At 54.5% G+C, this 456,143-nt stretch carries 430 protein-coding genes, 6 tRNA genes and 5 pseudogenes (1 of these 441 only partly in view); 209 read left to right on the top strand and 232 right to left on the bottom strand.

Annotated elements, in window-relative coordinates:
* Both AAC622_RS04710 and AAC622_RS04715 read left to right on the top strand, forming a co-directional pair.
* Positions 1-230 carry the 3' portion of a ribokinase gene (locus AAC622_RS04710; protein ID WP_340260579.1) on the top strand. It extends 691 nt beyond the left edge of the window, so only the last 230 of its 921 coding nucleotides appear in the window; its start codon lies off the left edge, out of view; its stop codon occupies positions 228-230.
* A gap of 69 nt (positions 231-299) precedes the next feature.
* Positions 300-1,307, top strand: coding sequence for a LacI family DNA-binding transcriptional regulator (locus AAC622_RS04715; protein ID WP_340260580.1), 1,008 nt, complete (start codon positions 300-302; stop codon positions 1,305-1,307).
* On the opposite strand, the gene AAC622_RS04720 is transcribed toward AAC622_RS04715, so the two are convergent.
* From AAC622_RS04720 to AAC622_RS04730, 3 genes are read right to left on the bottom strand one after another with little or no spacing between them, the layout of a single operon-like run.
* Positions 1,297-2,433: a Gfo/Idh/MocA family protein gene (locus tag AAC622_RS04720; protein WP_340260581.1), complete on the bottom strand. Its 1,137-nt coding sequence runs from the start codon at positions 2,431-2,433 to the stop codon at positions 1,297-1,299. The two genes, AAC622_RS04715 and AAC622_RS04720, sit on opposite strands and share 11 nt — an antisense overlap.
* 18 nt (positions 2,434-2,451) lie before the next feature.
* Positions 2,452-3,342 (bottom strand): sugar phosphate isomerase/epimerase family protein, encoded by an 891-nt coding sequence (locus AAC622_RS04725; protein WP_340260582.1) that lies wholly within the window; start codon positions 3,340-3,342, stop codon positions 2,452-2,454.
* A gap of 18 nt (positions 3,343-3,360) precedes the next feature.
* Complete coding sequence (locus AAC622_RS04730; RefSeq protein WP_340260583.1) at positions 3,361-4,464, bottom strand: Gfo/Idh/MocA family protein; 1,104 nt, start codon at positions 4,462-4,464, stop codon at positions 3,361-3,363.
* Between the two features lie 116 nt (positions 4,465-4,580).
* Between AAC622_RS04730 and AAC622_RS04735 the strand changes: the two genes are divergently transcribed.
* The 3 genes from AAC622_RS04735 to AAC622_RS04745 are packed head-to-tail and all read left to right on the top strand — an operon-like array spanning position 4,581 to position 7,252.
* Positions 4,581-5,558 (top strand): PfkB family carbohydrate kinase, encoded by a 978-nt coding sequence (locus AAC622_RS04735; RefSeq protein WP_340260584.1) that lies wholly within the window; start codon positions 4,581-4,583, stop codon positions 5,556-5,558.
* Positions 5,559-5,570: 12 nt separating this feature from the next.
* Entirely contained in the window at positions 5,571-6,428 is an 858-nt protein-coding gene (locus AAC622_RS04740) for a 5-deoxy-glucuronate isomerase (protein WP_340260585.1), read from the top strand.
* The gene (locus AAC622_RS04745; RefSeq protein ID WP_340260586.1) at positions 6,425-7,252 is read left to right on the top strand and encodes a class II fructose-bisphosphate aldolase; all 828 of its coding nucleotides are present in this window, start codon (positions 6,425-6,427) and stop codon (positions 7,250-7,252) included. The genes AAC622_RS04740 and AAC622_RS04745 overlap by 4 nt, the downstream gene beginning before the upstream one ends.
* Here the strand turns inward: AAC622_RS04745 and AAC622_RS04750 are convergent.
* Positions 7,249-8,319 (bottom strand): fatty acid desaturase, encoded by a 1,071-nt coding sequence (locus tag AAC622_RS04750; RefSeq protein WP_445322597.1) that lies wholly within the window; start codon positions 8,317-8,319, stop codon positions 7,249-7,251. The two genes, AAC622_RS04745 and AAC622_RS04750, sit on opposite strands and share 4 nt — an antisense overlap.
* A 154-nt stretch (positions 8,320-8,473) precedes the next feature.
* Here AAC622_RS04750 and AAC622_RS04755 point away from each other — a divergent pair, with 154 nt between their 5' ends.
* Positions 8,474-9,244 carry an SDR family NAD(P)-dependent oxidoreductase gene (locus tag AAC622_RS04755; RefSeq protein ID WP_340260590.1) on the top strand — a complete coding sequence of 257 codons (771 nt, stop codon included), beginning with the start codon at positions 8,474-8,476 and terminating at the stop codon, positions 9,242-9,244.
* Between the two features lie 30 nt (positions 9,245-9,274).
* Here AAC622_RS04755 and AAC622_RS04760 read toward each other — a convergent pair whose 3' ends face one another.
* Genes AAC622_RS04760 through AAC622_RS04785 form a run of 6 tightly spaced genes read right to left on the bottom strand, consistent with a single transcriptional unit; the run spans position 9,275 to position 15,244 of the window.
* Complete coding sequence (locus AAC622_RS04760) at positions 9,275-9,475, bottom strand: hypothetical protein (RefSeq protein WP_340260591.1); 201 nt, start codon at positions 9,473-9,475, stop codon at positions 9,275-9,277.
* A 3-nt stretch (positions 9,476-9,478) separates the two neighbouring features.
* Positions 9,479-11,392 (bottom strand): bifunctional 5-dehydro-2-deoxygluconokinase/5-dehydro-2-deoxyphosphogluconate aldolase, encoded by a 1,914-nt coding sequence (locus tag AAC622_RS04765; RefSeq protein ID WP_340260592.1) that lies wholly within the window; start codon positions 11,390-11,392, stop codon positions 9,479-9,481.
* A gap of 28 nt (positions 11,393-11,420) precedes the next feature.
* On the bottom strand, positions 11,421-12,347 hold the full coding sequence (locus AAC622_RS04770; protein WP_340260594.1) for a MurR/RpiR family transcriptional regulator: 927 nt from the start codon (positions 12,345-12,347) through the stop codon (positions 11,421-11,423).
* On the bottom strand, positions 12,329-13,450 hold the full coding sequence (locus tag AAC622_RS04775) for a Gfo/Idh/MocA family protein (protein WP_340260595.1): 1,122 nt from the start codon (positions 13,448-13,450) through the stop codon (positions 12,329-12,331). Before AAC622_RS04775 ends, AAC622_RS04770 begins: the two co-directional genes overlap by 19 nt.
* Complete coding sequence (locus AAC622_RS04780) at positions 13,440-14,423, bottom strand: hydroxyacid dehydrogenase (RefSeq protein ID WP_340260597.1); 984 nt, start codon at positions 14,421-14,423, stop codon at positions 13,440-13,442. Before AAC622_RS04780 ends, AAC622_RS04775 begins: the two co-directional genes overlap by 11 nt.
* On the bottom strand, positions 14,423-15,244 hold the full coding sequence (locus AAC622_RS04785; RefSeq protein WP_340260598.1) for an HpcH/HpaI aldolase family protein: 822 nt from the start codon (positions 15,242-15,244) through the stop codon (positions 14,423-14,425). The genes AAC622_RS04780 and AAC622_RS04785 overlap by 1 nt, the downstream gene beginning before the upstream one ends.
* Before the next feature lie 188 nt (positions 15,245-15,432).
* Between AAC622_RS04785 and iolD the strand changes: the two genes are divergently transcribed.
* From iolD to AAC622_RS04815, 6 genes are all read left to right on the top strand, one after another.
* Entirely contained in the window at positions 15,433-17,310 is a 1,878-nt protein-coding gene (gene iolD, locus AAC622_RS04790; protein ID WP_340260599.1) for a 3D-(3,5/4)-trihydroxycyclohexane-1,2-dione acylhydrolase (decyclizing), read from the top strand.
* A gap of 5 nt (positions 17,311-17,315) precedes the next feature.
* A complete protein-coding gene (gene iolE, locus AAC622_RS04795) occupies positions 17,316-18,212 on the top strand; it encodes a myo-inosose-2 dehydratase (protein ID WP_340260600.1) in 897 nt (298 codons plus the stop codon).
* Between the two features lie 136 nt (positions 18,213-18,348).
* Complete coding sequence (locus AAC622_RS04800; RefSeq protein WP_340260601.1) at positions 18,349-19,164, top strand: SDR family oxidoreductase; 816 nt, start codon at positions 18,349-18,351, stop codon at positions 19,162-19,164.
* 101 nt (positions 19,165-19,265) lie between these two features.
* On the top strand, positions 19,266-20,177 hold the full coding sequence (locus AAC622_RS04805) for a sugar ABC transporter substrate-binding protein (protein ID WP_340251093.1): 912 nt from the start codon (positions 19,266-19,268) through the stop codon (positions 20,175-20,177).
* An 86-nt stretch (positions 20,178-20,263) separates the two neighbouring features.
* Positions 20,264-21,376 carry an ABC transporter permease gene (locus tag AAC622_RS04810; protein WP_340251095.1) on the top strand — a complete coding sequence of 371 codons (1,113 nt, stop codon included), beginning with the start codon at positions 20,264-20,266 and terminating at the stop codon, positions 21,374-21,376.
* A gap of 2 nt (positions 21,377-21,378) precedes the next feature.
* Positions 21,379-22,149: an ATP-binding cassette domain-containing protein gene (locus AAC622_RS04815; protein WP_340260603.1), complete on the top strand. Its 771-nt coding sequence runs from the start codon at positions 21,379-21,381 to the stop codon at positions 22,147-22,149.
* Here AAC622_RS04815 and AAC622_RS04820 read toward each other — a convergent pair.
* The 7 genes from AAC622_RS04820 to AAC622_RS04850 all read right to left on the bottom strand — a co-directional run bounded on the left by AAC622_RS04820 (position 22,146) and on the right by AAC622_RS04850 (position 30,895).
* The gene (locus AAC622_RS04820) at positions 22,146-22,781 is read right to left on the bottom strand and encodes an ATP-binding cassette domain-containing protein (protein WP_340260605.1); all 636 of its coding nucleotides are present in this window, start codon (positions 22,779-22,781) and stop codon (positions 22,146-22,148) included. The genes AAC622_RS04815 and AAC622_RS04820 overlap by 4 nt on opposite strands.
* A complete protein-coding gene (locus tag AAC622_RS04825) occupies positions 22,778-24,448 on the bottom strand; it encodes an ABC transporter permease (RefSeq protein WP_340260606.1) in 1,671 nt (556 codons plus the stop codon). Before AAC622_RS04825 ends, AAC622_RS04820 begins: the two co-directional genes overlap by 4 nt.
* On the bottom strand, positions 24,448-25,635 hold the full coding sequence (locus tag AAC622_RS04830; protein WP_340260608.1) for an ABC transporter substrate-binding protein: 1,188 nt from the start codon (positions 25,633-25,635) through the stop codon (positions 24,448-24,450). The genes AAC622_RS04825 and AAC622_RS04830 overlap by 1 nt, the downstream gene beginning before the upstream one ends.
* A gap of 12 nt (positions 25,636-25,647) precedes the next feature.
* Positions 25,648-26,265, bottom strand: coding sequence for a CDP-alcohol phosphatidyltransferase family protein (locus AAC622_RS04835; protein WP_340260610.1), 618 nt, complete (start codon positions 26,263-26,265; stop codon positions 25,648-25,650).
* On the bottom strand, positions 26,262-28,415 hold the full coding sequence (locus AAC622_RS04840; RefSeq protein ID WP_340260611.1) for an FAD-dependent oxidoreductase: 2,154 nt from the start codon (positions 28,413-28,415) through the stop codon (positions 26,262-26,264). Before AAC622_RS04840 ends, AAC622_RS04835 begins: the two co-directional genes overlap by 4 nt.
* Positions 28,416-28,519: 104 nt before the next feature.
* A complete protein-coding gene (locus AAC622_RS04845) occupies positions 28,520-29,392 on the bottom strand; it encodes a universal stress protein (RefSeq protein ID WP_340260613.1) in 873 nt (290 codons plus the stop codon).
* A gap of 12 nt (positions 29,393-29,404) precedes the next feature.
* Positions 29,405-30,895 carry a SulP family inorganic anion transporter gene (locus tag AAC622_RS04850; RefSeq protein WP_340260614.1) on the bottom strand — a complete coding sequence of 497 codons (1,491 nt, stop codon included), beginning with the start codon at positions 30,893-30,895 and terminating at the stop codon, positions 29,405-29,407.
* A gap of 190 nt (positions 30,896-31,085) precedes the next feature.
* On the opposite strand from AAC622_RS04850, the gene AAC622_RS04855 reads away from it, so the two are divergent.
* A complete protein-coding gene (locus AAC622_RS04855) occupies positions 31,086-31,634 on the top strand; it encodes a GNAT family N-acetyltransferase (RefSeq protein WP_340260615.1) in 549 nt (182 codons plus the stop codon).
* 25 nt (positions 31,635-31,659) lie between these two features.
* A complete protein-coding gene (gene dusA, locus AAC622_RS04860; RefSeq protein ID WP_340260616.1) occupies positions 31,660-32,652 on the top strand; it encodes a tRNA dihydrouridine(20/20a) synthase DusA in 993 nt (330 codons plus the stop codon).
* Here the strand turns inward: dusA and AAC622_RS04865 are convergent.
* Genes AAC622_RS04865 through ccmI form a run of 3 tightly spaced genes read right to left on the bottom strand, consistent with a single transcriptional unit; the run spans position 32,649 to position 34,629 of the window.
* Positions 32,649-32,879, bottom strand: coding sequence for a DUF1289 domain-containing protein (locus AAC622_RS04865; RefSeq protein ID WP_340260617.1), 231 nt, complete (start codon positions 32,877-32,879; stop codon positions 32,649-32,651). The two genes, dusA and AAC622_RS04865, sit on opposite strands and share 4 nt — an antisense overlap.
* A gap of 14 nt (positions 32,880-32,893) precedes the next feature.
* On the bottom strand, positions 32,894-33,385 hold the full coding sequence (gene ruvX, locus AAC622_RS04870) for a Holliday junction resolvase RuvX (RefSeq protein ID WP_340260618.1): 492 nt from the start codon (positions 33,383-33,385) through the stop codon (positions 32,894-32,896).
* A complete protein-coding gene (gene ccmI / locus AAC622_RS04875; RefSeq protein WP_340260619.1) occupies positions 33,382-34,629 on the bottom strand; it encodes a c-type cytochrome biogenesis protein CcmI in 1,248 nt (415 codons plus the stop codon). Before ccmI ends, ruvX begins: the two co-directional genes overlap by 4 nt.
* A gap of 241 nt (positions 34,630-34,870) precedes the next feature.
* Here ccmI and AAC622_RS04880 point away from each other — a divergent pair, with 241 nt between their 5' ends.
* The 6 genes from AAC622_RS04880 (at position 34,871) to rarD (ending at position 41,758) form a co-directional block, all read left to right on the top strand.
* Positions 34,871-36,115 carry a sarcosine oxidase subunit beta family protein gene (locus tag AAC622_RS04880; protein WP_317654692.1) on the top strand — a complete coding sequence of 415 codons (1,245 nt, stop codon included), beginning with the start codon at positions 34,871-34,873 and terminating at the stop codon, positions 36,113-36,115.
* Between the two features lie 43 nt (positions 36,116-36,158).
* A complete protein-coding gene (locus AAC622_RS04885; protein ID WP_317654691.1) occupies positions 36,159-36,479 on the top strand; it encodes a sarcosine oxidase subunit delta in 321 nt (106 codons plus the stop codon).
* On the top strand, positions 36,476-39,478 hold the full coding sequence (locus AAC622_RS04890) for a sarcosine oxidase subunit alpha family protein (protein ID WP_340260621.1): 3,003 nt from the start codon (positions 36,476-36,478) through the stop codon (positions 39,476-39,478). Before AAC622_RS04885 ends, AAC622_RS04890 begins: the two co-directional genes overlap by 4 nt.
* Positions 39,471-40,028, top strand: a complete 558-nt coding sequence (locus AAC622_RS04895) for a sarcosine oxidase subunit gamma (RefSeq protein WP_340260622.1) — start codon at positions 39,471-39,473, stop codon at positions 40,026-40,028. Before AAC622_RS04890 ends, AAC622_RS04895 begins: the two co-directional genes overlap by 8 nt.
* An 80-nt stretch (positions 40,029-40,108) precedes the next feature.
* Positions 40,109-40,711 carry a superoxide dismutase gene (locus AAC622_RS04900; RefSeq protein ID WP_340251125.1) on the top strand — a complete coding sequence of 201 codons (603 nt, stop codon included), beginning with the start codon at positions 40,109-40,111 and terminating at the stop codon, positions 40,709-40,711.
* Between the two features lie 174 nt (positions 40,712-40,885).
* Complete coding sequence (gene rarD / locus AAC622_RS04905; RefSeq protein ID WP_340260623.1) at positions 40,886-41,758, top strand: EamA family transporter RarD; 873 nt, start codon at positions 40,886-40,888, stop codon at positions 41,756-41,758.
* On the opposite strand, the gene AAC622_RS04910 is transcribed toward rarD, so the two are convergent.
* Complete coding sequence (locus AAC622_RS04910) at positions 41,743-42,297, bottom strand: LOG family protein (protein ID WP_340251129.1); 555 nt, start codon at positions 42,295-42,297, stop codon at positions 41,743-41,745. The genes rarD and AAC622_RS04910 overlap by 16 nt on opposite strands.
* A 210-nt stretch (positions 42,298-42,507) precedes the next feature.
* On the opposite strand from AAC622_RS04910, the gene AAC622_RS04915 reads away from it, so the two are divergent.
* Positions 42,508-43,836, top strand: a complete 1,329-nt coding sequence (locus tag AAC622_RS04915) for a LysM peptidoglycan-binding domain-containing protein (protein WP_340260624.1) — start codon at positions 42,508-42,510, stop codon at positions 43,834-43,836.
* A gap of 157 nt (positions 43,837-43,993) precedes the next feature.
* Positions 43,994-45,769, top strand: a complete 1,776-nt coding sequence (locus AAC622_RS04920; RefSeq protein ID WP_340261437.1) for an ABCB family ABC transporter ATP-binding protein/permease — start codon at positions 43,994-43,996, stop codon at positions 45,767-45,769.
* 15 nt (positions 45,770-45,784) lie between these two features.
* Here the strand turns inward: AAC622_RS04920 and AAC622_RS04925 are convergent, their stop codons facing one another.
* Entirely contained in the window at positions 45,785-49,480 is a 3,696-nt protein-coding gene (locus AAC622_RS04925; protein WP_340260626.1) for an efflux RND transporter permease subunit, read from the bottom strand.
* A complete protein-coding gene (locus tag AAC622_RS04930) occupies positions 49,477-50,664 on the bottom strand; it encodes an efflux RND transporter periplasmic adaptor subunit (RefSeq protein WP_340260628.1) in 1,188 nt (395 codons plus the stop codon). The genes AAC622_RS04925 and AAC622_RS04930 overlap by 4 nt, the downstream gene beginning before the upstream one ends.
* Positions 50,665-50,958: 294 nt before the next feature.
* Here AAC622_RS04930 and AAC622_RS04935 point away from each other — a divergent pair, with 294 nt between their 5' ends.
* Both AAC622_RS04935 and AAC622_RS04940 read left to right on the top strand, forming a co-directional pair.
* Positions 50,959-51,630: a hypothetical protein gene (locus AAC622_RS04935; protein ID WP_340260629.1), complete on the top strand. Its 672-nt coding sequence runs from the start codon at positions 50,959-50,961 to the stop codon at positions 51,628-51,630.
* Between the two features lie 13 nt (positions 51,631-51,643).
* Positions 51,644-53,008, top strand: coding sequence for a PQQ-like beta-propeller repeat protein (locus AAC622_RS04940; RefSeq protein WP_340260630.1), 1,365 nt, complete (start codon positions 51,644-51,646; stop codon positions 53,006-53,008).
* A gap of 75 nt (positions 53,009-53,083) precedes the next feature.
* Here the strand turns inward: AAC622_RS04940 and AAC622_RS04945 are convergent, their stop codons facing one another.
* The 3 genes from AAC622_RS04945 to AAC622_RS04955 form a co-directional block, all read right to left on the bottom strand.
* A complete protein-coding gene (locus tag AAC622_RS04945; protein ID WP_340260632.1) occupies positions 53,084-55,504 on the bottom strand; it encodes a GcvT family protein in 2,421 nt (806 codons plus the stop codon).
* A gap of 131 nt (positions 55,505-55,635) precedes the next feature.
* Entirely contained in the window at positions 55,636-56,415 is a 780-nt protein-coding gene (xth, locus tag AAC622_RS04950; RefSeq protein WP_340260633.1) for an exodeoxyribonuclease III, read from the bottom strand.
* Positions 56,416-56,441: 26 nt separating this feature from the next.
* The gene (locus AAC622_RS04955) at positions 56,442-56,780 is read right to left on the bottom strand and encodes a HesB/IscA family protein (RefSeq protein WP_317655788.1); all 339 of its coding nucleotides are present in this window, start codon (positions 56,778-56,780) and stop codon (positions 56,442-56,444) included.
* A 94-nt stretch (positions 56,781-56,874) separates the two neighbouring features.
* On the opposite strand from AAC622_RS04955, the gene AAC622_RS04960 reads away from it, so the two are divergent.
* The 7 genes from AAC622_RS04960 (at position 56,875) to AAC622_RS04990 (ending at position 63,942) form a co-directional block, all read left to right on the top strand.
* On the top strand, positions 56,875-58,038 hold the full coding sequence (locus AAC622_RS04960) for a deoxyguanosinetriphosphate triphosphohydrolase (RefSeq protein ID WP_340260634.1): 1,164 nt from the start codon (positions 56,875-56,877) through the stop codon (positions 58,036-58,038).
* A 71-nt stretch (positions 58,039-58,109) separates the two neighbouring features.
* Positions 58,110-59,837: an arginine--tRNA ligase gene (gene argS, locus AAC622_RS04965; RefSeq protein ID WP_340260635.1), complete on the top strand. Its 1,728-nt coding sequence runs from the start codon at positions 58,110-58,112 to the stop codon at positions 59,835-59,837.
* Between the two features lie 188 nt (positions 59,838-60,025).
* Entirely contained in the window at positions 60,026-61,090 is a 1,065-nt protein-coding gene (locus AAC622_RS04970; protein ID WP_340260636.1) for an SPOR domain-containing protein, read from the top strand.
* 12 nt (positions 61,091-61,102) lie between these two features.
* The gene (locus AAC622_RS04975; protein WP_340260637.1) at positions 61,103-62,116 is read left to right on the top strand and encodes a glycoside hydrolase family 3 N-terminal domain-containing protein; all 1,014 of its coding nucleotides are present in this window, start codon (positions 61,103-61,105) and stop codon (positions 62,114-62,116) included.
* Positions 62,113-62,943, top strand: a complete 831-nt coding sequence (locus AAC622_RS04980; RefSeq protein ID WP_340260638.1) for a segregation and condensation protein A — start codon at positions 62,113-62,115, stop codon at positions 62,941-62,943. The genes AAC622_RS04975 and AAC622_RS04980 overlap by 4 nt, the downstream gene beginning before the upstream one ends.
* Positions 62,940-63,677 carry an SMC-Scp complex subunit ScpB gene (scpB, locus tag AAC622_RS04985; protein WP_340260639.1) on the top strand — a complete coding sequence of 246 codons (738 nt, stop codon included), beginning with the start codon at positions 62,940-62,942 and terminating at the stop codon, positions 63,675-63,677. The genes AAC622_RS04980 and scpB overlap by 4 nt, the downstream gene beginning before the upstream one ends.
* Before the next feature lie 82 nt (positions 63,678-63,759).
* Complete coding sequence (locus tag AAC622_RS04990; protein ID WP_340260641.1) at positions 63,760-63,942, top strand: hypothetical protein; 183 nt, start codon at positions 63,760-63,762, stop codon at positions 63,940-63,942.
* Between the two features lie 51 nt (positions 63,943-63,993).
* Here the strand turns inward: AAC622_RS04990 and glnA are convergent, their stop codons facing one another.
* The 3 genes from glnA to AAC622_RS05005 form a co-directional block, all read right to left on the bottom strand.
* Entirely contained in the window at positions 63,994-65,400 is a 1,407-nt protein-coding gene (gene glnA, locus AAC622_RS04995; RefSeq protein ID WP_340260642.1) for a type I glutamate--ammonia ligase, read from the bottom strand.
* A 77-nt stretch (positions 65,401-65,477) separates the two neighbouring features.
* Positions 65,478-65,816, bottom strand: a complete 339-nt coding sequence (locus tag AAC622_RS05000; protein WP_317654668.1) for a P-II family nitrogen regulator — start codon at positions 65,814-65,816, stop codon at positions 65,478-65,480.
* A complete protein-coding gene (locus AAC622_RS05005) occupies positions 65,813-66,343 on the bottom strand; it encodes a hypothetical protein (RefSeq protein ID WP_340260643.1) in 531 nt (176 codons plus the stop codon). Before AAC622_RS05005 ends, AAC622_RS05000 begins: the two co-directional genes overlap by 4 nt.
* Positions 66,344-66,527: 184 nt before the next feature.
* Here AAC622_RS05005 and AAC622_RS05010 point away from each other — a divergent pair.
* Positions 66,528-66,612 (top strand) — tRNA-Leu (locus AAC622_RS05010).
* 394 nt (positions 66,613-67,006) lie between these two features.
* On the opposite strand, the gene AAC622_RS05015 is transcribed toward AAC622_RS05010, so the two are convergent.
* A complete protein-coding gene (locus AAC622_RS05015) occupies positions 67,007-67,438 on the bottom strand; it encodes a c-type cytochrome (protein WP_340260645.1) in 432 nt (143 codons plus the stop codon).
* Between the two features lie 200 nt (positions 67,439-67,638).
* Between AAC622_RS05015 and AAC622_RS05020 the strand changes: the two genes are divergently transcribed.
* The 4 genes from AAC622_RS05020 (at position 67,639) to AAC622_RS05035 (ending at position 72,562) form a co-directional block, all read left to right on the top strand.
* Positions 67,639-69,168, top strand: a complete 1,530-nt coding sequence (locus AAC622_RS05020; protein WP_340260646.1) for an aldehyde dehydrogenase (NADP(+)) — start codon at positions 67,639-67,641, stop codon at positions 69,166-69,168.
* 9 nt (positions 69,169-69,177) lie between these two features.
* Positions 69,178-70,035, top strand: coding sequence for an SMP-30/gluconolactonase/LRE family protein (locus AAC622_RS05025; RefSeq protein WP_340260648.1), 858 nt, complete (start codon positions 69,178-69,180; stop codon positions 70,033-70,035).
* A 141-nt stretch (positions 70,036-70,176) separates the two neighbouring features.
* Complete coding sequence (tig, locus tag AAC622_RS05030) at positions 70,177-71,502, top strand: trigger factor (RefSeq protein WP_340260649.1); 1,326 nt, start codon at positions 70,177-70,179, stop codon at positions 71,500-71,502.
* A gap of 169 nt (positions 71,503-71,671) precedes the next feature.
* Positions 71,672-72,562, top strand: a complete 891-nt coding sequence (locus tag AAC622_RS05035) for a hypothetical protein (RefSeq protein WP_340260651.1) — start codon at positions 71,672-71,674, stop codon at positions 72,560-72,562.
* 80 nt (positions 72,563-72,642) lie between these two features.
* Here the strand turns inward: AAC622_RS05035 and rplI are convergent, their stop codons facing one another.
* From rplI to rpsF, 3 genes are read right to left on the bottom strand one after another with little or no spacing between them, the layout of a single operon-like run.
* Positions 72,643-73,269 (bottom strand): 50S ribosomal protein L9, encoded by a 627-nt coding sequence (rplI, locus tag AAC622_RS05040; protein ID WP_340260652.1) that lies wholly within the window; start codon positions 73,267-73,269, stop codon positions 72,643-72,645.
* A gap of 12 nt (positions 73,270-73,281) precedes the next feature.
* Positions 73,282-73,509, bottom strand: coding sequence for a 30S ribosomal protein S18 (gene rpsR, locus AAC622_RS05045; RefSeq protein ID WP_213675305.1), 228 nt, complete (start codon positions 73,507-73,509; stop codon positions 73,282-73,284).
* Between the two features lie 20 nt (positions 73,510-73,529).
* Positions 73,530-73,883: a 30S ribosomal protein S6 gene (rpsF, locus tag AAC622_RS05050; protein ID WP_340242711.1), complete on the bottom strand. Its 354-nt coding sequence runs from the start codon at positions 73,881-73,883 to the stop codon at positions 73,530-73,532.
* A 247-nt stretch (positions 73,884-74,130) separates the two neighbouring features.
* Here rpsF and fabD point away from each other — a divergent pair, with 247 nt between their 5' ends.
* The 5 genes from fabD to mltG all read left to right on the top strand — a co-directional run bounded on the left by fabD (position 74,131) and on the right by mltG (position 78,875).
* Positions 74,131-75,063: an ACP S-malonyltransferase gene (gene fabD / locus AAC622_RS05055; protein ID WP_340260653.1), complete on the top strand. Its 933-nt coding sequence runs from the start codon at positions 74,131-74,133 to the stop codon at positions 75,061-75,063.
* 11 nt (positions 75,064-75,074) lie between these two features.
* Positions 75,075-75,812, top strand: a complete 738-nt coding sequence (gene fabG / locus AAC622_RS05060) for a 3-oxoacyl-[acyl-carrier-protein] reductase (protein WP_340260654.1) — start codon at positions 75,075-75,077, stop codon at positions 75,810-75,812.
* 213 nt (positions 75,813-76,025) lie between these two features.
* Entirely contained in the window at positions 76,026-76,259 is a 234-nt protein-coding gene (locus AAC622_RS05065) for an acyl carrier protein (protein ID WP_317654652.1), read from the top strand.
* Between the two features lie 189 nt (positions 76,260-76,448).
* Complete coding sequence (fabF, locus tag AAC622_RS05070) at positions 76,449-77,705, top strand: beta-ketoacyl-ACP synthase II (RefSeq protein WP_340260655.1); 1,257 nt, start codon at positions 76,449-76,451, stop codon at positions 77,703-77,705.
* Positions 77,706-77,708: 3 nt separating this feature from the next.
* A complete protein-coding gene (gene mltG / locus AAC622_RS05075) occupies positions 77,709-78,875 on the top strand; it encodes an endolytic transglycosylase MltG (RefSeq protein WP_340260657.1) in 1,167 nt (388 codons plus the stop codon).
* Here the strand turns inward: mltG and AAC622_RS12425 are convergent.
* A pseudogene (locus tag AAC622_RS12425) lies at positions 78,872-79,003 on the bottom strand (V4R domain-containing protein); the annotation flags it as partial. The gene mltG and the pseudogene AAC622_RS12425 sit on opposite strands and share 4 nt — an antisense overlap.
* 47 nt (positions 79,004-79,050) lie before the next feature.
* Here AAC622_RS12425 and AAC622_RS05080 point away from each other — a divergent pair.
* Positions 79,051-79,293 (top strand): hypothetical protein, encoded by a 243-nt coding sequence (locus AAC622_RS05080; RefSeq protein ID WP_340260658.1) that lies wholly within the window; start codon positions 79,051-79,053, stop codon positions 79,291-79,293.
* Between the two features lie 89 nt (positions 79,294-79,382).
* Entirely contained in the window at positions 79,383-80,198 is an 816-nt protein-coding gene (cysE, locus tag AAC622_RS05085; protein WP_340260659.1) for a serine O-acetyltransferase, read from the top strand.
* A 36-nt stretch (positions 80,199-80,234) separates the two neighbouring features.
* Here the strand turns inward: cysE and typA are convergent, their stop codons facing one another.
* Positions 80,235-82,052, bottom strand: coding sequence for a translational GTPase TypA (typA, locus tag AAC622_RS05090; RefSeq protein ID WP_340260660.1), 1,818 nt, complete (start codon positions 82,050-82,052; stop codon positions 80,235-80,237).
* Between the two features lie 107 nt (positions 82,053-82,159).
* Positions 82,160-82,249: transfer RNA gene (locus tag AAC622_RS05095), tRNA-Ser, on the bottom strand.
* A 323-nt stretch (positions 82,250-82,572) separates the two neighbouring features.
* On the opposite strand from AAC622_RS05095, the gene rplU reads away from it, so the two are divergent.
* The 7 genes from rplU to AAC622_RS05130 all read left to right on the top strand — a co-directional run bounded on the left by rplU (position 82,573) and on the right by AAC622_RS05130 (position 88,819).
* Positions 82,573-83,208: a 50S ribosomal protein L21 gene (rplU, locus tag AAC622_RS05100; protein WP_340260661.1), complete on the top strand. Its 636-nt coding sequence runs from the start codon at positions 82,573-82,575 to the stop codon at positions 83,206-83,208.
* Positions 83,209-83,220: 12 nt separating this feature from the next.
* The gene (rpmA, locus tag AAC622_RS05105; protein WP_317654644.1) at positions 83,221-83,490 is read left to right on the top strand and encodes a 50S ribosomal protein L27; all 270 of its coding nucleotides are present in this window, start codon (positions 83,221-83,223) and stop codon (positions 83,488-83,490) included.
* 97 nt (positions 83,491-83,587) lie between these two features.
* On the top strand, positions 83,588-84,127 hold the full coding sequence (locus tag AAC622_RS05110) for a GNAT family N-acetyltransferase (RefSeq protein WP_340260662.1): 540 nt from the start codon (positions 83,588-83,590) through the stop codon (positions 84,125-84,127).
* A gap of 71 nt (positions 84,128-84,198) precedes the next feature.
* Positions 84,199-85,239, top strand: coding sequence for a GTPase ObgE (obgE, locus tag AAC622_RS05115; protein ID WP_340260663.1), 1,041 nt, complete (start codon positions 84,199-84,201; stop codon positions 85,237-85,239).
* A gap of 17 nt (positions 85,240-85,256) precedes the next feature.
* Complete coding sequence (proB, locus tag AAC622_RS05120) at positions 85,257-86,363, top strand: glutamate 5-kinase (protein WP_340261440.1); 1,107 nt, start codon at positions 85,257-85,259, stop codon at positions 86,361-86,363.
* Positions 86,364-86,402: 39 nt separating this feature from the next.
* Positions 86,403-87,638, top strand: a complete 1,236-nt coding sequence (locus AAC622_RS05125) for a glutamate-5-semialdehyde dehydrogenase (RefSeq protein WP_340261442.1) — start codon at positions 86,403-86,405, stop codon at positions 87,636-87,638.
* On the top strand, positions 87,635-88,819 hold the full coding sequence (locus tag AAC622_RS05130; protein WP_445322598.1) for a trans-sulfuration enzyme family protein: 1,185 nt from the start codon (positions 87,635-87,637) through the stop codon (positions 88,817-88,819). Before AAC622_RS05125 ends, AAC622_RS05130 begins: the two co-directional genes overlap by 4 nt.
* Here the strand turns inward: AAC622_RS05130 and AAC622_RS05135 are convergent.
* A complete protein-coding gene (locus AAC622_RS05135) occupies positions 88,816-89,202 on the bottom strand; it encodes a hypothetical protein (protein WP_340260665.1) in 387 nt (128 codons plus the stop codon). The genes AAC622_RS05130 and AAC622_RS05135 overlap by 4 nt on opposite strands.
* 189 nt (positions 89,203-89,391) lie before the next feature.
* On the opposite strand from AAC622_RS05135, the gene AAC622_RS05140 reads away from it, so the two are divergent.
* The 8 genes from AAC622_RS05140 (at position 89,392) to AAC622_RS05175 (ending at position 97,838) form a co-directional block, all read left to right on the top strand.
* Entirely contained in the window at positions 89,392-90,447 is a 1,056-nt protein-coding gene (locus AAC622_RS05140) for an ATP-binding protein (protein WP_340260667.1), read from the top strand.
* 209 nt (positions 90,448-90,656) lie between these two features.
* Positions 90,657-91,676, top strand: a complete 1,020-nt coding sequence (locus tag AAC622_RS05145) for a PstS family phosphate ABC transporter substrate-binding protein (protein ID WP_340260668.1) — start codon at positions 90,657-90,659, stop codon at positions 91,674-91,676.
* A 96-nt stretch (positions 91,677-91,772) separates the two neighbouring features.
* The gene (gene pstC, locus AAC622_RS05150) at positions 91,773-93,341 is read left to right on the top strand and encodes a phosphate ABC transporter permease subunit PstC (protein WP_340260669.1); all 1,569 of its coding nucleotides are present in this window, start codon (positions 91,773-91,775) and stop codon (positions 93,339-93,341) included.
* Positions 93,341-95,110, top strand: coding sequence for a phosphate ABC transporter permease PstA (gene pstA / locus AAC622_RS05155; RefSeq protein WP_340260670.1), 1,770 nt, complete (start codon positions 93,341-93,343; stop codon positions 95,108-95,110). The genes pstC and pstA overlap by 1 nt, the downstream gene beginning before the upstream one ends.
* A 3-nt stretch (positions 95,111-95,113) precedes the next feature.
* On the top strand, positions 95,114-95,923 hold the full coding sequence (gene pstB, locus AAC622_RS05160; protein ID WP_445322599.1) for a phosphate ABC transporter ATP-binding protein PstB: 810 nt from the start codon (positions 95,114-95,116) through the stop codon (positions 95,921-95,923).
* A gap of 22 nt (positions 95,924-95,945) precedes the next feature.
* Entirely contained in the window at positions 95,946-96,659 is a 714-nt protein-coding gene (gene phoU, locus AAC622_RS05165) for a phosphate signaling complex protein PhoU (protein WP_340260672.1), read from the top strand.
* A 23-nt stretch (positions 96,660-96,682) separates the two neighbouring features.
* Positions 96,683-97,369 (top strand): phosphate regulon transcriptional regulator PhoB, encoded by a 687-nt coding sequence (gene phoB / locus AAC622_RS05170; protein ID WP_340260674.1) that lies wholly within the window; start codon positions 96,683-96,685, stop codon positions 97,367-97,369.
* A gap of 193 nt (positions 97,370-97,562) precedes the next feature.
* On the top strand, positions 97,563-97,838 hold the full coding sequence (locus tag AAC622_RS05175; protein WP_340260675.1) for an autoinducer binding domain-containing protein: 276 nt from the start codon (positions 97,563-97,565) through the stop codon (positions 97,836-97,838).
* Between the two features lie 57 nt (positions 97,839-97,895).
* On the opposite strand, the gene AAC622_RS05180 is transcribed toward AAC622_RS05175, so the two are convergent.
* Positions 97,896-98,069 carry a hypothetical protein gene (locus tag AAC622_RS05180; protein ID WP_340261519.1) on the bottom strand — a complete coding sequence of 58 codons (174 nt, stop codon included), beginning with the start codon at positions 98,067-98,069 and terminating at the stop codon, positions 97,896-97,898.
* On the opposite strand from AAC622_RS05180, the gene AAC622_RS05185 reads away from it, so the two are divergent.
* Positions 98,004-98,312: a sigma factor-like helix-turn-helix DNA-binding protein gene (locus AAC622_RS05185; RefSeq protein ID WP_340260677.1), complete on the top strand. Its 309-nt coding sequence runs from the start codon at positions 98,004-98,006 to the stop codon at positions 98,310-98,312. The two genes, AAC622_RS05180 and AAC622_RS05185, sit on opposite strands and share 66 nt — an antisense overlap.
* A 310-nt stretch (positions 98,313-98,622) precedes the next feature.
* Here the strand turns inward: AAC622_RS05185 and tsf are convergent, their stop codons facing one another.
* The gene (tsf, locus tag AAC622_RS05190) at positions 98,623-99,498 is read right to left on the bottom strand and encodes a translation elongation factor Ts (protein ID WP_340260678.1); all 876 of its coding nucleotides are present in this window, start codon (positions 99,496-99,498) and stop codon (positions 98,623-98,625) included.
* Positions 99,499-99,607: 109 nt separating this feature from the next.
* Complete coding sequence (gene rpsB / locus AAC622_RS05195; RefSeq protein ID WP_340242730.1) at positions 99,608-100,399, bottom strand: 30S ribosomal protein S2; 792 nt, start codon at positions 100,397-100,399, stop codon at positions 99,608-99,610.
* A 220-nt stretch (positions 100,400-100,619) separates the two neighbouring features.
* Here rpsB and AAC622_RS05200 point away from each other — a divergent pair, with 220 nt between their 5' ends.
* From AAC622_RS05200 to AAC622_RS05210, 3 genes are all read left to right on the top strand, one after another.
* Complete coding sequence (locus AAC622_RS05200; protein ID WP_340260679.1) at positions 100,620-101,510, top strand: PfkB family carbohydrate kinase; 891 nt, start codon at positions 100,620-100,622, stop codon at positions 101,508-101,510.
* A gap of 2 nt (positions 101,511-101,512) precedes the next feature.
* Complete coding sequence (locus tag AAC622_RS05205) at positions 101,513-102,424, top strand: pseudouridine-5'-phosphate glycosidase (RefSeq protein WP_340260680.1); 912 nt, start codon at positions 101,513-101,515, stop codon at positions 102,422-102,424.
* A 94-nt stretch (positions 102,425-102,518) separates the two neighbouring features.
* Positions 102,519-103,232 carry a DUF502 domain-containing protein gene (locus tag AAC622_RS05210; protein ID WP_340242733.1) on the top strand — a complete coding sequence of 238 codons (714 nt, stop codon included), beginning with the start codon at positions 102,519-102,521 and terminating at the stop codon, positions 103,230-103,232.
* A 59-nt stretch (positions 103,233-103,291) separates the two neighbouring features.
* On the opposite strand, the gene AAC622_RS05215 is transcribed toward AAC622_RS05210, so the two are convergent.
* Positions 103,292-105,103, bottom strand: coding sequence for an extracellular solute-binding protein (locus AAC622_RS05215; RefSeq protein WP_340260681.1), 1,812 nt, complete (start codon positions 105,101-105,103; stop codon positions 103,292-103,294).
* Between the two features lie 256 nt (positions 105,104-105,359).
* On the opposite strand from AAC622_RS05215, the gene AAC622_RS05220 reads away from it, so the two are divergent.
* From AAC622_RS05220 to AAC622_RS05230, 3 genes are read left to right on the top strand one after another with little or no spacing between them, the layout of a single operon-like run.
* Positions 105,360-106,145, top strand: a complete 786-nt coding sequence (locus tag AAC622_RS05220) for a 3-hydroxybutyrate dehydrogenase (RefSeq protein WP_340260682.1) — start codon at positions 105,360-105,362, stop codon at positions 106,143-106,145.
* Positions 106,142-106,795, top strand: a complete 654-nt coding sequence (locus tag AAC622_RS05225; protein WP_317654626.1) for a DsbA family oxidoreductase — start codon at positions 106,142-106,144, stop codon at positions 106,793-106,795. The genes AAC622_RS05220 and AAC622_RS05225 overlap by 4 nt, the downstream gene beginning before the upstream one ends.
* Entirely contained in the window at positions 106,792-108,003 is a 1,212-nt protein-coding gene (locus AAC622_RS05230; RefSeq protein WP_340260683.1) for a multidrug effflux MFS transporter, read from the top strand. Before AAC622_RS05225 ends, AAC622_RS05230 begins: the two co-directional genes overlap by 4 nt.
* Here the strand turns inward: AAC622_RS05230 and mfd are convergent.
* On the bottom strand, positions 108,000-111,455 hold the full coding sequence (mfd, locus tag AAC622_RS05235) for a transcription-repair coupling factor (RefSeq protein ID WP_340260684.1): 3,456 nt from the start codon (positions 111,453-111,455) through the stop codon (positions 108,000-108,002). The genes AAC622_RS05230 and mfd overlap by 4 nt on opposite strands.
* Positions 111,456-111,502: 47 nt before the next feature.
* Positions 111,503-112,015, bottom strand: coding sequence for a hypothetical protein (locus tag AAC622_RS05240; protein WP_340260685.1), 513 nt, complete (start codon positions 112,013-112,015; stop codon positions 111,503-111,505).
* 118 nt (positions 112,016-112,133) lie between these two features.
* On the opposite strand from AAC622_RS05240, the gene hemB reads away from it, so the two are divergent.
* The 3 genes from hemB (at position 112,134) to AAC622_RS05255 (ending at position 116,320) form a co-directional block, all read left to right on the top strand.
* Positions 112,134-113,132: a porphobilinogen synthase gene (gene hemB, locus AAC622_RS05245; protein ID WP_340261448.1), complete on the top strand. Its 999-nt coding sequence runs from the start codon at positions 112,134-112,136 to the stop codon at positions 113,130-113,132.
* A 114-nt stretch (positions 113,133-113,246) separates the two neighbouring features.
* Positions 113,247-113,834, top strand: a complete 588-nt coding sequence (locus tag AAC622_RS05250; protein ID WP_340260687.1) for a lipid-binding SYLF domain-containing protein — start codon at positions 113,247-113,249, stop codon at positions 113,832-113,834.
* Between the two features lie 11 nt (positions 113,835-113,845).
* On the top strand, positions 113,846-116,320 hold the full coding sequence (locus tag AAC622_RS05255; protein WP_340260688.1) for a penicillin acylase family protein: 2,475 nt from the start codon (positions 113,846-113,848) through the stop codon (positions 116,318-116,320).
* Here the strand turns inward: AAC622_RS05255 and hflX are convergent.
* From hflX to dusB, 9 genes are all read right to left on the bottom strand, one after another.
* A complete protein-coding gene (gene hflX, locus AAC622_RS05260) occupies positions 116,317-117,567 on the bottom strand; it encodes a GTPase HflX (protein WP_340261450.1) in 1,251 nt (416 codons plus the stop codon). The genes AAC622_RS05255 and hflX overlap by 4 nt on opposite strands.
* Before the next feature lie 44 nt (positions 117,568-117,611).
* Positions 117,612-117,845: an RNA chaperone Hfq gene (gene hfq / locus AAC622_RS05265; RefSeq protein WP_317654620.1), complete on the bottom strand. Its 234-nt coding sequence runs from the start codon at positions 117,843-117,845 to the stop codon at positions 117,612-117,614.
* Between the two features lie 132 nt (positions 117,846-117,977).
* On the bottom strand, positions 117,978-119,486 hold the full coding sequence (locus AAC622_RS05270) for a TrkH family potassium uptake protein (RefSeq protein ID WP_340260689.1): 1,509 nt from the start codon (positions 119,484-119,486) through the stop codon (positions 117,978-117,980).
* 47 nt (positions 119,487-119,533) lie between these two features.
* Positions 119,534-120,910, bottom strand: a complete 1,377-nt coding sequence (trkA, locus tag AAC622_RS05275) for a Trk system potassium transporter TrkA (RefSeq protein WP_340260690.1) — start codon at positions 120,908-120,910, stop codon at positions 119,534-119,536.
* 108 nt (positions 120,911-121,018) lie between these two features.
* Entirely contained in the window at positions 121,019-122,407 is a 1,389-nt protein-coding gene (gene ntrX, locus AAC622_RS05280; protein WP_340260691.1) for a nitrogen assimilation response regulator NtrX, read from the bottom strand.
* Positions 122,408-122,420: 13 nt separating this feature from the next.
* Positions 122,421-124,748: a sensor histidine kinase NtrY-like gene (locus AAC622_RS05285; RefSeq protein WP_340260693.1), complete on the bottom strand. Its 2,328-nt coding sequence runs from the start codon at positions 124,746-124,748 to the stop codon at positions 122,421-122,423.
* A 21-nt stretch (positions 124,749-124,769) separates the two neighbouring features.
* On the bottom strand, positions 124,770-126,164 hold the full coding sequence (locus AAC622_RS05290; RefSeq protein WP_340260694.1) for a response regulator: 1,395 nt from the start codon (positions 126,162-126,164) through the stop codon (positions 124,770-124,772).
* Between the two features lie 15 nt (positions 126,165-126,179).
* Complete coding sequence (locus AAC622_RS05295) at positions 126,180-127,247, bottom strand: two-component system sensor histidine kinase NtrB (protein ID WP_340260695.1); 1,068 nt, start codon at positions 127,245-127,247, stop codon at positions 126,180-126,182.
* Positions 127,244-128,248 carry a tRNA dihydrouridine synthase DusB gene (gene dusB, locus AAC622_RS05300; RefSeq protein WP_340260696.1) on the bottom strand — a complete coding sequence of 335 codons (1,005 nt, stop codon included), beginning with the start codon at positions 128,246-128,248 and terminating at the stop codon, positions 127,244-127,246. The genes AAC622_RS05295 and dusB overlap by 4 nt, the downstream gene beginning before the upstream one ends.
* 192 nt (positions 128,249-128,440) lie before the next feature.
* Here dusB and AAC622_RS05305 point away from each other — a divergent pair, with 192 nt between their 5' ends.
* The 4 genes from AAC622_RS05305 to AAC622_RS05320 all read left to right on the top strand — a co-directional run bounded on the left by AAC622_RS05305 (position 128,441) and on the right by AAC622_RS05320 (position 131,923).
* Positions 128,441-129,640, top strand: a complete 1,200-nt coding sequence (locus AAC622_RS05305; RefSeq protein WP_340260698.1) for a bifunctional 2-C-methyl-D-erythritol 4-phosphate cytidylyltransferase/2-C-methyl-D-erythritol 2,4-cyclodiphosphate synthase — start codon at positions 128,441-128,443, stop codon at positions 129,638-129,640.
* The gene (locus tag AAC622_RS05310) at positions 129,637-130,125 is read left to right on the top strand and encodes a phosphatidylglycerophosphatase A family protein (protein WP_340260699.1); all 489 of its coding nucleotides are present in this window, start codon (positions 129,637-129,639) and stop codon (positions 130,123-130,125) included. Before AAC622_RS05305 ends, AAC622_RS05310 begins: the two co-directional genes overlap by 4 nt.
* Positions 130,113-130,592, top strand: a complete 480-nt coding sequence (locus AAC622_RS05315; protein WP_340260700.1) for a CinA family protein — start codon at positions 130,113-130,115, stop codon at positions 130,590-130,592. The genes AAC622_RS05310 and AAC622_RS05315 overlap by 13 nt, the downstream gene beginning before the upstream one ends.
* A 149-nt stretch (positions 130,593-130,741) precedes the next feature.
* Positions 130,742-131,923 (top strand): ammonium transporter, encoded by a 1,182-nt coding sequence (locus tag AAC622_RS05320; RefSeq protein WP_340260702.1) that lies wholly within the window; start codon positions 130,742-130,744, stop codon positions 131,921-131,923.
* 48 nt (positions 131,924-131,971) lie between these two features.
* Here the strand turns inward: AAC622_RS05320 and AAC622_RS05325 are convergent, their stop codons facing one another.
* Entirely contained in the window at positions 131,972-132,424 is a 453-nt protein-coding gene (locus tag AAC622_RS05325) for a type II toxin-antitoxin system RatA family toxin (RefSeq protein ID WP_340260703.1), read from the bottom strand.
* A 78-nt stretch (positions 132,425-132,502) separates the two neighbouring features.
* Here AAC622_RS05325 and hpt point away from each other — a divergent pair, with 78 nt between their 5' ends.
* The 4 genes from hpt (at position 132,503) to AAC622_RS05345 (ending at position 134,829) form a co-directional block, all read left to right on the top strand.
* Entirely contained in the window at positions 132,503-133,039 is a 537-nt protein-coding gene (hpt, locus tag AAC622_RS05330) for a hypoxanthine phosphoribosyltransferase (RefSeq protein ID WP_340251307.1), read from the top strand.
* 65 nt (positions 133,040-133,104) lie between these two features.
* Positions 133,105-133,266, top strand: coding sequence for a hypothetical protein (locus AAC622_RS05335; protein ID WP_340260705.1), 162 nt, complete (start codon positions 133,105-133,107; stop codon positions 133,264-133,266).
* A 185-nt stretch (positions 133,267-133,451) separates the two neighbouring features.
* Positions 133,452-133,919: a c-type cytochrome gene (locus tag AAC622_RS05340; protein ID WP_340260706.1), complete on the top strand. Its 468-nt coding sequence runs from the start codon at positions 133,452-133,454 to the stop codon at positions 133,917-133,919.
* Positions 133,897-134,829 carry a cytochrome c gene (locus tag AAC622_RS05345; RefSeq protein WP_340260707.1) on the top strand — a complete coding sequence of 311 codons (933 nt, stop codon included), beginning with the start codon at positions 133,897-133,899 and terminating at the stop codon, positions 134,827-134,829. The genes AAC622_RS05340 and AAC622_RS05345 overlap by 23 nt, the downstream gene beginning before the upstream one ends.
* Here the strand turns inward: AAC622_RS05345 and lipA are convergent.
* Together lipA and AAC622_RS05355 are read right to left on the bottom strand one after the other, a co-directional pair.
* Positions 134,826-135,776, bottom strand: coding sequence for a lipoyl synthase (gene lipA / locus AAC622_RS05350; RefSeq protein ID WP_340260708.1), 951 nt, complete (start codon positions 135,774-135,776; stop codon positions 134,826-134,828). The two genes, AAC622_RS05345 and lipA, sit on opposite strands and share 4 nt — an antisense overlap.
* 76 nt (positions 135,777-135,852) lie before the next feature.
* Positions 135,853-137,016 (bottom strand): annotated as a pseudogene (locus tag AAC622_RS05355) (DUF6456 domain-containing protein).
* Positions 137,017-137,206: 190 nt separating this feature from the next.
* Between AAC622_RS05355 and AAC622_RS05360 the strand changes: the two are divergent.
* On the top strand, positions 137,207-137,557 hold the full coding sequence (locus AAC622_RS05360; protein WP_340260709.1) for a DUF6477 family protein: 351 nt from the start codon (positions 137,207-137,209) through the stop codon (positions 137,555-137,557).
* Here AAC622_RS05360 and AAC622_RS05365 read toward each other — a convergent pair.
* Positions 137,512-139,059, bottom strand: a complete 1,548-nt coding sequence (locus AAC622_RS05365; protein WP_340260710.1) for a trimethylamine methyltransferase family protein — start codon at positions 139,057-139,059, stop codon at positions 137,512-137,514. The two genes, AAC622_RS05360 and AAC622_RS05365, sit on opposite strands and share 46 nt — an antisense overlap.
* Before the next feature lie 173 nt (positions 139,060-139,232).
* Between AAC622_RS05365 and guaA the strand changes: the two genes are divergently transcribed.
* Together guaA and AAC622_RS05375 are read left to right on the top strand one after the other, a co-directional pair.
* Positions 139,233-140,816 (top strand): glutamine-hydrolyzing GMP synthase, encoded by a 1,584-nt coding sequence (guaA, locus tag AAC622_RS05370; protein ID WP_340260711.1) that lies wholly within the window; start codon positions 139,233-139,235, stop codon positions 140,814-140,816.
* Between the two features lie 6 nt (positions 140,817-140,822).
* Positions 140,823-141,152 carry a hypothetical protein gene (locus tag AAC622_RS05375; protein WP_340260712.1) on the top strand — a complete coding sequence of 110 codons (330 nt, stop codon included), beginning with the start codon at positions 140,823-140,825 and terminating at the stop codon, positions 141,150-141,152.
* A gap of 8 nt (positions 141,153-141,160) precedes the next feature.
* Here the strand turns inward: AAC622_RS05375 and ccmE are convergent, their stop codons facing one another.
* From ccmE to speB, 5 genes are read right to left on the bottom strand one after another with little or no spacing between them, the layout of a single operon-like run.
* Positions 141,161-141,604: a cytochrome c maturation protein CcmE gene (ccmE, locus tag AAC622_RS05380; protein WP_340251321.1), complete on the bottom strand. Its 444-nt coding sequence runs from the start codon at positions 141,602-141,604 to the stop codon at positions 141,161-141,163.
* A gap of 39 nt (positions 141,605-141,643) precedes the next feature.
* Complete coding sequence (argC, locus tag AAC622_RS05385) at positions 141,644-142,672, bottom strand: N-acetyl-gamma-glutamyl-phosphate reductase (RefSeq protein WP_340260713.1); 1,029 nt, start codon at positions 142,670-142,672, stop codon at positions 141,644-141,646.
* A gap of 10 nt (positions 142,673-142,682) precedes the next feature.
* Positions 142,683-143,510 carry a glutamate racemase gene (locus tag AAC622_RS05390; RefSeq protein WP_340260715.1) on the bottom strand — a complete coding sequence of 276 codons (828 nt, stop codon included), beginning with the start codon at positions 143,508-143,510 and terminating at the stop codon, positions 142,683-142,685.
* Complete coding sequence (locus AAC622_RS05395) at positions 143,491-144,429, bottom strand: lysophospholipid acyltransferase family protein (RefSeq protein ID WP_340260716.1); 939 nt, start codon at positions 144,427-144,429, stop codon at positions 143,491-143,493. The genes AAC622_RS05390 and AAC622_RS05395 overlap by 20 nt, the downstream gene beginning before the upstream one ends.
* A complete protein-coding gene (speB, locus tag AAC622_RS05400) occupies positions 144,426-145,397 on the bottom strand; it encodes an agmatinase (protein ID WP_340260717.1) in 972 nt (323 codons plus the stop codon). Before speB ends, AAC622_RS05395 begins: the two co-directional genes overlap by 4 nt.
* A 136-nt stretch (positions 145,398-145,533) precedes the next feature.
* On the opposite strand from speB, the gene AAC622_RS05405 reads away from it, so the two are divergent.
* The 13 genes and pseudogenes from AAC622_RS05405 (at position 145,534) to grxD (ending at position 156,835) form a co-directional block, all read left to right on the top strand.
* A complete protein-coding gene (locus tag AAC622_RS05405) occupies positions 145,534-146,061 on the top strand; it encodes a flavin reductase family protein (protein ID WP_340260718.1) in 528 nt (175 codons plus the stop codon).
* A gap of 11 nt (positions 146,062-146,072) precedes the next feature.
* Entirely contained in the window at positions 146,073-146,885 is an 813-nt protein-coding gene (gene mazG / locus AAC622_RS05410; protein WP_340260719.1) for a nucleoside triphosphate pyrophosphohydrolase, read from the top strand.
* 87 nt (positions 146,886-146,972) lie between these two features.
* Positions 146,973-147,869, top strand: a complete 897-nt coding sequence (locus AAC622_RS05415; RefSeq protein ID WP_340260720.1) for a DMT family transporter — start codon at positions 146,973-146,975, stop codon at positions 147,867-147,869.
* Positions 147,870-147,962: 93 nt separating this feature from the next.
* Positions 147,963-148,211: a hypothetical protein gene (locus tag AAC622_RS05420; protein ID WP_340260721.1), complete on the top strand. Its 249-nt coding sequence runs from the start codon at positions 147,963-147,965 to the stop codon at positions 148,209-148,211.
* 9 nt (positions 148,212-148,220) lie between these two features.
* The gene (locus AAC622_RS05425) at positions 148,221-148,874 is read left to right on the top strand and encodes an outer membrane protein transport protein (protein ID WP_340260722.1); all 654 of its coding nucleotides are present in this window, start codon (positions 148,221-148,223) and stop codon (positions 148,872-148,874) included.
* Between the two features lie 314 nt (positions 148,875-149,188).
* Entirely contained in the window at positions 149,189-150,061 is an 873-nt protein-coding gene (locus AAC622_RS05430; RefSeq protein ID WP_340261452.1) for an ATPase, read from the top strand.
* 34 nt (positions 150,062-150,095) lie between these two features.
* Positions 150,096-151,043 carry a homoserine O-succinyltransferase gene (locus AAC622_RS05435; RefSeq protein ID WP_340260724.1) on the top strand — a complete coding sequence of 316 codons (948 nt, stop codon included), beginning with the start codon at positions 150,096-150,098 and terminating at the stop codon, positions 151,041-151,043.
* Between the two features lie 57 nt (positions 151,044-151,100).
* A pseudogene (ppk2, locus tag AAC622_RS05440) lies at positions 151,101-151,991 on the top strand (polyphosphate kinase 2).
* Positions 151,984-152,598 carry a TetR/AcrR family transcriptional regulator gene (locus tag AAC622_RS05445; RefSeq protein ID WP_340260725.1) on the top strand — a complete coding sequence of 205 codons (615 nt, stop codon included), beginning with the start codon at positions 151,984-151,986 and terminating at the stop codon, positions 152,596-152,598. Before ppk2 ends, AAC622_RS05445 begins: the two are co-directional and overlap by 8 nt.
* Positions 152,599-152,740: 142 nt before the next feature.
* Positions 152,741-153,643 (top strand): LysR family transcriptional regulator, encoded by a 903-nt coding sequence (locus AAC622_RS05450; protein ID WP_340260726.1) that lies wholly within the window; start codon positions 152,741-152,743, stop codon positions 153,641-153,643.
* Between the two features lie 329 nt (positions 153,644-153,972).
* The gene (purL, locus tag AAC622_RS05455) at positions 153,973-156,135 is read left to right on the top strand and encodes a phosphoribosylformylglycinamidine synthase subunit PurL (protein ID WP_340260727.1); all 2,163 of its coding nucleotides are present in this window, start codon (positions 153,973-153,975) and stop codon (positions 156,133-156,135) included.
* A gap of 90 nt (positions 156,136-156,225) precedes the next feature.
* Positions 156,226-156,462 (top strand): BolA/IbaG family iron-sulfur metabolism protein, encoded by a 237-nt coding sequence (locus AAC622_RS05460; protein ID WP_340242769.1) that lies wholly within the window; start codon positions 156,226-156,228, stop codon positions 156,460-156,462.
* 13 nt (positions 156,463-156,475) lie between these two features.
* Positions 156,476-156,835: a Grx4 family monothiol glutaredoxin gene (gene grxD, locus AAC622_RS05465; RefSeq protein WP_340260728.1), complete on the top strand. Its 360-nt coding sequence runs from the start codon at positions 156,476-156,478 to the stop codon at positions 156,833-156,835.
* A 55-nt stretch (positions 156,836-156,890) separates the two neighbouring features.
* On the opposite strand, the gene der is transcribed toward grxD, so the two are convergent.
* Positions 156,891-158,351: a ribosome biogenesis GTPase Der gene (gene der / locus AAC622_RS05470; RefSeq protein ID WP_340242770.1), complete on the bottom strand. Its 1,461-nt coding sequence runs from the start codon at positions 158,349-158,351 to the stop codon at positions 156,891-156,893.
* Positions 158,352-158,432: 81 nt separating this feature from the next.
* The gene (locus AAC622_RS05475) at positions 158,433-158,927 is read right to left on the bottom strand and encodes a YaiI/YqxD family protein (RefSeq protein WP_340260729.1); all 495 of its coding nucleotides are present in this window, start codon (positions 158,925-158,927) and stop codon (positions 158,433-158,435) included.
* A 256-nt stretch (positions 158,928-159,183) separates the two neighbouring features.
* Between AAC622_RS05475 and AAC622_RS05480 the strand changes: the two genes are divergently transcribed.
* The 5 genes from AAC622_RS05480 to AAC622_RS05500 all read left to right on the top strand — a co-directional run bounded on the left by AAC622_RS05480 (position 159,184) and on the right by AAC622_RS05500 (position 164,263).
* A complete protein-coding gene (locus AAC622_RS05480) occupies positions 159,184-160,368 on the top strand; it encodes an ABC transporter substrate-binding protein (RefSeq protein ID WP_340260730.1) in 1,185 nt (394 codons plus the stop codon).
* Between the two features lie 75 nt (positions 160,369-160,443).
* A complete protein-coding gene (locus AAC622_RS05485; RefSeq protein WP_340260731.1) occupies positions 160,444-161,226 on the top strand; it encodes an ABC transporter ATP-binding protein in 783 nt (260 codons plus the stop codon).
* Complete coding sequence (locus AAC622_RS05490) at positions 161,223-161,942, top strand: ABC transporter ATP-binding protein (protein ID WP_317654578.1); 720 nt, start codon at positions 161,223-161,225, stop codon at positions 161,940-161,942. The genes AAC622_RS05485 and AAC622_RS05490 overlap by 4 nt, the downstream gene beginning before the upstream one ends.
* A 3-nt stretch (positions 161,943-161,945) precedes the next feature.
* Positions 161,946-162,956, top strand: a complete 1,011-nt coding sequence (locus tag AAC622_RS05495; RefSeq protein ID WP_340260732.1) for a branched-chain amino acid ABC transporter permease — start codon at positions 161,946-161,948, stop codon at positions 162,954-162,956.
* Positions 162,953-164,263, top strand: a complete 1,311-nt coding sequence (locus AAC622_RS05500; RefSeq protein ID WP_340260733.1) for a branched-chain amino acid ABC transporter permease — start codon at positions 162,953-162,955, stop codon at positions 164,261-164,263. Before AAC622_RS05495 ends, AAC622_RS05500 begins: the two co-directional genes overlap by 4 nt.
* 63 nt (positions 164,264-164,326) lie before the next feature.
* Here the strand turns inward: AAC622_RS05500 and AAC622_RS05505 are convergent, their stop codons facing one another.
* The 8 genes from AAC622_RS05505 to pyrH all read right to left on the bottom strand — a co-directional run bounded on the left by AAC622_RS05505 (position 164,327) and on the right by pyrH (position 173,004).
* Positions 164,327-164,920 (bottom strand): OmpH family outer membrane protein, encoded by a 594-nt coding sequence (locus tag AAC622_RS05505; RefSeq protein ID WP_340260734.1) that lies wholly within the window; start codon positions 164,918-164,920, stop codon positions 164,327-164,329.
* Positions 164,920-167,226 carry an outer membrane protein assembly factor BamA gene (gene bamA, locus AAC622_RS05510; protein ID WP_340260735.1) on the bottom strand — a complete coding sequence of 769 codons (2,307 nt, stop codon included), beginning with the start codon at positions 167,224-167,226 and terminating at the stop codon, positions 164,920-164,922. Before bamA ends, AAC622_RS05505 begins: the two co-directional genes overlap by 1 nt.
* Positions 167,227-167,575: 349 nt before the next feature.
* The gene (rseP, locus tag AAC622_RS05515) at positions 167,576-168,907 is read right to left on the bottom strand and encodes an RIP metalloprotease RseP (RefSeq protein ID WP_340260737.1); all 1,332 of its coding nucleotides are present in this window, start codon (positions 168,905-168,907) and stop codon (positions 167,576-167,578) included.
* 15 nt (positions 168,908-168,922) lie between these two features.
* Positions 168,923-170,101: a 1-deoxy-D-xylulose-5-phosphate reductoisomerase gene (dxr, locus tag AAC622_RS05520; protein WP_340260739.1), complete on the bottom strand. Its 1,179-nt coding sequence runs from the start codon at positions 170,099-170,101 to the stop codon at positions 168,923-168,925.
* A gap of 15 nt (positions 170,102-170,116) precedes the next feature.
* A complete protein-coding gene (locus AAC622_RS05525; RefSeq protein WP_340260740.1) occupies positions 170,117-170,905 on the bottom strand; it encodes a phosphatidate cytidylyltransferase in 789 nt (262 codons plus the stop codon).
* Complete coding sequence (locus AAC622_RS05530) at positions 170,902-171,612, bottom strand: isoprenyl transferase (protein ID WP_340260742.1); 711 nt, start codon at positions 171,610-171,612, stop codon at positions 170,902-170,904. Before AAC622_RS05530 ends, AAC622_RS05525 begins: the two co-directional genes overlap by 4 nt.
* Before the next feature lie 24 nt (positions 171,613-171,636).
* The gene (gene frr / locus AAC622_RS05535; RefSeq protein WP_340242782.1) at positions 171,637-172,203 is read right to left on the bottom strand and encodes a ribosome recycling factor; all 567 of its coding nucleotides are present in this window, start codon (positions 172,201-172,203) and stop codon (positions 171,637-171,639) included.
* A 69-nt stretch (positions 172,204-172,272) separates the two neighbouring features.
* Positions 172,273-173,004, bottom strand: coding sequence for a UMP kinase (gene pyrH / locus AAC622_RS05540; RefSeq protein WP_340261454.1), 732 nt, complete (start codon positions 173,002-173,004; stop codon positions 172,273-172,275).
* Positions 173,005-173,220: 216 nt separating this feature from the next.
* On the opposite strand from pyrH, the gene miaA reads away from it, so the two are divergent.
* Both miaA and AAC622_RS05550 read left to right on the top strand, forming a co-directional pair.
* Entirely contained in the window at positions 173,221-174,096 is an 876-nt protein-coding gene (gene miaA / locus AAC622_RS05545) for a tRNA (adenosine(37)-N6)-dimethylallyltransferase MiaA (protein ID WP_340260744.1), read from the top strand.
* A 52-nt stretch (positions 174,097-174,148) separates the two neighbouring features.
* Positions 174,149-175,024 carry a helix-turn-helix domain-containing protein gene (locus tag AAC622_RS05550; RefSeq protein ID WP_340260746.1) on the top strand — a complete coding sequence of 292 codons (876 nt, stop codon included), beginning with the start codon at positions 174,149-174,151 and terminating at the stop codon, positions 175,022-175,024.
* Positions 175,025-175,036: 12 nt separating this feature from the next.
* Here AAC622_RS05550 and AAC622_RS05555 read toward each other — a convergent pair whose 3' ends face one another.
* The 9 genes and pseudogenes from AAC622_RS05555 to pdxH all read right to left on the bottom strand — a co-directional run bounded on the left by AAC622_RS05555 (position 175,037) and on the right by pdxH (position 184,620).
* Positions 175,037-176,059, bottom strand: coding sequence for a quaternary amine ABC transporter ATP-binding protein (locus tag AAC622_RS05555; protein ID WP_340260747.1), 1,023 nt, complete (start codon positions 176,057-176,059; stop codon positions 175,037-175,039).
* Positions 176,056-176,946 carry an ABC transporter permease gene (locus AAC622_RS05560; RefSeq protein ID WP_340251395.1) on the bottom strand — a complete coding sequence of 297 codons (891 nt, stop codon included), beginning with the start codon at positions 176,944-176,946 and terminating at the stop codon, positions 176,056-176,058. The genes AAC622_RS05555 and AAC622_RS05560 overlap by 4 nt, the downstream gene beginning before the upstream one ends.
* Positions 176,947-177,030: 84 nt before the next feature.
* Positions 177,031-178,044 (bottom strand): glycine betaine ABC transporter substrate-binding protein, encoded by a 1,014-nt coding sequence (locus AAC622_RS05565; protein WP_340260748.1) that lies wholly within the window; start codon positions 178,042-178,044, stop codon positions 177,031-177,033.
* Positions 178,045-178,461: 417 nt separating this feature from the next.
* Positions 178,462-182,121 (bottom strand): vitamin B12-dependent ribonucleotide reductase, encoded by a 3,660-nt coding sequence (locus AAC622_RS05570; RefSeq protein ID WP_340260749.1) that lies wholly within the window; start codon positions 182,119-182,121, stop codon positions 178,462-178,464.
* A 546-nt stretch (positions 182,122-182,667) separates the two neighbouring features.
* Positions 182,668-182,744 (bottom strand) — tRNA-Pro (locus AAC622_RS05575).
* Between the two features lie 54 nt (positions 182,745-182,798).
* Positions 182,799-183,287 carry a DUF192 domain-containing protein gene (locus AAC622_RS05580; protein WP_340261456.1) on the bottom strand — a complete coding sequence of 163 codons (489 nt, stop codon included), beginning with the start codon at positions 183,285-183,287 and terminating at the stop codon, positions 182,799-182,801.
* Positions 183,262-183,471 (bottom strand): cold-shock protein, encoded by a 210-nt coding sequence (locus AAC622_RS05585; protein ID WP_340261458.1) that lies wholly within the window; start codon positions 183,469-183,471, stop codon positions 183,262-183,264. The genes AAC622_RS05580 and AAC622_RS05585 overlap by 26 nt, the downstream gene beginning before the upstream one ends.
* Positions 183,472-183,623: 152 nt before the next feature.
* Positions 183,624-183,788 (bottom strand): annotated as a pseudogene (locus AAC622_RS05590) (cold-shock protein); the annotation flags it as partial.
* A 220-nt stretch (positions 183,789-184,008) separates the two neighbouring features.
* Positions 184,009-184,620: a pyridoxamine 5'-phosphate oxidase gene (pdxH, locus tag AAC622_RS05595; protein WP_340260750.1), complete on the bottom strand. Its 612-nt coding sequence runs from the start codon at positions 184,618-184,620 to the stop codon at positions 184,009-184,011.
* 153 nt (positions 184,621-184,773) lie between these two features.
* Here pdxH and fabI point away from each other — a divergent pair, with 153 nt between their 5' ends.
* The 3 genes from fabI to gpt are packed head-to-tail and all read left to right on the top strand — an operon-like array spanning position 184,774 to position 186,755.
* Positions 184,774-185,589 (top strand): enoyl-ACP reductase FabI, encoded by an 816-nt coding sequence (fabI, locus tag AAC622_RS05600; protein WP_340260751.1) that lies wholly within the window; start codon positions 184,774-184,776, stop codon positions 185,587-185,589.
* Between the two features lie 7 nt (positions 185,590-185,596).
* On the top strand, positions 185,597-186,217 hold the full coding sequence (locus AAC622_RS05605; RefSeq protein ID WP_340260753.1) for a LysE family translocator: 621 nt from the start codon (positions 185,597-185,599) through the stop codon (positions 186,215-186,217).
* Positions 186,218-186,236: 19 nt separating this feature from the next.
* On the top strand, positions 186,237-186,755 hold the full coding sequence (gene gpt / locus AAC622_RS05610) for a xanthine phosphoribosyltransferase (RefSeq protein ID WP_317654549.1): 519 nt from the start codon (positions 186,237-186,239) through the stop codon (positions 186,753-186,755).
* Here the strand turns inward: gpt and aroB are convergent.
* Positions 186,752-187,867 carry a 3-dehydroquinate synthase gene (aroB, locus tag AAC622_RS05615; protein WP_340260755.1) on the bottom strand — a complete coding sequence of 372 codons (1,116 nt, stop codon included), beginning with the start codon at positions 187,865-187,867 and terminating at the stop codon, positions 186,752-186,754. The two genes, gpt and aroB, sit on opposite strands and share 4 nt — an antisense overlap.
* Positions 187,864-188,445, bottom strand: coding sequence for a shikimate kinase (locus tag AAC622_RS05620; protein WP_445322600.1), 582 nt, complete (start codon positions 188,443-188,445; stop codon positions 187,864-187,866). The genes aroB and AAC622_RS05620 overlap by 4 nt, the downstream gene beginning before the upstream one ends.
* Before the next feature lie 168 nt (positions 188,446-188,613).
* On the opposite strand from AAC622_RS05620, the gene AAC622_RS05625 reads away from it, so the two are divergent.
* From AAC622_RS05625 to AAC622_RS05645, 5 genes are read left to right on the top strand one after another with little or no spacing between them, the layout of a single operon-like run.
* Entirely contained in the window at positions 188,614-188,748 is a 135-nt protein-coding gene (locus AAC622_RS05625) for a hypothetical protein (protein ID WP_317654546.1), read from the top strand.
* Between the two features lie 6 nt (positions 188,749-188,754).
* Positions 188,755-190,305 carry a hypothetical protein gene (locus tag AAC622_RS05630; RefSeq protein ID WP_340260759.1) on the top strand — a complete coding sequence of 517 codons (1,551 nt, stop codon included), beginning with the start codon at positions 188,755-188,757 and terminating at the stop codon, positions 190,303-190,305.
* 12 nt (positions 190,306-190,317) lie between these two features.
* Complete coding sequence (locus tag AAC622_RS05635) at positions 190,318-191,268, top strand: tyrosine recombinase (RefSeq protein WP_340260761.1); 951 nt, start codon at positions 190,318-190,320, stop codon at positions 191,266-191,268.
* Between the two features lie 8 nt (positions 191,269-191,276).
* Positions 191,277-192,578 (top strand): HlyC/CorC family transporter, encoded by a 1,302-nt coding sequence (locus tag AAC622_RS05640; RefSeq protein WP_317654541.1) that lies wholly within the window; start codon positions 191,277-191,279, stop codon positions 192,576-192,578.
* A 28-nt stretch (positions 192,579-192,606) separates the two neighbouring features.
* Entirely contained in the window at positions 192,607-193,179 is a 573-nt protein-coding gene (locus AAC622_RS05645) for a nucleotidyltransferase family protein (RefSeq protein WP_340261460.1), read from the top strand.
* On the opposite strand, the gene AAC622_RS05650 is transcribed toward AAC622_RS05645, so the two are convergent.
* Positions 193,176-193,832 carry a Hint domain-containing protein gene (locus tag AAC622_RS05650; RefSeq protein WP_340260762.1) on the bottom strand — a complete coding sequence of 219 codons (657 nt, stop codon included), beginning with the start codon at positions 193,830-193,832 and terminating at the stop codon, positions 193,176-193,178. The genes AAC622_RS05645 and AAC622_RS05650 overlap by 4 nt on opposite strands.
* A gap of 616 nt (positions 193,833-194,448) precedes the next feature.
* Here AAC622_RS05650 and AAC622_RS05655 point away from each other — a divergent pair.
* Positions 194,449-195,135, top strand: a complete 687-nt coding sequence (locus AAC622_RS05655) for a haloacid dehalogenase type II (RefSeq protein ID WP_340260763.1) — start codon at positions 194,449-194,451, stop codon at positions 195,133-195,135.
* Between the two features lie 15 nt (positions 195,136-195,150).
* Here the strand turns inward: AAC622_RS05655 and AAC622_RS05660 are convergent.
* From AAC622_RS05660 to AAC622_RS05680, 5 genes are all read right to left on the bottom strand, one after another.
* Positions 195,151-195,235 (bottom strand) — tRNA-Leu (locus AAC622_RS05660).
* 37 nt (positions 195,236-195,272) lie between these two features.
* A complete protein-coding gene (locus tag AAC622_RS05665) occupies positions 195,273-196,112 on the bottom strand; it encodes a YdcF family protein (RefSeq protein WP_340260765.1) in 840 nt (279 codons plus the stop codon).
* Between the two features lie 9 nt (positions 196,113-196,121).
* Positions 196,122-196,706 carry an HNH endonuclease gene (locus AAC622_RS05670; RefSeq protein ID WP_340260767.1) on the bottom strand — a complete coding sequence of 195 codons (585 nt, stop codon included), beginning with the start codon at positions 196,704-196,706 and terminating at the stop codon, positions 196,122-196,124.
* 187 nt (positions 196,707-196,893) lie between these two features.
* Positions 196,894-197,565 carry an alpha/beta hydrolase gene (locus AAC622_RS05675; protein WP_340260768.1) on the bottom strand — a complete coding sequence of 224 codons (672 nt, stop codon included), beginning with the start codon at positions 197,563-197,565 and terminating at the stop codon, positions 196,894-196,896.
* A complete protein-coding gene (locus AAC622_RS05680; RefSeq protein ID WP_340260769.1) occupies positions 197,562-198,188 on the bottom strand; it encodes a DNA-3-methyladenine glycosylase family protein in 627 nt (208 codons plus the stop codon). Before AAC622_RS05680 ends, AAC622_RS05675 begins: the two co-directional genes overlap by 4 nt.
* 100 nt (positions 198,189-198,288) lie before the next feature.
* On the opposite strand from AAC622_RS05680, the gene AAC622_RS05685 reads away from it, so the two are divergent.
* Positions 198,289-199,506 carry an MFS transporter gene (locus AAC622_RS05685; protein ID WP_340260770.1) on the top strand — a complete coding sequence of 406 codons (1,218 nt, stop codon included), beginning with the start codon at positions 198,289-198,291 and terminating at the stop codon, positions 199,504-199,506.
* Between the two features lie 2 nt (positions 199,507-199,508).
* Here AAC622_RS05685 and AAC622_RS05690 read toward each other — a convergent pair whose 3' ends face one another.
* The 3 genes from AAC622_RS05690 to cysS form a co-directional block, all read right to left on the bottom strand.
* Positions 199,509-200,285: a squalene/phytoene synthase family protein gene (locus AAC622_RS05690; RefSeq protein ID WP_340260771.1), complete on the bottom strand. Its 777-nt coding sequence runs from the start codon at positions 200,283-200,285 to the stop codon at positions 199,509-199,511.
* Positions 200,282-201,904 (bottom strand): citramalate synthase, encoded by a 1,623-nt coding sequence (gene cimA, locus AAC622_RS05695; RefSeq protein ID WP_340260772.1) that lies wholly within the window; start codon positions 201,902-201,904, stop codon positions 200,282-200,284. Before cimA ends, AAC622_RS05690 begins: the two co-directional genes overlap by 4 nt.
* Before the next feature lie 88 nt (positions 201,905-201,992).
* Positions 201,993-203,360 (bottom strand): cysteine--tRNA ligase, encoded by a 1,368-nt coding sequence (gene cysS, locus AAC622_RS05700; RefSeq protein WP_340260773.1) that lies wholly within the window; start codon positions 203,358-203,360, stop codon positions 201,993-201,995.
* 194 nt (positions 203,361-203,554) lie between these two features.
* Between cysS and AAC622_RS05705 the strand changes: the two genes are divergently transcribed.
* Positions 203,555-203,923, top strand: coding sequence for an MmcQ/YjbR family DNA-binding protein (locus AAC622_RS05705; protein WP_340260774.1), 369 nt, complete (start codon positions 203,555-203,557; stop codon positions 203,921-203,923).
* Here AAC622_RS05705 and eda read toward each other — a convergent pair.
* From eda to AAC622_RS05740, 7 genes are all read right to left on the bottom strand, one after another.
* Positions 203,920-204,561, bottom strand: a complete 642-nt coding sequence (gene eda / locus AAC622_RS05710) for a bifunctional 4-hydroxy-2-oxoglutarate aldolase/2-dehydro-3-deoxy-phosphogluconate aldolase (protein WP_340260775.1) — start codon at positions 204,559-204,561, stop codon at positions 203,920-203,922. The genes AAC622_RS05705 and eda overlap by 4 nt on opposite strands.
* 18 nt (positions 204,562-204,579) lie before the next feature.
* The gene (edd, locus tag AAC622_RS05715) at positions 204,580-206,385 is read right to left on the bottom strand and encodes a phosphogluconate dehydratase (protein WP_340260776.1); all 1,806 of its coding nucleotides are present in this window, start codon (positions 206,383-206,385) and stop codon (positions 204,580-204,582) included.
* Between the two features lie 71 nt (positions 206,386-206,456).
* A complete protein-coding gene (locus AAC622_RS05720; protein ID WP_340260777.1) occupies positions 206,457-207,590 on the bottom strand; it encodes an ABC transporter ATP-binding protein in 1,134 nt (377 codons plus the stop codon).
* Between the two features lie 34 nt (positions 207,591-207,624).
* Positions 207,625-209,277 carry an alpha-amylase family glycosyl hydrolase gene (locus tag AAC622_RS05725; protein ID WP_340260778.1) on the bottom strand — a complete coding sequence of 551 codons (1,653 nt, stop codon included), beginning with the start codon at positions 209,275-209,277 and terminating at the stop codon, positions 207,625-207,627.
* Positions 209,278-209,286: 9 nt separating this feature from the next.
* The gene (locus AAC622_RS05730) at positions 209,287-210,465 is read right to left on the bottom strand and encodes a carbohydrate ABC transporter permease (RefSeq protein ID WP_340260780.1); all 1,179 of its coding nucleotides are present in this window, start codon (positions 210,463-210,465) and stop codon (positions 209,287-209,289) included.
* A complete protein-coding gene (locus AAC622_RS05735; RefSeq protein WP_317654513.1) occupies positions 210,465-211,466 on the bottom strand; it encodes a carbohydrate ABC transporter permease in 1,002 nt (333 codons plus the stop codon). Before AAC622_RS05735 ends, AAC622_RS05730 begins: the two co-directional genes overlap by 1 nt.
* Before the next feature lie 92 nt (positions 211,467-211,558).
* Positions 211,559-212,920, bottom strand: coding sequence for an ABC transporter substrate-binding protein (locus AAC622_RS05740; RefSeq protein ID WP_340251466.1), 1,362 nt, complete (start codon positions 212,918-212,920; stop codon positions 211,559-211,561).
* 337 nt (positions 212,921-213,257) lie between these two features.
* Between AAC622_RS05740 and AAC622_RS05745 the strand changes: the two genes are divergently transcribed.
* From AAC622_RS05745 to AAC622_RS05755, 3 genes are read left to right on the top strand one after another with little or no spacing between them, the layout of a single operon-like run.
* A complete protein-coding gene (locus tag AAC622_RS05745) occupies positions 213,258-214,277 on the top strand; it encodes a substrate-binding domain-containing protein (protein ID WP_340260781.1) in 1,020 nt (339 codons plus the stop codon).
* A 60-nt stretch (positions 214,278-214,337) separates the two neighbouring features.
* Positions 214,338-215,666 carry a GH1 family beta-glucosidase gene (locus AAC622_RS05750; RefSeq protein ID WP_340260782.1) on the top strand — a complete coding sequence of 443 codons (1,329 nt, stop codon included), beginning with the start codon at positions 214,338-214,340 and terminating at the stop codon, positions 215,664-215,666.
* A gap of 15 nt (positions 215,667-215,681) precedes the next feature.
* Complete coding sequence (locus AAC622_RS05755; RefSeq protein ID WP_340260783.1) at positions 215,682-216,632, top strand: glucokinase; 951 nt, start codon at positions 215,682-215,684, stop codon at positions 216,630-216,632.
* Here the strand turns inward: AAC622_RS05755 and AAC622_RS05760 are convergent.
* Positions 216,629-217,102, bottom strand: a complete 474-nt coding sequence (locus AAC622_RS05760) for an Lrp/AsnC family transcriptional regulator (RefSeq protein WP_340260784.1) — start codon at positions 217,100-217,102, stop codon at positions 216,629-216,631. The genes AAC622_RS05755 and AAC622_RS05760 overlap by 4 nt on opposite strands.
* 119 nt (positions 217,103-217,221) lie before the next feature.
* Between AAC622_RS05760 and putA the strand changes: the two genes are divergently transcribed.
* On the top strand, positions 217,222-220,704 hold the full coding sequence (putA, locus tag AAC622_RS05765) for a bifunctional proline dehydrogenase/L-glutamate gamma-semialdehyde dehydrogenase PutA (RefSeq protein ID WP_340260785.1): 3,483 nt from the start codon (positions 217,222-217,224) through the stop codon (positions 220,702-220,704).
* Here the strand turns inward: putA and AAC622_RS05770 are convergent.
* The 5 genes from AAC622_RS05770 to AAC622_RS05790 form a co-directional block, all read right to left on the bottom strand.
* Entirely contained in the window at positions 220,701-221,426 is a 726-nt protein-coding gene (locus AAC622_RS05770) for a VIT1/CCC1 transporter family protein (RefSeq protein ID WP_340260786.1), read from the bottom strand. The two genes, putA and AAC622_RS05770, sit on opposite strands and share 4 nt — an antisense overlap.
* On the bottom strand, positions 221,419-222,834 hold the full coding sequence (locus AAC622_RS05775) for an FAD-binding oxidoreductase (RefSeq protein WP_340260788.1): 1,416 nt from the start codon (positions 222,832-222,834) through the stop codon (positions 221,419-221,421). The genes AAC622_RS05770 and AAC622_RS05775 overlap by 8 nt, the downstream gene beginning before the upstream one ends.
* Positions 222,835-222,913: 79 nt before the next feature.
* Positions 222,914-224,392 carry a carboxypeptidase M32 gene (locus AAC622_RS05780; protein WP_340260789.1) on the bottom strand — a complete coding sequence of 493 codons (1,479 nt, stop codon included), beginning with the start codon at positions 224,390-224,392 and terminating at the stop codon, positions 222,914-222,916.
* On the bottom strand, positions 224,389-225,546 hold the full coding sequence (gene ctaA, locus AAC622_RS05785; protein ID WP_340260790.1) for a heme A synthase: 1,158 nt from the start codon (positions 225,544-225,546) through the stop codon (positions 224,389-224,391). Before ctaA ends, AAC622_RS05780 begins: the two co-directional genes overlap by 4 nt.
* A gap of 83 nt (positions 225,547-225,629) precedes the next feature.
* Complete coding sequence (locus AAC622_RS05790; RefSeq protein ID WP_340260791.1) at positions 225,630-226,397, bottom strand: RNA methyltransferase; 768 nt, start codon at positions 226,395-226,397, stop codon at positions 225,630-225,632.
* A 100-nt stretch (positions 226,398-226,497) separates the two neighbouring features.
* Between AAC622_RS05790 and AAC622_RS05795 the strand changes: the two genes are divergently transcribed.
* Positions 226,498-227,118, top strand: coding sequence for a thiamine phosphate synthase (locus tag AAC622_RS05795; RefSeq protein ID WP_340260792.1), 621 nt, complete (start codon positions 226,498-226,500; stop codon positions 227,116-227,118).
* Here AAC622_RS05795 and AAC622_RS05800 read toward each other — a convergent pair.
* The 3 genes from AAC622_RS05800 to AAC622_RS05810 all read right to left on the bottom strand — a co-directional run bounded on the left by AAC622_RS05800 (position 227,090) and on the right by AAC622_RS05810 (position 229,062).
* On the bottom strand, positions 227,090-227,938 hold the full coding sequence (locus tag AAC622_RS05800) for a lysophospholipid acyltransferase family protein (RefSeq protein ID WP_340260793.1): 849 nt from the start codon (positions 227,936-227,938) through the stop codon (positions 227,090-227,092). The two genes, AAC622_RS05795 and AAC622_RS05800, sit on opposite strands and share 29 nt — an antisense overlap.
* A 4-nt stretch (positions 227,939-227,942) precedes the next feature.
* The gene (locus tag AAC622_RS05805) at positions 227,943-228,716 is read right to left on the bottom strand and encodes a GNAT family N-acetyltransferase (protein WP_340260794.1); all 774 of its coding nucleotides are present in this window, start codon (positions 228,714-228,716) and stop codon (positions 227,943-227,945) included.
* A gap of 160 nt (positions 228,717-228,876) precedes the next feature.
* A complete protein-coding gene (locus AAC622_RS05810; RefSeq protein ID WP_317654491.1) occupies positions 228,877-229,062 on the bottom strand; it encodes a DUF3553 domain-containing protein in 186 nt (61 codons plus the stop codon).
* A 14-nt stretch (positions 229,063-229,076) separates the two neighbouring features.
* Between AAC622_RS05810 and AAC622_RS05815 the strand changes: the two genes are divergently transcribed.
* A complete protein-coding gene (locus AAC622_RS05815; protein ID WP_340260796.1) occupies positions 229,077-229,706 on the top strand; it encodes a histidine phosphotransferase family protein in 630 nt (209 codons plus the stop codon).
* Here the strand turns inward: AAC622_RS05815 and AAC622_RS05820 are convergent.
* Both AAC622_RS05820 and gmk read right to left on the bottom strand, forming a co-directional pair.
* Positions 229,701-230,219, bottom strand: a complete 519-nt coding sequence (locus AAC622_RS05820; protein WP_340260797.1) for a gamma carbonic anhydrase family protein — start codon at positions 230,217-230,219, stop codon at positions 229,701-229,703. The genes AAC622_RS05815 and AAC622_RS05820 overlap by 6 nt on opposite strands.
* Complete coding sequence (gmk, locus tag AAC622_RS05825) at positions 230,216-230,893, bottom strand: guanylate kinase (protein ID WP_340260798.1); 678 nt, start codon at positions 230,891-230,893, stop codon at positions 230,216-230,218. Before gmk ends, AAC622_RS05820 begins: the two co-directional genes overlap by 4 nt.
* A 238-nt stretch (positions 230,894-231,131) precedes the next feature.
* Here gmk and AAC622_RS05830 point away from each other — a divergent pair, with 238 nt between their 5' ends.
* Together AAC622_RS05830 and AAC622_RS05835 are read left to right on the top strand one after the other, a co-directional pair.
* Positions 231,132-231,272 (top strand): hypothetical protein, encoded by a 141-nt coding sequence (locus AAC622_RS05830; protein ID WP_340260799.1) that lies wholly within the window; start codon positions 231,132-231,134, stop codon positions 231,270-231,272.
* 6 nt (positions 231,273-231,278) lie between these two features.
* A complete protein-coding gene (locus tag AAC622_RS05835) occupies positions 231,279-231,764 on the top strand; it encodes a PAS domain-containing protein (RefSeq protein WP_340261462.1) in 486 nt (161 codons plus the stop codon).
* A gap of 20 nt (positions 231,765-231,784) precedes the next feature.
* Here AAC622_RS05835 and AAC622_RS05840 read toward each other — a convergent pair whose 3' ends face one another.
* Positions 231,785-233,170: a class II 3-deoxy-7-phosphoheptulonate synthase gene (locus AAC622_RS05840; protein WP_340260800.1), complete on the bottom strand. Its 1,386-nt coding sequence runs from the start codon at positions 233,168-233,170 to the stop codon at positions 231,785-231,787.
* Between the two features lie 225 nt (positions 233,171-233,395).
* Between AAC622_RS05840 and AAC622_RS05845 the strand changes: the two genes are divergently transcribed.
* Positions 233,396-234,394 (top strand): GlxA family transcriptional regulator, encoded by a 999-nt coding sequence (locus AAC622_RS05845; protein ID WP_340260802.1) that lies wholly within the window; start codon positions 233,396-233,398, stop codon positions 234,392-234,394.
* Positions 234,395-234,397: 3 nt separating this feature from the next.
* On the opposite strand, the gene AAC622_RS05850 is transcribed toward AAC622_RS05845, so the two are convergent.
* Together AAC622_RS05850 and AAC622_RS05855 are read right to left on the bottom strand one after the other, a co-directional pair.
* A complete protein-coding gene (locus AAC622_RS05850; RefSeq protein ID WP_340260804.1) occupies positions 234,398-234,664 on the bottom strand; it encodes a hypothetical protein in 267 nt (88 codons plus the stop codon).
* A 39-nt stretch (positions 234,665-234,703) separates the two neighbouring features.
* Complete coding sequence (locus tag AAC622_RS05855) at positions 234,704-237,517, bottom strand: bifunctional [glutamine synthetase] adenylyltransferase/[glutamine synthetase]-adenylyl-L-tyrosine phosphorylase (RefSeq protein ID WP_340260805.1); 2,814 nt, start codon at positions 237,515-237,517, stop codon at positions 234,704-234,706.
* 59 nt (positions 237,518-237,576) lie between these two features.
* Here AAC622_RS05855 and AAC622_RS05860 point away from each other — a divergent pair, with 59 nt between their 5' ends.
* The 3 genes from AAC622_RS05860 to speE all read left to right on the top strand — a co-directional run bounded on the left by AAC622_RS05860 (position 237,577) and on the right by speE (position 239,642).
* Entirely contained in the window at positions 237,577-238,050 is a 474-nt protein-coding gene (locus AAC622_RS05860) for a YbaK/EbsC family protein (protein WP_340260807.1), read from the top strand.
* A 159-nt stretch (positions 238,051-238,209) separates the two neighbouring features.
* Positions 238,210-238,710 (top strand): adenosylmethionine decarboxylase, encoded by a 501-nt coding sequence (gene speD / locus AAC622_RS05865; RefSeq protein WP_340260808.1) that lies wholly within the window; start codon positions 238,210-238,212, stop codon positions 238,708-238,710.
* Positions 238,711-238,778: 68 nt separating this feature from the next.
* A complete protein-coding gene (gene speE, locus AAC622_RS05870) occupies positions 238,779-239,642 on the top strand; it encodes a polyamine aminopropyltransferase (protein WP_340260809.1) in 864 nt (287 codons plus the stop codon).
* A 4-nt stretch (positions 239,643-239,646) separates the two neighbouring features.
* Here speE and ispG read toward each other — a convergent pair whose 3' ends face one another.
* The 3 genes from ispG to hemA form a co-directional block, all read right to left on the bottom strand.
* On the bottom strand, positions 239,647-240,774 hold the full coding sequence (ispG, locus tag AAC622_RS05875) for a flavodoxin-dependent (E)-4-hydroxy-3-methylbut-2-enyl-diphosphate synthase (RefSeq protein ID WP_340260810.1): 1,128 nt from the start codon (positions 240,772-240,774) through the stop codon (positions 239,647-239,649).
* Between the two features lie 113 nt (positions 240,775-240,887).
* A complete protein-coding gene (locus AAC622_RS05880; protein ID WP_340260812.1) occupies positions 240,888-242,141 on the bottom strand; it encodes a helix-turn-helix domain-containing protein in 1,254 nt (417 codons plus the stop codon).
* 151 nt (positions 242,142-242,292) lie between these two features.
* Entirely contained in the window at positions 242,293-243,516 is a 1,224-nt protein-coding gene (gene hemA, locus AAC622_RS05885; protein WP_340260815.1) for a 5-aminolevulinate synthase, read from the bottom strand.
* Positions 243,517-243,787: 271 nt separating this feature from the next.
* Here hemA and parE point away from each other — a divergent pair, with 271 nt between their 5' ends.
* The gene (parE, locus tag AAC622_RS05890) at positions 243,788-245,749 is read left to right on the top strand and encodes a DNA topoisomerase IV subunit B (protein ID WP_340260816.1); all 1,962 of its coding nucleotides are present in this window, start codon (positions 243,788-243,790) and stop codon (positions 245,747-245,749) included.
* 30 nt (positions 245,750-245,779) lie between these two features.
* Here parE and AAC622_RS05895 read toward each other — a convergent pair whose 3' ends face one another.
* The 5 genes from AAC622_RS05895 to AAC622_RS05915 form a co-directional block, all read right to left on the bottom strand.
* Complete coding sequence (locus AAC622_RS05895) at positions 245,780-247,609, bottom strand: ABC-F family ATP-binding cassette domain-containing protein (protein ID WP_340260817.1); 1,830 nt, start codon at positions 247,607-247,609, stop codon at positions 245,780-245,782.
* A 51-nt stretch (positions 247,610-247,660) separates the two neighbouring features.
* A complete protein-coding gene (locus tag AAC622_RS05900; RefSeq protein WP_340260818.1) occupies positions 247,661-248,212 on the bottom strand; it encodes a peptidylprolyl isomerase in 552 nt (183 codons plus the stop codon).
* On the bottom strand, positions 248,205-248,711 hold the full coding sequence (locus AAC622_RS05905; protein WP_340260819.1) for a peptidylprolyl isomerase: 507 nt from the start codon (positions 248,709-248,711) through the stop codon (positions 248,205-248,207). The genes AAC622_RS05900 and AAC622_RS05905 overlap by 8 nt, the downstream gene beginning before the upstream one ends.
* 43 nt (positions 248,712-248,754) lie before the next feature.
* Positions 248,755-249,249, bottom strand: a complete 495-nt coding sequence (coaD, locus tag AAC622_RS05910; RefSeq protein ID WP_340261464.1) for a pantetheine-phosphate adenylyltransferase — start codon at positions 249,247-249,249, stop codon at positions 248,755-248,757.
* Positions 249,250-249,325: 76 nt separating this feature from the next.
* Positions 249,326-250,213: a LysR family transcriptional regulator gene (locus AAC622_RS05915; RefSeq protein WP_340260821.1), complete on the bottom strand. Its 888-nt coding sequence runs from the start codon at positions 250,211-250,213 to the stop codon at positions 249,326-249,328.
* Positions 250,214-250,329: 116 nt separating this feature from the next.
* Here AAC622_RS05915 and AAC622_RS05920 point away from each other — a divergent pair, with 116 nt between their 5' ends.
* The 6 genes from AAC622_RS05920 to AAC622_RS05945 all read left to right on the top strand — a co-directional run bounded on the left by AAC622_RS05920 (position 250,330) and on the right by AAC622_RS05945 (position 255,835).
* The gene (locus AAC622_RS05920; RefSeq protein WP_340260823.1) at positions 250,330-251,829 is read left to right on the top strand and encodes a CoA-acylating methylmalonate-semialdehyde dehydrogenase; all 1,500 of its coding nucleotides are present in this window, start codon (positions 250,330-250,332) and stop codon (positions 251,827-251,829) included.
* Between the two features lie 84 nt (positions 251,830-251,913).
* Entirely contained in the window at positions 251,914-252,963 is a 1,050-nt protein-coding gene (locus AAC622_RS05925; RefSeq protein ID WP_340260825.1) for an enoyl-CoA hydratase/isomerase family protein, read from the top strand.
* A gap of 21 nt (positions 252,964-252,984) precedes the next feature.
* Positions 252,985-253,860 carry a 3-hydroxyisobutyrate dehydrogenase gene (gene mmsB / locus AAC622_RS05930; RefSeq protein ID WP_340260826.1) on the top strand — a complete coding sequence of 292 codons (876 nt, stop codon included), beginning with the start codon at positions 252,985-252,987 and terminating at the stop codon, positions 253,858-253,860.
* A gap of 130 nt (positions 253,861-253,990) precedes the next feature.
* Entirely contained in the window at positions 253,991-254,374 is a 384-nt protein-coding gene (locus AAC622_RS05935; protein WP_445322616.1) for a DUF2852 domain-containing protein, read from the top strand.
* A gap of 90 nt (positions 254,375-254,464) precedes the next feature.
* Positions 254,465-254,896, top strand: a complete 432-nt coding sequence (locus AAC622_RS05940; RefSeq protein ID WP_340260829.1) for an RDD family protein — start codon at positions 254,465-254,467, stop codon at positions 254,894-254,896.
* 90 nt (positions 254,897-254,986) lie between these two features.
* Positions 254,987-255,835, top strand: a complete 849-nt coding sequence (locus AAC622_RS05945) for an arginyltransferase (protein ID WP_340260830.1) — start codon at positions 254,987-254,989, stop codon at positions 255,833-255,835.
* A gap of 92 nt (positions 255,836-255,927) precedes the next feature.
* Here the strand turns inward: AAC622_RS05945 and AAC622_RS05950 are convergent, their stop codons facing one another.
* The 3 genes from AAC622_RS05950 to AAC622_RS05960 all read right to left on the bottom strand — a co-directional run bounded on the left by AAC622_RS05950 (position 255,928) and on the right by AAC622_RS05960 (position 260,478).
* Positions 255,928-258,285: a TRAP transporter large permease gene (locus AAC622_RS05950; protein ID WP_340251555.1), complete on the bottom strand. Its 2,358-nt coding sequence runs from the start codon at positions 258,283-258,285 to the stop codon at positions 255,928-255,930.
* A gap of 37 nt (positions 258,286-258,322) precedes the next feature.
* Complete coding sequence (locus AAC622_RS05955; protein WP_340251558.1) at positions 258,323-259,222, bottom strand: TRAP transporter small permease subunit; 900 nt, start codon at positions 259,220-259,222, stop codon at positions 258,323-258,325.
* Between the two features lie 170 nt (positions 259,223-259,392).
* Positions 259,393-260,478 carry a TRAP transporter substrate-binding protein gene (locus AAC622_RS05960; protein ID WP_340260832.1) on the bottom strand — a complete coding sequence of 362 codons (1,086 nt, stop codon included), beginning with the start codon at positions 260,476-260,478 and terminating at the stop codon, positions 259,393-259,395.
* Positions 260,479-261,183: 705 nt separating this feature from the next.
* Between AAC622_RS05960 and AAC622_RS05965 the strand changes: the two genes are divergently transcribed.
* The 4 genes from AAC622_RS05965 (at position 261,184) to AAC622_RS05980 (ending at position 265,011) form a co-directional block, all read left to right on the top strand.
* Positions 261,184-262,938 carry an acetolactate synthase 3 large subunit gene (locus AAC622_RS05965; RefSeq protein WP_340260833.1) on the top strand — a complete coding sequence of 585 codons (1,755 nt, stop codon included), beginning with the start codon at positions 261,184-261,186 and terminating at the stop codon, positions 262,936-262,938.
* Positions 262,939-262,953: 15 nt separating this feature from the next.
* On the top strand, positions 262,954-263,514 hold the full coding sequence (gene ilvN / locus AAC622_RS05970) for an acetolactate synthase small subunit (protein ID WP_317654445.1): 561 nt from the start codon (positions 262,954-262,956) through the stop codon (positions 263,512-263,514).
* Between the two features lie 118 nt (positions 263,515-263,632).
* A complete protein-coding gene (locus AAC622_RS05975) occupies positions 263,633-264,787 on the top strand; it encodes an aromatic ring-hydroxylating oxygenase subunit alpha (RefSeq protein WP_340260834.1) in 1,155 nt (384 codons plus the stop codon).
* Complete coding sequence (locus AAC622_RS05980) at positions 264,784-265,011, top strand: hypothetical protein (RefSeq protein ID WP_340260835.1); 228 nt, start codon at positions 264,784-264,786, stop codon at positions 265,009-265,011. The genes AAC622_RS05975 and AAC622_RS05980 overlap by 4 nt, the downstream gene beginning before the upstream one ends.
* A 4-nt stretch (positions 265,012-265,015) precedes the next feature.
* On the opposite strand, the gene AAC622_RS05985 is transcribed toward AAC622_RS05980, so the two are convergent.
* The gene (locus AAC622_RS05985) at positions 265,016-265,531 is read right to left on the bottom strand and encodes a lytic transglycosylase domain-containing protein (RefSeq protein ID WP_317655778.1); all 516 of its coding nucleotides are present in this window, start codon (positions 265,529-265,531) and stop codon (positions 265,016-265,018) included.
* 230 nt (positions 265,532-265,761) lie between these two features.
* On the opposite strand from AAC622_RS05985, the gene ssb reads away from it, so the two are divergent.
* The 3 genes from ssb to trpE all read left to right on the top strand — a co-directional run bounded on the left by ssb (position 265,762) and on the right by trpE (position 269,796).
* Entirely contained in the window at positions 265,762-266,274 is a 513-nt protein-coding gene (gene ssb / locus AAC622_RS05990; protein WP_317654442.1) for a single-stranded DNA-binding protein, read from the top strand.
* Between the two features lie 131 nt (positions 266,275-266,405).
* Complete coding sequence (locus AAC622_RS05995) at positions 266,406-268,262, top strand: SurA N-terminal domain-containing protein (protein ID WP_340260836.1); 1,857 nt, start codon at positions 266,406-266,408, stop codon at positions 268,260-268,262.
* A 10-nt stretch (positions 268,263-268,272) separates the two neighbouring features.
* Positions 268,273-269,796 carry an anthranilate synthase component I gene (gene trpE, locus AAC622_RS06000; protein ID WP_340260837.1) on the top strand — a complete coding sequence of 508 codons (1,524 nt, stop codon included), beginning with the start codon at positions 268,273-268,275 and terminating at the stop codon, positions 269,794-269,796.
* Between the two features lie 10 nt (positions 269,797-269,806).
* Here trpE and AAC622_RS06005 read toward each other — a convergent pair whose 3' ends face one another.
* A complete protein-coding gene (locus AAC622_RS06005) occupies positions 269,807-270,817 on the bottom strand; it encodes a divergent polysaccharide deacetylase family protein (protein ID WP_340260838.1) in 1,011 nt (336 codons plus the stop codon).
* Positions 270,818-270,933: 116 nt separating this feature from the next.
* Here AAC622_RS06005 and AAC622_RS06010 point away from each other — a divergent pair, with 116 nt between their 5' ends.
* The 6 genes from AAC622_RS06010 to lexA all read left to right on the top strand — a co-directional run bounded on the left by AAC622_RS06010 (position 270,934) and on the right by lexA (position 275,848).
* Positions 270,934-271,521, top strand: coding sequence for an anthranilate synthase component II (locus AAC622_RS06010; protein WP_340260839.1), 588 nt, complete (start codon positions 270,934-270,936; stop codon positions 271,519-271,521).
* Positions 271,518-272,534 (top strand): anthranilate phosphoribosyltransferase, encoded by a 1,017-nt coding sequence (gene trpD / locus AAC622_RS06015; RefSeq protein WP_340260840.1) that lies wholly within the window; start codon positions 271,518-271,520, stop codon positions 272,532-272,534. Before AAC622_RS06010 ends, trpD begins: the two co-directional genes overlap by 4 nt.
* Positions 272,535-272,547: 13 nt before the next feature.
* The gene (trpC, locus tag AAC622_RS06020) at positions 272,548-273,360 is read left to right on the top strand and encodes an indole-3-glycerol phosphate synthase TrpC (RefSeq protein ID WP_340260841.1); all 813 of its coding nucleotides are present in this window, start codon (positions 272,548-272,550) and stop codon (positions 273,358-273,360) included.
* 7 nt (positions 273,361-273,367) lie between these two features.
* Positions 273,368-273,850, top strand: coding sequence for a cyclic pyranopterin monophosphate synthase MoaC (moaC, locus tag AAC622_RS06025; RefSeq protein WP_317654433.1), 483 nt, complete (start codon positions 273,368-273,370; stop codon positions 273,848-273,850).
* Entirely contained in the window at positions 273,847-275,034 is a 1,188-nt protein-coding gene (locus AAC622_RS06030) for a molybdopterin molybdotransferase MoeA (protein ID WP_340260842.1), read from the top strand. Before moaC ends, AAC622_RS06030 begins: the two co-directional genes overlap by 4 nt.
* 106 nt (positions 275,035-275,140) lie before the next feature.
* Positions 275,141-275,848, top strand: coding sequence for a transcriptional repressor LexA (gene lexA / locus AAC622_RS06035; protein ID WP_340260844.1), 708 nt, complete (start codon positions 275,141-275,143; stop codon positions 275,846-275,848).
* A gap of 190 nt (positions 275,849-276,038) precedes the next feature.
* On the opposite strand, the gene AAC622_RS06040 is transcribed toward lexA, so the two are convergent.
* The gene (locus AAC622_RS06040) at positions 276,039-276,611 is read right to left on the bottom strand and encodes a hypothetical protein (protein WP_340260846.1); all 573 of its coding nucleotides are present in this window, start codon (positions 276,609-276,611) and stop codon (positions 276,039-276,041) included.
* A 114-nt stretch (positions 276,612-276,725) separates the two neighbouring features.
* On the opposite strand from AAC622_RS06040, the gene gltX reads away from it, so the two are divergent.
* Together gltX and gltA are read left to right on the top strand one after the other, a co-directional pair.
* Positions 276,726-278,132, top strand: coding sequence for a glutamate--tRNA ligase (gene gltX / locus AAC622_RS06045; RefSeq protein ID WP_340260848.1), 1,407 nt, complete (start codon positions 276,726-276,728; stop codon positions 278,130-278,132).
* Between the two features lie 104 nt (positions 278,133-278,236).
* Entirely contained in the window at positions 278,237-279,529 is a 1,293-nt protein-coding gene (gene gltA, locus AAC622_RS06050; RefSeq protein WP_317654426.1) for a citrate synthase, read from the top strand.
* 76 nt (positions 279,530-279,605) lie between these two features.
* Here gltA and AAC622_RS06055 read toward each other — a convergent pair whose 3' ends face one another.
* The 3 genes from AAC622_RS06055 to recA form a co-directional block, all read right to left on the bottom strand.
* A complete protein-coding gene (locus AAC622_RS06055; RefSeq protein ID WP_340260850.1) occupies positions 279,606-279,896 on the bottom strand; it encodes a DUF1330 domain-containing protein in 291 nt (96 codons plus the stop codon).
* A 1-nt stretch (position 279,897) separates the two neighbouring features.
* Positions 279,898-282,564, bottom strand: coding sequence for an alanine--tRNA ligase (gene alaS / locus AAC622_RS06060; protein WP_340260852.1), 2,667 nt, complete (start codon positions 282,562-282,564; stop codon positions 279,898-279,900).
* 179 nt (positions 282,565-282,743) lie between these two features.
* Positions 282,744-283,814, bottom strand: coding sequence for a recombinase RecA (gene recA, locus AAC622_RS06065; protein WP_317654423.1), 1,071 nt, complete (start codon positions 283,812-283,814; stop codon positions 282,744-282,746).
* A gap of 208 nt (positions 283,815-284,022) precedes the next feature.
* On the opposite strand from recA, the gene AAC622_RS06070 reads away from it, so the two are divergent.
* The gene (locus tag AAC622_RS06070) at positions 284,023-284,373 is read left to right on the top strand and encodes a hypothetical protein (protein WP_340260854.1); all 351 of its coding nucleotides are present in this window, start codon (positions 284,023-284,025) and stop codon (positions 284,371-284,373) included.
* A 244-nt stretch (positions 284,374-284,617) separates the two neighbouring features.
* On the opposite strand, the gene AAC622_RS06075 is transcribed toward AAC622_RS06070, so the two are convergent.
* From AAC622_RS06075 to AAC622_RS06085, 3 genes are all read right to left on the bottom strand, one after another.
* Positions 284,618-285,787: an RsmB/NOP family class I SAM-dependent RNA methyltransferase gene (locus AAC622_RS06075; RefSeq protein WP_340260856.1), complete on the bottom strand. Its 1,170-nt coding sequence runs from the start codon at positions 285,785-285,787 to the stop codon at positions 284,618-284,620.
* 9 nt (positions 285,788-285,796) lie between these two features.
* The gene (guaB, locus tag AAC622_RS06080) at positions 285,797-287,251 is read right to left on the bottom strand and encodes an IMP dehydrogenase (RefSeq protein ID WP_317655777.1); all 1,455 of its coding nucleotides are present in this window, start codon (positions 287,249-287,251) and stop codon (positions 285,797-285,799) included.
* A gap of 87 nt (positions 287,252-287,338) precedes the next feature.
* Positions 287,339-288,055, bottom strand: a complete 717-nt coding sequence (locus AAC622_RS06085; RefSeq protein WP_317654418.1) for an RlmE family RNA methyltransferase — start codon at positions 288,053-288,055, stop codon at positions 287,339-287,341.
* Between the two features lie 166 nt (positions 288,056-288,221).
* On the opposite strand from AAC622_RS06085, the gene AAC622_RS06090 reads away from it, so the two are divergent.
* Both AAC622_RS06090 and AAC622_RS06095 read left to right on the top strand, forming a co-directional pair.
* On the top strand, positions 288,222-289,160 hold the full coding sequence (locus AAC622_RS06090) for a nucleoside hydrolase (RefSeq protein WP_340260859.1): 939 nt from the start codon (positions 288,222-288,224) through the stop codon (positions 289,158-289,160).
* Positions 289,157-290,614: a protein adenylyltransferase SelO gene (locus AAC622_RS06095; RefSeq protein WP_340260861.1), complete on the top strand. Its 1,458-nt coding sequence runs from the start codon at positions 289,157-289,159 to the stop codon at positions 290,612-290,614. Before AAC622_RS06090 ends, AAC622_RS06095 begins: the two co-directional genes overlap by 4 nt.
* Here the strand turns inward: AAC622_RS06095 and AAC622_RS06100 are convergent.
* Entirely contained in the window at positions 290,611-291,507 is an 897-nt protein-coding gene (locus AAC622_RS06100) for a DMT family transporter (protein WP_340260863.1), read from the bottom strand. The two genes, AAC622_RS06095 and AAC622_RS06100, sit on opposite strands and share 4 nt — an antisense overlap.
* 149 nt (positions 291,508-291,656) lie before the next feature.
* Between AAC622_RS06100 and AAC622_RS06105 the strand changes: the two genes are divergently transcribed.
* The 4 genes from AAC622_RS06105 to AAC622_RS06120 all read left to right on the top strand — a co-directional run bounded on the left by AAC622_RS06105 (position 291,657) and on the right by AAC622_RS06120 (position 294,782).
* The gene (locus AAC622_RS06105) at positions 291,657-292,034 is read left to right on the top strand and encodes a Fur family transcriptional regulator (RefSeq protein ID WP_445322542.1); all 378 of its coding nucleotides are present in this window, start codon (positions 291,657-291,659) and stop codon (positions 292,032-292,034) included.
* A gap of 84 nt (positions 292,035-292,118) precedes the next feature.
* Positions 292,119-293,027, top strand: coding sequence for a DMT family transporter (locus AAC622_RS06110; RefSeq protein ID WP_340260867.1), 909 nt, complete (start codon positions 292,119-292,121; stop codon positions 293,025-293,027).
* Between the two features lie 45 nt (positions 293,028-293,072).
* On the top strand, positions 293,073-294,347 hold the full coding sequence (gene eno, locus AAC622_RS06115; protein ID WP_340260869.1) for a phosphopyruvate hydratase: 1,275 nt from the start codon (positions 293,073-293,075) through the stop codon (positions 294,345-294,347).
* Between the two features lie 3 nt (positions 294,348-294,350).
* Positions 294,351-294,782, top strand: a complete 432-nt coding sequence (locus tag AAC622_RS06120) for a cupin domain-containing protein (protein ID WP_340260871.1) — start codon at positions 294,351-294,353, stop codon at positions 294,780-294,782.
* On the opposite strand, the gene AAC622_RS06125 is transcribed toward AAC622_RS06120, so the two are convergent.
* The gene (locus AAC622_RS06125; protein ID WP_340260873.1) at positions 294,779-295,885 is read right to left on the bottom strand and encodes an anhydro-N-acetylmuramic acid kinase; all 1,107 of its coding nucleotides are present in this window, start codon (positions 295,883-295,885) and stop codon (positions 294,779-294,781) included. The genes AAC622_RS06120 and AAC622_RS06125 overlap by 4 nt on opposite strands.
* Before the next feature lie 76 nt (positions 295,886-295,961).
* Between AAC622_RS06125 and tyrS the strand changes: the two genes are divergently transcribed.
* Together tyrS and AAC622_RS06135 are read left to right on the top strand one after the other, a co-directional pair.
* On the top strand, positions 295,962-297,212 hold the full coding sequence (tyrS, locus tag AAC622_RS06130; protein WP_340260875.1) for a tyrosine--tRNA ligase: 1,251 nt from the start codon (positions 295,962-295,964) through the stop codon (positions 297,210-297,212).
* Between the two features lie 43 nt (positions 297,213-297,255).
* Positions 297,256-298,161, top strand: coding sequence for a hypothetical protein (locus AAC622_RS06135; protein ID WP_340260877.1), 906 nt, complete (start codon positions 297,256-297,258; stop codon positions 298,159-298,161).
* Here AAC622_RS06135 and AAC622_RS06140 read toward each other — a convergent pair.
* On the bottom strand, positions 298,105-298,842 hold the full coding sequence (locus AAC622_RS06140; RefSeq protein WP_340260879.1) for a GNAT family N-acetyltransferase: 738 nt from the start codon (positions 298,840-298,842) through the stop codon (positions 298,105-298,107). The genes AAC622_RS06135 and AAC622_RS06140 overlap by 57 nt on opposite strands.
* 28 nt (positions 298,843-298,870) lie before the next feature.
* Positions 298,871-299,365: an outer membrane protein assembly factor BamE gene (locus AAC622_RS06145; protein ID WP_340260881.1), complete on the bottom strand. Its 495-nt coding sequence runs from the start codon at positions 299,363-299,365 to the stop codon at positions 298,871-298,873.
* Between the two features lie 171 nt (positions 299,366-299,536).
* Between AAC622_RS06145 and AAC622_RS06150 the strand changes: the two genes are divergently transcribed.
* The 8 genes from AAC622_RS06150 (at position 299,537) to AAC622_RS06185 (ending at position 305,053) form a co-directional block, all read left to right on the top strand.
* Positions 299,537-300,187: a YceD family protein gene (locus AAC622_RS06150; protein WP_340260883.1), complete on the top strand. Its 651-nt coding sequence runs from the start codon at positions 299,537-299,539 to the stop codon at positions 300,185-300,187.
* Between the two features lie 268 nt (positions 300,188-300,455).
* Entirely contained in the window at positions 300,456-300,662 is a 207-nt protein-coding gene (gene rpmF, locus AAC622_RS06155; RefSeq protein WP_317654399.1) for a 50S ribosomal protein L32, read from the top strand.
* Positions 300,663-300,701: 39 nt separating this feature from the next.
* Positions 300,702-301,799, top strand: a complete 1,098-nt coding sequence (plsX, locus tag AAC622_RS06160) for a phosphate acyltransferase PlsX (RefSeq protein ID WP_340260885.1) — start codon at positions 300,702-300,704, stop codon at positions 301,797-301,799.
* Positions 301,796-302,770, top strand: a complete 975-nt coding sequence (locus AAC622_RS06165; protein ID WP_340260887.1) for a beta-ketoacyl-ACP synthase III — start codon at positions 301,796-301,798, stop codon at positions 302,768-302,770. Before plsX ends, AAC622_RS06165 begins: the two co-directional genes overlap by 4 nt.
* Positions 302,771-302,888: 118 nt before the next feature.
* The gene (ihfA, locus tag AAC622_RS06170) at positions 302,889-303,194 is read left to right on the top strand and encodes an integration host factor subunit alpha (protein ID WP_340260889.1); all 306 of its coding nucleotides are present in this window, start codon (positions 302,889-302,891) and stop codon (positions 303,192-303,194) included.
* 12 nt (positions 303,195-303,206) lie between these two features.
* Positions 303,207-303,752: a MerR family transcriptional regulator gene (locus tag AAC622_RS06175; protein ID WP_340260891.1), complete on the top strand. Its 546-nt coding sequence runs from the start codon at positions 303,207-303,209 to the stop codon at positions 303,750-303,752.
* Between the two features lie 73 nt (positions 303,753-303,825).
* A tRNA-Pro gene (locus tag AAC622_RS06180) sits at positions 303,826-303,902 on the top strand.
* Between the two features lie 74 nt (positions 303,903-303,976).
* On the top strand, positions 303,977-305,053 hold the full coding sequence (locus AAC622_RS06185; protein WP_340260893.1) for a 2'-deoxycytidine 5'-triphosphate deaminase: 1,077 nt from the start codon (positions 303,977-303,979) through the stop codon (positions 305,051-305,053).
* Between the two features lie 3 nt (positions 305,054-305,056).
* Here AAC622_RS06185 and AAC622_RS06190 read toward each other — a convergent pair whose 3' ends face one another.
* Complete coding sequence (locus tag AAC622_RS06190) at positions 305,057-305,881, bottom strand: heme-dependent oxidative N-demethylase family protein (protein ID WP_340260895.1); 825 nt, start codon at positions 305,879-305,881, stop codon at positions 305,057-305,059.
* Positions 305,878-306,357: an Lrp/AsnC family transcriptional regulator gene (locus AAC622_RS06195; protein WP_340260896.1), complete on the bottom strand. Its 480-nt coding sequence runs from the start codon at positions 306,355-306,357 to the stop codon at positions 305,878-305,880. The genes AAC622_RS06190 and AAC622_RS06195 overlap by 4 nt, the downstream gene beginning before the upstream one ends.
* Positions 306,358-306,495: 138 nt before the next feature.
* Between AAC622_RS06195 and cysG the strand changes: the two genes are divergently transcribed.
* The 7 genes from cysG to infC all read left to right on the top strand — a co-directional run bounded on the left by cysG (position 306,496) and on the right by infC (position 312,526).
* A complete protein-coding gene (gene cysG / locus AAC622_RS06200; protein ID WP_340261466.1) occupies positions 306,496-307,893 on the top strand; it encodes a siroheme synthase CysG in 1,398 nt (465 codons plus the stop codon).
* The gene (locus tag AAC622_RS06205) at positions 307,890-308,192 is read left to right on the top strand and encodes a DUF2849 domain-containing protein (protein WP_340260897.1); all 303 of its coding nucleotides are present in this window, start codon (positions 307,890-307,892) and stop codon (positions 308,190-308,192) included. Before cysG ends, AAC622_RS06205 begins: the two co-directional genes overlap by 4 nt.
* A gap of 5 nt (positions 308,193-308,197) precedes the next feature.
* Complete coding sequence (locus AAC622_RS06210) at positions 308,198-309,856, top strand: nitrite/sulfite reductase (protein ID WP_340260898.1); 1,659 nt, start codon at positions 308,198-308,200, stop codon at positions 309,854-309,856.
* Positions 309,843-310,583: a phosphoadenylyl-sulfate reductase gene (locus AAC622_RS06215; protein WP_340260900.1), complete on the top strand. Its 741-nt coding sequence runs from the start codon at positions 309,843-309,845 to the stop codon at positions 310,581-310,583. The genes AAC622_RS06210 and AAC622_RS06215 overlap by 14 nt, the downstream gene beginning before the upstream one ends.
* Before the next feature lie 11 nt (positions 310,584-310,594).
* Entirely contained in the window at positions 310,595-310,984 is a 390-nt protein-coding gene (locus AAC622_RS06220; protein ID WP_340260901.1) for a DUF934 domain-containing protein, read from the top strand.
* Between the two features lie 42 nt (positions 310,985-311,026).
* On the top strand, positions 311,027-311,890 hold the full coding sequence (locus AAC622_RS06225; protein WP_340260902.1) for a ferredoxin--NADP reductase: 864 nt from the start codon (positions 311,027-311,029) through the stop codon (positions 311,888-311,890).
* Between the two features lie 93 nt (positions 311,891-311,983).
* Positions 311,984-312,526, top strand: a complete 543-nt coding sequence (gene infC / locus AAC622_RS06230; protein ID WP_411567085.1) for a translation initiation factor IF-3 — start codon at positions 311,984-311,986, stop codon at positions 312,524-312,526.
* 84 nt (positions 312,527-312,610) lie between these two features.
* On the opposite strand, the gene AAC622_RS06235 is transcribed toward infC, so the two are convergent.
* The 7 genes from AAC622_RS06235 to AAC622_RS06265 form a co-directional block, all read right to left on the bottom strand.
* Entirely contained in the window at positions 312,611-313,399 is a 789-nt protein-coding gene (locus AAC622_RS06235; RefSeq protein WP_340260903.1) for an FAD binding domain-containing protein, read from the bottom strand.
* 87 nt (positions 313,400-313,486) lie between these two features.
* A complete protein-coding gene (locus tag AAC622_RS06240) occupies positions 313,487-315,862 on the bottom strand; it encodes a xanthine dehydrogenase family protein molybdopterin-binding subunit (protein WP_340260904.1) in 2,376 nt (791 codons plus the stop codon).
* A 102-nt stretch (positions 315,863-315,964) separates the two neighbouring features.
* Positions 315,965-316,450: a (2Fe-2S)-binding protein gene (locus tag AAC622_RS06245; RefSeq protein ID WP_317654378.1), complete on the bottom strand. Its 486-nt coding sequence runs from the start codon at positions 316,448-316,450 to the stop codon at positions 315,965-315,967.
* A 113-nt stretch (positions 316,451-316,563) separates the two neighbouring features.
* Complete coding sequence (locus AAC622_RS06250) at positions 316,564-317,565, bottom strand: molybdopterin-binding protein (protein ID WP_340260905.1); 1,002 nt, start codon at positions 317,563-317,565, stop codon at positions 316,564-316,566.
* Positions 317,562-318,539, bottom strand: a complete 978-nt coding sequence (locus tag AAC622_RS06255; RefSeq protein ID WP_340261469.1) for an XdhC family protein — start codon at positions 318,537-318,539, stop codon at positions 317,562-317,564. The genes AAC622_RS06250 and AAC622_RS06255 overlap by 4 nt, the downstream gene beginning before the upstream one ends.
* Positions 318,540-318,560: 21 nt before the next feature.
* Positions 318,561-319,829, bottom strand: a complete 1,269-nt coding sequence (locus AAC622_RS06260) for a vWA domain-containing protein (protein WP_340260907.1) — start codon at positions 319,827-319,829, stop codon at positions 318,561-318,563.
* Positions 319,830-319,835: 6 nt separating this feature from the next.
* Positions 319,836-320,759, bottom strand: coding sequence for an AAA family ATPase (locus AAC622_RS06265; RefSeq protein ID WP_340260909.1), 924 nt, complete (start codon positions 320,757-320,759; stop codon positions 319,836-319,838).
* Positions 320,760-320,971: 212 nt separating this feature from the next.
* Here AAC622_RS06265 and pyrC point away from each other — a divergent pair, with 212 nt between their 5' ends.
* From pyrC to purF, 9 genes are all read left to right on the top strand, one after another.
* Positions 320,972-322,018 (top strand): dihydroorotase, encoded by a 1,047-nt coding sequence (gene pyrC, locus AAC622_RS06270; protein ID WP_340260910.1) that lies wholly within the window; start codon positions 320,972-320,974, stop codon positions 322,016-322,018.
* 12 nt (positions 322,019-322,030) lie between these two features.
* Positions 322,031-322,711, top strand: a complete 681-nt coding sequence (locus AAC622_RS06275; RefSeq protein ID WP_340260911.1) for an orotate phosphoribosyltransferase — start codon at positions 322,031-322,033, stop codon at positions 322,709-322,711.
* Between the two features lie 243 nt (positions 322,712-322,954).
* Positions 322,955-324,481 carry a replicative DNA helicase gene (locus tag AAC622_RS06280; RefSeq protein WP_317654371.1) on the top strand — a complete coding sequence of 509 codons (1,527 nt, stop codon included), beginning with the start codon at positions 322,955-322,957 and terminating at the stop codon, positions 324,479-324,481.
* Between the two features lie 90 nt (positions 324,482-324,571).
* Entirely contained in the window at positions 324,572-325,621 is a 1,050-nt protein-coding gene (alr, locus tag AAC622_RS06285; protein WP_340260913.1) for an alanine racemase, read from the top strand.
* A 2-nt stretch (positions 325,622-325,623) separates the two neighbouring features.
* Complete coding sequence (locus AAC622_RS06290) at positions 325,624-326,412, top strand: MlaE family ABC transporter permease (protein ID WP_340260915.1); 789 nt, start codon at positions 325,624-325,626, stop codon at positions 326,410-326,412.
* Complete coding sequence (locus AAC622_RS06295) at positions 326,409-327,155, top strand: ABC transporter ATP-binding protein (protein WP_340260917.1); 747 nt, start codon at positions 326,409-326,411, stop codon at positions 327,153-327,155. The genes AAC622_RS06290 and AAC622_RS06295 overlap by 4 nt, the downstream gene beginning before the upstream one ends.
* 49 nt (positions 327,156-327,204) lie before the next feature.
* The gene (radA, locus tag AAC622_RS06300) at positions 327,205-328,572 is read left to right on the top strand and encodes a DNA repair protein RadA (RefSeq protein ID WP_340260919.1); all 1,368 of its coding nucleotides are present in this window, start codon (positions 327,205-327,207) and stop codon (positions 328,570-328,572) included.
* 26 nt (positions 328,573-328,598) lie between these two features.
* A complete protein-coding gene (locus AAC622_RS06305; RefSeq protein WP_340260920.1) occupies positions 328,599-329,207 on the top strand; it encodes a CvpA family protein in 609 nt (202 codons plus the stop codon).
* A gap of 173 nt (positions 329,208-329,380) precedes the next feature.
* Positions 329,381-330,886, top strand: coding sequence for an amidophosphoribosyltransferase (purF, locus tag AAC622_RS06310; protein WP_340260921.1), 1,506 nt, complete (start codon positions 329,381-329,383; stop codon positions 330,884-330,886).
* A gap of 70 nt (positions 330,887-330,956) precedes the next feature.
* Here the strand turns inward: purF and AAC622_RS06315 are convergent, their stop codons facing one another.
* Positions 330,957-331,529 carry a biotin transporter BioY gene (locus AAC622_RS06315; RefSeq protein WP_340260923.1) on the bottom strand — a complete coding sequence of 191 codons (573 nt, stop codon included), beginning with the start codon at positions 331,527-331,529 and terminating at the stop codon, positions 330,957-330,959.
* A 166-nt stretch (positions 331,530-331,695) separates the two neighbouring features.
* On the opposite strand from AAC622_RS06315, the gene AAC622_RS06320 reads away from it, so the two are divergent.
* Positions 331,696-332,358: an SDR family NAD(P)-dependent oxidoreductase gene (locus AAC622_RS06320; protein ID WP_340260925.1), complete on the top strand. Its 663-nt coding sequence runs from the start codon at positions 331,696-331,698 to the stop codon at positions 332,356-332,358.
* Positions 332,359-332,372: 14 nt separating this feature from the next.
* Here AAC622_RS06320 and AAC622_RS06325 read toward each other — a convergent pair whose 3' ends face one another.
* Together AAC622_RS06325 and AAC622_RS06330 are read right to left on the bottom strand one after the other, a co-directional pair.
* Positions 332,373-332,876 carry a cell division protein ZapA gene (locus AAC622_RS06325; protein WP_340260926.1) on the bottom strand — a complete coding sequence of 168 codons (504 nt, stop codon included), beginning with the start codon at positions 332,874-332,876 and terminating at the stop codon, positions 332,373-332,375.
* Positions 332,876-333,610, bottom strand: coding sequence for a hypothetical protein (locus tag AAC622_RS06330; protein WP_340260927.1), 735 nt, complete (start codon positions 333,608-333,610; stop codon positions 332,876-332,878). Before AAC622_RS06330 ends, AAC622_RS06325 begins: the two co-directional genes overlap by 1 nt.
* A 291-nt stretch (positions 333,611-333,901) precedes the next feature.
* Between AAC622_RS06330 and tkt the strand changes: the two genes are divergently transcribed.
* Positions 333,902-335,917, top strand: coding sequence for a transketolase (tkt, locus tag AAC622_RS06335; RefSeq protein WP_340260928.1), 2,016 nt, complete (start codon positions 333,902-333,904; stop codon positions 335,915-335,917).
* A 41-nt stretch (positions 335,918-335,958) separates the two neighbouring features.
* On the opposite strand, the gene AAC622_RS06340 is transcribed toward tkt, so the two are convergent.
* A complete protein-coding gene (locus AAC622_RS06340) occupies positions 335,959-336,903 on the bottom strand; it encodes a DUF808 domain-containing protein (RefSeq protein ID WP_340260929.1) in 945 nt (314 codons plus the stop codon).
* A gap of 187 nt (positions 336,904-337,090) precedes the next feature.
* Between AAC622_RS06340 and gap (AAC622_RS06345) the strand changes: the two genes are divergently transcribed.
* The 9 genes from gap (AAC622_RS06345) (at position 337,091) to AAC622_RS06385 (ending at position 347,185) form a co-directional block, all read left to right on the top strand.
* Positions 337,091-338,095: a type I glyceraldehyde-3-phosphate dehydrogenase gene (gap, locus tag AAC622_RS06345; protein ID WP_340260930.1), complete on the top strand. Its 1,005-nt coding sequence runs from the start codon at positions 337,091-337,093 to the stop codon at positions 338,093-338,095.
* Between the two features lie 479 nt (positions 338,096-338,574).
* The gene (gene gap, locus AAC622_RS06350) at positions 338,575-339,576 is read left to right on the top strand and encodes a type I glyceraldehyde-3-phosphate dehydrogenase (protein ID WP_340260931.1); all 1,002 of its coding nucleotides are present in this window, start codon (positions 338,575-338,577) and stop codon (positions 339,574-339,576) included.
* 111 nt (positions 339,577-339,687) lie between these two features.
* On the top strand, positions 339,688-340,866 hold the full coding sequence (locus AAC622_RS06355) for a phosphoglycerate kinase (protein ID WP_340260933.1): 1,179 nt from the start codon (positions 339,688-339,690) through the stop codon (positions 340,864-340,866).
* 146 nt (positions 340,867-341,012) lie between these two features.
* Positions 341,013-341,312: an FtsB family cell division protein gene (locus tag AAC622_RS06360; protein ID WP_340251712.1), complete on the top strand. Its 300-nt coding sequence runs from the start codon at positions 341,013-341,015 to the stop codon at positions 341,310-341,312.
* A gap of 98 nt (positions 341,313-341,410) precedes the next feature.
* The gene (locus AAC622_RS06365) at positions 341,411-342,541 is read left to right on the top strand and encodes an S-(hydroxymethyl)glutathione dehydrogenase/class III alcohol dehydrogenase (RefSeq protein ID WP_340260935.1); all 1,131 of its coding nucleotides are present in this window, start codon (positions 341,411-341,413) and stop codon (positions 342,539-342,541) included.
* Complete coding sequence (gene fghA / locus AAC622_RS06370; protein ID WP_340260936.1) at positions 342,541-343,365, top strand: S-formylglutathione hydrolase; 825 nt, start codon at positions 342,541-342,543, stop codon at positions 343,363-343,365. Before AAC622_RS06365 ends, fghA begins: the two co-directional genes overlap by 1 nt.
* A 120-nt stretch (positions 343,366-343,485) precedes the next feature.
* Positions 343,486-344,505: a pyruvate dehydrogenase (acetyl-transferring) E1 component subunit alpha gene (gene pdhA / locus AAC622_RS06375; RefSeq protein ID WP_340260937.1), complete on the top strand. Its 1,020-nt coding sequence runs from the start codon at positions 343,486-343,488 to the stop codon at positions 344,503-344,505.
* Between the two features lie 21 nt (positions 344,506-344,526).
* Positions 344,527-345,891 (top strand): pyruvate dehydrogenase complex E1 component subunit beta, encoded by a 1,365-nt coding sequence (locus AAC622_RS06380; RefSeq protein WP_340260938.1) that lies wholly within the window; start codon positions 344,527-344,529, stop codon positions 345,889-345,891.
* 13 nt (positions 345,892-345,904) lie between these two features.
* Positions 345,905-347,185 (top strand): pyruvate dehydrogenase complex dihydrolipoamide acetyltransferase, encoded by a 1,281-nt coding sequence (locus AAC622_RS06385; RefSeq protein ID WP_340260940.1) that lies wholly within the window; start codon positions 345,905-345,907, stop codon positions 347,183-347,185.
* Between the two features lie 53 nt (positions 347,186-347,238).
* On the opposite strand, the gene AAC622_RS06390 is transcribed toward AAC622_RS06385, so the two are convergent.
* The 3 genes from AAC622_RS06390 to AAC622_RS06400 form a co-directional block, all read right to left on the bottom strand.
* The gene (locus AAC622_RS06390) at positions 347,239-347,775 is read right to left on the bottom strand and encodes a pseudouridine synthase (RefSeq protein ID WP_340260942.1); all 537 of its coding nucleotides are present in this window, start codon (positions 347,773-347,775) and stop codon (positions 347,239-347,241) included.
* 56 nt (positions 347,776-347,831) lie between these two features.
* On the bottom strand, positions 347,832-350,645 hold the full coding sequence (gene polA, locus AAC622_RS06395) for a DNA polymerase I (protein ID WP_340260943.1): 2,814 nt from the start codon (positions 350,643-350,645) through the stop codon (positions 347,832-347,834).
* Positions 350,646-350,726: 81 nt separating this feature from the next.
* Positions 350,727-350,912, bottom strand: a complete 186-nt coding sequence (locus AAC622_RS06400) for a zinc-finger domain-containing protein (protein WP_340251735.1) — start codon at positions 350,910-350,912, stop codon at positions 350,727-350,729.
* Positions 350,913-351,041: 129 nt separating this feature from the next.
* Between AAC622_RS06400 and AAC622_RS06405 the strand changes: the two genes are divergently transcribed.
* The gene (locus AAC622_RS06405; protein ID WP_340251738.1) at positions 351,042-351,977 is read left to right on the top strand and encodes an ABC transporter ATP-binding protein; all 936 of its coding nucleotides are present in this window, start codon (positions 351,042-351,044) and stop codon (positions 351,975-351,977) included.
* On the opposite strand, the gene AAC622_RS06410 is transcribed toward AAC622_RS06405, so the two are convergent.
* From AAC622_RS06410 to nth, 4 genes are read right to left on the bottom strand one after another with little or no spacing between them, the layout of a single operon-like run.
* A complete protein-coding gene (locus AAC622_RS06410) occupies positions 351,969-352,355 on the bottom strand; it encodes a histidine triad nucleotide-binding protein (protein WP_340251741.1) in 387 nt (128 codons plus the stop codon). The two genes, AAC622_RS06405 and AAC622_RS06410, sit on opposite strands and share 9 nt — an antisense overlap.
* A 38-nt stretch (positions 352,356-352,393) precedes the next feature.
* Positions 352,394-352,546 carry a DUF5928 domain-containing protein gene (locus AAC622_RS06415; protein WP_340260945.1) on the bottom strand — a complete coding sequence of 51 codons (153 nt, stop codon included), beginning with the start codon at positions 352,544-352,546 and terminating at the stop codon, positions 352,394-352,396.
* 46 nt (positions 352,547-352,592) lie between these two features.
* On the bottom strand, positions 352,593-353,588 hold the full coding sequence (locus AAC622_RS06420; protein WP_340260946.1) for an adenosine kinase: 996 nt from the start codon (positions 353,586-353,588) through the stop codon (positions 352,593-352,595).
* On the bottom strand, positions 353,585-354,229 hold the full coding sequence (nth, locus tag AAC622_RS06425) for an endonuclease III (RefSeq protein ID WP_340261472.1): 645 nt from the start codon (positions 354,227-354,229) through the stop codon (positions 353,585-353,587). The genes AAC622_RS06420 and nth overlap by 4 nt, the downstream gene beginning before the upstream one ends.
* 137 nt (positions 354,230-354,366) lie before the next feature.
* Here nth and AAC622_RS06430 point away from each other — a divergent pair, with 137 nt between their 5' ends.
* The 5 genes from AAC622_RS06430 (at position 354,367) to AAC622_RS06450 (ending at position 358,899) form a co-directional block, all read left to right on the top strand.
* Positions 354,367-355,215, top strand: a complete 849-nt coding sequence (locus AAC622_RS06430; protein ID WP_340260947.1) for a methylated-DNA--[protein]-cysteine S-methyltransferase — start codon at positions 354,367-354,369, stop codon at positions 355,213-355,215.
* Positions 355,216-355,336: 121 nt separating this feature from the next.
* Positions 355,337-356,011, top strand: coding sequence for an OmpA family protein (locus AAC622_RS06435; RefSeq protein WP_340260948.1), 675 nt, complete (start codon positions 355,337-355,339; stop codon positions 356,009-356,011).
* A 67-nt stretch (positions 356,012-356,078) separates the two neighbouring features.
* A complete protein-coding gene (locus AAC622_RS06440) occupies positions 356,079-356,846 on the top strand; it encodes a FadR/GntR family transcriptional regulator (protein WP_340260949.1) in 768 nt (255 codons plus the stop codon).
* Positions 356,830-357,645: a 3-oxoadipate enol-lactonase gene (gene pcaD, locus AAC622_RS06445; protein WP_340260951.1), complete on the top strand. Its 816-nt coding sequence runs from the start codon at positions 356,830-356,832 to the stop codon at positions 357,643-357,645. The genes AAC622_RS06440 and pcaD overlap by 17 nt, the downstream gene beginning before the upstream one ends.
* Positions 357,646-357,681: 36 nt before the next feature.
* Complete coding sequence (locus tag AAC622_RS06450; RefSeq protein ID WP_340260952.1) at positions 357,682-358,899, top strand: TCR/Tet family MFS transporter; 1,218 nt, start codon at positions 357,682-357,684, stop codon at positions 358,897-358,899.
* Here the strand turns inward: AAC622_RS06450 and AAC622_RS06455 are convergent.
* Both AAC622_RS06455 and AAC622_RS06460 read right to left on the bottom strand, forming a co-directional pair.
* Positions 358,888-359,859, bottom strand: a complete 972-nt coding sequence (locus tag AAC622_RS06455) for a threonine ammonia-lyase (protein WP_340260953.1) — start codon at positions 359,857-359,859, stop codon at positions 358,888-358,890. The genes AAC622_RS06450 and AAC622_RS06455 overlap by 12 nt on opposite strands.
* Positions 359,856-360,698 carry an alpha/beta fold hydrolase gene (locus tag AAC622_RS06460; RefSeq protein ID WP_340260954.1) on the bottom strand — a complete coding sequence of 281 codons (843 nt, stop codon included), beginning with the start codon at positions 360,696-360,698 and terminating at the stop codon, positions 359,856-359,858. Before AAC622_RS06460 ends, AAC622_RS06455 begins: the two co-directional genes overlap by 4 nt.
* 193 nt (positions 360,699-360,891) lie before the next feature.
* On the opposite strand from AAC622_RS06460, the gene AAC622_RS06465 reads away from it, so the two are divergent.
* On the top strand, positions 360,892-361,320 hold the full coding sequence (locus tag AAC622_RS06465) for an FKBP-type peptidyl-prolyl cis-trans isomerase (RefSeq protein WP_317654331.1): 429 nt from the start codon (positions 360,892-360,894) through the stop codon (positions 361,318-361,320).
* Between the two features lie 139 nt (positions 361,321-361,459).
* Here AAC622_RS06465 and AAC622_RS06470 read toward each other — a convergent pair whose 3' ends face one another.
* Genes AAC622_RS06470 through fabA form a run of 3 tightly spaced genes read right to left on the bottom strand, consistent with a single transcriptional unit; the run spans position 361,460 to position 364,030 of the window.
* Positions 361,460-362,248 carry an enoyl-ACP reductase FabI gene (locus tag AAC622_RS06470; RefSeq protein WP_340260956.1) on the bottom strand — a complete coding sequence of 263 codons (789 nt, stop codon included), beginning with the start codon at positions 362,246-362,248 and terminating at the stop codon, positions 361,460-361,462.
* A gap of 6 nt (positions 362,249-362,254) precedes the next feature.
* The gene (gene fabB, locus AAC622_RS06475) at positions 362,255-363,484 is read right to left on the bottom strand and encodes a beta-ketoacyl-ACP synthase I (protein ID WP_340260958.1); all 1,230 of its coding nucleotides are present in this window, start codon (positions 363,482-363,484) and stop codon (positions 362,255-362,257) included.
* Positions 363,485-363,520: 36 nt separating this feature from the next.
* Positions 363,521-364,030 carry a bifunctional 3-hydroxydecanoyl-ACP dehydratase/trans-2-decenoyl-ACP isomerase gene (gene fabA, locus AAC622_RS06480; protein WP_340260959.1) on the bottom strand — a complete coding sequence of 170 codons (510 nt, stop codon included), beginning with the start codon at positions 364,028-364,030 and terminating at the stop codon, positions 363,521-363,523.
* 255 nt (positions 364,031-364,285) lie between these two features.
* Here fabA and irrA point away from each other — a divergent pair, with 255 nt between their 5' ends.
* Complete coding sequence (irrA, locus tag AAC622_RS06485; protein ID WP_340261475.1) at positions 364,286-364,720, top strand: iron response transcriptional regulator IrrA; 435 nt, start codon at positions 364,286-364,288, stop codon at positions 364,718-364,720.
* 26 nt (positions 364,721-364,746) lie between these two features.
* On the opposite strand, the gene AAC622_RS06490 is transcribed toward irrA, so the two are convergent.
* The 6 genes from AAC622_RS06490 to AAC622_RS06515 form a co-directional block, all read right to left on the bottom strand.
* On the bottom strand, positions 364,747-366,462 hold the full coding sequence (locus AAC622_RS06490; RefSeq protein WP_340260961.1) for a SulP family inorganic anion transporter: 1,716 nt from the start codon (positions 366,460-366,462) through the stop codon (positions 364,747-364,749).
* Between the two features lie 105 nt (positions 366,463-366,567).
* Positions 366,568-368,241 (bottom strand): TIGR01244 family sulfur transferase, encoded by a 1,674-nt coding sequence (locus AAC622_RS06495; protein WP_340260962.1) that lies wholly within the window; start codon positions 368,239-368,241, stop codon positions 366,568-366,570.
* 53 nt (positions 368,242-368,294) lie between these two features.
* The gene (locus AAC622_RS06500; protein WP_340260964.1) at positions 368,295-369,179 is read right to left on the bottom strand and encodes an MBL fold metallo-hydrolase; all 885 of its coding nucleotides are present in this window, start codon (positions 369,177-369,179) and stop codon (positions 368,295-368,297) included.
* A 30-nt stretch (positions 369,180-369,209) separates the two neighbouring features.
* Positions 369,210-369,662 (bottom strand): DUF6691 family protein, encoded by a 453-nt coding sequence (locus tag AAC622_RS06505; RefSeq protein ID WP_340260965.1) that lies wholly within the window; start codon positions 369,660-369,662, stop codon positions 369,210-369,212.
* 4 nt (positions 369,663-369,666) lie between these two features.
* On the bottom strand, positions 369,667-370,098 hold the full coding sequence (locus AAC622_RS06510; protein ID WP_340260967.1) for a YeeE/YedE family protein: 432 nt from the start codon (positions 370,096-370,098) through the stop codon (positions 369,667-369,669).
* A 176-nt stretch (positions 370,099-370,274) separates the two neighbouring features.
* Entirely contained in the window at positions 370,275-370,952 is a 678-nt protein-coding gene (locus AAC622_RS06515; RefSeq protein WP_340260969.1) for a Crp/Fnr family transcriptional regulator, read from the bottom strand.
* Positions 370,953-371,294: 342 nt separating this feature from the next.
* Between AAC622_RS06515 and AAC622_RS06520 the strand changes: the two genes are divergently transcribed.
* Positions 371,295-372,287 (top strand): TAXI family TRAP transporter solute-binding subunit, encoded by a 993-nt coding sequence (locus AAC622_RS06520; RefSeq protein ID WP_340260970.1) that lies wholly within the window; start codon positions 371,295-371,297, stop codon positions 372,285-372,287.
* Between the two features lie 85 nt (positions 372,288-372,372).
* Positions 372,373-374,715, top strand: coding sequence for a TRAP transporter permease (locus tag AAC622_RS06525; protein WP_340260971.1), 2,343 nt, complete (start codon positions 372,373-372,375; stop codon positions 374,713-374,715).
* 37 nt (positions 374,716-374,752) lie between these two features.
* Here AAC622_RS06525 and AAC622_RS06530 read toward each other — a convergent pair whose 3' ends face one another.
* Both AAC622_RS06530 and AAC622_RS06535 read right to left on the bottom strand, forming a co-directional pair.
* Entirely contained in the window at positions 374,753-375,259 is a 507-nt protein-coding gene (locus AAC622_RS06530) for a transcriptional activator RfaH (protein ID WP_340260972.1), read from the bottom strand.
* A 69-nt stretch (positions 375,260-375,328) separates the two neighbouring features.
* Positions 375,329-377,752 (bottom strand): LPS-assembly protein LptD, encoded by a 2,424-nt coding sequence (locus AAC622_RS06535; RefSeq protein WP_340260973.1) that lies wholly within the window; start codon positions 377,750-377,752, stop codon positions 375,329-375,331.
* Between the two features lie 60 nt (positions 377,753-377,812).
* Between AAC622_RS06535 and AAC622_RS06540 the strand changes: the two genes are divergently transcribed.
* Complete coding sequence (locus AAC622_RS06540) at positions 377,813-378,646, top strand: FkbM family methyltransferase (RefSeq protein ID WP_340260974.1); 834 nt, start codon at positions 377,813-377,815, stop codon at positions 378,644-378,646.
* A complete protein-coding gene (locus AAC622_RS12430; protein WP_445322601.1) occupies positions 378,643-378,867 on the top strand; it encodes a Wzz/FepE/Etk N-terminal domain-containing protein in 225 nt (74 codons plus the stop codon). The genes AAC622_RS06540 and AAC622_RS12430 overlap by 4 nt, the downstream gene beginning before the upstream one ends.
* On the opposite strand, the gene AAC622_RS06545 is transcribed toward AAC622_RS12430, so the two are convergent.
* Genes AAC622_RS06545 through AAC622_RS06570 form a run of 6 tightly spaced genes read right to left on the bottom strand, consistent with a single transcriptional unit; the run spans position 378,803 to position 384,293 of the window.
* On the bottom strand, positions 378,803-379,348 hold the full coding sequence (locus AAC622_RS06545; RefSeq protein WP_340260975.1) for a dTDP-4-dehydrorhamnose 3,5-epimerase family protein: 546 nt from the start codon (positions 379,346-379,348) through the stop codon (positions 378,803-378,805). The genes AAC622_RS12430 and AAC622_RS06545 overlap by 65 nt on opposite strands.
* The gene (locus AAC622_RS06550; RefSeq protein WP_340260976.1) at positions 379,326-380,252 is read right to left on the bottom strand and encodes an NAD(P)-dependent oxidoreductase; all 927 of its coding nucleotides are present in this window, start codon (positions 380,250-380,252) and stop codon (positions 379,326-379,328) included. Before AAC622_RS06550 ends, AAC622_RS06545 begins: the two co-directional genes overlap by 23 nt.
* Positions 380,236-381,324 carry a CDP-glucose 4,6-dehydratase gene (rfbG, locus tag AAC622_RS06555; protein ID WP_340260977.1) on the bottom strand — a complete coding sequence of 363 codons (1,089 nt, stop codon included), beginning with the start codon at positions 381,322-381,324 and terminating at the stop codon, positions 380,236-380,238. Before rfbG ends, AAC622_RS06550 begins: the two co-directional genes overlap by 17 nt.
* Positions 381,315-382,082 carry a glucose-1-phosphate cytidylyltransferase gene (gene rfbF, locus AAC622_RS06560; protein ID WP_340260979.1) on the bottom strand — a complete coding sequence of 256 codons (768 nt, stop codon included), beginning with the start codon at positions 382,080-382,082 and terminating at the stop codon, positions 381,315-381,317. Before rfbF ends, rfbG begins: the two co-directional genes overlap by 10 nt.
* Positions 382,079-383,392: a lipopolysaccharide biosynthesis protein RfbH gene (rfbH, locus tag AAC622_RS06565; protein ID WP_340260980.1), complete on the bottom strand. Its 1,314-nt coding sequence runs from the start codon at positions 383,390-383,392 to the stop codon at positions 382,079-382,081. The genes rfbF and rfbH overlap by 4 nt, the downstream gene beginning before the upstream one ends.
* Before the next feature lie 7 nt (positions 383,393-383,399).
* Positions 383,400-384,293, bottom strand: a complete 894-nt coding sequence (locus AAC622_RS06570) for a hypothetical protein (RefSeq protein WP_340260981.1) — start codon at positions 384,291-384,293, stop codon at positions 383,400-383,402.
* Between the two features lie 184 nt (positions 384,294-384,477).
* On the opposite strand from AAC622_RS06570, the gene AAC622_RS06575 reads away from it, so the two are divergent.
* Positions 384,478-385,755 (top strand): Wzz/FepE/Etk N-terminal domain-containing protein, encoded by a 1,278-nt coding sequence (locus tag AAC622_RS06575; RefSeq protein ID WP_340260982.1) that lies wholly within the window; start codon positions 384,478-384,480, stop codon positions 385,753-385,755.
* Between the two features lie 198 nt (positions 385,756-385,953).
* Here the strand turns inward: AAC622_RS06575 and AAC622_RS06580 are convergent, their stop codons facing one another.
* The 30 genes and pseudogenes from AAC622_RS06580 to AAC622_RS06725 form a co-directional block, all read right to left on the bottom strand.
* Complete coding sequence (locus AAC622_RS06580; protein WP_340260984.1) at positions 385,954-387,033, bottom strand: MraY family glycosyltransferase; 1,080 nt, start codon at positions 387,031-387,033, stop codon at positions 385,954-385,956.
* Between the two features lie 184 nt (positions 387,034-387,217).
* Complete coding sequence (galU, locus tag AAC622_RS06585) at positions 387,218-388,033, bottom strand: UTP--glucose-1-phosphate uridylyltransferase GalU (protein ID WP_340260986.1); 816 nt, start codon at positions 388,031-388,033, stop codon at positions 387,218-387,220.
* 94 nt (positions 388,034-388,127) lie between these two features.
* The gene (locus AAC622_RS06590; protein ID WP_340260987.1) at positions 388,128-388,517 is read right to left on the bottom strand and encodes a type II toxin-antitoxin system death-on-curing family toxin; all 390 of its coding nucleotides are present in this window, start codon (positions 388,515-388,517) and stop codon (positions 388,128-388,130) included.
* Positions 388,514-388,738, bottom strand: a complete 225-nt coding sequence (locus tag AAC622_RS06595) for an AbrB/MazE/SpoVT family DNA-binding domain-containing protein (protein WP_340260988.1) — start codon at positions 388,736-388,738, stop codon at positions 388,514-388,516. The genes AAC622_RS06590 and AAC622_RS06595 overlap by 4 nt, the downstream gene beginning before the upstream one ends.
* 210 nt (positions 388,739-388,948) lie before the next feature.
* Entirely contained in the window at positions 388,949-389,992 is a 1,044-nt protein-coding gene (galE, locus tag AAC622_RS06600) for a UDP-glucose 4-epimerase GalE (protein WP_340260989.1), read from the bottom strand.
* 19 nt (positions 389,993-390,011) lie between these two features.
* The gene (locus tag AAC622_RS06605) at positions 390,012-391,298 is read right to left on the bottom strand and encodes an O-antigen ligase family protein (RefSeq protein ID WP_340260990.1); all 1,287 of its coding nucleotides are present in this window, start codon (positions 391,296-391,298) and stop codon (positions 390,012-390,014) included.
* Between the two features lie 585 nt (positions 391,299-391,883).
* Entirely contained in the window at positions 391,884-393,326 is a 1,443-nt protein-coding gene (locus AAC622_RS06610) for a mannose-1-phosphate guanylyltransferase/mannose-6-phosphate isomerase (protein ID WP_340260991.1), read from the bottom strand.
* A 241-nt stretch (positions 393,327-393,567) separates the two neighbouring features.
* The gene (locus AAC622_RS06615) at positions 393,568-394,992 is read right to left on the bottom strand and encodes a Rieske (2Fe-2S) protein (protein WP_340260993.1); all 1,425 of its coding nucleotides are present in this window, start codon (positions 394,990-394,992) and stop codon (positions 393,568-393,570) included.
* A gap of 177 nt (positions 394,993-395,169) precedes the next feature.
* A pseudogene (locus tag AAC622_RS06620) lies at positions 395,170-395,376 on the bottom strand (adenylyl-sulfate kinase); the annotation flags it as partial.
* A gap of 34 nt (positions 395,377-395,410) precedes the next feature.
* On the bottom strand, positions 395,411-396,076 hold the full coding sequence (locus AAC622_RS06625; RefSeq protein ID WP_340260994.1) for a hypothetical protein: 666 nt from the start codon (positions 396,074-396,076) through the stop codon (positions 395,411-395,413).
* Between the two features lie 14 nt (positions 396,077-396,090).
* On the bottom strand, positions 396,091-396,786 hold the full coding sequence (locus AAC622_RS06630; protein WP_340260995.1) for a hypothetical protein: 696 nt from the start codon (positions 396,784-396,786) through the stop codon (positions 396,091-396,093).
* Entirely contained in the window at positions 396,786-397,787 is a 1,002-nt protein-coding gene (locus AAC622_RS06635; protein ID WP_340260996.1) for a hypothetical protein, read from the bottom strand. The genes AAC622_RS06630 and AAC622_RS06635 overlap by 1 nt, the downstream gene beginning before the upstream one ends.
* Before the next feature lie 51 nt (positions 397,788-397,838).
* Complete coding sequence (locus AAC622_RS06640) at positions 397,839-398,978, bottom strand: hypothetical protein (RefSeq protein WP_340260997.1); 1,140 nt, start codon at positions 398,976-398,978, stop codon at positions 397,839-397,841.
* On the bottom strand, positions 398,972-400,183 hold the full coding sequence (locus AAC622_RS06645; protein ID WP_340260998.1) for a hypothetical protein: 1,212 nt from the start codon (positions 400,181-400,183) through the stop codon (positions 398,972-398,974). The genes AAC622_RS06640 and AAC622_RS06645 overlap by 7 nt, the downstream gene beginning before the upstream one ends.
* Positions 400,180-400,887, bottom strand: a complete 708-nt coding sequence (locus AAC622_RS06650; protein WP_340260999.1) for a polysaccharide deacetylase family protein — start codon at positions 400,885-400,887, stop codon at positions 400,180-400,182. The genes AAC622_RS06645 and AAC622_RS06650 overlap by 4 nt, the downstream gene beginning before the upstream one ends.
* 7 nt (positions 400,888-400,894) lie before the next feature.
* Positions 400,895-401,629: a class I SAM-dependent methyltransferase gene (locus AAC622_RS06655; RefSeq protein ID WP_340261001.1), complete on the bottom strand. Its 735-nt coding sequence runs from the start codon at positions 401,627-401,629 to the stop codon at positions 400,895-400,897.
* Complete coding sequence (locus AAC622_RS06660; protein WP_340261003.1) at positions 401,616-402,614, bottom strand: glycosyltransferase family 4 protein; 999 nt, start codon at positions 402,612-402,614, stop codon at positions 401,616-401,618. Before AAC622_RS06660 ends, AAC622_RS06655 begins: the two co-directional genes overlap by 14 nt.
* 79 nt (positions 402,615-402,693) lie before the next feature.
* Complete coding sequence (locus tag AAC622_RS06665; RefSeq protein ID WP_340261004.1) at positions 402,694-403,956, bottom strand: hypothetical protein; 1,263 nt, start codon at positions 403,954-403,956, stop codon at positions 402,694-402,696.
* The gene (locus AAC622_RS06670; protein WP_340261006.1) at positions 403,953-404,957 is read right to left on the bottom strand and encodes an NAD-dependent epimerase/dehydratase family protein; all 1,005 of its coding nucleotides are present in this window, start codon (positions 404,955-404,957) and stop codon (positions 403,953-403,955) included. The genes AAC622_RS06665 and AAC622_RS06670 overlap by 4 nt, the downstream gene beginning before the upstream one ends.
* Position 404,958: 1 nt before the next feature.
* The gene (locus AAC622_RS06675; RefSeq protein WP_340261008.1) at positions 404,959-406,014 is read right to left on the bottom strand and encodes a hypothetical protein; all 1,056 of its coding nucleotides are present in this window, start codon (positions 406,012-406,014) and stop codon (positions 404,959-404,961) included.
* Entirely contained in the window at positions 406,001-406,789 is a 789-nt protein-coding gene (locus AAC622_RS06680; protein ID WP_340261010.1) for a hypothetical protein, read from the bottom strand. Before AAC622_RS06680 ends, AAC622_RS06675 begins: the two co-directional genes overlap by 14 nt.
* A complete protein-coding gene (locus AAC622_RS06685; protein WP_340261012.1) occupies positions 406,786-407,877 on the bottom strand; it encodes a glycosyltransferase in 1,092 nt (363 codons plus the stop codon). Before AAC622_RS06685 ends, AAC622_RS06680 begins: the two co-directional genes overlap by 4 nt.
* Entirely contained in the window at positions 407,867-408,628 is a 762-nt protein-coding gene (locus tag AAC622_RS06690; protein ID WP_340261013.1) for a glycosyltransferase, read from the bottom strand. Before AAC622_RS06690 ends, AAC622_RS06685 begins: the two co-directional genes overlap by 11 nt.
* A 379-nt stretch (positions 408,629-409,007) precedes the next feature.
* Entirely contained in the window at positions 409,008-410,066 is a 1,059-nt protein-coding gene (locus tag AAC622_RS06695) for a glycosyltransferase (protein WP_340261478.1), read from the bottom strand.
* A complete protein-coding gene (locus tag AAC622_RS06700) occupies positions 410,066-411,145 on the bottom strand; it encodes a glycosyltransferase (RefSeq protein ID WP_340261014.1) in 1,080 nt (359 codons plus the stop codon). Before AAC622_RS06700 ends, AAC622_RS06695 begins: the two co-directional genes overlap by 1 nt.
* 2 nt (positions 411,146-411,147) lie before the next feature.
* Positions 411,148-412,365, bottom strand: coding sequence for a glycosyltransferase family 4 protein (locus tag AAC622_RS06705; protein WP_340261016.1), 1,218 nt, complete (start codon positions 412,363-412,365; stop codon positions 411,148-411,150).
* Positions 412,350-413,243 carry an NAD-dependent epimerase/dehydratase family protein gene (locus tag AAC622_RS06710; protein ID WP_340261018.1) on the bottom strand — a complete coding sequence of 298 codons (894 nt, stop codon included), beginning with the start codon at positions 413,241-413,243 and terminating at the stop codon, positions 412,350-412,352. The genes AAC622_RS06705 and AAC622_RS06710 overlap by 16 nt, the downstream gene beginning before the upstream one ends.
* Positions 413,244-413,339: 96 nt before the next feature.
* Positions 413,340-414,611 (bottom strand): nucleotide sugar dehydrogenase, encoded by a 1,272-nt coding sequence (locus AAC622_RS06715; RefSeq protein ID WP_340261019.1) that lies wholly within the window; start codon positions 414,609-414,611, stop codon positions 413,340-413,342.
* 289 nt (positions 414,612-414,900) lie between these two features.
* Positions 414,901-415,839, bottom strand: coding sequence for a nucleotide sugar dehydrogenase (locus AAC622_RS06720; protein ID WP_445322602.1), 939 nt, complete (start codon positions 415,837-415,839; stop codon positions 414,901-414,903).
* 112 nt (positions 415,840-415,951) lie between these two features.
* The gene (locus AAC622_RS06725) at positions 415,952-416,299 is read right to left on the bottom strand and encodes a MarR family EPS-associated transcriptional regulator (protein ID WP_340261020.1); all 348 of its coding nucleotides are present in this window, start codon (positions 416,297-416,299) and stop codon (positions 415,952-415,954) included.
* Positions 416,300-416,655: 356 nt separating this feature from the next.
* Between AAC622_RS06725 and AAC622_RS06730 the strand changes: the two genes are divergently transcribed.
* A complete protein-coding gene (locus AAC622_RS06730) occupies positions 416,656-417,021 on the top strand; it encodes a hypothetical protein (protein ID WP_340261021.1) in 366 nt (121 codons plus the stop codon).
* Between the two features lie 101 nt (positions 417,022-417,122).
* Here the strand turns inward: AAC622_RS06730 and AAC622_RS06735 are convergent, their stop codons facing one another.
* The 9 genes from AAC622_RS06735 to AAC622_RS06775 all read right to left on the bottom strand — a co-directional run bounded on the left by AAC622_RS06735 (position 417,123) and on the right by AAC622_RS06775 (position 427,191).
* On the bottom strand, positions 417,123-417,908 hold the full coding sequence (locus tag AAC622_RS06735) for a glycosyltransferase (protein WP_340261481.1): 786 nt from the start codon (positions 417,906-417,908) through the stop codon (positions 417,123-417,125).
* Between the two features lie 1,079 nt (positions 417,909-418,987).
* A complete protein-coding gene (locus tag AAC622_RS06740) occupies positions 418,988-421,192 on the bottom strand; it encodes an NADP-dependent isocitrate dehydrogenase (protein WP_340261022.1) in 2,205 nt (734 codons plus the stop codon).
* Between the two features lie 101 nt (positions 421,193-421,293).
* Positions 421,294-422,226, bottom strand: coding sequence for an AEC family transporter (locus AAC622_RS06745; RefSeq protein ID WP_340261023.1), 933 nt, complete (start codon positions 422,224-422,226; stop codon positions 421,294-421,296).
* A gap of 3 nt (positions 422,227-422,229) precedes the next feature.
* The gene (locus tag AAC622_RS06750; protein ID WP_340261024.1) at positions 422,230-423,027 is read right to left on the bottom strand and encodes an MBL fold metallo-hydrolase; all 798 of its coding nucleotides are present in this window, start codon (positions 423,025-423,027) and stop codon (positions 422,230-422,232) included.
* A 4-nt stretch (positions 423,028-423,031) separates the two neighbouring features.
* Complete coding sequence (locus tag AAC622_RS06755; RefSeq protein ID WP_340261025.1) at positions 423,032-423,862, bottom strand: TatD family hydrolase; 831 nt, start codon at positions 423,860-423,862, stop codon at positions 423,032-423,034.
* 65 nt (positions 423,863-423,927) lie between these two features.
* Positions 423,928-425,055, bottom strand: a complete 1,128-nt coding sequence (locus tag AAC622_RS06760; protein ID WP_340261026.1) for a DNA polymerase III subunit delta' — start codon at positions 425,053-425,055, stop codon at positions 423,928-423,930.
* Entirely contained in the window at positions 425,052-425,681 is a 630-nt protein-coding gene (tmk, locus tag AAC622_RS06765; protein ID WP_340261027.1) for a dTMP kinase, read from the bottom strand. Before tmk ends, AAC622_RS06760 begins: the two co-directional genes overlap by 4 nt.
* Positions 425,682-426,887 (bottom strand): D-alanyl-D-alanine carboxypeptidase family protein, encoded by a 1,206-nt coding sequence (locus tag AAC622_RS06770; protein WP_445322603.1) that lies wholly within the window; start codon positions 426,885-426,887, stop codon positions 425,682-425,684.
* A 40-nt stretch (positions 426,888-426,927) separates the two neighbouring features.
* Positions 426,928-427,191 (bottom strand): SPOR domain-containing protein, encoded by a 264-nt coding sequence (locus tag AAC622_RS06775; RefSeq protein ID WP_340261029.1) that lies wholly within the window; start codon positions 427,189-427,191, stop codon positions 426,928-426,930.
* Between the two features lie 117 nt (positions 427,192-427,308).
* On the opposite strand from AAC622_RS06775, the gene AAC622_RS06780 reads away from it, so the two are divergent.
* The 4 genes from AAC622_RS06780 to AAC622_RS06795 all read left to right on the top strand — a co-directional run bounded on the left by AAC622_RS06780 (position 427,309) and on the right by AAC622_RS06795 (position 429,195).
* A tRNA-Ser gene (locus AAC622_RS06780) sits at positions 427,309-427,399 on the top strand.
* A 287-nt stretch (positions 427,400-427,686) separates the two neighbouring features.
* Positions 427,687-428,403: a hypothetical protein gene (locus AAC622_RS06785; protein WP_340261031.1), complete on the top strand. Its 717-nt coding sequence runs from the start codon at positions 427,687-427,689 to the stop codon at positions 428,401-428,403.
* Between the two features lie 114 nt (positions 428,404-428,517).
* The gene (locus tag AAC622_RS06790; RefSeq protein WP_340261032.1) at positions 428,518-428,685 is read left to right on the top strand and encodes a helix-turn-helix transcriptional regulator; all 168 of its coding nucleotides are present in this window, start codon (positions 428,518-428,520) and stop codon (positions 428,683-428,685) included.
* 42 nt (positions 428,686-428,727) lie between these two features.
* On the top strand, positions 428,728-429,195 hold the full coding sequence (locus AAC622_RS06795) for a hypothetical protein (RefSeq protein WP_340261033.1): 468 nt from the start codon (positions 428,728-428,730) through the stop codon (positions 429,193-429,195).
* Positions 429,196-429,494: 299 nt separating this feature from the next.
* Here AAC622_RS06795 and AAC622_RS06800 read toward each other — a convergent pair whose 3' ends face one another.
* From AAC622_RS06800 to AAC622_RS06845, 10 genes are all read right to left on the bottom strand, one after another.
* Positions 429,495-429,851 (bottom strand): hypothetical protein, encoded by a 357-nt coding sequence (locus AAC622_RS06800; RefSeq protein ID WP_340261034.1) that lies wholly within the window; start codon positions 429,849-429,851, stop codon positions 429,495-429,497.
* A 7-nt stretch (positions 429,852-429,858) separates the two neighbouring features.
* On the bottom strand, positions 429,859-430,317 hold the full coding sequence (locus tag AAC622_RS06805; protein WP_340261035.1) for a hypothetical protein: 459 nt from the start codon (positions 430,315-430,317) through the stop codon (positions 429,859-429,861).
* A gap of 37 nt (positions 430,318-430,354) precedes the next feature.
* Positions 430,355-431,176: a hypothetical protein gene (locus AAC622_RS06810; protein WP_340261036.1), complete on the bottom strand. Its 822-nt coding sequence runs from the start codon at positions 431,174-431,176 to the stop codon at positions 430,355-430,357.
* Between the two features lie 26 nt (positions 431,177-431,202).
* On the bottom strand, positions 431,203-432,372 hold the full coding sequence (locus tag AAC622_RS06815; RefSeq protein WP_340261037.1) for a lysozyme inhibitor LprI family protein: 1,170 nt from the start codon (positions 432,370-432,372) through the stop codon (positions 431,203-431,205).
* A 61-nt stretch (positions 432,373-432,433) separates the two neighbouring features.
* Positions 432,434-433,225, bottom strand: coding sequence for a lysozyme inhibitor LprI family protein (locus tag AAC622_RS06820; protein ID WP_340261038.1), 792 nt, complete (start codon positions 433,223-433,225; stop codon positions 432,434-432,436).
* A gap of 1 nt (position 433,226) precedes the next feature.
* Positions 433,227-434,237 carry a lysozyme inhibitor LprI family protein gene (locus AAC622_RS06825; protein WP_340261039.1) on the bottom strand — a complete coding sequence of 337 codons (1,011 nt, stop codon included), beginning with the start codon at positions 434,235-434,237 and terminating at the stop codon, positions 433,227-433,229.
* 26 nt (positions 434,238-434,263) lie between these two features.
* Positions 434,264-435,037: a lysozyme inhibitor LprI family protein gene (locus tag AAC622_RS06830; protein ID WP_340261041.1), complete on the bottom strand. Its 774-nt coding sequence runs from the start codon at positions 435,035-435,037 to the stop codon at positions 434,264-434,266.
* A 3-nt stretch (positions 435,038-435,040) separates the two neighbouring features.
* On the bottom strand, positions 435,041-436,816 hold the full coding sequence (locus tag AAC622_RS06835) for a lysozyme inhibitor LprI family protein (RefSeq protein ID WP_340261042.1): 1,776 nt from the start codon (positions 436,814-436,816) through the stop codon (positions 435,041-435,043).
* Between the two features lie 111 nt (positions 436,817-436,927).
* Complete coding sequence (locus AAC622_RS06840; protein WP_340261044.1) at positions 436,928-437,377, bottom strand: hypothetical protein; 450 nt, start codon at positions 437,375-437,377, stop codon at positions 436,928-436,930.
* Entirely contained in the window at positions 437,307-442,703 is a 5,397-nt protein-coding gene (locus AAC622_RS06845) for a DUF4011 domain-containing protein (RefSeq protein WP_340261046.1), read from the bottom strand. Before AAC622_RS06845 ends, AAC622_RS06840 begins: the two co-directional genes overlap by 71 nt.
* A gap of 158 nt (positions 442,704-442,861) precedes the next feature.
* Here AAC622_RS06845 and AAC622_RS06850 point away from each other — a divergent pair, with 158 nt between their 5' ends.
* Together AAC622_RS06850 and AAC622_RS06855 are read left to right on the top strand one after the other, a co-directional pair.
* Positions 442,862-443,986: a hypothetical protein gene (locus tag AAC622_RS06850; RefSeq protein WP_340261047.1), complete on the top strand. Its 1,125-nt coding sequence runs from the start codon at positions 442,862-442,864 to the stop codon at positions 443,984-443,986.
* 77 nt (positions 443,987-444,063) lie between these two features.
* Positions 444,064-444,948: a hypothetical protein gene (locus tag AAC622_RS06855; protein WP_340261048.1), complete on the top strand. Its 885-nt coding sequence runs from the start codon at positions 444,064-444,066 to the stop codon at positions 444,946-444,948.
* A gap of 204 nt (positions 444,949-445,152) precedes the next feature.
* Here AAC622_RS06855 and AAC622_RS06860 read toward each other — a convergent pair whose 3' ends face one another.
* The 8 genes from AAC622_RS06860 to AAC622_RS06895 form a co-directional block, all read right to left on the bottom strand.
* Positions 445,153-446,292 (bottom strand): DUF4424 family protein, encoded by a 1,140-nt coding sequence (locus tag AAC622_RS06860; protein ID WP_340261049.1) that lies wholly within the window; start codon positions 446,290-446,292, stop codon positions 445,153-445,155.
* Between the two features lies 1 nt (position 446,293).
* Complete coding sequence (locus AAC622_RS06865; protein ID WP_340261051.1) at positions 446,294-446,959, bottom strand: hypothetical protein; 666 nt, start codon at positions 446,957-446,959, stop codon at positions 446,294-446,296.
* The gene (locus AAC622_RS06870) at positions 446,953-447,414 is read right to left on the bottom strand and encodes a hypothetical protein (protein ID WP_340261053.1); all 462 of its coding nucleotides are present in this window, start codon (positions 447,412-447,414) and stop codon (positions 446,953-446,955) included. The genes AAC622_RS06865 and AAC622_RS06870 overlap by 7 nt, the downstream gene beginning before the upstream one ends.
* Positions 447,415-447,472: 58 nt before the next feature.
* Entirely contained in the window at positions 447,473-447,715 is a 243-nt protein-coding gene (locus AAC622_RS06875; protein WP_340261055.1) for a hypothetical protein, read from the bottom strand.
* 198 nt (positions 447,716-447,913) lie between these two features.
* Positions 447,914-450,772: a type I restriction endonuclease subunit R gene (locus AAC622_RS06880; RefSeq protein WP_340261056.1), complete on the bottom strand. Its 2,859-nt coding sequence runs from the start codon at positions 450,770-450,772 to the stop codon at positions 447,914-447,916.
* Between the two features lie 11 nt (positions 450,773-450,783).
* Positions 450,784-451,962, bottom strand: a complete 1,179-nt coding sequence (locus tag AAC622_RS06885; protein ID WP_340261057.1) for a restriction endonuclease subunit S — start codon at positions 451,960-451,962, stop codon at positions 450,784-450,786.
* On the bottom strand, positions 451,959-453,512 hold the full coding sequence (locus tag AAC622_RS06890) for a type I restriction-modification system subunit M (RefSeq protein ID WP_340261058.1): 1,554 nt from the start codon (positions 453,510-453,512) through the stop codon (positions 451,959-451,961). The genes AAC622_RS06885 and AAC622_RS06890 overlap by 4 nt, the downstream gene beginning before the upstream one ends.
* Before the next feature lie 364 nt (positions 453,513-453,876).
* Entirely contained in the window at positions 453,877-455,115 is a 1,239-nt protein-coding gene (locus AAC622_RS06895; protein WP_340261059.1) for a tyrosine-type recombinase/integrase, read from the bottom strand.
* Between the two features lie 360 nt (positions 455,116-455,475).
* Here AAC622_RS06895 and AAC622_RS06900 point away from each other — a divergent pair, with 360 nt between their 5' ends.
* Entirely contained in the window at positions 455,476-455,661 is a 186-nt protein-coding gene (locus tag AAC622_RS06900; RefSeq protein WP_340261060.1) for a hypothetical protein, read from the top strand.
* Positions 455,662-456,143: the final 482 nt, after the last annotated feature.

Below are 456,143 nucleotides of genomic sequence, written 5' to 3' on the forward strand. Positions count from 1 at the left end.
ATGGCCAGCAAACCCTGCACCAACCCGCCTTTAACTGCGGCGCGGTGGTCGAGACAACGGGCGCGGGGGATGCGTTCAATGGCGGCTTTGCTGTGGCGCTTGCCGAAGGGCAGGGGATCGAGGCCGCGTTGCGCTTTGCGTGCGCGACTGCAAGCCTGTCTGTCACCCGCCAAGGCACGGCCCCCGCAATGCCAACCCGCCCCGAGATTAAGGCGGTCGTGTCCTCGTAAGTCGCGCTTTGTGATTGCCGCGCTTCCCCGCTTTGGGTCATAGTCAAACGCGGAGAGGGGACGGGTTTGATGCGCAAGGCGAAAATCACGCTTAGGGATGTTGCGGCAAAGGCGGGGGCTTCACCCTCTGCCGTGTCGCGCGCCTTTACCGATGGTGCATCTGTTTCGCCTGCGATGCGCGCGCGGGTCGAGGCGGCCGCCGCGGCCCTTGGCTATCGTCCAAACGCCTTGGCCTCATCCCTGACCACTGGACGCAGTAAGCTGATTGGCTTGGTTGCAAATAATTTCCATAACCCTGTCTTTCTCGAGATTTTCGATCAGTTCACTCGTGGCTTACAGCAGATGGGGTTACGGCCACTTTTGGTTAATCTCAGCGATGTGAGCGATATTGAACAAGCCGCCGCAATGCTGCGGCAATATTCGGTCGATGGGGTGGTGGTGGCCTCATCCACCTTGCCCGCTGGTTTGGTTGAGCAATTCTATGAAGAGGGCGTTCCTGTGGTTCACGCCTTTGGTCGCCATGATCCGCAGGCGCGGGTCAATGTGGTGGGCATTGATAACCACGCTGCAGGCCGTTTGGCGGGCGAGACATTAATCGCGCGCGGCTACCGCGAGATCGGGTTTCTAGGCGGGCCAGGAGGGGCCACCTCAACCCAAGATCGTTTGGTGGGTTTCCGCGCGGCCCTTGCAGAGGCAGGGCTGACCTGCCGCGCGCGCTTTGTGCCCGCCTATCGGTTTGAGGCGGGGCAGGCGGCTATGTCCGCCGAACTGTCTGCGGGGCCTGCTGAGGTTTATTTTTGTGGCGATGATATTCTATCGATCGGCGCCATGGCCGCGATTGGCGCGGCACGTCTAGGCTGCCCTGATGATATTGGCATATTGGGGCTGAATGATATGGCAATGGCCGCGTGGCCCAATATTCGCCTCACCACGATTGCGCAGCCGATTGAGGCGATTGTGGGGGCTGCGTTGTCGCTTGTCGTGCGCCTGAGTGAATACCCCAGCCCGCAGGCTGAGGCACAGATGTTTCCTTGTCATTTGGTCGAACGCGCCAGTTTGCGTGCGCTTAACCCCTGAACATGGGCGGGCGGGCCTCCTGCCACGCGCCGTGATCCTTGGCTGAGGCCACCGCCGCATAAACAGCCGCCAGCGAGCGACATCCATCTTCTGCCGATGGCAACCCATCACGGGCCTGACCACGAATGGCATCGGCCAGATCGCAGTAAATATTGGCCACAGCCAAGGGAAACCCTTCGGGATGTGCAATGGCGACACGGCTGAGCCGCGTGGCCTCGTCATGCAACCCCCCTTCGCCCTTTTCGATGATCTCCGTGCGCCCGCCTGTGCGGGTATAGATCAATTGATTGGGCTGCTCAGACGCCCATCTTAAGCCGCCTTTTTCGCCAAAGACCTGAATGTCGAACCCGTGTTGGCGGCCAATCGCAACCGAAGATGTCCAGAGCCGCCCGACAGTGCCCTTGGACATACGGAAATTCACCATCGCGTCATCTTCGAGCACGCGCGATGAAATTGTTGAGGCGAAGTCAGCGGACAACGTGGTGACGTGATCATCACAAATAAACCCTGCCATATGCAGCGCATGGATTCCACAATCAGCAAACTGCCCAGAAACACCCGCCATCGCAGGGTCATAGCGCCACCGCACCCGTGGGTTATCGGCATCTTCCGCATCGCCGTGATGGCCATGGCTGAAATTGGTGACGACCAACCGAATGTTGCCCAATTCGCCCGCGCGCACCATGGCACGCGCCTGACGGATCATCGGATAGGCGGAATAGCAATAATTCACCGCGCAAATTCGGCCATTGGCGCGGGCGATTTTTACGATTTCTTCGCCTTCTTCGACTGTCACCGTCATGGGCTTTTCGCAAAGCACATTAAAGCCCGCTTCAAGAAAGGCTTTGGTGATTTCAAAATGCGTGGAATTTGGCGTGGCCACAGTCACGAGATCAACGCGATCCTCGCGGGCGCTTTCCCCTGCCAACATCTCGCGCCAATCGCCATAGGCGCGATCAGCGACAATTCCCAGACGCTGTGCATAGGCGCGACCCACATCTGCGCGGTGATCCAAAGCGCCTGCCACAAAGTCAAAATGCCCATCCGCCTGTGCGCCTAAGCGATGCGCAGGGCCGATCTGGCTGCCTTCGCCACCACCGATAAGACCCCATTTTAGTTTTGTCATGATTTGATCTCTTTTCGCTTAAAAACCAATGGATTGCAGATAGGCGCGGTTGGCGTGTGCGTCATCAATAGGGCGCACATCTAGGGTTGGATCGCAATCTTGCTCGACTGTGCACCAGCCTGCAAAATTTGCATCCAAAAGAACCTTGCGCACCGCCTCAAAATCTACATCGCCTTGGCCGAGGTTGCAGAAAATCCCCTGTCCGCAGGCCTTATAAAACCCTGTGCGATTGGCAATCACATCTGCCTTAACCTTGGGGTCTATATCTTTGAAATGCATGTAGGAAATGCGGCTGACATATTTTTGCATGAAGGCCACAGGATCAAACCCCGCATAGGAGTGATGGCCCGTGTCAAAGCAGATTTTCAAAAGGCCCTCATCAACCTCATCAAGCAGGCGGATCAATTCAGGTTCAAAATCCATAAATCCTGCCGCATGGGCGTGGATGCCAACCGTGAGGCCATAGTCTTCGGCGCCAATTCGCGCGCTTTCTACAATGCGGTCGCGAAAGCCAGTCCATTCGGCCTTATCCATCTGCACCGCCTCATCAGCGCGGCCCGCAGTAGGGGCGCGGCGCGGTGAGATACTGTCGATAATCACCAGATGCTCGGCCCCATGTGCCTTGAGGGCGCGGGCGGTGCGATGCGTGGCATCGAGCACATCCTCCCATGCGTCAGGGTCGTGATAGGGGCGGAAAATCACGCCGCCAATCAAGGTGAGGCCAAATTCATCAAGCGCCTCGCCCAAAATTGCTGGATCTTCGGGCATAAAGCCAACAGGCCCCAGTTCAATCCCGCGATAGCCCGCCTCAGCGCAATCCTGCAGGACTTTGCGCCATGTTGGATTGCGGGGATCATTTGCAAATTCAACACCCCAAGAGCAGGGCGCATTGCCGATTTCGATTGTCATAATGGGTTATGCCCTCGTTTAAACAGATGAAATATCGCACCACGCGCCTTGATCGCTTGAGGCGATTACGGCGGCAATCACGCGGTTCACATCGTGACCATCACGGAAGGTGGGCCAAATCGCCTCTCTCGTTTCAATCGCGCGCAGAAAATCACGGGCTTCGATGATGATTTGGTCTTGATAGCCCGTCCCATGACCTGGCCCTTGGCAAAAGGGCATATAATCAGGATGCGCAGGCCCCGTTAAAATTTTGCGAAAGCCGCGCGTGGCTTCTGGCCCTGTCATCTCATAGAGCCAGAGCGCGTTTTGATCTTCCTGATCAAATCGAATGGCGCCTTTGGTGCCTGTGATCTCGTAAGCATAGCCCATTTTGCGGCCAGTCGCGATGCGCGAAGCATAGATTTGCCCCATGGCCCCGTTTTCAAAGCGACACATGAACTGCGCATGGTCGTCATTGGTCACCACGCCCTCGGGACGTGATCTGTGGACGGTTTCATAAACCCCCATGACCGATGCAATGGGCCCCATCAGTGCAAGGCTTGCGTTGATGATATGCGGGGCCAGATCCCCCATTGTGCCATTGGCCATTCCCGAAGTGCGCCAATTTGCGGGCAGGTTTGGATCGGCCAAAAAATCTTCGGTATGTTCGCCGCGAAACCATGTGATTTGGCCAATTGCCCCTTGTGCAATCAGCGCGCGGGCATATTGGCTGGCAGGGGTGCGGATATAGTTGAAACCAACCATATTGGCGACACCTGCGGTCTCAGCCGCAACGACCATAGCCTGACTTTCGGCCAAAGAAGCGCCAAGGGGTTTTTCGCATAAAACAGGTTTTTTCGCCGCGAATGCGGCAAGCGCGATGTCATGATGTGTGGTTTGGGGCGAGGCGATGATGATTGCCTCCACCTTTGGATCATGGACCAAAACGCGCCAATCATCGGTCGCGCGGGCAAAACCATATGCGGCGCGATAGGTTTCTGCGCTTTTTGTGCTGCTCGCGCAGACCATTTCCAAACGGGGCCGCAGCATGGTGTTGAACACAGCACCAACGGCGGACATGGCCACGGCATGAGCCTTGCCCATATAGCCGCCTCCGATAATACCTATCCCAATTTCTGACATGGCGGCCCCTTCGTGAAATGCACTTGCAAGCGGTTGCAAAAGAAGTAGCTTTGAACGCATAGTCATGCAAGCACGATTGCAGTGCAAGCAAGGTCACGAATGAGGGGCGGGGGCCAGTGTCCGAATTATCTGCGCAATTACACAATGGGATCGCAAAAGGCAGTTTCGTGGTTTTGGGCCGCGCGGGCATGGATCTCTATGCCGATCCGATTGGGGTAAAGGCCGAATTCGGCGAAAATTTTCGGGCAGATCTTGGCGGGTCTTCAGCGAATATTTGTGCAGGCCTCTGTAAATTGGGGATGCAAGCCGCGCTTGTGACCTCGCTGAGCGATGACACGGTGGGGCGGTTTATCCGTAATAAGCTGATCCAGTATGGCGTGGATGTGGAGTACATCCGCACTCTAGCGGGGGAATACCGCTCCTCCTTGGCGGTTTATGAATCGGTGATGGAGGATTTTCAGGTCTGCATCTATCGCAACAATGCAGTCGATTTTCAGGTCACGCCTGAGGATGTTGCCGATATTGACTATGGCTGCTTTGGCGCGCTCGTCACCGCAGGCACGGTTTTCGCAGCGGAACCTTCGCGCAGCGCCACCTTTGCCGCTTTTGATTTGGCGAAAAAAGCGGGTGTGCCGATTATATTTGATATTGATTATCGGCCCTATTCTTGGCCCTCGCCAGACGTTGCAGCCGATGTTCTGACCCGTGCGGCAGACGCATCGGCGATGATTGTCGGCAATGATGAGGAATTCGGATTTATGGCAGGCGCCTATGAGCGCGGTCTTGACGCGGCACGGGGCTTGGCCGCGCGCGGCAAATTGGTGATTTACAAAATGGGGGCCGAAGGCGCGATCACTATGACGGGGGATCAGGAACTTCGCACAGGCACCTATCCCGCTACGCCGCTTAAGCCTGTTGGGGCGGGTGATAGTTTTATGGCGGCAACTCTTGCGGCCTTGGCCAATGGTGCAAGCCTTGCCGATGCCGTGGATCAAGGTGCCGCAGCGGCGGCCATCACCGTCTCGCATCCAGGTTGTGCGGGGGCCATGCCCGACCGCGCGACCCTATCCCAATTCATCGAAATTCATCAGTAAAGGAGGGGCCCGATGCATATCCCACCCCATGACAACCAAAATAAACCCATCGTTGACGTAGATCACGACTTAGTGCCGCTGAATTATTTCAACATCTTAAAGCTGAAAAAAGGCGAGGTGTTTGACTATCAAGTTGCTGGATATGAGACTTGCATCGTGCCTGCTACGGGCAGTGTCGATGTGGATGTCGATGGCGCGTCCTATCCCAGCCTTGGCAATCGCGGGGCCGATGTTTGGGATGGCGAACCCGAGGGGGTTTATGTTCCCGTGGGCGCGCGGGTGCGGATCACATGTGTGAGTGACACGACTGAAACCTTCATTGCGGGGGCCAAATATGACAAAGTTTTGGAGCCGTTTGATGTGCGCGAAGCGGAATTGGATGTGATCCAATACGGATCGGATGACACCAAAACGCATCGTAAGATCAAACATATCCTCGGCACAAAATACGCGGATAAGGTTGGGCGGCTTTTGGTGTCGGAATTGTTCACTGTAGGGGCAGGGGGCTGGTCAGGCTTTCCCAGCCACAAACATGACACGGATCGAACCGATGACGCGGGCGAGATCATCGAAACCCGTCATGATGAAACCTATAATTTCCGCTTCCGCCCCAATTACGGGTCGGGTGTGCAAATGTTGCAGCGGGTCGATAATGAGGTGGGCGAAGCCTATCACATCATGGATGGCTCGACCATTTTGCTCGATAGCGGCTATCACCCTTGCGCCGCGCTGCCGGGCTATGAGATGTATTACTTCACCATTCTAGGCGGCCTGAGCCAACGCTCGCTCAAACAATATTTCCAACCAACTCATGCCGAACAGATCCGTACGATTCCAGGCATTTTGGATATGGTGGCCAAGTTTAAATGACCCGCGCGACCCTCACCGATGTCCTGACGCCCGCCTTAGCCCAAGGTTATGCGGTGGCAGGCGTGGTCTGTTTGGGGTGGGAAGACGCGCGCGCATACACACGCGCCGCGGAATTAGAGGGGCTGCCCATTATTTTGCAGGCGGGCCCAGGCGCGCGGGCGCATATGCCGATTTCGATTTGGGGGGTGATGTTTGGCGAATTGGCCGAAAGCGTTTCAGTGCCCGTGGTCAGCCATTTGGATCACGGCACGTCACTTGAGGAGTGCGCCGCAGCAATAGCAGCAGGGTTTTCCTCGGTGATGTTTGACGGCTCGGCGCTGCCCCTGTCGCTAAACATTGCCCGCACCGCCGAAATCGCAGAGATGGCCCATGCGGCAGGTGTCTCTTGTGAAGGTGAAATTGGGTATGTCGGCTATGCGGATGGGGCAAAATCGCGGGGCACAGACCCTGAGGAGGCTGCCCGATTTGCCCAAGAGACGGGCATAGATGCAATGGCGATTTCCATCGGGAATGTGCATTTGCAACAAGAAAAGCACCACGGTCTGGATCGCAACAGCCTTGCCGCGATTGAGGCGCTTTGTGACATTCCACTGGTTATTCATGGCGGCTCAGGCGTGCCTGTGCGAGAGCGTCAAGATTTGGCGCGCATGTCTAAGATTTGTAAATTCAACATCGGAACCGAATTGCGCATGGGGTTTGGTGCGGCCTTGTCCCATGTGATGTCAGAGCAGCCCGCCGAATTTGATCGTATCAAAATCCTTGGCCAAACCGAGGAAGCCTTGGTCGCGCTGACCCGCCCCGTTTTGCGCGCGCTGAAACCCTAAACCTCCAGATCGTGCAGATGCGCCTGATAGGGTTTTGCGGTCGGGGGTAAGGTTTTCTCAATCCGATATTCGGGGTCACTCAACTGCATTTTCAGCGCATGCGCCACCTCGCGCAGCCCATCGACAAAGCCACGATTTGCAGGCGGCAGATCATGTTTGATCGCCTCATGCAGGGCGGGCAGATTGTGATAGGGCACCATGGGGAACATATGATGTTCGATATGGTAATTCATGTTCCAATAGATGAAACGGCTGATGGGGTTCATGTAAACGCTACGGGAATTGAGGCGGTGATCCAGTACGTTATCGGCCATGCCCGTATGCTGTAGTAAGCCCGTCATGATCAGATGCCATGACCCCAAGACGGCAGGGCCAACCCCCACCAACATCAACGGCAAGATCGACCCCGTGATCGGCACCAATGCCAAAACCACGGTGCAGATCGCAAGCCAAATCTGCGCAATCACCTGCGCCTTTTTCCAATAGCGGTCAGGGGTGAAACTGCGTTCTTCTTTGTTCAGCCCATAAAGGGCGTGGCGGAACGTGGCCTTGAACCCATCCCATGTATGGCTGCCAATAAAGAGCCATAGAACCCTAAATATTTGCGGTGGGCGCATGGTGATAATTTCGGGATCACGGCCCACGATGATCGTGTCGGTGTGGTGGCGGGAATGGCTCCATCGCCACAAGACAGGATTACGGAACAGCATGAAGCAAGCGATGTGATAGACCACGGCATTCATCCAAGGGGTCAAGAACGCCGTGCGATGACCTGCCTCGTGCCAGCGGCTATCTGCGCCTGCGGTGTAAAATGTGGCATAGATCACCCAAAATGGCGCTGACCACCATGACCCCCACAGCATGATCCCGCCCGTGGCAGAGGCGATCAAGACAGCGAAATAAAGGATCGTGTCACGAATGGCAGGCCCATCTTTGCGCTGCATCAGGCGGCGCATATCCTCGCGCTGGATATCCGAGTGATACCACTGCGCAGCAGCCAGACCCTTTTCCTCTGCCTCGACCGCAGACGCGCCAAGCAGGCTGTAATCTCGGGTGATCTTGTTCACGGGCATCCTCCCTTATGCACGCCTTTACAGATGCAACCATTGCCACTCATTTCTGTCAATCCTTTCCACGATTAACCGCTTTGCGCCTTGCCGCCCAAAGGGGCAGCGGTTAGGTTTTGCGCGAAAAGAGGCATTGCCAAAGGAGGGGCAACCCATGGGTCAGATTGATCAATCACAATTCGCCATGTATCCGAGCCTAAAGGATAAATCCGTCTTTGTTACGGGCGGTGCATCTGGGATTGGCGCGGAAATCGTCAAGGCTTTTGCGGTGCAAGGCAGCCGCGTTGGTTTTGTCGATATTGATGCCAAAGGCGGTGCGGCCTTGGCCGCCGAATTGGGCGATACTGTGCATTTCGAGCAATGTGACCTGCGCGATATTTCTGCATTGCGAACAGCCTTCAAATCATTGGCTGAGGCCTGCGGGCCCGCACATGTTTTGGTGAATAACGCTGCCCGTGATGATCGTCATGACTGGCGGACAGTCGAACCCGATTATTGGGACGAGCGATATGCAACGAACCTGCGTCATATGTTTTTCGCCATTCAGGCCGTAGCGCCCGCGATGATTGAGGCGGGTGGTGGCTCGATCATCAATTTTGGGTCCAACTCTTGGATGCAGGCCAGTGGCGATATGCCCGCCTATACCAGTTCTAAATCGGCCGTGCACGGCCTGACCCGCACAATGGCGCGCGATTTGGGGGATCATCGCATTCGGGTGAATACGGTCGTTCCGGGCTGGGTGATGACAGAGCGGCAAAAACAGCTTTGGGTGACGCCTGCGGCCTTGAAAGAGGCGCTCGATCGTCAATGTCTGCCCGATGAGATCGAACCCGTTTATCTCGCGCGGATGGTTTTGTTCTTGGCCTCTGACGATGCGGCCATGTGCACCGCAAATAATTACATGGTCGAGGCTGGATCAATCTAAGCGACCAAGGGGGCGGCAGATTTGCCGCCCTTATTCCTGGCTTGGGACATCTTCCCACAGGACAAAGAAATTCCACCCGCAATAGATCGTGATGGCTGCGATGAATGCGGCCCACCCATAGGTTTGGTTCCAAATCTCTACCCCTGTCCAGAAGCAGAGAAATATGATCAAGGCCACCCGCCGCCACAGCGGGTTGAAAATGGGATCAGCAAGGGTTTTATGCGCGGCCATATCTCACCCTTTTCGAGCCTGATCCCACAGCGCTGACAAGCTGCGGTAGCGATCTGCCATTTGCGAAATTGCCTGCGCATCGCTGATTTGCCCCGTAAGCCACGCGCGGGCTGCATCGCCAAAAATTGTGCGCCCCACTGCAAACCCTTTGACCAAGGGCTGACGGGCGGCGAAGGCGAAACTTGCGGCCAAATCATCGACGGGGGCATCAAGGCCCAAAACCAAAATCCCCCGCGTATGTGCATCGTTTGCCGTGATTGTTTGGGTCACAGCCCCCCAAGAGGCGTCATCGGCAAAGGGCTCCAATTTCCACCAATCGGGAAAGATGCCTGCATCATAAAAGCGTTGGATCACGGCGGGGGTGGTTGTCTGATCCACTGCGCCGCGTTTTGAGGGGATCACCTCAAGCAAGAATTCCAACCCATTGCGGCGGGTCGCCGCAAAGAGGCGGCTGACGGTGTCGATCTGGTTTTGCCACAGCGCAGCGTCATCTTGGGGATGGCAAAAGCACAGGCATTTCACCACATGATTGCGCGGCCACTCCTTAAGAACGCCGAAATCAGGGCCAAGTTCAGGTTCAAGCACCAAAGGGCAGGAGCCCGGCCATTCCACAGGGCGGCCAATCCAAAGCGGGCTGTCAGAGGCCGCCTGTAAGGCAGAGCGACCCAATCGGTTGTCGCATAAAATGCCATATCTCGCCCGATCATCCGCCACAACGCGCGCCGCTTGGAGGCATAGCTCTTTGAACGCATCAATTTTGGCGGGGTTTGCCCCGTCCATCTCTTCAAGTTGCATACGATGGTCAAACGCAAAGATGTGCATATCGGGCAAATCTGGCCCCCGATTGGTGGCCCAATGAACCTGCTCTAACGGCCCATCATTGCGCAAGTCGGGCCGCGTGATCCCGCGTGCGAGGAAGAATTGTAGCTCCTCCCATGACGGGTAGGCGGGGGTGCAGCCATGACGAGACACCGCAAATGCGCCGCAGGCATTGGCGTATTTTAGCGCGGTCGCCCAATCAATCTGATCCGCGGGGCAATCAAGCCACCCTTTGATAAGGCCCGACATAAACCCGTCCCCCGCGCCAAGCACGTTGAATACCTCAATCGGAAAACCCTGACCTGCGATCCCGTCATCAAGGCTTGCAGGGATCTCGCCTGTGATTGCCACGGCCCCTGCGGCCCCACGTTTGCACACCAATGTGGCACCGCTGACCGCGCGCACGGCCCGAAGCGCCGTCAGCGTATCGGTGCTGCCGCCTGCAATGTGAAATTCTTCCTCCGTGCCCACGATAAGGTCAAAGAGATGCAAGGTTGATTGCAGTTTGGCCGTAACGGCTGCGCTTTCCACAAAGCGGCTTTCGCCATCGCCATGCCCTGCCACGCCCCAGAGGTTCGGGCGATAATCAATATCAAGGGCGGTGCGGGCACCCCCCTCGCGGGCTAAGCGCAAGGCTTTCAATACTGCGGCTTCGGTCTGCGGGTGGCTGAGATGCGTGCCTGTTGCCACGACTGCGCGGGCGCGCGCGATATAGGCGGGGTCTATATCGTCTTCGCACAGCCCCATATCGGCGCAATTCTCGCGATAAAAAATCAAGGGAAAGCGTTCTTGATCACGGATCCCCAACAGCACCAATGCGGTCAGGCGATCAGGATCGACTTTGATGCCCTCGATATTGACCCCTTCGCGGGTCAGTTCTTCGCGAATAAAGCGCCCCATATGCTCATCACCCACACCCGTGATAAGGCCAGATTTCAGCCCCAAACGCGCTGTGCCTGCGGCCATATTGGTAGGCGAGCCGCCAATATATTTGTCAAAGCTGCGCATATCCTCCAAGCGGCCACCGATTTGGGCGCCATAAAGGTCAACCGAAGCGCGGCCAATTGTGATGACATCAAGGTCTTTTTTTACGCTCATTGCGGATCTTTCCTTTGGAAGTCGGTGTTCAAGTGTCTTTTTGGGTCACATGGGGGATCAGCGGTGCCTCCGCCCCCTTTTGTAGGCGCGCCGCTGTCGCCACCACCAAAGCCTGCGCCACGCACATAGGCGCGGCCAAGGAGCGCGAGAGGCTTTGCTGATATTCGGGCACGGCAAACAGGATCTTTGCCGATTTTGCGAGGGGCGATAGGGTCGTGTCGGAAATGGCAATCACATCATGCCCCGCCGAGGCGGCCTGATCGACAATCTGCACAACCTCATTGGCGTAGTAGCGAAAGGATACAGCAAACAGCACGTCCCGCGGCCCCATACTGCGCGCCATATGGGTGGCAAGGCCGCCGCTGGCATCCAGAAGGATGCAGCGTTTGCCAATCATGGTCAGCAGATAGCGCATGAGCAAAACCACGGGCGAAGATCGATTTTGTCCGACCAAATAAATGGTTTCGGCCCGCTCCATCAGCTTGGCGGCGGCGGCCATATCAAGGCCTGAAATCTCATCAACCAGACCTTCGAGCGAAGCAATGTCTTGCACGATCATCTCGCGCAGGAATCCGATTTCCGAGATATCATCGCGCGCGGCCATCCCATCACGCAAGGATTGCACGCGCGCCCCAAATCCAGGCGCAGCCGTCTCTAGGCGTTGTTGGAATAGGGCCTGCACATCCCGAAACCCTTTATACCCCAAGGACTGCGCAAAGCGCACGAAACTCGAGGCATGCACCCCGCAGCTTTCGGCAATCGCATTGACCGAGCGCACCGCCACATCATTTGGGTTCTGCGTCAGATAGAGCGCGATGGCCTGATAGGTGTTGCTCATCGCACTGTGACGTTCATGGATCAGGCGGATGAACCCCTCATAGGTATCAGGCGGCGGGGTATCGGTGAGGGGGGTGTTGTGATCCATCACGCCCCCGATCAGACTGTCGCGATCCACGCCTCGGATTTGGCCGAGGCTTGAATGGTTTCAACCAGATATTGAATGCGCAACCCCGCACGGAAGTTAAAGGGTTCAGGCGCGCGATCTGCGATGGCATCAAGATAGCCTGCGATCTCAATCGCCTTGAGGTCGTTAAAGCCAATCTGATGGCCCGGTGCCACACAGAATTGCCCATAGGGCGGGTGATCTGGGCTGGCCTCGATTTTGCGAAACCCCTGACGGCCTGTTGCGTCATCGGTGTTGTAGAAATGCAGTTCGTTGAACCGCTCGCCCGTAAAGATGAGTGCGCCCTTGCTGCCATAGACCTCGAAATCATGCTGCATCTTGCGACCCGTGGCGACCCAATTGGCCTCAATTGAGCCCGTTGCGCCATTTTTAAACCGCAAAAAGGCGCGCCCGACATCATCGACCTCAATTTTGCGGGTGGATCCAGTGGCATCCTTGCGGTGGTCAATCATGGTGACGCAATCCCCCATAACGCGGGTGATGGGCCCCAACAGATATTCTGCCGTGGCCAAGGCATGGCTGCCAATATCGGCCAAGGCCCCACCGCCCGCAGGGTCATGACGGAAGGAATAGGGCGCGTTTGCATCACGCATATAATCCTCGGCATGCACGCCGCGATAGCTGCGAATGTCACCCAATTCGCCGCCAGCAATCATCTCGCGGGCAAGCGCCATGATAGGGTTGCACAGGTAATTGAAACCAACTTGGGTTTTGATCCCTGACGCCTCTGCCGCCATGGCCATCTCCTCTGCGTCACGCGCCAAGGGGGCCAAGGGCTTTTCGCAATAGACATGCTTGCCCGCCGCAATCGCTGCCATGGCCATTTCTTTGTGCAACGCATTTGGCGCGGTGATATCGACCACATCTATATCGGGGTTTTCGATCAAATCCTGCCACCGATCTGTGGCATGGGCAAAGCCAAACCCTGCCGCCGCGGCCTGCGCCCCCGCAAGCGTGACATCGGCCAGCGTGTGTAATTCCACCTCATAGGGCAAATCAAACACTCGCGCGGCGGTGGCAAAGCCAAACACATGCGCTTTGCCCATAAAGCCCGATCCAATCAAGCCGATGCGAAGTTTCGGTTTAGCTGCCATTGATTGCCTCGTGATTGACAATGAGCGCAGGATTAATCCTGCCTGTGATAAAGTTCAGCGCGTTTTCCACACAGGCGCAGGCCATACGTTCAGCCGCCTCATTGGACAGCCCGCCAATATGGGGCGACAGGATCACCCGCGGATTCGAGAAAAGTGGGTTATCAAGGGCAGGGGGTTCGGATTGGAACACATCCAACCCTGCCGCGGCCACCGTGCCATCCTTGAGCGCAGCCAACAGGGCCGCCTCATCGACAACGCCACCGCGCGCCGTGTTGCAGATCACTACACCGCGTTTCATTTGCGCAAAGGCGGCGCGATCCAACAGCGCGCCTTTGGCGGCGGGGATATGCACCGAAATGAAATCAGCCTCAGCCAAGGCTGCGGATAAATCTGTCACTTCTTGCGCGGTCCCCTCGGGCCATGCGCCCATTTGGGAAAGATAGGGGTCATAGGCGGATATATGCATGCCAAACCCATCGGCCATTTTCGCCAAACGCCGTCCGATGCGGCCATAGCCGATGATCAAGAGGCGTTTGTTATACACTTCGCGCGCGCGCAAAAGATTACGCCAGTTCCAATCGAACCCTTCGCTACCACGTGTGGCGAAATGCGCTTCTAGCGCCTGTTTCGCCCCTGCAAGCATCATCATCATGGCCTGCTCGGCCACGGAGATAGAATTCACATCCCCCACAATGGCCAAGCCAATCCCGCGGGCAGATAATGCATTTACATCCACCGCGTCATATCCCACGCCGTGGCGCGAGACGATTTTCAGGTCTGGTGCAGTTGCAATCATCTCAGCCGTCAGGGGTTGTGTGCGCAGCACAAGCGCATCGGCCTGCGGCAGATAGGGCAGATAGGCCGTAGGTGCGGGATCGGTTACATAGATGACATCCACGCCCTGCGTTTTAAGCCGCTCTAGCAGCGCCTCACCCGTTGGATGAAGCGCCCCTGCAACCAAGAGCCGTGTCATCAATAGCCCCCTTTGCCAGCACCCGTGCTGTCCGAACCACCGGCGCGGCCCACAACCTCATGCCAGCCTGTGACCGCCGCGCGGGCTGATTGCGCCAAAAAGCGCACATCGCCCCCAACAGTGGTGAGGCGATAGCCCCACTCAATGGCGCGGGCAGCATAGGCGGGGCTGCCACAATGCAGGCAGGCGGCGATTTTGTTCATGCGACATACGGCGGCGATTTCCTTAATCATCGCGATCATCTCGGGTTCTTCGCGGTCAAATCCTGGGGGCAAACGCCCCGCTTGGGTGCCGAGGGTCAAATCAGCAGGGCCTACATAAATACCGTCTAGGCCAGGGGTCGCTGCGATCTCCTCAAGATGTTCCATGCCTGCCGCGGTTTCGATCATGGCAATGGCCAGAACCTGCGCATTCGCGTCTTTGACGTTGTAACTGGGGTCAGCAATCACCGCGCGGGTCGGGCCATAGCTGCGCTGCCCATGCGGGGGGTAGCGCAGATAGCTGACGAATTCTTCTGCTTCGGCGCGAGAATTGACCATGGGGCAGATGATCCCCTCAGCGCCCATATCCAAGGCCTTCATGATCCAACTGGGGTCACGCCACGGCACGCGGGCCATGATAGTGGGGCCTGCATTGCGCAAGGCCTGCGCCATCGGCAAAGCCATGCCATAATCCAACGCGCCATGCTGCATATCAATGGTGATGCTGTCAAAACCCTGCGCCGCCATGATCTCGGCGGTAAAGCTAGAGCCGATGGAACACCACCCATTCAACGCGGGCTGATCCCCTTGCCATAAGGCCTTGAGTTTATTTGCTTTCATTTCTAACCTCCCCATGACTGTGGTCGCGATTTGGCGGAATCCCTCGCCCAAAGTTTAAGCAAGCGCACAGTCTTTCAGCGTCACTATTGCAGTGTCAAAAAGTTTTTGCAATGATCGTTGCATCAAAATTTTTTTGTCAATATACATTTCGTGTGAGGACGAATCTAGCCCAGGGGAGGGGTGCTGGTATGAGTAACCGAGCAAGTGCAAACGGCACTGTGCGTCTAACTATGGCGCAGGCAATCGTGCGTTACATGGTTAATCAATTCACCATAATTGATGGCGAGGAGGTTCCGCTGTTTGCAGGGGTGTTCGGGATATTTGGCCACGGCAATGTCACCTGCTTGGCCGAAGCACTAGAGCGCGTTCAAGATCAGCTTCCCACATGGCGCGGCCAGAATGAGCAATCCATGGCCTTGGCCGCGATTGCCTATGCCAAAGCAAAGAAACGCCGTCAGATCATGGTCGCGACTTCATCGGTCGGGCCAGGTGCCACGAATATGGTCACCGCCGCGGGTGTTGCGCATGCCAACCGCTTGCCCGTCTTGTTGTTGTCGGGCGACACTTATGTGAACCGCTTGCCCGATCCTGTGTTGCAGCAGGTCGAGCATTTCGGGGATCCAAGCATCACGGTGAACGATAGTTTCCGCGCTGTGACGCGCTATTGGGATCGGATCACCCATCCCGCGCAGATCATCCAATCCTTGCCTGCGGCTGTGGCCACGATGCTAGACCCTGCAGATTGTGGGCCGGCCTTTCTTGGCCTGCCTCAGGACACGCAGGAATTGGCCTATGATTATCCAGAGGCTTTTTTCGAGCGCAAAGTTTGGACTATCGCCCGCCCACGCCCCTCGCGCGATCAGGTCGAGGCGGCGGTCGAAATTTTGAAAACCGCGAAAAACCCCTTCATAATCGCGGGGGGTGGGGTGCGCTATTCTGGGGCCGAGGCCGCGGTGGCAGATTTCGCGAAGCGCCGTGGTATCCCGATGGCTGAAACCATTGCCGGCAAGGGCGGCGTTGTGTATGACAACCCTGCCTATGCAGGCCCAATGGGGATTGAAGGCACCGAGGCCGCGCGGCATTTGGCCGAAACGGCGGATGTGGTGATCGCCATTGGCACCCGTCTGCAGGATTTCACCACAGGATCATGGACAACATTCCCCAAGGATGCGCGGTTTATCAATATCAACGCGGCGCGGTTTGATGCGCAAAAGCACCGCGCACAGGCCGTTGTGGGGGATGCGTTTGAGGCGATCACCGAGATTGATGCGCAATTGGGGGATTGGTCTGCCCCTTCCGCCCGTATGACGCAGGCACAAAAATGGTATGCCGAGTGGAATGATTTCTTGGACAAGGGTCAAGCCCCCACAAATCAGGCCGTGCCATCCTATGCGCAGGTCATTGGTGTTGTGAACCGCATGGCGCGCCCCGAGGATGTGATGGTGACTGCCGCAGGCGGATTGCCCGGTGAAACGATCAAAAATTGGCGCTGCAAAGCACCGCACACCTATGATTGTGAATTCGGCTATTCCTGCATGGGCTATGAGGTTGCAGGGGGCTGGGGCCACGCGATGGCGATGGCAGGCAGCAAAGGCACACCCATCGTCATGGTCGGGGATGGGTCTTATATGATGATGAATTCCGACATCCATTCTTCGGTGATCTCAGGCCATAAGATGATTGTTATCGTCTGTGACAACGGTGGTTATGCGGTGATCAATCGTTTGCAGACCAATACGGGCGGGGCAGGGTTCAACAACCTGCTGAAAGATTGCCGCGTGAAAGACCCTGCCAATGTGCGCCATGTTGATTTTGCAAAACATGCCGAGGCCATGGGGGCCTATGCGCGCCATTGTGACAGCCTTGCCGATCTAGAGGCCGCGATGGAATGGGCGCAGACCACCGATGCGACAACGGTGATTTCAATCGCCTCTGATGCCTATACTTGGACAGATGGCGGTGCGGATTGGTATGTGGGCGTGCCCGAAGTCAGCCCCCGTGAAAGCGTTCAAACCGCCCGCAAGGGGCAAGAAGAATTCCGCAAAAAACAGCGGATTGGAGTGTAAACCTCATGTTGAAGGCCAAATTGGGCATTGCCCCGATTGCATGGTGGAATGACGACCTGCCTGAATTATCAGATGACGTCAGCCTAGAGGAATGTCTGACCCAAGCCTCGGAGGCAGGGTTTAGCGGCATGGAAACAGGCCGCCGCTTTCCAATGGATATGGCGGTTCTGGGCCCGATCTTGGATCGCTATCGGATCTCGGTTTGTGGCGGATGGTTTTCGGGTGAATTGCTTGATGGGGATATCGAGCGCGAAAAGGATCGCATTGCAGAGCAAATGGCGTTTTTCAAAGCCGCAGGCGCGCCGTGCATCGTCTACGGGGAAACAGCGCGGTCTGTGCAGGGCAAGCGCGAGGTGCCTTTGGCGCAAAAGCCAGCGATCAGTGAGGCCGAGATGGCCGCCTATGGGCGCAAGATGTCGGACTTTGCCGATTGGTGCGCGGCCCAAGGGATGCCGATTTCCTATCATCATCACATGGCCGCTGTGGTCGAAACCGAGCCTGAGCTTGATGTGTTTATGAAGCATTCTTCGGTTCCGCTGCTGTTTGATGCGGGGCATATGGCTTTTGCGGGCGGGGATAATTTACGCGTAATTGACAATCATCATGCGCGGATCTCTCATGTCCATACGAAGGATATTCGCAAAAAGGTTGTGGAAAAAATTGACAGAACTAGAAATAGTTTCCTTGATGCAGTGGTTATGGGAGTCTTTACTGTACCAGGCGATGGGGATCTCAATTTTTCTAGCATTATTGCCGCACTCGAAGGTGTCGGTTACGAGGGGTGGTTTGTTGTGGAGGCAGAGCAGGATCCCAAACTGAATTCGCCTCGTGAAATGGCGTCACTTGGACACAGAGTACTATCAGAGTTATTTTCCAAATCTGGATATAGTGTAGAAATATAATGATTTTTAAAACTAATTTTTTTAGAATAGCCTCGCTTAAAATATTTTCTGTTTTTCTTTATTGTAGCTTGTGCAAGTGTTTAGTTAGCGCTAACAGGGTGCTGTGCAATTCGATTTTGGCGCGTGGTGCATTCTTGTGAGTAGTTTAGTTGGTAAAATTGCTGTTCTAACAGGCGCCACTCAGGGCCTTGGGGCAGCAATCGCTCGCGTATTTGCAGAGGCGGATGTAGAAGGCCTTATTGTTGTAGGTCGTAACGCTGCGAGAGGTCAGCGTGTTTGCGATCTTATCGCGGATGAATTTGGCACCCAATGTCACTTTGTGGGCGCGGATTTGGCCGATTTAGATGCCGTGCGTGGCATTATTCCTGCTACCAAGGCGCATTTTGGTCGATTGGACATTTTGGTAAATGCAGCAGGCATGACCGATCGCGGAAATCTGCTGAACACCAGCGACGCTCTTTTTGATAAAATGATTGCGGTCAATACACGCGCACCGTTTTTCTTAATGCAGGACGCTGTTTTGTTGATGCAAGAGGTTGGTGTTCATGGCAGCATCGTGAATATCGGATCCGCATCTTCGAGGGTGGGGCAGCCGTTTCTTGCGCCTTACGCGGTATCAAAGGGCGCGCTTGCTACGCTGAGCCGCCATGCGGGGTTTGCCCTGATGCGCAATAGGGTGCGGGTGAATCAATTGGATATCGGATGGATGAATTCCGATGGCGAACGCGCCTTGCAAGAGGCGGAGACGGGAGATCCAGGCGCCCTTGATCGCGCCGCAAAAGAGTTACCTTTCGGAAGACTGCTTGACCCGGTGGAAGTGGCAAAAGCAGTGTTGTGGATGGCGTCAGACGATAGTGGAATGATGACGGGCTCTGTTATTCATTTCGATCAATCTGTCTGGGGCGGGTATGATGGACAGGCACCTGCGCCTGCTCATGCATTGGTGCCGTGAGGAGGGGCCAAACGTGAGGATGCGCGCGTGGGTGTTTCAAAGAATTCTGCCATAAGCGCAGAATAACGGCTCTTCGGAGCATATAACTTGGGAGGAAGACCATGAAGAAACTCATTCTCACCGCTGCAGCAGCTGCTTTGATGGCAGGTGCGGCACATGCTGAGCGTTATGTTATGATCACCCACACGCAGGGCACAGACCCTTTCTGGCCTGTTGTGGAAAAGGGTGGTCGTGATGCAGCTGAGGCTGTAGGCGCGACCCTTGAATATAACTTCGACGTATCTGGCGACATGGCTGCAATGGCGCAGCTGATCGAAGCCGCAGCAGCAACGCAGCCCGATGGCATCATCGTATCGCTGCCTGACGCAGACGCGCTTGGTGGAGCAATCCGGTCCGCTGTTGCGGACGGCATTCCTGTGGTTACTATGAACTCAGGTCTTGAGTCATCCGCAGCGCTTGGTGCCTTGATGCACGTAGGTCAGCCAGAGCGTTTGGCAGGTCAAAAAGCAGGTGAGCGCGCCGCAGCAGAAGGCGTGACCAACGGGCTTTGCTTGAACCAAGAAGCGTTCAACACCGCGCTTGTGGATCGTTGCACAGGCTACTTCGAAGGTGTCGGCGGCGATCTGAACATGATTGACGTGTCAAACGACCCTGCACAGATCGAAACCCGTACCGCAGCGGCGCTGCAGGCAGACGCATCCATCGATGGCGTTTTGGCTGTTGGCCCACATGTCTGTGAAGCGGCAAACCGCGCGATCAAGGAAGTTGGCGCAGACGTGCATTTGGCATGTTTCGACCTTTCCCCCGGCGTTATGGACATGATCCAAGCAGGTGATGCGGCCTTCACAATCGACCAGCAGCAGCGTCTGCAGGGCTATATGCCTGTGATCGTTCTGCACCTCTACAACACAGGCGCAGGCCTGTTGCCTGGTGCGAACATCCCATCTGGCCCAGGCTTTGTGGATGCGTCAAACGCGGCATCGGTTTCTGCACTCGCAGGTATCGATCGCTAAGTTTTTTGATCAGTCAAGACATGAAACAGGCGGGATTTCCCGCCTGTTTTCACCTTCAAAATCCAGATAAAAACAGGATGTGAGATATGGCCGATCGAAGCGAAGCAAACAGGCTTCAACAAGAAACTGCCTTTCAAAAAATCTTACGCCGTCCCGAGATCGGCTCTTTCGTGGTGATGATTATCATCATTGTGGCCTTGGCGATTGCCTCGGATGGTAAGGCGTTTAACCCCTTGGGTCTGAAAAATAACATCGCGATTATTGCCCAATATGGGATCATTGCCACAGGGGCCGCTGTGTTAATGATTGCAGGCGAATTTGACCTGTCGATCGGTTCGATGATTGGCTTTGCGGGCATGTCCATGGCGATGATGCTGAAATGGGGCTTGCCCTTTGGGCTGGGCGAAGCAACCCCTGCCGCCGCCTTTTTCATCACCCTTGCGATGACCTTGGGGATTGGTTGGGTGATTGGCATGATCGTTGTGCGATCTGGCCTCTCTAGTTTTATCGTGACCTTGGCGTTTTTGTTTTTCTTGCGCGGGGTTACCGAAGTTTGCTTCCGCTTGATCAACCAATCGACCCAAATATCGGGTTTGCAAGATTTCAAACTGGAAAGCTGGTTCGCCGATATCATGGGCGGCGAGGTGTTCGGGTGGTTCTATGATATTTGGTTCGCGCTTGGCGGTAATCTTAATCGCAATGGCGAACAATGGGTTCACGGGTTTGACGCGCGGTTTTTCTGGTGGATCGTGATCGCCAGCGTGGCCTATTTCGTGCTTAGCCGCACGCAAATCGGCAACTGGATTTATGCGACAGGCGACAACAAAGAGGCCGCGCGGGCCAATGGCGTACCAGTCGATAAGGTGAAAGTGGGCCTGTTCATGTTCACCGCCTTTTGCGCCACGATGTTTGCCGCATGTCAGGTGTATGACACCAACACATCAGATGCCGCAAAAGGCAATTTGATGGAATTGTTCGCGATTGCAATCGCGGTTGTGGGTGGCACACTGATGACGGGCGGCTTTGGATCCATCCTTGGCGTGGTCTTTGGGGCGATTACCGTTGGCCTTGTGGCGAATGCGGTGTTTTTCATTCCTGCTATCGATGGCGCATGGTTCCGCGTTTTCCTTGGCGGTATCCTGCTTGCTGCGGTTTTCGCCAATGAGCGTATCCGCAAGCGTATTACGGGAGGGATTTAACCATGGCCGAACCATATCTTCGCGTAGAAAATCTGGTCAAACGCTTTGGCCCTTTCACAGCCCTTGGTGGCGTTGACCTTGAGGTCTTTCCAGGTGAGGTGCATTGCCTTCTGGGGGATAACGGGGCGGGCAAATCGACCCTGATCAAAACCCTTGCAGGTGTTCACCAACCCACCGAAGGCAAAATCTATATCGAAGGCAAACCTGTCACCTTCCGCTCGCCGCGGGATGCGTCTGCGGCTGGCATTGGCACAGTGTATCAGGATTTGGCCCTGAACCCGTTGATGAGCGTCACCCGTAATTTCTTTATGGGTCGTGAATTGACAGGGCCCCTTGGCAGCTTGCGCATGAATGAAATGAACCAGATTGCGCATGATGAGATGCTGAAAATCGGTATTGATTTCTCTGACCCCACGCAGGCGGTTGGCACAATGTCGGGCGGACAGCGTCAGACATTGGCGATTGCGCGTGCGATTTATTTCGGGGCCAAGGTTTTGATCTTGGATGAACCAACATCAGCCCTTGGTCAGCGTCAGCAGATGGGTGTTTTGAAAACAATCAAACGCGTCCGCGCACGCGGGGACATTGCGATTATTTTCATCACGCATAACGAAATACATTCGCGTCTGGTAGGGGATCGCTACACGTTCCTTGCGCTTGGTAAAACGATTGGGGCGGGCACCGCTGCCGAGATCGGTGACAAGGAAATGCGCCGCTTGATGTCAGGGGGCGCCGAGATGGGCGACCTTAAGGCAGAGCTAGACGCGATCTAATCTCGCTGTAACTGACAGCAGGGGCCGTTCGCGGCCTCTGCATCCGCGGGGTCATGTGTAACCAGAACCGCAGGAATATTGCGCGCGCGGATATGTGCAAAAACAAAGCGGCGCATCTCATCTCGCAATTCCATGTCCAAGGCCGAAAAAGGCTCGTCCATCAACAGCGCGCGTGGCTCTGCCAAGAGGCTGCGCATCAGGCTGGCACGGGATTTCTGGCCGCCTGAAAGGGTGTAGGGGTCTGCCCCATAGAGGCCCGCAAGGCCCGCTGTCTCAAGGGCTGCCTCTATGCTTGCGCGGCGCGCCGCGCGGTCGGCGCTTGACCGCAGGCCAAAGGCAAGATTGTCACCAAGGCTGAGATGGGGAAAGAGGCACGGATCTTGAAAAATCATGCCCACCCCGCGCGTTTCGGGGGCCAGTGGGGCGAGGTCTTGCCCCTCAAGGGTCACATGACCAGTCGCCGTGACGGATGGGTCAAGATGGCCTGCGATTGCCGCCAAAAGGGTAGATTTTCCAATGCCAGATGGCCCCATGATCGTGGCAACCTCACCACGCGCAACGCACAGGCTGAGGGGCTGAAACAGCATCCGTTCCCCAATGCTGAGGCTCAGCTCTGTGATCTCTAGGCTCATGTCACCCTCGCTTGCATCGCGCGTCTGTTGCGCCAAACATAGCGCGGGGTCAAGAAGGCCAGCAGATATACCAACAGGGGCAGCGCGGCCTGTAGGCTGCCATAAACCCCTGTGATCCTGCGATCCCCGCCTGAGGCGAGCGTGACCGCCTCAGTGGTGATCGTAGCGACCCTGCCGCCGCCCACAAAGAGGGTCGGCAGATATTGCGCAATGGAAACGGCAAAACCAACCGCCATGGCCACCATGATGGCCCGAAGCATCAAGGGAAGTTTCACTGCGAAAAACCGCCGCCACGGCCCTGCGCCAAGGTCGGCTGCCGCCTGTAACACCCTGCGATCTATTGCGCGCCACGGATCAAGCAGCAACAACAAAATATAGGGATAAACGAATAAAAGATGCGCCCAAATCACGGGCGCAACTCCTGCCGTGATGCCAAGTTTCAGCGCGGCAATATTCACCCCATAAAGAAACCCAATTTGGGGCATCAACAGCGGGGCGTAGATCAGCGGCAAAAGGAAAGGTGTCGCCAATTTGTTGGGTAAATGATCCACCGCCTCGAGTGTCAGAAGCGCAAGCGGTGTTGCGATTATCAGACTGATCACTGCGATCTCAAGGCTTGTCTGAAGGGGCGCGCCCCAATCACCGCTTTGCCATGCCCTGAGGGATAGGGATTGTGGGAAAACATCAGGCCAAACCCACCGCCATGTGATTGACCACAAAAGCAATGCCGCAACGCTGATCAGACCCAACCCCATGATCCCGCGCGGCAGGGGCGTGATCCATGATAGGGGTATCCGCGTCCCGCCGCGCCGCCCCATGCGCGCCTCTGCCTTGGCAAGTCGCATTAAGCCGCGCTCACATAACCATAGGCTGAGGCAGGCCAAGGCAATCGTTGCGATTTGAACCATAGCCCCCGCAAATGCGGGCAAAAGCAGCGTCAAATCAGGCGCGATGAACAGGCGCGTGACCAAGACGGCGAAGGTCGGCGGGGCATTCGGCCCCAAGATCAAGGCCATATCCACCACAGACAGCCCGTAAGCCAACACCACCATCACAGGCAGTCGGATCAGCGGGTAAAGCTGCGGCAAGATCAGCAGCGCCCAAATTCGCAGCGTGCCATAGCCAAGGCTTGCCCCGATTTGGCGGGTGCGGATCACGGGCAATTGCGCCATGGCACTGGCGATAGCGATGACCAAAAACGGGGTTTCCTTGATCACCAAGCCAAGGATCAGCGCAAAACCGGCAGGATCATTCACCAAGGCGAGATCTGGGGGGCGGTCAAAGCCCAAAAGGGGCGCAAGCGCGCGCATTATCCACCCCGAAGGCGCAATTAGGAATGCAAGGCCAAGGGCGATTGCGGCATGGGGTATGGCCAATAGCGGCGCTAAGATACGGCTTTCCCCGCCGACTTGTGCCACGAAGATCAGCGCAAGCAACAACGAGAGGGCCGTGGCCACCCCCCCTGTTTGCAGCGACAGACCAAGCGCGCCCCAAAACTCGGGCACCGCCATCAAGCGGTGATAGGGCGCAAATGTCAGGTGATCTGCGCCAATCGCGGGGAAAAAGCCCAAACTGGCCGCAAAGCCAATGGTAAAGCCTGCGATAATCGGGGCCAAGACCAAGGCCGCCGCCGTGCTGAACACACCGATAGACGCACCACGCCCCATCAGCGTGCGTAGCGCGCCGCCCAATCTTCGGCGATGGCGGTCATCCAGCTGGCATGGGGTTCAAGTAAGGTTGGCCCCAGATCGGCCAATTCGGGCAAGGCGGGGCTTTGGGGAAGGTCTGCAAAAAACGGTGCCGCTTCGGCATCCATCAGCGCGGGGTCAAGCACGGAAAACGCGCCAAGATTGTCGATATTTTGCATATGCGCCTGTGCTTCGGGCGATAGCAGGAAATCTGCCACCACCTGCGCCCCATCAACATGGGCCGCGTTATAGGGGATTGCCACAAAACTGATATTTCCAAGCGCCCCCCCCTCGGGCACGAAAACGCGGGCCGTGTCGGGCAAAAGCCCCAAATTGATGGCCGCTGCCGCATAGCTTGGGTCAAACGACATGGTGATATCGATTTCGCCATCGTTCAAAAGGCGCGCTTGGATCGACTCGTTTTCTGGGAATGTCTCACCCTCCCGCCACATCAAGGGGCGCAAGGCATCATACCACGCCCAAAGGGGGGAGGTGAGGGCGGTATAATCCGCTTCGCTTACAGGGTTTTGCAGGATGGCGGGGCTATCAAGCAAACTGATCAAAGCCTGTTTTAGAAAACTGGCCCCCATGAAATTGGCAGGATCGGGATGTGTGAAACGCCCTGGATTGTCACGCGCCCAATCGAGCAATTCGCCCATAGATTGCGGCGGGTTCGGGAGGCGGGCGCTGTCATGGATGAACACAAATTTAGCCAAGCGCCATGGGGCCTCTAGCCCATCAACGGGAACGGTAAAATCAACCGATGCAGGCGCATTAGGCGAAAGATCAACAAAACGCGCATTTGGCAGGCGCTGAACAAAAGGGCCAAACAGCAAATCTTGCTCTTTCATCGCCAGAAAATTTGGCCCGTTGATCCAGATCAGATCAACCGCGCCGCCCGTGTTCTGACCTGCGGCACGTTCTGAGAGAACCCTTGTCACGGCCTCGGCCGTGTCGGTCAACGGCACATGTTCGACCGCGATACCAAAGCGCGCCTGCATCTGCGCATCGACCCAATCAATATAGCTGTTCGTGCGCGGATCACCGCCCCATGCATGCCAATACACAGTCTGCCCGCGCGCGGCATCCACTGTCTCTTGCCATGTTTGCGCATGGGTTTGTGTGGCCATCATCAGGGCCAGTATCGGCAAAAGGCGTTTGATCATGAGGTCTCTCTCTCAATGCGTGTTCGGTGAAAAAGCCACCCATGCCGCGATGAGGCGGGTGAGTGTTGTAATGGCGCAGGCCGCCGCAAAAATAAACGCAAAGGCGGGGAAGGCCATGGGGAAAAAGCAAAAGATCACAAATGCGGTAATCGTTTCGGCACCTTCGGTCAGGCCGCCCAAGTAATAGAACCCTTTTTGCGGGAAGGCTGAAGAGTGCAATCCGCGTTTGGCGGCAATTACCGCATAAGCCATAAATGAAACGCCCGTGCCAATGAAACTGGCCAACAGCAGCGCAGCAGGCAGGGCGTTACGGCTCGGATCAAACAGCGCAAACCCTAGCGGGATGCTGGCATAAAAGAGAAAATCAAGCGCGATATCCAAAAACGCGCCCCGATCTGTTGGCCCCGCGATCCGCGCCACAGCCCCATCCAACCCGTCACAAAGGCGGTTGAGCAGGATGAACATAAGACCCAACCCAAAGTGCCCCATGGCAAGCGCGGGCAGGGCGCATAGCCCCAGAGCAAAGCCAAACAAACTGATTTGATCTGCACTGATAGCAGCCTTGTGCAAGGCTTCGGCAAAGGGGCGGGTCAGGCGGCGTTGCAGGGGCAATAGGCGGGCATCGATCATTTTCCCAACCTCCAGGTGTGAAACCGCTGCAGCAGCGCAAGGGCGCGGGGGTTCACGCGTGCTTTGCGCCAATTCCCCGCGACATATTTATTCGCCTCTGCGAGGGTTGGATAAATGTGAATGGTGCCCAAGATTTTGTTCAGCCCAAGCCCGTGTTTCATGGCTAAGGTGAATTCGGCCAAGAGATTTCCCGCCTCGGCCCCGATGATTGTGGCCCCAAGAATGCGGTCACTGCCTTTTGCGGTCAGCACCTTTACAAACCCCTTTCTGGTGCCATCGGCAATGGCGCGGTCAAGATCATCGAGATCATAGCGCGTGACCTCATAGGCCACGCCCTTGGTTCGGGCCTCGGCTTCGGACAGGCCAACGCGGGCGATTTCGGGATCGGTAAAAATCGCAAAAGGAATGGTGCGATAATCGGCTTTGCTGCGCTTAATATCCCCAAACAGCGCGTTTACGGCGGCGTAATAGGCCTCGTGGCTTGCCGTATGGGTGAATTGATAAGGGCCTGCGACATCGCCTGCGGCGAGGATGTTGGGGAAAAGGGTTTGCAAATAGTCATTCGTGTCGACCTTGCGATCTGTGACAATCCCCAATTCTTCAAGGCCAAATCTCGTCAGGCGCGGGCTGCGCCCGACTGCCACCAAAAGATCATCGGCAAGGATCACCTCACGGCCCTCTGGCCCTTCGATTTCCACGGCAATCTGATCACCCGCAAGGCTCACGGATTGCGCCGTGGAGCCTGTTTTGACGGCAACCCCATCGCCCTCTATCGCGGCAAGAAGGGCGGCGCTGACCTCCTCATCTTCGCGCGCCAAAAGCCGCGGCGCGCGTTCGATTTGCGTGACCTGAACCCCAAGCCGTGCGAAGCTTTGCGCCAATTCGCAGCCAATCGGCCCACCCCCTAAAACCACCATGGATTGTGGGGCGGTTTCACGGGTTTTCATCTCTGACCACAATGTGTCAGAGGTCAGATAGGGCACATCGGACAGTCCCGTGATGGGGGGGATGGTCGGGGATGCGCCCGTGGCCACGATGATCGCGCGGGTGGATAAGGTCGCAACGCTGCCATCATTTTGCGTGATCTCAACATGCCAAGGGTCACGGATGCGGGCATAGCCTTTGATCACTTCAACCCCCAAACCCGCGTAGCGCTCTGCGCTGTCATGGGGTGCGATGGTTTCAATCACCTCATGAATGCGGGCCATGATGCGCGGGAAATCCACCTTGGGGGGCGCTGCGATGAGGCCGTATTCCTCGGCATGGGCAATGTCATGGGCGCGCTTGGCAGATTTGACCAACGCCTTAGAGGGGACGCAGCCAAAATTGAGGCAATCCCCCCCCATTTCTCCGGCCTCAACCAAGGTGACCTTGGCCTTGACCGCAGCGGCGATATAGGCCGAAACAAGACCAGCTGCGCCTGCGCCAATCACGATCAGATTGCGATCAAAACGGGCAGGGCGCGTATAGGGGCGATATGCGCGATAGCGTTTGATGCGCGCAATCGCAAATTTTGCAATCCATGGAAAAAGGCCAAGCGCTGCAAAAGACCCAATCAGCGCGGGCGACAGGATATCAGCAACGGCTGTGATCGTTGCCAATTGCGTCCCGGCGTTCACATAAACAGCCGTTCCTGCAACCATCCCCACTTGGCTTACCCCGTAAAAGGTCAAGGCCCTCATCGGCGATAGGCCCATCACCAGATTAACTACGAAAAAGGGCACAATAGGCACAAGGCGCAAGGTAAAGAGGTAAAAGGCCCCATTTTGTGCAAGCCCGCGATTGACCCCCTCAAGCCGCGCGCCAAATCGGGCCATAACCCAATCTCGCGCCAGATAGCGGGCGGTGAGAAAGGCCAAGGTCGCCCCAAGGGATGCGGCAAAGGACACCATTAACAACGCCGACCAAAAACCGAAAGTTGCGCCAGCCCCCAAGGTCATCCAAACCGCCAAGGGCAAAGACAGCGCGGTGACCGCCAAATAGATCAGGAAATAGAGGCCCCACAAAAGCCCCGCATTTTGGTCGCGCCACATTTGCGCGCCATCCACAAAGCCGCGCAGCCCCTCAAGGGATAAATCAAGCGCGGATAGAGCCCAAAACCCCAAGACAATCAGCACCACCAAAAATGCGGCTATAGCGCGTTTTTTCATCGTGGTCCCCTTAGCCTCATTCGACAGCGTTTCACCGCTTTTGACGAAGAATCCCGCGCGCGCCTAGTCTTATTTCTTTCCCTCACACCCATTTGAGAGGGGCGTTACCGCATGACCAAAACGGGGGCCTTGCAGGATTGGATCATTTGCGTGGTGGTTGAGCCGATCATCAATTGGCGCACACGGCTGTGGCCATAGGCCCCCATCACCAAGAGATCATGGGCGGCGCCACTGCTGCTGTCACTGTCACAGAGCCGCGCAAGCAGGTGCTCGGGCTCGCCCGCCTCGATCAGGATGTCAGCGCCCATGCCTGCCGCGGTCAGACGATTTTTTGCCGCCTCAAGCGCCGTGACTTGTTCGGCGCTTGGTGTTCCCGCAAAAACCAAAGTGACGGCGCGCTTTGAAAACGCGGGCAAAGTGGCGACATAATCGACTGCCTTTATGGCAGAGGCCCCACCATCAAATGCGATCAAAAGTTTTGAAATAGGGGCAAAGCTGCGATTGGCGATGAATACGGGGCGGTGAGCGCTGCGCAATATCCGTTCAAGGTTTGACCCCAGATGCGCCATGGCGTGGCTTGCAGCTTCGCCACGTTTGCCGATCATGATCATTTCAGCCGCTTGTTCTTTGTCAGCCACCGTATCGACAAGATCCCCCTGCCGCAGGCGGGTTTCGACATCGACCCCCTCGGCGCTGATAAGGGCGGCGGCATCCTCTAGCACAGCGCGTCCTTGCTCTTGGGCCAATTTCGCGCGGGCTTCGTCCATTTGTGACAGCTCGGCCAAAAGGCGGCTGCGCGCACCAAGTCGAATTGCGCCGCTATAATCCCCCCGATCATGCCCCGACCGGCGACCCAAGATATGATAAAGCTTGACCTTCCACGCGTTCTGCCCCGCGATCCATGCTGCGTAATGGCACAGGCTTTCGGAATAGGCCGAGGCATCCACAAGCGCCATCAGGTTTGGTTTATCGGTCATCACACAATCCCCTCAATGGCCCGTCAGCGCATCCAAGGCGCCAGGTTTGTCATGAATGGCAAGTTTATCAACGATGGTCTCTGAGGCCTCGTTTAAGCCGATGACCTCAACCTCAGCACCCTCACGGCGGAATTTCAAAATCGCCATATCCAAGGCTGCTACGGATGAAATATCCCAGATATGGGCATGGGTTAGATCAATGGTGACACGATCCAAGGCTTCGCGGAAATCAAAGGCCTTCATGAAATCTTCGGAGGAGGCAAAGAAAAGCTGGCCTTCAATCCGATAGTTGCGATGGCGTCCATCGGCGGTGATGCTCGATGTAACGCGAAAGAGCTGCGAGATTTTCCACGCAAAGAAAATGCCAGACAGAAGCACCCCGACCAAAACGCCAATCGCAAGGTTGTGCGTGTAAATCACAAAGAACACAGTCGCCAACATCACGATAGAGGAGGATTTGGGATGCTCGCGCAAATTGGTGATGGATGACCATGAAAATGTGCCAATCGACACCATGATCATAATCGCGACCAAGGCGGGCATGGGGATAATTGCCACGATGTCACCAAGCGAGACGCAGAGGATCAACAAGAAAATTCCCGCCACAAAGGTCGAAAGCCGTCCGCGCCCGCCTGATTTTACATTGATAATCGACTGCCCGATCATGGCGCAGCCCGCCATCCCGCCGATGAACCCGGTGGCAGAATTGGCCAGACCTTGGCCGATGCATTCTTGATTGCGATCTGACGCTGTGTCGGTCAGATCATCCACAATCTGCTGTGTCATCAGGCTTTCCAACAGGCCCACAACCGCAACGGCGAGTGAATACGGGAAAATGATCTGCAATGTTTCAAAAGTCAGCGGGATATCAGGGATCAAAAATACAGGCAGCGTGTCAGGCAATTGCCCCATATCGCCTACGGTGCGCACATCCCACCCCATGAAGACACATAGCGCCGTCAACACGATGATCGTGACAAGGGGCGATGGAACAGTCCGCGTCAGGCGCGGAAATAGATAGATGATCGCAAGCCCCGCCGCGACCAAGGGATAGGTCAAAATCGGCACATTGCGCGGGTCAAGTTCGGGCAATTGCGCCATGAAGATCAAAATGGCCAAGGCGTTCACAAAGCCCGTCATGACGGATTTTGAAACAAAGCGCATCACATAGCCAAGCCGTAAAAGACCCGCCATGATTTGCAAAAGGCCCGCCAAAACAGTGGCCGCCAAGAGATATTGCAGCCCGTGATCGCGCACCAAGGTCACCATCAAAACGGCGGTGGCGGCGGTGGCCGCCGAAATCATGCCAGGTCGCCCGCCTGTGATTGCGCAAATCACAGCGATGGAGAAACTGGCGTAAAGACCTACTTTGGGGTCAACACCCGCAATGATGGAAAAGGCGATTGCCTCAGGGATCAGGGCCAAGGCCACAACCAATCCTGACAAAAGATCGCCACGGATATTATGCGTCCATTCATGGCGGTAATGCGCGAGAGATATCATCAAATCTAGTCCCTTGCCGGCCTTGGAATGCCAAGGCGGGGTCATGTCCGATCAGCGTGATCAAGCGTTGATTTTGGCCGCGAGGGGCCAGTGCGCCCCCTATGCTGTTCGGGCGGGTTTTAGGGGCAAAAGCCGAACTTGCCAAGCCCAGAGGGCAAAGTCGCATTTTGGCTTGAGTTCGTGATGGCCGATGCTAACTCTGCCAGACATGCAGTATAGCCGTGCCATAAATCCTGATCCCGCCACCTTTGCGGATGTGTTTTTAAAAAGCTTCACCGCCTCTGAAGGGGCGGAGGAGGGGGGATTTGTATCAGCACTCGCCGCTGACTTGATCAAAACTACCCCAGAAAATGACATTGCCGCCTTTACCGCTCATGAGGGCGATCTGTGCGTGGGCGCGGTGATTTTCACGCGGCTCTATTTTCCGCAGACGAGTAGGATTGTGTTCTTACTCTCGCCAATGGCGGTATTGCCAAACCATCAGGGGCAGGGCGTGGGGCAGGGGTTGATTGCCTGCGCCCTGTCACAGTTGGTGGGCGATATCGTGGTGACATATGGTGACCCTGCGTTTTACGGAAAAACGGGGTTTGCGGCCATTGACCCTGTGGTTTTGCCCGCACCTTACCCGTTAAGCCAACCGCAAGGGTGGATTGCACAATCCTTGACAAAGGCCCCAATTTTACCGCTAGAAGGCTCCGCAACCTGCGCGCCTGCCTTGCGAAACCCCGCATATTGGTAGGCCCCACCACCAACGCGGTAATGATGTGACCCAGATCCTCACCCATAATGCCCGCCTCAGCGTGGCGCCCATGATGGATTGGACGGATCGGCATTGTCGTTATTTCCATCGTCTGATGTCGCGTCACGCTTTGCTTTATACCGAAATGGTGACCTCCGCCGCTTTGGTGAATGGGGAGGCTTCACGGCATTTGACCTATGATGCGGCCGAGCATCCCGTTGCGCTGCAATTGGGGGGCTCTGATCCTTTTGAATTGGCGCAGGCGGTGAAAATTGCTGCGCCCTATGGGTATGATGAGATCAATCTCAACGTGGGGTGCCCGTCTGATCGGGTGCAATCGGGCTGTTTTGGGGCGGTTTTGATGAAGACCCCTCAGCTTGTTGCTGATTGCGTGCGGGCCATGCAGGATGCTGCGACTGTCGAGGTGACTGTGAAATGCCGCATCGGGGTGGATGATCAAAACCCCACCGAGATTTTGCCCGCCTTTTTGAAACAGATGGCAGAGGCAGGGGTCAGGCGTCTGACAATTCACGCACGCAAAGCGTGGCTTGAGGGGCTAAGCCCCAAGGAAAACCGCACCATCCCGCCGCTTGATTACGCCTTGGTGCGGCGCATGAAGGAAGAATTTCCGAACCTGCATCTATCAATCAATGGCGGTGTTGAGGATCTAGACGCGGTCGCATCCCACTTTAGGGATGGTCTTGATGGGGTGATGGTTGGGCGCGCGGCCTATCATAGCCCCTATGTGATCTTGGGCCACGCGGATGCAGTGATTTTTGATGACCCGCGCACAGTGCTGTCGGCGCATGAGGTGGCTGAGGCGATGATCCCCTATGCCGAGCGCCATATCACCCAAGGCGGGCGGTTGCATCATGTGACGCGTCATATCTTGGGGCTATTTGCGGGGCAGCCTGGCGCGCGCGCATGGCGGCGTATTTTGTCGACCGAGGCACAAACAGCCGATGCAAGCCCCAAGGTGATTGCGCGCGCGATGCAGATGATGCGTGAGCCTGCCTAGCTCTTCACCCGTGCCGCGCGCCCGCCACGGCGCTTGCTCAAAAGATTTGCACGGCTTGGCAGGGCCTTCATGATGTCAGCGCGTTCTTCGGGTGACTTGCGGCCCCATGTGCTGATTTCATCAATCGTGCGATAGCATCCTGTGCAAATCCGTTCGGTCGGATGAACAAGGCAGATTTTTATGCAAGGCGAAGCAATTTCTTCGCGCGACCAAACCTCGTCCACCATTGCCTGCCCTGCCTCTATTCTGCGCTGCGGATCACCCGCATGCGATCCAGTGATCCTTGCAATATATAACTTGCGGCGACCGCATCAATCACCTCGGCGCGACGTTTTCGGGACGTATCCGCCTCTAAAAGCGCCCTTTCGGCGGCCACAGTGGATAATCTTTCATCCCAAAACGCGGCGGGCAAATGCGACAGCCCCTCAAATCGGCCAATATTGCGCAAAAAAGCGCGGGTCGATTGGGCGCGGGGGCCTTCGCTGCCATCCATATTGCGGGGCAGGCCAAGGATGAGGCCGCGAATATCCCGTGCCGCCACCAGTTTTGCCAATTCTGCGGCGTCTTGGGTGAATTTCTCGCGCTTGATTGTGACCAACGGGGTTGCAACGCTTTGGAACAAATCGCTGATGGCAATGCCAATGGTTTTGGTGCCAAAATCCAAACCCAAAATCGCGGCAGGCGGCGCGGTGGCCGCTGCAAAGTCGTGAAGGTCGACAAAACCCTCGGTCATTGGGGCAGGCCTGCCTCAGCATTGTCGAGCACTGCCGCAGCGCCGTCTTGGCCCGCAAAATTTGCGCGCGCCTCAGCCAGAATTGTGCGCGCCTCATCAAGGCGGCCCAAAACCCCCAAGGCCGTAATCAGCTGTGCATATTCTTCAACAGTGCCACCCTCATTGGCCAAACGGACCGATAAATTGCCAACCATGCCTTCAATCATTGCAGCGCGATCTTCGGCGCTCATTTGACCTGCGGCTTCCATTTGCGCGGCATCGGGGCCGCGAAGAGGGGCGTCTTCACGGCGGGGTTGAGGCAGGTCATCCACATTGATGGCATCACCCGCAAGAAAGGCCACTTCTTCAATCTGCAAACGGATAGGTTCGAGCCATGGTGCATCAGGCGTGCTTTCGGCCAAAAGAGTGCGCCAGATTGTATAAGCCAGATCAGGGCGGCCCCCTTGGGCATACATGAGGCCCATGTAATAGCGCGCGGTTCCATTGCGCGGCTCTTGCGCGATGGTGTCGGTCAACACGGCCTCGACCTCGGGCGAAACATACCCACCCGCCGCCAAAATCATCATTTCGGCCAGATTGGCCCTTGCGGCCACACCCTCGGGGCTTTCTGGGGCAAGCAGGCCGACAAGCTGTTCTTGCGCGGCAACGGCAGCCTCGAAATTACCAAGGCGCAACTCGTTTTCCGCCAAGAGGCGCCATCCTGTTGGGTCATCGCGCCGCTCGGCCATTATCGCGCGCAAACGTTCAACCAAGGCCTCAAGTTCAGGGTTTTCAGGGATTGTGGGGCGGGCCGACACCGAAGCCTCGGCCACCGCCTCGGCCTGTGATGGGCGGGTGGCGCGATTTTCTTCGATGCGCTCAATGCGGTTTGCAATCGGCATATCCGGATAATTGGGCACCCCCAATTGCGCATAGACCAAGACCGCAAGGGCCAATGTCGCAACCAAACCCACAGGGATCAAAACCTTGCCATGGGTAAGGCCCGTTTCCGCCTCTTGGGCCGCTTGCAGGGCGCGATCTGCCTCAATCAGGCGGCGCGAAACTTCGGCGCGGGCGCGTTCTGCATCTTGGGGCGATAGCACGCCACGCGCTTCATCGCGCTCAAGTTCCTGCAATTGGTCGCGATAGACCTGCACATCATAGGCTTCGGTTGGGGTTGTCGCGGATACGCCGCGCAGAAAAGCACGCAGCAAAATCAAGATAGCTGCCACAGAAATTGCAGCAGTTGCGATCCAGAAAACCATCAAGCCTATTCTCCCGCGAAATGTCGTCTTGGCCCAGATGTAAGCCCTTGGCCCGCAGATCAAAAGGATAATCGTGACACAAAGCCGCGACCATCTTGCGCAGGCCCGCAAAGCGGGGCAAGAAATGCAAGAATTGCGTTTTGCATCTGGTCGTTTTTGCGCGCAAATATGCCGCCCGCAGTATCCTTTTGCGTCCCGAACAGGGCCAAACAGGGGCAAGTTTTCAGGAGTGTCTTTCGCCATGCGCCACTATTCTGTCTTTGCCATCGTCAAAGAGGCATTGGGATATCACCAAGGTTGGGAACGCGCGTGGCGCAACCCAACACCAAAGGCCCAGTATGACGCGATCATCATCGGCGCAGGCGGCCATGGTTTGGCCACGGCCTACTATTTGGGTAAGAATTTTGGCATCACCAATGTGGCGGTGATTGAAAAGGGCTGGCTTGGCGGCGGGAACACGGGGCGCAACACCACGATCATTCGCTCGAACTATCTCCAAGACCCATCTGCCGCGATCTATGAGAAATCGCGCAGTCTGTATGAAACCCTGAGCCAAGATTTGAATTATAACATCATGTTCAGCCCGCGCGGCGTGATCATGTTGGCGCAGACCGAGCATGAAAAGCGTGGCTATTTGCGCACAGCACATGCAAATTCGCTGCAGGGCGTTGAGACACGCTTCATCACTCCGCGCGAGGTCAAAGAACTTTGCCCGATCATCCATCTTGAGGGGCCGCGTTATCCTGTTTTGGGCGGTCTGTGGCAGGCGCGCGGCGGCACGGCGCGCCATGATGCGGTGGCATGGGGCTATGCGCGGGCCTGTTCCGCGATGGGGATGGACATCATCCAACAATGCGAGGTCACAGCCATCCACCGCGAAAATGGCGCAGTCAGCGCGATTGAAACCACCAAGGGCCGCATTGGGTGCAACAAATTGGGCATCGTGGTGGCGGGTCATTCCAGCCATGTGGCCGATATGGCAGGCTTCCGTCTGCCCATTGAATCGGTTGCGCTGCAGGCGCTGGTGTCTGAACCCATTAAGCCCTGCATGGATGTGGTAGTTATGGCCAATACGGTGCATGGCTATATGAGCCAATCCGACAAGGGTGAAATGGTCATTGGCGGCGGCGCAGATGGCTATAACAACTACACACAACGCGGCTCTTTCCAGCATATCGAGGAAACAGTGCGCGCCTTGGTCGAGACATTCCCGATGATTTCGCGCCTTAAGATGCTGCGCCAATGGGGGGGGATTGTTGATATGACGGGGGATCGTTCCCCGATTATCTCGAAAACCCCTGTTGAGAATTGCTTTATCAACTGCGGTTGGGGCACAGGCGGGTTTAAAGCTATCCCCGGATCAGGCTGGGCGATGGCAGAACTCATGGCCAAAGGGCATTCACCTTTGGCCGATGAATTTGGCCTGAACCGCTTCCGCGAGGGCCGCTTCATTGATGAAAGCGTGGCCGCAGGGGTGGCGCATTGATGCCTGCCTTGATGTTTAAGATTTACCAAAGCGAGGTTCAGCTATGCTGCTTTTGACCTGCCCCTATTGCGGTGTCTCCGCTGATGAAACTGAACTTTCTCCCGGCGGTGAGGCGCATCTCAAACGCTTTGGCCCAGGATCTTCGGATGAGGATTTTGAAGGTTATTTGTTCATGCGGCACAACCAAAAGGGCGTGCATTTTGAACGGTGGCGGCACACATATGGCTGTGGCAAATGGTTCTTGGCGGCGCGCTGCACCGCGACCCTAGAGGTGTTTGGAACCTATAGCGCACAAACGCCCGAACCCCCCAAAGAGATTATTGCAAAGATACAGGCAAAGCGCCCTGATTGGAGCCTGACATGAGCCATCGTTTGCCTCAAGGCGGCCGTCTGATCGACAAGGCCCGCACGGTTTCTTTTGAATTTAACGGCCAGAAAATGCGTGGGCTTGCGGGCGACACGCTTGCCTCTGCGCTTTTGGCGGAAGACCAGATGTTGGTGGGCCGCTCGTTCAAATATCACCGTCCGCGCGGTATTGTGGCCTCGGGCGCGGAAGAACCAAACGCGCTTGTCGGTTTGGGCCGTGATGCGCGGTTTGAGCCGAACCAACGCGTGACCACCACCGAATTGTTCGAAGGACTTCAGGCGCAAAGCCAAAACCATTGGCCAAGCCTTGAGAACGATATCGGCGTGGTGAATAACTACCTCGCGCGGTTTTTACCTGCGGGCTTTTATTACAAGACATTCATCCACCCGCGCCCGTTTTGGAAGCATGTGTTTGAACCCATCATCCGCCAATCCGCGGGTTTGGGCAAAGCCCCCAAAGATCGCGATGCAGATCGTTACGAGCATTTCTACGCCCATGTTGATCTTCTGATCATTGGCGGTGGGATTGCAGGGCTTCAGGCTGCGTTGGACGCAGGCAAGCAAGGCAAGCGGGTGCTTTTGGTTGAGCAAACCGCCCATTGGGGTGGCCGCGCGCCTGTCGATGGGATCGAATTGGGCGGTAAATCTGCGGATGACTGGATCACCGCAACATTGGCCGCCCTTGGCGAGATGAAGAATGTCACCTTGCGCAGCCGCACTATGGGGGCAGGGGTCTATGATCACGGCTATGCCTTGGCCTATGAGCGCGTGACGGATCATGCGCCGAGCGTTGATGCCCCCCGTCATCGGTTGTGGCGCATTCGCGCCGCACGCATCATCACTGCGACAGGTGCAATCGAGCGCCCGCTGTCTTTTGCAGGCAATGATATTCCGGGCGTGATGTTGGCGAGCGCCTTGCGCGATTACATCGTCAATTACGGTGTGGCTGCGGGCAAGCGTATCGTGATTGCCACCAATAATGATGATGGCTATCGCAGTGCTTTGGTCGCCAAAGAGGCGGGTCTTGAGGTTGCCGCCATTATCGACCCACGCCCCGCTGCGACCGGCGATTTGATTGAAGCCGCCCGTTCTGCAGGGATTGCGATAAAGCAGGGGATGGCCGTTGCGGAGGCGCAAGGGGGCAAGCGCGTCACTGGCGTAAAAATCTGCGCGCAAGACAGTGATGGTAGCACGGGCGAGGTCATCGCCTGTGATGCGGTCGGCATGTCGGGCGGATGGTCGCCTGTGGTGCATCTGTGGTCACATTGCGGTGGCAAGCTGATTTGGGACGAGGCACAGGCCTGTTTCCGCCCCGATCCTACACGCCCGCCGCTCAGCCATGATGGCGAAGGGTTTGTTTTCGTGGCGGGGGCGGCAGACGGGCATTCCACCGCAGCGGCCTCGTTGAAATCTGCGCAGGCGGCTGTTGCGGCCGCCACGAGCCAAGCGGTGAAATCGCGCCTGCCCAAAGTGGTGGAGCCTGAATTGGGAACCTTGGCCCCGATTTGGATCATGCCCGCCCGCGCGTCCATTCAGAAACGCGCAAAAATGTGGTTGGATTTCCAAAACGATGTGAAAGTGTCTGACGTTCAGTTGGCCGCGCGCGAGGGCTATGAAAGCGTTGAGCATACCAAACGCTATACCACATTGGGTATGGCGACTGATCAGGGAAAGCTTAGCAATATCAATGGCCTTGCGGTGCTTGCTGATGCGCTTCAGGCGCAAATCCCTGCTGTGGGAACCACCACCTTCCGCCCACCCTATACGCCCATTTCCATGGGGGCCATCGCAGGCGAGGCGCGTGGCGCGGTTTTCCAACCGCTGCGCCGCACCCCGATCTTTGACTGGCACGCTGAACATGGCGCTGATTTTGAGCCAGTGGGTCAGTGGCGGCGCCCCTATTGCTATCCACGGGCGGGCGAAGATCGCCACGCAGCCGTGACCCGCGAGATCAATGCCACCCGCGGCTCGCTTGGTCTGCTTGATGCATCGACCTTGGGCAAGATCATCGTCAAAGGTCCTGATGCGGGGCGGTTCATGGATATGCTCTACACCAATATGATGAGCACCCTGAAACCGGGCCGCTGCCGTTATGGTCTTATGTGCAATGAGAACGGCTTTTTGATGGATGACGGCGTTGTGGCGCGTCTCGATGAAGAGACGTTCCTCGTGCATACCACCACAGGCGGGGCTGATCACATCCACGCGCACATGGAAGATTGGCTGCAATGCGAATGGTGGGACTTTAAGGTATACACGGCCAATGTGACCGAAAGATGGGCACAGGTGGCCGTGGTTGGCCCAAATGCGCGCAAGCTTTTGGAAAAGCTCGGCTCTGACACGGATTTGTCGGCAGAAGCCTTGCCCTTTATGGCGTGGACAGATGCGAAAATCGGCGGGTTTGAGGCGCGGGTGTTCCGCATTTCCTTCTCGGGTGAGCTGTCCTTTGAAATCGCTGTCCCCGCAAGTCAGGGATTGGACTTCTGGAAAAGCCTGATTGAGGCGGGCGCAGAATGGAACATCACCCCCTATGGCACCGAAGGGCTGCATGTCATGCGGGCGGAAAAGGGCTTCATCATGATCGGGGATGAAACTGATGGCACGGTCATCCCACAGGATTTGGGCCTCGATTGGGCGATTTCCAAAAAGAAAGAGGATTATTTGGGGAAACGCGCACAGGCGCGGAGTTTCATGGATAATCCTGATCGGTGGAAATTGGTCGGTCTTGAGACGCTGGATGGTGGGGTTCTGCCAGATGGTGCCTATGTGATCCGCGCAGGCAAAAACGCCAATGGCCAGAACAATGTCCAAGGGCGGGTGACATCGACCTATTATTCACCAACCCTGAAACGCGGGATCGCGATGGCGCTGCTCCATAATGGCACTGATCGCATGGGCGAGGTGGTGAATCTCACTGATGGTAAGGGTGGTCAGATCAAGGCACGGATTTGTTCGACCATCTTCTTTGATCCCGAGGGGGAGAAGCAAAATGTCTGATCTCAGCACCCTAACACCTTATGTCAGCGTCAGCGAACTGCCATTGCAAGGGATGATCACCTTGCGCGCAGATCTGTCCCAGAAAACTGTGGCGACAGCGGTCAAGGCCGTCACGGGCCTTGCCATGCCCGCCCCGCGCGCAATCCTTGAGAAGGGCGCCTATGGGGTCGCATGTATGTCACATGACGAGGTGATGATCCTGTGCCCCTATGCGGAATGCGCTGCCCATGTCGCCAGTTTGGACAAGAAATTGGCCAAGCTGCATCATTTGGCGCTCGATATGTCCGATGCGCGCGCGGTGTTTGAGATCACCGCACCCACAGCGGGCGCATTGCGCGATTGTTTGGCCAAACTGATGCCCGCGGATTTTCATCCCGACAGTTTTGGGGTTGGTGAATTGCGCCGCAGTCGCGTGGCACAGGCGGCAGCCGCAGTTTGGTTGACCGATCCAAAGACAGCGCGGCTTTTTGCGTTTCGTTCGGTCAAACAATATGTCTATGACCTGCTACGTGTCTCTGGCGCAAAAGGTGGCGAGGTGGGGTATTTCTGATCTGCCCCCCTTGACCTTTGGGGGCTATGCCCCCCATCTGTGGTCTAGAAATTGAAACCGCGAGACGAGGGGATAAACCCATGGCTTTTACACTTCCTGACCTGCCCTATGCCCATGATGCGCTTGCCGCAAAGGGGATGTCGGCCGAGACATTGGAATTTCACCACGACCTGCACCACAAGGCCTATGTCGATAATGGCAATAAGCTGATTGCAGGAACCGAATGGGAAGGCAAATCTGTTGAAGAAATCATCACAGGCACCTATCAGGCAGGCGCTGTGGCCCAAAACGGCATCTTCAACAATGCAAGCCAGCATTGGAACCATGTGCAGTTCTGGGAAATGATGGGACCAGGTTCGTCGGCCATGCCATCGGAATTGGAAAAGGCACTGGTTGATAGTTTTGGCTCGGTTGATCAGTTCAAGGCTGATTTCGCCGCCGCAGGCGCTGGTCAGTTTGGTGCGGGCTGGTGCTGGTTGGTGCAGGACAAAGATGGCGGCCTTAAGGTTACCAAGACCGAAAACGGCGTGAACCCGCTCTGCTTTGGTCAAACGGCTCTGTTGGGCTGCGATGTGTGGGAGCATTCCTATTACATCGACTACCGCAACAAGCGCCCTGCCTATTTGGACAATTTCCTGAACAACCTCGTGAATTGGGAAAACGTGGCCTCTCGGATGGGCTAAGCCCTTTGAAGGCAGCGTTCATTGAACCAATAACCCCTCGCGAAAGCGGGGGGTTTTTTCTTTTCTCGTCAGATTTAATGCAAAGGTGGGCATCGATCGCAAATGCCCCCCTTGACCTCCCCCGTAATCCCCCCTCACATGTGATCATAATCACAGAACCGAAGGCGATGCTTCATGACAGAGGCCACCAAAGGCGTTTTGGCGATGGTGGGGGCCTGCGTGATTTGGGGCTTCTCCGCGCTTTATTATAAATTACTGTCGGACATTACTTCCTCAGAAGTCCTTGCGCACCGCACGATATGGTCAGCTGTTTGCTTTGTTATAGTTTTATCAATCCAGTCCCGTCTTGGCGAATTGCGCGTCGTGCTTTCTAACAAACGTTCGTTATCTCAAGTATTTGCTGCTGCAGTTTTGGTTTCAACAAATTGGTATTTTTTTATCGTTTCGGTAAATCTTGGCCATCTGATGCAAAGTTCGCTCGGTTTTTATATATTTCCGCTGGTGGCCGTAGCGCTTGGGGCATTCATTTTAAAAGAGCCGTTTACGAGATCAAAGAAGATCGCTGTATCGTTGGCGGGACTTGCGGTGGTACAACTAACCTTAGGCTTGGGTGTCGCGCCCTGGATTTCATTGATTTTGGCATTCAGCTTCGGTTTTTATGGCTTAATTAAACGTCACGTAATTGCTGGACCCGTAGTTTCGGTGACAGCAGAGGTATCACTACTGATGCCACTCGCTATGGCATACCTTGCATGGCTCTATTCTACCAAAAGTGGCTTTTCTCCCGACCTTACAGAATTGATTTTATTGATACTGTCAGGGCCGCTGACGGCTATACCGATGATACTTTTTTCTTATGCTTCGAAACGTACTGCATTATCGACAATCGGATTAGTGCAATATCTTAATCCCACAATACAATTCAGCGTGGCTGTTTTCATTTTTGGCGAAGCTATGACGCTTTGGCATACAATTACGTTTCTAATGATCTGGTCAGGACTCGCAATCTATTCGGTAGGGGCTATGCGCCCTCAGGCAGCGCGATAGGCAGAGAGCCGCGCCAAAGTGTCGGCAGGCGTATCTACCGTTTCAACAAAGCCCAACAGGCTGGCATCGGCAAAGCCGTCTGTGACCATATGGTGCAACAGATGGGTCAACCTGTCCCAATAGCCTGCGGTGTTCATGAGGATAATGGGCTTATCATGGAGTCCCAATTGCCGCCATGTCAGCACTTCAAAAAACTCGTCCAAGCTACCAGCGCCGCCTGGCATCATCACGACCGCATCGCAATTCATGAACATCACCTTTTTGCGCTCATGCATTGTCTCGGTGATGACAAAACGCGTCAGGTCGCGTTTGCCGACCTCGCGGGCCATCAGATGGGTTGGGATGACCCCGAATGTGTCACCACCTGCTTCTTGCGCGGCGCGGGCGATATGCCCCATCAGCCCAACATCACCAGCCCCGTAAACAAGGCGCATTCCCGCCTTTGCAATCCCAAGGCCTAAGTCGCGCGCGGCCTTTGCATAAAGGGGATTTGCCCCGTCCCGCGCGCCACAAAAAACACAAACTGAAAAATCGCGCATCGGGCCTATCCTTTGGGTTTTGCATATTGGGTCGGTTCTGTGATAGCCGCGTTCGACAAAGGGCTCAACTGTTGCGGCGATGTTAGTGTGGCGCAGTTTTGTGACAGATAGGTTTCGCAACATCTTGCGGATGGTACTAAGCGTGGTGCAATATGTGCGCAAGCCCTTCGGATTGGGGATAAATATTTACGCTCGCAATGCGGTGCGATCATGAAGGTAGAAAATATGGCAAACGGGTCAAAAGTTGCGGGTGGCTTGTCGGGGCTTGGGATGGGCATCATCGCCCTTGCCATCGCCGCTTTGGGTTATTTGGGCTGGCAAGTGGTGAACGAAGACCGCGCTGGTGAGGAGGCCGTAGCAGAGGCGCCTGCCGCGGCAGATGACGCCACAAACGGCACGGCAGCGCCAGAGCCCGCAGAAGAAGTGGCAGCGGAAGAAGTTAGTACAGAGGTTACAGAGGAAACCGCTGCTTCGGAAACCGCAGTAGAAGTGGCATCGGAAGAAATCAGTACAGAGGTCGTAGAGGAAACAGCTGCTTCTGAAACCGCAGTAGAAGCGGCTGCGGAAGAAGTCAGCTCTGAGGTCACAGAAGAAACCACTGCTGCTGAAACCGCGAGCGATGAAACCACTGCGCCCGAAACACCTTCTACGGCGCAGGAGGCGGCTGATGTGGCTGAGGCCGTGGTCACGACCGCGCCTGTTTTGGATGTTATCCGTGTCTCGCCCGATGGCATGACCGTGATCGCCGGCAGCTCGATGCCTAATGCCGAGATTTATCTTTTGCTGGATGGGGTAGATAGCGCGGATGCTACTGCGGATCGAGCCGGCAATTTCGTGCTTTTGTCCAAACTTGCCCCTTCGGACAGTCCGCGTCTTTTGTCGGTTGAAGCGACCGATGAGACAGGTGCGCGGGTGGCTGCAGCACAAACCTTGGTCGTGGCCCCAATTGCCGCGCCTGTGACTGTTGCAGAGGCCACAGACGAGGCGGAAACAGTGACCCAAAGCACCACAACGCCCATCGTTCTGCAATCAGACGGGCAGGAGGTTTCGCTAGTGCAAGGTGGCAGCACCGATGGCGCGGCCCTCAGCATTGACACGGTCAGCTATTCCAGTGCGGGGGATGTTCAAATTGCGGGGCGTGCCGATAGCGGCGCTGCTTTGCGGGTTTACCTCAACAACGCGCTTGTGGCTGAGGTGACAGGCGCCGAAGATGGCACATGGCGCGCCGATGTCGCCAATGTTGCCGCAGGTGCTTATGATCTGCGCATAGATCAACTGGCCGCGGATGGCACAGTGATCGCGCGGTCTGAAACCAGCTTTATCCGCGAGGCTGCGGCTGAGATTGCGGATGCCGCAGGTGGCGCGCAAAACGCCATTCGTGTGGTGACAGTTGAACGTGGCTTTACGCTATGGGGAATTGCCGAAAATATGCTAGGGTCTGGCTTTGATTATGTTCAGATTTTCAATGCCAACCGCGACCAAATTCGGGATCCCGATTTGATTTATCCGGGTCAGGTCTTCACCATCCCTGCGCAATAGGTCGCGGGGGTAGGGGCGGGATCGCTCAAGCGGGGCTCTGGTCATCAGCGCCCCGCTTCTTTACGTTTGGGTCACCTGACCAAATCCGAGTCTCCAAATAATGACAGCACCACATACAAACGGGCCAGCGATTGATCCTGAAAGTCGCGCCTCTAGCATGATCACCTTGCGCAAGGTGGGGCCCTATCTCTGGCCCAAAGAGATGCCATGGGTAAAATATCGGGTTGTCTTTGCCCTTGCCGCCTTGGTGGTTGCCAAATTGGTCGCGGTTGCGGGGCCTTTTGCCTATAAGGCCGCCGTAGATGCGCTTGGGGGCGATGCCCCAAGCCCTGCTTGGGCTCTTGGCCTTGGGGCGGTTGGCCTGACAGTGGCCTATGGGGTCGCGCGCGCGGGAAATGTTGGCTTTCAACAATTGCGCGATGTGATTTTTGCCCGTGTTGGGCAGCGCGCCCTGCGCATGATCGCGATTGAAACCTTCCGCCATATCCACGCCTTATCGATGCGGTTTCACATCACGCGGCGCACAGGCGGGCTAAGCCGCATTATCGAGCGCGGGGTCAAGGGCGTAGATTTTCTTTTGCGGTTTTTGCTGTTCTCAATCGGGCCGCTGGTCCTTGAATTACTTCTGACGGGGATCATCCTCGCCACGGTGTTTGACATCAGCTATTTGGCGGTTCTGATTGTGACCATTGCCCTCTATGTTTGGTTTACCTTTAAGGTGACAGAATGGCGTGTCAAAATTCGCCGCCAAATGAATGATCAGGACACCGATGCCAATCAAAAGGCGGTCGATAGTCTTTTGAATTTTGAAACCGTGAAATATTTCAACGCTGAAGAGCGTGAGGCACAGCGTTATGACCGCGCGATGGCGGGCTATGAAGAGGCGGCGATCAAGACCAATTACTCGCTCGGGTTTCTAAACTTCGGCCAATCATTGATCATCACCACGGGTCTTGTGATTGTGATGATCATGGCGGCCCATGGGGTTGAGCGGGGCGATTTGACTGTGGGCGATTTCGTCATGGTCAACGCGTTTATGATCCAAATCACCATGCCATTGAATTTCTTGGGCACAGTCTATCGCGAAATTCGACAGGCTTTGGTTGATATGGGCGAATTATTCACGTTGCTTGAGCAGCCCGCCGATGTGCATGATGCCGCTGATGCGCAAGAGCTGAAGGTGAGCCGTGGCAAAGTGGAATTCCGCGCCATTGATTTTTCCTATGAAAGCACGCGCGCGATTTTGCACGGGGTGGATTTCACCCTAGAGGCGGGTCAAAGCGTGGCACTGGTTGGGCCGTCTGGGTCGGGAAAATCCACCATTGGGCGCTTATTGTTCCGCTTTTACGATCCCCAAAAAGGCCAGATTGTGATTGACGGGCAAGATGTCGCCAAGGTGACGCAAAGCTCGCTGCATGATGCCATTGGCGTAGTGCCGCAGGACACGGTTTTGTTCAATGATACGATTTTCTACAACATCGCCTATGGCCGTCCCAATGCCACCCGTGCCGAGGTTGAGGCCGCCGCAAAATCCGCGAAAATCCATGATTTCATCGAAAGCCTGCCCGAAGGCTATGAGACAATCGTGGGGGAGAGAGGCTTAAAGCTCTCTGGTGGTGAAAAGCAGCGCGTGGGGATTGCGCGCACCTTGTTGAAAGATCCCCCCATTCTTTTGCTCGATGAGGCGACATCGGCGCTTGATACGGAAACCGAGCGCGAGATACAGGGCCAATTGCGCGCGCTTGGTCAAGGGCGCAGCGTGATCATGATCGCGCATCGCCTGTCGACTGTGGTGGATGCAGATTTGGTCATGGTGCTTGAAAAAGGCGTTGTTGTGGAACGGGGCCGTCACGAAGATTTGGTTGCAGCAGGTGGCCGCTATGCGGCCATGTGGGCGCGGCAGATGAGTGAACAGGAACGCGCGCCCCAATAAGGGGCGCGATTGCCTTTACTGTGCGGCGTGAACGGTCGGGCCTGCAGGTTGTGTTTTTTGATCTTCGGCTGTGTCATCCTCCCACAAGATGAGGGGGTTTGCCGTTTCCAATGCCGCGCGCGCCAAAGCGTAATCTTGGGTGCGCTGTGACAAGCGCGCCGCGCCAATGCGCGCCAAGGCCTGCGCAATCCAGCCTAATATTTCATTCCACCAGACCCGCACCGCCAAAAGCGATGGCGTGAAGACCAAGGTCAGAACTGTGGCAATGCCCAATCCAAAGACCACTGCCGTGGCAAGGTTTTTCCACCACAGGGCAGTCGGGCTATCAATGGTGTAACCGCCATTTGCAAAATCAAGGCTGATGCCAAGCATCATCGGCGCAAGCCCCGCCATCGTCGTGATGGTGGTCAAAAGAACAGGGCGAATGCGAGCCTCGACTGTGCGGATGATTGCCTCAATCGGGGGCAGATAGCGGTTATATTCTTGATAGGTGTCAATCAGAACAATGTTATTGTTCACCACAATCCCCGCCAAGGCGACAATGCCCGTGCCCGTCATGATGATCGAAAAGCTTTGCCCCATGGTCAAAAGCCCGATCAATACCCCTGCGGTCGACAAGACAACCGCCAGAAGCACCAGAACCGAATTGTAAAACGAATTGAACTGCGCCAGCAGGATGATGAACATCAAGCCCAATGAGGCCGCAAAGGCCTGAGATAAGAAGGCCTGACTTTCGGCTTGCTCGGCTTGGTCGCCGCCCCATTGCCAATTCACGCCATCGGGCAAAATCGTGCCTGTTTCTAATGCGGCGGTAATATGGGCAATCCGTTCATTGGCCGTGATAGCCGTCAGGGTAACATCGCCGTTCAATGCATCGTCAAACTCGGCGCGGCTCACGCCTTCGGCCAAGGAATGAAGCACATAGTCGCGCCCATCTATGCTGAATTCAGCGGGCCTGTTGGCGTGTTCAGGCGCCGCATTGCGCAGCAATCCCAAGTCACGATCCCCGATCGTCACCCGCATAAGGCCCGAGATAACATCGGCCTTCACTTGGAATATGCGCGATTGATCAAGGCGTTTGATCTCGGCTAAACGGCGCACGGGTTCCCATGTGACGAAATTTGACAGCGGCACCAATCCATCTGCGGTGCGCACGCGCAAAGTGTCTAAGGTCGACAGAACGCGGGCATCTTCTGGAAAACGCACGCGGATTTCTATCTCATCATCAGATGTAGGCACGCGCATCCGATCAAGCAAAATCCCGCGCGTGACCAATTGCACCATAGCGCCCACTGTGGCCACATTCGCACCATAGCGGCCTGCGGCCTCGACATCGACATTGATCTGCCAATCAATCCCCGGAAGGGGCAGCGTATCTTCGATGAGGGTCAGCCCCTCGAGGCTCTCGAAATAGGCGTGAACGTCTGCGGTAGCTTGCTGAAGCTGCACCCAGTCATCGCCTGTTAGTTCGAGATCAATCGGCTTACCATTGGCAGGGCCATTGGCCTGCTCGAATATCTCGGTATGAATGCCGGGAATGGTGTCCAACTCCGCTTGGATCGCATCAAGGATGATATTGCCATCGGCCCGCGTTCCCCAAGGGGCGAGGTCGATTTGAACCTGACCGATTGTGTCCTCAGGGGCGCTTGCGCCGCCTGTGTTATTGTTCAATCCGCCATCACCTGAAAAGGCAAAGACATCGCGCACGCCCTCAAAGCCAAGCACCCGTGCCTCGACCTGTGCGACCAAAGCATCTTTTTCTTCGACCGACAGATTGCCGCGCGCGCGCACATAGACAATTGCGTTTTCAGGCTCGGTCTCCACGAAGAAATCCACGCCGTTATTGTTGGCCCCGTAATAGCTGAAGGTCACGACAACAAAGCCCAAAACCGCGGCAATGGTCAAAACGGGGGCAACCGGGTTGCCCACCAAACGCTCTATCAGCAGGCCCAATCTTGTGCGCTTATATCCGCCCTCAACCCGTTCTACCACGCGCGGGCGGATCAATGTGCCCATGACAACCGACAAAACCAAACCTGTAACCGAAAAAGCCAAAACGCCCGGCAGGATTGCAAGAAGGGCGGGGGTGTCTGGCCCCGCACCACCGCCGCGCATAACCATCAAGGCGGATTGAAACAGGGCAAACCCCACCACAACCGCAAGAGCAATTCGAATGGCGCGACTTGGCACAAGGCGCATCAACAGCCCACCAAAGCGATCCACGCTGCGCGACAGACGGGCGGCAACGCCCCCCATCACGGGCAGATAGACCAGCGCCACAATCAGAGAGGCGGACAGAACAAAGATTAAAGTGACGGGGAGCATCCCCATAAATTCACCCGGAACCCCGGGCCAGAATAACATTGGCAGAAAGGCGCAAAGCGTGGTCGCGGTCGAAGATATAACGGGCCAGAACATCCGCTTTGCGGCATCTGTATAGGCCTGCATGGGGCGCGCGCCCTCCGCAAGGCGTTTGTCGGCATATTCGACCACAACAATCGCGCCATCAACGAGCATCCCTACAGCCAAGATCAGGCCGAACATTACGATATTTGACACCGCGATGCCCATGATGCCCAAAAAGATAAAGCACAATAAGAATGAGGTGGGGATTGCAAAGCCCACAAGAAGCGCCGATCTTGTGCCAAGCGTGGCCAGAACAACGATCATCACAAGCGCGATTGCGGTTAGGACTGAACCTTCAAGCTGCCCAACCATTGAGGCAACTGTGTTGGATTGATCCAAGGAGGTGGTGATATGAACAGCGGCACGCAATTCTTCGGGCCATTCCGCCTCGAAGGCGGCCACTTCTTGGCGCACCAATTCGGCGGTGTCGATAATATTAAACCCTTGGCGCTTGACGACCTGAAGCGCAATGGTGGGATTGCCGTTAAAGCGTGCAGCGCCGGTGCGATCCTCATAGGTGAGGCGAATTTGCGCCAAATCACCCAAGGTCACAACGCGATCACCATTTACCTTGACCGGTAAATCATAAACGTCCTGCGGGCTTTCAAACGAGGATGGAATGCGCACAGACAAGGCACCCGTTGGGGTGTCGACCACGCCTGCCGCGATCAATTGGTTGTTGTTCACAACCGCCGAAATCAATTCCTGCGCCGTGACATTATAGGCCTCTAGCGAGAGCGGGTCGATCAAGACCTCCAACATCTCATCGCGCGCGCCTGCAATCCCCGCCTCCAGAATAGGCGACAACCCCTCAAGCCGTGTTTGCAAATCCTGCGCAAGGCGGATCAATGTGCGCTCGGGCGCGTTGCCAGACAGCGCTACGATGATGATTGGAAATTCCGAAAAATTGATTTCATTGATGGAATAGTTCTCCGCCCCTTGTGGGAATTGCGTCTCGGCGCGGTTCATGGCATCGCGCACATCGGCAATGGTTGCGGATTTATCCCACCCAAATTCAAACTCGATAAAGATCCCCGCATACCCTTCGGCGGCGGTGGAGTTGATGGATTTCAAGCCATCGAGGTCTTGAAACTCTGCCTCCATCGGACGCACCAATTGACGCTCGCTATCTGTGGCGGAAATGCCGGGGAAGGGGACAGAAACAAACAAACCTGGAATATCAATGTCAGGTTCACCCTCTTTGGGCAGTCCCACATAGGCGGCGGCGCCAACCGTCAGCGACAGAACGATAAAGGCCAAGACCATCCGCGCACGGGCGGCGGCCCAATCGATGATCCCGGTCATTGTGCCCCTCCAAGTGCGGATCGCGCTGCATCAATCGTGGCGTTTTGGCCTGTGGGGATGTCCTGGATCGAGACAGGCACGACCTGCCCCCCGTGTGAGACAAATTCCTGCCCGACAATGATGATGTCGACCTGGTCAGGCAGCCCTGTGACCAAGGCACCATCAGGCGTGTCGCGCAGGAGGGTGACGGGGTAAAAGGCAACAAGATTATCTTCGGCCACAACACGCAGCCCCAAATCACCCTGATCATCCAAAGTCAGCGCAGAACTTGGCACCAAATGGGCGGCTGTCCCTTCGGTGGCAATGGCGATATCGGCACTTTGGCCATCCCCAATGCTGAGATCGGGGTTTTCCGCTTCAATCTCAACGCGGAAGGTGCGGGTTTGCGGATCAGCAGAACGCGCAACAAATCGCACAATCCCGTCCACCTCACGCCCATTCACCAGCCGTGTGGTCGCCAGTTGGCCGATGCTGATACGCGCCAATTCAGCCTCGGGCAGGAACCCAACGAATTTGATGGGATCAAGATCAATCACCGTGGCGCATAATGCGCCCGGCTGCATCAATGTGCCCAGTTCGGCAGTGTCGCTTTCCAACAGCCCGTTGAAGGGGGCGCGAATTTCTATCCGGGCCAGTTCTTCTGCAGCGCGATCAATGGCCGCCTCAGCCGAGCGCAAGGCGGCTTCTGCACTGCTAAGGCTGGCTGCGGCGCTGGCCGCGCGTGTTTCAGAGGCAAAACCGCTCTCACTCAAGCGGGTTGCGGCATTGGCGTCAATTTGCGCGGCTGCAAGTTGCGCCTCAGCGGTGCTGCGCGCGGCCTCAGCCTCGGCTAGGGCTGCGGCGCGGGTGCCTTCATCGATTTGGCACAGAATATCACCTGCGGTCACGGATTGGCCCGCCTTGATCGGGTCTGAAATAATCCGACCCGAGGTTTCTGCGCGAATCTCAACAAAGCGCGCGGCTTCGGATCGCCCGCGCAGGCGCACGGCATCGGAAATCACCTCAGCGTGGCTTGGCAAAATCACTACGCGCATCGCATCCCCAAATGTGCCGCTGTCCATTTGCGCGGCCTCAGCCGCCGCAGGGCTTTCACTGTCGCGCCCCATCAAGGCATCGCGCTGAAAAATCAGCACATAAAGCGCCGCGCAGACCAAAAGGGCCGTGATGACTGGAAAAATGCGCATTAAATAACCTCTTTTCGGGGCGGATATATGATTTGATCACGCCCGCTGATCTTTTGTGTTCTGCGTTTGGCTGGGTAACGCTTTCTGTCTCATACGAGTGAACTGTTGAGTTTAGATTAGTCTTTTATACCTACGTCCGCAAGAATGAACGGAATGGTTTAGTTTTTATTTTGTGACAGAATTTGACCATCTGTTGCGAATACGCCGTTTGGGCGCGGTTGCACTTGGCAAAGCTCTGTGCTTCGCGTTAAGTGAAGCACGTGGGTTTTGATTTCAAAGAGAGAACGGCACAGCATGAGCCAAAGCGACAGTTTCATTGATGAAGTCACCGAAGAATTGCGCCGCGATCAGCTGTTTCGCGCGCTCAAAAGGTGGGGCTGGATTGGCGTTTTGGCTGTTGTCGCATTGGTCGGGGCCGCGACCTATCGCGAGATCAGCACAAATCGCGATCTTGCAGCGGCGCGTGATTTTGGGGACGCGGTGATCGCCGCCCTTGATCTGCCCGATGCCGAGGCCCGCGCTGCGGCCCTCGCTGAGATCACTCCAAGCCGCAGCAATCAAGAGGTGCTATTGGCTTTCATACGTGCCTCAGACCTCAGCGAAAGCGACCTGGTGGCCGCTGCAGCGGCGTTGCGCGCGATTGCAGATGCACCCAATCTCTTGCCGCGTTATCGCGATCTGGCCCTGTTGCGCGCCCATATCCTTGCCCCCTTGGCGGATCAGGGATTGGTCGATGCAACATTGGCGCGTTTGGCCGAGGATGGTGCGCCTTTCGCAGGCATCGCGCGTGAAATGCAGGCGCTAGAACTGTTAAAGGCGGGCGATAAAGAGGGGGCGATTGCAGCACTTGAGGCCTTGTCTGAGCAATCCGTTGTGACCCTGTCACAGCGTCAGCGGATCAGCGCGTTGATTTTCGCGCTGCAAAGTGGCGCTACGATCACGGGCCAAAGCGCGTCATCTGAATAAAGGGACAGGTTTCATGCACAATACCGTTTCTTACGCAAAACCTGTGGCGCGGCTCTGCGGTGTCAGCCTCATCGCTTTCGCCCTTTTGACGGGTTGTGAGCGCGAGCCGATCTTGCAAGGTGAACGGTTCGGGACACGCGTGCCTTTGGCGCAAACCCTGCCAAGCGAGGAAGGGGTGGATGCCACCGCTGAGGCGACGGATGCGGCCCTCGTGCCTTTCACGCAACCAACGGCGCAACGTTTGACGGATTGGCCATTGCGCGGTGCGAATGCCGCGAATGCGATCCCTGCGCTTGGGTTCTCGCAATCAGCAAGCCTGTTGTGGTCAACGGATATTGGCCAAGGTAATGGCAGACGCACCCGACTGACCGCTGACCCGATTTTCACAAATGGCGCGATTGTTACGCTTGATAGTGATGCAGGGCTTCAGGCGACCTCGCCCGAGGGAGCCGTGATTTGGCGCACTGATTTGACCCCTGCAAGCGAACGCGATGGCGGTGTCTTTGGCGGCGGGATTGGCGCCGCAGGGGATCAGATTTTTGCAACCACCGGATATGGTGAATTGCTGGCCATTGATGCCGCAAGCGGTGCTATTTCATGGCGTCAACGTCTTGGGGCAACGCTTGGCGCACCAACCGTGGCGGGCGGCGTTGTTTATGTGACGGGCCGTGATGATCAGGCCTATGCCGTGGATGCGGCCACGGGGCGTGTGCGGTGGGAAATCCCCGCAACTGGGGCCGCTGCAGTCTTGTCAGGCAGCCCATCCCCTGCGCTGACCTCGCGCTTGGTCGTGTTTCCCTTTGGCTCGGGCGAGTTGACAGGCGTGCTGCGCCAATCGGGCGTGCGGGTTTGGTCGGGTGCCATCGCGGGTGAGCGGATCGGTGTGGCTTATAATTATATCAACGATATCACCTCTGACCCCGTTGTGGTGGGGGGCAGGCTTTATGCGGGCAATCTGTCTGGCCGCGTTGTCTCGATCGATGCGGGATCAGGCGCGCGTCTTTGGACAGCGACAGAAGGGGCCTATTCGGGTCTGATCGTTGCAGGAAATTCCGTGTTTTTCGTATCTGACCGCAGTGCGTTGATCCGTCTTGATCAAGCGACTGGTGAGATGATTTGGGAAACCGAATTGCCCCTTTACGAGGCCCGCCGCGAGCGCCGCCGCAAGGCCGTGTTTACCTATTACGGGCCGATTTTGGCAGGTGGTCATTTGATCTTGGCCACGGGCGATGGGGAAATTCTGCGTTTTGACCCTGAAACAGGTGCCGCACTTGATGGCAGCCTTACCCTGCGCGGCGGGGCAGCAAGCCAACCCATCGTTGTCAATGATACGCTTTATGTGGTCAGCGCAGATGGTCGCCTGCATGCCTATCGCTGAGCCGTTAAGCCTGTTTTAACGATAGGCTGATAGACCCTCCCCGTCATTAACCGCAGAGCAGGGAGGGCGCGCCGATTAAGGCGCGCGCATCACCTTGGCCTCTGGGTCAAACAGGGGCTGGGGCAGGGGCGTGACCTTTAGGGAATGGCCCAAAACCTCGATGGTGAAGCCATCCGCCTGATCGGCATATTCCTTCGGCACATATCCCATCGCAACCGATGTCGCGCTGGCATGGGCATAGCCGCCTGATGTAACCCAACCGATGGTTTTCCCCTGAAAATCAATTGGCTCATCCCCGATCACATCGGCATCATGTGCGTCAATTGCGAAACTCATTAGGCGTAAAGCTCCGCCCGTCTCCCGCTCGGCCAAGGCTGCGGCTTTGCCGATAAAATCAGCGGGTTTGTTATAAGCCACAAACCGATCAAGACGGGCCTCAAGCGGGCCATAGACGGGGCGATATTCGCGCGCCCATCCGCCAAAGTTCTTTTCCAAACGCAAAGAATTGAGCGCCCGCAGACCGATAGGACGCAGCCCGTGATCCGCCCCAACGCGCAACAAGGCCTCAAAAATTTGGCGCTGGAATTCTGGGCGCATCCAAATCTCATATCCCAAATCCCCCGTAAAGCTGACCCGCCCGACATAGGCGGGGGCCATGGACACATCCATTTTCGCAAAATCCATAAAGCGCATCTTCGCCATATCAGGGGCAATTTGCGCAAGTATGTCCCGCGCTTTTGGCCCTGCAATATGCAGCCCGCAAAGGCCTAAACCGATCACTTCAATGGTGATGTCTTCGGTGCTCAATTTTTGGGCCTCGAACCAACGGGCATAGAAATTTTCAGCCATGCCAGAGCCAAACAGCATATAAGTCTCAGGATCTACGCAGGCGCAGGTGAGATCACCTTGCAGCTTGCCATTTTCCTTCAACATCGGTGCCAACGTCATCCGACCGGGTTTGGGCAGGGCACAGGTCAAAACGCGGTCAAGAAACGCGCCTGCATCCGCGCCCGCGATCCGAAATTTCGAATAGCCCGAGATTTCCAACAGGCCCGCAGCCTCGCGCAGGTTGCGCGCCTCGGCCCCAACATGGTCAAAATCACTTGAGCGCCGCCATGAAAATTGATCCCGCACACCTTCGGGCGCAAACCAAAGCGGCACTTCAAGTCCCCAAGATTCACCCATCTGCGCGCCAAGCCTGACCATGCGATCATAAATTGGCGTGGTCTTATGGGGGCGGGCGGCCTGCAATTCCTCGTTCGGGAATTTGATGGAGAACCGCCGCGAATAGTTTTCTTGCACTTTCGGGTTGGTGTAGCTGAGGGTCGTCCAATCGCCATAGCGCGCAACATCCATCGCCCACACGTCAAAGCCAGGATCCCCTTGGGTGATCCAATTGGCCAGCGCCAGACCGACACCGCCGCCTTGGCTGAAGCCCGCCATAACCCCGCAGGCTGACCACATCCCCTCAAGTCCGCGAATAGGCCCGATCAACGGGTTTCCATCGGGGGCAAAGGTGAAGGGGCCATTGATGATTTGTTTGATGCCCGCATTCGCAAAGGCGGGGAAATGTTCAAACCCCACCTCAAGGCTTGGCGCGATGCGGTCAATATCGGGTTGTAGCAGTTCATGCCCGAATTCCCACGGCGTGTTGCGGGTCGACCATGGAACACAGGCCTTCTCATAGGTGCCCATAAGCATCCCGCCACGTTCTTGGCGCAAATACAGCTCGCCATCGAAATCGACCGCATGGATCACTTCGCGGCCCGTTTTTGCGTTGATCTCGGCCACTTCGGGCATGTCTTCGGTGATGAGATACATATGCTCCATCGCCAAGATGGGCAGTTCAAGGCCCACCATGCGCCCCACTTCGCGCGCCCAAAGCCCGCCTGCATTCACCACATGCTCGCAGGCGATATCGCCCTTGTCGGTTTGAACGATCCAACCACCATCGCGCCCACGCATGATGCCCGTCACCATGCGGTGTGTCTGATAGCTGGCCCCAAGAATTTTGGCGGATTTGGCATAGGCATAGGTCACACCAGAAGGGTCAAGATGGCCATCTACAACGGTGCGCAAAGCGCCCGTAAACTGCCGCGGATCCAGAAGCGGCATCAGCTCATGCGCCTCTTCGGGGGTGATTACTTCGGCTTCAATACCCTGATAGCGCCCTTTGGCAGAGATGGATTTCAACCAATCAAACCGCTCAGGCGTGGAGGCCAACATCACCCCACCTGTCATGTGAAAGCCTGTGGCCTGACCTGACAGTTCTTCAATTTCTTTATAAAGATCAATCGTGTATTTCTGAAGCTTGGCGACATTTGGATCACCGTTGATGGTGTGGCACCCGCCCGCTGCGTGCCATGTGCTGCCCGAGGTCAGTTCAGACCGTTCGATCAAAAGGCTATCTGTCCAACCCGCTTTGGCGAGGTGGTAGAGAACGGATGCCCCCACAACACCACCCCCGATAATCACGACCCGCGCTGTTTCAGACATCCATACCTCCCGTTGAGATGATCCTTACCTTGCACCAAACCTAGACCGCCAAATGGCGGCAGAGGTGCTTAAATTCGACCAAATTGGGGGGGCAAATGCCGCGAATAGGCTAAATCGCGGGGCGCTGGAAATCAGGCGGCCAGTTCAACCCAAACAGGCACGTGATCTGATGGTTTTTCACGCGCGCGGATTTCACGATCTATTCCAACATCTTGCAAAAGATCAGCCGCGTAGGGGCACAGCAAAATGTGATCAATGCGGATCCCATCATTGCGGTTCCACGCCCCCGCTTGGTAATCCCAGAACGAATAATTGTCGCCACCTTGCACCCGTGCACGAAACGCATCTGTCAGGCCAAGGTTCACGATTTTGCGAAACGCCTCGCGGCTGGTTTGACGCGCCAATGCATCTTCGCGCCATGCATCGGGGCGGGCGGCATCTTCGTCTTGGGGGATGATATTGTAATCCCCTGCAAACAAAACGGGGGTTTCTTCCGTTAAAAGTTCGGTAACACGCGCCTGCATCCGCGCCATCCACGCCAATTTGTACTCATATTTCGGGCCAGGGCAGGGATTGCCATTGGGTAGATAAAGCCCGCAAATCCGCAGCGCCTTTTGACCGACCACTGTGGCCTCAATCCAACGTGCCTGCTCATCCTCCGCGTCACCGGGCAGGCCGCGGATCACATCTTCGAGCGGATATTTTGACAAAATGGCCACGCCGTTGAAACTTTTTTGACCATGGGTTTCCACGTTATAACCCCGCTCCTCGAAAATCTCGCGGGGGAAGGCGTCGTCAACCGATTTGATCTCTTGCAATAGCGCCACGTCAGGGGCCGCCTCATCCAACCATTGCGGCAGGGCATCTATGCGCGCTTTGATCCCATTGATATTAAATGTGGCTATTTTCATAAGCGCAGGCCTTTTTAATCAATGGGTTAAAGAGAAAAGCTAATCCCACAGCCGCAGGATGACGCGGCATTTGGATTATCAATCACAAAGCGCGCGCCAATTAATTCTTCGGAAAAATCAATCACGGCATTGGCCAAAAACGGCAGCGAGGTTTCATCAACCACAACCTTTTGGCCTGCATCCTCCAAGATCAGATCACCCTCGGCGGGATCATCAAGCCGAATATCATATTGAAAGCCAGAACACCCGCCCCCTTCAACTGCCACGCGTAGCGCCTTCGGGGCAGGTGTATCTGCGTTAATCTCGGCCAGACGCGCAAAGGCGCGGGGGGTTACTTTGGGAGGTAGGTTCAAATCCATCGCCATCTCGTTTGGGCAAAATTTGCTGTGATTGCGGGCTGTTAGAACAGTGTGTTTTCCAATATAAGACCGCCAAATTGAAACGGCAAGGATGGGGATCATGAGCGCAAACTATGCCTGCACTCCGAGCGACAGTCGCGGCAGGTTCTACCCCGAGGCGGAAAGTGGGCACAGGTCTTGCTTTCAGCGCGACCGCGACCGCATCATCCATGCCTCTAGTTTTCGCCGCCTCAAGCATAAGACTCAAGTTTTTGTCGAGCATGAGGGCGATTATTTTCGCACCCGTCTGACCCATTCGATCGAGGTCGCGCAAGTGGCCCGCACGATTGCCCGCGCCCTTGGGGCGAACGAGGATTTGACCGAGGCGATTGCGCTGGCCCATGATCTGGGCCACACGCCCTTTGGCCATACGGGCGAGGATGCGCTTTGCGATTTGATGGCGCCCTATGGTGGGTTCGATCATAATGCGCAGGCCATTCGCATCGTCACCAATCTCGAGCGCCATTATGCGGATTTTGACGGGCTAAACTTGACATGGGAAAGCCTTGAGGGGATTGCGAAACATAATGGGCCCTTGGCCGCCCCATATCCTTGGGCCTTGGCCGAATATAACGCGCGCCATGATCTAGAATTGACCACCTATGCCAGCCTTGAGGCGCAGATTGCCGCGATTGCGGATGATATCGCCTATAATCACCACGATCTGCATGACGGGCTAAGGGCGGGGCTATTTGAGGTGGCTGATATTATGGCGCTGCCCCTTGTGGGGCAGTGTTTTGGCGAGGTGGATAGGGCCTATCCCGATATTGACCCAACCCGCCGCAGGCACGAGGCGTTGCGCCGCTTTTTCGGGGTATTGGTTGAGGATGTGATTGCCTATGCCACCACAGCCCTTGGCGCGCTTGACCCTGCGTCGCCGCAAGATATCCGCCACGCGGGGCGCGCAATGGTGCGGTTTTCGGATCAGGTTTTTGCTGATCTCAAAGAGGTGCGCGCGTTTTTGTTCGCCCGCATGTATCGTGCCCCGCGCGTGGTCGAGACACGCGCAATCGTCATGGATGTCGTGAATGATTTATTCCCGCATATGATGGCCCACCCTGACCAACTGCCCCGCCAATGGCAGGCCGAAGTGCGCGCAACGCAAGATGACACCACGCTTGCGCGGTTGGTTTGCGATTATATCGCGGGCATGACGGATCGGTTCGCACTGCAAACCCATCGGCGGATCTTCAACCGTGATTTGGGTCTGCGGGGCGTCTTCTAAGAGGCCTTGTGGCATTGACCTCGCTCTGCAACCTGATAGAGCAGGGCTCAAGACAATCAGGATGATAAAACATGATGCTTTTTGCCGATATTCGCGCCTTGGTGATTGGCGCTTTGGGTCAGATGGAGGCCGCAGGCACGTTGCCCGCAGGGCTTGATTTCTCCAATGTCGCGGTTGAACCCCCGCGCGATGCGGCCCATGGCGATATGGCAACGAATGCGGCCATGGTTCTGGCAAAACCAGCAGGGCTAAAGCCACGTGATATCGCCGATGCATTGGCCCCGATCCTGATGGCCGACCCGCGGATTGAGACCGCCGATGTGGCGGGGCCAGGCTTTCTGAACCTTCGCCTTTCCGCGCAGACATGGCGCGAGATGCTGCGCGGCATTGCGCAGGCGCGCGGTGCCTATGGCCGCGTCAATATCGGGCAGGGGCGCAAGGTGAATATCGAATATGTGTCGGCCAACCCGACAGGGCCCTTGCATGTGGGCCATACGCGCGGCGCGGTCTTTGGCGATGCTTTGGCCGGCCTGTTGGATTACGCAGGATATGACGTTACGCGCGAATATTACATCAATGATGGCGGGGCGCAGGTCGATGTTTTGGCGCGTTCTGTGTATTTGCGCTATCTCGAGGCGCATGGTCAGGCTGTGTCCTTTGAGGATGGCACCTATCCAGGCGATTACCTGATCGAGGTGGGTCAGGCCCTGAAATCCGAAGTTGGGGATGCATATCTTGGTCGCCCCGAGGGGGAATGGCTTGCCCCCGTGCGTGAGTTCGCCATCGCGGCCATGATGCAGCTGATCGAGGCTGATCTCGACAGTCTTGGCGTGAAAATGGATCACTTCTTTAGTGAAAAATCCCTCTACGGCACGGGGCGGATTGAAGCCGCGATTGAAGACCTTAAGGGTAAGGGCCTGATTTATCGCGGTGTGTTAGAGCCACCAAAGGGCAAAACCCCAGAGGATTGGGAGCCGCGCGAACAAACCTTGTTCAAATCCACCGAGCATGGCGATGATGTGGATCGCCCGATTATGAAATCGGATGGCGCATGGACATATTTTGCCCCTGACATCGCCTATCATTATGACAAGGTCACCCGTGGCTATGATGAATTGATTGACGTCTTTGGCGCCGATCATGGGGGCTATGTCAAACGGATGAAGGCCGCCGTGGCGGCGCTGTCTGAAAACAAGGTGCCGCTTGATATTAAGCTGACGCAATTGGTGCGCCTCTTCAAAGGCGGCGAGCCGTTTAAGATGTCAAAACGCGCAGGCACGTTCGTCATGCTGTCCGATGTGGTCGAGGCGGTCGGGCGCGATGTCACGCGCTTTATCATGCTGACCCGCAAGAACGATGCGCCTTTGGATTTTGATATCGACAAGGTATTAGAGCAATCCAAAGATAACCCCGTGTTCTATGTCCAATACGCCCATGCCCGCATTCAATCGGTGCTGCGCAAGGCGGGTGAATTGGGCATCGCGATAGATCACAAAAATCTGGACGCGATCAACGATCCTGCTGAATTCGCGCTTGTGGCGAAACTCGCGGAATGGCCGCGTGTGGTCGAGATCGCGGCACAATCGCACGAGCCGCATCGCATTGCGTTTTTCCTCTATGATCTGGCCGCTGAATTCCACGCTCTGTGGAATAAGGGCAATGCCGCACCCCATCTGCGCTTTTTGCAAGAAGATGATTTGGCAACGACTTCGGCAAAATTGGCCCTTATTGATGCAGTAGCCGTTGTTATTTCCAACGGTCTTGGTATCTTAGGGGTAGCACCTGCGGATAAAATGTAAGGCGAGAAACGTCTTCACCCTCCGCAGGCCAGAGGCAGAGCAGGATAGTTCCGTGACATAAGCCCATAAAACAAAGGGCATCACGGCGGAAAAGGGCAGGCATGGCGGCTTATGAAAAAGAACCTCCCGCGCAAAGACCGTTTCAGCGCATAGCGAACTCTGCGCAGGCCAGACGCTCTGTCGGGGGGATGGCGGTTGATCCATCGCGTCTTTTTGCCAACCCGCCGCAAAGATTTGATCCCCCATCCGCGCGCGCGCCACAGATGCCGCAAGCGGGGTGGGATCCTCTCAACGCCACAGCCATGCCCGACCTTCAGGCCTCCGCCGATCAGATCACCGCGAGCCATGCCGAGGTCGAACGCACGCAGTCTGTGCGCAAGCTCGGTCTTGGGGTCATGGGGCTGATGTCGGTCGCCATGGTGGCGCTTGGGGCGTATTGGGGATATGAGGCGCTGAAACGGCAGACCCTTGGTGTGCCCGTGATTGCCGCACCATCCGAGCCGTTTCGCGTGCCGCCGGATGATCCGGGCGGGGTTGAGGCAGATCACATGGGCCTTGCCGTGAATGAGATCGCCGCAGGGCGTGAGGCGGGGCCTGCAGCAGCGCAAATCATCCTTGCGCCGCCGCCTGTTGATTTGATTGAGGATGTGACCCTTTTGGTGACGCCTGAGGCTGAAATGCCCCAAGCCGCGCCTGAATTGGACATTATCGCGCCTGACAGTTTTGACTTGATCGGGCCACCTGCGCCGCCTGTCGCGGATGTGCCGCAGGCGACCGAAGATTTGATCACCGCGCTTTTAGCAGAGGCTTTGGGGGAGAGCCCTAATGCGCCTCAGCCTGATCTTACGCCTGAGGTCGACAGAATTCCTGCCTCTGTCGTGGGCGTGGCTGTATCACTTATTCCAACGCCGCGACCCTTTACGATGGATCCGAGCCTTGCGCAGGTGCCCATTGATGCTAGCCGTGATGACGCCATTGAAATTGATCCTTCAACCCTTGCCGCGGGGGACATGGTTGTGCAGCTTGGCGCCTTTGACAGCCCCGATGCGGCGCGGCGTGAGTGGGATCGGCTTGCGGCGCAATATGATGGCTTTTTCGAAGGGCGTGGTCGCGTGATTATGGCGGCCAGTTCGGGCGGTCAGGAATTCTTCCGTCTGCGTGTCGCGGGGTTTGACGGGGTGGATGATGCACGCCGTTTTTGCACGGCGCTCTTGGCATTGGGTCAGGCCTGCATCCCTGCGACCATTCGGTGAGGGGGCAGGGCTATGTCTATCCCTTATTCTGCCACAATCCTTGGCCTCCAGGGCCTAAGTTTGTCGGCGGGTGAGGCGCAGTTTTTTCGCGCGGCCAACCCTTGGGGATTTATTCTTTTTGCGCGCAACATCGATAACCCTGACCAACTGCGGGCCTTAACCGATAGCTTGCGCGATTGTGTTGGGTGGGATGCGCCCATTTTGATTGACCAAGAGGGCGGGCGTGTGCAGCGCATGGGGCCACCGCATTGGCGGCACTGGACACCGCCCCTTGATATGATCGCAGGCCGTGACCCGCACTCGGCTGCGCGCGCCTTATATTTGCGCGCGGCCTATATTGGGCTTGAGATGCGCGCCGTGGGGTTTGACGTTAATTGCGCGCCTTTGGCGGATGTCGCGCGGCCTGAAACTCATGCGGTGTTAAAAAATCGCCTTTACGGGTTTGAGCCTGATACAGTTGCAACCTTTGCCCGTGCCTATGCCCAAGGGTTGATGGATGCGGGCGTGGCCCCGATTTTGAAACATCTGCCCGGATATGGGCTTGGTCAGGTAGATAGCCATCTAAGCTGCCCCCGCGTCAGTGCTGCGCTCAGTGAATTGGAGGCGGTTGATTTCGCGGCCTTTCGGCCCCTGATTGATCTGCCAATGGGGATGAGCGCGCATATCATATATGAGGCACTTGACCCCGACCTGCCTGCAACCCTGTCCCCTGTTCTGATGCGGATGATCCGCGAGGATATTGGGTATCAAGGGTTGATGATGACCGATGATATCTCGATGGGGGCGCTTGGCGGCAGTTTGGCAGAACGCAGCACACAGGCCCGCGCGGCGGGCTGTGATGTCATTTTGCATTGCAATGGCAAGCTGCCCGAAATGGAGGAGGTCGTTGCCCATTCTGGTCAGTTGGATGGGATCGCGGCAAAACGCGCGCAGGCGGCACTTTTGGCGTGCAAATCCGCGACATCGCTTGACTTATACGCGATAGATGCCGAACTTCGCAGCCTAAGCGAAAAAGGCCCAATATGAGCGATACACCTGCGCTGCCCCCTGAGGCGGCAAATGACAATCTTCTCGCCGATCCCGGTGAATGGGATAGCGTGGCCGAACGCCGCGCGGCCGAGGCGTTGGTTGTCGATGTCGATGGGTTTGAAGGGCCGCTTGACCTATTGCTGACATTGTCGCGCACGCAAAAGGTGGATTTGCGCAAAATATCGGTTTTGCGATTGGCCGAGCAATATTTGGCCTTCGTGGAAGAAGCGCGCACATTACGGATTGAATTGGCAGCGGATTACTTGGTTATGGCCGCGTGGTTGGCCTATCTCAAATCGCGGCTCTTATTGCCGACTGATCCCGAAGAAGAGGGCCCGTCAGGCGAAGAATTGGCGGCGCATTTGGCCTTCCAATTGGAGCGATTAAGCGCCATGCGCGAATGCGCGGCCAAGTTGATGGCGCGGGATCGTTTGGGACGGGATCGTTTCGTGCGTGGCATTCCGGAGGCCGTTACCCATGCACGTAAGGTCAAATATACCGCAAACCTTCTTGATTTAATGCAAGGTTATGCGCGGATAAGAACCCGTGATGATTTTCGCCCCTTTGTCATGGATCGCGATAGCGTTTTTACAATGGAGAAAGCCCTAGAGCGGATGCGCGGCCTGATCGGATATGCGGGCGAGTGGACGGATATCTTGACCTATCTGCCCGATGGGTGGGGCATGGATCCGAAAAAACGCCGCTCTGCCACCGCGGCCACATTTGCGGCGAGTTTGGAATTGGTAAAGGCGGGAAAATTGGTCATTCGCCAAGCGGAAACATTCGCGCCAATTGAAGTGAAGCGAAGGGATGATGAAAGATGAGCGGCGTGGCGGATACACCTAAAACTTCCCCCGAAACACCTGCTGAAGCACCCTCAAGCACGCCTGAGAAGAGCCTGTTTCAAGCGCCCCCTTTGGCGGAACAGGAGCGCATGATTGAGGCCTTGCTTTTTGCCAGTGCCGAGCCTGTCTCAATCCGCGAGATGGAAGCACGCCTTCCGCATGGCTGTGATCCTGCTGAAGCCTTGCAACTGCTGCGCCGCCGCTATGAGGGGCGCGGTGTGAATGTGGTCAAAGTGGGGGATGCATGGGCGATGCGCACCAGTGCTGATCTGGGCTTTCTGATGAGCCGCGAAACGGTCGAGACACGGAAACTGTCGCGCGCGGCAATCGAAACCTTGGCAATCGTGGCATACCATCAACCTGTGACGCGCGCCGAGATTGAAGAAATCCGCGGCGTGTCGGTCAATCGGGGCACGATTGATCAATTGATTGAAATGGAATGGATCAAATTTGGCCGCCGCAAGATGACGCCGGGCCGGCCTGTCACATTCGTGGTAACGCCTGCGTTTTTGGATCATTTCGGTTTGGAATCTGCCCGTGATTTGCCGGGCGTGAAGGAATTGCGCGATGCGGGGCTGCTCGACAATCGCCCGCGCGGCTTGAACCTGTCCGAGGAGGGCGCAGAAGCCCCAGAGGAGGAGGAGGGTGGTCTTCCCTTCGATATGGATGACGCAGATGAGGATGGCACCTTGTTCGAGGATGACGCGCCCTGATTTCGCCCCAGTATCCCGTTATCATCTCACATGGCCCGCGTTCTGCGGGTCTTGTTTTATGGGGGGTGCAATTGAGAGTGAGATGAGCAACCTTATTTCGGCAATGATCCGTATGGTGATAAGGCGGATGGTTTGGCGTGGGGTGAATAAAGCAACCGACCATGTCGCGCGGCGAGGTGCAGGGGGTGATCCTGCACAGGCCCGTGCGACTGAGCGCCGTCTGCGCCAGACTACGGGTCTTATGCAGCGGTTCATGCGGTTCTGATAAAAAAAGGCGCAAGCAATGCTTGCGCCTTTCTTGTTCGATTTCTGCTGCTTAGCAGGAGAAATACATCTTGTATTCCACAGGGTGTGGGGTGTGTTCGAAGGCATAGACCTCCTGCCACTTGAGCGCGGCATAGGCATCGATTTGATCCTTCGTGAACACATCGCCTTTGAGCAGGAAGTCGTGATCTTTTTCCAGCTCTTCCAATGCCTCGCGCAAGGATGCGCAAACAGTTGGGATTTCGGCCAATTCTTCTGGGGGCAGATCATACAGATCTTTGTCAGAAGGCTCACCTGGGTGGATTTTGTTCTGAATACCGTCCAGACCCGCCATCAACAAGGCCGCGAAGGCCAAGTAGGGGTTTGCAGATGGATCAGGGAAGCGGGCCTCAACGCGCTTGGCTTTGGGGCTTTCTGTCCATGGAATACGCACGCAGCCCGAACGGTTCCGTGCAGAATAAGCACGTAGAACGGGGGCTTCGAAGCCGGGGATCAGACGCTTATAGCTGTTGGTCGATGGGTTGGTGAACGCGTTCAACGCTTTGGCGTGCTTGAGGATGCCACCGATGAAGTAAAGCGCCTCATCTGACAGATCCGCGTATTTGTCGCCTGCAAACAAGGGCTTGCCATCTTTCCAGATCGACATGTTCACGTGCATCCCCGTGCCGTTATCGCCTGCCATAGGCTTGGGCATGAAGGTGGCTGTTTTGCCATAGGCATGGGCCACGTTCTGGATGATGTATTTATATTTCAGGATGTTGTCGCCCTGTTCGGTCAATGTCCCGAAAATCAGGCCCAATTCATGCTGACAGGTCGCCACTTCGTGGTGATGCTTGTCCACTTTCATCCCGATGGATTTCATGGTCGACAGCATTTCAGACCGCAGGTCTTGGGCTTCATCAATTGGGTTCACAGGGAAGTAGCCGCCCTTGTGGCCCGCGCGATGGCCCATATTGCCCATCTCGAACTCAGCATCGGTGTTCCATGCAGCTGCGACCGCGTCAATTTCGTAGCCCACTTTGTTTGGGGCGACCGAGTAACGCACATCATCGAAGATGAAGAATTCGGCCTCTGGGCCGAAATAGGCCACATCGCCAATCCCTGTGGATTTCAGATAGGCCTCTGCCTTAACGGCGGTGCCGCGTGGGTCACGCTCGTAAGGCTCGCCCGTGTCAGGCTCGACCACGTTACAATGCACGCACAGGGTTTTCTCTGCGTAGAACGGATCAATATAGGCGCTGTCTGTGTCTACCATCAATTTCATGTCGGAGGCTTCGATGCCTTTCCAACCAGAAATCGAGGAGCCGTCAAACATGAAGCCCTCATCGAGGAAATCTTCATCAACCAGATCAGACATCACGGTAACGTGCTGGATCTTGCCGCGCGGGTCTGTGAAACGAATATCGACATATGCGATGTCTTCGTCTTTGATCAGTTTAAGAACCTTGTCTTTGCTCATCGTGACCTTCCCTTACATTTTGGTCTTTGGGGAGTGAGATAGGGCCAAAGTGACCCTGGCTATTTTGGCCTCATGCCTTAAAGCGCGTCTTCACCAGACTCGCCTGTGCGGATGCGGATCGCTTGCTCGATGGTGGAGACGAAAATCTTACCGTCCCCAATCTTATCGGTCTTCGCCGCGTCAATGATCGCCTCAATCGCGCCATCGACCATATCATCGGAAAGAACAACTTCGATTTTCACCTTAGGCAAGAAATCAACCACATATTCCGCGCCGCGATAAAGCTCTGTATGACCTTTTTGACGGCCAAACCCTTTAACTTCGGTCACCGACAAACCTTGAATGCCGATTTCCTGAAGCGCTTCTTTCACTTCATCAAGCTTAAATGGTTTGATGATCGCTTCGATTTTTTTCATGTGGCCCTCGCTTTCCTGCGTGCATTGCGCGTTTCTGACACCATGTTGTGCGGGGCGGGGCAATCTGATTGCCCGCTCGCGCTGCTCTCTCTCAAGGGAAATTTGAGGACTTGCAACATATTTGTGCGCTGCGCACAAAATTTAATCAGTTTGAAAACTGTGGCTTTAAGCTGCGGCCTGATCGACCGAACGGGCCGCCTGTCACCGTGGCGCGTTTTCAACAATTGACTGGGAAAGAGATCACAGTGCTGCGTCTGGTCAGAGCCAAGCGCATAGGCCGCAAGATGCACCAAGCGCAGGGGTTGGGCGATATGCACAGGCATCAGTGCCTGAAGGGGCAGGGCGCCAATATTGGTGATGACACGATCCCCCACATAGAGATGTTCCGCGGGCAAGGCCCCCTCAAGGGTGAGAATGGGCAAATCTGCCATGATGAGTTGCGTCTCAAGCGCAGGCATTGCGTCAATTGGGCTTTGCACCAAATCGCGCAACCCCATAAGCAGCGCAGGGCTAACGGGAATTGTCATTTGTTTTGCTCGCATTTGACGCGGTTCTTTGCCCGCTTTTGCCTCTGTGGTGAGGTAACATCAGAAATAAGGCGAAATTGTGGCGCAGCCTTTGGTGCGGGGCGGTGCGGCCTCTGAGAAATTGCAAAAAGGGTGATTTTCCCCCTCGCACTCCGCAAAAGCCTCTGCTAAGGACAGCGCCGTTGCGGGTGTGGCGAAATTGGTAGACGCACCAGATTTAGGTTCTGGCGCCGCAAGGCGTGGGGGTTCAAGTCCCTCCACCCGCACCAAATCATGAAACTATAATGATATATTTCATGGCCTTAGTTATTTATGCACACAGGCCGTCCACCCTATTATCCACCTTTTTTGTTGAGCGTCCCGCGCGCGCGCATTTCTGTGTATTTGCTCCCGCCCGCGCGTGCGCGTTGCTTCCGCTTATGTCGGTTTCGGTAAGGTAAACTCCGCCTGCCCGCGACTTACCTAGCTCCCCATGTGTCAGATAGCCGATAACCTTGAGGTCATGGGTCGGAGGGGTCAAGCATATGTTGATGAGTTCATTGACGTTGGCGCGACCAGGTAAGTTGCGCCTTAAGATGGCCACTGCTCCACGCTTTACGGACACGCTCTGATTTTATCTCGCGCGGATGGCTAAAAGACCATGCCGCGCGAGAAGGTTTGGCGTTACTCAGTCGCCAAAGATTGCAGATAGGCGTAAAGGTTGCGGGCATCTTCGTCGCCACGCACACGGAACGACATCGCGCTGCGCGCGCCATTGTCGCCAAGCGCCTCGCGCAGATAGGCGGTCGGGTCTTGGACATAGGCCACAAAGGATTCTTCATCCCAAATATTGCCCGCCTCACCATAGGCTGCAAGGCTGGCGGAATAGCGGAAGCCTTCGGCGACCCCTGCAGGGCCGCCTGCCACACCGTATAGGTTTGGCCCTGTGCGCCCATTACGCCCCGCAAGCGTGTCACCTGCTGCGTTTTTAACAACATGGCACGCCACGCATTGGTTGAACGCGCGCTCACCCGCAGCGGCATCACCGCTTGCCCATGCTGCCCCGCCCGAAACTGCAAAGGCCAAGGCTGCGGCCAGTCCGATTTTTTGCGTCAAATCACTCACTCCCTTGTCAGTCATTATTGGCACGAATGACTGAAAATGACGCCGTCACAAAACTAGTTTTGGCGTTGATTGATCTGATTTCAAGTCAGGCTTGCGCGACAAATTCCCGCAAACCCTGACGCCCCTCCCTTGCAGCATTGCGTGCAGGTGTTTAACGATAGCGCCAACAGCCAGTGATAAGGGAGCGCGTTATGGGATCTGAGCCAAAATTTCACCCGCATGGACAGCATTTGATTGCAGGCCACTGGCGTGCAGGGGAGGGGCAGTTTACATCGGCCCCTGTGGATGGTCAGGGTCACGCGGTTTCAAAAGGCAGCACGGCTTTGGTGGATCAGGCTGTTCAGGGCGCTGAAACTGCATTTTGGGATTATAGTGTCACATCCCGCGCTGCGCGCGCTGCCTTTCTCAACAAAATCGCGGATGAGATTGAAGCGCGCGGCCCGATGATCACCGACATTGGGACCCGCGAAACGGGCCTGCCCGCGGCGCGCCTTGAGGGGGAGCGCGGTCGCACCACGGGCCAGTTGCGGATGTTTGCGGCGCATATCCTAAAAGAGGACTATCTTGATTTGCGCCATGATGCAGCCCTGCCTGATCGCGCGCCCTTGCCGCGCCCTGATTTGCGCATGATGCAGCGCCCTTTGGGCCCTGTGGCCGTGTTTGGCGCCTCGAATTTCCCACTCGCCTTTTCAACGGCGGGGGGCGATACGGCCAGCGCCTTAGCGGCAGGCTGCCCCGCGGTGGTCAAGGCGCATGAAGCGCATCCGGGAACGGCTGAAATCATCGCTGAGGCTATCTTGGCCGCGATCCGCGCCTGCGACTTGCCTGAGGGCGTGTTTAGCATGATCCATGGCGGGGCCTATGAGGTGGGCGGCGCGCTTGTGCAGCATCCATTGATCACTGCGGTTGGCTTTACGGGCTCGCTCAAAGGCGGACGCGCCTTGTTCGATCTCTGCGCAGCGCGTCCAACCCCAATTCCATTTTTTGGCGAATTGGGCAGCGTGAACCCGATGTTTTTGATGCCTGCCGCGATGGCCGCGCGTGGCGCGGCGATTGGCACGGCGTGGGCGGGGTCTTTGACCATGGGTGTGGGGCAGTTTTGCACCAATCCAGGGATCGCCGTGGTGATTGACGGGGCTGAGGCCGATGCATTTGTTGCGGCCGCAAGTGAGGCGCTCACTGCAACCGCGCCGCAGGTGATGCTAACCACAGGCATTGCCGAGGCCTATCGTAATGGGGTCAAAACCATCGGCGCCCAAAACGCAGTGCGTGAGGTTTTGGGAACCATGTGCGACAACCGCGATGCAGCCCCCTATCTGTATGAGGTGAGCGGTGCAGATTGGTTGGCCAATGATGCGCTTGGTCACGAGGTGTTTGGCCCAATGGGGATGGTTGTGCGCGCCCGTGATCTTGCACAGATGCGCGAAATTGCCCTCAATCTTGAGGGGCAGTTGACCTGCACGTTGCATATGGATGACGGCGATCTGGCAGAGGCCCGCACGTTCTTACCGATCCTTGAGCGCAAAGCAGGCCGCGTTTTGGCCAATGGTTTCCCCACTGGGGTCGAGGTCTGCGATGCCATGGTGCATGGCGGGCCTTATCCTGCGTCTACAAATTTTGGGGCGACATCCGTGGGATCTTTGGCAATCCGCCGCTTTTTAAGGCCTGTGTGCTATCAAAACATGCCTGAAGGTCTGTTGCCCAGTGAATTGGCCAAGTGAGGTTGGATCATGGGTGTGCATGCAAGCGCGATAACGACACAGCCAAATTTCCTAGGTGAGGGGCCTTTGTGGCATCCGTTGCGTGGGGAATTGCTGTGGTTCGATATTATGAACAAAACCCTTTTTGCGCTGAAAGATGGCGCTCAGCGCGAATATGGGTTCCCAGATTTGGTTTCGGCGGCGGGATGGGTCGATGAGACCCGTATCGTCATCGCCTCTGAACGCGCGCTGTTTGTGTTTGATTTGGACACAGGCACCGCCACGCCATTGTGTGATCTTGAGGCAGATAACCCCGTGACACGCTCAAATGATGGCCGCGCGGATCATCAGGGCGGGTTTTGGATCGGGACGATGGGCAAGAAGTTCGAAGAGGGGGCAGGAGCGATTTATCGCTACTATAAGGGTGAATTGCGCAAATTATTCGCCGCCGTGACCATACCCAATTCGATTTGCTTTTCGCCTGATGGCAAGATCGCCTATTTCTGCTCGACCCCAGATCAGCAGATTATGCAGGTCGGCCTTAATGCCGATGGATGGCCCGATGGGTCAATTTCGGTGTTTCTTGACCTGCGGGGGGAAGATTTGAACCCTGACGGGTCTGTGGTGGATGCTGAAGGCTATGTTTGGAATGCGCAATGGGGCAGGGGCCGAGTTGCGCGTTATGCCCCCGATGGCAGGCTTGAGCGCGTGGTCACGCTTGACGGGCGGCATTCCAGTTGCCCCGCCTTTGGGGGGGGCGACCTTCAAGACCTCTACATCACCTCCGCACAGGAGGGGATGGACGCGCCAGATGCGCCGCAAGGATTGCTCTATCATGCACGGCTTGAGGTCAAAGGCGTGGCTGAACCACGGGTTATTTTGCCCTAATTTATGTGAATGCAGGGGCCAAGCGCCGCTTGGCCCGCATTTCGGGGTTGAACGCCCCCCTGCCTGTCAATAGTAAGGCGCAAATTCCCTTTTTGCGGGTCGCCTTTGGGTGACCACCGTTTTCGATTGCGAGGAAAGCAGATGAACGTCACGGAAACCCTAAACGAAGGCCTAAAGCGCGCCTATAAGATCACCATCACGGGTGCGGAACTCGAGGCCAAGGTCAATGAGAAACTGACTGAAGCGCAGCCTGAGATTGAGATGAAAGGCTTTCGCAAGGGGAAAGTGCCGATGGCGCTTTTGAAAAAGCAGTTCGGCCCCCGTGTCATGGGCGAAGCGATGCAAGACGCTGTTGATAGCGCAATGCAAAACCACCTTGAAACATCTGGCGACCGTCCTGCGATGCAGCCTGAGGTCAAGATGGTGAACGAGGATTGGAAAGAAGGCGATGATGTCATCGTCTCGATGTCCTATGAGCGTCTGCCAGAAATCCCCGATGTGGATTACAAGAAGCTGAAGCTTGAGCGCATGGTTGTGCCTGCATCAGACAAAGAGATTGACGAGACACTGGCGAAACTGGCTGAGACAGCCCAGAATTTCGAAACCAAAAAGGGCAAAGCTGCCAAAGACGATCAGGTCGTCTTTGATTTCGTTGGTAAGGTCGATGGGGAGGCCTTTGAAGGCGGCAGCGCCGAAGATTACCCACTGGTTTTGGGCTCGAACAGCTTTATCCCAGGGTTTGAAGATCAGTTGATCGGTGTAAAAGCGGGCGAAGAAAAGCAGGTTTCTGTCACCTTCCCTGAGGAATACGGCGCTGAGCATTTGGCAGGGAAAGCAGCGACCTTTGATTGCACGATCAAAGAGGTCAAAAAGCCCGTTCCTGCGGTGATTGATGATGAGCTTGCCAAGAAATACAGCGCAGAAAGCCTTGAAGCCTTGAAGGGTCAAGTGTCGGAGCGTTTGCAGGCCGAATATGCGGGGGCCGCGCGCCAGATCACCAAGCGCGCTTTGCTCGATCAGTTGGACAAGCAGGTTAAGTTTGATCTGCCCCCAAGCCTTGTCGAGGCAGAAGCCGCGCAGATCGCGCATCAACTTTGGCATGAAGAAAACCCTGAGCATCAGGGTCATGACCATGGTGAGATCAAACCAACCAAGGAGCACACCAAACTGGCCGAGCGCCGCGTGAAGTTGGGCTTGCTCTTGGCGGAATTGGGTCAGAAGAACGAGGTTCAAGTGACCGATGCGGAATTCACCCAAGCGGTCATGAACCAAGCGCGTCAATACCCCGGTCAAGAGCGCGCTTTCTTCGAATTCATTCAGAAAAATCAGCAAGCGCAGCAGCAGCTTCGCGCACCATTGTTCGAGGATAAGGTCGTTGACTATATCTTTGAGCAGGCTGAAGTGAAGGATGTTGAAACCACCAAAGCCAAGCTTGAAAAAGCTGTTGAGGCCTTGGACGAAGAGTAATCTTCAAAAGACTTTTTACAGCATTACGAAAGGCCCCCAATGAAGATTGGGGGCTTTTTTGTGGTGTTTTGGGGATTTTGGCGTAAGCTAGAGACGGGGTGAAATGCACATTGGGTCGCGCGTGCCATTCGCGATTTGGGGATAATTCAAAAAAATGAGGGACGAATTCATGCTACGCGTTTTACTATCAGCCTGTGCCATGTTGTTTGTGTCTGTGGTCACGGCAGCCGCCTGTCCAACCTTTGCCAAAAGCGGCACTTATCTGAGTTTTACCGGGGATCAGCTTTATTCACCGCAAAGCTATTCGACCATGGCAACGGGCGGGGCGATGCTCAGCAATTGCGGCATATCTGGTGCAGGATCGGTCTCGGCAAGCCCGCAATATACGCTAAACCTGTCAGGCATGCAGGGTTATGATCTTGAGATCCAAGTGAACAGCAGTTGCGATGCTACGCTACTTGTGAATTCAGCTAATGGCATTTGGTATTTTGACGATGACAGCAACGGCAATCTTGATCCAATGCTGCGTATTTCGGGCAGCGATGCGCTGAATGGGCAGGTGGATGTCTGGGTTGGCACCTTAGGGGCAAATTGTTCGGCTACGATTGAATTTGAAACATGGACGGCGAGCACCGCCGCGCCAAGCAATTCGGCCAATTGTCCGACCATCGGCCTAACAGGGCCAAGCTATAATTTGAACGGGCCGCAACTATACTCACCCACCAATTTCTCAGCATCGGCCTATGGCAGCGGCGAGATTTCTGGGTGCGGTTTGCCTGGTCATGGCTGGTTCACGCCTGCACCGCAATTTTCCTTCAACTTCAGCCAGATGCAGGGGTATCGGTTGGAATTGCAGGTCAATGCGAGTTGCGACACCGTGATGTTGGTCAATACAGCGGATGGTACATGGCTGTTTGATGATGACAGCAATGGCAACCTTGATCCTTTGATCAATGTTTATGGGCCATCGGCGCTAAACGGGCGTGTTGATGTTTGGCTTGGGACATATAATGGTCAAAGCTGTCCCGCCAATTTGGAATTGGAGACTTGGACGAACTGATCCAAGCGAAGGTGGTAAACAGAAAAAACCGCGCCCTGTTTGGGGCGCGGTTTTCTTTTGGTTTGCAGACTGAGAAACGCTTATGCGTTTTCTTCACCTTCGTCTGCTGCCTCTGCCGCAGGGGCAGGGGCGTCTTCGTCATCGTCCAGCTGGGCTGCGCCGATATCGTCAAAGAGTTCTGCAATTTCGAATTCTGCAGCAGCTTCTTCCTCGGCGGCCAGTTCTTGGATTGACTTACCAGAGGCTTGCAATTCTGCTTCTTCGGTCGAACGTGCCACGTTGAGGGTGATGGTCACATCTACCTCAGGGTGCAGAACGACAGACACAACGTGAAGGCCAAGCTCTTTGATCGGCGCGGTCAGGGCAACCTGCTTGCGATCAATGCTGAACCCTGCATCGGTGGCCGCATCAGCCGCGTCACGAGTGGTGACAGAGCCGTAAAGCGCACCAGAATCAGAGGCCGAGCGGATCACAACGAATTGCTGACCACCCAAGCGAGCTGCCAAATCCTCGGCTTCTTTCTTTGTCTCAAGGTTGCGCGCTTCAAGCTGGGCTTTTTGCGCTTCGAAGGCCTTGAGGTTGTTGTCATTTGCACGCATCGCCTTGCGCTGTGGCAAGAGATAGTTGCGCGCATAGCCGTCTTTTACCGAAACGACATCGCCCATCTGGCCAAGTTTGGCCACGCGTTCAAGAAGGATCACATCCATATCGGTTTCTCCTTACTTCACTGCATAGGGCAACAGCGCGAGGAAACGAGCGCGCTTGATGGCCTGTGCCAGCTTACGCTGGTTTTTTGCTGATACGGCAGTGATACGTGCAGGCACGATCTTGCCACGCTCAGAGATGTAACGCTGAAGCAAGCGCACATCTTTGTAATCGATTTTTGGCGCGTCTTCTCCGTCAAACGGGTCGGACTTGCGGCGGCGGAAAAACGGTTTTGCTGCCATGATTCTATCCTTCCCTTAAATTAACGGCGCTCGCGGCGTTCGCCGCGTTCTTCGCGTTTTTGCATTTGAACCGAAGGGCCTTCTTCGTGGGCGTCAACCTTGATAGTCAAGACGCGCATCACGTCATCATGCAAGCGCATCAAACGCTCCATCTCATGCACGGCGGCCGAGGGGGCATCGCTGCGCAAGAAGGCATAATGGCCTTTGCGGTTCTTGTTGATTTTGTAGGCCATGGTCTTGATACCCCAATACTCGGCATCAACCACGGAACCACCATTGTCTTTGAGGACGGTGCTGAAATGCTCGATCAAGCTTTCAGCTTGCGCGTTGGACAAGTCCTGACGCGAGATCATAACATGCTCGTAAAGGGGCATGTGAACTCCGATACTGTTCGGGCGCGTTTCAAAGACCGATGCGTTCCACTTTCGCCCCATCAGTCACGAGGGATCACGCCGTTGCATTTATATTAGGCGAAAGTTACCTGCCTTATACACAGATCACGGCAGGGTGCAAGCTGTAGCGGGATTGCCGTAAAATCAGGGCAAAATTGCGGTTATGAATTGCCCTTGCCCCCTATATCTTGTAGCCATAACCCTAAGACAAACAAGTGGGAGAGGCAATATGAGCCGTGCTTTTATCTTTCCGGGCCAAGGGGCGCAGACCATTGGAATGGGCCGTGATTTGGCTGAAACCTACGCCGCGGCGCGCGCGGTGTTTGAAGAGGTGGATGAAGCACTGGGTCAAAGCCTGTCGCATTTGATTTGGGAGGGGGATCAGGACGAATTGACCCTGACCGCCAATGCGCAACCTGCGTTGATGGCAACGTCAATGGCCGCCGTGCGCGCGCTTGAGGCCGAAGGGTTTGCCTTTACAGAGCACGCAAGTTTTGTGGCGGGGCATTCTTTGGGCGAATATTCCGCGCTTTGTGCGGCAGGTAGCCTGTCGGTGGCGGATACGGCCAAGTTGTTACGCATTCGTGGCGATGCAATGCAAAAAGCTACGCCAAAAGGGCAGGGCGCGATGGCCGCAATCTTGGGCCTAGATTTTGATACGGTGGGGGATTTGGCCTCTGACGCGGCTGAAGGGGATGTTTGCCAAGCGGCCAATGACAATGACCCCGCGCAAGTTGTGATTTCGGGTCATGCGGCGGCGGTAGAGCGCGCCGTTGAGCTCGCCAAAGCACGCGGGGCCAAGCGCGCTGTGATGCTGCCTGTCTCTGCCCCCTTTCATTGCGCATTGATGCAACCTGCGGCCGATGCAATGGCGGAGGCGTTGGCAACTGTCACGTTAAACGCGCCTGTTGTGCCATTGGTCGGCAACGTGATGGCGGGGCCAAGCAATGACCCCGCACTGATCCGCGACAATCTGATCACGCAGGTCACAGGCCGCGTGCGGTGGCGCGAATCCGTGATGTGGATGGCGCAAAATGATGTGACCGAGGCGTGGGAGCTTGGCGCTGGCAAAGCGCTGTCTGGGATGGTCAAGCGCATTGCGCGCGAGATGGAGACAAAAGCAATCGGAACGGCCGCGGATATTGCCGCGCTAAAGGGATAAGGACGGGCTTTATGTTTGATTTGACAGGAAAATCTGCGCTTGTGACGGGCGCATCTGGGGGGATTGGTGCGGATATTGCGCGCGCGTTGCATAGCGCGGGGGCAGTGGTTGCCCTATCTGGAACGCGGGTTGAGCCGCTTGAGGCCCTCGCCGCTGAACTGGGTGAGCGCAGCCATGTTCTGCCGTGCAATTTGTCCGATGCTGAGGCGGTTGAAGCCCTGCCAAAACAAGCCATCGAGGCCATGGGCGCGATGGATATTTTGGTCAATAATGCGGGCATCACACGCGATAACCTGTTCATGCGGATGTCAGACGAGGAATGGGCACAGGTGTTGGCGGTTAATCTGACCTCAACCATGCGGCTGTGCCGCGGCGCGTTGCGCGGTATGATGAAATCGCGTTGGGGTCGGATCATCAATATCAGCTCTATCGTGGGGGCAACGGGCAATCCAGGGCAGGGGAATTATGCAGCCGCGAAAGCGGGCATGGTGGGCATGTCAAAAAGCCTTGCCTATGAGGTGGCGAGCCGTGGCGTGACTGTGAACTGTGTCGCGCCAGGTTTCATTGCAACACCGATGACAGATAAGCTGAATGATGATCAAAAAGCGGCCATCAATGTCAAAATCCCCGCAGGGCGGATGGGAACACCCGAAGAGATCGCGGCAGCCGTGCTGTATCTGGCATCAAATGAAGCGGGATATGTTACAGGGGCCACGTTGCATGTGAATGGCGGCATGGCGATGCTGTGACAGTTGTGCCGTTATGGTGGGATTGAGGCATTGCCTTATTTCGCAAACATGCTATAGCGGCGCTGGTTTTCACCGAAAGGCTTTGCTTTTCGGCGGCTTTGGTTCTGACCTTTCTCTGGTTGAGTCGGTTAGGATCGGGATTGAGCGGCCAAAATCGGCCCAGTGAAACAGTGCAGGGGATAAACCCACGCACGAAACGGATGAGGAAAGAACATGAGCGATATCGCAGGTCGCGTGAAGAAAATTGTTGTCGAGCATCTGAGCGTAGATGAAGACAAAGTGACTGAAAACGCCTCTTTCATTGACGATCTGGGCGCGGATTCGCTCGATACAGTCGAGTTGGTAATGGCGTTCGAGGAAGAGTTTGGCATCGAGATCCCCGATGATGCGGCGGAAACGATCCAGACTTTCGGCGATGCGGTCAAGTTCATCACTGACGCGCAATAAGTCATTCCCCCACAGTCCGCCTAGTGGCTGAGGGAAAGGTTTTGAAAACGGCATCGTTGCGGCGGTGCCGTTTTTTTGTGCCAAAATGGCAAGGGAATCTGCCTGATTTCTGCGAGAGGGATTGCCCATCTTGGCACCCCTAGGCTATCAACGTGCAAGCTTTCGCGAAACGAGAGAAGGGCAGTGAAGATGCGGCGCGTTGTTGTGACAGGATTGGGACTGGTGACACCTCTGGCCACAGGGGTGGAGGAGACATGGTCGCGGCTTTTGGCGGGCCAATCAGGGGCGGGTACCATCACCCGTTTTGACGCAAGCCATTTGGCAACGACCTATGCCTGTGAAGTGAAGCGCGGCGATGGGTCGGATGGAACCTTTAACCCTGATCTTTACATGGAGCCGAAAGAACAGCGCAAAGTGGATGAATTCATCCTATATGGCGTTGCGGCGGCAGAGCAGGCCATCAAAGACGCAGGATGGGAGCCCGAAGATCGCGATGCTCTTGAGCGCACAGGTGTTTTGATTGGGTCGGGCATTGGTGGCTTGGCCTCAATTGCGGAAACATCCATCACGCTTAAGGAAAAAGGGCCGCGCCGTGTATCGCCTTTCTTTGTGCCAGGTGCGCTGATCAACCTGATCTCTGGGCAAGTGTCGATAAAATATGGCTTTCGTGGGCCAAACCATGCGGTTGTAACGGCCTGTTCAACGGGCGCACATGCCATTGGGGACGCGGCGCGTCTGATCCAATGGGGCGATGCGGATGTAATGATTGCAGGCGGTGCAGAAAGCCCGATTTGTGAAATTGGTATTGCGGGCTTTAACGCGTGTAAGGCGCTGTCGACCAAGCGGGGCGATGAGCCGCAAAAAGCCAGCCGTCCATGGGATAGCGACAGTGACGGGTTCGTCATGGGCGAAGGCGCGGGCGTGGTTGTGTTGGAGGAATATGAACACGCCAAAGCCCGCGGCGCAAAAATCTATGCAGAAATTTTAGGCTATGGCCTGTCGGGCGATGCCCATCACATCACGGCCCCACCGCCTGACCATGAAGGGGCCGAGCGCGCGATGCGTGCCGCACTTAAGCGTGCAGGGCTAGCGCCGTCAGATGTGGATTACGTCAATGCGCATGGCACCTCGACCATGGCCGATACCATTGAATTGGGCGCGGTTGAGCGGTTGATGGGGGATCATGCGAAAAATCTGCTGATGTCCTCAACAAAATCCGCAACAGGACATTTGTTGGGTGCAGCGGGCGCGATTGAGGCGATCTTCTCTATCTTGGCCATTCGTGACCAAATCGCCCCCCCAACAATTAACCTTGATACGCCTGCGGCAGAAACGGCCATCAATCTTTGCGCCAATCAGGCTGTGAAGGGCGAGATCAATGTGGTGCAGAGCAATTCCTTTGGCTTTGGTGGGACAAATGCCTGTCTGATTATGAGGAAAGTCTGACATATGTGGAAAAGCGTGGCTGCGAATGCGTTCAGCCTGCTGATTGTGCTATGTATCGCCGTGGCTGGCGCGATCGGGTGGGGTCAGCGGGAATTTACCAAGGAAGGGCCGCTTGAGGGGCCGATCTTTTTCGAGGTGCCGCGCGGTGCGGGCCTGTCGCAAGTGGCCGCGCGTTTGGCCGAAGCGGGGGCTGTGACGCATCCTGCGATTTTTCGTTTGGGAGCAGAATATAGTGACATGGCAGGCGCTATTCGTGCAGGGTCTTTTGAAATCCCTGCGCGCGCCTCTATGGAGGAGATTTTGGGGGTCATCACCCAAAATGCCGCCCCCGTTTATCGTTATGTTGCAACCTATGTTCTGCGCATTGATGGCACGGGCGAGCAGCGTCTGGTCGAGCGGGTGCCTGGCACGGGCGAAGTTATTGAATTGGCTGAATTTGCCTATGATGCGGAAATCCCAACGATTTACAGCGAAATCACTGAAAGCGGCGCAAGCATTGCCTATCGCGTGTCGATCCCAGAAGGTTTGACATCTTGGCAGATTGTTGAAGGGCTTAAATCAGCAGAATTCCTAACCGGTGAGGTGGCGGAGATCCCTTCCGAAGGGTTATTGGCCCCGGACACCTACGAGGCCACGCGCGGCATGGCGCGGGCGGAGCTGTTGGTTCAGATGCAAGCCCGCCAAGAGGCCATTTTGATGGAGGCGTGGGCCAATCGTGCAGAGAACCTGCCAATCAGCACGCCGCAAGAGGCGTTGATCTTGGCCTCAATCATCGAAAAAGAAACGGGGCAGGCTGAAGAGCGCGGGGTTGTTGCAAGTGTCTTTACCAATCGTCTGCGGCTGGGAATGCGTTTGCAGACTGACCCGACTGTGATCTACGGCGTCACGGAGGGGCAAGGCGTGTTGGGGCGCGGCTTGCGGCGCAGTGAACTTGACCGCGTAACCCCCTGGAACACGTATCAAATTGACGGCCTGCCACCAACGCCGATTGCAAATCCAGGACGCGCTTCTATTGAAGCTGCGTTGAACCCTGACGACACGAATTACATCTTTTTCGTGGCAGATGGCACAGGCGGTCACGCATTTGCTGAAACATTGGCCGAGCATAACCGAAATGTCGCGCACTGGCGCGAGATTGAGGCGGATGCACGAGCCAATTCTGGAAATTAACCGCGTCGCAGAACGAAACGGCAGGCGTTCGCGCCTGCAGCAGCGCAAGCTGTTTCACGGCAGATGACATCAGGACTGACGAGGCGGCGATAGAGCCGTTCAAAAACCGCGCAGTGCCAGTGGCACAACAGACCCTATTTTCTCATAACGCAGCATCGGGTTGGGGGTCACGGGATTGGTCACATCCACGCTCACGGGCACGCTGAGCACATGGGCGATTGGGGTCGCAGACGACCCCTTGCGATTTGGATCAGGCATATTTTTGGGTGTCAATTCATGGGTGAACGGGCCGCAAGCGCCGCTTGTTTATTGGTCACCAACTGCCCTTACCCTGACTGCAGAAGGCGGTGTGTTTTCGGGTGGAACGGTGCGATTGGTGGCGCATTACATCGAATTAAGCCTGCCCGATTTGGTCTAACTTGCCCCAAATTTTGAAAGCGCATTGGGTTTTCAAATATGCTATACCTGCTATATCGTTTGCCTGAATTGACGTGATGGAGGCAGAATATGGCCCAAACACATTTAAAACCATCGAAGCTTGATCCCGTATGGGATCGCATCTTGCGCGAGGCGGAGGAGGCTATTGTGGCCGAGCCTCTGCTAGGTGGTGTGATCCATGGCTGCGTGCTGCATCATAAATCGCTAGAGGCGGCATTGGCCTATCGGATGTCGCAGAAGCTGGCCTCAAGTGAGATGAGCGAACAAATCCTGCGTGAGATTGCAGACGAGGCCTATCGCAGCGACCCATCTCTTGGGGCAGCGGCCCGTGCGGATATTGTTGCCGTGACTGATCGCGACCCTGCCTGCCATCGTTTCATCCAACCGCTTCTCTATTTCAAAGGGTTTCAAGCGGTGCAGGCCTATCGTTTGGGTCATTGGCTGTGGCAGCAGGGACGGCGCGATTTTGCATATTTCATCCAAATGCGAACCTCTGAGCTATTCGGCGTGGATATCCACCCCAATGCGCGGATCGGGCAGGGGATCATGATCGACCACGCGCATTCTATCGTGATCGGTGAAACGGCCGTGGTCGGCGACAATGTGTCGATGCTGCATTCGGTGACCTTAGGCGGTACAGGCAAAGAGGAAGAAGATCGGCATCCCAAAATTGGGGATGGCGTGTTGATCGGCGCAGGCGCTAAAGTTTTGGGCAATATCCGTGTTGGTCATTGCTCGCGCATTGCTGCTGGTTCTGTTGTCCTGCACGAGGTGCCTGATTGCACCACAGTTGCGGGGGTGCCTGCAAAGGTTGTGGGTGAGGCAGGGTGCGCACAGCCCTCTATCAGCATGGATCAACTTTTACCGACTGGCAAAAACGAATAAGGAAAAGCCCGCCAAAATGACGGGCTTTTTTCTTTATCAGCTTGCCGCGCGCGATTGGCGTTTACGCTCGTGCGGATCAAGGAAGCGCTTGCGCAAACGGATCGAATTTGGCGTCACTTCAACCAGTTCATCATCATCAACATAGGCGATGGCCTCTTCGAGGCTGAATTGAACATGCGGGGTCAGGCGCACCGCCTCATCAGAGCCAGAGGCGCGCACATTTGTCAATTTTTTGCCCTTAAGCGGGTTCACTTCTAGATCATTGTCGCGGCTATGTTCGCCAATGATCATGCCTTGATAGACCTTTTCCTGCGGGCCAATGAACATGCGGCCACGCTCTTCAAGGTTCCACAGGGCATAGGCCACGGCCTCGCCATCTTCCATCGAGATCAAAACGCCTGCGCGCCGACCGGGAATTGGCCCTTTATGGGGTGCCCATTCGTGAAAGACGCGGTTCAGCACGCCCGTGCCGCGCGTATCGGTCAAGAATTCCCCGTGATAGCCGATCAAACCACGCGATGGCACATGTGCCACGATACGGGTCTTGCCGCCATTTTGCTTCATCTCGACCAGATCGCCCTTGCGCGGGCCTGTGATTTTCTCAATCACCGCCCCTGCATATTCATCATCCACATCGACAGTCACTTCTTCGATTGGTTCTAGGCGTTGACCGCCTTCCTCACGGAACAACACTTGCGGGCGAGAAATCGACAGTTCAAACCCCTCGCGGCGCATGTTCTCGATCAAGACACCCATCTGCAATTCGCCGCGCCCTGCGACCTCAAACGCCTCGCCGCCAGGTGTATCAGTGACCTTAATGGCCACATTCGATTCTGCCTCTTTCATCAGACGCTCACGGATCACACGGCTTTGCACCTTTTTGCCATCGCGGCCTGCTAGAGGGCTGTCATTGATGCCGAAGGTCACGGTAATCGTAGGCGGATCAATCGGTTGCGCAGGGATCGCCTCTGTGACTTGAGGCGCGCAGATTGTATCTGCCACAGTGGCCTTGGTCATACCCGCAAGGGTCACAATATCCCCCGCTTCAGCTGCATCGATAGGTTGCTGGCCTAAGCCGCGGAAGGCCAAGATTTTGCTTACCCGAAAGCTTTCGATCTGGGTGCCATCACGCGACAGCGCCTTAACGGTTTCATTTGGCTTTAGCGTGCCGCTTTCAACGCGCCCTGTCAGGATGCGCCCAATAAACGGGTCAGAACCAAGCGTTGTGGCCAGCATCCGAAACGGCGCGCTGCGTTCTGCAATCTGACGCGGGGCAGGGACATGGCGCATCACCAGTTCAAACAGCGCCGTCAAATCCTTGCGCGGCCCTTCCAGCGATGTATCCGCCCAACCAGAGCGCCCCGATGCATAGAGATGCGGGAAATCAAGCTGCTCATCACTTGCCCCAAGCGAAGCAAAAAGATCAAAACATTCGTTCAAGGCGCGATCAGGCTCGGCATCTGGTTTATCCACCTTGTTCAGCACAACAATAGGGCGCAGGCCTAGCGCCAGTGCCTTGGACGTTACGAATTTCGTCTGCGGCATGGGCCCTTCGGCGGCATCCACCAACAACACCACGCCATCCACCATGCTCAAAATGCGCTCCACCTCGCCGCCGAAATCGGCATGGCCTGGAGTGTCCACAATGTTAATGCGCGCGCCATTCCATTCCACGCTGGTGGCTTTCGCCAGAATAGTGATCCCGCGCTCGCGCTCTAGGTCATTGCTGTCCATCGCGCGCTCAGCCACGGCTTGGTTCTCGCGGAAGGCGCCCGATTGCTTGAGCAGCTCATCAACAAGGGTTGTTTTGCCATGGTCGACATGGGCGATAATCGCGATATTACGCAGTTCCATCGGAATTCCTTATCCGCAAAGGGGGAGAGTTTCGCAGGCCCATAACGGCAAAGCCCGACAAAAGCCAGACGCAAATGCGCGGGGCAGGGATTGGGTGTTCAGGGATGTGGCGGAGAGACAGGGATTCGAACCCTGGGTGGAGTCACCCCCACAACGGTTTTCGAGACCGCCCCGTTCGACCACTCCGGCACCTCTCCGCGCTTTGGGTCAGGGTGGTGGGGGAATAGCGGCAGGCGGCAGGGCGCGCAAGGGGGTGTGGGCAGCTGCTTGCAAGATTTTTTGCGGCCTTGAATGCATAGCCCTATTTGCCATGATTTGCCTCTGACTTTACCTTGACAGTCAAACGCCCTTGGGGCATACGCAGCGCACAGGCCGCGCGAGGTGACTCGGGCGGTTTCTGATTTTTTGTGATGAACGCCCTGAAATCAGGGTGCGCAGCCAGAGGCGCAAGTGGGTCAAACCCTTGCATCAACACCCCAAGGCGGGGGCCGCACGGCGCGGAACTGGAAAGGGAAGACCCATGTTCGCGGTCCTTAAGACAGGCGGCAAACAGTATAAGGTGCAGGCGGGTGACGTTCTGCGCGTTGAAAAACTGGCGGCTGCAGCGGGTGAAACCGTTCAATTCAACGAAATTCTGATGGTCGGTGGCGACAAGCCAATGCTTGGTGCGCCGCTTGTGTCTGGTGCTGCTGTTCAGGCCACTGTGATCGACCAGATCAAAGGCGAAAAGCTGATCCACTTCGTTAAGCGCCGCCGTAAGCACAGCTCTAAGCGCACGAAGGGCCATCGTCAGCAACTGACCCTGTTGCGCGTGACAGAGATCCTTGCCTCGGGCGCGGACAAATCTGGCGTTAAGGCGGCTGTTGGCGCGGGTTCTGTTTCTGCGGCTGAAATGGCGGCCTTGGTTGCAGCAACCCCTGCAAAAGCCCCTGCCAAGAAGGCAGCGGCACCGAAGGCGGCAGACGCGGCAGAGAAGCCTGCAAAGGCAGCCGCGAAAAAGCCTGCGGCCGCAAAGGCGGAGGATGCAAAGGCAGACGCCCCTAAAAAGGCCCCTGCCAAGAAAGCAGCCCCCAAGAAGGACGCCGCCGAGAAGAAAGCCGCAGCACCTAAAAAGGCAGCTGCGAAACCAAAAGCCGCGAAAGCGGACAAGGCATAAGGAGAGAGACACATGGCACATAAAAAAGCAGGTGGCTCGTCCCGCAACGGCCGCGACAGTGCTGGTCGCCGCCTTGGCATTAAGAAATTCGGTGGCGAAGCCGTAATTCCAGGCAACATCATCTGCCGTCAACGCGGCACAAAATGGTGGCCGGGTGAAGGTGTTGGCATTGGCAAAGATCACACGATCTTCGCAACCGCCGAGGGCAATGTCAGCTTCCGCAAGGGCTTTAAGGGCCGCACATTTATATCCGTGTTGCCGACAGCAGAAGCTGCTGAGTAACGCCACGCTTTTCGCGATGATTTCGAAAAGGGGCCGGCGTTTCAGCCGGCCCTTTTTTTCGTTGGTTAAGCCCTAAAATGGGGCAATAGGTGCGATCATGAAGCAAGACAAAATCACCGCGCAATCTGTCATCACGACAGGTCGCTTGCAGCTGCGCCCCTTAAGCATCGCGGATACAGGGTTGATGTCGCTTTACGCATCCGACAAACGCGTGGCCGAGATGACACCCAATATCCCGCATCCGCTGCCACCAGGGGCAGTTGAAGCCATGATTGAGCGCGCCTTGGCGGATCAATCCCAAGATGTGATTTGGGCCATTGATGCCAGCCCTTCAGGTGGGGCGGAATTGGTTGGCGTGATCGAATTGCACCAAATGGATCGCGGGCAGTCGGAAATCCGCTATTGGGTGGCCCCCACAATGTGGAATACGGGTATCGCCTCTGAAGTGGTGCGCGCCCTCATTGCTGCCAATCCGCTAGCCAATGACACAATTTTCGCAAGCGTCTTTCAAGACAACCCAAGCTCGGCGCGGGTTTTGGTGAATGCAGGCTTTGAATATCTGGGCGATGCAGAAAGCTATTCAGTCGCGCGCAGCGCGGCATTGCCCACATGGACATATTTGAAAAAACTGATCTAAGGCGCTAAGGCAGGTCAGACATTCCTAATTCGGCAAGGGAGCGCCATAAGCTGCCCGCGAAAGGTGAACTTATGAAATTCCTTGATCTTGCCAAAGTTTATATCCGCTCGGGCGCGGGCGGTTCTGGCTGCGTCAGCTTTCGCCGCGAAAAATTCATTGAATATGGCGGCCCTGATGGTGGCGATGGCGGGCGCGGCGGTGATGTCTGGGCGGTTGCGGTTGATGGGCTAAACACCCTTATTGATTTTCGCTATCAGCAGCATTTCTTTGCCAAAAACGGGCAGCCTGGCATGGGGCGGCAGCGCACGGGCAAAGATGGTGACGAGATCATTTTGCGCGTGCCTGCGGGCACAGAAATCCTAGATGAGGATATGGAAACCATCATCGCCGATCTGACCGAGGTTGGCCAGCGCGTGCTGTTGGCCAAGGGAGGAAATGGTGGCTTTGGGAACTTACATTTCAAATCTGCCACCAATCAGGCCCCCCGCCGTGCAAATCCTGGCCAAGAGGCGGTCGAGCGCACCATTTGGCTGCGCCTTAAACTGATTGCGGATGCGGGGCTTTTGGGTTTGCCAAATGCGGGGAAATCGACATTTCTCGCAGCAACGTCCAATGCCCGCCCGAAAATCGCGGATTATCCCTTTACCACCCTGCACCCGAATTTGGGGGTTGTTGGGGTCGATGGGGTCGAATTTGTGGTTGCTGACATCCCTGGTTTGATCGAAGGCGCATCTGAGGGCAGGGGGCTTGGCGATCTCTTTTTGGGTCATATCGAACGCTGCGCGATCTTGTTGCATCTCATTGATGGCACATCCGAGGATGTCGTGGGTGATTGTGAAACCATTCTGACCGAGCTAGAGGCCTATTCAGACGCACTGTATGACAAGCCCCGTGTCACAGTTCTCAATAAAATTGACGCGCTCAGCGATGAAGAAATCACCGAAAAGCGCGAGGCCTTGCAAAAGGCGATTGGCGGTAAAGTCATGTTGATGTCAGGGGTCGCAAAAACAGGCGTGACCGAGGTGTTACGGGTCTTGCGCGCGGGGATTGATGACAGCAATCTGCGCCAAAAGAAATTGGACGCAAAGGAAGACGAAGCGTGGCGGCCATAACACAGCCCCAGCAGGCGGTGCCGCAACTGGCACAGGCGCGGCGATTGGTGGTTAAAATCGGCTCGGCCCTTTTGGTCGATGGTGTATCGGGCCAATTGCGCGAGGCATGGTTGCAAGATTTGACCGCGGATATCGCGCGGCTGCGCAATCGCGGTACGGATGTGATCGTGGTGTCGTCTGGTTCAATCGCGCTTGGTCGCGGCGTGCTTGGATTTGGGGCCAAGGCGCTCTCCCTTGACGAGGCGCAGGCCGCCGCCGCCGTAGGGCAAATCCGTTTGGCCCGCGCCTATGAAGAATATCTCGCCCCGCATGGGATCACGGCCGCACAAATCCTGCTGACCTTGGATGATAGCGAGGATCGGCGGCGCTATTTGAACACGCGCGCGACTTTTGCAACGCTTCTCGCACAGGGTGCTGTTCCCATCGTCAACGAAAATGACACTATTGCCACTGATGAAATCCGCTATGGCGACAATGATCGTCTGGCGGCGAATGTGGCCGCCATGGCGGGCGCGGATCAATGTATTTTGTTGTCAGATGTGGATGGGCTTTATTCCGCCAACCCTTCACAAGACCCAAGCGCCATACATTTCCCCGTGATCCATGACATCACCCCTGAGATCGAGGCGATGGCAGGCGATGCGGGAACGGGTCTGTCAAAGGGTGGAATGAAAACCAAACTGATGGCCGCACGCAATGCCATGAGTGCAGGATGCGCCATGGCGATTGCCCAAGGGGCGGTGAGTGCGCCCCTTTCGGCGATTGAGGGCGGCGCGCGGGTGACATGGTTTATTCCAACACTCGACCCCCAAGATGCGCGCAAGCGTTGGATTTTGGGAATGAAGCCCAAAGGCAGCCTGACCTTGGACGCTGGTGCGTTGCGCGCGCTCAATCTGGGGAAGTCTCTGCTGCCTGCTGGGGTGCATAAGGTTTCAGGCAGTTTCTTGCGCGGCGATCCTGTAGAACTGCTTGGCCAAGACGGCGCGCATATCGGAATTGGCTTGTCGCGCTATAGTGCCGATGAAACCAAGATTATTGCAGGCCATCATTCTGATCAGATTGAAGAATTACTTGGCTATCCAGGGCGCGCGGCCTTGGTGCATCGCGATGACATGGCCTTATAAGGGAGGGCTTCGCCAGTGACAGAGGATATCACAGGATTGATGAACGGCCTATGCTCGAGCGCGAAAACTGCGGCGCGCGCCTTGGCCATAGCATCGGCTGAACGCAAACATGCAGCCCTGATTGGCGCGGCAGACTATGTGTGGAAATTCCGCGCGGATATTCTGGCCGCGAATGCGCAAGATCTGGATTACGGACGTGGAAAAGGGCTGACAGCGGCGATGATGGATCGCCTCACCCTGACCGAGGATCGACTGCGCGATATCGTGGGTGGCCTGCGGGCGATTGCAGAACAGCCCGATCCGATTGGCGCCACGATTGCAGAATGGGACAGGCCCACAGGGTTGCATATCGCCCGCGTGCGCACCCCGCTTGGCGTGATTGGCGTCATCTATGAAAGCCGCCCCAATGTGACTGCGGATGCAGCGGCGCTATGCCTGAAATCTGGCAATGCCGTGATCTTGCGGGGGGGATCGGAAAGCTTTCATTCTTCGCGCGCCATCCATGCCGCAATTGTGCGTGGCGTCACTGAGGCTAACCTGCCCGCAGAGGCCGTGCAAATCGTGCCAACACGGGATCGCGCGGCCGTCAGTGCCATGTTGAATGCACAAGGACAGATTGATGTCATCGTGCCGCGCGGTGGCAAGGCCTTGGTCGGTTTGGTGCAGGCTGAGGCCCGCGTGCCTGTCTTTGCCCATCTTGAGGGCATCTGCCACATCTATATCGACAAGGATGCCGATTTGGATAAGGCGCTGCGCGTGGTGTTAAATGCAAAAACCCGCCGCACAGGTATTTGTGGCGCGGCTGAATGTTTGCTGATCCATCAAGACGCGATCAATAGCCATGCGGAACCCATTATTGCCGCACTCGTTGCTGCAGGGGTTGAGGTGCGCGCCGATGGGGCCTTGGCCGATATCGCAGGCACAAAGCGCGCCGCACCAGACGATTTTGGCAAGGAATTCTTGGAAATGATCATTGCGGCCAAGCCCGTGGAAAACCTATCTGCTGCGATGGATCATATTGCCCAGTTTGGCTCGAGCCATACGGATGCGATCCTGACGGAAAACCCTGAGGCCGCACAGATTTTTGCCGCGAATGTCGACAGCGCGATTGTGATGGTCAACGCCTCAACCCAATTCGCCGATGGTGGGGAATTTGGAATGGGTGCTGAAATCGGTATCGCCACAGGCAAAATGCACGCCCGCGGGCCCGTAGGCGCAGAGCAGCTGACCTCATTCAAATATATCGTCAAAGGAAATGGGACGACCCGCGCATGAGTAAAGATCCCAAAACCACCAGTCAGATCATCCGCCGTCAAGCCATGGATATTGGCGCGGCACGGCCAGTGGCCACACCTTTGCACCAATCCGTGGTCTATGCCGCAGGCAGCCCTGACCAACTGGACGCGCAATATAGCGGGCAATTGGCGGGCTATACCTATGCGCGCGAAGGTCATCCTAACGCAGCCGCATTGGCCACGCGTATTGATACGCTAGAAGGCGCAGAAGGCGGCCTGATCACGGGGTCTGGCATGGCCGCAATCACCGCCGCACTTCTTGGGCTTTTGAAGGCGGGCGATCACATGATCGGCGCTGACCAGCTATATGGCCGCTCCTTGCGGTTGATGTCGCAAGACCTGCCGCGTTTTGGAATCGACACCGGTCAGTTTGATCCGACCGATGCGCCAAGCCTTAAACGCGCCCTTCGCCCCAATACGAAGTTGGTTTTGGTCGAGGCCCTCTCAAATCCCACCTTGCGTGTGGCCGATATGGCAGGCATTGCCGAGATTTGCGCCCAACATGGTTTGGTCATGGTATTGGATAACACCTTCACCACGCCGGCAATGATGCGCAGCTATGAGGTTGGGGCAGATATCATCATCCATTCCGTGACCAAGCTTTTGGCGGGCCATGCCGATGTGACCTTGGGATATGTTGCCGCGAAAAACCCAGACCATCGCAAAGCGATCTATGATTTTGCGGTCACAACGGGCATGACGCCTGCACCCTATGAATGTTGGCTGGCCGAACGGGGTTTGTTCACCTTTGATCTGCGCTATGCGCGGGCACAGGAAAATGCAGCCGCCTTGGCCGAATTTTTGGCCCATCATCCAAAGGTAAAGCGCGTGCTATATCCAACGCGTCCCGACCACCCTGATCACAACCGCGCCATGGCGCTATTTGAGGGGCAGGGGGGCAATATGCTGTCCTTTGAGATTGAGGGCGGTCGCGAGGCGGCAAATCGCTTTGTGCAAGCGGCCCCCAATATCGCCTTTGCGCCCACATTGGGGGATGTGGCCTGCTCCCTCAGCCATCCCGCCTCGAGCAGTCACCGCGCCTTGACCCCTGAGGGGCGCGCGGCCCTTGGCATCAGCGAAGGCTTTTTCCGCCTGTCAGTCGGGATCGAAGATGTAACGCAACTGAAATCCGATTTCACAGCGGCATTGGCGGCGGTCTAAACCCTGATGTACCTGTCCTTATCGCCCAAAACCAACAGGCTAACCGTGAACCCCAAGGCCTGATTTTCCAGTTCTTGTCGGATCAAAGAGGGGTCAGGCAGCTTATCGCAAATGACCACCAACCGCCCCCGAAATGCGGCATTGCGCAATTGAGCCGCCAGTTCAATCGCGTCAAATTTCGGGCCAATCAAGGGTGAGATCACCATATCAGGGCGCTCAGTGGCCAAAATTTCGGGCATTTTATCAATATTCGCCGCCATAACCATTTCCGCGGCATCAACCACCATGCGCGGCAAACGAGAGGCGAGATTTGGGGGGACATCCACCAAAACCAAGTTGCGCATCTGACGCAACGCGGTGTCGTTATTCGAAGCCGTTGACATCGTGCCGCACTCTCAATTCGGACATCTAAACCCTAACGCCCAATCCATTATCCGCCGCAAAATCGTTACAGATGCAACTAATTAGAATGAAAAAGCACAAAAAAAAAGGGGCGGTCGACATTTTCCGAAACTTGGCGAAGCTAAGCGGCGTATTGATTCGACCCTTTACCCCCTGAAAAGGCCTAGAAAATGAGCAACACCCATTCCTTTGAGGCAATTGTGACAGCCATGTTCGATTGCGTGCCTGATCCAATGGTGCGCTTGGGGCCGAATGGTATTTTGCTCGAACAAAACGAAGAAGCCGAGGCCATGTTTGGAACATGGGCGCAAGGCCGCTCTTATGTGACACTGTTTCGCCAGCCCACTTTGGCACAGGCCATTGAACAGGTTTTGCAATCTGGGATCTCATCCGAGGCGGAATTTATCCAAACCAGCACCGCAGGCGCCGAGCGGTTTATCGTACGCATCACGGCCTTGCCCGAGGCAAAGCTTGGCATTGTCTTGCATTTCGAAGATGTCACCCATCTGACCGAGGTCGAAGAAATGCGCCGCGATTTTGTGGCCAATGTCAGCCATGAATTGCGCAGCCCGCTTACGGCAATTCTTGGGTTTATCGAAACGCTGCGCGGGCCTGCCGCCAAAGACCCCGCAGCACAATCGCGTTTCTTGCAGATCATGCAAGATGAAGCACAGCGGATGAACCGCCTGATCGGGGATCTTTTGTCGCTTTCACGGGTTGAATCGCAACAGCGTCAACGCCCTGATCAAGTGATAGACGTAATGCATGTAGTCTCGCGCGTGCAGGCAGCCTTGCGCCCCTTGGTCGAAGAAAGCGGCTGTCAGGTGATGATACAGCGCCCCGATGATGTCAGCACCGAATTGCGCGGCGACAGCGATCAACTGACACAGGTTTTCCGCAACCTTATTGAAAACGCCCTGAAATATGGCGGACAGAACAAGACCGTAACAATCAAGATGCGCCACGAGACAGGGCAGGGCAGCCTGAAGGGCAGGCTTTTATGTGTCGATGTCATCGATCAGGGGGAAGGAATTGATCCTTTGCACATCCCGCGCCTGACAGAGCGATTCTATCGCGTGGACAATCACCGAAGTCGCGCCATGGGGGGAACGGGTTTGGGCCTTGCGATTGTGAAACACATCGTCCAGCGCCATCGCGGGCGTTTGAAAATCACTTCGGAACAGGGGAAAGGCAGCTGCTTTTCCGTGATTCTTCCTAGCGAATAACCATCGGAATTCGCCGTTTTCCTAAAGTAATGCTCAAAATTTCGGAATTTCGCAGAATTTTCACAAAATTCTGGCAATCCGAGGGCATTGTCATATAAATGTTACGTTTCTGTCACAAAAGCTTGGCGAACGACGCATAGGCAGGCTCACAAGAGCGCGGCACTGGTGCCCGTTCTGCCAACCCGAAAACCACTTGGAGTGACAGAAGAATGTCTTTCACAAAATTGACCGTTTCCGCCCTTGCCTTGGCGGCATTCTCCGCAACGGGCGCAGCCGCACAAAGCCGTGACTATGTGAGCATCGCGGGCTCATCCACGGTTCTGCCTTATGCAAATATCGTTGCCGAAGCGTTTGGCGCTGAAACCGATTTCGCAACCCCCGTTGTTGAGGGTGGCGGTTCGTCCACTGGTCGCCGTATGCTGTGCGAAGGCGTTGGCGAAGGCACAATCGATATCGCGAACTCCTCTAGCTTGATGAAAGATTCCGAGCGCGAAACATGCGCAGGCAACGGCGTAACCCCAATCGAAGTTCGCATTGGCTATGACGGCATCGTATTCGCGTCTGACATCAATGGCCCTTCTTTCGCTTTCACACCTGCAGATATCTACTTGGCGCTTGCCGCTGAGTTGCCTGTTGATGGCGCAATGGTTGCCAACCCAAACACCAACTGGGCTGACGTAAATGGCGATCTTCCTTCTCAGGAAATCAACATGTTCGTTCCTGGCACGAACCACGGCACACGCGAAGTTTTCGAAGAAAAAGTGATCCTCGCAGGCTGTGAGGAAACTGGCGCTGCAGAAGCAATGGCTGCTATGGGCATGGACGAAGATGCGGTTGAAGAGGCCTGCATGACCCTGCGCACCGATGGCCGTTCTGTAGATATCGAAGGCGACTACACACAGACGCTTGCAAATCTCGACAGCACCCCAACAGGTCTTGGCGTATTCGGTCTGTCTTTCTATGAAAACAACACCGACCGTCTTCAGGTTGCGACTATGTCTGGCGTGACCCCAACCGTTGATGCAATCGCATCTGGCGAATACCCCGTATCGCGCCCTCTGCAGTTCTACGTCAAGCAAGAGCATATCGGCGTGATCCCAGGTTTGAAGGAATATGTTGAGTTCTTCATCTCTGACGAAATCGCAGGCCCTGGTGGCCCATTGTCTGAATACGGCCTTGTTCCTGATCCAGAATTGGCAGCGACCCAAGCAATGGTTGCAGGCCTCTAAGATCTGACAGTTTTCGAAATTGGATCTGGGCGGTTCCACCGCCCAGATCCACCCCGCCCAAAGGGCAAAACTTACAAGAGCAGAGCGGACGACCAAATGCCCCTGACCATCAGCATTTCGCTTGTTTTGGCCCTAATCGCAGTACTTGCGATTGTGGGCTTTTTTATCGGGCGCGCCCGCGCGATTTCTGTCGCAAACGGGGTTGAGTCGAGCCTGCATTCGCTTCCGAAACAACATGGCATGCATGTGGCCCTTGCAGCCTCTGTGCCAGCACTGATTTTCATTATCCTCTGGTCGATTGGATCAGGGATTGCTTCGAACAGCTATACCGCCTCGATCATTGATCCCAATGCACCTGAATTGCAGTTATCCGCTGACGTCACCGATGGCTTGCCGCAGGACGAGATAGATGTCCGCCTTGCCGCGCAGCGCGATCTCTTCGTGGCGAATGTCAAAGGGTTGGCAGTTGCGATTGATGGCGATATTGCCAATGGCAACACAACCGAAGCCGATATTGAGGGCTGGCGTGTAGATTTCACCCCGTTGGCGCAGCGTTTGCGTGATAACGGGCAAATCATTGGCGCGAATATCTCGCAAAAAATGTTTGAGACAGCTTTGCGCCTGCGCAGCTTTAACGCCACGGTCGAACTGACAGGGCGGCTCGGCGCAATATTTTTGGCCATCGGCGGGTTTCTCTATGGTCTAAAATTGATCAACCGCGATTTCCGCGCGCGCACCTCGGTCGAGCGTTGGATCCTTGCCTTTTTGATCTTTGCCTCCACCATCGCCATTTTGACGACTGTTGGCATTCTATCGGCCATCACATTGCCCACCTTGGCCTTTTTCAAGGAATATGGGATTTTCAATTTCCTCTTTGGGATGGAGTGGGCCCCTGCAGGCGATGTTGCGGGCGCGCCTGAGGATCCAGATGGCAGTTATGTCTCGGCGCTTGGGTTTTTGCCCTTGATCTGGGGCACGCTTTACATCGCGCTTGTGGCACTTTTGGTCGCGGTTCCCTTAGGCCTGTCTGCGGCAATCTACCTGTCGGAATTCGCCCCAAGCGCGTTGCGCGCCACGATCAAACCCGCGCTAGAGATCCTCGCAGGTATCCCGACAATCGTCTATGGTATCTTCGCCCTTGTGACAGTCGGCCCCTTTTTGCAGGCGGTCGTGGGATCAACAATTATGCCCAACACGGTCTCGGTTCTTACCGCAGGCGTGGTGATGGGGATGATGTTGGTGCCGTTCGTCTCGTCTTTGTCCGATGACGTGATCAACGCCGTGCCACAGGCGATGCGCGATGGCTCGCTTGGTCTGGGGGCAACACCTGCGGAAACAGTGACCAAGGTGATCTTGCCTGCCGCCCTGCCGGGTATTGTGGGCGCCATCGTTTTGGCCGCATCCCGCGCGATAGGGGAAACCATGATTGTGGTTCTGGCCGCAGGTGCATTGTCCTCGGTCACAGGGTTGGAGCCAAACCCCTTCGGGGCGGTTGTGACTGTGACAACCCGCATCGTGGCCGTCCTCACGGGCGAGGGGTCAGGGTTTGACTCGATTGATGTTCTGGCGGTTTTCGCGCTGGCCTTCACGCTCTTCTTCGTCACGCTGGGGTTGAACCTGCTCGCACAGCGGATTGTTGCCAAATATCGGGAGCAGTATGACTGATGACTGATCTGTCCAACCCCTCTGATCTGCCAAAGCACAAGATACAATCGCTATATGCGCGCTCAAAACAGGTGCAAAAGCGTCACCAAAAGGGTCTTGCGCTGCGCATTCTTGGCATCTCGGCCATCACAGTGGTTTTGTTTTTTCTGTGTGTGCTTCTGTGGTCAATCGTCTCGCGCGGCACCCCTGCGCTCTGGCAATATCAAGCCGAAATAGAACTCTATTACGACCCTGCAATCCTGAATGAAAACGGGGGCGAAGTTATGCCAGAGGAAATCGCTGATGTCAGCCTGCGCTCGGGGTTTGAGCGCGGGATTTACGCAAACTCCCTAAAAGCCACAATTGAGGCCGCAGGGATTGATGTGATGGCCACTGTGACAGCGCGCTATGCTGACCGCGCGGAGGAAATTCTTGCCCAAGCAGGGCTTATGGATGGGGCAGGCGTGCCTTTGTCGGATCTGCGAAATGGTGCTGTCGCAGGCGGCGATGTCGCCCGTATCTTCGGCCAAGCGGGCAGCGCCTTGCGCGGGGCACAATCTGCCCTTGAGGGCGATGATATCGCGGCCGCAAATACCGCGCTTGAGGCTGCCGTTATGGCCCTTTCTGGTGCGGGCTTTGCATCTGCCGCGTCACAGGTTCAGGCCATTGCCGATGGGATCACGGCTGACGCCGTGCCCGCTGCCGCCGCCGCATTGGCGCAAACTGGCCTGCAATCCGCCTTACTCGATGCCGCAGGTCTGATGCGCCAACCCGCAGAATTTGATGACGCGGCCTTGGCCTCGATGATCTATGCCGCCAATCGCCGTGATACGCGCGATTACCTTATGGCTAATCCTAATCTGGTCGGCGAAACTGAATTCACTGGCGTGCCTGTTGCAATTTCACTCACCCGCTATCTGACGGGTGAATTACAGGGCGGTGGTCAGGCCGATATGCCACCTGGTTTTGAATTGGGTCATCTGGCTATGGCGGATGCAATGGTTGAGGCCGACATCATCAATCGCCATTTCCATTGGAAATTCTTCACCAATCTTTATTCGCAAAGCGGTGAGATCACGGGGATTGGCCCTGCCTTGATGGGCTCGCTCTATATGATGCTGGTGGTCTTGGTGTTCTCGCTAATTTTTGGGGTCGCAGCCTCGATTTATCTTGAGGAATTTGCGCCCAAAAACAAATTCACTGATTTCATCGAGATCAACATTGCCAACCTTGCGGCGGTGCCGTCCATCGTGTTCGGTATCCTTGGGGCTGCGATTTTGTTCGCGCTGACGGATCTAGGCATTACGACCTCTATTCGCGGCACGGCCTTGCTTGGTGGTTTTGTTCTGTCTTTGATGACCCTGCCCACCATTGTGATCGCCACCCGCGCAGCCCTCAAGGCGGTGCCGCCTTCAATCCGCGAAGCAGCACTTGGGGTAGGGGCCTCGAAGGTGCAGGCCATGTTTCACCATATTCTGCCCCTCGCAGCACCCGGCATTCTAACGGGCACAATTATCGGTATCGCGCAGGCCCTTGGGGAAACTGCACCTTTGCTGTTGATTGGTCTGTCTGTATCAACGGGGGCGGATCTGCTATCCTCTCCCTTCAGCGGGGGTCTGTTGGAGCAGACGCAATCGATGCCAACGGTTGTTTACCTTTTGGCACAAAACGAAGATGCGCCCGTGCGCGAAGGCTTGGCACAATCCGCGATTATCGTGATGCTGGCCCTTCTGTTCTTGTTAAACTTCCTCGCCATTATCCTGCGCCGTAAATTCGAGCGGAGGTGGTAAGTCATGGAGACGAAAGTGAATAATATGCAACTCGACACCCGTATTGCAGGCGAGGATGCCATCAAGATCGCCGCGCGGAATGTGCAGGTCTATTATGGCGACACCCATGCGATTAAGGATGTGAATGTCGATATTCTCGATAAAACTGTGACCGCCTTTATTGGCCCGTCAGGTTGCGGGAAATCGACCTTTCTGCGTTGTTTGAACCGCATGAATGACACCATCTCGATTGCGCGTATTGAGGGCGATATTCGCATTGATGGCGAGGATATTTACGACCGCCGCGTTGACCCTGTGCAATTGCGCGCCAAGGTGGGAATGGTATTCCAAAAACCAAACCCATTCCCAAAATCCATTTACGAAAACGTGGCCTATGGCCCGCGCATCCACGGCTTGGCCCGCAGCAAGGCTGATCTAGACGAGATTGTCGAAAAAAGTTTGCGCCGTGCGGCCCTTTGGAATGAGGTGAAAGACCGCCTTGATGCCCCAGGAACGGGTCTATCGGGCGGGCAGCAGCAGCGCCTTTGTATCGGGCGGGCTGTGGCCACCAACCCTGAGATTTTGCTTATGGACGAGCCTTGTTCAGCGCTTGACCCAATCGCGACCGCGCAGGTGGAAGAACTTATTGACGAGCTGCGCAGCAATTATTCGGTGGTGATTGTAACCCACTCGATGCAGCAGGCAGCGCGGGTCAGCCAAAAGACCGCGTTTTTCCACCTAGGAAACTTGGTTGAATTTGACGACACCTCGAAAATTTTTACCAATCCCGAAGACCCGCGCACCGAAAGCTATATTACGGGCCGTATCGGTTAATTATTGGCTTGAAAGGGCTGCCATGAACACGAATGAACATATCGTTTCCTCATTTGACCGCGACCTAGAGGGCATTCAGGCGGGGATCATGAAGATGGGCGGGTTGGTCGAGGACTCGATCCATAAATCGGTCTTGGCTCTGGACACGCGCGACCCTGAACTGGCCGATCTGGTGCGGGCAGGGGACGCGGCCATTGATGCCTTGGAAACCCAAGTGAACGAAGAAGCCGCGCGCATTTTGGCCTTACGCTCGCCTACAGCGTCCGATTTGCGCACTGTGCTTTCTGTTTTCCGCGTCTCGACCAATTTGGAACGGATTGGGGATTATTCGAAGAACATCGCCAAGCGCAGCCACGCGGTGATGGCGCAGCCCGCGATTGAGGGCGCAACTGCCTCACTGCGCCGAATGGCGCGGGAGGTGGAAATGATGCTTAAAGATGTGCTTGATGCCTATATCCAACGGGATCTGGGCTTGGCCGAAGATGTGCGCGAGCGTGATCTTGAAATTGATCAGATTTATTCTGCACTTTTCCGCGAATATCTGACCTTTATGATGGAAGATCCAAGATCAATTACGGCCTGTATGCATCTGCATTTTATGGCAAAAAACATTGAACGCATGGGGGATCATGTCACCTCGATTGCAGAGCAGGTGGTCTATCTCGTAACGGGTTCGATGCCCGAGGATATCCGCCCCAAGCAAGATGTGATCTCTGAAGCTTCAGACAAGTCGTAAACCAATCCAAAGAGTAGAGTGACATGGCACATTCCCCCGTAATTTTGGTTGTCGAAGACGAACCCGCACAGCGCGAGGTTTTGGCCTATAATATCGCGGCCGAAGGGTTTGACGTGCTGACCGCTGATAGCGGTGATGAGGCATTGCTTATCGCGCGCGAAACACCGCCCGATTTGATTATCTTGGATTGGATGCTGCCCAATGTGTCAGGCATCGAAGTGTGTCGTCAGTTAAAGTCAGGCACGCAAACGGCGCGGATTCCTGTGATCATGCTTTCTGCGCGATCCGAAGAAGTCGATAAAATTCGCGGCCTTGAGACGGGCGCGGATGACTATGTCACGAAACCTTATTCCTTGGCCGAACTTTTGGCTCGCACCCGCAGCCAGTTGCGCCGCACACGGCCATCTTCGGTGGGGGAGACATTGGAATATGAGGATATCAAACTCGACACCAGCGCACATCGCGCATTTCGCGGTGAAACACAGATTAATCTTGGGCCGACTGAGTTTCGTTTGCTGACCGCGTTTATGGAACGTCCTGGTCGCGTTTGGAGCCGTGAACAATTGCTCGACCGCGTATGGGGCCGCGATATCTATGTCGACAGTCGCACAGTCGATGTCCATGTTGGTCGTCTGCGCAAGGCGCTCCGAGGCGGGGGCGAGGGTGACCCAATTCGCACTGTCCGCGGCGCTGGATACGCGCTTGGGTGATCATGGGGGCACAACAATTCGAGCCTACCCATTTGTCCGATAATCATGATTATGTTAATTTTTGTGATGCGGAAACACGCGGGATCACTTCAATAAAGCATTACAACCACTTAATTTAACAAAGAAATAATATTCGCTCGACAGCCATCCCCTCGGCGCAGATACATTTAATTCGCTAAACTTGGGGGTTGTTATGGTTGATGCACGAACTGCGCGTTACTTAGCCTGCGCTGATGCCGAGAGCTTGGTCGCGCTTCATCAAGAGATGCTGACGTCTTACAGCTTTCGCTATTTCATATATGCCACCAACCCGATTGCTGCTGAATTTGGCAAAACGGGTCACGCGCATGACAACCGTATCCTGCACAACTGCCCAAAAACGTTGATTGCGGGCTATGTTGGCGAAAATCTCTACCGCGTCTGTCCCATCGTCAAATGGGCCATGTCCAACACTGGTGCAGAACCTTGAACGCATCTGTCTTCAGCGCCACCTGACGGAACCGCGTTATCTCGTGCCGAGCGCGAATTATTTGAGCTTTTTACGGCTCACGCGATCACAGCGGGACATACAGTCTCGCTGCCACGGCGCCACCATGCGGCGAATGCGGAATTCGGATTGATCGGCGCTGAACATATGACCCAAAAGGCGCTTATCGAGATATGGGATGAACACGGTGAAATTATCTTTGCCTATTGTCATCTGTTTCACCTATCCGCCACTGCACTGCCCGTCTCGCCACATTTGCGAATCCTAACCGAACGGCAGCGCGAAGCATTGGAATTGGTGATCAAGGGACGCACCATGCGCGAAATAGCCTTTGCCATGGAGATAAATGTAACAACGGTTGAGAAACATCTACGCAGCGCACGAGATGTGCTACAGGCTGACACAACAGCACAGGCTGCCGCTAAGGCACTGGTTTTAAATCGAATTTTTATTTAAAATTGATCTCAGAACAATTTTATTAACTAATTATTAACCTATCTCACAGTTGCGTGACCATGGTCAGCCCTGAGGAATTCCTCAATGTCGAATGTTCTTAAATCGAATATAATAATGCTATGTGTCGCGCGGTGTCCCCCGCAGGCACATACAGGTTGTACCTAGAGCAACCTGTCAGTCCCGCGTCCCCAAATAAAAAGCGGGCTGTTGGCGGCGTCATTCATGTCCCTGAGTGACGCCGTTTTCATTTTACAAGAAAAAAGGCAGGGGTTGCCCCCTGCCCTTCATTGTTTCGCAATTTGGTGCGGAGTTAGCCTTGAACGGCCCTAGCAACTTCTGCGGCGAAATCTTCTTTCTCAACCACAATGCCTTCACCAACCTCAAGGCGCACAAACCCTGTCAGCTCAACACCCGCTTCTTTCGCTGCAGACGCGACAGTCAGGTCTGGGTTGATGACGAAGGCTTGGTTCACCAAGGTCACCTCGGAGAGGAATTTCTGCATACGGCCTTCGATCATCTTCTCGATGACGGCCTCTGGCTTGCCAGATTCACGCGCGATGTCGATTTGCACCTGACGCTCTTTTTCCACAATTGCAGGATCCAGATCATCCGCAGACAAGGATGCAGGGTTCACCGCCGCAACATGCATCGCCACCTGACGGGCAAAACCTTCATCGGTGCCATTGAACGCGACAAGAACGCCGATCTTGCCCATGCCATCAGCCGCGGCGTTGTGCACATAAGACACAACCGTCTGGCCCGACAATTTTGCCATGCGGCGCAGCGCCATGTTTTCACCGATTTTCGCAATTGCATCGGTGATCACGGTTTCAACAGGCTTGCCGCCCATATCCGCCGCTTTCAAGGCGTCTACATCATCCACGTCAAGCGCCGCTTGCGCGATGCCTGCAACCATGGATTGGAATTCAGCGTTTTTCGCAACGAAATCGGTTTCCGAGTTCACTTCAACCGCAACCGCGCTGCCGTTTGAGACTGCAACAGCAACCAAACCTTCGGCCGCGGTGCGACCAGATTTCTTGGCCGCTTTCGCCAAACCTTTGGTGCGCAACCAGTCAATCGCGGCGTCAAAATCGCCATCGGTTTCGGTCAGCGCTTTTTTTGCGTCCATCATGCCTGCGCCAGTTGCTTCGCGCAGGTCTTTTACCATTGCAGCAGTAATTGCCATGGTGAGAATCTCCTGATTTGTAAGTCAGGCGGGGATATGCCCCGCCGATATGTCACAGATATGTCAGTCGAGCGGAAAAGGCGCGCTTTCCCGCCAAACTTAGAACCCCTCAGGCAGAAGCGTCTTCTGCGGCTTCTTCAGCAGGCGCTGCTTCGGCCAAGGTTTCTTCGACAGTCTCTTCCATTGCGCCAAGATCAACGCCAGCTGCATCCATCTGCACGCTCATCCCATCAAGGGCTGCGCGCGAGATCAGATCACAGTAAAGGCTGATGGCACGCGCCGCGTCATCATTTCCAGGAATGACGTAATCCACGCCTGCGGGCGAACAGTTGCTATCAACAACCGCCACAACAGGAATGCCCAGCTTGTTAGCTTCGGCAATGGCGAGGTCTTCTTTGTTGACGTCAATCACAAAGATCAGATCAGGCAGGCCGCCCATTTCGCGGATACCGCCAAGCGAGGCTTGCAGCTTCGCCTGATCGCGCTCCATGCCAAGACGCTCTTTCTTGGTCAGGCCTTCAATACCATTTTGCATCGCTTCATCAATCTCGTTCAAACGCTTGATTGAGTTGGAAACAGTCTGCCAGTTGGTCAGCGTGCCGCCCAACCAACGGTGGTTCATGTAATACTGTGCGCAACGCTCTGCCGCTTCGGCAATGGGGCGCTGTGCCTGACGCTTGGTGCCTACGAACAAGATGCTGCCGCCTTTGGCAACAGTTTCGCGCACAGCAACCAAAGCCTGCTCAAGCAGGTCAACAGTCTGGGTCAGGTCAAGAATGTGAATCCCATTGCGGTCGCCGTAGATATACGGGGCCATGCGAGGGTTCCAACGATGGGTCTGGTGACCAAAGTGAACGCCAGCTTCCAAAAGCTGACGCAAAGAAAAATCAGGAAGCGCCATAATACTTTCCTTTCCGGTTTGCGCCTGAGCGAGGGATCAGGGGCCATGCCCCAACCGGTGGATCGATAGGGATGTCTCCCCTATGCGACCCGCCCTCGCCTGTGAATTGCCCTTTCGGACAAGCGCGCCTTAGGGCATTTTTCCCCTGCCCGCAAGGGCCATCTACAACAGCACTGATGAGCCATAGACGTAGGCCCATAGGCGGGATAGAGACGCAGCCATGAAAAAGAACAGCATTATCTGCATCGGATCGGTTCTGTGGGACATGATTGGTCGCACAGATACGGCTATGGCCCTTGGCGATGATGTTGCGGGGCGTATTACGCGCATCCCTGGGGGGGTGGCGTTGAATATTGCCATCGGGCTTGCCGCCTATGGGATACAGCCCGTTTTGCTGACCATGATCGGGCGTGATGCCGAAGGCGCGGATTTGCTGGCCTTTTGCGAAAAGCGCGGCATGAATTGCGACCATATTTTTCGCAGCTCTGAATGGCCGACCGACCACTACATGGCGATTGAGGCGCAAGGCCAAGTGATGGCTGCCATCGCCGATGCACATGGCCTTGAGGCCGCAGGCGCGCAGATTCTAGCCCCCCTTGAGCATGGCCCCTTGGGGGAAGCCGCGGCCCCCTATCAAGGCGTAGTGGCGCTTGATGGCAATTTGACCGAGGCGCTTTTGGCTCATATCGCGGATGCCCCTGCCTTTCAAGCGGCGGATTTACGCATCGCGCCCGCATCACCCGGCAAGGCCACGCGTCTTTGCCCGCTTTTGCATCACCCAATGGCAAGCCTTTATGTCAATCGCCGTGAGGCCTGTTTGATTGCAGGGCAAGCGCCTGACCTCTCGGCCACAGAGGCCGCAGATGCGCTGATCGCGGCGGGGGCTGCGCGCGTGATCGTGACCGATGGTGCGGGCCTGACTGTAGACGCCAAAGCGGGCGCTGAAACAGTGACGGGCAAGCCACCACAGGTCACCGCCACCCGCGCGACAGGTGCAGGGGATCGGTTCATGGCCGCCCATATCGCCGCCGAAACCGGTGGTGCATCGCGTCAAGAGGCGCAAATTTTTGCACTCAACGAAGCCGCCGCTTATGTGGCAGGAAAGGATTAAGCATGCTTCCCCTCACCATCGCCCCGGATGTTGCACATGCCCTAAAGACAGGCGGCGCTGTAGTTGCCCTTGAAAGCACCATCATCACCCATGGCATGCCCTACCCTGCCAATTTTGAAACCGCACAGGCCGTTCAGGCCGAAATTCGAGATCAGGGTGCGGTGCCTGCCACAATCGCAGTCGTTCAGGGGGAAATTAAAATTGGGCTTTCCAAGGCAGAGTTGCGCAACCTTGCGCAGGTCACGGGGACCGCGAAACTTTCGCGGGCTGATTTGGCGGCGGCGCTTGTTCTTGGCCAGACAGGTGGCACCACAGTGGCCGCAACAATGATCTGCGCCCATCTTGCGGGCATTCGCGTGTTTGCTACGGGGGGCATTGGGGGCGTGCATCGCGGGGCGGAGCACAGTTTTGACATCTCTGCCGATTTGCCAGAACTGGCCAAAACGGCTGTGACGGTAGTCTGTGCGGGGGCAAAGGCCATTTTGGATTTGCCCAAAACATTTGAAACGCTCGAAACATTGGGCGTGCCTGTCATTGCCTATGGCCAAGAGATGATCCCTGCCTTTTGGTCACGCGACAGTGGCATTCGCGCGCCCCTGCAAATGAACAGCCCCCAAGAGATCGCCCGCGCCCATCTGATGCGCGGGACATTGGGGCTGAATGGCGGGCAATTGATCACAAACCCAATTCCTGTGGCGGATGAAATCGCCGCCGAAACCCTTGCGCCTGTGATCGAAAATGCGGTGCGCAAGGCCGATGCACAGAACATCACTGCAAAGGCACTGACCCCCTTTCTTCTCGCTGAAATTCTAGAGGCCACCCAAGGGGCAAGCCTTGCAGCCAATATTGCCCTGATCCGTAACAATGCGCGCCTTGGCGCGCAGATTGCGCTGGCCATGGCAATGGAACCCTGACGACCCCACCGTCCCTTGCCTCTTGTAAGGTTAACGAAACCCCCTTACATCTGATCGAGACAGGTTTAACGGTTCCCCAACGCGCGCCCGCATCATGCAATTGCCCGAAAATCCCAAACCCCCACGCCGCGGTATCTTGGCCGCGCTACGCAATAATTTCTTTACAGGCGTGGTGGTCATTGCCCCGATTGCGGTGACCATTTGGTTGGTCTGGACGCTGATCGGATGGATCGACAGTTGGGTTTTGCCCTTTATTCCAGGCCGCTATAACCCGCTGCTTTTGATCCAACATTATACGGGCCTTCAGGTTGATATTCGCGGCCTTGGCGTGGCGACCTTCCTCGTTTTTGCGGTGATTGTTGGCTGGATTGCCAAGGGCCTCATTGGCCGCTCGCTGATCCGTTGGGCCGAAAGTTTGGTTTTGTCGATCCCGCTTGTGCGCTCTGTCTATTCAGGGCTGAAACAAATTGTTGAAACTGTTTTGGCACAAGGTGAGCAGAATTTTGACCGTGCCTGCATGGTCGAATATCCGCGCAAAGGTATCTGGGCCATCGCCTTTGTCTCGACCAAGGCCAAGGGCGAAGTGGCCGAAAAGCTTGGCGATGATCTGATTTCCGTGTTTTTGCCCACCACACCAAATCCGACATCAGGCTTTTTGCTCTTTGTGCCTCGCAAGGACACGATTGAACTGGATATGACTGTCGAGGACGCAGCAAAGCTGATCATTTCCGCCGGGCTTGTCTACCCTAATGGCAAGGATGCAAAAAAAGCGGTCGAGGCTATGGCTGCGTCCAAGACCGCAAAATAGACCCGCGACCGCATCAGCCTAAAACACTAAAAAAGGGCGGCCCTCCGACCGCCCTTTTTTTATTGCGCCTCTACCCACCAGACATCGGGCTGCCATCCGATCCAATCGCCATAAATCGGGATGTAGTCGGGGAATTTCAGCTCTGCATTATGCGCCAAGCGGCTGAGTGGCGAATACCAAAACGGGATTACATAACGCTCGCTCATCAGCACGCGATCCAAGGCGTGGACAGCCGCGCGATAATCCTCTTGACTTGCCGAGGTCAACATTTGGTCAATCATCGCCTCAATCGCAGGATGGCAGGCCCCCATCAAATTGCGTGATCCTGTGGTTTCCGCCAAATCACAACCCCAATAAAGCCGCTGCTCATTTCCAGGGCTAAGCGACAGACCACGGGTGATATCGGTTATATCAAAGTCAAAATTATCAATCCGTTCGCGATATTGTGCGCTGTCAACAGTGGTAACTGTGGGAACAATCCCAAGCCGTGCCAAAGCCTCGACATAAATGTTCACGATGGATTGCATCTCGGTCGACCCTTGGGAGAGTAGAATATCAAAGGTAAAAGGCGCCCCTTCAGGCGTCTGCATCACCCCATTTTCAACGCGATATCCTGCCTCCTCAAGCAGGGCCATTGCGCGGCGAATGCCTGCGCGATTGGCCTCGGTACCATCGGTTTGTGGCAGAGCATAGCCCTCAAGCGCCCCTTGCAGCAAATCCGCCTCAAACGGCGCTAGGAACTCGGCCACACGGCCCGTAGCCGCCCCATCGCGCATGCCCAAGGGCGAGTTTGAGAAATAAGAGGTAATCCGCGGCTCGACCCCGCCATTCAAGGTGAGATTGATATATTCGAAATTAAAGGCTTGGATCATCGCCTCGCGGACGCGCCAATCGGAAAAGGCCGCGCGGCGCGTGTTCATCACCAACCCATTCATTCCAGAGGGGCGTTGATGCGGCACTTCGGAAAGAATAACCTCGCCCGATTGCACGCGGGGGAATTGATAATTTTCAGCCCAATTTGCCGCGTTTGTTTCGCGCATTGTCGTCACAATACCCGCTTTGAAAGCCTCAAACATGGCGTTGCCATCGGCAAAGAATTCCAAGCGGATTTCATCAATCACATTTGTGCCACGGCGCACGGGCAAGTACGCCCCCCAATAATCAGGATTACGGCGTAAGGACACAAAACGCCCCGCCTCGAAATCATCAACCACATAAGGGGCCGAAGCGATGGGGATCACATCCAAACCTGAGGCCTGAAAATCTTGCCCGTCCCATTGCGCCTTTTTCAAAATGGGGCGCAGGCCCATGATCAGCGCCATTTCACGATCAGCTTCCTTGAACGTGATCCGCAAGCGGCGCTCATCAAGCGCCTCGATTGTTTCGACATTCTGCCACGCATTCAGATAGCGCGGATGCCCTTCGGTGCCCAAAGTCTCGTATGACCAAACCACATCTTCCATTGTGACAGGGCTGTTATCCGAGAATCGCGCCGCAGGGTTAAGCGTGAACTCAACCCAAAATCCCGCCGGATCAACCGCAACCGATTCGGCCAACAGGCCATAAAGCGTGAACGGTTCGTCCCAAGAGCGGATCAAAAGCGATTCATAAGCCAAGAACCGCAATTGCCATGGCGTGCTGCCCAAACGGATATGCGGGTTGAGGCTGTCAAAGCCCCCAACCTCGCCTGTCACGATCCGCCCGCCTGTTGGAGCATCTGGATTTGCATAGGGCAAATGCACAAAATCTGGTGGGAGGGCTGGCTCGCCATACATAGCAATGCCATGTTGCGGTTCGGCATGTGCGGTTGACACAGCGATAATCGCGGCCCCCACCCATACCCCCAAACGTCTGAAACAAACTCGTGCCATTTTGAAAACAATCCCCGTCTTCTTTTTAATTATAGGAACAATGCTAGGGGCTTGGCGCAAGAAGCGCAAACTTTTCTCTTGGAACTCTACCGCAAACATGGTTATACATAAGTCACTGCTCGATAGGTTTCTTGCCTGTATGAAACCTGCCTCAATAACTTGCGCCGGCCTTGTGCCGGCGTTTTTTTTGGGGTTTTCTCTGCGGCAGCGGGTCTAGGCCCCCTCCCCCATATTCGAGCCGCAGGAGATTCTTACCATGGCATTACAGACTGATCTTTCAGGAAAAACCGCTGTTATCACGGGTTCAAACTCGGGGATTGGGCTGGGCGTGGCTGAGATACTGGCGCAGGCGGGCGCGGATGTTGTTCTCAATTCCTTTACGGACCGCCCCGAAGACCATGTTCTGGCGGCTGATTTAGGCAAACGTCATGGCATCAGCGCGCGCTATGTCGCGGCAGATATGTCGAAGCCCGATCAATGCCGCGCCCTGATTGAGGCGGCAGGGCGATGTGATATTCTTGTTAACAATGCGGGCATTCAACATGTCGCCCCGATTGAGGGCTTCGCACCCGAAAAATGGGACGCGATCATCGCGATCAATCTCTCCTCCGCGTTTCATACCACTGCTGTGGCGCTGCCGATGATGCGCAAGGCGGGTTGGGGGCGCGTGGTCAATATCGCCTCAGCGCATGGATTAACCGCCTCGCCCTATAAATCAGCCTATGTGGTGGCAAAGCACGGGGTCGTTGGCTTGACCAAGGTGACCGCCCTTGAAACCGCCGAAGACCCCATCACAGCAAACGCCATTTGCCCGGGCTATGTCTTGACGCCATTGGTCGAGGCCCAAATCCCCGATCAAATGAAAACGCATAATATGAGCCGTGACCAAGTTGTGCGTGATGTGATGTTGGCCCGCCAACCTTCCAAAGAATTCGCCACAGTTGAACAACTGGGCGGCACAGTTGCGTTTCTGTGCAGCGCCGCAGCCGATCAGATCACAGGAACAACTGTATCCGTTGATGGCGGTTGGACAGCCCTATGAGCATCAAACTCGACATCCTATCCGATCCGATTTGCCCGTGGTGCTATATTGGTTGGACAAACCTTGCCCGCGCAATGGAACAGCGAGCAGACCACCCCTTTGTGGTCGAATGGCATCCGTTCCAATTGAACCCCGATATGCCGCCCCAAGGGATGGATCGTGCCACCTATCTTGAGACAAAATTCGGCGGGCGGGCCAATGCCGCCACCGCCTATGCCCCCGTTCTGGAACATGCCGAAAAAGCGGGTTTGTCGATAGATTTTGCCGCTATTCCCCGCACTCCCAATACATTAAACGCGCACCGCCTTATCCATTGGGCGGGGCTGGAGGGGCGCCAAACCGCGGCTGCGGTGGCAATTTTCAAGGCCTATTTCATTAGCCACCGCGATATCGGTGCCGCAGATGTTCTAGAGGGTATCGCAAGCGAGATCGGTCTTGACCGCGCAATGATCGCGCGCCTCTTAGCGGGTGATGCGGATCAGGCCGACATCACCGCACGTGACCAACATGCCCGCACCCGTGGGGTGACGGGGGTGCCCTGTTTTATTATCGCCAATCAACACGTTGTTACCGGAGCACAGCCTAGCGATTTCTGGCTCAATGTGATTGATGAGCTGAACCAACAAGTCCAAGAAACGGCCCCCGAATGACCCCTGCCTCAAAATCCCCGTCAAAGCTTGAATTTACAGCGATGATGGGGGTGCTCTTTGCAACCATCGCCTTTTCGATGGATGCAATGCTGCCCGCCCTGCCCCAAATCGCGGCCGAGCTTTCGCGAGATGACATCAACCGCGCGCAATTTATCCTGACATCATTTATCTTTGGCATGGGGATCGGAATTTTCATCGCTGGCCCAATTTCAGACGCTTTGGGACGCAAGCCCGTGATTTATCTCGGCGCAGGGTTCTACGCGCTTGGGGCGATCTTGGCCCATTATGCCCCCTCTCTCGAGCTTGTTTTGGCGGCGCGCGTTTTGCAGGGCATCGGTGCGGCAGGCCCGCGTGTTGTGACCTTGGCAATGGTGCGCGACCTTTATCAGGGCCGCGCGATGGCGCAGATTGTGTCCTATGCCATGTTGGTTTTCACCATTTTCCCCGCCATCGCCCCGTTGATCGGTGCGGCGATTATCGCGGGCTTTGGTTGGCGGGCGATCTTCGTGGCGTTTTTGGTCTTTATCCTTTTATCGGTATCATGGCTGGGTCTGCGGCAGCCCGAAACGCTACCGCCCGAGCGGCGGCAAAAGCCAAATCTTGCTGCCCTCAAATCCGCCATTTCGACCGCCCTTGGCATGCGCCAAATGCAGCTTTCTATTCTTGTGCAAACCTGCATGTTCGGGGCGCTTTTTGGGGTGATTTCCTCCATTCAGCAGGTGTTTGACCTCAGCTTTGGACGCGGCGCTGAATTTCCATTCTGGTTTTGTGCGATTGCATTGATGGCTGCCCCCTCAGGGCCGATCAACGGCAAAATGGTTATGCGATTTGGTATGCGCGCTATGGTGCGAGGCACGTTATTTGTGGTGCTGTTCAACAGCAGCATCGCGCTATTGGCCTTTGGCCTGATCTTTGAGGCTGGGCAAGGCTTTGCGCTTTATATTGCATGGACGCTGACCATCTTTGCCGCTGCGGCCTTTACCTTGGGCAATCTGAACGCCCTCGCGCTAGAGCCTTTGGGCCATATCGCGGGCACGGCCAGTTCGATGATGGGCGCCATCGCAACCATCGGCGGCGCGGTTCTGGGGGCGATTGTGGGCCAGTTTTTTGACGGCACGCCCCTGCCCCTGATCTCATTCGCGCTGTTCTTTGCCGCAATCGCCGTGGGGCTGATGCAAATGATGCCGAAATCCGAACAGGCGGGCTAGCCCTTCGCCTGTTCGGCCAGATCGCGGGCAATTGCGAAGACCCCTTTGATCTTATCGGCATCCTTGGCCCAGTCACGGCGAATGACGATTTTATTCTCTTTGATCTTGGCCAACCCGCGCTGATTTTCGACAAAGGCCACAAGGCCCGCAGGGTTCGGGAATTTGTCATTGTGGAATTGCAAAGTCGCCCCTTTGGGCCCCGCATCCATCTTAGCGATATGGGCGCGTTTACACATCGCCTTGATACGCATGACCAAAAGCAGCGTGTTAACTTCGCGCGGCAGCGGGCCGAAGCGGTCAATCATCTCGGCGGCAAACCCTTCGAGATCGACCTTGCTTTCCAATTGCGACAGGCGGCGATAGAGGCCAAGCCGCACATCTAAATCGGGGATATAGGCCTCGGGGATCATGACGGGCACGCCCAAATTGATCTGCGGCGACCATTGCCCGTCACTGACGGTGCTTTCGGCCGCACCAGAACGGATCGCGGCAATCGCCTCCTCCAACATGGATTGATACAGCTCAAACCCCACCTCGCGGACATGGCCCGATTGCTCCTCACCCACGATATTGCCTGCCCCGCGAATATCAAGGTCTTGGGATGCAATGGTGAAGCCTGCACCAAGACTGTCGAGGCTGCCCAACACCCTGAGGCGTTTTTCAGCGGCGGGTGTCAATTTTCCGCGCGGCTTGGTCGTGAGATAGGCGTAGGCGCGGGTTTTCGCGCGCCCGACACGGCCCCTGATCTGATACAACTGCGCCAGACCAAACATATCCGCGCGGTGAATGACCATCGTATTGGCGGTCGGAATATCAATTCCCGATTCAATGATCGTTGTGGCAAGCAGAACATCGTATTTGCCATCGTAAAACGCGTTCATGCGATCATCGAGATCACCTGCGGCCATCTGGCCATGCGCCACCACGAAACTGACCTCTGGCACATGATCCCGCAGAAAGGTTTCAATCTCGGGCAAGTCTTCAATACGCGGCACAACATAAAAGGACTGTCCACCGCGATAATGTTCGCGCAACAGCGCCTCGCGGATGGTGGCCGCGTCAAATTCGCTGACATAAGACCGAATAGCCAACCGATCAACCGGCGGCGTTCCAATCAGGCTAAGGTCACGCACACCAGAAAGCGACATCTGCAATGTGCGCGGAATAGGCGTGGCCGATAGGGTCAGCACATGAACCTCAGAGCGGAACTCTTTGAGCCGCTCTTTGTGGTTCACGCCAAAACGTTGCTCTTCATCTATCACCAAAAGCCCAAGATTGGCAAAGCGCACCCCTTTGGCCAAGAGCGCGTGGGTGCCGATGACAATATCCACTGTCCCATCCGCCAACCCTGCGCGGGTTTCTGCGGCTTCTTTCGCGGACACAAAGCGAGACAATTGCGCAACTTTAAGCGGGAAGCCACGAAACCGCTCGGCAAAGGTGCGGGCGTGTTGACGCGCAAGCAATGTCGTGGGGGCGATCACCGCCACCTGCAGGCCAGAGGCCGCCGCAATAAAGGCCGCGCGCATGGCGACTTCGGTTTTGCCAAACCCAACATCGCCAACGATCAAGCGATCCATGGGGCGGCCACGGGCCAAATCTTCCACCACATCCGCGATGGCAGACAGCTGATCCTCAGTTTCCTCATAGGGGAAACGGGCGCAGAAATTCTCCCACATGTCATCGGGCGTGCCCAAAATCGGCGCTTGGCGCAATTCGCGTTCTGCGGCGATCCGGATCAGCTTATCCGCAATCAGGCGGATGCGTTCCTTCATCCGCGCCTTTTTCGCCTGCCATGCGCCACCGCCAAGTTTATCAAGCAGACCCTCATCATGGCCATAGCGACTGAGAAGTTCGATATTCTCAACGGGCAAGAACAGACGATCCCCGCCTGCATATTCAAGCGCCAAACATTCATGCGGGGCGCCTGCGGCGGTGATGGTTTCCAGCCCCTTGAACCGCCCGATGCCGTGATCAACATGCACCACCAGATCACCCGCTGAAAGGCTTTGCGCCTCGGTCAGGTAATTCTCGGCACGTTTTGTTTTGCGGCGGGGACGGATCAGCCGGTCGCCCAACACATCTTGCTCTGAGATCACTGCTAGATTGGGGGCGGTAAACCCCTCCTCAAGCGGCCAGATCACGCAAGAGATGCTGCCTTTGGGCAGATCAGGCGTGAAATGATTAAGCTTGACCAAACTAGACAAGCCTTGATCGGTCAAAATCTGCATCAGGCGTTGCCGCGCCCCTTCTGACCAAGAGGCCAAAATTACCGCGCACGATTGGCGTATATCGCGGATATGATCGCAAAGCGCCTCAAATATATTGATATTCTCTTGCTGCCGTTCAGGCGCGAAATTGCGCCCGACACGCCCGCGTGCATCAATGACATTCGGGCCCATGGCGGCAGGCAGCGGTGAGAAATGCAAAACCCGATGCGGCGCCAAGGCGGCGGCAAACCGCGTCTCGTCAAGATAGAGCAAGTCAGGCGGCACAGGTTTATAGACGCTGTCCAACCGCCCCTTTTGCGTCAATGCCGTTTTGCGCGTGTCATATTGATCGCTGATCGTCTCCCATCGTGCGGCGTGCTGCGGCACAGTCTGGTCATCCATCGTGACCACGGCATCGGGCAGATAATCAAACAAGGTCTCAAGCTTGGGGTGAAAATAGGGCAGCCAATGTTCCACGCCTTGGTATTTACGCCCCGCACTGACTGCCTCATAGAGCGGATCATCATTTCCCGCAGCCCCAAATTCGATGCGGTAATTCTGTCGAAACCGCGTGATTGCGGCCTCGTCCATCACAACCTCGGAGACGGGCGAAAGCGATAAATGGGTCAGGGTTTCAAGACTGCGCTGCGTTACAGGGTCAAAACTGCGCAGCCCATCAAGAACATCACCAAAAAGGTCAAGCCGATAGGGTTGCGGCGTTCCCGCAGGCCAAATGTCAATAATCCCGCCGCGCAGGGCATAATCCCCCGCCTCGGTCACAGTGGGAGTTTGCGTGAACCCCATGCGCACCAAAAAGGCGCGCAAGGCGTCTTCGTCTATGCGCTGACCCACAGTGGCGTGAAAGGCCGCCTCACGCAGCAAATCGCGCGGGGGCAAAAATTGCGTGGCCGCATTAAGCGTGGTTAAAACAACCGCAGGCCCAATCCCGCCCTGCACCAACCGCGCCAAGGTAGCCATGCGCCGCGCTGAAATCTCGGCGTTGGGGGAGATGCGATCATAGGGCAGACAATCCCAGCCGGGAAAGCGCAGAAGGGTCAGATCAGGAGCAAAGAATTGCAGCGCGACGGCAATGCTTTCAGCACGTTTGTCATCACGCGCAATATGCAGCACCATTGCCTCATCAGACCCCGCGCGCTCTAATTCGCGCAGGATCATCTGCGCGTCATATCCTTCGGGCACGCCAGAGGCGCGAATATGGGCGGGTTGGGGTTTTGCGTGTGACATGGAAGCGTCAGGTAAAGGGGCAGCCCGGCGTGTCAAGATCAAAGCGGTTATTGCGGCACACGTTGAAGGAAAAACACGCCCTGAATCGCCGTGAAAAAAATCAACACGCTGCCAAGGAATTGCAAACGGCGGCGATGGCGCATCAATGCGCGGATCTGATCCTGTGGCGGGGTCTGCGGCCAAGCCTGCGCCAAACGATTGCGCAAATAGCCGACACCTACGGCGGGCATCACAAGAAAGAACACCGACTGCGCCAAAGGACTGTCATAATAAAAGCCAAGCGCAGCCAGAAAGCCCAAGATCAGCCCTAAAAGCGTCACCAAGATTGGCCCAAGCTGTGCATCGAGGCCGCGCAAATCACGCGCGGTGATCTCGGCCAATTGCAGCGCATCGCTTCGCGCAGTTTCATCCCCCAATTCGGCACGGCGGATCATGGCAAAGGGCACACCAAGCGTGGTTTGTGTCCAATGTGACCACAAAAGCGTAAATAACACCCAATACCACACCGCCTCAAAAGCGGAGAAATCCAAAACCGTGATGATATGATCGAGAAACTGCACTGATGTCTTGGCCCTATTTTCGCACCCCGCCCCCTTCTACGCGGCAATTATGGCCTTTTCTAGCCTTGAGAAATCTCCTGTGACCTGTCAGAAATTTGAGACAGATAGGATCAAGGAGATCAGCGTGACCCAAGCCCCGTTTCCCCTCGCCCGTCATCGCCGCACCCGCGCAAGCGTCGCTTTGCGCAATCTGACCCGCGAGGTGGAATTAAGCGTCAATGATCTCATTTGGCCCGTGTTTTTGCGCGATGGCGAAGGGGTTTGCGAACCTGTCGCTTCCATGCCTGGGGTCAATCGTTTGTCGCTTGATTTGGTGGTTAAAGCTGCGCAGGAGGCCGAGGCGCTTGGCATTCCCGCGATCTGCCTGTTCCCCTATACAGATTCCGCGCTTAAAACCGAGGACTGCGCCGAGGCGTGGAACCCTAAAAACCTGACCAATCGCGCGATTGCCGCCATTAAAAAGACCGCCCCCAATATTGCGGTCATGACCGATATTGCCCTCGATCCTTATAATATCAACGGGCATGATGGCTATGTGCGCGATGGTGAAATCATCAATGACGAAACCGTTGAGGCATTGGTGAAAATGGCATTGGCGCAGGCCGAGGCAGGCGCAGATATCTTGGGGCCATCGGATATGATGGATGGCCGCATCCGCGCCATTCGCAGCGCGCTTGAAGGGGCAAACCACCGCAATGTGACGATTATGTCCTATGCGGCCAAATTCGCCTCAAGCTATTACGGGCCATTTCGTGATGCGGTAGGTGCGTCTGGTGCGCTGAAAGGCGATAAAAAAACTTATCAAATTGATCCCGCCAATCGCAACGAGGCCTTGGCCTGCGTTGAGCGCGATTTGATGGAAGGGGCGGATATGGTTATGGTGAAACCAGGCCAGCCCTATCTCGACATTGCGCGCGCGGTCAAAGACCGCTTTGGCGCGCCGACCTATGCCTATCAGGTCTCAGGCGAATACGCGATGATCGAGGCCGCCGCCGCGCAAGGGTGGATAGACGGCGAGAAAGTCATGCTTGAAAGCCTGATGTGTTTCCGCCGCGCAGGATGTGATGGTGTGTTGACCTATTTCGCCCCACGGGTTGCGGCAATCCTACAGGGCTAGGAAAAAACACCTCAAACCTGCGTCATTTGATAAAATTGGGCCGCTTTGGTCATGACAAACCACGCGCAACCCCGTAAAAGATGGGCAGAGACATTACAGGGAATGAGGTCACATATGAGCAGTGAAACAAAAACATCTCATTCGCCCCAAATTTTGACCCGCCGCAATTTCGTGCTTGGCGGGACAGCGGTGCCGCTCTTGGCGGCCTGCAGCAATGGGGTGAATTCGCAAGCCTCGCAGCGTCTGGATGCACGCGTGGACAGCGCGCAGGAATTCATGTTCCAAGCAGTTCCAGGAACAGAAGAACTGGCCTATAACGCGGCTGGTGTTCTGATCATGCCATTGGTCACCGAGGCTGGCTTTGGCTTTGGCGCATCTTATGGACGCGGCGCATTGCGTATCAATGGCGCAACAGTTGATTATTACAACGCAATCAGCGGATCTTTCGGATTTCAAATCGGTGCGCAGCAATATGCACATGCGCTGTTTTTCATGACCGAAGAGGCGCTTAGCTCGTTCCGTGGCTCGCCGGGTTGGGCGGTTGGTGCCGATGTGCGCTATGCCTTTAACGCAAGCGGTGCATCTTTGGGCATCGACAGCAACACCCTGACAAATCCCGTGATTGCGGTGGTGTTTGGTCAGGCGGGGCTGATTGCGGGCGCCACGCTTGAAGGCACGCGCTACTCGCGCATCATCCCGTAACTGACAGGGCAATGGGGTCGCTGCTGCGTTGGTTTGTGCGGATCACCTCAGTGGTGATCTTTGTGGTCGTGGTTGCAACCACGATTGCCTATTGGTTTGCCGCGCGATCCCTGCCCCAGTATAACGCCACATGGCGTATGGCAGGCTTGGAAAACGGCGCCGAGATTGTGCGCGCCCAAGGGGCAATCCCGCATATATTTGGGACGACCGACCAAGATGTGTTCTACGGCCTTGGTGTTGCGCATGCCCAAGACAGGCTATGGCAGATGTTGGTTTTACGCCGCACGGCACAAGGCCGCCTTTCTGAAATATTCGGAGACCGCAGCCTACGCAGCGATGACCTCATGCGCCGCCTTGATCTAGAGGCCTATGCGGAAGCATCTTATGCCAATTACTCGGCAGCCGCCCGCAACGATCTCGAGGCCTATGCCGCAGGGGTCAATGGGTGGTTGGATCAAATCGCGCGCGAGGCCTTAGGGCGTGGTGCGCCCGAATTGTTCTTGTTTGAACCCGATATCGCCCCATGGCGACCGCAAGACAGTATCGCAATCTCAATGTTGATGGCCCTTACCTTGAGTGACCAAGCGCAAAGCGATGTCTTACGGGCCCGCGCGATTTTGGCCCTAGATCGCCCTGAACGCATTCGAGATTTGCTGCCCGATGCCCCGGGTGCGGGCATCGCGGCGCTGCCGCAATATGCAAGCCTATTCAACGCAGATCCCAGTGATTTTGCTGAAATCACAACTATGCCCCGCATTGAGAACCCGCTCTATCCTGTGGCGCCCCGCGGCCTTGCGGGTGCGTCCAACGCATGGGCCGCAGCCCCATTTCGCGCCACAAGCGGCGCGACCCTTCTGGCCAATGACCCCCATTTGGGTTTAAGCGCCCCATCGATTTGGTATCTGGCGCGGCTTGAACTGGCTTCAGGCGGGGTGATTGGGGCGACCATTCCTGGCATGCCCATCGTGGCCGTTGGGCGCTCTGATCGTTTGGCATGGGGCATGACCTCGGCCTATATCGATGATATGGATCTCTTCGTTGAAGAACTTGATCCAAACGATCCCACGCTTTACCGCGCGGGGGCGGAGTTTATCCCCTTTGAAACCCGCCAAGAAATTATTCAGGTCGCCGATAGTGCGCCTGTAACCATCACTCTGCGCAACAGCCGAAATGGCCCCGTCATCCCTTCGACCCATTGGCATTTGGGAACGGTCACGCCTGAAAACCATGTCATGGCTTTGGCATGGACGGCGCTCAACCCCCGCAATACCAGTTTGCAAGCGGGGCTTGCCTTGATGCGTGCGCAATCCGTGGATGCAGCCATTCGCGCCACGCGCGCTCATATCGCGCCCTCGCAAAACCTGACTTTGGCCGATAGTGCAGGCAATATTGCGCTGCAGGTCATTGGCCGCCAACCCCGCCGCAATCCTGAGATGATTGGTCAGGGGCGCATCCCTGCGCAAGGATGGCTTGACCAGAACCGATGGCGCGGCATGATGCCCGCTGAGGCCAATCCAAGCTTTGTGAACCCAGAGGGCGGCATCGTTGGCAACACCAATAACAAAACGATAGATCGCGCCTTTCCAGATCATTTGAGCTATAATTGGGGCGATACGCAGCGCGTGTTGCGCTGGCAGCGGTTGATGCAAATGCGCGCAGTGCATACGCGCGATAGTTTCAGCGAAGCGCAGCTTGATCCCGTCTCTGCTGCGGCTGTGAATATTCTGCCTCTGGTTGGGGCGGAGTTGTGGTTCACAAGCACAACCGCCCCCGAAGGCACGCCCGAGCGGATGCGCGCCCGCGCCTTGGAGCGTTTGGCGGATTGGGACGGCAATATGAACGAGCATATGCCCGAGCCCTTGATCTACATCGCGTGGATGCGCGGGCTGCAACAGCGGCTGATCCGTGACGATATCGGCCCCTTGGCTGATCAATTTTATGCGGTTGAACCAATTTTTATCGAGCGCGTGTTCCGTAACATCGATGGCGCAGCGGTCTGGTGTGATCTGCGAACAACATCGCGCGTTGAGACCTGCCCTGAAATCGCAGAGGCCGCGCTTGACGGTGCCTTGCTTGAATTGCGCGAGACATATGGTGCGAATTTGGACAGTTGGCGGTGGGGCGCGGCACATGAGGCGGTGCATCGTCACCCCGTCTTGGGCCAAACCGATCTTTTTTCGTGGATTGTGAATATCCGCCAATCCACATCGGGCGGGCCGCATAGCCTGATGCGCGGGGCCATTTCATGGGAGGGGGATGCGCCCTATGAAAATCGTCACGCGGCAGGCTATCGCGGGGTATATGACTTTGCCGATCTCGACAGCAGTGTCTTTGTCATTTCCACGGGCCAATCAGGCCATCCGTTAAGCCGTCATTATGACGACTTATCTGAACTGTGGCGGCGCGGTGAATACCTTCCCATGAGCCTTGATCCAACCCTTGCGCGGGCAGGAAACCTTGGGATCACAACCTTGATCCCGCGCTAAAGTTTTGAAAACCGCGCACTTTGGGTGGCAGTCCATTCGACTGTGAAATGCTGGCCCTGATCATCAACCTGCTCTTCGCGCACCACGCCCTGCTCAAACAGCCATGCACGCGCGCGGCCTGCGGAATGGGGCAGATGCAGGGTTTCGGTGATCTTTGGCGGGGCCAGTTGCGCTGCAATCATGCGGTGCAGGTGATCTACCCCCTCGCCTGTCAATGCAGACATTGCGACAACATCAGTGCGCCGCGCGGCTAACACGCGCAAACTGTCCTGCGCCTCAGGGCCAAGTCGGTCGATCTTATTCCATCCTTCGATCTGCGGCACATCCTTGGACACCCCCAATTGCTCAAGGATCAAATGCACTTTGGCGGCCTGTTCCTCGGTTTGCGGGTGCGAAATGTCGCGCATATGCACAATAAGATCAGCGTCCAAAACCTCCTCCAAGGTGGCGCGAAAGGCCGCCACCAATTGGGTCGGCAAATCCGAGATAAAGCCAACCGTATCAGACAAGATCACCTCTGACCCATCAGCCAAATGAATGGCGCGCATGGTTGGATCAAGCGTAGCAAAAAGCATATCTTGCGCCAAAACATCCGCACCGGTTGCGCGATTGAACAGCGTGGATTTCCCCGCATTGGTATATCCCACCAAGGCCACAACGGGATAAGGCACTTTGGCGCGCGCCGCGCGATGCAAAGATCGGGTTTTGACCACCTTTTCCAATTGCCGCTTCAGGCGCACCATTTGCGCGTCAATGGCACGGCGGTCTGCCTCAATTTGGGTTTCGCCAGGGCCGCCCACGAACCCCAAGCCACCCCGCTGACGTTCAAGATGCGTCCATGCACGAACAAGGCGGGTGCGCTGATAGGACAGGGCCGCCAAGTCGACCTGTAACACCCCCTCGCGGGTGGCGGCGCGGGCTGCAAAAATCTCAAGGATCAGGCCTGTGCGATCCAGCAGCTTGACCCCCCAATCCTTTTCCAAATTGCGCTGCTGCACGGGCGTAACAGCGCCATTGATCAAGACAAGCCCCACATCGTGGTCTTTGATTTGATCTTTCAACTCCGCCAATTTGCCCGTGCCAAACAAGCGCCCCGGCTTGGCCGCAGGCAGACGCACCACCTGAGACAGGGCCACCTCAAGATCAGGCAGCGCCATGGCAAGTGACACCGCCTCCTCAAGGGCTGCGGTGGGTTCGGGACGGTTCTTATCGCTAAAGATGTCAGGGTGGAGAACCAAGGCGCGCATATCCGCGCCCTTGGTCAGACCTTCATCACGGCCTTTATTTGGCGTCACTCTTCGCCTTCATAGAGACTGATTGGTTGCGCGGGCATAATCGTAGAGATCGCATGCTTATAGACAAGCTGCGACTGGCCATCGCGGCGCAGAAGCACGCAGAAATTATCAAACCAAGTGATGACGCCTTGCAGCTTCACCCCGTTAATCAAGAAAATTGTCACAGGCACTTTTGCCTTGCGCACATGGTTCAGGAAAGAATCCTGCAAGTTTGTTTTCGTGTCGGCCATTTTAGTTTCGCCTTATCGTTGTGCTGTTTGGTTGGCTCCAAACACTATCAGATTGCGTAAAGTATGAAGATAATTTTGGGAAAATTAAACCCCGATTTCAAACTGCCAAAATAAAACGTGAAAAAATATATATTAACCGCGCCAGAACTGGGGCGAGATCAAAGCGACCAGCACCAATGTCTCCATCCGCCCCACAATCATCGCAAAGGCCAATAACATTTTGGCAAGGTCATTCAGACCCGTAAAGCTGATCGCCGTTCCCCCCCCAACAGCGACCAAAGGCCCTGTGGTGGTGAGCGCAGAGATGGTCAAAATCATGGCGGTTTCAAAATCGAGGCCCGTGGCCGCCAAAAGACACATGAACAGCGCCATGGAGAGGGTCAAAAGCATGAAAAACACCCATGCGATATAGGCCCCCTCACGGCGGATACGCCGCCCCAAGCGGCCTGCGCCCGCGACCGAATGCGGGTGGATCAGTTTCTCGACCTCTCGCAACCCGTGCTTATAGAGCGCGTAAACCCGCAGCAACTTCACCCCGCCCGCCGTGGTCGCAACCCCACCCCCCATCAGGGCCAGACCGATCAACACCATGCCCGGCGCATCAATGCCAGACCATTGGCTTGCAGCATCCCAGCCTTGGCTGACAAAGCCCGTTGTGGTCAGGAAAGAGGCCACGGTGAATATGCCCCCCCATAGGGATGCAACCGCATCTGAAAACCGCGCTGTTTCCGTCTCAACGGCACCAAACCAATGGCGCAGGAACAATAGCGCAGGCACGATCACAATCGCGGCTAAGGCCAAACGCACTTCGCGATCTTTTAACATGCGGCGCGGGTATTCGCGGTTCAACGCATGGGTAAAGCTGCGGCGTGACAGGGCGAAGATAAAAAAGATCAAAACCATCGCCTCGGCCCCAACAGAGCCGATTTGACCATTCAAACTGATCCCCGATGTGGACAAGGTTGACATTGCATGGATCAGCGCGGGCAAGCTTTCCGACCCAGTGATCATCAGCAAAACCCACAAGATAATCGTCACGGCGATATAGGTCGGGGCCAAGCGGCGTGCATGTTTGACAAGGCGCTGCTCTGGCGTAGCGGCGCGCATCTGCCCTGCTGATCGGGTCTGAAGCCCCTGCACCTGCGCCTCGGATGTCACCTCATAGCCGCCCAAATTCAGCGGTGCCAAAATCGCAATCGCAGAGAGCCAGATTAAGAAACCGCCAAACCACGCCACAGTCGCGCGCCACATCACCAACGGGTCGCTGAGGCGTTCTGCATCAAAGAAACTGGCGCCTGTCGTAGTTAGGCTCGAAACCATATCGATATAGCAGGTGAAAAACCGGGCATCCTTCATGGAGGCATTCACGGGAAAAGCCAAGATCAGCGGCAAAAGCAGATAGGCCAAAAGCAAGGTGATCAATTGTGTCCACCCCGTTTGCACCCACGCAGAACTGGTGGTTACAAACCCAAGAAGCATTGCCAAGATGAAGAATAAAATCGCGCTGTAAAAGAAGACGCGGCTTGTTGGCATATCGTCTTGCCCCAAAGCCACGATTGAGGGCAATAACATCGCCCCTGCCGAAATCCCGATGAGGATCACGAAAAGCGGCAGTTTAGCGATGCTTTGACCAATGCTCATAATGACTTCACGGGCTGACTAGACGGGCGGGCCGCAGCGGCGGCTGCTTAGAAGAAATCGACCGAGACTTGCAACAGGGCCTCGACCGCAGGCACATCTTTCGACAAAGCGAACATCACGATAATATCGCCCTCATCCAAACGGGTCGAGCCTGCAGGGCGGATCACATCCCCCGCTTTCAGCAGCGCCCCAACCAAAACGCCCTCGGGGAATTCGATATCGCGGATTTGCTTACCTGCAAGCGGCGAGGTTGACATCACTTCGGCCTCAATGATCTCGGCCTCGGCATCGCCTATTGAATAAACCCCTTGCACACGGCCATGGCGGATATGGCGCAGGATGCTCGACACTGTGGTTGCACGCGGGTTGACATAGGCATCAATGTTCAATGGCCCCATCATAGGCACCATAGTAGGATCATTCACAAGCGCAATCGCCATCCCTGCCCCTTCGGCCTTGGCGCGCACAGAGGCGAGAAGGTTGGTTTTATCATCATCTGTGACGCAAAGAACGGCGTCTGATTTATCAATCCCCGCCTCGCGCAGGATTTCGATATCCATGCCGTCGCCATAAAGCACGATGGAGCGTTCCAACGCATCTGCCGCCCTTTCAGCGTGGGCGCGATTGGCCTCAATCAGACGCACGCGGGGGCGATGTGCAGCACTTTCCAATTTGCGCGCAACAGCAAGACCCACATTGCCCCCGCCAATGATCACAACACGTTCTTGGCGCGATTGCGTTTTGCCAAAAATCTCAAGGGTGCGCGCCGCATCATCCGTATGGGTGAAGACGTAAATCTGATCCCCTGCAAAAAGCTGATCGCGAGGTTCGGGGGCAAAGAGCGTGCCGTCACGGCGCACCCCAACGACCATCGCGCGCAAGGTCGAGAACAATTCCGTCAACTGGCGCAACGGAGTTTCCAAGACGGGGCTGTCATCCTCAAGCTGAATGCCAAGCAGCTGCACTTTACCGCTGAGGAATACCTCGGACTCAAAACTTGCGGGTTGTGACAAGCGGCGCAATGCGGCCTCGGCCACCTCGCGTTCGGGGGAAATTACAACATCAATGGGCAGGTGATCCCTACGATAGAGATCGGAATAATCCGCCTTTAGGTAGGATTGCGCGCGCAATCGCGCGATTTTGCGCGGAACCCCAAAGACCGAGTGCGCCACTTGACAGGTGACCATGTTCACCTCGTCAGAATAAGTAGCTGCGATAACCATATCGGCATCGCGCGCGCCTGCGCGCTCTAGCACATCAGGGTGGCTGGCGAACCCCGTGAGGCCCTGCACATCCAACGTATCGGTCGCACGGCGCACCAATTCGGGGTTATTATCCACCACCGTTACATCGTTGCTTTCGCCTGAAAGATGTCGCGCAATTTGCCAACCCACTTGGCCCGCGCCACAAATGATGACTTTCATCTTTCCCGTATCCTTACGCGATAACGTTCAGTGCGCCTTCAAGGGGATCAGGATTGGCAGAAACCCAGCACGGGGTCAATTGCCAATACCCACCCGCATGATCGTGGCTTACTCCACCTCTTCGCCTGCTTGCGTCTTGCCAGATGTCACCACGCCGAGCGATTTCAGCTTGCGGTGCAGCGCGCTGCGCTCCATCCCGACAAAGCCCGCAGTTCGGCTGATATTGCCGCCAAAGCGGTTGATCTGGGCCATCAGATATTGCCGTTCGAACAATTCACGCGCCTCGCGCAAGGGCAGCATGGTCAAACCCGGTGAGAGGCTGGCCTCACTGGTGGCTGATTTTCCTTCATCGCTCATAGGAAGTTCATCCAAGCTGATCGGGCCTGTCCCTTCGCCCAAGATCAAGACGCGCTCAATTAAGTTGCGCAATTGGCGCACATTGCCTGGCCAGCGCATGGTTTGCAAAGTTGCCATCGCATCATCGGCAATTTTGCGCAAAGCCAGACCTTGCTCGCGGTGGAACATCTCGATGAAATATTCAGCCAAGACGGGAATATCTTCGCTGCGCGCTTCAAGGCTTGGCACCTCAATCGGCACAACATTGAGGCGATGATACAGCTCCTCGCGGAAGCGACCTTCGGAAATTTCGTTTGGCAGATGTTTTGTGGTCGAGGAAATCACCCGCAAATCCACATGCACCTTTGAAGCACCGCCAACGCGGGTAAAGGCCTGATCGACCAAAACCCGCAAGATTTTCGACTGCGTGCCAAGGGGCATGTCCGCCACCTCATCAAGCAGCAAAACACCGCCATTTGCCTGCTCAAGTAACCCCTGCTCAACCCCGCGTTCGGGGCTTTCGCGGCCAAATAGCACCACCTCCATCTGATCAGGTGCAATCGCGGCACAGGCCACAGTGACAAAAGGCCCGTCCGAACGGTTGGAATGCGCATGAATATAGCGCGCGGCCATCTCCTTGCCGCTCCCCGCAGGGCCTGTCAGCATCACGCGACCATTGGATTTCGTGACCTTATCCAATTGTGATTTGAGATTGCGAAAGGTGGCAGATTGCCCAAGCATGTCGCCAACCCGCGTCTCGCCACGTTTCAGTGCCGAATTCTCGCGACGCAGTTTGGACGTTTCCATAGCGCGGCGAATGACCACCAATAGCTGATCAATGTTAAAGGGCTTTTCAATGAAATCATAAGCCCCCTGTTTAATCGCTGCCACCGCGATTTCGATATTCCCATGACCAGAAATGATGACCACGGGCACTTCAGGCATATCGCGCTTGACCGTTTTGAGGATATCAATCCCATCCATATGGCTGTCTTTAAGCCAAATATCGAGGATGATCAGCGCGGGCAGCTCTTGCTGTAATTGCGCCATGCATTCATCGGAATTTCCCGCCATGCGCGTGGAAAACCCCTCATCCTGCAGAATGTCGCAAACCAATTCGCGAATATCACGCTCATCATCGACAACAAGTATGTCAGCCATGAATACCCCTCATTTAGCCAATCATTAACGGCAGGTGGATCACCGCCTGCGCTCCTTGATGCGCGCCATCCCCAAATGGCGGCGCATCTCTCAATTCTAGGCTTGCGCCATGTTCTTCGATTATTTTTTTCACAATCGGCAGGCCAAGCCCCGTCCCCTTTTCACGGGTGGTGACGTAGGGCTCGAAGAGGCGCGCGCGGTCTTCGGGCAGGCCAATTCCATTGTCGCTGATTGTGATTTTTAGTACGGGCTGCGCGGCACCAGTTTCAATCGCCAAAGCCACACGAACCTCGCCGTGATGGGGCGTTTGTGGATGTTTCTCACGATATGTTTCGATGGCCTCGCCCGCGTTTTTGATCAAATTGGTAAACGCTTGCCCAATCATGGTTGCGTCAATCTCCGCCCAAATCTCGCCTTCGGGCTTTGTGAGGGTGATCTCAACCTCAGGCTGACCTGCGCGTTGAAGAGTCACAACCCCCTCCAACAGTTTGGCGATATCCTCACGGCGGCGGTTTGGTTCAGGCATACGCGCAAAGCGCGAGAACTCATCCACAATATGGGCCAGATCATTGGTCTGGCGCACGATCACATCGGTCAACTCTTTCAGGCTTTGACCGTCTTCTTCCGGCAAAATCTTAGTAAATTTACGGGCCGCACGTTCCGCTGACAAACGAATAGGGGTGAGTGGATTTTTGATCTCATGTGCAATGCGCCGCGCGACATCGCCCCATGCGGCCATGCGCTGTGCCGCGACCAAATCGCTGACATCATCAAACGCAACCACATATCCCTCAATCGCGCCATCACTGCGCCCCCGCACCGCGATGCGCACCAAAAGCGTCTCTTGCGCCCCATTACGGGTGAGGCGCAATTCCTCTTGCAACGTATCGCTGCCCCGTTCCCGCAAGCGCGAGGGCAGATCAGCAAATTCAGGCACAAGCGCCGCCAAGGCACCGTGATGGTGCAATTCATCTTCAGACAGGCTCAAAAGCCGCTGCGCAGAGCGGTTGATAAACTCAACATCGCCCTCTGCTGTGACACCAATCACGCCAGCCGTAACCGACCCAAGCACACTATCAAAGAGGCGTCTTTGCCCCTCGGTTCTATCATTTTGTTCAACCAAACGATCGCGCTGCGCCTTCAGTTGCAAGGTCATCTGGTTGAACACGCGGCCAAGCGTTGCGATTTCATCGCCACTTTTTTCTTCAGGCACGCGCGCCTCAAGATCACCTTCACCGATCCGTTCGGCGGCGGCGGCCAAACGCCCCACAGGACGCGACAGACGTTCGGCAAACCACAGCCCCAACCAAATGGCCGCCATGATCACAATCAGCGCAAAGCCAATATAGAGCAGGCCAAATTCGAATAACACGCGCCCGCGCTCATTTTCCAATTGTCTGTAAAGCTGCACAGTTTGTTGGGTTTCATCAAGCAGTGACATAATCTGCCCATCCACCTCGCGGCTGACATAGAGATAACGGTCAAGATATTGCGAGAGCTTCAGCAGGGCGCGAAACTCGTTTTGGGCGCGATCTTCGATCAACACCACCTCACCCTCAGTCGCACGGATAAGATCAGGGTCACTGGGTTGATCATAATCAAATAAATACGAGCGCTCCCCGCGCGCGCGAATTTCGCCTGCTGCACTGATCACATAAGCCTCACGCAGACCACGCTGGATAAGGCCCTGCCCTTGCCCCAAAAGACGGCGAAGGTCGCCATCGGTGGCAGCCCCGTCATTGCGGGCGGCATTGTCCAAAAAGGCCGCAAGGGCGCGCACATCCTCGTCTAAATCCGTGCGATGTTCTTGTTGATAAGCAATGGCCGCATCCACCGAATTGCCAAGCGCGCCTGAAACGCGGGTCGAAAACCATCCTTCAAGTCCCATGTTCAAGGTAATGGTTGCAAAGACCGCGACCAAAATGGTCGGCAAAAGTGCAACAATCGCAAAGACACCTGTCAGGCGCATATGCAATCGCGATCCTTGCGAGCGGCTGCGCCGTGCTGCGATCATCCGCACCACTTGGCGCGCCACGAGCGCGGCAATTACAAGAATGTAGACCAAATCCGCCAACAAGATCAGGCGCAAGGCAGGCGAAGAGGCTAAATCGCCAAGCGGGCCAAGCACCAAAAAGGTCAAAAGCGCCAATACAGGCCCGAGCGTTACAAGCCCCAATGTGCCCGCATTGCGCAAGCGTTTGGTGCTTTGTAACAGGATCAATCGGCGCCAAGCCGATATCGCCTTATCATTTGATGGCTTTGCCACCTGCCCCGCCTGTCTTTTACGCGGCCCGCAAAAGCGGCCACTAATTTCGCCTGACGCGCGCCATATGTCGCTCATATGTCACGCCCTGTGGCGGGTTTACATCAATTTGCGCCGCCGTGTCACGCGGATATCGAGATCAGAGACTTTCTTTCTGAGGGTATTTCGATTGATCCCGAGCAAATCGGCGCATTTCGCCTGATTGCCGCCCGTGGCCTCAAGCGCGATTTCCAAAAGGGGCGTTTCAACTTCGCGCAGGATTCGTGCGTGCAAGCCAGGAGGCGGCAAAACACCGCCATGGAGATCAAAATAACGCCGCAAATGCTTGGCCACAGAGGCGGATAAACGATCCCCACCGCCGCCGCCCGTTAATGGCTCCATCGCAGGCTGATTGCCAAGCACAATTTGCAATTCGGCACGCGCGATTTCTTCGCCCTGCCCTGTGACCACCAAACGGCGAATAGTGTTTTCCAATTGCCGCACATTTCCCGGCCATGAATAGGCGCGCATCAATTCAACCGCATCATCGGACAAGCGGCGCAAGGGCATGCCATCGCGTTCAGCGCGGATCAAGAAATGCTCGGCCAAAAGCGCAATATCATCCACCCTTTCGCGCAAGGAGGGCACAGAAATCGACACGCCCCCAAGGCGGTAGAATAAATCTTGGCGGAAATCGCCTGCATCCATTTTTTCGGACAGATCGCGCTGGCTTGTGGCCATTACACGGGCATCATTCTCGCGCAGCGTGTCAAGCAGACGCACGATACGGGCCTGCGCCTCATCGCTGAGATCAGACACCTCATCAAAGAGGATCGAGCCGCCCTTGGCCCGCGCAAGCAGCGTGGAGGGGCCATCGACCCCCTCAAGATCATCGGCGCTTGCCACAACAAAAGGCAGCGTGCGGCGGTCTGAGAAATCATGGGTCGCCCGCGCAATCAGGCTTTTGCCCGTGCCGCTTTCGCCAGAAATCAGAACGGGCAGATCGGTGTTCATCACCCGCGCAACCAATCGATAGAGCGCCTGCATCGCAGCCGTGCGCCCCACAAGCGGCAGATCATGTTGCGCGACAGTGGCGCGCGCCTCGCCATCGGCGCCACTATCCCGCGCAGGCGGCGCAACAGCCGCCCGCCGCTTTTGATCCAGCGCGCGGGCCGCGCGTTTCATCAAATCCGGCAAGTCAAAGGGTTTCGGCAAATAATCATAGGCATCTTTTTCGGTGGCTTGGATCGCCGTCATGATCGTATTTTGGGCCGATATGATGATGACCGGCAGGCCGGGGCGCGTTTCCGTGATCTTCGGCAATGTCTCAAGGCCATTGCCATCGGGCATGACCACATCAGAGATCACCAGATCGCCCTTGCCTTCTTCGACCCATCGCATCAGCGTCATCAAGCTAGAGGTTGCGTGAACCTTGCACCCTGCCCGCGTCAACGCCTGCGTCAATACAGTGCGGATTGTGCGGTCATCATCTGCAACCAGAACGGTGCCATCCATCGTCTCAACTCCTACTCACACGCCGCGCGGCGCGATTGGCAAAGATATCCGAAACACAGTTCGGCCCGGCACGCTGTCCAGCGCGATCCAGCCATCGTGGTCGGAAATGATTTTAGAAACCAAGGCAAGGCCAAGCCCCGTGCCATTTTCGCGCCCCGATACAAAGGGTTCAAAAATTTCGCTTTGACGCTCGGGCGCAATGCCTGGGCCATCGTCAATGATCTCGACCTGCAGGGGCATAGATGCGGCGCTGCCATCGCGTTTGCGCAGTCGCAAGCCCGCCTCGTAAAAACTGCGAATGGTGATTGTGCCCCCTTCACGGCCCGCTTCGGCGGCGTTTTTCAAAAGGTTCAAGAACACCTGCAAAATCTGATCCGAGTCCACCCAAGTCGGCGGCAAAGACGGGTCATATTGATCCAAAATGCGCATATGCGCAGCAAACCCCACCGCCGCAGATTTGCGCGCGCGATCAAGGATGTCGTGGATATTAACCGCCTTACATTCAGGCGGGCGTAGATTTCCGAATTCTTCGACCTGCTCCAGCAGTTTTACTATACGCCTCGTTTCCTCTACGATGAGATCGGTCAGCTCACGGTCTTCGCCGCTGGCATTCATCGAAATCAACTGCGCCGCACCCGTGATACCCGCAAGCGGGTTTTTGATCTCATGGGCCAGCATCTCGGCCATACCAATGGCTGATCGCGCGGCGGATTTACTGACCAAGCCCCGATCAAGCCGCCCCGCCAATTCGCGGCTTTCAAGCAGCATCATCACCTGATCGCCCCCCTCGCTCACAGGGGCAAGCTGCACGTCACAAGATACTGGTTTTTTGGATCCTGTGCCAACATCCACACCGCCCACAAAAAGCGCGGATTGACCTTGACGCACGCGGGCCAAAGCCTCCTCCATCGGGGCATCCACAAAGACGCGATCCCAGACAGGGTTGCCTGTCAAACTGCGTTCGGATGCGTTCAGAAATGTCTCAGCCGCAGGATTGACCGATAGGATCAAATCGCCCCCGTCAATAATCAGCCCGGGGATCGGCAAGGATGACCAGATCATGTCGGATGTGACAGGGCTCATGCGGCGCAGCCCGTTTGTGCGAGCCCATCGGTTAGCGCCGCACGCAGCAGGCGCAACACCTGTTCGGGGTCATCTGTGGTCAACACGGCACGGCGTGGTGCATCCCCTACACCAGCCGCATCCAGATACCAACCCAGATGCTTGCGGGCGACCTTTGCCCCCAGTGTTTTGCCGTAAAAGGACAGCATATCCTCGTAATGGCGCGCGATTATCTGAAAAAGAGCCGCACCTTTGGGGGTATCAGCGCGCGTCTGGTCCGATAGACCCGCCGCGATATCGCGCAGCACCCAAGGCCGCCCTTGCGCACCGCGCCCCACCATGACGCCATTTGCCCCCGATTGCGCCATCGCCCGCGTGGCACTTTGCGCATCCACGATATCGCCATTGGCAATCAGCGGAATATCAACCACCTCACGAAACGCGCGAATGGCCTGCCAATTGGCATGGCCCTTATAAAACTGTGCGCGTGTGCGGCCATGCACGGTTAGCATGGCAATCCCCAGATCTTGGGCCATACGGGCGACCTGTGGTGCGTTTTCGCAGGCATCATCCCAACCAAGGCGCATCTTAAGGGTGACGGGAACCGAAACTGCACGTGTCACCGCCTCAAGCACGGCGCGGGCATGAGACAGATCGCGCAGCAAAGCCGCCCCACAGGCCCCTGCACCTGAGCCAGATGTGACCTTTTTCGCAGGGCAGCCCATATTGATATCAATGATCCTTGCCCCTTCCGCCTCTGCCATGCGGGCGGCCTCCCCCATCCAATGGGGATCGCGGCCAGCCAATTGAACAGCCGAGGCCGCAATGCCGAACCCAAGCTCGGCCTTCGCGCGGGCGGCGGGCTTGGCATTGACCATATCTTGGCTTGCAACCATCTCTGAGACGACCAACCCCGCGCCGAAAGACGCAACCAATTTGCGATACGGCAAATCGGTGATCCCCGCCATCGGGGCCAGAAAGACGGGCGGGTCAAGAGTGATATCGCCAAGTTGGATGGGCATGTGCGCTGTGTTGCCTATTCTTTGTGCAGATGGGTTTGGCCTAATCTGCTTTGGGGCGGGAGATCAAAAGAAACGCGACCTTATACTGGGGCAATTTACACAAATGCACAATATTTAATCACCACGACCAAAAAATGTGCAGGACGCTGATCCGTATTGTGCGTCATAGGCTTAGCCCGTATCACCTGATCCATGGATAAATCTGACCCATCCCACACCGCACACTCTTTGACGGCCGCACCGCTCGTGGCGCTGGTTGTGGCCGCGGGTCGGGGCACGCGCGCAGGCGGCGGTTTGCCCAAACAATATCGCAGTTTGGGGGGCGTCCCTGTTTTGCGCCGCGCCGTTCGGGCGCTCTGGGATGCTGCGGATTTCGCGCAAACCATCGTGGTTATTCACCCCGATGATGAGGCGCTCGCCCGTGAGGCGCTTGGCGCGGATGCCGCGCGACTTACATTCGCCCTTGGCGGGGCCACGCGCAGTGCCTCGGTGCAGGCGGGTTTGGCAGCTGTGAATGATAAAACAGCCCAAGTCTTGATCCATGATGCCGCGCGCCCCTTTGTGGCGGCCCGCATCGTGCAAGATGTGATTGCCGCGCTGCGCGAACCCGGCTGTTTTGCTGCCGCACCTGCCCTGCCCATGACCGATGCCCTGTGGCGCGCGGGCGAAGGCCACGTTTCACAAATTCAATCTCGAGATGGGTTGTTTCGCGCACAAACGCCACAAGCCTTTCATTATTCCACCATTTCACAGGCCTATGCCGCCGCAGGCGAAGACGCCGCGGATGATGTCGCCATTGCCCTTGCGCATGGCGTGAAAATTAAGGTGGTTGCGGGGGATGAACAAAATTTTAAACTGACCACAGCGGCGGATTTTATCCGCGCGGGCCATGTCATAGGGGCAAACGGCGCAATGGATATTCGGATTGGCAATGGCTTTGATGTTCATGCCTTTTGCGCGGGGGATCACGTGATCCTCTGCGGGGTGAAAATTCCACATGATCGCGCCCTCAAAGGGCATTCGGACGCGGATGTTGGGTTGCACACTGTAACAGATGCGATTTACGGGGCCTTGGCCGAAGGGGATATTGGCACCCATTTCCCGCCATCCGACCCGCAATGGAAAGGCGCGCCAAGCGACATTTTCCTCATTCATGCGGTCAAACTGGCAGCATCGCGTGGCTATGGGATCAGTAATGTTGATCTGACCTTCATGTGCGAGGCCCCAAAGATCGGGCCCGTCTCAGCCGCGATGCGTGCGAGTTTGGCAGAATTGCTGAGTATCGACCAAGATCGCGTATCGGTCAAAGCCACAACAACCGAGAAACTGGGCTTTACAGGCCGCAAGGAAGGGATCGCCGCGACGGCCACAGTGACATTAGTGAAACCATGACATATTGGATTGCAACTGTTTTTGGCGTGGGTCGCCTGCGCCCTGCCCCTGGCACATGGGGCAGCTTGGCCGCGCTGCCGCTTGCATGGGCCTTGCATGAATTGGGCGGGTTTTGGCTGCTTGCCACGGCGACAATCGCCGTCTTTGCCCTTGGATCATGGGCGATTGAAACAGAAATCCGCAATGGCGCCGAAGATGACCCTTCGGAATTCGTGATTGACGAGGTTGCAGGGCAATGGATCGCGCTTTGGCCCGTCTCTTATGGGGCGATCTTCGCGGATGCCTCTATCTTGGCGCTGTGGCCAGGCATTCTGACGGCCTTTATCGCGTTTCGTCTTTTCGACATTTGGAAACCCGCCCCCGTGGCTTGGGCAGATGCCAAGCGCGGCGGGGTTTGGGTGATAATGGATGATGTGATTGCAGGCTGGCTTGCCGCGCTTGTGGTCGCAATTCTGGCCGCTATTGCACATCTATGGCTGATTTAAGCGCGGATATCATCCAGACAGCCCGCGACAAGGGGCTACGCATCGCCACTGCCGAAAGCTGCACAGGCGGGATGGTCAGTGCCGCGCTTACCGATATTGCGGGATCAAGCGCCGTATTTGAGCGCGGCTTTGTCACCTATTCCAATCAGGCCAAAATTGACCTTCTCGGTGTCTCGCCTGAGACGCTTGCGGCGTTTGGCGCGGTTTCAAACGAGGTGGCGCGTGACATGGCCCTTGGGGCCAAAACCCGTGCGGGGGTCGATATAGCCGTGTCGATTACAGGCATCGCCGGGCCAGGGGGCAGCGCGCATAAACCTGAGGGCCGCGTTTGCTTTGGCCTTGCAAGCCCTGCGGGTATGGCGCTCGAGCAAGTGGATTTTGGTGTGCTGGGACGCGCGAATGTGCGCATCGCCGCGCGCGATTACGCCTTGCGCCTGTTGCACCACGCCATTTTGCAAAACGATTAAAATTTAATCATAGCGCGCAATTTGCGCATTAATTTCGCGCCAATTTGAAGATTGACCAAGATTTCATCGCCCATTTAACAGCTTGCCTCTTTTTTCGTCAGATGAATCCCGCTTTGAGGCGGGCAAATGAAAAAAGAAGGGACGATGCAATGAATGCTGCCGATACAGCGTGGATCATAGTCGCCACAGCGTTGGTTCTATTCATGACCTTGCCAGGCTTGGCGCTTTTCTATGGGGGGTTGGTGCGTGCGCGTAACGTGCTCAGCGTGTTTATGCATTGCTACGCAATCGCCTGTTTGATGTCGATTTTATGGCTCGCTTTTGGCTACTCCATCGCCTTTGGATCTGGCACATCAGGATTTTGGGGCGGATTGGACAAGGCATTTCTCAACGGGGTCACCGCAGATAGCCTGTCTGGCAGCCTGCCGGAAATCCTGTTTTTTGCGTTCCAAATGACCTTTGCCATTATCACGCCCGCCTTGATTGTGGGCGCCTATGTGGAACGGGTTGGATTTGGCTTTGTGCTTTTGTTTTCTGCGCTTTGGATGCTGATCGTTTATGCGCCTGTCGTGCACTGGATCTGGGGCGGCGGCATGATGTCGGATGGTGGCATCTTTGGCGAGACAGGCGTGCGCGATTTCGCGGGCGGGATTGTGGTGCATGAAACCGCAGGCCTTGCGGCTTTGGTGATCGCAATTTTCTTGGGCGTGCGGAAAAATCAAACCACGCCCCCCCATAATCCAGGTTTTGTGATGATCGGGGCCGCGATGCTGTGGGTGGGTTGGTTCGGCTTTAACGGCGGCAGTCAGCTAGCGGCGGATGGCGGCGCGGCAATGGCGCTGACGGTCACGCATATTTCTGCCGCAGCAGCCTCGCTCAGCTGGGGGCTCTGGGAGCGCGTGAAATACGGCAAGACCTCGCTTGTGGGTGTCGTCACGGGCACGATTGCAGGTTTGGCCTCTATCACCCCGGCCTCTGGCTTTGTCGGGCCTGTGGCGGCGCTGATCATCGGGACAATTGCAGGCATTCTTTGCCAAGAGGCGGTGAATTTGATCCGCAATAAGGTCAAGATTGACGACACATTGGATGTCTTCGCTGTGCATGGTGTGGGCGGGATTTTCGGCACCATCATGATCGCCGTCTTTGGACAGGGTGCATGGGTGGCGCAGCTGGGTGCCTTGGCGGTGGTGGGCGCATACACCATCGTCTTGACCGTGGCCCTTGTAAAACTGGTTGGCATGATCACGCCGCTGCGCGTGGATGCAGAGACCGAGGTAAATGGCCTTGATCTCAGCGTCCATGGTGAACGCGCCTATGATATGAGCAGCTAAATCAAGGATTTACCTGATGACATGAAAGCGGGCTGTCAGGCCCGCTTTTTATTTTTTCCCATATAACGCCTCTGCGCGGGCCTCAAAGGCGCGCACAATCCGCGTCATCGCCTCATGGAAAAACATGCCTGCCGCCCCTTGCAGCAGGCGGTTTTTGAATTCGAAATCCACATCAAAGCTGACCTCACACCCGCTCTCGGGCAAATCACGCATGCGCCAATTGGAAATCATGTGGTTAAAAGGCCCATCAATATAGGCGGTTTCAATCCGCATTTCTGCATCGAACAGGCGTACGCGGCTGCCAAATTTTTCGCGGAACATCTTAAAACCCACGATTAAATCCGCCAACATTTCGCGATGGTCGCCCTGATCTGTCACACTGCGCACGCGTGCGGCCACGGCCCAAGGGATGAATTCAGGATAGCGCGCCACATCCGCCACAAGATCATAGATCTCATGGGCGCGATAGGGCAGCGTGCGCGTCTCGGAATGGGAGGGCATAGACAGCCTTTCATCTTTCTTTGCACCTTGTGATGTCTTAGATATGGCGGCAGAATTCAAGGTAATGAGCGCAAGAAAATGACAGATCGCCCCTATGAAATTGACGTTTTAATCTCGGCCAAGGCCATTGCCGCGCGGATCGAGGAATTGGCACGCGAGATTGAAGCGCGATTTGAGGATACCGATAAGCTGGTGGTTGTGGGGCTTTTGCGCGGATCATTCATGTTTATCGCGGATCTGTTGCGCGAATTGAACTTGCCTGTTGAAGTCGATTTCTTAGAGGCGTCTTCCTACGGGAATGAAATGACCTCCTCGCGGGAGGTGCGGATTCTCAAGGATTTGCGCGGCGAAATCGGGGGGCGCGATGTGTTGGTTGTCGAGGATATCGTGGATACGGGGTTTACCCTGAGCCATGTTCTGTCGCTGTTAAAATCGCGCGATCCGAAGCGGTTGGAAACCATCGCACTTTTGGATAAACCCGTGCGCCGCGAGGTGGACATCAGCGCCACATGGACGGGGTTCGAAATTCCCGATCATTTTGTTGTGGGCTATGGCATTGATTACGCGCAACGAAATCGCAATTTGCCCTATATCGGCGCCGTGCGGTTCACCTAAGCCAATTGCAGCCAAGGAGATCTGCCCCCATATGACAGGGGCTAAATCGGTCTTGGGGGTGTAAGATGGGGCCAATATGGTTGATGCGGGCGGCCAAATGGGCGCGAAACCCGCCCTCGGCGCGGCAGGTGAAGCGCCTATTGGTGATTTTCGCGATTGTATTTGCAATCTTTATTGCCGAGCGATTGGGGTTTTGGCCCGATGCCCTAACCTTACCCCCGCGCTAAGGGGGGCTATGTCTCTCACAATCTTGTGACCTTAGCGCGCTATGGCACAGGTCTTGTGCAAAATTAGAATATAAATTTCGCGCCATTCGTGCTTGGATGTCGCAATACTGTTGGTGGTGACCTGGTGCTGGACGGGTCATTTAGGACGACCGATTAACAATCCCGCATGAAACGGAGGGTTTCACATGACGTTTTCTGCAAGTTTCACGATTAAATCCACCCTAATGGCTGCTGCTCTTGCTGTGGCGGGCCTGCCTGCTTTTGCCAATGAAGGGGCGATTGGTGCGCGTCAGGGGCAGTTCAAGATTATGGCCCTGAATATTGGGGTTTTGGGCGGTATGGCGCGCGGCACAGTCGACTATGATGCTGCACAGGCGCAAATTGCGGCAGATAATCTGGCGGCAATTTCGCAATTGAACCAAGCCTTTAACTGGCCCGAAGGCAGCGACATGATGGCCGCGACGACCAATCGCGCCTTGCCTGCCATTTGGGAAAATCAGGATGATTTTCTTGCAAAATGGGCGGCCTTTGGCACAGCCGCGACAGGGTTACAGGCCGCTGCCGGCAATGGCCTTGAGGCAATGCAAGCGGCGCTTGGCCCTGTGGGGGGCAGCTGCGGCGCCTGCCACGATGCCTATCGCCAGCCCCAATAAGACACAGGATACGGGGCCGCCCATGTGGAAGAAACTGATCCTCAGCGCCAGTTTGGCCGCTTTTGGCGGGTTTCTTTTGATATGGGCGGTCTTTCCGCGCAGCCCAATCACGGCAAGCACCATGGCGGCCCTCGCTGACCCCAATCTAGAGAATGGCGCGCGTGTGTTTTGGGCGGGGGGATGTGCCTCATGCCACGCGGCAAACGGGGCCAAGGGTGAGGCGAGGTTGATCTTGGCAGGTGGGCGCGCCTTTGAAACGGATTTTGGCACATTTTACGCGCCAAATATCAGCTCTGATGCGACTGCAGGCATAGGCGATTGGACAATGGCGCAGTTCTTACGCGCCATGCAACATGGCCGCGGGCCGAATGGTTTGCCTCTTTATCCTGCCTTTCCTTACAAAGCTTATCGAATGGCTGACCCCCAAGATATGGCTGATCTATATGGCTATCTGCAAAGCCTGCCCGCCGACCCAAGCCTGTCGCGCGACCATGATCTGACCTTTCCCTTCAACATCCGCCCCGCCCTATTTTTCTGGCAGGCCCTCTATCTTGAGCAAGGATATGCGGTCACCGCCCCCATGAGTGACGAGGCCCTGCGGGGCCGTTATTTGGTTGAGGCCCTCGCGCATTGCGGTGAATGCCACACCTCCCGCGGCGCGCTTGGCGCAGTGGATCATGGCGCGTGGCTTAGAGGTGCGCCAAACCCTTCGGGACAGGGGCGCATCCCCCCCCTCACCCCAGACGAATTGACATGGTCAAAGGATGAGATCGCAGCCTATCTCAATGATGGCTTCACCCCAAGCTTTGACAGCGCAGGCGGCCATATGGTCGATGTTATCCGAAACATGGCCATGCTGCAGCCCGATGATAGGGCCGCAATTGCGCAATATCTCAAAGAATTGCCTTAAGCGCCTAATTTTGCCAAACGCGCCGCTTTGAGGCGGGCAAAATCATCGCCCGCATGATAGCTAGACCGCGTCAAAGGCGTGGCCGAAACCATCAAGAACCCTTTGCCAAAGGCCGCCTTTTCATAGGCCTTGAATTCCTCTGGCGTCACAAAACGATCCACCGCGTGATGTTTCGGGGTTGGCTGCAGATATTGGCCAATGGTCAAAAAGTCGATATCGGCGGCCCGCATGTCATCCATCACCTGCAACACGGCTTGGCGGTCTTCCCCAAGGCCAACCATGATACCAGATTTGGTGAACATTGTCGGATCCATCTCCTTGACCCGCTGCAGCAGGCGCAGGCTATGGAAATAGCGCGCGCCAGGGCGCACCTCAGGGTAAAGACCCGGCACAGTTTCGAGGTTATGATTGAACACATCGGGCTTTGCACGCACCACGATTTCCAAAACACTTGGGTCGCATTTCAAAAAATCGGGGGTCAGGATCTCGATGGTCGTGTCAGGGGATTGACGGCGAATAGCGCGAATGGTCTGGGCAAAATGTTCTGCCCCACCATTCTCAATGTCATCGCGATCGACCGAAGTGATGACAACGTGGTTCAGGCCAAGTTTCTTAACCGCATCGGCCACGCGGCCCGGTTCGAAGACATCCAAGGCCTCGGGCGGCTTACCGGTTGCGATATTGCAAAACGTGCAGGCACGGGTGCAAACCTCGCCCATAATCATCATCGTGGCGTGACCTTGGCTCCAACATTCGCCGACATTGGGGCATCCCGCCTCCTCGCAAACGGTGGTCAATTTATGCTCACGCATGATTTTATGCGTGGCCTTATAGCCTTCCCCAACAGGGGCCTTCACCCGAATCCAAGAGGGTTTTTTCGGCTGTGCCTGATCGGGGCGATGCGCCTTTTCTGGGTGGCGTTGCTCGGGCAATTTAAGGTCGCGCATGGGTCTGGCTCCGTGACGTTGCGGGGGTAATTTAATCCCTTTGCTACACGATTGTAACCCCGCAGATCACATTGCCTCAGTCGATCATAGCGGGCACCAAGCCGTGATGCGTTTGATAAAATTCCAAAAGGCGTTGCAGCCCAATCTTCAGAACAACCTTTCCCGACCGCGCCGACCATCCCAAACGGCGCTCGGCCGATTCCATCCCCTCAAGGAAACAGCAGACCCGCATCACCACATCAGACAGACCCGGCCCTAAATGTTCCATGGCATCCAAAACACGTTTGCGCGTGGCGGTAGGCCCTTCGCCGATCCCACCATCGCCAAACACGCCGCGATCTGCCGAGGTCAAAAACCGATCCCAATTTTGCGCCACGCGCGGCCCCAATTAAGCGCGCTCAAAATCTTCGCGCAGGCGTTCAGCAGCCTGCACCAAAGGCGCGCTCAGAAACGGCTTGCCATCGGCGCCCTTGCGCCGCGCCAAGCCTGACAGGGGGGACTCGTTAAGGTTAACGCGCATCTGCGCATGGCTGCCATTGGCAAAATTTTCGCGCTTGATGCCATAATCAGCATGCTGCGCGGCAAAGACATTTGGCCCGTGCCCCAAATCCCCATCCGATTTGCGGCGGCGGCGGTCTTCTTCGATCAGGCGTTTCAAGGCCAAACGCCCCGTTGGCGTAATCCGATAGGAGGCCACCCTCCCCTTGCGCGTAGCGCATATCCAATCCTTCAGCACAAAACATTGCGCGTGGCTGCGATCCATCACCGCCGTGCGGGTTTGCCCCCCTTCAAGGTTCGGGCGCAAAACAACCGCGCGATCCATATCTTGAGCCAAAACCAAAACCGCGTCTTTCTCGCAAAGACGGCGCAAGATACGCCGCGCCTCGCTATCGCTATTAGGGGAAGATTTTAGCACCTGCTTTGGCGCATGAGCATTCGGAATTGAGGGCATGGGAACAACATCCTTGGGAGGGAGGGGATCATCGAGATCAGCCAAAGCCTGATCTAAAAGCGGATCATCACGGGCATCTTCGATTTGGCGCACATGGCGCAATATCGTGCTGGGATGGCTGTGATAGGCCGCGGCGATTTTGGTGAAGGTCAGCCCGTAATGAACGTGGCAAATGTAGTGCTGCACTGGGTCAGAAAACTCCGTCAGCCGATCTGGGTCGGGAAGATCAATTTGATAGGTCAGATCATCATTAGTCATGAACGGAGCCCCCCCAGATAAAACAACCATAGCGGTCAAGTTGTTTAAGATTTCCTGCAAAGGGTTACTGAAGGGTTAATTTTTGCGAATATAGGGAAAACTCTCTAAATTTCGTAAAGAAAAACGGGCCGCGCGCGCGCTGTGCGCGAAATTCTGCAAGCCTTTGATATGCGAGTGCATTCTTGGGGGGTAAATCTTTATCAGAGAAAGACCCCTCCCCATGGCTGATTTGATGACCACCCTTCAAGATATGCGCCGCCCGCCTTCTCTTGTGCGTGCGGCGCGCTTTGCCGCCGCAGGTCAAAAACCCTTGCGCCAATCAAGCCAAGATCTTTTGCCACGCGAAGAAGCCCTCAATACTGCGCGCCTGAGCGGGGCTGCCCAGTACTCGCCCACCCAACATATCACGACCCTTGCCGCGCTGATCCAACTGGCTGAGCGCAAAAGCACAGATGCGACTGTCGCAAAAGAAAACCGCCCCAAGCTTGTGGCATGGGGCGGCGAAAGATCCAGTGACCTAGACGCTCAGATAAAGGCGTCTGGCATCTCAGATTTGCGTCGCGCGATATAGGCCTTGAGGGCCTCGTCAACCGCAGGGTCTAGCGCGGGCTGGACATATTCAGACAGCATTTTGTCCACCCGCGCAGCCGCCAAGGCCACGCTGTCACGGCTGCCCTCATCAACCCATGTTTCATAGGGCTTGTAATCAAGCACATTGGTTTTCCAGAAGGCGGTTTTGAAATTCGCCTGTGTATGCGCACAGCCCAAGAAATGCCCGCCCGGGCCAACCTCGCGCAACGCATCCATCGCTTGGGCATTCTCGTCAATCGGCACACCCGCCGCCAGATGGTGCAACACGCCAAGCTGATCCGCATCAAGCACGAATTTCTCAGGGCTTGCGGCCAAGCCGCCCTCAAGCCAACCACAAGCATGCAGCATGAAATTCACGCCTGACAGCAAACCCATATTCAGCGAATTCGATGATTCATAGGCTGCCTGCGCATCGGGCAATTTTGAGCCGTTAAACGACCCCGCCGAGCGGTAAGGTAAGTTCAAACGCCGCGCCAATTGCCCTGCACCATAGGTGATTTGCGCAGCCTCTGGCGTGCCAAATGTCGGTGCGCCTGAATTCATATCAATTGATGTCACAAAGGCCCCGAATATCACAGGCGCGCCTTTGCGGATCATTTGGCTATAGGCAACAGCCACCATCACCTCGGCCAACACTTGGGTCAGCGTGCCCATAACCGAAACAGGCGCCATCGCGCCCCCCACGATAAAGGGCGAGACGATGCAAGCCTGATTATTCGCGGCATAAACCTCCAATGCGCCCATCATGGTTGCATCGAAAGTCAGCGGGGAATTGATATTGATCAGCGATGTCATGACCGTGTTATTGGTCGCGAAGTCTTCGCCGAACAGAATTTTGCACATATCAACCGAGTCTTGCGCCCGCGATGGTTCGGTGACCGACCCCATAAAGGGCTTATCACTCAGGCTCATATGCGCATAAAGCATATCAAAATGGCGCTTGTTAACGGGAATATCCGTTGGTTCGCACACTGTGCCACCCGAATGGTGCAGCCATTTCGACATATAGCCCAGTTTCACGAATTTCTGAAAATCAGCCATAGTCGCATAACGGCGGCCGCCGACACTGTCCCAAACAAAGGGAGGGCCATAAACAGGGGCAAGCACCAAAGATTTGCCGCCGATCTCAACACTGCGCTCTGGGTTACGGGCGTGTTGGATAAACGAGGACGGCGCGGTTTTAATCAGGCTGCGCAGCAGTCCCTTGGGAAAACGCACACGCTCGCCGTTGACATCGGCCCCCACATCTTTCCATCGCTTCAGCGCCTCGGGATTTTCCACGAAATTGACACCGATCTCTTCGAGAACAGTTTCCGCATTCGCCTCGATGATCTCCAGCGCCTCGTCCGAGAGGATTTCGAGATTGGGGATTTTGCGTTCGATATATTTCGCCGCTTCAAGTTTGGGTGCGCTGCGCTCCGCACGGCGGGCGGCTCCGCCACCCCCTCTGCCCCGACGTCGATCTGCTGCTGCTTCGCTCATGATTTTGCCCTCTCGAAGTGACATAAATTTGAATCCCGCAAAAATTGCGGGGCAGGTGTGTTGCCGCTTTTATCTTGCGAAACAATGGGGGCGATGGCGATTTGCGCCATTTGCGAGGGGAAAGCGACATTCGCGCTCTTGCGCGCGCGCAAAGCCTCGCCTATGCGAAGCATATGACGATAGAACCCATTGCCCAATCCCATGAGCGGCTTCTGATCATTGATTTCGGCAGCCAAGTGACGCAACTGATTGCCCGCCGCCTGCGCGAGCAAAATGTGTATTGCGAAATTCACCCCTATCAAAATGTCGATGCCGCGTTTTTGGCGGAATTCGACCCCAAGGCGGTGATTTTCTCGGGCGGGCCAGATTCGGTGATGCGCGAAGGATCCCCGCGCCCGCCGCGCGCCGTGTATGATCTGGGCGTGCCGATCATGGGCATCTGCTATGGCCAGCAGGTGATGATGCAGGATCTGGGTGGCGAGGTTGAGGCAGGCGAACACGCCACCGCCGAATTTGGACGCGCCTATGTGACCAAAACCACCGCCCAATCAGATTTTGTGGATGGATGGTTCAGCGCGGAAGATGGCCGCGAACAGGTTTGGATGAGCCACGGCGACCATGTTAGCAAAATTGCCGATGGGTTCGAAGTGCTTGGCACATCCCCAGGCGCGCCTTTTGCGATCACCGCCGATGTGAACCGCCGTTTTTACGCGGTGCAATTCCACCCCGAGGTGCATCACACCCCCAATGGCGCGCAGCTCTATAAGAATTTTCTCTCCATCGCAGGTTTCCGCGGCGATTGGACAATGGCGGGCTATCGTGACCAAGCGGTCGCCGCCATTCGCGAACAGGTCGGCGATGCTAAGGTGATTTGCGGCCTGTCAGGCGGGGTTGATAGTTCGGTCGCTGCGGCCCTCATCCATGAGGCCATTGGCGATCAGCTCACTTGCGTCTTTGTGGATCATGGCCTGCTGCGCATGGGCGAGGCTGAGGAAGTGGTCACGATGTTCCGCGACCACATGAACCTGTCCGTGATCCACGCGAAAGAACAGGATTTGTTCCTTGGTGCACTCGAAGGGGTCAGTGACCCCGAGGTGAAGCGCAAAACCATCGGCAAATTATTTATTGATGTGTTCCAGAAATATGCCGATAGCATCGAAGGCGCCTCCTTTTTGGCGCAGGGCACGCTTTACCCTGATGTCATTGAAAGCGTAAGCTTTTCTGGCGGGCCAAGCGTCACGATCAAAAGCCATCACAATGTGGGTGGCCTGCCCGAAAAGATGGGGCTGAAACTGGTCGAACCCTTGCGCGAATTGTTCAAGGACGAGGTGCGCGCCTTGGGTCGTGAACTGGGTCTGCCCGCACATTTCATCGGCCGCCACCCCTTCCCCGGGCCTGGTCTTGCGATCCGTTGCCCCGGCGAGATCACCCGCGAAAAGCTAGAAATCCTGCGCAAGGCCGATGCGGTTTATATCGACCAAATCCGCAAGCATGGGCTTTATGACGAGATTTGGCAGGCCTTTGTGGCGATCCTGCCCGTGCGCACCGTGGGTGTGATGGGCGATGGCCGCACCTATGATTATGCCTGCGCCCTGCGTGCGGTGACATCAGTTGATGGGATGACGGCGGATTATTACCCGTTTAGCCATGATTTCTTGGGCGAAACCGCCACCCGCATCATCAACGAGGTCAAGGGCATCAACCGCGTGACCTATGACATCACCTCAAAACCGCCCGGAACGATTGAGTGGGAGTGAGGCGCGATGTATGTATCTGTCACAGGTCTGAAAACCAAAGGCATGATCAGTTGGATCAGGTTTTGGGCCTTGGCAATCCCCGCCGTTCGCGCCGCGCAAACGGCCAAAGGCGCGCGCTTTGTCGGCACGAAAATCCGCCAAGGTGTGCATCATACCTTGACCGTGTGGGACAGCAAAGCCGATATGATGGCCTATCGCAGATCACCTGCGCATCTTAAATCCATGAGGGTGTTCGCCCAAATTGATACGGGCAAGGTGCATGGATATGAGGCCGATATTATTCCGACATGGGACGCAGCTTTGACCGAATATGACGCAAAGGCGCGTGACGTCTAAATTGTCCCTCAACTCTCAGGCGCCACGTAAACACCCTGCTCTTTAAGAGCGTCAATCACTTCTTCGGGCATATAGGTCTCATCATGGCGGGCGAGGATTTCGGTTGCTTCAAACACGCCATCAATCAGGCGGCCTGTGCCAACCATGCCTTCGCCCTCGCCAAACAAATCTGGCAGAACACCCGTGTAAGACACAGGGATGGAGGCCGCGCCATCGGTGACGTTGAAGGTGATGGTCGCCCCTTGGCCGCGGCGCAATGTCCCCTCCTCCACAAGGCCGCCGATGCGGAAGGTTTTATTCGCTGCGGGCGGGTTTTCGGCCACCTCGGCGGGCGGCATGAAGAAATTGATGCCATCACGAAACCCATACCCAACCAGCGCGGTCATGCCGACCAGGCAAAACACGGCCAGCATAACAATCTGAATACGGCGTCTTTTTTTCAATGTTTGCATCGTCTTACACCTATCATTCCATCACGCCGTCACGCGAGGTCATGGGAAAAGCGCGAGGTTTTCTAACCCTTGCTTTTCGTCAAACCCAAGCATCAGATTGGCGTTTTGCAACGCTTGACCCGATGACCCTTTGCACAGGTTATCAAGCGCGGCAAAAACAATCGCGCGGCCCGCGCGCCGATCCTTTGCCACCCCTATATAGGCATGGTTCGAGCCGCGCACATCATGCGTTGACGAGGCTGCGCCAAAGGGTAGCACGTGCACGAAAGCCTCAGATGCATAGGTTGCGGCCAATGTGTCGTAAATCGCCTCAGCCTCGCCTTTGACATAGACCGTGGCCAAGATCCCGCGGTTAAACGGGGCGAGATGGGGGGTAAATTGCACCTCAACCTTGCGCCCTGCGAGGGCTGAGAATTCTTGATCAAATTCCCCCAAATGGCGATGCGTGCCGCCTACCCCATAGGGGTTTGTGCCTTCCGAGAGTTCAGCATGAAGCAGGTTCTCTTTTAGGCTGCGCCCTGCCCCCGACACGCCAACCACCATGTTAATGATGATCTCATCAAGATCAATCAGCCCCGCCGAAATCAAAGGCCGCAAGGCATATTGCCCCGTGGCCGCGTTGCAGCCCGTGCCTGCGACAAGGCGCGCCGCTGATATCTCATCACGGTAAAATTCAGTCAGACCATAGACCGCTTCGGTCTGCAATTCTGGGGCGGCATGGGGCTGGCCATACCATTTTTCATAGGCCACAGGGTCGCGCAGACGAAAATCCGCGGAGAGATCCACAATTTTCAAATTGCGCGGCAGGTCTTTGATCACCGCCTGCGAGGTCGCATGGGGCAGCGCGCAAAAGGCCAGATCAATATTCGTGAAATCAATTTCTTCAATTTTCTGAAGGACGGGCAAATCTAAATGACGCAAAAAGGGAAACACATCCCCCATCGCCATGCCCGCCTTGCGCTCGCCTGACAGGGCCACGATGCGCATGCCCCCATGCACATGGATCAGCCGCACCAATTCCGCGCCCGTATATCCAGAGGCCCCTAGGATCGCGATATTCTTTGTCATTCCATCTCTTTCATGCATCAGGAAGCTCTGCCTGTTCAAAGGCAATCTTGCGGCGCAAAAACTGTGTGGCCTTGTTCGATACTTTTTGCGGGTCGCCCGTTGTCAAAAACTTCGTCACGGCCCCCGCACCTGCCATTTCAGGGCGGCGGGTCAGATAATCGGCCAAACTTTCGGCAACCAGATTGGGCTGGCTGTATACCGCCACATCAGGGCCAAGGGCAGTGCGGAAATGCTCTTCAACCAGCGGGTAATGGGTGCAGCCCAAAATGGCCGCCTCGGGGCGCGGCATACGGCGCAACAGCGCCTCAACATGGCTGCGCACCATCGCCTCAGCCAAGATCATATCGCCCATCTCAATCGCATCCACCAAGCCGCCACAGGGCTGTGCTTCGACATCAACACCAATGGCGCGAAAGGCCAATTCACGTTGAAACGCGCGGCTTGAGACAGTTGCAGGCGTGGCAAAAAGCGCCACATGTTTTACCGCAACTTCGCGGGGGGGCGAGTTATCCCCCCATTGCCGCTCGGTCAGTGCCTCAATCAGGGGGACAAACACACCAAGGACGCGCTTGTCTTTCGGAACCCACCCCTCCTGCATCCGCCGCAACGCGGCCGCAGAGGCGGTGTTACAGGCTAAAATGACCAGATCACAGCCTTGATCAAACAGGCATTGCACCCCGCGCGTGGTCAGGTGGTAAATATCTTCTGCATCCCGCACCCCATAGGGCGTGTGCGCGTTATCGCCAAAATATACCAACGGCAAATCGAGCAATCGCCGCGTGACCGCATCCAACACTGTCAGCCCACCAAGGCCTGAGTCAAATATGCCGACCGCCATCTTCCTGCCTTTCATGCCGCTTGGCGAGACGCTTTTGATCAAATTCAAACCCGCGCAAGCGAGGGTCAATCGGCGTTTGGCTCAAGCGATAGGTTTCGCTGCGTAGAAAATCCATCAATGCGGGCGGATTGTCCAGATGAGCTGCCATATCTTGCCGCGAAATTGGCCTGCCCACTGTCACCTCAAGCGGCACTTTCATCCGTTTGCGAAATTCACGGATCAGCAACCCCATACGCAAGGTGACATGGATATGGCTCATGATCTGGAAAAGACGCGAATTCTGCCCTTCAAAGAAAATCGGGATCACGGTTGCGCCTGAACGCGCGACCATGCGCGCGGTAAAGACCCGCCAATCTGGATCCATCGGAACGCCAAAAGGCTTGGCCGCAGTCGAAACTGTGCCGCCAGGAAAAATGCCAATCGCGCCCCCTTGATCCAAATAGGAAAACGCGGCCTTGCGTGTGGTGATGTTTTGCGCAACCGCCTCTTTGGTTTCATCGAAGGAGACGGGCAGAATGATCCGCTCAAGATCGGGGGCCTTGCGGAAAATCTGATGCGCGAGAATGCGAAAATCCCCGCCCCGGCGCTGGGATAGGATATGCCCCATAATCAACCCATCCAAAATGCCAAACGGATGGTTCGCAATCAAAATCAGTGGCCCCGCCTCGGGGATGCCCTCGAGCCCTGCCCCGTGATACTTGATCTTCAGGCCGTAGCGATCGCAGATCACCTGCCAAAAATCATGACCTGCCGCCACTTGATCCTCATAGCCTTCGGCACGGCGGATCAAGGACAGGCGCCCTGTCGTGTTTTCCAACAAACGGATCACCGCACGCCCCATTCGGGTCTGCGCCGAGGTCGCATAGGTGATATCACGCGCCACCTGATAACGCTTTAATTTGCGGGGATGTTCTGTCATCCATGCCCCCGCTTTGGCCAACCCCAAAGGCAGATCAGCTCTAACGCAACATGGGCGGCAGCCACCGCCGTGATCTCGCCCGTGTCATAGGGGGGGGAAACCTCAACCACATCGCCGCCGATTAGGTTAATCCCCGCCAATCCGCGCAGGATCAAGGCCACCTCACGGCTGCTCAAGCCCCCCCAAACAGGCGTGCCTGTTCCCGGGGCATAGGCCGGATCAAGCGCATCAATGTCAAAGGAAAGATAGACAGGCGCATCACCAAGCCGCGTGCGGATCGCTGAAACCACATCCGCCACACCGCGCCGCGCCACATCTTGGGCACTGATGATTTCGATGCCCAGATTGTCGTCCACCACGGTGCGAATACCCACATGGATTGACCGCTGAACATCAATCAAACCTTCCTTCACCGCCTTGTAGCAGAAGGTTCCATGATCCACCCGCGCAGGCGCATCATCAGGCCATGTGTCGGTATGGGCATCAAATTGCAGCAAGGCCACGGGCCCGAATTTGGCCACATGGGCGCGCAAAATCGGCAGGGTGATCGAATGATCCCCGCCCAAGCTGATGACATTCGCCCCTTGGGCCAAAATGCCCGCAATATGCGCCTCAATTGCGGCGGGCGTCTGCGCGGGTTGCGCATAATCCAGTGCCATATCGCCGTAATCGGCAATCGCAAATTGCTTAAGCGGCGAGAAACCATCCCACCCAAAGGGCGGATCAAAAGGTTGCAAACTTGAGGCAGCGCGGATGGCGCGCGGGCCAAATCGGGTGCCTGCGCGATGCGTCACCGCCTGATCAAAGGGAATGCCTGTAATAGCCAAGTCCACCCCCGATAGGTCTTTAGACAGTTTGCGGCGCAAAAAAGAAGACACCCCAGAAAACGCATTCTCAAATGCAAGACCTTTGAACGATCCCGCCGTAATGGCCAGATCAATTTGGCTTTTGGCATCTTCCAGCGCCATTTTGCGCCTCTCCCTTACTGTCCCTGATCCGTTCTGTTCCAGCTTTGGGAAAAACTCAAGCCAAACCCGCCGCGGCGACTGGCCTCAAGGGTGAAATTCGACTAGATCTTGCCCAAAGATCAAAAAGGATGGGCAGATGACCGAGCAGACCGATAAATTGCGCCAAGATTTTATTGACGCGATGAGCCTTTGCGCGAATTCCGTCTGCGTGGTCAGCACCGATGGCGTTGCAGGTTTGGGGGGCTTGACCGTCTCGGCCATGAGTTCTGTTTCTGCAGACCCAGACACCCAAGCCGATGGCCCAACCATGTTGATTTGCGTTCATGCCAACTCGACATCGTTGCCTATCATTCTGGAAAATGGCGTATTTTGCATCAATATCCTCGGCCAAGGATCTGATCAAACGGCAGAAATTTTTGCAGGCCGGCATGGCCTCACAGGGGCTGCGCGCTTTGACAGGGTTGCCTATGCCCCACTTGCAACGGGCGCGCCCGTTTTCTCAGATGCTTTGGCCGCCTTTGATTGCACCATTTTGAAATCAGACACCATCGGGACGCATCATGTGATTTTCGGCGTAGTGCGCGCCGTGACCCTATCCGATCAGGCCGACCCGCTGATTTACCACAAACGCCGCTTTCGCGCTCTTGCGCCCGAAACCAAATAAAGGGATGCGCCATGTATGATCGTGATCTGATTGAAAATGGCGGCGGCTCTATGGCCCGCCTTCTCGAGATCATGCGCGCCTTGCGCGACCCAGAGGCGGGCTGCCCTTGGGATATCGAGCAAGATTTCGACAGCATCGCCCCCTACACGATTGAGGAGGCCTATGAGGTGGCCGATGCAATCTCGCGCCGTTCATGGGGCGAATTGCGCGGCGAATTGGGGGATTTGGTTCTGCAATCGGTCTATCACGCGCAAATGGCGGAAGAGGCAGGGTATTTCACCTTTGACGATGTTCTGCGCGACATTTCCGACAAGATGGTCGCGCGCCACCCGCATGTGTTTGGTGCAGGAAATCGCGACAAATCGGCAGACCAACAGGTCGAAGATTGGGAAAAGATCAAGGCCCGCGAGCGCGCCGCCCGTGCGAAAACGTGGGTTTTGGCCGATGTCGCACTCGGCTTGCCCGCCTTGATGCGGGCGGAAAAACTACAAAAACGGGCAGCACGCGTGGGGTTTGATTGGCCACAGATAGATCAGGTGATCGATAAAATCGCCGAAGAATCCGCCGAATTGGCCGAGGCGCGCGCGACCCTCCCCCAAGAGAAAATTGCCGAAGAAATGGGGGATTTGCTGTTTGTGATGGCCAATCTGGCGCGCCATCTCAAGGTCGACCCTGAAACGGCCTTGCGCAAAGCGAATGAAAAATTTACCCGCCGTTTCAATTATATAGAAAAAGCACTTCGGGCTGTTGGTCGCAGCGCAGATCAGTCCAACCTCGAAGAGATGGAAGCCCTGTGGCAAGAGGCCAAGACCCAGGGGCTGTAACGCCGCCATCTTGCCAAGCCTGTGATTTTGGTTACCTTCCTGCCTTGGCGCGATTTTGGGGCGCCTGACCTAGGAAAGCGTGCACTGATGAGCCAAGCAAACCAACAGCGCCCCGCATTGGCGGCGCTCTGGATGACGGGGGCAATTGTCGCCTTTACTCTGATGGCCATCGCAGGGCGCGCTGTCTCCTTTGAATTGGACACATTCGAGATCATGACCTATCGCTCGGCTGTGGGGGTTGTGGTGGTTGCGATCCTTGCCACGGTCTTTGGTAAATGGGGCGAGGTCAAACGCGACAAGCTGCCGATGCATATGGGGCGCAATATCTTTCATTTTGCAGGGCAAAACCTTTGGTTTTACGCGATTACTGTGATCCCACTTGCGCAGGTCTTCGCGCTTGAATTCACCTCGCCGCTTTGGGTCATGCTTTTGGCTGCCCTGTTTTTGGGCGAGCGTTTGACGCGGCTCAAGCTATTTGTCGCGGTTGTGGGGTTCATTGGCATCTTGCTTGTCGTGCGCCCTTGGGTGGCGCCCCCCTCTGCAGGAATGATCATTGCCGCAGCGGCGGCGCTTTGTTTTGCCAGCACCGCGATTTTCACCAAGCGCCTGACGCAGAGCCAAACCATCACCTGCATCATGTTTTATCTCACGATCATGCAACTGGTCTTTGGACTGGTGTGCAGCCTTGCCGATGGGGATATGGCCTTGCCGACAGGGGGCAATGTAGCGTGGATTGTTTTGATCGGCTTTGCGGGGCTCGTGGCGCATTTTTGCCTGACATCCGCCCTCAGTGTCGCGCCCGCCTCGGTGGTGATGCCACTGGATTTTGTGCGCCTGCCTGTGATCGCACTGATTGGGGTCATGCTCTATGCCGAACCCCTTGACGCCATGGTGCTTTTGGGGGCAGCCCTTATTTTCGGGGCGAATTACCTCAATATTGCAGGCGCCGCGCGGCTAGAACGCCGCAATTCCGTCACCAGCTAAATGTAACTTTTTAAGCATTTTTTATATATACAAGAAGGGTGTGCTTGCGCTTAATGATCACCAAGGGGGATCATTGTAGGAGGGACACCCATCATGACCCGTAAGCGTTGGTTGCTTGCACCCGTTTATTCACTTTTATGCAGCCTTTGCATTGGCCAAGTCGCCCATGCAGGGGGCCCAGATCAAACCACATTCTCACCTCTCATCCTGTTCGAGGATGGCGGTTATGCCGACATCAGCGCACAGCGCCGCAATATTACTGTGTCAGGCGCACTTATCGCCACGCCAAACGTGGGCGCACAAAATGTCCTGCAAAACCGCACCACGCTAGGTTTGGGATAAACGCAAGATTTGGGTGATCGCATGGGCGTGGCCTTGCAAATCACCACCCCCTATGCTGCCAACACCGCCTATAATGCGGCGGGCTATCCGCTGAACGGCACCACTGCCACATTGGAAAGCCGTGCGATCACGGCGCTTTTATCCTATGACATCGGCCAAAACGCCTTTGCTTTTGGTGGTCTGCGCCTGTTGCAATCGGATGGTGATATTTACGTTTCGCTGAATGCAGGCTTGCCGAATGTCTTTTCCTACCGCTTTGATGGCGAAAGCGATACAGGCTTTGGTTATGTTCTGGGGCTTGCCTATAGCCGCCCTGAATTCGGCACCCGTCTAGCCCTTAGCTATACCAGCCCGATTGATTTGACGTTTTCAGGCCAAGAGGGGCGGGTATTGGGCGCGGCAGGCGCGACCCCTGCCCTCAGCGACACGCGGTTTGGCGTTGAGATGCCCGCAACCCTCAGCCTTGATTTTCAACAGGGCATTGCGAGCAACACCGCCCTTTTTGGCCGCATTCAACAAAGCCGTTGGGGGGGATTTGAGATCAGGCCAAACCTCTATCCCTCAGGGGCATTGGTCACCTATCGCGATGATGTCATGCGCTATGATCTGGGCGTAAAGCATCGCCTAAGCGAGGAATGGGGTATATCGGCCCTGTATTCGTAAGAACCGCAAACGGGCGGCCTATCAAGCAACCTTGCCCCTGTTGATGGCCTACGCGCCTTCACGCTTGGGGCCGAATATACGCGCGGCAATGCGGCCATCGGGTTTGCCCTCTCTGATGTGCGATTTGACGACACAACAACATGGCTTGGAACCACTCCCTTTGCGCGGTTCAACGGAAACAGGGCAAGGCTTGTCACGATCCGTCTCAGCCATCGCTTTTAAGGCCGCGCGCAAAATCGCCATTGGAATCTGGCAGGTTTTCGGGATAGACCTGCCAAAACAAGGCTTTGGCAAAGGCGGCAGGCCCTATGGAAATGCTTTATAAATCCGCAAGCGATTGGCGTGCAGCGGCGCAAAAACAGGTTCTTTTTTTCGGGATGTCAGGCCTTGGCAAGACACGGCTTGCCAATTTGCTACGCGATGCTGGGGATTGGTTCCACTATTCCATCGATTACCGCATTGGCACCGCCTATATGGGCGAGCATATTGTCGACAATCTCAAACGTCAGGCAATGCAAGTGCCGTTTCTGGCAGATTTGCTGAAGTCGGATTCTATTTTTATCGGCTCAAACATCACGTTTAACAACCTCGCGCCGCTCTCTACCTTCCTCGGAAAACCTGGTGATCCTGCCAAGGGTGGGGTCGGGTTTGAAGAATATATGCGCCGTCAGGCGCTACATCGGCGCGCTGAGATCAACGCCCTTTTGGACACGCCCAGCTTTATCAGCCGTGCGCGCGACCTTTATGGATATGCCAATTTCGTCTGCGACACGGGCGGCTCTATTTGTGAGGTTGTTGACCCCAACGACCTGCAAGACGAAGTGCTGCGCACGCTTGCGCATAATTGCCTGATGATTTGGATTGAAGGGAGCGAAGATCATACCGAGGAATTGATCCGCCGCTTCACCCGTGCGCCAAAGCCCATGTATTACCAGCCGCAATTTCTGAATGCGCGATGGGCTGACTATTTGGCCGAAACGGGGCTGTCGCCCGATGCGGTCAATCCAGATGATTTTATCCGCAACACCTATGCGGCAGCCTTGCATCATCGCGCGCCGCTCTATCGCGATATGGCGAAGAACTGGGGCCTGAGGGTCAGCGCCGAGGATGTCGCGCGTGTGTCCGATGCACAAGATGTGATTGCTTTGATCGCCACAGCCCTTGAGGCGCGCGGCGAGATCACCTAAATCCCCTTTTCGCGCTGAAGATACGGATCACCAAATGCCGATAACCCTGCCAACCAGCCTGCCTGCATTCTCCATCCTTCGGGATGAGGGGGTGATGGTCATGGGGCGCAGCGCGGCAGAAAGCCAAGATATTCGGCCATTGAAAATTGGGCTTTTGAACCTGATGCCTAAGAAAATTCAGACCGAGACGCAATTTGCCCGCCTGATTGGCGCATCGCCGTTGCAGACGGAATTCTCGCTGATCCGCATGAGCGAACATGAAACAAAGAACACCGCCACGGAACATATGGCCGAATTTTATAAGCCATTTCGTGATGTGCGCGAGCAAAAATTTGATGGTCTGATCATCACAGGCGCGCCGATTGAGCATCTGGATTTCGAAGATGTGACCTATTGGTCTGAGCTGTGCGAAATCTTCGAATGGACGCAAACCAATGTCCATTCCACCTTTGGCATTTGCTGGGGCGGGATGGCGATGATCAATTATTTCCACGGCGTCAAAAAACATATGCTGCCCGCAAAGCAATTCGGGTGCTATCGGCATCGCAATCTGCAATCGGACAGCCCCTATTTGCGCGGGTTCTCCGATGATTTGGTGATGCCCGTCAGCCGTTGGACGGAAATGCGCCGCCCCGAGATCGAGGCAGCGGGCCTGCCCGTGTTACTCGACAGTCCCGAGGTGGGCCCTGCCTTGGTCGAAGATAGCGCACATCGCGCGCTCTATATCTTCAACCATCTTGAATATGACAGCACAACCTTGGCCGAAGAATATCAACGTGATCTGGGGAATGTTCAGGTGGACGGGGCCAGTATCGCCCTGCCCGTCAATTACTTCCCCCATGATGATCCAAGCCAAAAACCGCTCAACCGCTGGCGCAGCCATGCCCATCTTCTATTCGGCAATTGGATTTCGGAAATCTACCTGACGACACCCTTTAATATGGCGCGCATTGGTCAAGACAGCACCGATCTGCGGCGGTGATAGACGGGCGCAGGATGCGCCCCTATATTCAACCCAGACTGCACTGGGAAATTGGCCATGATTAATAGAAAACCATTTGATGGCGCAATTACGCGCTATTTTGAAGACGATGCGCCCGAGGCGATCCGCGCGGCCCTCAAGACAGCCGAGATTTCCGACATTCTTGATCCGACCTACCCCTATGCTGCGCGGATGGAAAATAGTCTCTAGATGGCTGAAATGACCGCATTGCAAATCGAACTGGCAAAATTTCACGCATGGGTGCGCGAAAGAGGGCAAGGGATTGCCGTGATTTTTGAGGGGCGCGATGCAGCGGGCAAGGGCGGCGCGATTGCGCGCGTCATGGAAAACCTAAATCCGCGGGTGGCGCAAATTGTGGCCTTGTCGAAACCCAGCGAAACCGAGGTGGGGCAATGGTATTTTCAGCGCTACATCCAGCATCTGCCAAGCCGCGGGCAAATTCGGCTCTTTGATCGCTCATGGTATAATCGGGGCGTTGTGGAACATGTGTTTGGGTTTTGCACGCCCGCGCAACGCGAGGCCTTTTTTGCCCAAGCCCCACGGTTCGAGGATATGCTGCTTGAGGATGGGATCAGCCTGACGAAAATTTGGCTCAATCTGGGCCGTGCCGAACAACTGCGCCGCTTTTTGGCGCGTGAGAATGACCCGCTCGAACATTGGAAACTGTCGCGTATCGATGTCGATGGTCTGGCGAAATGGCACGAATACAGCGCCGCGATCCGCGAAACCCTGACCCGCACCCATACCGCGACAGCGCCGTGGCATGTGATCCGTGCTGATGATAAACGCCGCGCGCGTTTGGCGGTGATCCGACAGATTCTAAGCCAGTATGAGTATCCAGAAAAAGACCCCAACCTTGCGTCCGCCCCCGATCCTGCCATAAGTGGCGGGCCTGAGGCTTGGACAGATCAAGGGGACAATGCGTAAACAGGGCTATCATCACGGCAATTTGCGTCAAGCCTTGGTTGAGGCCGCTTTGCGGTTGATCACCGAGAAAGGCCCCGCAGGTTTCACCTTGGCCGAGGCGGCTAAAGATGCGGGCGTGACCCCTGCCGCCGTGTATCGCCATTTTCAAGGCCGTGAAGAATTGATCACCGAGGCCGCCTTGCAAGGTCACGCGATCTTTCGCGAGGCGATAGAGGCAGCGTTCAATAGCAAATCCGCCCCTCTGGCCGCATTCGAGGCCACGGGCCGCGCTTATTTGCGGTTTGCGCAATCTTATCCCGGTCACTACATGGCCATGTTTGAAAGCGGCCTTTCGGCCAATGCCCATCCTGATTTGGCCCGTGCATCAGAAAGATCCCGCGCGATTTTGGAACGGGCCGCCGAGGCTCTTAGCGCACAATTGCCCGCCGACAGACGCCCGCCTGCATCCATGTTTACCGCACATATCTGGGCCATGAGCCACGGGGTTGTTGAACTCTTTGCGCGCGGTCGCGAAGGCGGCAATGCTCCCTTCCCCGCTGAAGACCTTCTTGAGGCAGGGATCGGGATTTATCTGCGCGGTCTTGGCCTGCTCGACAAAGACTGTTAGCGCAGGACACAGGAGACGTCACGCAGTGCCAAAAAAATGGCACTGGCCTGTAAAATTTACACAAATGTGACGATCTCCCTTTAAGGAATGCAAGAAAACCCTTATAGTCCAAATACTTGGATATGCGCGCAGGATGAATGTAATGGATTGGGATCGTTTACGGATCTTTCACGCCGTGGCGGATGCAGGCAGTTTGACCCATGCGGGGGACGTGTTGCATCTCAGCCAATCGGCGGTGTCGCGCCAAATTCGATCCTTAGAAGACGAATTAAACGCAACCCTGTTCCATCGTCACGCGCGCGGTTTGATTCTGACCGAACAGGGCGAATTGCTCTTTGATGCCACGCGCCATATGGCAAAGCGCCTTGATGCCGCCGCCGCCCGCATTCGCGACAGCGAAGAAGAGGTCTTTGGTGAATTGCGCGTGACCACCACCATCGGCTTTGGCTCGCTATGGTTGGCACCGCGCCTGCCCGCGCTTTATGAAAAATATCCTAATCTCAAGATCGATTTGATGCTTGAGGAACGGGTGCTGGATTTGCCAATGCGCGAGGCCGATGTGGCCATCCGCATGAAGGAACCCAGCCAAGCGGATCTCATTCGCAAGCGTTTGATGAATATTCGCATGCGTCTTTACGCTTCGCCCCAATATCTCGAACAAAACGGCGTTCCCCAAACACTTGAGGATTTACGCGACCATCGCCTGATCAGTCAGAATGCAACGGCGGCACAGGTCTCCTCAGGTGCGCTTTTGGTGCGTCAGCTGATGTCTTATGAAATTGGCAGCTTCTTGACTGTAAATAACTATTTCGGGGTGCTGCAGGGCGTCATCCATCACCTTGGCATTGGGGTTTTGCCCGATTACCTGACGCAAGACTTTCCCAATTTGGTGCGCGTTCTCGACAATGTCGAAAGCAATGATGTGCCGGTTTTCCTTGCCTATCCCGAAGAACTGCGGCAGTCCAAACGCATCGAGGCCTTCCGCGAATTTGTGACCGAAGAAATCATCGCACATCGCCGCAAAGAACGGGACGGAAGCGTCTAAACGGCCCGAACTCCTGCGTGACATTTCCGCCATGACCCTGTGTGATATGCGCCACATGCATAGCGGGTTTGCATTCTTGTGGCGGGATTTTTCTTGATACTTCGCAAAGTGATCATTAATTGGGCAGTAGTGATGACATTTGAACAAAGTGTCATGACTACCTCCCTGTTGGACTTCGGCCGAGACTTGTCTCGGCCTTTTTTTTTGGCCAAAGCGCAAGATGCGGCTTTTGCACAACCTGTGCCCCGCCCCCCTTTCCCCTCCCGCGCCTATGCCGTAAAGACGGGGTGTCTGCGCGTCATTGCGCCTCGCCACAGGAACGATACCCCATGACCGAACCCGAAATCACCCCCGAGTTGATCGCTGCACATGGCCTTAAGCCTGATGAATATGAGCGCATCCTCGAGATTATCGGACGCATCCCGAATTTCACGGAACTTGGCATTTTTTCGGCCATGTGGAACGAGCATTGCTCGTATAAATCTTCAAAAAAATGGTTGCGCACCCTACCAACCGAAGGGCCGCAGGTTATTTGCGGGCCAGGCGAGAACGCGGGCATTGTTGATATTGGCGATGGTCAGGCGGTCGTGTTCAAAATGGAAAGCCACAACCACCCCTCCTATATCGAGCCCTATCAGGGCGCAGCCACGGGCGTGGGTGGGATTTTGCGCGATGTTTTCACGATGGGCGCGCGTCCAATTGCTGCGATGAATGCACTCTCCTTTGGTGCAGTAGATCACCCCAAAACACGCTCTTTGATCCATGGGGTTGTGCGCGGTGTTGGCGGCTATGGCAACAGTTTCGGCGTCCCCACTGTGGGGGGCGAGTTGCGCTTTGACGCGGCATATAATGGCAATTGCTTGGTCAATGCCTTTGCCGCTGGTCTGGCTGAGACGGATAAGATTTTCTATTCCGCCGCCTCTGGCGTGGGGATGCCTGTTGTCTATTTGGGCGCCAAGACAGGTCGTGACGGGGTTGGCGGGGCCACGATGGCCAGCGCCGAATTTGACGACACGATTGAAGAAAAGCGCCCAACTGTTCAGGTTGGCGACCCTTTCACAGAAAAGCGCTTGCTTGAGGCCTGCCTTGAATTGATGGCCTCAGGCGCGGTGATCTCGATCCAAGATATGGGCGCCGCAGGCCTGACCTGTTCTGCGGTCGAGATGGGGGATAAGGGCGGCTTGGGGATCAAGCTGCAACTTGATCATGTGCCGCAGCGCGAGCCCAACATGACCGCCTATGAAATGATGCTGTCTGAAAGCCAAGAGCGCATGTTGATGGTGCTACGCCCCGAAAAAGAGGCCGAGGCGCGCGCCATTTTTGAAAAATGGGATCTCGATTTTGCCATTGTCGGGGAAACGATTGCTGAAGACCGCTTCGTGATCATGCACGGCAATGCAGTGAAGGCGGATTTGCCGCTGTCGAAACTGTCATCTACGGCACCAGAACATGACCGCCCTTGGGTCGAAACCCCTGCCGCCGAGGCGGTAGATTTCATCCCAGAAATCGACCCGATTGATGGGTTAAAGGCGCTTTTGTCTTCGCCCAATTACTGCGGGCGCGGCTGGGTCTATCAACAATATGACACCCAAGTTGGCGCAGACACGATCCGCACGCCGGGCTATGGGGCGGGCGTTGTGCGCGTGGCAGGCACGAATAAGGCGTTGGCATTCACCTCGGATGTGACACCGCGCTATGTCAAAGCGAACCCCTTTGAGGGCGGCAAGCAGGCCGTGGCTGAGGCCTATCGCAACCTTGTCTCTGTAGGGGCAACACCGCTTGCCACCACCGACAACCTGAATTTCGGCAACCCCGAAAAGCCCGAAATTATGGGCCAATTCGTGGGTGCCATTAAGGGCATTGGTGCGGCCTGTTCAGCGCTCGACACCCCAATCGTTTCGGGCAATGTCAGCCTTTATAATGAAACCGATGGCAGCGCGATCCTGCCCACCCCCACGATTGGGGCGGTTGGTTTGATTGCGGATATTGACCGCGACCTGATCAACGGAACGGCACGCGAAGGTCACTGGGCGCTTTTGGTCGGGGAAACCCATGGTCATTTGGGCCAATCCGCACTGTTGGCCGAAGTGTTCCATCGCGTTGAGGGCGATGCCCCCGCCGTTGATCTTGAGGCAGAGCGGAAAGCGGGCCAATTCATTCTCGACAATCGCGAAATGATTTCAGCGTGTAATGACCTCTCGGATGGCGGGCTTGCCTTGGCTGCGTTTGAGATGGCCACAGCCTCAGACAAGGGTGTGACATTGGATGCAAGCGATGCGGCCAGCTTGTTTGGCGAAGATCAGGGGCGCTATTTGATTGCCTGCTCGACCGATAAGGCCGAAGCCTTGATGGTTGCCGCGGGCCAAGTGGGCCTTCAGATCACCACGGTTGGTAAATTTGGTGGCGACCAGATCACCATTGGCGGCTCTAGCGAAAGCCTTGATGCGCTTCGGGCCCTATCAGATGGCACGCTGTCCCGCCTGTTTGACTGAGCCATAACGCGCGCCCCCAATAGGCCCCTTGTTTGGGGCCATATCGGGGCCTAGATTAGACGTAACAGACCGGAATTCATGAGGGCAGATATGGCAATCACAGCACAAGACATCGAGGACCTAATCCGCGCATCTTTTCCTCAAGCGCAGATCACGGTTGAGGGTGATGATGGCCAGCATTTCGCTGCTCAAGTGATTGATGCCAGCTTTAAGGGCATGAACCGCGTGGCCCAACAACGTGCTGTTTATGCCGCCCTCAAAGGCAAAATGGATGGCAGCGCGGGCGAATTGCACGCGCTTGCCCTCACCACCCGCGCCCCCGATTAAAAGGAAGACCCAGATGAGCGTAGAAGATCAGATCAAAGAGATGATCACGAAAAATGACGTGGTCTTGTTCATGAAAGGCACAAAATCCATGCCACAATGCGGGTTTTCCAGCCGCGTGGCAGGTGTTTTGAATTACATGGGCGTGGAATTTGCCGATGTGAATGTGTTGGAAGATGAAAATATCCGCCAAGGGATCAAGGATTTCTCAGATTGGCCCACGATCCCGCAACTCTATGTGAAGGGCGAATTCGTGGGCGGCTGCGATATCATCACCGAGATGACACTTACAGGCGAGCTAGACGCGATGTTTGACGCGCAAAATGTCAGCTATGACAAAGAAGCAGCAGATAAAATTCGTGAGGCAAACGCCTGATTTCGTTTAATATTGTGAAAAATGGCACATTAGGTTTTGCCTGACGCGCCATTTTTTATTTCTTTTTCGTATCGCCCTTGCGCACATGTTTGCTTAGGCGCGAGGGAATGGATTTTTTACGATCCTTGTAGGGGTTTTTGTCCGCTTGGCTGCGCATGAACAGACGGATCGGCACACCTGGCATGTCAAAACTATCGCGCAACCCATTGACCAAATAGCGCGAATAGCTTTCAGGCAGCTTTTCTGGCATCGAACACATCACAACAAACGAGGGCGGGCGCGCTTTGGCTTGGGTCATGTAGCGCAGGCGAATACGCCGCCCTGATGGTGCGGGCGGTGGATGCGCCTCGATCATTTCCCCCAACCATCGGTTCAGCGTGGCTGTTGGCACACGGCGGTTCCAAATCGTGGCAGCGTTAATGATTGCCGCATGCAGCCGATCTAGCCCTTTGCCTGTCTTGGCCGAAACCGTGACCATCGACACGCCTTTGATTTGCGGCAATAATTTTTCAAGACGATCGCGCAGGAATTTGAGTTTTTCCTGCTTCTCATCCTCAACATCCCATTTGTTTACCGCAATCACCACCGCGCGCCCCTCGCGCTCGGCGAGATCAGCGATGCGCAAATCTTGCGCCTCAAATGGAATGGCCGCATCCAGCAAAACCACGACCACTTCGGCAAATTTGACGGCACGCAGACCATCGGCCACGGAGAGCTTTTCCAGTTTTTCCTGCACGCGGGCGCGTTTGCGCATCCCTGCCGTGTCGAAAATCCGCATCGGCACCCCATCCCATGTCACTGGAAGGGAGATCGCATCACGGGTAATCCCCGCCTCAGGGCCCGTGAGCAAACGCTCCTCCCCCAAGATTTGGTTGATGAGGGTGGATTTGCCTGCATTTGGGCGGCCGATAACGGCGATTTGCAAAGGCCGCTCAAGCGTTAATTCGCGCAGACCCCCTTCCTCGGTTTCATCCTCATCAAGCTCGATATCGGTTTCGGGGCTGTAATCTTCGGCTTCCTTCGCCTCGATCAGCGGGGCAAGGGCCACGGCCAATTCGCCCATACCTTCGCCATGCTCAGCGGATAGGGCTAAAGGCTCGCCCAAGCCCAGTTCATAGGCCTCAAGCCACCCTGCCTGCCCTGCCCGTCCTTCGGATTTATTCGCGCCCAAAAGGACAGTGACGCCGCGCTTGCGCAGCAGATCGGCAAAGGCATGATCGGTCGGCGTCAGGCCTGTGCGCGCGTCAATCAAAAACAGACACGCATCCGCCATATCAACCGCCCGTTCTGTCAGGCGGCGCATACGGCCTTGCAGACTGTCATCTGTGGCTTCCTCAAGACCCGCCGTGTCAACCACAGTGAACCGCATGGATCCAAGCCGCGCCGCGCCTTCGCGCAGATCACGGGTGACACCGGGTTGATCATCAACCAAGGCAAGGCGCTTGCCCACCAAACGATTGAACAAGGTGGATTTGCCCACATTGGGCCGACCAATAATGGCGAGGGTAAAGCTCATGATCTCGACAGTGTAAAATTCCTAAGACCCGTCCCCTATCTTAAGGCAGGGACGAAGGAAAGCCCAAGCAAATTTCGACCGCTATTTTGCACGGCGCAGCATCAGATCGAACCGCTCAAGAAACCGCGAACGATCCGCCTTGGCAAAGGGGCGCGGGCCAGAAGGGGCGCCCTCCTGCGGCAGGCCAGCCCGCAAATCAGCCATCAGCGCGCGTGTTGCCACCTGCGCGCCGATTGTGTCCATTGTATAGGCATCCCCCTTGGGCGAAATCACCTGCGCGCCTAATTTCAACGCGCGTTCCGCCAAAAGAATATCGCCAGTAACCACAATATCATTCGCTTCAAGCCCGGCTATGATCGCATCATCAGCGGCATCAAACCCGTCCCCCACCAGATGCATCGCCAAAAGCGGGTGATTGGGCAGACGCAAATATTGATTGGCCACAAAGCGCACTCCAATCTTGTGGCGCAGCGCCACGCGAATGGCCTCTTCGCGCACGGGACAGGCATCTGCATCCACAAACACCATCGGTGAGCTCGGCCTTGGCATTTCAGTCTTAGGGGCATCTGCCGTCATTTTCACGTCTCCCGCGTCTGCTATCCGCGAATCTTCCAATTTTCGCCCGCGGGAAAAAAATCGTTTAGCGGGGCATTTTGCAGAAAAATGTAAGGCGAATTGGCTTAATTTCCTCTATCTACAGGCGAATGATCCGCAAATCCGCACAAATGCGGTTCAATTCCCCGCCGTTATGGGTCGTTTTCTCTTTCCAACCCCGTAAGCTGGCATTAATTCTTATCCATCTGGGGTAATAACAACAACTTGGGAGTTCTTCATGAAAAAACTTTTGCTGGCTTCGGCCGCCTCCTTGGCGCTTGCGTCCATGGCAACCGCACAAGAGGTAAAGATCGGCACTGTTGTGGGCTTTACAGGCCCGCTTGAATCGCTTGCGCCTGACATGGCTGGTGGCTCGGAATTGGCGATGAACGAAGTGAACGCAAGCGGCAATTTCCTGAACGGCGCGACTGTTGTCTCCGTGCGCGGCGACAGCACTTGTATTGACGCGGCCGCTGCAACTGCTGTTGCAGAACGCCTCATCACATCTGATGGCGTCAGCGGGATTGTCGGCGCGGATTGCTCGGGCGTCACCAACGCAATGCTGCAAAACGTAGCCGTGCCAAACGGCATGGTCATGGTGTCCCCATCCGCCACTTCGCCTGCGCTGACCACCGTTGAAGACAATGGCCTCTTCTTCCGCACCGCGCCATCTGACGCGCGTCAGGGTGTTGTGATGACCGAGGTGATCATGGATCGCGGCATCAAATCCGTTGCGGTGACCTATACCAACAACGATTACGGCCAAGGCTTGGCTGATAGCTTTGCTGCAGCATTCGAAGCGGCGGGCGGCACTGTAACCCTCGTTGCAGCGCATGAAGATGGCCGTGCGGATTACTCTGCAGAAGTAGGCGCCTTGGCGGCTGCGGGCGGTGACGCATTGGTCGTTGCAGGCTATGTAGATCAGGGCGGCTCGGGCATCATCCGCGCAGCACTGGATTCTGGCGCATTTGAAACTTTCGTCTTCCCTGACGGCATGGTGTCTTCTGCCCTCGTTGCAAACTTTGGCAGCGAGATTGATGGCTCCTTCGGCCAGCACCCTGGCACCGATAGCGAAGGTGCAGCGATTTTCGAAACCCTCGCCGCTGAAGCAGGGTTCGATGGCACTCAGCCTTTTGCGAAAGAATCCTATGACGCAGCAGCCTTGATCATGTTGGCCATGCAGGCCGCAGGCTCAAGCAACCCTGCCGATTACGCAGGCGAGATCATGGATATCGCAAACGCCCCAGGCACGCCAATCCTGCCTGGTGAATTGGGCAAAGCCTTGGAATTGATCGCAGCGGGCGAAGACATCGACTATGTTGGTGCCTCTGCCGTTGAATTGATCGAGCCAGGTGAATCCGCGGGCAACTATCGCGAGATCGAAATCTCTGGCGGCGAGATCACAACAGTACGTTTCCGCTAAGTTGATCTAATCAAGACCAACGGGCAGCCCGGAGTGATTTCCGGGCTGCTTCGTTTAAAGGATGCGGGACAAGCGATGATTACTGTCGAAAATCTGCACAAACATTTTGGCGGCTTTCACGCCGTGGATGGCGCAAGCCTGACAATTGAAACAGGCTCTATCACGGGTCTGGTTGGCCCCAATGGCGCGGGAAAGACCACACTGTTTAACGTGATTGCGGGCGTTTTGCCCCCGACATCTGGCCGCGTTGTTATGGATGGCGAGGATATTACGGGCCTTCCGCCCCACGAGCTATTTGGCAAGGGATTGCTGCGCACATTTCAGATCGCGCATGAATTCTCATCCATGAGCTGCCGCGAGAACCTGATGATGGTGCCAAGCGGCCAATCGGGGGAAACGCTGTGGAACACATGGTTTGGCCGCAAACGCATTGCTGAAGAAGAGCGCGCGCTGAAAGCCAAGGCCGATGAGGTGTTGGAGTTTCTAACCATTTCCCATCTCGCAGATCATCCGGCAGGCGCGATTTCTGGTGGCCAAAAAAAGCTGCTGGAACTGGGCCGCACGATGATGGTGGATGCAAAAATCGTGTTTCTAGACGAGGTGGGTGCAGGCGTTAACCGCACGCTGTTGAACACGATCGGCGATGCGATCATCCGCCTGAACAAAGAGCGCGGATATACATTCTGCGTCATTGAACATGACATGGATTTCATCGGGCGGCTTTGTGACCCTGTGATCGTGATGGCCGAAGGGCGCGTTTTGGCCGAAGGCACATTGGACGAGATCAAAGCCAATGACGATGTGATTGAGGCCTATCTTGGGACAGGTTTAAAAAATAAGGACAAGATTGGGGCATGAGCGAGACATCACCCTTTTTGATCGGCGAGGCCATGACGGGCGGATATGGCAAAGGGGCCGATATCCTGCACAGCTGCACCATCGCGGTCGAGCGCGGCGAGATCGCCGTCATTGTGGGCCCTAATGGCGCGGGCAAATCGACCGCCATGAAGGCGGTCTTTGGCATGCTGTCGCTGCGCGAGGGGCGTGTTGTGTTGGATGGGGATGATATCACCGCACTTTCGCCGCAAGATCGCGTTGTGCGCGGGATGGGGTTTGTGCCGCAAACCAATAACATCTTCACCTCTATGACAGTCGAAGAAAATTTGGAGATGGGTGCCTATATCCGCCGCGATGATTTCCGCGACACGATGGAACAGGTCTATAGCCTCTTTCCAATCCTAAAAGACAAACGCCGCCAAGCGGCGGGCGAATTATCGGGGGGTCAGCGTCAACAAGTGGCCGTGGGGCGCGCGCTGATGACCAAGCCGAAAGTGTTGATGTTGGATGAGCCAACCGCAGGTGTCTCGCCCATTGTTATGGACGAGTTATTTGACCGCATCATCGAAGTGTCCCGCACGGGCATCCCCATTTTGATGGTCGAACAAAACGCGCGTCAGGCATTGGAAATCGCGGATAAGGGCTTTGTTTTGGTGCAAGGGCGCAATGCCCATACAGGCACGGGCAAAGAGCTTTTGGCAGATGCGGATGTGCGCCGCTCCTTCTTGGGGGGTTGAGGAATGGATTTTCTAAACGCAATTGTCGCTTTGTTGAATTTCGTGATTGTGCCTGCCACCGCCTATGGCGCGCAATTGGCGCTTGGTGCGCTTGGGGTGACGTTGATTTACGGCATCTTACGCTTTTCCAATTTCGCGCATGGTGACACAATGGCCTTTGGCACGATGATCACCATTCTGGCCACATGGGGCCTGCAATCTTTAGGCGTCACGGCGGGGCCTTTGCCAACCGCCCTCATCGCCCTGCCCCTTGGCATCGCTGCCACAGCCGCCTTGGTGGTCGGCACGGATAAGATGGTCTATCACTTTTATCGCCAAACCAAAGCCAAGCCTGTGATCTTTGTGATTGCCTCAATTGGCGTGATGTTCGTGATGAATGGGATCGTGCGCTTTATCATCGGGGTTGATGATCAAAACTTCGCCGATGGGGCAAGGTTCCTGATCTCTGCTCGTGATTTCAAAGACATGACAGGCCTTGATGAAGGGCTTGCCATCCGTTCGACCCAAGCGATCACGGTGATCGTGGCAATTTTGGCGGTGGTGGCCCTGTTTTGGTTCTTGAACAAAACCCGCACGGGCAAATCCATGCGCGCGTTTTCCGATAACGAAGATTTGGCACTGCTCTCAGGCATCAACCCTGAGCGCGTTGTGATGATCACGTGGTTAATTGTGGCGGCTTTGGCGACCACGGCGGGCGTGCTTTATGGTCTCGACAAAAGCTTTAAGCCCTTCACCTATTTCCAACTGCTCTTGCCCATATTTGCCGCCGCGATTGTGGGCGGGCTTGGCAACCCTCTGGGGGCAATTTTGGGGGGCTTCCTGATCGCCTATTCCGAAATCGCGGTCACCTACGCCTTCCGTAAGGTGGTTGGATATATCGGCCCCGAAGGCTGGAGCCCCGAAGGAATGCTGCAGCTTCTATCGACCGATTATAAATTTGCCGTCAGCTTTACGATCCTTCTGATCGTGCTTCTGTTTAAACCCACAGGGATCATGAAAGGAAAATCGGTATGAACCTGACACTGGATCGCAAGGCGGCAGTTCTCTTTGCGTTGGTGGCTGTGCTTTATATCGGCACAGGCTTTGTTCAATCATGGAACACCGCGCTGTCTATTCTGAACATGGGCCTGATCTCGGCCATCATGGCGCTTGGTGTGAATATCCAATGGGGCTATGCGGGCCTCTTTAACGTGGGTGTAATGGGCTTTACCGCGCTTGGCGGTTTGGCGGCTGTTTTGGTGGCCTCTGATCCTGTTGAGGGGGCATGGGGGGCCACAGGCGGATGGCAAGTCTTGCTTGCCCTGTTAATGGGCGGTGCGACCATTGCCGCCGCGATTGCGCTATGGGGCAAGATGAAAGGTCACAACTTGCGCGGCCTTGCGATGGCGGGCTTGTTAATCGCGGGCTTTTTCATCTTCCGCGCGGTGTTTGACCCTGCCGTGGCCACGGTGGAGGCCATTGACCCTGCCCTGACGGGCAATATCGGGGGCCTTGGTTTGCCCATCATTCTGGCATGGCCTTTGGGTGGGCTGCTTGCCGCAGGGGCCGCATGGATCATTGGGAAAACTGCGCTTGGCCTGCGGTCGGATTATCTGGCGATTGCCACTTTGGGTGTGGCTGAGATCATTATCTACATCCTGAAAAACGAAGATTGGTTGGCGCGCGGCGTGAAAAACGTCATCGGCCTGCCCCGCCCTGTGCCTTACGAGGTTGACCTACAAGCCAACCAAGCCTTTGTTAGCGCGATGCAAGGATTAGGCGCTGACCCTGTCACAGCCTCCTCCATCACGGTCAAGCTGTCCTATGCGGTGTTATTCTCAATCGTTCTGATTGCCCTGATCTGGCTGACACAGCGCGCGCTCAACTCGCCTTGGGGGCGGATGATCCGCGCCATTCGCGACAACGAAGTTTCTGCCGCCGCGATGGGAAAAAATGTCACGGCGCGGCATTTGCAGATTTTCATCCTTGGCTCGGCCGTTTGTGGCCTTGCAGGCGCAATGATGACCACGTTGGACAGCCAACTTGTGCCAAGCACCTATCAACCGCTGCGATTTACCTTCCTGATCTGGGTGATGGTGATTGTGGGCGGATCAGGCAACAATATCGGCGCGGTCTTGGGCGGCTTCTTGATCTGGTGGTTCTGGATTCAGGTCGAACCTTTGGGTCTGTTGCTGTTGCAGGGGATCACGGCGGGCATGGCCGAAGGATGGCTGAAAGATCACCTGATGGATGCCGCCGCGCATATGCGTCTTTTGACCATGGGTCTTATCCTGCTATTGGTCTTACGCTTCAGCCCGCGTGGCCTGTTGCCAGAACGCTGAAAAAACAGCGCCCGCGAAGCGAAGGGGTCCCCTTGGGCTGCGCGGGCGCATCAAAACCACGCTTCAAAGCTGAGGTTCAGGTAACTCGGCAAGGATCTCATCAATGCGATCTGCCAAGGCCGCATCAATCGCGGCAATAGCCTCATCGGTGATATCAATATCATCTCGGGCAAAGATCACAGCGCGGCGATCCATCAGCACCTCAGCCCCGCTGCGCTGCACCAGATCAATAAGAATTGGCCCCATAATCTCAAGGAACCGCTGTCGCGCCGCTTCCGCATAGGCGCCAAGCGCGCGGTTTTTCGCGTCTTGCTCACTGCGGATTTCAACGACACGGGCGTCAAATTCAGCAGCACGCAGGCGGAAATCCTCGATGCTGAGGCTGCTGCGCAATTCGGTTAACCGTTGTTCTTCTTGGGTCAGAACATCTTCAATCTCACGGTTCTGTGCCGAAAGATCACGACCCACGCGATCAATCACCCCCCCGACCGCTTGACCAAAGACCGAGCCAGAAAACAGGCGGTCTTGATCAATCAGCAACACCTGTGCGGGTGCTTGCGGGGGTTGAACGGTAACTTCCTGCGCCCTCACCCCTGCCCCATAGATGGCAAGCACAAGGGCACATCCCCCCACGCGCAGCCAAGCGCGCAAAGGCATCAGAACCGCGCCTCAACCGTAAAGTCGAAGTTGCGGGTGCGGTCATAGGATTCATTAGAGACAGGCCGCGAGAAGTTAAACCGCAGCGGGCCGATTTGCGTATCCCAGAAGATCGAGAAGCCAATCGTGCTGCGCAGATAGCTGTCATCGTCAACTAGGTTGCCACCCGTGCCCAAGACGTCATCCAAGCCCCATAGCGTGCCAACGTCATAAAAGACGCCGCCTGAAATGCCATATTCGGCGGGCACCCCGATAGGGAAGCCTGCCTCAAAGCGCGCAACGGCGAATTGGTTGCCGCCAAGCGCGTCTTGGTTCGCAGAATTGCGATCCCGTGGCCCAATCCCGCCTGCATCAAAACCACGCATTTGGCGCGACCCGAGGAAGAAACGATCCGTAACGCGGCTATTGCCATCAAACATATTCACCGAGCCAAGCTCGAATGCGGCACGCAACGAGACCTCTTCACGGAAGGCCGTGGTCTCCCCCTGCACAAGCGCGGTGGTGCGCAGGAATTGATCATCACCCAATCCCCCCAATTCGGCATTGGCGCGCACCAATACGCCCGAGGTTGGGTCAAGCCCCACGCCGCGTGTGTCGTAAATATAGCCCAGACCGATGGAGCTGCTGTCATAGCTGCCCGCCTCGCGCCGCAGAATATCCGATGATGTGGTCGGAACATTGGTCAATTCTGACTGCGCAATCCGCAAAGAGGGGCGCAAACGTCCGTATTCACTGACAGGGAATTCCAACGCACCGCTGACACCCACTTCGTTGGTGTTATAGGTCGCATTTTGTTGGTCGGTCGAAATGCTGAAAACCGACAGAGCCAATTCCAAATCACGGCGCAAATAGGCGGGTTCGATGAAATTCGCCTGCAAGGAACGCGAGCCAGAGGTGGTATCAAAGGACAGACCCACGGTCTGACCCCGCCCGCGCCAATTGCGTTCGTTAAACTGAACCGCAAGCCCGGTGCCAACATCGGTCGAATAATTGACCGAGAAGCCAAGCGTGCCTGTTGGCGTTTCTTCGACATTCACATCCACGATCACCTGATCGCTGCCAATGCCTTCGCGCGCATTCACGTCAACATTTGAAAAGAAATTCAGCGCACGGATCCGTTCCGCCGCTTGGCGAATTTCGCGTGGATCAAACGGATCCCCTTCGACCATATCGAATTGACGCCGCACAACGCGGTCAAGCGTCGTTGCATTGCCCTCAATATCAATCCGCTCTACGAAAACACGCGGGCCGCGGACAATGGCAAATTCCACATCCAAGGTGAGATCTTCGTCATTTCGGGTGATCCGCGGCTCAACACGGATGAAGCGCAACCCCTGCTCAGTCGCCAGATTTTCAAGCCGCGAAATCGTGCGATCCACCAGACGCGGAGAATAGGTTACACCCTCGTCTAGGCCAATTGCGGCTTGGAATTCTTCGACATTCACTTCGGGCAAGTCACTGATTGCGGTTAAGGCCCCGAAGGAAAAGCTTTGCCCTTCAACGATGTTAAAGGTCACAAAGAACCCGTCCCGCGCACGGGCAAGTTCCGATGTGACAGATTGCACTTCAAAATCAACATAGCCGCGATCACGGTAGAAATCGGTCAAAAGCTGTTGATCAAAGGCCAGTCGATCCGCCACGAATGTATCGCGGCTGATAATCGCGCGGAAAAACCCCGCTTGGGTGGATTGCAGAACGCGGCGCAAACGGCGGTCTGAAAAGGCGCGGTTGCCGACAAAGGTGATGCTTTCGGTTTCCACAACGCGGCCTTCGGTGATCTCAAAGGCCAGATCAACGCGGTTGTCGCTGCGGCGGATGATCTGCGGGGTCACGGTTGCACTCAGGCGGCCTGTCTGGCGATAGGCATCCACGATGGCCTGTGCATCGGCCTCGGCGATGGCGGGACTATAGACGCGGCGCGGTTGTGATGTCAGCAAAGCTGCCAGCGCATCATCATCGAGAAGATCATTTCCCTCGATGCTGATCTCGTTGATTGTAGGGTATTCTTGCAACTCGATAAACACCGTGTTGCCCTCTAAGCGCAGATCAACTGTTTCAAACAGGCCTGTATCCTGCAGGCGGCGCAAGGCATCATTGGCTTGGCCCGCTGTGATTGTGCCGCCGGGCGCAATGCCTGCATATGAGAGGATGGTTGCCTCTTCGATACGGATATTTCCGTCAATCACAATAGCGTCCAGCGCAATATCCTGCGCAACCGCAAGCCCTGAAAGGGCCATCCCCATCGCCAAAACCGAGGCTGTCATCAGCCCGCTGCGATATTTGCGATTGTTTGATTTACGCGACATTCTGCGCCCGCCTTTTTTGCTTTAGCAAATCCTAAAGCATCCCTAGCGATTGCAGGGGGCAATGTCAAAAAAATGCGCGCAAAAACGGGCGAAACTTACGCCCTTTTCAGCGTCTCGGTGTTAGCTTTGCACAATCGGTGCAAGCATCACCGCAAAACCCAAAGCCGAAACAACGATACTGGGGCCAAGAATACGATTCCCAAGAATCGCCTACAGATAGCTGAGACGCGGCAATTGGCGCTGTAAAAATTTCATCGGCCTTTGATCCCCGAATATGTGAAACACATGAACGGATACCAAAACACTTGGGCAGAATTGGGGCGAATTCAGGGGAATTCAGCGGCCTGCCTTAGGGGCAGAGCAGAACATCGTTGAAAACCGCGAACACCATCAACCCCATGATCAGGGTCAACCCAAGTGTCATAAAAACACGCATGAACATTTCATGCGGTTTGCGTCCTGCAACGGCCTCAAAGGCATAAAGCATTAGATGCCCACCATCCAAAATCGGGATCGGGAAAAGGTTCATCAAACCAACCGCGGTAGAGAGAACCGCAATTAGCCAGATAAAGCTCGCAATCCCTTGGGCGGCGGCGGCACCTGAGGTTTCCGCAATCCCCACTGGGCCTTGCAGATTACAGGTCGAAATTGCCCCTGTGATCATATGCCAAAGCCCCGATAGCGATGAGGTGATAATGAACCCAGTTTGCGACACCCCATAGGAAAGCGCGGCCAATGGCCCCACGGCCTCGGTTTGCGGAACAAACAGCATGCCCCCCGTGACGCCGATTAGGTAACGCGTTTCAAACCCACCCGATGCGACAGGCAAATCGGTGCGCCGCGGCGACAGCGTCACAGCGATTTCCTGCCCCTCTTGGGTGCCATTTGCCCGCCAAAGCGTCAAATCAATCGGCGCACCCTCGGCTTGATCAACCGCTGCGCGGAGTTGAGAAAAGCTCCAGATATCCGCGCCGTTCACGGCCAAAATCACATCGCCCTCGCGCAAGCCTGCCTCCATGGCCGCCGATTGCGGCTGAACGCCATCAACGACAGGCGGTAGCGGCGTTGAGGCCTCGACCAAAATGGCGCGATCATCGCGCAGCACTTCATAGCTCACACGCGGACGAGGCGGCAGGTCAGAGGCGATTTGCAAAAGCGCCGCAAAACTTTCAATCTCCTGCCCCTCAAGCGCAAGGATCAGATCCCCCGCCTCAAGCGATTGATAGACGGGCGGCAGGTCGCGCGGCGCCCCCACACGGGGCTCATCCGTTGCTTGGCCCGAGACCAAGACAACGCCGGCGAAAATCGCAATGGAAAGGATAAAATTGAACAACGGCCCTGCCACAACCGTGCCCGCGCGGGCCCAAAGGGGCGCGCCATGCATAGTATTGCGCGCAGGCGTAACCGCCGCATCCGCCCCAACAGAGGCAGCATTCGAATCGCCTGCAAATTTGACATAACCACCAAACGGCAAAGCCGCGATTTGCCATTGCGTGCCCCGCCGATCTTTGCGCGAGAGCAGCACAGGCCCAAACCCGATAGAAAACACATCCGCACGGATGCCAGACCATCGCCCGACAATGTAGTGACCATATTCATGGATCGCTACGATGATTGAAATCGCCGCAATAAAGGCCAACATGGTAAAGGCAAAACTGCCGAATTGGGGGAGGAAATCCATCACTTGCCTTGTATTTTACGTCTTTTTGATCCGCACAGCAATCACTGACCGCGCCCGCACCCTTGCGAGATGGTTCATCGCGAGAACATCTGCAAGGGTTTCAAGCGGATTTGAGAGGGTTAATTCCTTGGAAAGCGCGGCAAGAGTCTCTTCAACCACCGCGGCCATGTCCATAAATCCAACCTCGCGCGCCAAAAACGCGTCAAGCGCCACTTCCTTGGCGGCGTTGAACGCGGCCCCAGCCCCCCCGCGCATCTCCATCACATCGCGGGCAAGGCGCAAGGCAGGGAAACGCGCCAAATCTGGCGCCTCGAATTGCAGTTGCGCAATCTGCGCCAGATCAAGCCGCGCGACAGGAAGATCCTGACGCTTTGGCCAATATAAGGCATAGCCAATAGCATGGCGCATATCTGGCGGGCCAAGATGGGCCATCAACGCACCATCGCGAAACCCCACCAAAGCATGGATTAAGGATTGCGGGTGGATGATAGTCTCTATCTGCGCAGGCGCGATCCCAAAATATTCCCGCGTTTCAATGAGTTCCAGCGCCTTGTTAAACATTGATGCGCTGTCGATTGTAATCCGTTGCCCCATATCCCAATTCGGATGCGCCCCCGCATCTTCGGGTGTCGCATGGGCCAATTTCTCAATCGGCCAATGCCGCAAACCGCCGCCTGAAGCGGTGATGATCACGCGCTCAACCTCGGCAATATCTTCGCCGACAAGGGCTTGAAATACGGCAGAATGTTCGCTGTCTACGGGCAAGATCCGCGCGCCATGGGATGCGGCCGTTGCCAAAAGCAATTGCCCCGCCGCAACCAAGCTTTCCTTATTTGCCAAGGCCAGCGTTGCGCCTTGTTCAAGTGCCGCAAATCCCGGCGCGATGCCCGCAGCCCCAACAATGGCCGACATGACCCAATCGGCAGGGCGCGATGCGGCCTCGATCAACGCGGCCTCGCCTGCGGCGGCCTCAACCCCCGTCCCTGCAAGCGCAGATTTCAAATCAGGAAGCCGATCTTCATAGGCGGTTACCGCAATTTCGGCACGATGTGCGATGGCATCCCGCGCCAATTGGTCAATATTGCCCCCCCCCGAAAGCGCCACAACCCGATAGGCATTAGGGGCGCGCGCGATTAAATCGAGGGTGTTCTGCCCGATGGAGCCAGTGGCCCCAAAAATACTGACACGGCGCATCTGAGCAATTTTCCCTTATTGCGGTGGGAAGCTTGTTAAGCTTTCAACCAAGAGTAGCAAAGCCGCAGCGCCAATCATACCGTCAAAACGATCGAAAACCCCGCCATGTCCGGGCAGTAATCGCGAGCTATCCTTGACCCCTACATGACGCTTGATGGCGCTTTCCGCCAAATCGCCCATCTGGCTGGCAAAGGCCAAAGCAACTGAAATTGAAATAATCCCTGCGCCTGCTTCTGTTTGGGTCATATAGGCAACCCCAACACAGCCCGCGCCAATCCAGCCTGCAATCGTTCCAGACCATGTTTTCTTTGGGCTAACACGCGGCCAAAACTTTGGCCCGCCCACAACGCGGCCAACGAGATAGCCCGCAATATCGGTCACAACCACAACCAAAACGAGCCATGTCATCCAGACAAAGCCAAAGGTCTCGCGATGTGCCAAAAGGCCGTAAGCGGCAAAGCTGATCAACAGCGCGAAGGGCATATATTTCTCGCGCCGCTCTTGCAGAAAAACAAGACCAAGAAAGGCAGGCAAAAACAAAATAGGCAGCGCATAGGCGGGTGGCAGACTATGGGCGGCATAAAGACAGGCAATCATCCCTGCCCCAAGCCCCGCCGAGCGCATTAACGAGCCGCCCAACATCACGGCCAATTCCCAGATCAAAATCCCTGCGATCAGGAAAATCATGCCAACATAAATGGGGCCGCCCAGCCAAACCGCATAAAGACCCGTCATAGCCATCAAAAGCCCTGTGATCATACGCGGCCAGAAATCAGAAAACAGGCTTTGGGGTTGATCGCTCACGCAGTGACCCCACCAAAACGGCGCTCACGCAGGCCATAGCGGGCAAGAATTTCTGCAAATTCTTGGGCGGTGAAATCAGGCCAAAGCGTATTGACGAACTCATATTCGGAATAGGCCGATTGCCACAAAAGAAAATTCGAAATGCGCGCCTCGCCCGATGTGCGGATCACCAGATCAGGATCAGGCAACACATAGGTGTCGAGATATTTGGGGAAGGTTTCGTCATCAATATCAGAGGGTTTGATTTTCCCCGCGGCCACATCATGGGCCAAACGCTTGGCGGCGCGGCTAACCTCATCGCGGCCGCCATAATTCAAGGCAACCGTCAAATGCAGCTTGTCATTTTCAGCGGTCATCAATTCGAGATTGTCCATCATCTCGACCAAGGACGGCTCAAGGCGCACGCGATCCCCGATGAAACGCACCCGCACCCCTGCCTTTACCAAGGCCTTGGTTTCACTGGTCAGATACCGCCGAAACAGCCGCATGAGGCCCGCAACTTCTGTTTGGGTGCGTTTCCAATTTTCGGTCGAAAAGGCGAAAATCGTCAGGTATTTCACACCCAAATCGGGGCAGGCCCGTGCGATTTCCTTGACCCGCGCAGCACCCGCATGATGGCCAACAAGACGCGGGCGGCCGCGCATCTTTGCCCAACGACCATTGCCATCCATGATAATGGCGACATGGGCAGGATTGCTTCGGCTCATCCGCGTATCCCCTTTTTGCTTTGCCTAGACCTGCATAATCTCGGCTTGCTTGCCCTCAAGCGCCGCGTCAACTTTGGCGATAAAACTATCGGTCAACTGTTGCACTTCGGCCTCCCAGAATTTCTGGTCATCTTCACTCAGGCCCGTTGATTTGGCTTTTTTGATCTGATCCATCCCGTCACGGCGCAAATTGCGCACGGCTACACGGGCGTGTTCGGCATATTGCGCAGCGACTTTGGTCAATTCGCGGCGGCGTTCTTCGTTCAATTCGGGGATCGGCAGCATGATGATCGTGCCGTTGAGTTGCGGGTTAATACCCAAGCCCGATTCACGAATGGCTTTTTCCACCTTACCGACCATTGCCTTGTCCCACACATTGATGGTGACCATACGCGGCTCTGGCACGTTTACGGTGCCCACCTGATTGATTGGGGTCATCTGGCCATATGCCTCGACCATCACAGGTTCGAGCATAGTGGCGGAGGCGCGGCCTGTGCGCAGAGAGGCGAACTCCGTTTTCAGGGCGGAAATTGCGCCCTCCATCCGGCGGGTCAGATCATCTAGATCAAGTTCGAATTCATCTGCTGACATTGCCTCACTCCTCGCTTGTCAGGTCGCTGTGGCCCCATATAACCTGCGGGGCTGCCTGTTTCTATGGCTTTAGCGCACTTTTGTATAGGTTCCCTGCCCCGACAAAATCCCCCGAAATCCACCTGGCTCATCAAGGCTAAAAACAATGATCGGGGTGTCGTTTTCGCGCGCAAGCGCGATGGCCGAGGCATCCATGACGCCAAGATGCTGTGCGAGAACCTCATCATAGCTGATCTCTTCAAAGCGTTTCGCATCGGCGTATTTTTTGGGATCTTTATCATAGACCCCGTCCACCTTTGTGCCCTTAAAGATTGCATCACAATGCATCTCATTGGCACGCAATGTGGCGGCTGTATCTGTTGTGAAATAAGGGTTCCCTGTGCCTGCCGCAAAAATACAGACGCGCTTTTTCTCCAAATGGCGCACTGCACGGCGGCGGATATAAGGCTCGCAGACCTGATCCATCGGAATGGCCGAGATCACGCGAGTAAAGACCCCAAGCCCCTCAAGCGCGCTTTGCATCGCAAGCGCGTTCATCACCGTGGCCAGCATCCCCATATAATCGGCTGTGGTGCGCTCCATCCCCTGCGCGCTGCCTTGCAAGCCGCGAAAGATATTGCCGCCACCAATGACCATGCAAATCTCTACCCCCAAATCATGTACCGATTTTACCTCGCGCGCGATCCGCTCGACTGTAGGCGGATTGAGGCCAAAGCCCTTATCGCCCATCAAGGCCTCGCCCGAAATTTTCAGCATGACGCGTTTATAGGTTGTTTTGGGGGTGGCATCGCTTGCGGCCATGATATCCTCGTTCAAACGGGTGACAGGCCGCAGATCGGGCCAAAGCCACCAATGGGTGATTGAGCTTAGCGCATCATCGTCTAAAATGCGGATCACTTCAACGGTCGCGCCTGCCCTAGCGACTAAATATGCCAAAGCACGCCCAAGCGAAACCAGATATTGCTAGGCGCGCCGCAAAAGATCAGGAAAAAAGGCACGGCATTGGACGCTCTTAATTTGGAATTCGCAAAAGACATTGCGCCTGATCGTCCGATCCTGATTGCGGGGGCCACGGCCAGCGGGAAATCTGCGCTTGCCCTTGCTTTGGCTGACAGGTGGGGTGGGCAAATCATCAATGCAGACGCGCTGCAAGTCTATGACGGATGGCGCCTCCTGACCGCTCGCCCCAGTGCCGCAGACGAGGAGAGATGCCCGCATCATCTCTATGGGCATGTGCCGTTTTTGGGCGATTATTCCGTGGGGGCATGGCTGCGCGATCTGGCGCCGCTGCTGCGAACAGGGCCGCGCCCCATTATCGTGGGGGGCACAGGGCTTTATTTTCGTGCGCTGACTGAAGGTTTGGCCGAAATCCCGCCCGTGCCAAAGGCCGTGCGCATCGTGGCAGATGAACAAAGCCATGCCGCCCTTTTGGCCGATTTAGAGCAATCCGACCCCGTGATTTATGCAAAGATTGACCGACAAAACCGCGCCCGCGTTCAGCGCGCTTGGGAGGTGTGGCGCGCCACAGGCAAACCTCTCTCGCAATGGCAGGCCGAAACGCCTGCCCCCCTTCTGCCTCTGGATCAGGTGGCGGCGTTCAAACTCATGGCGGATCGAGATTGGCTCAATGACCGCATCGCCCGCCGTTTCCATACGATGATAAAAGAGGGCGCATTGGATGAGGCGCGGGCCGCCTTGCCCCATTGGGATCAGCTGCAAGGCGCGGCCAAAGCCATCGGCGCACCTGAATTGATCGCCCACCTTCGTGGTGACATTTCGCTTGAGACAGCCATAGAGGCCGCCATTATCGCCTCGCGCCAATATGCAAAAAGGCAACGGACGTGGCTGCGCGCGCAGTCCACAGGATGGACAGATCTATATATTCCTGTCTAAATTTTAGGTGCCTATAAATTTGGGGACATAGGCACGAATCGGATAGGGGATAATGTCGGATCAGCAAGAGGTGGGCCCTACCAACGCGCCCGCCTATGCCGCACGAACGATTGGTCAAATTCGACTTCATGGCGCTTGGCGGCATGAATTGGCGCATCACTGCCCCAAATCGCGCTTGTTTTGGCTGACGCGCGGCACAACCCTCATCACAGCGGAATTCCACCCGATCATGGCCACAGGCTCCAAGATTTTATTCATTCCAGCCTCCATGCTGTTATCCCTTGAATTGCCCACGCAATTACAAGGCCATGTGGCCTATTTCCCAATTCTTGCCGATTTGGAATTGCCGCAAACATCCCTTTGCCTCACCCCCAGTTCCGCCGGAGCGCAGGTAGAGTTAACGGGCCTCATTGAGCGGATGGCGCGGCTAGAAGATGAAGACACCCCTTCCGCGAGACGCATGAAACGGGGATTTGGTCTGCTGCTCTCAGCGATGCTTGAGCGTGAAACACTCATTTCCAACCAACGTGACCGCGATGCCACCCACAGATTGCGCACCCAAATCAAAAAGCCCAGCAAATCAGCGCAGCTCCGCTCGCGTTTTGCGGCGCTCTTGGCGCAAGGGTTCAACGCGCAATTGGGCGTGTCCGACTATGCCGCACGCCTTGATGTGACGCCCACCCATCTCACGCGCATCTGCCGCGAAATCACAGGGCGCACGGCCCTTGCCCTGATCAATGAGGTGCTGATGGCCGAGGCCCGCCGCCGTTTGGTCGATACCGATGACAGCGCAGCAAAAATTGCGCGCGATTTAGGCTATTCGTCACCCGCCTATTTCACGCGCGCCTTTGGCCAAGAAACAGGCACAACCCCTACCGGATATCGCGAACAAAAAAAGGGGCAATGGCACAGCACGCGCCACCGATAGCCCCTGTTTCCCTTAGCCATGCAGCGCCTCAATGACAGCGCGGGTGGTGATTTTTCCCTTGGGCTGACCCCGTTCTTCAACAATTACGGTGTTGCCCTTTGATTGCGCGACCACCATCAGCGCATCTTGCAAAATGGTGTCAGCATCCAAGCGCGGTGCAGAGTCAGGCAATTTCCCGCGCCCCAGAGGTTGCATGATGGAACCCAATTTGATCACGCGGGCGCGGTTGATGTCCTTGATGAAATCCTCAATGTAATCATCGGCAGGACGCAACACGATATCTTGCGCGCTGCCTTGCTGCACCAAATGACCATCGCGCAAAATCGCGATATTGTCGCCAAGGCGCAGCGCCTCGTCCAAATCATGGGTGATGAAGACAATCGTTTTGTGCAGTTCCTTTTGCAAATCAATCAAAATGGATTGCATATCATAGCGGATCAACGGGTCGAGCGCAGAAAACGCCTCGTCCATCAGCAAGATATCCGCATCCGTTGCCAAACCGCGCGCCAGACCCACGCGCTGCCGCATGCCGCCCGATAATTGCCCAGGGTAATTGTTTTCATACCCCTCAAGCCCCACGCGGGAAATCCATTGCTTGGCCCGCTTTTGGGCCTCGTTCTCATCCACGCCTTGCACGATCAAACCATAGGTGACGTTTTCAATCACACGGCGATGCGGGAAAAGACCAAAATGTTGAAACACCATCGACATCTTGAAACGCCGCAGATCCCGCAAAGCATCCTTGTCCATGGTCAGAACATTTTCGCCATCCACAAAAATTTCACCTGCGGTCGGCTCAATCAGGCGGTTGATATGGCGGATTAGGGTGGATTTACCCGACCCAGAAAGACCCATCACCACCTGAATATTTTGCGGCGCAATATCAAGCGAGACGTTATCCACGCCTAGAACATGCCCCGTTTCTTCGCGCAAAGCATCCTTGCCCATGCCAGATTTGACGGATTTCAAAGCCTTTTGGGGCGATTTTCCAAAAATCTTATAAAGGTTTTTGATCTGAATTTTGGCATCGCTCATTTCTCGCCTCCCTCACGATGCGCCTGTAGGCGTTTGCCATAGGATTGGCTGACGCGGTCGAAGATGATGGCCAGCGCGACAATCGCCAAACCATTCATCAAACCAAGGGCCAAATATTGGTTGGAAATCGCGCGCAATACGGGCACGCCAAGACCCCGCACCCCGATCATTGACGCAATTACAACCATGGCCAAAGCCATCATGATCGTCTGGTTCACGCCTGCGAAAATATTGGGCAGAGCCAAGGGAATTTGCACATCAAATAGCTTCTGCCGCGGGCTTGCGCCAAAGGCCTCGGCCGCTTCTAGAACCTCGCGATCCACCAATCTGATGCCTAGATTTGTTAGGCGCACGATGGGGGGAATTGCATAAATGCAAACCGCAATCAGACCGGGAACCTTGCCAATGCCAAGCAGCATCACAACTGGGATCAGATAAACAAACGACGGGATTGTCTGCATTATATCCAAAATAGGTGTTATCACACTTTGAATCCGATCGGATTTCGACATTAAAATTCCTAGTGGAATGCCAATTACTATGCATACAACAGTGGCCACCGAAATAATCGCAAGCGTGGCCATGGTTTCTTCCCACATATCGAAGTAGCCAATTAATATGAAAGCAAGAAATGTTCCAACTGTAATTTTCATTGAGCGGGAACCCACCCAAGCTAAACCGCATAAGACGATTAATATTAACGGCCAGGGCGTTGCCAAAAGAAGCTTTTCGAACCACACAAGAAAATGCAGGAGAGGGCTAAAAAAAATTTCTAATGCTTCGCCGTAGCTTCGAGAAAAAGACCTAAAGCCCTCATCTATGCCTTGCCTTAAAGCACTTAAGTCGCGCCTGCCAATAGAAGGAAACTCAAGGAAAAAATCCCACATGCGTTGTACCCTAAGTTATATGTATTTGAAAAAGCGGAGAGGCAGCCGCCTCTCCGCTTTAGTTAACGTGTGTTATAATTATTGTCAGAGTGCATCGCGGATCATGCTCGCCGCGTCTTCACTCACCCATTGTGACCATATATCCTCATGGGTCAGCAGAAATTCGTACGCCGCGTCTTCGCCAGTAGCCTGATTATCAGTCATGTAAACCAGCATAGCGTTCATCACAGAACCTGGAAAAACCCGATTTGCGAGATAATCCACAGCAATGCCACCCTCTTGCTGCAAACGATCCGTTATCACTGTGTGAACCTCCGACTCTGTATAGCGGGAAGGTTGAGGATCAGCACATTCCTGCTCTGGCTTAACAATACAACCATCCCAGTTTTCTGAACCACCCCAGGGCGTTTCCCATTCTAGCAAAGTTAAGTTATACTTTCCAATTACGGCTGTCGGCGCCCAATAATAACCGAACCAGTATTCTCCCCGATCAACCGCGCGCGCAATAGATCCGTCGAGACCCGCAGCAGATCCTGGGTCAACAAGGTGCCAGCCGAGGTCTTCCATTCCGAATGCCCGGAATAAATTCGCATTCGACAACTGACATCCCCAACCCGCGGGGCAACCCATAAAGGCGCCAAGACTTTCATCCTCCGCCCATGGAAACAGCTCAGGGTGCTGTAGCACTTTTTCTACAGTGTCGAGTTCGGGATAATCAGCTACGAACTGTGGATCCACCCACCAGCCTTCACCTAGTTGGGTGATTGGACCCTCAACAACCGAATGCAAACTACCTTCAGCGACAGCTGCGGCCAAAGGATCTCGAACCGCATTGATCCAAAGCTCCGGCGCAACATCTGGCTCAGCTTTCTCGTTCATAGAGGCAAAAGTTGTCATGGTCGCTCCTGGGATTAGCTCGACCTCACACCCATACCCTTCTTCCAGGATAATCTTGTCAACATTTGCCATTAATTCGGCTGAGGCCCAATCCATTTCAGCAATGGTCAATGAACCACAATCTTGCGCAGATGCAGCCCCACCAAACCCAAGCGCGGCAGCGCCAACAATGCCAGCGGCGAGCGGTTTTACGAATTTCATATAATCTCTCCTGTCGGTCGTTTTATTTTGGGCCACGCAAAGCGACCCAGATGAATTATGTCGCTATCGTTCTATATCGACTTAAAATTCTCAAGCTCTTATTTCAAAAATAGACCTAACACACTGAAATAATGTGATTAAAAATATTTCACAACCCAAGAATGAATATCGAAAAAGCGACATTTCTTTGCTTTGCGACACCATTTTACAATTCAGTTACAAACCAAACGCCACAAAAAATGGGGGCGCCGATGGCACCCCCAGTTTCGCTGATCAAGCTCACTCTATTTACCGCCCGTTGTTTCTGCCTGCGGCTTGATCCGCGTCAGGGGCGAGCGCACCCGCCCCGTGTTCCCCTCCCGCTGCGCGTAATCGTGGGCAAACGACCATCAGCGCGGCGGGATGGAAAATCTGTGCTTAACTGCAGCCCGATGTGCCGCCGCAGGTGTTGCACTTCATGCATGTGCCGTTGCGCACGAGGGTGTAGTTGCCACATTCCCCGCAGGCCTCGCCCTCATAGCCCTGCATCTTGGCCTTTGTGCGCGCGTCAATCTCAACGGCGGCTGTGGTGACAGCAGCAGCTTGCACCGCCTCGGCCACGACCGCACCAGATTGGCCGACCGCCGTAGTGGCAAGGCTAGAGACACCCCCCTGCAACACGACCAAATCCTGTGGGACACGCTTACGCAAATAGCCTGTTGAGCTGATCTGTTTAAGCACTTCCAAGGATTTTGACGCCGCGCTGTCGGACAGTTCCTTGACGTTCGAGACACCCTCTTCGACACCGCGGCCCATATCGTCAAAGCTTGCGCCTTCTGGCTTTACATGGGCCAGATCGGTGCGGTCGAGATAGGACACCGCCAATTCACGGAAGATGTAATCAAGGATCGAAGTTGCATTCTTGATCGAGTCATTGCCCTGCACCATGCCCGAAGGCTCGAACTTGGTGAAGGTGAAGGCATCCACGAATTCCTCAAGCGGTACACCATATTGCAGGCCAACCGAGACTGCGATGGCGAAGTTGTTCATCATAGCACGGAAGCCTGCGCCCTCTTTGTGCATATCGATGAAAATCTCACCAAGCGCGCCATCGGCATATTCGCCTGTGCGCAGGTAGACCTTGTGACCACCCACAATTGCCTTTTGGGTGTAGCCTTTGCGGCGCTCAGGCAGTTTCTCGCGCTTGGCGCGGGCCACTTCCTTGATCACAATCTTTTCGATCACCTTCTCCGCCAAAACAGCCGCTTTTTCTTGCGGGCTGCCGCTTTCAAGGATTTCTGCCGCCTCGTCATCATCTTCGACCAAAGCCGCTGCCAAAGGCTGGCTCAATTTCGAGCCATCACGATACAGCGCATTTGCCTTAATCCCCAAAGACCAGCTCAATTCATAGGCCTCTTGGCAATCTTCGATTGTCGCCGAATTTGGCATGTTGATCGTCTTGGAAATCGCGCCAGAGATAAAGCTCTGCGCTGCAGCCATCATATAGATATGGCTGTTGACCGAGAGGTAACGCTTGCCCTTCTTGCCGCATGGGTTGGCGCAATCGAACACGTTGTAATGCTCTTCCTTGAGGAAAGGTGCGCCCTCCAAGGTCATCGTGCCGCAGACATGATCATTGGCAGCTTCGATGTCCTTCTTCGAGAAGCCCAAATGTTGCAGAAGATTGAAGCTCGGATCATTCAGCTTGGCCTGCGGAATGCCCAAGGTTTTGGTGCAGAATTCCTCACCCAAGGTCCACTGGTTGAACACAAAGCGGATATCAAAGGCCTGTGGCAAAGCCGCTTCGATCTTGTCCAATTCAGCCTGACCAAACCCATGCCCCACCAAGGCGGTATGGTTGATACCAGGCGCATTGCCAAGCGTGCCATGGCCGACCGCATAGGCAATGATTTCTTCAATCTCGGAAGAAGAATACCCCAGTTTTTCCAAGGCGGCAGGCACAGAGCGGTTAATGATTTTGAAGTAACCACCACCGGCCAGTTTTTTGAACTTAACCAAGGCGAAATCGGGCTCGATGCCTGTTGTGTCGCAATCCATGACCAGACCGATTGTGCCCGTTGGCGCAATCACAGTGGCCTGAGCGTTGCGATAGCCATGCTTTTGGCCCAAATCCAACGCCTCATCCCATGCTTGTTTGGCCAGATCGACCAGACGCGTATCAGGGCAGTTGGCGTGATCCAATGGCACAGGGGTGACGTTGACATCTTCATAACCATCCGCCTCGCCATAGGCCGCACGGCGATGGTTACGAATGACGCGCAGCATATTATCCGCGTTGCGCTTATACCCTAAGAATGGCCCCAGTTCAGACGCGATTTCCGCAGATGTTGCATAGGACACGCCCGTCATAAGTGCCGTCAATGTACCACATAATGCGCGCCCCTCATCACTGTCATAGCCCAAGCCCATATTCATCAACAGGCCGCCAATATTGGCATAACCCAGACCCAAGGTGCGGAAATCATAAGACAGCTGCGCGATTTCCTTTGAGGGGAACTGCGCCATCATCACCGAGATTTCCAAGGTCAATGTCCAAAGCCGGGTCGCATGCATATACCCATCTGCATCAAACTTGCCATCCTTGAAGAAGGTCAGCAGGTTCATCGAGGCAAGGTTACAGGCCGTGTCGTCCAAGAACATATATTCCGAACAGGGGTTCGACCCACGGATCGGCCCGTCTGCAGGGCATGTGTGCCATGCGTTAACGGTGTCATGGAACTGGATGCCAGGATCGGCGCAGGCCCATGCAGCATGACCAACCTTTTCCCACAGATCACGGGCCTGCAGGGTTTTGGTGGGCTTGCCGTTCACGCGTGATTTCAGATGCCATTCCGCATCATCCTTGATCGCCTGAAGGAAATCATCCGTCACGCGGATCGAGTTGTTGGAATTCTGACCCGAGACGCTGGCATAAGCCTCGCTGTCCCAATCTGTGTCATAGGTCGGAAATTCAATCGACGTGTAACCCTGACGCGCATAATCCAAGACGCGCTTGACATAGGTTTCGGGGATCGACACCTTTTTCGCAGCGCGGATTGCATCCTTCAGCGCGCCGTTTTTCGCAGGGTCGGTCGCATCCGCGAGATCCCCGTCCCATGTGTTGACCGCCGCAAAAAGGCCGTTGAGCATTTTCTCATGCATCTTCGAGCCAGCAACAAGCGAAGCAACCTTCTGTTCTTCGATCACCTTCCAATCGATGAAGGCTTCGATATCAGGGTGGTCTGCATCTACGATCACCATCTTTGCCGCGCGGCGTGTGGTGCCGCCAGACTTGATGGCGCCCGCCGCACGGTCACCGATTTTCAAAAAGCCCATCAGACCGCTGGATTTGCCGCCGCCCGACAGTTTTTCACCTTCGCCCCGCAGCATCGAAAAGTTCGTGCCTGTGCCAGAGCCATACTTGAACAGGCGCGCTTCACGCACCCAGAGATCCATGATCCCGCCTTCATTCACCAGATCGTCCGCAACGGATTGGATGAAACAAGCATGCGGTTGGGGATGCTCATAGGCCGAGGCTGATTTGGTCAGCTTACCCGTTTTATAATCAACATAGTGGTGGCCTTGGCTTGGGCCATCAATGCCGTAAGCCCAGTGAAGGCCTGTGTTGAACCACTGCGGGCTGTTTGGCGCTGCCATCTGGCGCGCCAGCATCAATTGCATCTCTTCGAAATAGGCGCGCGCATCGGCCTCGGCCGAGAAATAGCCGCCCTTCCATCCCCAATAGGCCCATGCCCCTGCCAAACGGCGAAACACTTGCTTGGCCGATGTTTCGCCCACAATGCGCTGATCTTCGGGCAGCTCGGCCAAGGCCTCGTCATCCGCCACATGGCGCCAAAGGAAATCAGGCACACCCTTTTCTTTCAAGGGCTTCAGCCGTGCAGGAACGCCTGCTTTGCGGAAATATTTCTGTGCGATCACATCCGAGGCAACTTGGCTCCACGATTTGGGAACCTCTACTTCGTCTAGTTTAAAGACGATGGTGCCGTCTGGATTGCGAATTTCAGAAGATGTGAGAGTGAATTCGAGATCTGCGTATACATCTGCGCCGTCGCGGGTGAACCTACGTTCAATTTTCATGGCTGCCTCTTTTGTTACTAGCCCTGTTCCAACTACGCGGCCTGCCAGCGTCTTACGCGCTCTGACCGTCTTTTTTTGCAGAACCAGCCCTACACACCCAAACAAATTTGCCCGCACCGCCAAAAGAGGTTCGCTATGACAAAGGTTGAGGAACTGCCCCGCACCGAGACCACTAGATATTGTAGTGCCGCTCTCAGTCCCCACAACCTGACGTAGGGACACATATTTGGTCAATCGGTTTTTTTGTGAAATTTCAAAATTTTCAGTCTTGAAATCTGCCCAAACTACAAAACCACAAGAGGCGCTGTGATTCATCAAATCCCTTACAACGGGCTCAATTTGTAAAAGAATTGTTACAGCACGACAGGTTAGACCATGAAACGAAAGCCATGGATCAGGCCGCGCGCATCGTGGCGTGGTCTGTAAATAAAAACCTTGGCCCCAAGATCTGCCTTCAAAATATAGTATGTCTTTTAGAGGTAAATTCACGCCAAACGCGGATCGCGCCCCATCTCAGGCTCAAATGACGATCTGCTTTTGTTGAAGTGGTCGGGGCGATAGGATTCGAACCTACGACCTACGGTACCCAAAACCGCCGCGCTACCAGGCTGCGCCACGCCCCGACTGCGTGCCTCTTAGCGCCTCTTATCACGGATGAAAAGAGCACTCATGCACTTCTATTGAACTTCACAGGGCCACAAAGCACCCTGTTGTGGCATTTGCGGGTGGCGGATCACCGCACCAACCTGCAAATTCAGCATTTCTGACATGCCACCATTGATTTCCAGGACTGCGAGAATCTCATCACCGCCACGGATGGGCGTGCGATCAAGGGGAATCGCGTTTTCATGGATGTGAACCACCTGCCCGCGCGAATCGATGAACAGCATATCGAGAGGGATCAGGGTGTTTTCCATCCAAAAGCTAGCGGGCTGCGGACGCTCGTAGATGAACAACATCCCCGCCATACGCGGCAGTGCGGGGCGATTCATCAAACCGACTGCGCGCTCTTGCGGGTCGTCTGCGATTTCCACTGTAAAGCGTGCCGTCCCGAAATCAGCTTTGATCTCGACCCGTTCGGGGCGACAGGCCGCCTGCGCAGATATCGCACTGAAAGCCAACCCAAGGGCCGCCGCCGTGCTAATCCAAATTCTCGTGCTGCACATAATCCCACGCGCGCACCTCTGCGGCCATTTTACCACGCGGGCCATCGACAATGCGAACGGCAAGCGCCTCGCCCGGCTGCAAATCGGCAAAGCCAAAGCGGCGCAAAATCTCGACATGGATAAATATGTCATCGGCAATGCCAAATTCATTCGCAAAGCCAAACCCCTTTGCCTTGTAAACCATTTCACCCGCGCCGCAACGAAAGGTGCATCTGTCTGCGGTATATCAATACGCAGGTGAAAATCCACCTCTTGCTCGCTTGGCGGTGTTAATGACAACACCTCCTGCGCATGCGCACCGCGGTCTGTGTAATTCACGACCACCGCGACATATGCATTTTCAGCAATAAAGCTTTGGCCAAAATTTCTCAATACATTCGCGTGCAATAAAATGTCTGGGCCACCGTCATCGGCAAGGATAAATCCATACCCTTTGGTGGCATCAAACCATTTCACTTTGCCACGAACCGCCACCCCCACGTAGCGATCGACTTCCGTCATTGTGGTGCATCCTATGTCTTCGGGCCTAAGCCCATCCGTCCCTGCCTAAGGATTTGGCCCAAAGTGAATATATCCGCAAGAAGAAATTAAAATTTATGTCGAAAAAATATAATTAATGGCGATTTATGCAAAATCACCCCCTAAAAATAATCAAATTAAGCATTTTCTGATGGCGCAGTTGATGCGTTTCTCAGCAAGAAACGTCCCGCCCTCGCGCAATTTAAGGGTTTAACCGCTGCACTGTCCAATTCGATGCATCTGCCCCGAGAACACGCGTCCACCGAAACCGATCATGCAGACGAAATGCACCATCGGCCCAAAATTCAATTTCAACAGGTCTGATGCGAAATCCGCCCCAAAATGGGGGGCGCGGTGGGTTTGGGCCTTTCTCAACGGTGATTTTAGCAACATCCGCCATCAATGAGGCGCGACTGTCCAAGGGCTGTGATTGACGCGAGGCCCATGCCCCAAGCCTACTTTTCAGAGAGCGTGAGGCGAAATAATCATCCGCCTGCGCCCCATCCTCACGGGTCACCATACCCCGCACCCGAATCTGACGGCGCAAGGATTTCCAATGCAGCACAAAGGCCGCCTTGCCGCTCGCGCTGATCTCTTGGCCCTTTTTACTATCGTAATTGGTGAAAAAAACGAAAGCGTCATCTTCAATTTGACGCAGCAAAACCATGCGCACATTGGGCAGGCCATGCGCGTCAACCGTGGCCAAGGCAATCGCATCAGGGTCGTTGAGTTCGCTTTTTTCAGCCTCCTTCATCCATTCGCGCGCAATGGCGAATGGATCATCCCCTGCAAAAATTCCTGTGCGATCGGTCATGCTATGCCTCTTTTATTATTGCGGCATTTCTGTCGCGTCTCAACCTAGAGCGCATACGCCCCCCCTTCAAGGCTGACGGGACATCTTGAAGCTGTGACCCCAAAGGTCTAAACCCTTCCTAACCCAACAATAGCGACAAGGATTGAGGGCGGCATGGGGATTATGACTGGCAAGCGCGGGCTGATTATGGGCCTTGCAAATGACAAATCCATCGCGTGGGGGATTGCAAAAGCCCTTGCAGAGCATGGCGCCGAATTGGCGTTTTCATATCAAGGCGAACAACTGCTCAAGCGGGTGCAACCTTTGGCGGCGGAACTGGGTTCCGATGTGGTTCTAGCGTGCGATGTGACGGATAATGACAGCCTAGACGCGGTTTTTGAGTCTCTCAAAGACAAATGGGGCAGTCTCGATTTCATCGTTCACGCCATTGGATTTTCCGACAAAAACGAATTGCGTGGCCGCTATGTGGACACAAGTGCCGCGAATTTCGAAATGACGATGAATATTTCGGTCTATTCTTTCACCGCTGTGATGCAGCGCGCCGAAAAGCTAATGACCAATGGCGGCTCGGCGCTGACGCTGACCTATTATGGTGCGGAACAGGTGATGCCGCATTACAACGTCATGGGGGTCGCGAAAGCCGCGCTTGAAGCGTCCGTGATGTATCTGGCCGAAGATCTGGGCAAACAGAATATCCGCGTGAATGCTATTTCCGCGGGGCCGATCAAAACCTTGGCCGCCTCGGGCATTGGCGATTTCCGCTATATCCTCAAATGGAACGAGCTGAATTCGCCGCTGCGCCGCAATGTCTCCATCGAGGATGTGGGCAAATCCGCGCTTTATCTGTTGTCTGATCTCGCCTCTGGTGTGACGGGCGAGAATTTGCACGTTGATGCAGGATATCACGTAGTGGGCATGAAAGCGGTGGATGCACCTGATATTGATGTGGTGACGGGACGCAAGGACTAGGGGCGCAATGACAGTCGCGGCATTTCTCGCGATTTATTTGGTGCATCTGGCCGCCGCCATGAGCCCCGGCCCTACAACACTTTTGGCGGCCCGCAGCGCGGCGCGCGATGGGTTTGATAGCGCAGTTTTCCTCGCCATTGGTTTTGGCGTTGGGGCCTGCTTGTGGGCCGTAGCCGCCATTTTTGGCCTTGCGATTCTGTTCGAACACGCCCCTGCCGTGCTTTTGGGGTTAAAACTGGTTGGGGCGGGATATCTCTTTTACTTTGCTCTCAGGGTATGGCGCAGCGCCGCCCTGCCCTTTGAGGTCACGCCAATCCCCGCGGATGAGACCCCAAAATCGGCGGCGAAATTGATCTGGCTTGGCATTGCGACACAGCTTGCCAATCCCAAGCCCGCCGTGTTTTTCGGCACGATCTTCCTCACCTTCCTGCCCGCCAATCCAGATCACTGGGTCTATGCGGTGGTGTTGGGCATGATCTTTGTAAATGACGCAGGCTGGAACCTGATTGTGGCGCGTATTTTCTCGCTATCGGGGCCACGGCGTGCCTATTTGGGTTTCAAACCCGTGATTGAGCGTATATTTGGCGGGCTTCTTGCACTTATGGGTGCCAAGCTTGCCCTTGGTTGATCAAAGGAGAAACAGTGCCATGGATCGTTTGCCACATGAGAAAGGCTTTCATGTCTCGTGGGATCAATTGCACCGCGATGCGCGCGCGCTTGCGTGGCGCTTGGACAAACGCGGGCCTGGGCCTGATGGGTCATGGCGGGCGGTGGTTGCCATCACACGCGGCGGCATGGCCCCTGCAATGATTGTGGCGCGCGAATTGGATATTCGCACAGTGGATACGATTAGCGTCAAATCCTACCATTCTGGCGGCGGCAAGGCCGATCAGCGCCGCGAGGCAGAGGTTCTCAAAAGCCCAGATGTCGACATGATGGGGGATGGTGAGGGCGTCCTGATCGTGGATGATTTAGTCGATACAGGAAAAACCCTTGAACTGGTGCGCAAACTTTACCCCAAGGCGCATTTTGCTACGACCTATGCCAAACCTAAGGGCGAGCCTATGGTCGACACATTCATCACAGGTGTCAGCCAAGATACATGGATTTTCTTTCCATGGGATATGGCCCTGCAATATGTCGAGCCTTATCGCGGCAAGGATTAATTGCGCGCGCCAAGCGCCTCAACTAAAAGTGTTTTAACGGCATCAGGCGGCACATCTGAGGTCACAAAGGATGTGCCAATGCCGCGCATCAAGATAAAGCGCAGCTGCCCTTCAAGCACCTTTTTATCTTGCGCCATCAGCGCAAGCAGCGCGTCTGCATCGGGCAAATCGCCCTCAATATCCGCCAAATCGCGCTTCATGCCCATCTCGGCCAGATGCGCGCGGATGCGGGATGGTTCTTCCTGCGGGCACAACCCCAAGCGCGCCGATAATTCCGCCGCCAAAGCGCACCCAATCGCCACCCCCTCGCCATGCAACAGGCGATCAGAATATCCCGTGGCTGCCTCAAGCGCATGGCAAAAGGTGTGGCCCAAATTAAGAAGTGCGCGATCCCCCTGCTCTGTCTCATCGCGGGCCACGATATAGGCCTTCATCTGAACTGACCAACGCACCGCCTCTTCGCGCAAGGCCAAATCACCTGCGGCCATGGCGCGGGCGTTTTCCTCAAGCCAGTCGAAAAACGCGGCATCGCCAAGCAAGCCGTATTTCACCACCTCGCCATAACCCGCCAAAAAGTCACGCGGGGCCAAAGTGGACAAAAGATCAATATCTGCCAAAACAAGGCTAGGTTGATGAAAGGCACCAACGAGGTTTTTGCCATGTCGCGTGTTGATGCCCGTTTTGCCGCCAACCGAACTGTCGACCTGCGCCAGAAGCGAGCTTGGCATCTGCACGAAGCGCACGCCACGGCGCAGGATCGCAGCGGCAAAACCAACGAGATCCCCGATCACACCGCCGCCAAGCGCGATCACGATATCGCCCCGTTCAACCTTTTCATCGAGCAGCCATTCAACGGTCTGCGTCAGATATTGCCATGATTTTGTGCCCTCGCCCGCAGGCAAAGTCAGCGCGCGTGCGGCAATCCCGCCTGCGCTCAAGGCCGCCTCAAGATGGGCCAAATGAAAGGGCGCCACCCGATCCTCGGTTACGATCCAAACTTTTGGACGCCGCAACAAAGGCGCAAGATGGGTTGCCGCCTGCGCAATCAGACCAGAGCCAATCACCACATCATAGCTGCGACTGTCCAGATTTACCCGCACTGTGGATGTCATGTTGCGACCTCCGACAAGACATTATGAGCGTGAAGCAAACGCAGCACATGATCGGTCGTATCCTCAATCGACCAGTCATGCGCAATTTCAAGGCGCAATTCAGCCTGCTCATAGGCAGGGCGGCGCGCCACCATCAAAGCCTCAAGCTGGCCGCGCGGATCAGGCCCATTGAGCAGCGGCCGCGTGGTTTTGTGGCGCACCCGCGACCACAAAAGCTCAATATCGGCATCCAACCACGAGACCGCCGCTTGCGCCGAAATCAAATCGCGGTTTTCAGGCGACAGCCACGCCCCCCCGCCAGTAGACAGAACTGCAGGCGCACCCGTCAGTAGCCGTGCAATGACTTTGCTTTCGCGGTCACGGAAAAACGGCTCGCCGAAGCGTTCGAAAATCTCGGCGATGCTCATCTGTGCGCTTTCGACAATTTCAGTATCAGAATCGCGCAACTCGACCCCAAGCCGTGCGGACAAGGCCCGCCCGACAGCGGTTTTGCCCGAGCCTGGCATCCCGACCAAAACCACGGTTTTGTGCAAATTATAGGCGGTTTCAGCCCGTGTTTGCCCGTTCACCCTGTGCATCCTTTATGCATTTGCGAAGATTTCGCAAAATTCCCCCAAGAAATTCTGCGCGAACTCCCCTATATTGGCGCAAGATCGTCTACTATTCCACGCAATACGCGTTGGGGGACAGACACGCAAGCAAGCAACCGCGCGAGAATAAGCGCAGAAGGCAGAGGCACGAGAAATATGGTTAAGCTGTTCATGGGATTGGTGATTTTAATCCTGCTCACTGCTGTTGGCCTGTTGGGATATGGCTATTCGGGCCTGATGCAGCCCGAGACAGTAGAATTGCGCGACACAATCTCTATCCCGCTTGAGTAACAGATCATGCGCAGGCTGAGGGGCGGAACATTTTGGGGGCTTGTGGCAGGTCTGATTTGGCTTTTGCCTGCGCTGCCAATGGCGGCACAAACGCCGCAAATGTCCCCGCAGGATATTGCGCCCAGTTGGCTTTCCGACACGATTGCGCCGCGCAGCCCCGATGTTGCCGCAGAAATTGTCACCGAAGATATCCGCGTGATGCCGATAGGGCCGATCACGCGCAACGCCGTGGGGCTTTTGCCTGCGCGGGTTACGGGCTTTCCCAGTGGGCTTTGGGGCCAATCTGATAGTGCCGAGCTTGCAGGCCTGTTTCGCCGCTTGCCGATGACAGGGCCGCCCGCCATTTTGGATTTAACCGAACGTTTGGCCCTGTCCGAGCTTGATCCCCCTCTTGGGGGCAATGATGCGGCGGCAGATGATCTGTTTTTGGCGCGGATTGATATGCTCTTGGCGCGCGGCGCGCTTGAGCCTGCCCGCGCATTGATCGAACGCGCGGGCGTAGAAGACGGCGAGGTATTTCGGCGCTGGTTCGATGTCTCGCTTCTTTTGGGGCAGGCAGATCGTGCCTGTGCCGCGATGCGCGCAAGCCCTGACATCGCACCAACATATCCCGCACGGATTTTTTGCTTGGCCCGTTCAGGCGATTGGTCCGCGGCGGCGCTCTCAATGGGCACAGGCGTTGCCTTGGGGTTCATCACCGAAGATGAGGCGGATTTGATCGCGCGCTTCCTTGATCCCGAGCTATTCGAGGGGGAGCCGCCCTTGCCCCTAGACCCCGACATAACACCGCTGCGCTATGTGATGCGCGCGGCCATTGCAGAACGCCCCTCCTCGCTTGGGCTGCCTTTGGCCTTTGCCCATGCCGACCTCGCCCCGCAGGCGGGGTGGCGCGCACAGCTTGATGCCGCAGAACGCCTGTTGCGCGCAGGCGCGATTGAGCCAAGCCAATGGTTGGCCATTGCCACCTCGCGCCGCCCCTCCGCCTCGGGCGGGATTTGGGAGCGCGTTGCAGCCCTTCAGGAATTTGATGCAAGCCTCCTTGCGGGTGATGTGGCGGCCATTGCCCGCAGCCTTGCGCGCGTGGTGGATGCCCTTGGCCCCACCGGGCTTTTACCCGCTTTCGCACAGCTTTACGCCGACCCGCTTGGCCGCCAACCTTTGGTGGGAGAGGCGGCGATCCTCGCCCGCAAAATCGAACTCCTCTCCCGCAATTACGAAAGCCTTGCCCTGCGTGCGGTGCCGCAATCCGCAGATGAGGCGGTGGCCTTTGCTTTGGCGCGCGGGCAGATGCCCAATTTGCCCGCAACGGCAAGCCCACGGGTTATGGCCCTTGCGGCGGGATTTGACGAAATTGCGCTGCCTGACCGCTATGCGCCCCTGATTACAGGCAATCGCGCGGGAGAGGCGCTTTTGCTCGCAGCCCTCACCCTATCAGGGGATGGTGCAGATTTAGACGATCTCTCAGATGCATTGCGGGTCTTGCGCTATTTGGGTCTAGAAGACAGCGCGCGGCGCGCGGCACTTCAGCTATATCTCTTGCCCGATAGAAACGGATAAGAGCGCCCGATCATGACAGATCAAAGATTGATCACCCAATTCCTTGAGGCGCAAGCAGCCGAGTTGAACGCAGCGCAAAACACGCTCTTGGCTTACGCCCGTGATTTGGACGATGCGCGGGCATTTTTCACCGATCACGGAGCAGATTTCCTTAGCGTCACGCGAGATGGGATCGAAACCTATCTTGCCGATCTGGAGGTTCGGAGGCTGTCACGCGCCACGCGCGCGCGGCGCTTGTCTGCGCTGAAACAAATGTGTCGATTTCTGTTTGAGGAAGGCCTGCGCAACGATAACCCAAGCCTCAAAATCAAGGGGCCCGCGCGTGAGCAATCTTTGCCCAAAACCCTCAGCCATAAGGCCGTGGATCAGCTTTTAGCACAGGCTGAAATTCATGGGCGCAGTGCCGATGATCGGTTGCGCAACCATTGCATGATGCAAATTTTATACGCGACAGGGATGCGCGTAAGCGAGCTTGTCACCCTGCCCGTGGCCGCAGTGCGGGGTGACCCCAAGCTGATCTTGATCAAGGGCAAAGGCGGCAAGGAACGGATGCTGCCACTGACGCAATCCGCGCGTTTGGCGTTGCAATCCTGGCTTGCCCGCCGCGATGCATTGGAAGACCTCGCAACACGCGAGGGGGGGACAAAACCCTCGCGCTACCTGTTCCATAGCCGCAGCAAAGAAGGCCACATGACGCGGGTGCGGTTTTACACGCTGATCAAGGAAATTGCCCGTGATGCAGGTGTGCCACCGCAATCGGTCACCCCGCATCGTATGCGCCATGCCTTTGCCACCCATCTATTGGCCGGTGGCGCAGATTTACGCAGCATTCAGGCCCTTTTGGGTCACGCGGATATCGCAACGACCGAAATCTATACCCATATCTTAGATGAGCGGTTAAAAGCACTCGTGCTCGAACATCACCCTTTGGCGGATCAGACATCTGCCTCGACTGAAAATTGATAGGCCCCATGACTGAAACGATTTCGTTTGATTCTGCCCTTTGGATAAGCGCCGCCTCGATTATGGGGCTTTTGGTGCTGTCTGCGTTTTTCTCAGGTTCTGAAACGGCATTGACCGCAGCCTCACGCGGGAAATTGCGCGCACAGGCGGATCGGGGCTCAAAGGGGGCTGAGCGCGCCTTGCGCATGACCGAAGACAGCGAGCGGCTGATCGGATCGGTTCTATTGGGCAATAATGTGGTCAATATCTTGGCTGCTTCTTTGGCGACCGCCCTGTTCACGCGCCTGTTTGGGGAATCGGGCGTGGCGCTTGCCACGCTTGTCATGACCCTGTTGGTCTTGATCTTTGCCGAAGTGCTGCCCAAAACCTATGCCATCACCAATGCCGAAAAGACCGCCGCCCGCGTCTCCCCCGTGATTGCGGTGGTGATTTTCCTGTTTTCGCCGATTGTGGGCGCGGTGCGAATTTTGGTGCGCGGGGTCTTGCGCCTCTTTGGCGTGCAAACCGACCCTGACAGTAAAATCCTGTCAGCGCGCGAGGAAATCGCAGGGGCGATCACGCTGGGCCATTCCGAAGGGGCGGTGGAAAAAGAACATCGCGACCGCTTGCTTGGCGCGCTAGATTTGCACGAGCGGATGGTTGAGGAAATCATGTTGCATCGCTCAAAGATCGAAATGATCAATGCTGATGCCACACCTGAGGAAATCTTGAGCCAAGCCTTGCAATCCCCCCATACCCGCCTGCCCGTCTATCGCGGCGAGACGGAAAATATCATTGGCGTGATCCATGCAAAGGATTTGCTGCGCGCCATGGATGGGCTGACGCGCGGCGAAAACGCGAAGGGGATCGAAAATTTCCGTATCACCGATGTGGCCATGAAACCCTATTTCGTGCCTGACACCACCACATTGGACGAACAGATGCGCCAATTCCTGCGCCGCAAAACGCATTTCGCGTTGGTAGTGGACGAATACGGCGCTTTGCGCGGCTTGATCACGCTTGAAGATATCCTTGAGGAGATTGTGGGTGAAATCACCGATGAATTTGATGTGGATGAAGCGCCGCAATTGAAACCTGGCCCCGATGGGCATTTCTTGATTGATGGGGCAATGACCATTCGTGATTTCAACCGCGCCACAGATTGGAGCCTTCCCGATGAAGAGGCCAACACTGTGGCAGGGTTGGTGATCCACGAGGCGCAAACAATTCCTGTCATCGGTCAGGCATTTTCCTTTCATGGCTTCCGCTTTGAGGTGGTGGCCCGTGAGAACAACCGTCTCACCCAGATCAAAATTCGCAAACTTGGCTGATCCGATCCCGCATAAAGCGCCCGCAATCGTGGTTCTCGCGGCAGGCAGGTCAAGCCGCATGCGGGGTCGCGACAAGTTGTTGGAAGATGTCGATGGCCAAGCCTTGCTGCGCCTCATGGTGGCGCGGGCACGCAAGGCGGGTGCATCTGCGGTGCGTGTGATTCTGGCTGAGGGTCAAACAGACCGCGCCGCAGAAATTCAAGATTTCACGGATGTCGAGATCATCCACCTGCCCGCAGGGCGCGACATGAGTGACAGTTTGAAAGCAGGGATTGCGGGGCTTGACTGCGCGGTGATGATCCTGTTGGCAGATCTGCCCGATGTGACCGCACATGACCTGTATCTGATGCTCACCTTCGCACAAATGCATCCAGATGCCATTTTGCGCGCGGCTGACAATAAAGGCCGCGCAGGACATCCAATTGTCTTTCCCCGCGATCTTCTGCCCGAACTTGCCCAAGTGACAGGGGATCAGGGCGCGCGCGCGGTGCTAGAGCAACATGGGGCGCGCGTTGTACACATCCCCCTGCCCGAAACCCGCGCGACAACAGATCTTGATACGCCCGAAGATTGGGCGGCGTGGCGCAAATCGCGGGCTTAGATAATATTGCGCATCATCCGATCCGTCCTAATATCGGACGCATAATCAACAATCGGGCGGGCGGCGGTTGCCTGCGCGCTTTGGCCTTCTTCTGTCTCTAACTCTGGGAAGAGAGACAAGATCTCACGCCGCTGCGCCGCATCCATGCCCCGCAATGTTTTAGTTTCTGCGTGAAAGCTTTCTGTCCAAATGCTGTCAGACATCACGATTTGATGATGCTCGAACATGATATGGATGTAATTCACCCGCACCGTATCGACCGCCATCACCTCGCGGTGGTCAATCAGATCGCGCGCGGCAATCAGGCTTTCGCCCGCCAATGCGGCGGGATGTTCAGGCATCAACAAAATGCGGTGACTGGGCGAAACCAACATATCACGCACGGGTAGTCCATGTCCCAAACAGCCCGCACGCAAAAGGACGGGGCGTAAGCTTGTGGCGCGCTGCATATCTGCACGCCCCAAAATACGGCCACCAATCCAAGCAATTTCTTGCACACCATTGTCACGGGTGACGATTTTATCCCCCTGCTGCAATGTCTCCACCGCGCGTTCGCCACGCAACGTGGCAATCATCGTGCTCGGCGTGAAGCAGGGCGTTACGGCAGTATGCGGGTCTTGTACATGAAAATAGGATTGGGGCTGTGCTGTCATTTTTTTACTCCAAAATTCATTACTAACTCGATGGCACGGCTTAGACTCAGCCGAGGCGCCAAATTTTGACGGCCACATGCCTGTTCTCTGCCTCAATTGCTGCGAGTCTAGGGCGCTCTTACGGCGCTTTCATGACCATTTGAAATCCATGCCCCCGATTCCGTATGGCCGATACCTGTATATATTATTCATGCAAAATATTAACACATTTTTCCACCTCTTCGCCCCACCTAGGACGGTCTGGCTGCAAAACCAAGACGCCCGCCTGCAACGGGTGCGAAAGCGTGAAGATGCAGCAAAGGATAACCAACCCCATACTTTCGACAACTGGTGTCAATAGCCGTAAAGCCCTAAACATAAAGGCACCCCTAATACCCCGCTGCTCTCAATGTGGCTTCCCCTAGGTGACATTGAGAGCAGCCCCCAAATTCCAAGTGTTGCCACGAGATTCAGCCCCACATTCCCCCAACGTGGCTGAAGAGAAACAGAATGTTTCTCACTTGGGCCAAGTTTGACGGGGCCCCTCACACGCAAAACATTGAAGGCTGACTTGGTTTTGCCATGGCGCAGATCACGCGCTAGGCTGATTGCGCCCATTCCCGCTTTGTGAGGCCCCATGCACACCACTGACCGCCCGACCCTCGTCTTTGACGTCAATGAAACATTGCTTGACCTGACAACGCTTGAACCTGTGTTTGCCCGCGCCTTTGGCGATGCGGCCATGATGCGGGTCTGGTTTTCTGAATTGATCCTTTATTCCCAAACCCTGACATTCGCGGGTCACTACCGCCCGTTTGGTGAACTGGGCATGGCGGTCTTTACAATGCTGGCCACAGTAAAAGGTATCGCGGTTCACAAGGATGATACAGCGGCGCTTGGCCATGCCCTGACCCATATGCCGCCCCATGGGGATGTGGAGGCAGGATTAACGCACTTGCGTGCGGCGGGTTTTCGGTTGGTCACACTGACCAACTCCCCCCTTGGCGCAGAATCGGCCCTGTTTCGCGCGGGGCTAGACTGCTTTTTTGACGGAAATTTCAGCGTGGCCGAGGTTGCAGCCTTCAAACCCGCCCCCGCGGTTTATGAACATCTCGCCACATCGCTGAACCTTGCCCCTGCTCAGTTGTGTATGATTGCCTGCCATATCTGGGATACGATCGGCGCACAGGCCTGCGGCTATCGCGGCGCGTTTTTGCACCGCACAGGCAATGCGCCCTTGCCGCTTGCTGAAATACCGCAACCCGACATCATCGCGCGCGATATGACCGATCTGACAGATCAGATCATTGCGCGTTGGGAATAAGGGAAAAACAGAGTTTGGTACCCGAGGCCGGACTCGAACCGGCAAGCCGTTAGGCGGTGGATTTTGAATCCACTGCGTCTACCAATTCCGCCACTCGGGCTCTGTGCAACGCGTCCTATACCGCGCGCGGGGGCGCGTCAACGGGTCAACACGCAGCCAAGTGCGAAAGTTTGATCTTCGCTCACCGCGCGCCCTGTAAAGCGATAGACCAAAGCCCCGACCCGCTCATGCAATGCGCGCCGCATAACCGCGATCTTATCGCGATATTCCCCAGAAAACCACTGATCCGCCATCGGACTATGATCCACGGGATAAGGAATCAAACTGCGCCACCCCGCCGCACAAAAGCTAGAGATCGCGCGCGGCATATGCATCGCCGATGTCACGATGATCCAATTCTGATTGGCCAAATCGGGGGTGATCTCACGGGTAATCGCGGCGACATTCATTGCTGACTCGGCTGAATTGCGACTTTGCGATTCGAGGGTGAGGCGCTCAGCTGCAATCCCCGCCTCACGAATGGCCCTTGCGCTGACTTCAGCCTCACTCAAAGAATGGCCTTGAAGATCAAGCCGCCCCTGTCCACCTGCCACAATCACAGGCACATTCGGCAGGGCATGGGCCAAGGCAATGCTCGCCAAAATACGATCCGCCGCCTCGCCCGTATTGACGAGGCCCGTGCGGGCGGTGCGATCCGTATTCTCGGCCCCCGTCATCAGCAAAACACCGCGCGCCCCTGTCAGATCAGGATTGGCCATAAAACGCGCCTCAAGCGGCCCTGCAATCCAACGATCCACAGGCGCGGCCATCACAAACCCCACAAAGCCAAGCGATAAGAGCCAGAACCAAAGCGCGGCACGCCGCCACCGCACAAGCAGCGCCATCACCCCAAGCCCCCCCAAGATATGTGGCCATAACTCAACATAGAGCGCGAACCGCATCAGTTTAGACGCGACGTAAAAAAGGTCTTCCCCCATCTCAGCCTTTCACGCTTCGAGTTCTGCATCCCAGTACAGGAAATCCAACCAACTTTCATGCAGATAATTGGGTGGAAATTTTCGGCCCAGATTGCGCAGCTCCTCCGCCCCCGGTTGACGCGGGGCTTGGCGCAGGCTCATACCCGCCTGACGCAGGTTTTTTGCCCCCTTGCGCAGGTTACACCGACCACAGGCCGCCACAACATTTTCCCAAGATGTAACGCCCCCTCGCGCGCGCGGCACAACGTGATCAAAGGTCAAATCCCCGCGCGAGCCGCAATATTGGCAAGAAAATTGATCCCGTAAAAAAAGATTAAAGCGCGTGAAGGCCACGCGCTTTTGAGGTTTCACATAATCTTTGAGAACAACAACAGAGGGGATTTTGATCTTGGTCGTTGGCGAATGAACGAAGGTGTCATACTCAGCCACGATATCCACCCGATCCAACCATACCGCTTTGACCGCTTCCTGCCACGGCCAAAGGGATAAAGGATAATAAGACAGGGGGCGGTAATCCGCGTTCAGCACCAAAGCAGGGTGTTGCTTTAGCGATGCGGGTTCGCGCGTAAATTCCGTCCTGAAATCGCCATCCATGAGTAACTCCGTCTCCGCTCTGTTTGCCTGCACCTCAAGCACCAGAGCGGGAGCCCCGCTCCAGCATTGATCCCACTATATATGGGCATTGCAATCTGGCAAGCCCCTTCATCTATGTGGTCACAATCCCAAGGGTAACGAAACTGAACGTCACTTTTGTGACATTGGAGGCACCCACCCCGTGCGTCTAATCTTCGAGCCCGAATTTATCGCGCAAAAAGGCCAGACAAACCTGCAACCCATCGGGCGCAATCCCATGCCCTGTGCTCCGCATGATATGGGCATAAACCTCACGCCAGCCTGCTTCTTGCAGCGCCTCTGCGGCGTCGGGCAAGGCTTGTGGGGGGACAACATCATCTTGATCGCCATGGATCAGCAATACGGGCGGGCGACACTCCGCCTCCTCTTTCAGGCGTTCTGGCTCCAACAAGCGGCCCGAAAACCCAACCACTGCGCGCAGGCTATCTTCCAGGCGCGGCGCGACATGTAAGCTCAACATCGTGCCTTGCGAAAACCCAACCAATGCTACATCGCGCGGTGTCAGGTTATTCTCTTCCATCACCTGTTCCAAAAACGCATTGAAATCATCAAAGGCCCGCGCAAGCCCTGAGCGGGCATCCTCCTCGGATGAGCCATCAATCCACGGGATCGGGAACCATTGATACCCCATCGGATTAACCGAACAGGCCTCGGGCGCATTAGGGGCGATGAACATTGTGTCAGGCAGATGTGGGGCCATCGGATCGGCCAATCCCAAAAGATCAGCCCCATCCGCGCCATAGCCATGGACGAAAATCACCGCGCGGGCGATATAGCCTGACTGCGGCTCGCTGCTTTTGTAATCCAATGCGCGCGTCATGCGACCCCCTCACGTTCTTTGACCATATGGTAGTAGCCCCAGAGCGCCCGCGCGGCAATGGCCCGATGCGGCGACCACGGCGCCGCCATGGTGCGCAAGCGCCGCTCATCTGGCCGCTGCGGCAGATCAAACAACACGCGCGCCGCCTCTTGCAGGGCCAAATCACCCGCGGCGAAGGCATCGGAATGGCCAAGGGCAAAAATCGCGTAAATTTCTGCCGTCCAACGGCCAATCCCTTTGACAGCGGTCAAAGCGGCCACCACCTCATCGGTGCTTTGGCTGTGCAGCCGCGCGTAATCAATCCGCGCCTCGGCCAAAGCGCGCATATACCCTGCCTTTTGACGGCTGAGGCCAAGCGCGCGCAAATCGGCCTCGGATGCTGCCAAAACCGCATCTGGCTGTAACATTCCCGCCTCTGCAAGGCGCGCGGTGATCGCATTCGCACTGGCCACTGAAACCTGCTGCGAGATAATCGCCTTGGCGAGGGCCACAAACCCCGCCTCTCTTGATCGCAAGGTGACGCGGGCAGGATCAACACGGGCAAAAGCAGCTTCAATCTGGCACAGGGCGGCCAACCCATCAGACAGCAAATTTTCGTCTTTGAGATGATAAGCCTGATCCATTGTTCAACCTGTCGCAGCAAAATCTTGCATTCCACCCTAGACCTGATGCGCAGAAAGGCCTAGCCCTGTGCCCATATGTGCCAAAGAATGAATATACCCAATGACCACTGCGCAAATTGATGATCGCGCCGCCAAACACAATGTTTTCGTTTTGATCCTTGCGCAGGCCTTCCTTGGCGCGCAAATGCCGATGATCTTTGTGGTGGGCGGGCTTGCGGGCCTGATGATCGCACCAAGCCCCGCATTGGCCACGATCCCGATTTCTTTGATCGTCTTTGGCTCGATGACCACTGCACCGTGGTTGTCGGCGCTCATGCAAAAATATGGACGGCGGGTTGGGTTCTTTGTTGGCGCGCTTGGCGGGGCCTTAGGGGCGGGCATTGCCAGTTTAGGCCTCTATCTCGACAATTTCGCGGTCTTCCTAATCGGCTCATATCTGACGGGCATTTATATGTCGGCGCATGGATTTTACCGCTTTGCAGCAGCAGATAGCGCCTCGGACGATTTTCGCCCGCGCGCCATTTCCTACGTCATGGCGGGCGGCCTTCTGTCGGCATTGATCGGGCCGCAATTGGTCAAATTCACGTCCGACGCCACTGTTGTGCCCTTTCTGGGCACTTACCTTTCTGTGGTTTTGATCAATCTCATCGGTGTCACCTTGTTCTTCTTCCTCGATGTGCCACCCCCCAAAGCCCCAAGCGCGGATGCGCCGCAGGCCCGCAGCCGCCGCGAATTGCTACGCGACCCGAAAATCGCCGTTGCGATTATCTGCGGCATGGTTTCCTACGCTTTGATGAATTTGATGATGACATCGACCCCTTTGGCCGTTGTCGGATGCGGGTTTCCGACCGGAACCGCGGCAGATATCGTCTCTGCCCATGTGATCGCGATGTATGCCCCCTCGTTTTTCACGGGCCATGTCATCGCGCGATTTGGCGCGGTGCGGGTTGTGGCGTTTGGCCTATCCTTACTTGCACTTGCGGGCGTGGTGGCCTTGATGGGCGTTGAATTGACGAATTTCTTTATCGCGCTTGTTCTTTTGGGCATTGGTTGGAATTTTGGGTTTATCGGCGCAACCGCCATGCTGACCCAAGCCCATCCTGCGCATGAGCGGGGACCCGTGCAGGGCTTGAATGATTTTCTGGTCTTTGGCTGCGTCACCCTTGCATCGCTGTCATCAGGGGTTTTGATGTCTTTGGGGGAAACCACCCTTGCAGGGTGGAATGCGGTCAATATCGCAATGATCCCGTTTTTGGCCCTCGCAGGCGCTGCCCTAATCTGGCTTGTGCTGCGCCCCGCTGATGAGGCCGCCGCCTGACCCTACCAGCGCCCTGTCTGGGAAACATAGGCAAGGCGCAGACGCTTGCCTGCCTCTGATGGCTCTAGCCCGCCTTGCGCGACAAGGGCAGGATGAGCAGCCGCCTTTTTCAAAATAGGCTCTGCCAGCCATGCCGCGTATAGCGCGGGCGTCACATGGGCGGGGATCATCCCCCGCTCTATGCGCGCGGCGCGCAATTTACCAAGCCCCATTCGCGCCAAATGGGCCACAGTGGACGGGCGACCATCATGCAAAGGGGCATGCCCCTTTTCCTCAAGCGCGGGGATCGCGCGCAGATAATTGGCCAACCCCATGGCCCAACCTATCGCACGAATGGCAGGCTCGAACATGTCCTGCACCCCCAAACTGCGCGCAGCCATCCACAAAAGCCCTGCCCCCGTGGCCTCGATATAGGCGCTGAACGCGGCCTCATTTGCGAAGCCATCCTTGGTGGTGTCGCGCATCCGTGCCGCCACAAGATCGGACAAAAGCCCCGCATCACGCGCGGGCAAACTGGCCGCCAAAGGGGCCGCCCATTCATGCGCAGGCAAGGCCCGTCCCGCCTGTAATGCATCGGACAGATCCGCCCAAAATTGCAAGCGCATCTGTGCCACCAATGGCTCAGGCGAGGCATAGGGCGCGCGCGCAATTTCCAAATTTACCGCATAAATTGCAAAAAGACGGGCGCGCAGATCGGGCGGCGCGGCCATCACGGCCAAGAACCGCTCGGGATCGCCACGCTCGATCACGCTTGCAAGCCGCGCCAAATCTTGGCTCATGATGCAGGCGCCCCGTCTTGGATCAGTTTCCAATGCACCGCATCCAAAAGCGCCTCGAAACTCGCATCCACGATATTCGCAGAAACGCCCACAGTCGACCAACGCCGCCCTGTATCATCTTCGCTGTCAATGATGACACGCGTAACCGCCTCGGTGCCCCCTTGGGTGATCCGCACTTTGAAATCAACCAGACGGATCGTGTCGATATAGCTTTGATACGGCCCCAAATCCTTGGCCAAGGCTTTGGAGAGCGCATTTACGGGCCCGCGATCTGATCCTGTATCATCCATGCTTTCAGAGACAGACAACATTTTCTGATCGCCAATTTTCACAACCACGACCGCCTCGGAAAGGCTGACCATCTTGTCATATTTGTTTTTGCGCCGTTCAACAGTCACGCGATAGCGTTTGACCTCAAAAAAGCGGGGCATCTGGCCAAGGGCGCGCCGCGCAAGCAATTCGAAACTCGCTTGGGCGGTGTCATAGGAATACCCTGCCGCCTCGCGCGCTTTGATCTCCTCTAGGATTTGGCCAAGCGCGGGGTCACCATCATCCACCATGATCCCCGCCTCGCTCAGGCGGCGGCGCAGATTGGATTGCCCCGCTTGGTTTGACATCGGGATCACCCGCGCATTTCCGACCAACTCGGGCTGGATATGTTCATAAGTGGCGGGGTTTTTCAGGATTGCCGAAGCATGCAAACCCGCCTTATGCGCAAAGGCGGAGCTTCCCACATAGGGGGCTTGGCGCTGTGGCACGCGATTGAGAATTTCATCCAACAAGCGCGAGGCACGGGTCAGGTTTTTCAACCCTGCTTCGCCGACACGAATTTCATATTGGCTGCAATAGGGTTCTTTCAGAAGCAGGGTCGCAATCAGCGTTGTCAGATTGGCATTGCCGCAGCGCTCGCCCAAACCATTGAGCGTGCCTTGAACATGGCGCGCGCCCTCAGCTATCGCGGCCAAACTGCCCGCAACGGCGGTTTCGGTGTCATTATGGGTATGAATGCCCAAACGATCCCCCGCCACGCCAGAGGCGATTACCGCCCGCGTGATCTGGGCAATCTCATCAGGCAAAGTGCCGCCATTCGTATCGCACAGAACGATCCACCGCGCCCCTGCATCGTGCGCCGCGTGAATGGTGGCCAATGCATAATCTGGATTGGCCTTATAGCCATCAAAGAAATGTTCTGCATCAAAAAGCGCCTCGCGCCCTGCGGCCACGAGATGGGAGATGGAAGCGCGGATATTTTCGAGGTTTTCTTCAAGGCTGATCCCAAGCGCCTCGGTCACATGGAAATCATGGGTTTTACCCACCAGACAAACCGCAGCCGTGCCCGCATTCATCACGCCCGCCAGAACATCATCATTCGCGGCAGAGCGGCCTGCGCGTTTAGTCATACCAAAGGCCGCCATGGTTGCACGGGTCTCAGGCACCGCTTCGAAAAAGGCACTGTCCGTGGGGTTGGCGCCGGGCCAGCCCCCTTCGATATAATCCACCCCCAGATCATCGAGCATCGCGGCAATACGCAGCTTGTCTTGGGTAGAAAATTGCACCCCTTGGGTCTGCTGCCCGTCCCGCAAGGTGGTGTCATAGATATAGAGGCGGTCGCGGGTCATGTTGCCCCCCATGTTTTGCCTGCGCAAAGCGCAGGCAGCGCCCGCACCGCCCCCCACGGGGCGGGCGCAGTTCTGTTCCAAAGGCCACTCACAACAGACCTTCCAATTTCAACGGGTCAAAATTCGCGGTCGGGATCAACTCAACCCCCTCCTTACTCATCCGCACCTCGACCCCCGCATCGGTCAGGGCAGATTTCAGCGCGTCAACAGGCGCGAAATCTTTAGTCTCCATTGCAGTCTGACGCACGGCAAACAACTGCGCCTCCAATGCCGAAAGATCAACATCGGGGGAGGCTGCCCAATCAGGCACCCCGACAGAGGCTAGACCCAAAATCGAGAGGCCCGCGCGCAAGGATGCAGCATCCCCAGACTGCGAAATCTGATGCAAGGCCGTAATCGCGAGGGGTGTGTTCAAATCATCAAACAGCGCCGCAAGCATCGCGTCAGGCACAGGGCCCTGCGGCGCATCAGCGGCCTGTGCATACCATTTGCGCAGCGTCTTCTCCGCCTCCGCCGCCTTCTTCGCTGTCCAATCCATGGGCTTCGAATAATGCGTGGACAGCATCACGAAGCGGATCACCTCGCCCGGCACGCCCTGATCCAGCAAATCGCGCACGGTGAAGAAATTGCCCAAGGATTTGGACATTTTCTTTCCCTCGACCTGCAGCATTTCATTATGCATCCAAATATTGGCAAAGCCCGCGCCTTGATGGGCGCAGCAGCTTTGCGTGATCTCGTTCTCATGATGCGGGAACATGAGATCATTGCCGCCGCCATGGATATCGAAATGCGGCCCCAGCAATTCATGGCTCATGGCCGAACATTCAATATGCCATCCCGGACGGCCATACCCCCATGGGCTGTCCCATCCGGGCGTGTCCGCATCGGATGGTTTCCACAGCACGAAATCCATCGCATCGCGTTTATAGGGCGCCACTTCGACCCGCGCGCCTGCGATCATATCCTCGACTGTGCGCCCTGACAGGCGGCCATAGTCAGGATAAGAGCCCACAGAAAACAGCACATGCCCTTCAGCCGCATAGGCGTGACCCTTGGCGATCAGGTCTTCGATCATCGCGATCATCTGCGGGATATATTCGGTTGCGCGCGGCTCATGGGTGGGGCGCAAGACGCCGATGGCATCCATATCCGCGTGATACCAACCGATGGTTTCCTCGGTGATCTCGCCAATCGCGCGCCCTGTTTCACGGGCCTTCGCGTTGATCTTGTCATCCACATCGGTGAAATTGCGCACATAGGTGACATGATCCTTGCCGTAGACATGGCACAGCAACCGAAACAGCACATCAAACACAATCGCAGGGCGGGCATTGCCGAGATGGGCGCGGTCATAGACAGTTGGCCCGCAAACATAGAGGCGCAGATTCGTTGGATCAATCGGGGCGAAAACCTCGATTTTGCGCGTCATAGAATTGCGAAGCTTGATCTCACCCATCGCTTAGATTGCCCCTCTCCCTGAGCCTGAGGCGGCACTGCGGCCACAGCAGAATTAGCGCCATTGCCCTATCAGGTTGTTTTGGAATTGAAAATAACCCTTCGCGCGCCCGTTCCCGTCAACGCAACCCAACCCTCAGGCAAGTGCCGCATAAATTCCTTGCATTTGATAAGAAATTGCACATTTTTAGGGCCATGTTTGAAGAATTTGTCGAGCGCCATTGCAAATCCCTGCCTGGTGCGCGCCTGGCAGAGCCATTTGGCCCAGACATGTATGTCTGGACAGTGGCCGAGAAGATGTTTGCTGCTTACACCAAAGGCAGCACGGGCGTGTCTATCCGCGCAAGATCGGCCCAAGAGGCGCAAAAAATGATCCAACAAGGCAAGGCCGTCTCTGCCCCCTATCTCAAAAGCGGGGGCTGGGTGATGGTTGAGTGGCGCAACACAAGCCCGCATGAGCTGCGCCGCTATATCACGCAAAGCTATGCGCAGGTTCGGGCAGAATTAAACCCAAGCCAACAGGCCAGCCTGCCGCCCTTTGATGCGGCGCAATTCAAGGGTTAACGGGGCAATGCCGCCGCTTCGCGCGCAAGGCAGGTGATTGCCTCCCAATCCCCTGCGGCCATGGCCGCCTTTGGCGCGACCCATGATCCGCCTGCGCACAGCACGTTGGACAGGCTCAGATAGCTTGGCGCATTGGTAAGGCTGATCCCGCCCGTGGGGCAAAAGGCCACTTGCGGGATTGGCCCGCCGATGGATTTCAACGCAGGCGCCCCGCCAACCGCCTCGGCGGGGAAGAATTTCAGCATATCATAGCCGCGCTCATAAAGCGCCATCACCTCAGACGCGGTGACAGCGCCTGGAAGAAGCGGCAGCGCCTCATCTTCTGCCGCGGCCAAGACACGATCTGTCGCGCCGGGGCTAACCGCAAAACGCGCCCCTGCGGCCTTTGCGGCCTTCATATCGGCAGGGGTCAAGATCGTGCCTGCGCCCACAATCCCACCCTCAACCTCAGACATGGCGGCGATGGCATCCAAGGCACAGGCGCTGCGTAATGTGACCTCAAGCACAGGCAGACCACCCGCAACCAAGGCACGGGCCAAAGGCACCGCATGGGCGAGATCCTCGATCACCAAAACGGGAATGATGGGGGCGTGGGCCGCAAGGCCCCGCGCGAATTTTGATTGCTCTTGCGGTGTCATGGGACCCCTTTCCCTTTTCTACACGACAACACCAGCACCGCTTGAGGCGGGGCCAGCATGGGCGCGGAAGATTTCAAACAATTCACGGCCAATCCCGTGGCCATTGCCGCCGAGATCAGGTGTGACAGCGGCGCGATCTGCCAGATCAGGCACCAGAGCCTCAAGCACGCCTTTGACACCATCCACGCGGATCATATCGCCCTCCTGCAACCGCGCAAGGAAACCACCATCCAACGCCTCGGGGCTGACATGGATTGCGGCAGGCACTTTGCCCGATGCGCCCGACATACGGCCATCCGTCACCAAGGCCACCTTGTGGCCACGATCCTGCAACACCGCCAAAATCGGTGTCAGGTTGTGCAATTCTGGCATCCCGTTGGCCTTTGGCCCTTGAAACCGCACCACGACCACAACATCGCGGTTCAAATCGCCTGACTGAAACGCCGCTTTGACCGAGGCTTGATCATGGAAAATTGCGGCGGGGGCTTCGATCACCTGACGCTCAGGGGCGACAGCGGACACCTTCATCACACCTTCGCCCAAATTGCCCTTAAGCGCCACAAGCCCGCCTGTGCTTTGGAAGGCATCCTTCGCAGGGCGCAGAATTTTTTCGTTCAGCGTGGTCTTGGGCCCTGCCTTATACACCACCCCGCCATCGCTTAGTTTTGGCTCTTGCGTGTAATGGGCCAAACCCTGCCCCATCACTGTCTGGGTGTCGGGGTGCAATAAGCCCGCATCGAGCAATTCGCCAATCATAAAGCCCAAACCGCCCGCAGCGTGGAAATGGTTCACATCGGCCAACCCATTGGGATAGACCCGCGCCATCAGCGGCGTTGCAGCAGAGATATCCGCGAAATCCTGCGGCTCTAGGATCACACCCGCCGCGCGGGCCATGGCGACCAAATGGATGACCAAATTGGTCGACCCGCCTGCGGCCATCAACCCAACAAGACCGTTCACAAAGGCCTTTTCATCCAGAATATCGCAAACAGGGCGATACTGATCCCCAAGCGCGGTGATCTTAGCCACCTGCGCAACCCCTGCATCGGTCAGCGCGTCGCGCAAGGGCGTATGCGGGTTCACGAAACTGGCGCCTGGCAAATGCAGACCCATGAATTCCATCAGCATTTGGTTGGAATTGGCCGTGCCATAAAAGGTGCAGGTGCCTGGCCCATGATAAGAGGCCATCTCGGCCTTCATCAATTCCTCGCGCCCGACCTCGCCTGCGGCGAATTTCTGGCGCACCTTCGCCTTTTCATCATTGGGTAGACCACTGGTCATCGGCCCTGCAGGCAAAAAGATGGATGGCAAATAGCCAAATGTTGCCGCTGAAATCACCAAACCGGGGACGATTTTATCGCAAACGCCCAAATAAATTGCCGCGTCAAAGGTGTTATGGCTTAACGCGACACCCGCGGCCAAGGCGATTACATCGCGGGAGAACAAGCTTAGCTCCATCCCCACCTGCCCTTGGGTGACCCCATCGCACATGGCAGGCACACCGCCCGCAACCTGCGCCGTGGCCCCGTTGGCCCGCGCTGCGGCCTTAATCCGTTCGGGGAAAGCCTCAAAGGGCTTATGCGCGGAAAGCATATCGTTATAGGCGGTCACAATCCCAAGATTAGGCGCGCGTGCCGCCACCAAAGGATCCTTGTCCCCCTCCATCGCCGCATAAGCATGGGCCTGATTGCCACAGGTCAAATGCGCACGGCGCGGACCATCGGCGGCCGCTGCACGCATCCGATCCAGATAGGTCTTACGCGGCCCTTGCGAGCGCGCAATGATCCGCGCGGTGACAGCTTCGATACGGGTATCCAAGGACATAGACAAAAACCTCCATCTTCTGAGGCTTGCTATAATATGTTAGCGCTAACTATGCCAGAGGGAAATCGCACTCAATGCGGGGCTACATTCGGCAAAAACACCTTTTCACCGCGATAAAGCAGCGAAATTCCCTTGTGGAAAAGGTGAATTTTCTCAGGTGCTGCACCCAGTCGCAGAACTTCCCCGCGCTTTGAGGGGTGAATCCCCGAAAGTTTTGCAATCACAGGATCATCGCCCGTGCTGCCTTTGCTGTCGAAATAGAGAAGCGTCACTTCGCCAAGCGCTTCGGTGATGCCGACACGCCCCTCAAAAGCGAAATCATCCCCTTCGGCGGCGACAAAATCTTCGGGACGGATGCCGATCTCAACCTTCAACCCTTCATCGCCCTTTTGGGTCGGGATGGCGGCTGTGATGATCCCGCCGCCTTGATCCGTGCGGATCTTGGTGGTTTTGCCTGTGCCAACCACCTCACCCGAGAGCAGGTTCATCGCAGGGCTGCCGATAAACCGCGCCACGAATGTGGAATTGGGCCGCTCGTAGAGATCAAGCGGCGCACCGACCTGCGCAATACCGCCACCTGCCAAGACCACGATACGGCTTGCCAAAGTCATGGCTTCAACCTGATCATGGGTCACATAGATCATGGTGGTTTCTGGCATCGCCTCTTTAAGCTGCGCGATCTCAAGACGGGTCGCCACACGCAAAGCCGCATCTAGGTTCGACAGAGGCTCGTCAAAAAGGAACACTTTGGGGTCGCGCACAATGGCACGGCCAATTGCCACGCGCTGCCGCTGACCGCCTGACAATTGCTTGGGCAGGCGATCAAGCAAGCTGCCAAGCTGCAATTTCTCGGCAGCGGCGCGCACGGCCTTGTCGATGGCCTCTTTCCCCTGCCCTGCAATCCGCAGGGAAAAGGCCATATTATCATAGACGCTCATATGCGGATAAAGCGCGTAGGATTGGAACACCATCGCAATCCCACGTTGCGAGGGCGGCATATCATTGACGCGCATCCCATCAATTTCCAAAGTGCCGCCCGTGATCCGCTCTAGCCCCGCGATCATCCGCAACAGCGTGGATTTCCCACAGCCAGAGGGGCCAACGAAAACAACCAATTCGCCCGTCTTGATCTCAAGATCAATGTCAGACAGCACCTTGACCTTCCCATAGGCCTTTTCCACGGCACTCAGTTTCAAATCGGTCATCTTCAGCCCCCCTTTTGAACAGCCTTGCCGCGCCTTAGCGGTTCTGCGCGCCAAACCATGCTTGATAGGCGGGCAAGGTCAACATGCCCGCTGCAACAGTTGCCTGGAATGGTGCGGTAATATCGTCATATGCACCCTCAGGCAGTGGCAGCTCGCGCTTCTCACCACTGAGGTTGAACGCACAAAAGACCGCGCGCCCCTGATAGCTGCGCCAGAACGCGACCACATCTTGCGTATGGGTGACAAATTCAAACTCCCCTTTGACCAATTCGGGCAAAGATTTTCGCAAAGTGATCATGTGGCGATAGAAGGCCAAAGTGCTGTCTTCAAGGCGGGTCTGCGCCTCGACCGAGCGCTGCAAATGTTCCACCGCGACAGGCAGCCATGGCTTGCTTTGGCTAAACCCGCCATTGTGATTGTCGCTGACCCATGGGATCGGCGTGCGACAGCCATCACGGCCCTTGAATTTTGGCCAAAAGCGGATGCCATAGGGATCCTGCAATTCTTCAAAGGCGACATAGGCCTCGGTCAACCCCAATTCCTCGCCCTGATACAGGCAAACTGAACCGCGCAGCGATAACAAAAGCGCCGCAAAGACGCGCTGCCCTGCCTCATCCAAATTCCAACGGGTTGGATGGCGCACCACATCATGGTTGGAAAAGGCCCAACAGGCCCAACCATCGCCAATGCTGGCCTCTTGCTTTTCAATGACCGCGCCCACAGTTTCCGCGCTTGGCGTTTCTCCTGAGAGGAAGTCAAAGCTATAGCACATATGCACCTTATCACCGCCTGAGGTGTATTGTGACTGTATCTCAAGGCCATATTGCGCATCACCCACCTCGCCTACGGCGGTGGCAGCAGGGTATTCGTCCATCACCGCGCGCATACGGCGCAAGAAATCCAAATTCTCGGGTTGGTTTTTGTCATAAAGGTGATCTTGCCAATTATAGGGGTTCACCTCAGGCGCGATGGTGAAATTCCGCCGCTCTGGCGCAAGCGCGGGATTATCGCGCAGCAGCTTGTCATGGAAATAGAAATTGATCGTATCAAGGCGGAACCCATCAACCCCCCGATCCAACCAGAAGCGGCACACATCCAAAAGCGCATCCTGCACATCTGGGTTATGCAGGTTCAAATCTGGCTGCTCGACAAGGAAATTGTGCAGGTAATATTGCATCCGCTCGGGCGACCATTCCCACGCGCTGCCGCCGAAAATTGACAACCAGTTATTGGGGGGGCTGCCATCTGGCTTGGCATCGGCCCACACATACCAATCCGCTTTTGGATTGTCGCGAGTTTCGCGGCTTTCAATAAACCAAGGATGCTGATCCGAGCTGTGCGACAGCACCAAATCAATCAGAACCTTCAGGCCCAGATTATGCGCCTTTTCAATCAACGCATCGAAATCAGCCAATGTCCCGAACATCGGGTCGACATCGCGGTAATCGGAGACATCATAGCCGAAATCAAGCATGGGGGATTTAAAGAATGGCGAGATCCAAATCGCATCCACCCCAAGGCTTGCGATATGATCAAGGCGGTGAATGATCCCCGCCAGATCGCCAATCCCATCATCATTGCTGTCTTGATAGCTGCGCGGGTAGATCTGATAGATCACCGCACCACGCCACCAATCCTTATCAATGCCAAGGATATCGTTGGGGTTAATTTCAGGCATGATTGTCATTTATATCTCTCATTTTACAGAGCCAGCCAAAAGGCCACGCACCAAGTAACGTTGTAAGGAAAAGAAAACCGCCAAAGGCACCGCGATGGATACAAAGGCAGAGGTTGCCAATATTTCCCAATCACCACCGCGTGTGCCCATCATTTCGACCAATTGCCGCGTCATCACAGTGGTTTCGCCCGAGCTGTCGATCAAGAACACCATCGCGACCAAAAGGTCATTCCATGTCCAAAGAAATTGGAAAATCGCAAAGGACGCCAAAGCCGGAAAACTCAGCGGCAGGATGATGCGCGTGAAAATCTGAAACTCGGTCGCGCCATCCACGCGCGCGTTTTCAATCACCTCGCGCGGCAGGCCCACCATGTAATTGCGCAAAAGGTAAATCGCCAAGGGCAGACCAAAACCCGTATGCGCCAACCAAACGCCCAAATAGCCTTTGCCAATACCGATATCATTATGCAGCTTCAGCAGTGGGATCAGCGCCAATTGCAGCGGCACAACCAACAACCCCACAACAGCCGCAATGAGCAGCGCCCGCCCTGGAAACTCCATCCACGCCAAGGCATAGGCCGCAAAAGCCGCGATCAAAATGGGAATAATCGTTGCAGGGATTGTCACCGTCAGTGTATTGAAAAACGCCTTTGACATCCCCTCGCGGTTTGAAGGGTCGAACAAAACATTTTGATAATTGCCGAGGGTGAAATCAGGGGGCGCAGAAACAGTCACGAAAATCCGCGCACCGCGCCCCTCAATCTGATCTGCAGTGCCGCGCCATTCATAATCGCCGCGCGCCGTGACAGTCAGGGTTTCCCCCTCGCCCAGATCAGCGACCTCATCGGGTTGATAGGCATCAATCGCGCGCGAGGATGCGCCCCATTCGCTGATCTCTCGGGCGATCTCATCAAGGTTTGCGGCGGCCCTGCCCTCGACAAAAATATTGCCAGAAACGAGATAGATACCATCGCCCAAATCCACCCGCGCCTCGTCAGGATCTGCGGTGCGATAGGTTTCGTTTTGCACCGCAGGAAACAGCGCAGCCCACCATCCCGAACTGCGGATTTGATCCGTTGTGCGGAAGGACGACACCAATAGCCCCAGTGTTGGTAGCACCCATACGATCACAAGGGCCAAGGCCGAAAAATGCACCGCCCATGATAGGCCCGATTTGCGCCCTGCAATATGATCCATCAGCGCATCTCCCGTCTGGCGTTATAGACGTTCCACACAAGGATCGGCAGCACCAAGATCATGATCACCATGGCGGCCGCTGAACCCACGCCCCAATCATTGGCGCGGAACAGTTTGTCATACATGTAATTGGCCAAAACTTGGGTTTCCCATTGTCCATTGGTCATCGCAAAAACGATGTCGAACACCTTGAGAACCACAATCGTAATGGTCGTCCAAACCACAACAATGGTGCCCGCGATTTGCGGCACTTTGATTTTGAAGAAAATTTGAAACGGGTTTGCCCCGTCCACAATGGCGGCCTCAATGGTTTCCTCAGGAATACCGCGCAAAGCCGCGGATAGGATCACCATGGCAAAGCCTGTCTGAATCCAAATCAAAACAATGATCAGAAAAATATTGTTCCAAAAGGGCACAGTCAGCCAAGTGATTGGGCTATCGCCGCCAAGCTGCAAATAAACGGCGTTAAGAATCCCGATCTGTGCCACATCCTCAGGGCGGGCATCATAGACCAATTTGAAAATCACCGCCGCGCCAACAAATGAAATCGCCATCGGCATAAAGATCAGGGATTTCGCGATATTCCCCCAACTGATCCGATCTGTCAGCTGCGCCGCCAACAAGCCAAAGGCAGTCGAGGCCGCAGGCACAATCAAAAGCCACAGGAAATTGTTGCGCAACGCCTCCCAAAACTTGGGGTCATCCGTCATGCGCGCGTAATTCTCAAGCCCAACAAAGGCGCCACCAAGGCTGCGGTCAGTCAAGGACAGACGCAATGTCTCAAAGACGGGATAGGTCAAATAGAGCGCGAGCGCGAAAAGAGCGGGAAATAGAAAAAGCCACGGGCGTATCGCATTGGCGCGATTGATATTGCGCCCTGCATTTGCCCCGCGCGCAGGAAACAGCACGCGATCAAGAATTTGGTTCGAGAGGTAAAAATAACCCACGCAGCCCCCCACCCCGATCAGGATGGTCAATGCCGCTTGCATGATTGGTGACATGGGTGCCCTCCCCCGATGCGCAGGAAAAATCCGCGCAATCAAAAATAGGATCAGCCCGCGATACGCAGGCTGATCCAAAACCTAGCGCGATTTTATTTAATCGCGTCCCAGCTTTGCTGGATGGTGTCTGCCACAGCCGCCGCATCTGCGCCGCCTGCATAATCCACCATACCCGTCCAGAAGCTGCCTGCACCAATCGCGCCAGGCATCAGGTCGGAGCCATCAAAACGGAAGGTCGTTGCGTTAAGCAAGATTTCCCCCTGACCGCGCAGCGTATCGGTTTCATATGTAGCCAAGTTCACGCCAGAATGGGGCGTCAAGAAGCCACCCTGCGCCATCATGATCTCATGGGCGACAGGTGTTTTGAGAAACTCGATAAAGGCCATGGTCGCATCAGATGGATCTGTAATGGCCATCAACGTGCCGCCACCCAAAACTGGGCTGCCGAGGTCTTTTTCCGCGAATGCGGGGAAGTAGAAGAAATCAGCATCCTCGCCCACAACCGTGCCATCAGGGAAGAAGGCCGGAATGAAGCTGGCCTGACGATGCATGTAGCAACCGGGAGGGGACTGGAACAAGCCCGCAGGGCTATCACGGAAATCGGTGGTTGCAACCGCGCCAGCGCCGCCCATCACATAGGCGTCATTGCGTGCGAATTGACCAAAGGTTTCGATGGCCTCAACCACGCGTGGGTCATTGAATGGGATCTCATTGGCAACCCATGCGTCATAGACATCAGGGGTCTGTGTGCGCAGCATCAGGTCTTCAACCCAGTCGGTCGCAGGCCAGCCTGTGGCGGCCCCAGAACCCAGACCAATACACCAAGGTGTGCCCCCATCTGCAACGATCTGGTCAGAAAGTGCGATCAACTCTTCCATGGTTGTTGGCACTTCGTAGCCTGCATCCTCGAAATTCTCAGGCACATACCACACCAAGGACTTCACGTTGACGTTGAAGAAGAAGCCATAGAATTGATCCGCGCCCGATTGATCTGCATATGTGCCCAGATCAACCCATGATGGGCCTGCTGCAAAATTCTCAGACACCCATGCGGCATTATCCGCGCCAAGCGGGGTCAAAAGACCATTGGCCGCCATATTGGCCGCAAGACCAGGCTGAGGGAAAACCGCGATATTGGGGGCAGAGCCTGCCTCAGCGTCAATCACGATTTGCTGCTCAAAGCTATCCGACCCTGTATAGGTCGCATCCGCGCCTGTTGCCGCCTCGAAATAGGCCAAAAGCGCATCAAAGCGTTCCGCCTCAGGCGAAAGCCAAGGGCCAGAAATCGTGACAGTCTGACCTGTCAAATCATGCGCCGCTGCGAATGCCTCATAGCTGGCCCAATTGAAATCCCCCTCACCCACGGGGAACACCAAACCACCATGCGCGTCAGCCATCGCCATCCCCGAGGACAGCGCAAGGGCTGCGGCGCTTGCGTAAAACGAACGTTTCATAAGTAACCTCCCAGAACCGCACCCCCTCATTGAGGATGCTTAGAACCCGCATTTCAAAACCTATTCCGCGATTCCGTCAAGAGTGTTTCAAAGCGCTTTGGAAAAGAAATGTCCTTAATGACCCAAGACCCTGAAAGGGCAAGAGAATTACAAGATATTTGATATTACGTTTGTTTTTCGCAGATGCAACGCGCCGCCATTTTAAAAATTTATTTTTGACAAGCCGCATAAAATTCGCCTAGCTGAGGAAAAATTTGAAAGCGCTTTGAAGGCAATCTTGTAGCGCAAGACGATGAAACGACCCGGCGCCATGCGCGACACTTGAAGGAGGGAGGCGATGAATTTAAAAGAATTGGCATCATCGCTTGGGCTGTCTCAGACCACAGTCAGCCGCGCCTTGAATGGCTATCCCGAGGTGAACCCTGAAACCCGCGCCCGTGTCGAGGCTGCGGCGCGTGCGGCGAATTATCAACCCAATTCCCGCGCCCGCCGCTTGGCCACAGGGCGCGCTATGACCATTGGCCATGTGATTACGCATACGGGCGAAACCGAAATGGTGAACCCGATTTTCGCAGATTTTCTTGCAGGTGCGGGCGAGGTTTATGCCCGCGAAGGCTATGACCTGCTTTTATCTATCGTGCATGAGGGGGCCGCCGAACGCGCCTATCGCCAGATGGCCGCGAATGGCTCGGTTGATGGGGTGATGGTGCAAGGCCCCCGCCAAGAGGACCCGCGCATTGCGCTGCTACAAGAATTGGGGCTGCCGTTCTTGGTGCATGGCCGCACGGGGGATGCGCGCGGCTATAACTGGCTAGACATTGCCAATTTGCGGGCCTTTCGCCGTGCGACCGAATTCTTGTTGGATTTGGGGCACAGTCGCATTGCCCTGATCAATGGCCAAGAGGCGATGGATTTTGCCGCCCGCCGCCGCCGTGGATATGAAGAGGCGCTGCGCGCGCGCGGCATCACCCCTGACGAAAGCCTGATGTATGCCGATGTCATGACCGAAGGCTATGGCCACCGCGCGGCCGCACAGTTGCTTGACCGTGAAAACCGCCCCACCGCCTTTTTGGTGTCATCAGTGATTTCTGCCATTGGGGTGCGCCAAGCGGCATGGGAGCGCGGGCTGCAACTGGGCCGCGATGTCTCGATCATCACCCATGATGATGTGCTTTCCTATCTCAACAATGATGCCGAAGGCCCTGCATTTACCGCAACCCGCAGTTCAATTCGTTTGGCGGGGCGGCGCTGTGCAGAAATTTTGATCGAACGGATCAAACAGCCTGACGCGCCCTTTGTGCATGAATTATGGGAGGCTGAATTGATGGTCGGGCGCTCGACTGGCCCTGCACCCTAACGCCTGTCTCTGCCTGCCCTGCTTCAACCCTGCTGCCGCATTGCAATGAGTTCTCTCCCAATGACCACCCCCACCCTTCCCGCGCGGTCGGATTTTCCGCAAGATTTCCTGCTTGGTGTCGCCACATCAGCCTATCAAATCGAAGGCCACGCTCAGGGTGGCGCGGGCCAGACTCATTGGGATACATTCGCCGCAACGGGCAACAACGTCACCCGCGCTGAAAATGGCGCGCTTGCCTGCGATCACCTGAACCGATGGGCAGACGACCTTGACCTGATCCGTGATCTTGGCGCTGACATATATCGCTTTTCGCTGTCATGGGCGCGGATCATGCCCGAGGGGCGCGGCGCGGTGAATAAGGCGGGCTTGGATTTCTATGATCGTTTGATTGACGGGATGTTGGCGCGGGGGCTGCGCCCTGCAGCCACGCTGTATCATTGGGAATTGCCCTCTGCCCTTGCGGATCAAGGCGGTTGGGTGAATGGCGATATGCCAAACTGGTTTGCCGATTACACCGACCTTGTGATGGCACGCCTTGGCGACAGGCTGTGGTCGGTCGCCCCCATTAACGAGCCGTGGTGCGTCTCATGGTTATCGCATTTCGAGGGGCATCATGCGCCCGGTCTGCGCGATATTCGCGCCGCAGCCCGCGCTATGCACCATGTTCTCTCCTCGCATGGGCGCGCGATCGAGGTGATGCGCGCGCGTGGCATGCGCAATCTGGGTGCCGTGTGCAATTTTGAGGCCGCCCTACCCGCCGATGGAAGCCCCGCATCAAAGGCTGCCACTGCGCTTTACGATGCGATTTATAACCAATTCTTCCTCTCTGGCCTGTTTCATGGCCGCTATCCCGATCTGGTGCTTGAGGGGTTAGAGCAACATCTTCCCCAGAATTACCAAGACGATTTTGCCCATATCACCGCCCCGCTCGATTGGTTGGGGCTGAATTACTACACCTGCAAACGCCTGAGCGCAGGATGCGGAATTTGGCCAAATTACCAAGGCGTTGAGGGGCCATTGCCCAAAACCCAAATGGGCTGGGAAATTTACCCCGAGGGGTTGCATCATTTCCTGACCCATACGGCGAAAACCTACACGGGCGACCTGCCGCTTTATGTGACCGAAAACGGAATGGCGAATGACGATACGCCCGATCAGCCAGATGTAGCGCGCATAACCTATCTTGATGCCCATATGCGCGCTTGTTTGCGCGCGATTGAGGATGGCGCACCCTTGAAAGGCTATATCGCATGGTCGCTGATGGATAATTACGAATGGGCCTTTGGGTATGAAAAACGCTTTGGCCTTGTCCATGTTGATTTCGACAGCTTGCAAAGGCAACCAAAAGCGTCTTATCACGCCCTCGCACAGGGCTGGCGCGCGGGCTAAATAAGGCAGGACAGGATGACATCTTCCCCCGATTTGGATTTAGTCGCTGATATCGGCGGCACCAACACCCGCGTGGCTTTGGCGCGCGCGGGCATCATTGACCGCGACAGCATCCGCCGCTTTGCCAATAAAGACGCCGCTGATTTGCGCGAAATATTGGCGCAATTCATGAAACAGGCAGGCCTCAGGTCTGGCGCGCTCTCGGGCATTTGCGTGGCCGCTGCGGGCCCCGTGCGCGATGGCGTGGCCAAAATGACCAATTTGGATTGGCATATTGACCGCGCGATGTTGGCTGATGTCTCGGGCGCGTCACGCGTGGCTGTGCTCAATGATCTACAGGCGCAAGGCTATGCGATTGGCCATATTTCCGATACGGAATTGCGTGTGATACTGCCCCATGATCCCGCCTCTGCCCATGCAGCGAAATTGGTCATCGGCCTTGGCACGGGGTTTAACGCCGCCGCCGTATTTGACGGGCCGCGGGGCCGCGTGGTGCCCCCTTCGGAATCGGGCCATATCACCCTGCCCACCCCTGATGACCAAACCCGCGATCTTGCCCGCTTCTTAGCCGAAAAGCATGGCTTCGCCGCAGTCGAGGAGGTTCTCTCAGGGCGCGGGATCAGCCATGTTCACGCCTTTTTGCATGGGATTGATCAGCCTGCGCAACAGATCATGGATGCGCTTGAGCAAGATGATGACAAGGCCCGCGCTACCGCCGCGCTCGTTGCGCAGGTTTTGGGCAATGTCGCAGGCGATCTGGCCTTGGTGAACCTGCCCTTTGGTGGGGTCTATCTGATTGGCGGCGTCTCGCGCGCCCTTGCGCCCTATTTGATGCAATTCGGATTTGCCGAGGCCTTTTCGAATAAAGGCCGCTTTGGCCCCTTTATGGCGCAATTCGGGGTCAGTGTCGTTGAAGATGATTTTGCCGCGCTCACAGGCTGCGCACAGGCCTTGATCGAGCTTTAGAACGCGCGATCTTTGACGGCCTGCATAGATACATGTGTCGAGGTTGAGGCCACATGCGGCAAGGCAGATATGACCTCGCCCAACACGCGGCGATAGGCGCCCATATCGCGGCAGCGCACCTTGACCAAATAATCAAACGCCCCCGCAATCATGTGGCATTCTTCGATTTCGGGCACGGCAATCGTGGCTTTGTTAAAGGCGGCCAATGCCGCCTCGCGCGTATCGGACAATTTCACCTCAACAAAAGCCACATGTTCGCGGTCAAGCTTTACGGGATCAAGTTCCGCGCGGTAGCCACGAATATAGCCTTCCTGCTCAAGACGGCGCAGACGCACTTGGGTCGGACTTTTCGACAGCCCCACGCGATCCGCCAATTCCGTTACGGAAATTCGGCCATCTTCTGAGACTTCCTTCAGAATCTTCCGATCAAACCCATCAATTTGCCCGCGTTCTGGCGATTTTAATACCATCAGACCCAACTTTTTCCTGTTTAATCAATTTATTTTCCCGTCAAACTACAAAGTCAAGGCGGATTTCCCGCCGATATCTTCGTATTGTAATTCATCTTCATTTTACCCGTGGTGTCCACATGACCGACCTTTCTGTGCTGCGCGATGCGATCCGTGACGATCACTTGGCCGATGAGGCCGCTATTCTCGACCGCCTGATAAAATCACATGGCCCCGATCAGGCCACGCGCACAGCCGCCAAGGCGCGCGCAACCCGCTTGGTCACTTCCATCCGCAATGACGCAGATGCAGGGTTGATGGAGGTGTTTTTGGCCGAATACGGCCTCTCAACCCGCGAAGGCATTGCGCTGATGTGTTTGGCAGAAGCGCTGTTACGCGTGCCAGATGCAACCACGATTGATGCTTTGATCGAAGATAAAATTGCCCCTTCAGCCTGGGGCGAGCATTTGGGAAAATCCTCCTCCTCGCTTGTAAACGCGTCCACTTGGGCGCTGATGCTGACGGGGCGCGTTTTACAAGACGGCGAAGGCATGGATCGCGTGTTGCGCGGGGCCTTGCGCCGTTTGGGCGAACCTGTGATCCGCACCGCCGTGGCGCGCGCCATGCGCGAGATGGGGCGGCAATTCGTGTTGGGTCAAACCATGCCAGACGCAATGGCGCGCGCCGCCAAGCAAGAGGCAAAGGGATACAGCTATTCCTTTGATATGTTGGGCGAGGCCGCAATGACCATGGCCGATGCGGATGACTTTTTTGCCTCCTACAAAACGGCCATTGCCAAGATCACCCCGCGTTGTAGGGCAGAGGATATCCGCAGCAACCCTGGAATTTCGATCAAACTCTCGGCGCTGCATCCGCGATATGAGGTGGCACAAAAAGATCGTGTGATGTCCGAACTTGTGCCGCGCTTTTTGGAATTGGCCCTTGATGCGCGTCAGGGCGGGATGGGTCTTAACATTGATGCCGAAGAAGCAAATCGTCTTGATCTGTCGCTTGATGTAATTGAGGCGGTCTTGGCTGATCCACGCCTTGCAGGGTGGGACGGGTTTGGCGTCGTGGTGCAGGGCTATGGCCTGCGCGCAGGCGCGGTGATTGACTGGCTTTACGCCCTTGCCACCAAACTTGACCGCAAGATCATGCTGCGTCTGGTCAAAGGCGCCTATTGGGACACCGAGGTGAAATTGGCGCAGGTTGAAGGGCTGTCTGGCTTTCCTGTCTATACAAGAAAATCCGCCACCGATGTGGCCTATCTGTGTTTGGCCAAAAAGCTGCTTGGTCTGACGGATCGTATCTATCCGCAATTTGCCACCCATAACGCCCATTCTGTCGCGGCCATTATCGAAATGGCAACAGACCCCACCCGTTTTGAATTCCAACGCCTTCATGGGATGGGCGAGGCGCTGCATGATCTGGTGCTGAAGGGCAACGCCACGCGCTGCCGCATCTATGCGCCCGTTGGGGCGCATCGGGATCTTTTGGCCTATCTCGTGCGCCGCTTATTGGAGAATGGCGCAAATTCTTCTTTCGTGAACCAAATCATGGATGAAAACACGCCACCTGAGGTGGTCGCAGCCTGCCCCTTTGAACGGCTCAAGCGCGCAGGGCCAAATCTTGCCGTGCGCCATCCAAGCGCGCTTTTTGCGCCCGAGCGCGCAAATTCACGCGGGTTTGACCTCAGCGATCCAGTAACCTTGGCCGAGCTAGACGCGGCGCGCGCGCCATTTCGGACGCATCAGTGGCAAGCAGGCCCTATTTTGGCCAAACCTGCGACAGGGGCCGATGACATCATCCAAACCTGCCCTGCCGATCCCACCGACATCGTGGGCCGTGTTACAGAAGCCTCCGCGGGTGATATTGAGACCGCGCTGACATCTGCGCAGGTTTGGGACGTATCCGCCACGGAGCGCCGCGCCTGCCTTGAGCGGGCCGCCGACCTTTACGAAGCGCATCATGCCGAATTATTTGCGCTTCTCGCCCGCGAGGCGGGCAAAAGCCCCGCCGATGCAGTGGCCGAACTGCGCGAGGCGGTGGATTTCTTACGCTACTACGCGGCCCATGCGCCGCTTTTGCAGCAGCCCGCGCGCGGGGTGTTTACCTGTATCAGCCCGTGGAATTTCCCCTTGGCCATTTTCACAGGGCAAATCGCTGCCGCGCTTGCGGCGGGAAATGGCGTTTTGGCAAAGCCCGCGGAGACAACCACCCTCATCGGTGCGCGGGCCGTGGAATTGCTCCATGCCGCAGGCGTGCCGCGTGGCGCCCTGCAATTTCTGCCAGGACAAGGGGCCAAGGTCGGGGCGGCCCTTGTCAGCGATGCGCGTGTTGCGGGCGTGTGCTTTACGGGGTCAACGGCAACTGCCCAAGGGATCAACCGCGCCATGGCGGCCCATCTGCACCCCGCAGCCCCTTTGATTGCAGAGACAGGCGGCCTGAATGCCATGATCGTAGACAGCACAGCCCTGCCCGAACAGGCCGTGCGCGACATTGTCGCCTCGGCCTTCCAATCAGCGGGTCAGCGTTGCTCGGCCCTGCGGTTGCTCTATGTGCAAGCAGATATCGCAGAGAGCCTGTTACAGATGTTGCAGGGCGCGATGGAGGAACTCTCCCTCTCCCACCCGTGGAACATATCCTGCGATGTGGCCCCCGTGATCACGGCAAGCGCGGCGGCAGAGATCAATGCCTATGTCCAACAGGCCCAAACAGAGGGGCGTTTGATCAAACAGATCACCCCGCCCAGCACAGGCCATTATGTGGGGCCTGCCTTGATCTCATTGCCCGGTGGGATCAACGACCTTGAGCGCGAAGTCTTTGGCCCTGTCTTGCATGTGGCCAATTACAAGGCCCGCGATCTGGCGCGGGTTGTGGCCGATATGAATGCAAAGGGTTATGGCCTGACCTTTGGGATGCACAGCCGCATTGATGACCGCATCGCCGAGGTGGCGAGGCAGATCAAGGTTGGCAATCTCTACATCAACCGCAACCAAATCGGTGCCATTGTGGGCAGTCAGCCCTTTGGGGGCGAGGGTCTGTCTGGCACAGGGCCAAAGGCGGGCGGGCCGCACTATTTGCCGCGCTTTACGACCCCCGACCTCGCGGCAGAAGGCCCAATAGGCGATGCCCCCCCCTGTGACGAGGCCGAAGTGACCCGCGCCCTTGCAGCACTTGCGCCTCCCTCTGACAGGCCACTGTCCCAAGCAGAAATGCCCGGGCCTACAGGTGAATCAAACCTGTTGTCACGCTATGCGCGCGGGCGGGTTCTGTGTCTTGGGCCAACGGCGGAAGCGGCAATGATGCAGGCGCAAATGGCCAAAAAGGCAGGCTGCACCGCCCTTGCGATTGCGCCTGGTGTTGGCGCGCATGGGGTTGCGGGGCTACTTCCCGCTGACATGCTACGCAGTCTCACGGGGTTTGATGCCGTGATCTTATGGGCAGATCACGAAGAGGCCCGCCCTTATCGCGCGGCTTTGGCGGCGCGCGAGGGCGCCTTGATCCCGCTGATTTGTGAACGCGACCCCAAACCGCGCCTGATCCTTGAGCGGCATATCTGCATTGACACCACCGCGGCGGGCGGCAATGCGCGGCTTCTGGCGGCGGCAGGTGAGGCCTAGATCGCCAACCCCACGGCGCGGCCAATCAGGGATGTGGCCACCATCGCCAACACGCCCCAAAACATGACACGGAATGCGGCGCGCCCTTTGGGGGCGCCGCCCGCCTGCGCACCAAGCGCACCAAGCGTGCCAAGGGCCGCCAATGTGGCCGCCCCCACCCAAATCTCTACCCGATCATGCGGGGCCACGACCCCCATCAGCAACGGCACCAAAGCACCACCTGCAAATGTGGCGGCAGAGACCACCCCCGCCTCCACAGGCTTGGGCGGCGAAAGATCGGTCAGCCCAATCTCATCGCGCAAATGTGCGCCAAGCGCATCTTTGCAGGTCAATTCGCGCGCGACCTCATCGGCCAACTGCTCCGACAAGCCCCGCTGACGATAAATCGCGGCCAATTCGGCCAATTCGCCCGCGGGGTTCAATTTCAACTCGCGCTTTTCGCGCTCGACATCGGCGCGCTCAACATCGGCTTGGCTTGAGACGGAAACATATTCCCCCGCCGCCATCGACATCGCCCCCGCGACCATGCCCGCAATCCCCGATAATAGGATCGTGCCTTGATCTGCACCGCCCGCAGCAACCCCCACAATCAATGACGCTGTCGACAAAATCCCATCATTCGCCCCCATCACCGCCGCGCGCAACCATCCTGAGCGTTGCGACAAATGCGGTTCATCATGGGCCGAGGGGACATTGTGGGTATCAGGTCGGTGTTCAGCCATAATTGGGCAATCCCATTTTTCCAGGGTTGAAAATATTTTGCGGATCAATCCCGCGCTTGATTGTGGCCATGACCTCCATCGCCTCTGGCCCCAATTCGCGGATCAGATAGGCGGCTTTGCCTTGGCCGATGCCATGCTCACCTGTGCAGGTGCCCTCCATCGCAATCGCCATATCATTGAGCCATGCAACGAACCCCTCGGCCATCTCAACCTCGGCAGGACTGTCCGTGTCGATCAACATCAACACATGGAAATTTCCATCTCCCACATGGCCCACAACGGGGGCGATCATGCCCAATTCTGCCGCACGCGTCTGTGCCTTTGTCACAGCTTCGGCCAAACGACTGACGGGCACGCAAATATCGGTGGAAATCCCCTTTGCCCCAGGGCGCAGGGCCAAACCCGCCCAATAGGCATCATGGCGCGCTTGCCACAGTTGATTGCGCTCCTCCTCAACGGTGGTTGCGGCAAAGCCCGTGCCGCCAAAATCAGCTGCAATCTCGCCAAAACTTTCCGCGTCCTCGGCCACGCCTGTCTCGCTGCCATGAAATTCCAACAGCAAAAGAGGCGTTTCTGGCAGGGACAGTTTAGAATAACGATTAACCGCCTCAACCATCAGCTTGTCGAGCAATTCAATGCGCGCCACGGGCAATCCATATTGCACAGTCGCAATGACACATTCGCAGGCAGCCTCGACCGAAGGGAAAGAACAAGTCGCCGCAGAAATGGCCGCAGGGATACCGCGCAGACGCAAGGTTAACTCGGTGATCAGGCCAAGCGTGCCTTCAGAGCCGATCATCAGATGGGTCAAATCATACCCTGCCGAAGATTTCCGCGCCCGCGCGGCGGTTTTTACAATCTCCCCCGATGGCAAAACCGCCTTCAGCCCAAGGATATTTTCCTTCATCGTGCCGTAGCGCACGGCATTCGTGCCGCTTGCCCCCGTGGCCGCCATACCGCCAAGCGTTGCATCTGCCCCCGGATCCACGGGAAAGAACAGCCCCGTGTCGCGCAAATGCGTGTTCAACGCCTTGCGCGTGACACCTGGCTCAATCACGACATCCATATCCTCGGCACTGACCCGAAGAATGCGGTTCATCTGACTGAAATCAATACAAATTCCCCCCGCGGATGCATTCACATGCCCCTCAAGAGATGAGCCTGCCCCAAAGGGGATCACAGGCACATGATGACGCGCGCACAGGCGCACGACATGTTGAACTTCCTCGGTGGATTGCACAAAAACCACAGCATCAGGAGCTTGGGTGCGCAGCCATGTGGTGGTGTGGCCATGCTGTTCGCGCAAGGCGGCACTGGTCGCAAGCCGCGCCCCAAATTGCCCTGCAAGCGCCTCGATCACGGTGGCAATGCCATGCTCATTGCGCGGAAGATCTAAAATTTCAGCCATGGTGATGCACTTTCCCTGTTGCTGCCTTTATGTTTAGCGACAGCCGCACTGAAGAAAAAGGGGGGCCGCACCCTCGGGGCTAAAGCCCGTAAAGGGCGCCAAATTTTTCCTCGAGATAGCGCAACAGCGGCTCAGGGGAGACAGGCCCACCAATGGCATCCTCAATCGTCTGGCGCGGCGGTTTCAGGCTGCCGTGGCGTTGCAATCTTTCGCGCAGCCAATCGGTTGCAGGGCGTGGATTGCCCTGTGCCAATGCCGCATCCAAATTCGGCACATCCGCGCGCAAAGCCTGCATCAAGCAGCCCGCATAGACATTGCCAAGCGCGTAGGTGGGGAAATATCCAAACAGGCCCGCCGACCAATGCACATCTTGTAAGACCCCGTGGCTTGGGCGATCCACGGCGAACCCAAAATCAGCCATAAAGCGATCATTCCATGCCGCCTCAAGATCACCCACGGCCAGATCACCGCTGATCAATGCCTGCTCAAGATCAAACCGCAGCATGATGTGCAGGTTATACTGCACCTCATCGGCCTCGGTGCGGATATAGCCTTTGGCAACCCGATTGATCGCCGCGTAAAGCGCGGCAGGGCTATCTGTTGACAGCCCACGAAAGGCCGTCTGCATCTGCCCATAAAGCCATGTCACAAAAGGCAGGGACCGACCAAGCTGATTTTCGTAAATGCGGCTTTGGCTTTCATGCACCCCCATAGAGGCCCCCTGCCCCAATGCGGTCAAATGATAGAGCGGGTCAATATTTTGCTCGTAGCAGGCATGGCCCACTTCATGAATGGTCGAATAAAGCGCATTAAACGGATCATCCCGCGCCACCCGCGTGGTGATGCGACTGTCACTGCCTGAGCCAGAAGAAAACGGGTGAACTGCAAGATCAATCCGCCCTTTGTCGAGATCATAGCCAAAGGCCAAAGCAATATCGCGCGTCAGGGCAAGCTGCGCCGCCTCGTCAAAATCACCTAATATCGCCGCAGGCATCGGTTTTTCAAGGATCGCCGCGCGCAAGGCCACAAGGCGCGGGCGCATCGCATCAAAAAGGGCCGCGATTTCGCTGGCGCGCATCTCAGGTTCGTAATCGTTCAACAGCGCATCATAAAGGGCCGCACCACGCGTCTCGCCTGACAGACAGGCGGCCTCCTCGCGGCGCAGGGTGATTAGTTGCTCAAGAACAGGTAAAAATCCTGCAACATCATCTTCGGCGCGGGCCTTGGCCCAGACCCCATGGGCGAGCGAGGCCGTCCGCGCCAATTCCGCCGCCAATCGCACGGGGATTTTTGTAGCACGCTGATATGATCGAGAGATCAGCCGCAAAGAGGATGCTTCAAAATCCGTTTCAGCCTGTGCGGTTTCCAACAGTTCGCCAAGTGCAGGGTCAGTGCGGCGGGCGTGCAGAACCCCCTCCATCGCTGCGATTTCTTCGGCGCGCTGTGCCGCTGCCCCTCTGGGCATCATGGTTTCTTGATCCCAATGCAACCGCCCCGCGACCTGCTCAAGCGCGGCGGTTTGCGCTGCATGCGCCAAAAGATCCCCCATCGCGCTCATGCCGCTGCCCCTCGCAAGGATTGCTCAGGCGGATAAATCGCAAGGAACCGCGCGCGCAAAATCAAGACAACCAAGGCCACCGCGCCAAGCTGATGGGTCAAGCCAAGGGCAATTGGCGCAGAATGCATCACTGTTACGATCCCGATCACCACCTGCGCAAACAGCATCACCGCCATCCACGCATAGGATTGGCGCACCAGCGCATTGCCCGATTTGCGCCCTTTGAGCCAAACCGCAATCCCATAGGCAAAGACCAGATAGCCCAGCATCCGATGGATGAATTGGACGGTGCCATCATTTTCGAACAGATTACGATACCAAGGGTCAATCGCCCACATATCAGGCGGGGTGAACCCGCCCGCCATCAAAGGCCAATCAATATAATTGCGCCCTGCATCGATCCCCGCGACCAAAGCCCCAACCAAGACTTGCAAAAAGGTGAGATGCAAAAGCCCCGTGGTCATACCAAAAAGGCGCTTATCGCCCGCACGCCGCGCCGCCAATAACGCGGGCGCAGGTCGGCTGAGCTGCAAAATAAACCATGTGATGAGGGCAAGGATGAAGAACGCGACACCCAAATGTGTCGCCAACCGATAGGAGGCAACATCAAACATGCCAGGCGCAAGACCTGAATAGACCATCCACCATCCGATGGCCCCTTGCAGACCACCAAGCGCCCCAAGCGCCACGATTTTTGGAACCCACCCTTTGATCAGATTGCCAGAGAGCGCTAGCGCGGCAAACCCAAGGGCCCAAACAAGACCGATTGCGCGCCCCCACTGACGATGGCCCCATTCCCACCAGAAAATATACTTAAACTCGGCCATCGACATGCCGCGATTTTGCTGTTGGTATTCGGTTGTCTGCTGATAGGCGGTGAATTGCTCTTGCCACTGGTCATCATTGAGCGGCGGAATGGCCCCCGAAATCGGCGCCCATTCAACGATAGACAAACCTGAATCAGTCAGGCGCGTCATGCCCCCAATCGCAATCATTGCCGCAACCATCACAAAGAGAACCGCCAAATAAGCCCGCATCCATCTGCGCGCCGCGCCCGTGTCGCGGGAAATCCCCGAAGGATTCGGGCCTGTTTTCCCCGCCCCAGAGGGCCCTTTGCCTGATTGGTCGACCTCTTCGAAAATATTGCGGCTCATGGCGCGGCCCCTTCTCGATCTTCACTTGGCAAAAGACCTAGCGCCTTGGCATAGGCTTCGCAAGAATGCGCGGCAGTTTGGCGCTAGGGCCGATCGCGCCAACGCTGCATCTGTCGCAAAATGCCATGGAACAGCTGAACATCGGCCCGCGTCAGGGGCAGACGCCCCCACAGATTGCGCAAGACCAGCTTCATGCCTGCGGCCTTTGTTTCGGGAAAGAAATAGCCCATTTCATCAAGCTTTTCTTCGTAGTGATCCGCCAGTTTTTCCACCTCAATCGCAGTGGCAAAATCGCTGCGGGCAAATTCCATGCGCATTTCCACCACCTCGGTGGTTTGGCGGCGCCACTCATAAGCGCATAGCAGCACAGATTGCGCCAGATTGAGCGATGGAAAATCAGGGTTCACGGGCACAGTAATAATCGCATCAGCCCGCGCGATATCGTCATTTTCCAAACCAGCGCGCTCGGGGCCAAAGATCACCGCAACCTTGCCGCCCGCGGCATGGATGGCCCGCGCCTGCGCCATCGCCGCCTCGGGACTGAGGACCGGTTTGGTCAGGCCCCGTTCGCGGGCAGTGGTCATAAACACATGGGTGCAATCGCCAATCGCCTCGGGCGTTGTCTCAACCACTAAAGCAGGATCAAGCACCACGCCTGCGGCGCCACTGGCCAAGGCCACCGCGCGTTCATTCGGCCACCCATCGCGCGGGGCCACAAGGCGCATATGGTTTAGGCCGAAATTCCACATCGCCCGTGCCGCCGCGCCGATATTCTCACCCATCTGCGGGCGCACGAGCACGAAACAGGGCATTGGTTGGGCGGTTGCGGGAATTTGGCTATCGTTACTCATGATCCTGCCATATCGTGCGGAGCCATTCTTGCCAAGCGCCCCATTGCTGAACACGAAGCAAACCATTAGGAACAAACAAAGACTGACAAGAGGCAGCCCTATGTCCGACATGGATATTCCACAGATTTACCTTGTGACCCCGCCAAATTTTGAGCTGACGGGCTTTGGCGCACAGCTTGCGGCAGTTTTGGATGCCTATCCTATCGCCTGCCTGCGCCTTGCTCTGGCAAGCCGTGATGAAGATGACCTCGCACGCGCGGCAGATCACTTGCGCGAAATTGCCCATGCCCGCGACATCCCTTTGGTGATGTCAGAACATATCAAACTGGTCGAACGCTTGGGGCTTGATGGCGTGCATCTCTTGGATGGGTCGCGCAGCACCCGCAAAACCCGTGCGGATCTTGGCGGCGATGCAATCATCGGCTGCTTCTGTGCCAATTCCCGCCATGATGGGATGAATGCAGGGGAAATGGGCGCGGATTACATCAGTTTCGGCCCTGTTGGCGACACAAGCCTTGGCGATGGCAGCCGCGCCGAAGATGATCTTTTCGCATGGTGGAGCCAGATGATCGAACTGCCAGTCGTGGCCGAAGGCGCGCTGGCGCTTTCAGATATCGAACGCCTTGCGCCGATCACAGATTTCTTCGCCATCGGTGAGGAAATTTGGCGCAAAGACGACCCTGTGGCAGCCCTTAAGACGCTTCTGTCCCCTCTGGGCTAGGGGCCTGCGTAAGCCCCGCACGCACGGCCGTTTCGGCGGCCTGCGCCAGTGCCTTGCGCGATGCAAACTCTGAGACGCGCAAAGGCGCGTGATAGATGACCGTGACATGGCCATTTTTGCGGACAGATAGCACCCGCATCAGACCCGCACCAAAAGATTGATCCCCCCACCACCCATAAAAGGCGGGATTTTCGCCTGCGGGGGCGTGATAGGCGATGGTGACGGGCTGAACAGTGATATCCCGTGGCAGATCAGTCGCAAAAAACGCCTCAAACAGGCTTGAGCGGAAGGGTAAAACGCGCAACCCATCGGTGGATGTGCCTTCTGGGAAAAACACCAAACGCTCGGCGCCTTCTGCAAGGCGCATATGCAACAGGCGATTTTGATCTTTTGCCGCCATGCGCCGCCGCTCGATGAAAACGGTGCCTGCTGCGCGCGCCAAAATCCCAATACCCGCCCAATCGCGCACTTCAGATTTTGCCACGAATACCACAGACCCGCCCGCATTGAGCGGGAAAATATCAAGCCAAGACACATGATTGGCGACAATCGCGCCCGCAGCTTGTGCGGCATTTCCTTTGCGCGTCACCTTGAGGCCCAAAATCACACAGACAAAGGCGCAGACGATTTGCGTGATCCGCGCAGTTACAGGGCGGCGCAAAGGCCCCGCTATGACGCGCTCTGGCACGCGGCACAAAAGCAGGGTCAAAAACCCAAACCCAATGACCAGAAGGATCGCAGCCCCACGCAGACAGGCGCGCAGAACACCCAAAACCCCAACAGATGCGGGCGTGACCTGAGGGGCGCCATCCCATCGCATGGGCCTATATCCCCCGACCCCGCGCGTAGAGCGCGCGGTGTTTTTCCGACATCAGGGCCGTATCAAGGATCAAACAAATATCTGTGCAATTAAAGGCGTGATCGACAAAGGCCCCCTGCCCAACCGCACCGCCAAGGCGCAGATAGGCCTTGATCAACGCGGGCAGCGCACGCGTAGCAGCCATGCGCTCAAGCGCGTCTTCGGCAATGAGGTTCATATCCTGATAGCCCGCCGCCCGCGCCTTTGGGCGCAGCCCCTCAGGCGCAAGATGGCGGTGATGCAGCAGCGAGAGAGGCGCGGCCAATTCGGCCACATCGGTGCCATGCAGTGACGCCACACCAAATAAAATTTCAATCTCATGGGTCACGATATAATCGGCCAGCCCATTCCATAAATGCATCAGCGCCGTGCCCCCGCGATAATCGGCATGAACGCAAGACCGCCCCAATTCCAGCAAACGCCGACCCGAAGATTTGAGCGGCGCGAGATCATATTCATCTTCAGAATAGAATTGACCTGCGGCTTTGGCCCCTTGCTCCTGCATCACGCGGTAAACGCCCACAACTTGCTCGCCCACAGCGCGGCGATGATCCAGAAGCATGAGATGATCAAAAAATGGGTCAAAGCGATCTGCCTCAAGTCGCGCCTCGTGATCCACCAAGGCCCCATCAGCACCCAATTCCGCCACGAATACCTCATAGCGCAGGCGCTGTGCCGCGCGAATATCCTCTGGGCTTGAGGCCAATCGCAGCTCAAAATGCGGCTCTCGCGACACCATAAGGTGGGCCTTCCTGTCTTGGCTGTGCCTTTCGCGCCGCAATTTTGCGGCCTTTGAGGCAAATGCGTTTATCTGTGCAGCGCGATGCGCCTTTCCAAGATATGATCTTCGTGATGTAGAATTAGGGTATTGTTAACCATCATTCCAGTAGACCGAACCCTTAAGCGCCCCATTCGGGCAGCAATGTCACATGGCGGGAGTCGATCACTTGTTTGCCTTGATGCTCAAAATTGACGGTCACCTTGCCACCAATATTGGATTGCACCTGTCCCAACCCCCAATCGGGTTGCGCAGGGTTGCGCACCAACATTCCAGGCTCAAGCAGGGCATTCAACTCTTCGGTCATCGGAGGCCTCATTGATGGATCAAATCGTCTTTAGCCCAAATTCACAGGATTTGTCAGCCCTGGTTGCATCACGGCTCTGTCATGATTTGGGCAACCCTTTGGGGGCTGTGTCAAACGGGGTTGAGCTTCTGCAAATGAGTGGCATGGCCAATAGTCCTGAAAGGGCCCTGATTGCCGATGCGCTATGCGATACCGAAGCGCGGTTGCGGTTTTTTCGGATCGCCTATGGCGCGGCGCGGCCTGATCAGCATATCTCTGAACGCGAAGCGCGCAATATTCTGAGCCAGATGTATGGCGCGGGCCGCCTGACAGTTGACTGGCTTTTGACGGGGGATTTACCGCGCCATCATGTAAAAAGCGCCTTTTTGATGATCGCCTGTGCCGAAGCGGCCCTTCCTATGGGGGGGCATATTACAATCGCACAGCCAGAGCACGGCACGCTTATAGTCGGCGCTGACGGGCCACGGATCTTGCACGACTTATCAGGTCTGGCATGGCTCGGCGGAGCCAGTCACAGCACCCCAAGCCCGCGCGGGGTGCAATTCCTGATGCTGTTAAAGGAGGCCGCTGACATCGGGGCTGAGATTTCCCTTAGCCTCTCGGACACCCGTGTGCAGATCAGCCTGCAGGGGTCGCGGTTATAACGCCTGCGATCCTGCGCGAAACCGCGCAGCTTTGGCCACATACCCCGCCGCCGATTGAATAAGCCCTGCGCGCGCCGCCTCGTCTAGCGCGCGAATAACACGGCCTGGCATCCCCATCACCAAACTGCCGTCAGGAATAACTTTGCCCTCAGGGATCAAGGCCCCCGCCCCGATCAAGCAGCCCTTACCGACAACCGCACCGTTCATCACCATCGCGCCCATGCCAATCAATGTGCCATCGCCAATCGTGCAGCCATGCAAAAGCGCGCGATGCCCAATGGTGCAATCCTCGCCCACAGTCAGGGGCAGACCTGGGTCTGTATGGCAAATCACATTTTCCTGCAGATTGCTGCGCGCGCCAATCGAAATCAGTTCATTGTCACCGCGCAACGTGGCCCCAAACCAAATGCTGCTTTCGGCAGCAAGGGCAATCTTGCCGATGACATTGGCATCATCGGCAACCCATGCATCGGCGGCGATATCGGGCTGATGACCCTCAAATGCGTAAATCATGGCGCGCGCATCCCCTCATATTCACTTTGTAAACCCCGCAAAAACCCGGCAAGGCTTGGCTGTTGAATGCGGCGCATCCGTTCAGCCGTGATGATTGTGGTCAGATTGTCATAGCACGCGTCTAGATCATCATTGACGAGAACGTAATCATAGCCATCCCAATGGCTGATCTCGTCCCAAGATTTTGCCATGCGTTTGGCAATTGTTTCGGCATCATCTTGTGCGCGCGTCACCAGACGTTCGTGCAAGGCTGCAATGCTCGGGGGCAGGATGAAGATCGACAGCGCATGTGCGCCCAGCGCAGAGTTGCGGATTTGCTGCGCCCCCTGCCAGTCTATATCAAATAAGACATCGCGCCCCGCATCAATGTCCGCACGCACAGGTGGCATCGGGCTGCCGTAGAGATTGCCGAACACCTCGGCATGTTCCAGCATCGCGCCCTCATCGACCATCCGCTCAAACCCAGCGCGATCGAGGAAATGGTAATGTTCCCCATCCACCTCGCCTATACGCGGTGCGCGCGTGGTGGCGGATACTGAAAACCGCAACGACCCGTCCCATGCCATCAAACGCCGTGCCAATGTGGATTTCCCGGCGCCCGAAGGCGAAGAAAGAATGATCAGCAAGCCACGGCGTGTGGCAGCGTTGAGAGATTTTGCATCGGTCTGAGACATCAGGCGCGTCTTTCTATAGCGATCTTTACCTTGCGCGCGCATCTTGAGGATCAGACCGCAGAGGTCAAGCCAAAGCAGCGCCCATGCCCCATTAACCAATTTCTGTCATATGGGCTGAATTTTTCGAAAATTTGCCGTTACTATGCCCGAGGTAACACACCTCAGCACATAAATCTTCGATCCGCCGCATAGGGGTATGCAGCAGGCCTATCGAACCCGTTGAGGATAGGGGAAAACGATGGGGAATTATTATTTTGGCGATGCCGCGCGTGACAAGGACGAAACCCTTGATCACCATATAGCCTTCACGCGATTGCGGCAGCATTGGAACAGTTTGCGTGACACCGCCCACCAACCACCCAAAGCACGCGATTTGTAGCCGCATATTTTAGGCGCGGCCCTACCATTCGTGTTTTTGGTGGAAAATCTCGGCGGCGAGATTTTGCGCCTAAAACTGGGCGGCACGCATTTATGCGATGTTATGGGGATGGAACTGCGCGGAATGCCGCTGCGGTGTTTTTTTGCCTATAATGAATGCCCGCGCTTTGCCGCTGCGGTCGAGCCTGTTTTCACGGGGCCTGCGGAATTGGATATAAGACTACAAAGCAACTATAGTGGGATTGAGCCACCCGTTTTGGCGCGCATGATCCTTTTGCCCTTGCAAAGCGCCTCGGGCGTGATTGATCGCGCCATTGGGGCTTATGTGACCAAAGGGCCGCTTAACCATGCGCCCTATCGATTTGAGATTGAGCGCACGGATCTGCACCCGCTCTATAAAGAAACGGCGGCTGTAACGCCGCCGCCCCATATGGACATGAAACCCACCAAAGTGCCCTATCTGCGCGTCTTGTCAGGGGGGCGCGCAGGCTAGCTCATCAGCGCGGCGGGGTTTTATCCCGCCGCCGCTGCAGCTGCATCACAGCGGGTTGAGGACAATTCCTCCGCCACCAAGAAGGCCAATTCAAGCGACTGGCTGGCATTGAGGCGCGGATCACAGGCCGTGTGATAGCGGCTTGAGAGATCCTCATCAGTCACAGCGCGCACGCCACCTGTGCATTCGGTGACATCTTTGCCTGTCATCTCGAAATGTACCCCGCCCGGAATGGTGCCTTCGGCGCGGTGGATGGCAAAGAATTCCTGCACCTCCCGCAAAACCGAGTCGAAGGGCCGCGTCTTAAACCCACTGGCCGATTTGATCGTGTTGCCGTGCATTGGGTCACAGCTCCAGACCACATTTGCCCCGTGCGATTGCACCGTGCGCACAAGGCGTGGCAGATGATCGCCAACTTTGCCCGCACCAAAGCGCGCAATCAATGTCAGGCGACCTGCCTCATTTTCTGGGTTCAACTTATCCATAAGGATTTTCAGATCATCCTCGGTGGTGGTTGGGCCGCATTTCAGACCAATCGGGTTTTGCACCCCTGCACAGAATTCAACATGCGCGCCCTCTGGCTGACGGGTGCGGTCGCCAATCCAGATCATATGACCCGAGCCTGCAATCGGTTTGCCCGTGGTCGAGTCAATCCGACACAGGGCTTCCTCATATTCCAACAACAGCGCCTCATGGCTCGTGTAGAAATCGACACTGTGCAATTCATGTGTGGTCTGTGGGCTGATGCCAGCCGCGCGCATGAAATCGAGGCTATCTTGGATATGATTGGCCATGTCGCGGTATCTCTCCGCATCATCGTGATCGGTAAAGCCCAAGGTCCAGCTATGCACCCGTTCGATATCTGCGAAACCACCCGTTGAGAAAGCCCGCAACAGATTCAACGAAGCGGCAGCCTGAGTATAGGCCTGCAACATCTTGGCAGGGTCAGGAATGCGCGCCTCGGGCGTGAAGGCCAACTCGTTGATGATATCACCGCGATAAGAGGGCAACTCGACCCCGTTTATCACCTCAGTGGGCGCCGAGCGCGGCTTGGCGAATTGCCCTGCCATACGGCCCACTTTGACCACGGGAACCTTGGCGCCATAGGTCAAGATCATCGCCATTTGCAGCATGACTTTGAAGGTGTCGCGAATGGAATCTGCCGAAAATTCAGCAAAGCTTTCGGCGCAATCGCCCCCTTGCAGCAAAAACGCCTCACCACGGGCCGCTTTGCCAAGCGCGGCTTTGAGGCGGCGCGCCTCACCCGCAAAAACCAGAGGAGGATATTTACCAAGCTGCGCCTCAACCGCCGCCAATGCTGCCTGATCAGGATAATCAGGCATCTGCACGCGCGGCTTACTGCGCCAGCTAGATTTCGTCCATGTTTGTGCGGCTTCAGCACCCATGGGAGCCTCCTTCGGTCTTCCATAAAAATTACGATTTCGCCCTGCTTATAGACGCGGAAACCCCCCGCGTCCAATGGCAATTTCGCAAGCTACGGAACAAAAGGGGGGCTTGCGGCGCGCGCAATTTGGTGGTTTCGCTAGAGAAACGACCACGTAAGGTTGCATCGTGATATGCGCCTCGGTGCGATGTTTAATGACTGTGGCTTTGTTCAAAGGACTCTGGAGATGAGCAGACCAACCCCCCGCGATGCAGACGCCGCGAAACGCTATGTTTTCGTGCTGTTGGATCGCTTTACGATGCTCTGCTTTGCCTCTGCAATCGAAGCTTTGCGCATTGCCAATCGGATGTCGGGACGCACACTCTATGAATGGGCCTTAGCGGGGGATGGGGGCGAGGTTGCGTATTGCTCTGCGGGGATCGGCTATAAGCTAGATATGGATCTCGAAGAGCTGACCCGCGAAGACACAATCATGCTGTGCGGCGGGATTGATGTGCAATCCGCCACAACGAAGCGCATTCTCAACTGGTTGCGGCGCGAGGCGCGGCGCGGTTCGGTTGTGGGCGGGCTGTGCACCGCAGGCTATACTTTGGCCAAGGCGGGGCTGTTGGACGGCAAACGCGCCACGATCCATTGGGAAAACCAAGACAGCTTTTCCGAGGAATTCGAAGACGTCACCCTTACAAAATCGGTCTTTGTGATTGATGGCAACCGCATCACCACCGCAGGCGGCACCGCCTCGATTGATTTGATGCTGAAAATCATCGCCAATGATCACGGCGAAGAATTGGCGAATTTGGTGGCTGATCAGTTAATCTATACCTCGATCCGCACCGACCAAGACACGCAGCGCCTGTCAATTCCAACCCGCATCGGCGTGCGTCATCCAAAACTCAGCCAAGTTATTCGGATGATGGAGCATAATATCGAAGACCCGATCAGCCCGGCAAGTTTGGCCAAGGAGGTCGGAATGTCCACGCGCCAATTAGAGCGATTGTTCCGCCGTTACCTGAACCGCAGCCCCAAGCGATATTATATGGAATTGCGCCTTGCCAAAGCGCGCAATCTGCTGATGCAAACCGATATGAGCGTGATCAATGTGGCATTGGCCTGCGGCTTTGCATCCCCCTCGCATTTTTCAAAATGCTACCGGGCGCAATATGACACCACCCCCTATCGCGAGCGGGGCACCCATGCGAGCAAACCTGACATAATCGTCAAATAATACTTATTGCCCCCCCCGTGCGGCGCGTCCCCCACGGCGCACAGCGCGCGGGGCTTGCTCAAGCGCCTCGCGCAGGGTTTCGCTCATCGGGTGCCCTTTATCTTCGGCTGCATATTGCTCAAGTAGATGGCGAATATAGGTTTTGGGGTCATCCGCGGTGATGGACAATGCCCAATCCATGAAAATCGTGCGGCATTCGCCCCGCGTGATCCCCTCGATGCGATAGGCCTCGCGGATCAGCGCCTTTGGATCATAGATATCGCCCTTCATAACACCGAAACTCCTGCATCCTATATGCCCTTGGCCGATCTAGGGCTTGCGCGTCAAAGCGGCCTCGATAATTGCGACAGATTCCACGCGGCCAGCGTCAAGCGCAGTTTCCAAACTGGCGCGATCCGCGTGGCCCGTGGCGCGCACCAGAAATTCTAGCCCGCCCTGCCCGATATCACTTGGATCAAGCGGCGCGTCCGTCAAGAGGCGTGCAGCCTGCGCCGCACGAGAAAATAGCGCATGCGCGGCGGATAAGGCCTCCGCTTCTGCTTGGGTCAGCCAACCGCATTTGGCCGCTGCGCGCAGATGGCGCGCGGTGGCACGGGCCGCACTGCCCGCGATCAGCGAGCCCGCCTGCCCGATCAGATCAATATCCTGCATACCGCCCATGCCCGCCTTGACGTCAAAGGTGCTGCCCTTGCGCCCTGCCGCCGCAAGGCGTTGGCGCATATCGGCCAAATCCGCGATGATTGTGCTTGGCTTGCGCGGGGTTTGGATCACCTGCATCCGCGTCGCTTCTACATCTGCGCCAAGGCTTGCATCGCCTGCAACAACCCGTGCGCGGGTGAGGGCCATATGCTCCCACCCCCATGCCTCATTCATTTGATAATGCGTGAAGGCCTCCAACGATGTCGCAACCGGCCCCTTGCGGCCTGAGGGTCGCAGACGCATATCAACCTCGTAAAGCCGCCCCTCTGAGGTCGGTGCAGAGAGTGCGGTGATCAGCATTTTTGTCGCCTTCGAGAACCACCCCCGCGCGTCCAATGGGCGCGGACCATCCGTAATCTCAACACCACCCGCGTCATAAATGACGATCAAATCCAAATCCGATCCCGCGGTGAGCCGCGCAGCCCCAAGGCTCCCCATGGCCAAAACAACCCCACCGCGACCCGGCGCGACCCCATGTTTTTTGGCCAATTCCGAACAGACCAAAGGCCAGAAACAGGCAATCACCACATCGGCCAAATCGGTATATTGCTTGGCCGCTTCTTCGGCCTCAATCAGGCCGCGCAGGTGATGCACCCCAACACGGAAATGCCATTCTTTCAGCCAACGGCGCGCGGCGTCCAACTGTCCTTCATAATCAAGCCCTTCAAGCGCGCTGCTGAGAGATTGCAGCAATTCGTCCCGTGCGGGCCATGGCGCAAAGAACCCACCGCTGAGAACCACATCTAGAACTTTAGCATTGCGCGACAAGTATATGGAAAGCGCGGGCGCTGTTGCGCAGATATCGGCCAAAAGATCAATCAATGACGGGTTTGACTGGAATAAAGAAAATAGTTGAACACCCGCAGGCAAACCTTTGAGAAAGCTGTTAAAATTCGAAAGACTTTCATCTGGATTTGCGGATTTCATCAGCTTGGTCAATAGGGCGGGTTTGATCTGTTCGAAAATCTCGCGCCCGCGTGATGCGCGCAAACAGGAATAGCCCGGCCAACGTGATAAAATCTCAATTTGTGAGGGAGTAAGAGTGACATCTTCATGTTCAATCTTAGCTTGCTTTTGCGGTGTGTAAAACGGCTCGCAGGCGTCATCAACTGCGTGCAATCGCGTCAGAAGCGCGGCACGAAATGTGGCGACATCGCCCCCGCCCATAAAGGCCGCAAGCCGCGCAAACCCTTCGGGCGATTTGGGCAAGCTGTGCGTCTGCGCGTCATGGATCATCTGCAAACGATGCTCAACCTGGCGATGCGCAATGTAATGCGCAGTCAGGCTTTCTGTGACTTCTGGATCAACCCATGATTTCTTGGCCAAGGCGGCCAAAGCATCAACCGTGCGCCGCATCCGCAAATCGGGATCTCTGCCACCCGCCACCAATTGGCGGGTCTGGGCAAAAAATTCAATCTCACGAATGCCGCCCGCCCCCAGTTTCATATTATGCCCCTCAAGGGTGAACCCATGCAGGCCCTTATGGTCGCGAATACGCTGGCGCATGTCTTGGGTGTCACGGATAGCGGCAAAATCCAAATGCTTGCGCCACACGAAAGGGGTGAGGGTTTTCAAGAACCGCTCCCCTGCCGCAAGATCACCTGCGGCAGCGCGCGCCTTGATATATGCGGCGCGCTCCCAATTTCGCCCCTCCGCCTCGTAATAGCGTTCAGCCGCAACCATTGAGATACAGACGGGCGTCACAGAGGCATCAGGGCGCAGCCGAAGATCGGTGCGGAACACATAACCTTCGGATGTGATTTCCCCCAAACTTGCGGCAATGCGGCGGGTTGCGCGAACGAACCCTGTGCGCGCCTCCATCTCATCACCTGCATCGAATCTTGTCTCATCAAAGAGGCAGATCAGGTCAATGTCAGAGGAATAATTCAACTCCCCCGCCCCCATTTTCCCCATCGCAAGCACCACCATTCCCGCGCCATCGCGCAGCGCATCCTCCTCGGTTTGGGTCGGAATGCGTCCGCGCCGCGCCTCGGCCCCAACATGAACCCGTAGCGCCGCCTGCACACAGGCATCGGCGAATTGCGACCAGAGGGCCGTGGTGGTCAACAAATCCCAAACACCGCCACAATCGGCCAAAGCCACAAGGATCGCGGCGCGGCGTTTGAGGCGGCGCAGCCCCGCATCCAGATCACTGGCCCCCAAGGCGGCCGCCTCTGCCAAAATTGCAGCCATACCCGCCTCAGGCGCGGCGCTGAGGGTGGGGATTAACCAATCGACTTCGCGGCGGATCAGGCCCGCCAGATACGGCGCACATCCGGCAACGCCATGGATGACCTCACGCAGTTCAGGCGCAAGGTCGTTCAATTGGGGCAGATCCGCGAAGAGACCTGTCGCCAAGGCGCCGTCATAGGCAAGGGGGGCGCGGGTGATCCGAGTGGCGAAGGGGGCGGCGTTTTTGGTCATCTTGTCATTATCATGCGTTTGCGCTCAAAGGTTGTGACAGATGATAGAAGGGAATGCGCATGAGCAAAAGCCTTGCCAGCGTGGCCCATGCCCTAGAGAGGGCGGGGCTAGAGCCTGTGATCCTTGAGATGGCCGAAGGCACCCGCACCGCCGAAGATGCGGCGCGTGCGGCGCAATGCCAAATCGATCAAATTGCGAAATCAATCATATTCCGCGAGGTCGCGAGCGGTGAGTTGGTTTTGTTCATCACCGCAGGCGGTAATCAGGTCGATCCCTCGCGGGCCGAAGCCCTGACTGGGTGCGCCTTGGCGCGGGCGGATGCCGACACGATTCGCCGTGTCACGGGCTTTGCAATCGGGGGCGTGGCCCCTGTCGGGCATCTGAGCCCCTTGCGCATATGGTTTGACCCGCGGCTTTTAGCCTTTGATTTGGTATACGCGGCGGCAGGCACACCGCGCCATATTTTCGGCATCTCCCCCGAACAGCTTTTGCGACTGACCGGGGCGAAACAGGCCGATTTCGTGGCCGAATAAAAAGAATCGGAACATATGCCAAGATTTTCCTTGAAATGGGAAACATGACGCACTAGGTCGCCACCTTACGAACCGGGTGCCGATCCCAACCTCGCTGCCACCAGCGGGGGGGCGCTAAGGGCCCACCACATCAATCTGCTGGTAAGAAGGGGGCGTGCTATGTCTAGCGCCGACCTCTTCCAACTGGGGACTGGTCTGGAGACAGGCGCCCATGCGGAAGACACTCACAGCCTTTCGGCTGACCGAAGCGTGTTCGATGAAACACGCGATGATCACTTCATTCGCCGCGATGGCCGCGTTTTCGCGGGCACGCATCTGATCCTCGAAGTCGTCAATGGCCATGGCCTTGATGATGAGGCGCGGATTCAAACTGCATTTCGCGACTGCGTGCGCGAATGTGGGGCAACGCTTCTGCACATTCATACCCACAAATTCAGCCCCCAAGGCGTGTCGGGTGTGGCGGTTTTGGCGGAAAGCCACATCTCCGTGCATACATGGCCCGAGATTGGCTATGGCGCATTTGACGTCTTTATGTGCGGCGATGCCGAACCATGGCGCGCGGTGGATGTGCTTAAAGCGGCCTTTGGCACGCAAGATGTGCGCGTCACAGAATTGCTGCGCGGCGAAGGCCTGGTGACCGAGGCGATTGCCGCGGCATAACTGCGCGTGCCGGGGCGGTGAAACCCCGCCCCTCCCCCTGCCCCAAACTGCCCGAAAGGAGGCCGCCGATGAGCGATCCTGAAACCACGCGCGATTGGAGCGTTGAGCGTCTGCACCAAGATCACGGGCAAGCCTTGCGCGTGGCGCAAATGCATTATGACAGCGAAACCGATCACCAACGCCTACGCGTGTTTGAAAACCCCACTTTCGGGCGCATCTTAACTCTTGATGGCGTGGTGCAGGTGACCGAAGCGGATAATTTCATCTATCATGAAATGCTGACCCATGTGCCGATCTTGGCCCATGGGGCCGCCAAGCGCGTGCTGATTGTGGGCGGCGGCGATGGTGGCATGGCGCGCGAGGTGCTGAAACATGACAGCATCGAACAGGTGACCATGGTCGAGATTGACGCGGGCGTGGTGGATTTTTCCAAGAAATATCTGGCCGCTATTTCAGATGGGGCCTTTGATGACCTCCGCCTTGATCTTGTGATCAATGATGGTGCCGTGTTCATGAAACAAAACGCGGATGTCTATGATGTCATCATCATCGACAGCACTGATCCCGTTGGCCCCGGTGAGGTTCTCTTTACCGATCATTTCTACGGCCACGCCAAGGCGCGTTTGGCCGAAGGTGGGATTTTGGTCACTCAAAACGGGGTTCCATTCCTGCAAGGGGATGAGCTGACAGGCACAATGCGGGCCTTCAAGACGCTATTTTCTGATTACAACTGCTATCTGGCGAGCATTCCGACCTATGCAGGCGGGCCTATGGCCTTTGGCTGGGGCAGTGACAGTAACGCGCGGCATGTTGATCTTACCACCCTTGAGGCGCGGTTCAAAGCGGCAGGGATCAGCACAGATTATTATACCCCCGAGGTGCATCGCGGCGCGTTCGCCCTGCCCCCCTATGTGGCGCGTCTGATCCCCTAAGGGGTTATTCCGCCGCGTCGGTTTTCTGGGCCGCCTCAAGTTGGGCGGCCTTTTTTTCGACCTGCTCTATGATATGGTCGATCATTTGGTCATTGTTCAGCTTGTGGCTTTGTTTGCCTGCAAGATAGACCATACCTGACCCAGCACCGCCGCCTGTAAAGCCCACATCGGTCATCAGCGCCTCGCCCGGCCCGTTGACCACACAGCCGATAATCGAAAGGCTCATCGGGGTTTTGATATGCTCAAGACGCTTTTCCAAAGCCTCGACTGTTTTGATCACATCAAAGCCCTGACGCGCGCAAGATGGGCAGGAAATGATATTCACTCCGCGATGGCGCAGGCCCAAGGATTTGAGGATCTCATAGCCAACTTTCACCTCTTGCACAGGATCGGCAGAAAGGCTGACACGGATCGTGTCGCCAATCCCCATCCACAGCAGGTTGCCCAAACCAATTGCAGATTTGATCGTGCCAGAGGTCAAACCGCCTGCTTCAGTGATGCCCAAATGGATCGGGGCATCGGTGGCCTCAGCCAGACCTTGATAAGCCGCAGCCGCCAAAAACACATCGGACGCTTTGACCGAGATTTTGAACTCGTGAAAATCATTATCTTGCAAGATCCGAATGTGATCGAGACCTGATTCAATCATTGCCTCAGGGCAAGGTTCGGCATATTTCTCAAGCAAGTGCTTTTCCAAGGAGCCCGCATTCACCCCGATACGGATCGAGCAATTATGATCACGGGCGGCCTTGATCACCTCACGCACACGGGTTGCATCGCCAATATTGCCAGGATTGATCCGCAAACAGGCCGCGCCTGCCTCTGCCGCCTCAATGCCGCGTTTATAATGGAAATGGATATCTGCAACGATTGGCACAGGGCTTTCGCGCACAATTTCTTTCAGCGCCTTCGAGCTGGCCTCGTCTGGCACGGAGACGCGCACGATATCAGCGCCTGCCTCGGCACAGGCCTGCACCTGTGCGATGGTCGCCTTTATATCGGTGGTGGGGGTGTTGGTCATGGTTTGTACGGCAATCGGTGCATCCCCCCCAACTGGCACAGAGCCTACATGAATCTGACGGCTTTTGCGGCGGTCGATATTGCGCCAAGGGCGGATCGGATTATGAGACATGGGGAGTGTGACCTTTATCTTGTCGCATCGCAAAGACGCTTCACCGCGCAAGATAAGCCCTTGCCACCGATTGCACAATGCTTGGACACGCAGAGCGCGAACAGGCCCCCGATTTATTCGCCTTGCCCCAGGCGCTCGAGAACCAATTGCGCCACTTCGGGCAATTGTGGATCAGAGGCCGCGCTTGCAATGGAATAGCGGGTTTGAATCTGATCGGCAGAAATCGGCACATCCTTAATCACACTGCTGCCTTCACCCGCAGGGCCAAAGGTGACAGAGTTCAGCGCAAAATACAGCGCACTTGAATTGCCTGCGCGCAGCACGGGCTCCTCATCCATGACGGGGACGGTATAACTATCGCCCGCATTCAACGTGCCCTCAAAAAGAACGGTGCCATCGGTCGTGGTGATCCTGATCCATGAGGGGCGCACAGCAAACAGGACGACCTCATCGCGCGGCTCTTGGGTCACGGGCGGATTGCTGGTTGAGGCGGTCGGTGCGGCCTCCCCCCCTCCTGCGGCGGCAATCGCGCGCGAGATATCATCGGGGCGCAAGACGGGGCTGTTATCGCGGGCAAAAGCCCCTGTGGTTGAGGGGTTCAAGGTGCTGATGGCGCGGTCACGCGGCACCAAGACCGGGGCCTCAAGCAAGGTGGGGCGATAAAGACGCTCCATCGCGGCACTGTCGCGCGTCTCTTCTCGGGCGGGCAGAGCGGGGCTTGCATCGGTCAAATCGCTGGTTGTGTTTTGCGGCAAGGGCAGCGGGTCAAGCGCTGTTAATGCAACGGGCGTATCAGCGACAGGTGCGAATTGAACGCGCTGAAAATCATTGAGCAAGACCCACGCGCCATAGCCCACGCCAAGCAAAACCACCGACAAGACAAAAAGCGAGCCAAGCGCGCCCGCCTCAAGTCGAGGGAGAAACCCGTCATCCGTGTCGTATAAAACATGGCGCTTTGAAAAGCGGCGGTCTTCTTGCAGGCCGCCCATCTGGCCTTTGGGCATTTCAATTTTCTGCGGTCTGCGCGCGGTGCGATCCACCTCGGGAGAGAACCCGCCGACCCCTGAAAACCCTGTTTCCTCGCAAAACCGCGAAAACACCCATTCAGGGTCAAGACCCAGATACCGCGCATATGACCGCACATAACCCGCGATAAACCCGCGCGAGGTAAAGACCGTTAAATCTGCGTTTTCGATAGCGGCGATATATGAGGCACGGATCCGCAAATCCGCCTCAACATCCTGTAGCGATTTACCCATGGTTGCGCGTTCACCGCGCATCAGATCGCCCAAAGGCACATCCATCAGCAATTCGCTGTGCAATTCTTCTGTTGATGCCCCCATCATCCCCGTCTCATCATGCCCCATTTGGCGCCCCGCTCAACCTGCCCTTGGATGCCGTTTCTGGCCAAAACTGCTTTTCCGTTGCCCATATATCACAAGGCCGATTCGTATCGGCCCCGTCATCCCCCAAAGACAGAATAGCATAAGCTAGGCTAGGTGATAAACTTATTGTGTATTAACCCGCCAACTCGGCACGATTCAGCGCACAATGGCTCCAGAGGCGATCCATGGCATGCACCAAAGCATCCATCATTTTGGGGTCATGCACAGGGCTTGGGGTAAAGCGTAACCGCTCTGTCCCGCGGGGAACAGTTGGGAAATTGATGGGCTGCACATAAATCCCGTGATCCCGCAAAAGCATATCCGAGATTTTCTTAGTATGAACAGGGTCACCTACGATCACAGGCACAATATGGCTGCCGTGATCAATGATAGGCAGCCCCATCCCCTTTAGGCGCAGTTTCAGAACTGCCGCGCGCTCTTGATGCAGATCCCGCAGGGCCTGATCCGTCTTAAGATGCGCAACCGAAGCGGCAGCGCCTGCTGCAACCACAGGTGGCAGTGATGTTGTAAAAATGAAACCCGGCGCATAGGAGCGCACAGCATCACACATTTTGGCCGATGCCGCGATATATCCGCCCATCACACCATAGGCTTTGCCAAGCGTGCCATTGATAATGTCGATACGATCCGACAAGCCCAGTTTTTGGGCCACCCCGCCCCCGCGTGGGCTATACATCCCCACCGCGTGAACCTCGTCCAAATAGGTCAAGGCGCCGAATTCCTCGGCCAATTCTACGATCCCCGAAATCGGGCCAAAATCGCCATCCATCGAATAGACCGATTCAAAGGCAATCAATTTTGGCGCAGCAGGATCATCTGCCGCCAGTTTGGCGCGCAAATCAGCAAGATCATTGTGTTTGAACACGCGCTTTACCCCGCCATTGCGGCGAATGCCCTCAATCATAGAGGCGTGGTTCAACTCATCCGAATAGATGATCAGACCCGGAAACAGCCGCGGCAGGGTCGAGAGGGTGGCATCATTGGCAATATAGGCAGAGGTGAACACAAGCGCCGCCTCTTTGTCGTGCAAATCGGCCAATTCCGCCTCAAGGCGTTTGTGATAGACAGTGCTGCCTGAAATGTTGCGCGTGCCGCCAGACCCTGCGCCTGTGGCGTCAAGCGCCTCGTGCATAGCGTTCAAAACGACAGGGTGTTGCCCCATGCCCAAATAATCATTGCCGCACCAGACCGTGATATCCTGCTGGCTGCCATCGGGCCGCGTCCAAGTTGCGTGCGGAAATTGTCCCTTGCGGCGTTCAATATCAATGAACGTGCGATAGCGACCCTCGTTGTGAAGGCTATCCAAGGCATGATTAAGGGCGTTGTTATAATACACACTCGTCTCCTTACATTTCCGCGCGCAGGCCGTGGTTTAAGGCATAACGGCCAGCGATGCGTGTCAGATAGTCCCTTCGCTGTTGAAAATCCAAGTAACAAATTGACGCGCGCCTGTATTTGATCTGGCGCAAATTTAGATTTGGTTGACATGCAAACACGCGCAAGCGCCCAAGATGTAGTGGTTTGCAAGGCCGTTTTTGGCTTTTCGCCGCGAGATAAAGCTGCCAATATAGGCAAAATCGTAAAGCAAAAATGTGATTGAGCAGAGCATGGCGGATGATCTTTTGGGCCAAGCGGCCTCGGAACAGGCCTATGACGCCTCATCTATTGAGGTGTTGGAAGGGTTGGAACCCGTCCGCAAGCGCCCGGGCATGTATATTGGCGGCACCGATGAACGCGCCTTGCACCATTTGGTGGCGGAAATCCTTGACAACTCGATGGACGAGGCTGTCGCGGGCCATGCCAATCGGATTGAGATTGAACTGGCCGCAGATTACACCGTCACAATCCGCGACAATGGCCGCGGGATGCCGATTGATCCGCATCCCAAATTCCCCGACAAATCCGCGCTTGAGGTGATTTTGTGCACCCTCCACGCGGGCGGTAAGTTTTCGGGCAAGGCCTATCAAACCTCGGGCGGTTTGCACGGGGTTGGGGCATCGGTCGTGAATGCGCTTTCCGATCATTTGCGGGTCGAGGTGGCCCGAAATCGCACGCTGTACGCGCAAGAATTCTCGCGCGGCCTGCCCCAAGGGGGATTGCAGAACCTTGGCGCGGCCCCCAATCGGCGCGGCACGCAAGTCAGCTTTCATGCCGATGAACAAATCTTTGGCAGCCATCGCTTTAAGCCTGCCCGCCTTTTCAAAATGGTGCGCTCTAAGGCCTATTTGTTTTCAGGCGTGGAAATTCGTTGGAAATCCGCAATTGATGACGGCGAAACCCCACAAGAGGCCACGTTCCATTTCCCGGGCGGCTTGGCTGATTATCTGGGCGAGGTTTTGGGAAATGCCGCGACCTATGCGCAAGCCCCCTTTGCGGGCAAGGTAGAGTTTCAAGAACGCTTCGGTGCGGCGGGTTCGGTCGAATGGGCGATTAATTGGACACCTGCGCGCGATGGGTTCATCCAATCTTATTGTAACACCGTTCCCACGCCTGAGGGCGGCACCCATGAGGCTGGTTTTTGGGCGGCGATCCTGAAGGGCATTCGCGCCTATGGCGAATTGGCGGGCAATCGCAAGGCCGCGAACATCACCCGCGAAGATCTGACTGCGGGCGGGTGTGCGCTGGTGTCATGCTTTATCGCCGAACCCGAATTTGTCGGGCAAACCAAAGACCGCCTCGCCACCACCGAAGCGGCGCGCATGGTCGAAGGGGCGGTGCGCGACCGCTTTGACAATTGGTTAGCCGCCGATACCAAATCGGCGGGTGCGATCCTCGATTTTCTGATCCTACGCGCCGAAGAACGCATGCGCCGCAGACAAGAAAAAGAAACACAGCGCAAATCCGCCACCAAGCGCCTGCGTCTGCCGGGCAAGTTGGTGGATTGTTCGGCCACGAACCGCGAAGGCACCGAATTGTTTATCGTGGAAGGCGACAGTGCGGGCGGGTCTGCCAAAATGGCCCGCGACCGCAAGACCCAAGCCCTGCTGCCTCTGCGTGGTAAAATTTTGAACGTGCTTGGTGCGGCCTCCTCCAAAATGGGCCAAAACCAAGAGATCAACGATCTGTGTCAGGCGCTGGGCGTGTCGATGGGCACGAAGTTCAATGTTGAAGATTTGCGTTATGACAAAATCATCATCATGACCGATGCGGATGTCGATGGGGCGCATATCGCCTCGCTCTTGATGACATTTTTCTTCACCCAGATGCGTCCGATGATTGATCAGGGTCATCTCTATCTCGCCTGCCCGCCCTTGTTCCGCCTGACCCAAGGCGCGCATCGGGTTTATGCCCTTGATGAGGCCGAGAAAGAGAGCTGGATGGCGCGTGGCTTAGGCGGGCGCGGCAAGATTGATGTGAGCCGATTTAAGGGTCTGGGCGAGATGGACGCCAAAGACCTAAAGGAAACCACGATGGATCCCGCCTCGCGCAAGTTGATCAGTGTCACAGTGGATGAGGACACGCCCGGCGAAACCGGGGATCTGGTGGAACGTTTGATGGGCAAAAAGCCCGAATTGCGGTTCCAATACATCCAAGATAATGCGCGCTTTGTTGAGGAATTGGACGTTTAACCCTGTCGAATATTAGCGCCGTTTGGGCGCTCACACCCCTTGCGCCTTTTCCTCAAGCAGCAGCCATTCTTCTTCGGCAGCCGCAAGTTTCGCCTGACGTTCGGCCAAGGCCTCGGTCGCTTTGGCGAATTTGACAGGCTCGCGCGTGTAGAGATCAGGGTCAGACAGCAATTCAGACAGCTTGCCCATTTCCGCCTCAAGCCGCGCAATCACCGATGGCAACTCATTGAGACGATGAGTTTCCGTGAAACTGAGACCCGCAGCGGGTTTTGCACCCGCATTTGACACCACCCGATCAGGGCCTGATTTTGCGGCAGGCGGTGCTTCGCGATCCTCCTGCGCCGCCCCAATCCGCGCGCCTTGGGCCAAGGCATCGCTCCATCCACCCGCATAGACCTGCGCACGGCCCTGCCCCTCAAGGACAACCGTGCTGGTGGCAACCCGATCCAGAAAATCGCGGTCATGGCTGACCAAAAGAACCGTGCCCGCATAGTCGCCAAGCAGGTCTTGCAGCAAATCCAATGTCTCGATATCCAGATCATTGGTCGGTTCGTCCAAGATCAAAAGATTGCTTTCGCGCGCCATGATTTTGGCAAGCATCAATCGCGCCCGCTCGCCACCCGAGAGGGAGCGCACAGGCGCGCGCGCTTGCGCCTCGTCAAACAGGAAATCTTTGAGATAGCCCATCACATGGCGAGGGCTGCCGCGCACCATGACCTGATCAGATGATCCATTCACCGCAATCTCACGATCTAAGGTCAGGCTGTCCCACAGACTGGCCTCGGGGTTCAACCCTGCGCGGTTTTGGTCAAACACCGCCATCTCAAGACCTTTGCCCAAGGTGACCTGCCCCGTGTCAGGCGCGAGTTGGCCCGTCAGGAGATTCAATAAGGTGGTTTTGCCTGCTCCATTAGGGCCGACAAACCCCACCCGATCCCCGCGCAAAATGCGAAGATCAAAAGGTTTGAGAATTTGCGTTTCTACAAAGGATTTTGAAATTCCCTTGGCCTCGATCACCTTGCGGCCAGATTGCGAGCCCTCCTCCAACACCATGGCGGCGGTGGATTGGCGGCGGATCATTGCAGCGCGTTCTGCGCGCAAATCGGCCAAAGCGCGCACACGGCCCTGATTGCGTTTGCGCCGTGCACTGATCCCCTCAACGGCCCAACGGGCCTCGGATTTGATTTTACGATCCAATTTGTGGCGCGCTGTGTCTTCCTCGTCCCAAACCTTATCGCGCCACGCCTCAAAGCTGGCAAAGCCTTGCTCATTGCGGCGCACCTGCCCGCGATCCACCCATAAGGTGGCGCGGGTCAAGGCGTTCAAAAACGCACGATCATGCGAGATCACGACAAAGGCTGTGCGGGTTTCTTCAAGCCGCGCCTCGAGCCATCCGATGGCCTCGATATCAAGATGGTTGGTGGGCTCGTCCAAGAGCATGATATCAGGCTCTTCGGCCAAAAGCCGTGCAAGGGCTGCGCGGCGGCGCTCCCCGCCAGACGCCTTGGCAGGATCAGCGTCAAGACGCAGCTTAAGACCATCGGCCAAGGCCTCGACCCGCCACGCTTCGCTTGGGCCAAGCGTGGCCGTGGCAAAATCACCCAATGTGGCAAAGCCCGTAAAATAAGGCTCTTGTTCCATATAGCCGACCGAGGTGCCTTGCGGGCTTGTGATGCTGCCTGTGTCAGGTTCGGTCAACCCCGCCATGACCTTCATCAAGGTCGATTTGCCCGACCCGTTGCGCCCAACAAGCGCCACGCGATCCCCCTGATGCACAACCAAATCCAACCCATCAAAAATAGGGTCACCGCCAAAGGTCAGTGAAATATCCGAAAGCTGCAAAAGCGAAGGGCGGGCCATGGGGGCTATCTTTCACGCAAGCCCGCCTGAACACGGCGGGCTTGTCTTTGGTCAATCACGAATGGCCCGAACAGCCGCCATCTGATCAGGTTCGCCAATCACAGCGCCATTTGGCCCAAGCCCACGCTTGATCTGATCGACAATCACCATCCCCGATGTGACCTCGCCCACAACGGTGTAATCCCCATTCAATTGGGGCACGGGGGCAAACATGATGAAGAATTGCGAATTGGCGCTGTCTGGGTTCGCGGCGCGGGCCATGCCGACCACGCCTCGCTCAAAGCTGATATCAGAAAACTCGGCAGGCAGGTCTGGATATTGGGATCCGCCCCGCCCTGCAAAGCGCATATCTTGTCCGATGCGGCCATATTCCACATCGCCCGTTTGTGCCATGAACCCATCAATCACTCGGTGAAACACCACGCCATCATAGGCGCCATCTTCGGCCAGTTGCAGCATCCGCGCCGTATGTTCTGGGGCGACATCCTCGAACAAGTCGATGACGATCGTGCCATTCGCCTCGCCCGCGATATCAATCTCTAGCCCCGCCCCAAAGGCAGGGCTTGCCAGAAGCAAGGCCATCGCTGCGCCAAGCTTACACATCTGCGGCCACCTTCACGCTGATCATTTTATCAGGGTTTGCGGGCGGCTCGCCGCGGGTGATCGCGTCAATATGCTCCATCCCTGCAATCACGCGGCCATAAACGGTGTATTGGCGATTGAGGAAATGGTTGTCGTTAAAATTGATAAAGAACTGGCTGTTTGCCGAATTGGGGTTGGAAGAGCGCGCTGCCCCTAATGTGCCGCGATCATGCGGGATGCCAGAAAATTCAGCAGGTAAATCAGGCTTGTCCGAACCGCCCGTTCCCGCCATGCGGATATTCGCGCCCTTGTCACCATTGCCATGTTCAACATCGCCCGTTTGCGCCATGAACCCGTCAATCACGCGGTGAAAGATCACGCCATCATAGGCGCCTTCACGCGCCAATTCCTTCATGCGCGCGCAATGCGCAGGCGCAATTTCGGGCAGCAATTCGATAGTGACAGTGCCGTCTTTCAGCTCCATCAGGATGGTGTTTTCGGGGTCTTTGATCTCGGCCATGCCTTTATTCCTTTTGCGGATATCTGACTTTGGCCCTGACCTATCAGGATGAGAATTTCGCGTCTAGCGCTTGATGCACAGCGGGCGGCACGAAATGGCTGACATCGCCCCCAAGCCGCGCGATTTCTTTGACCAGTTTTGAGGCAATCGCCTGATGCTCGGCCTCGGCCATCAAAAAGACAGTGTTGATCTCATCATCCAATTTGCGGTTCATGCCGACCATCTGGAATTCATATTCGAAATCAGCGACCGCACGCAGGCCACGGATGATAAGCCCCGCCCCAACCTCGCGCGCACAATCAATCAAAAGATTGTCGAAGGGATGTACAACAATCTCAATGCCCGTGGCGCGCGCCAGTTTCGCGCTTTCGGCCTCGACCATAGCCACCCGTTCCTCAAGGGTGAAAAGCGGGCCTTTATCGCGGTTGATCGCAACACCAATCACCAATCGATCAACCAATGTGGCCGCACGGCGGATAATATCGACATGGCCCAATGTGATTGGATCGAATGTGCCCGGATATAGGCCTGTGCGCATCTGCAAATCTCCCAACTTTGGCATATGCTGCCGCAATTACGGGGTCACGCAACATTATTGCGCCGCGAAACGCAAGCTAAAAGCAGCGCGCGAGAGCCTCCGCTTCAAGCCGCGCCACCTCGGCGCGCAGCCCCGCGGACAAAGCCTCAACCAAACGCCCCAACCTGTCAGAGCGCCGATCTTGCTCGTGGCGCACAAGATAAAAGGCCCGTTTCAGGCTGATGTCATCCTTCAGCACAATCCGCAATTCGGGCGCAAAAGGCAGTGCAAAATCATGCACAAAGCCAATCCCGCCCTGCCGCAGCATGTGCAATTGCACCGCGACAGAATTTGACGCCATCTGCACCCGTCCGCGCCCCAATAGCCCAAGATAGTCCAATTCTTTGTCGAAAATCATATCGGGAATATAGCCCACCACCGCGTAATCCCGCGCCTTGGCCAGATCATCAGGCGGCGTCAGATCGGCGCGCATTGCCAAATGCAAATGGTAATCGGTGATCTTTTGCACCAAAAGCCGCCCCGCATCGGGTGGGCTGACAGTAATCGCTAAATCCGCTTCGCGCTTGGATAGGTTGACAACCCGCGGCAGGGCCAGAATTTGGATATCGAGATCAGGGTTATCGGCGCGAATGGCCGCGCAGACCTGTGGCAGCAAATAATTGGCGCAGCCATCAGGTGCGCCGATCCGCACCGTGCCAGACAGCCCCGCCTGCCCCTGCCCGCCCGCAAGAGGAACGGCAAGGGCCGCCTCGGCAGCCTCGGCCGCGGGCAAAAGCTCCTCGCCTACGCTGCTCAGGACATAGCCTTGCGGGGATTTCACAAACAGCTCGGCCCCTAGCCGCGCCTCAAGCCGTGCAATACGCCGCCCGATTGTGGCCGCATCAAGCCGCAGGGTTTTCCCTGCCCCTGTCAGGCTTTCGGCCCGCGCAACGGCCAGAAAGACACGGATATCATCCCAATTCATCGCCCCATCCATTTTGCAAAAATGCAAGACTAATTTGGATTTCTTCCTCTTTTCCCGACAGGATTGCAAGTATAGAACAGCCACCAAGTGTAGATTTTCAACAAAAGGGTGGGATCATGGAACAGATCGGTCACTGGATTAACGGCGCGCATGTCGCGGGCACATCAGGCCGCACAGCGGATGTCTTTAACCCCGCAACAGGGGAAGTGCAGGCGCAGGTGGCATTGGCTTCGCAGGAAGAAATGGATCGCGCGATCGCCTCCGCCGCAGAGGCGCAAATTGCATGGGGCGCCACAAACCCACAACGCCGCGCGCGCGTGATGATGGAATTGGTGCGCCTTCTTAACCGCGATATGGACAAATTGGCCGAGGCCATCAGCCGCGAACATGGCAAGACCTTCCCAGATGCGAAAGGCGATGTTCAGCGCGGGCTGGAGGTGATCGAATTTTGTATCGGCGCACCGCATCTGCTGAAGGGCGAATTCACAGATGCCGCAGGCCCTGGCATTGACATGTATTCCATGCGCCAACCTTTGGGTGTTGTTGCAGGGATTACGCCGTTTAACTTTCCCGCCATGATCCCCTTGTGGAAATTGGGCCCTGCCTTGGCATCGGGCAACGCGATGATCCTCAAACCTTCGGAACGTGATCCGTCCTGCCCGATGATGTTGGGTGCGCTTCTGAAAGAGGCGGGTTTGCCTGATGGCGTGTTTCAAGTGATTAATGGCGATAAGGGTGCTGTGGATGCCATCTTGGACAGCGAGATCATTCAGGCCGTTGGCTTTGTTGGGTCGACCCCAATCGCGCAATATATCTATAGCCGCGCGGCCGAAAAAGGCAAACGTTGCCAATGCTTTGGCGGGGCGAAAAACCATATGATCATCATGCCCGATGCCGATATGGATCAGGCCGCTGACGCCTTGGTCGGCGCGGGTTATGGGGCGGCAGGCGAACGCTGCATGGCGATTTCCGTGGCCGTGCCAGTGGGTGACGAAACCGCAGATCGGTTGATCGAAAAACTTGTCCCTCGGATCGAGGCGCTGAAGGTCGGCCCCTATACCGCCGGCAATGATGTCGATTTCGGGCCCGTTGTGACCAAGGCCGCCAAGGAAAACATCCTGCGCCTTGTGCAAACAGGCGTGGATCAGGGCGCGGAATTGGTTGTCGATGGCCGTGATTTCAATCTGCAAGGCTATGAAAACGGGTTCTTTGTAGGCGCGCATCTTTTTGACCGCGTCACCCCCGACATGGACATCTATAAAACCGAGATTTTCGGCCCGGTCTTGTCGACTGTGCGCGCCGCGTCCTATGAAGAGGCTTTGGGTCTTGCGATGGATCACGAATACGGCAATGGCACCGCGATCTTTACCCGTGACGGCGATGCGGCGCGCGATTTTGCGTCCCGTGTGAATATCGGGATGGTTGGCATCAACGTGCCAATCCCCGTTCCCTTGGCCTATCACACCTTTGGCGGTTGGAAGCGGTCAGGTTTTGGCGATTTGAACCAGCACGGGCCAGATTCCTTCCGTTTCTACACCCGCACCAAGACCGTGACCTCGCGTTGGCCAAGCGGGATCAAGGAAGGGGCTGCGTTTAACTTCAAGGCCATGGATTGATCCTGCCGCGAAAATCACCAAACTCAACACAAGCCCCCGCGCAGACCTTGCGCGGGGGTTCGCTGTGACACTAGGGAGGGGGCCATGAGCGAGGCAGAGTTCCTCAATATCCGCAAAGACGGGCGCGCAGGCCGTATCACGCTGACGCGGCCACAGGCCCTGAATGCGCTCTCGCAATCCATGTGCGCGGAAATTGCCGCAACGATTGACGCATGGGCCGCGGATGAGACAGTCGAGATTGTGATCCTAGATGCAATAGGCGAGCGGGCCTTTTGTGCAGGCGGGGATATTGCCGAAATTTACGAGGCGGGTCGCGCGGGCGATATGGAAATTGGCGCGCGCTACTGGGCCGATGAATATCGCATGAACGCAAAGCTATTCCACTTCCCCCGCCCTGTGATCAGCTTCATGCAAGGCTATACGATGGGCGGCGGCGTTGGGTTGGGCTGTCACACCTCGCATCGTATCGTGGGCGACAGCAGCATTCTTGCCATGCCTGAGGTTGGAATCGGCCTTGTGCCAGATGTCGGCGGCACCTTGATCCTGAGCCGCGCCCAAGGTCGCTTGGGCGAATATCTGGGCGTCACGGGCGCGCGGATGACAGGGGCCGATGCGATTTACGCGGGCTTTGCTGATTATTATATTCCTGAGGCGGATTGGCCCACATTAATTACCCAGCTTTGCGAAAGCGCGGATTATGATTTGGTGGATCAGGCCGCCTCAGGCCACAGCTCCCCTGTTGCCCCGCTTGCCGCCCTGCAAGCCGAGATTGACCACCATTTTGGTGGCGAAACCCTGCGCGATATTCTCAATGCGTTGGAATTCTCTGACAGCGATTTTGCAAAATCCATCTTAGCCGAGATGGGCAAGAAATCACCCCTGTCGATGGCCTGCACGGTGGAACTGGTGCATCGTGCGCGCCTGCGCGACACAATCGAAAATGCGCTAGAGCAGGAATACCGCTTTACCTCGCGCGCAGTGGAAAAGGCCGATTTCCTAGAGGGTGTGCGCGCGCAGATCATCGACAAAGACCGCAACCCGAATTGGATGCATAGCAGCCCGCGCGATGTGCCGCCCGCGATGGTGGCATCGCTGCTCTTGCCATTGGGGCCACGGGCGCTGAAACTGGATTAAGCAGGAATAAGGGGCCAAACCATGCAGATCGCATTCATCGGATTGGGCAATATGGGTGCTCCCATGGCGCTTAATTTGCAAAACGCAGGTCACACGGTCACGGGGTTCGACACGGCTGCCGCACCTGACGGGATCTCCTGCGCCACATCGGCGGCGGAGGCCGCCCATGGGGCTGAAGTGGTGATCACCATGCTGCCCAATGGCATGATTGCACGCGCCGTGGCGGATGAAGTTTTGGCCGTTCTGCCACAGAGCGCGCTGGTGATTGATTGCTCAACCATTGAGGTTGACGCGGCCCGCGCAATTGCCGAGGCCGCCGCCGCGAAAAGGATCGGGTTTCTCGATGCGCCCGTCTCAGGGGGCGTTGGTGGGGCGGCAGCAGGCACGCTGACATTCATGGTCGGCGGGGATGAGGCGGATTTCACCCGCGCCGCGCCCCTGTTCGAGATCATGGGGCAAAAGGCCGTGCATTGCGGTGCAGCGGGAAATGGTCAGGCGGCAAAGATCTGCAACAATATGATCCTAGGGATCACTATGATTGGCACGTGCGAGGCTTTTGCGCTGGCCGATAAGCTGGGTCTTGAGCGGCACGCGATGTTTGATGTTGTCTCGACCTCATCGGGTGCCAGTTGGTCGATCAATGCCTATTGCCCTGCCCCCGGTGTTGGGCCGCAAAGCCCCGCTGATAACGGCTACAAGCCTGGATTTGCGGCGGAATTGATGCTGAAAGATCTGCGCCTGTCGCAGGATGCCGCAACTGCCGCGGATGCCGCCACCCCGCTTGGCGCATTGGCTGAGGCGATCTACACGCAATTTGTCGAAAACGAAGATGGGCGCGGCAAAGATTTCTCTGCCATGCTGCCACGTTTGGCCGCAATGGGCAGAAAAAGCACTTAATTTACAAAAATATTTCTCCGCCCTCTTGTGGCGGGGTTTTTTCTGCCCACATGATGTTAATGTAATTAACATTAACATCATGGCGCGGCTGCGCAGCAAAGGAGAAACGCATATGCAAAGCCAAACACTTATGCCCCCTGCCCCTGTTCAAGGTTGGTTCTCGCGGGCCGAGGCGTTTTTGGATCAACGTGGCAAACCTGCATGGATTGCAGCGATGGTTCTGGGGTTCATCCTATTTTGGCCCTTAGGTCTGGCCCTTTTGTTTTATATGATCTGGAGAAAAGACATGTTCAAAACCTGCAAAAAATCGCGCCATGCTCACATGGGTGGCAGCACAGGCAACAGCGCCTTTGACGCCTATAAGGCCGATACGCTTAAGCGCCTTGAGGATGAGCAGCGTGCTTTTGAAGGGTTTCTTGGACGTCTGAGCGAAGCCAAGGACAAAACCGAATTTGACGCCTTTATGAAAGAGCGTGATGCAAAAACAGGCGCCCCGGCCCCACAGGCCGAGTGATCCATAAATGCAACGCTTACCCCACCCTGCGCTTTTGGGCGGGGTATGGTTCTTCTCACCCTCCCTCGAAGCCATTAGGTTACACCCATCATGTCTCACCTGCCCGATCCTTACGTGCAAAGCGAATTTTATTCTTATGTCGCGCTAAAACGCTTTGGCGCTTGGGTGATTGATGTTCTGGTGATCACTGTGATCTTGCTGATTACAGGGATTTTCACAGTAGGGCTTGCGTGGTTTTTCTGGCCCGTATTCTTTGTGGCGCTTTCTTTTGTCTATCGGTGGTTCACCCTTGCCCGCCAATCCGCCACATGGGGGATGCGGATCATTGCGATTGAATTGCGCAATGCAACGGGCGCGCGGCTCAATAGTTTCGAGGCGATGATGCATACGTTTTTGTTCATGCTCGCCTCTGGCTTTGTTCTGCCGCAAACGATTTCTGCCCTCATGATGATTTTGGGCGCGCGCAAACAGGGTCTGCACGATCTTTTCTTAGGCACAGTCGCCATAAATCGCCCGCAATAAGCGCGCAGTTTTCGCGGCATGGTTGCAATTTACTTGCCCACGCCCCTACATTGAGGCAGGCTATATTCAAATTTTCGCGGCTGAGGATCCATGCGCCACACTTTACCGATTGCACCGCAATTCTATGTGACTGCACCTCAAACCTGCCCTTACCTTCCAAATCGGCGGGAACGAAAGCTTTTTACCGCACTACAGGGCGATCATGCGACTGAATTGAACGATAGCCTATCAAAGCAAGGCTTTCGCCGCTCGCAAAATGTGCTCTATCGCCCCGCTTGCGCTGATTGCACCGCCTGTCTCTCTGCGCGGATCAGGGTGGCGGATTTTGTGCCAAGCAAAAGCCAAAAACGCACCAAAAAGCGCAATCTGGGGATGACCCGCAATGCCCGTGCCCCTTGGGCCACGGAAGAGCAATTCACCCTCTTTCGCCGCTATCTAGATGCGCGCCACGCCGATGGCGGCATGGCTGATATGGATGTGTTCGAATTTGCCGCGATGATTGAGGAAACACCCGTGCGCTCGCGCGTGGTGGAATATCGCGATGCGGGCAAGGATGCGGGATTAGCGGCGGTCTGCCTGACCGATATCCTCGATGACGGGCTCAGCCTTGTCTATTCCTTCTTTGATCCTGATTTGGATCACCGATCCCTTGGCACGCATATGATCTTGGATCATATCGATCTCGCACGCGAGGCAGGGCTGCCCTATGTCTATCTCGGCTATTGGGTGCCAGGGTCGGATAAAATGGCCTATAAGGCGCGGTTCTCAGCCCTTGAAATATATGTTTATGGCGCGTGGCAGGAGATCGGCAATCCTGATGAATATTCCAACCAGACGCACCCTTTGTCGGTTGATCCGATTGCGCAACAAGTGGCGCAGATTTCCTTACCCGACTTGATGGCTCCGCAGACAACGAAATCTTCGCAGGACACGCCCTGAGGCCCATCTGGTTCACATCAGTATAAGCACCAAACGAAAACGGCCCCCCAAATTGGGGGGCCGCGCTTTTTCATGCACCCTGTTCTCTGCCTTTAATTGTTAGGCAGAAGGTCAGGCACGATGGTCACGATATCAGGGAACAACCACAACAGGCCCAGTCCCAGAACTTGGATTAACACGAAGGGAACCACGCCACGATAGATGTTGCGTGTGGTCACGCTGGCAGGGGCCACCCCGCGCAGATAGAACAACGCAAACCCAAAGGGCGGTGTCAGGAACGAGGTCTGCAGGTTGACCGCGATCATAATGGTCACCCATTTCGGATCCAATGTACCGCCATAAATCACAGGCCCCACGATTGGGATCACGATGTAGATGATCTCGAGAAAATCGAGAACAAAGCCCAAGACAAACAAGATCAGCATCACCAAGAGGAACACGACCGTCTCGTTATCGAAGGCGCGCAGGAATTGTTGGATGTAATGCTCGCCCCCAAAGGAGATCAGAACAAGGTTCAACAACTGCGATCCGATAAGAATGGTGAACACCATCGATGTCACTTTCGCCGTTTCCCGCACCACAGGCGTCAGAACGCTGCGGCGATAGAGAACATAGCAGCTGTAAAGCAGCCCGCCGAAGGCGAAGTGATAGGCAAATTGCGCTATGAAATAGGCAATCCAATCTTGCAGCGGCACCTCAGAACGGCTGATGCGCAGATCAAAATTGACACCCACCAAGATCAGGATGACCAGCGCGAAAGATGCCCAGATTACGATCTTTGATTTCTTGTCTTCTTCGCTCAGTTTACGATGCGCGGCGAGCATGATCGCCCCTGCCGCACCCAAAGCCGCCGCAGGTGTTGGGTTGGAAATACCGCCAAGGATAGATCCCAAAACCGCAACGATCAGAACCAGCGGCGGGAACACCACCCGCAACAGTTCGTTTTGCGACATCCGCATCATAGCAATCCGACAGCCATAAATGGTGAGGGCAAACGGAAGCGCGAGATAGATCCAAGCCGCACCTGAACTGGTCGCGGGCGTGATGAACAGCACATCCACCGCAAACGCCAAGGCCACGCCGATACCACCGATAAGCAACGGGCGCGCGTGTTCATTTGGCGCAACACCGCGTGCCGTGGTCAGGATCAATGCCAAGAGGATAAAGATTGTAGCCACGCCAGATCCGATCGGTGCTGCATTGGCAATCGCCGCCTCGCGAGCCGCAACCATTTCCTCCTCGGACAATTCGCGGGTTTCACCTGTTGCACCTGATGCTGCAATATCGGCCGTCTCAACCACGGCTTGATCCCACGCCTCTTGACCATGCAGCTCAATCATCGCCGCTTGGCAGCTTTCGCTCACATTCGTGCGCAGGCTAGCGGAACGGCTGTTGTTTTCCATGTTGGAAACAAAGATCGACTGGCTGCCAATCACACCGCTACTTGCCCCAAGAACCACCGCAAAGATAAGGGCGGCAGGCGCAGCCAAGAACCATGTCAGCGCCTCATTGCGGGTGATCGGGCTGGCATTGGTCGACCCCATCTGAACCGCAGGCGCCTTGCTTGGATTAAACAAGGCAAAGCCGAAGGCATAGGCGGCATATAGGAACGCCAGGAAGATACCTGGCAAAATCGCGGCTTGGAACAATGTGCCAACGGAAAGAACGGCAGGCTCGCCCAGATAGGTCAGCGCATCGGTACAGCCCGCCACTTGGGCACGGGTTTCTTGGCCCGTAGCATAGAGGTCACCCACCAATGTGCCCAGAAGAACAATCACGATAGAGGGCGGGATAATCTGGCCCAAAGTGCCAGAGGCCGCAATCACACCCGTTGCCAGTTCGGGCGAGTAGTTGTTGCGCAACATTGTTGGCAGCGCCAAGAGGCCCATGGTCACCACAGTCGCCCCAACGATCCCCGTGGAGGCCGCAAGGAACGCACCCACAATCACGATGGACACCGCCAAGCCACCGGGCAGCGGGCCAAAGACGCGCGCCATAGTTGTCAGCAGGTCATCGGCGATCTTAGACCGCTCAAGCGTGATCCCCATCAAAACAAACATCAAAACAGCCAAAAGCGTTTCGATAGACTGACCCGCGATCACACGTTCGTTCATGCGGTTCACGATGAAGGAAATGTTGCGATCCATAGCCATTTCCCACCCGCCGGGGAAGAGATGTTCCTCAAGCCGCGGCAATTCGGGGTATCGGAAGACCGAGATAGCTTCGCGAGAAATCCCACTGTCAACTAGGGCGCGATACTGATCAGAGGCCGTATCAATCGCTTGGTGGATCAACAATCCCGCAGAGTCGAGCGCAGCAATAACCGCAAAGGATATTATCCCCGCGCCGCCAATAGCAAAGGCAACGGGGAAGCCTGTCATGATCCCGCCAAACAACGTCAGGAACACGATAATCAGACCGATTTCAATTCCATCCAATCCAAAAATCATTTTGTTTTCTTTCCTTCAAGCACGTCTAGCGTGGATCTTAATGGCCCGCTGCATGCAAGGCTTGGGTCTCTGCATCTTGCGGATCAAGGTCACGATACTTATCAGTACTTTCTTCGCCCTCGACATATTCGAGAAAGGCGCGCCAGAACACCGCCATTGCATGGATGAAAACCATGACGCAGAAGGCGACCAATAAGACCTTAAAGATGAAATAGGCGTTGAAACCGTTAGGGCTAAAGCCGATGGTTTCCACGTTCCACCGCAACACACGCGCTTGCATGATCATGCGATCCAACTCGCTTGAGGCGGCAGGATTTGGCACCACAAGGTGACGCCACATAAAAAACCATGCATATAGATAAGTCAGAACGGTTGTGGGCAGCATAAAGAACAGCGCCCCACCCATGTCGATAATGCGCTTTGCGCGGTGCCTCATGCCTGAGTAAAAAAGGTCAACGCGCACATGCCCGCCCTGCACAAAGGTGTAAGACACGCAAAGGCACACAATCATAGCATTGTACAGCTTCAGCTCTTCCGCAAACCATGACAAATCCTGCGTGAAGCTTATACCAAGCGGCCCAAGCTCAAGACCGGGGACCTGAAAAATTCGTTGCAGGAATACGATCATTACCTGCTGCAGCACCATTATCAAGCCTACCCATGCAACTGTGCGGCCAACGCCATTGGCAATAGCCTCAAATGCGCGCACCATCACCCATAGCATTTGGCGCTTCCAGATCGCACCAATAAGGGTAATGACCAAAAAGGCGGTGAAAACGACGAAGAAAAACTCCACCGATGCACCATAGTAGATGAACCGCACGAGGGACTCGTTATTGCTCCAATCTAACCATGACCCAGGGCTCATGAGCGCAATTGCCAGATTGTAGGGGGCCATCGCAAAATTTGTGAAGACCCAGACAATGAAATCAATCATATGACTATCCTTGCAGAAACGGGCGTTGCCTTAACAGGATCTCATGCACCGCTACACGCAGATAACTGCAGGCGCTCGGTGCTACGTGGGTCCCGCTTTGAGGGGCGGCTTTGGGGAGATGTAAAAACTCCTCCCCCGTTTGCACGGGAGAGGAGCCAAAGCTCAGGCGATTAGCCCGCGTTTACACGGTTACGCTGGCGCATATATTCGCCATCCGCAATATCGAACCAACCTACCGACTCTTTCATCGCTGCAAAGTAGCTTTCTGCGATCTGAGCGTAGATAGGATCTCCCATGTTCTCTTCGCGCACTTCAGCAGCTGCAGCGCCAAATGCGTTCCAAACGTCATCAGGGAAAGATCTTGTTTGGATACCGCCAGCGCGGAGTCTTTCAAGTGCAGCGCCATTTTCTTGTAGCGTCATCGAAAGCGACTTAGAGTTTGTTGCCGCACACGCTGCATCGACTACTTGTTTTTGTGCAGACGTAAAGCTTTCGTAAACATCCAAGTTGAATGACAAGGTCAATGCAGACCCTGGCTCATGGAAACCTGAGGTGTAGTAGATAGAGGTCGCTTCCTGGAAGCCCATGCGCTCATCCGCGAACGGACCAATCCACTCTGCGCCGTCAATCTGACCAGAGGCAAGCGCCTGATAGATTTCACCGCCTGGAATGTTCTGAACGGATGCACCCAAGCGGCCAAGAACCTGACCACCCTGACCGGGCATGCGGAAGCGCAAACCCTGAAGGTCATCTGCGGAGTTGATTTCTTTGTTGAACCAACCACCTGGCTGCATTGCAGTGTTACCACAGGTGAAAGACTTCAGGTTAAAGAGACCTGCAAGCTCATTATGCTGCTCGTGACCACCACGGTTGTAGTACCAGTTCGCAAATTCTTGACCCGTCATGCCGAAAGGCACCGATGTAAAGAATGCAAACCCAGGGTGCTGGTTCAAGAAGTAGTAATCAGCCGAGTGATACATATCAGCCTGACCAGAGGACACGGCGTCAAACACTTCGAACGCGCCAACAAGGCTGCCTGCAGGCATCTTGTTGATGGTCAGCTGACCATCGGTCATAGCAGTGATATAGTCTGCCGCCATCTGTGCCGCATCATCAAAGATCGCGAAACCATCAGGAACCGAAGTTACCAATGTCAGCGTACGATTGCCCTGAGCGTAAAGTGGTGCGGCCAAAGTCGAAGCTGCGGCTGCTGTCCCCCCAAGGGCAGACGTTCTCAAGAAAGAACGACGATCCATAGTATTCCTCCCATTCGGACACTGCCGCATTGGTGCGACAGTTTTTCGTTTCAAGGTTCTGCCACGCTACAGCAACAAAATTGCGCCGCAAACCAATTTCCGCGCCCGAAGCCCCGATTTTGTAAAATTTTTTTACCAAAAGAGCCATTTTCCCTAAAATATATCGCAAATTATGACCTAATTTTAGAATAGGTGAATGGATTTTACGCAAGCGATCAACTTAAGGTTACAATTGAGCGCGGCGCACTCGCCATGATCTGCGCCCTCGCTCCGAATCTTTTCAAACGCAAGGGTACCTGCAGTTTCACCGATCTTGCCCCCCAAAACGCACAGTCCTATCACAGAGCAAAAGCGGCCAATCATCCCCAAGGTTGGATGGTCAAATTCAGAAAACCATCCATTAGGGCCATTCTGGGATATAAAATTGCGTATTTTCGCCACCAAAAGACAGTTTATTTAATTTCTACCCTGCAAACGCTGTTGACCTCCCCCCCGCGGATACCTAATGTCGCCCCGATTATAGGAGATTGGGATGCTACATTTGGTGGTCGTAAATGTGGGAGTGACAGCGCGCGTGGGTCGGTGACGATAGCCATAAAAACCCCCATGCGCCCTCGGATATCGCCGAGGGCTTTTTTATTCGCAACACCCCATAAAACAACGCCCCGTGTAGCGGCCAAAGTGTACAACGAAGGACAAAGACAGATGACGCGTCAGATGACCGGTGCAAAGATGGTGGTCGAAGCCTTGATTGAACAAGGCGTTGATACGGTGTTCGGGTATCCAGGTGGCGCGGTTCTGCCCATCTATGACGAGATCTTTCAGCAAAATCACATTCGCCACATTCTTGTGCGTCATGAGCAAGGGGCGGTGCATGCCGCCGAAGGCTATGCCCGCGCCACGGGCAAACCGGGTGTTGTGTTGGTCACCTCTGGCCCCGGGGCAACCAATGCTGTGACAGGGTTGGTGGATGCCTTGATGGATTCGATCCCAATTGTGGTTCTGACGGGTCAGGTTCCAACCTTCATGATTGGGTCAGACGCATTCCAAGAGGCCGATACAGTCGGCATCACCCGCCCCTGTACCAAGATGAACTGGTTGGTCAAAGACACAGATCATCTGTCGTCCACCATTCACGAGGCGTTTCATATCGCCACGAAAGGCCGCCCCGGCCCCGTTTTGATCGACATTCCAAAAGATGTGCAATTCGCAACAGGCACCTATGTCGAAAAGCCCCGCGCGAAGGTTGATCACTATACCCCGCGCGTCAAAGGCGACACCGCGATGATCACCGCCTTGGTCGAGGCCATGGAACAGGCGGAGCGTCCGATTTTTTATACAGGCGGCGGCGTGATCAATTCCGGCCCCGCGGCAAGCAAGCTGCTGCGTGAACTGGTCGAGGCGACTGGATTTCCTATCACGTCAACCTTGATGGGGCTTGGCGCGTATCCTGCATCAGGCGAAAAATGGTTGGGGATGCTGGGTATGCATGGCCTTTACGAGGCCAACCTTGCCATGCATGGCTGCGATTTGATGATCAACATTGGCGCGCGGTTTGACGACCGCATCACAGGGCGCATCAACGCGTTTTCGCCAAACAGCCTCAAGGCGCATGTCGATATTGATCCCTCCTCGATTAACAAGGTGATCCATGCGGATTTCCCCATTATTGGGGATGTGTCCCATGTGTTGGAAGATATGCTGCGCATCTGGAAATCGCGCGGCAGCAAAACGAATTCCGCAGCGGTCAAGAAATGGTGGGGCCAGATCGAAGAATGGCGCGCCGTGAAATGCCTCAGCTATAAAAATTCAACCAAGACAATCAAACCGCAATATGCGCTTGAGCGGCTTGAGGCGCTGACAAAAGGCATGGATCGCTACATCACCACTGAGGTCGGCCAACACCAGATGTGGGCCGCGCAATATTTGGGTTTTGATGACCCAAATCGTTGGATGACCTCTGGCGGCCTTGGCACAATGGGCTATGGCACACCCGCCTCAATCGGGGTGCAGGTCGCCCATCCTGACGCCTTGGTGATCAATGTGGCGGGCGAGGCATCATGGCTGATGAATATGCAGGAAATGGGCACGGCCGTGCAATACCGCCTGCCCGTCAAGCAATTCATCCTCAACAACGAACGTCTTGGCATGGTGCGCCAATGGCAGGAATTGCTGCATGGTGAACGCTACAGCCATTCATGGTCAGAGGCCTTGCCAGATTTCGTCAAACTGGCCGAAGCGTTCGGATGCAAGGGTATCATGTGCGACAATCCTGATGATCTTGATGAGGCGATCAAGGAAATGCTCGCCTATGATGGGCCAGTGATTTTCGACTGTTTGGTTGAGAAGCATGAAAATTGCTTCCCAATGATCCCATCGGGCAAGGCACATAATGAAATGTTGTTGGGCGAGGCTGAAACCCAAGGCGTGATTGACGCCAAGGGCAGCGTCTTGGTCTGAGGAAAGGGTGTAATCATGTCTCCGCTCAATATCGAAAAAGGCTCTAGCAGCCATTCGGCCTATGATCTGCGCAGCCATATGTCTGACGCGATTGAAACCCACACGCTTGCGGTTTTGGTGCAAAACGAAGCGGGCGTTCTGGCTCGTGTCATCGGGCTGTTTTCGGGCCGTGGCTATAATATCGAAAGCCTGACTGTGGCTGAGGTTGATCACGCAGGCCATCGGTCACGGATCACGATTGTGACCTCAGGCACGCCACAGGTGATCAACCAAATCAAAATGCAGCTCGAGCGTATGGTGCCCGTCCATGAGGTGCATGACCTCACCGTGGAAGGCGCGATGGTCAGCCGTGAATTGGCCTTGTTTAAGGTCAAAGGCAAGGGTGAGCATCGTGTCGAAGCCTTGCGCATTGCCGAGATTTTCCGCGCCAATGTGGTGGACAGCACTTTGGAAAGTTTCGTCTTTGAAATCACGGGCACGCCCGAGAAAATTGACGCCTTTGCCGATCTCATGCGCCCCTTGGGCCTATTAGAGGTTGCCCGCACAGGCGTTGCTGCCATTGCGCGCGGTGCGTAACCGCACAGGTCGCTTCCCATAGTCTCAAAGGTCGCGTTTTGATAAGATCAGCGTGGCCTTAGCCTTCAAAAAAGATCATCCCCGTTTGGGGCGCATCTTTTCTTAGGGGAAAAGACCTATGCCTGATGATTTTATCAAGTACGATCTCGACAGCGTTCTTGCGCCAATTTCGCGCGCCAATGGCCTGCCGAATGCGCATTACACCGACCCTGCAACAATCGCTCGTGAAAACCGCGCGGCGCTTGAGCATCAATGGGCCGCTTTGGCCGTTGGGGCCGATGTGCCTGAAAATGGCGATGCAAAACCGATTGAATTTTTGGGCCAACCCCTGCTGCTTTTGCGCGATGACACAGGGGAGGTGCGGGTCTTTTTCAACATCTGCCGCCACCGCGGTATGATCTTGGTCGATGCGCCGCGCAAAATCGAAGGCGCAATCCGCTGCCCCTATCATTCATGGTGCTATGCCAAGGATGGCCGCCTTGTGGCCACGCCCCACGTGGGCGGGCCTGGCCAAAACCAACATGAAGGGATTGAGCGGGCGACCTTGGGCCTCAAAGAGGTGCGCAGCCATATCTGGCGGGATGTGGTGTTTATCAACCTGTCGGGCGATGCCCCCGATTTTGAAACCCAACACCAAGCCGCCCTCACCCGTTGGGCTGAATTTGAAAAGCCGCTCTATCATGGCGGCGAAGACAGCTGCTTTACCTTGGATGTGAATACGAATTGGAAACTCGCGGTCGAGAATTATTGCGAGAGCTATCACTTGCCATGGGTGCATCCAGGCCTGAACAGCTATTCACGCCTCGAAGATCACTATCACATTGAAGAAGAACAAAGATTCTCAGGCCAAGGCACGCTTGTCTATCGCCAGCTTAAGGATGAGAAAGGTCAAAGCTTTCCTGATTTTGACGGGCTGTCGCAGACATGGGACACCGCCGCTGAATATATCGCGCTTTATCCCAATGTCTTGCTGGGCGTGCATCGCGATCATGCCTTTGCGATTCTCCTAGAGCCTGTCGCCCATAACCGCACGCGCGAGCGTGTGCATCTCTACTATGCCACCCCAAAGACCGATCCTGACTTGCGCGCCAAAAACGCCAAGCTGTGGAAGGATGTCTTTATCGAAGATATTTTTGTGGTGGAGGGGATGCAAAAAGGGCGTGCTGCCGCAGGGTTTGATGGGGGCCGCTTTGCCCCCGCGATGGACGGGCCGACACATATGTTCCACCAATGGGTGGCGCAGCGGTTGCGCGACACGGAAAGCGGATTGTGAGCGCCCCAAAATCCGCGCTTGATGCCGCACTTCTTGCGGCCCATGCGTCAGGCGATAAAGAACGCATTGCGCAGATATATGCCAAGGCCGCCGATGATATGGGTGCGGCCTCTGCCGCGTTTTATTTGACCCATGCTTATGTGTTTGCCCTTGATGCAGGGCTGCCCGAGGCCGAAACCTATCGCCGTGCTTTGGTCGAATTGGGGGCCGAGCCGACCAGCTAGGCGCTCACCCACCCCCCAAAATGCGGCGCACGTAATTTTGTGTCTCTTGAAAGGGCGGCACGCCGCCATGGGTGTTTACGGCTTGTGGCCCAGCATTATAGGCCGCCAAAGCCAAACGCCATGAGCGGAAATTGCGATATTGCATCGCCAAATAGCGCGCGCCCCCTTCTAGGTTTTGCGCAGGATCATGCGGGTTCACCCCCAAGAGATCAGCGGTATCTGGCATCAATTGCGCCAAACCAATCGCACCCGCATGGCTGATGGCGCGCGGGTTCCAGTTCGATTCAACCGCAACAAGGCGTAGGAACAAATCCTCAGGCACGCCATGACGGCGCGCCGCATTGCGGGCAAGATCAAGATAGGCCTGAGGGGCCTGCCCCGAAAAGCGCGGGATCGCCGCGCCAAGGGCCGCATCGTAATCAGGGCGCAAGCGTTCTGAATTGGAATATTGGCTTGAGGCGCGGCTGTCCAAAACCCGTGCCGCCGAACGGAAACGATCAAGGCTATTGCCATAGGCCATAGAGATTTGCCCAAATATTAGGACAAATCCCACAGAAATCAGGCTGACTTTCTGCACCTTCACGGCCCATTCACCTCATAAAACCTGCTCTGTTTTAGCCTGTATCCCCCACAGCGCCAAGCGCTTGTGCGCCGCCTGCAAATGAAATTCGGGTTTCATTAACCAATTTACGATGGTCTAAACATATCTCAAAGGCGCAGATTCGCGGCCACGACTATGGGAGAGGTGACATGGCAGGTTCGGTTAATAAGGTAATTCTGGTCGGGAATTTGGGGCGCGACCCTGAGGTGCGCAGCTTTCAGAATGGCGGCAAAGTGTGCAATTTGCGCATCGCGACATCTGAAAACTGGAAAGATCGCAACACAGGCGAGCGGCGCGAGCGCACGGAATGGCACTCGGTGGCGATTTTCTCAGAACCTTTGGCCCGCATTGCAGAACAATATCTGCGCAAAGGGTCAAAGGTCTATATCGAAGGCCAGCTGGAAACCCGCAAATGGCAGGATCAAAATGGGCAGGATCGGTACACGACCGAGGTGGTCTTGCGCCCCTATCGTGGCGAGTTGACCTTGCTTGATGGTCGCAATGACCAATCGGGTGGTGGTGGCAGCTATGGCGATAGCGGGGGCTATGGCGGCGGAGATGACCGCATCAGCGGCGGCGGTTTCCCAGATGATCGCGGAATGGATCGCGGTGGTGCGGGCCAATCCATGCCAAGCGATATGGATGACGAAATCCCCTTTTAAGTTGCTTGCCCCCCCTGCCCCAAGCGCGTAAATCCTCATCACAAATTTGGTAAATGCCACCCGCGCGGGTTGCGCGTGGTGGCTTTTGTCAGGCACAAGATCGGCACAGCGCAACAAAGCGAGACACGCATATGAGCAAATCGGCCCGCAAATCCCTGTCCAAGATTTTTGTCTGGGCAATCCTTGGCCTGCTATTTGTGGCCCTAGCAGGCTTTGGGATCGGGTCGTTCTCAGGCGGCGCCTCGCGGATGGGATCGGTCGGCGATATTGAGATCAGCGCCGAAGATTATGCCCGCGCCCTAGATCAAGAATTGCGTGCCCGCAGCGGGGAGACGGGGCAAAATGTGACCCTGTCGATGCTGATTGCCAACGGCATAGATGCACAGGTGCGTCAGGGCCTTTTTGCGCGCGCGGCCCTTGATAATGAGGCGGCGATGATGACGCTCTCCATCGGGGATGAGGAGATCGCCAACCAGATTTTGCAAATCCCAGCTTTCCAAGGTGCAGATGGCACGTTCGACCGCCAAGCCTATGAGTTTTTTCTCAGCCAACGTGGTTTGAGTGCTGGCGAATTTGAGGAAGAAATTCGTGCGGATATCGCCCGCTCCATCCTGCAATCTGCGATTTTGGGGCGCGTGCCTGCGCCTGCGGCATTGGTTGATCCTTTGGTGGCCTATCAACAAGAATCCCGTGGCTTTTCTTATCTGCCTTTGACCGCCGCTGATTTGGACGCCCCCGTGCCTGCCCCTACGGAAGAGCAGATCATAACCCATTACGAGGCGTTCCCAGATCGCTTTACCCTGCCCGAGGCCCGCGAGATCACCTATATCTGGATCACGCCCAACATCATCATGGATGATATCCCCGTCAGCGACAGCACGCTGCAAAGCCTCTATCAGGAACGCATTGAGGAATACCGCCAACCCGAGCGCCGCTTGGTGGAGCGTTTGGTCTACCCCACAGAAGCAGAGGCCGAAGCCGCTTGGGCGCGGCTCAATGACAACAGCGCAGATTTTGAAACCCTCGTGAGCGAACGTGGGCTGTTGTTGGAAGACACTGATATGGGGGATGTTACCCGCGATGATCTCTCTGCCGCCGAGGCAGAGGCCGTTTTCGCCGCAAGCAATGCGGAATTCGTGGGCCCCGTTGCCTCGCCCTTTGGCCCTGCAATTTTCCGCATTAATGCCGTGTTGGATGCGACAGAAATCCCGTTCGAAGAGGTGCAGGACGACCTGCGCAGCGAAGTCACGGCGGATGCCGCGCGCCGCGCCATTTCTGACCTGCGCGAAGGGTTTGACGACCTCCTCGCCTCAGGCGCCACCCTTGAGGAGGTCGCGGATGAGACGCAAATGGTGCTTGGCACGATCCGCTATGATGGCAGCCAAGAGGATGGCATTGCCGCGTACGAGGCTTTCCGCGCGGTTACAAACACGATTGAAGACGGGGATTTCCCCGAAATTCTCGATCTCTCCGATGGCGGGGTATTCGCCCTGCGGCTTGACCAAATCGTGTTGCCAACCCTGCCGCCTCTTGACGATGTGCGCGCGGATGTCATCGCGGATTGGACAATCTATGCGACCCAAGACGCGCTCTTGGCCCGCGCCGAAGAAATCCGCGCCGATATCGCGGCCTCGGGTCGGCGCCTTGAGCGGTTTGGCGGCTTGATGCGCGAGACAGATGTGCGGCGCAATGACTTTATCGCGGATACGCCTGACGCGCTGGTACAAACAGTGTTTGGCCTGTCCCGCACGGGCGAGATTGCGGTTGTCGGCGGTGAGGCGCAGGCCTTGGTCGTGCGCCTTGATGCGATCAACCCTGCCGATCGCGCCGACCCTGACACGGATCTACTGGCCAATATCCTGACCCAACAAATCAGCCAGTCCCTGACGGCTGATTTATTCGAAGATTTCGGACGCCAGATGCAATCGGCGGTCGGCCTCACCTTTAACCAATCCGTGGTCAACCAAGTCCACGCATCCTTCCCATAAGGCACGGATCATGGCGCTAATCACCCGTTTTGACAGCTTCGCCGAAGGTTGGGCGCAAGGCAAAAACCAGATTGTCTATGCCCGTTTGGCTGCTGATTTGGACACGCCTGTTTCGCTGATGCTGAAACTTGCCAATGCGGGCCAAGACAGTTTCATGCTTGAATCTGTCACCGGCGGGGAATTGCGCGGCCGCTATTCAATCGTGGGCATGGCCCCCGATGTGATCTGGGAATGTCACGGCACACATGCGCGGATCAACCGCCACGCTGCCCAAGATCGGGATCATTTTGTTGATTGCGACAGCGCACCCCTCAGCTCGCTGCGCGCGCTTTTGGCCGAAAGTCAAATTGATCTGCCCGCCGATATGCCACAGGCCGCAGCGGGTCTATTCGGCTATTTGGGCTATGACATGATCCGTTTGGTGGAGCATTTGCCCGATGTGAACCCAGACCCGCTTGGCCTGCCTGATGCCGTGATGATGCGCCCATCTTTGGTTGCCGTGCTAGATGGGGTTAAGGGCGATGTAACCTTGGTGTCGCCTGCGTTCTTCTCGGCGGATATTTCGGCGGAAACCGCCTATGCGGCGGCCTGCGCGCGGGTGCAAGAGGCGCTCGACAAGCTCGAACAGGCCCCTGCCATCGCGCAACGCCATTTGGGGGTGGATGCAGACACATCTGGCGTTGAGCCCGTTTCCAATTTCACCAAAGAGGGCTATTTCGCCGCCGTGGACAAGGCCAAGGCCTATATTCGAGCGGGCGATATTTTTCAGGTTGTTCCCTCGCAGCGCTGGACGCAGGATTTCCCGCATCCACCTTTCGCCCTCTATCGCGCGTTGCGGCGCACGAACCCGTCGCCCTATATGTTCTTCTTCAATTTCGGGCCTTATCAAGTCGTTGGCGCAAGCCCAGAGATTTTGGTGCAGGTCAAAGGCAGCCAAGTCACCATTCGCCCGATTGCAGGCACACGCCCCCGCGGTGCAACGCCCGAAGAAGATCGCGCGCTTGAGGCGGATTTGCTGAGCGATAAAAAAGAATTGGCCGAACATCTTATGCTGCTGGATTTGGGCCGCAACGATGTGGGTCGTGTCGCCAAAATAGGCACAGTGCGTCCAACCGACGAATTCATTGTCGAACGCTACAGCCATGTGATGCATATCGTTTCGAATGTTGTGGGCGAATTGTCGGATGAGCATGATGCGCTTTCCGCCCTTTTGGCGGGTCTGCCCGCAGGCACAGTCTCGGGCGCGCCCAAATTGCGCGCCATGCAGATTATTGACGAGTTAGAGCCAGAAAAGCGCGGCGTTTATGGGGGCGGTGTCGGGTATTTCAGCGCGGGCGGTGATATGGATATTTGTATCGCCTTGCGCACGGCTGTTTTAAAAGATGCACAGCTTTACATCCAAGCAGGCGGCGGCGTTGTCTATGACAGTGACCCCGAGGCGGAATTCATGGAAACCGTGAACAAATCGCGCGCCTTGCGCAAAGCTGCGGCAGAGGCCGCGCAATTCGCGGGCCAATCCCATAGCAAAGATTAGACAAGAACGCCTAGCGCATGAGGGTCTGTTGCAAGATCGCTGAGACGGGCGCGACCGCATAGCTTGCGTTCACAGCCGCCTGCCCTGCCCCCCAAGACAAAAGCGCCGCCAAGGTTTCGGGATAGCTGCGGCCCAAAACAATCGAGCTGCCTGTTTGCTGTGCCTCAAAAGCCGCACGATCCAAAAGCCGCAACATGACGGGCGCAGATTGCCCCTCGTCATCCAAAACGCGGTAAAGACGCGCGGCAGGAACGCCATCGCGGGCGGCGGCCTGCTCAAGACCGCCAAGGCCGAAGGCACCTGCAATCAGCCCATGGCCCGTTTCCCCCATCCGCGCCAGAACCTGACCTTGGAGGGAAATATCCCCGCGCAATGTTCCATCGGCGCTGTCAAGCAAGCCCACAGTTTGCGGCAGGCGGTCGAGCGCGGCCTCGAATGCCGCAAGATCAGCAAACCGCGCCTCTATTACCGCCTCAATCCCTTCCGCACGATATCGCGCCAGTTGCGCCTCTGCATCCATGCGCGTGGGATCAATCACGACGCTCACAGGCACCGTTAGGCTTTGCAAGGTGCTATCGGTCAGCGGAAATTCGGGATCATCATAAAGCAAGATTGAGAAAAGCGGCACAGATTGCGGTGCAGAAAACGGCGTTGCGTAGGCCACGACCGCAGGCAGATCTTCGGGCTCTGGCATAGGTGCCGAGGCCGACACGGGGGGCATCGCGGGTTGTGCAACAGGGGCATCTGGCGTGATTGTTGGCCAAATCACGCGTTCTGGCTCAGGTTCTGGCTGCGGCTCAGCCTCTGGCTGTGGTTCTGGCTGGGGTTCTGGCTCAGGCGCGGCGGCAGGGGCAGGATCTGGGGAGGGGGCTGCGGCCTCTTGGGCCTGCTCCACCACCCCGCCCGTGTCTTGCCCCAAGAAATAGGATGTGCCCAATAATCCCGTCACAGAGATCACCGGGCCGATCACGGCACCGACCAAAACCCCTTTAGCATCCGACTTTACCCTCTCTTGTGCCAATCAATCTGCGCAGTGCCGCATGTTTTCAGCCCCACCTCCCTTGACCCCGAGGCGCGGCTCTGAACATTTATAGCCTGAGTGATCTGCCAAAACACCCCCAATTCCGCGAGCCCGTCATGCTTCTCTTGATCGATAATTACGACAGTTTCACCTATAACCTTGTTCACTACGTGGGCGAGCTTGGGGCAGAAACCCGCGTTTTGCGCAATGACGCGCTGACAGTGACCGAGGCCTTGGCCATGGGGCCAGATGGGATTGTTCTTTCACCTGGGCCTTGTGACCCCGCACAGGCGGGTATCTGCCTTGATCTGACCCGCGCTGCCGCCGAGGCCCGCGTGCCGCTTTTTGGCGTGTGCTTGGGGCATCAAACTATTGGCGAGGCCTTTGGGGGTAAGGTCGTGCAGTGCCATGAAATCGTGCATGGCAAACTGGGCGAGATCCATCACAAGGGCATCGGGGTCTTTGCAGGCCTACCTTCGCCCCTTTTGGCCACGCGCTATCACAGTCTGGTGGTCGAGCGCGCCTCCCTGCCCGATTGTCTTGAGGTCACAGCGGAATTAACAGACGGCACGATTATGGGGCTGCGCCATAAAACCCTGCCGATTGAGGGCGTGCAATTTCATCCCGAAAGCATCCGTTCGGAACATGGCCATGCGATGCTGAAAACCTTTATCGACACCACGAAGGGAGCGGTGCCTGCATGAGCGATGCAATGAAACCCCTGATCTTTGCGGCCTCAGAAGGGCCGCTATCCCGCGCCCAAGCCGAGACGGCATTTACACATCTGTTCGAGGGCACAGCAACCGCCGCGCAAATGGGGGGCTTGTTGATGGCCTTGCGCGCGCGCGGTGAATCCGTTTCAGAATATGCGGCGGCGGCGGCTGTGATGCGCGCAAAATGCACCGCCGTGTCCGCACCCGCAGGCGCGATAGATATCGTGGGGACAGGTGGCGATGGCATGGGCACGCTGAACATTTCCACCGCGACCGCGTTTGTGGTGGCGGGCGCAGGAGTGACCGTGGCCAAACATGGCAATCGCAATCTGTCGTCCAAATCAGGGGCAGCAGATGCGCTGACCGCCTTGGGGGTCAATGTCATGGTCGGTGCCGAAGTCGCAGAACGTGCCATCAATGAAATTGGCATCGGCTTTATGATGGCCCCAATGCATCACCCCGCGATCAAACATGTCATGCCCGTGCGCCAAGAATTGGGATGCAAAACCATCTTCAACATCCTTGGGCCTTTGACCAACCCTGCAGGAGTGAGACGGCAATTGACCGGGGCCTTTGCGATTGACCTGATTTTCCCAATGGCTGAAGTTCTCAAGGATTTGGGATCCGAGAAAGCATGGCTTGTCCATGGAGATGACGGCAGCGATGAGGTGTCGATCTGCGGGGCCACACAGGTTGCAAAGCTTAAGGATGGAAAAATCACAGGCGGTGAAATTCACCCCGAGGATGCAGGCCTGCCCGTTCACCCCTTGCGCGATATCTTGGGTGGCTCTCCTGAGGAGAATGGCCGCGCCTTTGCCGCGCTGCTTGAGGGCGCGCCATCAGCCTATCGCGATGCGGTCCTCTTGAATGCGGCCTGTGCGCTTGTGGTTGCGGATCACGCCAGTGATCTGCGCGCAGGGGTCGAGATGGCCCGCGACAGCATCGACAGCGGCAAGGCCAAGGCAAAACTAACCGCCCTTGCCCGCCTGACATCGCAAGCCTGACATCGGAGGCCGCATGAGCACCCCTACGATCCTAGAAAAAATCAAAGCCTATAAGCTTGAGGAAATCGTAGCCGCAAAGGCAGCGACCCCTCTTAGCGAGGTTGAGGATGCGGCGCGCAATGCTCCGCCCCTCCGCCCCTTCGCCGAGGCGCTACAAGAGGCCAGCCGCGAAGGCTATGGCTTGATTGCTGAAATCAAGAAGGCGAGCCCGTCCAAAGGGTTGATCCGCCCTGATTTTGATCCGCCGGCCCTTGCACAGGCCTATGAGGCGGGCGGGGCCACTTGCCTCTCGGTTCTGACCGACACCCCCAGTTTTCATGGTGCGCCTGACTATCTGGTGGCGGCACGCGCCGCAACCACCCTGCCCGCGCTGCGCAAAGATTTCCTCTATGACACGTATCAAGTGGCCGAGGCGCGCGCTTGGGGGGCCGATTGCATTTTGATCATCATGGCATCTGTCAGTGATGCCCAAGCCGCCGAGCTTGAGGCGGCAGCGTTTGATTGGGGGATGGATGCGCTGATCGAAGTGCATGATGAGGCTGAGCTAGAGCGCGCAAGCGCCCTGAAATCACGCCTATTGGGGATCAATAACCGCAATCTCAACACCTTTGAGACCAGCCTTGAGGCCACCCGCCGCCTGTCGCGCATGGCCCCTGAAGATCGGCTTTTGATCTGCGAAAGCGGGCTTTTCACCCCTGCAGATTTGGCCGATATGGCAAAATATGGGGCGCGCAGTTTCCTGATCGGCGAAAGCCTGATGCGCGCGGATGATGTGGCCGCGGCCACAAGCGCGCTCTTATCTGACCCCTATAATGGCACAATGTGAGGGCGGCATGAGCGAGCAAAAACTGACCCATTTCGACAAAGACGGACAGGCGCATATGGTGGATATCTCTGCAAAAGACGCAACTGATCGCGTGGCGATGGCCGAATGTTTTGTGCGCATGGCCCCTGAGACATTGGCGCTTGTGGAAAGTGGCACTGCGAAAAAGGGCGATGTTTTGGGGGTCGCGCGGCTTGCGGGGATCATGGGGGCGAAGAAAACCGCCGATTTGATCCCGCTGTGCCATCCTTTATCCTTGTCAAAAGTGGCCTTGACGCTTGAGGCAGACAGCGCCCTGCCCGGGGTGCGGATCGTGGCGATTGTGAAAACCACGGGCCAGACAGGTGTTGAGATGGAGGCGCTGACCGCCGCCTCCACCGCCGCGCTGACGGTCTATGACATGCTCAAAGCCGCCGACCGCGCGATGGAAATCGGCGGGCTGCGCGTGCTGCTCAAAGATGGCGGTAAGTCAGGGAAATACGAGGCGCAATGATTTCCGTAAGTGAGGCCCTCGCGCGGTGTTTGGACTTGGCGCAGCCCTTGGGGGCTGAAGATATCCCCTTGCGCCATGCAGGGGGGCGGGTTTTGGCGCGGCCTGTTGTGGCGATGCGTGATCAGCCGCCCTTTGCGGCCTCTGCGATGGATGGCTATGCAATCCGCAACGCGGATTTGTGCCTTGGCGCGCGGCTGCGGGTGGTGGGTGCGGCCCCCGCAGGGCAAGCATGGCAGGGCCAGATTGGCCAAGGTGAGGCGGTGCGTATTTTCACGGGCGCCCCGCTGCCGCAAGGGGCCGATCATATTGTGATCCAAGAGGATGTCACCCCCGCAGAGGATCATATCGTGATCAATGCAGTGGATGACGCACCCCATATTCGCCCTGCAGGCGCTGATTTCAAAGCAGGGGCAGAGATGACCCCACCACGCCGCCTGACCCCTGCGGATCTGGCCTTGGCCGCGGCCATGAATGCGCCGCGCCTTTCGGTTTATCGCCGCCCTGAGGTGGCAATCATTGCAACAGGGGATGAATTGGTCAGCCCCGGTGAAACCCCGCGCCCTGATCAAATCATTGCCTCAAACACCTATGGTTTGGCCGCAATGGCCGAGGCTGAGGGCGCGGTCGTGCGCCTTTTGCCGATTGCGCGCGACAGGCGCGACAGCCTTGCCGCTACGTTTGAGATGACAAAAGGCGCGGATTTGATTGTCACTGTGGGCGGTGCATCGGTGGGCGATCACGATTTGGTTGGCGCCGTGGCCCAAGATCTGGGGCTTGAGCGCAGCTTTTATAAGATTGCAATGCGCCCTGGAAAGCCCCTGATGGCGGGGCGGATGGGAGATGCGGCCCTCTTGGGTTTGCCAGGAAACCCCGTATCCGCCATGGTGTGCGGGTATCTTTTCATGGTACCGCAATTGCGCGCCTTCCAAGGGCTACCCAAATCCCCGCGCCGCACCAAACAGGCGCAACTGTCAACTGATCTGCCCGCCAATGGCCCCCGCGCCCATTACATGCGCGCAAGCCTTGCGCCGCAAAAGGGGGCGGCGCTGCCACATATTGCCCCCTTTACAAGCCAAGACAGCGCGCTCTTGACCATTTTCGCCGAGGCGGGTGCCTTGTTGATCCGCCCCCCGCATGACGGGCCGCGCAAGGCGGGCGATCTTGTTGATTACCTCAGCCTTTAACACCTAAAATCGCAGGGGCGTTGACAAAATAGGCGAACAAGGGTAGAACATTCATCGAACATAACCGCATCACGCCAAGCGATGCATGAGCAGAGGCCCGTTCGAGATGTTGACGAAAAAGCAGCTAGACCTGTTGGAATTCATCCACCGCCGCATGCAAAAGTACGGTGTTCCCCCCAGTTTTGACGAGATGAAGGATGAGCTGGATTTGCGCTCGAAATCGGGCATCCATCGTCTGATCACCGCCCTTGAGGAACGGGGCTTTATCCGCCGTCTGGCCCATAAGGCCCGCGCGCTGGAGATTGTAAAACTGCCCGATGCGTTAGAGCAGAAATTTGGCACTGGGGCCAAAGCAGGCTTTGCGCCCCGCGTGATCGAGGGGGACAGGGTCGACCCGCCCGCCCGCGCGCAAGCGGTTGAGACCCGCGGGGTCAGCGAATTGCCAATGATGGGCCGCATCGCAGCCGGCACCCCGATTGAGGCTTTGGCGGACATCTCGCATCACGTCAGCGTACCAGCCTCCATGTTGGCCGCAGGGCGGGCGCATTACGCGCTAGAGGTTAAAGGCGACTCTATGATTGAGGCGGGCATCAATGATGGCGATATGGTCATCATCGAAGAACGCAACAGCGCCGAGAATGGTGACATCGTTGTGGCCTTGGTCGAAGGCTATGAGGCCACGCTCAAACGCTTTCGCCGCAAGGGCAATATGATCGCGCTTGAGGCGGCCAACCCTGCCTATGAAACCCGCGTTCTGCCCGAAGGTCAGGTGAAGGTACAAGGTCGCCTTGTTGGCTTGGTGCGGGTTTACTGACCCCCCTTTTTATCGCGACCTGCCAGACCAAAGCCGCGCACCCTGTGATGCGCGGCTTGTTTCTATGGTAATTGGGCCGATGCCCCCTTGGGCAAATGCAAGGCCACAGCGCCCTCACGGGCCATATCGCGCGCATCAAAAAATAGGCAAGGCCCTGGACTATCCGATGGGTTTAGACGGGCGGCAAGGATCACAACATCCGCTGCCCCACAGGCAGAAAGGGCATCCGCCAAGGCCGCCTCGCCCCGTCCGTGCCAAAGACGATACCCTTTGACGGTGGCAGCCTGCCCCGCCCCTTCGCCTGCCAAAGCGGTCGTGCGGCCGCCTCGGGTTGGATCGCGCGATCCCCATTGTTTTCAAGCCAGAGATCCACCACGAACCCCTCGCCGCGCGCATGGCTCGGCACACGCAGGCCCGCCGCATCCATCACCCCCACAAGACGCGCTGAAGCGGCAATCAATATGTCTGGTCGCGGGCTTTGGCCCCAAATCCAAAGGGCCACCCCCATGGGCAAGAGAAAGGCGGCCCGCATTGGCCCGTTCCAAATCAATCCGCCCACAAACCCCGTCGCAAAAACGGCGATGCGCGTGCCCGTGTCAGGTTCCACAGGCAGCGCAAAATATGCTGCAATGCCTGCGGCTAAAAAGGCAGGCACCCATAAAAACCGATATTGGGCTTGCGCGCGGAAGTTAGAAACAACAGCGCGAAACCCAAGGCGACGTGTCAAGATGTGGATTGGTGAATGTGGTGCTGCAATCGGCACGTTCTGCGCCCTTGTCTCCCTGTTGCGGAGTGCCTAAACACAGAGCCAAACCTAGCCGTAAGTTTGTAAGAGAAGGGTTAAGGGCCACCACCCAAACCCGCGAAAGGTAAGCCGATGAACCAGCCTGTCACACGTTTCGCCCCCTCGCCCACGGGGTATTTGCATATTGGCGGCGCGCGCACGGCCTTGTTCAACTGGCTTTACGCGCGCGGGCGGGGTGGAAAATTCCTGCTTCGGATCGAAGATACGGATCGCGCCCGCTCGACCCCAGAGGCGACAGAGGCCATTTTAAAGGGCTTGGCTTGGCTTGGCCTCGACTGGGATGGGGAACCCATTAGCCAGTTTGAGCGCGCGGACCGCCATGCCGAAGTGGCGCGCGCGATGCTGGAAAATGGCACGGCCTATAAATGCTTTGCCACCCAAGACGAGATTGAAGCCTTTCGCGAGGCGGCTCGGGCCGAAGGCAAATCCACCCTTTATCAAAGCCCGTGGCGGGATGCGGCCCCTGAAACCCACCCTGACGCGCCCTTTGTGATCCGTCTGCGCGCGCCGCGTGATGGTGAAACCATCGTCGAAGATCAGGTTCAGGGGCGTGTCACCATCGGCAATGCGCAATTGGATGATATGGTTTTGCTGCGCTCGGACGGAACCCCGACCTATATGTTGGCGGTGGTGGTCGATGACCATGACATGGGTGTGACCCATGTGATCCGCGGCGATGACCATCTCAACAATGCCGCACGGCAAAGCCAGATTTATCACGCAATGGGATGGGATTTACCGATTTGGGCGCATATCCCGCTGATCCACGGGCCAGACGGCAAAAAACTGTCCAAGCGTCACGGCGCTTTGGGGGTCGAGGAATATGCCGCGATGGGATATCCGCCTGCCGCAATGCGCAATTATCTCGCCCGTCTGGGATGGAGCCATGGTGATGATGAATTGTTCACCGATGCCCAAGCGACCGAATGGTTTGATCTGGGCGGCATTGGCAAATCGCCTGCGCGGCTTGACTTCAAAAAGTTCGAAAATGTCTGCCAATGGCATATCGCACAGATGGAAGATGCCGCGCTTTTGCGGGATATTGAAACATATCTCGCAGCGGCCAGTCAGCCCGCCCTTTCGCAATCGCAGAAAGATGGCCTCAAATCCGCGCTCTATTGCACAAAGGATCGCGCCAAATCCCTGCCAGAGCTTTTGATGAAGGCCGCATTTGCTTTGAACGAAAGACCAATAAAACCTGACGAAAAGGCCTTAGGGGCGCTGGATAATGTATCCCGTGGTATACTGAAATCATTGACTGCGCAGTTGCAGAATGCTACGTGGACGCGTGAGGGTCTTGAAACGCTGATCGGCGCAGTCGCCGAGGCGCATGAGACCAAGCTTGGCAAATTGGCAGCACCGCTTCGTGCGGCCTTGTCGGGACAAACAGTTTCACCGAGCGTCTTTGATATGATGCTCGTGCTGGGTCGGGACGAATCCATTGCCCGACTTACGGATGCAACGGTTGGTGCGGATTAAACCAGACCCGCACCAATGAGGCCCCAAGCGCATGCTACGGCCAGATACGTCAACACCCCCCGTGCAAACCCTGTGTTTTGCGCGGCAAAGCGAGAGGGAACGTCATGACTGACACGAAAACGGCCAAACTCAGCATCAATGATCGCGACTTCGATCTACCCGTCTACAGCCCCACAGCAGGGCCTGATGTCATCGACATCACCAAACTATATGGCCAAGCGGGCGTGTTCACCCATGACCCAGGCTTTACCTCCACCTCGTCTTGCGAAAGCCAGATCACCTTTATTGATGGCGACAAGGGCGAGCTTTTGCACCGCGGCTATCCCATCGACCAACTGGCGAAAGATTCGCATTATCTCGAGGTTTGCTACCTCTTGCTTTATGGCGAATTGCCGACAGCGGCCGAATTGGAAGATTTCGAGACCCGCGTGACCCGTCACACCATGATCCACGAACAGATGCATAATTTCTTCCGTGGCTTCCGCCGTGACGCGCATCCAATGGCGACAATGGTGGGTGTCGTGGGCGCAATGTCGGCCTTCTATCACGACAGCACCGATATTGCGGATCCTTGGCAGCGCGAAGTGGCCTCGATCCGTATGATCGCGAAAATGCCAACCATTGCTGCGATGGCCTATAAATATTCCATCGGCCAGCCCTTTGTGTATCCGCGCAATGACCTCGATTATGCGACCAATTTCTTGCGGATGTGCTTTGCCGTGCCCGCCGAGGAATATGTGCCTGATCCTGTGCTAAGCCGCGCGATGGATCGCATTTTCACGCTGCACGCAGATCACGAACAAAACGCCTCCACCTCAACGGTGCGCTTGGCGGGCTCGTCTGGGGCGAACCCGTTTGCCTGTATCGCGGCGGGTATTGCTTGCCTTTGGGGGCCTGCACATGGCGGTGCGAACCAAGCCTGCCTTGAAATGCTGCGCGAAATTGGCACTGTGGATCGCATTCCCGAATATATCGCCCGCGCGAAAGACAAAAATGACCCGTTCCGCCTGATGGGCTTTGGTCACCGCGTCTATAAAAACTTTGACCCGCGCGCGAAGGTGATGAAGGAAAGCGCCGATGAGGTGCTGGATCTGTTGGGTGTTGAGAACAATCCAACCCTGCAAGTTGCGAAAGAACTTGAGAAAATCGCGCTTGAAGACAGCTATTTCGCGGATAAGAAACTCTATCCAAACGTGGATTTCTATTCAGGCATCATTCTGGATGCGATGGGGTTCCCAACCTCAATGTTCACCCCGATCTTCGCGGTCAGCCGCACAGTGGGTTGGATTGCACAGTGGAAAGAAATGCTGAACGATCCTGCGGCAAAAATTGGCCGTCCGCGTCAGCTTTATACGGGCCCAACCAAGCGCGATTATGTCGATATCGCAAAGCGCTAAGGCACGACTTTAGACGGAAAAAGAAAAGCCGCCCTCTAAAGGGCGGCTTTTTTGTGTCATGCAAGGCAGCGGTGGATTATTCCACGCCTTCAATCAAGATCAATTCGCGTATTGAGCTGTCCTTGGCAAATGCCATCGCCTCTTGATAGGCGGGGCTGTCATAGCAGGCATTGGCATCGGCCAAACTGGGGAACCAGATCACCACATTGCGCGCATGACCCTGCCCTTCTTTGATAATCACCTCACCACCGCGCGCCAAGAATTTGCCACCAAAGGCCGCAATCGCAGGGCCTGCCAATTCGGCATAGCGCGCATATTCCTCTGGATTTGTAACGGTGACATGTGCCACCCAATATGCCCCTGCCATATTATGATACTCCCTTAATCACATCCCGCACGGCTGCAAGCGCCGCATCGGCTTGGGTTGCATCCTTCGCCCCCCCTTGCGCCAAATCTGCGCGGCCACCGCCGCCCTTGCCGCCAAGCGCCTCAACGGCTGCCTTGACCAGATCAACGGCGCTAAGCCGCGCGGTCAGATCATCGCTCACCCCTGCGGCCACTGCGGCCTTGCCATCGGCTTCGGCAATCAAAAGAACCGCGCCAGAGCCGATTTTGGCCTTATGCGCATCAATCAAGCTGGGCAGATCTTTGCCAGTAACACCCGCAACCACCTGCCCAAAAAAGGCGATGCCGCCGATATCTTCGGCAGCGACCTCTTTGGCCCCCGCACCACCACCCGCAAGCGCAAGCTGTTGGCGCAATTGGTCGCGTTCATTCTGAAGCGCGCGGCGCTCCTCCATCAACGACTGAACACGGGCCAAAACATCAGGCCCTTGCGCCTTGAGCATCCCGCCAAGCTGGCTGAGGATGCGATCTTGTTGCGCCAAATAATCAAAGGCGGCTTGCCCCGTCAGAGCCTCAATGCGCCGCACACCCGAGGAAGAGGCGGTTTCCGCAAGGGTCACATACAGGCCAATATCGCCCGTCTGGCGCACATGGGTGCCGCCGCACAGTTCAAGACTATAGGTCACGCCATCGCTGCCCTTGCCCGACCCTGCAAGCTTACCCATGGAGACCACGCGCACCTCATCGCCGTATTTCTCACCAAAGAGCGCCTGCGCCCCCAAATCACGCGCCGCATCAGGGGTCATGATCCGTGTCTCAACAGCCGCGTTTTGGCGGATGAATTCATTCACCTCGGCATCGACCCGCGCCAATTCCTCGGTGCTGAGCGCCTTGGCGTGCGAGAAGTCAAAGCGCAAACGATCCGCCGCGTTCAATGAACCACGCTGCGCCACATGATCGCCGAGCGCGCGGCGCAGGGCCTCGTGCAACAAGTGCGTGGCCGAATGGTTCGCGCGAATGGCGCTGCGGCGGCTGTGATCCACAACCAATTCAGCGGCCTGCCCTGTCTTAATCTCGCCTTCTGTAACCTTGGCGATATGCAAGAACAGGCCCGCAACCTTTTTCGTGTCTGAAATTTCAGCGCGGCCCGTATCGGTCTTAACCAGACCAGTATCGCCAACCTGACCACCACTTTCGCCATAGAACGGGGTTTGGTTCGTGATCAGCGTGACAGCGCCGCCTTTTGCCGCGGCGATCACTTCGGCCCCGTCAGAAACAAGGGCCAAAATCTGACCTTCGGCCTGTTCCGTGTCATAGCCCAAAAATTCGGTCGGGCCATGTTGATCGGCCAGATCATACCAAATTGCGGCATCTGCCGCCTCGCCCGACCCTGACCATGCGGCGCGCGCCTTGGCCTTTTGGGCCTCCATCGCTTGGTCAAACCCGTCTGTATCCACCTTGCGGCCCTTTTCGCGCAGAGCGTCTTGGGTCAAATCCAGCGGAAAGCCATATGTGTCATAAAGTTTGAACGCAGTCTCACCTGCCAAAGCTGCCCCTTCGGGCAGATCAACAAGGGCCTCATCCAACAGTTTAAGCCCACGATCAAGCGTGGTGCGGAAGCGTTCCTCCTCAAGCTTAAGCGTCTCGGTGATCAGCGCCTGCGCGCGGCCAAGCTCGGGATAGGCCTGCCCCATCTGGCTGACCAAAGCAGGCACGAGGCGATACATCAACGGATCTTGCGCGCCCAAAAGATGGGCGTGGCGCATCGCGCGGCGCATGATGCGGCGCAACACATACCCCCGCCCCTCGTTTGAGGGCATAACCCCATCAGCAATCAAGAATGAGGTCGAGCGCAAGTGATCTGCAATCACACGGTGATGCACATTCTTTGGCCCGTCTGGATCAACGGATGTTGCGTGCGCAGAAGCCTCAATCAAGGCGCGCATCAGATCGGTGTCATAATTGTCGTGCTTGCCCTGCAAAAGCGCGCCAATCCGCTCAAGACCCATGCCCGTATCGATGCTCTGCATCTTAAGAGGCACCATCGAGCCATCAGCGAATTGCTCATTTTGCATGAAAACCACGTTCCAAATCTCGATGTAACGATCGCCATCTTCGTCGGCCGATCCAGGAGGGCCGCCCCAGATATGGTCGCCATGATCATAGAAAATCTCGGTGCAGGGGCCGCAAGGGCCTGTTGGCCCCATCTGCCAGAAATTGTCGGATGTGGCGATGCGGATGATCCGATCCTCAGGCACGCCCACCTTTTTCCAAATCTCAAACGCCTCGTCATCGGTATGATAGACCGTGGTCAAAAGACGTTTCGGGTCGATATCAAAATCCCTGGTGATCAATTCCCATGCAAAGGGAATGGCCTCTTTTTTAAAGTAATCACCAAAGGAGAAATTCCCAAGCATTTCGAAAAACGTGTGGTGGCGCGCCGTGTAGCCGACATTATCAAGGTCATTATGCTTGCCGCCCGCGCGCACACATTTTTGCGCCGTGGTGGCGCGTGGCGGGTCACGATGCTCAAGCCCTGTGAAGACGTTTTTGAACTGCACCATGCCTGAATTGGTGAACATCAAAGTCGGGTCATTGCGCGGCACAAGTGGCGAGCTTTCTACAATGGCATGGCCGTTGCGTTCAAAATATTTGAGATAGGTTGAGCGAATATCGTTCAAACTGGCCATGAGCACGCGGTCTTTCTGACTAAATCCATCGGTTCTGCGTGGGATACAAGTTTGTCAAAGCACTGTCCACAGGACAAAAACTTGGGGCGGGGATGGAAATTTCAAGGGCCTAAAATACAAGACGCGCGCAGCCCGATTGGGGCTACGCGCGAAACTGTGCTGACGCAAGGAGTGGGGAATTAATCCTCAACCATCGCGCTGTCATCACTGTCATCCATACCGAATTCCAACCCATGGGCGGCGCGGATTTTGTCTTCGATCTCCAAAGCCATGCTTGGATTGTCTTTCAGGAATTGCTTGGCGTTTTCGCGGCCCTGTCCAATCCGCTCGTCCCCGTAAGAGAACCAAGCGCCTGATTTCTCAACCACGCCTGCCTTAACACCCAAATCAAGCAATTCGCCCGTTTTCGAGATGCCCTCGCCATACATGATGTCGAATTCCACCTGTTTGAACGGAGGGGCCACCTTGTTTTTCACCACTTTCACACGGGTTTGGTTGCCGACAACCTCGTCACGATCCTTGATCGCACCGATGCGGCGGATATCCAAGCGCACGGATGAATAGAATTTCAGCGCATTGCCGCCTGTGGTGGTTTCTGGGCTGCCAAACATCACACCGATTTTCATGCGAATCTGGTTGATGAAAATCACCATACAGTTTGAGCGAGCGATGGAACCTGTCAGTTTGCGCATCGCCTGAGACATGAGGCGCGCATGCACCCCGACCGAGCTGTCGCCCATATCACCCTCAAGTTCGGATTTCGGGGTCAAAGCTGCAACGGAGTCGACCACCACAAGGCTGACCGCACCAGAGCGCACCAATGTATCGGTGATTTCAAGCGCCTGTTCCCCTGTATCGGGCTGAGAAATCAGAAGATCATCCAAATTCACGCCCAATTTTTTGGCATATTGTGGGTCAAGCGCGTGTTCGGCATCGACAAAGGCGCAAACCCCGCCCTTCTTTTGCTCTTCCGCGACCGCGTGAAGCGTCAGCGTGGTCTTCCCCGAGCTTTCAGGGCCATAGATTTCGATGATCCGCCCCTTTGGCAGACCCCCAATCCCAAGGGCGATATCGAGCCCGAGCGAGCCTGTCGATGTCGCCTCAATTTCTTGGATGGCGTTCTCGCCCCCAAGGCGCATGATCGAGCCCTTGCCAAATTGGCGCTCGATCTGTGCCAAGGCGCTGTCGAGTGCCTTTTGCTTTTCCGCCGCGTTGCGATCCGTCATGTCCAGAATATCCGCCATTGCCATTGGTTTGGCTCCTTATTTCACACTGCTGCCAAGGCGGCAATGCTTGCCTGTGTTCACCTCTTGTTCTCGGATATAAATGCAAACAAAAAGAGAACATTTCAAGTAAAATCTTGCAAGGCCCATGTTTTACGTTGAATGGTAAAGAAGTGGTTACGGGGATCGCCCTTGGCGATAATATTAATATGCTCTTGTTTTTAAGCAGAAACTGGTGTTTTTCAGTGTGCCGAAAACAGGCACAACCGCATTAGAGGCCGCAGCCATGCCCTATGCGAGTGCGGCGATTCTTGACCCGCCGGGGATCAAACATGTCTCCGTGTCGCGCTATCAGGCGCAGCTTGCCCCGTTTTTCGAGGCGCGCGGTAAGCAGCCGCATAAAATCATGGCCATCATGCGCGAACCCATTGACTGGCTTGGAAGTTGGTATCGCTATAGGCGGCGCGACCAGATCAAAGGAAAACCAAATTCAACCGCTGATGTAAGTTTCGCCGAATTTGTTGAGGCATGGTTGCTTGATACCCCCCCCCGCCTCACAAATCAGCGCGACCGACCACAGCGGTGACATAGAGGTCGTGAGCCCCGCATAGGTCAGGCCCAAGCCAAGGGTCACAATCCCAAGCACCAAAAGCACTGTCAAAAGAACAGGAGAAAACTGACCAAACCGCGGCTTGGTTTGCCCGCTCACTATACTGGCTTGATCTGACAAGCCGCGCCTCCGTGTTCACGGTTTTTCACGCAGCATCGGCCCAAACAATTAACGATTGATTAAGATTTACGCGAAAGGCGCGGCAGCGCGCGAAGATGCCTTATTTTGCCTGTAACACGGCAAAAAAGAACCCGTCCGAGGCATTGCGCGGATCAAATCGGCGTGACTGAAGCAGGTCAAACTGCGGGTGGCGCGCCAAAAGCGCATGCACCGCATCTTCATTTTCCGCACGCAGCAGCGAACAGGTCATGTAAATGATAAGGCCGCGCGGCGCGGCAAGGGCCACCGCCCGATCCAAGATCTGCGCTTGCTCACTCTGCAAAGTCGCCAGAGTTTCGGGTGTCATCCGCCACCGCACCATCGGATCACGCCGCCATGTTCCACTGCCAGAACAGGGCACATCCAAGAGAACCACATCAAATGGGACTTCGTGATCCAATTGCGCATCTTCGCGGGTTTGATAGATCATCCCCGCCCGTTCGGCGCGCAAGGCGACATCGCCCATGCGTTTGGGGAATTTATCATGCAATGTCAGATCCGCATCACTGCGCGCGGCAATGGCCAAAGATTTCCCTCCTGCGCCTGCGCAATAATCCAAAATGCGCCCTGTTTGGGGCACTGGGATCTCGGCCATTGCCATCTGCACAGACAGGTCTTGCACCTCGATCAAACCTGCCTGATAGGCGGCTGTGGCGGTAATTTTGCGTGCGCCCGTCTGCACCTCAAGCGCGGTGGCAAGGCGTGGGTCGGCTATCGCGTGCACGCCCGCTTGGGCCAAGTCGGCAATCACATGCTCAGGCGTGGTCTTGCGCGTATTTACCCGCAGATAGACAGGCGCCCGCGTGGACATGGCGGCAAGCAAGCCCTCCAAGTCTGGCCCAAATTCCGCCTTGAGCAGCGCCAGCAGCCAATCTGGCGTATCGCTCAAAATATCGGGGGTTGGGTGTTCCTTCGCCTCATCCGAAGAAAGCGCGCTAGGGCCGTATGGCATCTGCCCAAAGACATCCTCAACCGCCACGCCTTGCAGGCGCAAAAGCCCCAAAATCAGCGCGCGCCCCGTGGCCTGCGGGACGGTGCATCCCGCAAGGGCCGCTGCGCGGCCGCGATTGCGTAGCAGATCGTAGACATGGTCGCTAATGGCCGCGCGGTCTTTTGACCCCGCAAAGCGCGCAGACCTGCCCCATGCCCGCAAGGCGGGTTCAGGGGTTTGGCCCGCAAGAATGGCGTCCAAGACCTCAATCGCGGCCTGATATCGCGCAGCAGGCGTCACGCGCGCGCCTCAGCCCACGCGGTAATTGGGGCTCTCGCGGGTGATTTGCACATCATGCACATGGCTTTCTTGCAGGCCCGCATTGGTGATTTTCACGAATTGGCAGTTTTTGCGCATCTCATCCACAGTGGCCGAGCCCGTGTAGCCCATCGCCGCGCGCAAACCGCCCACCAACTGGTGGATAACCGCATTGGCACTGCCTTTATAGGGCACCTGCCCCTCGATGCCTTCGGGCACCAATTTGTCAGAGGCGGCATCTTTTTGAAAATAGCGATCCGCTGAGCCGCGCGCCATGGCGCCAAGACTGCCCATCCCGCGATAGGATTTGAACGAGCGACCTTGATAGAGGATCACCTCACCAGGGGATTCATCTGTGCCCGCAATAGCAGAGCCGACCATCGCGCAAGAGGCGCCTGCGGCAATCGCCTTGGCGAAATCGCCTGAGAATTTAATACCGCCATCGGCAATGATCGGCGTGCCAGAGGCCGCGGCTGCTTCGGCACAATCCATGATGGCGGTTAATTGCGGCACACCAACGCCCGCCACAATCCGCGTGGTGCAAATGGATCCGGGGCCAATGCCCACCTTAACCGCATCTGCGCCCGCATCAATCAAGGCGCGAGTGGCATCGCCTGTGGCGACATTGCCCGCCACGACCTGCACGGCGTTGGACAGTTTCTTAACCCGCTCAACCGCATGCGCCACGCCCTCGGAATGCCCGTGCGCAGTGTCGATCACGATCAGATCACAGCCTGCGTCAATCAACGCCTCCGAACGCTCAAAACCCGCATCACCCACGGTTGTGGCGGCGGCCACGCGCAAACGGCCTAAATCATCTTTGCAGGCATTGGGGTTCAGCACTGCTTTCTCAGTATCTTTCAGGGTCAAAAGACCCGTTAGCTTGCCCGATTTATCGACAACCAACAGCTTCTCGATACGCCGTGCCTTCATCAGGCTTTTGGCTTCTTCCAAATCTGCAGGTTCGCGCAGCATCGCCAAATTATCAGATGTCATCATCGCGCGCACAGGCGTCTCGTCAGATGTCGCAAAGCGCATATCGCGGTTGGTGACGATCCCCACCACGAGGCCCTTTTCATCCACAACAGGAAAGCCCGTGAAATTATACCGCTCGATCAGGGCCTTGGCATCGGCCAAGGTCTGATCTGGGGTCAATGTGACGGGGGAATAGACAATACCGCTTTCAAACCGTTTGACGCGCCGCACCTCGCGGGCTTGTTCCTCAAGCGTAAGATTGCGGTGGATCACGCCCATACCGCCCGCCTGCGCCATTGCAATCGCCATGCGCGCCTCGGTCACTGTATCCATGGCGGAAGACAAAAGCGGGATGTTCAGCGCAATCGATTTTGTCACCCGCGTGCGCGTATCTGCAGTCGAGGGCAGCACGCTAGACGCGGCAGGCAGCAGCAAAACATCATCAAAGGTAAGGGCCTCACGAATCTCCATCACGCATCTCTCCTTGCGGGAGTTTCAATTGGCACTGCCCTATCTCATGCATAAGCCCTGAGGGAAAGCCCCAATCGGGAAAAAATCTCAGCCGCGAAATCCTGAGGCGACCACAAATTTCTCGGAACTATCCGCGCGGCTCGCGCCTGGTTTCACATTTGCCACCTTGGCAAAGCGCTGTTTGAGGATCTTTTGCAAATCGCCCTCAGCGCCCCCTGCCAACACTTTGGCCACAAATGTGCCGCCCTCTTCCAACACATCAAAGGCGAAATAGGCTGCGGCCTCGCACAAGGCGATGATGCGCAAATGGTCGGTTTGCTTATGCCCTGACGAGGCTGCGGCCATATCGCTCATCACGACATCGGCCTTGCCACCAAGCCAGCCTTTGACCTTTTCATCTGCATCATCTTCCATGAAGTCCAATTGATGCAGCTCTGCGCCTGCGATGGCTTCGACCTCTTGCAGATCAACACCGATGATACGGCCAATGGCCTTGCCTGATTTCTCGCCCAACGCGTTGATCCGAGGCACGGCCACCTGACACCATCCCCCCGGCGCACAGCCCAAATCAACCACCCGCGCGCCTGGCACCAGAAAGCGGAACTTGTCATCTAATTCCATGATCTTAAACGCCGCGCGGCCGCGATAGCCTTCGCGCTTGGCGCGCTGCACATAGGGGTCGTTTAACTGCCGCTCCAACCAACGAGTTGAGCTGAGTTTCCGACCGCGCGCGGTTTTGACCTTCACACGCAAATCCCGCGCGCCGCGCCCGCTGCCGCTTTTTCCTGTGGGGGTTTTGGTCATCTCAGGTTCCAACTCGCTTCTTTCCCCCGCTTACTGCGCAGACCGCATTAGCGCAAGGGACTGCGCCTTTTGCGCGAATTTCCAAAACCTGCCGCACAGGTCATGGACAAGCCCGCCAAGCCACGCCAATTTAGCCGCAATGACGCAGCGCAAGGATCAACACCACATGGCACGCAAAATCATCATTGATACGGATCCAGGCCAAGATGATGCCGTGGCCATTCTGTTGGCTTTGGCCTGCCCTGAGGCGCTTGATGTGTTGGGCGTTGTGGCCGTTGCAGGCAATGTCCCCCTGCCCTTGACCGAACGCAATGCCCGCATTGTGACGGGTCTGTCTGGGCGCACTGATGTGCCCGTCTTCGCGGGCGAGGCTGCCCCGCTTGCCCGCCCCCTTGTGACCGCCGAGCATGTGCATGGGCAAACAGGTCTAGATGGCCCACCTTTGCCCGAACCCCATCTACCGCTTGACCCTGAACATGGGGTGGATTTCATCATTCGCAGCCTGCGCGCCCATCCCAACCAAGTGACGCTTTGCCCGCTTGGCCCCCTGACCAATATCGCACGGGCCTTTCAAAAGGCCCCCGATGTGATCCCACTGGTGCAAGAGATCGTGCTGATGGGCGGCGCTTATTTTGAGGTCGGAAACATCACCCCTGCCGCAGAATTTAACATTTACGTAGACCCAGAGGCCGCCGAGATTGTGTTTCAATCAGGCGCGCCGATCACGATGATGCCGCTCGATGTCACGCATCAGGCCCTGACAACCGCGCCCCGCGTTGCGGGCTTTGAGGCAATGGGAAATCACGCAGGCGCGATGGTTGCCGCATGGACAGGGTTCTTTGAACGCTTCGACAAAGAAAAATACGGCGCTGCTGGGGCGCCTTTGCATGATCCTTGCGTGATTGCCTATCTGCTAGATCCTGACCTCTTTTCTGGCCGCACCATCAATGTCGAGATTGAAACCCAATCCGAGCTGACACTGGGCATGACAGTCGCGGATTATTGGGGTGTTACAGATCGCAAGGCCAATGCGCTGTTTATCCGCGACATGGATGCAGATGGGTTTTATGCGCTGCTGCATGACAGGATCGCAAGACTGCCATGACAGGCCAAGACAAACCCCCTCCGAGCATCGGCTTTGACCACAGCTATGCCCGCCTGCCCGATCGCTTTTTTGCGCGGGTTGCCCCGACCCTTGCGCCAGATCCAAAGCTTTTGGCGCTTAATCACCCGCTTGCAGACCGCTTGGGGCTTGCTGATACGCTCCGCGCTATGAGCGATGACGAACTGGCCCAGATTTTCGCAGGCAACAAGATGCTTGCAGGGGCAGACCCGATTGCACAGGCCTATGCGGGGCATCAATTCGGCGGATGGGTGCCGCAATTAGGGGATGGGCGTGCAATCCTCTTGGGCGAGGTGGTAACGGATCAGGGGCGCTTTGACATCCAACTCAAAGGCGCAGGGCGCACACCCTTTTCGCGCATGGGCGATGGGCGCGCATGGCTTGGGCCCGTCTTGCGCGAATATGTCTTGAGCGAGGCGATGGCGGCATTTGGGATACCCACCACCCGCGCTTTGGCCGCTGTCACCACGGGCGAGGATATCTTGCGCGAAGATATCCGCCCCGGCGCGGTTCTCGCCCGCGTTGCCCAAAGCCATATCCGCGTGGGCACATTCCAATATTTTGCAGCGCGGGATGATCGCGAGGCACTGCGCGCTTTGGTGGATCACGCAATTGCGCGCCACTATCCGCAGGCCCAAAGCCTTGATGAGCTTTTGATCGGGATGCGCGATGCGCAAGCGCGCCTTATTGCGCAATGGATGGGGGTGGGGTTCATCCATGGCGTGATGAACACCGACAATATGACAATATCGGGCGAAACCATTGACTATGGCCCTGCCGCCTTCATGGATCGTTATGATCCTGAGCAGGTGTTTTCATCCATCGACAAGTTTGGGCGCTATGCTTATGCCAATCAGCCCAATATCGCGGTCTGGAACATCGCCCAATTCGCCACCTCGCTTTTACCCATCTGCGATGGCCCGCGTGAGGATGCAATAGACCGTTTCACCCAGATCGTGCAGGGATTTGCGGATCGCTTTGACGCGGAATGGCATGCTGTTTTGGGGCGCAAACTGGGGCTTGGCCCTGATCATCCGCGGGCAGGCACAATGGGGCTTCAGTTTCTCGAGCATCTCGCACGGCTGGGGGGGGATTTCACCCGCGCCTTTCGGGCACTGACCGAAGGGGGTCTATCGGGCCTTGAGGCTGAACTGTGCGCAACAGGGGATCAAGCCCTGCGCGACTGGGGCATGATGTGGGACGATGAAACCACCCCAGAGACACGCGCAGAAATGGGTCAGGCTAACCCTGTGCGCATCCCGCGCAATCATCAGGTTGAGGCAATGACCGCAGCCGCGCTATCGGGTGATCTGTCAAAATTTCAGGCCCTAAGCCATGCCTTGGCTGCGCCCTATACGCCCGATCCCAGCCTTTCCGCCTATGAGGCCGCGCCTACCGCGGCAGAACGGGTGACACAGACCTTCTGCGGCACCTAGCGGCGATTGATCAAGATCAGCCCCGCACAAACCAAAGCAAGCGCAAGCAAAAGCTCAAGCCCAACCGCCTCGCCCAAAAAGAGCCACCCCATCGCAACCCCAAAAATCGGCGATAAAAAGCTAAAGGACGCAATGGAGGAGGCAGGGTAAATCGAGATGAACCAAAACCAGACCAGAAAGGCGGCAAAGGCAATCACCACAATCTGAAAGCCTAGCCCCGCCCAATGGATCAGCTCAGGGTCACGCAAGAACGGGCCAAAAAACAGCGCCGCCGCGATCAATATCGGGCCAGAGACTAAAAGCTGCCAAAATAACTGCATTTCAATCCGCACTGTGCGCAACGGCGTGATCCGTGCCGACACCGCAATCGCAGCCCAACACATTGCCCCTGCAATCGCATAAATATCGCCCAAAACCCCGCCTGCGCCGCTCGCCCGCCCGTCATGCGGCCATGCCAAAGCGCACACCACCCCGCCAAACGCAAGCGCCAACCCGATGCCTTTTTGGGCTGTGATCCGCTCGTCCGGGATCAGAAAATGCGCGGCCAGTGTCAGCCAAATCGGCATGGTGTAAAACAAAACCGAGGCGCGCGCGACCGTGGTGTAATCAAGGGCAAGGAACAGAAACATAAACTGTCCCGCAAAGAGCAGCGCCACCCAAAGGCCAGAGAGGGGCGCACGGACGAAATCAAGCGGGATCCCGCGAAAGCGCATCCACAGCAGCAGCAAAAATGCGGCCCCTACAGATCGGATGCCTGCAAAAAACACGGGCTGAATCCCCTCATTCGTGACCCTGACCACGACCTGATTAAAAGCCAGAAAAACCGCAAACAGTATCATGCCCACAGTGCCAAATTGATCCATCTGCGCTTTGCGCTGTGGTTGATGCTCCATAACCCTGCCTATGTGTTTTGATATGCCATGACCCAAGCGGTCTTTTCGGGCGATGTCAAATCCCTTACAGAAGAAAAGGCAGAGGTGGAAAAAGGGCAAAATTGGTGACTGAGACGATCGAGATGAGATGTAATGCGCAAGGGCTGCGCATGACGGAACAGCGCCGCGTCATTGCGCAGGTTCTAGACGCATCCGCCGATCACCCCGATGTCGAAGAACTTTACTCTCGGGCATCCGCCGTTGATCCACGGATTTCCTTGGCCACAGTCTATCGCACCGTTAAATTATTTGAAGAAGCGGGCATCCTAGAAAAGGTGGAATTCGGCGATGGCCGCGCACGCTATGAGGATGCAGAGCGCGAACATCACGATCATCTCATTGATGTGACAACAGGTGATGTCATCGAATTCATCGACCCCGAGATCGAAGCCCTGCAAGAAAAAATCGCGGCTAAGTTGGGCTATAGGCTTCAGGGGCATAAGCTTGAGCTTTACGGCGTGCCGATTACAGCGCCTGAGAAAAAATAGTCAGACCCACCACAGGGCTAGCATCGCGCGACGGCACAGGCTAAGCCACGCGCAAGGCTATTTTGCACGGAAGCGACCCCCAGAATGGAAAATATACGCGGCATCGCCTTGATGACGGCAGCGATGTTTGGCTTTGCGATTGAGGATGCGCTGGTCAAAACCCTCAGCGTGACCATGCCTGTCGGACAAATTTTGATCCTTTTGGGCTTAGGGGGCGCGCTGATCTTTGGCGGGATCGCTTGGGCGCAAGGCACCAAATTGATCACCCGTGACTTGCTTGACCCGCTGATGCTGACCCGCAATTTGGGCGAGATGTTTGGCACGATGGCCTTTGTCTCTGCCCTTGCGCTTTCGCCCATGTCTCTTGTCGCGGCCATTATTCAGGCCATGCCCTTGATGGTGACGATGGGCGCGGCCCTGTTTTTAGGTGCGCCTGTTGGGTGGCGGCGGTGGAGTGCGATTATCATTGGTTTCATCGGGGTTCTCATCATCATCCGCCCCGGCACAGCCGAATTTGATATCGGCGCGGTTTTAGCCCTTTTGGGGGTCACGGGCCTGACGGCACGCGATTTGGCAACCCGTGTGATGCCCGCAAAATACAGCTCGATGCAGCTGTCTTGTTACGGTTTTTTTGCGGTCGTGCCCGCAGGCCTGTTACTCTGGGCCTTTTCAGGCGGGGCTTTTGCCCCGCAAAGCCCCGAGGTGATCCGACTTGCTGCCGCCTTGCTTGCAGGGGTGATGGGCTATTACGCGCTGACCCTCTCCATGCGTATGGGGGATATCTCAGTCATTACACCGTTTCGCTACTCGCGGCTCTTATTCGCCCTGATCTTGGGCGCGATTGTTTTTGGCGAGCGGCCCGATGCCTATATGCTGACAGGGTCGGCCATCGTGATCGCGGCGGGGCTTTACACGTTGATCCGCGAAGCGCGGCTTGCGCGTGCCGCACAACAGGCGCAATCGACCCTTTCTTCTGATCCCACATCGCGCTAAAGCATCGCGCAAATCTTTTTTCTTTCTTCACAGACAGGCCAAGCCATGACCACCATCATTGATATTCACGCCCGCGAAATTCTCGACAGCCGTGGCAACCCCACCGTTGAGGTGGATGTAATCCTCGAAGATGGCACCTTGGGCCGCGCGGCTGTGCCTTCGGGTGCATCCACAGGCGCCTATGAGGCGGTTGAGATGCGCGATGGCGATAAAGCGCGCTATATGGGCAAAGGTGTTCAAAAGGCGGTCGCGGGCGTCAATGGCGAATTGGCCGACACGTTGGTTGGGTTTGACGCCACTGAACAGGCCGCAATTGATGCGGTGATGATCGAAATGGACGGCACCGAGAATAAGGGCCGTCTGGGCGCGAACGCGATTTTGGGCGTCTCGATGGCCGTTGCCAAAGCCGCCGCCGAGGCCACAGGCCAGCCGCTTTATCGCTATATCGGCGGTACTCAGGCGCGCGTTCTGCCTGTGCCGATGATGAATATCATCAATGGCGGTGAGCACGCAGATAACCCAATCGATATTCAAGAATTTATGGTCATGCCTGTTGCAGCCCCCACATTGTCTGAGGCTGTGCGGTGGGGGTCGGAAATTTTCCACACCCTGAAAAAAGAACTATCCGCCGCGGGTCTGGCAACGGGTGTTGGCGATGAGGGCGGCTTTGCCCCTGCGCTTTCCTCAAGCCGCGCGGCGCTTGATTTCATCATGCAGTCGATTGAAAAAGCAGGCTTCAAGCCCGGCTCTGATGTGATGTTGGCGCTTGATTGCGCGGCGACCGAATATTTCAAAGGCGGCAAATATGAGCTGACAGGCGAAGGCCTCAGCCTGACCCCTTCGGAAAATGTGGCCTATCTCAAGGCGCTTTGCGCTGATTACCCAATCTTGTCCATCGAGGATGGCATGTCCGAAGATGATTGGGCAGGTTGGAAAGAATTGACCGATGCGATTGGCGACAAGGTGCAATTGGTGGGCGATGATCTCTTTGTTACCAACCCTGCCCGTTTGGCCGAAGGTATCGAAAAAGGCTGCGCCAATGCGTTGCTGGTGAAAGTGAACCAGATCGGCACACTGACCGAAACCTTGGACGCGGTCGAACTGGCGCATCGCAACCGCATGGCCTGCGTGATGAGCCACCGCTCGGGCGAGACCGAGGATTCCACGATTGCCGATCTAGCCGTGGCCACCAATTGCGGCCAGATTAAAACAGGCAGCCTCGCGCGGTCAGATCGTTTGGCGAAATACAACCAATTGATCCGTATCGAGGAAGAATTGGGCGATGTCGCGCGCTATGCGGGCACATCCATCCTGCGCTAAGGCATGAAGACAGCCGCCGAGATTATCGCCCATCTGGGCCTGATGCCCCATCCCGAAGGGGGGCATTATCGCCAGACATGGGTGGGCGGCGGCGTGGCCGACCGCCCTGCGGGGTCTTGCATCTATTTCCTTTTGGCCGCAGGCGAGGTCAGCCATTGGAACCATGTCGATGCGACCGAGATTTGGCATTACCACACGGGCGCGGAATTGATCCTGTCGCTCAGCGCCACCGATCAGGGGCCTGCGCGCGATCATATTCTTGGGCCAGACCTGACCCGCGCAGCGCCGCAGATCATCGTGCCAGAGGGGCATTGGCAATCGGCGCGCAGCACGGGGGATTACACGCTGGTGCCCTGCACTGTCAGCCCTGCCTTTTCTTTTGACGGCTTTACCCTTGCCCCTGCGGGGTTTGATATCCCGCGCGCGGCTGGCTAGGGGCGGCTGATTTGCCCGCCCCCTATGGCCGCCGCCACGCCCGTGGTTGCAGGTGCAGAGGTGGGCAGCCCTGCCTGCACCCGCGCCGCAAGATAGGCAAAGGCCTGCGCCTCGAGGAAATCCCCATCAAAGCCCGCCGCCTCAACCGCCACGACCTCTAGGCCCGTTAACGCGGCGAGGCGCGCCATAAGATGGCCATTCTTACGCCCGCCACCACAGATCAAAATCTGGGCAACAGGCTTGGACAGATGTGCGAGGCCTTCGGCCACAGCGCGCGCGCTGAGCTCAGCCAAACTGGCCAGACCATCGGGCAAGGGCATCGTTTGCGCCTCGGTCAGAACCTGCGCAAACGTATCGCGATCAAGGGATTTTGGGGGCATTTTCAAGAAATATCCCTGCGCCATGACCCGTGCGACAAAGGCCTCGTTCACGCGGCCCGATGCGGCCAAGGCGCCGTCATTATCATAGCCCTGCCCTGTCCCTGACATCAGATCATCCATCGGCGCATTGGCAGGCCCCGTGTCAAAGGCCAAAAGCGCCCCCCCCTGTTCTGGGCGGTCATGGCTTGGATCAACATAGGTGATATTCCCCACACCCCCCAAATTGAGAAAGGCCAAGGGCGCCGTGGCGCCCCTATGTTTGGCAAGGGCAAAATGATAAAACGGGGCCAAAGGCGCGCCCTGCCCCCCCATCCGCATATCATTGCTGCGGAAATCCCAAATCACGGGGCAGTCAAAGGCCCGCGCCAAAACCGCGCCATCGCCCAATTGATGCGTGCGTCCCTGATCAGGATCATGCGCCAAGGTTTGTCCATGAAACCCTATAAGATCAAACGGGGCGTTCAACGCCTGCAGCGCCTCGATATGGGCGCGGTGAATGATCTCTTGGGCCTCTGCAAGACCCGCATCATCGGGCCACTTGCCAAGGCAGCCCCGCAGAACGGCACGTTCCTGCGCGCTATAGGGGCGGAAGGCCGTTTGACCAAAACCAAGCACATGCACCCCATCGGTGTCCAAAATGGCGGCATCCACCCCATCTAGCGATGTGCCAGACATCAATCCCGCCACGCGTAGCCTTGGGTTGGCTTGACCCTTTCCCTTCATCCCCGCCCCCGTTATAGATCACCGCGCAGAGCATAAAACCGCTGCGCCTCGCTTGCCAAGAATGGATCACACCGCAATGACCTACCAGCCCAAATCCGACTTCCTTCAGATCATCCGTGCGCGCGGTTTTCTTGCGGATTGCACGGATCTGCAAGAGCTAGACGAAAAGCTGCGCGCCGGCGTGACCCCTGCCTATATCGGATATGATGCAACAGCAAAATCCCTGCATGTGGGTCATTTGCTGAACATTATGTTGCTGCGTTGGTATCAAAAAACGGGGCATAAGCCGATCACATTGATGGGCGGCGGCACCACAAAGGTTGGTGATCCCTCCTTCCGATCTGATGAACGCCCGCTTTTGGATGCGGCGGCGATTGATAACAATATCGCGGGCATGAGCCGCGTTTTCGCACGTTATCTCAGCTATGATGACAGCGCGACAGGCGCGTTGATGCTGAACAATGCCGAATGGTTGGACGGGCTGAATTATCTGGAATTTTTGCGCGATATTGGGCGGCATTTTTCGGTCAATCGCATGCTGTCGTTTGAATCGGTCAAATCGCGTCTGGATCGCGAACAAAGCCTGAGCTTCCTTGAATTCAATTACATGATCCTTCAGGCCTATGACTTTCTTGAATTGAACCGCCGTTATAGCTGTGCGCTGCAGATGGGTGGGTCGGATCAATGGGGCAATATCATCAACGGCATCGACCTGACCCGCCGCGTTTTGGATCACGAGATTTTTGGCCTAACCACGCCACTTCTGACCACATCAGATGGCAAGAAGATGGGCAAATCCCAAGGTGGCGCGATCTGGCTGGATGGCGAGATGCTGTCGCCTTACGAATTCTGGCAATTCTGGCGCAACACAACCGATGCGGATGTGGGGCGATTCCTGAAACTTTACACCGAATTGCCGCTTGAAGAGTGCGAGCGGCTTGGCGCGCTTGCAGGTTCCGAAATCAACGAAGCTAAAATCGTTCTTGCCAATGAGGTGACGGGTCTGTTGCACGGGCGCGATGCCGCCGCCGCCGCAGAGGCCACCGCGCGCGAGGTGTTTGAAAAAGGGGGTATGGGCGATGACCTGCCCCGTCTGACGCTCAGGGCCGATGATATTGGCGAGGGCGTGTCGATTGTGCAGCTGATCACGCGCTCAGGCTTGGCAGGGTCGGGCAAAGAGGCCAAGCGCCTGATCGCAGAAGGCGGCGCACGGATGAATGACGCGGCCATCACCGATGCAGGCCTGATGATCACAGCCAGTGATCTGGCCACGCCCTTGAAACTGAGCGCAGGGAAAAAGCGCCACGCTTTGGTGGAATTGGGCTGATCCGTTAATCTTGGATTTACCTTGATCGGGCAGGCTTGCGGCTATGTTGCACAGCCTGCCCGATCTTGAGGATGCCCTGCCCGTTGCCACAGCGGGCTTTACCCAATCTGCGGGGTTTGAGCAGGCATTGCGCGCGCTCGGGCAGTCAGTTGCGCGCATTGACGGGCAGCTTTTCATATCGCGCCGGTTTCCAATCCTAGGCCCCGTTGGCTATTGTGCAAAACCTGCTCATATTCCTGCCTCCATTCTTTCAGGCGCATCCCCGCAGGGCATGGCACAGGTGCTCATCAACGCGGCCACCCCTGCGCAAGGGGCGGCCTTGGCCCGTGCGGGGTTTCTGCGCCTTGCCAAACCGCGCCACAGCTTGAGCGTGCCGCTGACACAAAACACCGCCGAGATGGTCGCGCGCCTGCATCCCAAATGGCGGGCCGCGCGCAAAACCGCGTTGCAGCCTGGCGCTGTGGCCCGCATTCGGCCCTTTTATACGCCCCGCGATGGGTGGCTTTTGGCCGCCGAAGCGGCACAGCGCAAAAGAAACCACTATGACAGGATCGCGCTGGCCCTTTTGGCCGAAATTGGCCGCAGCAAGACCCAAAAACTGCTTTATATCTGCGAGGGGGTGTCGCGGCAGGCAGCGTTGGTTTTCTCACTTTCAGGGCATGAAGCGGCCTATCACATTAATTGGCGCAGCGCCGATTGCCCCCATGGCAGCCACCAGATGCTGCTCTTCGCGGCCATGGAATACGCCGCCAAGCGGGCGCAGAATTTTGATCTGAGGCTGAGTGAGGCGGATAGCCCTGGGCTTGCGCGGTTTAAACGGGGAACGGGGGCAACACTTTTGCCGCTTGGGGGCACATGGGTGCTCAGCCGCGCTTTGGCCCCCTTGCACCGCTTAGCGCGCCAGACGCAACAGCCGCGCGCGGGCGGGTGGAACGGCGGCAATCTCTAGCCCTGTGAACACATGCAGCGTGTTCAAATCTTGATCAATCACAGCATGATCGCTGACCCACCCCCCCAACATCAAATAACTGCGCAAAAGCGGCGGCAGCGTTGCCATTGCCCGTTTCAGATCGGGTTTGCGCCGCAGCTTTGCCGCGAATGGAAACACATGGGACGACTTGATCTGAGGCCGCCATCGGGCGGGCGCAATATGGCGATCACGCAACAGCGCAAAGGCATCATGATAGGGCAGCGCATGCGTGCCGCGAAAAGACGAGCAACCAAAGAGCAGCTTGACCCCGATCTCATCCACATAGGCGGTCAATGCCCCCCATGCGAGACGCAAGATGTCCGGGTCATGCACCTCTGGCGCAAGGCAAAAACGCCCCATCTCAACCATCGGCCCGTCAAAATCGGACAGGGGCGATAAATCGTAAAACTGCGCCGAATAACTGGTGTGTAAGGCTGCCCCATCGGGCAGGCACATCAGGCGAAAACAGGCGACCAATTTCCCCGCTTCCTGCGTTTCAATGAGGATATGGTCACAAAGCGCATCATAGGGATCCGCATCTAGACCCGCCCCATCTGCCCCACCGCGAAAAGCGCGGTGCCGCAGGGTTTGCGCGGCGATCACATCGGCGGCGGTTTGGGCCATGCGCAGCCGATATTTCCCCGCCACCTTCTCGCGCATGATGCACCTATGTTACGCAGACAAAGGATTAATTGTTGGCGTCGACCAACTCACCCGCATTGATGCGGCCAAAATTACCCATAACCTGACGGAAAATCGACACTTCACGGATCGAGCTTTCCGTAACGCGGCGCGAAATATCGACAATCTGACCATCGGCAAGCGTGTAGGTTTCCACATTCGACACGGTGCCGTTATCGGCAAAGGACACGGCCACGATATCGCGGCTCACAATTTCGGGCGCCCGCCATGCATAGCTGCGCACACGATATTGCGAATAGAACCATGTGGTTTCGCCAATCACGCCCTCACCAGCAGGGCGGCCAAGGGTTTGCCCGAGGCTGTCGCGGGTATCCTGACCGATGGTGATGGCATCCAATTCTTCTTGCGGCGGGATAAAGCCATGGTCACGGAAACTTTCGGTGCAGCCAGACAAAGCCAATCCAAAGGCCACTGCAATCACCGCTGCACGCAACCGCTTGCGCCCCATGCGTGCCTGCGTGCTGATCCGAAGTTCTGCCATACCCATCTTCCTCACCCTAGCGCCAGCTTCCCTTCTGCGCTTAGGCGCAAACATTCAGGCATGGCGTCTGTCTTCATTTGGGCTTAACTTACAGCGACCAACAGAGCAAGCATTGCAATCGTGCGACCCTCATTTTCGAGGGGAAATTGATCAGAAACTTGAGGGGAGATCATGTCAAACGCCAGCCCACGCCCTGATCTTTTGGCATTGGCCGAACTGCGCCGCGCAGGCGGCAAAACATTTGCCTTGACCCCCGATGCGGATGCGTTGCGCGAGATTGCAGATGATCTAGAGCTGCGTGCGCTGCGCAAACTGCGCTTTACAGGCAAAATTATGCCCGAAGGCAAAAGCGATTGGCGCCTTGAGGGGCAACTGGGCGCAACAGTGACACAGGCCTGCAGCGTCAGTTTGGCGGATGTGGTGACGCGGATCGATACCGATGTGTTGCGCCGCTATATCGCAGATTTCACGGCGCCCGAGGCCGAAGAGGCCGAGATGCCCGAAGATGACAGCATCGAGCCATTGCCCGCAAAAATTTACCTATATGCCGTGATGACCGAAGCCTTGGCATTGGCCCTGCCCGATTATCCGCGCGCACCAGATGCCGCAACCGAGGATGACGCCGCCGATTTGGTGCATATTTACAGCGCAAGCCCCCCCAATGCGGGCCCAGTAGAGGCGGAGGTTGAGCCCCCCCAAACCGCAAACCCACTTTCTGCTTTGCAAGAATTACGGGATAAATTGGTGCAATCCCCCGCAGACAGTGGCGATGCGGGCGCAAGCAAAAACACAGGCAGCCCCGCCAAAAACAGCGATAAATAACAGCAAACAAACGCAAACGCGCGGAATTTACCCAAAGGTCTATTAGGGCTTGCATAGGTGCAGAATCTTTGTATGTTCCCGCCCTCATTCGCCAATTGGATTTTATCCCAATTTTGCGTGCTTTTTTTGGGCAAATCACCCCATGAACCGCGCATCACAGGTTGCCCTTTGGTGAAAAAAATGTGACAGAGATTTGAAACGTGACGATGGGCTGCCCCTGTTTGGTCAATCTTGACCGCGAAGCCCCTAACAAAACCGAGGTTGAGACATGGCTGTCCCCCAGAACCGAGTGACCCGCTCGCGCCGCAACCAACGCCGTTCGCATGACGCGTTGACCGCTGGCAATCCAAATGAATGCCCAAGCTGTGGTGAGCTGAAACGCCCCCACCACGTCTGCCCGTCTTGCGGCAGCTACAATGACCGCGAGGTTATTGCCCAAGCAGACGAGATTGATCTCGATGATGACGCGGCCTAAGGGCCGCGCGTTTTTCTGAGGCAAGCGGATTTAAAAGTCATGACAGAGACATCCGTTCTGACTGGGCGTCAAGTTCCTGGAACGGTGCTATCGATTGATTCAATGGGGGGCGATCTTGGCCCCTCTGTTGTTGTTTCTGGCATGGCCAAAGCTGCCCGCAAGAACCCTGATCTGCGGTTCATCGTGCATGGCGATGGCAAAACCCTGAACAAGCTGATTGCCAAACGCGGTGACCTGAAAGGGCGCTGCGACATTCGCCATTGTGACGATGTGGTCACGATGGATGCCAAACCCTCGCAGGTGGTGCGCCACGCCAAAGGCAGCTCGATGTGGAGCGCGGTTCAGGCCGTGGAAAACGGCGAGGCGCGGGCGGCTGTGTCTTGTGGCAACACGGGCGCGCTGATGGCGCTGTCGATGTTGCGGTTGCGCAAAATCCCAGGGGTGAACCGTCCCGCGATTGGTGTTTTGTGGCCTTCGCGCAACCCATCTGGCTTTAACGTCATGTTGGATGTAGGCGCTGATATCCGGGCCGATGCCCAAGATTTGTTGCATTTCGCCCTGATGGGCAGCGCCTATGCGCGTAGCGGCTTAGACCAATCCCGCCCGCGTGTCGGAATCCTGAATGTAGGCACCGAGGAACATAAGGGCCGCACCGAATTACACGATGCCTATGACATTGTCGCCCGCGCCGCACCGGCGGCAGATTTTGAATTCGTGGGCTTTGTCGAGGGGGGCGATATCCCCTCTGATAAGGTCGATGTGATCGTCTGTGACGGGTTCACAGGCAATGCCGCGCTCAAAACGGGCGAAGGCACCGCGCGTCTTATCCGCGAATTTCTGCGCGAGGCATTTGAATATTCAATATTGTCGCGCTTGGCTGCGGTGATGGCCTATAGCTCGCTCAAGAGGTTGCAAAAACGTATGGACCCCCGCCGCGTCAATGGCGGTGTGTTCTTGGGCCTGAATGGCACAGTGGTCAAAAGCCACGGCTCGGCAGATGGAACAGGGGTTGCAGCCGCAATCAAATTGGCGGCACGATTGGCCGCAGCGGATTTTGCAGATCAGTTGACCAAACGGATCGCCGAGGCGGAAACCGCAGCAGATCAGATCGTCCATGGGGAAGGGAAACAGGCATGACACTTCGCGCGGTCGCAACTGGAATTGGCCATTACCTGCCTGAGCGGGTTGTGCCCAATTCGGAGTTCGAAGCGCAAATCGACACTTCGGATGAGTGGATTCGCGCCCGCACAGGGATTGAACGGCGTCATTTCGCCGCCGAGGGCGAGACGACCAGCCAAATGGCAATCAAGGCCTGTGAGGCTGCCTTGGCGGATGCGGGCTTGTCTGCGGCCGATGTTAATGGCGTCATCGTTGCCACCTCAACCCCAGATCTCACCTTTCCCTCTACCGCCACGATGGTGCAGCATGGGCTTGGGATGACTCAGGGCTTTGCTTTTGATGTGCAGGCCGTCTGCGCGGGGTTTATCTATGCGCTGTCTACAGCCAACGCCTATATCCTCTCTGGTCAGGCCAAGCGGATTTTGGTGATTGGTGCGGAAACCTTTAGCCGCATTTTGGATTGGGAAGATCGCGGAACTTCCGTTTTGTTTGGGGATGGCGCAGGCGCCGTTCTGTTATGCGCCGAAGAAAGCGCGGGCGCGGCCACAGATCGGGGCGTTTTGGCCGTTGATCTGCATTCAGATGGTCAATTTCGTGATCTGCTTTATGTCGATGGCGGTGTCTCGCAGACACAAACCACTGGCCATCTGCGGATGGAAGGGCGCGAAGTGTTCCGCCATGCGGTCGAAAAACTGGCCGAAACCGCCCATGCCGCGCTCGCGCGTTCGGGCAATGCGGCCCAAGATGTCGACTGGATCGTGCCGCATCAGGCCAATTTGCGCATTATCACCCGCACCGCCCAAAAAATGGGGGTCGACATGGATAGGGTGATTGTGACCGTGCAAGATCACGGCAACACGTCAGCCGCATCTATCCCCTTGGCATTGTCGGTCGGCGTCGCGCGCGGCCAGATCAAAAAAGGTAACTTATTGGTTACCGAAGCGATTGGCGGTGGCTTGGCTTGGGGTGCGGTGGTTTTGCGCTGGTAAGGCGCTAAAATCTTGCCCTTACGTAACGGCGATTGACTCGCGCCGCAGCATTGCCCATGCTGTGGCGGTGCTAAAACAAGCCTTATACCGCTGCGCCAATGTCGGGAGGATATGAGCAATGAGCAATAAGACACTGACGCGGATGGATTTATCCGAAGCCCTGTTTCGCGAAGTGGGTTTGTCGCGCAATGAAAGCAGCGACCTTGTTGAGCGTGTAATTGAGTTGATGTCAGACGCATTGGTCGATGGGGGACAGGTCAAAATCTCGTCTTTCGGCACATTTAGAGTGCGCGCCAAATCTGAACGCATTGGTCGCAACCCGAAAACGGGCGAAGAAGTGCCCATTACGCCCCGCCGTGTCCTCAGTTTTCGCCCCTCGCATCTGATGAAAGAGCGGGTCGCAGACGGCAATAAGAAACGCTAAGAGGCGGGCAGGATGGCCAAATCCCCCGATGCCTTTCGCACCATTCGCGAAGTCGCCGATTGGCTTGGTGTCGCGGCCCATGTGTTGCGGTTTTGGGAAAGCAAATTCACCCAGATCAAACCTGTGAAACGCGCAGGCGGGCGGCGTTATTATCGCCCTGCCGATATGCGCCTGATCGGCGGGATCAAGGTGTTACTGCATGATGAAGGCATGACCATTCGGGGCGTTCAGCGCCTTTTGCGCGAAGACGGGGTTGCGGCAGTCGCTGCGCGCTCGCCTGAGCTTGACCCCGATATGATGGTGGCCGAGGCGCAACCTGCCCCAAGCATTGCAGAGGTGGCGGGTGAAGCGGCCAATGAAAATACGCCAAGCCCCACGCCGCACCCTGCCCCCGCTCAGTCTGTGATGCAAGGAACCCCTCTGCCCCTCGCTGATGGGCTGGCCGCGCTAAAGGCGCGCAAGACTGTGCTGAAATCATTGCCAGAAGCGCAATCCGCCCCAATCCTTGCGCGGCTGCGCAAGCTACAGGCGGGGCTCATGGCTGCGGCGCATGGGTAAAGCCTGCGCTTTGTCGAAATTCCTGCGCCCTAGCCCTTGCGCCACGCCATAAAATCGGTAGAAGGACCCCATTCGGGCTATAGCGCAGCCTGGTAGCGCGTCCGTCTGGGGGACGGAAGGTCGCAGGTTCAAGTCCTGCTAGCCCGACCAGATTTTTGAAAACCGCTCTTGCCCTTTGCGGCGGGGCGGTTTTTTCTTGGGTAAAGGTCAAGGGAGGGTTCGCAATGGCGACAGATCAGACACGGGGCGTGCTGCCAGATCATCGGATTGAGACGATGATCGCAGAAGGTCAGATCACGCTCACTGCCCCACCTGCGGAAACCCAAGTGCAACCCGCCAGTCTTGACCTGCGCCTTGGCCCCGTGGCCTATCGGGTGCGCGCCTCGTTTCTTGCAGGCCAGGGTGCGCATGTCGCAGATCGGCTGGCCGAATTTGAGATGCATAAAATCGACATCAGCGCAGGCGCCGTATTGGAGAAGGGCTGCGTTTATGTTGTGCCCCTGATGGAGGGCTTAAACCTGCCCCAAGATATCAGCGCCGTTGCCAATGCCAAAAGCTCAACCGGGCGTCTTGACCTTTTGACGCGCACGATCACCGATAGCGGCACAGAATTTGACCGCATCGCACATGGCTATAACGGGCCGCTTTATGCCGAAATTTGCCCGCGCAGTTTCTCGGTTCTGGTGCGGGCAGGCGCGAGACTTAATCAAATCCGCTTTCGCCAAGGGCAAGCGGTTCTCAGCGATGATGAATTGCGCGCACGCCACGCAGAAAGCCCGCTTGTCTCAGGCGAGACAGCTGTGATTGACGAAGGATTGGGGTTCTCGGTTGACCTCAAACGCGAGAATAGCACCCTTGTCGGCTATCGCGCCAAACCTCATACGGGCGTGATTGATCTCGATCGCATCGGGGCCTATGCCGCGCGCGATTTTTGGGAAGAAATCCATACGGATCAAGGCCGTATCATCCTTGATCCCGGTGCGTTTTATATTCTGGTGAGCCGCGAGGAAGTCTCAATCCCGCCCGATTGCGCAGCGGAAATGTCGCCCTATCTGGCGATGGTTGGAGAATTCCGCGTTCATTATGCAGGCTTCTTTGACCCAGGTTTTGGCCACGGCCAACCCGCGCGCGGGGTTCTTGAGGTGCGCTGCCACGAAGCCCCCTTTGTGCTCGAACATGGGCAGGTGGTTGGCCGCTTGGTTTATGAACGGATGGAAAGCCTCCCCAGCACGCTCTATGGCCGTGAGATTGCCTCAAACTATCAGGGCCAAGGGCTAAAACTGTCCAAGCATTTCAAATAGGCGTCAGACAGAGCGCCCTGCGTAATGCACAGGGTGAGCTGCCAAACCTTCGACCTGTTCAGGGCTTAATTGCCCAAAGGGCAAAACCCATGTGTGGATCGAAAACACCATCGCCCCTGTAAGGGGCAGACGCAGAATAACCTGCCGCTCTGAGCGCAAAAATTCTGGTCGCCGTTCAGGGGTTTTTCGTGGCTGTGCCTCTGAGGCAGGCTGAAACAGGGCGGGGTTTTGATAAAAAAGCGCATTCTGCCGCCACAGCGGGTGATCGACCCGCACCATATCAAACAGGCGCTGCACGCGCTTGGCCATAACATCATCGTATTTTTCAACGGGAATATGGATCGCGCTCAAAGGGCGCCCAATCTTTTCAGCCAATGTCCAACTGGCGGGAAAACACAAAACCGCCGCACTGAGCAGATGCTCGCCCTGCAGGGCATCATGGGTGAGGATGCACAAATCTTCCTGAACAAGACGAGCAGCGGTGATCAACGGGTGATCGGCATCAAGATCAATCGCCACCCCATCTGGCCGGAAGATCACGCGGCCTTGATGCAGAAAGCCATCAGGCAGATGCGCGACCACCAGATCGCGCAATTCGGCACAGGCGGCTTCTGCGCCTTTTTGGCATTCAAACACCCGCGCACGATGCGCCGACAACAGATGATCGCGCAAGGCCATTTGTTCGGCATATCGCTCGTCACGGATCAGCCAATCCGACATCGGCACAGGTTGCACCCCTGGCAGGCGGCGGGTCGCCTCGGCCATCCAAGGCGCGCTTGGCAGATGGTCGTGCAGAATAGGGTCGGATAAGATCCTGTCTGAGATCATTTCACCTCGGCCAATCCCAACGGCAACATGGAGGTGGATTTGATCTCCTCCATCGAAAGCAATGCGGTGACGTTGTAGATTTTCACCTCTGAAATCAAGGCCTGATAAAAGGCGTCATAGGCGCGTGCATTGCGCACCCGAACCTTCAAAATATAGTCAATCTCCCCTGCAAGGCGATGCGCCTCCAACACTTCGGGGCGAGATTTGAGGCTACGCAAAAACGCCTTTTGCCACTCGGCATCATGTTCAGATGTGCGGATCAAAACGAAAAAACACGCCTCAAGCCCTAAGGCATCGGCATCCAATTCCACAGTATGCCGTCCAATAATCCCCGCCTCTTTCATGCGGCGAATCCGCGTCCAAACAGGCGTCTTGGACGAGCCAACACGGCGCGCGATTTCATCTAAAGACAGGCTTGCATCCTCTTGCACCACCGCAAGGATTTTTCGATCGATCTCGTCTATTTGAACAGCCATTCGCAAAGCCTTTCATCCACAGAACAGCGAGGGGTTATTCGGCATCAATACAGAACATATTTCCCTATCTGCAAGGGGTATCTGCCAATTTTCAGGAAATTGTTCTATACAATGCCCAGTGAACGCGGAGTTTTGACCATGCAGCATTTTCCGATCTTCCTTAATCTCGCGGGACGGCGTGTGATCGTGTCGGGCGGCGGCGAATGCGCCTTGGCCAAGCTGCGCTTGCTACTCAAAACCGAAGCCCGCATTTGGGTTTTTGCAGCTGACCCTGCCCCTGCGGTTTTGGATTTGGCCGCCACAGGCAAGATCAACTTGATCAAGCGTGCGCTTGCGGCGGGGGATGCGTTTTGTGCCGCCCTCTTTTACGCCGCAAATGATGATGATGCCGAAGATGCACGCGTCATTCGTTTGGCCCGCGCGGATGGGGCATTGGTGAATTGGGTCGACAATCTCGAAGCATCCGAATTCATTACCCCCGCTATCGTTGATCGTGACCCCGTGACCATTGCCATCGGCACCGAGGGCGCGGCGCCCGTTTTAGCGCGGCGGATCAAGCGTGACTTGGAGGAGAGGTTAAGCCCTGCCCTTGGGATTTTTGCCCGTGTGGCGAAGTCCTTTCGCCCTCAGGTCGAAGCCTTGCCCGAAGGGGCCGCGCGGCGTGGGTTTTGGGCACGCTATTATGATCAACTCGCGCCACGGATCTTTGCGGCCGAGGGTGAAGCAGGTCTTGAGGGTGCACTTGAAACCCTGCTAACGGAAAGCCTGAGCGCCACCCCCCCAATGGGCGAAGTGCTTTTGGTCGGTGCAGGCCCCGGCGACCCCGAACTTCTAACACTCAAGGCGCGCAAAGCCCTTGATGAGGCCGAGGTGGTGATCCACGACCGCCTGATCTCGCCCCAAATCCTAGAGCTTGCGCGGCGCGAGGCGGTGCTGATTGATGCAGGAAAAACGGGCTTTGGCCCTGCGATGAAGCAAGAAGATATTTCTGCCCTTATGGTGGAACATGCGCGCGCCGGCGCAAAGGTAGTGCGCCTCAAGGCGGGCGATCCGTGCGTCTATGGCCGCTTGGATGATGAGATTGATGCGCTTTCTGATGCCGATATCCAATGGTCGATCATTCCAGGTGTCACGGCGGCAAGCGCCGCCTCCGCGCAAATCGGGCAAAGCCTGACGAAACGAGGGCGCAATTCCGCGCTGCGATTTCTCACGGGCCATGATGTGGCAGGGTTTGCCGAACATGATTGGCGCGGCCTTGCGCGCAGTGGCGAGGTGGCGGCGATCTATATGGGCAAGCGCGGTGCGCGTTTTATCCAAGGGCGGCTTTTGATGCATGGCGCACGCCCCGACACACCCGTCACTGTGGTCGAACATGCAAGCCGCGCCGACACCCATGTCATCGATACCGATCTTGCACATCTTGCCCACGCCATTGAGGCGCAAGGCAAAGGTGCGCCTGCGGTGATCCTATATGGGCTTGCGCCGCGCGCCGCGCGCACGGCCCTCAACACTCTCAAAGTGGAGATTGCGTTATGAGCCGCGATTATTCCAAATTCCTGACCGCGAATGACCTGCGCCTTGGCGATGTCGTCTATTGGGCGGCCGACCAAAGATGGGCGCGGGACATCACGGATGCGGTGGTCTTTTCTGACAGCGCCACGGCCGAGGCCGCGCTTGCCGCAGCCTTCGCGCAAAGCGATCTGGTGGTTGGCCCCTATTTGGTCGATGCCATTACAACCGAAACAGGGCCCGCGCCTGCGCATTTTCGCGAGGCATTTCGGATGCGCGGCCCCTCAAACTATCCCCATGGCAAACAAGAACAAGCGCAAGGGTAAGGCAGATGTATCGCTACACTGAATTTGACCAAAATTTCCTGCGCGCCCGCAACGCGCAATTCCGCGCGCAAGTGGCCCGCCGCCTGTCTGGCGAATTGACCGAGGATGAGTTTAAACCTCTGCGCTTGATGAACGGGCTATATCTGCAGCTTCACGCCTATATGCTGCGCGTAGCAATCCCCTATGGCACGCTCAATTCAGCACAGATGCGCGCCTTGGCGCGGGTCGCACGGCAATGGGACAAGGGCTATGGCCATTTCACCACGCGCCAAAACATCCAATTCAATTGGCCAAAATTAGAGGATGTGCCCGATATTCTGGACGCTTTGGCCGAAGTTGGCCTTCACGCCATCCAAACTTCGGGGAACACCGTGCGCAATGTCACCGCAGACCATTTTGCAGGGGCCGCTGCAGATGAGATTGCAGACCCTCGCCCCGTGGCGGAATTAATCCGCCAATGGTCAACCGATCATCCCGAATTTCAATTCCTACCGCGCAAGTTCAAGATTGCCGTAACAGGCAGCCCCAATGACCGTGCCGTCACCGCCGCCCATGATATCGGTCTGCGCATTGTCGCGCGCGAAGGCGAGATTGGCTATCAGGTCTTGGTCGGGGGCGGCTTAGGCCGCACGCCTATGATCGGCAAGGTTTTGGCAGAGTTTATGCCCGAGGCTGATCTTCTGCCCTATATCGAGGCAATTGTGGCGGTTTATAACCTGATCGGGCGGCGAGATAATAAATATAAGGCCCGCATCAAGATCACCCTACACGAGACAGGCTTGGACGAAATCAAACGCCTTGTCGAAGAGGAATTCATCCCGCGCCGCGCGGCATTCAAAGGGGTTGATCAACGCCTTTTGGCAGAAATTCGCGGCCATTTTGCCCCCCCTGAGTTTATCAAAGACGACAACAGTGCCCCACCCCCAAGCCCCGCTTTGCGCGCCTTTATTGACAGCAACGTAGCGGCACACCGCCATGCAGATTACGCGATTGTGACGGTTTCGATGAAATCTCATGGCGCGACACCCGGTGATGCCACAGCCGCGCAAATGGAGGCCTTGGCCGATCTTGCCGAAACCTATGGGCATGACGAGCTGCGCATCAGCCACGAGCAAAACGTTATCCTTCCTCATATTCCCCGCGCAGCGCTGCCTGATCTCTATCAGCGGCTGAAGGCTGTGGGTTTGGCCACGGTCAATATCGGGAAGATCTCGGATATTATCGCCTGCCCTGGCATGGATTACTGCGCCTTGGCCACGGCGCGCTCTATTCCTATTGCGCAGGAAATCGCCACGCATTTTCGCGATATCGGCCTAGAGGAGGAAATTGGCGCGCTGAAAATCAAAATCTCAGGCTGCATCAATGCCTGCGGGCATCACCATGTTGGCCATATCGGGATTTTGGGCTTGGATCGTGCAGGGGTCGAAAATTACCAAATCACCCTTGGGGGTGATCACACCGAGGCCGCCACAATCGGCGAGCGCGCAGGCCCCGGATTTTCTGCCGATGCGCTGATCCCTGCGCTTGAGCGACTATTGCGCGCCTATTTGACCTTGCGCGAGGGGGTGGATGAACCCTTCATCACGACCTATCGCCGCTTAGGGCTCGCCCCCTTTAAGGCCGCACTTTACCCGCAGGAGGGCGCGCAAGATGTTGCAGCCTAGCCCCTTTGGCACAGTTGCCGAACGGGTGGCTGTGCTGAACCGCCGCTATGACAAACACGGTGCCACAGCCGTGCTTGAGCATGCGCTGCGGGATGCAGATTGCGGGCGCGTGGCCTTGGTGTCCTCCTTTGGGGCGGAGTCTGTGGTGTTGTTGCACATGGTGTCTGTGATTGATCGCACGACACCCGTTTTGTTCATCAACACCGAAATGCTCTTTCCCGAAACCTTAACCTATCAAAACGACTTGGCAGATCATCTGGGCCTTAAGGATGTGCGCCGCATTCATGCAAGCCGCACGATGATTGCGGCAAGCGACCCGCAGGGCGATTTGCATAAAACCAACCCCGATGCCTGCTGCGCCAAGCGCAAGACCGAACCGCTTGAACACGCCTTGGCCCCGTTTGACGCGTGGATCACGGGGCGCAAACGTTTTCAGGCGCAAAGCCGCGCGGCGTTGGACTTCTTCGAGAATGAGGAAGAGATCAGGATCAAAATCAACCCGCTGGCCCATTGGGCGCGCGAGGATGTGCAGGACTATATCACCAATAACCGCCTGCCCCGTCATCCGCTTGTGGCGCGGGGCTATCCGTCTATTGGCTGCGCCCCCTGCACAAGCCCCGTTGCCACAGGCGAAGACCCGCGCGCGGGCCGTTGGCGCGGGCAGGACAAAGAGGAATGCGGCATCCATTTTGTGGATGGCAAAATCATCCGCCGCAACGTGGCGTGAAAGGATATATCATGAACACCACCCCCCATATTGTGGTCACCGATCAGGGCTTTACCCCAGAGGCGGCGCGGCCCGCAGAGATGGTTGAACTCAGCGATCCCGCCGCGTTTGACGCGGCCCTCCAGACACCGCAAGGCCATAGCGCGGTCTGCATTCCCTTTGGCAGCTTTTCCGATGGCCGTGGCTTTACATGGGCCAAACGCCTGCGCATGGCGGGGTTTTCGGGGCGCTTGCGCGCTGCGGGTCATGTCATTGCGGATCAATACGCCATGGCGCGGCGCGCAGGGTTTGACGAGGTTGAAATCAGCCCTGATCTGGCCCGCAGACAACCGCAAGAGGCATGGGTGTTTCGGGCCGATTGGCGCGCGCATGATTACCAAAATCGCCTACGCGGCGAATAGCGCCTTTCCCTGACATAAATCAAAGTTTACAACTGCGGGCATATGCTAGGGCTGTGCCCATTCCGAACGATAGGCCAAAGTGACGTGACAGACGCAACATCGACCCTCCCCAAAGCCACCCCTACCCTGCCCGATGCGCAGCGCGTTACCTTTGTGAAACATTGGACGGATCGGCTGTTTTCCTTCCGCGTAACGCGGCCAGCAAGCCTGCGCTTTCGGTCGGGCGAATTTGTTATGATCGGATTGATGAACGATAACGGCAAACCACTATTGCGCGCCTATTCCATTGCTTCCCCCTCCTGGGATGAAGAATTAGAATTCTATTCCATCAAGGTGCAAGACGGCCCCCTGACCTCAAAGCTGCAACATATCCAAGTGGGTGATGAAATCATCCTGCGCCCCAAACCTGTGGGGACATTGGTGCATGACGCGCTGTTGCCTGGAAAGCGGATTTGGTTCTTTGCCACGGGCACGGGCTTTGCCCCTTTCGCAAGCCTCCTGCGCGAGCCGCAAACCTATGAAGATTATGACGAGGTCATCATCACCCATACCTGCCGCGAAGTGGCAGAATTGGATTATGGCCGCACCCTGATCGAAGAGATCAGGCAAGATGAGCTGTTGCGCGAATTGATCGGTGACGGGTTCGCGGATAAAATCCGATACTACCCCACCACCACCCGCGAACCGAGCCCCAAGATGGGCCGCATCACCGATTTGATGCGGGCAGGCACTGTGTTCGAGGATTTGGGTGTTCCGCCCCTCAGCCCCGAATGCGACCGCGCCATGGTCTGTGGCAACCTCGCCTTCAATCTTGAGATCAAAGATATGCTTGAGGGCTATGGTTTGGTCGAAGGGGCCAATTCCAACCCACAGCATTACGTTGTGGAAAAGGCCTTTCTTGACTGATTGCAGCAGCCAAGAACGTGCCCCCTTGAAAGCCCTTTGGTGGGCCTGTAGGTTACTGCATCATCACTGCAAAACCACAGAAGGACAAAACCCATAGCCCGCAGACCCCACAACGCGCCGCCCAGCCGTGACACTGGCCCGCGCGTCAACGACCGTATCCGCTGCCCCGAAGTTCGCCTGATTGGCGCAGAGGGCGAGAATATTGGGGTGGTCACCCCAGAACGCGCAATGGAATTGGCAGATGAGGCAGGATTGGATTTGGTGGAAATCTCCCCAAATGCTGAACCGCCCGTTTGTAAAATCATGGATTTCGGCAAGTTCAAATATGAACAGCAGAAACGTGAAGCCGAAGCCCGCAAAAAGCAAAAGGTGATCGAGGTCAAAGAGGTCAAAATGCGGCCTGGCACCGATGATCACGATTTCGACCGCAAGGTGCGCGATGCCATCAAATTCCTTGAAAATGGGGATAAGGTGAAGGTGACGCTGCGCTTCCGTGGCCGCGAAATGGCGCACCAACAATTGGGCCGTGAATTGCTGGAACGTGTAGCCGAAAAGATTGAAGGCGTGGGTAAGATCGAGAATATGCCCAAGCTGGAAGGTCGCCAAATGGTAATGATGATCGGCCCCGCAAAATAATTTGGATGGGGTCATGGGCCTCAGGCCCATGACACGAAGGAAGCCCCGCTTTCGCGGGGCTTCCTTTTTTGGATTGTGCTGACCTCAGGCTGCCGCGACAGCCCGCGCGGTCATCACTTTGACCAAATGCGCGCGATAGGCGCCTGTGCCGTGCAGATCAGAGATCATCCCATCCGCCGAAGGGGCCGCCACGCCATCAAGCGCCGCTGCGGTGAAATCCTTGGACAGTGCCGCTTCAGCCTCCGCCCAACGGAACACGCCCTCACCTGACGCGCCCGTGACCGCCACGCGCACACCATCTGCGAATTTCGCAACAAACACCCCAACAAGCGCAAAGCGCGAGGCGGGCTGAACGAATTTTTGATAATTCGCCTTTTGCGAAACGGGGAATTTCACCTCGGTGATGATCTCGCCTTCTTCAAGGGCCGTGGTGAACATGCCTTGAAAGAAATCATCCGCAGCGATTTCGCGGCTGTTGGTTTTCACAACGGCCCCTGAGCCCAGCACCGCAGACGGGTAGCAGGCAGACGGGTCGTTATTGGCAAGGCTGCCGCCAATTGTGCCGCGGTTGCGCACGGCAGGATCCCCGATATGGCCTGCAAGATCAGACAGCGCCGGATAAGATTTGGCCACCTCGCGTGCGACCTCTGCATGGGTTGTTGCCGCGCCGATGCAAATCTGGCCTGCATCATTGGTGCAAATGCCCTTCATCTCTTGAATGCCTGTGAGGCTGACCAAGGTTTCAGGCATGGCAAGCCGCGCTTTCATCGTGGGGATGAGGGTCTGCCCGCCACTGAGCGCCTGACCGCCTGCGCCAATGGCCGCAACCGCGTCTTTGATGCTGCTTGGGCGGGTAAAGTCGAAATTATACATATCCCGTTTCCTCTGGTTCCAAGGGGCATGGCCCCTCTTTGACGTTTATGGTGCGCGGGTCAGAGCACCGACCCGCGCGTGTTTTCTTTAGCCTTGCATCGCTTGCCAAACGCGGTGCGGTGACAGGGGCATATCAATATGCGTCACGGCATGACCGCCGCGGTTCAACGCATCGACAACCGCATTCACCACCGCAGGGGGCGAGCCGATGGCCCCCGCCTCTCCGCAGCCTTTCACGCCCAACGGGTTATGGGTGCAAGGGGTCTGGCATGAGTGATCAACTTTTAAAAACGGCAAATCATCGGCACGCGGCATCGTATAATCCATGTACGAAGCGGTTAAAAGTTGTCCCTCTTGATTGTAAACCGTTTGCTCAGTTAAGGCCTGCCCAATGCCTTGAGCTACGCCACCATGTACCTGCCCATCGACGATCATCGGATTTATCACATTTCCAAAATCATCAGCGCAGGTAAAAGAGCATATCGTAACTTTTCCAGTATCCGGATCGACTTCAACCTCACATAAATATGCTCCCGCCGGATAAGTGAAGTTATTGGGGTCATAGAACGCCGTCTCTTCCAATCCCGGTTCAAGCGTTTCTAACGGGTAGTTGTGAGGCACATATGCAGAAAAAGCCACTTCTCCAAACGACTTACTCTTGTCTGTGCCCTTTACAGTGAAATTGCCGTTCTCGAAGTTGATGTCAATTTCGTCAGCTTCCAACATGTGGGCGGCTATTTTTTTGCCTTTCTCAATAATTTTATCCACCGCGCGATCCATCGCAGAACCACAAACGGCCAGCGAACGCGATCCGTAGGAGCCCATCCCGAACGGGATTTTCGAGGTATCGCCATGGACTATTTCAACAGCATCTTCAGCAACGCCTAATTTGCTAGCAACCAATTGGGCAAAAGCTGTCTCATGCCCCTGGCCATGGCTGTGTGCGCCAGTCATTACCTGAATAGTGCCAGTCGCGCTTACTCTTACTGTTGCGGCATCGTAAAGACCAACTCTAGCACCAAGTTGCCCCACTAAATTAGACGGCGCAATTCCGCAGGCCTCGATCCAAGTTGAGAGACCCAGACCCCGCAATTTCCCGTTGGACTTGCTCTTTTTAACCCTATTTTCAAAATTTTTAAGGTCTGCTAACTCTATCGCCTTATCCAAGGTATTTTGATAATTTCCGATATCGTAGATTAATCCGACTGGTGAGGTGTAAGGGAATTGATCAGGTGTGAGTAGATTTTTCTTACGTACCTCAATCGGATCTAAATTAAGTTCTCTGGACAGTTTGTCGATTGCTCGCTCCAAACTGTAGGTAGCTTCAGGTCGACCAGCTCCGCGGTAGGCATCTACAGGCGCCGTATTAGTAAAGACGGCCTTCAAGTTCACGTAAACGTGTGGAACTTTGTAAGGGCCAGCCATCAAGGTGCCATGCAAAAAGGTCGGCGTCACTGTCGAGAAATTCGACAGGTACGCACCAACGTTGGCAAGCGTGCTAGTCCTGATGGCTAATATCTCTCCATCCATCGTGGACCCCACCTCGATGGTAGTCAGATGATCACGCCCATGAGCATCAGATAAAAAGCTTTCCGAGCGATCAGCAGTCCACCGAACAGGGCGCCCAAGCTTTCTTGCCGCTGCTAAGACTAGCGCTTCCTCACCGTAGTGATAAATTTTAGATCCAAAACCACCGCCAACGTCTGGTGCAACTACCGTTAACTTGTGCTCAGGGATACCCAGTACAAATGCACAAATTAAAAGTCTGGTCAGGTGCGGGTTTTGACTGGTTGTGGTAAGTTTGTATTCTCCGGTCCCGGGATCATATTCCCCAATCGATGATCGAGGCTCCATAGCATTTGGCACCAGACGATTATTAACTAATTGCAAAGTTGTTACGTGGGGAGAAGATGCTAGGGCTTTATCAACAACTTCACGATTGTCTTCTATCCACCCCCAGTCAAAGCAAAGGTTGTCATCTATCTCATCATGAACGCGATTTTCAGAGTCACTGATAGCCCCAGCCATATCGATGATGGCAGGTAGCTCTTCAATCACAGCGCTTTCTGCAAGCCTTTCTGCCGCATCCTTAGCTTGCTGCAAAGTTTCTGCGACAACAGCAGCATAAGCATCACCTACATGTCGGACTTTTCCATGCGCCAAGACTGGTCTTTTAGGCTCTCGCATTGGAGTGCCATCACGAGAATTTATCAGCCAACCGGCGGGGTTGCCTCCGACATCGGAAAAATCTTCGCCAGTAAACACTGCGCGCACACCTGACATTTCAGAGATAGCTTTAGTGTCTATCTTTTTAATTTTTCCGTGAGCTACTTCCGAACGGACCATAACCGCATAAAGCTGCCCCTGCAGCGCAACATCATCTGTATATTTTCCGCGACCAGTCAGAAATCTAAAATCTTCTCGCCGCTTCGATGCGGCCCCGATACCACTGTCTTTTGGCATAATCATTCCTCCCCTAGGTTTGTCGCGCCCACCCAACTGCGAGGCAGGCCTTTTTGCTTTAATCACATTCCTTCGGGCCTTCTCCTCCCAAAGGAGTGGCCTTTATTCTGCAGCCATCGCAGCGACATCTTGGCCCGAGGCTGCAAGGATCGCCTTGACGATGTTATGGTAGCCCGTGCAGCGACAGATATTGCCTTCAAGATAGGCGCGCACTTCGCCTTCGGTGGGCTTAGGGTTTTCTTTCAGCAAAGCGGCTGCAGTCATCACCATACCAGGTGTACAGAACCCGCATTGCAGGCCATGATGCTCTTTAAAGGCTGCTTGGATCACCGAGAGCGAGCCATCAGGATTGGCCATGCCTTCGATTGTAGTAACCTCTGCGCCCGCAACATCCATAGCTAGAACTGAGCATGATTTCATCGATTTGCCGTCCACATGAACGGTACAAGCCCCACACTGGCTGGTATCACAGCCCACGTGGGTGCCCGTCAGACCAAGTTTTTCGCGCAGCACCTCAACAAGAAGTGTGCGGCCTTCGACCTCGGCTGACATTTCCTTTCCATTTACTGATAGTTTGACCGTCGTCATTCGATCCTCCCTAGAACGATTGCTGTAATCCAAACATGGATTTTGCCAATGGCAAAACAAAAAAAGTGCATTCGCGCCAATTTGCTCCTCAAACCCGCGTGAAGGGCCTATCGTTAGCGTCCATCACGGGGCTGTGGACGGGTGGGAATTTCCTTTAACAAGCCACCGACTCCCATCGCGCCAATTTCTTCGGCGCTCGGCGGATGGCCACATATGACCCGCTCCAACACCCAATCTGCCCCATTCAAGGCGGGGCTGCGTACGCAACCGGGCAAGCCTATGACAGGGATTTCTGCCAATGCGGCCAAAACCAAAAGATTGCCTGGATCAACAGGCATTCCAAACCGCGTCACCTGCCCCCCCGCGCCCCGCAACGCAGCAGGCATCACATCGTCGATGTCAGATGTGGCAGAGGCGGTAAGGATTAAGATCAGGCTTGTCTTTGCCTGCGCAATCTCAACCTCAAGCGCGGCTCTGTCATGCGGGCAGATGCGGGTGTCCTTGAGTTCAACGTGAAACGCAGCGAGACGCGCCTCAACCGCGGCGATAGATTTTGCCTCAAGCGCGGCCGCCTTTTGCCCCTGATGGCTGGTGAGGATCAGGGTAGCCGAAGAAATCTGCGGCTCGATATGGGCCAATGCCCCACCACGGGCCGCCTCTTCAGCGGCAAAGAGCGCGGCCTCTGGCACGGCATAGGGAATGATCTTGATTGTGGCGACCATCATCCCTTTTGAGACTCGCTGCCATGGCGGCAGGGTTGCAACCGTGATGCGTGGGTCAATCGCATTCACCGCCGCGATTTTTGCGGTATCCACCGACACAATGCCCGCGCCGCGACTGCGCAAATTGACCCGCCCCGTAAAGGCGGCTTCAATCTCAAGACCTGCATCTACCCCGCATAATGCATGGGCCAGTCGCGCAGCGGCGGTGTTTTCATCGATATCGCCCGCCTCCATCGCGGCAACTGTCACCTCGGCCACCCCCGCGGCCCGCAGCGCGGCGATATGATCTGCCACAAGTCGCGTGCCCTTCCGGATCACCCCCCCTTCAACGGACACGGAATGGGCCAAGATCGCGCCCATCCCTTCGGCTATAGGACGCGGCCCAAACTTCATGATGTGCGCAACCTTTCAGTGATTTGCGCCATGATCGAAATTGCAATCTCTGCGGGGCCCATCGCCCCAATATTCAGACCAACAGGGGCATGGATGCGCGCAATAGCCTCGGCGCCAAAGCCTGCCTCGGTCAGGCGATCCACCCGTTTTGCATGGGTGCGCGTTGAGCCCAAACAGCCCAGATAAAACACATCGGCCCGCAGCGCGGCCATGATTGCGGGATCATCAAGCTTGGGATCATGGGTCAAGGTCACAACGGCCGTGCGAGTATCAAGCCCGATTTCATCCAAGGCCTCATCGGGCCAAGCATCGAGCAGTCGCACCGCCTCAAATCGGGCGGTCGAGCCAAAGGCGGGGCGCGGATCAACCAGCGTCACATCATACCCTGCCATTTGCGCCATTGGGATCAGGCTTTGCGCGATATGCACCGCCCCCACAACGACCATGCGCAACGGCGGGTTGTGGATTGCGATATAGCGCAAGCCCTCGGCATCAAGGCCCGACTTATCCTTGGCAAAGGCCTCGCTCAGATCGGGTGCTTCTGCGCGTTCCACGACCTGCGGCGGGGCTTCGCCCGTGACATCGCTGATCAAGGCCACCGCATGGCGGGCCGCACGGGCCGCAACGAGATCACGCAAGACGGCCTCGGGCAAGGCCCCGCCAATGGGCTGAAGCAGAATTTTGATCCGTCCCCCACAGGCCAAGCCCACGGCAAAGGCTGAATCATCAGAAACCCCAAATTCCAACAGCTTGGGCGCGGCGGCGTGGGTGGCAAGCATATCCTGCGCCTCAAGAACCACAGCCCCTTCGACACAGCCCCCCGATACGGAGCCTTGCATCTCGCCATCGCCTGCAACCACCAATTGGCTGCCCACACGGCGCGGCGCGCTGCCCCATGTCTCCACCACAGAGGCCAAGACCGCACCGCGACCCGCGCGATGCCATTCAAGCGCCAATTCGGGCATATTTTCCATCATGACCCCTCCCTTTCAACCTCAGCTTGCCGCATCGGATAGCATCCGCGCAAGCCGTGCTTTTTCGTTGAAATCCCCGCGCGCATTCAGCGCCTCGGCCAAGCCCTGCAATGCCGCGATATTGTGCCCCGCGCGGAACATATCAACATGGGGCAAAATGGCACGAATGCCTGCGGCCTTTGGCGCAAACCCCTCCCAACGCAAAAGCGGGTTAATCCAAATCAGCCGCTTAGACGACAGGCTAAGACGCTGCATCGCGCTCGATAACAGTTCGGGATCATCCCGATCCAGACCATCTGTGATCAAAAGCACAATCGCGCCTTGCCCCATGACACGGCGCGACCAATCGCGGTTAAAGCGGTCGATGCAATACCCAATGCGCGTGCCGCCTTCCCAATCTTGTGCCTCCGCCCCCGCAGCGGCCAGTGCCGCATCCACATCGCGCCCGCGCAAGTGGCGGGTGATATTGGTGAGCCGCGTTCCAAAGGTGAACCCATAGACCTTTGACCACCCCGCCCCTTTCGCGTTTGAGAGCGCGTGCAGAAAATGCAAAACCGCACGGCTATAGGCTGACATCGACCCAGAGATATCGCAAAGACAAATCAAGGCAGGCATCCTTTCGCGCCGCGCCTTGCGCGCAAAGCCTTGCATTTCGCCACCATGGCGCATGGCTTGGCGCAGGCTTCTGCGCCAATCGGGCTTGGTGCCATTGGCATCAGCCGCGTAGCGGCGGGTCAGCAGCGGTGGCACGGGCAGGCTCAACCGCGCCAAAATACGCCGCGCCTCAGCCATTTCAGCCACGGACATTTGTTCAAAATCAAGGCTGCGCAAGCGTTCTTCACGGCTCATCGTCAGGCTTGCGTCAATTTCGATTTCCGTGTCCTGCGGGCGATCTTCGCCTTTTATATCGGGGGCCTCAGGCGTGATCCCGTCTAGCAGACTTTCTGCCGCGCGCTTTTCGGCGGGTTTGGCTTGGCGTTCCTCCGCCACGCCGCGAATAGCGGGCAGCATCAAGGACATCATATGCTCCATATAACGCGGGTCTCGCCAATAGAGGCGGAAGATCTGCGCAAAAATTGGCAAATGTTCGGGCCGCGTGCAAAAACAGGCACGCGTTGCATAGAAAAACGTATCCCGATCCGTAAAACCGACACTGGCCAAGGCGCGCGCCGCATCCATCACACGCCCTGACCCCGCAGGCAGCCCTGCCACGCGCAAGGCGCGCGCAAAATGCGCAAGGTTGCGCAAAAGCTGCGGATTGTCGGGCAGGTCAAGAGGGGCGTATTCCATAGCGCCCTAGCCCAAATCGGCGCGGATTTCGTCCAAGATACGCTTGGCCTCAGACCCTTGCAGCCGCGCGATATCGTCTTGATATTTCAAAATCGCGCCAAGCGTATCTGCAATCACCTCAGGCGATAATTCGATCACATCAAGCGCAAGCAGACATTTCGCCCAATCAATTGTTTCTGCGACACCTGGCTTTTTGAATAGATCTTCGCTGCGTAGGCGCTGCACAAAGGCCACGACCTCGCGCGAGAGTGTATCTGCCGCCTGTGGCACACGGGCGCGCAAAATCGCCATCTCGCGGGTGATGTCGGGATAGTCGACCCAATGATAGAGGCACCGCCGTTTTAGTGCATCATGCACCTCGCGGGTGCGGTTTGATGTCAAGATGACGATGGGCGGCTCTGGGGCTTTGATCTGGCCAAGCTCGGGGATTGTGACCTGAAAATCTGACAGCGCCTCAAGGAGGAACGCCTCAAAAGGTTCATCTGTTCGGTCAATCTCGTCAATCAGCAAAACAGGCGCGCCTTCGGGATCAGGGCGCATGGCTTGCAACAATGGCCGTTCGATCAAATAATCTTGCGAGAACAAGTCAGCGGTCAAGCTTGCGCGATCTGCACTACCCGCTGCCTCGCTTGCGCGGATGGCAACCATCTGTGCGGCAAAATTCCATTCATAGACGGCAGAGGCCGCATCAAGCCCCTCATAGCATTGCAGACGGATCAGGCGGCGACCCAACATTGCGGCAATAGATTTGGCAATTTCTGTTTTCCCTGTACCTGCCTCGCCTTCTAGAAACAACGGCCGCCCGAGGCTGAGGGCAAGATAGGCAACCGTGCCTAACGATTTGCCGCAGATATAACCTTCAGCGCTTAACCCTGTGCGCAATGCATCAATTGATGGGGGAATTGCCGTTTGGTGTGATGACCCGCGCATGCTGCCTCCCGCAATGTGTCGCCCCTATCAACGCCAGAGAATAGCCTGCGGTCAAGCCTGTGCAAAATCCTTTTGTTTCGCCCTGCTCGGCTGCTAGGATCTCATAAGGTTACCGACACAAAAGAAGCAGCAGCTAGAGCAGCAGGATGTACCCCCACCGATAGCGCGCTTAGCTCTTGGCAAGGCTGCGGGAATTTTGTAGCGCAAGGGGCATGACATACACCCTGACCCTTCGCCGCCCTGATGATTGGCATTTGCACCTGCGTGATGGTGCGATGTTGCGCGCCGTATTGCCCGAAACCGCGCGCCATTTTGGTCGCTCAATCATCATGCCAAACCTTGTGCCACCCGTGGTCACGGGGGACGACGCCCGCGCCTATCGCGACCGCATTTTGGCGGCCCTGCCCGATGGCATGACCTTCACGCCATTGATGACATTGTACCTAACCGAAGGCACAGATCCCAACGATCTGGCCTCTGCGCATGCGGCGGGGCTGATCACGGCGGTGAAGCTTTACCCTGCAGGGGCCACCACAAATTCCGCTTCAGGCGTGCGCGACATCGGCAATGTGCGCGCCGTTTTGGAAAGGATGGCAGAGATTGGCCTACCTTTGTGCATCCACGGCGAGGTCACGCGCCATAATGTCGATATTTTCGACCGCGAAAAAGTGTTCCTAGATACGGTTCTTGATCCGCTGCGTCGTGATATTCCTGAACTTAAAGTGACGCTTGAACATGTCACCACAAGCGATGGGATTGACTATGTACGCGATGCGAGCGGCGATATTGCGGCCACCATCACAACGCATCACCTTATGATTAATCGCAATCATATCTTGGTGGGCGGGATCAAGCCGCATTACTACTGCCTGCCCGTGGCCAAACGCGCTACCCATCAAGAAGCGCTTCGCAAAGCCGCAATTTCGGGAAATCCGCGGTTCTTCCTTGGTACAGACAGCGCACCCCATACCGACCCCAATAAAGAAAGCGCCTGTGGCTGTGCGGGATGTTTCACCGCAACCAATACCATGGCCTGCCTCGCCCATGTGTTCGAGGAAGAAGGCGCGCTTGATAAACTTGAGGGCTTCGCCTCGCTATTTGGCCCAGCGCGCTATGGTCTGGCCCCGAATGACACGACGATCACCTTGGTCAAGGAAGACACCCCTGTGACCTATCCCGCGAAAATCGAGACAGAAGATGGGCCTGTCACTGTCTTTGACCCAGGCCATCCGCTGTTTTGGCGGGTTCTCGACCAATAAAGGAGCCATGCCATGATCCCAACAAGCTATCCCGATCAGGCGCAGATTGCGAAAATGTCAGCACGGATGTTGCTGGATATTGGCGCGGTGCATTTCAACGCGGACGAGCCCTATACCCATGCCTCAGGCAAACGTGCGCCCACCTATATTGACTGTCGGCGGATTATTTCCTTCCCGCGCGTGCGCGCCACATTGATGGATTTTCTGACCTGCACAGTCATGCGCAATGCGGGGCTTGAGGCCTTTAACAATATCGCAGGCGGCGAGACGGCAGGCATTCCTTTTGCCGCATTCGTGGCCGAGCGTATGGCCCTCCCCATGAGCTATGTGCGCAAAAAGCCCAAAGGGTATGGCAAAAACGCCCGTATCGAGGGGGCAATGGATGCGGGTGACCGCGTGCTATTGGTGGAAGATTTGACCACGGATGGTGGCTCGAAGCTGAGCTTTGTCGATGCAATCCGCGAGACAGGCGCAAGCTGTGCTCACACGGCGGTTGTGTTCTATTACGGCATTTTCGAGGACACGATCCCGCGGTTGCGGGAGCACGGGGTTGAATTGCATTGGCTATGCACTTGGGCCGATGTGATTGCCGAGGCACGCGCAGGCAATGACTTTGACGCGAACACGCTTGAGCAGGTCGAACATTTCCTGCGTGACCCCGAAGGGTGGCGCGCCGCGCGGGGATTCGCCTAAGCCCCGAGGCAAAGGCCCAAAAACGGCCCAGAATTAACGCGGCCTCATTTGCCCGATCCATCAAGCAAAGCAGAGGCCCGAAAAAAATTCCTGCCGCCTTGCCCTATGTGGTAGGGTTTACAAAGGGGGCACCCATATCTTGGGGATATTATCGGGGATCAACATATCCACAGGATATCCAGATTGACGCTGCGGCATACGCAGCATACCGCAGGTAGGGTGTGATATGTTGGGGGAGTAATCATGAGCGAGATCGCCAATCTCAATGCCAAAGCATTGCGCAAATCAGGCGATGGTGACCCCGACACGGACGCAAGCGCCCTCTCCCCTCTGCCGCATAACATCGAAGCCGAACAGCAATTATTGGGCGCGATTTTGGCGTCAAATGACGTCATTGATCGCCTGCAAGACCTGATTGAACCTGCGCATTTCTATGACCCCGTGCATGGCGCGATTTTCGAGGTTGCGCGGGCGCGCATCCTAAAGGGGCAGCAAACAGACGCGACGACCCTCAAAAACTTTATGGCGGAACACGAAGGTCTGCGAGCTCTTGGGGGGGCCGAATACCTGTTGAAATTGCAGCTTTCGGCCATCGCCACATCGGCCGCGCGCGATTACGCCCAGCTGATCCATGATCTGGCTGTGCGCCGCAATCTGATAGATTTGGGCAAGTCCATTTCGGATCGCGCGCAATCGATGCGCGAAGATGTCTCGCCCGATGAGCAGATCGTGCAGGCCGAGTCCGATTTGTTCCAACTCGCCTCAACGGGCAGCACATCCCGCGGGTTTCAATCATTCTTGCGCGCGCTGCATGATGCGGTGGAAATGGCCAATGCGGCCTATAATCGGTCGGGCGGTTTGGCGGGCCTTTCCACGGGCTTGGCTGATCTGGATAAGATGTTGGGCGGTTTGCACCATTCTGACCTGTTGATCCTTGCGGGGCGCCCCTCGATGGGGAAAACCTCGCTTGCCACCAATATCGCCTTTAACGTGGCGCGTGCCTTTAAGCGGGGTCTTAAGGATGATGGCACAGAGGGCACAATTGATGGCGGTGTGGTGGGTTTTTTCAGCCTCGAGATGTCTGCTGCGCAATTGGCGCAACGGGTTCTGTCAGAGGCGGCCGAGGTGCCATCGGAACTGATCCGCAAAGGCGATTTGAACGAGCAAGAATTCCAACGCTATCTGATCGCAGCGCAGGATTTGCAGAATTGCCCTTTGTATATTGACGACACCCCCGCGCTGCCGATTGCTCAGGTCGCCGCCCGCGCGCGCCGCCTCAAGCGCAGCCCGCAGGGGTTGGATTTGTTGATCATCGACTATTTGCAATTGTTGCGGGGCAATGGCCGCAACGAAAACCGCGTGAACGAAATTTCGGAAATCACCCAAGGGCTCAAGGCGATTGCGAAGGAATTGGATATTCCTGTGATCGCGCTGTCGCAGCTGTCCCGCCAGGTCGAAAACCGTGATGATAAACGCCCCCAATTGTCGGATCTTCGGGAATCTGGATCAATCGAGCAAGATGCCGATGTGGTCATGTTCGTCTATCGCGGCGAATATTACAAAGAGCGCGAAAAACCAGGCGAAGAAAATCTCGAGGCCATGGCAAAATGGCAGCAGGACATGGACGCGCTTCATGGCAAGGCCGAGGTGATCATCGGCAAGCAGCGTCACGGGCCTGTTGGCACGGTTGAGCTAAGCTTTGAGGGGCGCTTCACCAAATTTGGCAATCTCGTCAAACCATGGCAGCAAGGCGCGGACGGGTTCAACTAAGGCGCGGATTCGTGCCATGATCTGTTGGAATTTCGGGCAAAACCCGCCTTGCCCCTTGACGGGTTCCGATGAAAACGGGACAGAAGGCGCATGGCATCTGGAAAGCTTCATATTGATCTGGGCGCGATTGTCGCCAATTGGCACGCCCTTGACGGCCTGACCAACGCGAAAACGGCCGCGGTGGTGAAGGCAGACAGCTATGGCTTGGGCGCAGGGCGCGTGGCCCCTGCCTTGGCCCGCGCAGGCGCTGACACATTCTTTGTGGCAATTGCCGAAGAAGGCGCGGCACTGCGCGCCGCCCTCACGAAGGCGGGTTTCCCACACGCCCGCATTTTCGTCTTTTCGGGTCACATGGCAGGTGATGACGCGCTGTTGCGGGATCACAATTTGATCCCCCTTTTGAATTCCGCCGATCAATTCCGCCGCCACCGCGATGCGGGCGACCTGCCCTATGGAATTCAACTTGATACAGGCATGAACCGCCTAGGCATGGAGGCGGCTGATTGGGCCGCCTTGCGCGATGAGGCCGAGCGCGGGCCCTGCCAGTTGATCATGAGCCATCTGGCCTGCGCTGATGAGCCTGATCACCCTGAAAATCACGCGCAATTGGCAAATTTTCGCGCCATGACCGATGGCACGCATCACCCCCGTTCGCTTTCTGCTACGGGTGGCGTTCTTTTGGGCGAGGCTTATCATTTTGATCTCACCCGCCCTGGAATCGGGCTTTATGGCGGGCTGCCTTTTGCGGATGCGACCCCCGTGGTGCGTCTCTCCCTGCCTGTCATCCAAGTGCGGCAAGTCGAGCTGGGCGAGTTTGTGGGCTATGGCGCGGGCTATCGCCCCAACAGCCCCCGCCAGATCGCAACCGTGGCCGCGGGATATGCCGATGGGTTGATCCGCGCGATGACGGGCAAAGCCGCAGTCTATGCAGGTGACACGCCCTGCCCGCTTGCGGGGCGGGTGTCGATGGATTTGATGGGGGTGGATGTCAGCGGGCTTGGGGCGGATGTGCCAGATCACCTAGACATTCTCTGCCCCGCACAAGGCGTGGATCAACTGGCGGATCATGCGGGCACGATCGGCTATGAAATCCTCACCTCGCTTGGCGCGCGCTATCAGCGTCACTATCAAAGGGGTTAGGTATGGCTGCGCTAATTCTTGCACCGCTTGCCACGATTGGCCGCTCGGTTATGGGGCTCTTGGCGGGTGTGGGGCGCGTCAGCATCTATGCAGGCGCGACTGTCTCGCACCTGTTTCGCCCGCCATTTTACCCGCGCGAGTTCCTGATCCAACTGATGCAAATTGGGTTTTTATCCCTGCCCGTGGTCGGCCTGACCGCCCTGTTTACGGGCGGGGCCTTGGCGCTGCAAATCTATTCAGGCGGCGCGCGATTTAATGCCGAAGCGGTTGTCCCCTCGATTGTGGCCATCGGCATGGTGCGCGAACTTGGGCCTGTTTTGGGGGGCCTCATGGTTGCGGGCCGCGTGGCGGCTGCGATTGCCGCCGAGATTGGCACGATGAAAGTGACCGAACAGATTGATGCGTTGGTCACGCTTTCGACCAACCCGCTCAAATATCTGACCCTACCCCGGGTTTTAGCCGCGACCCTGTCTTTGCCGCTTTTGGTGGCGATTGGGGACAGTATCGGGATTTTCGGCGGCTATTTGGTCGGCACAACGCGGCTTGGGTTCAACGCTGCCAATTACATTCAGAACACCGTTGATTTTCTCGAAGCTTGGGATGTCATCTCGGGCATGATCAAGGGGGCGGTCTTTGGCTTTATCGTAGCCATGATGGGCTGCTATCATGGGATGAATTCAGGCAAAGGGGCCGCGGGTGTGGGCCGCGCCACAACCAATGCGGTGGTCTCGGCCTCTATCCTTATTTTGGCGTCAAACTACATTCTGACAGAGGTGTTTTTCAGCGCATGATTACCCTGTCCGATGTCCATAAATCCTTTGGCCCCAAGCAGGTCTTGCGCGGCGTGAACCTCGAGGTTCCCAAAGGCGAAAGCATGGTCATTATTGGCGGCTCTGGCACGGGCAAATCGGTTTTGCTGAAATCGGTTTTGGGTCTTGTGCTCCATGACAGTGGGATGATCCTGCTTGACGGCGAGGATGTCACCCGCGCCGCGCGTGACCCGTTTTTGGCCCGCTTTGGGATGCTGTTCCAAGGTGCGGCTCTGTTTGACAGTCTGCCCGTATGGCAGAACGTGGCCTTTCGTCTGATGCGCGGCCATCTTAAGCGGCCAAAATCAGAGGCGCGCGAGATCGCGATTGAAAAATTGCGCCGTGTGGGGCTGAAGCCCGATGTCGCTGACCTTTACCCGTCTGAATTGTCAGGGGGCATGCAAAAGCGCGTAGGCCTCGCCCGCGCCATTGCAGCAGAGCCTGAAATTATCTTTTTTGACGAGCCAACCACAGGGCTTGATCCGATCATGTCGGGCGTGATCAATGATTTGATCCGCGAAATCGTGGTTGAGATGGGTGCAACCGCCATGACCATCACCCATGATATGTCCTCGGTGCGCGCGATTGCCGATAAAATCGCCATGCTGCATGACGGGGTGATCCAATGGACAGGCCCCGTGGCGGATATGGACAGCGCCGATGACCCCTATTTGCGCCAGTTTATCACAGGCTCTGCCGATGGCCCGATTGAGGCGGTGCGCTAAGGCGCAGCATACTCTGGCCAAAGCGCGCGACCCGCGCTAATCCTGTGCCATGGCAAAACCTATAACCCAATTTATCTGCGGCCAATGCGGCACGGTTCATAAAAAATGGATCGGGCGTTGCGATGGCTGTGGCGAGTGGAACACGATTGTTGAGGAGGCCCCGCTTTCGGCAGGCCCCGCCAAATCGGGCTTGGGTGCAGGCAAGGGGCGCAAAATGGCGCTGATGGATTTGGCCAGCCAAGAGGCCCCGCCACCGCGCCACCCTTCAGGCTTGGCGGAATTGGATCGTGTTCTTGGTGGCGGGCTTGTGCCGGCCTCTGCGCTGCTCTTGGGGGGGGATCCGGGCATCGGGAAATCAACCCTGTTGTTGCAAGCTGCGGCCAGTTTCGCGGCCAAGGGCCTGTCGGTTGTTTATGTCTCGGGCGAGGAGGCCAGCGCACAGGTGCGCATGCGCGCGCAACGTCTGGGTTTGGGCGCAGCCCCGATGGCCTTGGCGGCAGAAACCAATTTGCGCGATATTCTGACCACTTTGGACGAAACCCGCCCCGATTTGGTGATTATCGATTCCATCCAAACCATGTGGCTTGACACAGTCGACAGCGCACCTGGATCTGTCAGCCAAGTGCGCGCCGCAGCACATGAATTGGTTACCTTCGCCAAACGGCGTGGGGTCAGCGTGATCCTGGTGGGCCATGTCACCAAAGATGGCCAAATTGCGGGGCCGCGCGTGGTCGAACATATGGTCGATTGCGTGCTATATTTTGAGGGCGAACGCGGTCATCAATTCCGCATTCTGCGCTCGGTCAAAAACCGCTTTGGCCCTGCGGGTGAGATTGGCGTTTTTGAAATGACCGATGCGGGCCTCTCCGAGGTTGCAAACCCGTCTGCTCTGTTTCTCTCAGAGAATGAAACCGCCTCACCCGGATCGGCGGTCTTTGCAGGCATTGAGGGCACAAGACCCGTCTTGGTCGAAATCCAAGCCTTGGTCGCCCCCTCCCCGCTTGGTCAACCCCGCCGTGCGGTTGTGGGCTGGGACAGCGCACGGCTTGCCATGATCTTGGCGGTGCTTGAGGCCCGTGTGGGGATCGCCTTTGCGGGGCTTGATGTTTATCTCAACATCGCAGGCGGGTTGCGGATCACTGAACCTGCGGCTGATCTGGCGGTTGCTGCCGCCTTGCTAAGCGCGCGCGAGGATGCGGCGCTGCCACAAGGGTCGGTGATTTTTGGCGAATTAAGTCTATCTGGCGCGCTTCGGCCCGTGGCACAGGCGGAAAACAGGTTGAAAGAAGCGCAAAAACTTGGTTTCTCGACTGTGATCGCGCCAGAGGGCTGCAATTTTGGCTCGGTCGGGGGTGTTAAGCTGATGCAAATGGCGGATATGACGCGATTTGTGGGCGATATATTCGGCGCGGGCTAGCGCCAAAATAAGTGAGGGAGCGGGCGATGGATGGGTTCACGATGATTGACGGCATTGCAGGCGGGGTGATTTTCATCTCGGCCATCTTGGCCTATTCGCGCGGTTTTGTGCGCGAGGTCATGTCAATCTTGGGCTGGATCGCCGCCGCCATCGTGGCCTATTGGGCCGCACCTGAAGTGCGCCCACTGATCTCGGAAATTCCCTATATCGGGCCATATGTCGATGACAGCTGCGAATTGGGCATGATCTTGGGCTTTTCGGCAGCCTTTGCTGTGACGCTGATTGTTGTCTCGCTCTTCTCGCCGCTGTTTTCCTCGTTCATCCAGAAAACCAAGCTAGGCGGTTTTGACGCGGGTGCGGGTCTTTTCTTTGGCGTGCTGCGCGGTGTGGCCTTGGTGGCGGTGGCCTTGGTCGCCTATGACCGACTGGCAGGCAGCGACCCTGCGGCGGCAGTCGTGAACAGCCAAACCGCACAAATCTTTGCCTCGCTGACCACGCAAATCGACAGCGAAATCCCAAGCGATGCGCCGGGTTGGTTGATCGGTCGCTACGAGGGGCTGACCGCAGGATGCGTGGCCCCTGCCGCAGGCGACACGCAAAGCGCGCGCGCACTCTTAGCCGTGCCCGCAGCGTAAGTGCGTGCCCGCGCCGCGTTGCGGTAAAATTATACGTGAATTTCGAGCGCAAATTGTGACGCATTCATGACAGCTAATAGGTGACAGCGCCGCGCCTTTGTCCTAGGTAAGGCGTGCAACCGACTCGCCCATTTCCGTAGCTTTCGGCTATGACCGCAGGCAGGAGCCCGCCGATGCCCAGCAATTTTGCGTTCCCGCGCACCGCACAATTCCCCGCCCATCCCTTTGATCCCCTCTCTGATGATAAGCTGCGTGAAGAATGCGGCGTCTTTGGTGTGATCGGTGTGGCGGATGCCGCGAATTTTGTGGCCCTTGGCCTGCACGCGTTGCAACATCGCGGCCAAGAGGCGGGCGGGATAGTCAGCTATGACCCTGTCGAAGGGTTCAACTCGGCCCGCCGTTTCGGATATGTGCGCGATAATTTTACCAATGCCAGTGTGATGGGCACGCTGCCAGGTGCGCTTGCCATCGGCCATGTGCGTTATTCCACGGCAGGCAATAAGGGCAACACGGCAATTCGTGATGTGCAGCCCTTTTTTGGTGAATTCGCCATGGGTGGGGCCGCGATTGCGCATAATGGAAATATCGTCAACGCCGATGAACTGCGCCGCGAATTGATTGAACGCGGGTCCATCTTCCAATCCTCATCGGACAGTGAGTGCATCATTCACCTGATGGCGCGCAGCTATCAGAAAAATATCCCCGAGCGTATGAAAGACGCGCTGCGCCGCGTAGAGGGCGCGTTTTCGGTTGTGGCCATGACGCGCACAAAATTGATGGGTGTGCGCGACCCACTTGGGGTGCGCCCCTTGGTATTGGGCAAGATCGGCGATGGTTACGCGCTTTCCTCCGAAACCTGTGCGCTTGATATCATCGGCGCCGAATTCGTGCGCGAGATCAAGCCTGGTGAGATGGTCGTCATCACCGCGCAAGGCATCGAAAGCTATATGCCCTTCGAGCAGCGCAAATCGCGCTTTTGCATTTTCGAACATGTCTATTTCTCGCGCCCCGACAGTATTTTGGGCGGGCGGTCAGTATATGAAACGCGCCGCCAGATTGGCGTGGAATTGGCTCGCGAAGCCCCCGTTGAGGCAGATCTCGTCTGCCCCGTGCCCGATAGTGGCACGCCTGCGGCCATCGGGTTTGCCCATGAAAGCGGCATCCCGTTTGGCATGGGGATCATCCGCAACCAGTATATGGGCCGCACTTTTATCGAACCCACCGAACAGATCCGCAATATGGGTGTGCGTCTTAAGCTGAACATCAACCGCGCCTTGATTGAAGGCAAGCGGGTGATCTTGGTAGATGACAGCGTTGTGCGCGGCACCACCTCGCAAAAGATCAAAGAAATGATTTTGGACGCAGGCGCGGCGGAGGTGCATTTCCGCATCGCCTCTCCGCCTACAGCATGGCCTTGTTTTTACGGGGTGGACACGCCACAGCGCGACAAGCTTCTTGCGGCGACAATGAGCGCCGAAGAAATGCGCGCCCATCTGGGTGTGGACAGCCTGCGCTTTATCTCGCTTGATGGGCTCTATCGTGCCGTGGGTGAGGTCAAGGGCCGTGATCCCAAAAACCCCACCTATTGCGATGCCTGTTTCTCAGGCGAATATCCTGTGCGCCCCACAGACCAAATCGCCAAAGGTTTTGCCATGAACGAACCCGCCGCTGCTGAATAAACGGCACCATGGCACAAAAGAAAAAGGCCGCTCCGAAGAGTGGCCTTTTTCTTTAGACCTTTACTGCAGATCAGCGGACCGCTTTGCGCAAGTTAAACGCACCCGCCACAATCAAAGCTGCCAAAAGCGCCTTGACCACATCACCCGCGATGAAGGGCGCCATCCAGCCAGAGAGCAAGGTTGAAGGCTCAACCCCCATGACCAAGGCAGGCCATGCAAGGCCGGGGACATAAAGCGCGGCCGAAGCAACCAGTGCCGCAGCAAAGCCAAGGATTGGCTTACGCGCCATGCCACGATCCGCAGCCAAACCCGCGATATAAGCCATCACAACAAAACCCAGAAGGAAACCACCGGTAGGCCCAAACATATAGGCCAGACCTGCACCGCCATTGGCGAACACAGGCAGCCCCATCGCGCCCTCAACTAAATAGGCCACAAGTGCCGCAACGCCCAGACGCGCGCCCAAGGCGAAAGCAACGGTCAGGATTGCTAAGGTTTGTAGCGTCATTGGAACGGGGAACATCGGCACCGAGATTTGCGCCGCAATCGCAATCACAAACGAGCCCGCCAAGACCAATGCCGCTTTTTGCGCAAGGCTTGTGGGGGTGGTCAGGGATTTGGTTAGAAAGTCAGAACGGCTCATAAATCGGGCTCCTCAAAGGTTCTGGGGAATTCGCGTTTAAGCTGTTTTCCGCTTGCAGCACGGCAAAGTCAAGCAAAGAGCACGCAAATTACCCACAGCCACCGCAAATCAGGCGCGGCAAAAAACCCTGCTTGCCAAATCGCTGCTTTCATCCCATGTGGGAGGCATGGAAAAGATTTTGTCAGGTAAAATCGCCCTCGTCACAGGGGCATCGCGCGGAATTGGGGCAGCCTCGGCGGAATGGTTGGCCGCTCGCGGCGCTCATGTCATTGCCGTTGCCCGCACCACGGGCGCTTTGGAAGAATTGGATGACCGCATCCAAGCCAAAGGCGGGCAAGCCACGCTTGCCCCCATGGATATTACCACGGATGCTGCAATGGCGCATTTGTGCCGTTCGATTTTTGATCGATGGGGGCGCGCCGATATTTGGGTGCATGCGGCCTTTCACGCAACCGCGCTGACCCCTGCCCCGCATATCACGGAAAAAGACCTTGATCGGGCCATCGGTACCAATATCCGCGCAGTATCGCGTTTGATCACCATGATCGCGCCATTGATTGAGCCGTCTGATGACCCGCATGCCGTTTTCTTTGACGACACATGGGACGCGAAATTCGCAGGCACCTATGGTATGAGCAAGGCCGCCACCCGCGCCTTGGTGCAAAACTGGCAAACCGAGACGGAAAAGCACGGGCCGAACGTGCATCTGTTGCATCCAAAGCCCATGCCAACCGCGTTGCGCGCACGGTTTTATCCTGGTGAAGATCGGGAAGGGTTGGCAAAGCCCAGTGACGAAGCCGAACGGCTGTTACAACCGATCTTCGGCTAAAAGCCGAAGGTCAGCTAATCTTTATCGTCATCTTCTTCGTCCTCGACCGCAGCCGCTTTGGCCTTCGGGGCCACAGGCGTGGGACGGGGCGCTTCAACCTCAGGCATTTCTTCGATACGATCTGCCAAGGCCTCGGCGCGGGCGGCAAGCTCGGCCAACCCATCCACCACTTGCGCAGGGATGACCGCCACCTCTGCCGGCGGCTTCGCTGCTTCAAGATCTGCGATTTTCATCTGCGATTTGCGCAAAAGATCCTCAGCCTTGGCCAGCGTCTCCTCCATCGCCCTGATTTTGGTTTGCGCGGCCTCAAGCTCATCGGTTTTGGCAAGGGTTTTATCGGCCAAAAGCAGACCCGCCATCAGCAACATCCGTTCCGCAGGCAACCGACCGATCTGACCCGAGACCACAGAGGCCTCGGTGTCCAACATTTTCGCCGCCGCTTTGAGAAGGGGTTCCTCGCCCTCTTGGCAGGCGACTGGGAAATTACGGCCACCGATGGTAATCGTTACATCAGGCATTACGCGCCCCCTTCTTCGGTCACGGTATCAATCTCGGCCAAAATTTGCGCCAATTCTTGGGCATCGGCGGCGCGCTGCGCCTTGAGCGCACGAATTTCCGCCAAAAGACCAGATTGCAGCAATTCGCGATCAAAATTCCCTTCGGGCGCCTCGCGCAACTCTTCCAAGGTCTCTTGCAGCCTTTCGATTGTTGCGCGCAATTCGCCCAATGTGCTGTCCTTCATCTGAGCGCCCCGATCCTCGAGCGCATCGCGCGCGGCATCACGCTCATCGCGGGCCTCGTTGCGTTCTTCGCGCAAGCGCGCGGCGCGCATCCGCAGGATTTGCACCTCACTCTCGCCCGTGGCTTCAGGTATTTGGACGGCATCAGATGCGGCCTCTGCTTGGGTGGTAGATTGGGCAAGGTCAGATTTCAGCTGCTCAACCTCGGCACGGGCGGCTGCCAATTCGGCCTTGAGCGCATCCCGCGCGGCCTCGGCCTCAGCGGCCCGCAATTCGGCTCCATCCGTGCTGCCCTGCGCCTGAGCCTCCATCGCTTTAAGCCGTGCCGCCAGATCCAATCGCGTGCGCTGCTCCAGCGCCAATTCCTCGCGCAGATCGGACAGCTCATCCGAGGACGCAGTGCCGTTTGCGGGGGCGCGGGCCTTTCCCATCGCCGCATCAATCCGCGCAAGCGCAGCTGAGAGGCGCGCCTCAAGCTGATCGACTTTTTCAATGGCCAAAGGATCGCTCATTTTGCCTCCCCCAATTGCGGGCGTTTGGATCGCCTCATGAAACATTTACGCGGCAGTCGTATCACGCAGACCATGTCAGATCGTGCGGGCCGAATCTGAACCCCTGCGACACATTATGATCCAATTTCGGGAGTTTGGCAGGATTTCTTGATCTAAGGCAACCCTTGCGTCTTTAGCGACCAATAGGATTTGGGCGTGGGCTTCGGGCTTGAACTTTGGTCACGCCCTGCTAAACCCGTGCGCGTTAACGCTCGCACAAGCACTCCCGCAGCCCTCTTCTAGGACATTGATATGGATCTTTCTGCACTTGCCGCCCGCAATCCTGACCATTGGCGCCGCGCCGCCTGTATCCGCACGCTTGCCCTTGACGGGGTGGCCGCCGCGAATTCGGGCCATTCTGGTATGCCGATGGGGATGGCGGATGTTGCGACCGTGCTGTTTGACAAGCACCTCTCTTTTGACGCATCGGCCCCGAACTGGCCAAATCGTGACCGCTTTATTCTGTCGGCGGGCCATGGCTCGATGCTGATCTATGCGCTGCTGTATCTCACGGGTTACAAGCAGATGACATTGGAGCAGATCAAGAATTTCCGTCAGCTGGGCGCCATCACAGCGGGCCATCCTGAATTTGGCCATGTCGAAGGGGTTGAAACGACCACAGGCCCCTTGGGGCAAGGGATTTCCAACGCGGTTGGCTTTGCCATGGCCGAGGAACATCTGCGCGCCACATGGGGCGCAAAGATTATGGATCACTACACCTATTGCATCGCGGGCGATGGCTGCCTGATGGAGGGCATCAGCCAAGAGGCGATCGGTCTTGCAGGGCGTCATGAATTGAGCCGCCTGATTGTGCTTTGGGATGACAATAACATCACCATCGATGGCACAGTTGATATGGCCTGCCGTGTGGATCAGCGCGCGCGCTTTGCCGCCGCAGGGTGGGATGTGTTTGACTGTGACGGCCATGATGCCGCCGATATCGACCGCGCAATCACGGCCGCCAAGGCAAGCCCGCGCCCCGCAATGGTGGCCTGCAAAACCCATATCGCAATCGGCTCTGCCGCGCAGGACACCCCCAAGGGCCACGGCGCATTGACCGACCCAAAAGTCGTGGCCGATACCAAGGCCGCCTATGGCTGGACGCATGGGGCCTTTGAAATCCCTGCCGATCTCAAAAACTGGTGGGAAGCTGTCGGCGCAAAAGGCGCCACCGCGCGCGCCGAATGGGAAGCCCGTCTTGCCGCCCTGCCCGCCGCCAAACAGGCCGAGTTTACCCGCGCCTTTGCAGGCGAGGTTCCCGCGAAATTGGGCAATGCGCTGCGCCGCTATAAAAAATCCCTCGCGGATGAGGCGCCCAAAGTGGCGACCCGCAAGGCCAGTGAAATGGCCCTTGCCGTGATCAACCCGATCATGAAAGAGACCTTGGGCGGCTCTGCAGATTTGACTGGGTCGAACAATACCAAAACGGGCGATATGGGGATTTTCACCCCTGAAAACCGCAAAGGGCGCTATGTCCATTACGGCATCCGCGAGCATGGCATGGCGGCAGCGATGAACGGAATGGCGCTACATGGGGGCGTGCGCCCCTATGGCGGGACTTTCTTTACCTTTACCGACTACGCGCGCCCCTCGATGCGACTTTCCGCTTTGATGGGGATTAACGTGATCTATGTGATGACCCATGACAGCATCGGCGTTGGCGAGGATGGCCCAACCCACCAACCTGTTGAGCATCTCGCCATGATGCGGGCCACGCCAAATTGCCTTGTAATGCGCCCTGCCGATGCGGTGGAAACCGCCGAATGTTGGGAGATCGCGCTGGCGCAACCAAACCGCCCCAGCGTTTTGGCCCTGACCCGTCAAAACCTGCCCACGTTGCGCAGAAAACATGTCTCGCGCAATTTGGCCGCCCAAGGGGCCTATGTTTTGGCCGAGGCCGAAGGCAAGCGTCAGGTGATCTTGATGGCAACAGGGTCGGAAGTCGAAATTGCCATGGCGGCCCGCGACAAGTTGCAGGCCGAAGGTATCGGAACACGGGTTGTCTCGGTGCCGTCTATGGAACTCTTTGCCGAGCAAGACGAAGCCTATCGCAAGCGCGTTCTACCTGCAGGGCCCGTGCGCATTGCGGTTGAGGCCGCTGTGCGTCAGCCTTGGGATCGCTGGTTGTTGGGCGAGCGTGGTCGTGAGGCCAAGGCGGGCTTTGTTGGGATGAACAGCTTTGGCGCTTCTGCCCCTGCTGAAGTTCTCTACGAGCATTTCGGCATCACCGCAGAGGCGGTCGTGGCCGAGGTCAAAGCGCGCCTTTAGGCACAGAACCTAAGAAACAAAATCGGGCGTGTGGGGGCCTCCTACACGCCCTTTTTCTTTGGGAAAAGTGGCAGGATCACCGCAACGAGCGGGATCAAACAGGCCCCAACACCCAAGCCCAAAATACCTGCGCCAAGGGCGAACACCGCCCACTCCACCACTCCGTGGGCCGCGGCCACAGCATCCGCTGCGACAAGGCTGAGGTGATGCAGCATCTCCTCTGGGGCGGGCCAGCCCAGTTGCGCGGCCCCGTGCAGAAGGATGGCGCCCCCCACCCACAGCATCGCCGCTGTGCCAATTCGGGTGAGCCACAGCAGGAAGCTGGGCATCGCGGCCACGATCCCCCGCCCCAGACGTTGTAAGGCGGGCGCGCGGTCGGTATGCGCCAAATGCAGCCCCACATCATCGGCCTTCACAATCAGGGCGACCGACCCATAGACCAAAGCGGTGATGCCGATCGCCACAAGGGCAAGCGCGAAACCCGCATAAATCAGGCTTGGCGCCTTAAGCGCCGAGAGCGCGATGGTCATGATTTCAGCGGAAAGGATGAAATCTGTTTTGATCGCACCTTTGACACGCGCCTCTTCTAAATGGGCGGGGTCGCTTGCCGCAGGATCGCGCGTCTCGGAATGCGGGCGAAAGGCATGAAGGATCTTTTCTGCCCCCTCATAACACAAATAAGCCCCCCCCATCATCAACAGGGGCGGAATCGCCCAAGGGGCGAATTGCGACAACAGGAGCGCCACAGGCAAAAGGATCACCAATTTATTGACAATCGAGCCGCGCGCGATCTTCCAGACAATCGGCAATTCACGCTCTGGCGAAAACCCTGTGAGATATTTGGGGGTGACGGCCGCGTCATCAATCACCGCGCCTGCGGCCTTTGCCCCCGCTTTGGCTGCTTGTGCCGCGATATCGTCCACGGAGGCCGCCGCAACCTTGGTCAAAGCCGCGACATCATCCAACAGCGCCAATAATCCGCTCATCCACCCCAATCCTTTTGCACCCAACAGCCGCCCTTAGCATAGCGGCGCAGCATGTTCGCGCAACCGTTCGCGCTAACATCGGGTGTTTTCGCTAACATTGTGAAAATTCGTCATTTTTTCCTTGGGGATCGGGCGCGGCTTTTGTATGCGGTCAAGCAAGAGCGCAAATCGGATTGGAGACAAGATCATGACCATCACCCTTGGCATCAATGGATTTGGCCGCATCGGGCGGTGCACCCTTGCCCATATCGCAGAGGCGGCACGCAACGATGTGCAAGTGGTCAAAATCAACGCGACTGGCCCGCTTGAGACCAATGCGCATCTTCTAAAATATGACAGCGTGCATGGCCGTTTTGGCGGCGAGGTGCGCCTGACCGAGGACACAATGGATTTAGGCCAAGGCCCGATCAAAGTCTTTTCCACCTACGACCCACAAGAGTTGGATTGGGAGGGCTGCGATGTCGTTCTTGAATGCACAGGCAAGTTCAACAATCGTGACGCGGCCGCAGTCCATTTGACCCGCGGCGCAAAGCGGGTCTTGGTCTCGGCCCCCGCGAAACAAGCCGATAAAACCATCGTCTATGGTGTGAACCACCGCGATCTGCGCGAAGATCATCATGTCGTCTCGAACGGGTCGTGCACCACGAATTGCTTGGCCCCTTTGGCAAAAGTGCTGAATGAGGCGATTGGTATTGAGCGCGGGATCATGACCACGATCCACAGCTACACGGGCGATCAGCCCACGCTAGACCGCCGCCATTCCGATCTTTACCGCGCGCGTGCTGCCGCTATGGCGATGATCCCCACATCAACTGGCGCTGCAAAAGCGCTGAAAGAAGTTCTGCCTGAACTCGAAGGTCGGTTGGATGGCACGGCCATGCGGGTTCCAACCCCGAATGTATCTTGCGTTGATCTGACCTTTGAGGCGGGGCGCGATATATCGGTGGAGGAGGTTAACCAAATCATGCGCGATGCGGCCGAGGGCCATATGCGCAGCGTCCTGGCCTATGACCCAGAACCCAAGGTTTCGATTGATTTCAATCACACCACGCATAGCTCGATTTTTGCGCCAGATCAGACAAAGGTCATCGGTGGGCGCACGGTTCGTGTTTTGGCATGGTATGACAATGAATGGGGATTTTCGGCGCGTATGGCGGATGTCTCTGCTGCCATGGGGCGCCTGATCGCCTAAACCCCCGTCCTAGGTCACGACTTTTTATAAAACCCAGCCATGTTGCATGGCAGGGTTTTTGCTTTTTCATCCCCTGAACGGCCTAAACCCAAGTTATAATGCCCCCAACCAGAGATCGAACTCTGCGATTTATAACCCGCGTCCAATGGCGATCGGGGCGATTTCCTCACAAATCCTGTCTCACAAGGCCGCCACAAACAGGTGGGCCGTTCACCACAGCAGAAAGGAAATCCACATGTCTTTTATGAAAACATCGACCTTTGTCGCAGCACTGGCCCTGACCACCTCCCTGCCTTTGGCGGCACAGGCCTCTGGCTATGAGCGTCTGACCGAAGAGCAGCGTGCAAACATTTGATCCATATCCTCGATAAAATGGCGTTCTGGCGCTAGAGATCCCCTTTCCTTTTCGCGGCTAAGGGACTATACCACCCGCAACTGTTACCGCTAACAATGCCATGCTTGGCGCACTGGAGGGGATTATGGCTGTTAAAGTTGCCATTAATGGGTTTGGTCGGATTGGACGCAACGTGCTGCGCGCGATCATCGAGTCGGGCCGCACCGATATTGAGGTGGTCGCAATCAATGATCTGGGGCCTGTTGAAACCAACGCGCATCTTTTGCGTTTTGACAGCGTGCATGGCCGCTTTCCCGCCGAAGTGAAAACAACCGAGACGACCATTGACGTGGGGCGCGGCCCAATTGAGGTCACCGCCATTCGCAACCCCGCTGAATTGCCATGGGGTCACATTGATATCGTCTTGGAATGCACGGGCATTTTCACCGACCGCGACAAGGCCGCCGTGCATCTTGAAAACGGGGCTTCGCGTGTCTTGGTTTCGGCCCCCTCAAAAGGGGCGGATAAGACCATCGTTTACGGGGTCAACCACGGCACATTGACGAAGGATGACATCATCGTCTCGAACGCCTCTTGCACCACGAACTGCCTTAGCCCTGTGGCCTTCGCGATCCACAATGCCATCGGGATTTCGCGCGGCTTTATGACGACGATCCACAGCTACACGGGCGATCAGCCGACCTTGGACACGATGCACAAGGACCTCTATCGCGCCCGCGCCGCCGCGATGAGCATGATCCCCACCTCAACAGGGGCCGCGCGCGCCGTTGGTTTGGTTTTGCCCGAATTGAATGGCAAGCTGGACGGGGTCGCAATCCGCGTGCCGACACCGAATGTCTCGGTTGTTGATCTGACCTTTGAGGCGGCCCGCACCACATCAGTTGAAGAAATCAACGAGGCAGTGATCAAGGCGGCCAATGGACCGCTTAAGGGCATTTTGGGCGTGACGGATCAGCCCAATGTCTCGATGGATTTTAACCATGATCCCCGCTCCTCGATCTTCCATTTGGATCAGACCAAAGTGATGGATGGCAATATGTGCCGCGTTCTGAGTTGGTATGATAACGAATGGGGCTTCTCAAACCGCATGGCCGATACGGCCGTGGCGATGGGAAAACTGGTCTAAAGACAAAAAGGCGCGGAACACCGCGCCTTTTTCTTTGCCAAAAAATTGACCTTTGCGCTGGAAAAGTCTAGCGCAAAGATGACTGTACTTCCCAAATATCGGAGGCCGCAAATGGCGTGGAACACCTTGGATGATCTCGATCTTGCGGGCAAAACGGTGCTGACCCGTGTCGACATCAACGTGCCGATGGAAAATGGCAGCGTCACCGATGCGACACGGATTGAGAAGATCATCCCCACGATCCGCGACATCCGCGCGAAAGGTGGCCGCGTGGTTCTTTTGGCCCATTTTGGCCGCCCGAAAGGGCGCCCCGTTCCAGAAATGAGCCTAGCGCAACTGACGCCTGCCCTTGAGGCCGCGCTGGGGCATGAGGTGATTTTCATCGAAACCCCAAGCCGCGCCGCGATTGAGGCAACACCCACGTATGCTGTGATCTTGGTTGAGAACACTCGGTTTTCCCCGATGGAGGAGGCAAACGATCCGCAAATGGCGCAATTCCTTGCAGGGCTTGGTGACATTTACTGCAATGACGCTTTTTCAGCGGCGCATCGGGCGCATGCCTCAACCGAAGGGGTCGCGCATTTGCTGCCCTCTTGCGCGGGCCGCCTGATGGCTGCGGAATTGGCCGCATTGGAAGCCGCACTTGGCACCCCTGCCCGCCCTGTTATGGCCGTTGTTGGCGGGGCAAAAGTCTCGACCAAGCTGGATCTTCTGCACAATCTGGTTGGTAAGGTGGATCGCCTCGTAGTCGGGGGCGGCATGGCCAATACGTTTTTGGCGGCACAGGGCCATGATGTCGGCGCGTCTTTGTGCGAACATGATCTGGCGCAAACGGCGCGCGACATTTTGGATCACGCAAAAACCACGGGTTGCGCCATCATTTTGCCAAGCGATGTGGTCATTGCCCGCGAATTCAAATCGGGTGCTACGCATGAGGTGGTTGCAAGCACGGCCGTGCCCAAGGATGCAATGATTTTGGATGCAGGCCCGAACAGCGTGGCAGCCATCATTGCCCAGATTGAAACTTCAAAAACCTTGATCTGGAACGGCCCGCTTGGCGCCTTTGAACTTAGCCCCTTTGACGCGGCCACGAACGCGGCCGCACAAGCGGCGGCACAGGCCACCAAAACAGGCCATCTGATTTCTGTCGCGGGCGGCGGGGATACGGTCGCGGCCCTCAATAAATCGGGCGCGGCGGAGCATTTCACCTATATCTCAACCGCAGGCGGCGCCTTCCTTGAATGGATGGAGGGCAAAACCCTCCCAGGTGTTGCGGCGCTGGGGATCTGACCCCCTAAATTTAGTGCTATAAATATCTGACTCTAAATATAAAAAAATCGAATCAGGGGGATTCCCTTTTCAATTGGGATATGCGAATCTGCCCGCATGATATCGGCACAAATTCAAAGAATGCCGAATTGATGAGGCAGTAACGCATGTCGAAGACACGCAAACTTTCCCTTGCGGGGGCAGTTCTTCAGATCACGCTGATTTTGGTCGGTGGGTATTTTGGGCTTGCCGCGATCCAAGGGGACTCGGGCCTGTTCGAGCGCATCCAAATCGAAGCGGAAGCCGATGAGCTGCGTCTCGAATTGGCGGCGTTGCAGGCTGAAACGGCCCATCTTGAAACCCTGACACAACGCATGTCCGACACGTTCCTCGACCTTGACCTTCTGGATGAGCAAGCCCGCGAAATCCTCGGCTATCTGCGCGCGGATGAGATCGTCCTGCGTTAAGGCAAAAAAACCCCCTCAACCGCCGCATTCTGCCTTGCCCCTATGGGATGGGCTTCTTAACACTATGGCGAGATCGGATAAAAACAGGGGAGATCACCATGCGCACCAAAGCAGCCGTAGCCCTAAAAGCGGGCGAACCATTGACCGTGATGGAGGTCGAATTGGACGGCCCGAAGGCGGGCGAGGTCTTGGTGGAAATCAAAGCCACAGGCATTTGCCATACGGATGAATTTACCCGCTCGGGCGCGGACCCTGAGGGGATTTTCCCTGCTATTCTTGGCCATGAAGGTGCAGGCATTGTGGTTGAGGTGGGCGAAGGCGTGACCACCCTGAAACCTGGTGATCATGTGATCCCCCTCTATACGCCTGAATGTCGGCAATGTGCATCCTGCCGCTCAGGCAAGACCAACCTGTGCACCGCCATTCGCAACACCCAAGGTCAAGGGCTGATGCCTGATGGCACAACACGGTTTAAGATGCTCGATGGCACGCCGATTTATCACTATATGGGCTGCTCAACCTTCGCCAATCACACAGTGCTGCCCGAGATCGCCTTGGCCAAAGTGCGCGATGACGCGCCGTTTGACAAAATCTGCTACATTGGCTGCGGCGTGACCACGGGTATTGGCGCGGTGATCAACACCGCAGGGGTCGAGATCGGGTCAACCGCCGCCGTGTTTGGCCTTGGCGGCATCGGCTTGAACGTCATTCAAGGCCTGCGCATGGCGGGTGCAGATATGATCATCGGCGTTGATCTCAATGATGGCAAAGAGGAGATGGCGCGCAAATTCGGCATGACCCATTTCATCAACCCGTCAAAAATCGAAGGCAGCGTTGTGCAGGAGATTGTAAACCTCACCAAGCGCGGCGATGACCAGATCGGTGGCGTGGATTATTCCTTTGACGCCACAGGCAATGTCAAAGTGATGCGCGATGCACTAGAATGCAGCCACCGCGGGTGGGGTGTTTCCGTCATCATCGGTGTTGCCCCCGCAGGGGCCGAGATCAGCACGCGACCCTTCCAACTTGTGACAGGGCGCGTCTGGAAAGGCACGGCCTTTGGCGGCGCGAAAGGGCGCAGCGATGTGCCAAAATTTGTCGATTGGTATATGGATGGTAAGATCGAAATTGATCCGATGATCACCCATAAATTGACACTCGATCAAATCAATGAGGGGTTTGATTTGATGCATGCGGGCAAATCCATCCGCGCAGTGGTAGAATTTTGATGCAGGTGATCAGCGAAAATCGTGCATTTGGCGGCAAGCAAATTGTCGCCAAACACCTGTCAGATGCGTGCAACTGCGAAATGACCTTTGCGGTCTATCTTCCACCGCAGGCCGAAGACGGACCTGTGCCCGTGTTGTATTACCTGTCAGGTCTGACCTGCACACATGAGAATGCCATGACCAAAGCGGGCGCCCAAGCATGGGCGGCAGAGTATGGCATTGCCGTGGTCTTTCCCGACACCAGCCCGCGTGGCGAAGGCGTTGCAAATGACGAGGCCTATGATCTGGGCCAAGGCGCAGGGTTCTATGTCAATGCGACCGAGGCCCCTTGGGCTGCACATTTTAAGATGTGGGATTACATCGCAGAAGAATTTCCTGCCTTGATTGATGCGGAATTCCCCATTGACGGCACCCGCGCAGGCATCACGGGCCATTCAATGGGCGGGCATGGGGCGCTGACGCTTGCCTTGACCTATCCTGATCGGTTCAAAAGCCTTTCTGCCCTTGCACCAATCGCCAACCCGACCCAATCAGATTGGGGGAAAAAGCAGCTTGCCGCTTATTTGGGGCCAGATCAGGGCCAATGGGCCGCGCATGACGCAAGTCTTTTGATGGCCACGCAGGGCTATCCAAGTGACATCTTGATTGACCAAGGCGGCGCAGATCAATTCCTTGAGCTACTACGCCCTGCCAGTTTGGCCCACGCCATGACAGAACGTGCACAGCCCCATGTGATGCGGATGCATGAGGGCTATGATCACAGCTATTTCTTTGTGGCCTCCGTGATCGAAGATCACATTCGCTGGCATGCTGAACGGCTTTAAAAATAGTAGAAATTTGCGCAAAAACCCTTAGGCTGAATTCCCCCTACCCTTTCCCCTGACTTTTGTGATAAAGAATAGTTCAACGTTAAACTATTCTTTCGAATGGGAGGGCCCAAGGATATGGCCGCGAAACGACCGACCCCCGCATCGAGCGGAAAAACCAAAGCGAAATCAAATGTTTCGCCTGATGAATTGAAAAAATTCTATCGCGAAATGTTGCTGATCCGCAGATTCGAAGAAAAAGCAGGTCAGCTTTACGGCATGGGTTTGATCGGTGGTTTTTGCCATCTCTATATTGGTCAAGAGGCGGTTGTTGTCGGCCTAGAGGCCGCGGCCAGCGAAGGCGACAAGCGGATCACCTCCTATCGCGACCACGGCCATATGCTGGCCTGCGGGATGGATGCCAAGGGTGTTATGGCCGAATTGACGGGCCGCATCGGGGGCTATTCCAAGGGCAAGGGCGGCTCGATGCATATGTTCTCGAAAGAGAAACATTTCTACGGCGGCCACGGCATCGTGGGCGCGCAAGTGCCATTGGGTGCGGGTCTGGCTTTCTCGGACAAATATCGCGGCAATGATCGCGTCACCTTTGCCTATTTCGGCGATGGTGCAGCCAACCAAGGTCAGGTCTACGAGACTTATAACATGGCCGAGCTGTGGTCGCTGCCTGTTGTTTTTGTGATTGAGAACAACCAATACGCGATGGGCACCTCAGTGCAGCGTTCAACAAAATCCCCAAGCCTATGGGAGCGCGGCGCGGCCTATGGGATCGCGGGCGAAGAGGTTGACGGGATGGATGTTTTGGCGGTCAAAGATGCGGGGCAACGCGCCGTTGCCTACTGCCGCGCTGGCAAAGGCCCTTACATTCTTGAGGTCAAAACCTATCGCTATCGCGGACATTCGATGTCTGACCCTGCGAAATATCGCACCCGCGAAGAAGTGCAGGAAATGCGCGAAAAGCACGATGCGATTGAACATGTTCGCCAATTGTTGCTGACGGGCGGTCACGCCTCTGAGGACAACCTCAAGGCGATTGATAAAGAAATCAAAGACATCGTGAATGAGGCCGCCGAATTCTCCAAAGAAAGCCCTGAGCCACCTTTGGATGAATTGTGGACAGATATTTACGCGGACGCGTGAGCGGAAGGAGAGGATAAACCAATGGCAACCGAAATTTTGATGCCCGCCCTTTCGCCAACGATGGAAGAAGGCACTTTGGCCAAATGGCTGGTTAAGGAAGGCGACACCGTGCAAGCGGGTGATATTCTCGCCGAGATTGAAACCGACAAGGCCACGATGGAATTCGAGGCGGTCGATGAAGGCGTGATCGGCAAGATCCTTGTGGCTGAGGGCACCGAAGGGGTGAAGGTGAACACCGCCATCGCCATCATCGGCGAAGCGGGCGAAGATATGAGCGCGACCCCTGCGACAGCCTCCCCCGCCTCTGCGGCCCCCGTTGCAGAAGCGGCACCTGCCGCACCTGTGGCCGCGGCCCCTGCGGCGCCCGTGGCAGATCAAAGCCCCGATTGGCCCGAAGACACGCCGATGAAAACGCAAACCGTGCGAGAAGCGTTGCGCGATGCCATGGCCGAAGAAATGCGCGGCAATGACAATGTGTTCTTGATGGGCGAAGAGGTCGGTGAATATCAAGGTGCCTATAAGATCAGCCAAGGTTTGTTGGATGAGTTCGGCGCAAAGCGCGTGATCGACACCCCCATCACCGAGCATGGCTTTGCAGGGATCGCGGTCGGTGCGGCCTTTGGTGGGCTGAACCCAATCGTGGAATTCATGACCTTTAACTTTGCCATGCAAGCGATTGACCAGATCATCAACTCGGCGGCAAAGACGCTTTATATGTCAGGCGGTCAGATGGGCTGTCCTATCGTGTTCCGTGGCCCGAACGGCGCCGCCGCCCGCGTGGGCGCACAGCACAGCCAAGATTACGCCGCATGGTATGCGCATATTCCAGGCCTAAAGGTGGTGCAGCCTTATACCGCCGCAGATGCCAAGGGCCTTTTGAAACAGGCTATCCGAGATCCGAACCCCGTGATCTTCCTTGAGAATGAAATTCTCTACGGCAAAACCTTTGAGGTGCCAGATCTGCCCGATTTCACCATTCCGTTTGGCAAGGCAAAAATTGCCCGTGCAGGGGATGATGTGACCCTCGTGTCCTTCGGGATCGGCATGACATACGCCATGGAGGCCGCCGAACGTCTGGCCGCCGAAGGCATTTCTGCTGAGGTGATCGACCTGCGCACATTGCGCCCCTTGGATTACGGCACGGTTTTGGCCTCTGTCCAAAAAACCAACCGCTGCGTGACGATCGAAGAAGGTTTCCCTGTGGCCTCCATCGGCAATCACATCTCGGCATATCTGATGCAAAACGCCTTTGATTATCTCGATGCGCCTGTGATCAATTGCACGGGCAAAGATGTGCCAATGCCCTATGCGGCGAACCTTGAGAAACTGGCCCTTGTCACCACCGATGAAGTGGTCGCAGCGGTCAAATCCGTAACCTATCGCTAAGGAGGGGCTGATTATGGCAACCGAAATTCTAATGCCCGCCCTGTCGCCTACAATGGAAGAGGGCACATTGGCGAAATGGTTGGTCAAAGAGGGCGACACTGTGCAAGCAGGCGACCTCTTGGCCGAGATTGAAACCGACAAGGCCACGATGGAATTCGAGGCCGTGGATGAAGGCGTGATTGGCAAAATCCTTGTGGCTGAGGGCACCGAAGGGGTGAAGGTCAACACCGCCATCGCCATTATTGGTGAGGCGGGCGAGGATATGAGCGCGGCACCCGCCGCAGCGGCCCCTGCCCCTGCGGCACCCGCAGCCCAAGCAGCCCCAGCCACACCTGCAACCCCCACCCCTGCACCTGCGGCCCCCAAGGCAGAGGGCGCACGGGTTTTTGCCTCACCGCTTGCGCGGCGAATTGCGGCGGAAAAGGGCATCGACCTGACCAAAGTGAAGGGCACAGGCCCACATGGGCGGATCGTGAAGGCCGATGTCGAAAGCGGCAAGGCGGTTGCATCTGCCCCTGCGACGACAGCGGCACCTGCGCAAAGCGCGCCCGCTCTGCCCGCCTCGCCTGGTGCAGATCAGATCAAGAAAATCTACGAAGGCCGCGATTATGAAGAAGTGGCTTTGGATGGGATGCGCAAAACTGTTGCCGCCCGCCTCACCGAAGCCAAGCAAACCATCCCGCATTTCTATCTGCGCCGCGACATTCGGATCGACAATTTACTTGCCTTCCGCGGCCAGCTGAACGCGCAATTGGCGGCGCGGGATGTCAAGCTTTCGGTCAATGATTTCATCATCAAGGCCTGTGCCCTTGCCCTGCAGGAAGTGCCAGATGCCAATGCGGTTTGGGCGGGGGATCGTATCCTCAAGCTGAAACCGTCTGATGTTGCGGTGGCCGTGGCAATTGAAGGTGGGCTGTTCACGCCTGTCCTCAAAGATGCGGATCAAAAATCCCTGTCGCGATTGTCGGCTGAGATGAAGGATCTAGCCGCACGCGCGCGGTCTAAGAAACTCGCCCCGCATGAATATCAGGGCGGCAGTTTCGCAATTTCCAATTTAGGTATGTTCGGGGTCGATAATTTCGATGCCGTTATCAACCCACCCCATGGCGCAATCTTGGCGGTTGGTGCAGGGGTGAAAAAGCCTGTCGTCAGCGAGGATGGCGCGGTGCAAGTGGCGACTGTGATGTCGGTCACGCTTTCCGTGGATCACCGCGCGATTGATGGCGCACTTGGGGCAGAATTACTGGCCTCCATTGTGCGCAATCTGGAAAACCCAATGGCGATGCTGGCCTAAAAGCCCGCAACATTCGGATAAGGGCGCGCAAGGTAAAAGCCTTGCGCGCCTTTTTATTTGGGCAATTCAATCTCGCGCCATGCGGCAGGGGGCAGGTCACCCAAAACCCAATCCCCGATTTGCCACCGAACAAGCCGCAAAACAGGCAAACCCACATGGGCGCACATCCGCCGCACTTGGCGGTTGCGTCCCTCAGTAATGGTGAGGCGCAGCCAATGATCTGGCACAGTTTGACGATAACGCACAGGCGGCACACGCGGCCAGAGCCAGTCAGGCTCGGCCACCTGCGCAACCTCGGCAGGGCGTGTTGGCCCATCTTTTAGCGTAATCCCTGCGCGCAATGCGGCAACGGCATCGGGGTTTGGCGCGCCCTCAACCATCGCATAATAGGTCTTCGGCAATTTGGCGGCAGGGCTTGTGATCTGCGCTTGCAGTCGGCCATCATTGGTCAGCAACAGCAGCCCTTCGCTGTCGCGATCCAACCGCCCCGCAGGATAAAGGCCAGGCAGATCCAAATAATCCGAAAGCCCCCGCCAATGACCATCGGGCGAAAATTGGCTTAGGACATCCATAGGCTTGTTAAAAGCCACAAGCCGCCTTGGCCCCTCAAGCGTCCTGCGGGGGCGCGGCCGATTTGTGCGCCCCCTCAATGCGCCTCGGCCCAATTTTTACCCTGCCCTGCATCCACAACCAACGGCACAGATAGATGCAAAACGGGGCTTGCCGCGCTTTCCATAACATCGCGGGCGCGGGCAATCAGGACGTCCACCGCGCCCTCTTCCACCTCAAAGACCAATTCATCATGCACCTGCAACAACATGGTTGCAGGCAAATCTGCGATTGCCTGATCCATACGGATCATCGCGCGGCGGATGATATCGGCCGCGGTGCCTTGGATGGGCGCGTTGATGGCCGCGCGCTGCGCAAAGCCTGCGGCGGGGCCTTTCGCCTCGATATCAGGTGTATGAATTTTGCGGCCAAACAAGGTCTGCACATAGCGGTACGATTTGGCGAATTCCTTGGTCGCGGTCATATAATCACGGATGCCCGGGAAACGCTCAAAATAGCGGTCGATAAACCCTTGTGCCTCGGCGCGTGGTATCCGCAAATTGCGCGCAAGACCAAAGCCAGAAATGCCATAAATGACCCCAAAATTGATTGCCTTGGCCTGACGGCGAATGTCCGAGGTCATTTGATCCAGTGGGATGCCGAACATTTCAGACGCTGTTGCGGCGTGAATGTCTTGCCCTTCGCGAAAGGCCTGTTTGAGTGCATCAATCCCCGCAATCTCGGCCAAAATGCGCAATTCAATTTGGCTGTAATCCAAACTGACCAAAACGCGCCCCTCAGGCGCCACAAAAGCCTCGCGGATGCGGCGACCTTCTTCGCTGCGGATGGGAATATTTTGTAGGTTCGGATCGGTTGAAGCCAGACGGCCTGTATTAGCGCCCGCAATGACGTAAGAGGTATGCACGCGGCCCGTTTCGGGGTTGATATGATCTTGCAACGCATCGGTATAGGTCGATTTCAGCTTGGCAATCTGGCGCCAATCCAAAAGGCGCGCAGGCAATTCGTGACCCGCGGCGGCGAGATCTTCGAGGATATCCGCCCCCGTGGAATAGGCCCCCGTCTTGCCCTTTTTGCCCCCTTCAAGGCCCATCTTGTCGAACAAGATTTCACCAAGTTGTTTGGGGCTCGCCAGATTGAACGCCTCGCCCGCCAATTCATGCGCTTCGGCCTCGAGCGCCGCCATTTTCTGCGCAAAGGCGTTGGACATACGGCTCAGCACATCGCGGTCAACGCAGACCCCTGCCATTTCCATACGCGCCAAAACGGGCACAAGTGGGCGTTCGAGCGTTTCATAAACCCGTGTCACCTGCACCTGATGCAACTGAGGCTTGAACACCTGCCACAGGCGCAAGGTGATATCGGCATCCTCCGCCGCATAGGGGGCTGCATCTTCAATCTTGACCAAGTCAAAGGTGATTGCGGCCTTGCCCGCCCCAAGCAGGGTTTTAATCGGGATCGGTTCATGATCGAGATAGCGCGCAGAGAGCGCATCCATCCCATGCCCGTGCAACCCGCCATGCAGCGCATAAGACATCAGCATTGTGTCATCAATTGGCGCGACCTTGATCCCGTATCGGGCCAAGATTTTCGCGTCATATTTTATATTTTGCCCGATTTTGACGATGGACTCATCCTCGAACACGGGCCGCAAAGCATCTAGGGCTGTGGCAAGCGGCATTTGCCCCTCGACCAATGCGGCGCTGCCAAAGAGATCATCCCCGCCTGCGCGGTGTTGCAGAGGGATATAGCAGGCGCGCCCTGCCTTGGTGGCCAAGGACACGCCAACCAATTCGGCGCGCATCTCATCTAGGGCGGTTGTCTCGGTATCAATCGCAATGAACCCTTGCGCGCGCGCCGCCTCAAGCCATGGGGTAAGCGCCTCAAGCGTTGTGATTGTCTCATACTGGCCATGATCAAAGGCAGGGAATTCTCGTGCGGCGGGGGCCGCCCCGCCCGCAGGCGCAGGGGCCGCGGCGCTCGCCTGAATTTCAGGGGCCTCAACCCCCAAATGATCCGCGACACGCTTGGTCAGGCTGCGAAACTCCATTGCGGCCAGAAATTGCATCAGCGTCTCTGGTTCGGGGTCTTTAACCTCTAAATCGTCAAGGGTGATTTCAAGCGGCACTTGAGCATCGAGACTGACCAATTGCCGCGACAATCGAATTTGATCGGCAAACTCAATCAACGCCTCGCGCCGCTTGGGCTGTTTGATTTCCTCGGCCCGCGCCAGAAGCGTGTCTAAATCGCCATATTCATTGATCAAAAGCGCGGCTGTTTTTATCCCGATGCCAGGCGCCCCGGGAATATTGTCAACACTATCCCCCGCCAAGGATTGCACATCAATCACCCGCTCAGGCCCGACCCCAAATTTTGCAAAAACACCGTCAGCATCAATGCGCGCATTTTTCATCGCATCGAACATCTCGACCCCACCGCCGACAAGCTGCATCAGGTCTTTATCCGATGAGATAATCGTGCAGCGCCCCCCTGCCTCGCGCGCTTGCCGCGCAAGGGTGGCGATGATGTCATCCGCCTCGTATCCCTCCAACTCCAGACAGGCGAGGTTAAAGGCCCGCGTGGCTTCGCGGGTCAGCGGCATTTGCGGGCGCAAATCCTCGGGCATGGCATCACGATTGGCTTTGTAGAGATCGTATAGATCATTGCGGAACGTGTGGCTGCCTTTGTCAAACACCACCGCCGCATGGGTCGGCCCGTCAGAGCCGCCATTCTCGACAATCATTTTCAAAAGCATATTGCAAAAGCCAGACACCGCCCCAATGGGCAGGCCATCGGATTTGCGCGTCAGCGGCGGCAGCGCATGATAGGCCCGAAAAATAAAGGCCGAGCCATCAACGAGATGAAGGTGGCACCCTTTGCTAAATCCGCTCATATTCACACCGCGCTTGTTTCTGGGGTCTTGCTTCCCCTGTTCTAGCGCAGCATCAGAGCGGATGCGACCCGAAAGCGGTGCTTAGGACTTGGCCTTTTTGGCAGCGCTTTCGTGAATGAACATTTTGTCGCAATAGCCACATTCGACACGGCCCGTTTCATGCGGAATGGACAGCCACACCCGTGGATGACCCAAGGCGCCCTGCCCGCCATCGCAGGCCACACGCCATTGGCTGACAATCTCAGTTTCTGGGGCGTCCATGGTCATTGAGCCGTTCCTCCTGTCCTGTCTGTCTGCGCGCGGTGCGCACGCGGGCTGCTTGCCCTAGCCGTAGCATAGGCTTACATCTGCCTCATATCGCAGTTTGCCTCCCATCGGGCAAGAGGAGACAGGACAATGCCACGCGAAAACGCCATCGAGTTGCGCAATTTGCGTAAGACCTACGCGGCCACTGCGCGCAGCCCTGCCAAAGAGGCGCTGAAGGGCGTTGATCTCGACATTCCACGCGGGTCTATTTTTGGGCTTTTGGGGCCAAATGGCGCGGGCAAATCCACGATGATCAACATTCTGGCGGGGCTTGTAACCAAGACCTCAGGCCAAGTGACAATTTGGGGGTTTGATCAGGACAAAAACCCCCGCCAATCGCGCGCCTCTATCGGGGTGATGCCCCAAGAATTGAACATCGATCCGTTTTTCACCCCCCGCGCGGCATTGGATGTGCAGGCAGGCTTGTATGGAATGCCAAAATCGCAACGCGATGTTGAGGGGGTTTTGCGCCTCATTGGGCTTGAGGATAAGGCCGAAGCCTATGCCCGCACCCTCTCTGGCGGGATGCGGCGCAGATTGCTCCTTGGCAAGGCATTGATACACAACCCCCATGTGCTGGTTTTGGATGAACCAACCGCAGGGGTCGATATTGAATTACGTCAAATGTTATGGGCCAATGTGCGTCGCCTGAATGAAGAGCGCGGCATGACCATCATTCTGACCACCCATTACCTCGAAGAAGCTGAGGAGATGTGCGATGAAATCGCCATCATCAACCACGGCGCGGTGATCGCGCGCGACCGCACCGAAAACTTACTGGCGCAGATGGATCAAAAAAGCCTTGTGATCTTGCCAGAAGGGCCAAGCGATGCTGTCACCGCCCCGCAAGGCGTAACCCTTGAGCGGCGCAGCGATGGTGCATTGGTCTTTAGCTATAGCCGCGCCAAAACTAGCCCTGCGGCGATTTTAGACAGTCTGCGGGTTGCGGGCGTGGGCATTCGTGACGTGAAAACCCAAGAACCCGATTTGCAGGATGTCTTTGTCTCGCTCACGCAATCAGCCTGAGCGCTTCGCCAATAAGGGCCCCAAAGCCGCCCCACCCAAAAGATGCAGGTGATAATGCGGCACTTCTTGTCCACCATGATCGCCCGCGTTGGAGATGACGCGATAGCCCTGCCCGCCTTCAGCCAAGGACAGGCCAAGCTCTTTGCACAGCCGCCCCGTTAGGCGCACAAAATCCAAGATTTCCGCGTCTGACGCGTTTTGTGCAAAATCATCATAGGTCACATAGGCCCCTTTGGGGATCACCAGAATATGGGTCGGCGCCTGTGGCCCGATATCGTGAAAGGCCAAACAATGATCAGTCTCAGCGACCGTGTTGTTTGGAATCTCCCCGCGCAGGATTTTGGCAAAGATATTCTGCGGATCGTACTCATGCGGCATATTTTGCGGCCCCCTTTTAGCTTTGGCTTTGGCAGGGGTTAGTCGTCAAACAAATGCGGCTTGTTCAACAGCCCCTGCGCCTGTTCCTGCGATATGGTGAAGAATTGCGCAAGCGCCTGCAAGTTCTCATCGTTATTGCGTGATTGACGGATGATGTAATGCGGATCAAACCCTGCCAATAAGATGCCCATTGGCGAGATTGATCTAGACGAGGTGCACGCCAAACTGGGCGATTGATCAGATCAAGTTTTGATCGGCCAGTACCGCACGCAGGCTGCGCTTGGGGCGCGGGCCGATTTGGGCGATCACCTCTGCCGCCGCAGCCACACCCATCTCGCCTGCGCGCGCAATGCCAACATCCATCGCCATCCCGCCCAAGAACCCCGCGGCGAATTGGTCGCCCGCTCCTGTTGCATCCACAGGGGTGACGGGGGTTACAGCAACCTCGCAACGCGTGCCTTGGTGGATGATCTTCACCGCCTCGCCCGAATGGGTGCAGACAATCAGCCCACACGCCCCCGCGGCCTCGGCCAAGGCCGCGTCAAGATCGCTGGTCTGATAGAGCGACAGCCATTCTTCATGGTTGCCAATGGTGAAATCCATACCTTGCGCAATCAGGTTGCGAAAATCATCGCGGTGCCTGTCCACACAAAACGGATCAGACAGGGTGATCCCCACTTTGCCCCCGCCCGCGCGGCAGGCCTGACCTGCAAGGGTAAAGGCGGACTTGCCTTCGGGTTTGTCATAGAGATAGCCCTCCAAAAACATCCAGCGCGCGGCTTTGGCAGTGTCGACATCCACATCCGCCTCGTTAAAATCAGCGCCTGCCCCAAGATATGTATTCATCGAGCGCTCACCATCTGATGAGACAAAAATCATCGAGCGCGATGTGGGGGGCAAATCCATGTCTGCCACGGGCGGGTTGGGAAAATCGCTGCCATCGGCACGCATGCCATCGGCGTAAAATCGGCCCAACTCATCGTCTTTGACCTTACCCAAAAACGCGGTTTTCAGCCCCAAACTGGCCGCACCTGCGATTGTATTGGCCACCGATCCGCCAGCGGTCTGCACACGATCCGTCATTGCGGCATAAAGCGTCTCGGCGCGATCCTTGTCGATCAATTGCATGATGCCCTTGTCAATTCCCATGTCAGCCAAAAACGCGTCATTGCCATGTGCGATCACATCAACAATGGCATTCCCGATGCCGACCAGATCATAGGTATTGCTCATTGGGTTTTTTCCTCGAATTGACACAAGTCTTTGATCGGGCACGCCCCGCATTTGGGTTTGCGCGCCACGCAGATATAGCGACCATGCAAGATCAGCCAGTGATGGGCGTGCAGTTGGTATGGGGCGGGGACATGATCCTCAATCGCGCGCTCAACCGCATCGACCGATTTGCCAACGGCAATGCCCGTTCGATTGCCCACGCGGAAAATATGCGTATCCACCGCCTGCGCGGGCTGCCGCCACCACATGTTCAAGACCACGTTCGCGGTTTTGCGCCCTACACCTGGCAACGCCTGAAGCGCAGCGCGCGAGGCAGGCACGACACCATCATATTCTTCCACCAAGATTTGCGCCATTTTGATCACATTCTTGGCCTTGTTGCGATAAAGCCCGATGGTCTTGATATGTTCAATCAGCCCCGCTTCGCCCAGCTCCAGCATTTTCTGCGGCGTATCCGCTATCTGAAAGAGCTTTGCAGTGGCGCGGTTCACGCCCGCATCTGTGGCCTGTGCGGAAAGGGCAACAGCCACTAAAAGCGTGTAGACATTGACATGGTGAAGCTCGCCCTTGGGTTCGGGTTCAGCCGCCTCAAAGCGGGAAAAGATTTCGACAAGGGTGCTGTAATCCAATTGGCGTGCCATGGCCTCTTGTGGCGATTGGGGCGCGCGGGCGCAAGCCCTGTTGAAGGGCTTTTGCGCAAGTTTCGGGTCGCGCGGCACCAAAGCCTCGCGTAAGTTTAGTGTAGGCACATCAGAGCACATAGGGACGAAGCCACGCGATGAAGACCACCGACAGTGAAACCGAGTATCACTTTGGCGTCATTGCCCGCGCCATCGCCCTGATTGATGAAAACCCTGCTGTGGCCAGTAACCTTGACCATCTGGCCGCTAAAATCGGGCTAAGCCCTGCGCATTTGCAGCGGGTCTTTTCGCGCTATGCAGGCATCTCACCCAAACGCTATGCGCAATTCCTGACGCTTGGCCATGCGAAATCGCTTTTGACCACGCGCCACAGCACGCTTGAAACAGCTGTGCTGACGGGGCTTTCTGGCACGGGCAGGCTTTATGACTTATTCCTGCGATGGGAGGCCATGGCCCCCGGTGACTATGCCAAAGGCGGCGCGGGCCTGACCCTGCGCTACGGATGGTTTGACAGCACCTTTGGCCCCGCTTTGATCGTTGCATCAGATCGCGGGATTTGCGGGCTTGGCTTTGCCGCTGAGATGGGGGAAGCGGCCTGTTTGGCGGATATGGCAAGACGTTGGCCCAAAGCCGATTTGCAGCACGACCAAGCGGCCATCGCCCCATGGGCCAATGCCGCCCTAAGCGCCAAGGGCGAGGCGTCTTTGCACCTAATAGGCGCCCCGTTTCAGATCAAGGTTTGGGAGGCGCTGATGAATGTGCCCGCAGGCCATGTCACCACCTATTCCGAAATTGCAGGGGCCATTGGCGCGCCAAAGGCGGTCAGGGCGGTTGGAACGGCGGTGGGGCGCAATCCCATCTCGCTGCTTATTCCCTGCCATCGCGCCTTGCGCAAATCGGGCGAGATGGGGGGCTATCATTGGGGCCTGCCCGTCAAACGCGCGATGTTGGCATGGGAAACCGCCGCTTTTGAGGCGCAAGGCTAAAGCTCACGCGCCTCTCACGTCTGCGCGAGGCTTTGCCGATTGCAAGCTTGCCCGCTTTCTTTTGCTGCGGCGCAAAGCTATGATGGACGCACGAGCAAATAACCAAGAAAGAAGGTGTTCCATGGCGCAACAGACTGCAGGCCTGCGCGTGAAATCTCTGGGCGCATTGAGCGCGATTGCCCTTGTGTTGAGTGGCTGTGTCCAAAGCACCGCCGCTGATCCAAACGCCAACCGCACCCGTGACGGGGCGATTGTAGGCGCGATGTTGGGCGGCTTTCTGGGCGCGACCCGTGACGGAGAAAACAGCCGCCGCGATACCGTGATCGGTGCGGCAGCGGGGGCTGCAATTGGTGCAGGGATTGGGTCAATGCTAGATCGCCAAGCGGCTGATCTGCGGGCGCAGATGGATAATGAAAACATCATGATCCAGAACACAGGTGACGAATTGATTGTCACCTTGCCCGAGGGCATCTTGTTCGACACGGACAGCGCCGCCATTCGGGCCATGCTGCAATCGGATTTGCGGGCCTTGGCGCAGAACCTTCAAACCTATCCTGACACGACTGTTGATGTGATCGGTCACACCGATAATACGGGGTCGTCTGGCTATAATATGGATCTGTCCTCGCGCCGCGCGAGCGCGGTTGCGGGTGTCTTGCTTGAAGAGGGGGTTGCCCCTTGGCGCGTGCGCAGTTTTGGCCGTGGGGAAACTGAACCTGTCGCCTCGAACCTGACCCCTGAGGGACGGCAGCAAAACCGCCGCGTGGAAATCTTTATTCGCCCCGGCACCCAATGAGGCGCTAATTCCTTGCCCCGCGCCCTGTCTGGTCATATAAATTGACCAATCAGGGAGGGGCGCGCGGATGCCATTTCAACGGATCGAAGCCGAAAAACTGTCGCATTCTGTGCAGCGCCAGATCGAAATGCTGATTTTGCGCGGCATATTGCGCCCTGGTGAACGGCTGCCATCTGAGCGGGAATTGTCAGAGCGGCTTGGGGTTTCGCGCCCCTCGCTGCGCGAAGCGATTGCCGATTTGCAAGATCGCGGCCTTCTGGCAACCCGCGCAGGCGCAGGGATTTATGTCGCCGATGTCTTGGGGTCTGCGTTCTCACCTGCCCTGATCCGACTGTTTGGCAGCCACCCAGAGGCGGTGTTTGACTATGTGGCCTTCCGCCGAGATATGGAGGCTTTGGCCGCAGAACGCGCCGCACAATTTGCCTCGGACACTGACCTCAAAGTGATCGACACCGTATTTCGCAAAATGGAAGCTGCCCATTCCAAGCGCAACCCTGCGGATGAGGCTGATCTTGATGCGCAATTTCATATGGCGATCATCGAAGCCAGTCACAATGTCATCATGCTCCATATGATGCGCTCTATGTTTGATCTGCTGCGCGAAGGTGTGTTTTACAACCGCTCAGTCATGTTCAAGCAACGCACAACGCGCGATTTGCTGCTCGATCATCACCGCGCGATCAATGATGCGATCCAAGCCCGCGATGGCGAGGCGGCGCGGGCCGCCATCCGCCACCATCTGACCTATGTCGAAGAAGATTTGCATCGGCAACAAAAGGCCGAAGCCAATGAACAAATCGCCAAATTGCGCTATAACCATGAACGCGAAAGATAACACCGCCTTCGATTTGACCCTGAACGGGGTGCGCCATCATGTTGAGCGATGGGGCAGCGATCAGGCCCCCGCGCTTGTGCTATGTCACGGCTTGGGGTGCAGCACGCGGCTTTGGGATGGGGTGATTCCGCATTTGCCCGAAGGTTTGCAGATCATCGCCTATGATATGCGCGGCCATGGCCAGAGCGATATTCCAGACGGCCCCTATTCCATGGGGATGCTGATCCGCGATGCTGAGGCATTATTGGATGAATTGGGGCTTTCTGAGGTGATGTTCTTGGGTCTGTCTCTTGGGGGAATGGTAGCGCAAGGATTGGCGGCAAAGCGGCTTGACCTCATTCGCGCACTTATCCTGTCGAATACAGCCACCAAAATCGGCACGCGCGAGATGTGGCAGTCCCGCATTGCCACAATCGCCAAGGGCGGCGTGGCGGCCGCAGCCCCCGCCTTGATGGAGCGTTGGTTCACCCGCGCCTTTCGCGCCAAAGGGGGACACACAGCCTTTGAGGAAGACCTGAAAAATGTCTCCCTAACAGGCTATCTCGCGGGGGCCGAGGCCATATCAGGCAGTGATTTTTACACCACCACTGCCGCTTTGCGCCTCCAGACCCTTGTCATTGCGGGGGCCGAAGATGGATCAACCCCGCCCGATCTGATGCGCGAGATGGCGGATCTGATCCACGGCGCGCGGTTTGAATTGATGCGCAATGCAGGGCATTTGCCACCTATCGAGGCGCCCGAAGATTATGCAGCCTTGATCACAGACTTCATCGCGGCCACAGGCCATCTGTCAACCTAGCTTGACAAGTCGCATTCCTCCTCACATGAGGGGTCTATGACAATGCGCCTGTCGCTCATCTTTATTATGATCACAGTGACGCTTGATGCCATGGGTATCGGGCTGATCTTACCTGTCATGCCAGACCTTATTGAGGAGGTGCAGGGGATCACCCTCTCTGATGCCGCAATTTGGGGCGGCATCTTGTCGGCCTCTTATGCGGTGATGCAATTCATCTTTTCCCCCATCATTGGCAATCTGTCAGACCGATTTGGCCGCCGCCCTATTTTGCTGATCTCGCTTTTGGTGATGACGGTGGATTATCTGATCATGTCGCAAGCCAATTCGATTTGGTTGCTGCTTTTGGGGCGGATTATTGCAGGCATTGCCGCTGCAACCCACGCCACCGCCCTTGCCTATATGGCCGATATTTCCCCCGCTGAAAAACGAGCGCAGAATTTTGGCCTGATCTCGGCAGGGTTTGGGATGGGGTTTATTTTGGGCCCCGTTCTGGGCGGTATTTTGGGCGGGCTTGATCCGCGCGCGCCGTTTTATGCGGCGGCCCTTCTGGCTGGATTAAACCTGATCTTTGGGATTTTCGTAGCACCCGAAACGCTACGGGCCGAAAATCGCCGCCCCTTCAAATGGGCACGGGCCAACCCTTTGGGCGGCATCATGGAAATTGGGGCGCTGCCAAATCTCGCCCCGCTTTTGGCCGTGATGTTGGCCTATCAAATTTCAAATTTCGTCTACCCCACGATCTGGGCCTATTACACCCAAGCCGCCTTTGGATGGGATACTGGCCTGATTGGGGCCTCATTGGCGGCCTATGGTGTGGCCATTGCCGTTACACAGGGCGCATTGATCCGACCGATCCTGTCCTATTTGGGCGAGGCGCGCGCGGTGCGATATGGCTTAATACTGAATATTCTATCGCTGTGGGGCTACGGGTTTGCGCCTGAGGCGTGGATGGTTTGGGTGTTGATCCCGATCTCATCCGCGGGCGCGGTGGTGGCCCCCGCGATGCAGGCGCTGATGTCCCGCGCGGCAGGGGCAGATCAACAAGGGGCGTTGCAAGGCGTGCTTGCTTCTTGCTCCGCCTTGTCGATGATCATCTCGCCCCTTGTCATGACCCAAGCCTTTTTCTGGTTCACCCGTGAAGGGGCCAACCTTTACCTGCCGGGCGCTGCCTTCTTGGTGTCAAGCCTGCTGATGGTGGCGTCCCTCGTGATCTTCGTCAGCAAGGGACGCGGGATCACGACCTCAGCCGCGTAAAATATCGGCAAAGAGATCAGGATCAACATTGCCCCCTGACAAGGTGACGATGGCCGTGTCGCCCTCCAACTTGGCCCCATGATAGAGTGCGGCGGCCAAAGCCACCGCGCCACCTGGCTCAACCACCAGTTTCAAATGCGCATAGGCCGCGCGCATGGCAGCGCGCACCTCGTCATCGCTGACCACGATCCCCGCCCCTGCCAGGCGGTTAAGGATGGGAAAGGTCAACTGCCCTGGCGCAGGGGTGACAATCGCATCACAAAGCCCTGCTTCTGGCCCCGTGTTGCGACAAATCTCGCCCACAGCCAGACTGCGGGCCGTGTCATCAAACCCTTCAGGCTCGACAGTGCGCAGGCGCATTTGTGGTGCATCCGCCTCAAGCGCCAAGGCAATGCCCGCAGAAAGCCCGCCGCCACCGCAACAGGCCAGAACCTCGGCCCGCTCAATACCCGCCTCGCGCGCCTGTTCGGCTATCTCAAGCCCGCAGGTGCCCTGCCCCGCGATCACATCGGCATTGTCAAAGGGTTTGATCAAAGGCAGGCCGCGATCTTCTTGCAGGCGCGCGCCGATCACATTGCGATCCTCCCCCCCTTTGCGGTCATAAAGGATCACTTCGGCCCCATAAAAGCGCGTATTGTCGATCTTGGCCTGTGGCGCATCGGCGGGCATGATGATGGTGGCCTGCACCCCATGCAGCGCGGCAGCATAGGCCACACCTTGTGCATGATTGCCCGATGAGAAGGCAAGCACGCCTTTGGCGCGCTCTGCTGCGGGTAAATTTGAGACGGCAGACCAGGCCCCGCGAAACTTAAAACTGCCTGTCAGTTGCAAAACCTCGGCCTTTGCAAAAACCCTACGCCCCGCAATGTCATCTAGGGCGGGCGCGGATAAGAACGGGGTTTGACGCACATGGCCCTTAGCGCGGGCAGCAGCGGCACGGATTTGCGCGATATCGCTCATGCGATCTCCTTCAGAAATTGGGATATCACCGCCTGTGATGCGGGTTCATCGAGAAAGGGAACATGGCCGCGATCAGGTAGGTCAGCGTAAATCATATCGGGCCTGCGGGCGCGCATTTTTTCGGCCACCTCCCACGATAGGATATTTGACCCTGCTCCACGGATCAGCGCAAGGGGCAGCGCGGCCAAAGCATCGAAACAGGGCCAAAGATCAATGGGCTTGGCATCAGCGGCAAAGGCGGGCGCAACCGCCTCGCGCAGGCGCGGATCATAGCGCAGATGCAGTCCTGCCTCATCCTCGCGCCACAGCCGCGCCACATGGGCGGCCCATGTTTCAGAGGGCACATTGCGGAAACTGGGGTGCAGATCAGGCATGGCCGCCGCCGCCTCGGCCAAACTGTGAAACTTGGGTCTGCGGCCAATATAACCCATGATCGCGGACAACCCTTCGGGCATAATTTCGGGGCCAATATCGTTGAGGCAAACACCGCTGAGCCGTGCGCGCGCCGTAAGCCCCATGATCATCGCCACAATCCCCCCGCGCGAGGTGCCCAATATCGCCGCTTGTGCAAGTCCCAAATGATCCAGCAGGGTCACGACATCTTCGGCCTCTTGCAAAGGGGTGTAGGTGGCGGGATCCGCATAATCCGACCCGCCCCGCCCCCGAAAATCAAGGCGAATGATGCGCGCATGATCGCGAAAATCGCGCACCACAAAATCAAAATCCTCGCGATTGCGCGTCAGCCCCGCAAGACAGAGCAGAACAGCCCCCGCCCCGCCCGTGTCATCATAGGCAAGGCGCACCCCATCTTTGGCGGTCACATAGGCCGTTTCGCCCATCAGATACCCCCATCCTCTCGCGCATCTACGGGGTCAGAGTATCAGCCGCCTTCCCGTGCACAATCGCAAAATTCACCAACGGGGTTTCAATCTGGGGTAGAAACGCCTAAGTTGAGACAGAACCCAATACGGGCACCTGCAAAGATGCGGCCCCGTGACATTCATTTCCCCAAAAATATCCGAAAGGACAGCCATGACGCAGGCGAAAGCAGGCGATACAGTCGCCATTCATTATACAGGCACCTTGGCCGATGGCAGCCAGTTTGACAGTTCCGAAGGGCGCGATCCGCTGCGCTTTACGCTTGGCTCAGGTCAGATCATCGCAGGTCTAGACGCGGCCATCACGGGCATGAGCCAAGGCGAAAAGAAATCGGTGACCATCGCTGCGGCTGAGGCCTATGGCGACCACCGCCCCGAGGCGGTTCAGGCTGTGCCACGGGCGCAAATCCCTGCTGAAATCCCCCTTGAAGTGGGTGGTGGCCTGCAAGTGCAAACCCCAGACGGCCAGACGATCCCCGTCACAGTGACCTCGGTCACCGATGAAGAAGTCACCCTAGACGCAAACCACCCACTGGCAGGCAAGGATTTGACCTTTGCCGTGGAATTGGTCGAAATCGCCTAATTTAGGCTGATGAGAAAAACAAAACCGCCCCCAGATGCAGGGGCGGTTTTTTTAATGCGGCGCGCTGTTTCTAACGCGTCTCGAAATCAGCCGAAGGACGGCCCAACACCCGCCCGAGCCGATCATATTTTAGCCTTCGTCACAAATTCTCAGGCTGCGCCATGCCCAGAACGTGATAGCCACCATCCACGCGCACAATCTCGCCCGTGGTGCAGGCCCCATAGTTAGAGGCGAGGTAGACCGCCGTTCCCCCAACCGCCTCTAGCGTGGCATTGGCGCGCAAGGGTGCGTTCAGCTCGGTCGTCTTAAAGGTTTTCCGCGCGCCTCCAATTGCGGCCCCTGCCAAGGTTTTCATTGGGCCTGGGCTGATGGCATTGACGCGGATATTTTGCGGGCCAAGGTCATTGGCCAAGTAGCGCACAGCACTTTCTAAGGCCGCCTTGGCCACGCCCATCACGTTGTAAAATGGCGTCACGCGGTTTGACCCTTGATAGGTCAGTGTCAACAATGTGCCACCCTCAGGCATCAATTCCGATGCGCGGCGGGCGACATCAATGAACGAGTAGCAAGAGATTTCCAAGGAATTCGAGAAATTCGCACGGCTTGTATCGGAAAACCGCCCCGTCAATTCGGACTTATCCGAAAAAGCGATGGCATGAACCACGAAATCGAGTGTGCCCCATTTCTCTTTGAGTGCCGCAAATGCCGCCTCCATCGAGGCATCATTGGTCACATCAACATCAATCAAAATGTCCGACCCAACGGATGCGGCAAGCGGTTCCACCCGTTTACCAAAGGCCTCGCCCTGATAGCTAAAGGCAAGCTCTGCGCCCTCATCTGCCATGGCCTGGGCAATGCCCCATGCGATAGAGCGATCATTCGCGACCCCCATAATCAGGCCGCGCTTACCCTTCATCAAATCCGCCATAATCCCTTACCCCCGATAGCGCGACAACAGCATCGAGCCATTGGTGCCGCCAAAGCCAAATGAATTGGTCATCACCGTATCCAGATTTGCCGCCTCAACAAGTGTGGTGGCAATCTCACTTGGGTGCAAATTGGGATCAAGGGTTTCCACATTGATCGAAGGCGCAATGAAATCTTGATCCAACATCAGCAAGCAATAGATCGCTTCCTGCGCGCCCGTGGCCCCTTGGCTGTGGCCCGTCATGGATTTGGTCGAGGAAATTGGCGGGGTCTGGCCCTCGCCGAAGACGCGGCGCACCGCCTGAACCTCGCCCACATCCCCCACGGGTGTGGATGTGCCATGCGCGTTGATATAGCTGACCTTGCGCCCCTCAGGCAGGGATTGCAGCGCAAGACGCATCGCGCGCTCTCCCCCCTCGCCCGATGGGGCAACCATGTCATGCCCATCCGATGTTGCGGCAAATCCCGTGACCTCGGCATAGATTTTGGCCCCGCGCGCCAGCGCGTGATCGAGACTTTCCAACACAACGATGCCGCCGCCCCCTGCAATCACGAAACCATCACGGTCTGCATCAAAGGCGCGGCTCGCTTTTGTGGGTGTGTCATTATATTTTGAGGACATCGCCCCCATGGCGTCAAAGAGACAGGACAAGGTCCAATCCAATTCTTCCGCGCCACCTGCAAACATCACATCTTGCTTGCCCATCATGATTTGTTCAGCTGCGACCCCGATGCAATGCAAACTGGTCGAACAGGCCGAAGTGATCGAATAATTGATCCCCTTGATCTGATAGGCGGTCGAAAGATTTGCCGAGATGGTCGAGGACATGCATTTGGGCACAGCAAACGGGCCAATGCGCTTGGTTGCGCCCGAATTCAGCACTGTTTGATGCGCAGCCAACATGGCACTGGTGGATGGCCCGCCTGAGCCTGCGATCAGACCTGTGCGTTCATTCACGACGTCGGCCTCAGACAGGCCTGCATCCGCAATGGCTTGCGCCATCGCAATATGCGCATAGGCGGCGCCCGGCCCCATAAAGCGCAAAGCGCGTTTATCGACATGTTCGGTCACATCAATTTTCAGCGTGCCCGAGACATGGCTTCGAAACCCGCGCTCGGCCATATCAGGGTTGAATTCAACCCCAGACTGCCCCGCTTTCAAAGCTGCGGAAACCTCTTGGGCATTATTCCCGATGGGTGAGACAATGCCCAATCCCGTAACGACAACGCGGCGCATTCAAAGCTCCTTCTTGCGTATTCGAACCGCTTCCAATCAGCTTTCTGAAAGGGCGACTTTCATATCTTTGACTTGGTAAATCACCTCACCATCGGCCTCAACCCGACCATCGGCGACACCCATTGTCAGACGCCGCGTTTGCACGGCTTTGGTGAAATCTACATGATAGGTCAGCATTTTGCGATCAGGGCGCACCATACCCGTCAGTTTCACCTCACCCACGCCAAGCGCATATCCGCGCCCCTGCCATCCGCGCCAACCAAGGTTGAAGCCCGTCAATTGCCACAGGCCATCAAGACCAAGGCAGCCCGGCATGATTGGGTTATTGGGAAAATGGCAGTCGAAAAACCAAAGATCTGGCTTGATGTCGAATTCCGCAACCACATGGCCCTTGCCATGTGCGCCGCCATCTTCGGAAATATCGGTGATGCGATCCATCATCAGCATCGGGGGCTCCGGCAATTGCGCGTTGCCAGGCCCAAACAATTCGCCGCGCGCGCATTTCAATAGATCATCTCTGTCAAAGCGTGTCGAATATTGCGACATATGCTCTGCCTCCCCTGCTTATTTTTGCCGAGCACCCGCGAGGGGCGGCCTGTCCGATCGTATTTATTCGACTTACCATTGCGTTTGCACCCCATGCAAGGGCAGCACGCAGCAAAGGTAACGATTTTGCGACAGCTTGCCTAAGGTTTTTTCCTACGACTTGGCGTCCAACTGCGTCAATTTCGACAAACGAATTGAAAAACCTACGCCTTAGGGGATATATTGAAATCAGAACTGGCAGGACATTGACCAATGATGACACCCGAAGCCCTAGAGCGCAGCACAATCTGGCTGGCACAGGCGGCCCTCCGCCCGACCCGTCAGCGCCTTTCGCTTGCGACTTTGCTGGTGGGGGATGGTCATCATCGCCATGTGACGGCTGAAGGATTGCATGCAGCAACCCAAGCGGCGGGCGATCCAGTGTCCCTTGCAACCGTCTATAACACCTTGCGGGCCTTTTGCGATGCGGGGCTGATGCGCGAGGTTATCGTGGATGGCGCGCGCAGTTATTTCGACACCCGCATTGATGACCATCCGCATTTCTTCATGGAAGAAACAGGTCAGCTTGAAGATGCGCCTGCGGGCCAGTTAAAGTTCACGGCCCTGCCCGATTTGCCTGAGGGCTATGAAATATCCAAATTGGATGTCGTGATCCGTCTGCGTAAAACCCCAGCACAAGCGGCGGAGTAATCCCCCCGCCGCCCTGAAGCACGCTATCATGCTTTGCCCGAGAGCTTGACCCACGCATCATATTGCGACAGGAACAATTCGCCTGACAATTCGTCTAGAAAATGGCTGCGCTTGAGGCGGTCAGTGACAGGCCCCTTCACCTCGGACATATGCAGCCGCACGCCCATGTCACTGAGGCGCGTATTTAACGCCTCAAGAGTTTCTAGCGCGGACATATCAATCTCGTTCACCGCAGAACACATCAGCACCACATCCTTGATCGGGCAATCCTCGACCACCCGATCCAGCACCAAATCCTCAAGGAAGCGGGCATTGGCGAAGTAAAGCGACTCGTCAATCCGAATGGTCAAAAGGCTATCCGCGGTCTCAACCTTGTGGCGGTTGATATTGCGAAAATGCTGTGTTCCCGGAACAAGGCCCACCTCGGCCACATGGGGGCGCGAGGTTTTGTAAAGGTGCAGCAGGATGGACAAAATCACCCCTGCCGAAACCCCCGTCTCAACGCCAAAGCCCAAGGTCAGCACAATGGTTGCAGCCACCGCCGCAAAATCGGCAAAGGAATAGCCCCATGTTTTTTTCAAAATTGATAAATCGACAAGGCTCAGCACCGCGACAATGATCGTGGCCGCAAGCGTGGCTTTGGGGAGGAAAAACACCAATGGCGTCAATGCCACAGCCGCAATGGCCAAACCCACCGCTGTATAAGCCCCTGCCGCTGGTGTTTCAGCCCCTGCATCAAAATTGACCACTGAACGGGCGAAACCACCCGTCACAGGATAGCCCCCCGTAAAGGCCGCGCCCAAATTGGCCGCACCAAGGCCAATCAATTCTTGGTCGGGATTGATGCGCTGCCGCTTTTTGGCGGCAAGGGTCTGTGCGACCGAAATCGATTCAACAAACCCAATAATCGAGATCAACAGCGCGGGCACAAACAATTGCCCCAACAGTGTTGGCGACAGATCAGGCAGGGTCAAGGGCGGCAGGCTTTGGGGCACATCCCCCACAATCGCAACGCCGTGATCCGCCAACCCAAAGGCCCAAGTGGCAAGCGTTGTCACAACGACGGCCGCAACAGGCCCCGCTTTTTGCGCAATATCAGCCATGCGCGGCGCCATTCCCATGGCCAAAAGCCGCGGCTTTAGGCCCTTGCGCACCCAAAACAGAAAAGCGGTTGCCGACAAACCAATCACCACAGTGATCGGATTGATCTGGCCAAGATGCTCGACCAAGGAAATGACCATCTCAACCAATGTATGGCCGCTGGCCTGCACCCCGATGATATGTTTGAACTGGCTTGCCGCAATCAAGATGCCAGAGGCGGTGATAAACCCTGCAATCACGGGATGGCTGAGGAAATTGGCCAAGAAGCCAAGGCGGAAAATGCCCAAAAACAGCAGCATTACGCCCGATAACATCGCAAGGCTTAAGGCCGCCATGGCATAGCCCATTGTGCCCGCCTCGGCGACCTGTCCAACGGCAGCAGCGGTCATCAAGGACACAACTGCCACAGGCCCCACCGCCAAAGCGCGGCTTGTGCCGAAAATAGCATAAAGAATGATGGGCGCGATCGAGGCATAAATCCCCGCCTCAGGCGGCAAGCCCGCCAAAAGCGCATAAGCCAGCGATTGCGGGATCAGCATGATCGTTACAATCACTGCTGCAATCATATCATTGGAAAAGGCGTGGGAATTATATGTCCGTCCCCAATCAAGGACGGGGAGGTAACCGGAGAGCTTCTTCATGGGACAATTGCCTGTCGTCTAGCGGTAGGGTTTTGGCACGCGGCACGCTAGGTGTCGTGGCAGTTTAGCGGTCAGAGCCAGACGCGGCCCTGACCAATTTCAGCCTCAGCTTGCGCTGATCTTTTCAGGTTTCACCATCCATTCGCGGCCCTTTAGCATACCTTTCCAATAGAAAGGCGGCAGGAAGCTTTCCTTCAGCCACCATGCAAGGCGCGAGGGTTTTGTGCCGTCAATCAACAGTTTCGGGAAGGAGGGCAGCAGCGCCCCACCATACCCAAATTCGGCCAAAACGATTTTGCCACGCTCAACCGTCAAGGGGCAGGAGCCATAGCCATTATATTGGGCGGTGGCGCTGCGGCCATTGATGTCATCGACCACGTTTTGCGCGACCACAGGGGCCTGCATCCGCGCCGCCGCGGCGGTTTTTGCATTTGGCGCGTTCATCACATCGCCCAATGACCAGATATTGTCATAGGTTTTATGACGCAGCGTGGCTTGATCCACATCGACCCATCCCGCCGCGTCAGCCAAAGGCGAGACGCGAATGAAATCGGGTGCGATCTGCGGCGGAACGACATGGATCATGTCGAATTCCACCTCAACCTCAGTGGGCGTGGCGTCGGGCTTGGCCACAGTGAACCACGCCTTTTTCGCCTCCCCATCAATCGCCTTGAGATTGTGAAAGAAGTTCAGATTGACGCCGTATTTTTGCACATAGCCCTCAAGCGCGGGGACGTAATCCTTGACCCCGAACAAAACGCCACCTGCGTTCATGAAATCAATCGAGATGTCCTTGAGCACGCCCGCGCGCGTCCAATGATCCCCAGAGAGATACATCGCTTTTTGTGGCGCGCCTGCGCATTTGATGGGCATGGGGGGCTGCGTAAAGATTGCGCACCCCTCCTTCATGTTCTTGACGAGGTTCCATGTGTAAGGCGCTAAATCATAACGATAATTTGAGGTCACGCCATTCTTGCCAAGCGTGGCCTCCAAGCCCTCAACCCGATCCCATGCCAGTTTCAAACCAGGTGCCACGATCAGGCGCTTGTATTTAACCACCCGACATCCATCAAGGATCACGGCATCATCTTTGGGTTCAAAGGCCGCAACGGCGGATTTGATCCATGTGACCCCACGTGGGATCAAGCTGCCCATGGTTTTGGCCGTGTCAGAGGCCTCAAAAATGCCCCCACCCACCATTGTCCAACCGGGTTGATAGTAATGGATATCTGCAGGATCAATCACAGCAATATCAAGCGATGATTTGCGCGATTTGAGAGAGGCCGCAACAGCAAGCCCTGCCGCCCCCCCGCCTACGATGATAATGTCATAACTTGCATCCGCGCGATCCGTTGGGGTTTTGCCGCCATTGGCAATGCGGCGCACAACGCCCCCCATATCAAAGCCCGCCGCCTTGGTGGCCGCCAAAATATCAACAACGGACATTCGATTGGCTTGCGATAGTGACCACAAAGTGGCCGAGCGCGTGCCCGTGCGGCAATAGGCCAAAATGGGACGCGGCAATTCCTGCATTGCAGTGCCAAAATCTGCGGCGTCTTGGTCGGTAACTTTGCCCGACACAATCGGCAGATTGCGAATTTCCAGACCCACCTTTTCCGCGGCCACCTCGATTTCCGAAAAATTCGGCTGGTCAGCCGCCTCGCCATCAGGGCGGTTGCAGATCAACGCCCGAAAGCCCTGATCAGCCAATTTCTGCACATCATCAGGCTTGATTTGCGTGGCAACCGAAATCTCGGCATTGATGGTCTTGATTTCCATTGTCGTTCGTCCTGGCAATAAACGGAGACTGATAAGTTATGATAACAAGAGACTCAAAGTAAGTTCAAAGGCACCTTGAGCATTGGACGGCCATCCTTGTCTGTCGGGATGTCACCTGCACGCATATTCACCTGCAATGAGGGAATAATCAATTTCGGCATATCAAGCTGCGCGTCACGCTCGGTGCGGAATTTGATAAATTCTTCGCGTGTCTTGCCCTCGCCCACGTGGATGTTGTGCTTTTTCTCATCGCCCACTGTGGTTTCCCACTCAATATTGCGGCCATTGGGGCCGTAATCGTGGCACATAAAGAGCCGCATCTCATCGGGCAGAGCCAAAACTTTTTGGATGCTGTCATAGAGCGTGCCTGCGTCCCCACCTGGGAAATCCGCTCGTGCAGAGCCGCCATCAGGCATGAACAGCGTATCGCCCACAAATGCCGCATTCCCAATCACATGGGTCATGCAAGCGGGCGTGTGACCAGGTGTATAGATTACAAAGGCACGCAGGCCCCCAATCTCGTAGACATCCCCATCCTTAAAGAGCGCGTCAAACTGACTGCCATCGCGCTGAAATTCCGTACCTTCGTTAAATATTTTACCAAAGGTTTTCTGAACAATGATAATGTTTTCACCTATACCAATTTTCCCACCAAGTTTCTCTTGGATGTAAGGCGCCGCCGACAGGTGATCAGCGTGAACATGGGTCTCAATCAGCCATTCAACTTTGAGGCCCTTTTCATTGGCATAGGAAATAATCGCATCCGCGTTTTCATAGGAAATCTTGCCTGCCGCGTAGTCGATATCCATAACGCTATCGACAATCGCGCAAGAGTTAGAATTGGGATCTTTGACCACATAGGAGATTGTATTTGTCGAAGGGTCAAAGAACGACTCGACCTCGGGCCGAACATTCATATTTACGGGGAAGGTGGTCATTTTCTTGCTCCTTGAAGGCGATCGTTTCAGTCAGGCGCTCGTCACATTTGTATCCAGTTCGGCGTTTGGACGCGCCGCAATAATGGCGCGGGCCACGAAAATACCGACAAGCATCGCTGCGACAAAGGCCAAAACCTCGAGGCGACCTGTACCGATGGCAGGCAATGCCCCACCGGGGCAGAAGCCGGCAATGCCCCATCCCACCCCAAACAGAGCCGATCCACCCAACAGGCGCGCGTCCAATTTGGTCGCGGATGGCAGGGCAAATTTACCCTCAAAAATCGGGCCCGAGGGGCGCGGCAGAACCAAGCGATACCCGATAAAGGTGACGATTAAAGCGCCGCCCATCACAAAGGCAAGGCTTGGATCCCAGCTGCCCGCAACGTCAAAGAAATTTATCACTTTTGCAGGGTTTGACATGCCCGAAAGCGAAATACCGAGGCCGAAAATCAGGCCGATGATATATGTTGAAATATAGCGCATCAGATCAGCCTCCGATCACGTGGCGGATCACGAAAACAGTGATCGCGGTTGTTACCATGAATGTCAAAGTTGCGGAGATTGACCGCTTGGACAGTCGCGCCATGCCGCAAACACCGTGACCCGATGTGCAGCCAGAGCCAAAGGTGACGCCAAGCCCCACGATAAAGCCACCGACCAAGAGCATCGGCATCGAGCCAGGGACGCTGATCTCGGGCATCTCACCGCGCAAAAAGAAATGTGCCGCAGGTCCAGTGATCATGCCCAACACCAAGGCCGCGCGCCACGAAAAATCACTGCGGCTGGCAGGCGCCAAAACGCCCGTCAAAATACCCGTCGCCCCCATGACGCGACCCAAGGTCAGCATCAAGAGGACGGCAGAAAGGCCGATTAAAACTCCGCCAGTAGTGGAAAGAAGTAGTGTAAATTCGGTTTCCATCTTAAGTCCATATGCCTGCGCATAAAATCACGGCAGCAGAGATTCGCCCTTATTTTATGCGTGATTAAACTGGTTACGTTGTTCGATTAAAATCAATCTACACAATCATACCAGCGCTGACAGTGATGTTGTCACATAAGCCAGAAATTTCTAAGGCTGTGGATTACAACCGGTGCTCAATGCTCGGAACGCGACAGTTTTTCGATGTCACCACGCGCCTCAATTTTGATCTGCCCTCGTGACAGGCTAATCCAACCGCGGCGCTGAAATTCGGCCAATTGACGGGAAATGACCTCGCGCGCTGTGCCAAGTTCGGCGGCCATTTGCTGATGGGTGGCTTGAATCAGATCATTTTTGGCCAAATCTAAAATCCGCTGTGCAAGGCGGATATCTACGCGGCGAAACGCAATTTCTTCGATTACATGGAACAAATCGGTCATGCGCCGCGAATAGGCGGAAAAAACAAAGGTGCGGAAACTTTCTGATTGGCTGATCAGATCATCAAAAACACTCCGCGGGATAGCAACCGCCTCAACCGCCGTTTCGGCGATGCCTTCGGCTGAATAATCTTCATATGCCAGTAGGCAGGCCGAGGTCATTACGCAGCTTTCCCCTGCATTGACGCGATAAAGAACCACCTCGCGCCCTGTGTCCGATGTTTGCTGCACGCGCACTGTGCCCTCAAGCAGTAAAAGAAGGTTTTCAGGCCGCTTTCCTGGCCCAAAAATGATAGTGCCTTCGCGAATGGAAATCGTGGTAGCGCGCTCGGTCAGAACATCGCGCACCCGCGGCTCTAGCCGCGAAAGACCTTTAAATCGGTCAATCCAAGAGGCGCCTGCTGGCATCAGATTCATTGAGAACTATCCTTGGTGTTGACCAAGACGATAGTCGGAAAAGCCGAGACATAAAAGGGGAAACACAACGTTACGGCCTTTTAAAAAATGTGGATCAAGGGCTCTGAAATCGGCTTACCATGGAGAAAGCAGAAAGATTTCCATCCAATGGAAAATTATTATCGATAATACAAATTGTTAGCGCCAACTACCTTGCCTTGATCGCATTTAACCTACAATAACAGTCAGCGGTTCGCCTCGTTAGCTGACAGAAGTTTAATAGTGGCGTGAAAACCCGCATCCAGCTTGTGCTGTAAAAAGAACAACAGCTGGCAAGATATGAGTTAAGGGAGAAATTTTGACATGAAACTCACCAAATTGACTGCACTTGCTATGAGCAGTGCGATCTGCGCTTCTGCTGCTTTTGCAGATGGCCATATGGATCGCACTGGCTGGCCTGAAAGCTTTACTGTCGGCACTGCATCGCAAGGCGGCACCTACTTTGCGTACGGTGCTGGCTGGGCGAACCTCGTCGCAGAAGAATTAGGCATGACTGGCGGCGGCGAAGTCACCGGTGGTCCAATGCAGAACATGGCACTTGTACACACAGGCGAGCTAGCCTTCGGCATGACCACAATGGGCCCCGCTGCGGAATCGCTGGCAGGCACCAACCCAATCGCACCTGGTCTGCAAATGACCAATGCTTGTGCAATGTTCCCAATGTATCAAACACCATTCTCAGTGACTGCGTTGTCCTCATCGGGCATCACAAGCATCTCTGAAATCCCTGATGGCGCGCGCATCGGCTTTGGCCCCGCGGGTTCGACGTCTGACACCTACTTCCCACGCATGATGGAAGAGTTGGGTGTAAACTTTGAGCGCCGCAATGGTGGCTGGTCAGATCTTGGAAGTCAGTTGCAGGATGGTCTCTTGGACGTGATCGCTTTCGCAGCCGGCGTTCCTGTACCAGCGGTGAGCCAGCTTGAAGTTCAAACAGACATCAACATCATTGAATTCACAGAAGCAGAACAGGCCCAAATCCTGGAAGCGTTCCCCGTATCGCAGTTCAATATTTCTGCTGATGCCTACACGACATTGGAAGCACCTGCCCGTTCCGTTTCCATGTGGAACTTCTCCATCGCTAACTGTGATCTGCCAGAGAGCTTTGTATATGCGGTTGTGGATGTTGTAATGTCCGACAACCAGCGCATGGTAGATATCCATAAAGCAGCCCGTTCTACCCTACCTGAACACTGGGACAAGAACGGCGTTCTGATGTGGCACCCAGGCGCGGCACGTTGGTTCAACGAAAACGCGGGCGCAACCATCGCTGCTGATCAGATTTTCGGCGGCTAATATTTTAACCTACAGGGCGCGCGAAAGTAATGGACCTTTCGCGCGCCTTTTCTTTTGCACTTACTGGCATAGCGGAAGCAACATCATGACTAATACTTCAGAGACCAAAACCAACGTAGTTGAAGAGATGGTTGAGACAGGTCCCGTCATCGCCGAAGGTGTAGATCAGGAACCCGTTGAAAGTAACCGCCGCCTGTTTGCTGGCACTCGTATGATCGCAGTAGCCGTACTAGCAACCCTCTATGCCGGGTTCCACATGGCCGCTTTGAACGGGATTTCCATCTCGGCTCTGACTGGCATAGACCTGCCATTTTTGCCGCAATTCCCGCTTGAAACATGGAATTTTCGAATTGTTCACATTGCAGGCGCGCTTGTCTTAGGCTTTGTCGTCTATGCTGCTTACACTTGGGTCGATGAAGTAGAGGCTCCAAGCGATACAGCGCTTCTGTCAAAAGCGGGATATGCTTTGTTCATACCGGCGGCACTAGCATTGTGGTCTGCGCTATCCTTCGGGCGTTTGATTGCCTCTGGCACCTTACCAGAGATGGGTGGGCTTGTGTCATGGGCCGCCTTCCCCGGAACCGAGATTTATGAAACCGAGATTTGGAATTTTGGTATGCCCCTCTTAGTGGCGACATTCGGCGCCATAATCTTGGGTTGGTTTGAACGCAAGCCACGCGATAGCTTCGCAACCAGCGACTTGGTTCTGGCGCTCTGCGCAATTGTAGTTGCCGCCTATCTTGTGCCCATTTTCTCTACCGCAGCACGCAATTCGGTAGGCACGCCCTTTGTACCAATCGGTGTGGCGTTCGCAGCGACAGCAGGCACGGCAATGATCATGGAATTGACGCGCCGCGTGGCAGGTCTGGCATTGGTTATCATCACAGGCGTGTTTCTTGTTTACACATTTACTGCGCATTTGCTGCCGGGCATTTTGGCTGTGCGCAACCCCTATACGTGGCACCGCTTCTTTGGCCATCTTTATTCGGATGCGGGCATCCTTGGGCCAACCACGGCGGTATCCTCAACATACATCATCCTTTTTATCATCTTTGCGGCTTTCCTTCAGGCCTCGAAAGTGGGTGATTATTTCGTGAATTTCGCATTTGCCGCAGCAGGGCGCGCCCGTGGTGGCCCCGCCAAAGTGGCCATTTTCGCAAGCGGCCTGATGGGTATGATCAACGGCACCTCCGCGGGGAACGTTGTGGCGACAGGGTCGCTGACCATCCCCTTGATGAAAAAGGTGGGCTATCATAAGAAAACCGCAGGCGCTGTCGAAGCGGCCGCATCAACAGGCGGTCAGATCATGCCCCCTATCATGGGCGCAGGCGCATTCATCATGGCCGAGATCACAGGCATCCCCTATCAGGATATCGCAATCGCCGCGATTATACCCGCGATCCTTTACTTTGTGTCGGTCTATTTCATGGTCGACCTTGAAGCCGCAAAATTGGGCATGCGCGGAATGCGCGAGGATGAGCTGCCAAAATTGAAACTACTTTTGAAGCAGCTATATCTCTTCTTGCCTATCCTGATACTCATCTATGCTTTGTTCCAGGGCTATTCCGTCATCCGTGCGGGCACCTTGGCCACGCTCAGTGCCGCCGTCATCTCATGGATGCCCGTGTTGATGGTGCGCTTCTTCCCAAAAAGCCTGCCTGCCGCCTCGGTCGCGGGTATGGGGCCACGGGAAATTCTCAAGGCGTTTGAATTGGCTGGCATCATGGCCATTCAGATCATCGCGGTTTGTGCCTGTGCGGGTGTTATCGTGGGTGTGATTAGCCTGACAGGTGTTGGTGCGCGCTTCTCGTCCCTCCTGTTGGATTTGGCGGGTGTGAGCCAAGTTCTGGCCCTGTTCTTTGCGATGTGTATCGCGATCCTTCTGGGGATGGGGATGCCCACCACAGCCGCCTATGCGGTTGCGGCCTCGGTGGTGGCACCGGGCTTGGTTGAGCTTGGCATTCCGCAGCTGACCGCGCATTTCTTCGTGTTCTATTTCGCGGTTGTCTCGGCCATTACACCGCCTGTGGCGCTGGCCTCTTATGCGGCGGCGGGGATATCGGGGGCGAATGCGATGGAGACATCAGTGGCCTCGTTCAAAATCGGGATCGCCGCCTTCATCGTGCCTTTCATGTTCTTCTACAATTCGGCCTTGCTGATGGATGGCACCACGCTTGAAATCCTGCGCGCAGGGGCAACCGCCATTTTCGGCGTGTTCCTGTTGTCCTCAGGGGTGCAAGGGTGGTTCATGGGGGCGCGCAACCCGTGGTTCTTACGCGCCATCCTTATTGCGGCCGCGCTGTTCATGATTGAAGGCGGGCTGCTGACCGATCTGATCGGCCTTGGTGGTGCGGTTGGGGTCTATCTGATCCAAAAACTGTTCCACCCAAAGGCGGATGCACAGATCGATGTCAAAGGCCTAGATTGATCCGACAAAGCGGCCCCCTTGTGGGGCCGCTTTTCATTTAGGATTTTGTTAGATCCTCTCGCGCGACATTGATCCGGGTCTTGTGCCCCATCAGGTCAATCAAAACCCAAACGCGCTGATCCTCATCCAAGCTTTCGACTGTCGCAACAAATTGCGAGAACGGGCCCTTTTGCAAGGTCACCTGATCTTGCGGGGCCAGATCACTGGCTGCTGTTAAAACCCCCGCCTCATCGCACCGCGCCTGCAATCCCACCACCAAATCATTGGGCACAGGGCTAGGCTGCCCCGCAAAAGAAACAATGCGCGCCACACCATATGTCGAGTTGATCTTGCGCCACGCCCCCTGCCCCGTATCTAGCGCGACAAAGAGATAGCCTGGGAAAAGCGGGCGGGACTTGGACATAAACCGCGCACCAACGCGGGATGTGACACTCAGCATCGGTAGGAAAGTTTCAAACCCCTGGCGGTTCAAATTGCACAAGGCAATGCTGTGCGAATTGGGCTTGAATTGCACCAAATACCATTCACTCAATCCACCGGACATCAAACTTTTCCAATTCCTTGAACAAAAGGCAGTCAATCAGCACAGCAGACGAAATAGCCCAACTCAGCGTCAATTGCATCTTCGAATTTGGGATCCATTCCCGCGTCCAAATGCGCCCAATTCAAAATTCAGAGAAAATTCAGTGATTGGATCAAGATTGGTCACACGGTTATCCACGCGTGTAATTTGTGCGCGCATCAACACACACTCGTTCTCGTAGTTGAGCGACAAGCCGTAGCGCCGGACCGTGTCGTCCTCTCGCGCGTAGAGGGCAGAAATGTTTCCACCCCAATCGAGGGAATGTCCAACAAGTAGGCGCAGATCGTCATAGGTGTTGCTGTCACGGTCATAAACCCAGCTGAAGGAAGAGTTCCAATCGATATCATTGTCAAATCGAATGGCGCCCTCCGTGTAAGACCGCTCGTTCTCGTATCGGTCGCTGGTCAAGCCGAGACTTGCATCGATCTGCGAGGTAATTTCGGCAGTCAGACCAACTCCCCACCTGCGCACTGCGTCAGGGCTACCGATGGCTTCGTCGCTATCAACCCTGTGATAATTTCCGGTTAGAGTAAGAAAATCGAACTCCTGCGATGCCGTTACACGGTCAGATATCCTTTCAAACTCGGGATTGAATTGGTTAATTACAGAGAACTGAAAGTCACCGCCATTTTTGCCAAAACGGGTCGCGTAAAGCTCACCCTCTCTGAGGCCTGAATTATCCGTCGACAGTATGAAATCTCTCTCCGCAGAGCCACCAATGTAGTACCCAGACGCCGTCTCGAAGCGATACGTCAGGTCAATATCGCTCGCAGTCACGTCATGTTGCGCCGATTGACTACGATTTACGCGGCGAAACCGACCCAGAGACGAGTAGTTAAAGGGATCTATCTCATCAATAGAACCATCAATAGACGGCATGGTCACATCACCCGCAGAAAAAGACACGAGTCCTACGGATGGCGTAATCGAGTGCGTCGACCCGCCTTCGGTATTAAATTGGAACGGCCAACTCATCCGCGTAGACACGACGCCACTTGAGGATGACTGACTGTCGGGATTTGTGGCGTCATCATGAATACCATACTCATCAAGGAATATAGAAGCGTCACTGTCTACGCGCAGTACTTCGCCAGCCTGCCAAGTGTCATTCCACCGCAAATTGGCGGTCAATCGATTGATATCTCTCTGACGGGCATTCGTGGAGCCGAATTCATTATAATTCGCCTGTGCCCCAAAATTTAAGGTAAAATTTCCAGGCACTCCGTCAAAGCTTTCAAACAAAGTCCATTGAGAATTAAGGACCCTATTGGGAGCGTCATATATGTAATTTGGATCTCGCAAGGCCGAGAAGCCAGTGTAGTCAAACGCGATTAACTCATCACTATCCCGACGAGAAAACCTCAAGAAGTTGTTAAGCCGATCTTCGTTAAAGACGACGTCGTCATTGCCAAATGTGGTAATACGGTCAGCGAAAAAGTCATATGTACCGATATATGCTCGATCGCTCGACGACTGGCTCTGGAACAACACGTTAAAGCCATTGTCCAATTCAAAGCGTCCATTTGAAAACAAAAAAGCCCGAAGGTTATCGCTGGTGAGGTTGTCTTGGCTAAAGGCTCCATGCATTTCGATGTAGCCGTTACTGAATGCCTGACGATAACGCCCACGCAGCGTCCGCAGGAGGTAGTTGCCGGCATCGCGCCCTCCGTCAACCGTAACCGTCGGCGTGACTGTGATGTCCGCACTGTCACCCAGCATATAAAAATATGGCAATCCAATTCTGGCACCCAGCCGCGAGTTCACGGAATATGTTGGCGCCAATAAACCGTTCGCGCGCTCTACAGTCGGATCAGGTGTCCGCAGCCACGGAGTGTAAAGAACTGGGTAGCCTGCAATACGCAATTGTGCGTCGTCGTACGTCATCGTCCGCGCCTCTTGGTCGTGGACGGCGCGCCTTGCCCTCAACTCCCAAAGTGGCGTCGCATTTTCTGAACAGACCTCACACGCAGAGGCTCGCACGTATTCCAGTTCTGTGCTGCGCCCATCACGACGCACTAATTGGTCAGACGCAATCTGCATGTTTTGGTCGATCAACTGACGAGCCGACGTGATGACGCCATCTCTTAAATCGGCAGACAAATCCGCGAAATCACCGTAAATTATCTGCTGGCCGGTTTCATCGATCAACATCAGCGGACCGTCCACAACCACGCGATTAGACACCACGTCGTATGCAACGCTTGGTGCGCGCAGTTCCAAACCATCGAAGAAAATTTGGACGTTGCCTGTGGCGTGGTAGAACTGTCGATCTTGGTCGAAGTAGAGATCGTCTGCAATCATGGACGACAATAGAGGCGCACCCACCTCTGCATCTTGAGCGAGTGAAAACGATGCAGCCACCGTGAAGGCAACGGCCAGCCCAATTTGCGCCGAAAAATCTCGGGTAAAAGTAAATAAGTTTTGGACCTTAAACGGCAGTGTGTAATCCTCCACTACTACGTAGTAAAATACGCTGCTGGCATTGCCAAGCCGCTGTTTTAACGCAACAACGCTATGAAGGCTTATACAGACATCAATTTAGGCAGATCGCTCGTGAACAAATTAACAGAACTCTTGATCAATGCCCGTCTCATTTTCCGTGGCCGGCCCGTACGCGTGGCAATGGAAAATGCTTCGATGTACACGGTCTCGGATGGCGAAATGCAAATAAATATCTGCAGGCCGGGACGCTATAATAGGTACAAGAGAGGAGTAAAGCGCGGCATCGACGCGCTTGCTGCTGACTACCACCTAGACACACTTAAGGGCATAGACGGCGGCACTTTAATTGATTGTGGAGCCAATGTCGGCGAGCTTGGTATTTGGGCCAAGGCTCGGAACATGAAGTATATAGCATTCGAGCCAGAGCACTTAGAGGCTGACTGTTGCGACCGAAACAACTATGGTAGCCAGTCTCTCACGATACGCAAAGCACTTTGGAAGGAGACGACAACTCTCGAGTTCTTTCATAAAGCCGATACTGCGGACAGTTCCGCATTTAGTGTGCGTGACTACACATCAAAATCGTTGGTCCCCGCCGCGAGGTTAGACGACGAAGTAGACCCAAGCAAATTAAGCCACCCAATAATCCTAAAATTAGAAGCAGAGGGGGCTGAGCCAGAGGTATTAGAAGGAGCTACAAAATTTGTAACATTCGCTGACTACGTAGCAGTAGACTGCGGGTATGAAAGAGGCGCAGACCAAGACCACACCTTTGTTGAGGTTAACAACTTCCTCAGCCATATTGGTTTTCGGATAGTAGCCGCGAATTTTAAAGTTAGACTTACAGTTCTATTCCACCGCAGCGGACACAAAATCAACACCACTAGTGAGCAAATCGAAGTATGAGTAATCCTAGCAAACACCTAAATGACGAGATCGACCTCATCGAGCTCCTTCAAAATCTTTGGGACGGGAAGTGGATAATAGCGGGCGTATCCGCCGCTGCCGTGGCAATTGGTAGCGCCTACGTGGCGCTCACGCCAAACAGTTTCGACGCATCCATTACAGTACGCCCGCTTTATGATCATTCAGCGTCAGATGTGATTTATCTCGGTCCGAAAGGATAGGCGGAAGTATATCCCATTTGAAGTCAATGCTGTCCCATAATACACCTTTATCATGCAATGGAGAGTAAACCCGGTCTACACAGTAGAGCATCGTCGCGGTCTCACTCAAAACTTGAAAACCGTGGGCACATCCAATTGGAACATAAACCCATTGTGTTTCTTCTGGCGCGAGGATGCTTGACCAGACAGCACCAAAGTTGTCACCAGACCGAAGATCCACGACAACATCCCTAATCGTGCCAGACACGCAAATAACAAGTTTATTGTGGGCAAACTCACCAGTTTGATAATGCATTCCACGCAAAACCCCTTTCACAGATGAAGACATGAACATCTCTTCTGGACAGAAAGGCGAAAGGTTCGCTTTGTAGAAATCGTTGTTAAATAATTTTATAAAATTACCCCGGTGATCTTCATGTGCATTGAAGCCCCCCCACACTAAGCCCTTAACGCAAGTGTCACGACCTTGTATTTGTATCATGAAAATACTCCATAAGACCTGACCCAAGATCATGCTGGAATTTAAAATTAGGAATTTTTGGCGCGCCAACCCACACATCTAACCCGGAGGAAACAGGGCTAGCCGATTTTGGCGCTTTAAGTGCCACTGAATTTCCAACTACTTTTGATATTTTTTCTAGTAGCTCCCTTATAGAAACACTCTCATTCGACAACAAAGAAAATACACGTTCATTTTTATTGAAATCTTCAAAGTTTGATATTTGTAAAATAGCCTGAATGACATCATCCACATGCACAAAATTCACTATTTTATTAATGTTTGCAATCTCAATCTCTTGATTTTCAGTGATGCATTTTTTAATATAAGGGATTAATTTTTCTCGATTATCATGCCCACCGTAAGTGTCGTTAATTTTGAGATGGTACAAAAAGTCTCTTCTATAATTTTTACATATAACATCTAATGCATGTGAGCCAGAATATTTAGAATACGAATAATAGTTGCGTTGCCTTGCACCTCCATTTTGATCCCACTCCCAAAGGCTTCCAACGTGAACAAATCTTTTCGCTCCCGCAGATATGCTAGCCAAGGCCAACTTAGATGGAAATAAAATATTACCATCAACATAATTTTTTATTTCATTAGAGGTTTCACCACGGCTGTAATATCCGGATGCATTTATAATAACTTGCCCACCAAAATCTTTTAATTTTTTGACAAGTTCGTCATCTGTTTTCCAGTCAATTACCGGCTGGTTGTGCACAGAAATTTCTCTTTCTTTGGGCAATTTACGCCCTAAAGCCATACACGGGATATCTTTGGACTTTAAATAGCCAATCAGGTGACTTCCGAGATACCCAGTAGCACCAGCAACAACAAATCTAATCTTCTTTATAGACAAAACTTCACCAATATTGCCCAATTTGATCCTGAGTTAATTGTATCATTGCGGGAATTCCTGGACCCTTTAGAGCCTCCGTGTACCACTCGACGGTGAGCGACAGGGTTTCGTGCATTCCAAAACGAGGGCGCCACCCTAATTGTTCGGTAGTTTCATCTATGTTTAGACTAAGCGTTTTAGCTTCTGTCCAGTCCTGCCCTCCGGGCTCGTTTTCGACAACGAGAGCGCTCCCGGGCCACAACTGTGCCAAAGAATTTATGCAAGATCTAACAGAAGTATCCGATCTTTGATCCGGCCCAAAATTCCACGGACGAGAAAACTTCTGGGAACCTGATAACCTTTCGGCTAACAATAAGTATCCAGCCACAGGCTCAACAACATGTTGCCATGGCCTCGTAAATGTTGGATTTCGAACGATTAGCTCTTTACCAGACGACCATGCTTTTATTGCATCCGGGATCAGCCTGTCTTTTGTAAAATCTCCCCCACCAATCACGTTTCCCGCACGCGCAGTTGCAATTTTAGAGAAGCAAGCCACCTCTTTTACAAAAGACGTCTGATAACTAGCAGTAACAATTTCAGCCGCCGCCTTCGACGCTGAGTATGGATCTTTGCCACCTAATGGATCGCCTACTCTAAAACCTCTCTGCCCATCGTTATTTTGGTAACACTTGTCAGAGGTAACAATTACGACTGGCCCTGAAAAATTATGGTGTCTACAAGCCTCCAAAAGGTTCAATGTCCCCATCACGTTTGTAGCGAAGGTCTCCACAGGCAACAAATAGCTCTCGGACACGATTGGCTGCGCGGCCAAGTGCAGTATTACATCAGGTTCTGTCCGAGTGATCCATTTTTTAAGGACATTTAGATCGCGGACGTCGCCAATTTCGTGGTCAACCCTAGAGTTAAGGTCAAGCATTTCAAAAATGTTTTGTTCAGTGCGTGGAGGTAATGCGAACCCGTTTACTTCCGCCCCCAGAGACAGCAACATTTCACAAAGCCACGACCCTTTAAAACCGGTGTGGCCAGTAACTGCAACTCGCTTGCCGCTCCAGAACTTAAAGCTGGGCAATCCAGCTACTTTCACATCCACGGAACGACCTCCTGTATAGCCAGGCGATCCAGGTACTGTTTGTCACGCAGAGTATCCATCGGCTGCCAGAAGCCATCATGCATGAAAGCCATCAATTGGCCTTGATCAGCCAAACTGGCCAGGGGCGATTGCTCCCACACAGTATCTGGACTGTCAATTAGATCGCATACCTGTGGGCTTACGACGAAATAGCCACCATTTATCCTGTACTGGTCGGAAGCAATTTTTTCGCGAAATCCGACAACCCTACCGTCATTGAGCAAATCTAAAACGCCAAACCTTCCTGGGGGCGTTACCGCAGTCACAGTGCATAACTTTCCATGTGCGCGATGAAATTTTGTTAGCCGTGAAATATCGACGTTGGCTACGCCGTCGCCATATGTAAGATGAAAATCATCCCTCAGATCGAGACACTTAACTGCATGCTTTATTCTTCCGCCAGTCATTGTGGATTTGCCAGTATCAAGCAGCGTAACATTCCAGTCCTCACTGGCATTAGACAGAGAAGTAATCTCTCCAGATTTTGTGTTTATAGAAAAATCTTGGCCTAAACCTCCATAATCACGGAAGTATCTCTTAATATATTCTGCCTTATAACCAAGGCACACTATGAAATCGTTGACGCCGTGACGCTCATAAATCTTCATAATATGCCAAAGTATTGGTTTTCCACCAATTTCTACCATTGGCTTTGGACGAATATCGGTTTCTTCGGCTAACCTAGTGCCAAATCCGCCGGCTAGGATCATAGCCTTCATTTCGCATTCTCCTGGGTAACGCTGGCAAGACTGTCCACCATGTAATCAATCATTTCTTCAGTAATGCCGGGCCACACGCCAATCCAAAAGCTGTCGTTCATCACCTTGTCAGTCACAGCCAAGTCGCCGTGAGCCCTAAAATTTACCCCTTTAAATGCGGGTTGCTTGATCAAATTTCCCCCAAAAAGAAGACGAGTGCCAACCTTTTTGGCCTCCAAATCCGAAATAACATCACGCCGAGACAACTTAGTAGGATCTTTAATTGTTAGCAAAAAACCGAACCAAGAAGGCTCCGAACCTTCGGTCGCCTGAGGCAGGTGATAAAAATCATCCAACCCTTTGGAAATCAATTTACGCTTGAGACTGTCAAAGTTGGCATTGCGGCGGGCTATGAAATAATCAATTTTTTTCAGCTGGCTAACGCCTAGCGCCGCCTGCATGTCAGAAACTTTTAAATTATATCCCAAGTGAGAGTAAGTATATTTGTGGTCATAGCCATGGGGCAAATCACCGAGTTGCCAATCAAATCTTCGTCCACAGGTATTATCCATGCCCGGCTTGCAGTAGCAATCGCGACCCCAATCACGATAGCTCTCGCAAATTCTTGCCAGCCGCAAGCTATCAGTCAAAACGGCACCACCTTCGCCCATGGTGATGTGGTGCGCCGGGTAGAAACTCAATGTTGCCAAATCGCCGAATGTTCCAACACCCTGCCCGTTAATTTTGGCACCAAACGCGTCACAGCAATCTTCAATTAGATAAAGATTATGGTTCTCGCAGAGCGCTTTTACCTTAGTCACTTCAAACGGATTACCCAATGAGTGAGCAACCATGACAGCCTTAGTTTTCGGCGTAATTGCATCCGCAAGCTGGTCAACATTTACGTTATGAGTGTATTGGTCGATATCCACAAAGACGGGGACGCAGCCGTTTTGTACAATTGGAGCAACAGTTGTTGGGAAACCGGCCGCAACAGTTATAACCTCAGAACCGGGCGCAATCCTGTTTGCCCCCAGCTTGGAAGACGTTAAAGTTGTAAAAGCAAGCAAATTTGCGGCAGATCCCGAAACCGTCAGCCTAGACAATTTGGTTCCAAACTTTTTAGGCAGTTCTCTTTCAAACTCATCAGCATATCGGCCGGCGGTCAGCCACATATCCAATGATGCATCTACCAGCGCCTCGCAGTCTGCCCTGTCCAAAACCTTACCAGTTGGCGGAATATAAGTCTGACCCGGTACAAATTCTTTTTGTTCGTGTGCGTCTTCAAAAAAATTACCCGCACTTTCAACTATGTTCTCTCGCAAATTCATCAGATATTTAGCCTCTTAACTTATTTCCATGATCCATCGCCAACTCGACGGCAGCTTCAAAGTTTTTCGCAGTCGCCTCCAAGCTGACGAGCTTCGCGATAGAAGATAAAATATCCATAGCGAGCCTATATTCAGAACCTTGCCAATGGGTTTTTAACCTATCAACTGCACCGAGTATTGTTGTTGGGTCATCCTGATCGACAGCGTATGGATACTCAGGTCCTAGCAAATCTGAAAAGTCATCATGCTGATAATGCAAGATCACTGGCACATTACAAATGGCGGCCGTGAATGCCTTGAGTAATGGCTTGAACACTTTCCTGTGCTGCAAAGGCGTGTGCGGTCTTACGGCATAATGAGCATTGCAGCTTGCGAAGATTGAAGCACTCTCGTTCCAGGACTGATTATCTTCGGCGTCAAGAATTTTGACATCGTTATGCAAGCTGTTTGGAAGCAAGCAGTTGTTTAATGCACCAAAATAACCCAGATTCATTGCCTGCATGTCACGCTCAAATTTTTGGTAGAAAAATGAATTGGCTTGATGGTGAAGCAGTGCAGAAATACCGTCCGATCCGTTAGTAAGTAGCTCGTCAAAATAGCGCTTTTGGGTAATCGAAATCGCAACATGGCAGTCAACATAATTTCTTTCGACCACCCGGACGTCACGATCGATATGGTCGACTAAGACCGCCGCACTGCGCAGCCATAAAAATTCAAGAGCGTCCTCATCCAGGCGGATTATTGCATCTTTACAAAACCAGACAATTGCACCTTTTGGTATTTGCAGACACCATGCCTTTCGCAGGATAGATAGCCTCATATTGGAAATGGGCAGCAGATTTATATTTACTTTACCGGAACCGTATTTTTTTACACAATCTGCCAGCTGTATCGCACGCAAGTGTGTGGATCCAAGCCTAAGCGTAGACCTTGCGTAAACAATGAAAACTTCAAGAGGCAAATTCGAAATGTTTGGCATAATCAATTCCAGATAGCCTCTTTACTTTGGGAATGTTGCGGTAGACTAAAACGATGTAGTTAGCAAGAACATGAGTGGCCGGCTGCAGGAAACTGGACTGAACAAAATGAAATACAATGGTAGCGACGAAATCGATCTCATCGAACTCCTTCAAAATCTTTGGGACGGGAAATGGGTGATGGCGGGTGTGTCCGCCGCTGCCTTGGCAGTTGGCGGGGCCTACGTAGCGGTCACGCCAAACAGGTTCGACGCATCCATTATAATTCGCCCGCTTGACGCGGCCACGATAGACCAATTCCGCACGCTGAACGATGCCGGCAATCCACGCAATATTATGGTTAATCGTTCGCCAGGCCTTGCATCTGAGGGGGTAACGAGTGCTGATCGCCAGCCAAACGGCATTAACGAGCCAGTCACCCAATACTTCTCCGCATCAGGAGCTCTGGCAGAGTTTACAGAAGTTCTCCTACAGAGAGACACGATTGTACAGGCAGCCGGTCAGAACAACATGACTGCGGGGCAACATGCTGCAGACATAAGTCCAGAAATGGCACTGCGCTCTTACGCATTCGGTGTGGAGATCTCGCCAGTTGATATACCAGCCCCATCGATAACTGGATCTACGAGTGCGGTAACGGCGTGGCAGGTGACGTGGGAAGCCGATGACGAGACCAAGAGCGACGGCTTCATAGCGGAAGCCTTGCGCTTGACCAACGAAGCCGCGCGACAGCGGCTGACACAGCGGCTGACAGCAGAGGCGGATCAGATGCGGCGTGAACAAAGCCGCCGCGCCCAACAAATCGAAACAGAAATCGCAAATGCGATTGAAGACTATCAAGTCAGTCTCAGTGACCAGATAGCCTATTTATCTGAGCAGGCATCCTTGGCCCGCGTGTTGGGAATTGAAATTGGGACTGGGACTGGGACTGGGACTGGGACTGGGACTGGGACTGGGACTGGGACTGGGACTGGGACTGGGACTGGGACTATCAACTCAAACGCTCCTGCGCGGTCAAGCTCAAATGGTATGTCAAGTGCCATGTCTTATCTCGACGGCTATAGGGCGCTGGAAGAGCAGATCACAATTCTGTCCTCACGAGAACAGGTGGAGGCATTCGTGCCAGGCCTGCGGGACCTGCAGGCTGAGCTTCGAGCTCTGGAGCAAGACCGAGCAGCGGACGAGCTCGTAGACGCCGTTGCGGCCACTCCCCTCTCAGACGTGGAGGCATTCCGTGCGACCCAATATGACTTGGCGGCAATCGAGATGACATACCACAAGAAGACGGGCCTCATTCTTGCACTGTCACTGGTTCTTGGGAGTTTCTTGGGTGCCATAGCCGTCCTAATTCGGAATGCCATGGACGTACGGCGGGCAAACTTCTGAAAACACTACAAGATTGTTGAACATCCTTGACGGAAATGCGCAATTCAGCGATCGGAGTTTACTAAGGGCTCCGGCAGAAATCGCCACTCCCACATAAAAATGCTATACTTGATCCAATCAATCTGGACGAACCAATCCGTCTCAAAAAAACAATTAACCCAAGTCGGCCGCGCTCCGGACGCAAGCTGAAATTTTCAACTAAACGCGCCCGCGCCCGCGCCGCGACCAGTGCATTCCGGCTAGATAAGTCAAGAAGAATGACAGAAACGCACACAGTGAGAGCCAAACTGTCGCCGCGACGTTGTCATAGAATAGCGCGCCCAAAAACATAGGCACAGTGGCCATTGGAACAATTACGGTCGCCGCCAGTGGGTTGGCGAGGGACCGGCGGCCCCGCCCCAAGACAGAAATCTCAAGGCCACGCATAACCAATTGGTGGAAGTGGAGGCGATCCGGCCTCGTCATGTCGGCACCCCGCACAGTCCTGCGCCATACTGCGAGGAGCGTGTCGGCAATCGGCCAGAAGAATATCAACAAAATTGCGAAGGCTGAGACATCGGGCGCATTCCAGACGATCGAGACCGATGTCCAGACGAGTATATGCCCCACGACATATGCACCGCCATCCCCCAAGAACACGCGGCCAAATGGAAAATTCACGACCAGGAAGCCGGCCACCGCAGCAAGGAGCAGGCCTAAGGCCTGGAAGTGCGCCCAGAGCCCGACCTGCGCGCAGATGGCCATGAGGGCCATCGCGACGCCGATGGACACAAACGAAGACAATCCATTCAACCCGTCGATGAGGTTGAAGGCATGCGTCACCCCGGCGCAGGCGATGACGGTGAAGGGAATGGCGAGCAGCGGGACGGCCATCGCCAAGTCCAGGATTGGTATATCCAGCCGCGGCAGCCACTGCCCAAATGCCGCTACAAATGCTCCACCCGACACCACTGCCGCGACAAGACGTAGCCGCACGCCCGTCGGATAGCCCAAGTCCTCTGCGACACCTGCAATAAAGAGGGGCGCAGACACCAATAGAAATAATTGATAGCTCGACGAGACGCTGGGACTGGAGAACCAAAACCAAGTGCCGGCAAACACGGCCGCAAACACCGCCACACCGCCAAGACGTGACGTGGCGCGAGTGTGCGACGCCTGCACCGCCGTGACGTCCGCCGACCCGCGCCCCACGCGCGCGAATATGAGCACCACGCTCAGCGCGAAAGAAGCGCCGAGCACGTAGAAGAAGTTCAGGATTTGATCGGCGCCCACAGACATACGGCACGTGCTACACGAATTATAGGAAATCTCAAGCCAAAAGGCGCGTCCTGCGGCATGACACGCGACGCCATGGACAATTAACAACCCGCCCGAGCCCCAGGAGAATTCCCGAGCAGGTATGTACACCAAGTGCAGTGGAATTGTTAGCGAATACGCCCTGAGCGCCGCAGCCGTCGGGGCCTTATCCCCGCCCCGAAACTTCCATGATCGCGTCGAGATAGCCTTGTACGCTGCCGCAGTCAAAGCGGCGCCCAGTCAGGGTCACGGCCTCTACGGCGCCCGCGGCAGCCTGAGTATTAATCGCGTCGGCGAGCTGGATTTCGCCACCGGCGCCGGGCGGCTGCGCGCGCAATAAGTCAAAAATATCGGGAGTGAGGACGTAGCGGCCAATACTCGCCAAGTTCGACGGCGCACTCTCGACGCTCGGCTTCTCGACGAGGCCCGCTACAGATCCAGGAACTGATCCCGGCACCACGACGCCGTATTTTGAGATGTCCGGGCCGTTCACTTCCATCACGCTCAGCTGAGTGCGCCCGGATGCTTCAAAAGCGCGCGCGAGCTCCACCGTTGCGCCCTCGTCTCCTCCCGTCAGGAAATCATCCGCGAGGAGTACAGCGAATGGCTCACTGCCGACCACTCTCTCTGCGCAGAGAACCGCGTGGCCGAGGCCCAGCTGCTCGGCCTGGCGAACGAATATGCACTCGACACCCTCCGGCAGGATATTTTTCACCATGTCGGCTTGGTCGTGCTTTCCCTTCGCACGGAGGGCCATCTCAAGCTCCTGATTATTGTCGAAGTGGTCCTCGATCGCGCGCTTATTGCGACCGGTGACAAATACGAGCGTGTCAATACCCGCGGCGATGGCCTCCTCCGCCGCATACTGAATAAGCGGCTTGTCAACGATTGGCAGGAGTTCCTTCGGCATCGCCTTGGTCGCGGGAAGGAAGCGCGTGCCAAAGCCCGCCACCGGGAATACTGCCTTACGTAGTCTCGTCATTATAGAATATCCACACGGTCACACATCGATGATTATGGTTGTTTATAGACTTAATCTCTGAGCGCAACACCAGACGATTGGTGGCACTGTTACCCTAACAGACCGAAGAGGAGCCCGCCAAAAGCCACGACCTGAAGTCTTCTTCGGAGACATGACCAGACGCGAGGCCCTCCATGACGGCGACACCATCCACTGGATCAGTCACGAAGTGCCAACCATTTAATCGCAGAAAGGTCACACTGGTCACAAAGGCAGTCCTCTTATTTCCGTCGATAAATGCGTGCGCCGTAGCGATAGCAAAGGCATATGAAGCGGCGCAGGAAAACATATCTGCGCGCTCATGCTCCAAACTGTTGACAGGCCTCTGGAGCGCCCCATGAATCAATCCCCCATCGCGCATTCCCGCCGCACCACCGTGGCGCGCTATCTGGCGGTCATGTATAATCAAAACCGCGCGGTGTGGCACCCAAATTGGCTCGGTCACGCCAGAGCCTGAAGCAGTGTGCGGTTCTCATCCATGACCTCTTCAGCTGCGGCCAATGCCGCGAGCACGTCAGGGTCATGGGCCTGAATTTTTAAGCAGTTATCGTCGGAACGGGTGACGTAGACAGTGTCGCCCTCCTTGACGTCGAGTGCCGCCAACATCTCGGCACTGACCGTCACCACGGACGAATTTCCCACCTTACGTATTTTTGTGCGAAACATGAAAACCTCCAGTATACCTATAAGTATATACGCTCGCACATTGCAGATTTCAACAGGCCATCTCGATTAGAGTACCTTTCAAGTGCTCCACTACTGTGCTGACCACATATGAAATCACGCACCGGCAGTCTTTTTTAAAAATCCGCTGCGTCGCATAATCAGTGTTTCGTTGCTTTTGTATGCTCGCGAAGTGATTGCTAATACTCAGCCTTAATCACCTAAATTTTGGCCAGCCTTATACGACCGCCACTTCACTTCGTCTCTGCAGGCATCTTTGAAGTCCCGCAGTGGACGCCACTTTAGACGCTGCAAGATTTTGTTATTTGCCGCAACGCTCGACGCCGCATCGCCGTCGCGTCGAGCGCCGATACGTTTTGGTAAGCGCTGGCCGAGAGCCTTGGAGTAAGCATCAATTGCCTCTCTGACTGTAACACCTCTTCCCGTCCCAACATTGAAAATCTCATATTTATTTTCAAGGACAGCCTCTAATGCCGCAACATGCGCGTCCGCAACGTCGGAAACATGGACGTAGTCACGCTCACACGTTCCATCGCGCGTTGGATAGTCTGCGCCAAAGATCAGGACATCATCTCGGATACCCGCGGCAGTATCTCCCAAAATCGGCATTAGATTGTTTGGAGTGCCGCTGGGATCCTCTCCAATAAGACCAGACGCGTCAGCGCCAACCGGATTGAAGTACCTTAGTATAACGGCACTGGCCTGACCCTCGGCGGCGACCCAGTCCCTGATTATCTCTTCTTGAAATAACTTAGTTCGTCCATAGGGATTAATCGGTGATACCCTATGCCCCTCATCGATTGGGATATAATCTGGCTCACCATAGACAGTAGCAGAGGATGAAAAGACAATCTTCTCACACTCATAATGCGACATGGCCGATAATATGTTAAGCGTTATACCCAAATTTACGGCGTAATAGTTAACTGGCTCCTTGAACGATTGGGCAACTGCTTTTAGGCCAGCCAACTGAATAACAGCGACAGGTGCAACCTGCTCAAAAATTTGGAAAACTCGAACTTTGTCCGCCAAGTCAACTTTATAGCTCTTAATCGCAGAGCGACTGATTGCTTCCAGGCGCGTAATTATCGACGGATCGCTATTCGCAAAGTTATCGACGATCACAGGAGTGTATCCAGAACGCATAAGACTTAATGCAACATGGCTACCGACATATCCTGCGCCACCGCACACCAAAATATTTTTCGAAAAATCAATAGAACTATCACTAACCATGTTGATGGATCCCATTATTTCACAATATTGGTGACTTCATTTGAGACAAGCGCCCGTTGCCCCGCAGATATCCATAGGCAATCGCTATAAAAGCCATTCCCGCGTGTCCATGCTCATTCATCATGGTTGTGTTGCCAAGCCCAGCTACAGTAAAACCAACTGCCACCAAAAAAGCCGCGCTAGAGACACCGCGATCAAGTGGATCAATTTTCTCGTGAGTGAACGCGATCGGCATAAACGTTTTAAAATAGAGAAAAAGCAGAATAGTTATTAAAAATAACCCCACTAGTCCACGCTCTATTAGAATGGTCGTCCATAGATTATGACCATGAGGAAAATGCCAATAGAAAGTTCCATCGTAGTTTATTCCATTGGCGTCTAGTACTGCTCGCACGTTAGCCTCCGAAGTTGCAGCTCCAAAGCTAAACCAACCGGTGCCCAGAATTGGGTGTTGATCCCACACTGCCAAAGCAGAATTTAAAATCTTGTCGCGGCCAGAAAATAGATTGTCACCCGTAACGCGAGCCACCAACTCAGACCGAAACCCTTCAGCCGGCGGCAGCAAAAGTACTGCAGAGATAGCCAAAATAGCTGTTAGTAAGGACATCAGAAAAGTGCGGCGAGACCAATTCATAGCGATAGAAAGATTTACGGACGCTATCAACAGTATCGCTGCAATTGCTACGCCGCCAACTAAGCTCTTTGATGGCGGAAGGAACGATACGGTGGCAACAATCGCCAATAAGCCTAATAAATTTAGCCACCTCACGGCCACATACAAACTACCAATGCCCACAGCAAGAAGCACAAGAGAATACATCGACGAATGGTTTACATGTCCGACCGACCGAAATTCTGGGTATGGCTTGCCGTTCAAGTGCCACGCCCAAAAGCTTTCAAACACTGCAACTATGCCACCAAGTAACGCAGCTGCCCAAAGGAACAATAATTGATCCCGCGAGTAATCAAGCCGTGCAGTTAGGAGTACAAAGAGGGCTAACAATGTCCACCGAGGTGCAGAATTCAAAGGCGTTATCAAATCCTTAAATTCTGAAAAAATCGGGGACACCCATAGTACTGCCATTAGCCCAAAAATTACCAAGCCGAATGGAGATGATCCGCCAACCGACCTTGAACGCACCGCGCAAAACAGCCAAGCAATGAGAAAGAGTATACTAAATACATTTTTTGGCGCCTCAAAAAGAGGCAAGCAAAAAAGTGACAAACCAATCAACAAAACTTCGGCGAGCGATGCCTTCCGCCCAGCCCCCAAATTGGCAATGAATTGATTGAAAATCTTCAACATCTACACCGTACACTCTGTATCGTTACGTAACACCGCGCCGATTTTATCACAAAAAGCTCATCATTGGCGCCATCACTTACATATAGACATGCCCAGCATACCAATGTGTTTCTAGCTAATCAGCACCTGGCCTCTTAAAAGCTTCAAGGTAACCTTGAGCTTTTGTCTTGTTAACTGGGACACCATAACCAGCAGCTCTATCAAATATGAACGTCTCACTGGCGGCAGTTTTACGCAGAAACACTGTGCTTGTTGTCCAATTAAGCTAAATGGCTTACACGTAATCATCTTATAAAAATAAGAAAAGGACATTCCACAATAAAATGTTCAGCGCGGTTTAGGCGTAGTTTATTTGCACGCCCATTATATCCAGCTACTAAACGTAAGTCATCTTACTGGGATGCACTCTACAGCATCCACCTTGGCAGTTCAGGTCTCCTGAGAATTGTAATTGGAAAAGTAATTTTCGTACTCTTCAGCCGAAAAACACTTCTATGCTAAATTCAGGGTGCGAATTATGTGGCAAACGCTTTATACTCCCATCACTAGGTATGACAGTTAACTTTTTAGTTTCAGGGCTCCAACCTAATCTCTGCCGTCCAGCTTCTCCGCATCACGTGCGTAAACATCGGCATACCTAACTATATCATCTTCGCCAAAATAAGTCCCCGTCTGAACTTCAATTAGAAGCATTGGATCGGCACCAGGATTTTCGAGCCGATGGACAGTTCCCAATGGGACATAAACCGATTGGTTTTTAGCAACCGACTTGACATCGTCCCCAACGGTAACCTTCGCTGTTCCACTGACCACTATCCAATGCTCTGCTCGATACTGATGGGACTGCAGTGACAAAACGCCCCCGGGGTTCACACAAATTTGTTTTACCTGAAAGCCCTCGCCAGTGACCAAACTATCAAACCACCCCCAAGGGCGGTGAATTCTAGTTGAATTTACTGCCTGTTTAACCTTGGCCGCCTTCAACGATGCAACAGCTTGTCCAACCTTATGACTATTTCCCTTAGATACGACCAACACTGCGTCATTGGTGGCTACAGCGATCATATCACTCAGGCCAATTCCAACCAGTTGCACGGCCTTGTCATCACTCCAGAGAAAACTTGATTCGCACTCTAAAGAAAGTGCGTTTGCAGAGACAATGTTACCTCTGTCATCCGCATCTTTTTGCAAATTCTCGGAAACTGCTAACCACGAGCCAAGGTCGGACCAATATCCGCTGTAAGGCATCACGGCCAAATTTTTTACCCGTTCCATAATCGCATAATCAACAGAGATGCTCGGCACCTGATGCCAAGTCTGCTCGTCTAATCGGAGAAAATCTAGATCATGTGTTGCACTGGCAAGAGAACGCTTAACTTTAGTTAATGTAGAAGATGCATAAGTTTCAAACGCCGATATCATTACATCAGCCCGAAACATAAAAATTCCAGCATTCCAAAAAAAATTACCGTTCTTTAACATCTCTTGAGCGGTAACTTCATCAGGTTTCTCAACAAAACTGAGAAGAGCACTACACTCACCTATCTTTTTCGTTCCAACTTCCAAATACCCATATCCAGTTTCAGGCCTCGTGGGCTGAATCCCAAATGTCACTATAGAGCCCCCCTGCGCAGTCGCAAAAGCTGCATGCACCGAACTAATAAAGCGCTGTGGATCAGGTATCGCCAGATCTGAAGGCAGAACTAAGACTACGCCTTCTGGGTTAGATTGTGCAACACTCAAAGCAGCAACTAATACTGATGGCGCAGTGTTGCGTCTACAAGGCTCTAAGATAACACCGTTTAGCTTGATACCCACTAAGCGAGCTTGCTCAGCAACTATAAATCGATAGTCTGTGGAAGTGAGTATAGTGGGCGCTTGAAATTCCTCTTGTCCGGCCAGTTGTAAGCATTGAGTAAATAAACTCTGCTGTCCGGCCAGCTCTACAAACTGCTTTGGAAAAGCTTCGCGGCTTGTCGGCCAAAGCCTAGTGCCTGCTCCTCCACAAAGAATAAATGGATACAGCATACTACCTCACACCCGTAACTTTAAATTTTCAAACGACAACTCACTTTGATGCAAAGTAAGGGAGATCCCAACAACCCAACAAAAACAACGCTTTGCCAACATTTCGAAGCGATAACCGGCGAGAACACTAAATTGACCAAAAGCCGTGAAATCAAACTTCGAAGCCCAATAGCACTGCGACAGAGTGACCAGAGCTGCACACCGTCGCACAAACCACGCGCGCGAATTCAAAAATGCGCGGCTACTCAAGTAGTCTTACGCTTATATTTTCGCACAGTGAAATTGTGTCGACAACAGGTTTCGCTTTTAATGAAACATCTGCCCTGTCGCACTGTCCACCTCGGTTCAGATCAAACAACCATGAGTGACGAGGACAAATCAAGTTTCCAGACTCATCAATACTGGCATCTTTGAGATCAGCGCCGTTATGCGGACAAAATCTTTGTATTTCAAAATTATTTCCACTGTGAGGATCCACTACGACAATGCGTTCCTCATTAACATCTATTGTAGTTTTAAAAGCAGAACGAATGTTTGTTACGTCTGACGATATGAAAATATTTACAAAGGTATTAAAGACGTCCGGCGATCTCTGGACCGATGCGCGCAAGCTCAAATATACGTCTTGCCAGCGATACTGAGCGTCACTCATCAAATGGAAGTAAGCCTCAGAAGCAGATATCTTCATATACTCTTCAGGAAGTAAATATTTTGTTAAATCAATAGTTTTAGTAGTTCCATTGTTTAAATTAATCTCCAGACCATTATTGCCCCAATCAAATAAAATAATTGGACATTTTTCAAATTTAAGATCTGATACTTTTTCAAGTCGTTTATTTACTTCACCTATCAGCCTATTCTCATCAAAATTTGAACCCAACACTTCATCAAATTCACAATGCAAACGCTCTTTTATAAGCTTAATTTCTTCACGAGTTGGTGGGTTTATGGGCTTTGTCGTGTTTGGGAACTGAACATTGCTCCCGGGCGTTAGGTATATCATTTCCACATCTACGCCCAGAAATAATTCCTTTAGTTTTGACTGATGTATGAAAATATTATCTTCACCTAGAGATAAATTCGGATCTAAAAAGGGAAAAATCGCTGGACCTGCCGACGGAATATAATACTTTGGTTTAATCGTCTCGATTGCCCTGCGTAATGCTGTTAACTTTGCATTTATTTTTTTCCTTGAAATTTCCGCCTTACATTCTTCAGATATTTCATAACAAACAGGATGCCAATTAGCACCACTAAACTGAACAGAATAGAAGTCAACATCAACATCACGAAAGTAATTCAGGCGATCGAAGATTTTACAGTCATTTTGATTAACAAAAACCGAATTATCAATATTCAGTACAGCGGCACTATCATGGGTTGCGCCTCGGTCAACTATAAGCAATTCAACATAATCATTATCATTTAAATAGAATTTAACTTGATCCTCCAGCTCGACTACTTCTAAACCTAACGTCGAAAGCTCATTAAATAAAAATTTATCTTCATATTGAGGAATTATACAGTGATCGATATATTTTGAAATTTTTTTAAGAGTTTTTTTGTCAAAGTGGTCCTGGTGCTCATGCGAAATGTACAAAATATTCGTTGGAGAACTTTCCAGTTCTTTTAATAAATTTTGCTCCAAATGGTGGTTAGCGGCCATTGATACCAACTCCCAAAAAAAGCACCTAAATCCGAAAACCATGGATCGAGTAACACTTTATATTTGGTTCCAGCAAGTAAAAAACAATTATGTCCAAAAAATTTAATATCCATTTTCTCTCCAATTTTACTCTACCCCCGAAACCCCTGATGTCAGCGAACCGCAATCGCAGTAAAATCAGGCTGCAATCAGCCCCATGCTTTGGAGTTTCAACAGCACCTGCTGCGCGCAGTAATCCACCTCCGTGCCTTCGGTATCGACCACCAATTCTGCAGCGGTTGGGGCCTCGTAAGGATCAGAAATCCCCGTGAATTCCTTGATTTTGCCCTCGCGCGCCAATTTATAGAGACCCTTGCGGTCACGGCGCTCGCATTCTTCAAGGCTGAAAGATCATACGAGCACACACAAATTACGCCCTCTAGCGAATTTTGGAACCTGAAAATGCCAATCCCCAATAAATATTTGTGTTATAGCGCCACAACTTACTCAATATAGCGTCCCCAAATAATGCCAAGACCCAACAACAATATATTAACGCTGGAAATTTAAGTATACGCGACAAAATTGCAGCACTCACCGACAAACCTCCGACGCAAATTGGGGTAATCTCGATATCGTCAAACCCAGCCTCACTTAGTATCCTCTTCAAGCAACTGTGAGTGTATCTAAAATAATCATCTGGATCAGCATGATAATAATGCAGAAATGGCACGAACCCTTCCAAGCGTCCTCCGGGAACCAATGATGCACAGATACTTTGGGTGAACGTAGCATGATTATACACATGTTCTAAAGTGTTCATTACGAGCGCAAAATCAAATTTTTGCCCAAAGTCGAAATCTTTTTCAAAATCTAATTGTACAACATTTACACCATCCCCATGCAAATCGGTATAACTCATCAGGCGATTATCCAGCTTAATAAAGCGATAATAGCTAGCGCTCGCATTTTTTGCACCAAAATCAATCCCAGAGCCTGAAAGTGATAGCGCACGACTACGCAGGAACAATAAATGAAGAGCGCGCCCAAGAGATTTACGCTCCCGACACAAACGATATAGCAACATATAATCCGAAAATTTCACCAGACAAACTCCCGTTATAAGCGCTTTAAACGCATAAATTCTTGGTCAGCCTCAATCGAAAGTGGAAAATAGGAGGATACAATCTTTGCACGCCCGTCAGGTTTTTTAACTGTTGCAGAACTCAAATGCAGTTTATGCGGTTCAATACCAACAAAATGTGCAATTTCATCCAAAACACCTACTGCGGTATCATTAAGCAGATCGTCAAAATCTACAACAATATGCTCATGGACGGATGCCAACATTGAAAGTTGTTTCATGTCACGAATATATTTATCCTTGATTTCATCAAAAGGAGCATTGAACCTAGCATGCCTGCTAAGGCAATAATCATCAAATTTCCTTATAAGTATAATCAGTTTAACATTATACTTATTACGAGGAATATATGGTACCAAATATAATAGTTTAGACGACTTCAAAAAGGAGGCACTAGCCGCTACGGAAGTCATACATCTATCTACTTTACGATAATAATAATTTGCCAATTTATTACAAAAAGGTATTTTTCTGAGGCTATCGGCGCGGAAGAGGAAAGAAAACGCTTGATGCAACATCGGGTGCTCAAAATTTCCTGAAGATTTGTCCCATTCACTTTTAAAGTTATGACCAAAATCCTTGCCCAATCCATGGAGTGTGCCGCTTAAAAGGGAGCTTCCATTCCGACCAGTGCCAACAATACACCATAAATCTCTTTTATCTTTCTTCATCATAAAACCTCTTTCAATTTCAGGAACTTCCAATATAGATAACGAACGAATTTTCCAAACATATATTGTATGCGCCAAACCTTAAATCTATCATTTTTCACGGGTATAAAAGTCCCATACGCAAGGTCAAAAACGCTAATAGCATGTTCACCATTCCGAGAGAAAATGAGGTATTTTTTTTCATCTGATTCAAATAGAAATGGATCCCGGCAACCATAATAAGGAGACAATGGCATTCCAGGCCATGATTTGAACGATGATAATAGATTAAGATCATTTGGAAACGGCATTTTTAATCTATGACTACTACACAAACTGAAATCATTCCAACTATACTCATTAACCATAATAGATTCTGGATAGTCAAAAATACGCGTATAAAATATTTTAAAATTTGTTCCTTCGTCAAATACGGAAAAATGTCGAATATTATTGATTGTCAAGTAAGCCAAATGAGACATGCTTTGAGAACTAGGAAAGTTAGTAAGCTTCCCAACTTTCACATGGTGCGCTCCAAACTTTTCAAAAAGAAACACCGCTTTATCTGTCCGAATATGAATGCGAGAGTATGCGTTAGCAAAAACATCAGAGGAATTTCTAAAATCGATACCATTTGTGCTCGTTAATAGCACAGTGCCTTGCTTTCCATACCTGGCTCTATCATCTGAAAATCTTAATTTTCCATGCACACTAAGAACAAAAAGATCCATTTCTTCCAAATAAATAATATCAGGAGAAGCAATATGATCGCAAATGTTTGGAAGCATTTCTAAGGTTACAAGCGGGTTTTGCAATTCTTGCCAATGTGAAAAATTTGTTTCATCAACTATAAACCCCTTAACAGCATTTCCCTTGTGATGTGCAACACAAGCGACGCACTTTCCCGCTAATTTTGATTTTGAACGGGCTGGTACTTTGATTACCGACACACCGCACACGCTAGGTACGGAATACTCCGGAAACACGTCCGTAGCTAGTAAAACATCCTTTAATTTCGACACCAAAACATCACCAAATAAATTAAGAGTACACAATATTTCGTTAAGAGACTGTCATGCACCTATGCTGTTACCCTCAGCGCTCCCATTAAAGTTAGGGGGATAAATCCGCCGACTGCATAACGAAGCTAAGTACCCACCAAGCATCAGTCCAACACTAGGAACAAAGGCAAAAACGGTGTCTCCCCTGGCCCAAAACAACACGAAACACAAAGTTGTTATCAACTTAAACAACGTAAGCTCTAAGGAATTCGTACGAGAAAACAGAAAAAGATATAGCAAGAGTAAAATTACAACCAAAACCAATATCGAAGCACCACGAAAGTTTAAATACAACTCAAATGGTAATGGTGAGCTTAGTGACCTATTCAAATTACTCGACAGATCTTCACCCGCGGCAATGAGGGTAAGCTTACCCGTTCCACGATATGTGTGAGGGTCAAACATATACGGTACAATTAAAGCGGCAAAAAAACCCTGACCATAAAATTCATAATCAGATTCTAGTGCAGAAGCAAAATGTTCAATAGATTCTACATTTGATGCATCAGCAACAACCAAAGCAATCCAGTCTTCGTGCTCGAAGGTTGCTGGGCGCTTAAACCATACGGTTAATAAAAAAACTGACACCAGCAACAACAAAACCAATGGCAATTTATAAAAATAATTGGACCAAGCTGACCCAATAACATTATTTTTAAGAAAATTACGACGATCGTATTCAAAAGACCACATAACAAGAAGGAAAACAACAGGCCAAAGAATGCGTACTGTAGTCCCCCAAAATGCTACAAGCACAAGCAAAGAAATAAACCAAAAGGAAAGGTTCCGCCCTCTAATATATGTACTTACAAAAAAATATAGCAATCCACCGTACGCACTGTACATAAAAAATCTTTGATGCATATTTGGATGAACTAATTCTTTAAAAAATAATATCGCACTAAAACAAAGAAGAATAATTATTGGCTGAATCAAACTTGGCTTATCGACTATAAATTTCTCTTTAAAAAGGGCAACTCGATAATACTTTTTAATGATCAGATTAAAAGAGAAAACACAAATTAAGGCTAGGGCCAAAATTTGAAAAAAATATTCGTCACCCAAACTAATGCCGCCGTTTACAAAAAGATATAAAATTGGATAAATTGCATATAATGCAAAAAACGAGTATATTAATAATGATATTACCAAAAAAAATTCTCCCTACGTGTTAGAATTTGCACTAAGCTCGAAGAGAGATAAAGTGAAAAAAAAGCAAAGTATGCGAGTATGACGTGAGTGGAAGACAAAACAGCTATACCTAGCAATGAGCCAAAAAGAACCACTGGTGCAATCATAAGGATCACGTAGCGCTTTGACCGTCCCTCAATCAATGAAGCCATTGCCACCTTGTTTGTTGCATTCGAAATAGCAATACAGCCACAGTATACTAGCCCCAAAACCACCACCATATTGGCGTCATCAAGTAAAGCAGTCGAGAAGTGAATGACGTACAGCAAAAAGACTAGAGCCGATAGCAATAAACTTACAAAAAGAAGCCGCCACTCAAAAACAACAGCGCCAGAGTGTTGCACAGTTAAGACACGATTAAATATATAGGGCCGAAGTGCCGAAAGTGCGCGCTGACCAATCGAAGCAGCGTGAACAGCAAACCGGAGGATAACTACCTCCGAGCTTGAACTAAAAACGCCAGCAATAAGCAAAAAACCACTTTTCAAAGGCTCTGCTATAAGTGAACGGACTGACCCCCAAACGAAATAGTCCTTTTCTGATAAAAAAATTCCAGCCAAGTCTTTGCCAGACGACGCTGTGAACTTTGGAAATACAAAATTATAGTACAAGTAAAATGCCGATATTGAAAAGTTAATAACTGACGGAACTAACAACACACATAGAACAACCAAAAAATATCTAAAATCGAAGAAAAGCACACCAGCCGATCCAACAATCATGGATAGACCTGGAATTAGACTAACAATAGATAAAAACGTATAGTCTTCTTTGGCTCTTAAAGAGTAACGAACAATTATAAATGGAATATCAATTAACATTGAAAAAGCGATCAACCAATAGATTAGAGAGCTAAGATAATCCGAACCAACAGCCATGGAACTGAAATGAAATATACCTAATGCAATAAATCGTGAAAAAGTCTCATAACTTAAACCAAAGTAAAATTGATTAGGCGTAAGGACCTTGTCAGAACCTTTAATAAGCCAAAACTCAACTACTCTAGACTTCAAAAAGGACTTCGAAAAATTAAACGAAGCCAAAGTCAGAAACACAGCGGCAGCTTCTCTGTTATCGAGACCTTTAGCAACGATAGTGGAGAAAAATATTCCGGACAAAGCTAGAATAGCGTCTTTTATCAAAAGAGAAATTTTCGCTATTTTCATTCGTGCATCCAATCAACAGAAATAGCGCGTGCCCTAGAAATTCTTGCGATAATTTCGATTTTTGGCATGGATGGATCTATACCTGTTCTTGGCAATAAAAAACGTCGCGGCGGAAACCGTCGATAGAATCCCCACCCACGAGTATATCCATATTCCTTTAATATATTTTCTATATCATGGTAATGTGGTACGTTATGTCGCTGCCCAAACGGGAATATAAAATCGTTAACATTAATATTGTATACATTAAAAACATCTTGAGATTTTTGAATTTGCGCCTCTAGGACAGAAACGTCTGAAGATCCAAAATCAATATGGTCATAGGAATGGTCGGCAATGATCACATTTTTATGAGATGATAACTCTTGAAACGTACCAACCGAAATTGGAATAACACCGCGCTTGCTCCGGTGGAGATTTTCAGTCAATATCGCTGTTTTTTTTGAATAACTGATTAATGGGTCTATAAACGACGTGCAAACACCTAACATTAACGAAAAATTATATTTTTCAACTATCGGAATAAACTTTTTCCAATCGTCATATCCATCATCAGCAGTTAAAAGAATACAAGGCTTAAAATAACCAGATTTAAAATCTTTTAAATTTACCAAATGAAAGTAACTGTTTAAAAAATCAAAAAAGTTCTCGAGCTGTCGGTCGCTATATACCAAATCATGAAGTGCAATTACTCGAATTTTCAAATTACGATTACTCCGGTTTTTTTATCACGACAAATATTCCACGCGCAAAAAGGTGCGGCACAAAGTGTCCCAAAATAAAACTGCGTTGATATGGCAATACATTTAACTCAAACTGTCGCCCACTTAGCAACTCCTCAAGCCATGGCTTAACATCGTTAACACCCCAGAAGCGAACGTGTTCACGGGGATGAACTCGCCATTGACAGAGGAAACGTCCTCTTATTAACATCCGTAAGATATAGCTGTAGTGTGTTGAATTTGGTATGCTGAATATTACACCTTTTTTTGCAATTTTTATTGCATCTAAAATATTGTTCTCTGGCACTTCAATGTGCTCTAAAACTTCAAAAAAAGTTATATAATCGGGCCTCTCGCGTCCTTGAAAATAATCCGACAGTCTAGAGGCATCTAAATTTATATAATTTATACCAATATCTTCGTAATAGTGTTGTAAACTTGAGTTGAAATCCGAAGCTGTAACATCATAACCACGTTTCGACAGCCAAACTAAAGTTTCACCCGTCCCACTGCCTACATCAAAGATTGAGTCTTCATTGTGAAAATACGATTGAAATAACAGCATTCTCTCCAATTGAAATGAATTCAATTTTGATCCACGCAAACACCCTCTATCATGCCAGTAGTCAATATTTGGCCGTGCAGAAAAATCAAATTCAGGATCATAAAAGATTCTTTTCCAATCCCAAATAATACCCCTCAATAACTTTTTAATTACCTGCATCTGCACCTTCTACCATCATGTCAGCAACAACGTTTTTCCACTGCACAAAACCCGACCCAATTGGCACCGTCGGAGGGTTATCGAAAATTTCTTCTAGTATCGTCACGAGGCCGTGGACATCGTTTGGATCAACAGACAATCCATATTCCGGCAATATAGCGTCTGTGTTTCCACTTTCCAAACTACCTATCGTGTATGTTCCACTCATCATAGCTTCCCGGTGCACCAAGCCGTACCCTTCGAAGTGATCATCGATATCATGAGATAATAATATATTAACTTTTGCAGTCCCATATAGCTTGATTAAATCACAATCACTAACGACACCTGGAAAATAAAAATTAACGGTGGGCAAAATTTCACGTATACTCGAAGTTTGACCTTCTGTGTATCCACCTGGCATAATAATATTTAAATTGACATCTGGGTGCTTACCGACGAATAAGTCAAGCGCAGACGATAGAGTTTTAAAACCTTTTCTGGGCTTTAGGTTTCCTACAAATATTAAATCAAAAGCCTTTTTGGGATTTTTAATTTTTTGCACTTCTTGATAAATTTTCTTTCCAACTCCTGCACCAACAACCGTTAGGTTCACAGAATTATCGTATTTAGAAATACGTTTTTTTGTATATTCTGACATGACTCGCCAGAGTACCCGTCTCCGTGCTAATTTAAAAAGCAAAGAACTCTTTTTAAAAGCTTTTAAGGAATAGGTACCTGCTCCATAGATTATTACCTTACTTCCAATAATTTGAGAGACAAAAAATGCAGAAAGGAGGTGGTACTCAGGTATAACTATTATATAAGAAACTTTATTTAAAATACATTTTTTTAAAATCTTTACAGTATCGATTATAACCGCAAGCCAAAATCTAGTCCCGCCAAACATTTCGTCGGCAATTAGGCCTCCACTCTGTTTTCCAGATACCACTGTAAAATGTTCGAGACCTAGGTCATCTAGTCCTTCAAGAACCCCTGTGGTCATAGTTGACCAACCATTTTTTTGCCTAGGGTCTCCGCCAATAACGCACACCTTTTGGATTTGTCTTCTAGTAAACAAATGTTTAGCTCCACACGAATACATCGTTACCAAATGACGTTTCATCTGGGGGTGGATAGCACCAAATATTTGCTTTTACCCCCCTAAAATTTTCTTGAAAGCTGCTGTCTCCGAGAATTTCGGAAAGCCATGGGGGAACTATGCAATGCACCAAAATGCTATTAGCTGCAATATCTCTTAAAGACTTTCTGCGAGGAATATCAAACGTATTTACCATCTCGTCATAATAGGTAACCTTGATGTTGTGCTCGGTCAAAAAACCAAAAATTTCAAAAGCATGGGAGTTACGGGTATCTGAAGTATTTGGGAAGCTTTTAAATGATAAACCGATTAAAATTATTTCGTCGCCAGTTTCGTACAAATCTAATATTGTATCTACTATTTTCTTAACGAATAGAGCATTGATATTTCGTCCAACTAGAACAGCATCACTAATCGTTCGACGATAATTGGTGTCCACTGCATCTCCCGAAAGAGACTGGTCTAATATGAAAGCATCTTTCGATAAACAAGGGCCCGAAACAGGACCAAACACCATCTGAGGAAAGCGTGGATAATCAAAACTTGCCAATCGATTTACTGTACTAAAATCAACTCCCAGATTGTCACACACTAGAGACACCAAATTCGCAAAATTAAACGTGTAATCTCGATACAGGTTCGAGACCAGCTTTGTCACCTCCCCCTCTTTAAACGACGAGCATTTGAGAATTTTAACACCTACAAACACTTTTTCTGCGTCCACAAATTCACTAGGATAAGGGGTCGCAAAAATTTGCGGGAGCGTGTTTAATTCGTGTAGTGCAGCGCCTTCAATTGTTCGCTCAGGAGCAAAGGCAAACCTGACTCTTCCACCGTAAGATTGATCTAGAAAGTCGCATAATCCAACCGATACTGTGCTACGAAGCCAAAATCTTTTCGCTCCACGTTCTACATAGTAAGCAACAGTTTTTAAAATTGAATCCGAAGCCGATTGGGCAGAGCCCTCCACTAGGGCTGTGCCAAGGGTAATAACTACAATATCCTGCTCATCAAACAAAAACTCATTTTCAAGTAAATTTTCCGGCAAGTAAATTTGTTTGCCACTGTTAATATAGTTTTTAAGAATGTTAGAGAGCTCTGGCTCCACAACATCAGAAATTCCAAGATTTAATCGCTCGCATCTTTCTTCATCACGCTCGATACCAAATACATCGCATCCTGAGCGATGTAGATGAAGTAACAAAGTCAGACCAACATAGCCAATCCCAACAACATAAACTCTCATCTAAACTCTCGTTCAACTTGCAAATTGACTTGATTTTGGTAATGGTTCACCATTGCGTTTAAACCACAATCCAAATTGGTGAACTGTATGTCTCGATCAAGTTCACTTTTAAGTCGCGAAATATCTGGACATCTCCGCTTAACAGACCCAGGTATAGACTTTTTACACTGAATTAGCGAGGGGTCGAGATTTAACTTTTGCATTATCGCAGTAGCAACATCATAAATTTTTGTTTCCACATCTGAACCAATATTAATAATCCGGGACTTAGGGCATTTAATTAAAAATAGCTCTTTTATAATAAATGTAAGGTCTTTTACAAACAAAAACGAACGAGCCTCATCAGCTCCAGGAAGAGTGTAATCACCGCCAAGCGCACGATCTATAAAATCAGGAATAAAATGGTTGAAACCCATGCGTGGGCCATAAATATTATGGATTCTTACTACGTAAGCATCAATATCAAAAGTTTTATGAGCTGCGAAGCATGCGTATTCTCCGTGCGCTTTAGACGATCCATAGCTCCATCGGTAAACTTCCGGTGGTCCAATAACGATGTCTGCTGTCTCAGGCGTTGGCACAGAAGTGAAGCCACAACTTACCCCCCACGAGTATACCTCTGAAGAGCTAAAATATACAAATTTTCCCCCATATTTATTTTTGCCAAGAAAATCTAACAGCTGTACCGTTGGCAGTGTCGAGTGTTTGAGCACTTCAAAAGGCGATTCATAAAAGTTTCCTGTTCCGTTGAAAGCTGCACAGTGAAATATGATACAATTATTCAGATTTATATAATTAGCTAATGATGACACAAAATTGGCATCGGATAAGTCACCCTCTATAAAATTCGCTTGCTCGATATCGCTCAATAGAGCAAGTGAAGCTTTCCCGCCTCTTATATTATTATCAATTCCAATAACATTATATTCAGAAATTTTATTGAACTCACGAACCAAATGTGAACCAATAAAGCCATAACAGCCCGTGACAACAATATCCATTTTATCCTCTGTTCATAATTGAATTTAAGCGCCATACCCAATTGTGTAACGCAAATTTATGATGAGCTTGATCCTTCAGCTTTCCTGCAATTTTGAGAAATTCTTTATCGTCAGTAGCTAATCTAACGACGGAGGCTACAAGCTTATTATAAGATTCAGAGTATAAACCGAGCTGCTCTACATCATCGAAAGCTTCTAAAAAGTTTATGTTTGAAGATAGAACCACCACACCGGAGCCTGCTGCTTCAATCACAAATTTGTCAAGCGCTGTGGATGAAAAATTCAAAGCGAATTGGCAATCTAAGTATATCTGAAATAACTGAAATCTTTGTACGGCGTTTAAGCAACATACAGACAAATTTTTTGTAGACTCGGCGGCACTCAGTGCGCGCTTTTTCACATCAAGCTCGTAGCCATCCGAATTGGTAAACCCTACAATGTGTAAAGTCACTTCGAAGCTAGGTAATGCTTCGGCAACAGATTTAACAAAATCTATACATTCAGTCACACGTTTGGAAGGCGCCACCCTACCAGCCACACAAAAGTCAATACGGCCGTCAAAACCACTCTTCCCACAAGTTGTATCAACAACAGGAAAAGCCACTCCATGGCTTATATAAATTGGCTCTCTAAGGCCAGATGGAAAACTTGATTTTGAAACTGTGAATACCTTATTAATAAGGCCAAACTGGAACAACCACCACACCAAATCCCTGACGGGGTGTGCTTTCCATTGAAACACCCTTAGCCCCAAAAGCCTGAAAGGAGCCAACAACAGCGGATAAACTCCCCCTTGATGAACCAAAACATCCACATTTCCTTTATGGCTCCAAAAAATGTTTATAAAAATACGATAAAAATTTATGAGAGTAAAAATTTTGCTACTCGCACCAAAAGAAAAAATGTTCTCAAGGTCGACGCCATCTGCCGTCAGAACTAGGCAGGTGGTTGGACGCAATCGCGAAAACTCACGGACGATGTAACAAAAGTTGCCACGCAACGTGCTTAACGGACAATACTGCTGTCCAATAATAACCAATTGTTTAGAGGGTTTCATAATAATTTATTTCATCTCTTAAGATCACTTTGAGGAGTTCATCTATTTTTTGGGTCTCCTCCAAAGAAACCGCGTGAGATTTTTTTGAATTGAGCCTCTTAATTGCTTGATGAATATTCAGTCGCAACAGAGCGTTATAAACTGAATAAAGCCCTAAATTTTGAAGCAATATTCCAGTCCCATGCACAAGTTTATCAAGTAAAAGAAGTTTGGGTATTCGAGTGGAATTTTCCTGGAACGATAACGCCTCCAAGTGGGCAGCTGAAGTACAACCAAATTTATATTCAAGAAACCTCAAAACATGCTCGGATGGAGTTGGATAAATAGCGTTAAAACGGAGGATGGAAAATGAAACGCTTTTGTCACCAGACCATTTTTGTCTAATTTCCTCAATATAGGTTTTATATGAAGAGTTTTTTGCAATAACCTTGCAAATCGTTTCAAGATTCTCCGAAGTGTCAAAATAATATCGCCTGCGTCCCGCCATGCGGTGGTTTCCGAGTTCACTAATTGCCCGTTCAACTGGATGCCGGACAATCATAGCAAGATGAACTTGATATCCACACGATTTCGCACAATCAACCATTTCGGAAAGCTTACCAAATTTATACACTAAGGTGGCATACACAAAGTGTGTGTAACCAAGATTTAGGCACTGACTTGATATCTCGGTTTCTTTTGGAGCAACTGAAAGTTCCGGAAATGAAGAAAGCATACGATGGAAAGTTGAAGTCCCACATCTCTGACCGCCAATTATAATGTATATTGACTTCACGAGAATAAATCACAAAATAAATTAATATTAAAATCTGGGTCAAAATACTCCCTTATATTATACTTATTTTTTTCTGCCTCGGTCTTTTCTAAACCAAGATTGAACTTTAAATTCGAAAAGAACAACACCAGTTCATTCACCTCATGAAACAAAAACATTCCCTTTGCTACAGTGGCAATTGATGCCGCCCCAGCATTTGCCCGTGTGATAACGGGAATACCAAGGGCCAGCGCCTCCACATACACCTTTCCAAAGCCCTCTTCACTTGAAAAAGATATTAATCCATCCGATGCAGCAAGCATATGAATTAACTCATCCCCCCAAAGACCATTATCATACCAGACCACATTGTCTATTTTATCCACGGCCCTAGCCATTCTGGAAACATCAAAACCAACTTCCCGAGAGGAAATGGGCGCAACCAATGTTAGATGTACATCTATATATTTCCTGATAAAATCTAACAACTCTCCAATTCTCTTTGTGTGCGCCAATCTCCCGACATAAATAAGTTTAATGGGCGCAACAGACTTTTCCAAATCTCGATCATAAGTTGACACATCAGAGTTCTGTTTTAAATAATCTAACAACATCACAGGTGTCGCAACAACAGAGATTTGATCTTCATTCAAACCACGCTTTATAAATACTTTCTTTTGTGAAAAAGTAAGTACTCTTATCTTATCTGCAAATAATCTCAAAAGGAAAATTCTTACAGAGTATTCTCTAGAAACTTCATAATGAACACCTGCAATACACCTTGCCCTCAAAAAGGCTCGAAAAAATACTAAAATCAAACAGAACTTTAGACTATCCTGAAAATAAATGGTCGCTCGAAAAGCTCCAAGCCGTAGGATTAAAATAATGCCATAAAAAACGGATAAAACTGGAAATTTTGATTGAATAATATGAAAAGAAACTTTTCCGGTTTTAAAACTTTTGACATCGAAAAATTTGGAGCTACGGCTGACAGAAACAATGTTGAGATCATCGATTTTTTCGGCATAACGTTGCATTCTATCATGATACGTTTTATTTTTCATAGAGAGGGCTTCGGAGCCAAGGCCAAAGAAAAAATTATTGCCCATCGTTACAATCCAAAATATCTTCACGAATGTTATTTAAAAATTTGTCTGGGTCGTGATTATGGTTCACGTAGGCGACACACGAAGCTGATAGAATTTCCCACTCCTGTTTCGACAGACTCAACAAACTGCCGATATGACTTGCAATTTTTTCATCACTCAACGACAAATCAACAGCTAAAGAATTTGAAATATTCGATACGATTTCAAGGTGGGCAGGTATCTTGCTTACGATCGGAACAACGCCACGCGACATCGCATCTAACAGAGCGTTAGGCGACTCCTCAGACACCGAAAGTGAAATGAAAAACTTATAATGATCAAGCTCAGACAACAGTTTTTCAATTGGTTGATGTCCTAAAAACTTACAATTATCTCCAAAAGATTTTTTTAACTCCTGAAGTTGTGGCCCTGATCCATAAATATCACAATTGACACCAATTAATTTCAATATATCAGAAGTTCTAGAAATATTTTTAATTGGGATTAATCTTGAGGCTAAAAGAACATTTCTACGACGAGCCTCAAATGCATTCCTTGTTTCAGGAGCCATTATTGGATTAGGGATAATCTTTATTTTTTCAGCTGCAACACCCCAGAAATTTAGAGTTTCTTTGGCTTTAAGGCTACCGCAGATATAATTATCAAACTTTCTTACCAGAAGCCTTCGGATTACATAAATTAATTTATATCCAAAATTTTTCGAGTAAAAATCATAAAAATCTGGTGGAGCGACAGCTGTTTTAGACTGCATGACAGTACGTTCCCAGATTGGGTCGCCAGCCAGACGAAATATGCGCCGTTTGCATGGAAAGCAAAAAGAAATTGAGGACCAAATCCAGTCACCTAGGGAAATAATAACAGTGTTACGATTGCAAACTGATGCAAAAATCCATGCAAAATATAAAATCCTAAGGAACTTATTAGTGGGAGCAACATGGAAAGCGACTTCTTGTTCGTGGTACAGAAGCCTATAATTTTGAGAATGGGATGGAGGAGCTACTCTTATAGCATGTACTGAATCCAAGGATTGTAGATCAAGGCCCCGTAAAAGTACCTTAAATATTTTGCCAGGGCCGCCTGCATCCTCACCAAATGATGGGGTGATGATAAGAAGTTTTTTTTTCATATATTTAAGAAAATATGTTTGTCCGCCACTGCGGCCAAACCGAGCCGGCCGACAACTTGTTTAAAACCGCTGAACGCGAAGCCAGTAACGACTGTACATCAGAAGATTGATGCATGCGCCAAGCTTGCACATAACATCGACTTAAACTCTCTCCGTCAGCTGCCCATACAATGCCGAGTCTCGCCATGCAAGCATCTCTGAAAACGGCGCGGTGAGCGTGAATATCGCTAAGAATGATGATCGAAGCGGTGCGCAATGCCTCTAGTAAAACAAATGGAACACCTTCATGCTTACTAAGTAAGCAAATGATGTCTATCTTTGACATTAAAACGATTGCGTCTGCCTGATCGTAATTTTCAATATGAGTAATTCCATTTTCTGAAATAAAATCTTGCAACTCTACTGCGCCAATTCGGCTTGGGTTCAAACCGGAGTTACTCCCCATTAGGAACAGCTGTCTATACGGAAAATTTCTTTTTATTAACACTAAATCCCGTACAAGATTTTTAAAATCAGAAAAACCTTTTTCATAAGTAAGCCTTGATACAAACCCTAAACTAGGCAATACATCTTTACGTTGATCAGGGTCACATAAGCGATACTTGTCAAAATCCACCCCTTCACCAGGCAGTACATTAACCAAAAACTTTTTTATTTGATGAACATTTTTAAAAAAAATATCTCTATCACTTTCATTTAGAAAAACGACTTTCTTAATATATCTTATATTTATTAATAACAGAAAATTTATCAATGGAAAGGATATAATTTTCAAATTATTATTGAATATACTACCCAAGCCAGTGAATATAATAATCTTTCTTGAAAAGGGCTGAAATATCAAAAAAAATAAAATTGGAAGAGATCCATATACAACATAAATTTTTTGATTTCCATTCCAGGCAAAAAGTATTTTGAAAAAATCAAATGAAAATATTGATTTTACAGATTTACTTTTGCTTGGGAGAATTACATAGCTTTTAACAAGGACACCATTATTCGTGAGATAGCCAACGAAATTCGCTCTAAACCGTAAGAATGCATTCGCATCTTGACTTATCATTACAAACACAAGGCTTTCCTCCAAATGTCGTATGATTTATCAATCATAAATTCGGAAGAGAGCGCCACATTATTTCTGTCTATCTTATAAACTTCACCCAAAGCAGCGGATAAACTATTTTTTTCTCCAGGAGCGTAGAGTATCCCACTATTAGCGCAAACAACCTCATTGCATGGGGCAATATCGGGAGCAATAACGGGCGTTTTAACACTCTGCGCTTCCAATAAAACTAACCCTAGTCCCTCATAATGGGAACTTAAAACCAAGCTGTCCGCTGACGCGATGATCGGAAGTGGATCTTGAATTTTACCGGCAAATAGAACGTACCCCCCAAGTCCTATACGCGACACTTCGTTCATCAAGTCTAAGGTTTCGGAACCAGTGCCCAAAAACACAAGTATTTTTGCCATATATGGCTCACAACATTCGATGTAATTTTTGAAAGCATGTAGCAAAAAAAATAGATTCTTTTGCGGTTCATGACGAGCCACAACTACGTGATAATTGAATTGAAATTGTGATTGTGATTGTGATTGTGATTGTGATTGTGAAAAGTACTCGATGTCTAGTTGTGGTATACCGTAGTAACATACGTCAATGTTTTCAACAGCAATCTTGTCCATAATTAGGCTATTTTTGACACGTGACGAAATTGCAATATACTTTTTGAAGGTTAAACGATAAATCCAACCCAAGTATTTTCGAGCAAAAAAGAACTCATCGTTGTGACGAACAGAAATTATTTGTTTTGACCTGTACCGTAGTGACGAAAGAGAAAAAATTAATTCAATTGGCTGTAAATTTGCTATGCTTAAATCAAAATGTCTTAACCGTATTCTTTTTTGAAATCCAATTAAGGATGATATAAACTTCAATGGATTTTTAGTCTTAGGACTTGAATCCGACGGGTGCCATATTTCAACACCCGCATCTTCGAGTTTCGCTTGGTGGGTAGGTTCACCTTGAATATAATATACCGTTACTTTGTGTCCATCATCCGCCAGACTACAAATAAAAGGAACCAAAAAATTTTCTGCACCTCCATTTTCAATGGTAGTAATTCCAAATAAAATATTCATCTTCAAATCATTCCATTCAATATTTTGACTGCTCTCTGGTCCCAAGTGTACTTTCGAGCTTCACGCATCACACACACACCCAAGTGAGTTAACTCAGAATAATTATTTATACACTTGGACAGCACATCGGCTAGTTGCCCTATATTTCCTGGTTCGTACGAAATCGAGAATTTGTCCCTCGGGAGAATTTCTTCTATTGCCGGCAAACGAGCATTCACAATGACCTTTCCGAGGGCCATATATTCAAATAATTTTAAAGGAGACACAAAGTGCTCAAAAAACCTATTGCGTGGATGTGGCATCAAAAGAACATCACACCTATGGGCGATCATCCGTGCTTCGTTCGCAGCCATAAAGGGTATGATCTCTATCTTATCGTGCAAACCCTTCGCTTCAACAAATGCACCATACTCCCTCAGCTCATCAGTATTCGCACCAATTAACAACACAGAAAATTCATCATTGGGATCAAGCAGGCTAAATGCATTGATAAGATCAAATATGCCCTTATCTTTTCCATATGTTGTTAATCGGCCAAAATATCCAAACTGTCGCACGGTAGATTTATTGTCACCTACCAAATTAAACGCTTCACTAAAATAACATTCATCGACACCATCAGGGAGAACGGTGTATGCATGTGATAATCCTTCAGGGATATAATCCTTAAAAAAAGATGTCACAGCGAATATGTGATCACAATGTTGCAATGTAAAATCCCAAGTAATTTTTGAAAAACGGCTTGATGGTACATCGTGAAGCTCAATTGCATATGATAATTTTTTAAAAAATATCTTTAATGGCAGTAATGCTAATATTATATAGTGTGACCGAGTGTATATCCAATTTACTTCTCGGCGCAATTCGAATAATTTCGAAAATATGTCCATGTAAATCTGTGTTAGAAAATATATTGTCTCAAGTAAAAAAGACAATCGCAACCGTTGGGCGAATGCTGCAAATTTAGACCGATCAGCTCTAGTCATTTCTGGAATTTTTACAATCTGGCCTTCCAGAACGATATTTTCAAAATATGGGTGATGGTCCGCAACAAGTTCTAGCCAGTTTTTTTCACGTCCGGCACGACCCCAAAAAAAAATCTTGCCTCTATTCTGACGGGACAGCGCAGCCACTGTATGCAATGTTTGAATAGTGTTAGCTTTGTACGAGTTCAGCGGTGCCGAATGAACAAAGAAAATATTTTTTAGCGTTTCTTGCATTGTTCTCGAACATATTTGGCTAAGGAATGCTTAGGTTGCCACCCCAATGCACGCAATTTTGAAGTTACTACCCTAGCGTCAAGCCGGTTCCCGGGCCTTTCGTCCAAATAAATTATATTTTCAGAAATTAGTTTTGCTAAATCTTCAATCGAATAACTTTCATCAGCACCAATTCCATACTCGTCACCATGGCCATACTGTCCAACTAACAATAATCCATCAACTATGTCATCTATGTGTGTAAAATTCCTGCGTTGAACGCCTGGTTTCACTACTGGAAGCGGTTCACCTTTACGAAATTTATCAATAAAGATAGCTACTACCGTAGCGAAATTTCCAGATGAGATTTCGCCATCGCCATAGACGTTATAAAAATATGTTATTGCGCCCTTTAAGCCAAACCAATCAATAAAACTTTTAACCGTCTCTGTATTATGCGACTTGCTCAATGCATATGGACTTTGATGCCGACCAAGGCCCCCATCACCAAACTTTGTACTGCTTCCTGCATAGATCAGCTTAAAATTCAACTTCTTCCAAAGGGCGAAAATATTCGAAGTTCCCTTTACATTGGATTGTAATATTGCATCCAAATCCCGGAAGCTCGCCTCAACACGAGAATATTCCCCTAGATGAAACACAAGGTCGGAATGTTGCAAAACATCTTCTGTGATATGAGCGGTATGACATTCGAGATAATTAACCCCTAGAATTTCATTATCTCGCGCACCGGAGCTGTAGTCATCAACGCTAAGGATACTCTTTACCCCAATATGATTAAGCTTTTCTATAAGTGCGGATCCAATAAAACCGCAGCCACCAGTCACTACAACATTTTTATTTGACCAGAAGTTTTTGTCAGGGGATCCGATATGCATCAATTTTCTCAACGTAAAGTAGGATTGTCGTTATGCTCAAAACATCTAAGACAATGTGGAAGTTAAAACAGATCTTTCTCGCGCAGGAGCCTAGTATTACAAACGCAAGTCACTTTCGTTAATGCCAAATGCTGACTTAACATCAAAAAATACATAATTATCTTTGCCAAAACTACTTATGTATTCAACGCCTCCCATTAGTAATTCATCATGCGGCACTGCAAGAATTATACCATCGTATTTTTTTTCTGAAGGGGCCTCACATAACTCAATTTTGTACTCATCGTTGGCAACCTTAGCAGAAACGCATGGATCATATACGTCGACCGCCACACCGTACTCTTCCAGATTTCTAACTATATCTACTACACGGGTATTTCTCACGTCAGGACAATTCTCCTTAAATGCAAGACCCAATATTAAAATATTACTATTGCGGACTGAGATATTTTTTTTAATCATACATTTTATAATCTGTGTCGAAATATAACCTGGAATTGCGTCATTTATTTTCCGTCCGGCAAGAATTATCTCAGGATGGTAGCCAATAGTCTGTGCTTTATGCGTCAGATAATAGGGATCAACACCAATACAATGCCCGCCAACTAGTCCTGGGCGAAAGGGTAAAAAGTTCCACTTCGTTTCAGCGGCCTTTAGCACTTCAAGCGTGTCTATTCCCATCCTGTCAAAAATAATTGCTAATTCATTCATCAGAGCAATATTTAAATCACGTTGAGTATTCTCGATTACTTTTGCTGCTTCTGCTACGCGTATTGATGGGGCCTTGTAAGTTCCTGCTCGGATAATTGACTTATATAACTCGTCAACAAACGTTGCCACTCTAGGCGTTGAACCCGAAGTGACTTTTTTAATTGTCGTGAGTCGATGTTCTTTATCGCCAGGGTTAATTCTCTCTGGGCTGTAACCACAGTAAAAATCTTTATTGAATTTTAATCCCGAACTTTTCTCAAGTATCGGAACACAATCTTCTTCGGTGGCACCGGGATAAACTGTTGACTCGTATATAACGACGCTTCCTACTTTCAACACTTTCCCAACGGTCTCAGATGCATGCAGCAATGGTGACAAATTGGGGCGCTTGGACTCATCAATTGGCGTTGGAACTGTAACGATAAAAACATTTGCATCAGCCAAATCGTTGGGATTCGTAGAATACCGAAGTTTGTCCGCCGCCTTCAATTGATCAACTGTGACTTCCTTTGTGTCATCAGTCCACGCCTTAAGACTTTGGACACGATCTGTGGATGTATCAAACCCTATCACTTCATAATATTTTGAAAATTCAACGGCTAAGGGCAACCCCACATAACCCAGTCCAATCACCGCCAAAACGGGATTTTTGATCATATTTTTCTCTCCTGCTAGTATTTGCACTTTATAAAAAATATCGTGAGATACCACCTATTTATATATTTTAAATTTCACAAATTTATATATCCAAAAAATTTCTGGCGTTTATCGGTCTATTCCATAAAGATCGCGCGAAAAAATTTTTTGAAAAGTCTCTCAATCTACTGTCAATACGATTTGCTATTATCACATCCGAAGTGCGCTTAAATGTAATTAGTTCCCTGTATACGCTAAATCCCTCAAAACTAAGACCAGAAAAATTTGGTTCATATATTATGACCCCTACTCAGTTTATCTGTAACCTTTCCATAATCCCGAGAACGGCGCTGTCACGAAAGTTATCGCTTCCTTGTTTCATTGATAGCCGATAAACACCAACCACATCCGGCTTCAGCTTGTAAATTTGATCTGACAAGAAGTCCTTGCGCGTAGAATTTGCGTCAACGATTGCGCGGATAATGTTTTGAGGTACAGCATCATAATTTGCCAGAAGTTGCTTTGTATCTTTTGGCAAACAGTATCCTCCGTAGCCAAACGATGGGTTGTTATAGTAGTTACCAATTCGGGGATCTAGTGATACTCCATCGATGATTTCTCGACTGTCCATCTCGCCTGCAAGAGCGAAGCTGTCCAGTTCGTTTAAGTATGCTACCCGCATCGCAAGATAAGCATTCGAGAACAACTTGATTGCCTCAGCCTCACGTGCACCAGTAAACAAGATCTCGACATCGCGCTTCTGCGCCCCTTGCGCGAGCAAATTCGCGAATAGCTCGGCGCGTTCTGATTTCTCACCAACGACGATGCGACTTGGGTTTAAGTTGTCATGCAACGCTCTTCCTTCACGCAAAAATTCTGGCGAAAACATTACCGAATTGATGTTAAATCGCTTTTTTAACTCATCGGTAAAGCCGACTGGAACGGTCGACTTTACTACAATACTGGCATTAGATTCTAGTTGAATAACTTCAGAAATAACAGCTTCAACTGACGAAGTGTCAAAGAAATTGGTTTTCTCATCATAGTTAGTGGGTGTCGAAACTATCACGTAATCAGCTCCCTTAACGGAGGCTTTCAAATCTATAGTTGCCCTCAGGTTCAAATTCTTTTCCGCCAAATATTGGGCGAGTTCAAGGTCAATAATTGGCGATTTTCGGGCATTTATAGCATCGACCCGCTCTCGTGAAATATCAACACCAACAACTTCATTATGTTGCGCTAACAACACGGCATTTGAAAGGCCTACATAACCTTAACCAACAACAACAATTTTCATTAATTAATTCTCTTTATGCTAAGCTAAAAGTTTTGCTGAGGCCGCAATGCCCAATTATCGGGCGTTATTCAGGTTGCTCTGCTTGCTCGCGCTCGAGAACTTCAATTTCTGCTTTCAACACCTGATACTCGTCCCTCTTGCGCTGAATAAACTTGGCAGCAAGCCTAGACTTCTCGCGGAAACCATCTGGAGTGAGCAAGTACAAGTAACCCGATTTATTCGGATTATTCCTAAAGTTCTCGGCCTTGATGTAGCCCTTCTCGATTAATGCCTCGAGAACATAATAGGCGGCGCCGTTCGATATTTGCATACGCGCGGCCAGTTCACGCGTAGATATATTTCCATTCTCGTGTATCAGTCGCATACACTGAAAAGACCGCTCCAGCGCCACAAACTCACGGATACTCGCCATTATGCCACAGCCCTCACAGCTACCGCACCGCGGCTCAAAACGTTTGGCCGCCAATTGATCTCGATAATTTGATAATAGGCAAACATGCGCTCAAAGTTGAGCGTACCTTAAGTACTTATGATTTGTAACTATCAAATCTCAACTTCGAGATAGATTTTCTGGATCCTAACCTGTCCAGACCGAGTGCTCAGCGCGCTCGAGATATCGAGCCAGCGTAGACACCGACTTCCAACCGTCGCAATGCGCGTCACAGCACAGGACCCTACACGCCGGAGGGCAAACTCAAGTCGGCCTTCAATGGCGTCAAACACGGACTAAACCAGCCGCCACCCCACGAATTGGTCCTGAATTACCTTATGGCATACGCCCAGGAATATGGCGTCGACGTTTCTAATGCTCACCAGACAAACCTTGGCCGCGCCCTCCTCGCCATTGCGACGGCAGACGCGCAAATTGATCGCGTCTTCACAGTGATCGCTCAGGCGCCTACCCACGAAGAAGAGCGCAGAGACCGAAAGTATTTTATGGAATGGCGTATGTGCTTCACTGGCAAGAACTACAAAGAGGCGGCACTAAGGGCCGCCGTAAAGATGTTCGACCAAATGGCTCGGCAATATGACAGGATGCACTACTCCAACTCGAAGACGCTCAACCGATATCTGAATGCTGCAATCAACGCCCGCAGGAAGGCAATGAAAAGGCTCAACTCCTTGCTATCTTAATTTTCCGAAACGAAGCCAAGTTCAGCGTGAGGTTGTATTCTTCTAAAATGGCCTCTGGCCCTTATGAGGCGGGCCTGAACAGGCCAGCATCCTGACAAAGTTCATTTCCTGCCCGCATTAATGCGGTCAAATAATTCGAGATATGCGTCAACCACTGCCTCCCGGTCAAACCGCTCCGACAGCGTATGGCGCGCGCCGGCAACAAGCCGCCCGCGCAATTCACCATCCGCCACCAGCCTCCTCAGAGCCTCCGCCAGCGCCCCCACATCCCCCACAGGCACCAACAAAGCATCCCGACCATCCTCTGCATACCAATTCGGCCCGTCCGTCATGCTCGCCACCGAAGGTACGCCCATCCTCCACGCCTCGATGAGCGTATTGCCGAGGGCCTCGTCGCGGGACGGCAGGACGTAGGCATCGCACGACGCGAGAAACCGGGTGGGATCGTCCTGCCACCCCAAAAATTTCACGCGCCCTGAGATTCCTAGGTCTTCGGCTTGGCGCAGAAGATTTTCTGCTTCTGGCCCGTCGCCAACCAGCCACAAATGAGCGCCATCCACTTGAGCGACGGCGTCTATCAACAAGTCGAACCCCTTAAAGCGCTTGAAGCGGCCCACACCGCACACAAGAAATGCATCATCCGGAGTGTCATACTCAGATCGAGATATAGCATTAGACGAAGCAGATCTTGAAAAATTAGAGATAATCTCAGTACGCCCATCAAACCCAAGCGCGCGGATGTGTCTATCAATGCTGGGATTGTTACACACGACTGCGTCCAGGCCCCGCAGGTGACGCACGTGAAACGGATAGTCACCGAGGCGAACTACTTTTGCAGCTCGGTGGCCGCGAGGTACAAGGCGGCCGGATGGCGCCCGCCACGCCATTATAACGTCTGAGTTGAATTCCTCGATGGCCTGACGGAGGTGCCACGCATCAATAAGCCCGCCGGGCGTACGCCGCAGGAACCTCCCTTCAATGACACGACCGAGGCCCTCCACCTCACCCGCCCAATCACGATTTGGCCGTATGGCGAAGGCCTGCTCGATCCCCCTCTCCGAAAAGGCTTGAGACAGGGAGATGCAAAATCGCTCCGTCCCGCCATCCGTCCCCGGCTGTATGTGGAATATCCGACGCACTGTCACGCCAAGCCCTCACCCAAAATCAAACCGCGCGCCAATCGCACCTACTTACACCACTCCGGAATGACCGCCGCATACTCAATGCAGTAATCATGCGCCGCGAACCACACGTCCGTCGCGCCAATCGAGCGGTGCACCGCCACCCACGTCTCCCGCAGCCTGCGATACAAGACCGCCACATGCGTGCCGTCCATATACTCCGGGTCCATGCCCCGCCGATAGCCCGGCGTGCTGTATAGGTCAATCGCGCCACCGCCCGGCCGCTACGGCGAGAGCGACCCATAGGCCACGTCGCCCGCCACCCGCAACTCGTCGACGACAAACTCAATGGGCCGGCCGAGCTCCCACTCCACGTGGGGGCGGACTGCGTCCATCAATGCAGACCGCGTGGCGGTCCCGCGACCGGGCTCAGAATAACTCTGAGCAGATACCGGCAAAGGCCCCACGGCCAACAATCCAATGAATAGAGCAAACACAGCGCGCATAACTTAAAACCCCCAAACAAGTAACATCCCTCATGAGAGGGCAACCCACACAAAATTGCAAGCCGCCGGCACCCGACTTAGAACCCTAAAACACACCCAAAGCACCGCAAAAACTCCCAAAGCCGTATCTTTTCTAAGTCACTGAATTCACGACACGAAACGCGTCCCACGCGCGTGGCTGCGTATTTGAACTGTTTTTAGTGATTTTCAAATGTCACGAAACATCAGTTATCAAACATGGCAAAATCACGACATTTTCAAAATTAACTCGTAAAGCGAAAAGCCCCCAAAAAAACTCGAGGGGCTCCACAACAAGTTTCACGCACTTAAGCGTTGCACTTAAGCAAAAATCGCGTTCATCGTGGCCGAAGGGCGCATGACGGCTGCAACCTTTGCGGGGTCTGCGTGATAATAGCCGCCCAAATCCACAGCCGCACCGCGACCTGCGTGCAACTCTGCCAAAATCTGCGCCTCATGTTCCGCCAATGCTTTGGCGATTGGCGCGAATTCTGCGGCAAGGCTTGCATCCTCGCCCTGCGCGGCCAAGGCCTCGGCCCAGTAGCGCGCGAACCAGTAATGGCTGTCGCGGTTGTCAGGCTCGCCCACCTTGCGGCCAGGGCTGCGGTTATCGTCCAACACGCCTTGGGTCGCGGCCTCGACCGCTTCGCCCAAGATACGGGCTGCGGCATTGTTCTTTGTCTCAGCCAAGAACTTAAAGCTTTCACCAAGGGCGCAGAACTCGCCCAGACTGTCCCAACGCAGGTGGTTTTCACCTTGCAGCTGCTGCACGTGTTTCGGGGCCGAGCCGCCTGCACCCGTCTCAAACAAACCACCGCCCTGCATCAACTTTACAATCGACAGCATCTTGGCCGATGTCGCCAATTCAAGGATGGGGAAGAGATCGGTCAGGTAATCGCGCAACACATTGCCTGTGATGGCGATATGGTTCTTACCTGCACGGATCGTCTCTAGGGCTTTGCGGGTCGCTTCACGCGGCGCCATAATCGCGAATTTATCGGCCACACCGCGCGCTTCCAAAATCGGGCGCACATAGGCGATCAATTCCGCATCATGGGCGCGGGTTTCATCCAACCAAAACACCGCCTCGCAGCCTTCGGCGCGCTGACGATCAATCGCCAAATTCACCCAATCCTCAATCGGTGCCTTGCGTGCAGAGGCCGAACGCCAGATATCACCCGCCTCTACCGCATGTTCATGGATCACCGTACCGTCTTCCAAGATCATCCGAACCGTGCCTTTTGCGGCCATTTCGAATGTGGTCGGGTGGCTGCCATATTCTTCGGCCTTCTGCGCCATCAGGCCAATATTCTGCACTGTGCCGCAGGTGGCAGGATCAAGCTTACCCGTTTCTTTGAAATACTTGATCGTCTCATCATAGACGGGCGCATAAGAATTATCAGGGATCACACAGACCGCGTCATGTTCCTTGCCATCTGGCCCCCAGCCTTTGCCACCTGCACGGATCAGTGCAGGCATCGATGCATCAACAATTACATCCGAGGGGACATGCAAATTGGTGATGCCGCGATCACTGTCGACCATATACATAGGCGGGCGCGCTGCCATGCAGGCGTCAATCGCCGCTTTGATATCGGCCTCATCTGCAATGCGGGCCAAGAGATCACCCAAACCCGAATTGGGGTTGACGCCAAGTGCCACCAAACGATCCCCAAATTCTTCAAAGACAGGGGCAAGATAGGCTTTGACCGCATGGCCAAAGATGATCGGGTCAGAGACCTTCATCATTGTGGCCTTCATATGCAGCGAGAACAGCACGCCCTCTTTCTTAGTTTGTTCAATCTCAGCCGCCAGAAAATCGCTCAGCGCGGCGGCACTCATGAAGGTCGCATCAACAACCGTGCCCGCGGGGTAGCTAACTGCATCCTTCAAAACAGTCTCAGCGCCATCTTCCGCAACGTGAACGATGCGCGCGGTTGCAGCATCCTTCAGCGTGACCGATGTTTCATTGCTGCGGAAATCGCCGCCCGACATGGCCGCAACGCGGGTTTTGCTATCCTTCGTCCACTCGCCCATGCGATGTGGGTTGGCCTGCGCATAGGCCTTCACGGCTTTGGCCGCGCGGCGGTCTGAATTCCCTTCGCGCAAAACGGGGTTCACAGCAGAGCCTTTAATCGCGTCATATTTCGCGCGCGCGTCTTTTTCCGCATCAGTTTTTGGGTTTTCGGGATAATCAGGGATCGCATAGCCCTGCCCCTGCAATTCTTTGATTGCGGCTTGCAATTGCGGCACAGAGGCCGAGATATTTGGCAGCTTGATCACATTGGCATCCGCCGTTTTGACCAACTCCCCCAAGGCGGCCAGATCATCAGTTTGGTGCTGATCGGCGGGCAATTGATCGGCAAATGCCGCCAAAATGCGCCCTGCTAGCGAAATGTCGCGCGTGCCAACCGAGACACCCGCCGCCCGCGCAAAGCGCGCGATGATCGGCAAAAGCGAAGCCGAGGCAAGTTCAGGCGCTTCGTCAACTTTGGTATAGATGATATCTGGGGTCTGGTCGGTCATAGCTTTGGCTCCTTAGGGAGGATGATTTCGGCATCCCATAGTATACAATTGACCAAATGGGAAGCGTGAAGGTTGCCGCATCACAAAATTTACAAGGGGCCTCACCCGAGGATGATCAACCAAATTGATGAGGTCAAAACTGTCACGCCCGTGCCAACCAAAACCGAACTGGCTGCAACACGCCGCCCTGCCCCATACATATTGGCAAACAGATAGGCATTGGCCCCCGGGGCCATCGCGGCGGTGATGACCACAGATTTCAGATCATCACTGGGAATATGCAAAATCTGCGATCCCATCATCCACCCAAATGCGGGATGCACAATCAGCGACAGGATCAAGACCATCGCGATCACCCGAACCTCGCCCTCAGGGCGATAACGATAGAGCACCCCACCCAACCCAAACAGCGCAGTTGGCAGGGCCGCGCGGGCCAAAAGGGCAATCCCATCCTCGACAACAACGGGCATGCCAAGCCCGATGAAATTCACAACAAACCCCGCCCCAATGGCCAAGGTCAGCGCATTGCGCGACAGCGCGCGCCCCACGGCAAGGGCCAAGATATGCGGGGCCACGCGGCCCGCCTTGACCCCCTCCATTGCGGTTACGCCCACCAGATAACAAAACGGGGCATGCAGCGCGACAATCGCAAAATTCCCTGCAAGGCTATCGGGGCCATAAGCGCGCTCCATGATCGGCAGGCCCAACAACACGGAATTGGCGAACATGGCCACAAACCCAATCGCCACCGCATCTGTCCAAACCCGCCCAAAGATGACGCGCGCCCCGAACATGCCCAAAAGGAACACAAAGATTGAGCCAGAATAATAGCTCAGCAGCAGCGGGAAATGGAAATCTTGGCTCAGATCAAGCCGCGCAATCGCCAAAAATAGCAGCGCAGGGATCGCAATCCCTTGTGAAAACTTCATGAGAAGGTCAACACCTTCCTCAGAAAACAAGCCGCGCCAAACCATCACATAGCCAAAGCTAATGACGATAAAGACAGGCAAGACAACTTCGAGAAGGGCGGACATTCTCTAGATATCCAAACTGATGCGCAGCCCATCATACGCGGGCGAGATATGCGCAGGCAATTCATCGCAAAGCGTTTGATAGTCCAAATCTAAATGCATATTGGTCAGGATTGCGCGGCGCGGGCGGGCGCGGGCAATCCAATCTAGGCTTTGCTCAAGATGCGCATGGCTTGGGTGGGGCGTGCGGCGCAGCGCGTCCAAAATCCAACAATCCAAACCCGATAGCATCTCCCAGGCAGGCGCAGGAATGTCCGAGACATCAGGCAAATAGGCCACGTCACCGATGCGAAACCCTTTCGCCATGATGCGCCCATGTTGCACATCGAATGGCTGCAGCGTCACAGGCCCGCCTGCCCCCGTCACCACAATCTCACCCTCAATCGGGTTCAGCGTCAGGATGGGTGGATAATCCGACCCTTCGGGCTGCACAAAGGCATAGCTAAAGCGAGACAAGAGATCACTGGCCGTGGCGGCATCTGACCAAACATTCAGGCGGGATTTCATGTTGAAGACGATCATGCGCAGATCATCCAAACCATGCACGTGATCCGCGTGTGAATGGGTGTAAACCACACCATCAAGCGCGCCCACATCTGCATCCAATAGCTGGGCGCGCATATCAGGCGAGGTGTCAATCAAGACCCGCGTTGTGCCCCCCTCGCCCAAACGCTCCACCAACAGCGAGCAGCGGCGACGGCGGTTCTTGGGTTCACGCGGATCACAGGCCCCCCAATTCCCCCCCAAACGCGGCACCCCGCCCGATGAGCCGCAGCCGAGTATGGTATAACGCAGCTTGCCCATAACCCTAAACGCCCCCCTGCCATTGGGCGGCCTTGGAAAACAGCCTGTCAAAATTCGCACTGGTTGCAGCGGCGAATTCGGCAAGGCTGATGCCAAAGACATCCGCCCCCACCTGCGCTGTCAATGCTGTATAGCTTGGCTCGTTCCGCCGTCCACGATGGGGTGGCGGGGCCAAATAGGGGCTATCGGTTTCGACCAAAATCCGATCAAGGGACGCTTCGGCAAAAATGGCGCGCAACTCGTTCGATTTTGGGAAGGCCGCAATGCCCGACATTGAAAGATAAAACCCCAAATCCAATGCCGTGCGCGCCAATTCTGCCGAGGAGCTAAAACAATGCATCACGCAGGAATAAGGGCCGTTTGCATATCCTTCGCGCAGGATTTGCGCCATATCCTCATCTGCGGCGCGGGCATGGATGATCAAGGGCAGCCCTGTCTCGCGCGCCGCGTCAATATGGATGCGCAAACTGTCTTTTTGCGCCTCTGCGCTATCGGCGGTGTAGTGATAATCAAGCCCCGTCTCGCCAATGCCAACGAATTTTGGATGCGCGGCAAGGGCCACTAAATCCTCAACCGTGACGGGCGGTTGATCAGCCACGCTCATCGGATGAAGGCCCGCAGCCCAGAACACGGGCGCATGGCTCTCGGAAATGGTGCGCACCTGTGGAACATTGCCCATTTTGGTGCAAATCGTCACCATACGGGACACACCCGCCTGCACAGCCCGCGCCACGATATCGCCCAATTCACCTTCAAAATCGGGAAAATCCAGATGGCAATGGCTGTCGACCAATCGCGGGGCGGCATCAGAGGAGGGGGTCACGCGGTCACTCATGGGCTAAAAGATCAGTCTCGCAGATTTTGGCGCAGCAAAGGGGGTGATGCGCCCCTCAAGGAGGATCACGCCATCACACGCGGTGCCGCTTTTTCGATGCTTATGATCATATCAAGGATCAAAGCGGCTGGGTCAAGGTTCACCGCGCGCCCCTGTCGTGCCTTGGCGGATAAACGATCCGCCAGATCGGCCCATCCCCGCCCCTCATGTGGGCTTGGCGAAAGGCGCGCCAAGATTGCTCCCTCGCCCGTGACAATGTCGGGGGGCAGTGCGCCAGTTACCCCCACACGGGCCAAGCGCGCCAACAACCGATCCAACAGCGCAAGCATCAGATCAAACTGCGCTTCGCCTACTTTGCCCGTGACCTGCTCGGAGAGGGTCATCGCTTGGGCGCGATCCAATCGCGGCAAGGTTCCAATAAGTGAAACCAAAGCGCCATAAAGCGCCAAACCACCCCCCTCAATCATCTGCGCGGCCACCCCAACCGATCCAGTGGCCAATTCAACCACCGCGCGCGGGTCGTCCACTTCCACATCAATGCTGTGCATGGCTTGGGCCATCTCATCCGCCCCAAGCGGGTTAAGGCGCAAGGTGCGGCAACGCGAGCGGATTGTGGGCAAAAGCTTCGCGGGTTGATGTGCAACCAAAAGCAAAATCGCATCCTCAGGCGGTTCTTCAAGAAGTTTGAGCAGCGCATTGGCCGCGTTGCGGTTCATCTCATCCACCGCATCAACAATTACCACACGCCGCCCGCCATCTACGGCGGAAAGTCCAAAAAATTGGTTCAGGCGGCGCACTTCATCCACGGTAATTTCGGCGGACAGCTTCTTGGTTTTTTCATTCCATCCGCGCCGCACCAGCAAAACCCGTGGCTCAGACAGCGCGCGCAAACGCCGCGCCACGGCCCCCTCAGGATCGGTGACAAAGCCCTGCGGATCAGGCGGCATGTCGAACAAAGCCGCCCCTGCATCATTGGGGCTGTTCAATAAATGCTCCGCCGCTTTCCACGCGAATGTAGCCTTGCCAATGCCCTTTGGCCCCGTAATCAGCCACGCGTGATGCATCCGATCAGAGGCAAGCGCCGCACAAAACTCAGTCACGGCGGCGGCGTGACCAATCAGTTGCGGGGCATGGCGCGGATGCGGCAGACCCTCGGCGGCATCCGCCTCTGGCAGGAGATCATCATCCTTCATAGCCGCGCCTCTACAATCCGCGCGATATCCTGTGCAATCGCCTCTTGGGGTTGATTGGCATCAACCATTGCGCAGCGGTCGGCAAAATCACGGGCAAGCGCCTGAAACCCAGCCCGCAGCCGCTCTTGAAAGGGCAGCCCCATGTCCTCGAACCGATCTTCGCCCGATTGCCGCGCCAACCCACGCGCCAAGGCCACCGCGGGATCCATATCCAATATCAAGGTCAGGTCAGGCTCTACTCCGATCACACGGGCGTGGATATCATCGACAAGCGCGCGCAAATCGCCACGCGCAGCCCCCTGATAGACGCGGGTGGAATCCGCAAATCGATCACAAATCACCACGGCCCCACGCGCAAGCGCAGGCGCAATCGTGCGCTCAAGGTGATCACGGCGGGCGGCAGAAAACAGCAATATCTCCGTTTCAGGCGACCAGCGATCTGGATCCCCCTCGACCAACAGCTTGCGGATCTCCTCTGCCCCCGCTGCACCGCCGGGTTCGCGTGTCTCAATCACATCACGACCAAGGCCGCGCAGATGTGCCGCCAAAAGGCGGCTTTGCGTGGATTTTCCCGCCCCATCTATACCTTCAAGACTGATAAACAGCCCGCCTGCCGCGCCCGACATTCAATTATCACTCAGGCTAGACACCTGACCCATCACCGCCGCCATGGCGCGCGAGGTTGCGGCCCCCAGACGCCCCATTACGCCTGCCTGCGCCACATCGGTGGCGGCAATCAAGGGCACTGTTGTCGGCGCAAGCCCCTCAACCACGATGTGCAGCTCACCCAAAGGGGTGCCCGCCGCAATCGGCGCAGGAATAGGGCCAGACAGCGTGACCGCTGCCTCAAGCAGCCCGCCCGTGACCGTCAATTGCGGCAAAAGCATCCGCACATCATCGGCCACCGTCAAAGGCACAGTTGGCGTTTCGCCCAAAAACACAGGCGCCTGCGCCAAAATATCCCCCGCAGCGATCACATCGCGCTCGACAAATTGGCGAAAGGCCCAATTCACGATCCGCTCCGCCTCAGCGGCGCGGGCATCCGCCGTAGGCAAGCCCGAAATCACAAAGGTCACGCGGCGATCGCCTTGCATGGCAGAGCCGACCAAACCATAGCCTGCCTCCTCGGTATGGCCCGTTTTCAGACCATCAGCCCCAATACCCAACCCCAAAATCGGGTTGCGGTTAAAGCGATTGTCAGGCGCGCGGTTGTCGAAGGGAAATTCACGCTCGTTGAAATAGTGGTAATATTGCGGAAACGCGGTGATCAAACGCTCGGCCAAAATACCCAGATCGCGCATCGACATCACATGCCCCGCCGCGGGCCAACCGCTTGCGTTGCGAAAGGTTGCCGTCTCCATCCCCAATTGCCGTGCGCGCTCTGTCATCAGCGCGGCAAATCCCGCCTCAGTGCCATCAGGGCTTAGCGCCTCAGCCAAAACCACCGTTGCGTCATTGCCAGACAGAACAACAATCCCGCGGATCAAATCCTCGACCCGAACGCGGTCGGTTGTGTTGAGAAACATGGTTGAGCCGCCAAAGGACATGGCATGCTCTGAGACAGGCAATGCGGTGTCCAACGTGAGGCGCCCATCTTCCAACGCCTCAAAGGTCATGTTCAACGTCATCAGCTTGGACATCGAGGCAGGCGGCAATGGCACATCCGCATTCAGCGCGAACAAAACCTGCCCTGAATTGTGATCCACCACATAGGCCGATCCTGCCTGTGTCTCAAACCCTTGGGCCTTGACCGCCTGAGGCAGCAAAATTCCCAAAGCCAAGGCCAAACTGCAGCCAAAAGTGCCGAGTGTCTTTGCCAATGTCACGCCCATTCCCCACCTGTCACCCGACCCGCAGGGCTTGGCTGCGGGTTCAATTGGTTACAAAATACGCATCTTGGAAGCCAAGCCTGCGTGCAACGTCCAGATTATTGGCCCGCTCCGCAGTTGTCGAGGCAGGCCCGACCACCACCCGCCAAAAACGGCGGCCATTGGAGGTCTGGTCATAGATGGTGGGCTGCAATCCAGAATTTCGCAAGGCCTGCGCGGTTTGATTTGCATTTTCTTGCAGCGCGCATTGCCAAATTACACAAAACTCTGCTGAAAGTACGTTGTCGCAGCGAGCGGAAGGATTCATGTAATCGTGGGGGCAAAGGCAACTTGAAAATCAGTGCCACATAATTTTTATCATTGAAAAATTCACAATCCGGCACCCCTTCCAGAATCGCCCTCCAAGGGCTATCTCGCTTAAGTCGGAGGAGTGGCAGAGTGGTTTAATGCACCGGTCTTGAAAACCGACGTACGTCAAAAGCGTACCGTGGGTTCGAATCCCACCTCCTCCGCCAAGTATTGAAATTAAGTATCTGATTTTATTAAATAAAATTAATATTATTTCATATAACCCCCACAATAGCCCCCACAAAGTTAACTGCCGCAGTGACCTGCATTGCCGTTTTGGTGAGCAGGGATTACTAGTGTCCTCAGATATTATTATCTGCACTCTGTGGTTATAGTTTTGATCCACATGAATGATCCATACGGACCAAAGCCAATTACACGTTTTGTTCTCAACAGCACTAAACACACGAAAAAACGATCAAAGCCATCAATTGATCGCCCCAGTGAGAGCTGATTGGTTGACACAAGCATTCTCCGCCACTTCCTATGGCGTATGAGCAAAAAAGTAAGCGAATCTCCTTTATTGGCAAAGATGCGCATGGATCGGAGCGATCTGTCATTAATCGGAGCAAAGCCCCAAGATCTACCTTATTCTGAATTAAAAGAACGGCTGAAAGCCTTCATGCTGCAGAATGAGCGCATGAGTATGATAATGGCCTTCGCAGAGGGAGCTGACAAAGATCAAGCTTCGGAAGGTGTGAAGCATTTTGATCCGTGCGAAGAGTTCAAAAAAGACGAGAGCAGGCTTGAAGAAATAATGATGCTGGTTGAGCATGATATGGATCTTAGAGAAACCGAACTTTTAGAAGAAGCACAACTGCACGCTGCATCTTACAATGTCCTTCTGTTTGGAGCGGCAATAAAGATAGTACGGGGCGATCAGCTATCAGATGATCTCAAGGAACTAATCGTTAGGCATTTAATTAATCCACCCGATAGATCGGTACTCTCGAAAGGTCGGCCAAAGCGTGATCCTTTAGTTGATGAACGAAAAGGTCATGCGATTAAATTTGCAATGCTCCACGGGTTAAGGCGAACTCGAAATGAGGTTAGTTCTGCAGATAGTGCATGTGATCTTGTATCTGAAGCAGCATTAGAACTTAGCAAAATGGGCCATACCGGTTTTGAAATTGGTTATGGTTACGAAACTTTGAAAAGAATAAAGCCTTAGAAAATCCCTTATAGGACCTAATATGTTGGTAATAAATTAATTATATTATTACCAACCACACAGAAATATCAAAGATATATAATGTCTCCATGTTCATTAACAAAGGAGATCATAATGAGTTTAATCCGTAGAAAAACTGTTGAAAAACTAACTGGCCTTTCACGTTCAAGCATTTATGCAATGATGAGTGAGGGTAATTTTCCAAAACAAATTAAAATTGGTCGGCGAGCAGTAGCTTGGCGGCAAGAGGATATTGAAAATTGGATCAATGAAAAAATTTAAAATTATATATATTATTATAGAGATTAAGTGAAGGAAAATAAAATGGATTATATTATCAGAAAATATCTAATGGAAAATCCAATACCAAGACCAATAAACATAACACTAACAGAAAAGCAGTGTATCGGCAGTTATCATTCAGGGATTTTTTGGATAGATGATTTATCTTCGTCAAGAAATCTGAGGCATTTCACTAACGTTCTTAACCGAAAGATATTTGGAAATAGTTTCTATAGACATCACAATCGCCTTAAAATGCTTTTTGTAAGAGAATTTTCCACTCGGCACCACATACATGGGATTATAGAAAGGCCTATTGGAATAGATGACCGTGAATTCGTTGATCTCATAGAAGATTGTTGGTCGAATACTCATTGGGGATATGAGCATATGCATTTTGAGGTACCTAACACTTATGATCGAGAAATAGGTTGGTATGTTTATATTTTGAAAAATAGAACTAAGCTAAATCTCGCTGACTCAATAGATTGGGAAAATACTTATCTTTAAGTTAAGACTTCTTTGAATATAGATTCATTAGCTCTACCAATCTTACATAAATATAATAAAGGGGATAGATATCAACTATCCTTTAATATATAACTATGTTTAATTCATTATATGGAGCTTTAATAAATGAGTGTTTAGAATGAATTTATAGAGTTACTATGATTTGAGTTTGGTCCATATGATTTAGATCTCAAATCGCTTCAGAAGCTTGATGTATAGCTGTGTGTAAATTTTAGATTAATATGAAAAGATATTGACTTCCAAATTGAGGTTCCAAACTCAAGTTCACAGATAAAATTTTAAACTGAAAAGTGGTAGCGTTCAGTAAAACCGTTTAAATCTCGTCCTTGAAATAAAAGTTTTTCCAAGCCTTCAAATATAGTTATCGGGAAAAACCAAATCTCTCCAATTATTCGTCCAAAATCCCAGCTTCCAGTTCCATTAGCCCCGATAATCCACAGTGCGAAAGGAACCGCATATAATAATAGTGCTATCCAAAAGTCGCCCGTATCATGCTGATCTGTTTCCTCAGACTGACCCTTTTGTATTATATCTGATATGAATCTTCCTAAAAATCCCAGGCCAAGAACCAAGAAAAAGAATGTTACGTAGGAAATAAGCATTTTGCTCCTCATGGCAAATTCCAGCAGGCTCATCCGGGCGCTATCGGTTGTTGTGGCTCCTCATGGAATAAACCCCACCTTCAAACAAATACCATGCCTGCTGTCGCACGTCATTTGTAACAAACGGATAAAGAACCCTCCTATTGCCTACATCATCGGGACTCGAACATGTTATACGGTGGACGAAGATCGTCTGGGCTGAGCTTGAGATTTCACTGCGAAGCGGTTCAAAAAGTCTAAACTCAGGGTTTAAGAAAAAACTTTCGATGTCGTATGTAGTGTAAGTACTCGACTGATGGTTATAGTCACATGAGTAGAAAATCCCTTCCGAATAACCTCGGTAAAAGTTTTGGCCTGCGCCCATGATCGTTGCTGGATCTAAAGCCCAAGCTTCCCCAGTGAATTTTTCAACGTACCAAGTCGTGTCTAAAAAATCTGCTTGGCCAGGTGAAGCGATGCTTAAAAACACCAACAAGGTCGGAAAGAACTTCTCATACATTTTGCATTGCTCCGTTAGCGCCGACTAAACAGTGAATTTATTCTGAAAATGTGACCTCTATTGGATCGCCCAAGCAAATCCTACCAGTCTCAAACGATAGTTCCTCCTCGTAAGTAGGGCTTTCTGGGCCATTTCTATGCAACGTCAGAATGGCACGACCCGTCAAATAGTTAACAGACTCCTCTCTCAAATCAGTGCCAACAAGAAATGAGTTCCACCATCGATCAGCACCAATAAGCCTCCAACAACCATCTTGAAATCTATACTTTGTACTAAAACTAGCGTGACTCGAACTCGAGCGAGCAATTAAAATATCTCCTTCAAAGTTGTACTGATATCCAATGGCGTCATTGTGAGTGTTTATTTCTACATAGGAACCCGAGGCATGATCAGCTGGTGTGAGGACAAAAAGATGCTGCTGCAAGCGATCAGAAACTGGCTGCAATACCAAAACATCGTGCTCTTCGTAATATTCTGGCGTCCAGTGACGAAGAGAGGAAAGGATGCCCAATGCATCAGGATTGAGTAAATCCTTTGACACCACCTGAGCCAGCGCTTGAAGTGAAGGATAGTAGACTTGCTCGATACCGTAATCGTTCCAGTCACGATCAGTTTCATCCAACAACGAATAATCAATCACTAGGCCAGTGATACTTGATAAAGCATCTGCGAGCTCAATGACTGCTACATTGTCTTCATCAGAGCACAGGTGTTGCAGCGTTAACGCTTCTGGATCTGCGCAAGATGATCGCATCGGATTAGCGGACAATGCAGTTGTATGGGTTAAACATAACGCCAAAGCCAAAATTACCGACCAAATAGCGTTGTTTAAACGCCCTAAACGAGTGTCAATTTGCATTTGGCAGTCCATTTTTCAGGATCCTATTAATTCGGCAGCCATTGAGTATTGAGAAACTCAGTCCTCTGATCTGTCAGACGGTTGTAGCAATTCATAGCGGAATCTTCAGCGATCCAACCGTACTGTGAATTTATATCAAAGATTAATCCGCAAGAAGACGAACGGTATTGCTCAAAGGCTTCTTGTGTTTCGTTGAGTCGATCTAATTCATCCCCTGAACCTGCTTCTCGTAAGGACAAAGCTCTTGCCTCGAACACATTCCGCATGCTCGCATCGGCGACGCCCATTAAGCACAGTCTAATCGCACCCATGTTGGGAGCTTTCTCGCACTGCTGATAACGAGCATCTCGCTCATCAAAAAAATCACCTTCGAGCTGCAATTCAGATGAAGCAACGAGAGTTTCAAAGTTTTCAATCGAATGATCAAAGTACGCCGCCGAGTAACGCCGATCACTATCCTCACAATCATCAATGAGACTTCTGTTTTCGATCAATTGACCGCCAGACAATCTAAAAAAAGATATACTGGACCAGTCTCCAGCCCCTCCAGCTTTAGTATGAACCACTATTTCACCAGGCATGAGCAATATGCTTGAAAATTCATGATCTGAAATAATATTGGTCCATCCCATGCGGTAATTTCTGGAGTTAAAATCGGCCACACTGCTGTCAAATACATCAACATCGCAAGATGCATCCCCGTCCAAGTTTAGGTCAGCCGTCAGCCAAGGAACAAGTTTTGGATCTTCTGGATCAATGTGAAAAACATACATTAATGCATTCGAGGGTGAGAACGCACTAGAGTTAGTGATGAAATAACTTGAAAATGTTTCAGTTGAAAAATCGTAAAGTTCGACACGATTAATGCTACCAAGCACGAAAGGCCATTCTGCAAGCCTTGTATGATAAGCTTCCCTTATGCAGCTGATTTGAGATCCACATGAATTTCGTACCACAAGCCAATCTCTTTGGGCGCTTGTCTCAACTGGTTTCTCATCTTCGCTCACGATAGTTTCAAAGGCATCGTTCCATGCATACCCCATGATGGTATCAAGCGTGCTTAGTTCTTCATCATTACATATCGCTATTTCGGTATCATTCAGTGCACCTGTGCAGTCAAAACTTGCCGCCAAAATATCATTCGAGGCAACGATCCAAACGAAACAGATTATCAGAAGGGACAGATTCACACGCATATTTATTAAGTCTCCCTCTTTCCGTTTTTATCAACCAATCCCGGTCTACAAGACCTGCTTGTTACGGTACAGGGTAAGGGTCTCCATATAACCCAAATACCTCTGGGCCATTCCATCCACCGCATGGATCATAACCGCTGTTTGCAGCGTCCAAAAGTAAACCCTCGTTCGTTACATCAATGCTGATGACCTCGGCTATACGATTAACCGGCCCAAAATAACTTTCCGACCAGCAACCAACATACCTGGGCCCTAGCGTGCCAAATTCTGCCACAAAATGACCATTGGCAATTACAACCGAGAAGACACGATAGTTGGGCACTTCCTCAACACAATGCCCAGAGCCCTCATCATACCATCCTCTCATGAAATCCGCTTGACACTCTTCGGGACCATCAACTTCTTGTCTAGTGTAATGGGTGGTCACGACCCTGCCATTGGTGCCCGAAAGCTCAGAATAGGACCAGGACAAGTCTTTGATGCGAAGCTTGTATGCTGCCTCTATCTCATAGAAATCTTGAAGATTATTTCGCTCTATAAGCCAAGCTTGTTGCTCGGCTCGCAATTCTTCCGCAGAACGGTAATCATAGTCCAAGAGCACTTCGTCTAAGACAACCGGCAACTCTGTTTCTATTTTACTCAGTAGATCACTGTAGATCACAGCCAACATTAGATCCAAAGCTCGAAGGAACTTGCTTTCATCATTGCATATTGAAAGCTCTGCAAGTGTCACTGCGTCTTCGCACTGGAAACTTGGGGCGCTGACCCGCAAATCATTAGGTTCAGCCAACACGACACACGCTTGGCCCGCCGTAATGATAGAAGCTAGCACTGGCGCAACAAAATTCTTCAACTTATTTCTCCAAAATATCATCCAACAAATCATAAAATGATTGCTCGGAGACTTCAGAGAATGACAGCGGTGGCAAATCAGGCGTGGACAGTTCCACAGCGACACTGTCGTCAACTTCTAGAATAACACCGTTTACTTCTTGAGCCTCTTCGCCGAGATTTTCGAACGTTTGCGTGTAGCGATTTTGGCGGAAATCAATCACCCGATCTTCGAAAAGAAATGTATTTCGCCCCCAACTGGTAAGACTAGATCTTGCTACTGAATACCCTCCGTCTTGCCTGTAAAAATCGTAAGAAAAATTAGACGCTCCCCATCCACCCGCCGATCGCATCTCCGAAATAGTGATAGAGAATGCTGTGGCTGACTGGGCAGTTATACCCACCTCAATCATACGATAAGGGTCATCGACGTATCCAAGCAAATTGGAGTTTACCCCCTCCAGTCGGTTTCCTTGGCGATCGTGAATGCCAAAGAGGTAAAAATAAGGCTTTTCAGAGCGGTACGGATCATATGGGTAATCATATCGCCATAGGATCACAGAATTTGACGAGTTGGGCAGGTTAACCATTGAGGCGATGCGCCATTCACCTGAAACAGAAGTGGCGTCACCAACATTATCGAAGCTGTAGAAAAATTCACTTACACGTTCTTGATAAGCGCTGACGAGGCACAAGAGATCGCTGTAACAGTTTGATTGTACATTTTGGATCCATTGGCGCTGCGTTTCTTGTGTTTCCGAAAAAGTGAAATTTGGAAATTCAATTTCATAGCCCCTATCGTATCCAGAAAACGTGCTAGCAAAATAGTTCGCATCAAGATCCACCTGAGCCTTCAACTGATATAGGGACGCAAGTAGCTCATCTAGCTTCGAGAGCTCAGGGCTCGCACATATAGTACGCTCTGTGTCCGTATTAGCTAATGAACAATCAAAACTAGCAGCATTCGCCTGTACGGCGAAAGACGAGCAACATAGAGCAAGGACAAAGCCCAATGATTTGAATTGTATATTCATTTCAAAACCTGTCCTTTAAAAACGGTCTAACGCCCCACCGCATTATAACATTGGGGTACGATACCCCCTGAGAAATTGACCGCTACAAAGTATAACTTATGGTCCTCAAACTGACGCTTTCTCCAAGAGAAAACTGCGCCACTCTCGAGAGCCGCTACATAGGACGCTGAGACGTCATAGGTCCTACGAAGCAAAGCATTGTTGGGATTAGGCGCAAAATGCAGACCGCCGGCGTTACCTGTGGCCGTCCAGTCGTACCAGCCCCAAACACTTTCACTGAAGCGATTGTCGGGAAGAATGTTGGTCTCCTGAAAGGTTGGCCCACCCTCTTCCCGAGAAAACAAAAGCTCGGAATATACCACCTCATCTGTACCCTGATAGTTTTCACGACAGCGTAGAAAAACACCATCTTCCTCAAGCTCTATCACCTCGACTTCAACACTATCGAGCGAATTCTGCGGCGAGGCCGCAAGATGCAAAAGCTCTGCGATCCTGACACCCATTTCATTGCGCAAACATAAACGATCGGCACAGGCATCACGTTGCGCTAACCAGTTTGTTTGAGAGTCCAGATTGGGGCTGCTTCGTACGAGCTGGTAAGCCTCAGCTAACAGGACATCGAGCGCACCAAGTTCGTCATCACCACAAATCGCAAGCTCTGAGTTTGAAGTAGCTTTACTACAGTCAAAACTAGCAGCTTGTAATGTCCCAGAACAGATTAGGAAAAGAACTAGAAAACCTAAGATCGTTCTCATGGACTTGTTAAGGCCAGACCAATTTAGCTGATTACCATGCTGCATCTCTTAAGCTCCGATCTCATCTCTTAGAGACAATAATGTATTATAAACAAAAGAGGCTGTTCCATCGGCCCGCCTACGTTGCCAGAAGCCATAAGTATCGAAGCCTCTCCAATAAGTGAGATCATAAAGTGGACCATTCACTAGTTTAAATTTTTCACACGGATAAAAACTATTCCGATACAATTCGGAGGGGCTCTCAGTGAAATTGTAAGCTTCCAACAGGTCATCGAGCACTGCTTCAACTTCACTATCTTGGTTCAGAGCCCGGAGTGTCATAATCAATAATGGCCTCGCAATGCCCTCAAATCGCAAATAATCATCTACTAAAGATGCGAAGCGATTGTTGATTGGATTGCGTTCAGGCAAGAAATTTAGTGAGTAGCCGAAGTTACTTGACCAATATTCCATTGGCTCACTGAAACTAGCGTCCGCCTCACTGTCAAATGGAAGATTGTGGTAAAAATTTAAAAGCTTTACGTAACTTAAAGCCAGATCATCCGCCGGACATTCATAATCTTGAAGATCACTTTGTTCGGCCAGTGTGATTGAAGGGCTCTGCCAATAATTAAAGAAATGCCTAGCGGCATCCATCAGATTGAAAACGGGTTCTGATGATAGATCCTCGGTATCACCGTCTTGCCCCCATCCGGTATTCCAAGCCCACATGACTGAACTATCCAATGCCAATGTGCTCTCAGCACATAATTGCTCGCCGTTAGCGGGAAGCCATGTGCGATCAGAAGACCGCCCAGCCGGATATTCGTATAAGCGAACAAGTTCGATACATTCAGGCGTCAATTGAACGGTATCTTTCCGAACAAACTGATAACGGTTGCAGTGCGCTTCTCTGGTGAGAATAGTAGTGTTCGGTCCCAGTTCTTGAGTGTAAGAAAATTCATCAGTGCATGCATCGTACGGAGCATCAAAAGACCTGTATGCAAGGCGGCCCACGGGATCAAACACTAAAATATGCTCATAGGCATCATCTACTTTAGATACCATGATGGAACGTTGATGGATGTCTGAGACTGCTTCAAGAGAAGGCTCCTGTGACAGTGCTGTCCATATTTGATCATACTGCTGGCCAATCCATAACGCTGTTAAGCTCATTAACCGGCTATGATACGTTTGTGACAAACAGGATATATCGTCAGCACAGTCATTCCTTACATTAAGCCAACGACGCTGATCGTTCACAATATCGGCATTCTCATCAGCCAAAAGGTTGGCGTCGTTAATGTGAAGAGTTGTCCGATAAACCAGTGCTAGTAGCCTATCCAAGTTAGATAGCGCATAGTCATTGCAAATAGACGTTTCTGCTTGGTTGTTTGCTGCAGCGCATTCAAAGCTGGCAACAGGTTTGTCGTCCTCCGCAACAGACGAGGCAATTACGGGTGAAACCACACCAGACAAATCACACATTGCCCCATGGTATGCAGTACACCCGTTGCCTTGTTCAATGCGATACCCACCGTTGATCAAGGGCCAAAGTTCGAATTCGCATTCAGGTGCCAGCAAGCGACCTCTGGGGTTTGGATCTGTGAGGGAGATATGATCGGAATGACGAGTTACTACCCCCCAGAATTCGCCCAGACAGCGCTCAGATCCAATAATAATTCTCGCTCTGTTTTGACCAAGCCGAAGTGACAGAGTTTCGTCAGTGTCTCCACCGTAATATGTTTGCCACTCATGTTGATTGGCCGCTGCCTGTGGCGCACCAAAGAGCACTAATGACAGTACGAAAAAAATCGCTGTCGGGTTTAGCCTGCTTGACCACATGTAACACCTTTGACCTAACAGTATTTCGTTCTGGGAGCGTTAAAGAAACTTCAATTCCTAGACATGCTGTTCTTTAGAGTAACCTATGTCAAACATCCTAACCAAAATATCTCAGATAGAACGGGTGCACCTCAACTCGAAGCTTTCAAAGTAAATTTCAGAATTCGGATCAAAAGCTATGGAATTGATAGCAAGGCGACCCGTTCTGCGCTCGATTAACCCGACATTCATTTCAGTACCTGATGCTGAGGTTATGCCCTCAAACATAAATCCGATAAAATTTTCAGACCAAAGATTAGTTGTGATGGAACCACCATCCAGCAAAAATGGGGACCCCTCTGGCAATGAGATTGCCTGCGATTCATTATTCAACTGAAATTGAATGACATATCCTTCGCCATCAGTGCAGTTGATCCAAAAAGTATCGGCGTATGCAGGGGCAGGATTAAAATGCCAAAAACCAACAAAGCTAATAATGAGCTTAAGTGCTCTAATTTGCTTCAAGCTCAACAATCTGAACACGGATATCTTGTGTGCCAATACTGTAGGTGATGATGTCATCCAAACCTTCTCCTTCAAGTGCTTCGCCCAAAGGACTATCAACGCCCACTGACTTGTAACCATCAATTTCAAATTGAGGATCGTTTGTTCTTTTCTGAAACCAGAATTTACTGACCACACCAGCCCTCGGACCATCAAGGTATCTTACCTTAAACTTAGTACCAATTTCGATTACGGAAGCATCTTGCGCTTGAGGTTCAGATGTGAGGTCTTTTGTTTCAGATAATTGGACAACTTCCTCACCTAAGATCCGCACATCCTCAATAATTTCACAAGGCTCTGGATCAACGACTTCGGGCATATCTTTCGTCAGCTCAGAAAGCCGTTGCGACAGATATTCTTTCAGTTTTTCTCTACAATTCAGAGTGTCCCTGAACCAATCTGTTGACCAAATTCTATATAATTTCCAACCAAGGCGGTTCAGGACTTCTTCTCGCAAGCGATCCCGATCACGGGCGCTTTTTGAACTGTGATAAGTCGCTCCATCACACTCAATACCGCAAATATAACCGTATGGATAACTCGGATGTTTCACCCCGATATCAATGTAGTACGAAGAAACACCAACCTGAGGCACAGTCTCATAACCTAAAGACTGGACAACCTCTATAACATGATCCTCGAAGGGACTATCTGTATAACCGGAGCGTTCATGGTTTTGAGGCTTCTCACCCAAACGCTTTGTTGCTGAAAATTCCAACCAACGACGTAGCAAAGTCGCACCTTCATTGGTCGCAGAAGGATTAAAGTCGGCCATAGGTATGGAAGAGAACGTAACAATCTGTTCTTTAGCACGAGAGAACAGAACATTAAGACGGCGCTTGCCGGCCGGGCCATTAATCGGCCCAAAGCGTTGATAAAACCGACCTTGTGGATCTCGACCATATACAGTGCCCACAAAAATAACATCTCTTTCATCTCCTTGAACGTTTTCAAGGTTTTTAACGAAAAAGCGTTCCAAACCGCCTCGAGCAGTTGCCCAATGGTCGAGATAATCGGCAACTTTTTTATTTGTGTCTGCTGCTCTAAGAACTAGGGCGTCCAATTGCTCCATTTGGCTTTGGTTCATCACAGCAACACCGAGAGATCGCTCAGGCGTATCCTTCATGAATTGCACTATCGCATCTAACATCACTTGAGCTTCAGCCGGATTAATTCCTTTTTGAAAGGTGCCGTTTACCTCAACCAAACTAATCCCAAGACCCTTCACGGTAGGCATCGGTGAAGGGAAAATTACCAACTCGTTGTCGTAAACATAATGGTTAGAGAATGAGATTAAGTCCTCATGCTTAGACCGATAGTGCCACAACAAGCGGTGCTTGGGATGGAATTGCATATTTGCCAACTCAAGAATGGATTCCTCAGTTGTGCTGATGTCTTCATCCTCTTCCTCATCAACAGAGAGGCCTTTGAAGAAGTTGGTAGGAGGAAGTTGGTTTGTATCGCCAGCGATAAGAGTGTTTTTACCTCGAACCAGAGCAGATATTGAATTTTCGGGTGTCATTTGCGACGCCTCGTCAATGATCACCAAATCAAACATACTTTTACGAGGTAGATTTTGAGCGACTGCCGAAGGAACCATCATCCAACAAGGGAACATCTCGATCAGAGCATTGCGTGCCCGCTTTAATACCTTTCTAGGTGGAGTTCTGCGTTGTTTTTGCAGCTCATGTTCTAATAGCGACAACTCTGTGTACTCAGATTTTTTACCCCTAGAATTTCCACGGGGGATCCGAGCATTTTCAATGGCTTTTGAAGAAACTTCTCCACTAGAAATCTTTATTATCTGCTTGTCCAGTTCCTTTATCTTCTGGCGAGCCGCAGAAAGGGATGTGCCATCAAACATCATCAGGCTGGCACCAAATTCTTTCTGAACACGCCTCCTAAGCGCAGCAATGATTGATGACCTGGCGAGATCAATAATGCTGGCCTGCGGATTTAACTCATCAATTTTTCTGAGCAAATCATCCAGGCCATAACGGTTTGCCTCTTGATAAATCGAGCGCCTCACTGTGAGACTGTTTAATCCGTGAGTGTCCTCACGGTGAGCTCTTAGGTTGTTCAAAATCTCGACGAAATCCAGTGCTGAAACATCTGTCTCTGTGACGCCAAATTTTGCCTTCAAGAGCGCAGCATAACTCTCCGAAATTTCTTCAAAAGAAGTAATCAAACTCTCTGCCATCGATAAAACATGGCCACAATCAGGATTAAACAATACTTGCACAGCAGGAACGGGCAGTAAGGAGTACTTCCGTGACGCATCTAATTGCAAACTAAGCTTTTTATCATCGTCAAAACTTTGACCAAGAGCTTCTATCAAATCCTCTCTCTGCGCAAACAAGTCATGCGCTGCGTCACAAGCCTCAGGTAGATTTGATAGCCTTGATAGCTGTGTAAGATTGAGACTAATTAGCAGGGTCTCAGCCGCTACCAGGTCATCGTAATCACCTTCGAGTGCTGCAATTTGATTAGAAGTCTCTTCAATTAAAACGTCTAACTCACTCCAGTCTTCAACGGTCAAGCTCAGATCGTCCATAAGGTTGATAGCTTCGAACGTTGTATCGGAATTAAGGAGCTTCAGCGACGCAGTTTCTGACAGGCCTACAAATTCATTGGCGGACTGAAGGGCGTCAATCGATTGCAATAATTGGTCGAGTTGCGTGGCTGTTGAAGCACCAAAGTCGGTAACGTGGCTCGACAAACCAAGTGCTTCCCATTGCTTCGCAATGTCAATGACGTCGCCAAGCTTTCGCAGCATGACCGGTATTTTGTCCGTTGAACGAACCGAGTTTAACAAGCGTGTCAGCTCAGATTTAGAACGTTTCACATCCTTTGACAGGAATGAAAAAACACCAGCGTTTTCAAGAATTCCTTGGAGTTCCATTAATGTTGAGCGAGACGGGAAAGTGCTCACTGCAAATTCCTGCACCGCCAATCTATGAATTGACTTAGCTTTTCTAACTTCATCTTTAGCTAGGCCGAGCCCTACTTCCTGTATGTAAGACAGGAAGAAATTGGGATCACGCATACTTTTCACAATAGCGCTGTAGGCCTGAACATGCTTCGCAGTAAGGCTAGCGGATATCGACGCAGTTAGATCACGCCCAAGCCCTAGTAATCTCTTCGACTTGGCCAAACGTTCAATAAGCTCTTCTTTTGCTCTATCAACAAAACCGACAGAAACTTCTTCAAGGTCACTACTTGCGGAGTTTTTGGCAAATTTTCGAATTTGTACGTTAGACGCACTCAACAATTTTAATTCCGAGCTGGACAGCTGTAATGTGCTTGTTGTCCGTTTCAGCTCTTCGTTGATATTGTGCAATTGCTCCAAATCTTGAGCAACCGTTTCGTGGCCCGAAATTGCAACGAGCGTGTGATACTCCCGCAGTTCAAGATCGCTCGAAACTTCACGTACAAGCCTCGAAATTTCTGAGAGGGTGTTGTCCAAAAATGCCAGCAGCAAAGCAGAGCTATTTTGGTCCAAAGCAGAAATAGCTTTATCGACAGTCAAAATTGCGTCGCTGGCATTTTCTAAAGCGTTAATGGCGACTTGAACTTCAAGTGATAGGGCAGACGCATCCTTCCAAACACTGCCTTGCGGCATGCCGGTCTGGCTTAGCCTAGTGTACCATTCCGCTACATTACGTGCAAAAACGTCAATGTCCTGCGGTGTATAGTCCTCAACCATTTTTTCTGGTGAAATTTCGACGCCAAGCAACTCGATGGGTAGATCTCTGACGCCATCAGCTCCAGATACCGCCAGACCTAAAAGTTGATGAACGCACATACCTGTTCTCGGTACAGGCTGAGTTAAAAGGTCAATGTACTCAGACAACCGGTTACGGTGAGCTTCATATTGAAGCTTCAGATTCTGCAGATCTCGAGATTGACCGTAAGAACGGAGCTTTAATCGATTTTCAACGGCTTCATAAAACTCGTCAGTACCTCCATGCCCCCCCATCAATGGAAGAACAAATTGGTCTAAATTAAGAGACTGCAGGCGAGAAAGTACAACCTCCAAAGCCGTTACCTTCTGGGCGACAAATAGCACTTTTTTGCCCGAAAAAATTGCATTTGCAATTGCATTAACAATCGTTTGGCTTTTACCCGAGCCCGGGGGGCCCTCCAAAGCCACATTCTCATTGTTTGCCACTTTCAAGAGCGAAATAAATTGGGATGAGTCAGCGTCCATCACGATATGCGGAACCAACTGGCTGCCAACTTGCGACTCGACATCAGCTTCCGAGAACTCACTCATCCCAGAGCTATCGCCTCGGTCTTTCCCCACCATCAGCTCAGAAACAATCGGGAATTCGGAAAAATCACACGTTTCAGTTTCGAGGTCGTAGTAGAGCTCAATACCTTGGAACGGATAAATTCCGAATGATGCTTCACGCAACACATTCCAATGCATATTCTTTGGCTTTAAGTCCGCCATCGCTCCAAAAAATCTTTCAATATCAATACGGTCAGCATCAACCAAAGACTTTATGTCTGAAAGATCCAGTTTTGCTTCAACTGTAAGCTTATGCTCTAGAGACGGATTGAAGAGAGGGTCCGATAACTTTGTAACGGTATAGGTTTCTCCGCTCGATGACTTGGATTTCGTCAGCTTTACCGGAAGCAGCAGAAGCGGTGACTTAAATTCGTCTTGTTTCTCAGCGTTCGGCAAAGTCCATTTCACGTACCCCAGGACTAGATATACTACGTCCAGTCCCCGCTCTTCTTGATACATTCGGGCCTTACTAAGAATCCTTGAAAGCCTCGACTGAAAGGTTTTTGGCATCAAAAGGGTTTGGAGATCGCTATCCTCATGGCGATCGTCACCAGTATCGACCGATGGGTCAGGCAATGCACTTGAGGGGTCAATGCCATGTGATTTGGCATGATTAATTAAATCGGAGAACTGCTCAGATTTGGGACGTGGTGGCATTTCGAGCCACTCTCGAACTCTGTCTTTCAGAACACGATCAGCGTGCTCCTGCTTGTCAAAGGCCTTCTCGTCATATTCAAAATCAATTTTCTCAATTGTATTGAGGTAGTCTTCATCAGTTGCCTGAGCAGTTTGAAAAGCATTTTTGAATTCAGTTGTATCCTCGTCAGGTGGATCAATGTCTACTGGCGGCAAAGGCACAAGCCGCATTGCTCGCCCTTCTTGCACCACATAATCAAAAATACTTTGAGGCTTCTCGTCTACTATCCTTACAAACGAGGCGGATCGAGCGTTGAGAACGTTGTTTACCAGTGGATTGCGCCGAGAAGTATCCTGCAACTTAGGACGCAATGCCTCAATGCGCTCGTTAATCAAACTTGAAAACTCGTTCACGAGGATAAGCCTTTGATCTAAATTTAATAGCCTATAAGGGTATATACCCAGCCTCGAGCGTAACAAACATTAGCATTCTTGCAAGTACAGGAAATCAGAAAAATGGTAGATTTGATTGGTGCAAGCGTATTAGTCTGGTCTGGGTTTGGTAGTTTTAAGTGCTTATGGTAACGTCAAAAAAAATAGTTGGTTTTGTTGTTTTCGTGGCGGTATTGGCGCTAGCGCCGGCCTCATTTGGGCAAACAGACGTTAATAATTTAACAGGTGTCGGAACCGCCATTTCTGCAGGGTATGAAGTAAGTAATTGCAGGGCAATAACGCACAGCACGAACATAACGGTGTGTGATACATCCGATAGCACGTTGCCATTGGGCTCAGTACTAGTAAACCAAAACTCAGGCGTAACTTGTGTTCTTAACGCTCGCTCCATCCCAATATGGGGACATGCTCGCAATGATGCCTTTGATTTTACGGAACTCATGGCGCAATGTGACGAGCTCTCCTCATCGATCCAAAATGTGGCAACAGAAGACCCTGGCCCTGTAGTATCGGTGGATGCATTTCCCGAGTTTAGATACACCGCAACCAGCTCACTGCCCACGAAAGATAGAGAATTTACCCCGTATGTATGTGACCATCAGACCTATCCAGTCACGGCCGAAGGGCAGGCAGTGGCTGAGCACGGCTGGGCCGTCCTATCTGAAATAGCAATATCAAAATATACTCTAGTTTCATTCGCTGGGAAACTAGAGCGATTTACAAATTCGATCTGTCACATCAGCGAGGGAAACATTGCTATTTTTGAAGATCAACTACTCACTGGGATCATTTACACTGCCAAAGCGGAGGACGAATTAATCTCTTGGTTGGATATCCAGGAAGGGGGAAGGGTTAGGATATTTAACGGTGCAGGCATTCATAGCCCAATCGCCGATCTAGTAATCCGTCCCGGCTCCATATCGTTGGAACCGATTGCCAACTATACATCATACTGCTCAGGACAAGAATTAGTTCCAAACATTTATGGAATGGATATCCGTGAGGCCCGTTTGCATCTTTTTGAATCCGGATGGTCACCAACACTCCCAGAAGATGATATCGAACAACGTTTTTTTGTATCCTCGCCGTATAGTGAGGGAATTTTTGAAACTCAGGGGTGCTCTGGAACGGGGGTTAATTATTGCGGTTACGCCTACCAGAATTTGGGAGCAGAATTGAACGTAACCAGCGCCGGAGAAATAGCGTTTTTTGTAGTGAATTTTGACGTCACTTGCCCCGATTGACGTGCTTACCAACTCGACTATCGTCGAATATATATTCTCAAGCTGTAGAGTTTAATCGTATGATACGGAGGAAACTCGTGACCTGCTTCTATAAAAAAAATAATCAGCAGCGTTTCAGCCGCCATGCAATTTGCATATTAGCGCTATTAACCCTTCCTTTTCTTACGATGTCATGCGTCAGCCATGTCCGAATAGACTGCTCAGACCCTACTGATAGCTCGGAACAGGCACTGTGTGAGCGTAGCGTCAGTTCAGGTGGTGATGATGTGATGAGCGCAGTGTACTTTGCCACTATCAATCTCATTGATGAGCGACATTTATCGTTAAATCGCTGGGACGTGGTTGCGCAGCAACAAGCTTGGGTTCAGGAAAAAGAGAGCTGTGATGAAGATTACAGGTGCTTGAACCGTGTTTATAAAAGTAGATTGGAAGTGTTGACTGCCGAGTGGCGAGGTCAGTCATTTGACGCTATCGGCTTGGCATTAGAGCGAGCGGACCAGGGACAGATAGAGTCGGATCGGCTTCAAAGATTTATTTTGTTTGGATACGCCTCAGGCAATCATGCTACGTCAGTACCCTTTTATGATAATCTGTTAATTTTCGATGATCAGGCTCAGTTCATAAGCGCAGATTTTAATCCAAATTATTGGGGAAATGATCTTTATGGGACCTCTCGTCCTCCATACCCGACACCCAACCTGTACCGGATGAATGATCCTTTTGGTCCGATTGAACCGGGTTTTGATGAGTTGTCGATCGAGCAAATCGGAGGGACCCACTACACAATGGGCTATCAAAGTTTCCGAGTGGAACCTGATTGCATAAGACTGGTTTCGTGGGACGGTGGTGTGAGAGATGATGTTGGCGGGGAGCCCACAAATAAAATTTGTCTGGAAGACTACGACAGCAGCATACATGAGCTTGTTGAAGATTGGATCATATCGCTTGAACCCACGCAGTGATCTGGAGCTGTGCTAAAGCAACCTGATCGACAGGACCTTGGAAAATTAGTGTAGAGAATTGATCATGCATAGGTGCTGAAAACCTCTGCTGCGCTAATTCGCCAGTCAAACGAGACTGCAAATACTCACTGCACAAGAAAACGACAGTCTAGGATGTGCTGCTGCCCTGCGCATAAAACAATGCAGCTTTCAGGGTGCTTGCTATTACCACCGGACAAGTGAGTTGAAACGGATGTGTAAGTTTTGCGTAGGGACGAAATCGTCAGCTTCGAACACCAATGACGTGTCTGATACCCGTTGAAGTCCATTAAAACAGGTATTGACTATTTCACGCTCATCAGTGGTAACCTCAAGACGAAAGTGTCCAATTGAGCCGCTCCAGTTGCTCCCCGTTACGAGTACATAAGACAACCAATTGTCTGAAAGTGCCCAGGCAGAAGCGTCCGCATGAGATGGTCGCCCTTCAATTTCCATATCTTGCCAACTCTGAATCGCTGAATTGTATTCAGTTAGGCTCACACACCGAAACTGTCCGAAAAATTCGCCTTCGTCTTCAGCCTCAAGCACCCAATCAGCGTCAGAACGCAATGATGGTGGTTCGTCCCACACCTTCCAAGGCACTCCACTACCGACATCAGGCCGGTATTCATGGACAACTTTCGTGAGGCTGTTGGCAGGAAAAACTTGGTTGCGCATAATTGAAACATAGTCTTCTGCGTTAACCCACTCAGTGTTTTCAAAGGGGCTCACCTGCTGAATGACTGGCTCTATGGAACAACCACTTTCTTGCTCTATGACACTTAGCTCGGAGACACGAAATTCGTCCGCATCACTTAACTTAGGAATATTTGTTGAGCAGTCAGAATTATCAAATACAGCCTGACCGCTAACACTAGTGAAGCAGTAGCCATATCGATTAAAAATCTCATTTCTTTCGAACCAAAGGCTCCTACATACGTCTCCCTGCTGAACGTTTGAACCAACATAAGGGAACCAACTGATCTCTTCGCCGTTCACCCAAGTTTGAAACTGTAGACGGCTGATGCATTCATGAACGGCAATCTCTTCCCCCCATTCGGAACAGTCTAGTTGGATAGGGAACGCAATTTGGATTTCAACATCTGCGAAGTGAGTATTTTCATAGGTGTACTCAACTCTGATCAAATCTTCCGAGATGAACAAATCCTCAGACTGAATTCTAATGTGCTCGTTCTGTAAAAACTCCAAACCGCCGGTCGCAGTACGGCCTCCCTCACTGTCATTTGCCGACGCAGAGGTGGCCACAGCAATAGAAATTCCGACACAGATTAATGCGTATAAATAGGAGACTGCGGCTCGCCTCATTTTACCTACTTTCCGTAAAAATATTAGAAATGCGTTGAATGGTTAGATCAATATGACAGGTCACAAAAATCGTGCCGCTTATTGATCCTTGCCATTGAGCAGCCATCCACTCGCATTCGCTATCTCGATATTCATTCCATAGATTAGAGTTTTGAGAATTACTCAATTCGGTTTCGACGGCCTCAATTGTTCTGAGAGCCTTGAGATGCGCACTCCGACATATACCAATTGATAATGTTGATTGGTTATCGGTTGTCTCACACGCTGAGACTTCATTGGCACGCACGCTATCAGCGCAATCTCTGAAATAATTAGTGGTGCCATATTCGGTGAACAAACAGTTATTCATGGCATTCATAAATCGTAAATACTCAAGCTGAGTCTCAAAGCTAACGCCGTCTGAGAAACGCTCCTCGCTGTCGATCCATTTTAATTGTTCAGCTTGGATTTCGGGAAAATAACGAGAGGAGCGATCCAAGAGTTGCCATTGTTCGCCAATCATATCATCCAGATGCGATAGGTGTTCGCTACTGCAGATTGTCAACTCAGCTTGCGTTGTTGCTTTCTGACAATCAAAGCTTGCAGAATTTGCAGGTAGCGTAAGAATGAAAAAAATTAGTGATGATGCGATAAGTATTTGAGCACGGGTGACGTCGATTTCTACCATGTCTCAGTCGCCCCCTCGTTAATGAAAATCATACCTTCGTTCAAATGCACTGAGTACTCTGTCTGACTTAGGTACGTCCCTGCCAGGGCATCATCAGTAAAAATTACAGAATATTGTCTGTCACCTGAAGGTGATACTTCAAACGAATAGTACCACTCATCTTCTATGGTAATCTCTAACTTGGTGTTTGAGATTTCGATTTGTAACCTTGGTGTTGCGTCCTCTGCAAACTGGCTAATGATTACTTCTAAAATACCATTTGGAGCCTTGTTACCCCATCTGGTTCCGCAAGGTTGACCTAATGAACTTGAGAACGAGCATATCGGCCATTTTTGAAGGATCAGTAATGGCGTAAAACTTAGATCAGAGGGATTTTCTACACTGACCGATGACTCGTTGGCATAGCTCGTGCTCATTGAAATAATGACCGCAGCGACACAGACGATCGACTTCATGTTGAGCCCCTCATAATTTGGCGGACCGGGATCTTTGGTACGGTTGTATAGCACCAGCCTACTCACGCCAATGCTGCCAACCCAGCACAACCCTCAGCCACATCCTTGAGTTATAATCGTCTTGTTCAAGCAACAGGTCAGTCATCTCAGCTAGGTCGTCATCTGAACACGCATTAACGTTCGTGCAGACGCTGTATTCCTCAGCCATACTGGCAAGGATCATCGTGCCATCGTCATGCAGCTTCGAAATAGTGAAGAGGCAGGCTGCGAAGGCAGCTATCAGGGCGAGGAGGAGTTTCACACTATATCATCCTCGCTTGTAACCCACGCTCAGGTTATGGTCAGTCTCACAGGTATCGCCAGAACAGCATTCGAAAATGTTGGATTTGCATATTGCACACTGTTCATGCCCATGAACGACAACCGTGTTTAGTGGTGACTGGCATCTAGGGCATCTCTGTTTGTGGCGATTGGCTGGGTGAAGCAAGTTATCCATCATTTACTCATCCATCTCACCAATATTTTCGTCAAAAACTTCTACAAGTGCATTGATGCCTGAGATTACGGCTTCCACTTTCTTTCTTCGCAATAGAATTGATGGTTTATCCTTCAGTGCATTCATTACTTCATCTGCTAGGGGTTGTTTGCCTGAGAACATCATCTGAGATACTAGTGCTTGGAACTCTAAGTGCTTTAAGCCGTGTTCATCTTCAAAATCCTTGAACGCCTGCGACCTTTCTTCTGACCAAAAATCTGCAAAGGTTTGCCGAATATCGTCTTCTGCACCCAACAGAGGTAGCCTTTGGTCAATGAACTTTTCGATGTAGGGACGTTTGCCACGCAACGACACCTCGGATTGCAAAAGCTCGAAGATCTGTTTGCGATACTGCTTTACTTTCTTCTTACCGTCATCGCCCTCGCCCTCCATCAGGTTCATCGAAGTAAGCAAAGCGATGATGTAGGAGACGTTGATGTCATCACGGCGGATCAGTTCAAGTTCGAAGTCGATTCCATCAAAAGCGGGTGGAACTTGTTCTTCATCCGTCTGTGACAGGCGGTGTGCCATATCAACGTACTTGCTCTTGAAGTCCTCAAAATCTTGAGGGCTAACAGGCAAGGTGGTTTCATCGAACTCGCTGAAGGTTGCCAGCACATTTCTGATGCGGATCAGGTCACGGAATGCCTTCACAAACGCTGCTTGGGCATTTTCATCGGGCAAATCATCCACAGCATCAGGCGTCTGCACGATGGTAAAGAGGTCTGCCGCTGCTGCTTCAAACTTGGCAAGGTGTTCATCGTAACTGCCAACAATGATCTCTTCACGGGCATTCTTGTTAGCAAACAGGGCAATAGCATCATCTGTTGCTTCTTTAAGGTCACGGAAACAGACGATGTTACCTTGCGATTTTTCAAGGTTCAGGATGCGGTTGGTTCTGGAAAATGCTTGTATCAGCCCGTGGTATTTCAAGTTCTTGTCTACATAAAGCGTGTTGACCGTCTTGGCATCAAATCCCGTCAGGAACATGTTGACGACCAGTAAGATGTCGACACCCTGTTCTGGATCAAAGGGCTTGTAGTCTCGGAACTTCACACGGTTCGCTACGGCCCTGTAGTAGTTGTAGAACCCCTTACCATCCAAGACGCTTTCCTTGACCCCGTAGAGGGCGTTGTAGTCGTTCACGATCTCAACCAGTCGATCCCGCTTTAGCATAGATACGCTTGATGTGCTGTCGGACGGGAAATGGGTTTCAGGGATCAGACCATCGGCATCAGGGTCTTCTTCATTGGCAGCATAAGTGAAGATGGAAGCAATTTTTAGATCATGTTCACCTGCTTTGCGCTTGGCATCAAAGCATTCGTAGTATTGCAGCAGGGCATCCACTGATCCCACACACATGATGGCACCAAATTGCTTACCACGGGACTTCTTGTGGTGGTTCTGGATCACCCAATCAGTGATTGTGGCGATGCGGTCTGGATGCTCGAAGAACTCTTTTGAGCGGTGTTCTTTCGCCGCTTCATCAGTATGTTGGATGTATTCCACGGCAAAGCGCAAAACATTCTCATCACGGATTGCATCTGTCACCACATATTTATGCAGGCACTCGCTGAAGAGGTCTTTAGTAGTCCTGCGCTTGACAGCGTTGTCAGCAAAGATTGGGGTTCCAGTGAACCCAAACATCTGGGCCGCAGGGAAGAAATCCACGATCCTCTTATGGGCATCACCAAACTGGCTGCGATGGCATTCGTCAAAGATGAACACCACACGCTCCTTGCGCAGGGCATCCATCGCCTTGTGATGGCGAGTGCTACTGATGGCATTGTTGAGTTTCTGGATCGTGGTCACAATCAATTTCACATTTGGGTTTGCGAACTGTTTGACCAATGATTTTGTGTCATCCGTGCCATCCACCGAGTCTGGCTGGAAATGATTGTATTCCTTAACCGTCTGATGATCCAAATCGGCACGATCCACCACAAAAAGGATTTTTTTGACCTTGGGGATTTCCATCAGGTTCTGCGCTGCTTTGAAACTGGTCAGCGTTTTGCCTGATCCTGTGGCGTGCCAGATATATCCATTTTCCCTACCAAGCTGGACTCGCTCCGTGATCTTTTCAGCGGCATAGTATTGGTAGCTGCGCAGCACCATCAGGATGCGGTCGCTCTGGTGTAGAACAATATACTTGGCGATCATCTTGGACAGATGACACTTCTCCAAGAACAGGTCTGTAAAGGCGTCAAGACGGTTGATTGCCTTGTTATCGACATCCGCCCAAGTAAATGTCTGAGCAAAACTCTGGTGCCTGTTGTTGGCATAGTAACGGGTGTTCACGCCGTTCGAGATCACGAAAATCTGCACATACTGGAATAGACCGCCTGCCGCTGTGAAACTGTCCTTCTGGTAACGGTTGATCTGGTCAAATGCCGCCTTCAGTTCGATCCCACGGCGCTTGAGTTCGATCTGGCAGAGGGGGATACCATTGACCAGTAAGGTCACGTCATAGCGGTTCTTACGGCGTCCGTTGATGCCGATCTGGGTCGCCACTTGGTATTCGTTGCGGCACCAGTGTTCCGTGTTGAAAAACTCGACATAGAAGGACGTTTCATCGTCACGGGTCAGGTGGAAACGATCCCGAAGTATATGCGCCTTCTCGAACAGTGATCCCTTCTCAAGGTGGTTGCGGATGCGCTTGAACTCGGCGTCACTGAACGTGGTATTGTTGTGCTTGCCAAGTTGCGACTGCACGTTCTTCCAGAGGTCATCTTCAGATGCCAGATTAACCTTTTCCCAACCCTTACCTTGCAAACGTTGGATCAGGGCATCTTCAAGTTGACTTTCACTCTGGTAGGAACTCATCGTGCCACGCCCTACACAAACATCTGCTGAAGCAGACCTTCTTTGAAGGACTCCATCTGCTCTAGTTGCGATGCTACCGACGCAATTTTCGTGTCAATTGTGGATAGGAAGCTTGCAATCTTGGCCTGCTCAGGTCGAGATGGTACGAGAGTTGCAAGACTGTTTAGACTGGTGACTGACAAACCAGGTTGTGCCACTCCAATTGCGTATTGGTTCAAATCCATCTTCTCTAGTTGATAGAAGAGCCAATCGATTTCGTTTCCTGACTTTGCACGTGTCACTACCGCATGTTCGGTAGCGTAAAATTTCCCAGTGGTAATTGCCACGTTGCCGCAAAGTGCGCCTTGCCGTCCAATTAGGACATATCTCCCTTCTTGATTGGAGGTTCGGACATACCCTCGAAGTCCATTTCCGCCATAGCAAGGAAAAAAGCCGTACTGGTTCGTTGGTGATATTTTTGATGCCTTGATAAACTTGCCTGCCTTCATGTCGGCGACCTCTTCGAGGCGCATCTCCTCCCACTCAGGAAAATCACTTCCGTCATCTTGCTTGAAGCGGATTTCCTGTGAGAAGATTTTCTGCATCAAACCCTTTTTATAGAGTTCAAGCGCATCTTTCTTTCGGCGCAGTAAGTCGATTTTCTTGTCTAAAGAGGATAGGAATGATGCGATCTTTTGTTGTTCAGGGAGGGAGGGGATTGAAATTTTGAATTTTCGAATTGTCGGTAAGTTAAGTCCAGCTTTAGCCCCGGCGTCATTTAGGCGATTAATTTCAGCACGGCATTTTTCTGAGGCAAGCATCTCAGCTACAAATTTCGGGCTAACAATATTTTTTTGGGGTCTAACGAGTGCTAGATGTTGGTTGACATAAGCCTCACCCAAATCTTCTTTAACGTAACCAATTTTTCCTAGCTCCGCAGTGATCGATATAAGTATGTCCCCCTTCTCAATAGATGTCCTTCTCCCATCTGTAGAGTTCTGGGGAATAGTCACATACTTCATATCACTTAATAACAAATCAGTGCCGATTTTTGGCAAATTGGTCATTCTAAGGAATTTAGCACCATCATCAGAATATAGTTTCGCCCAATCTCGGGAGCCACTCGTTACGAAATGGGAAATTTGCTGAATACTCTCTGCTGTCCAAAAATGCGAGAATTCATTAAACCTCAACTTCGGAACCGCACTCATACTGGTGCCTCCAAGCCAAGTTCAGCACAGAATCCTTTGATGGTTTCATCCACTTCCGCCATATCCTGCTCAATCTGTTTCAAATTGGCAGTCACAGCAATCAAATCGACATCAGGTTCCTTCTCAAATGTGTCGACATAACGTGGGATGTTAAGGTTGTAATCATTTTCGGCGATCTCATCCAGATGTGCCATATGACTGAACTTCTCTTCTTCAGTGCGGTTCTGGAAAGTCTCAACAATCTTGTCGACATCAGATGGGCGCAGGTAGTTTTCGTTCTTGCCCTTCTCGAAATTCTTTGAGGCATCAATGAACATAACTTCATCAGTTTCACGGCATTTCTTGAACACCATGATGCAGGTAGGGATGCTGGTGCCATAGAAGATATTGGCAGGCAGACCGATCACCGCATCCAACCAGTTCTTTTCCTTGATGATGAACTCTCGGATGTGTCCCTCTGCCCCACCACGGAACAACGCACCATGTGGCAACACAACTGCCATGGCACCATTGTCATCCAAGTGATGCAGCATGTGGGTCACAAAGGCATAATCTGCCTTAGACGATGGTGCGAGGCGGCCATATGGGGCAAAGCGATCATCTGCCTGAAACAAGTCCTTTGCTGACCATTTTGCAGAAAACGGCGGGTTGGCAACGATTGCCTCAAACCGCATTCCTTCATGCATGGGCGTTTCAAGCGTGTCGTCCTGCTTGAGGTCAAAATTACGATAGTGCACCCCGTGTAGGATCATGTTCATACGGGCAAGGTTGTAGGTGGTGCGGTTCATCTCCTGACCGTAGAAGTCACCAACTTCTTTGACCTCACGGGCAACACGCAGCAACAACGATCCAGAACCACAGGTGGGATCGTAGACCGATTTCAAACGGGTTTTGCCTGTTGTTACGATACGGGCTAGGATCGTTGAGACCTCTTGGGGGGTGTAGAATTCACCTGCCTTCTTGCCTGCACCAGATGCAAACTGACCGATTAGATATTCATAGGCATCACCGAGCACATCGGCATTGGAGTCTTCCAACTTGAAGTCGATGGCATCGAGATGAACCAGAATCCTTGAAATGATCTCATTCTTGGCACTTTCGGTGCGACCCAACTTGGTAGATGTCAGATCAAGGTCTTCGAATAGGTTATCAAAATCATCCTCGGACTCAGTGCCCATTGTAGACCGCTCAATGGCGTTCAGAACACTGGTCAGTTCCTCAAGGATGAATTCCCCCTTGGACCCCCGTATGGCGATCTGGTGGAACAGTTCTGAGGGTTTCAGAAAGTAACCAAGTGCTTCAACCGCAGCGAGTTTGACCTCCCCAAGGATTTCCTGCCCTTGAGCGGTGCTCTCATCCAGCGACAGGTATTCAATGCCGTCCTCGCTCAGGATGTTATTGGCATAGATATGCATCTTCTCAGAGAGGTATTTGTAGAAGATGAACCCCAAGGCGTAGTCACGGAACTCGTCAGCGTTCATCTTGCCACGTAGGGTATTGGCGATGTCCCATAATTTAGATTGGAGAGATTTTTTCTGATCGTCTGTCATTGATATTCCGTTTTTCAAGCGCCCATAACACTTTAGTGCAATGTTGGTTGTTGGGGGCGAATGATGCAATGACTAAACTTGGATTTTAGTTTTAAGTCGCTTTCTCAACTGCAATTTTGAAAGGCTCCCAGTAGTCGGATGAATATTCTCTTCCTGAATTGAAGCTGCTCCAAGGATCTTCGAGCTCTTGGAAGACTGTCGTGATTTGGTGTTTCGTCATCTGCTTAATGACAGAGACCAACTGTTCATGATCTTTATTTTCGATAGCAGCCACCACTACATCGAAATGATCTAAGCTAGAGTTCCTCCAATATTTATCTGTCAGTTATCTACTCCTTTTTTGGTTGTTTAATTTTTTTGCCGTCTATTTTATCATGGCATCTGGGCCCTCTAAAAAACAAAACCAGTCTCTTAAAAGGTCGGCACGTTGCGGCAGTAAATCCGTTCGGTAATACGCATGCTCAACTTTACTCGCAAATTTATGTGCAAGCTGAAGTTCTGCGGCCTCTCGTGACTGCCCAGTCTCGGCAACCCAATTTCTGAATGTTGATCTCAGGCCGTGAGGTACTGCAGGACGCCGTGATGTTAGATCTACGTACCCAACAGCATCTTCGTCATTCATGCGCCGCATAACGGCCGATAGTGTCATGTCAGATAGCGGTTTGTTTTTCGTTGAAGGAAATACAAGACCTTCTGAGTTTTGGCATTTGTCGAGTAAGCGTATCATTGGCTCAATTAACGGTACTCTGTGTTTACGATTTGCTTTCATGCGCTCTGGTGGGCATGTCCAAATACCATGGTATCCTCGCTCTTCTGCCTTTTTCCGATCAAACAGTTCGATCTCGTCCCAACGCATCCCTCTTATTTCATTTGACCTTGCGGCACACAAAGTCAGCATTTGTAGAGCTAATGCCCCATGGCCATCCCGAGATTTAAGCTCTGCCCACCAACGTTGTGCGTCACCGACTTGCAATGCAGGATGATGATTTTCTTCCGAAATCTTGGGTCTCTGTGGAAGTAAAATTGATAAGTTACCTTTCCATGCGGCAGGATTGGGCGGGGACATGAATTCATTGACAATTGCATAGTCTAAGATGGCTTCGATGCGGCCCCTCACTCGACTGGCAGTTTCTGTCTTACCTTCCCAGATCGGTGATAGAATGCGTTCTATATGCTGGATCGAAATTTCATTTACCGGCAACCTACCAATCTTTGGTAGAACGTAGCGTTCGATGGTACTTCGCCACTGCTCTCGGTGTTTGGCATTTGAAAGGCTTTTTTGCTTTATGGGAATAAATTCTTCTGCAAGCTCTGCAAATGTAGGCACCACCGACACTTTGGTCCTTTGGGATTTGGGATTAACACCTTGCGCTTTCAGAGCTTGGTTTTCAGATGCCAATCTACGAGCCTCGGCCAAAGATACGTAAGGGTACCTGCCTAATCCAAGCTCCTGCTGCTTGCCGCCAAAACGGATTTTCTGTCCCCATCCTTTTGTTCCAGATTTACCTACGTTGATGAACAGCCCAGTGCCGCTGTCATCGTAGTATTTGCCTGGCGAAGGATTAGAGTTCAAAAACTGGGATGTTAGTCGCTTTTTTGCCATATAACCCCCTCATCAACCCCCACAAAGTTAGTGGAACACGCTAGATTTTTCAAGATCTGTCTGGAATATGAAGGCTATTTTATCTAATAAAATAAAAGAAAAATAGAATTACGAGGAACATTGTAGAATAATAATTATACGGACACCTCCTCCGCCATTTTACATTGAATTATAAAGATAATATCCAAAAGAAGTGGGTTGTTACCATAATGGCTCCCTAAAGGGAGATGCCATTACCCCCCCTCTTTTGAAGAATCTGCTTTCTGCGCTACCCCACCCCGGGGGCACCCCAAGGTTTCTGCAAGGATAGATCAGCTGAAGGCTGAGGCAGAGCTCAGTGCCGCAGAGAAAAGAGAGGGTGTGAGAGAGTTCGTGCTGCATGAGCTCACGGCGATGGCCTGTGAGGCATCCACCCCTTCAGCGCGCCTGAAGGCGCTTGAGCTCCTTGGCAAGTCTGTGGGGCTGTTCAGTGACCGTGTTGGGGTCTCTGCGCCCGAGCGGTCGATTGAGGAGCTGGAAGCTTCAATTCTTGCGAAAATTAAATAATATTAAAAATAGAGTGAAGCTTATGAGGTGTTCAATGATCAATCGTTACTTCGTCTCAGCGGCAATAATTGCTAACGCTGTGATGGTCAGCGCTGCTGGTGCGGAAACTTTCACTATAAGCTGCGAAAGGCAGACATTATATCTGGGCAATATTCCGACACTGGATACTGCCGAACACGCTCTGCCAGCCACCTCACAGTTTACCTTGGATCACAATGAGTTCACCACAAACTCTTTCGGCTCGTTGGTAAATGTTAATAGTGGGACTGTGAGGCAGAGGGGAAGTCGATACGAGTTAAGGTTTTCTTTCCGCTACAGTGGCGGCATGTATGACTATACGATGGATTATAATCCTAACTCAGGGTCTTATCGACAGGTAATTGTAAGTAGGGAGTATAACGTGGCAGTGGGTGGCGCAGAAGGCGACTGTAGGCGCCTTTAGCGGTTTTTAAAGGGCGTGCTCAGCCGCTTACAATCTCCGA

Source organism: Roseobacter sp. HKCCA0882 (assembly GCF_037805225.1).
Taxonomy (GTDB): Bacteria; Pseudomonadota; Alphaproteobacteria; order Rhodobacterales; family Rhodobacteraceae; genus M30B80.

What these genes read in the sequence shown, in the direction of transcription:
- AAC622_RS04715 (WP_340260580.1), top strand. Translation starts at nt 300, where the DNA reads ATGCGCAAGGCGAAAATCACGCTTAGGGATGTTGCGGCAAAGGCGGGG.
- AAC622_RS04720 (WP_340260581.1), bottom strand. Translation starts at nt 2,433, where the DNA reads ATGACAAAACTAAAATGGGGTCTTATCGGTGGTGGCGAAGGCAGCCAG.
- AAC622_RS04725 (WP_340260582.1), bottom strand. Translation starts at nt 3,342, where the DNA reads ATGACAATCGAAATCGGCAATGCGCCCTGCTCTTGGGGTGTTGAATTT.
- AAC622_RS04730 (WP_340260583.1), bottom strand. Translation starts at nt 4,464, where the DNA reads ATGTCAGAAATTGGGATAGGTATTATCGGAGGCGGCTATATGGGCAAG.
- AAC622_RS04740 (WP_340260585.1), top strand. Translation starts at nt 5,571, where the DNA reads ATGCATATCCCACCCCATGACAACCAAAATAAACCCATCGTTGACGTA.
- AAC622_RS04745 (WP_340260586.1), top strand. Translation starts at nt 6,425, where the DNA reads ATGACCCGCGCGACCCTCACCGATGTCCTGACGCCCGCCTTAGCCCAA.
- AAC622_RS04755 (WP_340260590.1), top strand. Translation starts at nt 8,474, where the DNA reads ATGGGTCAGATTGATCAATCACAATTCGCCATGTATCCGAGCCTAAAG.
- AAC622_RS04760 (WP_340260591.1), bottom strand. Translation starts at nt 9,475, where the DNA reads ATGGCCGCGCATAAAACCCTTGCTGATCCCATTTTCAACCCGCTGTGG.
- AAC622_RS04765 (WP_340260592.1), bottom strand. Translation starts at nt 11,392, where the DNA reads ATGAGCGTAAAAAAAGACCTTGATGTCATCACAATTGGCCGCGCTTCG.
- AAC622_RS04775 (WP_340260595.1), bottom strand. Translation starts at nt 13,450, where the DNA reads ATGGCAGCTAAACCGAAACTTCGCATCGGCTTGATTGGATCGGGCTTT.
- AAC622_RS04780 (WP_340260597.1), bottom strand. Translation starts at nt 14,423, where the DNA reads ATGACACGGCTCTTGGTTGCAGGGGCGCTTCATCCAACGGGTGAGGCG.
- AAC622_RS04785 (WP_340260598.1), bottom strand. Translation starts at nt 15,244, where the DNA reads ATGAAAGCAAATAAACTCAAGGCCTTATGGCAAGGGGATCAGCCCGCG.
- iolD (WP_340260599.1), top strand. Translation starts at nt 15,433, where the DNA reads ATGAGTAACCGAGCAAGTGCAAACGGCACTGTGCGTCTAACTATGGCG.
- iolE (WP_340260600.1), top strand. Translation starts at nt 17,316, where the DNA reads ATGTTGAAGGCCAAATTGGGCATTGCCCCGATTGCATGGTGGAATGAC.
- AAC622_RS04805 (WP_340251093.1), top strand. Translation starts at nt 19,266, where the DNA reads ATGAAGAAACTCATTCTCACCGCTGCAGCAGCTGCTTTGATGGCAGGT.
- AAC622_RS04810 (WP_340251095.1), top strand. Translation starts at nt 20,264, where the DNA reads ATGGCCGATCGAAGCGAAGCAAACAGGCTTCAACAAGAAACTGCCTTT.
- AAC622_RS04815 (WP_340260603.1), top strand. Translation starts at nt 21,379, where the DNA reads ATGGCCGAACCATATCTTCGCGTAGAAAATCTGGTCAAACGCTTTGGC.
- AAC622_RS04820 (WP_340260605.1), bottom strand. Translation starts at nt 22,781, where the DNA reads ATGAGCCTAGAGATCACAGAGCTGAGCCTCAGCATTGGGGAACGGATG.
- AAC622_RS04825 (WP_340260606.1), bottom strand. Translation starts at nt 24,448, where the DNA reads ATGGGGCGTGGTGCGTCTATCGGTGTGTTCAGCACGGCGGCGGCCTTG.
- AAC622_RS04830 (WP_340260608.1), bottom strand. Translation starts at nt 25,635, where the DNA reads ATGATCAAACGCCTTTTGCCGATACTGGCCCTGATGATGGCCACACAA.
- AAC622_RS04835 (WP_340260610.1), bottom strand. Translation starts at nt 26,265, where the DNA reads ATGATCGATGCCCGCCTATTGCCCCTGCAACGCCGCCTGACCCGCCCC.
- AAC622_RS04840 (WP_340260611.1), bottom strand. Translation starts at nt 28,415, where the DNA reads ATGAAAAAACGCGCTATAGCCGCATTTTTGGTGGTGCTGATTGTCTTG.
- AAC622_RS04845 (WP_340260613.1), bottom strand. Translation starts at nt 29,392, where the DNA reads ATGACCGATAAACCAAACCTGATGGCGCTTGTGGATGCCTCGGCCTAT.
- AAC622_RS04850 (WP_340260614.1), bottom strand. Translation starts at nt 30,895, where the DNA reads ATGATATCTCTCGCGCATTACCGCCATGAATGGACGCATAATATCCGT.
- AAC622_RS04855 (WP_340260615.1), top strand. Translation starts at nt 31,086, where the DNA reads ATGCTAACTCTGCCAGACATGCAGTATAGCCGTGCCATAAATCCTGAT.
- AAC622_RS04865 (WP_340260617.1), bottom strand. Translation starts at nt 32,879, where the DNA reads ATGGTGGACGAGGTTTGGTCGCGCGAAGAAATTGCTTCGCCTTGCATA.
- ruvX (WP_340260618.1), bottom strand. Translation starts at nt 33,385, where the DNA reads ATGACCGAGGGTTTTGTCGACCTTCACGACTTTGCAGCGGCCACCGCG.
- ccmI (WP_340260619.1), bottom strand. Translation starts at nt 34,629, where the DNA reads ATGGTTTTCTGGATCGCAACTGCTGCAATTTCTGTGGCAGCTATCTTG.
- AAC622_RS04880 (WP_317654692.1), top strand. Translation starts at nt 34,871, where the DNA reads ATGCGCCACTATTCTGTCTTTGCCATCGTCAAAGAGGCATTGGGATAT.
- AAC622_RS04885 (WP_317654691.1), top strand. Translation starts at nt 36,159, where the DNA reads ATGCTGCTTTTGACCTGCCCCTATTGCGGTGTCTCCGCTGATGAAACT.
- AAC622_RS04890 (WP_340260621.1), top strand. Translation starts at nt 36,476, where the DNA reads ATGAGCCATCGTTTGCCTCAAGGCGGCCGTCTGATCGACAAGGCCCGC.
- AAC622_RS04895 (WP_340260622.1), top strand. Translation starts at nt 39,471, where the DNA reads ATGTCTGATCTCAGCACCCTAACACCTTATGTCAGCGTCAGCGAACTG.
- AAC622_RS04900 (WP_340251125.1), top strand. Translation starts at nt 40,109, where the DNA reads ATGGCTTTTACACTTCCTGACCTGCCCTATGCCCATGATGCGCTTGCC.
- rarD (WP_340260623.1), top strand. Translation starts at nt 40,886, where the DNA reads ATGACAGAGGCCACCAAAGGCGTTTTGGCGATGGTGGGGGCCTGCGTG.
- AAC622_RS04910 (WP_340251129.1), bottom strand. Translation starts at nt 42,297, where the DNA reads ATGCGCGATTTTTCAGTTTGTGTTTTTTGTGGCGCGCGGGACGGGGCA.
- AAC622_RS04915 (WP_340260624.1), top strand. Translation starts at nt 42,508, where the DNA reads ATGAAGGTAGAAAATATGGCAAACGGGTCAAAAGTTGCGGGTGGCTTG.
- AAC622_RS04920 (WP_340261437.1), top strand. Translation starts at nt 43,994, where the DNA reads ATGATCACCTTGCGCAAGGTGGGGCCCTATCTCTGGCCCAAAGAGATG.
- AAC622_RS04925 (WP_340260626.1), bottom strand. Translation starts at nt 49,480, where the DNA reads ATGACCGGGATCATCGATTGGGCCGCCGCCCGTGCGCGGATGGTCTTG.
- AAC622_RS04930 (WP_340260628.1), bottom strand. Translation starts at nt 50,664, where the DNA reads ATGCGCATTTTTCCAGTCATCACGGCCCTTTTGGTCTGCGCGGCGCTT.
- AAC622_RS04935 (WP_340260629.1), top strand. Translation starts at nt 50,959, where the DNA reads ATGAGCCAAAGCGACAGTTTCATTGATGAAGTCACCGAAGAATTGCGC.
- AAC622_RS04940 (WP_340260630.1), top strand. Translation starts at nt 51,644, where the DNA reads ATGCACAATACCGTTTCTTACGCAAAACCTGTGGCGCGGCTCTGCGGT.
- AAC622_RS04945 (WP_340260632.1), bottom strand. Translation starts at nt 55,504, where the DNA reads ATGTCTGAAACAGCGCGGGTCGTGATTATCGGGGGTGGTGTTGTGGGG.
- xth (WP_340260633.1), bottom strand. Translation starts at nt 56,415, where the DNA reads ATGAAAATAGCCACATTTAATATCAATGGGATCAAAGCGCGCATAGAT.
- AAC622_RS04955 (WP_317655788.1), bottom strand. Translation starts at nt 56,780, where the DNA reads ATGGCGATGGATTTGAACCTACCTCCCAAAGTAACCCCCCGCGCCTTT.
- AAC622_RS04960 (WP_340260634.1), top strand. Translation starts at nt 56,875, where the DNA reads ATGAGCGCAAACTATGCCTGCACTCCGAGCGACAGTCGCGGCAGGTTC.
- argS (WP_340260635.1), top strand. Translation starts at nt 58,110, where the DNA reads ATGATGCTTTTTGCCGATATTCGCGCCTTGGTGATTGGCGCTTTGGGT.
- AAC622_RS04970 (WP_340260636.1), top strand. Translation starts at nt 60,026, where the DNA reads ATGGCGGTTGATCCATCGCGTCTTTTTGCCAACCCGCCGCAAAGATTT.
- AAC622_RS04975 (WP_340260637.1), top strand. Translation starts at nt 61,103, where the DNA reads ATGTCTATCCCTTATTCTGCCACAATCCTTGGCCTCCAGGGCCTAAGT.
- AAC622_RS04980 (WP_340260638.1), top strand. Translation starts at nt 62,113, where the DNA reads ATGAGCGATACACCTGCGCTGCCCCCTGAGGCGGCAAATGACAATCTT.
- scpB (WP_340260639.1), top strand. Translation starts at nt 62,940, where the DNA reads ATGAGCGGCGTGGCGGATACACCTAAAACTTCCCCCGAAACACCTGCT.
- AAC622_RS04990 (WP_340260641.1), top strand. Translation starts at nt 63,760, where the DNA reads ATGAGCAACCTTATTTCGGCAATGATCCGTATGGTGATAAGGCGGATG.
- glnA (WP_340260642.1), bottom strand. Translation starts at nt 65,400, where the DNA reads ATGAGCAAAGACAAGGTTCTTAAACTGATCAAAGACGAAGACATCGCA.
- AAC622_RS05000 (WP_317654668.1), bottom strand. Translation starts at nt 65,816, where the DNA reads ATGAAAAAAATCGAAGCGATCATCAAACCATTTAAGCTTGATGAAGTG.
- AAC622_RS05005 (WP_340260643.1), bottom strand. Translation starts at nt 66,343, where the DNA reads ATGACAATTCCCGTTAGCCCTGCGCTGCTTATGGGGTTGCGCGATTTG.
- AAC622_RS05020 (WP_340260646.1), top strand. Translation starts at nt 67,639, where the DNA reads ATGGGATCTGAGCCAAAATTTCACCCGCATGGACAGCATTTGATTGCA.
- AAC622_RS05025 (WP_340260648.1), top strand. Translation starts at nt 69,178, where the DNA reads ATGGGTGTGCATGCAAGCGCGATAACGACACAGCCAAATTTCCTAGGT.
- tig (WP_340260649.1), top strand. Translation starts at nt 70,177, where the DNA reads ATGAACGTCACGGAAACCCTAAACGAAGGCCTAAAGCGCGCCTATAAG.
- AAC622_RS05035 (WP_340260651.1), top strand. Translation starts at nt 71,672, where the DNA reads ATGCTACGCGTTTTACTATCAGCCTGTGCCATGTTGTTTGTGTCTGTG.
- rplI (WP_340260652.1), bottom strand. Translation starts at nt 73,269, where the DNA reads ATGGATGTGATCCTTCTTGAACGCGTGGCCAAACTTGGCCAGATGGGC.
- rpsR (WP_213675305.1), bottom strand. Translation starts at nt 73,509, where the DNA reads ATGGCAGCAAAACCGTTTTTCCGCCGCCGCAAGTCCGACCCGTTTGAC.
- rpsF (WP_340242711.1), bottom strand. Translation starts at nt 73,883, where the DNA reads ATGCCCCTTTACGAGCATGTTATGATCTCGCGTCAGGACTTGTCCAAC.
- fabD (WP_340260653.1), top strand. Translation starts at nt 74,131, where the DNA reads ATGAGCCGTGCTTTTATCTTTCCGGGCCAAGGGGCGCAGACCATTGGA.
- fabG (WP_340260654.1), top strand. Translation starts at nt 75,075, where the DNA reads ATGTTTGATTTGACAGGAAAATCTGCGCTTGTGACGGGCGCATCTGGG.
- AAC622_RS05065 (WP_317654652.1), top strand. Translation starts at nt 76,026, where the DNA reads ATGAGCGATATCGCAGGTCGCGTGAAGAAAATTGTTGTCGAGCATCTG.
- fabF (WP_340260655.1), top strand. Translation starts at nt 76,449, where the DNA reads ATGCGGCGCGTTGTTGTGACAGGATTGGGACTGGTGACACCTCTGGCC.
- mltG (WP_340260657.1), top strand. Translation starts at nt 77,709, where the DNA reads ATGTGGAAAAGCGTGGCTGCGAATGCGTTCAGCCTGCTGATTGTGCTA.
- cysE (WP_340260659.1), top strand. Translation starts at nt 79,383, where the DNA reads ATGGCCCAAACACATTTAAAACCATCGAAGCTTGATCCCGTATGGGAT.
- typA (WP_340260660.1), bottom strand. Translation starts at nt 82,052, where the DNA reads ATGGAACTGCGTAATATCGCGATTATCGCCCATGTCGACCATGGCAAA.
- rplU (WP_340260661.1), top strand. Translation starts at nt 82,573, where the DNA reads ATGTTCGCGGTCCTTAAGACAGGCGGCAAACAGTATAAGGTGCAGGCG.
- rpmA (WP_317654644.1), top strand. Translation starts at nt 83,221, where the DNA reads ATGGCACATAAAAAAGCAGGTGGCTCGTCCCGCAACGGCCGCGACAGT.
- AAC622_RS05110 (WP_340260662.1), top strand. Translation starts at nt 83,588, where the DNA reads ATGAAGCAAGACAAAATCACCGCGCAATCTGTCATCACGACAGGTCGC.
- obgE (WP_340260663.1), top strand. Translation starts at nt 84,199, where the DNA reads ATGAAATTCCTTGATCTTGCCAAAGTTTATATCCGCTCGGGCGCGGGC.
- AAC622_RS05125 (WP_340261442.1), top strand. Translation starts at nt 86,403, where the DNA reads ATGAACGGCCTATGCTCGAGCGCGAAAACTGCGGCGCGCGCCTTGGCC.
- AAC622_RS05130 (WP_445322598.1), top strand. Translation starts at nt 87,635, where the DNA reads ATGAGTAAAGATCCCAAAACCACCAGTCAGATCATCCGCCGTCAAGCC.
- AAC622_RS05135 (WP_340260665.1), bottom strand. Translation starts at nt 89,202, where the DNA reads ATGTCAACGGCTTCGAATAACGACACCGCGTTGCGTCAGATGCGCAAC.
- AAC622_RS05140 (WP_340260667.1), top strand. Translation starts at nt 89,392, where the DNA reads ATGAGCAACACCCATTCCTTTGAGGCAATTGTGACAGCCATGTTCGAT.
- AAC622_RS05145 (WP_340260668.1), top strand. Translation starts at nt 90,657, where the DNA reads ATGTCTTTCACAAAATTGACCGTTTCCGCCCTTGCCTTGGCGGCATTC.
- pstC (WP_340260669.1), top strand. Translation starts at nt 91,773, where the DNA reads ATGCCCCTGACCATCAGCATTTCGCTTGTTTTGGCCCTAATCGCAGTA.
- pstA (WP_340260670.1), top strand. Translation starts at nt 93,341, where the DNA reads ATGACTGATCTGTCCAACCCCTCTGATCTGCCAAAGCACAAGATACAA.
- pstB (WP_445322599.1), top strand. Translation starts at nt 95,114, where the DNA reads ATGGAGACGAAAGTGAATAATATGCAACTCGACACCCGTATTGCAGGC.
- phoU (WP_340260672.1), top strand. Translation starts at nt 95,946, where the DNA reads ATGAACACGAATGAACATATCGTTTCCTCATTTGACCGCGACCTAGAG.
- phoB (WP_340260674.1), top strand. Translation starts at nt 96,683, where the DNA reads ATGGCACATTCCCCCGTAATTTTGGTTGTCGAAGACGAACCCGCACAG.
- AAC622_RS05175 (WP_340260675.1), top strand. Translation starts at nt 97,563, where the DNA reads ATGGTTGATGCACGAACTGCGCGTTACTTAGCCTGCGCTGATGCCGAG.
- AAC622_RS05185 (WP_340260677.1), top strand. Translation starts at nt 98,004, where the DNA reads ATGACCCAAAAGGCGCTTATCGAGATATGGGATGAACACGGTGAAATT.
- AAC622_RS05180 (WP_340261519.1), bottom strand. Translation starts at nt 98,069, where the DNA reads ATGACAATAGGCAAAGATAATTTCACCGTGTTCATCCCATATCTCGAT.
- tsf (WP_340260678.1), bottom strand. Translation starts at nt 99,498, where the DNA reads ATGGCAATTACTGCTGCAATGGTAAAAGACCTGCGCGAAGCAACTGGC.
- rpsB (WP_340242730.1), bottom strand. Translation starts at nt 100,399, where the DNA reads ATGGCGCTTCCTGATTTTTCTTTGCGTCAGCTTTTGGAAGCTGGCGTT.
- AAC622_RS05200 (WP_340260679.1), top strand. Translation starts at nt 100,620, where the DNA reads ATGAAAAAGAACAGCATTATCTGCATCGGATCGGTTCTGTGGGACATG.
- AAC622_RS05205 (WP_340260680.1), top strand. Translation starts at nt 101,513, where the DNA reads ATGCTTCCCCTCACCATCGCCCCGGATGTTGCACATGCCCTAAAGACA.
- AAC622_RS05210 (WP_340242733.1), top strand. Translation starts at nt 102,519, where the DNA reads ATGCAATTGCCCGAAAATCCCAAACCCCCACGCCGCGGTATCTTGGCC.
- AAC622_RS05215 (WP_340260681.1), bottom strand. Translation starts at nt 105,103, where the DNA reads ATGGCACGAGTTTGTTTCAGACGTTTGGGGGTATGGGTGGGGGCCGCG.
- AAC622_RS05220 (WP_340260682.1), top strand. Translation starts at nt 105,360, where the DNA reads ATGGCATTACAGACTGATCTTTCAGGAAAAACCGCTGTTATCACGGGT.
- AAC622_RS05225 (WP_317654626.1), top strand. Translation starts at nt 106,142, where the DNA reads ATGAGCATCAAACTCGACATCCTATCCGATCCGATTTGCCCGTGGTGC.
- AAC622_RS05230 (WP_340260683.1), top strand. Translation starts at nt 106,792, where the DNA reads ATGACCCCTGCCTCAAAATCCCCGTCAAAGCTTGAATTTACAGCGATG.
- mfd (WP_340260684.1), bottom strand. Translation starts at nt 111,455, where the DNA reads ATGTCACACGCAAAACCCCAACCCGCCCATATTCGCGCCTCTGGCGTG.
- AAC622_RS05250 (WP_340260687.1), top strand. Translation starts at nt 113,247, where the DNA reads ATGAGCAGTGAAACAAAAACATCTCATTCGCCCCAAATTTTGACCCGC.
- AAC622_RS05255 (WP_340260688.1), top strand. Translation starts at nt 113,846, where the DNA reads ATGGGGTCGCTGCTGCGTTGGTTTGTGCGGATCACCTCAGTGGTGATC.
- hflX (WP_340261450.1), bottom strand. Translation starts at nt 117,567, where the DNA reads ATGCGCGCCTTGGTTCTCCACCCTGACATCTTTAGCGATAAGAACCGT.
- hfq (WP_317654620.1), bottom strand. Translation starts at nt 117,845, where the DNA reads ATGGCCGACACGAAAACAAACTTGCAGGATTCTTTCCTGAACCATGTG.
- AAC622_RS05270 (WP_340260689.1), bottom strand. Translation starts at nt 119,486, where the DNA reads ATGAGCATTGGTCAAAGCATCGCTAAACTGCCGCTTTTCGTGATCCTC.
- trkA (WP_340260690.1), bottom strand. Translation starts at nt 120,910, where the DNA reads ATGAAAGTCATCATTTGTGGCGCGGGCCAAGTGGGTTGGCAAATTGCG.
- ntrX (WP_340260691.1), bottom strand. Translation starts at nt 122,407, where the DNA reads ATGGCTGACATACTTGTTGTCGATGATGAGCGTGATATTCGCGAATTG.
- AAC622_RS05285 (WP_340260693.1), bottom strand. Translation starts at nt 124,748, where the DNA reads ATGAGCGACATATGGCGCGCGTCAGGCGAAATTAGTGGCCGCTTTTGC.
- AAC622_RS05290 (WP_340260694.1), bottom strand. Translation starts at nt 126,164, where the DNA reads ATGGATGGCACCGTTCTGGTTGCAGATGATGACCGCACAATCCGCACT.
- AAC622_RS05295 (WP_340260695.1), bottom strand. Translation starts at nt 127,247, where the DNA reads ATGAGCCCTGTCACATCCGACATGATCTGGTCATCCTTGCCGATCCCC.
- dusB (WP_340260696.1), bottom strand. Translation starts at nt 128,248, where the DNA reads ATGCCCATCCAACTTGGCGATATCACTCTTGACCCGCCCGTCTTTCTG.
- AAC622_RS05305 (WP_340260698.1), top strand. Translation starts at nt 128,441, where the DNA reads ATGGATAAATCTGACCCATCCCACACCGCACACTCTTTGACGGCCGCA.
- AAC622_RS05310 (WP_340260699.1), top strand. Translation starts at nt 129,637, where the DNA reads ATGACATATTGGATTGCAACTGTTTTTGGCGTGGGTCGCCTGCGCCCT.
- AAC622_RS05315 (WP_340260700.1), top strand. Translation starts at nt 130,113, where the DNA reads ATGGCTGATTTAAGCGCGGATATCATCCAGACAGCCCGCGACAAGGGG.
- AAC622_RS05320 (WP_340260702.1), top strand. Translation starts at nt 130,742, where the DNA reads ATGAATGCTGCCGATACAGCGTGGATCATAGTCGCCACAGCGTTGGTT.
- AAC622_RS05325 (WP_340260703.1), bottom strand. Translation starts at nt 132,424, where the DNA reads ATGCCCTCCCATTCCGAGACGCGCACGCTGCCCTATCGCGCCCATGAG.
- hpt (WP_340251307.1), top strand. Translation starts at nt 132,503, where the DNA reads ATGACAGATCGCCCCTATGAAATTGACGTTTTAATCTCGGCCAAGGCC.
- AAC622_RS05335 (WP_340260705.1), top strand. Translation starts at nt 133,105, where the DNA reads ATGGGGCCAATATGGTTGATGCGGGCGGCCAAATGGGCGCGAAACCCG.
- AAC622_RS05340 (WP_340260706.1), top strand. Translation starts at nt 133,452, where the DNA reads ATGACGTTTTCTGCAAGTTTCACGATTAAATCCACCCTAATGGCTGCT.
- AAC622_RS05345 (WP_340260707.1), top strand. Translation starts at nt 133,897, where the DNA reads ATGCCTATCGCCAGCCCCAATAAGACACAGGATACGGGGCCGCCCATG.
- lipA (WP_340260708.1), bottom strand. Translation starts at nt 135,776, where the DNA reads ATGCGCGACCTTAAATTGCCCGAGCAACGCCACCCAGAAAAGGCGCAT.
- AAC622_RS05360 (WP_340260709.1), top strand. Translation starts at nt 137,207, where the DNA reads ATGGCTGATTTGATGACCACCCTTCAAGATATGCGCCGCCCGCCTTCT.
- AAC622_RS05365 (WP_340260710.1), bottom strand. Translation starts at nt 139,059, where the DNA reads ATGAGCGAAGCAGCAGCAGATCGACGTCGGGGCAGAGGGGGTGGCGGA.
- guaA (WP_340260711.1), top strand. Translation starts at nt 139,233, where the DNA reads ATGACGATAGAACCCATTGCCCAATCCCATGAGCGGCTTCTGATCATT.
- AAC622_RS05375 (WP_340260712.1), top strand. Translation starts at nt 140,823, where the DNA reads ATGTATGTATCTGTCACAGGTCTGAAAACCAAAGGCATGATCAGTTGG.
- ccmE (WP_340251321.1), bottom strand. Translation starts at nt 141,604, where the DNA reads ATGCAAACATTGAAAAAAAGACGCCGTATTCAGATTGTTATGCTGGCC.
- argC (WP_340260713.1), bottom strand. Translation starts at nt 142,672, where the DNA reads ATGACAAAGAATATCGCGATCCTAGGGGCCTCTGGATATACGGGCGCG.
- AAC622_RS05390 (WP_340260715.1), bottom strand. Translation starts at nt 143,510, where the DNA reads ATGGCGGTCGGCATATTTGACTCAGGCCTTGGTGGGCTGACAGTGTTG.
- AAC622_RS05395 (WP_340260716.1), bottom strand. Translation starts at nt 144,429, where the DNA reads ATGACAGAACATCCCCGCAAATTAAAGCGTTATCAGGTGGCGCGTGAT.
- speB (WP_340260717.1), bottom strand. Translation starts at nt 145,397, where the DNA reads ATGGCGCTGGAAGATGCCAAAAGCCAAATTGATCTGGCCATTACGGCG.
- AAC622_RS05405 (WP_340260718.1), top strand. Translation starts at nt 145,534, where the DNA reads ATGACCGAGCAGACCGATAAATTGCGCCAAGATTTTATTGACGCGATG.
- mazG (WP_340260719.1), top strand. Translation starts at nt 146,073, where the DNA reads ATGTATGATCGTGATCTGATTGAAAATGGCGGCGGCTCTATGGCCCGC.
- AAC622_RS05415 (WP_340260720.1), top strand. Translation starts at nt 146,973, where the DNA reads ATGAGCCAAGCAAACCAACAGCGCCCCGCATTGGCGGCGCTCTGGATG.
- AAC622_RS05420 (WP_340260721.1), top strand. Translation starts at nt 147,963, where the DNA reads ATGACCCGTAAGCGTTGGTTGCTTGCACCCGTTTATTCACTTTTATGC.
- AAC622_RS05430 (WP_340261452.1), top strand. Translation starts at nt 149,189, where the DNA reads ATGCTTTATAAATCCGCAAGCGATTGGCGTGCAGCGGCGCAAAAACAG.
- AAC622_RS05435 (WP_340260724.1), top strand. Translation starts at nt 150,096, where the DNA reads ATGCCGATAACCCTGCCAACCAGCCTGCCTGCATTCTCCATCCTTCGG.
- AAC622_RS05445 (WP_340260725.1), top strand. Translation starts at nt 151,984, where the DNA reads ATGCGTAAACAGGGCTATCATCACGGCAATTTGCGTCAAGCCTTGGTT.
- AAC622_RS05450 (WP_340260726.1), top strand. Translation starts at nt 152,741, where the DNA reads ATGGATTGGGATCGTTTACGGATCTTTCACGCCGTGGCGGATGCAGGC.
- purL (WP_340260727.1), top strand. Translation starts at nt 153,973, where the DNA reads ATGACCGAACCCGAAATCACCCCCGAGTTGATCGCTGCACATGGCCTT.
- AAC622_RS05460 (WP_340242769.1), top strand. Translation starts at nt 156,226, where the DNA reads ATGGCAATCACAGCACAAGACATCGAGGACCTAATCCGCGCATCTTTT.
- grxD (WP_340260728.1), top strand. Translation starts at nt 156,476, where the DNA reads ATGAGCGTAGAAGATCAGATCAAAGAGATGATCACGAAAAATGACGTG.
- der (WP_340242770.1), bottom strand. Translation starts at nt 158,351, where the DNA reads ATGAGCTTTACCCTCGCCATTATTGGTCGGCCCAATGTGGGCAAATCC.
- AAC622_RS05475 (WP_340260729.1), bottom strand. Translation starts at nt 158,927, where the DNA reads ATGACGGCAGATGCCCCTAAGACTGAAATGCCAAGGCCGAGCTCACCG.
- AAC622_RS05480 (WP_340260730.1), top strand. Translation starts at nt 159,184, where the DNA reads ATGAAAAAACTTTTGCTGGCTTCGGCCGCCTCCTTGGCGCTTGCGTCC.
- AAC622_RS05485 (WP_340260731.1), top strand. Translation starts at nt 160,444, where the DNA reads ATGATTACTGTCGAAAATCTGCACAAACATTTTGGCGGCTTTCACGCC.
- AAC622_RS05490 (WP_317654578.1), top strand. Translation starts at nt 161,223, where the DNA reads ATGAGCGAGACATCACCCTTTTTGATCGGCGAGGCCATGACGGGCGGA.
- AAC622_RS05495 (WP_340260732.1), top strand. Translation starts at nt 161,946, where the DNA reads ATGGATTTTCTAAACGCAATTGTCGCTTTGTTGAATTTCGTGATTGTG.
- AAC622_RS05500 (WP_340260733.1), top strand. Translation starts at nt 162,953, where the DNA reads ATGAACCTGACACTGGATCGCAAGGCGGCAGTTCTCTTTGCGTTGGTG.
- AAC622_RS05505 (WP_340260734.1), bottom strand. Translation starts at nt 164,920, where the DNA reads ATGCCTTTGCGCGCTTGGCTGCGCGTGGGGGGATGTGCCCTTGTGCTT.
- bamA (WP_340260735.1), bottom strand. Translation starts at nt 167,226, where the DNA reads ATGTCGCGTAAATCAAACAATCGCAAATATCGCAGCGGGCTGATGACA.
- rseP (WP_340260737.1), bottom strand. Translation starts at nt 168,907, where the DNA reads ATGGATTTCCTCCCCCAATTCGGCAGTTTTGCCTTTACCATGTTGGCC.
- dxr (WP_340260739.1), bottom strand. Translation starts at nt 170,101, where the DNA reads ATGCGCCGTGTCAGTATTTTTGGGGCCACTGGCTCCATCGGGCAGAAC.
- AAC622_RS05530 (WP_340260742.1), bottom strand. Translation starts at nt 171,612, where the DNA reads ATGAGCCGAAGCAATCCTGCCCATGTCGCCATTATCATGGATGGCAAT.
- frr (WP_340242782.1), bottom strand. Translation starts at nt 172,203, where the DNA reads ATGTCAGCAGATGAATTCGAACTTGATCTAGATGATCTGACCCGCCGG.
- pyrH (WP_340261454.1), bottom strand. Translation starts at nt 173,004, where the DNA reads ATGGCCGCAAGCGATGCCACCCCCAAAACAACCTATAAACGCGTCATG.
- AAC622_RS05550 (WP_340260746.1), top strand. Translation starts at nt 174,149, where the DNA reads ATGTCGGATCAGCAAGAGGTGGGCCCTACCAACGCGCCCGCCTATGCC.
- AAC622_RS05555 (WP_340260747.1), bottom strand. Translation starts at nt 176,059, where the DNA reads ATGAGCGATGCCAAAATTCAGATCAAAAACCTTTATAAGATTTTTGGA.
- AAC622_RS05560 (WP_340251395.1), bottom strand. Translation starts at nt 176,946, where the DNA reads ATGTGGGATTTTTTCCTTGAGTTTCCTTCTATTGGCAGGCGCGACTTA.
- AAC622_RS05565 (WP_340260748.1), bottom strand. Translation starts at nt 178,044, where the DNA reads ATGAAATTCGTAAAACCGCTCGCCGCTGGCATTGTTGGCGCTGCCGCG.
- AAC622_RS05570 (WP_340260749.1), bottom strand. Translation starts at nt 182,121, where the DNA reads ATGAAAATTGAACGTAGGTTCACCCGCGACGGCGCAGATGTATACGCA.
- AAC622_RS05580 (WP_340261456.1), bottom strand. Translation starts at nt 183,287, where the DNA reads ATGTGCAGCACGAGAATTTGGATTAGCACGGCGGCGGCCCTTGGGTTG.
- AAC622_RS05585 (WP_340261458.1), bottom strand. Translation starts at nt 183,471, where the DNA reads ATGGTTTACAAGGCAAAGGGGTTTGGCTTTGCGAATGAATTTGGCATT.
- pdxH (WP_340260750.1), bottom strand. Translation starts at nt 184,620, where the DNA reads ATGACCGATCGCACAGGAATTTTTGCAGGGGATGATCCATTCGCCATT.
- fabI (WP_340260751.1), top strand. Translation starts at nt 184,774, where the DNA reads ATGGGGATTATGACTGGCAAGCGCGGGCTGATTATGGGCCTTGCAAAT.
- AAC622_RS05605 (WP_340260753.1), top strand. Translation starts at nt 185,597, where the DNA reads ATGACAGTCGCGGCATTTCTCGCGATTTATTTGGTGCATCTGGCCGCC.
- gpt (WP_317654549.1), top strand. Translation starts at nt 186,237, where the DNA reads ATGGATCGTTTGCCACATGAGAAAGGCTTTCATGTCTCGTGGGATCAA.
- aroB (WP_340260755.1), bottom strand. Translation starts at nt 187,867, where the DNA reads ATGACATCCACAGTGCGGGTAAATCTGGACAGTCGCAGCTATGATGTG.
- AAC622_RS05620 (WP_445322600.1), bottom strand. Translation starts at nt 188,445, where the DNA reads ATGCACAGGGTGAACGGGCAAACACGGGCTGAAACCGCCTATAATTTG.
- AAC622_RS05625 (WP_317654546.1), top strand. Translation starts at nt 188,614, where the DNA reads ATGGTTAAGCTGTTCATGGGATTGGTGATTTTAATCCTGCTCACTGCT.
- AAC622_RS05630 (WP_340260759.1), top strand. Translation starts at nt 188,755, where the DNA reads ATGCGCAGGCTGAGGGGCGGAACATTTTGGGGGCTTGTGGCAGGTCTG.
- AAC622_RS05635 (WP_340260761.1), top strand. Translation starts at nt 190,318, where the DNA reads ATGACAGATCAAAGATTGATCACCCAATTCCTTGAGGCGCAAGCAGCC.
- AAC622_RS05640 (WP_317654541.1), top strand. Translation starts at nt 191,277, where the DNA reads ATGACTGAAACGATTTCGTTTGATTCTGCCCTTTGGATAAGCGCCGCC.
- AAC622_RS05650 (WP_340260762.1), bottom strand. Translation starts at nt 193,832, where the DNA reads ATGACAGCACAGCCCCAATCCTATTTTCATGTACAAGACCCGCATACT.
- AAC622_RS05655 (WP_340260763.1), top strand. Translation starts at nt 194,449, where the DNA reads ATGCACACCACTGACCGCCCGACCCTCGTCTTTGACGTCAATGAAACA.
- AAC622_RS05665 (WP_340260765.1), bottom strand. Translation starts at nt 196,112, where the DNA reads ATGGGGGAAGACCTTTTTTACGTCGCGTCTAAACTGATGCGGTTCGCG.
- AAC622_RS05670 (WP_340260767.1), bottom strand. Translation starts at nt 196,706, where the DNA reads ATGGATGGCGATTTCAGGACGGAATTTACGCGCGAACCCGCATCGCTA.
- AAC622_RS05675 (WP_340260768.1), bottom strand. Translation starts at nt 197,565, where the DNA reads ATGACGCGCGCATTGGATTACAAAAGCAGCGAGCCGCAGTCAGGCTAT.
- AAC622_RS05680 (WP_340260769.1), bottom strand. Translation starts at nt 198,188, where the DNA reads ATGGATCAGGCTTATCATCTCAAAGACGAAAATTTGCTGTCTGATGGG.
- AAC622_RS05685 (WP_340260770.1), top strand. Translation starts at nt 198,289, where the DNA reads ATGACCACTGCGCAAATTGATGATCGCGCCGCCAAACACAATGTTTTC.
- AAC622_RS05690 (WP_340260771.1), bottom strand. Translation starts at nt 200,285, where the DNA reads ATGAGCCAAGATTTGGCGCGGCTTGCAAGCGTGATCGAGCGTGGCGAT.
- cimA (WP_340260772.1), bottom strand. Translation starts at nt 201,904, where the DNA reads ATGACCCGCGACCGCCTCTATATCTATGACACCACCTTGCGGGACGGG.
- cysS (WP_340260773.1), bottom strand. Translation starts at nt 203,360, where the DNA reads ATGGGTGAGATCAAGCTTCGCAATTCTATGACGCGCAAAATCGAGGTT.
- AAC622_RS05705 (WP_340260774.1), top strand. Translation starts at nt 203,555, where the DNA reads ATGTTTGAAGAATTTGTCGAGCGCCATTGCAAATCCCTGCCTGGTGCG.
- eda (WP_340260775.1), bottom strand. Translation starts at nt 204,561, where the DNA reads ATGACACCGCAAGAGCAATCAAAATTCGCGCGGGGCCTTGCGGCCCAC.
- edd (WP_340260776.1), bottom strand. Translation starts at nt 206,385, where the DNA reads ATGTCCTTGGATACCCGTATCGAAGCTGTCACCGCGCGGATCATTGCG.
- AAC622_RS05720 (WP_340260777.1), bottom strand. Translation starts at nt 207,590, where the DNA reads ATGACCGATTTGAAACTGAGTGCCGTGGAAAAGGCCTATGGGAAGGTC.
- AAC622_RS05725 (WP_340260778.1), bottom strand. Translation starts at nt 209,277, where the DNA reads ATGACAATCATGCCTGAAATTAACCCCAACGATATCCTTGGCATTGAT.
- AAC622_RS05730 (WP_340260780.1), bottom strand. Translation starts at nt 210,465, where the DNA reads ATGGATCATATTGCAGGGCGCAAATCGGGCCTATCATGGGCGGTGCAT.
- AAC622_RS05735 (WP_317654513.1), bottom strand. Translation starts at nt 211,466, where the DNA reads ATGTCACCAATCATGCAAGCGGCATTGACCATCCTGATCGGGGTGGGG.
- AAC622_RS05740 (WP_340251466.1), bottom strand. Translation starts at nt 212,920, where the DNA reads ATGAAACGTTCGTTTTACGCAAGCGCCGCAGCCCTTGCGCTGTCCTCG.
- AAC622_RS05745 (WP_340260781.1), top strand. Translation starts at nt 213,258, where the DNA reads ATGAATTTAAAAGAATTGGCATCATCGCTTGGGCTGTCTCAGACCACA.
- AAC622_RS05750 (WP_340260782.1), top strand. Translation starts at nt 214,338, where the DNA reads ATGACCACCCCCACCCTTCCCGCGCGGTCGGATTTTCCGCAAGATTTC.
- AAC622_RS05755 (WP_340260783.1), top strand. Translation starts at nt 215,682, where the DNA reads ATGACATCTTCCCCCGATTTGGATTTAGTCGCTGATATCGGCGGCACC.
- AAC622_RS05760 (WP_340260784.1), bottom strand. Translation starts at nt 217,102, where the DNA reads ATGGTATTAAAATCGCCAGAACGCGGGCAAATTGATGGGTTTGATCGG.
- putA (WP_340260785.1), top strand. Translation starts at nt 217,222, where the DNA reads ATGACCGACCTTTCTGTGCTGCGCGATGCGATCCGTGACGATCACTTG.
- AAC622_RS05770 (WP_340260786.1), bottom strand. Translation starts at nt 221,426, where the DNA reads ATGGCTGAACACCGACCTGATACCCACAATGTCCCCTCGGCCCATGAT.
- AAC622_RS05775 (WP_340260788.1), bottom strand. Translation starts at nt 222,834, where the DNA reads ATGGCTGAAATTTTAGATCTTCCGCGCAATGAGCATGGCATTGCCACC.
- AAC622_RS05780 (WP_340260789.1), bottom strand. Translation starts at nt 224,392, where the DNA reads ATGAGCGCGATGGGGGATCTTTTGGCGCATGCAGCGCAAACCGCCGCG.
- ctaA (WP_340260790.1), bottom strand. Translation starts at nt 225,546, where the DNA reads ATGAGCCGCAATATTTTCGAAGAGGTCGACCAATCAGGCAAAGGGCCC.
- AAC622_RS05790 (WP_340260791.1), bottom strand. Translation starts at nt 226,397, where the DNA reads ATGAGTAACGATAGCCAAATTCCCGCAACCGCCCAACCAATGCCCTGT.
- AAC622_RS05795 (WP_340260792.1), top strand. Translation starts at nt 226,498, where the DNA reads ATGTCCGACATGGATATTCCACAGATTTACCTTGTGACCCCGCCAAAT.
- AAC622_RS05800 (WP_340260793.1), bottom strand. Translation starts at nt 227,938, where the DNA reads ATGCGATGGGATGGCGCCCCTCAGGTCACGCCCGCATCTGTTGGGGTT.
- AAC622_RS05805 (WP_340260794.1), bottom strand. Translation starts at nt 228,716, where the DNA reads ATGGTGTCGCGAGAGCCGCATTTTGAGCTGCGATTGGCCTCAAGCCCA.
- AAC622_RS05810 (WP_317654491.1), bottom strand. Translation starts at nt 229,062, where the DNA reads ATGACCGAAGAGTTGAATGCCCTGCTTGAGCCTGGAATGTTGGTGCGC.
- AAC622_RS05815 (WP_340260796.1), top strand. Translation starts at nt 229,077, where the DNA reads ATGGATCAAATCGTCTTTAGCCCAAATTCACAGGATTTGTCAGCCCTG.
- AAC622_RS05820 (WP_340260797.1), bottom strand. Translation starts at nt 230,219, where the DNA reads ATGATTTACGCATTTGAGGGTCATCAGCCCGATATCGCCGCCGATGCA.
- gmk (WP_340260798.1), bottom strand. Translation starts at nt 230,893, where the DNA reads ATGTCTCAGACCGATGCAAAATCTCTCAACGCTGCCACACGCCGTGGC.
- AAC622_RS05830 (WP_340260799.1), top strand. Translation starts at nt 231,132, where the DNA reads ATGGGGAATTATTATTTTGGCGATGCCGCGCGTGACAAGGACGAAACC.
- AAC622_RS05840 (WP_340260800.1), bottom strand. Translation starts at nt 233,170, where the DNA reads ATGGGTGCTGAAGCCGCACAAACATGGACGAAATCTAGCTGGCGCAGT.
- AAC622_RS05845 (WP_340260802.1), top strand. Translation starts at nt 233,396, where the DNA reads ATGAGCAGACCAACCCCCCGCGATGCAGACGCCGCGAAACGCTATGTT.
- AAC622_RS05850 (WP_340260804.1), bottom strand. Translation starts at nt 234,664, where the DNA reads ATGAAGGGCGATATCTATGATCCAAAGGCGCTGATCCGCGAGGCCTAT.
- AAC622_RS05855 (WP_340260805.1), bottom strand. Translation starts at nt 237,517, where the DNA reads ATGACCAAAAACGCCGCCCCCTTCGCCACTCGGATCACCCGCGCCCCC.
- AAC622_RS05860 (WP_340260807.1), top strand. Translation starts at nt 237,577, where the DNA reads ATGAGCAAAAGCCTTGCCAGCGTGGCCCATGCCCTAGAGAGGGCGGGG.
- speD (WP_340260808.1), top strand. Translation starts at nt 238,210, where the DNA reads ATGTCTAGCGCCGACCTCTTCCAACTGGGGACTGGTCTGGAGACAGGC.
- speE (WP_340260809.1), top strand. Translation starts at nt 238,779, where the DNA reads ATGAGCGATCCTGAAACCACGCGCGATTGGAGCGTTGAGCGTCTGCAC.
- ispG (WP_340260810.1), bottom strand. Translation starts at nt 240,774, where the DNA reads ATGTCTCATAATCCGATCCGCCCTTGGCGCAATATCGACCGCCGCAAA.
- AAC622_RS05880 (WP_340260812.1), bottom strand. Translation starts at nt 242,141, where the DNA reads ATGGGGCATGATGAGACGGGGATGATGGGGGCATCAACAGAAGAATTG.
- parE (WP_340260816.1), top strand. Translation starts at nt 243,788, where the DNA reads ATGGCGGATGATCTTTTGGGCCAAGCGGCCTCGGAACAGGCCTATGAC.
- AAC622_RS05895 (WP_340260817.1), bottom strand. Translation starts at nt 247,609, where the DNA reads ATGGCCCGCCCTTCGCTTTTGCAGCTTTCGGATATTTCACTGACCTTT.
- AAC622_RS05900 (WP_340260818.1), bottom strand. Translation starts at nt 248,212, where the DNA reads ATGTGTAAGCTTGGCGCAGCGATGGCCTTGCTTCTGGCAAGCCCTGCC.
- AAC622_RS05905 (WP_340260819.1), bottom strand. Translation starts at nt 248,711, where the DNA reads ATGGCCGAGATCAAAGACCCCGAAAACACCATCCTGATGGAGCTGAAA.
- coaD (WP_340261464.1), bottom strand. Translation starts at nt 249,249, where the DNA reads ATGCGCACAGGCCTATATCCGGGCACATTCGATCCAATCACATTGGGC.
- AAC622_RS05915 (WP_340260821.1), bottom strand. Translation starts at nt 250,213, where the DNA reads ATGAATTGGGATGATATCCGTGTCTTTCTGGCCGTTGCGCGGGCCGAA.
- AAC622_RS05920 (WP_340260823.1), top strand. Translation starts at nt 250,330, where the DNA reads ATGGAACAGATCGGTCACTGGATTAACGGCGCGCATGTCGCGGGCACA.
- AAC622_RS05925 (WP_340260825.1), top strand. Translation starts at nt 251,914, where the DNA reads ATGAGCGAGGCAGAGTTCCTCAATATCCGCAAAGACGGGCGCGCAGGC.
- mmsB (WP_340260826.1), top strand. Translation starts at nt 252,985, where the DNA reads ATGCAGATCGCATTCATCGGATTGGGCAATATGGGTGCTCCCATGGCG.
- AAC622_RS05935 (WP_445322616.1), top strand. Translation starts at nt 253,991, where the DNA reads ATGCCCCCTGCCCCTGTTCAAGGTTGGTTCTCGCGGGCCGAGGCGTTT.
- AAC622_RS05940 (WP_340260829.1), top strand. Translation starts at nt 254,465, where the DNA reads ATGTCTCACCTGCCCGATCCTTACGTGCAAAGCGAATTTTATTCTTAT.
- AAC622_RS05945 (WP_340260830.1), top strand. Translation starts at nt 254,987, where the DNA reads ATGCGCCACACTTTACCGATTGCACCGCAATTCTATGTGACTGCACCT.
- AAC622_RS05950 (WP_340251555.1), bottom strand. Translation starts at nt 258,285, where the DNA reads ATGATTTTTGGATTGGATGGAATTGAAATCGGTCTGATTATCGTGTTC.
- AAC622_RS05955 (WP_340251558.1), bottom strand. Translation starts at nt 259,222, where the DNA reads ATGATTGATTTCATTGTCTGGGTCTTCACAAATTTTGCGATGGCCCCC.
- AAC622_RS05960 (WP_340260832.1), bottom strand. Translation starts at nt 260,478, where the DNA reads ATGGATCGTCGTTCTTTCTTGAGAACGTCTGCCCTTGGGGGGACAGCA.
- AAC622_RS05965 (WP_340260833.1), top strand. Translation starts at nt 261,184, where the DNA reads ATGACGCGTCAGATGACCGGTGCAAAGATGGTGGTCGAAGCCTTGATT.
- ilvN (WP_317654445.1), top strand. Translation starts at nt 262,954, where the DNA reads ATGTCTCCGCTCAATATCGAAAAAGGCTCTAGCAGCCATTCGGCCTAT.
- AAC622_RS05975 (WP_340260834.1), top strand. Translation starts at nt 263,633, where the DNA reads ATGCCTGATGATTTTATCAAGTACGATCTCGACAGCGTTCTTGCGCCA.
- AAC622_RS05985 (WP_317655778.1), bottom strand. Translation starts at nt 265,531, where the DNA reads ATGGCCTATGGCAATAGCCTTGATCGTTTCCGTTCGGCGGCACGGGTT.
- ssb (WP_317654442.1), top strand. Translation starts at nt 265,762, where the DNA reads ATGGCAGGTTCGGTTAATAAGGTAATTCTGGTCGGGAATTTGGGGCGC.
- AAC622_RS05995 (WP_340260836.1), top strand. Translation starts at nt 266,406, where the DNA reads ATGAGCAAATCGGCCCGCAAATCCCTGTCCAAGATTTTTGTCTGGGCA.
- trpE (WP_340260837.1), top strand. Translation starts at nt 268,273, where the DNA reads ATGGCGCTAATCACCCGTTTTGACAGCTTCGCCGAAGGTTGGGCGCAA.
- AAC622_RS06010 (WP_340260839.1), top strand. Translation starts at nt 270,934, where the DNA reads ATGCTTCTCTTGATCGATAATTACGACAGTTTCACCTATAACCTTGTT.
- trpD (WP_340260840.1), top strand. Translation starts at nt 271,518, where the DNA reads ATGAGCGATGCAATGAAACCCCTGATCTTTGCGGCCTCAGAAGGGCCG.
- trpC (WP_340260841.1), top strand. Translation starts at nt 272,548, where the DNA reads ATGAGCACCCCTACGATCCTAGAAAAAATCAAAGCCTATAAGCTTGAG.
- moaC (WP_317654433.1), top strand. Translation starts at nt 273,368, where the DNA reads ATGAGCGAGCAAAAACTGACCCATTTCGACAAAGACGGACAGGCGCAT.
- AAC622_RS06030 (WP_340260842.1), top strand. Translation starts at nt 273,847, where the DNA reads ATGATTTCCGTAAGTGAGGCCCTCGCGCGGTGTTTGGACTTGGCGCAG.
- lexA (WP_340260844.1), top strand. Translation starts at nt 275,141, where the DNA reads ATGTTGACGAAAAAGCAGCTAGACCTGTTGGAATTCATCCACCGCCGC.
- gltX (WP_340260848.1), top strand. Translation starts at nt 276,726, where the DNA reads ATGAACCAGCCTGTCACACGTTTCGCCCCCTCGCCCACGGGGTATTTG.
- gltA (WP_317654426.1), top strand. Translation starts at nt 278,237, where the DNA reads ATGACTGACACGAAAACGGCCAAACTCAGCATCAATGATCGCGACTTC.
- AAC622_RS06055 (WP_340260850.1), bottom strand. Translation starts at nt 279,896, where the DNA reads ATGGCAGGGGCATATTGGGTGGCACATGTCACCGTTACAAATCCAGAG.
- alaS (WP_340260852.1), bottom strand. Translation starts at nt 282,564, where the DNA reads ATGGCCAGTTTGAACGATATTCGCTCAACCTATCTCAAATATTTTGAA.
- recA (WP_317654423.1), bottom strand. Translation starts at nt 283,814, where the DNA reads ATGGCAATGGCGGATATTCTGGACATGACGGATCGCAACGCGGCGGAA.
- guaB (WP_317655777.1), bottom strand. Translation starts at nt 287,251, where the DNA reads ATGGAGATTCGTGAGGCCCTTACCTTTGATGATGTTTTGCTGCTGCCT.
- AAC622_RS06085 (WP_317654418.1), bottom strand. Translation starts at nt 288,055, where the DNA reads ATGACCAAAACCCCCACAGGAAAAAGCGGCAGCGGGCGCGGCGCGCGG.
- AAC622_RS06090 (WP_340260859.1), top strand. Translation starts at nt 288,222, where the DNA reads ATGGCACGCAAAATCATCATTGATACGGATCCAGGCCAAGATGATGCC.
- AAC622_RS06095 (WP_340260861.1), top strand. Translation starts at nt 289,157, where the DNA reads ATGACAGGCCAAGACAAACCCCCTCCGAGCATCGGCTTTGACCACAGC.
- AAC622_RS06100 (WP_340260863.1), bottom strand. Translation starts at nt 291,507, where the DNA reads ATGGAGCATCAACCACAGCGCAAAGCGCAGATGGATCAATTTGGCACT.
- AAC622_RS06105 (WP_445322542.1), top strand. Translation starts at nt 291,657, where the DNA reads ATGACGGAACAGCGCCGCGTCATTGCGCAGGTTCTAGACGCATCCGCC.
- AAC622_RS06110 (WP_340260867.1), top strand. Translation starts at nt 292,119, where the DNA reads ATGGAAAATATACGCGGCATCGCCTTGATGACGGCAGCGATGTTTGGC.
- eno (WP_340260869.1), top strand. Translation starts at nt 293,073, where the DNA reads ATGACCACCATCATTGATATTCACGCCCGCGAAATTCTCGACAGCCGT.
- AAC622_RS06120 (WP_340260871.1), top strand. Translation starts at nt 294,351, where the DNA reads ATGAAGACAGCCGCCGAGATTATCGCCCATCTGGGCCTGATGCCCCAT.
- AAC622_RS06125 (WP_340260873.1), bottom strand. Translation starts at nt 295,885, where the DNA reads ATGAAGGGAAAGGGTCAAGCCAACCCAAGGCTACGCGTGGCGGGATTG.
- tyrS (WP_340260875.1), top strand. Translation starts at nt 295,962, where the DNA reads ATGACCTACCAGCCCAAATCCGACTTCCTTCAGATCATCCGTGCGCGC.
- AAC622_RS06135 (WP_340260877.1), top strand. Translation starts at nt 297,256, where the DNA reads ATGTTGCACAGCCTGCCCGATCTTGAGGATGCCCTGCCCGTTGCCACA.
- AAC622_RS06140 (WP_340260879.1), bottom strand. Translation starts at nt 298,842, where the DNA reads ATGCGCGAGAAGGTGGCGGGGAAATATCGGCTGCGCATGGCCCAAACC.
- AAC622_RS06145 (WP_340260881.1), bottom strand. Translation starts at nt 299,365, where the DNA reads ATGGCAGAACTTCGGATCAGCACGCAGGCACGCATGGGGCGCAAGCGG.
- AAC622_RS06150 (WP_340260883.1), top strand. Translation starts at nt 299,537, where the DNA reads ATGTCAAACGCCAGCCCACGCCCTGATCTTTTGGCATTGGCCGAACTG.
- rpmF (WP_317654399.1), top strand. Translation starts at nt 300,456, where the DNA reads ATGGCTGTCCCCCAGAACCGAGTGACCCGCTCGCGCCGCAACCAACGC.
- plsX (WP_340260885.1), top strand. Translation starts at nt 300,702, where the DNA reads ATGACAGAGACATCCGTTCTGACTGGGCGTCAAGTTCCTGGAACGGTG.
- AAC622_RS06165 (WP_340260887.1), top strand. Translation starts at nt 301,796, where the DNA reads ATGACACTTCGCGCGGTCGCAACTGGAATTGGCCATTACCTGCCTGAG.
- ihfA (WP_340260889.1), top strand. Translation starts at nt 302,889, where the DNA reads ATGAGCAATAAGACACTGACGCGGATGGATTTATCCGAAGCCCTGTTT.
- AAC622_RS06175 (WP_340260891.1), top strand. Translation starts at nt 303,207, where the DNA reads ATGGCCAAATCCCCCGATGCCTTTCGCACCATTCGCGAAGTCGCCGAT.
- AAC622_RS06185 (WP_340260893.1), top strand. Translation starts at nt 303,977, where the DNA reads ATGGCGACAGATCAGACACGGGGCGTGCTGCCAGATCATCGGATTGAG.
- AAC622_RS06190 (WP_340260895.1), bottom strand. Translation starts at nt 305,881, where the DNA reads ATGATCTCAGACAGGATCTTATCCGACCCTATTCTGCACGACCATCTG.
- AAC622_RS06195 (WP_340260896.1), bottom strand. Translation starts at nt 306,357, where the DNA reads ATGGCTGTTCAAATAGACGAGATCGATCGAAAAATCCTTGCGGTGGTG.
- cysG (WP_340261466.1), top strand. Translation starts at nt 306,496, where the DNA reads ATGCAGCATTTTCCGATCTTCCTTAATCTCGCGGGACGGCGTGTGATC.
- AAC622_RS06205 (WP_340260897.1), top strand. Translation starts at nt 307,890, where the DNA reads ATGAGCCGCGATTATTCCAAATTCCTGACCGCGAATGACCTGCGCCTT.
- AAC622_RS06210 (WP_340260898.1), top strand. Translation starts at nt 308,198, where the DNA reads ATGTATCGCTACACTGAATTTGACCAAAATTTCCTGCGCGCCCGCAAC.
- AAC622_RS06215 (WP_340260900.1), top strand. Translation starts at nt 309,843, where the DNA reads ATGTTGCAGCCTAGCCCCTTTGGCACAGTTGCCGAACGGGTGGCTGTG.
- AAC622_RS06220 (WP_340260901.1), top strand. Translation starts at nt 310,595, where the DNA reads ATGAACACCACCCCCCATATTGTGGTCACCGATCAGGGCTTTACCCCA.
- AAC622_RS06225 (WP_340260902.1), top strand. Translation starts at nt 311,027, where the DNA reads ATGCTAGGGCTGTGCCCATTCCGAACGATAGGCCAAAGTGACGTGACA.
- AAC622_RS06235 (WP_340260903.1), bottom strand. Translation starts at nt 313,399, where the DNA reads ATGTATAATTTCGACTTTACCCGCCCAAGCAGCATCAAAGACGCGGTT.
- AAC622_RS06240 (WP_340260904.1), bottom strand. Translation starts at nt 315,862, where the DNA reads ATGCCAAAAGACAGTGGTATCGGGGCCGCATCGAAGCGGCGAGAAGAT.
- AAC622_RS06245 (WP_317654378.1), bottom strand. Translation starts at nt 316,450, where the DNA reads ATGACGACGGTCAAACTATCAGTAAATGGAAAGGAAATGTCAGCCGAG.
- AAC622_RS06250 (WP_340260905.1), bottom strand. Translation starts at nt 317,565, where the DNA reads ATGAAGTTTGGGCCGCGTCCTATAGCCGAAGGGATGGGCGCGATCTTG.
- AAC622_RS06255 (WP_340261469.1), bottom strand. Translation starts at nt 318,539, where the DNA reads ATGGAAAATATGCCCGAATTGGCGCTTGAATGGCATCGCGCGGGTCGC.
- AAC622_RS06260 (WP_340260907.1), bottom strand. Translation starts at nt 319,829, where the DNA reads ATGGAATACGCCCCTCTTGACCTGCCCGACAATCCGCAGCTTTTGCGC.
- AAC622_RS06265 (WP_340260909.1), bottom strand. Translation starts at nt 320,759, where the DNA reads ATGCGCGGGTCATCACACCAAACGGCAATTCCCCCATCAATTGATGCA.
- pyrC (WP_340260910.1), top strand. Translation starts at nt 320,972, where the DNA reads ATGACATACACCCTGACCCTTCGCCGCCCTGATGATTGGCATTTGCAC.
- AAC622_RS06275 (WP_340260911.1), top strand. Translation starts at nt 322,031, where the DNA reads ATGATCCCAACAAGCTATCCCGATCAGGCGCAGATTGCGAAAATGTCA.
- AAC622_RS06280 (WP_317654371.1), top strand. Translation starts at nt 322,955, where the DNA reads ATGAGCGAGATCGCCAATCTCAATGCCAAAGCATTGCGCAAATCAGGC.
- alr (WP_340260913.1), top strand. Translation starts at nt 324,572, where the DNA reads ATGGCATCTGGAAAGCTTCATATTGATCTGGGCGCGATTGTCGCCAAT.
- AAC622_RS06290 (WP_340260915.1), top strand. Translation starts at nt 325,624, where the DNA reads ATGGCTGCGCTAATTCTTGCACCGCTTGCCACGATTGGCCGCTCGGTT.
- AAC622_RS06295 (WP_340260917.1), top strand. Translation starts at nt 326,409, where the DNA reads ATGATTACCCTGTCCGATGTCCATAAATCCTTTGGCCCCAAGCAGGTC.
- radA (WP_340260919.1), top strand. Translation starts at nt 327,205, where the DNA reads ATGGCAAAACCTATAACCCAATTTATCTGCGGCCAATGCGGCACGGTT.
- AAC622_RS06305 (WP_340260920.1), top strand. Translation starts at nt 328,599, where the DNA reads ATGGATGGGTTCACGATGATTGACGGCATTGCAGGCGGGGTGATTTTC.
- purF (WP_340260921.1), top strand. Translation starts at nt 329,381, where the DNA reads ATGCCCAGCAATTTTGCGTTCCCGCGCACCGCACAATTCCCCGCCCAT.
- AAC622_RS06315 (WP_340260923.1), bottom strand. Translation starts at nt 331,529, where the DNA reads ATGAGCCGTTCTGACTTTCTAACCAAATCCCTGACCACCCCCACAAGC.
- AAC622_RS06320 (WP_340260925.1), top strand. Translation starts at nt 331,696, where the DNA reads ATGGAAAAGATTTTGTCAGGTAAAATCGCCCTCGTCACAGGGGCATCG.
- AAC622_RS06325 (WP_340260926.1), bottom strand. Translation starts at nt 332,876, where the DNA reads ATGCCTGATGTAACGATTACCATCGGTGGCCGTAATTTCCCAGTCGCC.
- AAC622_RS06330 (WP_340260927.1), bottom strand. Translation starts at nt 333,610, where the DNA reads ATGAGCGATCCTTTGGCCATTGAAAAAGTCGATCAGCTTGAGGCGCGC.
- tkt (WP_340260928.1), top strand. Translation starts at nt 333,902, where the DNA reads ATGGATCTTTCTGCACTTGCCGCCCGCAATCCTGACCATTGGCGCCGC.
- AAC622_RS06340 (WP_340260929.1), bottom strand. Translation starts at nt 336,903, where the DNA reads ATGAGCGGATTATTGGCGCTGTTGGATGATGTCGCGGCTTTGACCAAG.
- gap (WP_340260930.1), top strand. Translation starts at nt 337,091, where the DNA reads ATGACCATCACCCTTGGCATCAATGGATTTGGCCGCATCGGGCGGTGC.
- gap (WP_340260931.1), top strand. Translation starts at nt 338,575, where the DNA reads ATGGCTGTTAAAGTTGCCATTAATGGGTTTGGTCGGATTGGACGCAAC.
- AAC622_RS06355 (WP_340260933.1), top strand. Translation starts at nt 339,688, where the DNA reads ATGGCGTGGAACACCTTGGATGATCTCGATCTTGCGGGCAAAACGGTG.
- AAC622_RS06360 (WP_340251712.1), top strand. Translation starts at nt 341,013, where the DNA reads ATGTCGAAGACACGCAAACTTTCCCTTGCGGGGGCAGTTCTTCAGATC.
- AAC622_RS06365 (WP_340260935.1), top strand. Translation starts at nt 341,411, where the DNA reads ATGCGCACCAAAGCAGCCGTAGCCCTAAAAGCGGGCGAACCATTGACC.
- fghA (WP_340260936.1), top strand. Translation starts at nt 342,541, where the DNA reads ATGCAGGTGATCAGCGAAAATCGTGCATTTGGCGGCAAGCAAATTGTC.
- pdhA (WP_340260937.1), top strand. Translation starts at nt 343,486, where the DNA reads ATGGCCGCGAAACGACCGACCCCCGCATCGAGCGGAAAAACCAAAGCG.
- AAC622_RS06380 (WP_340260938.1), top strand. Translation starts at nt 344,527, where the DNA reads ATGGCAACCGAAATTTTGATGCCCGCCCTTTCGCCAACGATGGAAGAA.
- AAC622_RS06385 (WP_340260940.1), top strand. Translation starts at nt 345,905, where the DNA reads ATGGCAACCGAAATTCTAATGCCCGCCCTGTCGCCTACAATGGAAGAG.
- polA (WP_340260943.1), bottom strand. Translation starts at nt 350,645, where the DNA reads ATGAGCGGATTTAGCAAAGGGTGCCACCTTCATCTCGTTGATGGCTCG.
- AAC622_RS06400 (WP_340251735.1), bottom strand. Translation starts at nt 350,912, where the DNA reads ATGACCATGGACGCCCCAGAAACTGAGATTGTCAGCCAATGGCGTGTG.
- AAC622_RS06405 (WP_340251738.1), top strand. Translation starts at nt 351,042, where the DNA reads ATGCCACGCGAAAACGCCATCGAGTTGCGCAATTTGCGTAAGACCTAC.
- AAC622_RS06410 (WP_340251741.1), bottom strand. Translation starts at nt 352,355, where the DNA reads ATGCCGCATGAGTACGATCCGCAGAATATCTTTGCCAAAATCCTGCGC.
- AAC622_RS06415 (WP_340260945.1), bottom strand. Translation starts at nt 352,546, where the DNA reads ATGGGCATCTTATTGGCAGGGTTTGATCCGCATTACATCATCCGTCAA.
- AAC622_RS06420 (WP_340260946.1), bottom strand. Translation starts at nt 353,588, where the DNA reads ATGAGCAATACCTATGATCTGGTCGGCATCGGGAATGCCATTGTTGAT.
- nth (WP_340261472.1), bottom strand. Translation starts at nt 354,229, where the DNA reads ATGGCACGCCAATTGGATTACAGCACCCTTGTCGAAATCTTTTCCCGC.
- AAC622_RS06430 (WP_340260947.1), top strand. Translation starts at nt 354,367, where the DNA reads ATGAAGACCACCGACAGTGAAACCGAGTATCACTTTGGCGTCATTGCC.
- AAC622_RS06435 (WP_340260948.1), top strand. Translation starts at nt 355,337, where the DNA reads ATGGCGCAACAGACTGCAGGCCTGCGCGTGAAATCTCTGGGCGCATTG.
- AAC622_RS06440 (WP_340260949.1), top strand. Translation starts at nt 356,079, where the DNA reads ATGCCATTTCAACGGATCGAAGCCGAAAAACTGTCGCATTCTGTGCAG.
- pcaD (WP_340260951.1), top strand. Translation starts at nt 356,830, where the DNA reads ATGAACGCGAAAGATAACACCGCCTTCGATTTGACCCTGAACGGGGTG.
- AAC622_RS06450 (WP_340260952.1), top strand. Translation starts at nt 357,682, where the DNA reads ATGACAATGCGCCTGTCGCTCATCTTTATTATGATCACAGTGACGCTT.
- AAC622_RS06455 (WP_340260953.1), bottom strand. Translation starts at nt 359,859, where the DNA reads ATGAGCGATATCGCGCAAATCCGTGCCGCTGCTGCCCGCGCTAAGGGC.
- AAC622_RS06460 (WP_340260954.1), bottom strand. Translation starts at nt 360,698, where the DNA reads ATGGGCGAAACGGCCTATGTGACCGCCAAAGATGGGGTGCGCCTTGCC.
- AAC622_RS06465 (WP_317654331.1), top strand. Translation starts at nt 360,892, where the DNA reads ATGACGCAGGCGAAAGCAGGCGATACAGTCGCCATTCATTATACAGGC.
- AAC622_RS06470 (WP_340260956.1), bottom strand. Translation starts at nt 362,248, where the DNA reads ATGGCGGATTTGATGAAGGGTAAGCGCGGCCTGATTATGGGGGTCGCG.
- fabB (WP_340260958.1), bottom strand. Translation starts at nt 363,484, where the DNA reads ATGCGCCGCGTTGTCGTTACGGGATTGGGCATTGTCTCACCCATCGGG.
- fabA (WP_340260959.1), bottom strand. Translation starts at nt 364,030, where the DNA reads ATGTCGCAATATTCGACACGCTTTGACAGAGATGATCTATTGAAATGC.
- irrA (WP_340261475.1), top strand. Translation starts at nt 364,286, where the DNA reads ATGACACCCGAAGCCCTAGAGCGCAGCACAATCTGGCTGGCACAGGCG.
- AAC622_RS06490 (WP_340260961.1), bottom strand. Translation starts at nt 366,462, where the DNA reads ATGAAGAAGCTCTCCGGTTACCTCCCCGTCCTTGATTGGGGACGGACA.
- AAC622_RS06495 (WP_340260962.1), bottom strand. Translation starts at nt 368,241, where the DNA reads ATGGAAATCAAGACCATCAATGCCGAGATTTCGGTTGCCACGCAAATC.
- AAC622_RS06500 (WP_340260964.1), bottom strand. Translation starts at nt 369,179, where the DNA reads ATGACCACCTTCCCCGTAAATATGAATGTTCGGCCCGAGGTCGAGTCG.
- AAC622_RS06505 (WP_340260965.1), bottom strand. Translation starts at nt 369,662, where the DNA reads ATGCGCTATATTTCAACATATATCATCGGCCTGATTTTCGGCCTCGGT.
- AAC622_RS06510 (WP_340260967.1), bottom strand. Translation starts at nt 370,098, where the DNA reads ATGGAAACCGAATTTACACTACTTCTTTCCACTACTGGCGGAGTTTTA.
- AAC622_RS06515 (WP_340260969.1), bottom strand. Translation starts at nt 370,952, where the DNA reads ATGAATCTGATGCCAGCAGGCGCCTCTTGGATTGACCGATTTAAAGGT.
- AAC622_RS06520 (WP_340260970.1), top strand. Translation starts at nt 371,295, where the DNA reads ATGAAACTCACCAAATTGACTGCACTTGCTATGAGCAGTGCGATCTGC.
- AAC622_RS06525 (WP_340260971.1), top strand. Translation starts at nt 372,373, where the DNA reads ATGACTAATACTTCAGAGACCAAAACCAACGTAGTTGAAGAGATGGTT.
- AAC622_RS06530 (WP_340260972.1), bottom strand. Translation starts at nt 375,259, where the DNA reads ATGTCCGGTGGATTGAGTGAATGGTATTTGGTGCAATTCAAGCCCAAT.
- AAC622_RS06540 (WP_340260974.1), top strand. Translation starts at nt 377,813, where the DNA reads ATGAAGGCTTATACAGACATCAATTTAGGCAGATCGCTCGTGAACAAA.
- AAC622_RS12430 (WP_445322601.1), top strand. Translation starts at nt 378,643, where the DNA reads ATGAGTAATCCTAGCAAACACCTAAATGACGAGATCGACCTCATCGAG.
- AAC622_RS06545 (WP_340260975.1), bottom strand. Translation starts at nt 379,348, where the DNA reads ATGATACAAATACAAGGTCGTGACACTTGCGTTAAGGGCTTAGTGTGG.
- rfbF (WP_340260979.1), bottom strand. Translation starts at nt 382,082, where the DNA reads ATGAAGGCTATGATCCTAGCCGGCGGATTTGGCACTAGGTTAGCCGAA.
- rfbH (WP_340260980.1), bottom strand. Translation starts at nt 383,392, where the DNA reads ATGAATTTGCGAGAGAACATAGTTGAAAGTGCGGGTAATTTTTTTGAA.
- AAC622_RS06575 (WP_340260982.1), top strand. Translation starts at nt 384,478, where the DNA reads ATGAAATACAATGGTAGCGACGAAATCGATCTCATCGAACTCCTTCAA.
- AAC622_RS06580 (WP_340260984.1), bottom strand. Translation starts at nt 387,033, where the DNA reads ATGTCTGTGGGCGCCGATCAAATCCTGAACTTCTTCTACGTGCTCGGC.
- galU (WP_340260986.1), bottom strand. Translation starts at nt 388,033, where the DNA reads ATGACGAGACTACGTAAGGCAGTATTCCCGGTGGCGGGCTTTGGCACG.
- AAC622_RS06595 (WP_340260988.1), bottom strand. Translation starts at nt 388,738, where the DNA reads ATGTTTCGCACAAAAATACGTAAGGTGGGAAATTCGTCCGTGGTGACG.
- galE (WP_340260989.1), bottom strand. Translation starts at nt 389,992, where the DNA reads ATGGTTAGTGATAGTTCTATTGATTTTTCGAAAAATATTTTGGTGTGC.
- AAC622_RS06605 (WP_340260990.1), bottom strand. Translation starts at nt 391,298, where the DNA reads ATGTTGAAGATTTTCAATCAATTCATTGCCAATTTGGGGGCTGGGCGG.
- AAC622_RS06610 (WP_340260991.1), bottom strand. Translation starts at nt 393,326, where the DNA reads ATGCTGTATCCATTTATTCTTTGTGGAGGAGCAGGCACTAGGCTTTGG.
- AAC622_RS06615 (WP_340260993.1), bottom strand. Translation starts at nt 394,992, where the DNA reads ATGGCCGCTAACCACCATTTGGAGCAAAATTTATTAAAAGAACTGGAA.
- AAC622_RS06630 (WP_340260995.1), bottom strand. Translation starts at nt 396,786, where the DNA reads ATGAAGAAAGATAAAAGAGATTTATGGTGTATTGTTGGCACTGGTCGG.
- AAC622_RS06645 (WP_340260998.1), bottom strand. Translation starts at nt 400,183, where the DNA reads ATGAAAATAGCGAAAATTTCTCTTTTGATAAAAGACGCTATTCTAGCT.
- AAC622_RS06655 (WP_340261001.1), bottom strand. Translation starts at nt 401,629, where the DNA reads ATGCAGGTAATTAAAAAGTTATTGAGGGGTATTATTTGGGATTGGAAA.
- AAC622_RS06660 (WP_340261003.1), bottom strand. Translation starts at nt 402,614, where the DNA reads ATGACCACAGGGGTTCTTGAAGGACTAGATGACCTAGGTCTCGAACAT.
- AAC622_RS06665 (WP_340261004.1), bottom strand. Translation starts at nt 403,956, where the DNA reads ATGAGAGTTTATGTTGTTGGGATTGGCTATGTTGGTCTGACTTTGTTA.
- AAC622_RS06670 (WP_340261006.1), bottom strand. Translation starts at nt 404,957, where the DNA reads ATGGATATTGTTGTCACGGGCTGTTATGGCTTTATTGGTTCACATTTG.
- AAC622_RS06675 (WP_340261008.1), bottom strand. Translation starts at nt 406,014, where the DNA reads ATGAAACCCTCTAAACAATTGGTTATTATTGGACAGCAGTATTGTCCG.
- AAC622_RS06685 (WP_340261012.1), bottom strand. Translation starts at nt 407,877, where the DNA reads ATGGGCAATAATTTTTTCTTTGGCCTTGGCTCCGAAGCCCTCTCTATG.
- AAC622_RS06690 (WP_340261013.1), bottom strand. Translation starts at nt 408,628, where the DNA reads ATGCAGTCTAAAACAGCTGTCGCTCCACCAGATTTTTATGATTTTTAC.
- AAC622_RS06695 (WP_340261478.1), bottom strand. Translation starts at nt 410,066, where the DNA reads ATGATAAGTCAAGATGCGAATGCATTCTTACGGTTTAGAGCGAATTTC.
- AAC622_RS06700 (WP_340261014.1), bottom strand. Translation starts at nt 411,145, where the DNA reads ATGAATATTTTATTTGGAATTACTACCATTGAAAATGGAGGTGCAGAA.
- AAC622_RS06705 (WP_340261016.1), bottom strand. Translation starts at nt 412,365, where the DNA reads ATGCAAGAAACGCTAAAAAATATTTTCTTTGTTCATTCGGCACCGCTG.
- AAC622_RS06710 (WP_340261018.1), bottom strand. Translation starts at nt 413,243, where the DNA reads ATGCATATCGGATCCCCTGACAAAAACTTCTGGTCAAATAAAAATGTT.
- AAC622_RS06715 (WP_340261019.1), bottom strand. Translation starts at nt 414,611, where the DNA reads ATGATCAAAAATCCCGTTTTGGCGGTGATTGGACTGGGTTATGTGGGG.
- AAC622_RS06725 (WP_340261020.1), bottom strand. Translation starts at nt 416,299, where the DNA reads ATGGCGAGTATCCGTGAGTTTGTGGCGCTGGAGCGGTCTTTTCAGTGT.
- AAC622_RS06730 (WP_340261021.1), top strand. Translation starts at nt 416,656, where the DNA reads ATGGCATACGCCCAGGAATATGGCGTCGACGTTTCTAATGCTCACCAG.
- AAC622_RS06735 (WP_340261481.1), bottom strand. Translation starts at nt 417,908, where the DNA reads ATGGCGTGGCGGGCGCCATCCGGCCGCCTTGTACCTCGCGGCCACCGA.
- AAC622_RS06740 (WP_340261022.1), bottom strand. Translation starts at nt 421,192, where the DNA reads ATGACCGACCAGACCCCAGATATCATCTATACCAAAGTTGACGAAGCG.
- AAC622_RS06745 (WP_340261023.1), bottom strand. Translation starts at nt 422,226, where the DNA reads ATGTCCGCCCTTCTCGAAGTTGTCTTGCCTGTCTTTATCGTCATTAGC.
- AAC622_RS06750 (WP_340261024.1), bottom strand. Translation starts at nt 423,027, where the DNA reads ATGGGCAAGCTGCGTTATACCATACTCGGCTGCGGCTCATCGGGCGGG.
- AAC622_RS06755 (WP_340261025.1), bottom strand. Translation starts at nt 423,862, where the DNA reads ATGAGTGACCGCGTGACCCCCTCCTCTGATGCCGCCCCGCGATTGGTC.
- AAC622_RS06760 (WP_340261026.1), bottom strand. Translation starts at nt 425,055, where the DNA reads ATGAAGGATGATGATCTCCTGCCAGAGGCGGATGCCGCCGAGGGTCTG.
- tmk (WP_340261027.1), bottom strand. Translation starts at nt 425,681, where the DNA reads ATGTCGGGCGCGGCAGGCGGGCTGTTTATCAGTCTTGAAGGTATAGAT.
- AAC622_RS06770 (WP_445322603.1), bottom strand. Translation starts at nt 426,887, where the DNA reads ATGGGCGTGACATTGGCAAAGACACTCGGCACTTTTGGCTGCAGTTTG.
- AAC622_RS06775 (WP_340261029.1), bottom strand. Translation starts at nt 427,191, where the DNA reads ATGAATCCTTCCGCTCGCTGCGACAACGTACTTTCAGCAGAGTTTTGT.
- AAC622_RS06790 (WP_340261032.1), top strand. Translation starts at nt 428,518, where the DNA reads ATGAGTTTAATCCGTAGAAAAACTGTTGAAAAACTAACTGGCCTTTCA.
- AAC622_RS06795 (WP_340261033.1), top strand. Translation starts at nt 428,728, where the DNA reads ATGGATTATATTATCAGAAAATATCTAATGGAAAATCCAATACCAAGA.
- AAC622_RS06800 (WP_340261034.1), bottom strand. Translation starts at nt 429,851, where the DNA reads ATGAGCCTGCTGGAATTTGCCATGAGGAGCAAAATGCTTATTTCCTAC.
- AAC622_RS06805 (WP_340261035.1), bottom strand. Translation starts at nt 430,317, where the DNA reads ATGTATGAGAAGTTCTTTCCGACCTTGTTGGTGTTTTTAAGCATCGCT.
- AAC622_RS06810 (WP_340261036.1), bottom strand. Translation starts at nt 431,176, where the DNA reads ATGCAAATTGACACTCGTTTAGGGCGTTTAAACAACGCTATTTGGTCG.
- AAC622_RS06815 (WP_340261037.1), bottom strand. Translation starts at nt 432,372, where the DNA reads ATGCGTGTGAATCTGTCCCTTCTGATAATCTGTTTCGTTTGGATCGTT.
- AAC622_RS06825 (WP_340261039.1), bottom strand. Translation starts at nt 434,237, where the DNA reads ATGAATATACAATTCAAATCATTGGGCTTTGTCCTTGCTCTATGTTGC.
- AAC622_RS06830 (WP_340261041.1), bottom strand. Translation starts at nt 435,037, where the DNA reads ATGCAGCATGGTAATCAGCTAAATTGGTCTGGCCTTAACAAGTCCATG.
- AAC622_RS06835 (WP_340261042.1), bottom strand. Translation starts at nt 436,816, where the DNA reads ATGTGGTCAAGCAGGCTAAACCCGACAGCGATTTTTTTCGTACTGTCA.
- AAC622_RS06840 (WP_340261044.1), bottom strand. Translation starts at nt 437,377, where the DNA reads ATGACATCATCACCTACAGTATTGGCACACAAGATATCCGTGTTCAGA.
- AAC622_RS06860 (WP_340261049.1), bottom strand. Translation starts at nt 446,292, where the DNA reads ATGAGGCGAGCCGCAGTCTCCTATTTATACGCATTAATCTGTGTCGGA.
- AAC622_RS06865 (WP_340261051.1), bottom strand. Translation starts at nt 446,959, where the DNA reads ATGGTAGAAATCGACGTCACCCGTGCTCAAATACTTATCGCATCATCA.
- AAC622_RS06870 (WP_340261053.1), bottom strand. Translation starts at nt 447,414, where the DNA reads ATGAAGTCGATCGTCTGTGTCGCTGCGGTCATTATTTCAATGAGCACG.
- AAC622_RS06880 (WP_340261056.1), bottom strand. Translation starts at nt 450,772, where the DNA reads ATGAGTTCCTACCAGAGTGAAAGTCAACTTGAAGATGCCCTGATCCAA.
- AAC622_RS06885 (WP_340261057.1), bottom strand. Translation starts at nt 451,962, where the DNA reads ATGAGTGCGGTTCCGAAGTTGAGGTTTAATGAATTCTCGCATTTTTGG.
- AAC622_RS06890 (WP_340261058.1), bottom strand. Translation starts at nt 453,512, where the DNA reads ATGACAGACGATCAGAAAAAATCTCTCCAATCTAAATTATGGGACATC.
- AAC622_RS06895 (WP_340261059.1), bottom strand. Translation starts at nt 455,115, where the DNA reads ATGGCAAAAAAGCGACTAACATCCCAGTTTTTGAACTCTAATCCTTCG.